This is a genomic window from Marinobacter confluentis (genome assembly GCF_004785685.1).
In the GTDB taxonomy this organism is placed as follows: domain Bacteria; phylum Pseudomonadota; class Gammaproteobacteria; order Pseudomonadales; family Oleiphilaceae; genus Marinobacter; species Marinobacter confluentis.
Map to the genome: position 1 here is coordinate 57,672 of NZ_SRPF01000003.1, position 461,373 is coordinate 519,044.

402 protein-coding genes, 1 tRNA gene, 1 pseudogene and 2 riboswitches (2 of these 406 running past the window's edge) are annotated in these 461,373 nt (G+C 58.4%); of the genes and pseudogenes, 226 read left to right on the forward strand and 178 right to left on the reverse strand.

Going from position 1 to position 461,373, the window contains the following annotated elements; all coding sequences use genetic code 11:
* From E5Q11_RS10875 to E5Q11_RS10915, 9 genes are all read left to right on the forward strand, one after another.
* Window positions 1–202 carry the final stretch of a biotin/lipoyl-containing protein gene (locus E5Q11_RS10875; protein ID WP_135803459.1) on the forward strand. It extends 1,148 nt beyond the left edge of the window, so 202 of the gene's 1,350 nt are visible here — the last part of the coding sequence; the start codon falls outside the window, past its left edge; the stop codon is at window positions 200–202.
* A 21-nt stretch (window positions 203–223) separates the two neighbouring features.
* Window positions 224–1,108: a 2-oxo acid dehydrogenase subunit E2 gene (locus E5Q11_RS10880; protein WP_135803460.1), complete on the forward strand. Its 885-nt coding sequence runs from the start codon at window positions 224–226 to the stop codon at window positions 1,106–1,108.
* Window positions 1,109–1,226: 118 nt separating this feature from the next.
* The gene (locus E5Q11_RS10885) at window positions 1,227–1,922 is read left to right on the forward strand and encodes an ABC transporter permease (RefSeq protein ID WP_135803461.1); all 696 of its coding nucleotides are present in this window, start codon (window positions 1,227–1,229) and stop codon (window positions 1,920–1,922) included.
* Window positions 1,915–2,625, forward strand: a complete 711-nt coding sequence (locus E5Q11_RS10890) for an ATP-binding cassette domain-containing protein (RefSeq protein WP_135803462.1) — start codon at window positions 1,915–1,917, stop codon at window positions 2,623–2,625. Before E5Q11_RS10885 ends, E5Q11_RS10890 begins: the two co-directional genes overlap by 8 nt.
* A gap of 18 nt (window positions 2,626–2,643) precedes the next feature.
* Complete coding sequence (locus E5Q11_RS10895; RefSeq protein ID WP_135803463.1) at window positions 2,644–3,459, forward strand: ABC transporter substrate-binding protein; 816 nt, start codon at window positions 2,644–2,646, stop codon at window positions 3,457–3,459.
* Between the two features lie 6 nt (window positions 3,460–3,465).
* Complete coding sequence (locus E5Q11_RS10900; protein ID WP_135803464.1) at window positions 3,466–4,335, forward strand: formate dehydrogenase accessory sulfurtransferase FdhD; 870 nt, start codon at window positions 3,466–3,468, stop codon at window positions 4,333–4,335.
* The gene (mobA, locus tag E5Q11_RS10905; RefSeq protein ID WP_135803465.1) at window positions 4,328–4,915 is read left to right on the forward strand and encodes a molybdenum cofactor guanylyltransferase MobA; all 588 of its coding nucleotides are present in this window, start codon (window positions 4,328–4,330) and stop codon (window positions 4,913–4,915) included. The genes E5Q11_RS10900 and mobA overlap by 8 nt, the downstream gene beginning before the upstream one ends.
* A complete protein-coding gene (gene mobB / locus E5Q11_RS10910; RefSeq protein ID WP_135803466.1) occupies window positions 4,912–5,403 on the forward strand; it encodes a molybdopterin-guanine dinucleotide biosynthesis protein B in 492 nt (163 codons plus the stop codon). Before mobA ends, mobB begins: the two co-directional genes overlap by 4 nt.
* Before the next feature lie 11 nt (window positions 5,404–5,414).
* Window positions 5,415–6,662, forward strand: a complete 1,248-nt coding sequence (locus E5Q11_RS10915) for a molybdopterin-binding protein (protein ID WP_135803467.1) — start codon at window positions 5,415–5,417, stop codon at window positions 6,660–6,662.
* Here the strand turns inward: E5Q11_RS10915 and E5Q11_RS10920 are convergent, their stop codons facing one another.
* From E5Q11_RS10920 to E5Q11_RS10935, 4 genes are read right to left on the reverse strand one after another with little or no spacing between them, the layout of a single operon-like run.
* A complete protein-coding gene (locus E5Q11_RS10920; protein ID WP_135803468.1) occupies window positions 6,663–7,139 on the reverse strand; it encodes a DUF6505 family protein in 477 nt (158 codons plus the stop codon). It abuts the gene before it with no gap.
* Window positions 7,136–7,840 (reverse strand): biotin/lipoate--protein ligase family protein, encoded by a 705-nt coding sequence (locus E5Q11_RS10925; RefSeq protein ID WP_135803469.1) that lies wholly within the window; start codon window positions 7,838–7,840, stop codon window positions 7,136–7,138. The genes E5Q11_RS10920 and E5Q11_RS10925 overlap by 4 nt, the downstream gene beginning before the upstream one ends.
* The gene (locus E5Q11_RS10930; RefSeq protein ID WP_135803470.1) at window positions 7,837–8,682 is read right to left on the reverse strand and encodes an Mrp/NBP35 family ATP-binding protein; all 846 of its coding nucleotides are present in this window, start codon (window positions 8,680–8,682) and stop codon (window positions 7,837–7,839) included. The genes E5Q11_RS10925 and E5Q11_RS10930 overlap by 4 nt, the downstream gene beginning before the upstream one ends.
* A gap of 18 nt (window positions 8,683–8,700) precedes the next feature.
* Window positions 8,701–10,680, reverse strand: coding sequence for a 4Fe-4S binding protein (locus tag E5Q11_RS10935; protein WP_135803471.1), 1,980 nt, complete (start codon window positions 10,678–10,680; stop codon window positions 8,701–8,703).
* 151 nt (window positions 10,681–10,831) lie between these two features.
* On the opposite strand from E5Q11_RS10935, the gene E5Q11_RS10940 reads away from it, so the two are divergent.
* The 9 genes from E5Q11_RS10940 (at window position 10,832) to E5Q11_RS10975 (ending at window position 18,231) form a co-directional block, all read left to right on the forward strand.
* Window positions 10,832–11,410: a DUF3305 domain-containing protein gene (locus tag E5Q11_RS10940; protein WP_135803472.1), complete on the forward strand. Its 579-nt coding sequence runs from the start codon at window positions 10,832–10,834 to the stop codon at window positions 11,408–11,410.
* Window positions 11,410–12,084, forward strand: coding sequence for a DUF3306 domain-containing protein (locus tag E5Q11_RS10945; RefSeq protein ID WP_135803473.1), 675 nt, complete (start codon window positions 11,410–11,412; stop codon window positions 12,082–12,084). The genes E5Q11_RS10940 and E5Q11_RS10945 overlap by 1 nt, the downstream gene beginning before the upstream one ends.
* A gap of 82 nt (window positions 12,085–12,166) precedes the next feature.
* Entirely contained in the window at window positions 12,167–12,778 is a 612-nt protein-coding gene (locus tag E5Q11_RS10950) for a TorD/DmsD family molecular chaperone (protein WP_135803474.1), read from the forward strand.
* A gap of 40 nt (window positions 12,779–12,818) precedes the next feature.
* Window positions 12,819–13,007, forward strand: coding sequence for a hypothetical protein (locus E5Q11_RS10955; RefSeq protein ID WP_135803475.1), 189 nt, complete (start codon window positions 12,819–12,821; stop codon window positions 13,005–13,007).
* Window positions 13,008–13,094: 87 nt separating this feature from the next.
* Complete coding sequence (locus E5Q11_RS10960) at window positions 13,095–15,980, forward strand: formate dehydrogenase subunit alpha (protein ID WP_135803476.1); 2,886 nt, start codon at window positions 13,095–13,097, stop codon at window positions 15,978–15,980.
* Between the two features lie 15 nt (window positions 15,981–15,995).
* Window positions 15,996–16,604 carry a formate dehydrogenase FDH3 subunit beta gene (gene fdh3B, locus E5Q11_RS10965; protein WP_135803477.1) on the forward strand — a complete coding sequence of 203 codons (609 nt, stop codon included), beginning with the start codon at window positions 15,996–15,998 and terminating at the stop codon, window positions 16,602–16,604.
* A gap of 85 nt (window positions 16,605–16,689) precedes the next feature.
* Window positions 16,690–17,862 (forward strand): formate dehydrogenase subunit gamma, encoded by a 1,173-nt coding sequence (locus E5Q11_RS10970; protein ID WP_135803478.1) that lies wholly within the window; start codon window positions 16,690–16,692, stop codon window positions 17,860–17,862.
* Entirely contained in the window at window positions 17,859–17,987 is a 129-nt protein-coding gene (locus E5Q11_RS18090; protein WP_263641513.1) for a hypothetical protein, read from the forward strand. Before E5Q11_RS10970 ends, E5Q11_RS18090 begins: the two co-directional genes overlap by 4 nt.
* Window positions 17,980–18,231, forward strand: coding sequence for a sulfurtransferase TusA family protein (locus E5Q11_RS10975; RefSeq protein WP_135803479.1), 252 nt, complete (start codon window positions 17,980–17,982; stop codon window positions 18,229–18,231). Before E5Q11_RS18090 ends, E5Q11_RS10975 begins: the two co-directional genes overlap by 8 nt.
* 52 nt (window positions 18,232–18,283) lie before the next feature.
* On the opposite strand, the gene E5Q11_RS10980 is transcribed toward E5Q11_RS10975, so the two are convergent.
* The 3 genes from E5Q11_RS10980 to E5Q11_RS10990 are packed head-to-tail and all read right to left on the reverse strand — an operon-like array spanning window position 18,284 to window position 26,068.
* Entirely contained in the window at window positions 18,284–23,488 is a 5,205-nt protein-coding gene (locus tag E5Q11_RS10980) for a DNA repair ATPase (protein ID WP_135803480.1), read from the reverse strand.
* A gap of 19 nt (window positions 23,489–23,507) precedes the next feature.
* The gene (locus E5Q11_RS10985; protein ID WP_135803481.1) at window positions 23,508–25,415 is read right to left on the reverse strand and encodes an SPFH domain-containing protein; all 1,908 of its coding nucleotides are present in this window, start codon (window positions 25,413–25,415) and stop codon (window positions 23,508–23,510) included.
* 23 nt (window positions 25,416–25,438) lie between these two features.
* A complete protein-coding gene (locus tag E5Q11_RS10990; RefSeq protein WP_135803482.1) occupies window positions 25,439–26,068 on the reverse strand; it encodes a hypothetical protein in 630 nt (209 codons plus the stop codon).
* A gap of 153 nt (window positions 26,069–26,221) precedes the next feature.
* Here E5Q11_RS10990 and E5Q11_RS10995 point away from each other — a divergent pair, with 153 nt between their 5' ends.
* The 4 genes from E5Q11_RS10995 to E5Q11_RS11010 all read left to right on the forward strand — a co-directional run bounded on the left by E5Q11_RS10995 (window position 26,222) and on the right by E5Q11_RS11010 (window position 30,169).
* On the forward strand, window positions 26,222–27,412 hold the full coding sequence (locus tag E5Q11_RS10995) for a toxic anion resistance protein (protein WP_135803483.1): 1,191 nt from the start codon (window positions 26,222–26,224) through the stop codon (window positions 27,410–27,412).
* Between the two features lie 189 nt (window positions 27,413–27,601).
* Window positions 27,602–27,859: a YdcH family protein gene (locus E5Q11_RS11000; protein ID WP_135803484.1), complete on the forward strand. Its 258-nt coding sequence runs from the start codon at window positions 27,602–27,604 to the stop codon at window positions 27,857–27,859.
* 144 nt (window positions 27,860–28,003) lie between these two features.
* On the forward strand, window positions 28,004–29,092 hold the full coding sequence (locus E5Q11_RS11005; protein ID WP_225315013.1) for an NADH:flavin oxidoreductase: 1,089 nt from the start codon (window positions 28,004–28,006) through the stop codon (window positions 29,090–29,092).
* Window positions 29,093–29,185: 93 nt separating this feature from the next.
* Window positions 29,186–30,169: a deoxyribodipyrimidine photo-lyase gene (locus E5Q11_RS11010; RefSeq protein WP_135803486.1), complete on the forward strand. Its 984-nt coding sequence runs from the start codon at window positions 29,186–29,188 to the stop codon at window positions 30,167–30,169.
* Here E5Q11_RS11010 and E5Q11_RS11015 read toward each other — a convergent pair.
* The 3 genes from E5Q11_RS11015 to E5Q11_RS11025 form a co-directional block, all read right to left on the reverse strand.
* Window positions 30,166–31,407, reverse strand: coding sequence for an MFS transporter (locus tag E5Q11_RS11015; RefSeq protein WP_191964471.1), 1,242 nt, complete (start codon window positions 31,405–31,407; stop codon window positions 30,166–30,168). The two genes, E5Q11_RS11010 and E5Q11_RS11015, sit on opposite strands and share 4 nt — an antisense overlap.
* Window positions 31,408–31,486: 79 nt before the next feature.
* Window positions 31,487–32,710 carry a CaiB/BaiF CoA transferase family protein gene (locus tag E5Q11_RS11020; protein WP_135803487.1) on the reverse strand — a complete coding sequence of 408 codons (1,224 nt, stop codon included), beginning with the start codon at window positions 32,708–32,710 and terminating at the stop codon, window positions 31,487–31,489.
* Between the two features lie 24 nt (window positions 32,711–32,734).
* Complete coding sequence (locus E5Q11_RS11025; RefSeq protein WP_135803857.1) at window positions 32,735–33,949, reverse strand: D-amino acid dehydrogenase; 1,215 nt, start codon at window positions 33,947–33,949, stop codon at window positions 32,735–32,737.
* A 194-nt stretch (window positions 33,950–34,143) separates the two neighbouring features.
* Window positions 34,144–34,246, reverse strand: a riboswitch (glycine riboswitch).
* 249 nt (window positions 34,247–34,495) lie between these two features.
* On the opposite strand from E5Q11_RS11025, the gene E5Q11_RS11030 reads away from it, so the two are divergent.
* From E5Q11_RS11030 to E5Q11_RS11040, 3 genes are read left to right on the forward strand one after another with little or no spacing between them, the layout of a single operon-like run.
* Entirely contained in the window at window positions 34,496–35,902 is a 1,407-nt protein-coding gene (locus E5Q11_RS11030; RefSeq protein ID WP_135803488.1) for an efflux transporter outer membrane subunit, read from the forward strand.
* Window positions 35,899–37,116, forward strand: a complete 1,218-nt coding sequence (locus tag E5Q11_RS11035; protein ID WP_135803489.1) for an efflux RND transporter periplasmic adaptor subunit — start codon at window positions 35,899–35,901, stop codon at window positions 37,114–37,116. Before E5Q11_RS11030 ends, E5Q11_RS11035 begins: the two co-directional genes overlap by 4 nt.
* The gene (locus E5Q11_RS11040; RefSeq protein ID WP_135803490.1) at window positions 37,109–40,210 is read left to right on the forward strand and encodes an efflux RND transporter permease subunit; all 3,102 of its coding nucleotides are present in this window, start codon (window positions 37,109–37,111) and stop codon (window positions 40,208–40,210) included. Before E5Q11_RS11035 ends, E5Q11_RS11040 begins: the two co-directional genes overlap by 8 nt.
* Here the strand turns inward: E5Q11_RS11040 and E5Q11_RS11045 are convergent.
* From E5Q11_RS11045 to E5Q11_RS11070, 6 genes are all read right to left on the reverse strand, one after another.
* Window positions 40,191–41,177, reverse strand: a complete 987-nt coding sequence (locus E5Q11_RS11045) for a DctP family TRAP transporter solute-binding subunit (protein WP_135803491.1) — start codon at window positions 41,175–41,177, stop codon at window positions 40,191–40,193. The genes E5Q11_RS11040 and E5Q11_RS11045 overlap by 20 nt on opposite strands.
* Window positions 41,178–41,382: 205 nt before the next feature.
* Window positions 41,383–42,762, reverse strand: coding sequence for a sigma-54-dependent transcriptional regulator (locus E5Q11_RS11050; RefSeq protein ID WP_135803492.1), 1,380 nt, complete (start codon window positions 42,760–42,762; stop codon window positions 41,383–41,385).
* A complete protein-coding gene (locus E5Q11_RS11055; protein ID WP_135803493.1) occupies window positions 42,762–44,915 on the reverse strand; it encodes a sensor histidine kinase in 2,154 nt (717 codons plus the stop codon). The genes E5Q11_RS11050 and E5Q11_RS11055 overlap by 1 nt, the downstream gene beginning before the upstream one ends.
* Window position 44,916: 1 nt before the next feature.
* Entirely contained in the window at window positions 44,917–46,923 is a 2,007-nt protein-coding gene (locus E5Q11_RS11060; protein ID WP_135803494.1) for a TRAP transporter permease, read from the reverse strand.
* Entirely contained in the window at window positions 46,920–47,369 is a 450-nt protein-coding gene (locus tag E5Q11_RS11065; RefSeq protein WP_168215646.1) for a DUF1850 domain-containing protein, read from the reverse strand. Before E5Q11_RS11065 ends, E5Q11_RS11060 begins: the two co-directional genes overlap by 4 nt.
* An 83-nt stretch (window positions 47,370–47,452) precedes the next feature.
* Window positions 47,453–48,412, reverse strand: a complete 960-nt coding sequence (locus E5Q11_RS11070) for a TAXI family TRAP transporter solute-binding subunit (protein ID WP_135803496.1) — start codon at window positions 48,410–48,412, stop codon at window positions 47,453–47,455.
* 326 nt (window positions 48,413–48,738) lie between these two features.
* Between E5Q11_RS11070 and E5Q11_RS11075 the strand changes: the two genes are divergently transcribed.
* Complete coding sequence (locus E5Q11_RS11075; protein ID WP_168215647.1) at window positions 48,739–51,660, forward strand: sensor domain-containing protein; 2,922 nt, start codon at window positions 48,739–48,741, stop codon at window positions 51,658–51,660.
* Here E5Q11_RS11075 and nei read toward each other — a convergent pair.
* On the reverse strand, window positions 51,647–52,489 hold the full coding sequence (nei, locus tag E5Q11_RS11080; RefSeq protein WP_135803498.1) for an endonuclease VIII: 843 nt from the start codon (window positions 52,487–52,489) through the stop codon (window positions 51,647–51,649). The genes E5Q11_RS11075 and nei overlap by 14 nt on opposite strands.
* 151 nt (window positions 52,490–52,640) lie before the next feature.
* Here nei and E5Q11_RS11085 point away from each other — a divergent pair, with 151 nt between their 5' ends.
* Window positions 52,641–53,387, forward strand: coding sequence for an SDR family oxidoreductase (locus tag E5Q11_RS11085; protein WP_135803499.1), 747 nt, complete (start codon window positions 52,641–52,643; stop codon window positions 53,385–53,387).
* Between the two features lie 19 nt (window positions 53,388–53,406).
* Here the strand turns inward: E5Q11_RS11085 and E5Q11_RS11090 are convergent, their stop codons facing one another.
* Both E5Q11_RS11090 and E5Q11_RS11095 read right to left on the reverse strand, forming a co-directional pair.
* Entirely contained in the window at window positions 53,407–54,018 is a 612-nt protein-coding gene (locus tag E5Q11_RS11090; RefSeq protein ID WP_168215648.1) for a substrate-binding periplasmic protein, read from the reverse strand.
* A gap of 86 nt (window positions 54,019–54,104) precedes the next feature.
* Entirely contained in the window at window positions 54,105–55,658 is a 1,554-nt protein-coding gene (locus tag E5Q11_RS11095) for a methyl-accepting chemotaxis protein (protein ID WP_135803501.1), read from the reverse strand.
* 250 nt (window positions 55,659–55,908) lie between these two features.
* Between E5Q11_RS11095 and E5Q11_RS11100 the strand changes: the two genes are divergently transcribed.
* From E5Q11_RS11100 to E5Q11_RS11120, 5 genes are all read left to right on the forward strand, one after another.
* Window positions 55,909–59,547, forward strand: a complete 3,639-nt coding sequence (locus E5Q11_RS11100) for an EAL domain-containing protein (protein WP_135803502.1) — start codon at window positions 55,909–55,911, stop codon at window positions 59,545–59,547.
* Between the two features lie 35 nt (window positions 59,548–59,582).
* Window positions 59,583–60,125, forward strand: coding sequence for a biliverdin-producing heme oxygenase (locus E5Q11_RS11105; protein ID WP_168215649.1), 543 nt, complete (start codon window positions 59,583–59,585; stop codon window positions 60,123–60,125).
* A complete protein-coding gene (locus E5Q11_RS11110; protein ID WP_135803504.1) occupies window positions 60,122–61,258 on the forward strand; it encodes a zinc-dependent alcohol dehydrogenase family protein in 1,137 nt (378 codons plus the stop codon). Before E5Q11_RS11105 ends, E5Q11_RS11110 begins: the two co-directional genes overlap by 4 nt.
* A gap of 15 nt (window positions 61,259–61,273) precedes the next feature.
* Window positions 61,274–61,699 (forward strand): acyl-CoA thioesterase, encoded by a 426-nt coding sequence (locus tag E5Q11_RS11115; RefSeq protein WP_135803505.1) that lies wholly within the window; start codon window positions 61,274–61,276, stop codon window positions 61,697–61,699.
* Between the two features lie 71 nt (window positions 61,700–61,770).
* On the forward strand, window positions 61,771–62,532 hold the full coding sequence (locus E5Q11_RS11120; protein ID WP_135803506.1) for a CLCA_X family protein: 762 nt from the start codon (window positions 61,771–61,773) through the stop codon (window positions 62,530–62,532).
* Here the strand turns inward: E5Q11_RS11120 and E5Q11_RS11125 are convergent.
* Genes E5Q11_RS11125 through E5Q11_RS11135 form a run of 3 tightly spaced genes read right to left on the reverse strand, consistent with a single transcriptional unit; the run spans window position 62,496 to window position 64,928 of the window.
* Complete coding sequence (locus E5Q11_RS11125) at window positions 62,496–63,173, reverse strand: Rossmann-fold NAD(P)-binding domain-containing protein (protein ID WP_191964472.1); 678 nt, start codon at window positions 63,171–63,173, stop codon at window positions 62,496–62,498. The genes E5Q11_RS11120 and E5Q11_RS11125 overlap by 37 nt on opposite strands.
* A complete protein-coding gene (locus E5Q11_RS11130) occupies window positions 63,170–64,027 on the reverse strand; it encodes an Nmad3 family putative nucleotide modification protein (protein WP_135803507.1) in 858 nt (285 codons plus the stop codon). Before E5Q11_RS11130 ends, E5Q11_RS11125 begins: the two co-directional genes overlap by 4 nt.
* Before the next feature lie 16 nt (window positions 64,028–64,043).
* Window positions 64,044–64,928, reverse strand: coding sequence for a chemotaxis protein (locus tag E5Q11_RS11135; protein WP_135803508.1), 885 nt, complete (start codon window positions 64,926–64,928; stop codon window positions 64,044–64,046).
* 111 nt (window positions 64,929–65,039) lie between these two features.
* Here E5Q11_RS11135 and E5Q11_RS11140 point away from each other — a divergent pair, with 111 nt between their 5' ends.
* The 11 genes from E5Q11_RS11140 to E5Q11_RS17795 all read left to right on the forward strand — a co-directional run bounded on the left by E5Q11_RS11140 (window position 65,040) and on the right by E5Q11_RS17795 (window position 74,869).
* A complete protein-coding gene (locus E5Q11_RS11140) occupies window positions 65,040–65,462 on the forward strand; it encodes a DUF4864 domain-containing protein (RefSeq protein ID WP_135803509.1) in 423 nt (140 codons plus the stop codon).
* Window positions 65,463–65,576: 114 nt separating this feature from the next.
* Complete coding sequence (locus E5Q11_RS11145; protein ID WP_135803510.1) at window positions 65,577–65,993, forward strand: MerR family transcriptional regulator; 417 nt, start codon at window positions 65,577–65,579, stop codon at window positions 65,991–65,993.
* Between the two features lie 35 nt (window positions 65,994–66,028).
* Window positions 66,029–67,195: an isovaleryl-CoA dehydrogenase gene (locus tag E5Q11_RS11150; RefSeq protein ID WP_135803511.1), complete on the forward strand. Its 1,167-nt coding sequence runs from the start codon at window positions 66,029–66,031 to the stop codon at window positions 67,193–67,195.
* A 331-nt stretch (window positions 67,196–67,526) separates the two neighbouring features.
* Window positions 67,527–69,134, forward strand: a complete 1,608-nt coding sequence (locus tag E5Q11_RS11155; RefSeq protein ID WP_135803512.1) for a carboxyl transferase domain-containing protein — start codon at window positions 67,527–67,529, stop codon at window positions 69,132–69,134.
* 14 nt (window positions 69,135–69,148) lie between these two features.
* A complete protein-coding gene (locus tag E5Q11_RS11160; protein WP_135803513.1) occupies window positions 69,149–69,970 on the forward strand; it encodes an enoyl-CoA hydratase/isomerase family protein in 822 nt (273 codons plus the stop codon).
* Window positions 69,970–71,988: an acetyl-CoA carboxylase biotin carboxylase subunit gene (locus E5Q11_RS11165; protein WP_135803514.1), complete on the forward strand. Its 2,019-nt coding sequence runs from the start codon at window positions 69,970–69,972 to the stop codon at window positions 71,986–71,988. The genes E5Q11_RS11160 and E5Q11_RS11165 overlap by 1 nt, the downstream gene beginning before the upstream one ends.
* Before the next feature lie 2 nt (window positions 71,989–71,990).
* Window positions 71,991–72,905 (forward strand): hydroxymethylglutaryl-CoA lyase, encoded by a 915-nt coding sequence (locus E5Q11_RS11170; protein ID WP_135803515.1) that lies wholly within the window; start codon window positions 71,991–71,993, stop codon window positions 72,903–72,905.
* A 78-nt stretch (window positions 72,906–72,983) separates the two neighbouring features.
* Window positions 72,984–73,391, forward strand: a complete 408-nt coding sequence (locus E5Q11_RS11175) for a hypothetical protein (protein WP_135803516.1) — start codon at window positions 72,984–72,986, stop codon at window positions 73,389–73,391.
* A 45-nt stretch (window positions 73,392–73,436) separates the two neighbouring features.
* Window positions 73,437–73,877 carry an AraC family ligand binding domain-containing protein gene (locus E5Q11_RS11180; RefSeq protein ID WP_225315014.1) on the forward strand — a complete coding sequence of 147 codons (441 nt, stop codon included), beginning with the start codon at window positions 73,437–73,439 and terminating at the stop codon, window positions 73,875–73,877.
* Between the two features lie 137 nt (window positions 73,878–74,014).
* Window positions 74,015–74,587 carry a type 2 periplasmic-binding domain-containing protein gene (locus tag E5Q11_RS11185; RefSeq protein WP_323053113.1) on the forward strand — a complete coding sequence of 191 codons (573 nt, stop codon included), beginning with the start codon at window positions 74,015–74,017 and terminating at the stop codon, window positions 74,585–74,587.
* Window positions 74,588–74,707: 120 nt separating this feature from the next.
* Window positions 74,708–74,869, forward strand: a complete 162-nt coding sequence (locus E5Q11_RS17795; RefSeq protein ID WP_168215650.1) for a hypothetical protein — start codon at window positions 74,708–74,710, stop codon at window positions 74,867–74,869.
* Between the two features lie 61 nt (window positions 74,870–74,930).
* Here the strand turns inward: E5Q11_RS17795 and E5Q11_RS11190 are convergent, their stop codons facing one another.
* Window positions 74,931–76,742, reverse strand: a complete 1,812-nt coding sequence (locus E5Q11_RS11190; RefSeq protein ID WP_135803518.1) for a hypothetical protein — start codon at window positions 76,740–76,742, stop codon at window positions 74,931–74,933.
* Window positions 76,743–76,919: 177 nt separating this feature from the next.
* Between E5Q11_RS11190 and gdhA the strand changes: the two genes are divergently transcribed.
* The 3 genes from gdhA to E5Q11_RS11205 all read left to right on the forward strand — a co-directional run bounded on the left by gdhA (window position 76,920) and on the right by E5Q11_RS11205 (window position 80,168).
* Window positions 76,920–78,257 (forward strand): NADP-specific glutamate dehydrogenase, encoded by a 1,338-nt coding sequence (gene gdhA, locus E5Q11_RS11195; RefSeq protein WP_135803519.1) that lies wholly within the window; start codon window positions 76,920–76,922, stop codon window positions 78,255–78,257.
* A gap of 79 nt (window positions 78,258–78,336) precedes the next feature.
* Complete coding sequence (locus tag E5Q11_RS11200; protein WP_168215651.1) at window positions 78,337–79,191, forward strand: mechanosensitive ion channel domain-containing protein; 855 nt, start codon at window positions 78,337–78,339, stop codon at window positions 79,189–79,191.
* A 32-nt stretch (window positions 79,192–79,223) separates the two neighbouring features.
* Window positions 79,224–80,168, forward strand: coding sequence for a hypothetical protein (locus E5Q11_RS11205; protein ID WP_135803520.1), 945 nt, complete (start codon window positions 79,224–79,226; stop codon window positions 80,166–80,168).
* Here E5Q11_RS11205 and E5Q11_RS11210 read toward each other — a convergent pair.
* Genes E5Q11_RS11210 through E5Q11_RS11235 form a run of 6 tightly spaced genes read right to left on the reverse strand, consistent with a single transcriptional unit; the run spans window position 80,165 to window position 86,141 of the window.
* Window positions 80,165–80,635: an NADAR family protein gene (locus tag E5Q11_RS11210; RefSeq protein ID WP_135803521.1), complete on the reverse strand. Its 471-nt coding sequence runs from the start codon at window positions 80,633–80,635 to the stop codon at window positions 80,165–80,167. The genes E5Q11_RS11205 and E5Q11_RS11210 overlap by 4 nt on opposite strands.
* A 6-nt stretch (window positions 80,636–80,641) precedes the next feature.
* Window positions 80,642–81,535, reverse strand: a complete 894-nt coding sequence (gene mmsB, locus E5Q11_RS11215) for a 3-hydroxyisobutyrate dehydrogenase (RefSeq protein ID WP_135803522.1) — start codon at window positions 81,533–81,535, stop codon at window positions 80,642–80,644.
* A 35-nt stretch (window positions 81,536–81,570) separates the two neighbouring features.
* The gene (locus E5Q11_RS11220; RefSeq protein WP_135803523.1) at window positions 81,571–82,653 is read right to left on the reverse strand and encodes an enoyl-CoA hydratase/isomerase family protein; all 1,083 of its coding nucleotides are present in this window, start codon (window positions 82,651–82,653) and stop codon (window positions 81,571–81,573) included.
* Between the two features lie 11 nt (window positions 82,654–82,664).
* The gene (locus E5Q11_RS11225; protein WP_135803524.1) at window positions 82,665–83,444 is read right to left on the reverse strand and encodes an enoyl-CoA hydratase; all 780 of its coding nucleotides are present in this window, start codon (window positions 83,442–83,444) and stop codon (window positions 82,665–82,667) included.
* Window positions 83,445–83,474: 30 nt separating this feature from the next.
* The gene (locus tag E5Q11_RS11230; RefSeq protein ID WP_135803525.1) at window positions 83,475–84,641 is read right to left on the reverse strand and encodes an acyl-CoA dehydrogenase family protein; all 1,167 of its coding nucleotides are present in this window, start codon (window positions 84,639–84,641) and stop codon (window positions 83,475–83,477) included.
* 9 nt (window positions 84,642–84,650) lie between these two features.
* On the reverse strand, window positions 84,651–86,141 hold the full coding sequence (locus tag E5Q11_RS11235; RefSeq protein ID WP_135803526.1) for a CoA-acylating methylmalonate-semialdehyde dehydrogenase: 1,491 nt from the start codon (window positions 86,139–86,141) through the stop codon (window positions 84,651–84,653).
* 138 nt (window positions 86,142–86,279) lie between these two features.
* Here E5Q11_RS11235 and E5Q11_RS11240 point away from each other — a divergent pair, with 138 nt between their 5' ends.
* The 5 genes from E5Q11_RS11240 (at window position 86,280) to E5Q11_RS11260 (ending at window position 91,173) form a co-directional block, all read left to right on the forward strand.
* Window positions 86,280–87,155 (forward strand): AraC family transcriptional regulator, encoded by an 876-nt coding sequence (locus E5Q11_RS11240; RefSeq protein ID WP_135803527.1) that lies wholly within the window; start codon window positions 86,280–86,282, stop codon window positions 87,153–87,155.
* Between the two features lie 146 nt (window positions 87,156–87,301).
* Window positions 87,302–88,357 (forward strand): NAD(P)-dependent alcohol dehydrogenase, encoded by a 1,056-nt coding sequence (locus tag E5Q11_RS11245; RefSeq protein ID WP_135803528.1) that lies wholly within the window; start codon window positions 87,302–87,304, stop codon window positions 88,355–88,357.
* 135 nt (window positions 88,358–88,492) lie between these two features.
* Window positions 88,493–89,686: a GGDEF domain-containing protein gene (locus tag E5Q11_RS11250; protein WP_135803529.1), complete on the forward strand. Its 1,194-nt coding sequence runs from the start codon at window positions 88,493–88,495 to the stop codon at window positions 89,684–89,686.
* Window positions 89,687–89,716: 30 nt separating this feature from the next.
* Entirely contained in the window at window positions 89,717–90,547 is an 831-nt protein-coding gene (locus E5Q11_RS11255) for a crotonase/enoyl-CoA hydratase family protein (RefSeq protein WP_135803530.1), read from the forward strand.
* Complete coding sequence (locus E5Q11_RS11260; protein ID WP_135803531.1) at window positions 90,544–91,173, forward strand: metallophosphatase domain-containing protein; 630 nt, start codon at window positions 90,544–90,546, stop codon at window positions 91,171–91,173. Before E5Q11_RS11255 ends, E5Q11_RS11260 begins: the two co-directional genes overlap by 4 nt.
* Window positions 91,174–91,183: 10 nt before the next feature.
* Here the strand turns inward: E5Q11_RS11260 and E5Q11_RS11265 are convergent, their stop codons facing one another.
* Window positions 91,184–91,732 (reverse strand): glutathione peroxidase, encoded by a 549-nt coding sequence (locus E5Q11_RS11265; RefSeq protein ID WP_135803532.1) that lies wholly within the window; start codon window positions 91,730–91,732, stop codon window positions 91,184–91,186.
* Window positions 91,733–91,835: 103 nt separating this feature from the next.
* Between E5Q11_RS11265 and E5Q11_RS11270 the strand changes: the two genes are divergently transcribed.
* Together E5Q11_RS11270 and E5Q11_RS11275 are read left to right on the forward strand one after the other, a co-directional pair.
* A complete protein-coding gene (locus E5Q11_RS11270) occupies window positions 91,836–93,545 on the forward strand; it encodes a VRR-NUC domain-containing protein (protein WP_135803533.1) in 1,710 nt (569 codons plus the stop codon).
* Between the two features lie 2 nt (window positions 93,546–93,547).
* A complete protein-coding gene (locus E5Q11_RS11275) occupies window positions 93,548–95,809 on the forward strand; it encodes an ATP-dependent DNA helicase (RefSeq protein ID WP_135803534.1) in 2,262 nt (753 codons plus the stop codon).
* A 12-nt stretch (window positions 95,810–95,821) separates the two neighbouring features.
* Here the strand turns inward: E5Q11_RS11275 and E5Q11_RS11280 are convergent, their stop codons facing one another.
* The gene (locus E5Q11_RS11280) at window positions 95,822–96,028 is read right to left on the reverse strand and encodes an amino acid ABC transporter substrate-binding protein (protein ID WP_135803535.1); all 207 of its coding nucleotides are present in this window, start codon (window positions 96,026–96,028) and stop codon (window positions 95,822–95,824) included.
* Entirely contained in the window at window positions 95,991–96,443 is a 453-nt protein-coding gene (locus E5Q11_RS11285; RefSeq protein WP_135803536.1) for a transporter substrate-binding domain-containing protein, read from the reverse strand. Before E5Q11_RS11285 ends, E5Q11_RS11280 begins: the two co-directional genes overlap by 38 nt.
* 139 nt (window positions 96,444–96,582) lie before the next feature.
* On the opposite strand from E5Q11_RS11285, the gene E5Q11_RS11290 reads away from it, so the two are divergent.
* Both E5Q11_RS11290 and E5Q11_RS11295 read left to right on the forward strand, forming a co-directional pair.
* Window positions 96,583–97,638, forward strand: a complete 1,056-nt coding sequence (locus E5Q11_RS11290) for an LLM class flavin-dependent oxidoreductase (protein ID WP_135803537.1) — start codon at window positions 96,583–96,585, stop codon at window positions 97,636–97,638.
* Entirely contained in the window at window positions 97,635–98,159 is a 525-nt protein-coding gene (locus E5Q11_RS11295; protein WP_135803538.1) for an alpha/beta fold hydrolase, read from the forward strand. Before E5Q11_RS11290 ends, E5Q11_RS11295 begins: the two co-directional genes overlap by 4 nt.
* A 225-nt stretch (window positions 98,160–98,384) precedes the next feature.
* On the opposite strand, the gene recD is transcribed toward E5Q11_RS11295, so the two are convergent.
* From recD to recC, 3 genes are read right to left on the reverse strand one after another with little or no spacing between them, the layout of a single operon-like run.
* Window positions 98,385–100,517 carry an exodeoxyribonuclease V subunit alpha gene (gene recD / locus E5Q11_RS11300; protein ID WP_135803539.1) on the reverse strand — a complete coding sequence of 711 codons (2,133 nt, stop codon included), beginning with the start codon at window positions 100,515–100,517 and terminating at the stop codon, window positions 98,385–98,387.
* Window positions 100,514–104,233 (reverse strand): exodeoxyribonuclease V subunit beta, encoded by a 3,720-nt coding sequence (gene recB, locus E5Q11_RS11305; RefSeq protein ID WP_225315015.1) that lies wholly within the window; start codon window positions 104,231–104,233, stop codon window positions 100,514–100,516. The genes recD and recB overlap by 4 nt, the downstream gene beginning before the upstream one ends.
* Window positions 104,233–107,742, reverse strand: a complete 3,510-nt coding sequence (gene recC / locus E5Q11_RS11310; protein ID WP_135803540.1) for an exodeoxyribonuclease V subunit gamma — start codon at window positions 107,740–107,742, stop codon at window positions 104,233–104,235. The genes recB and recC overlap by 1 nt, the downstream gene beginning before the upstream one ends.
* Window positions 107,743–107,935: 193 nt before the next feature.
* On the opposite strand from recC, the gene E5Q11_RS11315 reads away from it, so the two are divergent.
* The 4 genes from E5Q11_RS11315 (at window position 107,936) to E5Q11_RS11330 (ending at window position 111,462) form a co-directional block, all read left to right on the forward strand.
* A complete protein-coding gene (locus E5Q11_RS11315) occupies window positions 107,936–108,964 on the forward strand; it encodes a TRAP transporter substrate-binding protein (protein ID WP_135803541.1) in 1,029 nt (342 codons plus the stop codon).
* A 108-nt stretch (window positions 108,965–109,072) separates the two neighbouring features.
* Entirely contained in the window at window positions 109,073–109,666 is a 594-nt protein-coding gene (locus E5Q11_RS11320; RefSeq protein ID WP_135803542.1) for a TRAP transporter small permease, read from the forward strand.
* A 34-nt stretch (window positions 109,667–109,700) separates the two neighbouring features.
* A complete protein-coding gene (locus tag E5Q11_RS11325; RefSeq protein ID WP_135803543.1) occupies window positions 109,701–110,984 on the forward strand; it encodes a TRAP transporter large permease in 1,284 nt (427 codons plus the stop codon).
* Window positions 110,985–111,021: 37 nt separating this feature from the next.
* Window positions 111,022–111,462 carry a universal stress protein gene (locus E5Q11_RS11330; RefSeq protein WP_135803544.1) on the forward strand — a complete coding sequence of 147 codons (441 nt, stop codon included), beginning with the start codon at window positions 111,022–111,024 and terminating at the stop codon, window positions 111,460–111,462.
* Between the two features lie 9 nt (window positions 111,463–111,471).
* Here the strand turns inward: E5Q11_RS11330 and E5Q11_RS11335 are convergent, their stop codons facing one another.
* Both E5Q11_RS11335 and E5Q11_RS11340 read right to left on the reverse strand, forming a co-directional pair.
* Window positions 111,472–113,745, reverse strand: coding sequence for a sensor domain-containing diguanylate cyclase (locus E5Q11_RS11335; RefSeq protein ID WP_135803545.1), 2,274 nt, complete (start codon window positions 113,743–113,745; stop codon window positions 111,472–111,474).
* A gap of 46 nt (window positions 113,746–113,791) precedes the next feature.
* On the reverse strand, window positions 113,792–114,805 hold the full coding sequence (locus E5Q11_RS11340) for a TRAP transporter substrate-binding protein (RefSeq protein WP_225315045.1): 1,014 nt from the start codon (window positions 114,803–114,805) through the stop codon (window positions 113,792–113,794).
* A gap of 241 nt (window positions 114,806–115,046) precedes the next feature.
* Here E5Q11_RS11340 and E5Q11_RS11345 point away from each other — a divergent pair, with 241 nt between their 5' ends.
* Window positions 115,047–115,406 carry a thiol-disulfide oxidoreductase DCC family protein gene (locus E5Q11_RS11345; protein WP_135803547.1) on the forward strand — a complete coding sequence of 120 codons (360 nt, stop codon included), beginning with the start codon at window positions 115,047–115,049 and terminating at the stop codon, window positions 115,404–115,406.
* Here E5Q11_RS11345 and rarD read toward each other — a convergent pair.
* Complete coding sequence (gene rarD, locus E5Q11_RS11350) at window positions 115,403–116,287, reverse strand: EamA family transporter RarD (protein WP_135803860.1); 885 nt, start codon at window positions 116,285–116,287, stop codon at window positions 115,403–115,405. The two genes, E5Q11_RS11345 and rarD, sit on opposite strands and share 4 nt — an antisense overlap.
* Before the next feature lie 142 nt (window positions 116,288–116,429).
* Between rarD and E5Q11_RS11355 the strand changes: the two genes are divergently transcribed.
* The 9 genes from E5Q11_RS11355 (at window position 116,430) to E5Q11_RS11395 (ending at window position 130,644) form a co-directional block, all read left to right on the forward strand.
* Window positions 116,430–117,161 (forward strand): sulfite exporter TauE/SafE family protein, encoded by a 732-nt coding sequence (locus tag E5Q11_RS11355; protein ID WP_135803548.1) that lies wholly within the window; start codon window positions 116,430–116,432, stop codon window positions 117,159–117,161.
* A gap of 140 nt (window positions 117,162–117,301) precedes the next feature.
* On the forward strand, window positions 117,302–120,064 hold the full coding sequence (locus E5Q11_RS11360; protein ID WP_135803549.1) for an endo alpha-1,4 polygalactosaminidase: 2,763 nt from the start codon (window positions 117,302–117,304) through the stop codon (window positions 120,062–120,064).
* Between the two features lie 4 nt (window positions 120,065–120,068).
* On the forward strand, window positions 120,069–123,335 hold the full coding sequence (locus E5Q11_RS11365; protein ID WP_135803550.1) for a tetratricopeptide repeat protein: 3,267 nt from the start codon (window positions 120,069–120,071) through the stop codon (window positions 123,333–123,335).
* Window positions 123,336–123,346: 11 nt separating this feature from the next.
* Window positions 123,347–123,904, forward strand: a complete 558-nt coding sequence (locus E5Q11_RS11370; protein ID WP_135803551.1) for a hypothetical protein — start codon at window positions 123,347–123,349, stop codon at window positions 123,902–123,904.
* 44 nt (window positions 123,905–123,948) lie between these two features.
* Complete coding sequence (locus tag E5Q11_RS11375; protein WP_135803552.1) at window positions 123,949–125,295, forward strand: PelD GGDEF domain-containing protein; 1,347 nt, start codon at window positions 123,949–123,951, stop codon at window positions 125,293–125,295.
* Entirely contained in the window at window positions 125,285–126,271 is a 987-nt protein-coding gene (locus E5Q11_RS11380; RefSeq protein ID WP_135803553.1) for a HEAT repeat domain-containing protein, read from the forward strand. The genes E5Q11_RS11375 and E5Q11_RS11380 overlap by 11 nt, the downstream gene beginning before the upstream one ends.
* The gene (gene pelF / locus E5Q11_RS11385; RefSeq protein WP_135803554.1) at window positions 126,268–127,803 is read left to right on the forward strand and encodes a GT4 family glycosyltransferase PelF; all 1,536 of its coding nucleotides are present in this window, start codon (window positions 126,268–126,270) and stop codon (window positions 127,801–127,803) included. Before E5Q11_RS11380 ends, pelF begins: the two co-directional genes overlap by 4 nt.
* The gene (pelG, locus tag E5Q11_RS11390; protein WP_135803555.1) at window positions 127,803–129,179 is read left to right on the forward strand and encodes an exopolysaccharide Pel transporter PelG; all 1,377 of its coding nucleotides are present in this window, start codon (window positions 127,803–127,805) and stop codon (window positions 129,177–129,179) included. The genes pelF and pelG overlap by 1 nt, the downstream gene beginning before the upstream one ends.
* A 145-nt stretch (window positions 129,180–129,324) precedes the next feature.
* Window positions 129,325–130,644 carry an HD-GYP domain-containing protein gene (locus tag E5Q11_RS11395; RefSeq protein ID WP_135803556.1) on the forward strand — a complete coding sequence of 440 codons (1,320 nt, stop codon included), beginning with the start codon at window positions 129,325–129,327 and terminating at the stop codon, window positions 130,642–130,644.
* Here E5Q11_RS11395 and E5Q11_RS11400 read toward each other — a convergent pair.
* On the reverse strand, window positions 130,609–131,037 hold the full coding sequence (locus E5Q11_RS11400; RefSeq protein ID WP_135803557.1) for a hotdog fold thioesterase: 429 nt from the start codon (window positions 131,035–131,037) through the stop codon (window positions 130,609–130,611). The genes E5Q11_RS11395 and E5Q11_RS11400 overlap by 36 nt on opposite strands.
* A gap of 131 nt (window positions 131,038–131,168) precedes the next feature.
* Window positions 131,169–131,603 (reverse strand): annotated as a pseudogene (locus E5Q11_RS17870) (CobW family GTP-binding protein); the annotation flags it as partial.
* A 113-nt stretch (window positions 131,604–131,716) separates the two neighbouring features.
* On the opposite strand from E5Q11_RS17870, the gene E5Q11_RS11415 reads away from it, so the two are divergent.
* The 4 genes from E5Q11_RS11415 to E5Q11_RS11430 are packed head-to-tail and all read left to right on the forward strand — an operon-like array spanning window position 131,717 to window position 135,186.
* Entirely contained in the window at window positions 131,717–132,349 is a 633-nt protein-coding gene (locus E5Q11_RS11415) for a DUF1826 domain-containing protein (RefSeq protein WP_135803560.1), read from the forward strand.
* Window positions 132,350–132,406: 57 nt separating this feature from the next.
* Window positions 132,407–133,531 (forward strand): hypothetical protein, encoded by a 1,125-nt coding sequence (locus E5Q11_RS11420; RefSeq protein ID WP_135803561.1) that lies wholly within the window; start codon window positions 132,407–132,409, stop codon window positions 133,529–133,531.
* Window positions 133,521–134,435 (forward strand): metal ABC transporter solute-binding protein, Zn/Mn family, encoded by a 915-nt coding sequence (locus E5Q11_RS11425; RefSeq protein ID WP_135803562.1) that lies wholly within the window; start codon window positions 133,521–133,523, stop codon window positions 134,433–134,435. Before E5Q11_RS11420 ends, E5Q11_RS11425 begins: the two co-directional genes overlap by 11 nt.
* Entirely contained in the window at window positions 134,428–135,186 is a 759-nt protein-coding gene (locus E5Q11_RS11430; RefSeq protein ID WP_135803563.1) for a metal ABC transporter permease, read from the forward strand. The genes E5Q11_RS11425 and E5Q11_RS11430 overlap by 8 nt, the downstream gene beginning before the upstream one ends.
* On the opposite strand, the gene E5Q11_RS11435 is transcribed toward E5Q11_RS11430, so the two are convergent.
* Window positions 135,173–136,555: a ribonuclease J gene (locus E5Q11_RS11435; protein ID WP_135803564.1), complete on the reverse strand. Its 1,383-nt coding sequence runs from the start codon at window positions 136,553–136,555 to the stop codon at window positions 135,173–135,175. The genes E5Q11_RS11430 and E5Q11_RS11435 overlap by 14 nt on opposite strands.
* Window positions 136,556–136,667: 112 nt before the next feature.
* On the opposite strand from E5Q11_RS11435, the gene E5Q11_RS11440 reads away from it, so the two are divergent.
* Window positions 136,668–137,351 (forward strand): type 1 glutamine amidotransferase domain-containing protein, encoded by a 684-nt coding sequence (locus tag E5Q11_RS11440; protein ID WP_135803565.1) that lies wholly within the window; start codon window positions 136,668–136,670, stop codon window positions 137,349–137,351.
* Here E5Q11_RS11440 and E5Q11_RS11445 read toward each other — a convergent pair whose 3' ends face one another.
* Genes E5Q11_RS11445 through E5Q11_RS11455 form a run of 3 tightly spaced genes read right to left on the reverse strand, consistent with a single transcriptional unit; the run spans window position 137,352 to window position 139,412 of the window.
* Entirely contained in the window at window positions 137,352–137,813 is a 462-nt protein-coding gene (locus tag E5Q11_RS11445; RefSeq protein ID WP_135803566.1) for an acyl-CoA thioesterase, read from the reverse strand. It lies immediately after the preceding gene.
* Window positions 137,810–138,289, reverse strand: coding sequence for a nuclear transport factor 2 family protein (locus E5Q11_RS11450; protein ID WP_135803567.1), 480 nt, complete (start codon window positions 138,287–138,289; stop codon window positions 137,810–137,812). The genes E5Q11_RS11445 and E5Q11_RS11450 overlap by 4 nt, the downstream gene beginning before the upstream one ends.
* A gap of 10 nt (window positions 138,290–138,299) precedes the next feature.
* Entirely contained in the window at window positions 138,300–139,412 is a 1,113-nt protein-coding gene (locus tag E5Q11_RS11455; RefSeq protein WP_135803568.1) for an S-(hydroxymethyl)glutathione dehydrogenase/class III alcohol dehydrogenase, read from the reverse strand.
* Window positions 139,413–139,496: 84 nt separating this feature from the next.
* Here E5Q11_RS11455 and E5Q11_RS11460 point away from each other — a divergent pair, with 84 nt between their 5' ends.
* From E5Q11_RS11460 to E5Q11_RS11490, 7 genes are all read left to right on the forward strand, one after another.
* A complete protein-coding gene (locus E5Q11_RS11460; protein ID WP_135803569.1) occupies window positions 139,497–140,084 on the forward strand; it encodes a TetR/AcrR family transcriptional regulator in 588 nt (195 codons plus the stop codon).
* A 94-nt stretch (window positions 140,085–140,178) separates the two neighbouring features.
* Window positions 140,179–141,300, forward strand: a complete 1,122-nt coding sequence (locus tag E5Q11_RS11465; RefSeq protein ID WP_135803570.1) for an alkene reductase — start codon at window positions 140,179–140,181, stop codon at window positions 141,298–141,300.
* 31 nt (window positions 141,301–141,331) lie between these two features.
* A complete protein-coding gene (locus E5Q11_RS11470) occupies window positions 141,332–142,081 on the forward strand; it encodes an SDR family oxidoreductase (protein WP_135803571.1) in 750 nt (249 codons plus the stop codon).
* 111 nt (window positions 142,082–142,192) lie between these two features.
* Window positions 142,193–143,515 (forward strand): DASH family cryptochrome, encoded by a 1,323-nt coding sequence (locus tag E5Q11_RS11475; RefSeq protein WP_135803572.1) that lies wholly within the window; start codon window positions 142,193–142,195, stop codon window positions 143,513–143,515.
* A gap of 182 nt (window positions 143,516–143,697) precedes the next feature.
* Window positions 143,698–144,177 (forward strand): DUF6231 family protein, encoded by a 480-nt coding sequence (locus tag E5Q11_RS11480; RefSeq protein WP_135803573.1) that lies wholly within the window; start codon window positions 143,698–143,700, stop codon window positions 144,175–144,177.
* 22 nt (window positions 144,178–144,199) lie between these two features.
* Window positions 144,200–145,813 (forward strand): phytoene desaturase family protein, encoded by a 1,614-nt coding sequence (locus E5Q11_RS11485; protein WP_135803574.1) that lies wholly within the window; start codon window positions 144,200–144,202, stop codon window positions 145,811–145,813.
* A gap of 9 nt (window positions 145,814–145,822) precedes the next feature.
* Window positions 145,823–146,080, forward strand: a complete 258-nt coding sequence (locus E5Q11_RS11490; protein WP_135803575.1) for a TIGR03643 family protein — start codon at window positions 145,823–145,825, stop codon at window positions 146,078–146,080.
* Here E5Q11_RS11490 and E5Q11_RS11495 read toward each other — a convergent pair.
* Entirely contained in the window at window positions 146,077–146,841 is a 765-nt protein-coding gene (locus tag E5Q11_RS11495) for a fructosamine kinase family protein (RefSeq protein ID WP_135803576.1), read from the reverse strand. The genes E5Q11_RS11490 and E5Q11_RS11495 overlap by 4 nt on opposite strands.
* 52 nt (window positions 146,842–146,893) lie before the next feature.
* Between E5Q11_RS11495 and E5Q11_RS11500 the strand changes: the two genes are divergently transcribed.
* The 8 genes from E5Q11_RS11500 (at window position 146,894) to E5Q11_RS11535 (ending at window position 154,631) form a co-directional block, all read left to right on the forward strand.
* A complete protein-coding gene (locus E5Q11_RS11500; RefSeq protein ID WP_135803577.1) occupies window positions 146,894–147,307 on the forward strand; it encodes a YkvA family protein in 414 nt (137 codons plus the stop codon).
* The gene (locus tag E5Q11_RS11505; RefSeq protein ID WP_135803578.1) at window positions 147,289–148,065 is read left to right on the forward strand and encodes a MotA/TolQ/ExbB proton channel family protein; all 777 of its coding nucleotides are present in this window, start codon (window positions 147,289–147,291) and stop codon (window positions 148,063–148,065) included. The genes E5Q11_RS11500 and E5Q11_RS11505 overlap by 19 nt, the downstream gene beginning before the upstream one ends.
* A 5-nt stretch (window positions 148,066–148,070) precedes the next feature.
* Complete coding sequence (locus tag E5Q11_RS11510) at window positions 148,071–148,991, forward strand: MotB family protein (protein ID WP_135803579.1); 921 nt, start codon at window positions 148,071–148,073, stop codon at window positions 148,989–148,991.
* 209 nt (window positions 148,992–149,200) lie between these two features.
* On the forward strand, window positions 149,201–150,409 hold the full coding sequence (locus E5Q11_RS11515; RefSeq protein ID WP_135803580.1) for an ammonium transporter: 1,209 nt from the start codon (window positions 149,201–149,203) through the stop codon (window positions 150,407–150,409).
* Between the two features lie 265 nt (window positions 150,410–150,674).
* The gene (locus E5Q11_RS11520; RefSeq protein WP_135803581.1) at window positions 150,675–152,108 is read left to right on the forward strand and encodes a circularly permuted type 2 ATP-grasp protein; all 1,434 of its coding nucleotides are present in this window, start codon (window positions 150,675–150,677) and stop codon (window positions 152,106–152,108) included.
* Window positions 152,102–153,040: an alpha-E domain-containing protein gene (locus tag E5Q11_RS11525; RefSeq protein ID WP_135803582.1), complete on the forward strand. Its 939-nt coding sequence runs from the start codon at window positions 152,102–152,104 to the stop codon at window positions 153,038–153,040. The genes E5Q11_RS11520 and E5Q11_RS11525 overlap by 7 nt, the downstream gene beginning before the upstream one ends.
* Window positions 153,037–153,834 carry a transglutaminase family protein gene (locus E5Q11_RS11530; RefSeq protein WP_135803583.1) on the forward strand — a complete coding sequence of 266 codons (798 nt, stop codon included), beginning with the start codon at window positions 153,037–153,039 and terminating at the stop codon, window positions 153,832–153,834. Before E5Q11_RS11525 ends, E5Q11_RS11530 begins: the two co-directional genes overlap by 4 nt.
* Window positions 153,835–153,905: 71 nt before the next feature.
* Window positions 153,906–154,631, forward strand: a complete 726-nt coding sequence (locus tag E5Q11_RS11535) for a proteasome-type protease (RefSeq protein ID WP_135803584.1) — start codon at window positions 153,906–153,908, stop codon at window positions 154,629–154,631.
* 21 nt (window positions 154,632–154,652) lie between these two features.
* Here E5Q11_RS11535 and E5Q11_RS11540 read toward each other — a convergent pair whose 3' ends face one another.
* The 5 genes from E5Q11_RS11540 to E5Q11_RS11560 are packed head-to-tail and all read right to left on the reverse strand — an operon-like array spanning window position 154,653 to window position 163,136.
* The gene (locus E5Q11_RS11540; RefSeq protein ID WP_191964473.1) at window positions 154,653–155,759 is read right to left on the reverse strand and encodes a lipocalin-like domain-containing protein; all 1,107 of its coding nucleotides are present in this window, start codon (window positions 155,757–155,759) and stop codon (window positions 154,653–154,655) included.
* The gene (locus tag E5Q11_RS11545; protein WP_135803585.1) at window positions 155,756–158,044 is read right to left on the reverse strand and encodes an FtsX-like permease family protein; all 2,289 of its coding nucleotides are present in this window, start codon (window positions 158,042–158,044) and stop codon (window positions 155,756–155,758) included. The genes E5Q11_RS11540 and E5Q11_RS11545 overlap by 4 nt, the downstream gene beginning before the upstream one ends.
* Window positions 158,045–158,048: 4 nt before the next feature.
* Window positions 158,049–158,726 (reverse strand): ABC transporter ATP-binding protein, encoded by a 678-nt coding sequence (locus E5Q11_RS11550; RefSeq protein WP_135803586.1) that lies wholly within the window; start codon window positions 158,724–158,726, stop codon window positions 158,049–158,051.
* A complete protein-coding gene (locus E5Q11_RS11555) occupies window positions 158,719–161,889 on the reverse strand; it encodes an efflux RND transporter permease subunit (protein WP_135803587.1) in 3,171 nt (1,056 codons plus the stop codon). The genes E5Q11_RS11550 and E5Q11_RS11555 overlap by 8 nt, the downstream gene beginning before the upstream one ends.
* Window positions 161,886–163,136: an efflux RND transporter periplasmic adaptor subunit gene (locus tag E5Q11_RS11560; protein WP_135803588.1), complete on the reverse strand. Its 1,251-nt coding sequence runs from the start codon at window positions 163,134–163,136 to the stop codon at window positions 161,886–161,888. Before E5Q11_RS11560 ends, E5Q11_RS11555 begins: the two co-directional genes overlap by 4 nt.
* A gap of 150 nt (window positions 163,137–163,286) precedes the next feature.
* On the opposite strand from E5Q11_RS11560, the gene E5Q11_RS11565 reads away from it, so the two are divergent.
* Entirely contained in the window at window positions 163,287–164,399 is a 1,113-nt protein-coding gene (locus tag E5Q11_RS11565) for a GGDEF domain-containing protein (RefSeq protein WP_135803589.1), read from the forward strand.
* On the opposite strand, the gene E5Q11_RS11570 is transcribed toward E5Q11_RS11565, so the two are convergent.
* Both E5Q11_RS11570 and E5Q11_RS11575 read right to left on the reverse strand, forming a co-directional pair.
* Window positions 164,326–166,011 (reverse strand): SulP family inorganic anion transporter, encoded by a 1,686-nt coding sequence (locus tag E5Q11_RS11570; protein WP_135803590.1) that lies wholly within the window; start codon window positions 166,009–166,011, stop codon window positions 164,326–164,328. The genes E5Q11_RS11565 and E5Q11_RS11570 overlap by 74 nt on opposite strands.
* 14 nt (window positions 166,012–166,025) lie before the next feature.
* On the reverse strand, window positions 166,026–166,892 hold the full coding sequence (locus E5Q11_RS11575; RefSeq protein WP_135803591.1) for an MBL fold metallo-hydrolase: 867 nt from the start codon (window positions 166,890–166,892) through the stop codon (window positions 166,026–166,028).
* A gap of 157 nt (window positions 166,893–167,049) precedes the next feature.
* Here E5Q11_RS11575 and cobS point away from each other — a divergent pair, with 157 nt between their 5' ends.
* Complete coding sequence (gene cobS, locus E5Q11_RS11580; protein WP_135803592.1) at window positions 167,050–167,829, forward strand: adenosylcobinamide-GDP ribazoletransferase; 780 nt, start codon at window positions 167,050–167,052, stop codon at window positions 167,827–167,829.
* Here the strand turns inward: cobS and E5Q11_RS11585 are convergent.
* The 3 genes from E5Q11_RS11585 to E5Q11_RS11595 form a co-directional block, all read right to left on the reverse strand.
* Window positions 167,826–168,503, reverse strand: a complete 678-nt coding sequence (locus tag E5Q11_RS11585) for a DNA-3-methyladenine glycosylase I (RefSeq protein ID WP_135803593.1) — start codon at window positions 168,501–168,503, stop codon at window positions 167,826–167,828. The two genes, cobS and E5Q11_RS11585, sit on opposite strands and share 4 nt — an antisense overlap.
* A gap of 7 nt (window positions 168,504–168,510) precedes the next feature.
* On the reverse strand, window positions 168,511–169,050 hold the full coding sequence (locus E5Q11_RS11590; RefSeq protein WP_135803594.1) for a manganese efflux pump MntP: 540 nt from the start codon (window positions 169,048–169,050) through the stop codon (window positions 168,511–168,513).
* Window positions 169,051–169,121: 71 nt separating this feature from the next.
* Window positions 169,122–171,359 carry a methyl-accepting chemotaxis protein gene (locus E5Q11_RS11595; RefSeq protein WP_135803595.1) on the reverse strand — a complete coding sequence of 746 codons (2,238 nt, stop codon included), beginning with the start codon at window positions 171,357–171,359 and terminating at the stop codon, window positions 169,122–169,124.
* Window positions 171,360–171,478: 119 nt separating this feature from the next.
* Between E5Q11_RS11595 and E5Q11_RS11600 the strand changes: the two genes are divergently transcribed.
* The 3 genes from E5Q11_RS11600 (at window position 171,479) to E5Q11_RS11610 (ending at window position 177,921) form a co-directional block, all read left to right on the forward strand.
* Window positions 171,479–172,126: a DNA-3-methyladenine glycosylase family protein gene (locus E5Q11_RS11600; protein ID WP_135803596.1), complete on the forward strand. Its 648-nt coding sequence runs from the start codon at window positions 171,479–171,481 to the stop codon at window positions 172,124–172,126.
* Window positions 172,127–172,266: 140 nt separating this feature from the next.
* Window positions 172,267–174,381 carry a molybdopterin-dependent oxidoreductase gene (locus E5Q11_RS11605; protein WP_210426322.1) on the forward strand — a complete coding sequence of 705 codons (2,115 nt, stop codon included), beginning with the start codon at window positions 172,267–172,269 and terminating at the stop codon, window positions 174,379–174,381.
* A 165-nt stretch (window positions 174,382–174,546) separates the two neighbouring features.
* Entirely contained in the window at window positions 174,547–177,921 is a 3,375-nt protein-coding gene (locus tag E5Q11_RS11610; protein ID WP_135803597.1) for a thrombospondin type 3 repeat-containing protein, read from the forward strand.
* Here the strand turns inward: E5Q11_RS11610 and E5Q11_RS11615 are convergent.
* Complete coding sequence (locus tag E5Q11_RS11615; protein ID WP_135803598.1) at window positions 177,893–178,096, reverse strand: 2-hydroxymuconate tautomerase family protein; 204 nt, start codon at window positions 178,094–178,096, stop codon at window positions 177,893–177,895. The genes E5Q11_RS11610 and E5Q11_RS11615 overlap by 29 nt on opposite strands.
* A 67-nt stretch (window positions 178,097–178,163) precedes the next feature.
* Entirely contained in the window at window positions 178,164–179,525 is a 1,362-nt protein-coding gene (locus tag E5Q11_RS11620; protein ID WP_135803599.1) for an MBL fold metallo-hydrolase RNA specificity domain-containing protein, read from the reverse strand.
* Between the two features lie 163 nt (window positions 179,526–179,688).
* On the opposite strand from E5Q11_RS11620, the gene E5Q11_RS11625 reads away from it, so the two are divergent.
* Window positions 179,689–182,112 carry a phosphoketolase family protein gene (locus E5Q11_RS11625; protein ID WP_135803600.1) on the forward strand — a complete coding sequence of 808 codons (2,424 nt, stop codon included), beginning with the start codon at window positions 179,689–179,691 and terminating at the stop codon, window positions 182,110–182,112.
* Here the strand turns inward: E5Q11_RS11625 and E5Q11_RS11630 are convergent.
* The 7 genes from E5Q11_RS11630 to E5Q11_RS11660 all read right to left on the reverse strand — a co-directional run bounded on the left by E5Q11_RS11630 (window position 182,093) and on the right by E5Q11_RS11660 (window position 190,718).
* The gene (locus E5Q11_RS11630; RefSeq protein ID WP_225315016.1) at window positions 182,093–184,816 is read right to left on the reverse strand and encodes a cation-translocating P-type ATPase; all 2,724 of its coding nucleotides are present in this window, start codon (window positions 184,814–184,816) and stop codon (window positions 182,093–182,095) included. The two genes, E5Q11_RS11625 and E5Q11_RS11630, sit on opposite strands and share 20 nt — an antisense overlap.
* Entirely contained in the window at window positions 184,803–185,708 is a 906-nt protein-coding gene (arcC, locus tag E5Q11_RS11635) for a carbamate kinase (protein ID WP_135803602.1), read from the reverse strand. Before arcC ends, E5Q11_RS11630 begins: the two co-directional genes overlap by 14 nt.
* A gap of 15 nt (window positions 185,709–185,723) precedes the next feature.
* Window positions 185,724–186,725, reverse strand: coding sequence for an ornithine carbamoyltransferase (locus tag E5Q11_RS11640; protein WP_135803603.1), 1,002 nt, complete (start codon window positions 186,723–186,725; stop codon window positions 185,724–185,726).
* Window positions 186,726–186,743: 18 nt separating this feature from the next.
* Window positions 186,744–187,973 carry an arginine deiminase gene (locus E5Q11_RS11645; protein ID WP_135803604.1) on the reverse strand — a complete coding sequence of 410 codons (1,230 nt, stop codon included), beginning with the start codon at window positions 187,971–187,973 and terminating at the stop codon, window positions 186,744–186,746.
* A gap of 35 nt (window positions 187,974–188,008) precedes the next feature.
* Complete coding sequence (locus E5Q11_RS11650; protein ID WP_135803605.1) at window positions 188,009–189,454, reverse strand: YfcC family protein; 1,446 nt, start codon at window positions 189,452–189,454, stop codon at window positions 188,009–188,011.
* A 138-nt stretch (window positions 189,455–189,592) separates the two neighbouring features.
* Entirely contained in the window at window positions 189,593–190,009 is a 417-nt protein-coding gene (locus tag E5Q11_RS11655) for a GFA family protein (RefSeq protein ID WP_135803606.1), read from the reverse strand.
* Between the two features lie 91 nt (window positions 190,010–190,100).
* On the reverse strand, window positions 190,101–190,718 hold the full coding sequence (locus E5Q11_RS11660; protein ID WP_168215652.1) for a LysE family translocator: 618 nt from the start codon (window positions 190,716–190,718) through the stop codon (window positions 190,101–190,103).
* A 207-nt stretch (window positions 190,719–190,925) separates the two neighbouring features.
* Here E5Q11_RS11660 and E5Q11_RS11665 point away from each other — a divergent pair, with 207 nt between their 5' ends.
* Together E5Q11_RS11665 and E5Q11_RS11670 are read left to right on the forward strand one after the other, a co-directional pair.
* A complete protein-coding gene (locus tag E5Q11_RS11665) occupies window positions 190,926–192,053 on the forward strand; it encodes a zinc-binding dehydrogenase (protein WP_135803607.1) in 1,128 nt (375 codons plus the stop codon).
* A 192-nt stretch (window positions 192,054–192,245) separates the two neighbouring features.
* On the forward strand, window positions 192,246–193,289 hold the full coding sequence (locus E5Q11_RS11670) for an IS110 family RNA-guided transposase (RefSeq protein WP_135803608.1): 1,044 nt from the start codon (window positions 192,246–192,248) through the stop codon (window positions 193,287–193,289).
* A gap of 462 nt (window positions 193,290–193,751) precedes the next feature.
* Here E5Q11_RS11670 and E5Q11_RS11675 read toward each other — a convergent pair whose 3' ends face one another.
* The 7 genes from E5Q11_RS11675 to E5Q11_RS11700 form a co-directional block, all read right to left on the reverse strand.
* Complete coding sequence (locus E5Q11_RS11675; RefSeq protein WP_135803609.1) at window positions 193,752–194,258, reverse strand: DUF2199 domain-containing protein; 507 nt, start codon at window positions 194,256–194,258, stop codon at window positions 193,752–193,754.
* Between the two features lie 96 nt (window positions 194,259–194,354).
* Window positions 194,355–194,705, reverse strand: a complete 351-nt coding sequence (locus E5Q11_RS11680; protein ID WP_135803610.1) for a hypothetical protein — start codon at window positions 194,703–194,705, stop codon at window positions 194,355–194,357.
* 99 nt (window positions 194,706–194,804) lie between these two features.
* Window positions 194,805–195,170 carry a hypothetical protein gene (locus tag E5Q11_RS11685; RefSeq protein WP_135803611.1) on the reverse strand — a complete coding sequence of 122 codons (366 nt, stop codon included), beginning with the start codon at window positions 195,168–195,170 and terminating at the stop codon, window positions 194,805–194,807.
* A complete protein-coding gene (locus tag E5Q11_RS18095; protein ID WP_263641514.1) occupies window positions 195,167–195,301 on the reverse strand; it encodes a hypothetical protein in 135 nt (44 codons plus the stop codon). The genes E5Q11_RS11685 and E5Q11_RS18095 overlap by 4 nt, the downstream gene beginning before the upstream one ends.
* Window positions 195,282–195,620 (reverse strand): DUF2750 domain-containing protein, encoded by a 339-nt coding sequence (locus tag E5Q11_RS11690; RefSeq protein WP_135803612.1) that lies wholly within the window; start codon window positions 195,618–195,620, stop codon window positions 195,282–195,284. Before E5Q11_RS11690 ends, E5Q11_RS18095 begins: the two co-directional genes overlap by 20 nt.
* Before the next feature lie 250 nt (window positions 195,621–195,870).
* Window positions 195,871–198,057 (reverse strand): OsmC domain/YcaO domain-containing protein, encoded by a 2,187-nt coding sequence (locus E5Q11_RS11695; RefSeq protein ID WP_135803613.1) that lies wholly within the window; start codon window positions 198,055–198,057, stop codon window positions 195,871–195,873.
* 112 nt (window positions 198,058–198,169) lie between these two features.
* Window positions 198,170–198,820 carry a glutathione S-transferase family protein gene (locus E5Q11_RS11700; RefSeq protein ID WP_135803614.1) on the reverse strand — a complete coding sequence of 217 codons (651 nt, stop codon included), beginning with the start codon at window positions 198,818–198,820 and terminating at the stop codon, window positions 198,170–198,172.
* Window positions 198,821–198,934: 114 nt separating this feature from the next.
* Here E5Q11_RS11700 and E5Q11_RS11705 point away from each other — a divergent pair, with 114 nt between their 5' ends.
* Window positions 198,935–199,219: a YebG family protein gene (locus tag E5Q11_RS11705; protein WP_135803615.1), complete on the forward strand. Its 285-nt coding sequence runs from the start codon at window positions 198,935–198,937 to the stop codon at window positions 199,217–199,219.
* Between the two features lie 13 nt (window positions 199,220–199,232).
* Here E5Q11_RS11705 and bluB read toward each other — a convergent pair whose 3' ends face one another.
* From bluB to cbiB, 11 genes are all read right to left on the reverse strand, one after another.
* The gene (gene bluB / locus E5Q11_RS11710) at window positions 199,233–199,934 is read right to left on the reverse strand and encodes a 5,6-dimethylbenzimidazole synthase (protein ID WP_135803616.1); all 702 of its coding nucleotides are present in this window, start codon (window positions 199,932–199,934) and stop codon (window positions 199,233–199,235) included.
* Window positions 199,931–201,430, reverse strand: coding sequence for a cobyric acid synthase (locus E5Q11_RS11715; RefSeq protein WP_135803617.1), 1,500 nt, complete (start codon window positions 201,428–201,430; stop codon window positions 199,931–199,933). Before E5Q11_RS11715 ends, bluB begins: the two co-directional genes overlap by 4 nt.
* Window positions 201,430–202,041 carry a cob(I)yrinic acid a,c-diamide adenosyltransferase gene (cobO, locus tag E5Q11_RS11720; RefSeq protein ID WP_135803618.1) on the reverse strand — a complete coding sequence of 204 codons (612 nt, stop codon included), beginning with the start codon at window positions 202,039–202,041 and terminating at the stop codon, window positions 201,430–201,432. Before cobO ends, E5Q11_RS11715 begins: the two co-directional genes overlap by 1 nt.
* On the reverse strand, window positions 202,034–203,362 hold the full coding sequence (locus E5Q11_RS11725; protein WP_135803619.1) for a cobyrinate a,c-diamide synthase: 1,329 nt from the start codon (window positions 203,360–203,362) through the stop codon (window positions 202,034–202,036). Before E5Q11_RS11725 ends, cobO begins: the two co-directional genes overlap by 8 nt.
* A 165-nt stretch (window positions 203,363–203,527) precedes the next feature.
* Window positions 203,528–204,298: an ABC transporter ATP-binding protein gene (locus E5Q11_RS11730; RefSeq protein ID WP_135803864.1), complete on the reverse strand. Its 771-nt coding sequence runs from the start codon at window positions 204,296–204,298 to the stop codon at window positions 203,528–203,530.
* Entirely contained in the window at window positions 204,298–205,251 is a 954-nt protein-coding gene (locus E5Q11_RS11735) for a FecCD family ABC transporter permease (RefSeq protein WP_404802777.1), read from the reverse strand. The genes E5Q11_RS11730 and E5Q11_RS11735 overlap by 1 nt, the downstream gene beginning before the upstream one ends.
* A 33-nt stretch (window positions 205,252–205,284) precedes the next feature.
* Entirely contained in the window at window positions 205,285–206,151 is an 867-nt protein-coding gene (locus E5Q11_RS11740) for a cobalamin-binding protein (RefSeq protein WP_135803865.1), read from the reverse strand.
* A 35-nt stretch (window positions 206,152–206,186) separates the two neighbouring features.
* Window positions 206,187–210,392, reverse strand: a complete 4,206-nt coding sequence (locus E5Q11_RS11745; RefSeq protein ID WP_135803621.1) for a cobaltochelatase subunit CobN — start codon at window positions 210,390–210,392, stop codon at window positions 206,187–206,189.
* 18 nt (window positions 210,393–210,410) lie between these two features.
* Complete coding sequence (locus E5Q11_RS11750) at window positions 210,411–212,264, reverse strand: TonB-dependent receptor domain-containing protein (protein WP_135803622.1); 1,854 nt, start codon at window positions 212,262–212,264, stop codon at window positions 210,411–210,413.
* A 173-nt stretch (window positions 212,265–212,437) separates the two neighbouring features.
* A riboswitch (cobalamin riboswitch) is annotated at window positions 212,438–212,646 on the reverse strand.
* A gap of 3 nt (window positions 212,647–212,649) precedes the next feature.
* A complete protein-coding gene (cobD, locus tag E5Q11_RS11755) occupies window positions 212,650–213,696 on the reverse strand; it encodes a threonine-phosphate decarboxylase CobD (protein ID WP_135803623.1) in 1,047 nt (348 codons plus the stop codon).
* On the reverse strand, window positions 213,696–214,634 hold the full coding sequence (gene cbiB, locus E5Q11_RS11760) for an adenosylcobinamide-phosphate synthase CbiB (protein WP_225315018.1): 939 nt from the start codon (window positions 214,632–214,634) through the stop codon (window positions 213,696–213,698). Before cbiB ends, cobD begins: the two co-directional genes overlap by 1 nt.
* A 126-nt stretch (window positions 214,635–214,760) precedes the next feature.
* Here cbiB and cobT point away from each other — a divergent pair, with 126 nt between their 5' ends.
* Both cobT and E5Q11_RS11770 read left to right on the forward strand, forming a co-directional pair.
* A complete protein-coding gene (gene cobT, locus E5Q11_RS11765; protein WP_135803625.1) occupies window positions 214,761–215,807 on the forward strand; it encodes a nicotinate-nucleotide--dimethylbenzimidazole phosphoribosyltransferase in 1,047 nt (348 codons plus the stop codon).
* On the forward strand, window positions 215,804–216,418 hold the full coding sequence (locus E5Q11_RS11770) for a histidine phosphatase family protein (RefSeq protein WP_135803626.1): 615 nt from the start codon (window positions 215,804–215,806) through the stop codon (window positions 216,416–216,418). The genes cobT and E5Q11_RS11770 overlap by 4 nt, the downstream gene beginning before the upstream one ends.
* Here the strand turns inward: E5Q11_RS11770 and cobU are convergent.
* Window positions 216,408–216,968, reverse strand: coding sequence for a bifunctional adenosylcobinamide kinase/adenosylcobinamide-phosphate guanylyltransferase (gene cobU / locus E5Q11_RS11775; protein ID WP_168215653.1), 561 nt, complete (start codon window positions 216,966–216,968; stop codon window positions 216,408–216,410). The genes E5Q11_RS11770 and cobU overlap by 11 nt on opposite strands.
* 75 nt (window positions 216,969–217,043) lie before the next feature.
* Here cobU and E5Q11_RS11780 point away from each other — a divergent pair, with 75 nt between their 5' ends.
* A complete protein-coding gene (locus E5Q11_RS11780) occupies window positions 217,044–218,915 on the forward strand; it encodes a putative nucleotidyltransferase substrate binding domain-containing protein (protein ID WP_135803627.1) in 1,872 nt (623 codons plus the stop codon).
* Complete coding sequence (locus E5Q11_RS11785; protein WP_135803628.1) at window positions 218,908–219,636, forward strand: 3'-5' exonuclease; 729 nt, start codon at window positions 218,908–218,910, stop codon at window positions 219,634–219,636. Before E5Q11_RS11780 ends, E5Q11_RS11785 begins: the two co-directional genes overlap by 8 nt.
* A 12-nt stretch (window positions 219,637–219,648) precedes the next feature.
* Here E5Q11_RS11785 and msrB read toward each other — a convergent pair whose 3' ends face one another.
* From msrB to E5Q11_RS11800, 3 genes are all read right to left on the reverse strand, one after another.
* Complete coding sequence (msrB, locus tag E5Q11_RS11790; protein ID WP_135803629.1) at window positions 219,649–220,815, reverse strand: peptide-methionine (R)-S-oxide reductase MsrB; 1,167 nt, start codon at window positions 220,813–220,815, stop codon at window positions 219,649–219,651.
* 110 nt (window positions 220,816–220,925) lie between these two features.
* Window positions 220,926–222,410 carry a sensor histidine kinase gene (locus E5Q11_RS11795; protein WP_191964474.1) on the reverse strand — a complete coding sequence of 495 codons (1,485 nt, stop codon included), beginning with the start codon at window positions 222,408–222,410 and terminating at the stop codon, window positions 220,926–220,928.
* Window positions 222,411–222,437: 27 nt separating this feature from the next.
* Entirely contained in the window at window positions 222,438–223,139 is a 702-nt protein-coding gene (locus E5Q11_RS11800) for a response regulator transcription factor (RefSeq protein WP_135803630.1), read from the reverse strand.
* Window positions 223,140–223,250: 111 nt separating this feature from the next.
* Between E5Q11_RS11800 and E5Q11_RS11805 the strand changes: the two genes are divergently transcribed.
* The 3 genes from E5Q11_RS11805 (at window position 223,251) to E5Q11_RS11815 (ending at window position 226,800) form a co-directional block, all read left to right on the forward strand.
* The gene (locus E5Q11_RS11805) at window positions 223,251–224,417 is read left to right on the forward strand and encodes an acyl-CoA dehydrogenase (RefSeq protein WP_135803631.1); all 1,167 of its coding nucleotides are present in this window, start codon (window positions 223,251–223,253) and stop codon (window positions 224,415–224,417) included.
* Between the two features lie 111 nt (window positions 224,418–224,528).
* Complete coding sequence (locus E5Q11_RS11810) at window positions 224,529–225,110, forward strand: hypothetical protein (protein WP_135803632.1); 582 nt, start codon at window positions 224,529–224,531, stop codon at window positions 225,108–225,110.
* A 121-nt stretch (window positions 225,111–225,231) separates the two neighbouring features.
* A complete protein-coding gene (locus E5Q11_RS11815; protein ID WP_135803633.1) occupies window positions 225,232–226,800 on the forward strand; it encodes a methyl-accepting chemotaxis protein in 1,569 nt (522 codons plus the stop codon).
* Between the two features lie 35 nt (window positions 226,801–226,835).
* Here the strand turns inward: E5Q11_RS11815 and E5Q11_RS11820 are convergent, their stop codons facing one another.
* The gene (locus E5Q11_RS11820) at window positions 226,836–228,218 is read right to left on the reverse strand and encodes a sodium-dependent transporter (RefSeq protein ID WP_135803634.1); all 1,383 of its coding nucleotides are present in this window, start codon (window positions 228,216–228,218) and stop codon (window positions 226,836–226,838) included.
* Between the two features lie 175 nt (window positions 228,219–228,393).
* Between E5Q11_RS11820 and E5Q11_RS11825 the strand changes: the two genes are divergently transcribed.
* Entirely contained in the window at window positions 228,394–229,785 is a 1,392-nt protein-coding gene (locus E5Q11_RS11825; RefSeq protein ID WP_135803635.1) for an MATE family efflux transporter, read from the forward strand.
* On the opposite strand, the gene E5Q11_RS11830 is transcribed toward E5Q11_RS11825, so the two are convergent.
* The gene (locus tag E5Q11_RS11830; protein ID WP_135803636.1) at window positions 229,763–230,773 is read right to left on the reverse strand and encodes a GGDEF domain-containing protein; all 1,011 of its coding nucleotides are present in this window, start codon (window positions 230,771–230,773) and stop codon (window positions 229,763–229,765) included. The two genes, E5Q11_RS11825 and E5Q11_RS11830, sit on opposite strands and share 23 nt — an antisense overlap.
* Before the next feature lie 340 nt (window positions 230,774–231,113).
* Here E5Q11_RS11830 and E5Q11_RS11835 point away from each other — a divergent pair, with 340 nt between their 5' ends.
* Complete coding sequence (locus E5Q11_RS11835; protein ID WP_135803637.1) at window positions 231,114–232,238, forward strand: HD-GYP domain-containing protein; 1,125 nt, start codon at window positions 231,114–231,116, stop codon at window positions 232,236–232,238.
* Here the strand turns inward: E5Q11_RS11835 and fghA are convergent.
* From fghA to E5Q11_RS11850, 3 genes are all read right to left on the reverse strand, one after another.
* Window positions 232,235–233,083 carry an S-formylglutathione hydrolase gene (fghA, locus tag E5Q11_RS11840; RefSeq protein WP_135803638.1) on the reverse strand — a complete coding sequence of 283 codons (849 nt, stop codon included), beginning with the start codon at window positions 233,081–233,083 and terminating at the stop codon, window positions 232,235–232,237. The genes E5Q11_RS11835 and fghA overlap by 4 nt on opposite strands.
* Window positions 233,084–233,131: 48 nt before the next feature.
* Entirely contained in the window at window positions 233,132–233,551 is a 420-nt protein-coding gene (locus E5Q11_RS11845) for a CBS domain-containing protein (protein WP_135803639.1), read from the reverse strand.
* 84 nt (window positions 233,552–233,635) lie between these two features.
* On the reverse strand, window positions 233,636–234,598 hold the full coding sequence (locus E5Q11_RS11850; RefSeq protein ID WP_225315019.1) for an alpha/beta fold hydrolase: 963 nt from the start codon (window positions 234,596–234,598) through the stop codon (window positions 233,636–233,638).
* Window positions 234,599–234,808: 210 nt separating this feature from the next.
* Here E5Q11_RS11850 and E5Q11_RS11855 point away from each other — a divergent pair, with 210 nt between their 5' ends.
* Window positions 234,809–235,462 carry a peroxiredoxin gene (locus E5Q11_RS11855; RefSeq protein WP_135803640.1) on the forward strand — a complete coding sequence of 218 codons (654 nt, stop codon included), beginning with the start codon at window positions 234,809–234,811 and terminating at the stop codon, window positions 235,460–235,462.
* 72 nt (window positions 235,463–235,534) lie between these two features.
* On the opposite strand, the gene E5Q11_RS11860 is transcribed toward E5Q11_RS11855, so the two are convergent.
* From E5Q11_RS11860 to E5Q11_RS11870, 3 genes are all read right to left on the reverse strand, one after another.
* On the reverse strand, window positions 235,535–236,317 hold the full coding sequence (locus E5Q11_RS11860; protein WP_135803641.1) for a MetQ/NlpA family ABC transporter substrate-binding protein: 783 nt from the start codon (window positions 236,315–236,317) through the stop codon (window positions 235,535–235,537).
* Between the two features lie 179 nt (window positions 236,318–236,496).
* The gene (locus tag E5Q11_RS11865; RefSeq protein WP_191964475.1) at window positions 236,497–237,174 is read right to left on the reverse strand and encodes a methionine ABC transporter permease; all 678 of its coding nucleotides are present in this window, start codon (window positions 237,172–237,174) and stop codon (window positions 236,497–236,499) included.
* Window positions 237,174–238,181 (reverse strand): methionine ABC transporter ATP-binding protein, encoded by a 1,008-nt coding sequence (locus tag E5Q11_RS11870; protein WP_135803642.1) that lies wholly within the window; start codon window positions 238,179–238,181, stop codon window positions 237,174–237,176. The genes E5Q11_RS11865 and E5Q11_RS11870 overlap by 1 nt, the downstream gene beginning before the upstream one ends.
* Window positions 238,182–238,415: 234 nt before the next feature.
* Between E5Q11_RS11870 and E5Q11_RS11875 the strand changes: the two genes are divergently transcribed.
* Complete coding sequence (locus E5Q11_RS11875; RefSeq protein WP_191964476.1) at window positions 238,416–239,801, forward strand: HDOD domain-containing protein; 1,386 nt, start codon at window positions 238,416–238,418, stop codon at window positions 239,799–239,801.
* Between the two features lie 30 nt (window positions 239,802–239,831).
* Here the strand turns inward: E5Q11_RS11875 and E5Q11_RS11880 are convergent, their stop codons facing one another.
* Window positions 239,832–240,518, reverse strand: a complete 687-nt coding sequence (locus tag E5Q11_RS11880; protein ID WP_135803644.1) for an anti-sigma factor — start codon at window positions 240,516–240,518, stop codon at window positions 239,832–239,834.
* Window positions 240,515–241,105, reverse strand: a complete 591-nt coding sequence (locus E5Q11_RS11885; RefSeq protein ID WP_225315020.1) for a sigma-70 family RNA polymerase sigma factor — start codon at window positions 241,103–241,105, stop codon at window positions 240,515–240,517. Before E5Q11_RS11885 ends, E5Q11_RS11880 begins: the two co-directional genes overlap by 4 nt.
* A gap of 143 nt (window positions 241,106–241,248) precedes the next feature.
* Between E5Q11_RS11885 and E5Q11_RS11890 the strand changes: the two genes are divergently transcribed.
* The 4 genes from E5Q11_RS11890 to E5Q11_RS11905 are packed head-to-tail and all read left to right on the forward strand — an operon-like array spanning window position 241,249 to window position 245,295.
* The gene (locus E5Q11_RS11890) at window positions 241,249–242,730 is read left to right on the forward strand and encodes a DUF4331 domain-containing protein (RefSeq protein WP_135803645.1); all 1,482 of its coding nucleotides are present in this window, start codon (window positions 241,249–241,251) and stop codon (window positions 242,728–242,730) included.
* Window positions 242,731–242,742: 12 nt separating this feature from the next.
* Complete coding sequence (locus tag E5Q11_RS11895) at window positions 242,743–242,988, forward strand: hypothetical protein (protein ID WP_135803646.1); 246 nt, start codon at window positions 242,743–242,745, stop codon at window positions 242,986–242,988.
* Entirely contained in the window at window positions 242,969–244,180 is a 1,212-nt protein-coding gene (locus E5Q11_RS11900; RefSeq protein WP_225315021.1) for a tetratricopeptide repeat protein, read from the forward strand. Before E5Q11_RS11895 ends, E5Q11_RS11900 begins: the two co-directional genes overlap by 20 nt.
* Window positions 244,177–245,295 (forward strand): HupE/UreJ family protein, encoded by a 1,119-nt coding sequence (locus E5Q11_RS11905; RefSeq protein WP_135803647.1) that lies wholly within the window; start codon window positions 244,177–244,179, stop codon window positions 245,293–245,295. Before E5Q11_RS11900 ends, E5Q11_RS11905 begins: the two co-directional genes overlap by 4 nt.
* 7 nt (window positions 245,296–245,302) lie before the next feature.
* On the opposite strand, the gene E5Q11_RS11910 is transcribed toward E5Q11_RS11905, so the two are convergent.
* On the reverse strand, window positions 245,303–245,950 hold the full coding sequence (locus E5Q11_RS11910) for a hypothetical protein (RefSeq protein WP_135803648.1): 648 nt from the start codon (window positions 245,948–245,950) through the stop codon (window positions 245,303–245,305).
* Window positions 245,951–246,086: 136 nt separating this feature from the next.
* Entirely contained in the window at window positions 246,087–247,574 is a 1,488-nt protein-coding gene (locus E5Q11_RS11915) for an amidase (protein WP_135803649.1), read from the reverse strand.
* On the opposite strand from E5Q11_RS11915, the gene E5Q11_RS11920 reads away from it, so the two are divergent.
* From E5Q11_RS11920 to E5Q11_RS11930, 3 genes are all read left to right on the forward strand, one after another.
* Window positions 247,573–248,670, forward strand: coding sequence for a hypothetical protein (locus E5Q11_RS11920; RefSeq protein ID WP_225315022.1), 1,098 nt, complete (start codon window positions 247,573–247,575; stop codon window positions 248,668–248,670). The genes E5Q11_RS11915 and E5Q11_RS11920 overlap by 2 nt on opposite strands.
* Before the next feature lie 96 nt (window positions 248,671–248,766).
* The gene (locus tag E5Q11_RS11925; RefSeq protein WP_135803650.1) at window positions 248,767–250,944 is read left to right on the forward strand and encodes an FdhF/YdeP family oxidoreductase; all 2,178 of its coding nucleotides are present in this window, start codon (window positions 248,767–248,769) and stop codon (window positions 250,942–250,944) included.
* A gap of 1 nt (window position 250,945) precedes the next feature.
* Window positions 250,946–251,707 (forward strand): sulfite exporter TauE/SafE family protein, encoded by a 762-nt coding sequence (locus E5Q11_RS11930; protein ID WP_225315023.1) that lies wholly within the window; start codon window positions 250,946–250,948, stop codon window positions 251,705–251,707.
* Here E5Q11_RS11930 and E5Q11_RS11935 read toward each other — a convergent pair.
* On the reverse strand, window positions 251,693–254,038 hold the full coding sequence (locus tag E5Q11_RS11935; RefSeq protein WP_135803651.1) for a diguanylate cyclase domain-containing protein: 2,346 nt from the start codon (window positions 254,036–254,038) through the stop codon (window positions 251,693–251,695). The genes E5Q11_RS11930 and E5Q11_RS11935 overlap by 15 nt on opposite strands.
* Before the next feature lie 135 nt (window positions 254,039–254,173).
* Here E5Q11_RS11935 and E5Q11_RS11940 point away from each other — a divergent pair, with 135 nt between their 5' ends.
* From E5Q11_RS11940 to E5Q11_RS11965, 6 genes are all read left to right on the forward strand, one after another.
* Window positions 254,174–254,965 carry a MotA/TolQ/ExbB proton channel family protein gene (locus E5Q11_RS11940; RefSeq protein WP_135803652.1) on the forward strand — a complete coding sequence of 264 codons (792 nt, stop codon included), beginning with the start codon at window positions 254,174–254,176 and terminating at the stop codon, window positions 254,963–254,965.
* Between the two features lie 31 nt (window positions 254,966–254,996).
* The gene (locus E5Q11_RS11945) at window positions 254,997–255,371 is read left to right on the forward strand and encodes an ExbD/TolR family protein (RefSeq protein ID WP_225315024.1); all 375 of its coding nucleotides are present in this window, start codon (window positions 254,997–254,999) and stop codon (window positions 255,369–255,371) included.
* Window positions 255,368–255,778: an ExbD/TolR family protein gene (locus E5Q11_RS11950; RefSeq protein WP_135803654.1), complete on the forward strand. Its 411-nt coding sequence runs from the start codon at window positions 255,368–255,370 to the stop codon at window positions 255,776–255,778. Before E5Q11_RS11945 ends, E5Q11_RS11950 begins: the two co-directional genes overlap by 4 nt.
* The gene (locus E5Q11_RS11955; protein ID WP_135803655.1) at window positions 255,775–256,530 is read left to right on the forward strand and encodes an energy transducer TonB; all 756 of its coding nucleotides are present in this window, start codon (window positions 255,775–255,777) and stop codon (window positions 256,528–256,530) included. The genes E5Q11_RS11950 and E5Q11_RS11955 overlap by 4 nt, the downstream gene beginning before the upstream one ends.
* Before the next feature lie 195 nt (window positions 256,531–256,725).
* On the forward strand, window positions 256,726–257,244 hold the full coding sequence (locus E5Q11_RS11960) for an Hcp family type VI secretion system effector (protein ID WP_135803656.1): 519 nt from the start codon (window positions 256,726–256,728) through the stop codon (window positions 257,242–257,244).
* A gap of 151 nt (window positions 257,245–257,395) precedes the next feature.
* Complete coding sequence (locus tag E5Q11_RS11965; RefSeq protein WP_135803657.1) at window positions 257,396–257,842, forward strand: hypothetical protein; 447 nt, start codon at window positions 257,396–257,398, stop codon at window positions 257,840–257,842.
* 186 nt (window positions 257,843–258,028) lie between these two features.
* On the opposite strand, the gene E5Q11_RS11970 is transcribed toward E5Q11_RS11965, so the two are convergent.
* Both E5Q11_RS11970 and E5Q11_RS11975 read right to left on the reverse strand, forming a co-directional pair.
* Window positions 258,029–258,850 carry a nucleotidyl transferase AbiEii/AbiGii toxin family protein gene (locus tag E5Q11_RS11970; RefSeq protein ID WP_135803658.1) on the reverse strand — a complete coding sequence of 274 codons (822 nt, stop codon included), beginning with the start codon at window positions 258,848–258,850 and terminating at the stop codon, window positions 258,029–258,031.
* 47 nt (window positions 258,851–258,897) lie between these two features.
* On the reverse strand, window positions 258,898–259,518 hold the full coding sequence (locus tag E5Q11_RS11975; RefSeq protein ID WP_225315025.1) for a type IV toxin-antitoxin system AbiEi family antitoxin domain-containing protein: 621 nt from the start codon (window positions 259,516–259,518) through the stop codon (window positions 258,898–258,900).
* 201 nt (window positions 259,519–259,719) lie between these two features.
* On the opposite strand from E5Q11_RS11975, the gene E5Q11_RS11980 reads away from it, so the two are divergent.
* A complete protein-coding gene (locus E5Q11_RS11980) occupies window positions 259,720–260,397 on the forward strand; it encodes a hypothetical protein (RefSeq protein WP_135803659.1) in 678 nt (225 codons plus the stop codon).
* 3 nt (window positions 260,398–260,400) lie between these two features.
* On the opposite strand, the gene E5Q11_RS11985 is transcribed toward E5Q11_RS11980, so the two are convergent.
* Window positions 260,401–263,082 carry a nitrate reductase gene (locus E5Q11_RS11985; protein ID WP_135803660.1) on the reverse strand — a complete coding sequence of 894 codons (2,682 nt, stop codon included), beginning with the start codon at window positions 263,080–263,082 and terminating at the stop codon, window positions 260,401–260,403.
* A gap of 416 nt (window positions 263,083–263,498) precedes the next feature.
* Here E5Q11_RS11985 and E5Q11_RS11990 point away from each other — a divergent pair, with 416 nt between their 5' ends.
* The 8 genes from E5Q11_RS11990 (at window position 263,499) to nirD (ending at window position 273,707) form a co-directional block, all read left to right on the forward strand.
* Window positions 263,499–264,125, forward strand: coding sequence for an ANTAR domain-containing response regulator (locus tag E5Q11_RS11990; RefSeq protein WP_135803661.1), 627 nt, complete (start codon window positions 263,499–263,501; stop codon window positions 264,123–264,125).
* A 29-nt stretch (window positions 264,126–264,154) separates the two neighbouring features.
* Window positions 264,155–265,339 (forward strand): CmpA/NrtA family ABC transporter substrate-binding protein, encoded by a 1,185-nt coding sequence (locus E5Q11_RS11995; protein ID WP_135803662.1) that lies wholly within the window; start codon window positions 264,155–264,157, stop codon window positions 265,337–265,339.
* A gap of 271 nt (window positions 265,340–265,610) precedes the next feature.
* Window positions 265,611–266,966 (forward strand): CmpA/NrtA family ABC transporter substrate-binding protein, encoded by a 1,356-nt coding sequence (locus E5Q11_RS12000; protein WP_135803663.1) that lies wholly within the window; start codon window positions 265,611–265,613, stop codon window positions 266,964–266,966.
* A gap of 24 nt (window positions 266,967–266,990) precedes the next feature.
* The gene (locus E5Q11_RS12005; protein WP_210426323.1) at window positions 266,991–267,995 is read left to right on the forward strand and encodes an ABC transporter permease; all 1,005 of its coding nucleotides are present in this window, start codon (window positions 266,991–266,993) and stop codon (window positions 267,993–267,995) included.
* A 143-nt stretch (window positions 267,996–268,138) separates the two neighbouring features.
* On the forward strand, window positions 268,139–269,035 hold the full coding sequence (locus E5Q11_RS12010) for an ABC transporter ATP-binding protein (protein ID WP_135803664.1): 897 nt from the start codon (window positions 268,139–268,141) through the stop codon (window positions 269,033–269,035).
* Between the two features lie 290 nt (window positions 269,036–269,325).
* On the forward strand, window positions 269,326–270,555 hold the full coding sequence (locus E5Q11_RS12015) for an NAD(P)/FAD-dependent oxidoreductase (RefSeq protein WP_135803665.1): 1,230 nt from the start codon (window positions 269,326–269,328) through the stop codon (window positions 270,553–270,555).
* A gap of 27 nt (window positions 270,556–270,582) precedes the next feature.
* The gene (gene nirB / locus E5Q11_RS12020; protein WP_135803666.1) at window positions 270,583–273,102 is read left to right on the forward strand and encodes a nitrite reductase large subunit NirB; all 2,520 of its coding nucleotides are present in this window, start codon (window positions 270,583–270,585) and stop codon (window positions 273,100–273,102) included.
* Window positions 273,103–273,338: 236 nt separating this feature from the next.
* Complete coding sequence (gene nirD / locus E5Q11_RS12025) at window positions 273,339–273,707, forward strand: nitrite reductase small subunit NirD (RefSeq protein WP_135803667.1); 369 nt, start codon at window positions 273,339–273,341, stop codon at window positions 273,705–273,707.
* Here the strand turns inward: nirD and E5Q11_RS12030 are convergent.
* Both E5Q11_RS12030 and E5Q11_RS12035 read right to left on the reverse strand, forming a co-directional pair.
* Window positions 273,704–276,862 carry an efflux RND transporter permease subunit gene (locus E5Q11_RS12030; RefSeq protein WP_135803668.1) on the reverse strand — a complete coding sequence of 1,053 codons (3,159 nt, stop codon included), beginning with the start codon at window positions 276,860–276,862 and terminating at the stop codon, window positions 273,704–273,706. The two genes, nirD and E5Q11_RS12030, sit on opposite strands and share 4 nt — an antisense overlap.
* Window positions 276,862–277,938, reverse strand: coding sequence for an efflux RND transporter periplasmic adaptor subunit (locus tag E5Q11_RS12035; protein ID WP_225315026.1), 1,077 nt, complete (start codon window positions 277,936–277,938; stop codon window positions 276,862–276,864). The genes E5Q11_RS12030 and E5Q11_RS12035 overlap by 1 nt, the downstream gene beginning before the upstream one ends.
* A 202-nt stretch (window positions 277,939–278,140) precedes the next feature.
* Here E5Q11_RS12035 and E5Q11_RS12040 point away from each other — a divergent pair, with 202 nt between their 5' ends.
* Window positions 278,141–279,508, forward strand: coding sequence for a WS/DGAT/MGAT family O-acyltransferase (locus E5Q11_RS12040; RefSeq protein WP_135803669.1), 1,368 nt, complete (start codon window positions 278,141–278,143; stop codon window positions 279,506–279,508).
* 2 nt (window positions 279,509–279,510) lie between these two features.
* On the opposite strand, the gene E5Q11_RS12045 is transcribed toward E5Q11_RS12040, so the two are convergent.
* The 3 genes from E5Q11_RS12045 to E5Q11_RS12055 form a co-directional block, all read right to left on the reverse strand.
* Window positions 279,511–279,921, reverse strand: coding sequence for an NINE protein (locus E5Q11_RS12045; RefSeq protein ID WP_135803670.1), 411 nt, complete (start codon window positions 279,919–279,921; stop codon window positions 279,511–279,513).
* A 21-nt stretch (window positions 279,922–279,942) separates the two neighbouring features.
* Window positions 279,943–281,049 carry a GGDEF domain-containing protein gene (locus E5Q11_RS12050; RefSeq protein ID WP_135803671.1) on the reverse strand — a complete coding sequence of 369 codons (1,107 nt, stop codon included), beginning with the start codon at window positions 281,047–281,049 and terminating at the stop codon, window positions 279,943–279,945.
* An 88-nt stretch (window positions 281,050–281,137) separates the two neighbouring features.
* Window positions 281,138–281,953: an SDR family NAD(P)-dependent oxidoreductase gene (locus E5Q11_RS12055; protein ID WP_135803672.1), complete on the reverse strand. Its 816-nt coding sequence runs from the start codon at window positions 281,951–281,953 to the stop codon at window positions 281,138–281,140.
* A 175-nt stretch (window positions 281,954–282,128) separates the two neighbouring features.
* On the opposite strand from E5Q11_RS12055, the gene E5Q11_RS12060 reads away from it, so the two are divergent.
* Window positions 282,129–282,587, forward strand: coding sequence for an NfeD family protein (locus E5Q11_RS12060; RefSeq protein ID WP_135803673.1), 459 nt, complete (start codon window positions 282,129–282,131; stop codon window positions 282,585–282,587).
* 2 nt (window positions 282,588–282,589) lie between these two features.
* Window positions 282,590–283,624 (forward strand): SPFH domain-containing protein, encoded by a 1,035-nt coding sequence (locus E5Q11_RS12065; RefSeq protein WP_135803674.1) that lies wholly within the window; start codon window positions 282,590–282,592, stop codon window positions 283,622–283,624.
* On the opposite strand, the gene yfbR is transcribed toward E5Q11_RS12065, so the two are convergent.
* Window positions 283,621–284,214: a 5'-deoxynucleotidase gene (gene yfbR / locus E5Q11_RS12070; protein ID WP_135803675.1), complete on the reverse strand. Its 594-nt coding sequence runs from the start codon at window positions 284,212–284,214 to the stop codon at window positions 283,621–283,623. The two genes, E5Q11_RS12065 and yfbR, sit on opposite strands and share 4 nt — an antisense overlap.
* 109 nt (window positions 284,215–284,323) lie before the next feature.
* Here yfbR and E5Q11_RS12075 point away from each other — a divergent pair, with 109 nt between their 5' ends.
* Window positions 284,324–285,139 (forward strand): substrate-binding periplasmic protein, encoded by an 816-nt coding sequence (locus tag E5Q11_RS12075; protein WP_135803877.1) that lies wholly within the window; start codon window positions 284,324–284,326, stop codon window positions 285,137–285,139.
* Here the strand turns inward: E5Q11_RS12075 and E5Q11_RS12080 are convergent.
* A complete protein-coding gene (locus E5Q11_RS12080; RefSeq protein WP_225315027.1) occupies window positions 285,114–288,017 on the reverse strand; it encodes a DUF748 domain-containing protein in 2,904 nt (967 codons plus the stop codon). The genes E5Q11_RS12075 and E5Q11_RS12080 overlap by 26 nt on opposite strands.
* 116 nt (window positions 288,018–288,133) lie before the next feature.
* Window positions 288,134–289,408: an MHYT domain-containing protein gene (locus E5Q11_RS12085; RefSeq protein WP_225315028.1), complete on the reverse strand. Its 1,275-nt coding sequence runs from the start codon at window positions 289,406–289,408 to the stop codon at window positions 288,134–288,136.
* A 247-nt stretch (window positions 289,409–289,655) separates the two neighbouring features.
* Between E5Q11_RS12085 and pdxH the strand changes: the two genes are divergently transcribed.
* From pdxH to E5Q11_RS12110, 5 genes are all read left to right on the forward strand, one after another.
* Window positions 289,656–290,276, forward strand: coding sequence for a pyridoxamine 5'-phosphate oxidase (gene pdxH, locus E5Q11_RS12090; RefSeq protein WP_210426329.1), 621 nt, complete (start codon window positions 289,656–289,658; stop codon window positions 290,274–290,276).
* On the forward strand, window positions 290,215–291,003 hold the full coding sequence (locus E5Q11_RS12095; RefSeq protein WP_225315029.1) for a 4'-phosphopantetheinyl transferase family protein: 789 nt from the start codon (window positions 290,215–290,217) through the stop codon (window positions 291,001–291,003). Before pdxH ends, E5Q11_RS12095 begins: the two co-directional genes overlap by 62 nt.
* A gap of 9 nt (window positions 291,004–291,012) precedes the next feature.
* The gene (locus tag E5Q11_RS12100) at window positions 291,013–291,594 is read left to right on the forward strand and encodes a DNA-3-methyladenine glycosylase I (protein WP_135803678.1); all 582 of its coding nucleotides are present in this window, start codon (window positions 291,013–291,015) and stop codon (window positions 291,592–291,594) included.
* A gap of 93 nt (window positions 291,595–291,687) precedes the next feature.
* Window positions 291,688–291,993, forward strand: coding sequence for a DUF6482 family protein (locus tag E5Q11_RS12105; RefSeq protein WP_135803679.1), 306 nt, complete (start codon window positions 291,688–291,690; stop codon window positions 291,991–291,993).
* Window positions 291,990–292,436, forward strand: coding sequence for a DUF3429 domain-containing protein (locus E5Q11_RS12110; RefSeq protein WP_135803680.1), 447 nt, complete (start codon window positions 291,990–291,992; stop codon window positions 292,434–292,436). The genes E5Q11_RS12105 and E5Q11_RS12110 overlap by 4 nt, the downstream gene beginning before the upstream one ends.
* Here the strand turns inward: E5Q11_RS12110 and E5Q11_RS12115 are convergent.
* The 7 genes from E5Q11_RS12115 to E5Q11_RS12145 form a co-directional block, all read right to left on the reverse strand.
* Complete coding sequence (locus tag E5Q11_RS12115) at window positions 292,427–293,422, reverse strand: sigma-70 family RNA polymerase sigma factor (RefSeq protein WP_135803681.1); 996 nt, start codon at window positions 293,420–293,422, stop codon at window positions 292,427–292,429. The two genes, E5Q11_RS12110 and E5Q11_RS12115, sit on opposite strands and share 10 nt — an antisense overlap.
* A gap of 77 nt (window positions 293,423–293,499) precedes the next feature.
* Window positions 293,500–294,942, reverse strand: coding sequence for an aspartate kinase (locus E5Q11_RS12120; RefSeq protein WP_135803682.1), 1,443 nt, complete (start codon window positions 294,940–294,942; stop codon window positions 293,500–293,502).
* 40 nt (window positions 294,943–294,982) lie between these two features.
* Window positions 294,983–295,498 (reverse strand): diaminobutyrate acetyltransferase, encoded by a 516-nt coding sequence (gene ectA, locus E5Q11_RS12125; RefSeq protein WP_135803683.1) that lies wholly within the window; start codon window positions 295,496–295,498, stop codon window positions 294,983–294,985.
* 151 nt (window positions 295,499–295,649) lie between these two features.
* A complete protein-coding gene (locus E5Q11_RS12130; protein WP_135803684.1) occupies window positions 295,650–296,600 on the reverse strand; it encodes a hypothetical protein in 951 nt (316 codons plus the stop codon).
* A 2-nt stretch (window positions 296,601–296,602) separates the two neighbouring features.
* Complete coding sequence (locus E5Q11_RS12135) at window positions 296,603–298,006, reverse strand: sodium:solute symporter family transporter (protein WP_135803685.1); 1,404 nt, start codon at window positions 298,004–298,006, stop codon at window positions 296,603–296,605.
* Window positions 298,007–298,326: 320 nt separating this feature from the next.
* Window positions 298,327–299,289, reverse strand: a complete 963-nt coding sequence (locus E5Q11_RS12140; protein ID WP_135803686.1) for a radical SAM protein — start codon at window positions 299,287–299,289, stop codon at window positions 298,327–298,329.
* Between the two features lie 33 nt (window positions 299,290–299,322).
* Window positions 299,323–301,512: an FAD-dependent oxidoreductase gene (locus tag E5Q11_RS12145; protein ID WP_135803687.1), complete on the reverse strand. Its 2,190-nt coding sequence runs from the start codon at window positions 301,510–301,512 to the stop codon at window positions 299,323–299,325.
* A gap of 352 nt (window positions 301,513–301,864) precedes the next feature.
* Between E5Q11_RS12145 and E5Q11_RS12150 the strand changes: the two genes are divergently transcribed.
* The gene (locus tag E5Q11_RS12150; RefSeq protein ID WP_135803688.1) at window positions 301,865–302,533 is read left to right on the forward strand and encodes a TVP38/TMEM64 family protein; all 669 of its coding nucleotides are present in this window, start codon (window positions 301,865–301,867) and stop codon (window positions 302,531–302,533) included.
* 134 nt (window positions 302,534–302,667) lie between these two features.
* On the forward strand, window positions 302,668–303,855 hold the full coding sequence (locus tag E5Q11_RS12155; protein WP_135803689.1) for an ADP-ribosylglycohydrolase family protein: 1,188 nt from the start codon (window positions 302,668–302,670) through the stop codon (window positions 303,853–303,855).
* 38 nt (window positions 303,856–303,893) lie between these two features.
* On the opposite strand, the gene E5Q11_RS12160 is transcribed toward E5Q11_RS12155, so the two are convergent.
* Entirely contained in the window at window positions 303,894–304,916 is a 1,023-nt protein-coding gene (locus E5Q11_RS12160) for a Fe(3+) ABC transporter substrate-binding protein (protein ID WP_135803690.1), read from the reverse strand.
* 191 nt (window positions 304,917–305,107) lie between these two features.
* Here E5Q11_RS12160 and E5Q11_RS12165 point away from each other — a divergent pair, with 191 nt between their 5' ends.
* Window positions 305,108–306,223 (forward strand): ABC transporter ATP-binding protein, encoded by a 1,116-nt coding sequence (locus E5Q11_RS12165; protein ID WP_135803691.1) that lies wholly within the window; start codon window positions 305,108–305,110, stop codon window positions 306,221–306,223.
* An 11-nt stretch (window positions 306,224–306,234) separates the two neighbouring features.
* Here E5Q11_RS12165 and E5Q11_RS12170 read toward each other — a convergent pair whose 3' ends face one another.
* Together E5Q11_RS12170 and E5Q11_RS12175 are read right to left on the reverse strand one after the other, a co-directional pair.
* The gene (locus E5Q11_RS12170) at window positions 306,235–307,962 is read right to left on the reverse strand and encodes an ABC transporter permease (RefSeq protein WP_135803692.1); all 1,728 of its coding nucleotides are present in this window, start codon (window positions 307,960–307,962) and stop codon (window positions 306,235–306,237) included.
* Between the two features lie 102 nt (window positions 307,963–308,064).
* A complete protein-coding gene (locus tag E5Q11_RS12175) occupies window positions 308,065–308,688 on the reverse strand; it encodes a YbhB/YbcL family Raf kinase inhibitor-like protein (RefSeq protein ID WP_135803693.1) in 624 nt (207 codons plus the stop codon).
* Between the two features lie 98 nt (window positions 308,689–308,786).
* Here E5Q11_RS12175 and E5Q11_RS12180 point away from each other — a divergent pair, with 98 nt between their 5' ends.
* Window positions 308,787–309,134 carry an ankyrin repeat domain-containing protein gene (locus tag E5Q11_RS12180; RefSeq protein WP_135803694.1) on the forward strand — a complete coding sequence of 116 codons (348 nt, stop codon included), beginning with the start codon at window positions 308,787–308,789 and terminating at the stop codon, window positions 309,132–309,134.
* On the opposite strand, the gene E5Q11_RS12185 is transcribed toward E5Q11_RS12180, so the two are convergent.
* Window positions 309,135–309,998: a putative RNA methyltransferase gene (locus E5Q11_RS12185; RefSeq protein ID WP_135803695.1), complete on the reverse strand. Its 864-nt coding sequence runs from the start codon at window positions 309,996–309,998 to the stop codon at window positions 309,135–309,137.
* Between the two features lie 32 nt (window positions 309,999–310,030).
* On the opposite strand from E5Q11_RS12185, the gene E5Q11_RS12190 reads away from it, so the two are divergent.
* The 6 genes from E5Q11_RS12190 (at window position 310,031) to E5Q11_RS12215 (ending at window position 315,720) form a co-directional block, all read left to right on the forward strand.
* Window positions 310,031–310,768, forward strand: a complete 738-nt coding sequence (locus tag E5Q11_RS12190; RefSeq protein WP_404802775.1) for a spermidine synthase — start codon at window positions 310,031–310,033, stop codon at window positions 310,766–310,768.
* A 100-nt stretch (window positions 310,769–310,868) separates the two neighbouring features.
* Window positions 310,869–311,474, forward strand: coding sequence for a TetR/AcrR family transcriptional regulator (locus tag E5Q11_RS12195; RefSeq protein ID WP_135803696.1), 606 nt, complete (start codon window positions 310,869–310,871; stop codon window positions 311,472–311,474).
* A 47-nt stretch (window positions 311,475–311,521) separates the two neighbouring features.
* Complete coding sequence (locus E5Q11_RS12200; RefSeq protein ID WP_135803697.1) at window positions 311,522–312,832, forward strand: NAD(P)/FAD-dependent oxidoreductase; 1,311 nt, start codon at window positions 311,522–311,524, stop codon at window positions 312,830–312,832.
* 11 nt (window positions 312,833–312,843) lie between these two features.
* The gene (locus E5Q11_RS12205) at window positions 312,844–314,568 is read left to right on the forward strand and encodes a potassium/proton antiporter (RefSeq protein ID WP_135803698.1); all 1,725 of its coding nucleotides are present in this window, start codon (window positions 312,844–312,846) and stop codon (window positions 314,566–314,568) included.
* 208 nt (window positions 314,569–314,776) lie between these two features.
* Window positions 314,777–315,235 carry a L,D-transpeptidase family protein gene (locus E5Q11_RS12210; RefSeq protein WP_225315046.1) on the forward strand — a complete coding sequence of 153 codons (459 nt, stop codon included), beginning with the start codon at window positions 314,777–314,779 and terminating at the stop codon, window positions 315,233–315,235.
* 203 nt (window positions 315,236–315,438) lie between these two features.
* Entirely contained in the window at window positions 315,439–315,720 is a 282-nt protein-coding gene (locus E5Q11_RS12215; RefSeq protein WP_135803700.1) for an Lpp/OprI family alanine-zipper lipoprotein, read from the forward strand.
* A gap of 43 nt (window positions 315,721–315,763) precedes the next feature.
* Here E5Q11_RS12215 and E5Q11_RS12220 read toward each other — a convergent pair whose 3' ends face one another.
* The 6 genes from E5Q11_RS12220 to E5Q11_RS12245 form a co-directional block, all read right to left on the reverse strand.
* Window positions 315,764–316,534 carry a slipin family protein gene (locus tag E5Q11_RS12220; RefSeq protein WP_135803701.1) on the reverse strand — a complete coding sequence of 257 codons (771 nt, stop codon included), beginning with the start codon at window positions 316,532–316,534 and terminating at the stop codon, window positions 315,764–315,766.
* Window positions 316,531–317,997, reverse strand: a complete 1,467-nt coding sequence (locus E5Q11_RS12225) for an NfeD family protein (RefSeq protein ID WP_135803702.1) — start codon at window positions 317,995–317,997, stop codon at window positions 316,531–316,533. The genes E5Q11_RS12220 and E5Q11_RS12225 overlap by 4 nt, the downstream gene beginning before the upstream one ends.
* 122 nt (window positions 317,998–318,119) lie before the next feature.
* On the reverse strand, window positions 318,120–319,190 hold the full coding sequence (locus E5Q11_RS12230; protein ID WP_225315030.1) for a L,D-transpeptidase family protein: 1,071 nt from the start codon (window positions 319,188–319,190) through the stop codon (window positions 318,120–318,122).
* 56 nt (window positions 319,191–319,246) lie between these two features.
* On the reverse strand, window positions 319,247–320,644 hold the full coding sequence (locus E5Q11_RS12235) for a DHA2 family efflux MFS transporter permease subunit (RefSeq protein ID WP_135803703.1): 1,398 nt from the start codon (window positions 320,642–320,644) through the stop codon (window positions 319,247–319,249).
* A gap of 42 nt (window positions 320,645–320,686) precedes the next feature.
* Complete coding sequence (locus tag E5Q11_RS12240; RefSeq protein WP_135803704.1) at window positions 320,687–321,112, reverse strand: MarR family transcriptional regulator; 426 nt, start codon at window positions 321,110–321,112, stop codon at window positions 320,687–320,689.
* Window positions 321,113–321,211: 99 nt separating this feature from the next.
* Window positions 321,212–322,522, reverse strand: coding sequence for an MFS transporter (locus E5Q11_RS12245; protein ID WP_135803705.1), 1,311 nt, complete (start codon window positions 322,520–322,522; stop codon window positions 321,212–321,214).
* A gap of 332 nt (window positions 322,523–322,854) precedes the next feature.
* On the opposite strand from E5Q11_RS12245, the gene E5Q11_RS12250 reads away from it, so the two are divergent.
* Together E5Q11_RS12250 and E5Q11_RS12255 are read left to right on the forward strand one after the other, a co-directional pair.
* Complete coding sequence (locus tag E5Q11_RS12250) at window positions 322,855–323,760, forward strand: WYL domain-containing protein (RefSeq protein ID WP_135803706.1); 906 nt, start codon at window positions 322,855–322,857, stop codon at window positions 323,758–323,760.
* Window positions 323,761–323,768: 8 nt separating this feature from the next.
* On the forward strand, window positions 323,769–325,544 hold the full coding sequence (locus E5Q11_RS12255; RefSeq protein ID WP_225315031.1) for an ExeM/NucH family extracellular endonuclease: 1,776 nt from the start codon (window positions 323,769–323,771) through the stop codon (window positions 325,542–325,544).
* Window positions 325,545–325,568: 24 nt separating this feature from the next.
* On the opposite strand, the gene queE is transcribed toward E5Q11_RS12255, so the two are convergent.
* Both queE and queC read right to left on the reverse strand, forming a co-directional pair.
* Window positions 325,569–326,225 (reverse strand): 7-carboxy-7-deazaguanine synthase, encoded by a 657-nt coding sequence (gene queE / locus E5Q11_RS12260; RefSeq protein ID WP_135803707.1) that lies wholly within the window; start codon window positions 326,223–326,225, stop codon window positions 325,569–325,571.
* Window positions 326,225–326,890 (reverse strand): 7-cyano-7-deazaguanine synthase QueC, encoded by a 666-nt coding sequence (queC, locus tag E5Q11_RS12265; RefSeq protein ID WP_135803708.1) that lies wholly within the window; start codon window positions 326,888–326,890, stop codon window positions 326,225–326,227. The genes queE and queC overlap by 1 nt, the downstream gene beginning before the upstream one ends.
* Window positions 326,891–327,041: 151 nt before the next feature.
* On the opposite strand from queC, the gene E5Q11_RS12270 reads away from it, so the two are divergent.
* Together E5Q11_RS12270 and E5Q11_RS12275 are read left to right on the forward strand one after the other, a co-directional pair.
* On the forward strand, window positions 327,042–327,563 hold the full coding sequence (locus E5Q11_RS12270; RefSeq protein WP_135803709.1) for a 3'-5' exonuclease: 522 nt from the start codon (window positions 327,042–327,044) through the stop codon (window positions 327,561–327,563).
* A gap of 266 nt (window positions 327,564–327,829) precedes the next feature.
* On the forward strand, window positions 327,830–328,102 hold the full coding sequence (locus E5Q11_RS12275) for a hypothetical protein (protein WP_135803710.1): 273 nt from the start codon (window positions 327,830–327,832) through the stop codon (window positions 328,100–328,102).
* A gap of 31 nt (window positions 328,103–328,133) precedes the next feature.
* Here the strand turns inward: E5Q11_RS12275 and E5Q11_RS12280 are convergent, their stop codons facing one another.
* From E5Q11_RS12280 to E5Q11_RS12290, 3 genes are read right to left on the reverse strand one after another with little or no spacing between them, the layout of a single operon-like run.
* Window positions 328,134–328,547: a response regulator gene (locus tag E5Q11_RS12280; protein ID WP_135803711.1), complete on the reverse strand. Its 414-nt coding sequence runs from the start codon at window positions 328,545–328,547 to the stop codon at window positions 328,134–328,136.
* 55 nt (window positions 328,548–328,602) lie between these two features.
* Window positions 328,603–329,172: a hypothetical protein gene (locus tag E5Q11_RS12285; protein ID WP_225315032.1), complete on the reverse strand. Its 570-nt coding sequence runs from the start codon at window positions 329,170–329,172 to the stop codon at window positions 328,603–328,605.
* Window positions 329,165–332,719 (reverse strand): 7TM diverse intracellular signaling domain-containing protein, encoded by a 3,555-nt coding sequence (locus E5Q11_RS12290; protein WP_135803712.1) that lies wholly within the window; start codon window positions 332,717–332,719, stop codon window positions 329,165–329,167. The genes E5Q11_RS12285 and E5Q11_RS12290 overlap by 8 nt, the downstream gene beginning before the upstream one ends.
* Before the next feature lie 96 nt (window positions 332,720–332,815).
* Here E5Q11_RS12290 and E5Q11_RS12295 point away from each other — a divergent pair, with 96 nt between their 5' ends.
* Entirely contained in the window at window positions 332,816–333,817 is a 1,002-nt protein-coding gene (locus E5Q11_RS12295; RefSeq protein ID WP_135803713.1) for a hypothetical protein, read from the forward strand.
* Here the strand turns inward: E5Q11_RS12295 and E5Q11_RS12300 are convergent.
* Complete coding sequence (locus tag E5Q11_RS12300; RefSeq protein WP_135803714.1) at window positions 333,811–334,068, reverse strand: hypothetical protein; 258 nt, start codon at window positions 334,066–334,068, stop codon at window positions 333,811–333,813. The genes E5Q11_RS12295 and E5Q11_RS12300 overlap by 7 nt on opposite strands.
* Before the next feature lie 260 nt (window positions 334,069–334,328).
* On the opposite strand from E5Q11_RS12300, the gene E5Q11_RS12305 reads away from it, so the two are divergent.
* A complete protein-coding gene (locus E5Q11_RS12305; protein ID WP_135803715.1) occupies window positions 334,329–334,673 on the forward strand; it encodes a hypothetical protein in 345 nt (114 codons plus the stop codon).
* 4 nt (window positions 334,674–334,677) lie between these two features.
* Here E5Q11_RS12305 and E5Q11_RS12310 read toward each other — a convergent pair whose 3' ends face one another.
* The gene (locus E5Q11_RS12310; RefSeq protein ID WP_135803883.1) at window positions 334,678–335,964 is read right to left on the reverse strand and encodes a serine hydrolase domain-containing protein; all 1,287 of its coding nucleotides are present in this window, start codon (window positions 335,962–335,964) and stop codon (window positions 334,678–334,680) included.
* A gap of 3 nt (window positions 335,965–335,967) precedes the next feature.
* Window positions 335,968–337,560, reverse strand: a complete 1,593-nt coding sequence (locus E5Q11_RS12315) for a sensor domain-containing diguanylate cyclase (protein ID WP_135803716.1) — start codon at window positions 337,558–337,560, stop codon at window positions 335,968–335,970.
* Between the two features lie 100 nt (window positions 337,561–337,660).
* On the opposite strand from E5Q11_RS12315, the gene ybaK reads away from it, so the two are divergent.
* On the forward strand, window positions 337,661–338,131 hold the full coding sequence (ybaK, locus tag E5Q11_RS12320; RefSeq protein ID WP_135803717.1) for a Cys-tRNA(Pro) deacylase: 471 nt from the start codon (window positions 337,661–337,663) through the stop codon (window positions 338,129–338,131).
* Window positions 338,132–338,137: 6 nt separating this feature from the next.
* Here ybaK and E5Q11_RS12325 read toward each other — a convergent pair whose 3' ends face one another.
* The 7 genes from E5Q11_RS12325 to E5Q11_RS12355 all read right to left on the reverse strand — a co-directional run bounded on the left by E5Q11_RS12325 (window position 338,138) and on the right by E5Q11_RS12355 (window position 348,486).
* Window positions 338,138–340,381: an NADP-dependent isocitrate dehydrogenase gene (locus E5Q11_RS12325; RefSeq protein ID WP_135803718.1), complete on the reverse strand. Its 2,244-nt coding sequence runs from the start codon at window positions 340,379–340,381 to the stop codon at window positions 338,138–338,140.
* A 429-nt stretch (window positions 340,382–340,810) separates the two neighbouring features.
* Entirely contained in the window at window positions 340,811–342,802 is a 1,992-nt protein-coding gene (locus E5Q11_RS12330) for an acetoacetate--CoA ligase (protein WP_135803719.1), read from the reverse strand.
* Between the two features lie 16 nt (window positions 342,803–342,818).
* Window positions 342,819–343,598: a 3-hydroxybutyrate dehydrogenase gene (locus tag E5Q11_RS12335; protein WP_135803720.1), complete on the reverse strand. Its 780-nt coding sequence runs from the start codon at window positions 343,596–343,598 to the stop codon at window positions 342,819–342,821.
* Between the two features lie 13 nt (window positions 343,599–343,611).
* Window positions 343,612–344,976: a TRAP transporter large permease gene (locus E5Q11_RS12340; RefSeq protein ID WP_135803721.1), complete on the reverse strand. Its 1,365-nt coding sequence runs from the start codon at window positions 344,974–344,976 to the stop codon at window positions 343,612–343,614.
* Window positions 344,976–345,626: a TRAP transporter small permease subunit gene (locus E5Q11_RS12345; protein WP_135803722.1), complete on the reverse strand. Its 651-nt coding sequence runs from the start codon at window positions 345,624–345,626 to the stop codon at window positions 344,976–344,978. The genes E5Q11_RS12340 and E5Q11_RS12345 overlap by 1 nt, the downstream gene beginning before the upstream one ends.
* Before the next feature lie 114 nt (window positions 345,627–345,740).
* Complete coding sequence (locus tag E5Q11_RS12350; RefSeq protein WP_135803723.1) at window positions 345,741–346,793, reverse strand: TRAP transporter substrate-binding protein; 1,053 nt, start codon at window positions 346,791–346,793, stop codon at window positions 345,741–345,743.
* Window positions 346,794–347,073: 280 nt separating this feature from the next.
* Entirely contained in the window at window positions 347,074–348,486 is a 1,413-nt protein-coding gene (locus E5Q11_RS12355; RefSeq protein WP_135803724.1) for a sigma-54 interaction domain-containing protein, read from the reverse strand.
* Between the two features lie 174 nt (window positions 348,487–348,660).
* Here E5Q11_RS12355 and E5Q11_RS12360 point away from each other — a divergent pair, with 174 nt between their 5' ends.
* Window positions 348,661–349,548, forward strand: a complete 888-nt coding sequence (locus E5Q11_RS12360; protein ID WP_168215660.1) for an alpha/beta hydrolase — start codon at window positions 348,661–348,663, stop codon at window positions 349,546–349,548.
* Here E5Q11_RS12360 and E5Q11_RS12365 read toward each other — a convergent pair.
* Window positions 349,545–349,904: a DUF6164 family protein gene (locus E5Q11_RS12365; RefSeq protein ID WP_135803725.1), complete on the reverse strand. Its 360-nt coding sequence runs from the start codon at window positions 349,902–349,904 to the stop codon at window positions 349,545–349,547. The two genes, E5Q11_RS12360 and E5Q11_RS12365, sit on opposite strands and share 4 nt — an antisense overlap.
* A gap of 85 nt (window positions 349,905–349,989) precedes the next feature.
* Between E5Q11_RS12365 and E5Q11_RS12370 the strand changes: the two genes are divergently transcribed.
* The 4 genes from E5Q11_RS12370 (at window position 349,990) to E5Q11_RS12385 (ending at window position 354,518) form a co-directional block, all read left to right on the forward strand.
* The gene (locus E5Q11_RS12370) at window positions 349,990–351,429 is read left to right on the forward strand and encodes a DUF2868 domain-containing protein (RefSeq protein WP_135803726.1); all 1,440 of its coding nucleotides are present in this window, start codon (window positions 349,990–349,992) and stop codon (window positions 351,427–351,429) included.
* Window positions 351,429–352,865: a GTPase/DUF3482 domain-containing protein gene (locus E5Q11_RS12375; protein ID WP_135803727.1), complete on the forward strand. Its 1,437-nt coding sequence runs from the start codon at window positions 351,429–351,431 to the stop codon at window positions 352,863–352,865. The genes E5Q11_RS12370 and E5Q11_RS12375 overlap by 1 nt, the downstream gene beginning before the upstream one ends.
* A gap of 43 nt (window positions 352,866–352,908) precedes the next feature.
* On the forward strand, window positions 352,909–353,304 hold the full coding sequence (locus tag E5Q11_RS12380; protein ID WP_135803728.1) for an ectoine synthase: 396 nt from the start codon (window positions 352,909–352,911) through the stop codon (window positions 353,302–353,304).
* A 74-nt stretch (window positions 353,305–353,378) separates the two neighbouring features.
* Window positions 353,379–354,518, forward strand: coding sequence for an MFS transporter (locus tag E5Q11_RS12385; protein ID WP_225315033.1), 1,140 nt, complete (start codon window positions 353,379–353,381; stop codon window positions 354,516–354,518).
* A 27-nt stretch (window positions 354,519–354,545) separates the two neighbouring features.
* On the opposite strand, the gene E5Q11_RS12390 is transcribed toward E5Q11_RS12385, so the two are convergent.
* The 9 genes from E5Q11_RS12390 to E5Q11_RS12430 all read right to left on the reverse strand — a co-directional run bounded on the left by E5Q11_RS12390 (window position 354,546) and on the right by E5Q11_RS12430 (window position 364,640).
* Window positions 354,546–355,721, reverse strand: a complete 1,176-nt coding sequence (locus E5Q11_RS12390; RefSeq protein ID WP_135803730.1) for a type III PLP-dependent enzyme — start codon at window positions 355,719–355,721, stop codon at window positions 354,546–354,548.
* A gap of 116 nt (window positions 355,722–355,837) precedes the next feature.
* Window positions 355,838–356,656 (reverse strand): ATP-grasp domain-containing protein, encoded by an 819-nt coding sequence (locus E5Q11_RS12395; RefSeq protein ID WP_135803731.1) that lies wholly within the window; start codon window positions 356,654–356,656, stop codon window positions 355,838–355,840.
* A 69-nt stretch (window positions 356,657–356,725) separates the two neighbouring features.
* Window positions 356,726–359,206 (reverse strand): ATP-dependent helicase HrpB, encoded by a 2,481-nt coding sequence (gene hrpB, locus E5Q11_RS12400; protein WP_135803732.1) that lies wholly within the window; start codon window positions 359,204–359,206, stop codon window positions 356,726–356,728.
* Window positions 359,207–359,218: 12 nt separating this feature from the next.
* Window positions 359,219–360,427 carry a YbfB/YjiJ family MFS transporter gene (locus E5Q11_RS12405; protein ID WP_135803733.1) on the reverse strand — a complete coding sequence of 403 codons (1,209 nt, stop codon included), beginning with the start codon at window positions 360,425–360,427 and terminating at the stop codon, window positions 359,219–359,221.
* A gap of 84 nt (window positions 360,428–360,511) precedes the next feature.
* Window positions 360,512–361,180, reverse strand: a complete 669-nt coding sequence (locus E5Q11_RS12410; RefSeq protein ID WP_135803734.1) for an SCO family protein — start codon at window positions 361,178–361,180, stop codon at window positions 360,512–360,514.
* An 18-nt stretch (window positions 361,181–361,198) separates the two neighbouring features.
* Window positions 361,199–362,122, reverse strand: coding sequence for a heme o synthase (cyoE, locus tag E5Q11_RS12415; protein ID WP_135803735.1), 924 nt, complete (start codon window positions 362,120–362,122; stop codon window positions 361,199–361,201).
* Window positions 362,119–363,192, reverse strand: a complete 1,074-nt coding sequence (locus tag E5Q11_RS12420) for a COX15/CtaA family protein (RefSeq protein WP_135803885.1) — start codon at window positions 363,190–363,192, stop codon at window positions 362,119–362,121. Before E5Q11_RS12420 ends, cyoE begins: the two co-directional genes overlap by 4 nt.
* A 79-nt stretch (window positions 363,193–363,271) precedes the next feature.
* Window positions 363,272–363,919: a hypothetical protein gene (locus tag E5Q11_RS12425; protein WP_191964477.1), complete on the reverse strand. Its 648-nt coding sequence runs from the start codon at window positions 363,917–363,919 to the stop codon at window positions 363,272–363,274.
* Window positions 363,906–364,640: an SURF1 family protein gene (locus E5Q11_RS12430; protein ID WP_135803736.1), complete on the reverse strand. Its 735-nt coding sequence runs from the start codon at window positions 364,638–364,640 to the stop codon at window positions 363,906–363,908. Before E5Q11_RS12430 ends, E5Q11_RS12425 begins: the two co-directional genes overlap by 14 nt.
* A 50-nt stretch (window positions 364,641–364,690) precedes the next feature.
* Between E5Q11_RS12430 and E5Q11_RS12435 the strand changes: the two genes are divergently transcribed.
* Window positions 364,691–364,894: a twin transmembrane helix small protein gene (locus tag E5Q11_RS12435; protein WP_135803737.1), complete on the forward strand. Its 204-nt coding sequence runs from the start codon at window positions 364,691–364,693 to the stop codon at window positions 364,892–364,894.
* A gap of 9 nt (window positions 364,895–364,903) precedes the next feature.
* Here the strand turns inward: E5Q11_RS12435 and E5Q11_RS12440 are convergent, their stop codons facing one another.
* The 3 genes from E5Q11_RS12440 to coxB form a co-directional block, all read right to left on the reverse strand.
* Window positions 364,904–365,791, reverse strand: a complete 888-nt coding sequence (locus E5Q11_RS12440; RefSeq protein WP_135803738.1) for a cytochrome c oxidase subunit 3 — start codon at window positions 365,789–365,791, stop codon at window positions 364,904–364,906.
* A gap of 66 nt (window positions 365,792–365,857) precedes the next feature.
* The gene (gene ctaD, locus E5Q11_RS12445; RefSeq protein ID WP_135803887.1) at window positions 365,858–367,444 is read right to left on the reverse strand and encodes a cytochrome c oxidase subunit I; all 1,587 of its coding nucleotides are present in this window, start codon (window positions 367,442–367,444) and stop codon (window positions 365,858–365,860) included.
* 103 nt (window positions 367,445–367,547) lie between these two features.
* Window positions 367,548–368,678: a cytochrome c oxidase subunit II gene (coxB, locus tag E5Q11_RS12450; RefSeq protein WP_135803739.1), complete on the reverse strand. Its 1,131-nt coding sequence runs from the start codon at window positions 368,676–368,678 to the stop codon at window positions 367,548–367,550.
* Between the two features lie 270 nt (window positions 368,679–368,948).
* On the opposite strand from coxB, the gene E5Q11_RS12455 reads away from it, so the two are divergent.
* From E5Q11_RS12455 to E5Q11_RS12485, 7 genes are all read left to right on the forward strand, one after another.
* Window positions 368,949–370,226: an MATE family efflux transporter gene (locus E5Q11_RS12455; RefSeq protein ID WP_135803740.1), complete on the forward strand. Its 1,278-nt coding sequence runs from the start codon at window positions 368,949–368,951 to the stop codon at window positions 370,224–370,226.
* A gap of 180 nt (window positions 370,227–370,406) precedes the next feature.
* Window positions 370,407–371,054, forward strand: a complete 648-nt coding sequence (locus tag E5Q11_RS12460) for a hypothetical protein (protein ID WP_135803888.1) — start codon at window positions 370,407–370,409, stop codon at window positions 371,052–371,054.
* A gap of 23 nt (window positions 371,055–371,077) precedes the next feature.
* Window positions 371,078–371,734 (forward strand): methylamine utilization protein, encoded by a 657-nt coding sequence (locus E5Q11_RS12465; RefSeq protein ID WP_135803741.1) that lies wholly within the window; start codon window positions 371,078–371,080, stop codon window positions 371,732–371,734.
* Entirely contained in the window at window positions 371,734–374,109 is a 2,376-nt protein-coding gene (locus tag E5Q11_RS12470; protein ID WP_135803742.1) for a putative bifunctional diguanylate cyclase/phosphodiesterase, read from the forward strand. Before E5Q11_RS12465 ends, E5Q11_RS12470 begins: the two co-directional genes overlap by 1 nt.
* Window positions 374,106–374,966, forward strand: coding sequence for a DUF3034 family protein (locus E5Q11_RS12475; protein ID WP_225315034.1), 861 nt, complete (start codon window positions 374,106–374,108; stop codon window positions 374,964–374,966). The genes E5Q11_RS12470 and E5Q11_RS12475 overlap by 4 nt, the downstream gene beginning before the upstream one ends.
* Window positions 374,967–374,982: 16 nt before the next feature.
* Window positions 374,983–375,432 carry a group I truncated hemoglobin gene (locus E5Q11_RS12480; protein WP_135803743.1) on the forward strand — a complete coding sequence of 150 codons (450 nt, stop codon included), beginning with the start codon at window positions 374,983–374,985 and terminating at the stop codon, window positions 375,430–375,432.
* Between the two features lie 69 nt (window positions 375,433–375,501).
* On the forward strand, window positions 375,502–375,732 hold the full coding sequence (locus tag E5Q11_RS12485; protein ID WP_135803744.1) for a DUF1653 domain-containing protein: 231 nt from the start codon (window positions 375,502–375,504) through the stop codon (window positions 375,730–375,732).
* 6 nt (window positions 375,733–375,738) lie between these two features.
* Here the strand turns inward: E5Q11_RS12485 and E5Q11_RS12490 are convergent, their stop codons facing one another.
* Together E5Q11_RS12490 and prlC are read right to left on the reverse strand one after the other, a co-directional pair.
* Entirely contained in the window at window positions 375,739–375,990 is a 252-nt protein-coding gene (locus E5Q11_RS12490) for a YheV family putative zinc ribbon protein (protein WP_135803745.1), read from the reverse strand.
* A gap of 15 nt (window positions 375,991–376,005) precedes the next feature.
* Entirely contained in the window at window positions 376,006–378,051 is a 2,046-nt protein-coding gene (gene prlC, locus E5Q11_RS12495; RefSeq protein WP_135803746.1) for an oligopeptidase A, read from the reverse strand.
* A gap of 212 nt (window positions 378,052–378,263) precedes the next feature.
* Here prlC and E5Q11_RS12500 point away from each other — a divergent pair, with 212 nt between their 5' ends.
* From E5Q11_RS12500 to E5Q11_RS12525, 6 genes are all read left to right on the forward strand, one after another.
* Entirely contained in the window at window positions 378,264–378,800 is a 537-nt protein-coding gene (locus tag E5Q11_RS12500) for a gamma carbonic anhydrase family protein (RefSeq protein ID WP_135803747.1), read from the forward strand.
* A 66-nt stretch (window positions 378,801–378,866) separates the two neighbouring features.
* Complete coding sequence (locus E5Q11_RS12505) at window positions 378,867–379,112, forward strand: hypothetical protein (RefSeq protein WP_135803748.1); 246 nt, start codon at window positions 378,867–378,869, stop codon at window positions 379,110–379,112.
* Window positions 379,105–381,219, forward strand: coding sequence for a glucans biosynthesis glucosyltransferase MdoH (gene mdoH / locus E5Q11_RS12510; protein WP_135803749.1), 2,115 nt, complete (start codon window positions 379,105–379,107; stop codon window positions 381,217–381,219). The genes E5Q11_RS12505 and mdoH overlap by 8 nt, the downstream gene beginning before the upstream one ends.
* Window positions 381,198–382,784, forward strand: a complete 1,587-nt coding sequence (locus E5Q11_RS12515) for a glucan biosynthesis protein (RefSeq protein WP_135803750.1) — start codon at window positions 381,198–381,200, stop codon at window positions 382,782–382,784. The genes mdoH and E5Q11_RS12515 overlap by 22 nt, the downstream gene beginning before the upstream one ends.
* Entirely contained in the window at window positions 382,781–384,370 is a 1,590-nt protein-coding gene (locus E5Q11_RS12520; RefSeq protein ID WP_135803751.1) for an alkaline phosphatase family protein, read from the forward strand. Before E5Q11_RS12515 ends, E5Q11_RS12520 begins: the two co-directional genes overlap by 4 nt.
* A gap of 165 nt (window positions 384,371–384,535) precedes the next feature.
* Complete coding sequence (locus E5Q11_RS12525; RefSeq protein ID WP_135803752.1) at window positions 384,536–384,991, forward strand: Hsp20/alpha crystallin family protein; 456 nt, start codon at window positions 384,536–384,538, stop codon at window positions 384,989–384,991.
* Between the two features lie 33 nt (window positions 384,992–385,024).
* On the opposite strand, the gene E5Q11_RS12530 is transcribed toward E5Q11_RS12525, so the two are convergent.
* From E5Q11_RS12530 to E5Q11_RS12565, 8 genes are all read right to left on the reverse strand, one after another.
* On the reverse strand, window positions 385,025–385,336 hold the full coding sequence (locus E5Q11_RS12530) for a PA4642 family protein (protein WP_135803753.1): 312 nt from the start codon (window positions 385,334–385,336) through the stop codon (window positions 385,025–385,027).
* Between the two features lie 72 nt (window positions 385,337–385,408).
* Window positions 385,409–386,239 carry a flagellar motor protein MotB gene (locus E5Q11_RS12535; protein ID WP_135803754.1) on the reverse strand — a complete coding sequence of 277 codons (831 nt, stop codon included), beginning with the start codon at window positions 386,237–386,239 and terminating at the stop codon, window positions 385,409–385,411.
* A gap of 6 nt (window positions 386,240–386,245) precedes the next feature.
* On the reverse strand, window positions 386,246–387,019 hold the full coding sequence (locus E5Q11_RS12540; protein WP_135803755.1) for a motility protein A: 774 nt from the start codon (window positions 387,017–387,019) through the stop codon (window positions 386,246–386,248).
* A gap of 86 nt (window positions 387,020–387,105) precedes the next feature.
* Window positions 387,106–387,933, reverse strand: a complete 828-nt coding sequence (aroE, locus tag E5Q11_RS12545) for a shikimate dehydrogenase (RefSeq protein ID WP_135803756.1) — start codon at window positions 387,931–387,933, stop codon at window positions 387,106–387,108.
* A complete protein-coding gene (gene hemF / locus E5Q11_RS12550) occupies window positions 387,926–388,852 on the reverse strand; it encodes an oxygen-dependent coproporphyrinogen oxidase (protein WP_135803757.1) in 927 nt (308 codons plus the stop codon). The genes aroE and hemF overlap by 8 nt, the downstream gene beginning before the upstream one ends.
* Window positions 388,853–388,860: 8 nt before the next feature.
* Complete coding sequence (locus tag E5Q11_RS12555; protein ID WP_404802776.1) at window positions 388,861–389,415, reverse strand: L-threonylcarbamoyladenylate synthase; 555 nt, start codon at window positions 389,413–389,415, stop codon at window positions 388,861–388,863.
* 60 nt (window positions 389,416–389,475) lie between these two features.
* The gene (gene dprA / locus E5Q11_RS12560; protein ID WP_135803759.1) at window positions 389,476–390,627 is read right to left on the reverse strand and encodes a DNA-processing protein DprA; all 1,152 of its coding nucleotides are present in this window, start codon (window positions 390,625–390,627) and stop codon (window positions 389,476–389,478) included.
* Window positions 390,628–390,775: 148 nt separating this feature from the next.
* The gene (locus tag E5Q11_RS12565; RefSeq protein ID WP_135803760.1) at window positions 390,776–391,792 is read right to left on the reverse strand and encodes a LysM peptidoglycan-binding domain-containing protein; all 1,017 of its coding nucleotides are present in this window, start codon (window positions 391,790–391,792) and stop codon (window positions 390,776–390,778) included.
* 372 nt (window positions 391,793–392,164) lie between these two features.
* Between E5Q11_RS12565 and def the strand changes: the two genes are divergently transcribed.
* The 7 genes from def to E5Q11_RS12600 all read left to right on the forward strand — a co-directional run bounded on the left by def (window position 392,165) and on the right by E5Q11_RS12600 (window position 399,661).
* On the forward strand, window positions 392,165–392,668 hold the full coding sequence (def, locus tag E5Q11_RS12570) for a peptide deformylase (RefSeq protein ID WP_135803761.1): 504 nt from the start codon (window positions 392,165–392,167) through the stop codon (window positions 392,666–392,668).
* Between the two features lie 8 nt (window positions 392,669–392,676).
* Complete coding sequence (gene fmt / locus E5Q11_RS12575) at window positions 392,677–393,612, forward strand: methionyl-tRNA formyltransferase (RefSeq protein ID WP_135803762.1); 936 nt, start codon at window positions 392,677–392,679, stop codon at window positions 393,610–393,612.
* Window positions 393,612–394,907: a 16S rRNA (cytosine(967)-C(5))-methyltransferase RsmB gene (gene rsmB, locus E5Q11_RS12580; protein WP_135803763.1), complete on the forward strand. Its 1,296-nt coding sequence runs from the start codon at window positions 393,612–393,614 to the stop codon at window positions 394,905–394,907. The genes fmt and rsmB overlap by 1 nt, the downstream gene beginning before the upstream one ends.
* Window positions 394,904–396,277 (forward strand): Trk system potassium transporter TrkA, encoded by a 1,374-nt coding sequence (gene trkA, locus E5Q11_RS12585; RefSeq protein ID WP_135803764.1) that lies wholly within the window; start codon window positions 394,904–394,906, stop codon window positions 396,275–396,277. Before rsmB ends, trkA begins: the two co-directional genes overlap by 4 nt.
* Window positions 396,278–396,393: 116 nt before the next feature.
* Complete coding sequence (gene glyQ, locus E5Q11_RS12590) at window positions 396,394–397,419, forward strand: glycine--tRNA ligase subunit alpha (RefSeq protein WP_135803765.1); 1,026 nt, start codon at window positions 396,394–396,396, stop codon at window positions 397,417–397,419.
* Between the two features lie 2 nt (window positions 397,420–397,421).
* Entirely contained in the window at window positions 397,422–399,503 is a 2,082-nt protein-coding gene (gene glyS / locus E5Q11_RS12595) for a glycine--tRNA ligase subunit beta (protein WP_135803766.1), read from the forward strand.
* 81 nt (window positions 399,504–399,584) lie between these two features.
* Window positions 399,585–399,661 (forward strand) — tRNA-Pro (locus tag E5Q11_RS12600).
* 10 nt (window positions 399,662–399,671) lie between these two features.
* On the opposite strand, the gene E5Q11_RS12605 is transcribed toward E5Q11_RS12600, so the two are convergent.
* The 4 genes from E5Q11_RS12605 to E5Q11_RS12620 form a co-directional block, all read right to left on the reverse strand.
* Window positions 399,672–400,412 carry a hypothetical protein gene (locus E5Q11_RS12605; RefSeq protein WP_135803767.1) on the reverse strand — a complete coding sequence of 247 codons (741 nt, stop codon included), beginning with the start codon at window positions 400,410–400,412 and terminating at the stop codon, window positions 399,672–399,674.
* A gap of 64 nt (window positions 400,413–400,476) precedes the next feature.
* Window positions 400,477–401,199, reverse strand: a complete 723-nt coding sequence (locus E5Q11_RS12610; protein ID WP_135803768.1) for a hypothetical protein — start codon at window positions 401,197–401,199, stop codon at window positions 400,477–400,479.
* Between the two features lie 48 nt (window positions 401,200–401,247).
* Entirely contained in the window at window positions 401,248–402,741 is a 1,494-nt protein-coding gene (locus E5Q11_RS12615; RefSeq protein ID WP_210426324.1) for a hypothetical protein, read from the reverse strand.
* 62 nt (window positions 402,742–402,803) lie between these two features.
* Window positions 402,804–404,381: an FAD-binding oxidoreductase gene (locus tag E5Q11_RS12620; protein WP_210426325.1), complete on the reverse strand. Its 1,578-nt coding sequence runs from the start codon at window positions 404,379–404,381 to the stop codon at window positions 402,804–402,806.
* 111 nt (window positions 404,382–404,492) lie between these two features.
* Here E5Q11_RS12620 and E5Q11_RS12625 point away from each other — a divergent pair, with 111 nt between their 5' ends.
* Window positions 404,493–406,052: a BCCT family transporter gene (locus tag E5Q11_RS12625; protein ID WP_135803770.1), complete on the forward strand. Its 1,560-nt coding sequence runs from the start codon at window positions 404,493–404,495 to the stop codon at window positions 406,050–406,052.
* Here the strand turns inward: E5Q11_RS12625 and E5Q11_RS12630 are convergent, their stop codons facing one another.
* Window positions 406,053–406,475, reverse strand: a complete 423-nt coding sequence (locus E5Q11_RS12630) for a hypothetical protein (RefSeq protein ID WP_135803771.1) — start codon at window positions 406,473–406,475, stop codon at window positions 406,053–406,055.
* Between the two features lie 77 nt (window positions 406,476–406,552).
* Between E5Q11_RS12630 and E5Q11_RS12635 the strand changes: the two genes are divergently transcribed.
* Window positions 406,553–406,843, forward strand: a complete 291-nt coding sequence (locus E5Q11_RS12635) for a DUF6482 family protein (RefSeq protein WP_135803772.1) — start codon at window positions 406,553–406,555, stop codon at window positions 406,841–406,843.
* Between the two features lie 27 nt (window positions 406,844–406,870).
* Here the strand turns inward: E5Q11_RS12635 and E5Q11_RS12640 are convergent, their stop codons facing one another.
* Window positions 406,871–408,673: an ABCB family ABC transporter ATP-binding protein/permease gene (locus E5Q11_RS12640; protein WP_135803773.1), complete on the reverse strand. Its 1,803-nt coding sequence runs from the start codon at window positions 408,671–408,673 to the stop codon at window positions 406,871–406,873.
* 166 nt (window positions 408,674–408,839) lie between these two features.
* On the opposite strand from E5Q11_RS12640, the gene E5Q11_RS12645 reads away from it, so the two are divergent.
* The 3 genes from E5Q11_RS12645 (at window position 408,840) to E5Q11_RS12655 (ending at window position 412,877) form a co-directional block, all read left to right on the forward strand.
* Entirely contained in the window at window positions 408,840–410,567 is a 1,728-nt protein-coding gene (locus tag E5Q11_RS12645) for an ABC transporter transmembrane domain-containing protein (RefSeq protein WP_135803891.1), read from the forward strand.
* 118 nt (window positions 410,568–410,685) lie between these two features.
* Window positions 410,686–411,960 (forward strand): 4-aminobutyrate--2-oxoglutarate transaminase, encoded by a 1,275-nt coding sequence (gabT, locus tag E5Q11_RS12650; RefSeq protein WP_135803774.1) that lies wholly within the window; start codon window positions 410,686–410,688, stop codon window positions 411,958–411,960.
* A gap of 158 nt (window positions 411,961–412,118) precedes the next feature.
* The gene (locus E5Q11_RS12655; protein ID WP_135803775.1) at window positions 412,119–412,877 is read left to right on the forward strand and encodes a VC0807 family protein; all 759 of its coding nucleotides are present in this window, start codon (window positions 412,119–412,121) and stop codon (window positions 412,875–412,877) included.
* A gap of 6 nt (window positions 412,878–412,883) precedes the next feature.
* On the opposite strand, the gene E5Q11_RS12660 is transcribed toward E5Q11_RS12655, so the two are convergent.
* Window positions 412,884–413,534, reverse strand: a complete 651-nt coding sequence (locus E5Q11_RS12660; RefSeq protein WP_135803776.1) for a tellurite resistance TerB family protein — start codon at window positions 413,532–413,534, stop codon at window positions 412,884–412,886.
* A gap of 283 nt (window positions 413,535–413,817) precedes the next feature.
* Between E5Q11_RS12660 and E5Q11_RS12665 the strand changes: the two genes are divergently transcribed.
* On the forward strand, window positions 413,818–414,744 hold the full coding sequence (locus E5Q11_RS12665; RefSeq protein WP_135803777.1) for a DMT family transporter: 927 nt from the start codon (window positions 413,818–413,820) through the stop codon (window positions 414,742–414,744).
* A 72-nt stretch (window positions 414,745–414,816) separates the two neighbouring features.
* Here the strand turns inward: E5Q11_RS12665 and gyrB are convergent, their stop codons facing one another.
* From gyrB to dnaA, 5 genes are all read right to left on the reverse strand, one after another.
* Window positions 414,817–417,231: a DNA topoisomerase (ATP-hydrolyzing) subunit B gene (gene gyrB, locus E5Q11_RS12670; RefSeq protein ID WP_135803778.1), complete on the reverse strand. Its 2,415-nt coding sequence runs from the start codon at window positions 417,229–417,231 to the stop codon at window positions 414,817–414,819.
* 65 nt (window positions 417,232–417,296) lie between these two features.
* Window positions 417,297–418,439, reverse strand: a complete 1,143-nt coding sequence (recF, locus tag E5Q11_RS12675; RefSeq protein WP_135803779.1) for a DNA replication/repair protein RecF — start codon at window positions 418,437–418,439, stop codon at window positions 417,297–417,299.
* 114 nt (window positions 418,440–418,553) lie between these two features.
* Window positions 418,554–419,825, reverse strand: coding sequence for an ABC1 kinase family protein (locus E5Q11_RS12680; RefSeq protein ID WP_135803780.1), 1,272 nt, complete (start codon window positions 419,823–419,825; stop codon window positions 418,554–418,556).
* Window positions 419,826–419,909: 84 nt separating this feature from the next.
* Complete coding sequence (gene dnaN, locus E5Q11_RS12685) at window positions 419,910–421,013, reverse strand: DNA polymerase III subunit beta (protein WP_135803781.1); 1,104 nt, start codon at window positions 421,011–421,013, stop codon at window positions 419,910–419,912.
* Window positions 421,014–421,073: 60 nt separating this feature from the next.
* Complete coding sequence (gene dnaA / locus E5Q11_RS12690) at window positions 421,074–422,531, reverse strand: chromosomal replication initiator protein DnaA (RefSeq protein ID WP_135803782.1); 1,458 nt, start codon at window positions 422,529–422,531, stop codon at window positions 421,074–421,076.
* A gap of 593 nt (window positions 422,532–423,124) precedes the next feature.
* On the opposite strand from dnaA, the gene rpmH reads away from it, so the two are divergent.
* The 10 genes from rpmH to E5Q11_RS12740 all read left to right on the forward strand — a co-directional run bounded on the left by rpmH (window position 423,125) and on the right by E5Q11_RS12740 (window position 435,447).
* Complete coding sequence (gene rpmH, locus E5Q11_RS12695; RefSeq protein WP_008172542.1) at window positions 423,125–423,259, forward strand: 50S ribosomal protein L34; 135 nt, start codon at window positions 423,125–423,127, stop codon at window positions 423,257–423,259.
* Between the two features lie 15 nt (window positions 423,260–423,274).
* Window positions 423,275–423,682: a ribonuclease P protein component gene (rnpA, locus tag E5Q11_RS12700; protein ID WP_135803783.1), complete on the forward strand. Its 408-nt coding sequence runs from the start codon at window positions 423,275–423,277 to the stop codon at window positions 423,680–423,682.
* A complete protein-coding gene (yidD, locus tag E5Q11_RS12705; RefSeq protein ID WP_135803784.1) occupies window positions 423,682–423,972 on the forward strand; it encodes a membrane protein insertion efficiency factor YidD in 291 nt (96 codons plus the stop codon). The genes rnpA and yidD overlap by 1 nt, the downstream gene beginning before the upstream one ends.
* Before the next feature lie 4 nt (window positions 423,973–423,976).
* The gene (gene yidC, locus E5Q11_RS12710) at window positions 423,977–425,692 is read left to right on the forward strand and encodes a membrane protein insertase YidC (RefSeq protein WP_135803785.1); all 1,716 of its coding nucleotides are present in this window, start codon (window positions 423,977–423,979) and stop codon (window positions 425,690–425,692) included.
* Between the two features lie 75 nt (window positions 425,693–425,767).
* Entirely contained in the window at window positions 425,768–427,135 is a 1,368-nt protein-coding gene (gene mnmE / locus E5Q11_RS12715; protein WP_135803786.1) for a tRNA uridine-5-carboxymethylaminomethyl(34) synthesis GTPase MnmE, read from the forward strand.
* 86 nt (window positions 427,136–427,221) lie between these two features.
* Window positions 427,222–428,076 (forward strand): tetratricopeptide repeat protein, encoded by an 855-nt coding sequence (locus E5Q11_RS12720; protein ID WP_135803787.1) that lies wholly within the window; start codon window positions 427,222–427,224, stop codon window positions 428,074–428,076.
* Between the two features lie 24 nt (window positions 428,077–428,100).
* Window positions 428,101–430,476 carry a bifunctional diguanylate cyclase/phosphodiesterase gene (locus tag E5Q11_RS12725; protein ID WP_225315035.1) on the forward strand — a complete coding sequence of 792 codons (2,376 nt, stop codon included), beginning with the start codon at window positions 428,101–428,103 and terminating at the stop codon, window positions 430,474–430,476.
* Between the two features lie 186 nt (window positions 430,477–430,662).
* Window positions 430,663–431,160 carry a DUF3833 domain-containing protein gene (locus E5Q11_RS12730; protein ID WP_191964483.1) on the forward strand — a complete coding sequence of 166 codons (498 nt, stop codon included), beginning with the start codon at window positions 430,663–430,665 and terminating at the stop codon, window positions 431,158–431,160.
* Window positions 431,161–431,199: 39 nt separating this feature from the next.
* Window positions 431,200–432,294, forward strand: a complete 1,095-nt coding sequence (locus tag E5Q11_RS12735; protein ID WP_135803789.1) for an efflux RND transporter periplasmic adaptor subunit — start codon at window positions 431,200–431,202, stop codon at window positions 432,292–432,294.
* A gap of 3 nt (window positions 432,295–432,297) precedes the next feature.
* Complete coding sequence (locus E5Q11_RS12740; protein ID WP_135803790.1) at window positions 432,298–435,447, forward strand: efflux RND transporter permease subunit; 3,150 nt, start codon at window positions 432,298–432,300, stop codon at window positions 435,445–435,447.
* A gap of 31 nt (window positions 435,448–435,478) precedes the next feature.
* On the opposite strand, the gene E5Q11_RS12745 is transcribed toward E5Q11_RS12740, so the two are convergent.
* The gene (locus tag E5Q11_RS12745) at window positions 435,479–436,753 is read right to left on the reverse strand and encodes an EAL domain-containing protein (RefSeq protein ID WP_135803791.1); all 1,275 of its coding nucleotides are present in this window, start codon (window positions 436,751–436,753) and stop codon (window positions 435,479–435,481) included.
* 503 nt (window positions 436,754–437,256) lie between these two features.
* Between E5Q11_RS12745 and mnmG the strand changes: the two genes are divergently transcribed.
* From mnmG to E5Q11_RS12880, 27 genes are all read left to right on the forward strand, one after another.
* Window positions 437,257–439,143 carry a tRNA uridine-5-carboxymethylaminomethyl(34) synthesis enzyme MnmG gene (gene mnmG, locus E5Q11_RS12750; RefSeq protein ID WP_135803792.1) on the forward strand — a complete coding sequence of 629 codons (1,887 nt, stop codon included), beginning with the start codon at window positions 437,257–437,259 and terminating at the stop codon, window positions 439,141–439,143.
* Window positions 439,144–439,151: 8 nt separating this feature from the next.
* Window positions 439,152–439,799, forward strand: a complete 648-nt coding sequence (gene rsmG / locus E5Q11_RS12755; RefSeq protein ID WP_135803793.1) for a 16S rRNA (guanine(527)-N(7))-methyltransferase RsmG — start codon at window positions 439,152–439,154, stop codon at window positions 439,797–439,799.
* 17 nt (window positions 439,800–439,816) lie between these two features.
* Window positions 439,817–440,611 (forward strand): ParA family protein, encoded by a 795-nt coding sequence (locus E5Q11_RS12760; RefSeq protein WP_135803794.1) that lies wholly within the window; start codon window positions 439,817–439,819, stop codon window positions 440,609–440,611.
* 59 nt (window positions 440,612–440,670) lie between these two features.
* Window positions 440,671–441,540 carry a ParB/RepB/Spo0J family partition protein gene (locus E5Q11_RS12765; protein ID WP_135803893.1) on the forward strand — a complete coding sequence of 290 codons (870 nt, stop codon included), beginning with the start codon at window positions 440,671–440,673 and terminating at the stop codon, window positions 441,538–441,540.
* 151 nt (window positions 441,541–441,691) lie between these two features.
* Entirely contained in the window at window positions 441,692–442,084 is a 393-nt protein-coding gene (locus E5Q11_RS12770; RefSeq protein ID WP_135803795.1) for an ATP synthase subunit I, read from the forward strand.
* 15 nt (window positions 442,085–442,099) lie between these two features.
* Window positions 442,100–442,954: a F0F1 ATP synthase subunit A gene (gene atpB, locus E5Q11_RS12775; RefSeq protein WP_135803796.1), complete on the forward strand. Its 855-nt coding sequence runs from the start codon at window positions 442,100–442,102 to the stop codon at window positions 442,952–442,954.
* A 54-nt stretch (window positions 442,955–443,008) separates the two neighbouring features.
* Window positions 443,009–443,236 (forward strand): F0F1 ATP synthase subunit C, encoded by a 228-nt coding sequence (gene atpE / locus E5Q11_RS12780; RefSeq protein ID WP_027830230.1) that lies wholly within the window; start codon window positions 443,009–443,011, stop codon window positions 443,234–443,236.
* A 92-nt stretch (window positions 443,237–443,328) separates the two neighbouring features.
* On the forward strand, window positions 443,329–443,799 hold the full coding sequence (locus E5Q11_RS12785) for a F0F1 ATP synthase subunit B (protein ID WP_135803797.1): 471 nt from the start codon (window positions 443,329–443,331) through the stop codon (window positions 443,797–443,799).
* A 12-nt stretch (window positions 443,800–443,811) separates the two neighbouring features.
* Entirely contained in the window at window positions 443,812–444,348 is a 537-nt protein-coding gene (locus E5Q11_RS12790) for a F0F1 ATP synthase subunit delta (RefSeq protein ID WP_135803798.1), read from the forward strand.
* A gap of 28 nt (window positions 444,349–444,376) precedes the next feature.
* Window positions 444,377–445,921, forward strand: coding sequence for a F0F1 ATP synthase subunit alpha (gene atpA / locus E5Q11_RS12795; protein WP_135803799.1), 1,545 nt, complete (start codon window positions 444,377–444,379; stop codon window positions 445,919–445,921).
* A gap of 68 nt (window positions 445,922–445,989) precedes the next feature.
* On the forward strand, window positions 445,990–446,850 hold the full coding sequence (gene atpG / locus E5Q11_RS12800; RefSeq protein WP_135803800.1) for a F0F1 ATP synthase subunit gamma: 861 nt from the start codon (window positions 445,990–445,992) through the stop codon (window positions 446,848–446,850).
* 55 nt (window positions 446,851–446,905) lie between these two features.
* On the forward strand, window positions 446,906–448,306 hold the full coding sequence (atpD, locus tag E5Q11_RS12805) for a F0F1 ATP synthase subunit beta (RefSeq protein ID WP_135803801.1): 1,401 nt from the start codon (window positions 446,906–446,908) through the stop codon (window positions 448,304–448,306).
* A gap of 36 nt (window positions 448,307–448,342) precedes the next feature.
* The gene (locus tag E5Q11_RS12810; RefSeq protein ID WP_135803802.1) at window positions 448,343–448,765 is read left to right on the forward strand and encodes a F0F1 ATP synthase subunit epsilon; all 423 of its coding nucleotides are present in this window, start codon (window positions 448,343–448,345) and stop codon (window positions 448,763–448,765) included.
* Between the two features lie 141 nt (window positions 448,766–448,906).
* Window positions 448,907–450,271, forward strand: a complete 1,365-nt coding sequence (gene glmU / locus E5Q11_RS12815) for a bifunctional UDP-N-acetylglucosamine diphosphorylase/glucosamine-1-phosphate N-acetyltransferase GlmU (protein ID WP_135803803.1) — start codon at window positions 448,907–448,909, stop codon at window positions 450,269–450,271.
* A gap of 51 nt (window positions 450,272–450,322) precedes the next feature.
* A complete protein-coding gene (gene glmS / locus E5Q11_RS12820; protein WP_135803804.1) occupies window positions 450,323–452,161 on the forward strand; it encodes a glutamine--fructose-6-phosphate transaminase (isomerizing) in 1,839 nt (612 codons plus the stop codon).
* Between the two features lie 83 nt (window positions 452,162–452,244).
* Entirely contained in the window at window positions 452,245–452,712 is a 468-nt protein-coding gene (locus E5Q11_RS12825) for a hypothetical protein (protein ID WP_135803805.1), read from the forward strand.
* Between the two features lie 115 nt (window positions 452,713–452,827).
* The gene (locus E5Q11_RS12830; protein WP_135803806.1) at window positions 452,828–453,724 is read left to right on the forward strand and encodes a phosphate/phosphite/phosphonate ABC transporter substrate-binding protein; all 897 of its coding nucleotides are present in this window, start codon (window positions 452,828–452,830) and stop codon (window positions 453,722–453,724) included.
* Window positions 453,725–453,808: 84 nt separating this feature from the next.
* Window positions 453,809–454,609 (forward strand): phosphonate ABC transporter ATP-binding protein, encoded by an 801-nt coding sequence (locus E5Q11_RS12835; RefSeq protein ID WP_191964478.1) that lies wholly within the window; start codon window positions 453,809–453,811, stop codon window positions 454,607–454,609.
* Complete coding sequence (gene phnE, locus E5Q11_RS12840; protein ID WP_135803807.1) at window positions 454,602–455,426, forward strand: phosphonate ABC transporter, permease protein PhnE; 825 nt, start codon at window positions 454,602–454,604, stop codon at window positions 455,424–455,426. The genes E5Q11_RS12835 and phnE overlap by 8 nt, the downstream gene beginning before the upstream one ends.
* Before the next feature lie 12 nt (window positions 455,427–455,438).
* A complete protein-coding gene (locus tag E5Q11_RS12845; protein WP_135803808.1) occupies window positions 455,439–456,674 on the forward strand; it encodes an alpha-D-ribose 1-methylphosphonate 5-triphosphate diphosphatase in 1,236 nt (411 codons plus the stop codon).
* A complete protein-coding gene (gene phnG / locus E5Q11_RS12850) occupies window positions 456,671–457,168 on the forward strand; it encodes a phosphonate C-P lyase system protein PhnG (protein WP_135803809.1) in 498 nt (165 codons plus the stop codon). Before E5Q11_RS12845 ends, phnG begins: the two co-directional genes overlap by 4 nt.
* The gene (gene phnH, locus E5Q11_RS12855) at window positions 457,161–457,766 is read left to right on the forward strand and encodes a phosphonate C-P lyase system protein PhnH (protein ID WP_135803810.1); all 606 of its coding nucleotides are present in this window, start codon (window positions 457,161–457,163) and stop codon (window positions 457,764–457,766) included. The genes phnG and phnH overlap by 8 nt, the downstream gene beginning before the upstream one ends.
* Window positions 457,766–458,887: a carbon-phosphorus lyase complex subunit PhnI gene (locus tag E5Q11_RS12860; protein WP_135803811.1), complete on the forward strand. Its 1,122-nt coding sequence runs from the start codon at window positions 457,766–457,768 to the stop codon at window positions 458,885–458,887. The genes phnH and E5Q11_RS12860 overlap by 1 nt, the downstream gene beginning before the upstream one ends.
* Window positions 458,884–459,792: an alpha-D-ribose 1-methylphosphonate 5-phosphate C-P-lyase PhnJ gene (locus E5Q11_RS12865; protein ID WP_135803812.1), complete on the forward strand. Its 909-nt coding sequence runs from the start codon at window positions 458,884–458,886 to the stop codon at window positions 459,790–459,792. Before E5Q11_RS12860 ends, E5Q11_RS12865 begins: the two co-directional genes overlap by 4 nt.
* The gene (locus E5Q11_RS12870) at window positions 459,789–460,619 is read left to right on the forward strand and encodes an ATP-binding cassette domain-containing protein (RefSeq protein ID WP_135803813.1); all 831 of its coding nucleotides are present in this window, start codon (window positions 459,789–459,791) and stop codon (window positions 460,617–460,619) included. The genes E5Q11_RS12865 and E5Q11_RS12870 overlap by 4 nt, the downstream gene beginning before the upstream one ends.
* Window positions 460,620–460,631: 12 nt before the next feature.
* On the forward strand, window positions 460,632–461,342 hold the full coding sequence (phnL, locus tag E5Q11_RS12875; protein WP_135803814.1) for a phosphonate C-P lyase system protein PhnL: 711 nt from the start codon (window positions 460,632–460,634) through the stop codon (window positions 461,340–461,342).
* On the forward strand, window positions 461,336–461,373 hold the 5' portion of the coding sequence (locus E5Q11_RS12880) for an MFS transporter (RefSeq protein ID WP_135803815.1). Its footprint extends 1,168 nt past the window's final position; 38 of the gene's 1,206 nt are visible here — the first part of the coding sequence; its start codon is at window positions 461,336–461,338; its stop codon lies beyond the right edge, outside the window. The genes phnL and E5Q11_RS12880 overlap by 7 nt, the downstream gene beginning before the upstream one ends.

Consider the following 461,373-nt stretch of genomic DNA (forward strand, 5'->3'; position numbering starts at 1 on the left):
GCTGCGCGACCTCAGGTTCGGCCACCTGAACAGCCTTCAGACCGGCCCGGAAGAGATTCCGGTGCTGAGTGTTCTGGCCAAAGGTGAAAACCTGACGCTGACGCTGGAATGCGCTGCCGAGCATCTCGATGCATCCGCAGCCATTGCCCTTCTTTCCGATTTCGCAGGCCGGCTGGAGCAACCGCTCCGCCACCTGCTCTGAGCCATGGAGCAGAAGCCCATCATGACAGACATCATTGCATCGCCTTCGGTCAGGGCGCTGGCCCGGGAAAAGGGAATTGATCTGGAAGAGCTGGCCCGCGACCTGCAACGGAAGAATATTGTGCGAGACGACCTCGAAAACGGAACACCTGCCGCCACCAGAAGTCCGGCTGGCGACACATCATACTGGCAGGTTGACCACGCCCGGTACGGCCAGGTCACTGAACAGCCTACCAGCCGTTTTGCACAGGTCACCGCCGCCAACCTGGCCGCTGCGCAGGCCCATATTCCAGCGGTAACGCATCATGATCGTGCGGATATCAACGCGATCGAGGATTGGCGCCAGCAGCTCAAACCGGAAGCGAAGGCCCGTGGCGTGAAGCTGACCGCGCTGGCGTTCCATGTGGTCGCCCTGGCACGTTGCCTGGAGGAATTCCCGCGCTTCAATGCCTCGCTTTCAGAAGATGGAAAAACACTTTTTCTGAAGGAATATGTGCACATTGGCATCGCCGTGGATACCCCCCACGGGCTCATGGTTCCGGTGATTCGCGATGCCCATTTGAAGGGGCTATGGCAGATTGCAGAAGAAATTGCTGATCTGGCGGCTCGCGCCCAGGACCGGAAAATCAGCGGCGAAGAAATGGGTGGCGCGTCCATGACCATTACCAATCTGGGTGGCATTGGCGGCGTTGGATTTACCCCGATCGTCAATCCGCCCGAAGTGGCAATACTGGGCCTTACCCCGCCGGAAACCGTGCCAGTCTGGGACGGTGAAACCTTCCAGCCGGTGCCCAGGGTGCCACTGGACCTCAGCTACGACCATCGCGTTATCAATGGCGCCGACGCCGCACGCTTCAGCGCCCGCTATTGCGCCTTGCTTGCCGATCCTCGCCGTTTAGTAATCTGAGCAACCCAGAGTTATGACCGGGGCACGGCCCCGGCTTGACTCCGCCTTAAAGCCTTGCGAATCTCGGTGAAACAGCGTTCAATCTCCGCTTCACTATCGCAGGACTCCAATAATAAAAATGAATGCTTTGGCTGAAGCCTTACGTCTTATTGTCACCCTTGATGCTGATCTGTTTGAAATTCTCTGGCTGTCCATCCGCGTCAGCCTGATCGCTCTGGCAATTTCCGCAGTCATCAGTCTGCCGCTGGGCACCTGGCTGGCAATCACTCGGTTTCCCGGGCGTAAAGTCGTGATCCTGGTGCTGAATGCCCTGATGGGCATGCCCCCGGTGGTGGTCGGCCTGATGGTATATCTTCTGCTCTCCAGGTCCGGCCCACTGGGCTGGATGGGCCTGCTTTACACACCGACCGCCATGATCATCGCCCAGGTTGTGCTGATCACACCCATCATTGCCGCTCTGTCCCATCAGGTAATCGAGAACCTGCACCAGGAATATCGCGATACCTTCTATTCCATGGGGGTTACCGGGCGTCGCGCAATCGTTGCCTACCTGGTGGATGCACGTTTTGCGCTGACCACCTGCATCCTGGCCGGTTTCGGCCGGGCAATCGCCGAAGTTGGCGCGGTCATTATCGTCGGCGGTAACATTGACCACCTGACCCGGGTAATGACCACCGCCATTGCCCTCGAAACTTCCAAAGGCAACCTGACCCTTGCCCTTGCCCTGGGGGCGGTGCTGCTGACGCTTTCCCTGCTGGTCAACGCGCTGGTGATCGGTGTCCGCGAATACGCTGCGAAACGTCAATATGCCTGATTCACTGTTACCGATCCGCATTCGCAACCTGCGCCTGATCAAGGGCGACCGGGCCGTGCTGGACGGCGTAAACCTGACCATTGAAGAGCTCGGAATCACCGTCATCATGGGTTCGAACGGCGCCGGCAAGACGTTGCTTTTGCGGTGCCTGCACGGGCTGATCGAACCAGACCAGGGGCAGATCACCCTGGGCAACCTGACGGTGGCAGACAGCCGTGATCAACAGGCCATGGTTTTCCAGCATCCGGTACTGCTGCGCCGGACAGTACTGCAGAATCTGGCTTTCGCGGTCCCCGACATCGCCAAAGCCGACCCGCAGCAGCTTCTGGCGGCACTGGATTCGGTACACCTGGCTGATCGGGCAAACCAGCCTGCTCGTATGTTATCCGGCGGAGAACAACAACGACTGGCCCTTGCCCGGGCACTACTCAGCAAACCTGCCCTGCTTCTACTGGATGAGGCAACCGCAAGCCTGGACCCGGCGTCTGTTCTGTTGATCGAATCCCTGGTCAAAGCCCAGAGCAAACGGGGTACCAAGGTTATTCTGATCAGCCACGACCAAGGTCAGGGTCGACGTCTGGCCGATGAAGTCGTATTTATGTCAGGTGGGCAGGTAGCCGAGCAGAGCCCGGCCGATCAATTTTTTACCGAGCCCCGAACGCCAGTTGCTGAAGCCTATCTGGCCGGCAAAATACTGTTTTAGTCCGTTTTAGAGAGCATTATGAAACACCTGATTATTTGCGTTACCCTCGCCCTTAGTACGCATACGCTGGCAGATACCATCATCGTTCAGTCCACCACCTCGACCCAGAACAGTGGCCTTTACGACTACCTGTTGCCGATGGCCGAAGAAGCCACCGGTGTAAAGGTCAACATTGTGGCCGTGGGAACCGGGCAGGCGATCAAGAATGCCATGCGCTGCGATGGCGATGTGCTGCTGGTGCATTCAAAGCCCGATGAGGAAGCCTTTGTTGCTGAAGGCTTTGGCGAAAAACGCTATGACCTGATGTACAACGATTTTGTCATCATCGGCCCCGAATCCGATCCCGCAGATGTGGCCAGCGCCCCTGACGTGGTCGAGGCACTGCAGCGAATCCAGCAGACTGGCGCGAAATTCGCGTCAAGAGGTGATGATTCCGGAACCCACAAAAAAGAACTCGCGTTGTGGCGCGAAGCCGGCATTGATCCTGAGGGCGGATCGGGCCGCTGGTATCTGGAAACCGGCAGCGGAATGGGCGCAACCCTGAATACCGGCGTGAGTCTTGGAGCCTATATCCTGTCTGACAGAGCCACCTGGATTTCCTTCGCCAACAAACAGGACGCCACCATTGTGTATGAGGGAAACCCCGCGCTGTTCAATCAGTACGGTGTTACCCCCGTCAGTGTCGATAAATGTCCGACAGTGAACCGGCAGGCCGCACAGGCGTTTACACAATGGCTGGTGTCTGTCGCTGGGCAATCCGCCATTGCTGCCTATCAGCTCAATGGCAAACAGCTGTTTTTCCCGAACGCCAATCAGACCAAACCGGATAACTGAGCTGAAATGACCATGGACACGCTTCTACCGAATCCAAAAGACCCCCGGCTATCCCGCACGGTTGAGGGCGTCGACGAAAACGGCCAGGTAAAGTCGATCAGCGTTATCGAAGAGCGCCCGCTGACCATCTATCTGAACAGCCAGGAAATTGTCACCGCCATGACCATCGGCGATCACCCCGAATACCTGGCCCTGGGTTTTCTGCTCAACCAGGGCATGCTGCGCGCCAGTGACCAGGTTACCGGCATTGATTTTGACGAGGAACTGGAAGTGGTGGTGGTCCGCACTGCCGGCGTCACCGATGTCGAGGACAAACTGGAAAAGAAAACCCGTACCTCCGGTTGTGCCGTGGGCACGGTATTCGGTGACATGATGGCCGGACTGGAAGGGCTGCAACTACCTGACACACCGGTGCACACCAGCACCTTTTACGACCTTTCCTATCAGATCAACCACACCCCGAGCCTTTACATGGAAACCGGTGCCATTCACGGCACGGCACTGTGCCAGGGGCTTGAAGTATTGGCCTACATGGAAGATGTAGGACGCCACAATGCTGTGGACAAGATTGCCGGCTGGATGCACCTGAATGGCATCCCGGCGGCCGACAAGGTTCTTTACACCACAGGCCGACTGACCTCGGAAATGGTCATCAAGACGTCGCTGATGGGGATTCCCACCCTGATCAGCCGGTCCGGTTTTACCGCCTGGGGCGTGGATATAGCCCAGCAGGTCGGGCTGACGCTGATTGGTCGGATGCGGGGCAAGAAGTTCACCTGTCTCAGCGGCCAGCATCGCCTGGTGTTCGATCAGGACCTGTCGCAGGTACCGGACGACGATAAGAAAATGCGGCGCAAAGGAGCAAGCCATGACTGAATGTGCGGTGATTCTGGCCGGCGGTCAGGCCCGCCGCATGGGCGGTGGCGATAAAGGCCGACTGATGCTGGGAGACCAGTCGTTGATACAGCGCGTTGTCGAGCGGATCACCCCACAGGTCGACGCGGTGGTACTGAACGCCAACGGTGATCTGAGCCGGTTTGATGATATCGGGCTGCCTGTGGTGGCGGATTCGGTCGCGGATTTTCCCGGCCCTCTGGCCGGCATTCTTGCGGGCATGGACTGGGCTGCCGGGCAGGGCCATGAATGGCTGATCAGTGTCGCCGCCGATACGCCGTCCTTTCCCCTGGATCTGGCCGAACGCCTGGCGGGTTCTGATACCCCGGTTGTGCTGGCCGCAACGCCGGACCCTGAGCGTGGCAGGCTGCCCCAGCCCACCTTTGGCCGCTGGAAAGTAGCGTTACGCCATGACCTCAGGGCCGCACTGAATGACGGTGTACGCAAGATTCGCCAATGGACCCAGGCCCAGGGCGAATCCCTGGTGCTGTTTGCCGAGGACGACTTTTTCAATATCAATACGCCGGAAGACCTGGCCTGGGCGGAGCAGAACCTGACGTGAATGTTATTGGAATTGTAGGCTGGAAGAACTGTGGCAAAACCACCCTGGCCAGTGCCCTGATCAGTGAATTATGCGCCCGGGGGCTAACGGTCAGCTCGATCAAACACGCCCATCACCGGGTGGACGTCGACCAGCCCGGCACTGACAGCTATCACCACCGCAGCGCCGGCGCCCGGGAAGTCATTCTGGCCGGCGGTCAACGCGTTGCCATTATGCATGAACTTCGTGGTGCCCCGGAGCCAACCCTGGATCAACTGTTAGCAAGGCTCGAACCCTGCGACTGGGTTGTGGTGGAAGGCTACAAAGCCCACAACCACCCCAAGATCGAAGTACACCGGCAAACGTGCAAGCAGGCACCGCTATTCCCGAATGACGACAGCATTATTGCCGTAGCGACAGATTATGCTTCAGATTTTTCAGGGCCGGGCTTTGATCTGAACGATGTATCCGGCATTACAAACTACATTCTGAACCGAAAATCGCAGTAGATGAGAGAGCCATGAACGAGCTTCGCAACGACTGTTTTGCCTTGCCCCCGGGTGTGAACTGGACCCCGGTGGAGGAAGCGCTGGAGCGGTTACGTTCGCGCCTGCACCCGGTGGTGGGTGTGGATCGGGCAATTCCGTTGGCACAGGCCAATGGCCGGATACTGGCAAGCGATGTGTTTGCACCCCGTGCCCATCCGCCCAGTAACAATTCCGCTGTGGATGGCTATGCCCTCGCCGGTCCCGTTTCACGGGTACCCTGCATTTTGCCTTTAATCGAAGGCCGCAGCGCTGCTGGTGAGCCCTACGCAGAACGGGTACCCGAAGGCCACGCTATCCGGATTCTGACCGGCGCCGTGATTCCGGCCGGCACTGATACCGTGGTGCTCGAGGAGGACTGCGAGATAAGGGACGGGCAACTGGTTCTTAACGGCACGCTGAAAGCCGGCGCCAACGCCCGCAAAGCCGGCGAAGACATAAAGTCGCAGGACCGGATCCTGGCAGCGTCCACCCGCCTGACCCCAACCCAGATTTCCGTACTCGCCAGCGTTGGCGTTGCATCGGTGGACGTGTATCAGCCGCTTCGCGTTGGCGTACTGTCCACAGGCGATGAAGTGAAACCTGTCGGCTCAGCGGTGACCGACTGGCAGATTTACGACGCCAACCGGCCCATGCTGGGTGCCCTGGTCAGCCAGCTTGGCTATGAACTGGTGGATCTGGGCCATGTACTGGACCGGGCCGACGATGTGAAAGCGGCACTGGATCGCGGTGCCAAGCAGTGCGACCTGATCCTGACCAGTGGCGGGGTGTCCGCAGGCGACGAGGACCATGTGTCGAAAACCCTGAAAGCCCATGGCGAGATCAGCAACTGGCGTATTGCCATCAAACCCGGCCGGCCTCTGGCGCTTGCCATGTTCCAGGGTACACCGGTGGTGGGTCTGCCGGGCAACCCGGTAGCGGCCTGGGTCTGCGCCCTGCGCTTTGGTGCACCGGCAATGGCACTGCTGGCAGGTGGGAAATGGTTTGAACCGCAGAGCTACGTTCTGCCCGCCAACTTTACCAAAAACAAGAAACCCGGACGCAGCGAGATGCTGCGTGCCCGGGTTCGTGAAGGCCAGGTTGAAGTATTCGGCTCGGAAGGTTCCGGCCGGGTAACCGGCCTGGCCTGGTCAGAAGGCATGGTTGAGTTGGACGAGCACGCCCAACAGATCGAGCCCGGCACCCCCGTGCGATTTATTCCCTACGGCAGTTTCGGGCTCTGATCAGTCAACCTGACCGTGCACCGCAAAGGCTTCCAGGGAAGCGTCCTGCGGTGCGCGGGAGCGGTAGGTTTCTTCTACCCCAAGATCGGTCAGCGTGCGGCTGACCATCAGCAGAGTATTCTCCTCGAAGTCTTCACACATATGACGCATCTGATCGATTTCTTCGCAGGCCACAGCGTAGGCGGCATCGAAATCCGGCGCGCCGTATCCATCCACAAACGTCTGTGCCAGGGTCCGGCGCAGATGTTCCAGCTCTGAATCGGTAATCTGGCAGACGCCCACAAAGCTGGCGCGACCGCCGTATTCAATGCTGTACCAGCCGTTGGTAAACGCCTGACGAGCCTTGCCTTTCAGGTCCGCCTCGGTCCAGTTGGAAAACTCGAATCCGCCAGAAATAGCCCACTCTCCGCTCAGGGCAGGGTTCTCATAGACGTTGTCATCTGATACATCCAGGCGCAGGGTTCGGGCCAGTTTCATACTTGCTCCGCGAATTGAATTAGGCTGATGGTTTCGGTCATGGGGCCGTCACGCAGTAGCATCCGGCCTTTTTCATCCAGGCCAACAAACACACCATGTTTGGGCTTCTCAACGGTTTCACCCAGGGTGTCGCAGCGTGGGCGCCATTCTCTATGAACGCGCTCAGCGCCGTCGTCCAGAAAATAGGTCAGCCACAACAAGGTATGCTTGGACCAGCTTTCCAGCAAGGCCATGGGCGTCACTTCGCTGCAGCCTTCTTCCAGCAGACAGGTTTCATTGGGGTTGGCACCCGGGTCGTCGCCGTGAGGAATAAACGGAATTTCTATACCCACCACCAGCCATTTGGGTTCGGCGCCGGGGTCCGACACATCGGCGGCATAGCGGATCTTGCCACAAATAGCCCCATTGACCTTGATCCGGTCCGGCCATTGAAAGTGCACGGGCACCTCCGGCGGGGCCAGCGCGCCCAGGCTTTCGGCCAACCCGATCTGGGCCACATAAACCGCCTGGATTGCCTGCTCCAGCGGGGTTTCAGGTGCAAGAACCAGCGCCGCCCGAAGGTTATCGCCGGCTTCGGAATAAAAAACCGTGCCCGAGTCCACGCCGGCAATGGCGCGGCTGACCGCTTTTTCAAACGGGTCCATATTGTTGGGCACCACTTCTCCCGCCAACAGCGGCGGGAACGAAGGTGTCTCGATCATTTCATGGCCTTAGCGTAAACGTCAGAAGCGATAATCTTGTCAGCGATCTGCTGGAAAGCCTGAGCCTGAGGGCTATCTGGCTTTGACACTACAATCGGTACGCCACCGTCTGAACCGATGCGAATATCCAGATCCAGAGGAATTTCTCCCAGGAAGGGAGATCCCAGCTTTTCAGCCTCTTTGCGGGCGCCGCCGTGGCCAAACAGATGATGCACCTTGCCACAGCCGTCACACACAAAGGACGCCATGTTCTCAACCAGACCGAACAGCGGAACCTCCATGCGCTTGAACATATCGATGCCCTTGCGGGCGTCCATCAGCGCAATGTCCTGGGGTGTCGAGACGATAACCGCACCGGCCACAAAGAATTTCTGGCTCAGGGTCATCTGGACATCACCGGTACCGGGCGGCAGATCCACCAGCAGGACGTCCAGCCTGCCCCAGTCCACCTGATTCATCATCTGCTCCAGCGCACCCATCAGCATCGGTCCACGCCAGACAATGGCTTCACCCTCAGGCGCCATCAGACCCAGCGACATCAGCGTTACACCGTGATTACGCAGGGGCAGAATGGTGCTGCCGTCCGGGCTGGAGGGCCTGCCGGATACGCCCAGCATTCTGGGCTGACTGGGGCCGTATACGTCTGCATCAAGCAGACCGACTTTCAGGCCTTTCGAAGCCATCGCAACGGCCAGATTGGACGACACGGTGGATTTTCCAACGCCACCCTTACCCGAGGCGATGGCAATAATCCGGTCAATGCCTCGCGGGTTCTTGTCGGAAGGCCGGGGCGCATCTGTGCCGATCAGATTGGATTTTCCGGCATCAACGATTTCTACCATGTTTGTTCCTGCTTGATTTTAACTGTCCAGATAATCGTCGCTGGTACGAACCCGCGGGCGCTGGCCGGCAGCCATCGGCGCTTTGTCACCGTGGTACTGGGCCTTGACGCGACAGTCATCGCACATTTTGATCAGCTGAACATTATCAGAGTTTGTGTACATCCAGTGCTGGTTTTCCAACTTCTCGACAATCTTGTTAATCGTGCTTGCTACACCGAAGGGGCGACCACAGCCTATGCATTCGAAGGGATCTTCACCGTGCAGCGTCCTGGGACTCAATGCCTCTTTCGACAGATTTAGCTGCGAAACCAGGCTGATTGCCGTTTCAGGGCAGGTACTTTCGCATACGCCGCACTGAACACAGGCATTTTCCGTAAACTGGACTTCCGGACGGTCCGGGTGGTCGGTCAGAGCGCCCGTCGGGCACAAGGACACACAGGCCAGGCAGAGCGTGCATTTGTCAGAGTCGATACTGATTTCACCGTAAGGCGCGCCCAGCGGCAGAGCAATAGGCTCATCCACCTTGCCGGCCATGGCCGCAACGGCCACCCGTGTGATGTCCCGACGTCCACCCACCAGCAGTACAGGCTCGCTCACCCGCGCAGCATTCTCGCCCGCTGCGCTGAGCTCATCGGCGCCGACCACTCTTACCCGACTTGATGAATGATGGGCACCACGAAGCATCGCCTGAGCCAGCTCGACTTCAGAGGCGAGCGCCTCCCGGTCAGTATCCCGGTCGGCCAGAATCAGCACTTCTGCAAAACCGGCGCCAAAGGCCGCCATCATCTCGGCATGGCCGATACGATCAACGTGTTCAATGCCAAGCGGGATCAGATCGTCCGCCAGCCCGTCGCCGAAACGCGCCAGTTCAGCAATCGCGTCGCCGCCAGCAGCCATGGTGTGGAACACCAGCCGCGGAGATTCCTGGGTGTGCTCGCGATAGGTCCGAGCCAGAACGTCTACCGCTTTGGTAATGGCTTCAAACGGCGTTTCATTCATGGTCACCGCTGATGTCGGGCAAACGGCAGCACAGGAGCCACAGCCGGCACAGACGTCGGAATCAATCTGGACCGTGTCGCCGAACGAGAAAATGGCCTCTGTCGGGCACACATCAAGACACCGGGTACAACCGGGCTTGTTGGCGCGCGAATGCGCACACAGGGATTCTTCCAGGTTGAAATAGACCGTTTTTTCGAATTCGCCGACCCGCTCCCGGGCGGTCAGGGCGATGCGCTCCAGTTCGCCGGATTTCGCCGGATCCGCCCAGAAATAGCCGTTGCGTTTCTCATGGCTGGGAAATGCTGGCTCGCCGCCACGCAAATCAATAAACACGTCGCACTCACTGCGCGCAGTAGCCTGAACTTCGCCAAAACCCAGTGTTCCCCGCCCCGCCGGCTTGAGCGCCTGAAGCTGCTCGAATTCCAGCTTGAAGTTGCCCAGGGCACCGCGGGCCGATGCGAGTTTGCCCTTGGCCATATCGTACTGGTCAGACGGCAGATGAATCGGGCCAGCATCACTGACGACACAGGTAACGCCCAGCTCATCCTGGACCAGTTCGGCCATCCGAACCGCCTGCTCAGTGGGGCCGACAATACAGCAGACACCGTCAGACTGGATGGTTTTGGCCGGGGCCATGGGCGCAGGTAACCGCGATGCGGCAAGCAGAGCGGCCTGCTTGCCATTCAGTCGCCGCGGATCTGCATCAGGCGAACTCCAGCCTGCGCGGTCGCGGATATCGATGGTATTCAAAGGGGCCGAACGCCCGGTTTCGGCGTGGATTTCTTCGCCTAGTCTCTCGAACAGCGCCGCCTGCTGACCGCAGGCAATCAGTACTTCGGTATTGCCGCTGAGATGCTCTACCGCTTTGCTCATCTCACCAACGCATAGCTGGTCTACAGCAAAAACCTGATCGGCAGCCGCAGCGGTCCGGAGTGATTCCGGATCGATGGCCTGGGTTTTATCGCACGAGCACAGTAGTAACGTCTTGTTTGCAGTCATCGGAACTTTAGCTCTTTTATTTGTTCTTATACGTATGAACGGGGATTCATGTTTAGCGAGCATGCCACAGCCGCTGAGGATTGGACAATTGGATGATTGGATAATTCCGATAGTCCTGCTAGCTTCAGCAAACAATAATTAGAGAATACCTATGAGCAATCGCACTGAAAGCTGGAAACGAGAATTACAGGTGGGTGCGGTCGTGCGCCGTAAGCCGGGCGCCACCCGGTGGGCAAAGCACGTTTATAAACCCGTCGCCATCATTCCCGGCGCTCCGGATGCTTTCTGGAAGGAACTGGTTCGCGACGGCGATGTCGTCGATTACCACGCCGGCACCGTCACCCTGGAGCTGTATCGCGCCGACGTTGAAGCCTACCTGGTGTCCCTGAACCTGACTGTACCTTCAGTATGGGTCATTCTTGACCAGGACGAATCACAGCAGTCCCCTTCCGGTTGGGTCGTCAGCGCCATCACTGCCAGTGCCTATGAGGCGCAGGATGCGTTGGACAGTGGGGAGAACATCGTCGAAGCCGTTCCCATTCCCGAATCCCTGGCAGCCTGGATCAAAGAATTCGTGGACATGCACTACGTTGAAGAGCCGTTCAAGAAGCGCAAACGCAACAAGCACGACATTGATGGCATTGAAGGTGGCAAAGGCGACCCGCGTATCCGCCAGGTGAGCGATGTCTTCCGCCCTCCCGCCAACAGCAGTAAACCCGGGGTGCACTGATGACTGAATCACGCCTGCAGCGCTGGGCAAGAATGAAGGCCGAGACCCAACAGGAGGTCCAGACACAGCCTCAGGCTCCGGCGCAGGAAGTTGATACAGCCCCTGAAACAGATCCGGTTGAGCAGGAACTGGCCATCAACGAGCAGTTGGCGGAGCGGGAGATTCTCGCGAAATACAATCTTCCTGACCCGGACGCCCTGGAACAGGGCACTGATATCAAAGGCTTTCTACGCCAGGAAATCCCCGAATTTCTGAGGCGCAAGGCCCTGCGGGCGTTGTGGCGATCGAATCCGATTTTTGGCGTATTAGACAGACTTAATGAATACGATGAAGATTATTCAAAAGCCTTCATACCCGAAGGTGGGGTAAAAACAGCTTACAAGGTGGGCAAAGGTGGGTTCCTTGACCTCGAAAAACGCGAAAGAGAGCGTCAGGAACGCGCCCTCGAGGCGGAAACAAGTCAAGACACCGTCAGGCTGTCTGAACCCGAACAGCCCCAGGATCCTGAAGAATCCGTTACCGACGAAGAACAACAGGCGCCAGAAGCGGTCGAAGTAACCGCGGAATCGGAGCAGTCCGAGGCACCGCCACACAATAAGGGGGGTGGGGTAGAAGCAGAGCCTGAAAATCCGGCACCGCGCTTCCGCCCGAGGATGCAGTTCGAGAGCCAGTAACCTAACGTCGAATTGATCCGGAACACTGTATCGACTATATACATAAGTAGTCGCCACTATAATAACAATCAGGAACAGCATTTTGGCCAACACCGCAGAAGTCCATTGCCCGAAATCGATCACCGAAGAAGATCGTGGCCGGGCTCAGATCTATCAGTTGCTAGGCGCATTGCTTGGTGCCCCGCCTTCGGCTGAGCTTTTATCCGGCCTTGCCGGATTGAAAGGCGATGATTCGGCCCTTGGCACTGCGTCAAAACAGCTGGCCACCCTTGCGGCAAGAACGTCCCCCCAGAGCGCCGAGCGGGAATACCACAATCTTTTCGTGGGTCTCGGGCGCGGTGAACTCCTGCCCTACACCAGCTACTACCTGACCGGATTTCTTAATGAGAAGCCGCTAGCGCAACTAAGATCCGATCTTATGAAGCGCGGCATTCAACGCAACAGCGACGTCAAAGAGCCTGAAGACCACATAGGGACCCTTTGCGAAATCATGGCGGGCATCATTACCGGGGAATTCCCGTGTGATAGCGACGTAACATCGCAAAAAGCATTTTTTGACGCCCACATCAAGAAGTGGGCAGAGCTGTTTTTCAGTGATCTGGAAGGAGCGCAATCTGCCGTTTTCTATGCGCCTGTGGGTTCCCTCGGGAAAACCTTCATGGCCATCGAAGCCGAAGCATTTGCGATTCAATAACCGGGATCGACCCGATCCCAGCACAAAGTGGAGGAGTCCTATGGACAATCCGAAGGGTGAAAGCCGTCGTCGCTTCTTGCGTCTGGCAGCCGTTGCCGGTCCGGCTGCAATTGCCATGGCCATTGCACCAAACGCCGCAGCAGAAGTGGCAAAACCTGCCCCGAAGAAAAGCCGTGGCATGCGTGAGACGGAGCACACGCGTAAATATATGGAATCGGCTCGCTTTTAACGGCTGCGCGGTGTTCAAGGTTGCGTGACGCTCTTGAATAGCCGCAGTTCTAAAAAACGAGAATAAAAAAAGAGAGAGGTATTCCAAATGTTAAGAAAGAAAACCAACGGGGTAGCGAAAGGCTCCCGTGCGGGATCTTTGCTTTCCTCCCTCGCTGCTAAAACCATGGATCGCCGGGGATTTCTGGCGGCTTCAGGTATTACAGTGGGCGGCCTCGCAGCACTATCCCTGACGTCCAATCGTGTTCAGGCGGCCACACCTTCCTCCGAGGGTGGCTCCGTTGAAATCAAGAAATCAGTCTGCACACACTGTTCAGTCGGTTGTACGGTAGAAGCGGAAGTCCAGAACGGCGTATGGACCGGCCAGGAACCTGGATGGGACAGCCCGTTCAACCTGGGCGCTCACTGTGCCAAGGGCGCTGCTGTACGTGAACATGCCCATGGCGAGCGTCGACTGAAATCCCCCATGAAGCTGGTAAACGGCGAATGGCAGAAGATTCCCTGGGACCAGGCGATCAACGAAATCGGCGACAAGATGCTGCAGATCCGCGAAGAGAGCGGACCCGATTCGGTCTACTGGCTGGGAAGTGCCAAGCACAATAACGAACAGGCGTACCTGTTCCGGAAGTTTGCAGCCTACTGGGGCACCAACAACGTTGACCACCAGGCCCGTATCTGTCACTCCACCACGGTAGCCGGCGTAGCCAATACCTGGGGCTACGGTGCGATGACCAACTCGTACAACGACATCCACAAGTCCAAAGCGATCTTCCTGATCGGCGGCAACCCTGCCGAGGCTCACCCGGTCTCGCTGCTGCACATCCTCAAGGCGAAGGAAGAGAACAACGCGCCGCTGATTGTCTGCGATCCGCGTTTCACGCGTACGGCCGCTCACGCCGATGAGTTTGTACGGTTCCGTCCAGGCTCTGACGTTGCGCTGGTATGGGGCATTCTCTGGCACATTTTCGAGAACGGATGGGAAGACAAAGAGTTTATCCGCACCCGTGTCTGGGGTATGGATCAGATCCGCGAAGAAGTTAAGCGCTGGAATCCGGAAGAAGTCGAGCGCGTCACCGGCGCACCAGGCGCCCAACTTGAGCGCGTTGCACGTACCATGGCAAACAACCGTCCGGGTACAGTAATCTGGTGTATGGGTGGTACCCAGCACACCAACGGTAACAACAACACCCGCGCTTACTGCATCCTGCAGCTTGCACTGGGCAACATGGGCGTTTCCGGTGGCGGTACCAACATCTTCCGTGGCCACGACAACGTTCAGGGCGCGACTGACCTTGGCGTTCTCGCCAACACCCTGCCGGGCTATTACGGCCTTGCCGCCGGTTCCTGGGCTCACTGGGCCCGCGTCTGGGAAGAAGATCTCGACTGGCTGAAGGGCCGTTTTGCCACCCTCGACAGAAATGGCAAGACCAAAGCCATGATGAACGAGAACGGCATTCCGGTGTCACGCTGGATCGACGGTGTTCTGGAAGCCAAGGAAAACCTTGAGCAGCCTGACAACACCCGTGCCATGGTCCTGTGGGGCCACGCGCCCAACTCGCAGACCCGTATGCTGGAAATGAAGGAAGCGATGGAAAAGCTCGACCTGCTGGTCGTAGTGGATCCGTTCCCGACCGTTTCCGCCGTGCTCCACGATCGCAAAGACGGTGCCTACCTGCTGCCAACGACCACTCAGTTCGAGACCCGCGGTTCAGTAACCGCCTCAAACCGTTCGTTGCAGTGGCGTGAGAAAGTGGTTGAGCCGCTGTTTGACTCCAAGGTTGACCACGAAATCATCAAGCTGTTCGCGGACAAGTTCGGTTTCACTGATCGCATGTTCAAGAACATTGCCATTGAGGGTGACGAGCCAGTCATCGAAGACATTACCCGCGAATTCAACCGCGGCATGTGGACGATCGGCTATACCGGCCAGTCGCCAGAGCGCCTCAAGAAACACATGGCGAACCAGCATCACTTCGACAGAACCTCGCTTCGCGCAGTTGGCGGTCCCTGTGATGGAGATATCTATGGTATGCCATGGCCTTGCTGGGGCACTCCAGAGATGAACCACCCGGGCACACCGAACCTGTACGATATGTCGTTGCCGGTGTCTGAAGGCGGTCTTACCTTCCGCGCGCGCTTCGGCGTAGAGCGGGATGGCGACAATCTGCTGGCCGAGGGCGTCTACTCCAAGAATTCGGAGATCAAGGACGGCTACCCGGAATTCACCATGCAGATGCTGATGGATCTGGGCTGGGACGGCGACCTGACTGCCGAAGAACGCGCAAGCATCGAGGCAGTGGCAGGCCCCAACACCAACTGGAAAACCGACCTATCCGGCGGTATCCAGCGCGTGGCCATCAAGCACGAATGTGCGCCCTTCGGTAACGCCAAGGCGCGTACCGTGGTCTGGAACTTCCCGGATCCGGTGCCAACCCACCGCGAGCCCCTGTACTCCAACCGTCGCGATCTGGTCGAAGACTATCCGACCTACGAGGACAAGGTGTTCTGGCGCGTACCGACCATGTACAAGTCGATCCAGAAAGACGACTTCAGCAAGGAGTTCCCGATCATCCTCACCTCTGGCCGTCTGGTCGAATATGAAGGTGGTGGTGACGAGACCCGCTCCAACCCCTGGCTGGCCGAATTGCAGCAGGATATGTTCATTGAGGTGAATCCGCGCGATGCGAACAACCTGAACATCCGTGACGGCAATGACGTCTGGGTCGCGGGGCCTGAGGGCGGTCGCATCAAGGTAAAAGCAATGGTTACCGAGCGGGTCGGCGAAGGTGTTGCCTTCATGCCGTTCCACTTCGGCGGACATCTGGAAGGCAAGTCTCTGAGGACAAAGTATCCTCAAGGCGCCGATCCAATTGTCCTGGGTGAATCCACTAACGTAGTTCAGACATACGGGTATGACTCGGTCACGCAGATGCAAGAGACCAAAGCCACCCTATGTTCGATCATGCCGGCATAACAAGAGGTGTAGACCATGGCACTTGAAGGACAAGCACGCGCAAAATTCCTTTGCGACGCCGAGCGCTGCATCGAATGTAATGCCTGCGTAACGGCCTGTAAAAATGAGCATGAAGTACCCTGGGGCATCAACCGTCGCCGCGTGGTTACCATTGAAGATGGTAAACCGGGCGAACGTTCGATCTCCGTAGCCTGCATGCACTGTTCAGACGCGCCTTGTATGGCCGTCTGTCCGACGGACTGCTTCTACCAGACCGAAGACGGTGTGGTGCTGCACTCCAAGGACCTGTGTATCGGTTGTGGTTATTGCTTCTATGCTTGCCCCTTTGGCGCGCCCCAGTTCCCGCAAGCGGGCAACTTTGGCAGCCGTGGCAAGATGGACAAATGCACTTTCTGTGCAGGCGGTCCTGAAGAAGACAACTCGACAGCCGAATTCAACAAATACGGTCGCAACCGTATTGCTGAAGGCAAGCTGCCGATCTGTGCGGAAATGTGCTCGACCAAAGCTCTGTTGGCCGGTGATGGCAACGAAGTGGCGGACATCTATCGCCAGCGTATTGTGAACCGTGGTTTCGGTTCCGGCGCCTGGGGATGGGGCACAGCCTACGAGAAGAAGGGCGCTTAAACCCGCCTGATGATTCCGGGGCCTTCGGGCCCCGGAATTGGTTCAGGTCACGAATTCTTTTTGTTGATTCCGTTGGAGTGCTCGCATGAATCTAAAAGTATTCGGTGCCGTCATCCTTACGTTGACGGCATTGATGTTCAACCCTGCCCTGGCTCAAGAAGCCCCGGAGGTTGACAGAACCGCTACCGGGGGCGCTCAGACCCTTGAAGACATCATGGCCCGTCAAAAGCAACTGGAAGTTGACGAGTCGTTCCGGTCAGAAAACCTGGGCAATCCTGAAAACGCAGCCGCCATTGACGAGCCGCTTGGCACCCTTGGTGGAAGCTCTCAGTCGGACCAGTGGCGAGGCATACGCTACAACGAGGCCGATATCCAGACGGTCACCCGCGGGCCGGCGGTCGATGTCCTGATTCAGGACGGCGGCATGCCCTGGTACAAGTTGCGGGAAGGACCCATGATTACTTACGGTGGCGGTGCACTCATTGCCATCATCGTACTGCTGGCAGTGTTCTACTTTGTCCGCGGCAAGATCATGATTGATGGCGGACCGGCCGGCACCACCATTGAACGGTTCAAACCGGTTGAGCGTTTCGGTCACTGGCTGTTGGCCGGTTCGTTTGTCGCTTTGGGCATAACCGGTCTGATCACACTGATGGGCCGCAGCTTCCTGATCCCGGTTCTGGGACCAGACGCTTTCTCGGCGTTGGCGATCGGCTCCAAGTGGGTTCACAACAACGTCGCATGGGCCTTTATGCTGGGACTGGTACTGACGTTTGTAATGTGGATTGCCCACAACATCCCCAACAAACTCGACTGGCAGTGGATCAAGCAGGGCGGCGGGTTCATTGGCAAGGGTCACCCCTCGGCCAAGAAGTTCAACGCCGGCCAGAAAATTGTGTTCTGGATGGTGATGATCCTGGGCTTCTCGGTATCGCTGTCTGGCCTGTCACTGCTGTTTCCGTTTCAGATGCCGATGTTCTCCGACACTTTCGGATTCTTCAACAGCATTCTCGGAACCGACTTCCCGACGGTTCTGGCGCCCCATGAAGAGATGCAGTACGCCAATATCTGGCACTCGATTGTGGCCTTCGTGATGATGGTGGCCATCATGGCTCACATCTATATTGGCTCAGTCGGTATGGAAGGGGCATTCGACGCCATGGGTAACGGCCAGGTTGATCTTGAATGGGCCCGCCAGCACCACGATCTGTGGGTCGAAGAAGTTGAGGCGAAACAGGGCAAGAGAGGTTCGTCATGAAGGTCATGATTACTGGATTTGTGGCAGCTCTGGTGATTGCTTTCTGCGCACCGCTGGTTCTGAACCAGTTCGGCTGGTCGACAGCCGAGCAGTACAGCAGTGACGACAGTGTGCGCCTTGACTGAACAATCAAACGCACACAAAGAGGTTCACCAGGTCGACGCTGTCGGCCTGGTGTGCCCTCTTCCCATTCTTCGCTTGAAAAAGCGCACCCGCGACCTGCCAAGCGGCACACTGGTCGATTTTCTGGCCGATGATCCGAGCGGGCGCAAGGACTTACAGACGCTTTGCGACCTAACCGGTCACCGCATTGAATGGGTCCGCGAGGAAGAGGCGGGGGTGTTGCGCTACCGTATCTGTCTGGCTTGACAGCCTCCTGTTACGTTAGCCGCGCAATATCCGAAAACATTCATTCTGTGGTTTACACCTCGCTCGCCTGATGCCGAAGGTTTTTCTCCATGGACTCCAGCTGCTCGTGCAACTGCTCCAGCATACGGTAAGAACGAAGTTCCAGTCCCGTCTTGCTGCGCAAAACTTTTACCAGTGGCGTTATCGACCCACGATAAACGTCGGCCAGCGAGAGAAGCGCATCACGCATACCATCAGGCCCCTGAAAGGTAATCTGCGGTGACAGCTCAACTTTACCGAACGCTTTCTCCAGCCCTTTAACCAGAGGCTCCCAGTCAATGCCGGACGCTCGTTCATCGGACGACTGAGCAATTGAAGTGGCCAGTTGTTCAAGATGGCTGCCAATACCGACGAGCTGGCGGACTACTTTCTCACCGGCGTCGCCATCACCGCCTGCCTGCACTCTGGCGCTGTAGCTGGTCTTGATCAATTCCCACCTGGCCTGTTCCTCTGCCGTCAGGGTGCCGCGAAGCTCCCCGAGTTTAAGCAGATTCTCTTCCGCGCCCTGGGTCAGCAGCTGCGCCTCTCCCTGATAGTGGTCATCAATCAACTGCTCCAGCTCCTCCGGAGACATCACCGGCGTTACTTTTTCGGCCAGCTTGTTCATATTCCGGTAGCTGCCCTGCAGCTTGAAAGGCGGCTCGGTGCGGTAGGCGTCATCCTGTCCACTTGAAGCAATATAGGTTTCGTTGACCGCAAGAATGACGTCACGCACCCGCAGAAGGCGTTCCAGCACGCTGACCACCTCTTCCCGCTCGGCGGCGCTGTAATCATGATCGAAATCCGCCGAGTTGACCTCCTTGCCGGCGGCAAGGTCAGCAAACCTGTAGAAGTCATCCATGCTTCTCGACGCGAGCGGAGCAGTGACACTGTTCGAACTCATGCTGTTTTCGAGGTAGGACAGCGCAAACACCTCTTCCATGCCGCTGAGCTGGTCACCGAGGTTGCGAACATCCGCACGGTTGGCCAGCATATCCGGGATCTGGAACACATCACCGGACTCGGTGTAAGGGTTGCCCCCCATACAGATCGCGAAGCGCTTGCCACGCATGTCATAGGTTTTCGAGCGCCCATTCCAGATCCCTTCAACCCGGCGGGTGCCGTCGCACAGTGAAATGAATTTCTGCAGGAACTCCGGGTGGGTGTGCTGGATGTCATCAAGATACAGCATCACATTGTTGCCCATCTCGAATGCAAGGTTGAGCTTGATGATTTCGGTTCTGGCCGTCGAGTTGGGCGCTTTCTCCGGGTCCAGTGAGGTCACGTCATGGCCCAGTGAGGGGCAGTTGATCTTCATGAAAATCAGCCCCAGGCGACTGGCCACGTATTCCATCAGCGTGGTCTTGCCGTAGCCGGGCGGCGAAATCATGATCAACAGGCCGGACAGATCGGTCCGGCGGTCATCGCCCACCGTGCCCATCTGTTTGGCGAGGTTGTCCCCTACCAATGGCAGGTATACACGGGAAATCAGTTTGTTGCGGACAAAGGACGTCAGCGGCCTGGCGATGAATTCTTCAATTCGCAACCGGTCCTGTTGCTCCTCAAGCATCTGATGACGGATTCTCTGCAACGACTCCCAGCGTGGAAGCCGGTCATTGATGTGGCGCCTAAGGCGGGTTTCAAACTCGTCCAGTGCCAGCGCCAGGCTTTGATTGTGCAGCTGCGGGTGCTGCCCCAGCAGGTGGTCAATCTGAAAGGTCAGCTCCGCCGCGCGGGGTTCGAACTTTACAGAAGCGGGCGAGAATTCTGATGCCATCATGGCCGCCGCCTCGGGGCAGAAATGGCCACTGAGTGAATTTTTCTCCTGAGCGGCAAAGCCATTCAGCCAAGCAAGACTGGTCTGCCATAGCCGGGCGGCATGGTCCCGGGCTTCAGACAGCACCTTATCCAGAGTCTTTTGCTGTTTCTGCGCGGCTACGTAGTCCCTGAACCGCTTCTTCAGGTCGTGACCGACCGTGGAAACCTCAAACTGTTCGTGATTTTCAGCCAGCGCAAGGCACAGATAATCCGAGCCCTGGTCAAGCACCCAGTCCTCGAACGGCAAGTCATGGGCCGCAAAGAAACGGGCCATATCGACACGCACCGATTGCTGCAACTGCTGCATAAGGTCCCCCGCGCGCATCAGCGTCTGCAGCACACCGGCGCTGGTGGTTTCAGCCTGCAACCGCTGACGATATGACTCATCCTGAAAACACCAGAACAGGACACTGGCAGCGCGGACCATGGGAGCAAACCGCAACAGCCCGGCGCGAGCCTTGGCGGGACCAAGCTGGACCAGGATTCTGGTTGCGTCGTGGTCGTGGATTCCCTTTTCGTAGCCATCCCGGTAGCGTGGCCCGGCAAACTGGCGTACGGACTTTTCCAGCGCGTCGGTATCGGCCCAGTCGGGCGGGTTGATCGCGCCACCGTCAACGGCCTCGAGGAACCGATAGGCCAGATACTCGCCCTTGTAGACGTCCGGCGCCTCGGAAGGGGCGTGCAGGTTCCAGCAGTCATCCAGGTTGGCCAGGCGCTCATCCCTGACGGTTTCGTAGAACTGGGTGCCGGAAATATGCAGCCGCAAACCCTCATCCGCAGGCACCAGGGTCAATGCTGGCTCCTGACGATTCACCGAGAACCGGTGCCTTGGCCCCAGCTTGATGATGGCACCACCGTCTTCATAAATGTCCGCGCGATCCCTGACTGCTCTCTGGGCATTGTCCTGGGCGGCTTTTAACTGGGCATCCAGGTCGTCTGCCTCAAGCGGTGAATCCAGTTCCCGCAGGCGCTCGGACAGATCCCGGACCTTCGCTACCATGACGTCGCTGGCGAAGAAAGCGTGAACCTGGGCTACCTCCTCAAATTGGTCTGAGCGCTTGGTCAGGTTGTTCAGAATGCGCTGGCCCGCCTCTTTCAAAGAAGATGCTTTGCGCTGACGTTCCTGGGACAGTTGCTGACGCCGGGACTCGATGGTTTCCTGGGTGGTCTCGCGCTGCTCTATCAACGCATTCAGAAATTCGTCGTATTCGCCGAACTGGCTTTCAATCTCCTGAAGCTGATTGAGCATGCGGGCAAGCAGGCCATCGCATTCGTCCGGCGTTGCCACCGTATGGACACCGTTGGCCAGGCTTTGCTCGTACAAACGCAGCTTGGAAGCAAACTGCACCTTGGCCTCTTCCCGGCCGCAGTCATTGAGCTTGATCTCTGCTCGTGATCGGTCCTGATTCACCCGGGAATACAGTGATGACAGGTTATCCGCTATCACCGTCTGCTGTTCGGTATCCTCTGTCGCCAGAGAGGACAGCAGCTCCTGAACAAAATCCAGTCCCTCGGTGATCTCATGATATTCAGCCACCAGGCCCTGAAGCTCCTTGCGATCCTCTGATTCTTCTACCTGGCGGCGAAGCCCGTCCACCTGCTCCGTGTATTTCGAGAGAGCTTCCGGTTTGGCAAGAAAGGCCAGGGTCCTGTCCGCGAGCTTGTCTACGGCATCGGCGGCTTTTTTGTCTATTGAATCCAGACGCGGGCGATCAATATAGCGGCGCTCTGACAGCGAGCGAATCAGGCCACGGTGATCCTGCAGCTTCTTGAGGTGCGCAACGAACTGATGGGGCTCACGCCAGGATTCGGGGCGGGTTTCCTGAACAAGTACGATCAGGGTTGAGTCTGCCTCGTTGAGAGCCTTGTTGGACTGGTCTCGAACGGACTCAACCTTCTCATACTCATCAACCACCAGTTCGGCCGTCGAGCGCACCTTATGAAGTGCCGCATTGATACCAGCAAAATGGTCGTCATGAAGCCAGAAGCGCTGGTCGAGCAGTTTGTCGATGCGCTTGATGACGGTATCGAAATGCCTTAGGCCGGCATCCTCCAGGTTGGCAAGTTTGACCACTTCATATAGATCGGCAATGCCGCTGACCAGCTCAGGGTTGCCGATCAGCCCCAGTTCTGAGTCATCAGCGGTGGATTTGTCCGCGTAGAATGCCTGTGATTCGAAGGGGGTCTGCCAGAGCTGAACCGGATGAACCTGGGACGGTTTATCGTCAGCGGTGAACACCGCAAGCTCCCCACCCTCGAATAAAGCATAGCCATGGCCGGTAATCGGCGGGGCAGTGGTTCGGGTAATCAGGTTGTAGCGCACCAGCGAGACCGCGCCGGACTCGGGCGCATAAAATATGATCAGCACATCTTCACCGTTGGGTGCCTGCACCATGCGCTTGAAGCGCAGGCCCTCAGGCACATCCACGGTTTTCAGATTATTGCTGTACAGGTAAATCCCGCCCGGGAAGATCAGGCCATGATCCTCTGGCAGTGTGCGAACCGAGCCGGCCAGGCCATCAATTCGGTGCAGCGCCTTTTCAGCCGGATTGAACACGTAATAACGGGTATGCTTCTCCCCATAGGGCGTCACCCGGATGAGATAGATCTCGCCACGCCTGGCGTACTCGAACACACCGTCGCTCAGTGATTGACTTGCAACCTCGACGGGGTCCTCGAAAATGCCTTCGCCAGAGCTGGTGTTGTTTTCAATCTTGAAGGTGATCGCGCCGCCGGTGTTGTCTACAAACAAACGGTCTTCGATGGAATAGTGGGGCGATACTCCCTGCACCATATGCTCGCGCGAAAGCTGCGACCAGGAGAAATCAAATCGCTCCGGCAATCGAAAATCGTCCGCGCCACGATCATCGATATAGGACCGGACCGTGCCATCGTGATTAAGCGACCAACGGAATACCTTGAGGTGGTCACCCCGATCACCCACCTGGAACACCATAAGCAGGCGACCTTCCATAGTCACCAGCTGGATCAGTCGGGCTTCCTTGTGGAAGCGAAAGAGTGATGTGAAATCGGTCTGGAACTTTTCATTCTCGAGGAAAGAGCCCGCAACCGCAGACTGGGTAATCTCCCAGCTACCGTCACTTTCCTCAAGCCGGTAAAGACTGAAAACATCGGGCAGTTCGACTGTCTGTTTCAGGCCATGTTCGACATTGAATCCGAACAGCAGAAACTCACCCAGGCGAACCACATCCCGTGCAATGCAGTTGTGGGGCGTTCTGGCCCGCACCCGCCCCAGCACGTCCATGCTGGAGGCGCCAAACTGGACCTCTCGCTCCTCGTTGAGCGATTTAACCGTGCCTCGAAGCGATTGAGCGTGGTCGGTCAGACGCTTCTTCAGAGTGGCAAAGGTACCACCCTCACGAATAATATCTTCAGTTGACAGAGAGGCAGTGTGGGCCATGGCTATCGATCCTTAAAGCTTACTCGGTTTTATCAGTTGACGAAGTGCCTGACTCCACGCGAGCCGAAGAGCCCCCACCATTCATGATCTTTTCCATGATGGAACTGACGAACGGCGTCATGCTGGATGCATTCTTCATGAAGTGGTCTGCGGCGCGACCAAAGCCGATGCCCTGGGCAACCTTGTTGAACACGTCTCCGTCGCCACCAATGAACTCCATCTTGGCATTGGCCAGAGCATCGCCCATGGCCTTGGCCTGGGCTTCACTGATGCGAACATTGGCGTCAATACGGGACATGGTCTCGTCGCGGTGGATATCCAGATTGCGGTTCATTACCTCGAACTCGCGGCTGGACTCGTCCATACGCTCGTAGGCTTCAGCCTTCCTGGTGATACCCTCGGCCTCGGCTTCGGCCATCTTCAGTGCGGCTGCGGCTTTGGCGTTGCCCAGCTCTTCCTGACCCTTGGCCTGGGCAAGCAGCATGTCTTCTTCGTTCCTGGCGCGGGTTTCGCCCTCCAGGCGCTCGGCTCTGGCGGCCTCGCTGCGGGCAAAGGCTTCGGCCTCGGCTTCAGAGCGGGAAGCAACAGCATTGGCTTCGCGAATCTGCGCTTGAGCCAGGCCATGGGAGGCAGCCTTGGCCTTCTCGCCTTCAGCCAGCTCAACCATGGCGGCTTTTCGGAGCTCGGCGGATTGCTGCTCGGCTTTCGCGCCCTCGACCTGCTCAATGCGAAGCTGGTCGGCTTTAGCCTCAGCGGAAATAACCACTGTTTCCTTGTTGCGCTTGGCATCCTCGCGATTACGCATGCTGAGGATATTTTCCTCTTCCTCCGCAACGCGCGCCTCTACCTGAATGCGTTCAGCCTGGATGTCAGCGATTTCTTTCTGCTTGACCTCAAGAACCTTGTCCTTCTCGATGCGCTGCTCTTCAACGCGGCGCTCTCGGTTGATGTGCTCAAGCTCCGTGGCAGACTGAATCGCCACTTCTTCAACCGCAATGGCTTTCTCACGGGCTTTGCCGGCCAGCTGCTTCTCGCGCTCCCGCTCTTCCTCGGCGATGTCGATCGCCTTCTGGGCCTCTGTACGGGCGAGCTCGGAAGCACGGCGCTGTTCTTCATGGGCGGCATTTTCCCGCGCCAGCTCCCGGGAAGTCAGCTCGGCAATTTCCCGGTCTGTGCGGGCCTGGGTTTCCGCCTGGGTTTTACGAAGTGCTTCCTGTTGCTCGAAGGCCGCAGTATTTCGCTCACCAATGGCGACTTCGGCGTCCCGTTCCAGCACGTTTGTAGCGACGCGGTTGGCTTCGGTGATTTCCTTGATCCGGCGGATACCGTCGGAATCCATGATGTTATGGGGGTCAAGCTCGCTGACCGGCGTCTGCTCAAGGAAATCGATGGCGACGTCTTCCAGCACATAGCCGTTCAGGTCCGCCCCGATCAGATCGACAATGGCCTGCCGGAATTGCTGGCGCTGCTCGAACAGTTCCACAAAGTTGAACTTTTTGCCCACCGTCTTCAACGCTTCCGAGAATTTCGCGTTAAACAGCTCATCAACCGCGGCCTTGTCTGAAGCCCGGGCGACACCGACGGACTTGGCAACCCGAAGCACGTCATCCGGGGTCTCGTTCACGCGCAAATAGAGCCCGAGGGAAATGTCAGCACGGTAGTTATCTTTACAGATCAGACCGTTTTTGCCTCGGCGGTCAATCTGAAGCGGGATAACGCTGATACGCATTTTTTCGGCGCGATGGATAACCGGCAACACCATGGAACCTGTGAAATGCACACTGGGTATCTTGCTCATGTTGTTGACGATCAGCGCTTCGCCCTGATCCACTTTTTTGTAGAACGCATTGAACAGCGCCAGAATGCCCAGAATGGCGATGAAGCTCACCCCCACGATCGTCAGCACCGGCATAATCCAGTCAAGCATTGGTATCACCTCAGTTCCTTGGTTTAGCGGGTCATCCCCGTCAGAAAATCGGCTTCAGGGACAACCTGATAAACCGCATCATGTTTGTGGTACTTGATAACCACAGCTTTTTCCCCCGGAGCTATCTCTGAATGGCTTCGGGCTTCAAGGCGCAGATGAGCGCCATTGACCATGCAGTCAAGAACGCCCGTCGTGTCAGAAATTGCGTAGATGGCAACCCCGGTTTTACCCAGTACATCGTTATTGCACGCTCGGGAATTGCGAAAAAGGGGTTTTAAAGGGCCAATCACGATGGCGGCAGACTTGATGGACAGAGCAGCCGAGACCAGCAGTACCAGGGCGCCACCAATGATTGAGGGAAAACCACTGGCAAACATGCTCAGTACCAGCAGGTCACCGAAGTAGCTGATGGTCCAGCCGCAAAGGCTTACGGCGGTTAATGCAACAGACAGCGGCACCTCGCCCAGGCCAAGCGATGCCATTACACCGGCTATGCCCTCAAGGCCGCCGTCAGGAAGGTCCGCATCGATGTCAGGAGTATCAAGGTCCGCCAGCCCCATCAGGGCAACAGCCCAGTAAAGCAGGCAGAAGAGCAGCAGGCCCGTCCAGAAAAGTGTCGGGAATGAGAAGGTAATCGTAAAAAACGCTTCCATACGTTGAGCTATCCCTGCGGACCGGCGTGGAACATTTAACCTGTCGCCCGTCACATCCTTTATACGCGGTTGGTGTAACCAACCCGATCCATATATTATATTTTCGTAATCAGGGAGAGCTTACGATATTCACACAGCGACAGGAAGTGACACATGTCAGAAGTGGACAAACAGAAGAGCAAAACGGAGATCTCGTCCGCAAATCAGGCACCAGCCGCCGTCACAGTCACGGAAAGGATGCCGGAACTGAGAGCCAAAGCGGCCTCTGTGGTGCAGCAGCTCGCAGCGGTGGGCGCCCGGGATCTGGAAGAACGCCGGGACATGGTGGCCGAAGTAGAAACACTGGGCAAAGACGTCGAGCACAAGCTGTCGAAAACCAGTGCCCTCCTCAGAAAACCCATTCACGAACTGGCAGCCGCAGCGGAGGATGGCAGCGATGTTGACCAGGCGCTGCTTGCCCTGCAGGGCAAGGTCCGGGAGGTAAATCCCAATGAGGTTGATTTTTCCATGGGATTTGTTCGCCGGATGCTGTCACGACTGCCATTTGTAGGATCGCCCATATCGAAATGGGCGGCCCGATACCAGCAAGTCAGTTCCGTTATCGATGACATTGCCAACGGCCTGAGGCTGGGCATGCAGCAACTGGCCGAAGATAACAAAACCCTCGCAGACGACCGTGACCGTATGCGTACACTGACATTCGAGCTGGAAGACTATGTCGCATTCGGCGAAGTACTGGATGAAGAAGTCGTCGCGTTAATAGAAAACGAGCCCGACGCCGACAGGAAAAAGTTTCTGCAGGAGGAAATCCTGTTCGCATTGCGGCAGCGAGTCCTGGACCTGCAGCAACGCCTGGCGGTGAACCAGCAGGGCGTTCAGTCCGCTGACCTGTTGATCGGGAACAACAAGGAGCTGATTCGCGGCATCAAGCGGGCGCTCGATGTCACCGTTGAGGCGCTGTCCGTTGCATCCACGATCGCGATGGGGCTCGCCCGTCAACAGAAACAGCTGGAAGCCCTGCAGGAGACCAACCGGACTGCATCTGATCTTCTGCTGCAAACCTCCGAACGTCTGAAGGATCAGGGCGTGGCGATCCATAAGGATGCCGCCAGCGCATCTCTGGACATGGAAAAGCTGAAACAGACCTTTGCCAACAGCCTTGCCGCCTGGGACGACATCAACAGTTTCCGTCGCGATGCCTTGCCGACAATGCGTAAAACCATCGATGAACTTCAGCATTTATCCGATGAACAGCGGACCCTCACGGAACAGATGGAAAAAGGGCAGCAGGCCAGAAACCGGTTCGCCGAAGCCTTCACCCTTGAAGCTTCTGGCGGATCATAAATCAGCTGGGCCCGCGCGAAGATACGGGCCTTCCTGTTCCCACCTCTACCTGGATTTCCTGACTGAAAGCACCTTAATCACATGTAACCGCCCGGGGCCTGTGAATCATTGACGCGTATTACAAACGGCGTAGCCTGAGGGGTGATCAACTGAAACGTGAAATTCATCCGACATTCAGGGAATAGCCAAATGCCAGTAGAAAAGCACGACCTGATCCATGAACTGCCCGAGTCAAAAGACACCATCCATCATCTGAAAACCAGCAACAACCACTTTGCAAAGCTGTATCACGAGTATCATGAGGTGGAAACCGACGTGCACCGGTTCGAAACGGGCGCTGAGAACACCTCCGACGAACACCTGGAAGACCTGAAAAAGCAGCGCCTTCACCTCAAGGACCAGTTGTTCCAAATGATCCAGGAACACGAGGCGTCGGCATCAGAATAAATAACATCTTCAACAAGCGTGATGTGAACAGTCATTCAAAAATACTGACGTCATAGGTCGATATTCTCCGCTTTTCGACGCCGCGGTTTCTGCTGATACTGAGGCGTCAAAATTAACCAGCGAGGGGTATCCATGAGCGACCTAATGCAAGCTTTGAAGTTTCAGAACATTGACCTACCAAACCGCTTTGCGCTGGCTCCGATGACCCGCACCAGTGCTGAAGCCGACGGCACACCAAATCTGCTAATGGCAGATCACTACGAGCGCTACGCAAGAGGCGGCTTTGGCCTGGTGATCACCGAAGGCACCTACACCGACAACAAGGCCAGCCAGGGTTACGCCAACCAGCCCGGCATTATCAATGAAGCCCAGATCCAGGGCTGGAGGACCATTGTCGACCGGGTCCATGCCGCAGGCAGCAAGATTTTCACCCAGTTGATGCACGCCGGCGCCCAGTTCCAGGCCAACCGATACACAGACCAGCCCCTGGGCCCAAGCGAAATAGCACCCAAAGGTGCGCCTCTCGGTTTTTACGGCGACCAGAAAGTCTGGCAGGTGCCCAGCGCAATGAACAGCGCCGACATTCAGGTCGCCATCAATGGTTTTGCTCAATCTGCGGTGAATGCTAAAGCGGCGGGATTCGACGGTATCGAGATTCACGGCGCCAATGGCTACCTGATCAACCAGTTCCTGAGCACGCATTTCAACAAGCGTGACGATAACTACGGTGGTTCGCTGGAAAACCGCATGCGCCTGGCCGTCGACGTTACACGCGCGGTGCGTAAGGCCGTTGGTGAGGATTTCCCCGTCGGCATCCGGCTTTCACAGGGAACAGTCACGGACCCGGACTACCAGTTACCTGAGGGCGCAGCGGGCTTCCGCAAAATCGTGGAGGCGGTGCGTGACGCCGGTGCAGATTTTGTTCACACCACCGACGGCGACGTTAACAGGCAGCATTTTGTGGATGGCGACCAGACCCTGGCAGGCGTTGCCGCTGAGGTACAGGGTATTGACCTGATCATCAACGGCAACATTGATGAAACCAACTGCCAGAATATTGCCAACCAGTTCCCCGGTGCCCTGCTCGCGGTGGGCAAAAAGGCACTGGCCAATCCGGACTTTGTGCAGCGCCTGAAAGACGGCAAGGAAATTGCCGACATCAACTTTGAAATGCTTCAGCCCAAAGCCACCATCTCCAACGAGCTGGCGTGGCGGAAACAGAACGCCGCCTGATCCAGTATTGAAAAATTGAAAACGACCTGCTCCCGACAGGGCGTGAACCGTTTGGGTTCGCGCCCGTAAGCTAAAAGAATCGGGAGCAACTTCATGCAAATTTTCTGGCTCAAACGTAACCTTCGGCTGCAGGACTCCGAGCCTTTCTATTGCAGCATGAGGGATTACAGACACTATGGCGGCGTCCTGCCGCTGTACATTCACGATCCCGACCTGATCCGCCAGCCAGACGTCTCACGCCAACATCAGGCTTTTATTCAGGAAACCCTGACCGAACTTGCCAAGGAGCTTGAGGCTCTGGGTGGTGGCTTGCTACAAGCCGTTGGGGAATCGACTGCGGTACTGGATAAAATCCATCAACTGTCCCCCATCAAACGCATCTGGACGCACCGGGAAACCAGCCAGCAAAGCGAGTATCAGCGAGACAAACAGGTAAGAGTCTGGTGCAACGCCCGGGGAGTGGAACTGGTAGAAGTCGAGCAGAACGGCATTGCCCGTGGAAGCCAGAAAGCGCTTTCCTTCCCCGAGTATTTTTCAGCCTCAATCAACCTCACACTGAAGGACCCTACCGGTACTGATCTGTCCAAGCGATTCGCGCCATTACCCTTCCCCTCCTGCTGTGAGAGTGAGATCCCACTGGCCCGAGGCGCTGACAAACCCCTGCGTCAAAAAGGGGGACGCAAGGCCGGGAAGAAAATTCTCGATCAGTTTTTCAACGTCCGCAACATCAGCCGCTACCCGTCGCGGATCTCCAGCCCCAACACTGCCTGGGATGGCTGCTCGCGGATTTCAACCTATCTGGCTTACGGCATAGTTTCGGACCGGGAAGTGTTTCAGGCCGTGGATCGGGTTGTTTCAAGTGGGCACGAAAAGCAGAACAGCGTGCAGTTCCAGCGCCTGCAGGATCAGGCCAGGTTCTTTCTGGATCGGCTGAACTGGCGGCGGCAGTATATCCAGACCTTTGAGAGATACCCGGCGCCGGTGGTCGACCCAAAAGCCACCGCGAAAATTGCAAGGCGCCGAGTTCATGCCATCAGGAATGGCGTGACCGAGTCCAGCCAACTGGGCCTGATTTAGGTGTCAGCATTTGGCTTCTGATCCTCAAAGGCCAGGTCCAGGGATTCAGGCCCTGCCTGAACCATGGGCTCAAAATGACCGGCGGTGCCTCGGGTCAGGTCGGTGACGCGCCGACGGCGATAGAAGATAAACCCACCAAGCCCGGCAAGCACCAGAGCGATATAAATCGGCAAAGCGTGAATGCCTAATACGCCCATCAGGGAACCCGCCAAAACTGGCGCCAACGCGCAGCCAGCTCCGTGGAGCATCAACATGGCGGAAGACCCCGCAACCATTTCATCCCGGGGTAACTGATCCACCATCTGTGCCACCGACAGGGGGTAAAGCGTAAACGCCAGCCCACCCCAGAGAAAATACAGGCCTGTCAGTACCTCAGGCGACGGCGCCAGAGGCATAAGCGCAGCAGTACCGGCAGCCAACAGCACAATCCAGTTAAGCACCCGTGGCCGGTCATGGCGATCTGAATAACGCCCCACCGGAATCTGGAAAATTGCACCGCCGACAATGGCCAGGCTCATCACCAGCGCCACCCCGGCGTTATCCAGGCCCAGTTTGACCGTATACACCGGGGTCATTGCCCAGAAAGCGCCCATCGCCAGGCCGGAAAGCAGGGCCGCGGCCACCGGCAGTGGCGCGTGGCTTGCCAGCGCCCGCAGATTCGCCCTTGGCCTGCCGGAAACCTCGGGCTCCGGCTTGCTGGTCAGGGTAATCGGCAGCAGGGCCCAGCAGATCAGGATCGACACCAGCAAAAACAGCAGCGGGCCGTCCGTACTGCCAAGCCTGAGAATCTGCTGCGCCAGTGCCAAAGCACCCAGATTGACCGCCATATAGATCGCGAAAATCCGGCCCCGCTCCGACGGCACTGCCTGGCTGTTGAGCCAGCTTTCGATCACCGTAATCAGGGTGATGTAGGACAGCCCATAAACAAACCTGAGCCCCAACCAGACCCAGGGGTCGATAAACACCAGATGCAGAAGAGCTGCGCTGGCACAAATGGCCGCGCAGAAGGCAAATGTTCGAATATGGCGCATGCGCCGGATCAGGTGTCGACCGGCAAAACTGCCGCATATAAAGCCTGCAAAGTAGCCTGACATAATCAGGCCCAGGAACGGCGTGGAAAAGCCCTCCGCCGTGCCCCGTAAGGCGAGCAGGGTGTTGATCAGGCCGTTACCAAGGAGTAGAAGGGCCACGCTGATCAGTATCGAACGGATGGGTCCCAGGACAGACAGAATTTGCATGAGTGGCTCCTCAAAACATCTGTCTGATTAGCTCTGCATTATACGGACCAATTTCTCATCAACCGCTTTCTTCCCCTGCTCACGAGATAACACCGCGATCCCGGAGGTCCTGAATCTGCGCTTGCGACAGACCAGCGATTCGGCCGAGGACGGAAGTTGACTGTTCGCCCAGAAGCGGTGGCGCGGTTCGATAGGTCACTGGTGTCAGTTTCAGCTTGATCGGGTTGCCGACCATGGGCACTTCGCCCAGTTCCGGGTGGGCAATGGTCTGCTTCATGCCCCGTGCCAGCACCTGAGGGTCGTCGAATACTTCATCGAGGGTGTTTACCGGCCCGCAGGGAACCCCCGAAGAGTCCAGGATCTCGACCCACTCCCGGGTGGAGCGCATCACAGTGGCCTGCCGTAGTCGGGGAATCAATTCCCTGCGGTTGGCCACCCGGGCGCGGTTGGTGGCAAAGCGCTCGTCACTGGCCCAGTCCTCATGGCCAAGGGCTTTGCAAAGCCGGGCGAACTGCTGGTCGTTGCCCACCGTCAGAACCATATTGCCGTCGGCCGTCGGGAAATCCTGGTAGGGCACGATATTGGGGTGGGAATTGCCCATCCGGGTCGGGGCCTTTCCAGTGGTCAGGTAGTTCATTGCCTGATTGGCCAGGCAGGCTACTTGCACGTCCAGCAGGGCGGTTTCCACATGCTGGCCCTCACCGGTGCGGTCCCGATGGCTTAGCGCCGCGAGCACGCCAATAGTAGCGTAAAGACCGGTTATTATGTCCGTCAGCGCAACCCCCACCTTCATAGGCCCGCCGCCCGGTTCGTCGTCCGGGTGCCCGGTGATACTCATCAGCCCGCCCATGGCCTGAATCAGGAAATCATAGCCGGGCCGGTTGGCATAAGGGCCATCGAGGCCGAACCCGGTAATCGAGCAATAGATGAGCTTCGGATTGATCTGCTTCAGGCTGTCATAATCCAGACCGTAGCGTTTGAGCCCGCCTACCTTGAAGTTTTCGAGCACCACGTCCGATTCTGCCACCAGCTTACGAACCAGTTCCTGACCCTCAGGATGGGTAATGTCGATCGCCAGGGACTGTTTGTTCCGGTTGGCGGTCAGGAAGTAGGCGGAAAGATCGTTATTGCCGTTCGCACCCTGCAGATAGGGCGGGCCCCAGGAGCGGGTATCATCGCCGATTCCCGGGCGCTCGACCTTGATCACCTCGGCACCCAGATCCCCAAGAACCTGGCTGGCCCAGGGGCCGGCCAGAATTCGCGAAAGGTCGAGAATTCGCAGGTGAGACAGGGGGCCTGACATCAAACTCTCCCGAGGCGCCAGCCGTTATGAGCCGGTAACCGATGCCGCCAGCATTTCCGCGGTAATCGCCGACAGCGTCCAGCCCAGGTGGCCGTGGCCGGTGTTGTAGAACACCGTAGGCAACTTGCCCTTTCCCACCCGGGGCATCATGTTCGGCATCATCGGGCGCAGCCCGGCCCAGGGCACAACGCGACGGGTGCAGACACCGGGGAAACACTCTTCCACCCAGCGGGTCAGGGGCTTGATCCGGTCATCGCGGATGTTGCGGTTGTAACCGTTGAACTCGGCGGTTCCGGCAACCCGGAAGCGGCCGTCACCGAGGCGACTGGTCACCAGCTTGGTGGCATCATCCAGCAGGCTGACGGTCGGCGCTGCCTTCTGAGAGGCCTCGTCGTCCAGCTCAACCGTGATGGAATAGCCCTTCACCGGATAGACGTTCACCCGATCACCCAGCTTGGCGGCCAGTGATCGGCTGCCAACACCGGCACAGATAACCACGCCATCGAAGGTGTCGCGGTTCTGCTGCTCGCCGTCAAAAGCGGTTACCCAGGCGTGCCTCTCGTCGGCGCTGAGTTCGGTCACCGTATTCCCGTAACGGGTTTTGACGCCAAGGCGCACAATGGCGTCGGCCAGGCCGTTGGTAAACTTGTGGATGTCACCGGTGGAATCGCTTTCGGTGAAGAAACCCCCGTAATAGGTTCCGGCCAGTGTGGGCTCAATGGTTTTCATTTCATCCGGGGTAACCGCACGGCGCTCGAGCCCCCCTGCGGCCAGCAGCTTCGAAACATGGGCGGCGTGATCAAAACCGGCCTTGTCGCGGTAGATGTGCAGAATGCCCTGCTTTTTCAGGTCAAAATCGATGTTCTCTTCCTGCGCCCACTGGAACAGATAATCCCGGGCGGCAATGGCCAGGCGGGCGGTTTCCGTGGTGTTCTTCTCGTACTGGGGGATGGCCGCCATGAACTCTGCAAACCAGCTGAGCTTGTGCAGGGACGGCTTCGGGTTGACCAGCAGGGGCGCATCGTTGCGGAACATCCACTTGATGCCCTTGGCAATGGTCTGCCAGTTGTTCCAGACCTCGGCGTTGGAGGCCGACAACTGGCCGCCGTTGGCAAAGGAAGTCTCCATTGCGGCGTAGCGGTGTTTTTCATAGACGGTAACGTCGAGGCCGCGCTTGGCCAGGGTGTAGGCTGTGGTGATACCGGTGATACCGCCGCCAATTACTGCAATCCGCTTCATCGGATTTGCCATATCGATCTCCTTCAGGTTGTCCAGACGCGCCCAGGGTTTCCTTTCTACGCAAGTCGGTAGAAAGCACCCCTTCCGTCTATGTACCTGAGAGATTCACGCGCCGTTTCCAGTCAGAATGAAATCGGCGGCTTGCTCCTTCGGTGTGCCGACTGACGCAGTCGTCGGCAGCTCTTCGGAAAGTCGTCGTATCAGCGGTCCTTTTGCCTGAGAGTTTCCGGGGCAGTTGCTCCTTCGGCGCCGAACTCACGAACAGGTTCGTGTTTCAGTCTCTCCCGCTGGCACGTCTGGCCGGGTTTCAGGCCAGATGAACCTGCAAAATACCAAATAATTCCGATGATCGAAACCTGAACTCGAGCCCGAATTGCTTTTTCTCATCCCCTGATTCCCGGTATTTGCCACGGCAGACCGGAACCAGCCTTTGTCAAAATCATGTAAATCCAGACAATCTCGGGGTTTACGGTAAACCAGTCCGGATCACGCGTGGTATGTTGAGGAGCATCCGAACTTTCTGCAACCGATGGAAACCCATTGTCCATGACGGCAGTTATCAACAAGCATTACGCCAGGCCGGGACTATTTCTGTGTGTTTTGCTTCTCGCCGCCTGTGCGTCAGTGCCGGAAAATCCGCCCGAACCCGTGGAACTGCCAGACCAGTTCAGTGCTAGCGGCAGCGCCAACCCCGAATTGCCAGACGCCTGGTGGACCGCCTTTGACGACGGCGAGTTGAACCAGCTTGTGGAAACTGCTCTGAACGGTAATCTCAGCCTGCGCGCCAGTTACCAGCGACTGCTTCAGGCCCGGGCCCTGGCCGACCGTCAGGGCGCGGGCCTGCTGCCATCCCTGGATGCCACCGCAAGCGCTGAAACCCGGGAATCTGACACCGCCCAAACTGACAGTTTCAGCGCCGGTCTCAATGCCAGCTATGAGCTGGATCTGTGGGGCCGAGTGCAGTCACTCACCGAAGCAGAGGAACTGCGGGCTGCCGCCAGTCAGGCGGACTACCAGGCCGCTGCGGTATCCCTGAGCGGCGAAATCGCCAGCACCTGGTTCCAGCTGGTGGAACAACGAGCGCAGCTTGCACTGGCCCGATCTCAGTTGGAGACCAACCAGAATGTATTGACGGTCATCGAATCCCGATTTTCCATGGGCCAGAGTGGCAGCGCCGATGTGCTGCGCCAGCGTCAACTTGTCAGCGCGTCAACGGAACGCCTGATCAACATTCAGGGCGAAATCAGTGTGCTGCAGAACCAGCTTGCAGTACTTCTCGGGCAATCTCCGGGCAAGGCCAACCTGCCCGATGAGCAGTCCCTTCCCGCACTTCCACCCCTGCCGGATACCGGCGTCCCTGCCGAGCTGGTTCAACGCCGTCCGGATCTCCAGCAGGCCTGGCGGGTGGTTCAGGCCGCGGACCAGGACCTGGCAGCGGCCATCAGCAACCGTTTCCCCAGAATTTCCATTGAAGCCTCCGTCAGTTCCCAGGCCAACGACGCCAGCGATCTGTTCGATAACTGGCTGGCCACCCTGGCGGGCAACCTGTTGGTGCCCCTGATAGACGGTGGCGAGCGCCGCGCCGACGTTCGCCGTTCCGAAGCCGTGCTGGAAGCCCTGATTCAGGAATACGGCCAGTCGGTGCTGACCGCGATCCGCGAAGTGGAGGATGCCCTGGCCCGGGAGCAGCAACAGAAACAGCGACTGGCAAGCCTGGAACAGCGGATCGGGTATGCGGATACAGCCTATCGGCAACTGCGTAATCAATATCTGAACGGTGCAGTCAGCTACATCGAAGTACTGAACGCTTTGCAGGAGAAGCAGGATCTTCAGCGCAATATCCTCAACACCCGCCAGCAGCTGCTCACCACCCGCGTGGCACTTTACCGGGCCCTGGCCGGGCGAATCGAAGATAGCCAAGACAAAGATCGAAAAGAGAGCAACGAGGCATGAGCCAACCGATCAACGAAAACGCCGCCCGCCCCGAACGTGGCAGGGCCGGCCCGCTGAAAACCCTGTTCGTGTCCCTGATGATCGTGCTGGTTGGCGCCGCTCTGATCTGGCTAATCTTCAAGACCGAACCCACCGCCACCCGCAAAGACGCCGCCCGGGAAACCGCCATGCTGGTGGACGTGCGAACCATAAGCCGCGGCGACTTCACGCCCACGGTGGAAGCCATGGGACAGGTGATGCCCGCCCGCGAAGTTACCCTGGGCTCACGGGTCAGCGGCGAAGTTGTGAGTCAGGCAGAGGTATTTTCACCGGGCCGGCAGGTCGACAAAGACGAAGAGCTGCTTCGAATAGACCCGGCTGATTACGAGGCCGCGCTGCTGCAAAGGCGGAGCGAACTGATGCAGGCGCAGGCGGATCTTGAGATTGAACAGGGCCAACAGACCGTTGCCCGGCAGGAATTCGAGCTGCTTGGGGAAAGTATTGAAGCGGTTAACGATGCACTGATACTACGCAAGCCCCAGCTGAACCAGGCGAAGGCCCGTGTTGCCATTGCCGAAGCAGCGGTCAAACAGGCGGAACTGAACCTGGCCCGAACCCGCATTCGCGCGCCCTTTCCAGCGCAGGTGCTCAGCCGGGAAGTGACCCTGGGCTCTCAGGTCAGTTCCGGCCAGTCCCTGGGCCGACTGGTTGGCACCGACGAATACTGGGTAGAGGCTACCGTACCACTGTCAAAACTGCGCTGGCTGAGCTTTGATGCCAACCCGGATGCAGCGACCGCGCCGGTGAGACTGCGCCATGATACGGTCTGGCCCAGTGGGCAGAACCGTGAAGGCAGGCTGACGCAACTGGTCGGCGAACTGGACGACAACGCCCGCATGGCCCGGGTGCTGATTACGGTTGAAGATCCCCTCGCCCTCGACCAGGCCGCTGGCCAGCCACCACTGATACTCGGGTCCTTTGTCCGCGCTGAAATAGACGGCCAGACCCTGGAAGACGTAGTCAGAATCGAGCGGGGCCTGGTGCGCCGCAACAACACGGTCTGGGTGATGGAAGACCGCAAGCTGGCCATCCGGGACCTGGACATCGTCTTCCAGGATCAGGAATACGCCTATATCCGCAACGGGCTCGAAGACGGCGACCAGTTAATCACGAACGAGCTTGCCTCAGTGGTTGGCGGCGCCCGTCTGCGGCTGGAAGGCGACAACAATGAGTGAGTCACCCCGAAAACAGGGCTGGGTCGGGCCTATTGAATGGATGGCCCGCAATTCCATCGCCGCCAACCTGATCATGATCATGCTGCTGGCCGGCGGTTTCTGGATGGCTACCGAAGTCCAGAAAGAAGTCTTTCCGCAGTTCCAACTGGACATGGTTCAGGTATCGGTCAGCTATCCCGGTGCATCGCCAGAGGAAGTGGAACAGGGCATCCTGCTGCCGGTCGAAGAGGCGGTCCAGGGCATCCAGAGCATCGAGGAGATGACATCTACAGCCCGGGAAGGCAGCGGCAATATCCAGCTGGAGCTGGTGGTGGGCACCAACCGCATGCAGGCCCTGCAGGACATAGAGCAGGCGGTTGACCGCATCCGCACCTTTCCCGAGCAGGCAGAAGAACCCCGGGTCAGACTGATCACCCCCACCCGGGACGTGATGGAACTGACCCTGTATGGCGACGTGGATATCTGGACCCTGCGCCAGTTGGGTGAACAGCTTCGCAACCGGCTACTGGTCGAAGACGCCATTACCCAGGCGGTCATCAACGACGTGCCCACTTACCTCACCAGCGTTGAGATTCCCCAGGAAACCCTGCGCAAATACAACCTGACCCTGTCGGAAGTGGCCAGCCGCATCGAACAGTCCAGCGAGGACATTCCCGCCGGTTCCATGGCAACCGGCACCGGCGACATTCTGCTGCGGTTGAAAGACCGCAAACAATGGGCTGACGCCTTTGAAAGCATTGTGATTCTCAACGCCGAATCCGGCGGCGCAGTGACTCTGGGCGACATCGCCACGGTTAGAGACGGTTTTGAGGAAAGCGGCTTTCACTCCCGCTTCAACGGCGTACCCTCCGTTGAAATCGAGATCTTCCGCACCGGCGCGCAATCGCCCCTGGACATCGCCGCCGCGGTCGAGACCGTGATGGCGGAGATGGAAGTTACTCTGCCCGACGCGGTCAAACTGAGAATCGACAGTAACCGTGCCGAAGACTTTGAAGACCGCATGGATATGCTGCTGGAAAACGGCGTCATGGCCATGCTGATCGTGCTGGTGATCCTGAGCCTGTTCCTGGAGTACCGGCTGGCGTTCTGGATCATGATGGGCATGACCATCTCGTTTGTGGGCAGTGTGCTTTTTCTGCCGGTGATGGACGTCAGCATCAACATGATTTCCATGTTCGGGTTTCTGATGGTGCTGGGGATAGTCGTGGACGACGCCATAGTGGTGGGCGAGAACATCTACGAATACCGGGAAAAAGGCATGAACTTCATGGACGCCGCGATACAGGGCGCCAAGGACATTGCCGGGCCGGTCACCTTCAGCATCCTGACCAACATCGTCGCTTTCCTGCCACTGCTGTTCATTCCCGGGGTGACCGGCAAGTTCTGGTGGCCCCTGGGCGTGGTGGTGATTCTGGTGTTGGCCATTTCGCTGATCGAGGCGCTGTTCATTCTGCCCGCCCACCTGGCTCACAGCGGCAAGGGCAAAGTCACTATCTATGGCCACTGGATGCACGCTATCCAGCGCGTGTTTTCCCGCGGATTCCAGGCGGTGGTAGACCGGGGCTACCGGCCACTGCTGGATCTGGCCCTGCGGTTCCGCTACATCACCCTGTCCGCCGCAGTGACCATCATGGTGGTATCCGGGGCCTATGCCGTCAGTGACCATATGGGCATGATCATGATGCCGGAAGCACCGGCGGATGAAATCGAGGCCGGCCTGCGCCTGCCTGTGGGCACCACAGCCCGACGCGCTGGCGAAATGGCGATGACCATTACCCGAGATACCCAGCGGCTGTTCGAGGAAAACAACCTGGGGCGCAACGTCGAAGGCATCAAGACCAACGTGCGGGGCCAGGAGTTCATTGATGTGGAACTCGTGCTACTCCCTGAAGAGCAGCGGGACATGTCGGTCCAGGAAATCATTGATCTCTGGCGCAATGAACTGGGGGATTTCAAGGGCGTTGACCAGATCACTTTTGAATCGGAACAGGGCCCCGGCAGTTGGCGGGACGACATCAGCGTGGATCTGAGCCACACCGACATCGACACCCTGGCCCGGGCCAGCCAGCGCTTCGTCGAAGAAATGAAGCAGATCAGCCAGACCCGCAACGTCAACGACAACTACAGCACCGGCAAACCCCAGTTCGACATCAGCCTGACCGGTGAAGGACGGGCCCTGGGGCTGTCCGGAGCCGAAGTGGGGCGCCAGCTACGGGATGCCTTTTACGGCAGCATTGCCCTTCGCCAGCTGCGGGGCATCAACGAAAACGAAGTGCGGGTAATGCTGCCGGAATATCAGCGGCAGGACGTGCACTACCTGGAGAACTTCGTCGTCCGGACCAGCGAAGGCCAGGAAGTACCCCTGATGGACGTGGCCGAAGTCACCATCAGTGAATCCTTTCGTTCCATCGACCGGCGGGACGGCAGGCGGGTCATCACCGTGGGTACCGATGTGCAACCCAAATCCGCCATCAGCCAGGTGCTGGAACTGACCCAGACCGAGATATTGCCGCAACTGAGAGCCGACTTCCCCGGCCTGACCTGGACCTTCCAGGGCAGCCAGGCCGATCTGCGGGAGTCCACCTCTGCACTCTGGGGTGGCTTTGGTCTGGCCATGTTCGCGATCTTCGCGCTGCTGGCCATCGCCTTTGGCAGCTACCTGCAGCCGCTGGTCGTGATGCTGGCGATTCCGTTCGGCGCGGTGGGTGCGATTATCGGCCACATGATTCTGGGGATGGAGCTGTCGCTGGTCAGCATTATGGGCATTGTTGCCCTGTCTGGGGTGGTGGTGAACGACTCGCTGATCATGGTGACCTACGCCAACCGGCAAAGGGACCGGTTGGGCCCGGCGGAGGCCATTTATGAAGCTGGCCTGCGCCGGTTCCGTCCTATTGTGCTGACGACGCTCACTACCTTTGGTGGCCTGGCACCAATCATCGCGGAAACGTCCCTGCAGGCAATCTACCTGATTCCCATGGCGGTATCCCTGGGCTTCGGCATCGTGTTTGCCACCGCGCTGATCCTGTTTCTGGTGCCCTGCCTATACCTGGTGCTGGAAGATGCAAAGGGTCTGGTTAACGGCTTGAAATCTTGATCGCCTCGTCGACGATGGTTTTACCGATTTCAGGTTCGTATTTGGCCCAGATGGGGCGCATCACCGTCTGCCAACGCGCCAGTTGCTCCGGCGTCGGTTCAAGAAGCGCCACGCTCTTCATCCGTTTGATCGCCGCCTTGTCATTACGGCTCTTGGCAACGGCGACGGCGTTTCCGTAACGCAGGGACACGCTGGCGGCGTGCCGGAACAGACGTCGCTCTTCTTCCGTCAGTTCAGACCAGAACTCGTTATTGGTGATGAACATATAGCCCAGCACACCGTGGTTCGACTCCATCATGTAAGGCTGGTACTGGTAGAAATTCATCGAATAGATGTTGGACCAGGTGTTTTCCTGACCGTCCACCACCCCGTCCCTCAGTGCTGGGAAAGTGGCCGGGAAAGACATCGGCACAGGCTCCGCATTTACCGCCTGGAACTGATCTTTGAGAACGTCTGAATTGATCACCCGGAAACGAAGTCCCGCCAGGTCCTGGGGGCTTTCAAAGCGGCGATCCGCCGACAGCTGTTTCAGGCCATTGTGCAGGTAACCAAGACCCAATACGTTGTCGCCGGTCATGCTGTTCAGCAGGCGCTTGCCAGTGTCACTGGACTGGAACTCATTCACCTTTTCCATATTCGGGAACAGGAAGGGAAGGTCAAACACCTTGAGGCTTGAAGTGTATCCGTCAAACTTGGACAGGGCAGGCGCTGCAAAGTGAATCCGGCCTTCGGAGATCGCATCCACCGACTCTTCATCGGACATCAGTTCGGCGCTGTCGTAGACCACCACTTCAAAGCGGCCCGGCATCTTTTCCTCAACGATGTCCTTGAACATCAGCGCCATTTTGCCTTTCGGCGTATCCGGACTAACCACATGGGAAAAAATGAGTTGCTGGGCTTCCGCCTGTGCCCCTGAAGAAAAGCTCACGCTTGCCGCAAGCAGAATCGCCCCGAAATGTATTCTCATGGTTTACCTCTTCCCGATCATTATTCTTTTTTTCTCGTTGTCGAGTGGCTGCCACACGCAGCCGGGTAAAACCAGTAGCAATTAGCTCTCCAGTTTCAGAACTCCATGAGATTACAAATTGTTAGTGAAAGGCAGGGACTGGCAATCGGCGGATTCCCGCCAGAACCCGCCGGGTCGATCGGCGAATTTCGGCTCATTGTGACCTTTACTGGCTTTTACCGGCCACAAAGGTCTCCCGCTTCAGCCCGTATTTCTGCATCTTTTCGTTCAGTGTCCGGCGGGGAAGCCCCAGCACCGACATCACCTCCTTGATATTGCCGTGATGCTGGGCCAGCTCAGCGCTGATCAACGCCCTTTCGAACTGGTCAATGCGGTCATTCAGCGAGCGCTCCCCGGACAGTGTCGAGGTCTGGCTACCCAGGCCAAGCCGCATCAGGTCCGATACCGATATGCCACTGATGCTGCGGGATAGCAGGAACCGTTCAGCGGTATGTTTCAACTCGCGCACATTGCCGGGCCAGTCGTGCATTTCCAGCGCCAGAACATCCTCATACTCCAGCTTTGGCGCTTCCAGGTTGTTGTTTCGGCCAGCCTCTCGCAGGAAATGACTGAACAGGGCGGGAACGTCGTCAATGCGGTTTCGAAGCGCGGGAAGATGTATATCCGCAACCATCAGCCGGTAGTAAAGATCTTCCCGGAAACGTCCTTCATTGGCCGCTTCACGCAGGTCTTCCTTGGTTGCGGAGATAATGCGAACGTTGATCGGCACCGGGGTATTGGAACCCACCCTGACGACTTCCCGCTCCTGCAGTACCCTGAGCAGTTTGATCTGGAAGGACATGGGCATGCTTTCAATTTCATCCAGAAACAGAGTGCCCTGATGCGCCGCTTCCAGCAGGCCAATCCGCCGTTTCTGGGCGCCGGTAAAGGCGCCGGCCTCATGCCCGAACAGTTCACTCTCCAGCAGGCTTTCGGGAATGGCACCCACGTTGATGGGGACAAACGGCTGATCACACCTTATGCTCAGGGCGTGCAGGCTGCGGGCCACCAGCTCTTTTCCGGTGCCGGTTTCGCCGGCAATCACCACATCGGCGTTGACCCTGGCCAGGGCCTGAACATGCTGTCGCAATCGCCGGGTGGGCTCTGATTCACCGATAATCACCGACGCCAGCCAGTCCTCGTTATCGGCCGTCACCAGCTGCGGCTGGGTCGCCAGAGTTACCTGCCGTTGCTGGCAGGCCCGTTTGATCACATCAATCAGTCGGTCCTGCTTGTAGGGTTTCTCGATAAAATCATAGGCCCCCAGCTTCATGGCCTCCACTGCCTGGGCGATACCGCCATGGCCGGTAATCAGAATCACCGGTATGCCGGGGTCAATGGCCTGCAACAGGCTCATACCGTCCATCCCTGGCATCCGTATATCGCTGACCACCACCCCACGGAAATCGCTGTCCAGTAACGGAAGCGCTTCCAGCGCACTGGTGAAAGTTCTGGCCTCGATGCCCGCCAGGGTCAGGCACTGGGCCACCGATTCCAGCACCGTGGGCTCGTCATCAATGACCACCGCATGCATGATTTCATCCATCAAACCGACTCCGCATTCTTATTATTCGTTATTGGCAATATCAGCATAAAACAGGTGCCCTTGCCTGTCTCGCTGCTGACCGTCAGTTCGGCGCCGATATCACAGGCAAGGCTGTAGCTGATGGCAAGTCCCAGCCCGACACCCTGCCCCATCGGCTTGGTGGTAAAAAAGGGCTCGAACACCCGCGCAAGCTCTTCGTCTGACATGCCGGGGCCGTTGTCTTCAATACTGAGGGCAACCTGTTCAGCCGGCTCATCAAGCTCTTTTACATGGATCGTTATGCGCCCATCCGGCTGGCCCGCAAGGGCATCAATGGCATTGGTCAGCAGGTTGACCACAATCTGCTCCAGAACCATGGCATTGGCCTGAACCGAGTAATCCCGGGGCAGATCCACAATACATTTTACCTGTTCCTCCTCTAGCCTGGGCCCCAGTAGTTCCATGGCATAGTGAATCGGCGCCTGAACTGACACGAAGGCGCTGCCGGAGTTGCGCTTGCCCGAGAAAATCCGCAGCTGCCGTGACAGCTTTGACAACCGCTGCACCAGGGATTCGATCTTTACCAGATTTTCGCTGACCGCCTCAGGCTTGTCGCGCTCCAGCAGCACCTGGCTGCTGGCGACAAAGTTTGAAAGCGCGGTGATGGGCTGGTTGATTTCATGGGCGATGGCGGCGGACATCCGGCCCAGGGCGGCCAGTTTCTGGTTCTGGGCCAGCGCCGCCTGAGCCTGCTCCAGATCCCGGGTTCGCTCTCTGACCCGCCGCTCCAGTGCCTTGTTGATTTTCTGCAGCGCCTGCTGGGCGGCGGTCAGTTCCGTTATGTCCTGTACCGTCAGTATGAACTCGTCTTTTTCCCCGGCGCGGATCGGGTTCAGGGTGTAGATCACCGGGAAGCGGCTGCCATCGGAGCGCACCCCTTCCGCCCGGCAGGCACCCTGACCAGCGGCCTCGGGGCTCCAAGGATCAATCAGGTCCGTTGGGGCATAGTTCTGGTCCGGCTCCTCCAACCCGAACAACGTCCGTGCCTGCTCGTTCAAAAATATTGGCCGGAACCGGGAATCCAGGTTAAGCAGACCCACATCGGTATTCTGGATAATCGCCCGTTGATGGGACTCGCGCTCAGCCGTCAACCGCACCAGCGATTCCTGAGCTTCAGTGCGCCGTCGACGCTCCCGGTAGAACAGACTGCCAACCGCAAAGCTCGCGTAGATCAGAACCATCAACACCTGCTTCGAAAACACCCGGGCCCTGATCCTCTCCAAGGGTACCCGCAGGTGCATCCGCCAGGGATAATCGTCAATCGCCGAGGCAAACACCACCTGGGGCCCGGCGTTTTTCAGTTCCAGGGTCGTCCATTCAGTGGATTGCCACTGGGTGACTTTTTCCAGTGGTTCCACCCGACCCTTACCGTACTGCTGTGTTCTTGCAAGCCTGGATTCCAGGGCGCTGGAAATCGGGCGCAGTGAAAAATAATGCCACTGGGAATCAGCCGCCAGGAAAATAATACCGTTCTCATCCGTGACCCAGACCGGGTCGCCGGAGCTGGCCCAGCTCTGCTCCAGCCGGGCCAGGTCAATTTTTATCACGATGACCCCAAGGGTAGCCCCGCCTTCCTCTCTAACCGGCGCCGACAGGAACAGCCCCGGAATACCGGAAGTGGCACCTACCGCAAAATAAAAACCAGCATCACCGGCCATGGCATCCAGAAAATAGGGGCGGAAGCCGTAGTTCTTGCCCACGAAACTGGTGTCTGCGTTGTAGTTACTGGAGTAGTAGGTCACCCCCTCGGGATTCATCAGAAAGATTTCGTCAGATTCCGCCTGGCGATTGATCCTTGCCAACAGACCCGACCCCTGGGAGTAACCGGTGACGGGCTGGTCCGGAAGGCTTTGCAGGGAACTCACAATCCGGGGATCCGAGGCAAGAACCTGCGGCAGATAAAGATGCCGGTCAATGGTCGCCAGCAGGGATGTGCGGTATGCCCCTAACCGCTGTAGCGAATCGGCCTTAGCCTGATTGATCTCATAGCGCATCAGCCAGCTGTCCGTGGCCAGGATGGCAAGAATAACGCCCACCAGCCCCAACACCAGCCAGAACGGCAGGGATTTCAGTGGCAACGAATTCCGGCGCGCAACCGGCTCACGCCGGGGCATATCAATGCCCCGGGTTACGCCGGTGTTGCCAGAGGTTCAGCCCCAGCAACAGAATGATCGTTACTGCTCCGGCAATCTCGGCGGTAAGGTCAGGATAGAAAATCGCGATAACCGCACCGCTCAGGCCCAGCCTCATCCAGGCCTTCATGGCCGTGAACAGGTATCCCTCGAGCGCCGCTGCGAAAGCCGCAAGGGCCAGTATCGCGATAAACCCGTTCCAGAGCACAATGGGAAGGGGCCCGCCCTGAATAATGACCGGGTTGAACACCATGAACAGTGGAATCAGATACAGGCCCTTGGCGAATTTCCAGGCCTGGACACTGGTTTCCATGGTTTTACTACCTGCTATCGCCGCGGCGGCATAGGCCGCCAGCGCAACGGGCGGTGTTACATTGGAATCCTGGGAGTACCAGAACACCAGCAGGTGAGCGACCAGCAGTGGTATGCCGAATTCGTTGGTCAGCGCCGGGCCGACCAGAACGATCAACACGATGTAGCTGGCCGTGACTGGCAGGCCCAGGCCGAGAATCAGACTGGCAACCGCAACCAACAGAATCGCCAGCAGGATATTGCCGTCTGCGAAGGCAATCATCATGGCGGAAAACTTGAGGCCCAGGCCGGTCAGCCCCACTACGGCCACCACAATGCCGGCAATGGCACAGGCAATACTGACTGACACCGCGTTGCGGGCACCGAGGTCCAGGCCCTGCAGCAGTTTGATAGCGCCGGAACGGGCTGCGTCTTTGAGCGCCGTGGCCAGATCGTTGTTGGCCATGCCTTTCTGGTAGGCCACAAACAGTCCATTGATGCCTGCAATCCCGACAATGCCGACCACCGCGTAGAAGCCCACCCGCATCGGCGAGATACCGATCACCAGCAAATAAACCAGCATGATGATGGGCAGCAGGAAATACCAGCCGCTGGCCAGTACATCCTTCACCTGTGGCAGATCACTGGATGGCAGGCCCTTCATGCCCTGCTTGATGGCGATGATGTGAACAAGAAGGTAAACGGTCGCGAAATAAAGAAGCGCCGGGAAAATGCTGACTTTGACGATGTCCAGGTAAGGCACCCGGGTGTATTCCGCAATCAGGAAGGCGCCAGCGCCCATCAGCGGCGGCATGATCTGGCCACCGGTACTGGCGGCCGCTTCAATGCCGCCGGCCTGGGCCGGACGATAGCCCAGCTTCTTCATCAGCGGAATGGTAAAGGCGCCGGTGGTCACCACGTTGGCGATAGAACTGCCCGAAATGGAACCCATACTGGCGGACGCCAGAACCGCTGCCTTGGCGGGGCCACCGCGCTGGCGCCCCGTGGCCGCAAACGCAAGATCGATGAAGAAACGGCCAGCACCAGTCACTTCCAGCATGGCGCCAAACAGTACAAAGATGAATACGAAGGTGGCGGCCACGCCCAGAGGCAGGCCAAAGATGCCTTCCTGCCCCAGGAAAAGCTGGGCGCCAACACGGTCAAAGGAATAACCCCGGTGATTAAGAATGCCCGGCATCCACTCGCCAAACTCAGACAGAGGCCCGCGGGAACCAATCACCGCGTAAAGAATCGCGACAATGCCGATAACGGTCAGCCCGGTTCCAACGGCCCGGCGGCTGGCCTCCAGCAGGGTCAGGGTGCATACCCAGGCCATGACAATATCGGTATCGCTCCAGAAACCGGCGCGACCCATGATCTCGTCCAGGAAATACACAAGATAAAGCCCGGACGCGGCAGAAGCGAAAAACAGTACCGTGTCTAAGATGGCGGCGATGGGGCCACGAGGTTTACCGGGCCTTGGCCCAAAAATCAGGAAACACAGCATCAACACCAGAGCCAGGTGAATGCCGCGCTGGTAGAACAGGCCGAGCGGTTGAATGCCCGCGCTGTATAACTGGAAAAGTGACAGCCCGATACCGACCAGGGCAATAAACCAGACCAGCGGCCGCGGGCCACTCATGGGTGTCGGCTGCCAGTCGCCGGTGGTCTGAAATGGGATAGCCGTAAGTTGACTCATTTAAGCTCAATTCCTTTTTCGCCGGCGGGAATCAGGCGAATTTCCACAGGCTCGTTAGCCGCCAGCTGGCTGAGGCTGACCGTGTGCGAATCGACCCTGATGCGGTGATTGACAGACTCGGAACCAACCCGCAGCCGAAGTGTGTTCTGAGATATCGGCACGTTCATGTCGACAATCCGATACCCGTGCTGATCATCTGATTCGAGCGTACCGCGCCCTGCGGTGTAGCCAAGGCCTGCAGCAAAATCCGGAGTCTGACTGCTGTCCAGGATCAGCTGTTCGCCGTCAACCCTGAAACAGTCGATAACCGGAAAGCCCTGCACCGAGTGGTTCCAGACCAGACACCAGCGGCCAGTGGCCGGAAGGCTGACCCGGGTCAGTGGCGCCTGGGAATGGCCAGTCACGGCCAGTTCCCAGGCGGCTGCGCTTTCGGCGGTTGCCGACATGGAGACGCATCCCCATGTCAGCAGCCCGACCAGCCAGCGGGCTGCCATTCTCAGACCCGAGGACATCCTGGCCTGGGCCCGGTTTATGGGCGCAGATTGTCAGGAATGGTTGCGCCGATTTCTTCGTAGTACCGGATAGCACCGGGGTGCAGGGGAATCGGGGTTGATTGCAGGCTGAACTCGACGGTGGTGTCGTCAGCGGCCGGGTGGATGGCCCGCAGATCCTCTACCTTGTCGAACAGCAGTTTGGTGATTTTGTAAGCCAGATCCTCAGACATCGCGGTATTCACGGTCAGCACGTTAGGGATGCCAATGGAAGCCGTTGGCTGGTCCAGACCTTCGTAAATGCCCTTGCGAAGTTCGTAAGGTGCAAACACAGGAACCGCTTCCCGTGCGTTTGCCACTTCTTCTTCCGACAGGGAGATCAGCGCGATATCGCGGGTGTTTGCCAGGCTTACAATCGAGCTTGTTGGCGGGCCAACGCTCCAGAAACCGGCATCAATATCACCATCACGCAGGGCGTCTGCGGATTCGTTGAAGTTCAGGCTGCGAACATCGAAATCCTCGAAGCTCATTCCGTTGGATTCCAGCAGCGCCTTGGCGTTTACTTCGGTGCCGCTACCCGGCGCGCCCACAGAAACCCGCTTGCCCGCCAGGTCAGACAGCGACGTGATGCCGGAATCTGCCAGGGTGACAATCTGAACCGCGTTTGGATAAAGCGAGGCAATGGCGGCCACATCCAGTTTGTTGCCGTTGAAGCGCTCACCGCCGTGATACGCCTGATGCACGGTATCGGCAAGTGCGATGGCAAGATCAGAATCCTGGCGATGAACCAGGCCCATGTTTTCCACCGACGCGCCGGTTACCTCTGCCACCGCTTTGTAGCCGTCAATCTCGGTACTGATCAGCTCGGCCAGGCCTCCGCCCAGTGGGTAGTAGGTACCGCCGGTGCCGCCGGTTGCAATCGATAGGTTGGTTTCTGCCTGGGCCGATACAGCACCCATCAGCAGGGACGCACTGGCTGCTATTAGCAACTTTCGCATGTTGATCACCTCGTTATTATTTTGAATGACATTGATGCCCGGAGGACGTCAACGACGTGCTCAGGTCTTTGCAGCTTATGTGCCAACGCGGAAAAGTCCATCAAATCAGCGAATGAAACCATCAAACCGCTTTTGATCGGCAAGAATTCGCCTATCAGTGTAAAAAGGCATAAGCGGAAATCGGCTTATTTTTAATCAGACCGGGGAGAGACTTCTGGACTATACTGGATCGATCCGCCATGGATTGGCTTCATGAAGTCGCGGCCAGGCTGAAACTGGATTCGTGGTGTTGTTGACAGGCAGGCATGTGTGATCAGGTGTCAGTAATGAACGCGAATGTCCGACAAGCAATATCCGACCTCCTGGACCTGTCCGCCAGTGCCGGAGGTTATCGCTGGATGGCGGTTCTTGCGGACCTGTCCCCCGACGCTGTCGTACACCCTCCGGAAGATCACGGTCGAATCAGCCCTTACCTGAATGCGCGGAAAGAGTTCCTGAATCACGCGGCCGACGAGCCCGTTGACCTTGGTACGCTGATTCCTGCAACCGGGCTTCACGCCGACCAGCCGGGCACAGACAGCTTCCAGCCGGGGTTTTTTACGGCCATTGGGCTTTTCGATAAGGCCGGTAACAGGCAGGGCTCGCTGATTGCCCTTGATAGCAGCCCTAAAGAGCTGAGCGAACGCCAGAAAACGGCCATTGCGCGGATTGCCAGGCTTGCGGAAACACACATTGAAGCTGGCGCCATTGAAGACCTGAACCAACAGCTACTGAGCCAGAGCAGCCAGGTCGCGTTCCTGTCAGAAATCGCCCGGCAGATCAGCAACGGTGTTGTCGTCACCGATGAAAACGGCCTGGTTACGTGGGTCAACCGCGGCTTCGAGAAAATCAGCGGTTACCTTTTTGATGAAATGGTCGGAAAGAAACCCGGCACCGTGCTTCAGGGTGAACTGACAGACCCCGAAACCATTGCCTGGATGGGCAAGTGCCTGGCGGAAAGAAAACCTTTCACCGTAGACCTGATCAACTACCACAGGAACCGGACTGCCTACTGGGTCCGGATTCAGTGCCAGCCCCTGGAATCCGGCAACGGCGCCCAGAGAGGCTTTATCGCGATTCAGACAGATATCAACGCCGAGAAGCACAACCAGGAACGATTCGAACACAGTCTCAGGCTCAACCGCGCCATACTGGAAACCCTGTACGATGCTGTTATCACCACCGACATCCGCGGAAAGATCCGCACGGCCAATCCAGCGCTGGAGACCATGTTCGGCTATCCGGAAAAAGACCTGATCGGTAAACCCATCTCAAAGCTCATGCCTCCGGACGTCGCCAGCCACCACTCCGGCTACATGAAAACCTATGCGGCCGGCCAGTCAAAATCCATTGAAATCATGGGCAACGCCAGAGCGGTTCAGGGACTCAGGAAAGATGGCTCCCGCTTTCCTCTGCGCATTGCCGTTACCGAAACGACCGTAAATCACGAACGCCTGTTAATTGCGGCCATCCACGACATCAGCGCAAGCGAAGAAGCCAAAGCAGACCTCCAGCGGTTCAGAAAAACCCTCGACAGCACGCTAGACTGTGTCTTCATGTTCGAGGCTGACAGCCTAAAGTTCTTTTATCTGAACCGGGGCGCCGTCAACCAGCTGGGCTACACCCGTAAAGAACTGCTGAACATGCACCCTTATGACATCAAGCCTCATTTTCCGGAGAAAACCTTCCGGAAAATGGTGGCGCCACTGGTCAACGGTAAGGTGCCCCGGCTCAATTTCCAGACAGTGCACAGACACAAGGATGGCCATGACATACCGGTGGACGTTTCTCTGCAATACATCAGGCTGAAGAACGAACCGCCACGCTTTATTGCCATTGTCCGGGATGTTTCCGAGCAGCAGCGTCATCAGAAGGAGATTGAACACCTGGCCTATTTTGACCCGCTGACCAATCTGCCTAACCGACGGCTCATTCGCCAGCGTCTCAAAGAATCCATGGAAACCAGTTCCGAGTCCGGTTGCTTTGGGGCCGTTCTGCTATCAGACCTGGACGACTTCAAGAACATCAATGACACCCTTGGCCACCGCCATGGCGACGATTTTCTGGTGGAAATTTCCAGCCGTTTCTCCGCCGTGCTGGGGCAGGACAAGTCCCTGTCGAGACTCGGTGGTGATGAGTTCCTGATCGTACTCAATACGGATCAGCAGGACCGCAGCGCCGCGATCCAGCAGGTCACCGACGTTGGGCGGCAACTCCTTGCGGCGTCGGTCCAGGCCACAGAAACACTGGGCAGCGCCCGGCCGGTTTCCACCAGCATCGGGATTGTTCTGTTTGACGATACATCGGTATCCGCCAGCGAATTGATGCGCAGAGCAGACATCGCCATGTACGACGCCAAGCGCAAGGGCAAGAACAGCTTCAGCATTTTTGATAACGCGATGCAGCAAAGCCTGCTTGACGAGCATACCCTGACCGCGGACCTGAACATTGCCCTGGGCCGCACCCACGAAATCGAGCCCTGGTTCCAGCCAAAAGTTGACCAGCTAGGCCGTTTCACCGGCTTCGAAGCGCTGGTGCGGTGGAACCACCCGGAGCGCGGGCTGATGAACCCCGGTGACTTCATCGATCTGGCCGAAAGAAAAAACCTGATCATACCGCTGAGCGACCACGTTCTGCGCCACGCCTGTCAGCAGATGAGCGACTGGCGCCGGCAGTTCGACATCGACAGCTGGACGGTGTCGGTAAACATCAGCCAGAGCCAGCTGGCAATGCGGGATTTTCCTGAAAAAGTGGAGAAGGTGCTGGCTGCCACTGGCCTGCCGGCGCGCGCCCTGTTGCTGGAGATTACCGAGACTGTGGTGGCGGAAAACATCTACCACAGCATCCGCCAGATGGAGCTGATCAGGGCTCTGGGCGTACAGTTCTCTCTGGACGATTTCGGCACCGGCTATTCGTCGCTGTCCTACCTGCGCCAACTGCCCATCGATGAGCTCAAGATCGACAAAACCTTCGTCGACAGTTTGCTTCACGACGAGGAAGGTTACGCCATCGTCAGAGCCATACTCAGTCTCGCCCACAGCCTGAAGCTTTCGGTGGTTGCCGAAGGCATCGAAGAACAGCCGCAATGGCAGGAGCTCAAGACACTGGGCTGCGAGGGCTTCCAGGGTTACCTGTTCAGCCGCCCCTGCCCGGCGAGCCAGATTACCGAGGAACTGGGCAAACAGGGTCTGACGATCACGCCCGGCTAGCCTGGCACAGACGGCAGAAATACAGACGACGGCTGGCAACACGCACTTTCTCAATCGGGCCATCACACTCGTGGCAGGCCTGGCCGTCGCGGTTGAACACCATGTGGCGGCGCTGGCCAAAGGTCCAGCCCGCCTGTTTCAGGCGTTCTGCCCGTTCCGGATCGTTGGTCACGCCCTTTAGCCGATAGCCCCGCTGAAGCATTTCCAGGATGGCCTCCGCCAGCCGTTCCTGGTCGATGGCACTCAGGTCCTTTGGCCTTGTGGACGGCGCAAGCCTGGTCTCAAACAGGATTTCGGAACGCAGGTAGTTGCCTATCCCTGCCACAAAACCCTGATCAAGCAACAGGCCACCCAGGGCGCGCCCGGCGAATCGTTTGTCGTTAAATACCGCCAACACGTCCTGAACGCCAACCGGCTGATTCAACGGATCGGGACCCAAACGACCCAGGTACTCGACCTGACCCAGATTTTCTGGCCTCACCAGCTGAATATCTGACGCACTGTACAGACGGGCCGCCTTTTTCCCGCCAAACACCGCAAAGCGCAGCTGGCGATTGGTGCTCGGCTCCCGGTCCGCTGAGCCCATGCGCCATTTGCCGTAAAGCTGGTTATGGCTGTATACACACCAGGGGCCATCAGTGTCCGTGGCGGAGAAAAACACCAGCACCGCCTTGCCCCGTGCCTCTACGCTGGTGACTGTCCGGCCCGCCAGCAACTGTTCGAACTCCTTGAAACGCTCGAATGCGAAGAACACCTGCTCTGCGGTCCTGCCGCCGACTGCTTTATCAATATCGTCCACCATACGGCGAATTTCGGGGCCTTCGGGCATAGCGTCTGTCTCGCGAATTTCTCAGGGGTTTTCTCGGCGATCTCATTGTTTCTGTTTGGGGTTTACGTCAGCAAACGGCAATTGGATACCCGCGATTCCAATCGGTGGCAATCGTGCTAGTCTCATCGTTCAACGATGCAAAGGCCAAATCATGCGAAAAAATATTCTGATCACCGGCGCCAGCTCCGGCCTGGGCGAGGGCATGGCCAGGGAATGGGCGGCCAGAGGCTGCAACCTGGCGCTCTGTGCCCGCCGTGCGGATAAACTTGAAGCCCTGCAGCGGGAATTACAGCAAGCCTATCCAGAGATCCGGGTGCTGGTTCGCGGCCTGGACGTGTGCAACTACGAGCAGGTATTCGAGGTGTTTCGCGGGTTCAGGGAAGAACTGGGCAGCCTGGACCGGGTCGTGGTCAACGCCGGCATTGGCAGCTCGCAACCCATCGGACGCGGCCATTTCGAGGCCAACCGCCAGACCGTGGAAACCAATGTGATCGGCGCGATTGCGCAGAGTGAAGCGGCCATGGAAATTTTCCGGGAGCAGAACAGCGGCCACCTGGTGTTGATGTCATCCGTCAGCGGGGTGCGCGGGTTCCGCGGCCCACTGAATGTCTATGCCGCGACCAAGGCGGCAGTGGCGTCACTGGCCGAAGGCCTGCAACTGGATACCCGGGGCAAGCCGATCAACGTCAGCAACATCATGCCCGGCTACATCCTGACGGACATAAACCGGAGCACCAAAAACGCGCCTTTCCGGGTGGATCTGGACACCGGCGTCAAGGCTCTGGTCAAAGCCATTGACGCCGAAAAACGCTGTGCCTACGTGCCCTGGTGGCCCTGGACGCCGCTTAGCCACGTACTCAAAGCCATGCCGTTCGGCCTGTTCGCCAGGGCCATGTAATTCCCGGGACACTGACCAATCACTGAGGGAGTTTTCGGGAAAATTCGTCAATCACCGACTGGTCCATTTCGGGTCGGAAAGCCAGGTAAACAGGCCCACTGCTGATGGCCTTATCGGAGTATTCAATCTGATCAGTGATGTTAAGCTCTACCGCCTGGCTGACCGCTGCATGGTAATTGGCCAGCATCACATCGATTCGACCGAGCAAGAGCATGCCCAACCCGGCCTGAATGGACGGCATGTCGACTTTGTCGAAATTTGTGGATTCCCGGATTTCCTGGGAATAGGAATAGCCGGGAGACACACCTACCTGCAAGCCACTCAGGGACTCAATACCCTGAAAGTCGAAGCCGGAGCCCGCCGGAGACACCACCACGGTGCGGCTTAATAGCAGCGGGTGATCAGGAAATCGGTAAATTTCTGCGCGCTCGCGATTGAAGCCGATACCGATGATGCCGTCCCGCTGGCCCAGCCTGACCAACTGCAGGGCCCGCTTCCACGGCATGAATTCAAGCTCAACCGAATACCCCATATCCTCCAGGGTCGAACGGGTCAGCTCCCAGAGAACCCCCTCGGGCCCCGACGGGTTGTTGTCAATCAGTCCGGGCCATTCTTCGGTGACCAGTCTCAATGATTGGTCTGCCAACGCTGACGAACAAAAGCACCAGAGTGACACTGCAATAACTGACAACCAGGGTGCTTTTTTCGTCATACCAGTTACTTGAACCTTACGACGAGCTCGTGCAGGTCGCTGGCGATACGGTCCATTTCTTTCGAACTCTCAGTGGATTCTTCGCCCTTGGCCAGGTTCTCGGAGGCCAGGGTAGAAATCTGTTCCACCTGCTCGTTGATCTGATCCGCCACCTGGGCCTGCTCTTCCACAGACGCCGCCATCTGGGTGGCCATTTCGGCGATGACATTGACCGATTCCGCGATTTCGCCAAGAGTCTGCTCCGCTTCCAGCATTTTCGCCAGGCCACTGTCTGCCGCAGCATTGCCCTCTTTGGCGATTTTCACCGAATTCGTAGAGCGGGACTGGAGCGTGTCGATAATGCCGTGGATTTCGCTGGTGGAATCCTGGGTCCGACGGGCCAGGTTACGCACTTCGTCCGCAACCACCGCGAAGCCGCGGCCATGCTCGCCCGCACGCGCCGCTTCAATGGCGGCGTTCAACGCCAGAAGGTTGGTCTGCTCTGCAATTTCCTCGATGATCTTGGCCGCGCCGGCAATTTTGCTGGTTTCAGACGCCAGTTCCTGCACCGACTCGCTGATGTTGTGCACGGTCGATTTCAGGTTTTCGATGGAAACCCGGGTGGCCGCCACAACTGACGAACCCTGGGTCGCAAATTCCCGCGCACCTTCTGCCTTCGACGCCGTTTCCTGAACGTTGGAGGATACCTCGGCGATGGTCTGGGACATTTCGTGAACCGCCGCCGCCACCTGTTCCGTTTCCGCCTGCTGTTTGCGAAGTGTCTCCTGGGCCTCGTACATGATTTCCAGACCGTGCATGGCACCGGTTTTCGCCTTGTCTGCAGAATCCTCGAGGCGGGTCAGCACCGCATCCAGGTGCGACTGCTGGGCCCGAACGGCCACCTTGATGCGCCCCAGCTGGAGGTCATCATCGGTGTAGCTCATGGCAGCAAGATCATCAGTGAACGACTTGTCCATCAGCCCGGTAATCGATTTGATCAGGTGCCGCTTGGACAGGTTCATCCAGACCGCATAGGCGACCACGCCCAGCGACAGCACAATTTCCGAAGCAACCTGATAATCCAGAAAAAACAGACCGCCGGCCACCAGAAACACCAGTGCCAGAAGCACAGCACTGGGACTGAATTTTTTCCAGATCGGAAGACCGGATTTCCCGTTACGTATTTTTGCGTAGAGTCTGTCGGCCCGTTCAACGTCAGCCCGATTCGGGCAGGAACGCACGGATTCATAGCCCACCACTTCACCGTTTTCCGTCACCGGCGTAACGTAAGCGCTGACCCAGTAAAAATCCCCGTTCTTGCGACGGTTCTTTACCAGACCCATCCACGGCCGCCGGGCCTTGAGGTGCGACCACATGTTCTCATAGGCTTCCGGCGGCATGTCCGGATGCCGAACAATATTGTGGGGCTGGCCAATCAGCTCTTCCCGGGTAAAACCGCTAATCTCAACAAACGCATCATTACAGTGCTGAATCTTGCCTCTGAGGTCCGTCGACGAGATCAGTTTCTGGGATTCCGGAAACGTACGCTCGTTGTTGGTTACGGGAAGGTTTTTACGCATCGCCAAGGTCCTTATTAAAAACGGAAACAACCGCTGAAATTGCCAGTATAGTTAACGGCAAAACAACGATACCCTTGAGTCGCTTTTAAACATATATTTGACTGTGACATTTATTCTGCACCACAAAAGCGCAGTCCGGACTGAGCGTCTATACTTACCAGATTCCCGGTAATACCGTAGCGACCGTATCCAAGAACCAGTGGGCAATGCGCCAACCCAACAATAATCAGTATTGGATCGTAAAATTACAGTGGATAAGCCCAGTCGCGTTTCAGAGCAGGTCATCCTGACGTCTGCTGACCAGCTTCAGCACTGCGAAAGCGAAGACATCCGACACCCGGAGATGGTCCAGGCGATCGGCGCTGTCCTGGTGGTCGATTGCCAGACCGGCTATCTGCTGCGCTGGTCGGAAAACACAGAGCAGCTACTGGGCCTTAAAGGGTTGAAAGAAGGGCTCAACCTCAGCCAGGCCATGCCCGCCATTGGTGCCGCCCTCTCGGCGTCGTCCAGGTCCCATTATCCATCGGAAAAACCCAGACACATCGGAACGATCGAAACTTCCGGCCGGGGCGACTCCGGCGGTTTATCAAGCCGGGTTGAACTACTGGAGCATTTCGCCACATCCGGGACACGCTGCCGAATCATTGAATGCCTGCCGCTGGATGACTCGAGCAATTCAGAAAACGGTCAAATCGAACCCTTGCTGGAAGCCATTCGTGTGATCGAGGCAACCACCCACCTGGATGACCTGTTACAAAAAAGTGCCACTGCCGTTCAGGCATTCTCAAAGTACGATCGGGTCATGCTGTATCGGTTCGACGATGACTGGCACGGTGAAATCGTTGCCGAAGCCTGCGAGCCGAGCCAGAGCCTCCGGTTTCTGGGGCAGCATTTTCCGGCCAGTGACATTCCAGCCCAGGCGCGGACACTCTACGAGCGCAACTTGCTCAGAATCATCGGCGACGTGAACGCTGACCCGGCCAGGCTGCTGCCGACAAAGCCTGAAAAACAGCACCTGGATCAGTCCTTCTGTTTACTGCGTGCGCCCTCGCCCTTTCACCTCGACTACCTTAAAAACATGGGGGTAGGCGCAACGCTGACCGTTTCAATCATTGTCGACGGAAAGCTTTGGGGAATGCTCTCCTGCCATCATGGAACGCCCAGAACACCCCCGTATCACGTACGTTACACCCTGTTGATGGCCATGGAAGTACTGGGGCGAATGATTGCCAGGCAGGTCGAGAATCTGTCCCGGATTCAGACTGCAGAGAACCAGCTTGATTTTGTTCAGAGGCTAAAAAAGATTGAGGTTGGCCTGGAAAAACAGGACAACGTCGATGAAAACGGTTACCTGATTCTGCTTGAATTTCTGAAACAGTGGTTTGATGCAAGCCACGCCACCCTGTTCATGGCGGGCGCGCGATTCGGGGACGCTTTGACGCCGGAGGCAGAAGGCTGGCTGGTCCGTAAAGCCAATGACGGCACCGGCCCCCAGTCAACCTGCAAAGCAAGCCTCTGGCCGGAATGCCGGGGCCTGGTCGATACCAGCAGCATTGGCGGCGTTGCCTTTGGCCCGATCAAGAATTTCGCCAGCTGCTGCCTGATAATGGCCCGCCCCATGCTGAAGTTCAGTCGGGTCTGGGCTGGACGTCCTGACAGCTACACCACCCTGCAGACACGAAGCGGCGACCAGGTTCTGGGCGCCAGGCGCTCCTTCGCCCTCTGGCGCGAGGAGGTGCAGGACCAGTCGGCACCCTGGCCGGAAGGCTGGGAAAAATGCCTGGAGGGCGCATCCAACGCCATTACCAACCATTACTACCGAATCAGGATCAGCAATCAGCAGGAGCAGGCCAAAATAGTAGGGAAAGCCCTTGAAACCATGCCTGATTTTGTCTTGATAACCTGGGCTGAAAAACTGGCCCCGTCGGGCCATCGGCCTATAACCTATGCCAATCCCGCCCTTTGTGATGCAACTGGCTACACCGAAAAAGAGCTGTTGGGTCAGTCTGCCGATATTTTTCAAGGCGAGGGAACAGACCGGACCGAGCTGGCCCGAATTTCGGCGGCGCTGAAAGAGTTCAAACCTGTCGTCGCAACACTTAAAAACTACACCAAAAGCGGTTCGCCCTACTGGATCGAAATCAAGATCGTTCCGATTTTTGGCAAAGCGGGGGAGGCCACCCACTTTGTCAGTGTCCAGCGGGACATTACGGAACAGCGGGCTCTGGAAGCACAGGTGCTGGACCGCGAGCGGGCCATGACGGCGATCCTGGACACCATCCCGGAAATCCTGGTGGATCTTGACCCAAACGGGTTGATCAACACGGTCTACTCCGGTAACCATAACCTTTTCGGTCAACCTCTGAATGCCTTTACCGGTAAAACGCTGGCGGAAGCGCTGACTCCGGAAATCAGCGATCAGTTATTGGCTTCCGTCGAGCAGGCGCAAAAGCAGGATCTGGAGTTCGATGCCCCCGGCGACTATGGCTTCTATCTTGCCAGAATCGCGGCGAAGAAAACCGGCAGTTCCAATCAGCATGCCGGTTATGTCTGCTCATTGACCAACATCAGCGAACGTCGAAAAGCGCAGGAGCAGGCTCAGTACCGATCAGAGCATGACAGCCTGACAGGATTATTGAATCGGGCGGGTCTGAAAAAACACCTGGATGAACTGTCCTTGATCAGCGATCAGCACGTGGCAGCCCTGTTTATTGACCTCGATAGATTTAAAACGATCAATGATGTCCACGGCCATAAAATCGGGGATTCAATACTCTGCGAAGTGGCCTCCCGAATCCGCTCCTCGGCGGCAAAGAGCCATATCATTTCCCGAATAGGTGGCGACGAATTCATTGTTTTGGTGACCGCCCAGGCCAACCATTCTGAGGCTGTGAGGAAGGCTGAAACATGCGCGATATCCATCAGATCTGCTATTGCAGCACCCTACTGGCTGGGCGGCATCAGCTACGAGATTGACTGCAGCATCGGTATCGCGGTTTCCGACGACGTGCCGGATTACCACCTGGATCTGATGGCCTGTTCTGACCTGGCTATGTACACCGCCAAGAAGGAAGGCGGCGGGCGCATACAGATCTTTGAGCGTTCCATGCATGAAATTGCCCAGCAGCACCACCGCCTGGAAACAGACCTGAGCAATACCTTGAGAACGGATAGCGAAGGACTTGAGTTACACTACCAACCCATCGTGAAGGACGTCGAAGAAATCGTTGGTTACGAAGCACTGATCAGATGGAACCACTGCGATTTCGGGCCAATTTCTCCAGCGGACTTTATCCCTGTTGCCGAACAAAGCAGCCTGATCGTTGAGCTGGGCAACTGGGTCCTGGCAAAAGCCTGCGCAACCCTGGCAGAGTGGAGCCGCATACCGGCCAACAAACATCTGGTTTTATCCATCAATATCAGTGCCCTGCAGATTCAACAGCCAACATTTGTCGATCAGGTTCTGGCATGTCTGAGACAGGCGGACGTGCGGCCTCAAAACCTGAAGCTGGAGATAACAGAAACCCTGTTACAGTACGATCTGGATGACACAATCGAAAAGATGCGACAGCTGAAAGAAGCGGGGCTACAGTGTTCACTCGATGACTTTGGTACCGGGTTTTCCTCCCTGTCCTATCTGCAAAAACTGCCGATTGACGAAGTAAAAATAGACCTGCAGTTTGTCCAGGCCATGCGCACAGACCCCAATGCCGAAGCCATCGTCAAGCTGATCATCAGCCTGGCGCAGACGCTTGAGCTTCGAGTGGTTGCGGAAGGGGTCGAAAGCCGAGAGGAATGGGGACTACTCAAACAGCTCGGCTGTCATTATTTCCAGGGTTACCATTTTGGAAGACCCCAGGCCAAAACGGTCGACTCCCGGCCATGCTGAATCACGTCGCCGAATTGCGAACCAGCACCAGGCCTTTGCATCAGAAGCTTGAAGATACACAGTGCGCGTTGGCCATTATGAATCCCTTGCTGCAACCGGCTGAGTACCTTGAACTACTGAAATGGTGGCACCGGCACTGGAAGGTTCTGGAACACCTGGAACGTCGGTTACGGCCCGATCATGCGGATACCCTGCTGATACCGCAGCGCCGGTCGGCAAAGGCCGAGGCCGATATTCAGGCACTGGCCGGTTTATTGAACCTGCCGCCTGACGACAATGATTACGATTCCTGGCCGGAACCCGATATTCCCGGGGCCAGCGGCAGCTGGGAGGGGCTGGCTTACGTGATGAAAGGTTCGGAGCTGGGCAGCAAGATGATCAAAAAACAGCTTCAAACAAGTCTTATCGGGACGCCTGCGATCAATCACCTCGGTTTCTTTGACAGTGCGCCGGATCAGCCAGCCTGGCCAGTCGTCATACACCGCCTCGAAGAACTTTTAGAACAACCGCTAACCCGAATGCAATGCATCGCTAGTGCAAACAGGATTTTCGAGTGGCTCATCAGGAGTGCCTTATGAAAGTTATGGCCGCCGTTCTTCAGAACAGAGACAGCGCCCGCCCCTACCATGAAACCCGGCCGCTGGTAATTGAAGAGCTGGAACTGGATGGGCCCGGCAATCACGAGGTGCTGGTTGAAATCAAAGCCGCGGGCTTGTGTCACTCTGACCTCTCGGTCATTGATGGCAACCGGCCGCGGCCTTTGCCCATGGCGCTGGGGCACGAAGCAGCGGGGATCGTGAAGACCGTTGGAGCTGGGGTGACGGACCTGGCGCCCGGCGACCATGTGGTCACCGTCTTTGTGCCAAGTTGCGGCCATTGCGGCCCCTGCGCCGAGGGCAGGCCCGCGTTATGTGAACCGGCCGCCGTGGCCAACAACGCCGGCACCCTGATTGACGGCGGCCATCGCCTGCATCGTGCTGACGGCACCCCCATTAACCATCACCTTGGGGTGTCCGCCTTTGCCGACCACGCCGTGGTTTCCCGGAACTCGCTGGTCAAGGTGGATAGATCCCTGCCGTTCCAACACGCCGCATTATTCGGCTGTGCGGTGCTGACAGGGGTTGGCGCTGCGATCAATTCGGCCGACATCCGGCCAGGGCAGACAGTGGCCGTCATTGGCCTGGGCGGCGTTGGGCTGAACAGCGTTCTCGGCGCCCTGGTTGCCGGGGCGGGCCAGGTCATAGCCGTGGACCTGGACGACGACAAGCTGGCCATGGCGAAATCCCTCGGCGCGAGCGAGGGCTTCAACCCTTCTGATCCGGAGTGCCGGGACAAGATCAAGGCGCTGACCAGCGGCGGTGTGGATTGCGCCATTGAAATGGCAGGCTCGGAAAAGGCGCTGGAACTGGCTTACCAGATCACCCGACGCGGTGGCATCACCGTGACCGGCGGGCTGGCGCACCCGGACCGCAAAGTATCGATCCAGCAGGTCAGCCTGGTGGCCGAGGAACGCACACTGAAAGGCAGCTACGTGGGCAGCTGTGTACCCGTGCGGGACGTCGCCCGCTACGTCAGCCTGTTCCGTCAGGGCCGGTTGCCCGTGGACAGGCTGCTGAGCGACACCCTGACGCTTGACCAGATCAACGAAGGCTTCGAGCGCCTGGCTGCCGGCAAAGCCATTCGCCAGGTCATTCTTTTCGACACAAACTGACCGCGGTTCTGACCCATGGATCGATCCCACTACCCCGTGTTCTATCCCATCATCACCCGCTGGATGGACAACGATATTTACGGCCACGTAAACAACGTGACCTACTATTCCTATTTCGATTCCGTCATCAACCGTTATCTGATCGACGAGGGCGGTCTGGATATCCATAACGCACCGGTGGTCGGTTTCATGGTCAGTTCCAGCTGCCAGTTCAGAAAGCCGGTAGCCTACCCGGAAGCCCTGCAAGCTGGCCTGCGCGTGCTCAAAACCGGGAACAAGTCTGTCACCTATGAAGCCGCGATTTTCAGGGACGGAGACACCGACGCCGCTGCCGTGGGAGAAATGGTGCACGTATTCGTGGATCGCGCCAGCAACCGTTCGACCCCGATTCCGGCCAACATTCGCAAGGCTCTTGAGCGAATCAGCACTGACGGCCAATAACTGTACATCTATACAGTTTTGTCGTATGTTTCCTGGTAACAGCCACTCACCGACGTCACCGGATGAGACCCATGAGACCAGAAACCCAGCCGGCGAACTTTGCCAGCATCAGGCGGCGCTTTGAATTTCGCAGCATCGAAATCGGGCGATGGGTGTCAGAACCCGAGAAAGACCGGGCGGCCATCCGTTTCCAGCAGGCACTGAACGACCTGATGGACGTTCTGGGCGGCCCGGAGCATCTGATCTCACTGCGCCACACCCTGGGGCTGCAGTACGGCATCGGCGGCCGCCCCGGTGTGGCGGCACACTACATTCCGACCACACGGCAACTGGCGCTGGCGAAAAATGCCGGGGCCGGCAGCCTGGCCCATGAATGGTTTCACGCCTTCGACCATTACATGGGCAGCCGACTGTTCCAGAAACCTGAAAAGGGGTTGTTTGCCTCAAAAGGCTGGCTGGAAAGCATCCCGCTGAAACCCCACCCGCTCAATGGCCTGCTGGCTGACTGTTTCAAAGCAGTGATGCTGAACGAAAACGGCACCGAACCCAGCGAGCTGTTCCAGCACTCTCGCAAGGCTGACCAGGCCATGGGCGTGCTTTACTACGCGAAACCGGAAGAAATGTGCGCCAGAGCATTTGAAGCTTTTATCGAAGATGCCCGGCCCATGAGCAGCTTTCTGGTGCGCGGCAGCCGCCATTCCGACGAAGCCAAAGCCGGGCTCTATCCCCAGGGGCAGCAGCGATCCGGAATCAACACGGCGTTTCAACGCTATTTTCAGGCGCTGGGCAGGGCGCTTTACCGGGAATTAGCCAGCGCCACCATGTCCTCGTAACGCCGGTAGTGAACGCCGGCCATGGCTTCTCGGTTTTCCGACAGCTTTAACGCTTCATTGGCCATTGCACAGGCAACGGTAGCCGCTTCAATCCCCCGATACTGCCTGAGTGGCCCGTGGAGCAACGCATTGATAGCGGGCATGGCTTTTATGCCCAGAGCCTCGGCTTTGCGGTGCTCTGAACGCTCGCCCAGCAACAGGCCAGGTTGATAGATCGAGAGGCAGGGATAGCCCAGCCCTTTCAGATCATGCTCCAGCTCGCCTTTTATCCGGTTGTAGAACACGGGCGATGACGGCGATGCGCCGACGGCCGACATCAGAATAAACGCCCAGGCGCCCTGCTGACGCCCGATTTCGGCTGCTTTGATGGCGTAGCCATAATCCACTTCCCGGAACCTTCTGCGGGAACCGGCTTTCTTTATGGTTGTGCCAAGGCAACAGATGATGACATCCACAGCGAACAGATCGGACTGATCCTCCAGATGCGCGAAATCCACGGCGGCGGGCTTGAGTTTATAGTGTTCAATCGTCAGCGCCCGTCGGGTCGGCGCCACCACCTGTGAAACCTCATCCATGGCCAGCAGATTCTCCAGCACCATCCCCCCGGTCAGGCCTGTTGCACCCAGAAGCAAAACCTTCATGCACTCACTCCTTTCAGAAGAGAATTGACCCAGTCCATCGCGGCCGGCCGATGAGCAACTTCAAGCACAAATTCCTGCCCCCGGGCAGCGCTTTTCAGATAACAGCCGGAATCCGACATAGACCACCGCTCCATCTTCTGATGATAGGTCATCGCCGTCTCCTCCGAAGCCGGATAGAAGAATTCAGGCAAACGCCACTGTGTTGTCATTCGGGCATCCGGCGCAGTCAACCTGTGTCGATCTGTCATCTCCGGGAAGACTCCGGCACCGGCGTAGCCGGTGTCCTGTCCCTGAAGGATCAGGTTCTTTGCAGCTACGTAGAGTGTGTTCCGCTGATCCGGCTCCCCATGGAAATGTGGATGATCGGAAGCCCATGGCAGCTGTCCCGGCGCCAGTTCATCAATGGTATGGACATGGCCAATCTGGAGCCAGCCCCAAAGCCCGTGGAACGCCTTTGAATCAGGCCGGAAACGCCAGCGGCCCTGGCTTTTCAGAACCCGCCGGAAAAGGCCGAAGAACAGAAACAGGTCCCCGGCCCCCACTCCCTGTCGGGCCAGATGGCTCTGGGCACTGCCGCTCTGGCCCAGGCAGGGCGTCCATCCCTGGGTTCGAGGTTTCACATGCGGGATCAGATCCGGGTCAAGGTGTGCTTTTCGATTTCCGGCCCGACGGTCGCCGGTCAGATTCCGCACCAGTGCGCCCACATTCGCGTCCCGATACTGGATATCGCGGTAGGCAACGCGTGAACGCGGATCGGGTATCGGGAGCGCGTAGAAGCTGCCGTCCGGAAATACCGGGCTTGGGCAGCCACCGGCGGAAGAATCGAAGCCTTTGCGGCTGAGAATCAGCTTCAAGGGTAAGGCTCCTGAACTAGCGCTTTTCCGCACCCCGGAGGATGGCATGCATCAGTTCTTCGGCATCAAACTTGGTCAACGCCTCGTCGGCGCCGACCTGAGTGGCGTAGCTCACGCTCATCTCACTGTTCAGTGACGTGTGGAGAATAATATAGGGTTGCTTCAGCGAGTTGTGATCACGGACATTGAACGTCAGCTCATAGCCGTCCAGCCCCGGCATTTCGATATCGCTGACCAGGATATCAACGGGCCTGCCATCGCCATCCGCCTTCAACAGCCGATCCAGTGCATCCTGCCCATTGGTGGTGACCGAGTAGGACACGTTCTTGCTGTCCAGCGCGTCGGACAGCTGCTTGCGAGCTACCTGTGAATCGTCTACCAGCAGAATGTTCAGTCCTTTGAGAATTTCCCGCTGGACGTCAGTCAACACCACCTCGGACGGGTTGATCGATTCCGGATACACCCTTGCCAACAAAAGCTCAACGTCCAGAAGCTGGATGATCTCGTTGTCCAGATGAAGCAGCCCGGTGATGAAGGCACGATCCCCAAGGCTTTTTGGCGGCGGCATCACATCTTTCCACTGGGTCTCGATAATCTTGCGGACATTGCGAACCAGAAAACCGATTTCCTGACGCTGAACGTCGGTCACGATAATCGAAGCCGTCTTCCGGTCTTCCTGACTCATGGCGGGGTATCCCACGGCATAGGCCATATCGATGACCGGAACCGTCGAGCCCCGGAAATTCATTGCGCCAACCACCGCCCCATGGCTTTTCGGCAGCCGGGACAGCGGCGTATAGGGCATGATCTCCCGGATTTTCAGGGTGCCCAGACCGAACAACCGCTGATCGTTCAGATAAAAAAGCAGCAATTTCTGGGGATGGGATTTGCCCTCGGCCATCTGGAACCTTCCTGTTAAAAAGTCATCACATACTATAGCAGTATCAATTTTTGAATCCGGCCACCTGCAGATTGCGTAAATCTTGTACAGAACATTCTCGGAGACCGGGCCATGAAATCGCTCACTTTGACCACATCTATCTTAGCGGCTGTAATCGCCCTGGCTTTAATGGCAATGCCCGCGACCGCCGACGAAACCGATGACGCCATACAGAACATCATTCTGTCCCAGATTGAAGCCTTCGCCAACGACGACAAAGACGCCGCATGGTCTTTCGCGTCTGACGGAATCAAGCGCCAATCCGGCTCCGTCGATACGTTCTATAACATGGTAAGACTGTCCTATGGGCCGGTTTATCAGGCGACCTCCCTCGAATTCAGGGAGCGCATTCCCCACCCCGGATTCCAGATACAGGTCGTCCGCCTGGTTGGCCCGGAAGGCAAGCGCTGGCGAGCAGCCTACCGCATGGTCAAGAATGATGACCAGTGGCGCATTGGCGGCGTAGCGCTCAGAGAAGCTCCCGGAACCATTTGATTTGAGGCATTCATAGCAAGCCAAACAGTCACCCTGGTTTGGCGCATATCTTTACGTTTACGTAAACTTTAACTAAGCTATCCGGAAATACCTAGATTCTGACCGGGTCTCATCATGTCCGAGAAAAAGCAGTTCAGCATCAGCGAACTGGCCAGAGAGTTCGATGTCACCACCCGAAGCATCCGCTTCTATGAAGACGAAGGCCTGCTGCACCCCAGCCGCCAGGGCCAGACCCGAATCTTCAGCAGCAAGGACCGGGCGCGGCTGAAACTTATCCTGCGCGGTAAACGCATGGGCTTCTCCCTGGCGGAAACCCGGGAACTGTTCGACCTGTGGGACGAAACCCTGACCGGCAGCGAGAAACAGCTGCTGAAAACCCTGGAAGTGGTGGAGCATCGCCGCGCCCAGCTGGCCCAGCAGAAGAACGACATAGCGATGATGGAAATGGAACTGGACGCCCACGAAAACCGCTGCCGCGACGCCCTGGAAGACATCCGCCAGCGCAAACAGCCCCAGCAAAGAACCGCCTGAACCGACCTGGCAGACATTAATAGAAGGTAGTGACGATGAAATCCCAGTACACAGAACTCAACTTCGGCCTCGGCGAAACCCTCGACAGCCTGCGGGAACAGATCAACCGCTTTGCAGAGGCTGAAATTGCTTCCCGCGCCGCCGACATCGACCAGTCCAACCAGTTCCCCATGGACCTGTGGCAGAAAATGGGCGACATGGGCCTGCTGGGCATCACCGTCAGCGAAGAATATGGTGGCGCTGGAATGGGCTACCTGGCCCACGTGATCGCCATGGAGGAAATCAGCCGCGCCTCTGCTTCAGTTGGCCTGAGCTACGGCGCCCATTCGAATCTGTGCGTAAACCAGATCTACCGCAACGGCACCGAAGAGCAGAAACGCAAATACCTGCCGAAACTGATCAGTGGCGAACACGTAGGCGCCCTGGCCATGTCCGAACCGAACGCTGGGTCCGACGTTATCTCCATGAAGCTCAGCGCCAAAGACGGCGGCGATCACTACGTCCTCAACGGCACCAAAATGTGGATCACCAACGGCCCCGACGCCAGCACCTACGTGATCTACGCCAAGACCGACGTGCACGCCGGTTCCAAAGGCGTCACCGCCTTCATCGTGGAACGGGATTACCCGGGCTTCAGCCGCCACCAAAAGCTGGACAAACTCGGCATGCGCGGCTCCAACACCTGCGAGCTGGTGTTCGAAGACTGCAAGGTACCCAAAGAGAACGTCCTTGGTGGTGAAGGCAATGGCGCCAGGGTCCTGATGAGCGGCCTGGACTACGAGCGCCTGGTGCTGGCCGGCGGCCCGCTGGGCATCATGCAGGCCGCCATGGACGTGACCGTGCCTTACATCCGCGAACGCAAGCAGTTCGGCCAGGCCATCGGCGAATTCGAGCTGGTACAGGGCAAAGTCGCTGACATGTACACCTGGATGAACACCGCCAAGTCCTACGTTTACATGGTTGCCATGTCCGCCGACCGCGGCGAAACCACCCGTAAGGACGCCGCCGGGGCGATTCTGTACTCCGCCGAAATGGCCACCAAACTGGCGTTGGATGCTATCCAGTTGCTGGGCGGCAACGGCTACATCAACGAGTATCCTACTGGTCGCTTACTTCGTGATGCCAAGCTTTATGAGATCGGCGCCGGTACTTCTGAGATTCGGCGGATGCTTATTGGTCGGGAGTTGTATTTGAACAATTAGGCATTGGGGGGAGGCGGACGATGTGATGGGCTTCCCAGGAACCGCTACAAGCACATCCATGTGCGCTTGGCGTAGGCCATCCATGGCCTACGACATTCCTGGAAAGACCATCACACCGTCCGCTTCGAGCAACGTGCCTTCATTCCGTCAAACAGAAGCACGGGGCGGGCCGGCACAAAGATTGACGAGGGGATGTTGGAAGGGTTTGTTCAGGAATGTCTTCGGCCAAGGATGGCCGAAGACAAGCGCACATGGATGTGCTCGTAGCGTTTCCTGAACAAACCCTTCCAACAGCCCCGACACTCCAAAATCCAGAGCAGCGGACTCAAAAATGACCGTACTCCAGAGCAAGATCAATCCCCGGGACCCGGAATTCCAAGCCAAACACACGGCCATGGCAGCAGCAGTCGCGGACTTGAACGATAAGGTTGCCACCATTCAACAGGGCGGCGGCCCCAGCTATCAGGAACGCCACATTGAACGGGGCAAAATGCTCCCACGGGACCGCATTGACTACCTGCTGGATGACGGCTCGCCGTTTCTGGAAATCGGCCAACTGGCCGCCTACAACGTCTACGGCGAAGACGTCCCCGCCGCCGGCACCATCGCCGGCATTGGCCGGGTCAACGGCGCCGAGTGCATGATTATTGCCAACGACGCCACCGTCAAAGGCGGCAGCTACTACCCGCTGACGGTGAAAAAACACCTTCGCGCCCAGGAAATCGCCCTGGAAAACCGCCTGCCCTGCATCTACCTGGTGGACTCCGGCGGCGCCAATCTGCCCCGGCAGGACGAGGTCTTCCCGGACAAGGAACACTTTGGCCGCATCTTCTACAATCAGGCCCGCATGTCCGCCGACGACATCCCCCAGATCGCCGTGGTGATGGGGCTTTGTACCGCCGGTGGCGCCTATGTACCGGCCATGGCGGATGAATCCATCATCGTTCGCAACCAGGGCACCATCTTTCTGGCGGGGCCGCCGCTGGTTAAAGCCGCCACCGGCGAAGTCGTCTCGGCCGAGGACCTGGGCGGTGCCGATGTCCACTGCAAAACCTCCGGCGTGGCCGACCACTACGCCGAAAACGACGCCCACGCCCTGGACATCGCCCGCCGCTGCATCGGCAATCTGAATCGCCGCAAACCTATGCCGGTGGAAGTGCGCGAACCCAAAGAACCGCTTTACAGCGCCGAAGAAATCTACGGCATCGTCGGCACCGATCTGCGCAAGCCGTTTGACGTTCGCGACGTCATCGCCCGCATGGTGGACGGCTCCGAATTTGACGAATTCAAACGCTACTACGGCCAGACCCTGGTCACCGGCTTTGCCCATATTCACGGCTACCCGGTGGGCATCATTGCCAACAATGGCATTCTATTCAGCGAATCTGCCCTGAAAGGCGCACACTTCGTCGAGCTCTGCTGCCAGCGCAACATTCCCCTGCTGTTCCTGCAGAACATCACCGGTTTTATGGTGGGCCAGCGGCACGAGGCCGAGGGCATTGCCAAACACGGCGCCAAGATGGTGATGGCGGTAGCCTGCGCCAACGTGCCGAAAATCACCGTGCTGATCGGCGGCAGCTTTGGCGCGGGCAATTACGGCATGTGCGGCCGCGCCTACAGCCCGGACTTTCTGTGGATGTGGCCCAACGCCCGTATCTCCGTCATGGGCGGCGAACAGGCCGCCGGGGTGATGGCTACCGTTAAACGGGAGGGCATGGAGCGCAAGGGTGAAAGCTGGAGCGACGGCGAAGAAGCCGAGTTCAAACAGCCGATCATCGACAAATACGAAGAACAGGGCCACCCCTACTACGCCAGCGCGCGGCTGTGGGACGACGGCGTGATCGACCCGGCACAGACCCGACAGGTGGTTGCCCTGAGCCTGTCCGCCACCTTTAACCGACCCGCCCGGCCGACACGCTTCGGCGTGTTCCGGATGTAACCGAGGAGAACTTCATGACCGATCAGACCCCCGCCGTGGTGCTGAACCAGCGCACCAGAGGCGTGACCGAAGTGGTCCTCAACTACCCGGAAAAGCGCAACGCCTTTGACGACCTGATCATCCGCCGGCTGATCGACGCCCTGGAACAGGTGGCCAGGGACGAGAACACCCGCGTGGTGATCGTACGTTCGGAGGGTAAGCACTTTTCCGCCGGCGCCGACCTGTCCTGGATGCGCCGGATGGCGGGCAACAGCCGGGAAGAAAACCTGGCGGACGCGCGCCAGCTGGCCCGCCTGATGTCCACCCTGAACCAGTTGCCCAAACCGGTCATCGGGCTGGTTCAGGGCGCGGCTTTTGGTGGTGCCGTGGGCCTGGCCGCCTGTTGCGACATGGTGCTGGCCACCGACAACGCCACCTTTTGCCTGAGCGAAGTGAAACTGGGCTTGATCCCCGCCACCATCAGCCCCTATGTGGTGCGCGCTATAGGCGAACGCCAGGCTCGCCGCTACTTCCTGACCGCGGAAGTCTTTACCGCCGCCAAGGCACAGGAACTGGGTCTGGTGCATATTCTCTGCGAGGACGCCGATGCCCTTCAGAGCCGCTGCGACGAATTGATTGAACAGTTGATGATGAACGGCCCCTCGGCCCTTGCCGCTTCCAAGGAACTGATCTTTGCGGTGAGCCATCAGCCCATTACCCCCGAGCTGATTGAAGATACCTCCAAGCGCATCGCCAGTATCCGCGTCAGCGATGAAGGCCAGGAAGGCCTGAACGCCTTTCTGGAAAAACGGAATGCACGCTGGATGCCTGAGAGAGCGCCGGAGGACGAGGACTGATGTTTCGTAAGATTCTGATCGCCAACCGCGGTGAGATTGCCTGCCGCGTTATCCAGACCGCCCGTCAGATGGGCATCCGCTGCGTGGCCGTCTATTCCGACGCCGATGCCAACGCACGCCACGTAGCCCTGGCCGACGACGCCTTTCACATCGGCCCCGCCGCCAGTTCCGAAAGCTATCTGTGCGTTGACCGAATTATCGAGGTGGCCAGACAAAGCGGCGCCGAAGCCATTCACCCCGGCTACGGATTCCTGTCGGAAAACACCGGCTTCGCCGAAGCCAGCGAAGCCGCCGGCATCGTGTTTATCGGCCCGCCGTCTGCCGCCATCGCCGCCATGGGCTCCAAATCCGCCGCCAAGGCGATCATGGAAAAAGCCGGCGTGCCCCTGGTGCCCGGCTACCACGGCGATGACCAGTCCCCGGGCACCCTGCGCACCGAAGCCGAAAAATGCGGCTTCCCCCTGCTGCTGAAAGCGGTAGCCGGGGGCGGCGGCAAAGGCATGCGGGTGGTGAAATCCATTGACGAATTCGATGACGCCCTGGCCGCAGCAAAACGCGAGGCCCAGAACGCCTTTGGCAACCCCGACATGCTGATCGAACGCTACCTGACTCAGCCACGCCACGTGGAAATCCAGGTATTCTGCGACCGGCAGGGCCAGGGCATTTACCTGGCGGAGCGGGACTGCTCCGTCCAGCGCCGCCATCAGAAAGTGCTGGAAGAGGCCCCCGCGCCCGGCCTGCCGGAAGACACCCGCAAAGCCATGGGCGAAGCCGCCGTCCGCGCCGCCCAGGCCATTGATTATGTAGGCGCCGGCACCGTGGAATTCCTCTACGACGTGGACGGTTCCTTCTTCTTCATGGAAATGAACACCCGCCTGCAGGTGGAACACCCGGTTACCGAAATGATCACCGGGCAGGACCTGGTGGCATGGCAGCTTAAAATTGCCAACGGCGAGCCGCTACCTCTGACCCAATCACAAGTACAGATTTATGGCCACGCTCTGGAAGTCCGGGTCTATGCCGAAGACCCGGACCACGACTTCCTACCCGCCACCGGCCGCCTTCGCTACCTGCGAACGCCTGAAGAAACGCCTCAGGTACGAATCGATACCGGCGTTCGCGAAGGCGACGACATCAGCGTCCACTACGATCCCATGATTGCCAAGCTGGTGGTCTGGGCCGAAGACCGGCCCCAGGCCATCAACCGCCTGGTGACCGCGCTGGAGCAGTACCGGATTGCCGGGGTACGCAACAACCTGTCGTTCCTGCATGCCCTGGCCGATTCTAAGCCGTTCCGGGATGCCGAACTGACCACTGGATTTATCGAAGACCATCACCAACTGCTGTTTGGCGATCAGACGCAGAACAGCGAGGAATCACTGGTGCTGGCCGCGACTTTTGTTATGGCCCACCGCCAAGCCCAGGCAACGCTCAGCAAGGACCCAACCGATCCCGACCCCTGGTCCCCCTTTGCCAAGCCGGGACACTGGCGGCTGAATGCGGTTAGCGCCGAAACCCTGAAACTGGCACTGAATGGCACCGTTCACGAACTGCAAGTGACTACTCAGCCCCGGGGATACCGCGTCACCACGGCAGGCCGGAGCCATTGGGTGGAAGCCGACCTGTTGGATGACCGGCTGGACATCGTCATCGACGGCCACCGCAGACAGCTGTTCGGCCAGATTCACGGCCAGGACATCACCCTGTTCGACCGGGGCAAAACCCTGCGCAGCACAATCCACCGGGAAACCTTTACCAGCGACGACCTGGCCACCGAAGGCAGCCTGGAAGCCCCAATGAACGGCGCCGTCATCGCCGTTCAGACCCGCAAGGGCGACCGCGTAACCGCCGGCCAGACCCTGGTGATTATGGAAGCCATGAAGATGGAACACGCCATCAAGGCCCCTGCCGACGGCATCGTCAGCGAGGTGTTCTACGCGGAGGGCGACCAGGTCGCCGAAGGCGCCGAACTGATCGCCATTGATGTGACCGACGATGTGACGGAAACGGAGACGTGACCATGAGCTTTCCCAAACAGGTTCGCCTGGCCGAAATGAGCCCCCGGGACGGCCTGCAGAACGAACCCGGCCCGGTGATCAGCACCACTCTGAAAACGGAACTGATTGAACGGCTGGCAGACTGCGGCCTGATCCACATCGAAGCCGCCAGCTTTGTGTCACCCAAATGGGTGCCCCAGATGGCCGATGCCGCCGAGGTAATGGCCGGTATCCGACGCAAGCCCGGCGTACGCTACACCGCCTTAACCCCCAACCTGAAAGGCTTCGAGAATGCGCTGGCCGCCGGGGTCAGCGAAGTGGCCGTGTTCGGCGCCGCCTCCGAAACCTTCAGCCAGAAAAACATAAACTGCTCCATCGCCGAAAGCCTGGAACGCTTCATGCCAGTGATGGAAGCGGCAAAACAGCACAAGATTCCAGTGCGGGGCTACGTCTCCACCGTCCTCGGCTGCCCCTACGAGGGCGACATAGCCCCGGCGCAAGTCGCAAACGTCGCCAAAGCCCTGGCCGACATGGGCTGCTACGAAATATCACTCGGCGACACCATCGGCGTTGGCACCCCATTGAAAGCTAAACGCATGCTCGAGGCCGTTGCCGCCGAAGTCCCGGTAGAAAAACTGGCCGCGCACTTCCACGACACCTACGGCCAGGCATTGGCAAACCTTTACGCGGTGCTGGAAGAAGGCATGTCGGTTATCGATTCCTCTGTTGCTGGCCTTGGCGGTTGTCCCTACGCCAACGGCGCATCCGGCAATGTCGCCACCGAAGATGTGCTGTATCTGTTGGAAGGATTGGGCATCGAAACCGGGGTCGACCTGAAAAAGCTGATTGCGACCGGGGCCTGGATTAGCAAAAAGCTGGGGCGGACGAATGGGTCCAAAGTTGGCCAGGCGTTAGGCCAGCGAACGGGTGCTGCCTAACGGCAAGCATCCAGACGGTCCCGCTCGGTCCATGGAGACTAACGCTAACCTAAAGACAGGAAACTAGAGGGAAGAATAGTGGAATATCTTATCGGAGCTACTCTCGGCGTGGCGATTGGCGGAGCGGCAACATTAACCGGCTTCGACCGCGATAGATCTTTTTACCCTACTGTACTGATCGTCATTGCGACCTACTACATTCTTTTTGCCTTGATGGGTGATTCATACGAAGGCCTATTAATTGAGCTGTTGGTCGCTGCAGGATTTTTCCTTTCCGCTATGCTGGGGTTTCATAAAGGTCTCTGGATTATCGCAGTTGCTCTGATTGCGCACGGAATTTTTGATTTTTACCACCACGCCTTCATAGATAATTCAGCAGTACCAGACTGGTGGCCGGGCTTTTGCCTGGCGATCGACGTGACGCTTGGCATCTGGTTGGCCGGAATACTGTGGACGCGTTCAAACCAGGCGGAGGTTAAATCATGACGACTGCATCCAAACCCGTCTTCTGGCGCGATTCGCGCATGCCGCATGTGGAACTCAGAGTGGTCGCTGGGTGCTATTACGGAAGGCAAGAGCACTTTTCATTATCGTGACGACGAATATATGGTGGCTGCCGGCGATCTTGTGCTTGTGAACCCGGAATGGGTACATGCGTGTAACCCCATCGACAACCAGCCATGGGCTTACCTCATGATGTATATCGATACCACCTGGCTAACCAATCTGAGGTACCAGTCGGGATTGCTTCTCGCGCCCCGCTGGCAGGACCTATCGACCGCCATCCTTTCGGATCCTGCCTGGTATGAGAGATATTGCCGTGTTGCAGTTTGCCTGCTGGACTCTCAACGTGATCTGCTGGAGGTTGTAACAAGACTGATTCGCTACGCCATTTTCGTATGCGCCCTTTTGATTATTTCGGGAACAAGCGACGGCCTACCCCGATCGATCACCGGGGCAAGCACCCAATGAGAGTAGCCCTGCTAATCATCACAGCATTCTGGCTCCTTCCAGCTTCCTCCCAAACACTCAAGATTATGGGTTCGGACGAGGGCTTTCTGCCGTTTTATTACGGTAACAGCCTTAACAAAGGCATTTTGGTCGAGGTGATGGATGAGTTCACTCAGAAGACCGGTATTCCAACCGACTTCCTTCCAACGCCACGCAAACGTCAGACCTGGGCCCTGGAAACAGGACGAGCCAACGCGGTTTTCGCCAACCCGCGGTGGATGCCGCTGCCGGACCGAATGCAGGCCGTCGGTCCGGTGTTGACCTGGCGTGACCGTGTGTTCGCGCAATCTGACCGACAACCGGACTCATTCGATGACCTTCAGGGCAGCATCTGTCTGCGTCGATGGTTTGTCTACAGTGATCGACTCGAGCATCGGGTCGGTACAGACCTGGTCCGCCATGACGGGTACGATGCCGAGCAGATGCTGGGCATGTTTTTGAACAAACGGTGCGATTACATTGTGATGAAAGAAATGGAGTTCCGGTTTCTGGCACGGCTGTTGAAGGTCGATCCGGAGCGTTACAGCACGGAGTTGATCGATGCAGAATGGCCGGTCTATCTGGGTATCCTCAAAACCGAGGCGGCTCTGATCAAAGCGGCTGAAGCTTTTTTCGCTACCCACATCGTTGACGCGGGGGCCATGCTACCCGGACTACCCCCGCCGGACTAACCAGCCCGGTCCATGCGAAGTGAACCCCACCCGTGATTCATTCCAACAATTTGTTGCGATTTGGCGTATCATAGGAGGTTGACTCTGGCAAGTAGGCCAGCAGCTAAACCGGAGAGCATCATGAGCAAGAAACCCGCCAAAGAAACCATCACCAGAGCCCAGATTGAAGAGCAGACAGCTGCTTTCCTGAAATCCGGCGGTTCTGTGGAGTATGTGGGAAAAGGCAAGAGTGGGCAGTTCGCCGCTACTGGTCCGAAGCAGGTCAACGCCAAAGGCAGCTAATCTGACACCTGCCCCTCATGCCATGGCAGCAGGGGCAGGGCCAGCTAAGTTCGGGTCCTTTTTAGAAACCGTCCACGGGCCGTTGATGGCCAATTGGGCTTCCTACCGCAAGAGCACGCAGAGAATTTGTATTCCGGGTGTTCAGGTAATAGACCCTGCCATCATCCTGCCCGGCAGGAAAAACCTGCACAAGCCGATGTGGGCCTGGTGCCAGGCCATACATGACGACGTCGTCGGGTACTGAATCCAGCTTTCCAAGTAATACCAGGCCTGCAGCGGGGTCCGCTGCACTGACTGCACCGATATCCTCACCACGCCAGAAGAAAACTTCACTAAGCTCAGTCACCTGCCCGATGGATTCGCCGCTGCCGGTACCAGAGGCGCCAGACCACTGGGCATCGGAAATTTCCAGTGAATCACTGCCATCCACTTTCATCGCAACGGCCGTGATTTGCCCTTCGTTATTTTCGCGATTATAGAAGATCCAGCCGTCACGGCTGCCAAGCACCTCGCTGGTAATGCCATATTCGAATAAGCCCAGGGGGCTTTCGTCCAGTATCTGCCGGTCATTGCCTTCAAGATCCCAGCTGACGACTTCATTACCCACCGAAGCCGCGACCCGGGTGCCATCGGCGATCAGGAATCCGGTTTCGTATCCGAGGTTCTGCTCGAGCCCGGGGAACGATGTCCAATTGCCATCTTCAATGCGGTATAAAAGCTGAGGTCCGTCGTCCATTGGAAAAGTGACGCCGAAGTAAAGCACATTGCCCTGGCGCGCCAGGTGACGATCTTGCGGAACGTATGGCACACCGCCTATGGCAGTGGGAAAGACAATGGGTTCATCGTCATCATTCAATACCTGAGTCAAAGCCGTTGCGTATGGATCGGAAGGGACAAATCGCCAGAGCGTGGCTTCGGCTGTGCAATCGGCCTGGTTCCGAACATTGATTACCAGGTATCGGGTTCCATCTGCCAGAGGTTCCCCCACTGCGACAGCGTCAATCGCTTCCAGTCCATCTGGCAGTGAATTGTCCACAAATGACCCGCTGCTGCCTGTAGAGGCACTGGCGCGAGTCACGAAGTATCCGCCACACTGGGTGGACTCGTCACTCCTGAGCGCCAGATAGTTATGCCTGTCTTGATCACTGCCTACGTTAAAGAACGGGACGATATTCTTGATAATCGTATTGGGAAAAAACCTCGCAAAATCATCTGCCGCGTAATTCATTCGCACTCGCGCGATCGAAGAACCCCGGCCATAACTGATCTCAGCCTGGTCCGCGTCTACGTAGTTTTCCCAGAGCACCGGGTTACCATCATTAAGGTCCGGAACGTTGGCGTAGCTTTCCGAGGAAACTCTTTCCCCCTTCTGGTCCGACAGCAGGCCATCCGTACTTGCCCGCGCGAAGCCCTCAGAAGTGGCATTACCGGCTTCCCGGTTATGTCCAAAAACCACATCTGAAACACGGTAGCCCAAAACGCTTTTGTCATCAGGGTCAATCTCTGATTCGTAGAGAGGCCGGTATAATGCCTCGGCAAGCTCCTGGGGTGTTCTCGGGTTGTCCTGCTCGACCGTATTCAGGTGCTGCTGGAAAACACTGCCTGGGTTTGCAGGGCTCAACCCATAGAGAGAAGAAACCGTGCTACCACCTTCCTCATAGCTGCCACTGAAGTAAAGAATGTCCTGGTTGCCGGCATCGCCATCAAGGCCAGATAACTGTGGCAGTCCGAATAACGGGGGCAACTCTATGTCACTACCGGATGAACTGTCACCGCCACTGTCGCCACCCCCAGAACCGCCACCACAGCCCCCGATAGAAGCTCCTGCGAGCACCAGAATAAATAGTCCAGCGATCTTTGCTTTCGAAATCATCGTCCACCTCGTTGTCGTAAATCCAGTCAAATGCCACAGATGTAGAGATGGTTAATGGTACCGGGAGGGCCCTGTGCACCGGTGTCCTGCAAATGCACTATGTTGCCGAGACAATCCTATCCGGCCTGCCGCACGTAAAGGGGTGGACATACTTTCAGCAGGAACAGGACCCGCGCCATGGCGTCGATCGCTTCTCACATCCAATCGATACTTCAGAAAACCCACCCGCGAGACACCGAATTCCACCAGGCCGTCACCGAGATCATCGACGACATCGCCGATCTGTACGAGGAGAACCCCGACTACGCCCGCTGGAATGTGCTTGAACGCCTGATCGAGCCGGACCGGGTTTTACGGTTCCGGGTGTGCTGGGAAGACGACGATGGCCATGTGCAGGTGAACCGTGGATGGCGGGTACAGCACAACCACATGCTGGGGGCCTACAAAGGTGGACTGAGGTTCGACCCCAGCGTGTCAGAAAGCGTGCTGAAATTCCTGGCGTTCGAGCAGTGCTTCAAGAATGCCCTGACTGGCCTACCCATGGGCGGCGGTAAAGGCGGTTCGGATTTCAATCCCAAGGGGCGCAGTGAACGGGAAGTGATGCGCTTCTGCCAGGCCTTTATGCAGGAGCTTTATCGCCACATCGGGCCGGATATGGACGTGCCCGCCGGGGACATTAACGTTGGGCCGCGGGAGATCGGCTTTCTTTACGGCCACTACGTCAAACTGACCAACCGCTGGGAAGGCGTGTTGACCGGCAAGTCACCGAACTTCGGCGGCAGCTGCGGGCGTGTGGAGGCTACCGGTTATGGCGTGGTCTATTTCCTGGAAAACATGCTGAACGCACACGACCGGGAACTTGAGGGAACCTCTGTGATGATCACCGGCTCTGGCAACGTGGCCCTGCATGCGGCGGAAAAAGCCATTCAGGAAGGCGCCAAGGTGCTGACGCTATCGGATTCCGGCGGCACCATCGAGTTCAAGGACGGCATGACCGGCGACGACATGGACTACCTGAAGCGACTGAAACAGGAAGAGGGAAAGCCACTGGCAGAGTCATCCAGCGGCAAGTTCCATCAAGGCCAGAAGCCCTGGCAGGTGACCAAAGCCGCCGTGCTGCTGCCCTGCGCTATACAAAACGAAGTCGACGGCGATGCGGTGGATACGATGCTCAAGAACGAACTGGTCGCAGTCTGCGAGGGCGCCAATATGCCACTGACCGCCGAGGCCCAGGAAAAACTGATCGCCAGCAACTCCCTCTACGGTCCGGGCAAAGCCGCCAACGCAGGCGGTGTCGCGGTATCAAGTCTGGAGCGGTCCCAGAACGCCATCATGCAGAGCTGGACTTCAGAGGAGGTAGACCGCCAGTTGAAAGACATCATGGCGGCGATCCACGATCGCTGCATCGAACATGTCAGCAAAAACAAGGCAGGGGTTTATCCCTACAGCAGGGGAGCCAACCTGTACGGGTTCCGGCGTCTGGCCGATGCCATGGTGGCTTTCGGTCTGCACTAGAATCGGGCCGTCACGCTTGTGACATTTACGCTTTCCCGTGACAATGCACCCTTCAGGAAACTTGTCACGGGACTGATACATGTTCGAAAGTCTGGCCTTCATGCCCGAAAATCTGGCCCTGCCGGATAACATGCTCCGGCTGTTGATCAGTACCGGCCTGCTGATACTGGCCATTTTCATACTGCGCTCGCTGACTGCCGGCGTTATACGCAAGAATGTGGCGTCGGCAGAACTGCGCGGGCGGCTGCTGGTGAATTTCCGAAATGGTTTTCTGTTGCTGGGCATTCTTGGCCTGGCGCTGATCTGGGGCGACCAGATCCGCTCTCTGGCGCTTTCCATTGTCGCCATTGCCGTCGCATTTGTGGTTGCCACCAAGGAGCTGATCCTCTGCCTTTCGGGCGCCATCCTCAAAGGCAGCGCCGGGTCTTTCAACCTGGGGGATCGTATCCAGGTTAAGGATTTCCGGGGCGATGTGATCGACCAGACGCTGCTCTCGACCACCGTACTGGAAGTTGGTCCGGGCAAGACCGGCCACCAGCGCACCGGCCGGATGATCGTGATACCCAACTCGCTGTTTGTATCTGAACCGGTCACCAATGAAAGCTTCACCGACCACTGGGACTTTCACGTGTTCACCGTGCCCTTCAAGCGGGAAGACGACTGGCAGACCGCGAAGACATCACTGCTGGCAGCGGCTAACCGCCATTGCGAGCCCTATCTGGAAGCTGCGCGAAAACACATGAAAAAGGTCGGCGTTTCCAGGGGCCTGGAAGTGCCCTCCGTTGACCCACGAGTGACGATCCAGGCGCCCTCCGCCGGTGAGATTCACTTGACGGTTCGGCTACCCACCAGGCCAGGGCAGCGAAGTCACATCGAACAGGCAATTCTGTCGGAAATGTTTGCGGATACGGATTATTCCGTTAAAAAAGATTAGGAAGTTCAGGGAAAGCAAGAATGTTTCAGGGAATGAAAAATGGCGCAAGCCTGATCAAAAGCGCGGTTCGGGCGTTAGCCAAGCACCCCCGGATGCTGGTACCACTAATTCTTTGCTGGCTCGCCTATGCGCCACTGGTCGTGGCTTTCAGGTTTCACATAGATTGGGGCGCCTATGAGCAGTGGATGCAGATACTCATCGCTTTTTCTGGCGTCCTTCTGCTGTCCCTTGCCTTCGCCTGGTCGGCGTTTGTTCTGATTGAACTGATACGTCAGATTGAAATGGACGAAGAACCCAGGCTGTACCAGGCCCTTGCCAAAGCAGTTGCGAACACGATTATGGCCCTCCCTATTGTCCTGGCCTGGGCCGTCATCTGGTTGTTACTGCTGATCCTGGAAGCGATCTTCAGCAAGAAACGGTCAGATGATTCCGATACCGCCTACAACCCCGAAAACATCGCAAAAACCGTTGCCGGTTACGGACAGTTCTCACTGTCCAGTGCCTTCTTCGAAGCCCTGCAAAAGGGCGTTCGCATGCTCGCCTTTTTGATTTTCCCGGCCATTGCCTGGGAACGGCTGGGTACCTTTGCCTCGATCAAAAAAGGCCTGGGCATTGCCCGAACCCATAAATCGGAATTTGCGGCAGGCTTCGTCCTGACCGAACTTGCAGCGCTGATTGTGTTTATCCCGCCGGCTATTCTGTTTTACATATCCCGGGAATTCGACGTCAGCTTTCCTGACGCCGTCTGGTTCGGAACCATGATTTACTGCGCCTTCGCCTGGAGCTTCGCGCTGTTTCTTGAGCAGATGTTTGTTGCTGAACTTTACCTCTGGCATCTGATCTGGGAGCGGGAAGTTGAAAACGCGGCCAGTGAAGGCAGGCGAAAGCCGCACCTTGTGGACGTCAAGCGGCCCTCAGTGATGGATGGCGTTGCCGATCTTTACCTGACCAGGTTGGGAGAAACGCCGGCGCGTTAACCCTGTTCCTCCCGCAGCTTCGCCCGAACATTCATCAACACCCGCCCATAACGGTTCTCGCCGCGCCGGTCGCGGCCGCAACCCCAGAAATAGTCGAAGTTGCTGTTCTCCACAATCTTCTGGTCGCCAGTGCCCAGCAGGGCTTTAGCCAGGTCCGGGTGGGTGCGGCAGCGGGTGTAAACGCCCCGGGTCATGATGGTTTCACGCACCTGCTTCCAGTCCTTGCGGAAGCTTTGATGGCGCTTGCGGCCCAGCTTACGCGCCTCGGCCGGCGACCCGGCCTGCCGGACTTTTTCCTGCATAACCTGATCGGTGAACTTCATGCCCTGGAAATAGTGTTCCACGGTTGGCCATTCCCTGCCCTCCAGATGAAAGCGGTAAGGCGCGTAGGTACTGAACTCGCTTTCCGGATCGGTTCGGGAGGTGAACAGATCGTTTTCGCCGTCGTCTGAAGGAAAAATGGCCATGGTGATTTACTCGGGGTCTGGTCGGTAAAACCGCTGAATGCTTGAGAAATCTAGTTGACCATTACCCTGCCCCGCATGCAACTCGTAAAGGTTGCGGGCCAGGGCGCCCAAGGGCACCGGCGAGTGGTTGGCGGTGGCGTTGTCCATGGCCAGGCCCAGATCCTTGGTCATCAGGTTGACCAGAAATCCACCGGCGTAATCCCTTGAGGCCGGCACACCTTCCATCACGCCGGGCCAGGGGTTGTAGCCGTTCAGGGCCCAGTTGCCGCCGGAACTCTGCTTCATGATTTCCGACAGTACCGCCGGGTCTAACCCGTTTTTCACGCCCAGTGCCAGTGCTTCGCTGGTGCCTGCCATCTGGATGGCCAGCAGCATGTTGTTGCAGATCTTAGCGATCTGGCCGGCGCCGCTTGGCCCGGCGTGGAAGATGTTCTTGCCCATGCCTTCCAGGATGGGTCGCGCCCGCTCGAAGGCATCGGGCTCGCCGCCGCAGATGAAGGTCAGAGTCCCTGCTTTGGCACCGCCGACGCCGCCGGACACCGGGGCGTCCAGGAAGGTAATCTCGGCCGAACGGGCGGTATCTGCAACCTTGCGGGAAGTTTCCGGCGCAATGGTGGAAGAATCAATCACCAGGGTAGCGGCGGGCAGGTGCGCCAGCAGGCCGTTTTCCCCCAGATACACGGTTTCCACATGCTGGCCGGCCGGCAGCATGGAGATCACCACCTCGGCGTTTTTGACCGCTTCCAGAACCGTGTCAGCGGTATTGGCACCCTCGTCGACCAGCGCCCTGACGGCAGTTTCGGAAAGGTCGAATACGGTCAGGTCGTGACCTGCCTTGAGCAGATTGCTGGCCATGGGGCCACCCATGTTGCCGAGGCCGATGAATGTGATTGTTGCCATGATGTGCTCCTTGTTGTTGTTCTGTTCGGCGTGATTCAGTCGGTAAAAAACGGTTCGATCCAGTCCGGATCCACCTGATCCAGCCTCGGGAAATGCCAGCGGGGCTGCCGGTCCTTGTCGATCAGCAGTGCCCGGACACCTTCAGCGAATTCCCCCATCACCAGGCAACGCCGGGACATCCGCAATTCGTTATCAAACACTTGCGACAGGCTGTCATGCGCGCTCCGGTAGTAGTGTTTCCAGTGCAGAGTGAGTGAAGCCGGGGAAGCCCGCTCGACGGTTTTGACGGCTTTGTTCAGCCAGTCGTCGTTACCAGCGTAATCCACCAGGTTATTCACCACCTCGGCCAGGGAATCAGCGTCCGTCATCGCCTGAATCACATCGAAATGCTCTCTCACTGGCGACGGCGGTTTCCGGGGCTGGCCGGCCCGCTCAAAGCGCCGCAGCACCTGGCTGACGCAGCCATGGGGATCGTGCCTCAGGTCTTTGGCGATAATGGCGCTTTGCACGTTACGGCGCTGTTCCTGGGGAATGAAGCGGTCCGCCAGCCCCAGGTAAATCGCGTCAGCGGCGTTCATGGCCATACCGGTCAGCCCCAGAAACAGCCCGGTGCGGCCCGGCATGCGGTTGAGAAACCACCCCGCGCCAACGTCCGGATACAGGCCGATGCCCACTTCCGGCATGGCCAGCCGGGACTGCTCGGTGACCACGCGATGGGAGCCCCCGGCCATCAAGCCAAGCCCGCCGCCCATCACGATGCCGTGCCCCCAGATCACGATGGGCTTGGGGAAGGTGTGGATCAGGTAGTCGAGGCGGTATTCGTCTTCAAAGAATTGCTCGCCCTCGGATTTCACCCCACCCGCCTTGACCGATTCGGTCATGGAACGGTAAAGCGCCACTATATCGCCACCGGCGCAGAAAGCCTTGTCGCCGGACCCTTCCAGCCAGACGGCGGCAATCCGGTCGTCCTGTGCCCACTGTTCCAACTGCGGCTGCAGCCGGTGAATCATATCCAGCGACAAGGCGTTCATGGACTGGGCCGCGTTCAGCCGGGCGACCCCAATCGTCCAGCCGCCGTGAGCCAGGTGTTCTTCAAAGATTACAGATTCATCGCTCATAGCTTATCGGCTCACCGGTTCTTCCATTCCGGGGTTCGTTTCTCCAGGAAAGCGTTGACGCCTTCGCGCTGGTCTTCGGTGCTGAACAGGTCCACAAACAGCTCACGCTCCATCCGCCAGCCGTCATCGTGGCTGCGGCCATTGCGGGCGCTCATGATCAGGGTTTTGCAGCGGGCTACAGAGGACGGGCTCTGTTTGCCGGTCATCTCCGCTAGCAGAAGGGCTTTTTCGAGGGATTGCCCATTGGCGACAACTTCTTCCACAAGGCCGATTTCCAGCGCCTTGTCGGCTTTCACCCGTTCACCACACAGGATCATACGCTTGGCCCAGCCTTCGCCCACCAGCCAGGGCAGGTTCTGGGTGCCGCCGGCACAGGGCAGCAGGCCGACCGTCGCTTCCGGCAGGGCCATCTGGGCCTGCTCTTCGGCGATGCGGATGTCGCAGGAAAGAGCGCATTCCAGGCCGCCGCCCATGGCGTAGCCGTTGATCGCCGCAATGGACACACCGCGGAACCGGGTCAGGGCATCAAAGGCCTGCCCGAAGGCCTGGGCCATGGCGTTGGCATTGCCGGCATCGCCATCGGCAAAGGTTTTCAGATCGGCGCCGGCAGAGAAAAATTTCTCGCCTTCGCCGGTGATCACCAGGGCGTAGATGTCCCGGTCGTCGCTCAGGCCTTCAACGATTTCCTGCAGGCGGCCCAGGGAGGCCAGAGTCCAGGTATTGGCCGGCGGATTGCTGATGGTGATCACCGCGACGTGGCCGCGTTTTTCCATCTGAATCAGTTCACTCATGGATTTTTCTCCGTTGTTGGAACGCAGCCGCTATTGAATCGCTTCCGCTACGCCGTCCATCAGCAGGCGGCGGGCGACAATCAGCCGCATGATTTCGTTGGTGCCTTCCAGGATCTGGTGTACCCGCAGATCCCGCACATAGCGTTCCAGCGGGTACTCGCGAATGTAGCCATAACCGCCGTGTAGCTGCAGGGCCTGGTTGCAGACTTCAAAGCATGCATCGGTGGCGAACTGCTTGGCCATGGCGCAATGCAGCGTGGCTTCCGGGTCGCCGGTATCCAGCTTGAAGGCGCCAAGCCTTACCATCTGCCGGGCTGCCACCAGTTGCGTCGCCATGTCCGCGAGCTTGAACTGCAGAGCCTGGAAGCTGGCCAGGGGCTGGCCGAACTGCTCCCGCTCATGCAGGTAATTGCGGGCCCTCAGCAGTGCCGCCTGGGCGCCACCGAGAGAACAGGTGGCGATGTTCAGTCGGCCGCCGTCCAGGCCTTTCATGGCGATTCGAAAGCCTTCGCCCTCTTCGCCAAGGCGGTTAGCCTCTGGCACGCGGACATTCTCAAAGGTCACCTGCCGGGTAGGCTGACTGTGCCAGCCCATTTTCTCCTCGCACTTGCCGTAGTGAATGCCGTCGGCATCGGCGGGCACCACAAAAGCGCTGACGCCTTTACTCCCGCTTTCCTGGCTACCGGTCCGGGCCATCACCACCAGCATCTGGGTAGCGCCGGCGCCGGAGATAAACACCTTGCTGCCGCTGATCAGGTAGCTGTCGCCGTCTTTTTCCGCGCGGGTGCGCAGATTACCGGCATCGGACCCGGCGCCGGGCTCAGTCAGGCAATAGGAGCCCAGCCATTCGCCGCTGGTCATGCGGGGGGCGATCTTGTCCTTCACCGGTTCACTACCAAAACTGGCTACCATCCAGGTTGCCATGTTGTGGATGGTAAAAAACGCGGCGGTAGACGGACAGGCTGCGGCCAGTTCCTCCACAATCACGCTGGTATCCAGCCGGGACAGGCCCAGCCCACCCTGGGCCTCGGGAGTGTAGATTCCACAGAAGCCCAGTTTGGCACCTTCGCGGATGACCTCTACCGGAAAGGTATGCTCCGCGTCCCATTTGGCCGCATGGGGCGCCATCGCTTTCTCAGCAAAGGACCGTGCGGCCTGGCGGAATGCCAGCTGGTCGTCTGTCAGGTCAAAATTCATGGGCTTACCTCATCGCATACGGATGGAGAAATTGGTTTCGGCCTGGGCATCGCTGCTGAACCAGCGGGCAGTCACGGTTTTGGTTTCGGTGTAGAAACGTACCGCCTGTTTGCCATAAGCGTGCTGGTCGCCGTAGAAAGAGCCTTTCCAACCGGTGAAGGAAAAGAACGGCAGGGGCACCGGAATCGGCACGTTGATCCCCACCTGGCCCACGTCGATCTCGTGCTGGTAGCGCCGGGCGGCGCCGCCGGAGCTGGTAAACAGGGAGGTGCCGTTGCCGTAGGGGCTGCGATTCACCAGTTCAATGGCGTCGCCCAGAGTGTCCACTTCCATGCAGGACAGCACCGGACCGAAGATTTCCTCCTTGTAGATTTCCATGTCTTCCGTCACCCCGGAGAAAAGCGTTGGCCCTACCCAGTTGCCGTTGGGCAGGCCGTCGACTTTGCAACCTCGGCCGTCCAGCAGCAGGTTGGCGCCTTCGGCTTCACCGCGGCCGATCAGGTGTTCGATTTTTTCCTTGGCTTTCCGGCTGATAATGGGGCCATAGCTGGCACCCGCTTCGTTCCAGGCGCCGGGCCTGGCAGCGGCCATAGCCTGTTTCAGCTCCGGTATCCACCGTTGGGCTTCGCCCACAAACACCGCCACGGAAATGGCCATGCAGCGCTGTCCGGCGGCGCCTACGGAAGCACCCACCAGGGCATTGATTACCTGCTGCTTGTCCGCGTCCGGCAGAATCACCATGTGGTTCTTGGCCCCGGCCAGGCTCTGCACCCGTTTCATGTGGCGGGTGCCGGTTTCATAGATATAACGCCCCACAGGCACAGAACCGACGAAAGACACCGCCTTGATGACCGGGTCGGTCAGCAGCCGGTCAACCTGTTCTTTTGCTCCGTGAACCACCTGCAGCACGCCCTTGGGGGCACCGGCTTCTTCAAACAGTTTCGCCAGGCGCATGGGGGTCAGCGGGTCCTGTTCGGAGGGCTTGAGGATGAAGGTATTACCGCAGGCAATGGCCAGAGGGAACATCCACAGGGGGATCATGGCCGGGAAGTTAAAGGGCGTAATACCGGCGCAGACACCCAGGGGCTGGGTAATGGAATAGGTATCGATGTCGCGGGCGACGTTCTCGACCGTCTCCCCCATCATCATGGAGGGAATATTGGCGGCGTGCTCCACCACTTCGATGCCGCGCCAGACATCGCCCTTGGCGTCTTCGAAGGTTTTACCCGTCTCGCTGGAGAGAATTTCGGCAATCTGGTCATGGTTTTCTTTAAGCAGCGCCTGATAGCGCATCATCACTCGCGCGCGTTCTGAAACCGGGGTCTCTTTCCAGATATGGAACATCTTACGGGCGCTTTCGATGGCGCGGGTCATCTCGTCAGCGGTGGTGCAGGGTGCTTTTGCAATCACTTCGTTGGTGGCGGGATCGGTCACATCAATCCACTGGTCGGTCTGGCTCTGGACGAATTCGCCCTCCAGGTAAAGCGGTACGTTTTTCATAATGTGTAGCCCTTAGTTGTTGTTGGTATGGGGAGAGTCATGCCTTGATGCTAGCACAGCGTTTTCCGGCGGCATGATTGACTAAGTTTCGTCCATAATGGATTATCTTACGATTCTGTAGCCAGCATCAGGGGCGCCATGACCAGAACCTCACAGTGGCCGGTGCCGCCGGACAGCATTCGCTACGTTATCCCCGGCCCCACCATTGGCACCCTGTCCCGACACCCACTGACTCGCGATCTTTATCCGCTTGCCTTCGGCCACTACCGCCGCGCTGCGGGCCACCACATGCATCGGGAACAGCATAATGATCACCTGCTGATCTACTGCACCGATGGCCAGGCGTTCCTGAACATTGAAGACCGGCCCTTTACGGTAAACGCCGGCGACCTGGTACTGATTCCTGCCGGGTCGACCCATCGCTACACGGCCGCCCCGGACAACCCATGGACAATCCACTGGGTGCACTACACCGGCCCGCTGGCTGATTCCTTCCGGGATTACATGGGCTTCAGCGCCGACTGCCATATCCAGGCCATCGGGCGGCAACCCCGGCTGCTGGTGGATTTTAACGGTCTGCTGTCGGTGCAGCAGACCGGCTTCCGCACCGCAGGGCTGGTGCACGTAGCCAACCGGCTACGCCAGTTGCTGGCGGGCGTGCCTCTTGCGGTGGATCAGATGGCCGACACCCGCCAACCGGACCTGGAGCTGATCGACAGCTTCATGCGGGAAAATCTGAACGAACGCATCACCCTGGGCCAGCTCGCGGAGATGACCGGCCTTTCCCCTACCCATTTCGCCACCTGCTACCGGGAAGCCACGGGCGTGTCCCCCATTCAGCACTTTCTGCATTTAAAAGTAGAGCGCGCCTGCCAGCTGCTGGATAGCTCCGACCACTCTTTTGCCAGCATCAGCCGGATGCTGGGCTATGATGACAGCTATTATTTCTCGCGGCTGTTCAAGAAAGTAATGGGGCAGGCACCCAGCGACTACCGTCACAGCCACCGGCACTGAGCATCCCTGGAACCGGCCTTAGACTTTGGTCGACATTAACCAGCGCTAACACGCCTGGCGGTTGGAAAACACAATCCAACCCCAACCCATGACGTACACAGACGGGTAAGTCTACGAACACTCACCGATGACAAAGGACATAAAACATGGCGAACGCAAAAGGTTACGCAGCTGAATCAGCCAATTCCCCACTGGCGCCCATCAGCTTTGACCGCCGTGAACCGCGCCCTGACGACGTATCGATTGACATCGATTACTGCGGCGTATGCCACACCGACATTCACTTTGCCCAGAACGATTGGGGCGTAAGCCAGTTCCCGGTGGTACCTGGCCACGAAATTATTGGCCGGGTGACCGCCGTCGGTCCTGAGGTGAAAAGCTATAAAGTGGGCGACATGGTTGGTGTCGGCTGCATGGTGGATTCCTGCCGTAGCTGTTCATCCTGCGAATCCGGTCTCGAGCAGTATTGCGCCGAAGGCATGACCGGGACCTACAACGGCGTTGACCGCCACGATGGCAGCATTACCTATGGTGGCTACTCCGACAAAGTGGTCGTCAGTGAACGCTTCGTGGTGAAGGTGCCCGAAAAGCTCGACCCGGCTGCCGCAGCCCCCATTCTCTGCGCGGGCATCACCACCTACTCGCCCCTGCGCCACTATGGCGTGAAGGCTGGCGATAAAGTGGGCGTAATCGGCATGGGTGGCCTCGGCCACATGGGCGTCAAATTCGCCAAGGCTCTGGGCGCGGAAGTCACTATTTTCACCCGCTCTGAGAGCAAGGTGTCCGAAGCCAAGAAGCAGGGCGCAGACCACGTTGTGATCTCGACCGACAAGAACCAGATGAAAGCCGTCAGGGAAACGTTCGACTTTATGCTGGACACAATCCCGGTTCAGCACGACGTCAATCCCTACCTGAACAGCCTGAAGGTGGATGGCGCGCACATTCTTGTGGGACTGCTGGACCCCATCGAGCCAGCCGTGCAGGCCGGCGCTCTGGTGGGCAAGCGCCGGGTACTGGCCGGTTCGCTGATCGGCGGCATGCCGGAAACCCAGGAAGTGCTGGATTTCTGCGCCAAGCACGACATCACCTGCGACGTTGAGATGCTGGATATCAAAAACATCAACGAAGCCTATGAACGCATGAAAAAAGGCGACGTGAAGTACCGCTTCGTGATTGATATGAACACTCTGAAAAACGGTTGATGACCCCGCCGCCGGATGCTCTCCGGCGGCTTTGCTTTTCCCTTCTGCCGACACCAATCGCTACAGAAAGCCCGTGGAGCGTTACCCGCAGTTGTTTTAGCCTGAAAGCCTGGGATACAAACATCTGAGGAACACGTGAACACCGGTATCCACCTACCGACACTGCTGATGCTGTCCGTCGCACTGAACGTCCTGATTGGGGCCCTGTTGTGGTGGATTTATCATTTGCGCGGCCAACAGCCCTGTTTCAGGTTGTGGGCCCTGGCCTGTGCAGCCTTCGCCGGAGGCAGCCTGCTTGCTGCTGCCCGCGAGTTGGTGGATGCTCCGTTTGTGACCGGTTTTGTCGCCCTCGCTTTCCTGGGCCTTTCGCCTCTGCTGGTATTAATGGGCCTACAAAGTTTCGCCCGGCTACCGCTGCGTCGACAGCGGCTGTTCCGGCGCGCCGCACTGGGCGCTTTTGCCGTCTATCTGTTACTTATCGGGGCGACCTTCTTGCCAGCGCCCACACTATCAAGAGGCGTAACGGCGCTTTTTTCCGCACTGGTGTTCAGCATTGCAGTCTATCGTCTATCAGTGATCGCCACACAGATTCAACTGCCCGTTCGCGTGTTGCAGGTACTTTTCACGGTTCATGGCATTCTGATGATGAGTCAGGCCCTGGTCATAACCGTGGACTTTCTCGGCAGCGGCGTACCGGGTCTGGATACCCTGCTTCGGGTGATTCTGATCAACCATATACTGCTGGCCACGGGCACCGCCCTGGCGCTGCCACTGATGGCTTTTTCGGTATCCGAGAACCGTTTGCGGGCCCTGGCAGAGCGGGACAGCCTCACCGGGCTATACAACCGGCGATCCGTCCTGCGGGAGGGCGCACGCGCTTTCAGCAAGGCGAGAGCAGGGAATTCAGCCCTGGCGGTTCTGATGCTGGACCTGGACCACTTCAAGCGTATTAACGATCAGTGGGGACACTCCATTGGGGATGAGGTGCTGCGCTTCGTGGCACGCACACTTGAAGATGAATTGCGGGATAACGATATTGTCGGCCGGGTTGGCGGCGAAGAGTTCATTGCGGTTTTGCCCCTCGCCCCGGGTGAAGACTTCACCCACATTGCCAATCGCCTGCTTGGCGCCATTTCCCGCCACGGCTCTGAAATCCGCGGGCGCCACATGGCACTGTCGGCAAGTCTCGGCGGCATCCTGATGAGTCCAAAACACCGCTCCCTCGCTGATATGCTGCAAGAGGCGGACATTGCTTTGTATACTGCCAAAAACAAGGGCCGCAACCGGGCCGAATTTCCGGAAAACACAGAACAGCCGGCGGTGGTGTAACCTCCGCAACCCCGCCGGTGGAGATTGTTGATGACAACAACGACGCCCACCGCAGACACCTCCCCCGTCTACACCGACATTGCCGGCGACATCGCTACAATTGTGATCAATCGAGAACACCGCCGAAATGCCGTTGACCGGGCGACCGCCGATGCCCTACGCGACGCCTTTGAAGCCTTCGAAAACAACGACTCCCTGAAAGTAGCCGTGCTCTGGGGTAAAGGCGGAAACTTCTGTGCCGGAGCCGACCTGGAAGCCGTAGGCGACCCGGCACGCCGCAACCACCTGGAACCCACCGGCACCGCTCCCGGCCCCATGGGCCCGTCCAGAATGGCCTTTACCAAGCCGGTGATCGCGGCGGTTTCCGGCTATGCGGTTGCGGGAGGCCTGGAGCTGGCGCTGATGTGCGATATGCGGGTTGCCGAAAAGTCCGCCGTGTTCGGGGTTTTCTGCCGCCGCTGGGGCGTTCCATTGATCGACGGAGGCACCGTGCGGCTGCCAAGAATTGTCGGCCACGGCCAGGCCATGGACATGATCCTGACCGGCCGACCAGTCGCCGCCGATGAAGCCCTGGCCATGGGGCTGGCGAACCGGATCGTACCGGACGGCGAGGCCCGGGAGGCAGCCGAATCCCTGGCCCGACAGATTGCAGGCTTTCCCCAGCGATGTTTGCGCGCGGATCGGGCGTCGGCGCTTAACCAATGGGGCCTGACACTGGGTGACGCCCTGGTTGCAGAAGGCGCCGGCGGCTACCCTGTAGTCTTTGAAGAAGCGATCGAGGGTGCGCGCCGGTTCGCCGGCGGTGCCGGTCGGCACGGAGCTTTTAATAACCCCGACAATAACCCCGGCGAGCCCCTATGAGACTGGTCTGCATATCAGATACCCACAGCATGCATCGCGAGATACAGGTGCCGGACGGTGACATACTGATCCACGCCGGGGACTGTCTGGGGGTGGGCACCCTTGAGGAACTGGAAGACCTGGACAACTGGTTTTCCGAGCAGCCCCACCGGCATAAAATCCTGATCGCGGGCAATCACGACTGGTGCCTGCAGGATGAGCCAGCAGACGCGGAAGGTTTAATCAGGAATGCGACTTATCTTCGCGACTTTGGCATTGACATCGAGGGCCTCAAATTCTGGGGAAGTCCCTGGACACCGATATTTTTTGACTGGGCCTTCAACCTGACGCGAGGCCCGGCCATTGCCGAGCGCTGGGAGCAGATTCCGGCGGACACCGATGTCCTGATTACCCATGGCCCACCCGCGGGCATTCTCGACCAGGTTATGACAGATACCCATGTCCAGTCGGTCGGATGCGACGATCTGACCCGGGAACTGGAACGCTTACGGCTGAAAATACATGTGTTCGGACATATTCATGAAGGCCATGGCCAGCAAAAAATCGATGACTGCCTGTTCGTTAACGCCAGCACCTGCAATGGCAGCTTCAGGCCGCTGAACCCGGCAATTGTGGTCGATCTGTAGGCCGTCCCCTTCAGCGGTCTGCAACCACGCGTTCAATCGCACCGCGAAGTTCAGGGGATTCCGGTTTTACCTGGCTGGGAAAGGTCTCAACAACCTCGCCCCGGGCATTCAGCACATATTTGTGGAAATTCCAGCGGGGCTGAGTGCTCTGGCTGTTGATGGCCTGGAACACCGGATTGGCCTCGCTTCCGGTGACCGCGGTGGGCGCAATCATGGTGAAAGTCACACCGTAATTCTTGAAACAGACGCTGGCCGCTTCGGCCTCGCTGTCTGCTTCCTGGCGGAAATCATCGCTGGCGAAGCCAACCACCACCAGGCCTTTGCCGCTGTACTCCTTGTGCAGGGATTCCAGGCCGTCGAACTGACCCGTAAAGCCACAGCGACTGGCGGTGTTGACCACCAGCATGGGTTTATTGCCGGCGATCTCGCACAGATTGACGGAATCCGACGAGTGCAGCTTGCGCAGATCATGGTTGAGATAGGCCGGGCATTCCGCCGCCAGGACCGGTGATGAGAGAAGCATCAGAAGGGTCGAAAAAAGGGCAATCAGGGCTCGCATGGCCACGTCTCCGGGAAGCAAACTGTCGTAAGATAAGTTACGCTCTGAACCGGTAAACAGTTTCACCCGCCCCAGCGCCCAGGCGCTAAAACACGTTGACGACATGACGGCTGATGCCAATCCCTCACAGCAACCGAACTCGCCGCCGGGCACGGCGGACCTGAACGATCCGCTGTACTACCGTACGAATTTCGAGACGGTGATTCGCTGGGTGCGTCAGCATCACAGTGACCTGCTGCTGAACACCGAACAGCGACTGATCGACAGGCTGATGGCTCTGTCTCCCGATGCCAGGGCTTTGCTCGCGCGAATGGTCATGCGCACCGGCGAGGTCTTCCGGGTGGAAAAGCTCCACTATCCGGAACTGACCCAGCCCGTGCCAGAGGCCATGGCATGGCTGGTAAAAGCCGACTGGGTCGACCCCGCGCCGGACATCCCGACCACAGATCTGTTTCGTCTGTATACGCTGGCCGAGCTAAGGCTGGCCATGGCTGACCGGATTGCAGCATTGGGCCTGAAACCTTCGGCGCCCAAAAGCCAGCTAAAAGAGGCCGTGCTTGAAGCCTACCCGGATCCTGAACCTGTCAGCGAGTGGTTGCCTGCCCTGGAAACACAGGTGGTCAGGCTTCGCCATATGGCCCTGTTCGACCGGCTGCGGCTGATGTTTTTCGGCAACCTGCGCCAGAGTTGGTCGGACTTTGTGCTGGTGGAGCTGGGGCATTCCCAATATGAGCAGGTGCCCTTCACCCCCGAAGCCCGGGCTTTCGGCACCCGCGAGGAAGTAGACCGCTACCTGCTACTGCACCAGTGCCGGGAACGGCTGGATCAGGGCGAGCCGCCAGACTCGATAGCGGAGGATATACCGGCAGCTTCCGACAACGCCTGGCTGGAAAGCCGTCGCGGGCGACTGCTGTTTGAGCTGGCCCGGCAGGCCGAGCGCAAAGGGAATACCAATCTTGCGCTGGAAGCCTATGAGCAAAGCCGCCACCGGGAAGCCAGGCTGCGCCAGCTGCGACTGCTGGAGCGTCAGAAACGCTTCGGCGAGGCCTGGCAAAAGGCAGAGCAGGCCGCGGAAAGACCCCGCAACGACGCCGAAGTCCAGGGCCTGAAACGGCTGATGTCGCGGCTGGCCCGAAAGCTGGATCGGCCAGTCCCGACCCCGAAACCCAGACCCGACATTCCCCGTTTCAGCCTGACCCTGGACAACCCCTCCGGGCATTCCGTGGAATGGCGGTCCATGGAACATCTCCATGCGCCGGAAGCGCCAGTCGCCTATGTGGAAAACACCCTGATTAACGGCCTGTTCGGCCTTCTTTGCTGGCCCGCGATTTTTGCCCCGATACCCGGTGCCTTCTTTCACCCGTTTCACACTGGCCCCGTGGATTTATATCGGGAGGATTTTCTGAGCCGCCGGGAGGCGCTGTTTGCCGACTGCCTCGCGCATCTGGAGAAGGGAACCTACCCGGACGTCATCCGCTCCACCTGGAAGCGGAAATACGGTATAGCCTCGCCTTTTGTGATCTGGCCGGTGCTGAGCGAATCACTGCTGGAGCTCGCGCTGGGGTGTATTCCAGCCAGTCATCTAGCCAAGATGTTTGAGCGCCTGATGGCGGATCTGCGTATTCATCGCAGCGGCTTCCCGGATCTGATCCGCTTTGAGCCGGACCATGACGATCCCGATCGGCGCTATGAAATGATTGAAGTAAAAGGCCCCGGCGACCGCTTGCAGGACCACCAGACCCGCTGGCTGGAATACTGCGTTGAGCATGCCATACCGGTGTCCGTTTGCTATGTGCGCTGGCAGGAGGCATAGCGTTGACCGCTTACAAGGTCTCCGTCAGAACCCTGTGCGAATTCGCCGCGCGCCAGGGCGATCTGGACCTGCGCTACACCCCGGCACCCACCTCCGAAGAAGGCATTGCCGGCCACAGCGCTGTTCAGGCCCGACGCGGCCCGCGCTATCAGAGTGAAAAACCCCTGGCAGGCCAGTGCGGCAATTTGCGGGTCAGCGGACGCGCCGACGGCTGGGATCCGACCAGGGGCCGCCTTGAAGAAATCAAGACCCATCGTGGCGACCTGTCCCGGGTGCGCGAAGCCCAGCGACATCTTCACCGCGCCCAGCTTCGGGTCTACGGCGCCTTGCTGTGCCGGGAGGAAAAGCGCAAGGACATTGAGCTGACTCTGATCTATTACGATGTGGGCAAAGACAAGGAAACACCCGTTACCGAATCGGCCACTGCCGACGTGCTTTGGCAGGAACTGGAACAGCTCTGCGCCCTTTATGCTGGCTGGGCCGAACAGGAACAGGCTCATGAACAGGCAAGAAACGAGTCTCTTAGCGCTTTGCGCTTTCCCTTTCCCGATTTCCGACCCCAACAGCGGGCGCTGTCGGAAACCGTTTACGTCAACAGTGTGCGCGACCAGTCCCTGCTACTGGAAGCCCCAACCGGGCTGGGCAAAACCATGGGCACCCTGTTTCCCGCACTGAAAGCGATGCCGGTCGCCAGGCAGGACCGGCTGTTTTATCTGACCAGCCGCAACACCGCCCGCCAGGTCGCCATCGAAGCGGTGGGGAAACTTGCCGATGCCCAGGCGGAACCGCTCAAAATCCGCACCCTGGAACTGGTGGCCAAGGATCACGCCTGTGAACACCCGGACAAGGCCTGCCACGGCGACTCCTGCCCGCTGGCCAAAGGCTTTTTTGACCGGCTGCCAGAGGCACGACAGGCTGCCGCCAATCACCCGGGCATTCTGAGCCGCGAGGCCATGGCCGGCATCGCCTCAGATTTCCGGATCTGCCCTTACTTTCTGGCTCAGGAGATGGCGCGCTGGTGCGATCTGGTCGTCGCCGATGTAAACCGGATGTTCGACCAGTCAGCTCTGCTGCATGCGCTGGTCCGCCAGAATGACTGGAACGCCGGGCTGCTGATTGACGAAGCCCACAACCTGGTGGACCGGGCCCGGGGCATGTATTCCGTCACCCTGAGCCAGCGCCGCCTGCTGAGAATCAAAAAGCAGGCGCCGAAAAGCCTGAAAGCCGGCATGGACGGCGTGGCCCGGGCCTGGCAGGCATTGATCCGCGAAGAAGCGCCGGACATTGGCGAACCGCCGGTCAATCTGACCAACCTGCCCGCCAGCCTGACCGGTGCCCTGAACCGGCTGGTCTCCGCCATCAGCGATTACCTGGCGGACAATCCGCCGGACCTGGCTCTGCAGGAGCTGCTGTTCGAGTGTCTGGCTTTTTCGAAACTGGCGGATGTTTTCGGCGACCACTCCCTATGCGAACTGGCGAGGCCCGGGCGAGGCGATGCCCGACTGTCGATCCAGAACCTGATTCCGGCGGACTTTCTGGCGCCGCGCTTTGCGGCCGCGCATAGCGTCCTGCTGTTTTCCGCCACCCTGTCACCGGGGGAATATTACCGGGACCTGCTGGGCCTGCCGGAAGAGACCCTGTTCCGATCGCTGCCTGGGCCGTTCAGCGCCGACCAGCTTCAGGTGCATTTCACCCCTCACATCAGTACCCGCAAACTGGACCGACAGGGGTCTCTTGGCCCCATCGCACAGCTGATCGCCCGGCAGTACCGGGAAAAACCGGGCAACTATCTGGCCTTTTTCAGCAGCTTTGCCTATCTCAACCAGGTCAGCGAGACCCTGGCGCAATCTGCACCGGATATTCCCCAGCGGGTCCAGCGTCCGGGCATGTCGGCCCAGGAGAGGCAGGAGTTTCTGGAGGCGTTTGCGGAAGACAGCAGCGGGGTTGCCTTTGCGGTGCTTGGCGGCATTTTCAGCGAGGGCATCGACCTGCCCGGCAATAGACTGATCGGCGCCTTTGTGGCCACACTGGGCCTGCCGCCCTTCGACAACTGGCACGAAATCCTGCGCCAGCGGCTGGACCAGCGTTTTCAGGCGGGACAGGCCTATACCTATCTCATACCGGGCATGCAGAAAGTCGTGCAGGCAGCCGGCCGGGTCATCCGCACCCAGGAGGATCAAGGGGTAATCTGGCTGGTGGACGACCGTTTTCTGCAGTCTGGCGTACGCTCATTGCTGCCCGGCTGGTGGCAAGCAAACCACTGACACCGGTACAGATCAGTCTGGCCGGTATCTGGCCTCCATCCGGTCAATGGTTCCGTCGTCCCACATCTCACGCAGGGTCTCATCAATTCGGGGAAGCAGGTCGGTAAACTCTGATTTTTTGCTGATCATCAATCGGAACTCAATGTAACCTAGCCCGACATCCGGCACCTCAACAATCCTGTCACCGTAACCCAGCTCGGAAATATAGTGTCTGGTCACATCCACAACCTGCGGGAACAGGTCGCCCCGCCACCGTAAACAGGCCAACCGGTGAAAATGCCACAGGCACCTCGCCAGCGTCTGCATAGGCCCTGCGTGTGGGCGTAGAAAACGTGATCATGGCATCGCTAGAGCCGCTCTCCACCGAAAACTGAGCCCGCTGCCACGGCTCCCAGACAAAGTCGACGGGCACATCAAGCCGGGCGCCCAGCGCTTCGTTCATGATATCCACATAAAGGCCCCTGGCTTGCCCGTCCTCGGTGTAGATGAAACGCGCAAAGGAGTCATAAACGATGGAAAGAGCAGGCTGATCAGGCTTTGCAGCAGCCGTCATCAAACCGGCATGGGAGAGCAGGAACGCCGCCAGCGCCAGCATAATCAAACGATCAGGTTTTACAGGAATTACCGCAGTCACCCTGTGTTTCGTTATTTTTGTCGCGGATCATTACAATTCACTTTCTTGTACTTTACGCGAAAGAACTCATCATTGGACCTGCAAGGAAACGGCAACCGAATTTGTTATCCTTGCAGCTATTCCCAAACCGGAGTCTTTAATGTTGCATTCATCCCCCGAGCCCGACGGCTCGTCATCGAGTCGGGCTGTTCCCTATTCACTACTGGAGCTGGCCTCAGTCAGGGAGGGCGACTCTGTTGGCCAGACCCTTGCCAACAGCGTGGCCTACGCGAAACACGGCGAACAGTTGGGGTTCAATCGTTTCTGGCTGGCTGAGCACCATAATATGGAGGGCATCAGCAGTTCGGCAACCTCGGTACTGATCGGGCACGTGGCAGGTGCAACGAAGACGCTCCGGGTAGGTTCCGGCGGCATCATGCTGCCCAACCATCCGCCGCTGGTGGTGGCCGAGCAGTTTGGCACCCTGGAAAGCCTGTATCCGGGACGGATCGACCTGGGCCTGGGCCGCGCGCCGGGCACTGACCCCATTACCAGCCGAGCGCTGCGACGGGAACATCTGGGCGCGGAACAGTTTCCGGACGATGTGGCAAAGCTGCAGACGCTGCTTGGCCCCCTCAAGCCCGGCCAGCAGGTGAAAGCGATTCCCGGTGCCGGCACCAATGTACCGATCTGGCTGTTGGGTTCAAGCCTCTACAGCGCGCAACTGGCGGCCCAGCGGGGATTGCCCTACGCCTTTGCCGGGCACTTTGCGCCGCGCCTGTATCGGGAAGCAATCAGCCTTTACCGCAATCAGTTTCAGCCATCCGAGACCCTGAAAAAGCCGTACGCCATGCTGGCGGTACCGGCGATTCCTGCGGATACAGACGAGGAGGCGCGGTTCCTGGCCACCACCAGCTATCAGCGTATTCTGTCCCTGTTCCGTGGCCAGCCGCTGTGGATGAGGCCACCGGTCGAATCCATGAACGGGCTGTGGAACAGTGGTGAAAAAGCGGGGGTTCAGGATTTTCTGTCGTTGCAGCTGTTGGGCAGCGCGGAAACGATTCGCAAGCAGCTGGATCGTTTGCTGGCGTCGGTTGAAGTGGACGAGCTGATGTTCACCATTGATCTTTACGATCCGGAGAAGCGTCGACACGCTCTGGATATTCTTGCCGCTACCCGCCCCGAGGACCGGGAGAAAAACAGGAGCCTTTCATGACACGCCAGATACATCTATTCCTGTCTCACGGCCTGGAAAGCGGGCCGAACAGTACCAAGGTGACAGCTTTGAAGGCCGAAGCCGAGACCTTTGAGGGCGTCACGGCTATTGCGCTGGACCATCGCAGCACGAATGATCCGTCCACCCGATTGAAGCAGATGCGGGCGGCGATAGACGAGTCCGGTGCTAAGCCTGAGAACATTATTCTGGCAGGCTCCAGCATGGGCGGCTGGGTCTGCGCGCAGACCAGTGCGGATACACCAGTTCTGGGCTGCTTTCTGATGGCCCCGGCGCTGAACATGAAGGACTATCCCGGTTCCAGCCCGACCATTCAGGCTCGGCATACGCAGATTATTCATGGCTGGCATGATGATGTGGTGCTCCCGATGCCGGTCATCGAACTGGCAATGGATCAGGATTTGCCGCTGCTCGCCCTACCTGATGGTCACCGGTTGCAGGAGAGTTTGCCCCGGGTAGTGTTGGAGTTCCGCCGCTTTTTAACTGATTGCCTGTCCGACTGAGGGTGTAGCGAGCAAGCAGGTAGGGCTTTGCAGAACACGCTGTAAATACCCCTGCGGGGTCCGGCCCGCAATCACAGATTGCGGTCGTGAGTCTGTCGCATGAAGCTTCGCTTCATAAACGCTCGGCCTCACCCCTGTACGCTCGGCCTCCGCCATCCATGGCTCCGGACGGTTCTGCAAAGCTCTACCCGCTTGCTCACCCGTGAACTCTTACAGGCATCAGGATTAGGACAGTAAACGCGCCAATCCGGAAGCCCTCACAACACTTCGACCAACCGCTTCTCTAAGAACAGCTTCCTGTGGGACAGCCAGGCTTAACCAGTGCCGGGCACGAGTGATTCCTGTGTAGATCAACTCCCTGGTCAGGACCGGAGTGAGGCGATCGGTAATAACCAAACAGGCATGGGTGAATTCGGAGCCCTGGGATTTATGCACCGTCATGGCGTAGACGGTTTCCAGGGACTGCAAACGGCTGGGAGATATCCAACGGATGGTGCCGCTGCCGTCGCTGGACGGAAATGCGACCCTCAAGGTCTGGACCGGATCTCCCTGTTCATCGCGATCCCACGGAACGCTTAGCGTTACGCCGATATCGCCATTCATCAATCCAAGGTTGTAATCATTGCCGGTGACCAGCACTGGTCGGCCGGCGTACCAGCCTTCGGTTTTATCGATGAGTCCTGACGCTCGCAGTTCAGCGGCTACCTGGCGATTCAAGCCATCCACACCAAAGGGACCTTTGCGCAAGGCGCAGAGTACCTGGAACTGACTAAAAGCACTCAGCACATTGGCGGCCCAGAAATCCCATTTTGGACGGTCAGCCTCTGAATCGGTGGCCTCTGGACGTTGCTCAGACATGATTCGCAAATAGTGTCCGTAACCCACGGGGGCGGCCACTGCTTCGCCGTTCACAACGCGGCCTTCACCGGCATTGGCGAAGGCCCGGGCGCTGCCGCTGCGGGCATGGCGGGCAAGCGGTATCAGGGCATCCGGTACAGAGGGGCTTTCCGCTGGATCGGACATCAAGGCGGACCGGCCGAGCCAGGCTACGTCCGGAAAATCCTGGGACTGACACTGCTTTATCAGATGCTTATCAAATCGCCCTTCGTTAGTGGCCATGGCCAGCACGCCGATGCCGCTGTGTTCGTCGAAGCGGTAGCTTTTGCGCAGCATGCCGACGGCCTGGTCCAGGGGTTGGCCTTCGGTGTCAGCCAGTTCATCGGGCAGTTGGTAACCGGTGACTGTCTTCAGCCAGTCCAGGGTTTCCGGGCGGTAGTGGCCGTCGTTGGCCCGCTGGCAGAGTTCGCCCAGTACGGCACCGGCATCCACGGACGCCAGCTGGTCCTTGTCCCCCAGCATGATCAGGCGGGCGGTTTCCGGCAGGGCGCTGAACACCGATGCCATCAGGTCCACGTCCACCATGGAGGCTTCGTCGATCACCAGGATGTCCAGCGGTAGCGGGTTGTCTTCGTTGTAGCGGAACTGGCGCGAACCCGGTCGGCTGCCCAGCAGGCGGTGCAGGGTGGTGACTTCCGTGGGAATGGCAGATGCATCCGGCGCGCCGGGCAGTGAATTCAGCGGTACCTTGCTCAGCGCACCACCGATGGATTCGCTGAGCCGGGCGGCGGCTTTGCCTGTGGGGGCCGACAGGCGAATTCGCAAATATGGATCTTCCGGATCCGCGTTCGGGCTCTGGCTGGCCATGGATTGAAGGGCGGCCAGCAGGTTCAGAACGGTGGTGGTCTTGCCGGTACCCGGGCCGCCGGTGATCACGCTGAAGCGGTTGCGGGCGGCCAGGGCACAGGCAACTTTTTGATAATCGACTTCGCCTTTCTTTCCGAAAAGTGCGTCCAGGGCCCGGGAAAGCTGCTGGTCATTTTCCCTGGCGCCGGGGCTGAACCGAAGCCGGATGCCAGCGGCGATCGCCTGTTCGTAGCGCCAGAAGCGGCGCAGGTAGAGCCGGGTACCCTCCAGAACCAGGGGTGTGGAATGGCTGCCATCGCTGACGGCATTGCTGTTGCGGATGGACTCGATCAACTGGTCAGCGGTCGTATTCTGGAACAGATCCGCCGGTCGCCACAGGCTGTCCGGCGCTTCGGCCAGTTTCGCCGCGCCCTCTGGTGGCATTACCAGGGTGGCTTCGGCATCGGCGCACAGGTGACTAAGGTCAAGGCACACATGGCCACGGCCGACCTGGTGGGACACCATAGCGGCGAGTACGGCCAGCTGCCCGGTCGGGGCATCGTTGTTTTCGGCCGAAATCGTGCAGACAAATTCAGCAAAGGCGTGATCAAGCGCCCTTAGCCAGCCCAGTTCGACCCAGTAATCCAGCATTTTCAGAGCGGAATCGAGGTTCATACCGCCACCTCCGGCTGGCCGCAGAACAGACGGTCCAGAGATTCGATCAGGGCCTTGGCCGGGCGCTCGGTGAAGCCTCCGGCGCCTGGTGAGTCGCAGCCCCGCAGGAACAGGTAGACCGCACCGCCCACGTGGGTGTCGTAGTCGTAGTCCGGTAGCCGGGCTTTCAGCAGACGGTGCAGGGCCAGCAGATAGATCACGTATTGCAGGTCGTAGCGGGATTCCAGAATTTTGGCCCGCATGGCAGCCGGCACATAAGCACTGTCGTCGTCCCCCAGGGTGTTGGATTTGTAGTCCAGGACGTAATACCGGCCCTGATGCTCGAACACCAGGTCGATAAAGCCTTTGAGCATGCCGTTGAAGGTGGTGTCGTGAGCACGGGGACGGGGTTCCCCGTTCAGGGTGCCCTGCTGCACCAGCCGGTCCAGTTTTACGGTGTTGACCTGGCGGCTTTCGAACCAGAATTCCAGTTCCGGGCGCGGATCGGCCAGCGTCGCCAATGCGCAAGTCTGGTCAGAATCCGGCAGTGGAATGTCCATGGTAAGCAACTTCAGTACCCAGTCATGCAGCACGTCTACCCAGTCATCCCAATGGCGAAGCTGGCAGCGGCGAACCAGCAAAGCGTGCAACTCATCCGGCTGCGCGACAACTCGATCAAAGCCTTTGGTGGCACACCACTCAAGAATGTCGTGAAGGAAGGTGCCGGGGCCGGAGCCTTTGGGGAAGGCGTGTTTGCCTTCGGGCTGAATCGCGGGGGATAAAACCTCTGCAGGGAAGGATCGTTCCTCTTCTTCCCGCAGGTTTTCCTGTTCCGCATCTTCACTGGCGGGCTGGAAATCCCCGCTGAAGCCGCTCAGGGCGCCGTAAGTGATGGCGGAGTAGCTGGCAATCCACCAGTTTTCCCGGGCTTCCCTTTTGGGTTCCAGGGCCGGGCCCAGGGGCGGCTCCGGTTCACCGGCGTAGGCGATATCGTCCGGCTCCGGCGCAGGAATAATGCGGATGTCCGGCTGTTCAGCGGCCATGGCCTGCAGCAGCGGCGTCAGATCGCCCTCGTTGGGCTCGCCGGAATCGCTGATCAGGTGGCCAAGGCCGCTTAAGTGCCAGTTCTTGATGCCGGCAGCGCCCACCCAGGTGGCGTGGCGGGCGCGGGTCAGGGCTACATAGAGTTTACGGATGTCCTCGCCCAGGCGTTCGCGATCCGCCATCTGCAGGCTCTGTTCGTCCGGCTCCAGAGAAATTCGCAACCGGCCCTGTTCGTCATGGTAGGCCAGGTAGTTCTGCCCGACTTTTTCCCGTCGATGTTCGGTGGCGAAGGGCAGAAACACCAGCGGGTATTCCAGACCCTTGGACTTGTGCACGGTGACCACTTTCACCAGGCCGGAATCGCTTTCCAGGCGCATGGTGCGGTGTTCGCTTTCGTCATCAGACTGCTGCAGCAGCTCGGTGAAGTGGTGAACCAGCGCGTGCTCGCCGTCCAGTTGTTGGCTGTCTGCCTGCAGCAGTTCAGCCAGGTGCAGGATGTCAGTCAGCGCCCGCTCACCGCCCTGGCTTGCCAGCAGCTTGGCGGGTACTTCGAAGTCCATCAGGAAGCGGCGCAGCATGGGCAGTACGCCCTGGTTCTGCCAGAGTTCGCGATAGTGCTGGAACCGCTCGATTTCCCGGTCCAGGGCGTTTTCATCGCTTAGCAGCCGGTCCAGTTGGCTATGGGACAAACCGAGGGACGGCGTGGCCAGGGCGCCGCGAAGCAGCGAGAGCTGACCGGGTTCGGCGCAGGCGTGAAGCCATTGCAGCAGCTCGACCGCTTCCGGTGAGTTCAGCACTGAATTGCGGTCGGACAGATAGACGCTGCGAATGCCCCTTTCAGCCAGGGCCCGGCGAACCGCTTCGGCCTCGTCACGCTTGTTGACCAGAATGGCCACGTGCTCCGGGCGCAGAGGCTCAAGATCGCCAATGTCCGATTGAGAGCGAAAACCGGCTCTACCCTGCTGTCCCAGAGTCAGTAACCGGGCGATTTCCGTCGCGCAGGCGCCGGAAAGTTGGGATTTGGCATCGCCCTTGGTGACGCCTTTGTCAGAACCCTCATCGCCGCCCAGGGTCCAGAAAGTCAGTGGTGTGGTCGCCTCGCCATCCACCCACCAGTCACGGTCGCTGCCTTTGGCGTTCACCGGTGTGAAGGGCAACGGATTTCCGGCGTCGGTGCGGAACAGGAAGGCGCCCTCGGCCTTGGCCTGGTCCCCATGGGCGAAGACCTGGTTCACCCCCGCCACCATGGCTTTGGACGAGCGGAAGTTGGTGCCCAGAGTGTAGGTGCGGTCGCTGACCGAATGCCGGGCGTCCAGGTAGGTGTAGATGTCCGCGCCCCGGAACTTGTAGATGGCCTGTTTGGGGTCACCGATCATCAATAGGGTGGAATCGGGATTGTTCGCCGCCACCTGATAGATGCGGTCGAAGATTCGGTACTGTACCGGGTCCGTGTCCTGGAATTCGTCGATCATCGCGACCGGGAACTGGCGGGCGATGGTGGCCGCCAGCCGCTCGCCCTGGGGACCGCCCAAAGCTTCATCCAACCGGGTCAGCAGGTCATCGAAACCCATGGTGGCCAGGCGCTGTTTCTCGGCGTGCAGGCGCCGGGCAATCCAGCGCACGGCGTGATTGAGCATGGCCGGGCCAGGTTTGGGCAGATCCGCCAGCGCCTGTTTCAGGGCGTTGATTTCATCCATGGCCGGATGATGGGGCGGCGGTTCGTCCCCGGTCCACTTGCTGGCGAAGCCTTCAGCATCTAGATACTCGTAGCCTTTCAGCTCACTTTTCACCAGGCCTTTGGGTTCGTCCGCATCCGAGGTGGCCCAGTCCCGCAGGTAGTTTACGGCGCTCTGGATGGTGTTTTTGGTGCCGCCGTGGAGAGGTTTGGGCTTGGGTTTTGCGGTATTTTCCAGCAGTTCGGTCAGCTCGTCACACCACTGGGCCCAGGGCTGCTTCAGTTCCCCGAGCACCCGGCGCTTTTCCTCCAGCGCCTGCCCCACTGCCTGTTCCGGCGACAAGGGATTGTCCGGCAACCCGTCCACATGGGGCAGCAGGTTGCGCACGGCTTTGCGCAGGCTTTCCGGGTCTGTCCAGTTTTCCAGCACCGCGTCGATCATTTCCGGCGGTGTGGGGTAAACAAAGGTGCGCCAGTAATCCCGCGCCACTTCATCCAGCAGTTCGGTCTGGTCGGTTTCCAGGGTCTGGCGGAACAGGCTGCCGCTGTCGAAGGCGTGCTCGCTGAGCATGCGGTTGCACCAGCCGTGGATGGTGGATACTGCCGCTTCGTCCATCCATTCGGCCGCTAATAATAGCTTGCGCTGGCAGGCCGGCCAGTCGGCCGTTGGGCACTGGTTGCGCAGATTGATTAGCGGATCGCTGGTGTCGGTGGCGATATCCGCCAGGTCCGGCTCCTTACCGAACAGCGCGGCGGCCTCGGTCAGACGGGCGCGGATGCGGTCCCGCAGCTCCTTGGTGGCGGCTTCGGTGAAGGTCACCACCAGCAGGTTTGGCGGCATCACGCCGTCAGTGAGCGGCTGTTCTGATTCCCGATGGCCCAGCACCAGGCGCACATACAGCAATGCCAGGGTGAAGGTCTTGCCGGTACCGGCACTGGCTTCAATCAGCCGGCTGCCTTTCAGCGGCAAGGTCAGCGGGTCGAGGGTGCGCACCTGTTCGCTCATCGGTTCTATCATCAGCCGCGCCCCCCGTGCTCACATTGCCAGAGAGGTTCATACAGATCACGGACCAGCGCAGGAAAATCACCGGCACCGATCAGGGCTTCAAAATCCGGAAAGGCCCGGCCAAGGTAGGCGCCGCGATAGGCCAGGGTGGCATCGAATGCCTGTTCGGCCCTTTCCAGACCCAACTCTTCACTGCCCTCTTTTTTGGGCGGATGCAGGCCGCGCAGGTAGGCGTAGGCGGTGCCGGGTTCGACTGGTAAGGGCGTGGTCTGGCCCGCGATCCAGTAGTTCAGGATTCCATCCATTAATGCCCTCGCCTGTTCCCGCCCAACGGGTGGCAACAGCACTTTACGGTTTTCCTCTTTGCCCAGAACCAGAGTATGAAAATCCTCATGGAGACTGCATCCGGCCAGGTGAATTACCCAGTCTTCCAGTAACGAGGCGTACTTCAGCGCTTTGGCGCCGCCGTTCTTCTCCAGCAGGCTGCTACTGGCAATGACCACCCGGCAGGCAGCGCCGTCCGGACGGGTCCGGAGCTGACCAATTCGATCGGCCACCGCCACTTCATGATGCTGTTCGCTTTTGAATGACCGTCGGAAATTCCAGGCCTGGCCCAGCTCTTCCGGCCAGTCCTGCAGGGCTTCCCGGTAACGGCGGAACAGGTCCGGCATGCGGCTGACAATCTGCTGTTCGGCTACCTGCTCGGTTGATGCCATGCCCAGATCGCCCCTGGCTCGCATACGCTGAAGCCGGTCCTGCAGGCGCTCCTCCAGATTCGACTCGTCGGTGGCTTTTACCACTGCCTGATCAATCAGTTCCCGTTCCAGCGCCCAGTGTTGCAAACCATCCAGCCTGAAGGTTTCGTTGTCGGTGTCCTGGGCCTGAACGTTGATGAACTGAACCTGCAAACGGCGCCGGTAGAAGGTATCCACCGGAGCTTTCAAAAACACGGCCAGTTCCGACAGGGTCAACGGTGCCGCCGGTGCCAGGTAGTCCAGCGGCCGGTTTTCGTCGGCTTCGACGGCCTGATGGGCCTGTAGCCATTCGTGGTCGTAGCTGAACAGTCCGGCCCGACCCGTTCCCTCAACAGGAAAATACTCACGGCTGAAAGGTTGCAGCGGGTGCCCGGTGGTCAGGGCGCCAGAAGCCTTGCCTCCGGACTTCGTCGACCAGACCGCGTCCAGATGGTCCCGTAACTGGGCCACCAGCACCGAAGGCGGCCGCTCGGAATCATCACGGATACTGTGGCCGACCCAGCTGATGTAAAGCTGCTCCCGGGCCGACAGCAGGGCTTCCAGAAACAGGTAGCGGTCGTCCTCGCGCCGGGAGCGGTCGCCGGGGCGGCTGTCCTGGGCCATCAGATCGAAATCCACTGGCGGACGGGAACGGGGGTAATCGCCGTCGTTCATACCCAACAGGCACACCCGCTTGAACGGAATCGCCCGCATCGGCATCAGGGTGGCGAAATTCACTTTGCCGGCCAGGAACCGCTGGTTCAGGCCGCCCTCTTCCAGGCCTTCCAGCAGTTCTTCCCGGACAATGGACAGCGGCAGGGTTTCGGATGCCATGCCGCCACTGGTGCAATCCTCAAACCACTGCTCGGCCTGGCGCCGCAGGCGGTTAACCAGCAGCAGTTCGTCATCGGTGAATTCGTCGAAAAACTGCGCCAGCATGGACTGGATCAGCTCCAGCCACTGGGCAGGCGTGTAAGGCTCTGCCAGTTTCTTCCAGAGCTGCTCCATGCGCTCCACAAACCGGACCAGATTGCCCGCCAGCGCTGCCTGCAACCCGCCAATTTCGCCATAGGGCTCAATGCCCTGCCAGGCATCGTCCGGGCCGGTGCCGTAGCCCAGCAGCATTCGCCGCAAGCCTTCCTGCCAGGTGTTGCGGGACAGGCCATCCGGCAGGTCAAAGCTTTGCCGGTGCCCGGCGTGCAGACCCCAGCGGATATTCGCCCCTTCCACCCACTGACGGATCAGCGGCAGGTCGGCCTCATCGATACCGAAGCGCCGCCGCACCGCAGGCACATCCAGGAGACTGATTACTTCACTGGCGCCAAAGCGATGTTCCGGCAGCGCCATCAGGGTATCCAGCGCAATCAGCACCGGCTGGCGATGGCGCTGTTGCTGGTCGGAAATGGTGAACGGAATATAGTGGCGCGAGCCCGGGGAATAACGCCCGAACACCGCCTGGATATGGGGCGCGTAGGCATTCACATCCGGCACCATCACGATCACATCCCGGGGCCGCAGGGAATCGTCGGCGCTGAAGGCTGCCAGCAGCTGGTCATGCAGCACTTCTACTTCCCGCTGAGGGCTGTGGGTGCGGTGGAAGACGATGGAATCATCCTGCGCCGGATTCAGCTTCCGCTTTTGGGCCAGCATTTCCTGCTGGGAGGTCAGGGTGCGGATGTCGTCCTGGATCTGGTGCAGCACCCGGGGCTTCCCGCTATCGCCATGCTCGGAAAAAATATCGATGCGGCCGTCCGGCGTGGTCACAGCGCCCTGATAGTCGTCCGGGTTATCAAACTCATCCAGCAGCCTGATGTAATCCCGGCCCTGCTTGCCCCAGGCTGCCAGCAGAGGGTTAGCGTGCTGATGAAGAGAGTCCGGGTCGATCAGGCTGGCCAGTTTTTCGTGTTCTTTGCCGCGCCTGCGGCTGGCCGTCAGCAAATCGCGATCACTGATGATGTCGGCCCAGAAAAACTCGCAGGGGTTATGTACACACAACACCACCTGGCTGATCCGGCTGAGCACAGACAGGGCTTCCAGGGCCTGCCGTGGCAGCGAGGAAACGCCGAACACAATAATCCTCTGGGGCAGTCCCGGTGGCCGGTCGCTAGCAGTCAGTCGCTGCCCGTATTCCATGAAGCGGGTATGAATCCGTGACCGGCTGGTCGTGGACAGTTCGGCAACATCGTCCACCAATGCCCGCCATAGCACCGGCTGCCAGCGCTGATCGTCGTTGAGCTCTTTTACCTCACCGCGGGCGAGCTCAATGGTATTCCGGCCATTTTCCCAGCCGGTCAGCCAGTCAGCCCGGAACACCTGGTACTGGTCGAACAGATCCGCAATCTGGCCAGCCAGCTGGTAGCAGCGAGTGTCGGCGTCCGAGCCCTCCAGAAAACGCCTGAGGGGCGAGAACACATCCTGCTGACGCACCAGGGTCGGTAACAAACGGAAAAGCCGCCACACCAGCCGGGATTTGTCGAAAGGCGATTGCTCCGGGACGTCTTCTGCCGGAAGCACAGCGCGATAGGCCTGCCAGATAAATCGTGAGGGGAACAGGAAGTCCATACCGGCGGCGATGCCAAGACCGCCATCCGACTCCCCGGCGGGGTCTTCCGCTAGCGCAAGCTTGAGCCACTGGGCAATACCGTTGCTCTGGACCAGAAAAGTTTCGCTGGCCAGCGGAGGCATCGGATGCTGCCTGCAGATCCACACCACGGCCCGACGCAGGTCCTCCAGATGGTTGGCGTGGATGGCGTGAAAGCCAGTCAGAGTGGGGGTTGTGTGGGACATGCCGGCTCTTGTCGGGTTGCTGGAAACGGTAAAACCGTGAGTTGAACCCTATCATAACTGCAGGACCGGCAGACGAAAGTACCACGCTCAAAGTTGTTGCAGATCAGACATTTTCTTGCGAAACCCTGATTGTTTTGCCAGTCTTAATTAATGTAACAAATCATTTCAGTGACAAAAAAGTGGAGACAATGCGATGAGCAGCATAAGCAAATTCAAGAAACTGGCCGGATTTTCGGCAGTCGCTTTTGCGGCGATGACGGCAGCGAACTCAGTGAATGCCGCCAACTGGCGCTATGCCCACGAAGAGTATGAAGGCGACGTTCAGGACGTCTACGCGTACAAATTCAAAGAATACATCGAAGAAAATTCCGACCATACGATTCAGGTTTACCGTTTTGGTGAACTGGGCGAATCAGACGACATCATGGAGCAGACCCAGGCGGGCATCCTCCAGTTTGTAAACCAGTCACCCGGCTTTACCGGCTCGCTGATCCCCGAGGCCCAGATTTTCTTTATCCCCTATCTGATGCCTACCGATATGGACACGGTGATCGAGTTCTTCCGCGAAAGTAAGGCCATCAATGAAATGTTCCCGGAGCTGTACGCACAGAACGGCCTGGAACTGCTGCAGATGTACCCGGAAGGCGAAATGGTTGTGACCGCGGACGAGCCAGTGACCTCGCCCGAAGGCTTCAACAACAAGAAGATCCGGGTGATGACCAACCCGCTGCTGTCTGAAACCTACGATGCCTTCGGCGCAACGCCGACTCCCCTGCCCTGGGGCGAGGTTTATGGCGCGCTGCAGACCAACATGATTCAGGGCCAGGAAAACCCGATTTTCTGGATTGAATCCGGCGGTCTCTATGAAGTATCACCCAACCTGATTTTCACTGGTCACGGATGGTTCACCACCGCGATGATGGCCAACCAGAACTTCTATAACGGTCTTTCTGACGCCGACAAGAAACTGGTACAAGACGCTGCTGATTTCGCTTTTGAGGAGATCATCGAGCATATCGATGGCCTGGCAGACGAAGCACTGGCCAAGATCCAGGAAGCCAGTGACGAGGTGACCGTCACCCGTCTGAACGAGGAGCAGATTGCCGCGTTCAAGAAGCGTTCGCCGCAGGTCGAGAAGAAGTTCATTGAAATGACCGGTGAATCCGGCGAAGAACTGTTGAACCAGTTCAAGCAGGACCTGGAAAACGTTCAGAACGACTGATAGCGGCCAGGATCATCTCCGCCGGTACGCCGGCGGGGATTTCGTATTTACCCCGCCCCGCCGGGGCCCTCTCCACCGGTCGGGAGCGGAACGCCACGGAGTGTTCCCATGTCCGAGAATTCCCCGGATCTAGATGACGACACCGGCACCTTCGAGTCCGGACTACCCGGATTTCTGGGAACCATTGATGTCTTCATCAGTAAAGTAGAAGCAGTCATGCTCGCCATGGGCGTGATTCTAATGGCCGTTAACACCTGCGTTAACGTGATCGCACGATTCGTATTCGGTGAAGGCCTGTTCTTTTCAGGCGAAATCAACCGCATATTGATCATCCTGATTACCTTCGCCGGCATCGGCTATGCGGCCCGCCACGGTCGGCATATCCGCATGTCAGCGATTTACGATGCATTCCCGCCCAAAGCCCGTAAGGCACTGATGATTTTCATCGCCCTGTTCACGTCTGTGGTGATGTTTTTCCTCTGCTATCACTCCTATGGGTATATCGAAACCCTTTACGACCGTGGGCGGATTCTGCCTGCGCTCGGGTTCGAGATATGGTGGATATACATCTGGGCTCCGGTCGGCTTTGCCATTACCGGCATTCAGTACTTCCTGACCGCCATCAAGAACTTCACCAGCAAGGACGTGTATCTGTCGACCGGTGTGGTCGATGGTTATGCGGATACCGAGTCTGAAGTCTGACGCTTTGAAGCTGCACTAATAAAGGAAACAAATCATGGCAACTATAATGATGGTGATCATGATCGGGCTGCTTCTGCTGGGCTTCCCGATGATGGTTCCCTTGATCACCGGTGCCGTTGTCGGCTTCGTGATGATGTTCGATGGCTTCGGGCAAATGGGAACCTTCATTCAGCAGATGATGGGCGGCATTCGCCCGGCATCGCTTATTGCGGTTCCCATGTTCATTCTGGCGGCAGACATCATGACCCGCGGTCAGTCCGCAGATCGGCTGATTAACATGGTGATGTCGTTCATCGGCCACGTAAAAGGCGGCCTTGCCATCAGTACGGCCACCTCCTGCACCCTGTTTGGCGCCGTTTCCGGCTCAACCCAGGCCACCGTTGTAGCGGTGGGTTCGCCCTTGCGTCCGAAGCTGCTGAAAGCCGGTTACTCTGACTCTTTCTCGCTGGCACTGATCATCAATGCCAGTGACATCGCGTTTCTGATACCACCGAGTATCGGTTTCATTATCTACGGGGTTATCTCCGAGACCTCCATCGCCGAACTGTTCATTGCCGGTATCGGTCCGGGTGTGATGATCCTGATGATGTTCTCGATCTACTGCCTGATTTACGCCCACGTCAACAAGGTACCCACGGAGGAAAAAGCCAGCTGGGGCCAGCGAGGCGTGGCAGTGCGCGAAGCCCTGTGGCCGCTCTTTTTCCCGGTGATCATTGTGGGCGGTATCTATGGCGGTATTTTCAGCCCCACAGAGGCCGCTGCCGTCTGCGTGCTCTACGCGTTCCTGTTGGAGTTCGTGGTGTTCCGGTCGCTCAAGCTTCCGGACATTTACCGGATTGCCAAATCCACCGGCCTGATTACCGCCGTGGTCTTCATTCTGGTGGCGGTCGGCAACGGTTTCTCCTGGATTATCTCGTTCGCGCAGATTCCCCAGGCCATTCTTGAATCTATCGGTATCAGCGAGATGGGTCCGGTGGGCGTACTGATTGCCATCTGTATTGCCTTCTTTATCGGTTGCATGTTCGTTGACCCGATCGTGGTGATTCTGGTGCTGACGCCAATATTCGCGCCAGCCATTGAAGCCACTGGTCTGGACCCGGTACTGGTTGGTGTACTGATAACTCTGCAGGTGGCGATTGGCTCGGCAACGCCGCCCTTTGGCTGCGACATCTTTACAGCCATTGCCATTTTCAAGCGCCCCTACTGGGAGGTGATTCGCGGAACGCCACCGTTCATCATCATGCTTGTGGCTTCAGCCGGTCTGATCATCGCCTTCCCGCAGATTGCCCTGTTCCTGCGGGACCTGGCCTTCAGGTGACCTGAACACCTGAAGGCTGAACAAAAAGGAGAACAACATGTTCAAACGGATTCTGGTGGCGGTTGATGGTTCCCTTTCCTCATTCAAGGCCATGGACAAGGCCATCGAGCTACAGAAGCTCACGGACGCGGAAATCTATCTGCTCTGTGTTTACAAGCATCACAGTCTGTTCGAGGCGTCGCTATCGATCGGGCGCCCAGAGGGAATGGATATACCGGATAAGGTGCTGTCAGACTACGCGAAAGGAATTGTTAACCATGCCAAGGAAAAGGCAAAGGAGAAGGGCGCGGTGAAAATCCGCGGGTTCGTCAAGGCCGGGCGCCCGTCCACGGTCATCATCAAGTTTGCCAAAGACAAGGAAGCAGACCTGATCGTGGTTGGCTCCCGGGGTACCCACAGCGACAAGGACGGCATGCTGCTAGGCAGTGTTTCTCACCGGGTTGCCTCCAAGGCAAAGTGCCCGGTCCTGGTGGTTTAGGACGGCCCGTCAGTCGACTTCCACCCGATCCCGCCCTGCTTCCTTGGCACGATACAGCGCCCGGTCAGCCTGACCCAACAGGCTGTCGGGCGTTTCTGTACATTCCGGCCAGCTTGATACCCCCACAGACAAAGTAACCCCCACCAGTTCCTGACCGCGATGGACAATCGGATAGGCTCTTATCTCTCTGACCAGCTCCGATGCTTTATCCAGCGCTGCCCGCAGATCCGTCCCCGCCATGATCACCACGAATTCCTCCCCGCCGAATCGGCATACCACGTCGCTGTCCCGGAAATGCCGGGTAAGAAGTGAGGCCACACTCCGCAATGCTGAATCCCCGGCTTCATGGCCGTGGGCGTCGTTGAACTGCTTGAAGTGGTCGATATCCAGCATCAGCAGTGACAGCGGCTTGTCACTGCGCAGTGCCACGGCGGTCTCGTGTTCAAAGAGCTGATCAAAATAGCGTCGGTTTTTCAGGCCGGTCAGGGCATCCTCGTAGGAGTATTTCTGAAGTTCTTCCCGCAGATTGATGCCGGAAATGGTAATACCGATTTTCTGGACGCCCTGTTTAAGAGCCTGAAGCAGCTTCGCGGTCCCGAACTGGGACTCGCTTTCGATGATTTCGTCAGGCACCTCGACAAACAACAGGGCAACGGGCACTGAACCGTCCGTGGCAGTCTGAATATTGATCCAGAGGCAAAGGGTTCCCGCCACAGCTTCCGCAGGGTCCTGATCGGAAACGTCCGCATCCTCCAGAAACAGGGCCGCAAAATCACTGTTTGGGGGCGGGCCGTCCGGCGTCTCGAGGCGGCCAGGAGACGGTGGCTCACCGGCATAGCCCCAGCGATTTAGCAGACGATAGGCGGCGCCGTTTTCAATCCGCTGGTAAAGCATTCCTTTCATCGGGCTGCACAGGTCCGGCAGGCGCTGCGCCAGTACCGGGAAGGTCTGGCTCAGGCTGATGCAGTCCTGTAGATCAGCAATGATATCGTTCAGCACCCGGGTTTTTTCATTTTCAAAGGTCAATAACCGCACCCGCGCCTGTTCCCGCCTGGCCAGAGACTCGGCCCGGGCGGTACGGTCAGCCACCTGCTGTTCCAGAGACAGATTCAACTGATGCAGAGCCTCCTGGGTACTGGCGTAATGAATCAGCGCGATAACCACCACTGACAGCGAAAAGGCCAGTGCTCCGAGGCTGACCGGAACACGCCACCAGGGCAGGAAGCCGTGCGCCACCGCCATATCCAGAACCAGCAGGGTGCAAAACAGACCATAGGCCAGCAGAATCATCTGTTGCTGCCGGGCCAGGTGCCGGAAACGCCGTGCTACCAGAATCGTGATGGTAGTCAGGGTCGCTAGCAGCAACGCATCGAATACCGGAAAGGTGGACGACAGATTGACCAGGCCCGTCGCGGCCAGCGTTAAGGCCACAACGAAATAGCCCAGATGGATTTTCCAGACCAGGTTGATCAGCCAGGGCCGCTGGTCCTCAAACCATTGCTCCAGAAGCAGCGCCATAGCCACCGGCAGCATGAAATAAGAGCCGGCCGCCATATAGTCCCACGCCAGCGGCGCATTCCAGATAAGCTGGCGTGCCTGACTCTCGGCAACCAGCAGCACTGATGACGAAATCGCAAACAGGGCGAGGCTGGCAAAACTCTTCTTGCGGGCCTGAAGCAGGGAAAAAATAATGGAAAGTATCGCGATCAGCGCGGAAAAGCCGGCAATCACCAGGGCTTTCAGAGAATTCTGCAGGATAAAGAGCGTCAGCTCTGACCGCTCCATGATCGCTACTTCACCCCAGAGACCAATGTCGGTGTAGTTGGAGAAAATGCGGAAATAGATATCCTTGCCCTGAAAACCATCAGGCAAGGGGATCGAATGCCATGGCCACCCTTCAAATCGGCCCCGGCCATGTTCGTCAAACTCGCCGTACTGATAGATCTGTTCGCCATCCAGCCAGACCTGCACAATCAGGTCCACGCTGTAGATGTACAGCACGGGTTCTCGCCAGGGGCCGTCAGGCAGGTTTACCCGATACCAGACCTGATCGCGGCCCTGCCGGTCAGGGGGATTGGACGGAAAACCAATAGCGCTCCATTGCTCCGGATCATCGCCCCTGATCCACACCGGCATCCCTTTGCTGTCTGGCGGGGAGTCACCCCAGCGGTACTCCCACCCGGATTCAAGATCCGTCTTGGCATGTGCAGGCGCAAAGAGAAACAGACAGACAAGCACTGCCAGTGCCAGACGCCCACTACATGAGCAAGTCCATGTCTGCATAGGTTCCGACACCTGCCGCTTGAGTTTACATAGTGCAAAGTATAGTTCAGTCACCTGTCTCAGGTGACACGGTGTTCAGGTATGCCCGGTCTGATATGTTGGTCCACTGCCGGACCTGCTCCAGATAGGCCGCCTGGGAACTGATAATCTCTTTCGCCAGCGGGTCTTCTTCCGCCGCTTCCGCCAGCAATTTCCTGGTAGCCGTACGCAGGGCGTCAATCACTTCCGGCGGAAAGGTTTCGTGGCTCACCTCGGGATAATCCTGCTTCATTCTGGCCCAGGCTTCACCGCTCAGATGCGTGCTCTGTGCGTACATGTCGTAAGCCGCTGTCCGCATGGACACGCGCAGGATTTCCTGCAGGTCCTCTGGCAGCTTGGCCCAGGTTTTTTCGTTAATCAGAAACTGCACTTCCGCGCCAGGCTCCTGCCAGCCGGAATAATAATATTCGGCGATCTGGTGGAACCCCATCTGGAAGTCAAGCGCCGGGCCTACCCACTCCAGAGCGTCGATGGTGCCGCGCTCCAGTGCCGTGTAAAGCTCACCGGGGGGAATATTAGTGACCGCCACGCCCAGTTCAGCCATGACTTCACCAGCAAAACCCGGAGTACGCATTTTCAGGCCCTGAAGATCCTCCAGGCTGTTTATCTGTTCACGGAACCAGCCGCCCATCTGGTTCCCGGTGTTCCCGCCCGGGAAAGAAAGCAGACCGTGGGGGCGATAGACCTTCTCCATCAGCGCCATGCCGTCGCCGTAATAGAACCAGGCGTACTGCTCCGGCGCGATCATGCCGAACGGCACTGTAGTAAAGTACATAGCGTTCGGAATCAGCCCTTTGTAATAGTAAGAAGCGGTGTGCCCCATGTCGTACTGGCCGGCTTTGACCATCTCAAAGATACCAAAAGGCGCTTTGTGCTTGTTGGAGGAATCAATGCGGATCTGCAGCCTGCCTGCCGACATCTTCTCTGCCATCGCCGCCATATTGCGGGTAGTTTCGCCCAGAATGGGCGAATTGGGCCCCCAGGTTTCAGCCAGTTTGAGCCGATAGGTTTCCTGTGCCATTGCGGTGATTGAGCAGGTGAAAGCCAGAACAGCAATCAAAAAACGGATTCTGGTCAGTTTGGGCATCGTTAGGCGCCCTCCTTTTGGGGTCGGAAATCAGAAGCGGCAGGTGTACCGCAGAAATTACCCTATTTTGAGCCCTCAAGCATCCGAAATGAGTAGTTCCAGCGTATAAAAAGCCCGGAATACACTTGAATCATCAGCGAATCAGAATGCGCAGCCATTCTGCCGGGAGTCGATCATGGATACGCTATTTTACGATGGCCAATGCCCGCTTTGTGCCAGGGAAATCGCAACCCTCAAAAAACTGGAAACCGGCAATCTGATTTTTGCGGACGTTCATGCCCAGCAGAACCGCAAAGGCCTTCTGCCGGAACGTGAAGCGTTATTACGCCGGCTGCATCTGCTAACCGGTGAAGGCGACTGGGTCATCGGGCTGCATGCAACCGTAAGAGCCTGGTCACACACCAGATTTGGCTTTATCTTCAAACCCCTGCTGTGGCCGATGGTTTACCCACTGGCATCCAGGGTCTATGCCCGCTGGGCGGATCGTCGCTACCAGCGCAAATACGAATGCGGTGTCTGTGGCGTGGAATCCTAGACTCTTTCAGGCGGTTTCCGACCCCGCCAGGCAGACCAGGAGTAAAGCCCCAGGGCCAGCCAGATCATCACGAAACTGAGCAGTTTTTCATCACTCAGGGGTTCATTGAACACCAACAGCGCCAGCACAAACTGCAGAGTCGGGTTGACGTACATCAGGAACCCGATGGTCGACAACCTCAGCCGCCTGGCCGCACCGGCGAAAAACAGCAGGGGAATGGCGGTTACAATGCCACTGGACATAAGTAACAATGCCATGACCGGGGTATCGGTGAAGTGTGATTGTTCGATCATGGACAACCAGCCCAGGGCAAGCAGTCCCACAGGCAGTAACAGCAGCGTTTCCACGAACAGCCCGGACAGCCCATCCAGCGCCACCTTTTTCCGCAGCAGGCCGTAGGTGCCAAAACTGAACGCCAATAAAAGCGAAATCCAAGGCACGACTCCCAGCAGAACCAACTGGTAGACAATGGCCACCGCCGCCAGCACAACCGCCACCGCCTGCAGGCGCGAAATACTCTCTCGCAGAACCAGCAGACCAAGGGCAACGTTTACCAGTGGCGTCAGAAAGTAACCGAGGCTGGCCTGAAGCACCTGACGGCTTTCCACCGCATAGATATAGATACCCCAGTTAAGCCCGATGAACAGCGCACAACCAAGCACAAACCCGAGGTTCTTCGGCTCGGAAAGCGCCGCTTTAATCGGCGCCCATCGGCCCATGACCGACACCACAATGGCCAGAAACAGGCAGGACCAGACAACCCGGTGAATCAGCACTTCATAAGAGGGCACGCCTGCAAACAGGGCAAAATACAGGGGAAAGCACCCCCAGAGGGTGTAAGCGGACAGGCCAAACAGAACGCCCTTTGTAGCTTCGGGCATAGCGGCTCTGGGTATCGCTGCTTCGGGCGTTTTTGTTTGCATAGCTTCCTCATTATCCGATGCACCAATCTAGCACATTGGATCGGGGACAGCAGGCGTTATACTGCCTGCCCCTTTCAGTAATTAGTCGAGTAATCTATCGGTGACTGACCTCTCCCTGCTGCAGATCATCCTTGCCAATCTTGCCCTGCTGGCGGGCGCCTGTTTGCAGGGCGTAGCAGGTTACGGTATCGGCACTCTGGCAGCACCGCTGCTGTTCCTGATCAACCCGGCCCTGGTGCCTGCCCCACTTGTTCTCAACGCAACGGTATTGACGGTGTTCATGCTTTTGAGGAACCGCGCCGCACTGCAGGTCCGCGAAGTACGGTTTGCTATTGGCGGCGGAGTCGGCGGGACGGTTCTGGCCTGGATAACGCTGATGCTGATCTCGCCGAAGGGGTTTGAGCTGGCCTTTGGCGTCCTGATCCTGATCGGCGTTGCGCTCAGTGTCGGGGGAATCCGCCCGGCGCTCAATGCCCGCAACAGCATTCTGGCCGGAGCGGCCTCCACCTATATGGGCACCATTACCGCTGTCGGTGGTCCGCCCATTGCCATGATTTACCAGAACCAGAAAGGCCCCCTGGTAAGGGCCAACATGTCCGCCTTTTTTCTGGTCGCCAGCTTTTTCAGCCTGGCCGCGCTGGTTGCGGCAGGCTATCTGGGACAACAGGAACTACAGCTGTTTGCAGTGACTTTTCCGGGGGTACTGACCGGCTTCTGGCTGTCTGGGAAGCTGGTCAACCGCATGCCGTTTGACGGGCTGCGACCTTTGATTCTGGCGATTGCAGCCGTTGCAGGGACGGCTGCGCTGGCGCGCGGGTTGATGTCACTGTGATGTCTGGCCCTTCCCGGCAAAAATCCCCGTAAAAACTGGTGTCTGGCGACCATCATCTATACTAGGATGAGAGCGTAAAAACACCATCAACGAATCTGCATACACACCCCAGCGGTTGCTGTATCTACTTCTGGCTCTGAATGACAAAAGCTCAAAAGCTGATAATTGCACTGACACTGTTGCTGCTTTCACAATGGGGCAGTGCCGCGGTTCAGCAACCCAATATTGCTTTCTACTACGGCAACGAGGCGCCCATTGGCAGCCTGATGGCCTATGACTGGGTGGTACTGCAACAGGATCAGGCAAGCGATGCGCGGATTGACCTGCTAGATCAGGCCGGCAGCCTGCCCATCGCTTACGTCAGCATCGGCGAAATGGCCCGCAGCCACCGATATTTCCGCGATTTGAAACCGTCATGGCTGATTGGCAAAAACCCGTCCTGGTCCAGTGTGGTGCTGGATCTGCGGCTGCCAGAGGTGCGCAACTTCCTGCTCGACAAACTGATCGACCCGGCCTTCGAGCGTGATTTTCAGGGCGTCTTTCTGGATACGCTGGACAGCTTCGTTCTGGCGCCTGATATCGCAGAACAAACCGGGGCCTTCGCCGAGGCCCAACGGCAGTTGATCTCAGCCATTCGCCAACGCCATCCTGCAAGCAAAATTATTCTCAACCGGGGCTTCCACCTGCCAGACAGCGTTATGAACCAGGTTGATGGGCTGGCGCTGGAGTCCTGGCGCAATGGCTATAACGCCGAAAACCGGACCTACTATCAGATTCCCGACAACGACCGGCAGTGGCTGGATTCGCAGTTAAAACGCTGGCGCGAAGCCCGACCCGGTATGCCATTGATCGCCATTGATTATGTAGCGGATCCTGCCCGGGCCGGTGAACTGGCTGATCAACTTCGAGACGAAGGGTTTGTGCCCTGGGTTGCCAACCCGTCACTGACACGGCTAAGCCCATCGCAGCCCGCACAGATCAAACGTCACCTGCTGGTGATTCATGATCTGCCTGAGCACAATATGGACCGCAGCGCGGCGCACCGCTTCGCCGGCATTGTGCTCGAGCGTTCGGGCTATGTGCCCCACTATCACTCATCCCTCAACCCGCTGCCACAGGAACCAGTGGATGATCGCTATGCTGGTATCCTGGTGTGGTGGGAAGCCGGGGATCGGCCGAGCGGTCTGTGCAACTGGCTGGCCCAGCAACAGCAGAAAGGCGTGCCCGTGGTTCTGATGGGGCAGGTGCCCGGCAATGCCTCATGTGCTGGGGTGCTCTCCTCAGGCATTCCCGCCCTGCCGGTGGCGCCGCTGACCTACAGCACGGGACATGCATCGGTGGGAAGCTACGAAGGCAAACGCCTGCCCTCACTGACCGCTCGCCCCATGCCTCAGGCAAGCAATCACACACCCTGGTTGACCATCATTGACGATCAGGACCAGCAGTTTGACCCGGTTTATACCCACAGCGGTGGCGGTGTGGCCGCCGCGCCCTATATATTTGAACCCGGCCCGGACGATCAGGCCCTATGGCTGTTCGACCCTTTTGCTTTCTTCCGGCAGGCATTTGGCGGGCAGCAACTGCCAGCCATTGATACCACCACAGAAAATGGCCGCCGGATCCTGACCGCGCACCTTGATGGCGACGGGTTTGTGTCCCGTGGCGAATTTCCGGGTAGTCCGTTGAGCGCAGAAATCATTCAGGATGAGATTCTGTCCCGCTATGAGATTCCCCATACGGTCTCGGTGATCGAGGCGGAAACCTCCCCCAGGGGACTCTACCCTGGCGCAAGCGAAGCCGCTGAACGCCTCGCCCGATCCATTTTCCAGATGGATTCAGTAGAAGTGGCGTCCCACACCTACAGCCACCCCTTCTTCTGGCAGTCCATGGAAGGTGGCCCCGCGCCCCGGCTGGAAAACACCCTGTATGGCTACTTTATGAACATTCCCGACTATCAGGCGTCGCTTGCCCGTGAGATCGGTGGCTCCGTCAGCTACATCAACCAGCGCCTGGCTCCGGCTGACAAACCCGTTTCCGTTTTCCTGTGGACCGGTGACGCCCGGCCCGGCACCGAGGCCCTCCGTCGGGTTCGCGAGGCAGGGCTGGTAAACATCAACGGCGGCAATACCCGCCCCTTGCCCTACGCGTCAGAACTGACGGCAACCTGGCCAGATGCGCGGCCCGTGGGCGATGAACTTCAGGTGTACGCACCGGTAATGAATGAAAACGTCTACACCAATGAGTGGACCGGGCCCTTCTACGGCTTCCGCGACGTGATCGACACCTTCCGTATTCTGGAAGAAAAAGGCCGCGTAAAACCAATGGGCATTTACTACCACTTCTATTCCGGCACCAAGCCCGAGGCGCTGAATGCCCTGCATGAAGTCTATCGCTACGCCACAAGCCAGCCTGTCATTCCTCTCTATCTGAGTGACTATGCGAAACGCGTGCAGACCCTGTATTACTCGGCGATGATGCGCAGCGAGAATGGGGCCTGGAGCTGGCGTGGCATCGGGCAGCCGCGAACCGTCACCATAGGCCAGGACCAGTATCCGGATCTGGAAAAAAGCACGGGGGTCGCGGGCTATCACGATGTTGCCGGCAACCGCTACGTTCATCTGACCGGTGTAGCGCCTCGTCTGTTCCTGAGATCAGAGCTTCCGGAAGGTCCGCGGCTGGTTCAGGCAAACGGGACCTTGACCCAATGGAAACGTGAGGATTCAGGTGGACGCTGGCAGATCACCCTGGGTCTGAACAGTCATCAGGCCATAGAGTTTTCCCTGGCAGGCACCACGCAGTGCAGGATTGATAACACAGCGGCACGGATGACCCGCAATGGCAGCAACCTGCGGATCACACTCCCCGCCCGACGGATCGACAAGCTGACTCTGGAGTGCCAGTAGGCTTATGGGTCGTAGGCGCGAATCGTTTTTTAGCCTGCCGGCGCTGATCCTGATGGGGGCGCTGATTGCGCTGGCCCTGTATCTGCTGTTTCCCCGGCAGTCGGTGTTTGAAAACCCGGGCTACCTGGAGAAACCGGACGCCCTGTCCATTGCCTATCTGGAAGTACTGCTTCGTTCAGACTCGGACAACGAGGCCCTGCGACTCAGTCTGGCCAGGGCACTGGGCGCAACCAGCCAGCCGTCAAGGGCCAGCGAAGTGCTTGCCCCTCTGCTTGAACAGCAACCGATATCAGAGGAAGCGCTCGAGTTGCACCTTGAGCTGCTGGCAGAACGCCTGTTCGCAGCGCCCGAGGGTCCTGACCGGGAAGCCCTGAAAGACCAGCTATTCATCTCTGCCCAGAAGCTTGTCCGCCAGCCCTTCGAGCCGACCAGAATCCTCGAGCTGATAACCCCCATGGCTGACTGGATGAGCCAGCCCCGTTACCTGTCGCTGCTGCAAAGCACAGAAGACCGGTTGACCAGCCCCCAACAGCAACTTCAGCTCGCCCGGGAAATCGCCCGGCTGCAGGAAGCCGAGGCAAGGCCCGGTGCCGCCGCCGATACGCTGCGGCCACACCTTGAAACTGTAGACCCGGCCAATCGCGTTGACTATATCAATAACCTGATTCGCCTTGAGCTCGCCAGCGGCAACCCCGAAGCTGCACTGGCGCTTTTCAAACAGGTGTGGCCGGTCAGGAATCTGTCAGAGGACGCATTGGCAACGGGCATTCGGCTGGCCCGGCTGGCCGGTTCCGCAACCGACGAAGCGGCCTGGGTGCAACAACGGGCCGACAATAATCCGGGCAATGTCGAATACCAGCGCGAGCTGCTGGCTTTCCAGCTTGCCGCCGGTAACACCGCTGACGCCCTGAACACGGTTCGCCGCCTGCAGAGTGCCCCCGGAAAACTGAATCGCCAGGATCGGCAGACCATCGCCCAGGTACTGGAATGGAATAATCGGCCGGAGCAGGCATTGCCCGTCTGGGTCGCGCTATATCGGGAAACCGGTTCCAGCCAGGCCTTCCAGCGCGCCATCGACCTGGCGCGAGGCCTGTTTCAGTGGGATACCCTGCTGGAATTGCTAAGCGCCGGTGCCGAACAGGAACGACTTCAGCCCGACGGCTACATCACCCTGGCCGACGCGCTGATAAGGGGCGGGCAGTTCAACCAGGCCAGAGCGCGACTGGAGGAAGGCCGCATCGCGTACCCGCGCTCCGAGGCGCTGCAAGAACGTCTACTGGCTCTGCTCATCAACCTGCGTGATTATCCTGCCGCGATAGGCCTGTTAGAGAAGCAGCCGGCTATTTCCGACGCTGACCGTTTACAGCTTGCCTCACTTTACTGGCGCACCCGGGAGCCGGAACGGGCACTGGCCGTGCTGGATTTCGAACCGGCGGACCCACAGCTGGCCGACTCCGTTCAGGCGATGCGGCTGCAGTTGGCCACAACCCTCGGTCGGACCGATCTGTTACGCCAGGACTACGACCGACTCCTCGCCCGGGACGAAAGCGACCTGACACCAGCCCTTCAGGAAACCCTGCTTAACCTGGCCGTGCTTTTCGAGGATTACCCGCGGGCACTGCAATTAAGCCAGAACCGTTACCAGGAGACCGGAGACCCCAGCTATCTCGCCTCCGTTGCTGAGTATCAGTTGGCCCTGGAACAGTGGCAGGAGCTGGAAACCACCCTTGATCGCTGGCAAGACCAGGTGCCCGATGCCCGGCAGAACCCGCGTTACTGGTCATTGCTGGGGCTGATCCAGCAACGCAACGGCCAGGTCGGTGCCGCCGACGATGCCTATCGCACCGCCTGGGAACTGGCCCCGGATGACGAAAGCCTGATGATCAGCTGGGCCTGGCTGAAGCTGGCCAACGCAGACCGATATGCCGATTCCCTCCAGGCCCTGTTGGCACGGCTTGGCGACAACCCATCCCCGCTGGCTCTGCCGGTGCTGGCTTATGGCCACAGTGCGCTGGGCCAGCAACGGCAGGCGCTTCACTGGTTCCGTGAAGGCCTCAGCTCGAAAAGTGACGACCCGCAATGGCTGCTTGCCACTGCGAATCTGATGGAACAGACGGGCTCCCCTGGCACCGCTGCAAATCTGCGTGAACAGGCGGCAGCGCTGCTGTCGGAACAGCAACCCACTCCTCCCAGCAGGCCTGAGGTTGCAGGCCTGTACAACGATCCGGAGAACCGATCGCAACTGGCTGATCGGTATCTGAGACAGATCGAGCAGATCAACAGGCCGATGGTGGCCGAACAGAGCCAACAGCTAACCCGGGATACCGTGAATATCCACCAGACCATGAACCGCGCTGTCCAGATGGACGCCCGTTGGCGGAATCTGGGTAATTTTACCGTTCAGCGCACAGGGGTCACCGGGCAGTTCGCCCATGACGAATTCCGTTGGCGAGTCTCTGCCAGCAACGTAAAGGCAGACGGGGCGGGCCGCCTTAACGACACCCCCGACCACGGCAGCGAAGCGACCCTTACCCTGGACCGGCGCGACGGAAACAGCATCTGGTCCTTGTCTGCCAGCCACCTGCCCCGATACGAGACCGACGACCTGGCGTTGGCCGCCAGCTATAACCGGCAATGGACCGACCGAATCGGTCTGGGCGCCGGCTATGATTTTCAGGAACGCACCACCGACAGCGCCGAAGCCTGGTGGCTGACACGCCGCAATCGCGCTTACCTGAACACCAGCTACACACCCTTTTCCCGGCTGAACCTGAACGCGCAGGTAGAACAACTGACCATTAACAGCCTGGAGAACGACCGCCTGGCAGACGGCTACGGGCTGGATCTGAACGCCACCTATACCATCTTCCGCAATGACCCGGCCTGGACCGTCAGCGCCGGCTATCGCAATCAGCAGCTTTCACTGGAAGACGAACTGCCGGCCGCCACCCTTGAAGCGCTGGACCAGCCGCTTGCAACCAGTGGCCTGTTGACTGACGAATACGAACGCATTGGCGTCAGCACCCGCTGGTTCCACGGCGAACCACACGCGCTCTATCGCACCACACCATCGCCCCGGGCATTTCTCGGACTGGACGCCGGTTATGTACTATCTACTTTAACGGCGGAAGTTGGGGTAGAGCTCGGGTTGGGCTGGCGCATTCTGGGCGACGATGAACTGGCGCTGTCCGGGCGACGATCATCCGAAGGGCTGGACGGCGAAGGCCGGACTGAATTCAATCTCACCTACACGATTTATCTGGGTCGCTAAAGGAGACCGTTATGAAAACACTGGGCCGCTTTCTGGCACATTCGCTATCCCGACCGCTATCACTGCCACTATGGCTATCGCTTCTGCTGCTGGCCGGCTGTTCGGTTATGCAGAGCCAGCAGGGCTCACCGGTACCGGGCAATGCTCAGTTTGCCGTATTACCTTTGATCAACCTGTCGCAGACACCCCAGGCTGGGGATCAGGCGGCCAGCGTGGTCTCTGCCATTCTGCGCGCCAAGGGCCGCGACAACGTGACCCTGTATCTGCCGGACGACCGTAATCCATTGCTGTATGAAAGCAGCGAACGCCAGCAGACCGCCATGAATTCTGCCCGTAATGATGGCGCCGAATACCTGGTCACCGGCACGGTGGAAGAATGGCGCTATAAAAGCGGACTGGACGGCGAGCCTGCCGTTGGCATCACCCTGGAAGTGCGCAGTGCCGACGATAACCGGGTGGTCTGGTCCGGCACCGCGGCCCGCACCGGCTGGGGCCGCGAAAGCGTCAGCGTGGCCGCCCACAAGGTGCTGGACGAACTGGTCGACGCCATGCCAGTAACTAACCAATAGCCGCTAACGTCGACTGAGCGAACGGGTTCACTAAAGAGTTCACTATGGACGAAACAGAGCACAGAACGGATAAGCAGGCGCGGGTTCCCATTGCGTTGAAATGGCTGGAAACCCTGCTGATTACCGCGTTCTTCCTGGCCTTCAGCTACTGGCACCGGCCGGAGGATCCGTTCTACCTCAATGGTAATTTCCCCTGGCCTGCGCTGGCGCCTCTACTGGTGGGGCTGCGCTACGGATTCTTCATGGCGCTGATCTCGGCACTGATCCTGATTGCCACCCTGGGCTTTCAGCTGCGCCAGAATATTCCGGATGCCCGGGAGTTTCCCTACGTGTGGACCATCGGCGTTCTGGGCATCAGCCTGCTGGCCGGAGAGTTCCGGGACTACTGGGACCGGCAGCGGCAGAAACTGGAAGCCAGCAATGAATACCGGGGCTCACGCCTGGAAGAGTTCACCCGCAACTATTACCTGCTGAAGGTTTCCCACGACAGGCTGGAGCAACAGCTGGCAGGCAGTTCCAGTAGCCTGCGGGAGGCGCTTCGGCGGCTGTATGCGCAGATGAGCGCAACTGGCCAATCCGGGCTGAACCCCGATACCGCCAACCTGATGCTGCAGTTGCTGGTGCGCTACGGCCAGTTGCAGATCGCGGGCATCTATCCGGTGTCAGAAGGTCGGCTGGGAAAAGAACCAACGGCAACGGTCGGACGCTTCCGCAAGGTGGATTCGGGCGACCCCCTGCTTCGGCACGCTCTGGAAGAGCGCACTCTCGTATCGGTGCAGACCGAATTCCGCAAACGCATGGACGAGCTGGACACCGACCTGCTGGCTGCAATCCCGATGATCGATTCCGAAGACCGCTTTATCGGCATCTGTGTGGTTGAAGCAATGCCATTTTTCAGCTTCGAAGCCCGCTCGCTGCGGCTGCTGGCGATTCTGGCAGGGCATATGGCAGACCTGGTTCATCAGCAGGCGATAAACACCACCGATCGCTCGCTGGAATGGCATTCCTTTCGGCAACAGCTGGACCGCGTTGGCCGCGATGCCGAAACCTTTGATCTACCGGGCGCGATCCTGCGGCTGCCGGTTGCTGAGGACCAGACCGGTCGCCTTATCGCAGACTATATCCAGAAGATACGTCGGGGCCTGGATGTCGTCACCGAAATGCACAACAACGGCCAGAGAGACATTCTGGTGCTGATGCCGCTGACCGATGAACTGGGCCTGGCCGGCTACGTTCAGCGCCTGGATGACGGGTTGCGGGAGCAGCTGGGACTGCACGGCAGCCAGCTTGCCACTCCCCATACCCTGCAGATCCGCAGCCGCGCCCAGGCAGACGAATGGTTGAACAATGCCCTATCGGCAAACCGGGAGGCCATCGGCCATGCTGAATAACTGGCTTGTAACCCTGGCCCTGATCCTGGAAACCAGCGGCATGGTCGGCCTGCTATCACCAGAGGCCGGCGATCTGCACCTGGCCGCCTATCTGTTCGCCCATGCCATTGCCTGCGCAATCCTGGCCATTGTTCTGCTGCCACTGTTACCGGCCCGTTATCGCGGCCAACCGGTCAGGGCCGGAGTTTTCCTGTTCACCCTGCAGTTCGCCATACCTTTTATCGGCAGCGTCGGGTTGCTGCTGGGCATACTGCTGGCGCTGTATCTTCCCCGGTCACAGCGGGAAATTCCCTGGCAGGAAGTGGACATTCCGGAGCTACCCTTCCAGCCGATCGATATGAACCTGCAGGTGATTTACAGCCAGGGCGGCCTGCGCCAGGTGCTACGGGAAGCCAGCAGTACTGACAAACGCCTGAGAGCGATGATGGCCACCCGCCAGATGAACGACCGGGATGCCATCGACATACTGCGCGAAGCCCTGAAAGACCCGGCAGACGACGTACGGCTGCTGGCCTACTCCATGCTGGAACAGAAAGAAAAAACCCTGACCCACAGGGCTGGCTTGCTGCAACAGTCATTGCAGAAAGCCGGGGACATGGAAAGTGTTCTGCTACAGCGGCGGCTGGCCCAGGTGTGGTGGGAAATGGCCTATCTCGGCCTGGCCCAGGGCAGCCTGCGGGAGTATTACCTGACCAGCGCCCGCAAACTCCTGCTGCGCCTGGTCAACCGCCGGTCCCAGCACAACGACTGGCGCCTGCTTGGCCGGGTGGAACTGGCCCTTGGGAACGTTGATCAGGCCGAGGAAGCTTTTAACGCAGCCCTGGACGGCGGTTCCGCTCCGGAAATGATCATGCCTTATCTGGGTGAGGTGGCCTTTCTGCAGAGAGACTTTGTCAAAGTACGGGAGCGCCTGTCTGCCTGCCCGCCTGAGCGATATCACCCCGCTAACCGCCCGATCATTGAGGCCTGGCTATGAATCTGAAGCAGCGCCAGAAAGCACCCAAGGCAGACATTGCCCTGCTTCTGGAGGGCACCTACCCGTTTATCCGCGGCGGGGTATCATCCTGGGTGCACCAGATTATCACCGGGCTGCCGCAATACACCTTCGCCCTGATCTTTCTGGGTGGCGATCGCACGCATTACGGCAAGCAACAGTACACCCTGCCGGACAATGTGACCCATCTGGAATGCCATTACCTGATGGACACCGAAATGGTGGGCAAACCGCGCCCGCGAAAGGGAAACAAATCCGCTTTTGCAGCCCAGAAATGCCTGCACGAGCAGTTCAAATCCGGCACACCGGTAGAGCCAGACATTCTGCACAAGGTCTTTGCCGACCTGGGCCAGAAGCGGGGCATCAGTCGGGAGGATTTTCTCTACAGCGAGGAAAGCTGGGAGATGATCGACGAGCACTATCGCACGTACTGTACCGAACCATCCTTTGTCGACTATTTCTGGTCCGTTCGAATTATGCATGCGCCACTGTTCCAGCTTGCGGAGGTAGCCCGGAATCTGCCGGAAGTTCGCATGCTGCATTCCATTTCCACCGGTTACGCGGGCCTGCTGGGCGCGATTACCAGTGAACAGAGGGGCATCCCGTTCGCCCTGAGTGAACACGGGATCTACACCAAGGAACGCAAAATCGACCTGTCCCAGGCCCAGTGGATCCAGGACCCGACCGACCAGGTCAGTGGCACGCTGAATGAACAGCTGGGCTACATCCGCCGGCTATGGATTCGCTTTTTCGAGGCCCTGGGGCGCCTGACCTACCAGCAGGCAGGTCCGATCGTCTCGCTGTACCGCGGCAACCGGGAACGGCAGTTACAGGATGGTGCGCCGGAAGAACGCACCCGGATCATTCCCAACGGCATAGACCCGGCCCGCTTCGAGGAGGCCAGGGCTGCCCGCACCGGCGACATTCCAAAGGTTTTGGGGCTGGTGGGGCGTGTGGTGCCGATCAAAGACATCAAGACCTTTATCCGGGCCATGCGTTCGGTCACCAGCGTCATTCCCGACGCGGAAGGCTGGATAGTGGGCCCGGAGGATGAAGACGAAACCTACGTACGCGAATGCAAAGAGCTGGTGGATAGCCTGGGGCTGAGCAAACAGGTGAAATTCCTGGGATTCCAGAACGTCAACGACATACTGCCGCAACTGGGGCTGATGGTATTAACGTCCATTTCCGAGGCGCTGCCCCTTGTTATTCTGGAAGCCCACGCGGCCGGCCTGCCCTGCCTGGCCACGGACGTTGGCGCCTGCCGCGAACTGCTGGAAGGCGCCGGCGAGGAAGATCGGGCCCTGGGTACCAGCGGTGCCGTAGTTCCCATCGCCGACCCGGAGGCGACCGCACGGGAAGCAGTGCGCCTGCTGTCAAATCCGCAAAAGTGGCACAAGGCCCAGAAAGCCGGGCTTGAACGGGTGCAGAGGTTCTACACCCTCGACAGTATGTTCTCGGCTTATGAATCGATCTATCACAACGCCATCCATCAACAGGGGCGGAGTGCCTGATGGCCGGTATCGGATTCGAAATACGCCGCATCCTGAAGCGGGACAGCTTCCTGAACCTGTTCGAGGCCTACGGCCTGGCCGGCATCATCAGTTCCGGCCCCTGGGTACTGTCGGTGCTGGGCGTGATGCTGATCGGCATTATCAGCTTTACCCTGAAAGTATCCGACACCCAGGTGGTGCAGTTCCTGGTGTCGGTGACCTACCTGATGGCAGTATCCCTGACCCTGTCGGGGCTGTTCCAGCATGTGTTCACCCGTTGGGTGGCGGACCGGCTGTACGGAAAACGCAGCGACCTGATCCTGCCCAACCTGATGGGACTGATATGGGTGACTACTTTACTGTCGCTGGGTCTGGGCCTGATGTGTATGGTGCTGTTTTTCAGCGACACCACCGTGCTTTACCGCCTGCTGATGCTGGCCAACTTTGTGGTGCTGTGTAACCTCTGGCCGGTCACCATCTTCCTGTCCAGTATGAAATCCTACCGGCGTATTGTGGTGGTGTTCGCCCTGGGTTATGCCACGGCGGTTGTCGGCGCCATGCTGATGTCCCGGTTCGGCCTTGAGGGCCTTCTGGCCGGGCTGCTGCTGGGCCATAGCCTGCTTTTCTTCAGCTTTTTTTACACCATCATCCGCCAGTATCCCGGCGACTATTTCATCCGCTTCGATTTTACCCAACGCAAGCAGATTTTCCCGGCCCTGATCCTCACCGGGCTACTGTTCAATGCGGCGGTCTGGGCGGACAAATTCATCTTCTGGTTCCATCCCGACACCTCGCAACCCATCATCGCCAGCCTGCGGGCGTCGGTGATTTATGACCTGCCCATTTTCCTGGCCTACCTGTCGATTATCCCAGGCATGGCGGTCTTCCTGGTTCGCATGGAAACCGACTTTGCGGAGGCTTACGAGCGTTTCTACAACGCCGTGCGGGAAGGCGACACTCTGGACCGCATCAACCGCTTCCGGGACCAGATGGTGATCGTCGCCCGCAACGGTATCTACGAGATTTTCAAGGTTCAGGGGCTGACCGTGATCGTCATTTTCCTCTGGAGCGAGGAGATACTGGCGGCCATCGGCATTTCGCCGCTGTATATACCGCTGTTTCACATTGACCTGGTGGCGGTAAGCATCCAGTTGCTGTTGCTGGCCATCCAGAACGTGCTCTTCTATCTGGATGCCCGGGGCATAAACGTGATTCTTTGCGCCCTGTTTTTCTTCGGCAATATCATTTTCACCTTTATCACCATTGAGATGGGCGCCTCTTTCTACGGTTACGGATTTGCGGCGGCAACGCTGATTTCTGCCCTTACCGGGCTCTGGCTGCTGTCACGAAAATTTGAGAAGCTGGAATACGAGACTTTCATGTTGCAGGGCCGCTAACGGCTGAGTATCGGAGAGATACCTGTCGCATTTCTGGTTACAACGTTTGACAATATATCAACCAATCACCTGCACAAGACGCTATCAGTCAGGGCATACTGACGAGAAGTGGCCGGGTGCCAGAATCACACTCAGGAAGTGAAACATGAGTTCCTCTCGCCAGGACATCGTCGAAACCGAAATTCCGGTGTCTCAGTTGGCCATCGGCATGCATGTCGTCCGCCTGGACAGGCCATGGGAAGAGACGGATTTTCTGTTGCAGGGTTTTATCATCCAGAATGAAGATGACCTGCTTGCCGTACAAACCCAGTGCCAGACCGTGTATGTAGAAGGCCGCGTTGACGTCATGGCTGCAAGGGGCGCCTCAGGGAATGCCTCCGGTTTGCGCAAAACTGCCACCCCCCGTAAACCCGGCTCGCTCCCCGAAAAACGGGTTACCTACATCAACAAGGTCGATACGGGCCGGGAGATGGCGCGGGCACGTGCCCATTACGGCCAGGCCAGGGAAACCGCAAAAAACATCATGTCGGGCATACGCCTCGGACGAATGCTGGATATGCACCAGATCCGCCAGACCGTGGACAGCACGGTGGACAGCGTTCTGCGCAATGAAAATGCCCTGTTGTTGCTGAGCAAGATCAAGAACAAGGACGATTACACCGCCGAACACTGCATCAACGTGTCGATTCTGGCGGCAGCCTTCGGCAAGCACCTGGGGCTGCTCGAAGATGAAATACGGGTACTGGCTCTCAGTGGCATGATGCACGATGTGGGCAAGATGAAGATCGACGATGCGATTCTGAACAAACCGGGTGCCCTGACCCCGGAAGAATTCGACATCATGAAAAAACACACCACCTACGGCCGGAACCTTCTGGCAGCATTGCCAACGCTGGAACACGCAGCGGTTGATGTTGCCTATTCCCACCATGAACGCATGGACGGCAAGGGCTACCCCCGTGGCCTGCCCAGCCAGCAGATACCGCTATTTGCAAAAATGATCGGGCTGGTGGATACCTACGACGCCATCACCAGTTCCCGGGTGTATGACAAGGGCCGAGCCTCCATGCAGGCACTGCAGATTATCCACCGCAACAAGGGCACCCAGTTTGATGCCGACCTAGCGGTCGAGTTTATCCGGATGATCGGCGTTTACCCGCCCGGTTCGATCATCGAATTCGAAAATGGCGAGGTCGGCATTGTGGTGGCGAATCGCAAGTCCAGCAAACTGAAACCGGTGGTGCTGTTGGTACGGGATGGCGACAAGAACCCGATTACGCCCTACCGTCAGATAGACCTGTCTACCGGTGTCATCGACACCGCCGGCAAGGCTTACAAAATCACCCATGAGGTGCCCGACGGCACCTACGGTATTGTGATGAGCGACTTTGTTGAGAAGGGATTCCTCAGCACCCGCCCCGACGGTGACTCACCCCCGGTTGATGACCGCCATGGTGAGCCGTGAAATACAGGTAAGCTTACCCTCCTCGTTTTCCAGGCGAATTTCCCAGACCTGCGTGGTTCCACCCAGGTGAACGGGACGAGCCGTGCCGTAGACCCAACCTTTGGAGACTGATCGCACGTGGTTGGCGTTAATGTCCAACCCCACGGCTATCTGGTTTTCTTCCCGCAGGCAGTAGTTCGCCGCCATGCTGCCCAGGGTTTCCGCCAACAGCACGGACGCACCGCCGTGAAGGATGCCAAAAGGCTGAACCGTGCGTTCATCCACCGGTATCCGGCCGGTAACGTAGTCGTCACCCACCTCCACATACTCAATACCCAGTGCCGTGACCGCGGTGTTTTTGCTGGTTTCTGCCATCTGCTCGAGAGTGGGGAGTGCGCGGGTCCAGATTGCCATTTACTGCTACCTCTTGTTATTGACTACCCACGAATATCCGCAGGCTTGGGTTCACCAAGTTTATACAGATAGGTAACGAACGACCACAGCAGCCTTCAGGCGTGGCAAGATTCCTCTATTCCCATCGGGGGAAACTCTTCGGTTTCAGGAATGTGCTCACCGCGCATCTCACATAGCCAACCGGGAGCCTGCTGAGCTTTGTCGAAACTGAACAGGCCCGTACCAAGCACCCGGTCCAAGGGCGCCGAGATTCCGGTGGACTCTATCACCAGGCAATCGAACCGGCCTTCTTCTGCCAGGCGGCGCACCTCAAGCAGCAGATCCTACCGCAGGGTGCAACAGATGCAGCGGTTGCTCATCTCCACCCGCTTCTCTTCCGCCCGGTTAAGCTGCACCTCTTTCTAAACCTGGGCGGCATCAATGTTGACCTCGCTCATGTCGTTGACAATGACCGCCACCCGGCGGCCCTCGCGATTGTTCAGGATATGGTTGAGCACCGTGGTCTTTCCCGCGCCCAGAAAACCGGACAGAACAGTGACCGGTAATTCTCTGTTTTCATTGCGCATTTTCAGATCTTCCTGATGACGACTCGCAAATCGTTAGAGTTCAGGGGTTCACTTTAATTATGTTATAACATAACATTAATACGGAAATCGATGACAAGCCTCAGGAGTGGACCATGACACTGAACCCAGCCGCATTGGAAAAACCGGTTGCCGTTACCGGTGATCAGCCCGAGTGCCTCACCCAGATCTTCCGGGATGAGGTCAACCTCACCGTCTGGAATCGGGCGCTTCGGCCACAGGTCGTGCGCTTTGCCGATGCGCTGGCCGCCTGGGAGGGAAAGCTGGAGCGGTTTGTCACCCTGAAACAGGGCGACAGTGCGGCACTGGTGCTGCCGCAATGGGCGCTGGCAGAGGAAGGGGCACGTTCCTGGATTGCTGATGCGGACGAAATTATCGATATGTACCGATGCCTGTTCGAGCCGGAGGCTGTCGGCCTTCGCCTGCATGTTCTCAGGGGCACCATGTGCCCCAGGTTTCACGTCGATCGGGTACCGGTTCGCCTGCTCTGCACCTATCGCGGCATCGGCACGGAATGGCTTGAGGAATCACAGGTTACGCGCCCCCAAGGCCCGGGACCGCTACCGGACCAGTCCGTGACGGACCGCGCAGTCCGGCGTTTGTCGACTGGCGCCGTTGGCCTGCTGAAAGGCGAAGCCTGGGAAGGTAACGAAGGCCGCGGCCTGGTTCACCGATCACCGGCACCCGGGAATCAGTCACGGCTGGTACTGGCCCTGGACTGGCTTTAATTTCAGCCATAAATGAAATGTTATAACGTTTACTCAAAACAAAACAGAAGGACGATTATGTATAACCTCTATACCCGCACAGGCTTTGCTGTTCTTACATTGCTGCCACTTTCGATGGCGCAGGCCAACGAAATGAACCCGGATGTCAGCGTTGTTCTGGATGGCTTTTACAAGCAGAACCACACTGCTCTGTCACACCGGGAGAAAGGCATCGGCCTGGGCCATTCCGAGCTGTCCCTGTCGGCGCCGATTGATGACCTGTTTGAGGGCCGGCTGACCGCGGCCCTGGAGAGCCACGAAGGTGAAACCGAGGTGGGGCTGGAAGAGGCCTTCCTGCAGACCACCGGAATGCCCTACAACCTGAGCGTCCGTGGCGGACGATTTTTCTCACAGGTGGGCTACCTGAACGGTCGCCACCTTCACGAGGACGATTTCGTTGAACGGCCGGCGGCCTACCGGGCCCTGCTCGGTAGTCACTATTTCGATGACGGTTTGCGCCTGAACCTGCTGCTGCCGACACCCGTGTACTGGCAAATCGGCGCCGAGGCATTCAATGGTAACGGCCTGTCCGAGGGCGATGAAGACATCGGCGTTTACACCATAAATACCCGTATCGGCAGCGATATCTCAACATCACAAAGCTGGCAGGCTGGCCTTTCCTACCTCAGGAACCGCCAGCTACACGATGGTGAACACGAGGAGGAACATGGCGGCGAGCACGAGGAACATGAAGAGCACGGCCACGGCGGCCATGGCGCGGAATACCTTGGCGAGAACCTTTATATGGCGGACCTGGTATGGAAATGGGCACCGGACGGCAACAACCGTAGCCAGCAACTGACTCTGAGCGGCGAGTACCTGTACGCCGATGAACTGGGTGAACATGCGTCTTCCGATGATCGCCACGAGGGCTGGTATGCCTCTGCGGTTTACCAGTTTGCGCCCCAATGGTCAGTTGGTGTCCGGCACGGCCAGGTAGAACTTAAGGAGGCACATGGCGATCACTTTGACGACCAGAACCTGGAAGAAACAGACGTGATGCTGGGTTGGTCCCGCTCACACTTTTCAACCGTACGCCTGCAGTACACCCATCAGGAAGCCGACGGTTTCGAAAAAGCGGACAATACCGTGATGCTGCAATATGTGATGAGTTTCGGAGCCCACGGTGCCCATGGATTTTAAACGACTCTTTGCAGCAACCCTGCTTGGGCTGGCGGCGCTGCCAGCTCAAGCCGCCATTAAAGTGTTTGCCTGCGAACCCGAGTGGGCCGACCTGACCCGGGCACTGGTTCCGGATGCGGATATTCATACCGCCACCAGTGCCCGCCAGGACCCGCATTACATTGAAGCCAGACCCAGCCTGATTTCGGCTATGCGGCGGGCACACATTGCCGTGTGTACAGGGGCATCACTGGAAGCGGGCTGGCTGCCAGCGCTGATCAGCCGTGCGTCCAACCGGGAAATACAGCCGGGAAAGCCAGGGCTGTTCTTCGCGGCCGAGCAGGTTAGCCTGCACCAACCCCACAACCACGTTGACCGTAGTATGGGCGACGTCCATCCAGAGGGTGACCCGCATATTCATCTGGACCCGGACAGGCTTCCCTCGATTGTCAATGCCCTGGCGGATCGACTGGCAGCACTGGCACCGGATGATGAGCACGCCATCCGTCTGCGTCAGAGGCAATGGCAGGTACGCTGGAAACTCGAAACCGCCAAATGGCGAGAAGCTGCGACCAGTCTGGAAGGTCTGTCGGTGGCGGTTCAGCATTCCAACTTCGGTTATCTGCTGCGTTGGCTGGGCGTGGAACCATCCATTGACCTGGAACCAAAGCCGGGGCTGCCACCCAGTGCGTCGCATTTGAGTGAGGCGTTGGCCGACCCGGCACTGGACCGGGTCCGGCTGATACTGATCGCCAGCTATCAGGGCGAACGACCTGCCCAGTGGCTTGCAAGCAAAACGGAGCTTCCTGTCGAGATCCTGCCGGGTACCGTAACCGACCAGCCGGAAACGGACACTCTGGCAAAGCTGATCAGCCACATTATTGATCGTCTGGAGCATCATCACAGGACGGCGGAGCATGGTTGACTGGTTCTGGCTGCTGACGCCATTGGCAGCAAGCCTGATGATGGCTCTTTGCCTGGTGCCACTGGGGCACCGGGTTCTGGCTCGGGGCGTGGTGTTTGCCGACCTGGCCATTGCCCAGTGGGCGGCATTGGGCACGCTGACGGGTTCATCCCTGATGCCCAACCACATCATTGCGGGCCTGCCAATCAGCGGTCTGCTGTTTGCACTTCTGGCCGTAGGGCTGGTTTCCCTGATTCTGAAGCTGGTGCCGGATTACCGGGAGGCGATGATCGGAACTCTCTATGTGCTGGGTGCCAGCTTGGCCACGCTGACGGTTAGCAATGATCCCCACGGCGCACAGCAACTCGCCCGAACCCTCAACGGCGATCTGCTATGGGTGACCGGCCAATCGCTGATACCGCTTGCGATCATCACTCTGGCCGTTTTGCTCTGGCAGACCCTTGGAACTACTCGAATCCGCTCGACCCTGTTCCTGCCCCTTTTTGCGGTGGCAGTCACCCTGACGGTGGACATGGCCGGTATTTATGTGGTGTTCGCAACATTGATTGCCGCGCCGCTGATGCTTTGCCACCTGCTGGAACGCAGCCTATTGATGGCCGCAGGGTTCTGTTTCACCGGGCATGGACTGGGGCTATGGCTGTCCGCGAATCACGACATCCCGGCTGGCCCGGCCATTGTCGTAACAGTTATTGCCTGCTGTATCGCCGCTTTACTGTTTGCCAATAAGGCGACCGCACTCAGAACACCCTGACCAGTTCCTGCTTCAACCACCCCAGGCGCCCGGTTTCCACCATCTGACGGCGCATGCCCGGCACCGGGCGGATCATGAACAGGTCGCCGTTGCGGCCCACCAGCCGCTTTGGCACGCCGGTGTCCCGGGCGATGTCGGCATGGGCCTGCATGTGCTGCTCTTCCCCGTGAACCGGAATGGCTACCGCTGGTTGCACCCACTGATACATGGCCCGGAGCTCATCCTGCGCAGGGTGGCCGGAGGCATGAATGGGCAGGCCGGCGGATTCGGCGGTCAGAACCTCCACACCCAGGCCTTTAAGCTGACTGATCAATGCATCAATCAGCTCTTCGTTTCCGGGGATCGCTCGAGCGCTGAAGATCACCCGGTCCCCTGCTTCCAGTTCAAAATCCGGATGGTTGCCCGAGGCCAGGCGCCTGAGCGCGGTTCGGGGTTCACCCTGGCTGCCGGTGGCCACCGCCAGCACCTCTTCCCGGGGCAGGTAACCGAAGTGGCTGGACTGGATCAGTGAGTCCGCTGTGTCCCACAGGCCGGCGGCTTTGGCGGCACTGCTCATATTAATCAGTGAACGCCCCATCAGCCCCATGTAGCGGCCAGTGGCGCGGGCAACCGCAGTCAGGGTGTGCAGGCGGGCAATGTTACTGCCGAAACAGGCCACGATAACACGGCCCTTTGCCGGGCGAACGGCCTCTAACAGGCCTTGATACAGGCGGGATTCGGACATCGAATGGCCCTCCACCGTGGCGTTGGTGGAATCGCAGACCATGGCCGCCACGCCTTCCTCTGCAAGGTCGGTGAAAGTGGCTTTGGAATAGCCGTGGCCGACCAGCGGCTGGTCGTCCAGTTTCCAGTCGCCGCTGTGGAAGATATTGCCCGCCGACGTTCGAATCATCAGCGCATTGGGGTCAGGGATGGAGTGGGTCAGGGCCAGCCATTCCACCTGAAATGGCCCGATCGTCTTCCGGTCACCGACATCTACCACAAAAATCGGCACCAGGTGCAGTAGATCAAACTCCGCCAGCTTGCGGCGCAGAATTTCGGCCGTAAAACGGCTGGTGTAGATGGGGCACTGGAGCAGCGGCCACAGGTAAGGCACGGCGCCGATGTGGTCCTCGTGGGCGTGGGTAATGATCAGCCCGGCCAACTGGTCCCGTCGGTCGGCAATAAAAGCCGGATCCGCCATCTGCACCGGAGGTTCACCGGAATGATGCACAGTGCCATCCGCCGACACTCTTCCCGGCTTGGGGAAAGTCACGCCGCAATCCACCATCAGCCACTGGCCGTCGTGGCCGTAGAGGTTGAGGTTCATACCAATTTCACCGGTTCCGCCCAGAGGCAGAAACCAGAGGTCGTGTTCATCTGGGGTCATGGATGTCACGTATTCCTGTGCTCTTGCGGTTGAAGTCGGCGGTGCCGGCTCCACCTATGAAGACAAGTTCGTTGATTCAAGTACGTAAGCTGATTCTAAAAGGAGCAGGCATATGAACATACTGATGGTTCTTACCTCACATGACCAGATGGGCGATACCGGCCACAAAACCGGTTTCTGGCTGGAAGAGTTCACCGCGCCCTACTACGTGTTCAAGGATGCTGGCGCCAACATCACGCTTGCATCACCCAAAGGCGGCCAGCCACCGGTGGACCCGAACAGTGAAGGCGAAGATGCGTTGACCGAAACGACCCGGCGCTTCCAGAAGGATGCCCACGCCAAGGAATCACTGGCCAGCACCAAGAAGCTGGAAGATGTAAACATGGTCGACTTCGATGCCATCTTCTATCCCGGCGGCCACGGCCCGCTGTGGGACCTGGCAAACGATCAGAAGTCGGTCGACCTGATCAAATCCGCCTACGAGCAGGACAAGGTGATCGGCGCCGTCTGCCACGCACCCGCCGTATTCCGCGACGTCGAGATTAAACCGGGCCAGAATCTGGTCGGCGGTCGCAACGTCACCGGTTTCAGCAACAGCGAAGAGGAAACCGTCGGCCTGACCAACATTGTGCCTTTCCTGGTGGAAGACATGCTGAAAGAAAAGACCGGCAGTTACACCTGCGGCGATGACTTCACACCGCACATTGTGGTTGATGGCAAATTGATTACCGGCCAGAACCCGCCTTCCTCTGAAGGCACGGCCAAGGCTGTCCTACAGGCTCTGCAAGAAGCCTGATCAGGCAGTTGACTCCCCGGCGTGGCTGATGAGCACGCCGGGCGCTCCCCTCTCAAGCAATTCACGGATGGAATCCGGCACCGGCGTTTTCGCCATTTTCGACGGCTGAATCAGCACGTAGGTGATGTCCGCTTCAGCAACAAGTGTTTCATTTCCGAAACGATTGAATTCCAGATGCAGCGTAAACGAGGTGTTGCCAATACGCCCCGCTGCAATTCGCGCTTCCAGCACGTCATCAAACTTCGCCGGTGCCCGATAGTTCATGTTCAGGCTGACCACCTGAATGTCCAGATCCTGATCCAGCAGACGCTGGTAATCGCCGAACAGAGTGCGGATGTATTCGTTCACCGAGATATCCACGTAATCGGCGTAGCGGGCGTTGAATACGACGCTCTGGGCGTCACATTCCCCGTAACGAACACGAAAGCGGAAACGGAAAAGCTGGCTTTCGGCGTCTGTCATAAGCCCAGGTCGCTCAGCTCGGGACGGTCATCAGGCCGGCGACCCTGGGGCCAACGGAATTTCCGCTCGGATTCCTCGATGGCCAGGTCATTGATGCTGGCATAGCGCTTCGCCATCAGGCCCTGTTCATCGAACTCCCAGTTTTCATTGCCGTATGACCGGTACCATTGCCCCGTATGGTCGTGCCATTCATAGGCAAAACGAACCGCAATCCGGTTTTCCCGGAAAGCCCATAGTTCCTTGATCAGCCGGTACTCGTGTTCTTTCTGCCATTTGCGGGTCAGAAAAGCTTCGATTTCCGCCCGGCCACGGGGGAACTCGGATCGGTTGCGCCACTGGCTGTCGACGGTATAGGCCATCGCGACTTTAGCCGGATTGCGGCCGTTCCAGCCGTCTTCCGCCATACGGACTTTCTGCCTGGCCGTTTCCTCGGTGAAGGGCGGAAACGGCGGCCTTGCTTCGCCTGTTTTGTCCATGCGATAAGTCTCAGTAGTGAATCACAGAGCGAATGCTCTTGCCTTCGTGCATCAAATCAAAGGCTTCGTTGATTTTTTCCAGCGGCATTTCGTGGGTGATAAACACATCGAGCGGAATTTCACCGGTCTTGGCTTTTTCCACATAGCCCGGCAGTTCGGTGCGGCCTTTCACGCCGCCAAACGCAGAACCTTTCCAGACCCGGCCAGTGACCAATTGGAACGGCCGGGTGCTGATTTCTTCACCGGCACCGGCGACGCCGATAATAATGGATTCGCCCCAGCCCTTGTGGCAGCACTCAAGGGCTGAGCGCATGACCTGCACGTTACCAATGCATTCAAAGGAGTAGTCCACGCCGCCGTCGGTCATTTCAACAATCACTTCCTGGATTGGCTTGTCGTAATCCTTCGGGTTGACCACATCGGTGGCACCCAGCTGTTTGGCGATGTCGAACTTGCCAGGATTGATGTCGATGGCAATGATCCGGCTGGCCTTGGCCATGGCCGCGCCAATAATCGCCGCCAGGCCGATACCGCCCAGGCCAAAGATGGCCACGGTTGCGCCTTCTTCCACTTTGGCGGTGTTCAGCACGGCACCAATGCCGGTAGTCACGCCACAGCCCAGCAGACAGACTTTGTCCAGCGGTGCTTCCTTGGGGATTTTTGCCAGGGACACTTCCGGCAGCACGGTGTATTCGGAGAAGGTGGAGCAACCCATGTAGTGGTAGACGGGCTCGCCCTTGTAGGAAAAACGGGAGGTGCCGTCGGGCATCACACCCTTGCCCTGGGTCTCACGCACGGAGCCGCAGAGGTTGGTCTTGCCGGAGGTGCAGAATTTACATTTGCCGCACTCGGCTGTGTAAAGCGGGATCACGTGATCCCCCACTTCCACGGAGGTCACGCCCTCGCCGATGGCCTCAACGATGCCGCCGCCTTCATGGCCCAGAATCGCCGGGAAGATACCTTCGGAATCGGCGCCTGACAGAGTGTAGGCGTCGGTGTGGCAGACACCGGTGGCGACTATGCGAACCAGAACCTCGCCTTTTTTTGGCGCTTCCACATCCACTTCTACGATTTCCAGCGGCTGGTTGGGCGCGAACGCCACGGCGGCACGGGATTTAATCACGGGCAAACTCCTTAAAGATGATTCGAGGTGTCTGTGGTTGTACAGAGTTGACTCATTGTAGACGACCGGTCTAATATAGCAACCATGACCTCAACCGACACCCGCAGCCATATTATCCAGACCGGCGCCGATCTGATCGGCCAGAAAGGCTTTGGCGCCACCGGTATCAACGGCGTGCTGACCACGGCTGGCGTGCCAAAAGGGTCGTTCTATCACTATTTTAGTAGCAAAAACGATTTCGGGCTGGCGGTCATCGATACCTTTGCCGAGGAATACGACGCCAAACTGGATCGGATTCTCAACGATGCCAGCCGTTCCTGCCTGGACCGGCTGCGAGCCTATTTCGACTCCGGCCTCGAAACCATGACCAGCTGTGAGTTCACCCGCGGCTGCTTGATTGGCAATCTCGGCCAAGAGCTGGCGGGGCAGAACGAGGTGTTCCGCAAACGCCTGGATACGGTGTTCCAGGGCTGGGAAAAACGCTTCGAGCGCTGTATCGAGGAAGCGCAACGGGTGGGAGATGTGGACAGCTCCATCAGCCCCGCGGATGTGGCCAGCTTCCTGTTGTCGGGCTGGGAAGGCGCCATTCTCAGAGCCAAGGTCCTGAAAAGCACCGAGCCCATGGAGCGATTTGTGCGGGTGTTTTTCCGCCAATGCCTGGGTACTGACTGACCTCGGCGCACCGCTTTTAGTCGAACCTTTTTTTCGTTTATTTACTAGTAGACTGGTCTATTTAATTCCAGTTAATCCTGAAGGAGGATGTTCAATGAACAACCCAAACGATCACCTTTTCCAACCCTACCTGATGGGCGATCTTAAACTGCCCAACCGGGTGCTGATGTCGCCGCTGACCCGGGCCCGCTCGACCCAGCCCGGCGATATTCCCAGCGACCTGAACGCCCACTATTATCAGCAGCGGGCCAGCGCCGGGCTGATTTTCAGCGAGGCCACCCAGGTATCGCCCCAGGGCAAGGGGTACGCCTTTACCCCCGGCATTCACTCCCCGGAACAGGTGGTGGGCTGGAAGAAAGTCACCAGCGCCGTGCATATGGCCGGCGGGCGTATCCATGCCCAGCTCTGGCACGTGGGCCGTATCTCCCACACCGCCCTGCAGCCGGACGGCCACAAGCCGGTAGCGCCGTCGGCAATCCAGCCGGAGGGCGCGAAAACCTTTATCAGTGCCGATTCCGGCATGGTGGACGCCCCCGAGCCCAGGGCTCTGGAAGCCAGCGAGATGGCGGACATTGTCGAGCAGTTCCGCCAGGGCGCCCTGAACGCCAAGACTGCGGGCTTTGACGGTGTTCAAATCCACGCCGCCAACGGCTATCTGCTGGACCAGTTCCTCAAGAGCGGCAGCAACCACCGCACCGACGAGTTTGGCGGTTCGTTGGAAAATCGCATGCGCCTGCCCCTGATGGTGGTGGAAGCGGTGATCGACGTCTGGGGCAAGGACAAGGTGGGAGTGCGCATCAGTCCCACCGGCAGTTTCAACGCCATGTATGACGAAGATCCGGTGGCAACCTTTGGTGCCTTTGCCTCGCGCCTGAACGACCTGGGCATTGCCTACCTGGAAGTGGTGGAAGATTCGTTCCAGGGCAATCACGCCAAGGGCCGCCCGGAACAGGCCATCGATGCCATCCAGGCCGGATTCAAGGGCACTTACATTGCCAACGGCGCCTATACCGCCGAAGAAGCCCGTCAGCGCATCGGCGCCGGCCGCTGCGACCTGGTGACCTTTGGTCGTCCGTTTATTGCCAACCCGGACCTGCCGGAGCGCCTGCGCCAGCACGCCGAGCTGAACAAATGGGACGACAGCACTTTCTATGGCGGCGACGAGCGCGGCTATACCGATTACCCGACGCTGAAGGAACTCGAAATCAGCGCCTGAACCATTCATTTATTCCAGAAAGAGAACCTTTATGAGCAACACCAACGACATCATTAACAGCAAGGTTGTGATCATCACCGGTGCCAGCAGTGGCCTGGGCGAAGCCACCGCCCGCCGTCTGGCGGACCGGGGTGCCAAACTGGTACTCGCGGCGCGCCGGGAAGACCGCCTCAAGGCCCTGACCGAGGACCTCAAAGCCAAGGGCGCCGAGGTGATCTGGCAGGTCACCGACGTCACCGACCGGGCCCAGGTCGAAGCCCTGGCCGCCGCGGCCAAGAAGGCCTTTGGCCGCATCGATGTGCTGGTCAACAACGCCGGCCTGATGCCGCTGGCGCCGCTGGACGCGCTCAAGGTCGACGAGTGGGATCAGATGGTGGATGTAAACATCAAAGGCGTGATGTACGGCATAGCCGCGGTACTGCCCACCATGCGCGAGCAGCACAGCGGACACGTGATCAACCTGTCGTCCGTTGCCGGTCACAAGCTGTTTCCGGGCGCGGCGGTTTACTGTGCCACCAAATACGCGGTCAAGGCGCTGTCCGAAGGCCTGCGTATGGAAGCCGGTGACGAGATTCGCAGCACCAACATCTCGCCAGGCGCGGTTGCCACCGAGCTGACCAGCACCATCACCGATCCGACGGCCCAGAAGGCCGCCGCCGAACTCTACGAAGTGGCCATCGATGCCGACGCAGTCGCCCGGGCCATTGTCTATGCCATCGAGCAACCGGCCGACGTGGACATCAACGAAATCATCCTGCGGCCCACGGCCCAGGAGCTGTAATCAGCCACAGCCTTATCAGGCACTTGATTGCTTCATCCCAGGGCCCGCTTCGATCTGTTCCAGACTTGAGTCGTATCACTAGGTCTGATCAGACGAAGTAAGGGTTTTGCGGTGAAGACACTCTATTGGATGACCCGGGATCTCCGGTTACACGACAACCCCGCCATGCTGGCCGCCTCGCAGTCGGACATGCTGCTGCTGGCGTATGTGGTGGACCCGCGCTGGTTCAGGCCCGGCCCGCTGCAGTGTCGTGCCATGGGGGATCACCGCTGGCGTTTTCTCTGGCAAAGCCTGATGGCCCTGGAGAAAAGCCTGCGGCCCATGGGGCAAAGGCTGCACATTGCCTATGGCGAGCCGGAAACGGTGATTGCGGACCTGGCCCAACAATATTCGGTAGACAGGGTTGTCCGCACGCGCCAACCCGGTACCGAGGAAGCAGGCCAATGGCAGACACTGCAGACGCGTCTGCCAAAGGTGGTGTTTCAGCAGTTCGAAACTCACAGCCTCTTCACTGAAGGCACCCTGCCCATGGCGCTGGCAGATCTGCCGGGCACTTTTTCCCAGTTCCGAAAACAGGTTGAGAAAACCGGTCAGCGCCACTCCGGCGCCATACGTATCCGCACCCTGACGGCGCTGCCACCACCGCCGGGATTTCCGGAAGACACCCGGGGACTGTGCCCGGCCATTGCCGACCCACGGCATCCGCTTCAGTTCAGGGGTGGGGAAGATGCGGGCCTGGCACGGCTGAATGAATTTCTGTTCGAGAATCACGGTATTGCGGACTACAAACAGACCCGCAACGCCCTGGATACCTGGGATGCCTCTTCCAAATTCTCGCCCTGGCTGGCCAATGGCTCACTGTCGGTGAAGGAAGTGGCGGAAACCATCGACGAATACGAGCGCACCGAAACCAGCAACGAATCCACTTATTGGCTGTGGTTTGAGCTACTGTGGCGGGAATACTATTACTGGTATGCCCTGAAACACGGCGCCAACCTGTTCCGCCGCGACGGGGTGCAGGGCAAGCGGCGGAACGGGACCTTCTACGGCCATAGATTCATGGCGTGGACCCAGGGCAATACCGAATACCCACTGGTGAATGCAGCGATGAACCAGCTACGGGAAACCGGCTATATGAGCAACCGAGGCCGCCAGCTTGTGGCCAGCTGTTTTGTCAATGAACTGGAACTGGACTGGCGTTATGGCGCCGCCTGGTTTCAGGAGCAGCTGATCGACTATGACGTGGCCAGCAACTGGGGCAACTGGCAGTATCTGGCAGGCGTAGGCGCCGATCCCCGTGGATTGCGCCAGTTCAATCTGAAAAAGCAGGCGGAGCAGTATGATCCAGACGGAGAGTTTGTGGCCCGCTGGAACGGCAAATCCGATCAGCCGGTTGGCCTGCATCTGGTTGATGCTGCTGACTGGCCGGTGTAATACTCGCTTGGTCGTCCACGATACTTCGGAGTAGGAGGCAAACGGATGGACCTTTCCAGAACCGTCCGGAGCCATGGATGGCGGAGGCCGAGCGTACAGGGACGTATTTACAGCGTGTTCTGGAAAGGCCCATCCACTTGCCTCTTCACTGAACTCGCGGTCGCTACGAGGATACTCAGACCATGACTACCAGCCATCAGGCCCTCGCCCGCATTGTCGACACCTGCCAGCCCAATAGCCTGGTAGTCTGTGGGGAAACTGCAGGCGAAGTAGGTCAGCATTGGTATAAACACCATCCGTCGTCCACGGTGATTTCCATGGACGTCTATGCACCCAACGCGGCCTTTCCGCTGGCAGCTACCCAGGATCTTGCGCTGGTGACCGGCACCCTGGAAAATATCTCCCATGAGGAAGGTGGTATATTGTTGGGGCATCTGCGCAACTACGGCACCCATCAGATCGCCGTTGTTGTAGACCCGGAACAAGGCTGGGACTTCAAGGACTTCATCGGGCTGGGGTTTCGTCGCCAGGCGGAACTGGATGACGATGGCATTAAACGAGCGCTCTACACCTACAACATCGACAACTACAACCATAAACGCGCCTGGAACAACCCGAAAAACTGGGCCAACCCGGAAATGTGGGGCAAGGCGTGGTGGTGAACACACCCAGGAAAATCCGCATATGAAACCCAGCACCATCCGCATCGGTCGCCGTTATCGCGCCAGCCGGCTTGAAGGCTCCTATGACGCTATTGTGATCGGCTCCGGTATCGGCGGGCTGACGACCGCCGCCTGCCTGTCGAAAGCCGGCAAAAAGGTGCTGGTGCTGGAGCAGCATTACACCGCCGGTGGTTACACCCACAGCTACGCCCGCAACGGCTATGAATGGGATGTGGGGGTTCACTACATCGGCGACATGGGCAGCCCCCACACCCTGGGGCGCCGGCTGTTCGATTACATTACCGATGGTGAACTCCACTGGGCGCCAATGGACGAAAACTACGACCGCTTTTTCCTGGGGGACAAGGTGGTCAACCTGCGGGCGGGCAAGGCCGGATTCCGCTATTCCCTGGTCAGCGCCTTCCCCGAGGAAGAAGAGGCCATCGACCGCTACATTTCCTTGCTGGGCAAAGTCGCGGGCGGCATGCAGTGGTACACCCTGTCCAAAATTTCCCCCAGCCTGCTTTCGCCGCTGATCGGCAAGGGGCTGGACATGACCCTGCCAGACTGTTTTAACAAGACCACCTACGAAGTCCTGCGGGAGTTGACCGATAATGAAGAACTGATCGGCGCCATCACCGGGCAGTGGGGTGACTGCGGCGTTACGCCGAAGCAGTCCAGCTTTATGGTCCACGCGCTGATCGCCAAGCACTATATCCACGGCGGCTATTATCCTGTTGGTGGCGCTTCGGAAATGGCCAAAACCATCATTCCGGTCATCCAGCAGTCCGGGGGCGAGGTGTTCACCTACGCCGACGTCACCGATATTCTGATTCACAAAGGTAAGGCGGTCGGCGTTCACATGGCGGACGGCGAGGAGATAAAAGCTCCCATGGTGATCAGCAACGCCGGGGTCATAAATACTTTCGAAAAGCTGCTACCGCCGGAAATTGCTGAAAAATGCGGCTATCAGAAAAAACGTGAACATATTCAGCAGTCCATGCCCCACATCGGGCTATACCTGGGCCTGAAGGGCACGCCGGAAGAACTGGGGCTGCCACGCACCAACTTCTGGATTTATCCCAGCGCCCGTCACGACGACAATGTCGAGGCCTTTCTGGAAGACACCAGCACCGACTTCCCGGTGGTTTACGTGTCCTTTCCGGCTGCCAAGGACCCGGACTACCAGAACCGCTGGCCGGGCACGTCGACTATTGAAGTTGTCGCACCCACCACCTGGGAGATGTTTGAAGCCTGGAAAGACACCACCTGGGGCAAGCGCGGTGAAGATTACGAAGCCCTGAAAACCGAAATCACCGACCGCATCATGGAAGTGGTCTACGACAAACTGCCCCACCTGCGGGGCAAGGTGGATTACCTGGAAACCTCCACGCCCCTGTCCACCGCCTGGTTCTGCCGCTATGAGCGCGGCGAGCTTTACGGACTGGACCACACCCCCGAACGTTTCGAACAGCAATGGCTCAGACCCAAAACCGACATTCCCGGGCTCTACCTGACCGGCCAGGACATTCTGACCTGTGGTGTGGTGGGCGCCATGATTGGCGGCCTGATGACCACGCTGTCGATTCAGGGTTTGCGGGGAGCCGGGCTGGCGAAGCGGATTTTTGTAGGCTGAGCGTAAATTATGAGCAGTACTGACCCCAAAGAACCAGAACTTTCCCGAATCATCGAAATGGCCTGGGAAGATCGAACCCCGTTCGAGGCCATCGAAGCGCTTTACGGTCTGCCGGAAAAGGAAGTCATCAAGGTAATGCGGCGAGAGCTCAAGCCTTCCAGCTTCCGGCTCTGGCGCAAGCGGGTGACCGGTCGCAAAACCAAGCATCAGGAGTTGCGCCCGGAAGGCGTGATCCGGGCCTACTGTCCGACCCAGTACAAGCGTTAGAGCCGCTCCAGAACCTGCAGGTTACGGCGGCAGGCTCCAAGGTATGAGGCACCGAAGAGGTTGTAGTGATTGAGGGTGTGGTAGAGGTTATAGATCGGCACCTTCAGATCGTAGACGTCGGTTCGGGGAAACACCGAATCGTAGGCTTTATAGAAGGCCGGCGAGAAACCGCCAAACAGCTCCGTCATGGCCAGGTCTGCTTCGCGATCGCCCCGGTAAACCGCCGGATCAATCAGCCAGGGGCCAGAGCGATCAAACAGCACATTCCCGGACCAGAGATCGCCATGGAGCAGACTCGGATGCTGGCAGTGACGGTTGAGGAACTCCCTCAGTGGGATCTCTGCCGATTCCAGCCGCGATTCGAATTCATCCCTTACCCGGTCGTCCTTGATCATCGCAATCTGGGGCCTGAGCCGATAGCCCAGGTAGAAACGCCCCCAGTCGTCCATCACGGTATTTCTTTGCGGCGAGAGGCCAATCAGATTATCCACTTCAAACCCGTAATCCGGCATGACCTGCCCATGCATACGTGCCAGGCCCTCACCCAGAGCGGCCATGCCTTCTTCCGTTGCCGGGGCCGGGTCGATTCGGGGAATCACCAGCTCGGATGCCGTTACGCGCCGAACCTCGGGAACACGCAGGGCTCGCGGCCCTTCAACACCGGCCTCTTCAAGCACAGCCGCCAGCAGGCCCAGCCCCTCGGCTTCCCGAATCAATGCATCAGGGTAGGAAGTCGCATTGTGTTTAATAAATTCAGGCATGGCATTAGTATAAGCCTCCAGTTCACCAAACCAAGCCAGACAGGAAAGTCCCATGGCCCTATTCAGTGATCGCAAGGCAAAGCAGCAGCTAGACCGGGAAGCCGGCAGGGTTCACGACACGGACTTGGGTGATCTGCTGTCACGGCAGAAGGCCATTGAAGAAAAGGTCCGGAACAGCGGTAAGCTAAAGCGATTCAGCTCGGACATCAGGCTGATGTTTTCGATGCTGCGTGATTACTGGCAGGGCAATTACCGGGAGGTACCCTGGAAAAGCGTTGCTGCCATCGCCGGCGCGCTGTTGTATGTCCTGAACCCGTTGGATGTAATCCCCGATCTGATCCTGGGGTTCGGTTTTATTGATGATGCGGGCGTGGTTGCCCTTTGCCTCACGATGGTCGAATCCGATCTGATTCGTTACGCCGCCTGGAAAGAACAAAAGGAGGAGTCTTGGACTTCGCAACCCTGATAGGTCTGTTCGGTGCGCTTCTCCTTATCACCTCGGCGGTTATTCTTGGCGTATCACCCGATGTCTTTATCAACTCGGCGTCATTGCTCATTGTCGTTGGCGGCAGCCTTCTGGTGGTGCTGGCAAAATTCAGTTTCTATCAGTTTTTCGATGCTTTCCGCACGGCCGCCCGGGCGTTCAAATTCAAGCTGCCGGACATGATCAGCAGCATTGAAGAACTGGTGGAGGTTGCCCAGGTGGCCCGCAAGCAGGGCGTGCTGGGGCTCGAAGGCCGCGACGTGTCCAGCCGGTTTCTGGGCCAGGGCATACAGATGCTGGTGGATGGCCACAATGCCGAAACCATCAGAAATCTGCTGAACAAAGAACGCCTGATGACTCTTGAACATAACCGCACTGGAGCCAAGGTCTTCACCGCGCTGGCGGATGTTGCCCCGGCAATGGGTATGATCGGCACACTCATCGGTCTGGTGCAGATGCTGTCGAATATGGAAGATCCCAAATCCATTGGTCCAGCGATGGCAGTCGCCCTGCTAACCACCCTTTACGGCGCCATGATTGCGACCATGATTGCCACGCCGATTGCCGACAAACTGTCCCTGCGCATGACCGAAGAGGCGCGTTTGCAGGCGCTCTACATTGATGCCCTGGCCGCGATTCAGGAAGGCACCAACCCCCGGATCATTGAACAGATGCTGTCCAGCTACCTTACTCCGAAACAGCGACAGAAGCAGGAACAGACGGAAGAGGCAACGGGCTAACGCGCATGGACGACCTGCCGGAAGATGAAAAACCGGGCATCCCCGGCTGGGTGGTAACCTTTGCCGACCTGATGTCGCTGTTGATGTGCTTTTTTGTGCTGCTGCTGTCGTTTTCGGAAATTGACGCCCAGAAGTTCAAACAGATCGCCGGCGAACTCTCCAAGGCCTTTGGTGTGCAGCGGGAAGTCCCGGCCCTGGAGATTCCTCAGGGCACCAGCCCGATTTTTGACCGGTTTTCCCCCGCACCACCGGAGCCAACAGTGCTGGAACAGGTCCGCCAGACCACAACCACCGAAGACCCGAGGTTGGAAACTCTCAAAAGCCCGGAAGCATCCGCAGTGGCGGACGCCGTTCAGGAACAGATGGACGAACGCGTTGACCGCATCCTGACGGTGCTGGAACCGGCAGTGGTAGACGGCCGCATCAACGTGTCACAGGAACAGGCCCGCATCATTATCCGCATTGAAGAAAAGGGTTCGTTCCCGTCAGCCTCCGCTGACGTCACCTATGAGTTTGAGGGGCTGCTGCTGGATATGGCGCCAATACTGGCGGACATGCCTGGCAATATCACCATCGAAGGCCACACTGACGATCTGCCCATCAACACCAGTCAGTTCGCCAGCAACTGGAACCTGTCTGCGGCCCGCGCAGCGGCAGTGGCAAACGTGCTTCTGGCACCGGAACAGCTTGGTGCCGAGCGCATCAGGGTCACCGGCATGGCCGATACCGAACCCAGGGTTCCAAACACTTCAACGGCCAACAGGGCCAAAAACCGCCGCGTAGAAATCATTATCGACCTGGCTGACGATATCGATGAAGAAGTCATCCGCCTGCGTGAGCTCATGGGCGCCAACCCTGTCGACGACCAACCTTTTCTGGAACCCACCATTGAACCCGGCCCCGCTAGTGACGGCCTTGACAAGTAACGCACCAAAATCAGTCATTAATGAGTAAGGCGCACTATTTCTGTGCCTTTTTATCTCAAATTTCCCCCGCACGGCCTGCCTTAACCCTGCTTAGCTCCCGATGCATCTACATATGCATTATTTTGGAACATCTCTTGCTTTAACTGCCCTCTTTGAATGCATTGTCGCCCTAACGGCTACCCGTTAACCCATTCAGGAGAGATTATCCAGTGGATATCACCAGTGCAGTTCACACGTTGACCGAGAGCGCCAACACGCTGTTCATCCTCATCGGTGCCATTATGGTACTGGCCATGCATGCCGGTTTTGCCTTCCTCGAAGTCGGCACCGTGCGCCACAAGAACCAGGTCAACGCCCTGGTGAAAATCATGACCGACTTTGGCGTATCCGCGGTGATGTATTTCTTCGTCGGTTACTACGTCGCCTACGGCAGCCACTTCATGACCGGCGCCAGCGAACTCACCGCCAGCAACGGCTATGAACTGGTCAAGTTCTTCTTTCTAATGACTTTTGCCGCAGCCATTCCCGCCATTGTCTCCGGCGGCGTGGCAGAACGCGCCCGCTTCTACCCCATGCTGATCGCCTCTGCGGTGATCGTAGGCCTGGTTTATCCCTTCTTCGAAGGCCTGATCTGGAACGGCAACTATGGTTTCCAGGCCTGGCTCGAGAGCCAGTTTGGTGCATCCTTCCATGACTTCGCAGGCTCCGTTGTGGTGCACGCCGTTGGTGGCTGGATCGCACTTGCCGCCGTGCTGCTTCTGGGTGCGCGAAACGGTCGCTATCGTAACGGCCGGGTTGTCGCCTTCGCCCCCTCCAGCATCCCGTTTCTGGCCCTGGGCGCCTGGATTCTGACCGTTGGCTGGTTCGGCTTTAACGTCATGTCGGCCCAGACCATGGACGGCATCAGCGGCCTGGTGGCGGTGAACAGCCTGATGGCCATGGTTGGCGGTGTTTTGATGGCGATGTTCGTTGGCCGCAAGGATCCGGGCTTTATTCACAACGGCCCGCTGGCCGGACTGGTGGCGGTATGCGCCGGCTCTGATCTGATGCACCCGGTGGGCGCACTGGTCACCGGGGGTATTGCCGGCGCCATTTTTGTCTTCCTGTTCGACTGGGCCCAGGACCGCATCGAGCGCCTGGACGACGTACTGGGCGTCTGGCCACTGCACGGCGTCTGCGGCGTCTGGGGTGCCATCGCCTGCGGTATCTTTGGCCAGGAAGCCTTTGGCGGTCTGGGCGGCGTCAGCCTGGTGTCGCAGATCATCGGTTCGGTTGCCGGGGTTGCCGTGGCCTTCATTGGCGGCCTGGTGGTTTACGGCGTCGTGAAAGCTGTATCCGGCATCCGTCTGACCGAGGAAGAAGAATTCAACGGTGCTGACCTGAGCATTCACCGCATTGGCGCCAACGCCACTGAGTAAGACCAGGCAGGGGCGCGTTCAGCGCCCCCTGCGTCTCTCTCTGCACCAGTTTGACGCACTGCGCCGCCGGCCTGACGCCAATTCATTGGCATCGTCAACGCTTTTGACAAACCTCATCCCGACTCCTTTACTGATAAAGGGCTAATTCCAGCCAGGCGGGAAGAACTGGCCCGCCGTTTGCTGCCTGCTCTTGGTAAAAACCCAACTATAAAACCGGCGACCAGACACGGCGTTCCTGACGCCGCCCAGGGAGAAGTAGCTAACCATGCTGATAAAAACTCCGGAGGAAGGCCTGTACGACGAACTGTTCGACCTGAACAATCGCGTACGCCCCCACTACCGAACCCTTGAAAACTGGCTGATCAATTCCGATGAGGACCTGATCGCCGAAAAACGCCGGGAAGCCAATGTGCTGTTCCAGCGCCTGGGCATCACTTTTAACGTGTATGGTCAGGATGAGGGAACCGACAGACTGATTCCCTTTGACCTGATCCCCAGGGTTATCTCCGCCTCGGACTGGCAGAAGCTGCAGAGCGGCCTGCGCCAGCGGGTGAACGCACTTAACCGCTTCCTCCACGACATCTACCATAACTTTGACATTGTGAGAGCGGGCGTTATCAACGCCGAGCAGGTGTTTGCCAATCCCCAGTACCAGCCCGGCATGCAGAACCTGAAGCTGCCCCGCAATCTGTATTCCCACATCGCCGGCATCGACCTGATTCGCAACAACGACGGCGACTTTTACGTGCTGGAAGACAACCTCCGCTGCCCCAGTGGCGTGTCCTACATGCTGGAAAACCGCCGCATGATGATGCGTCTGTTCCCGGAACTGTTTGCGGAAGCGCCGGTGGCACCGGTAGACCATTACCCGGCTTTGCTTGGCGAGACCCTGCGGGCAGCATCACTCAAACCCAACCCGACCGTGGTCATTCTCACACCCGGTCGTTTTAACAGTGCCTATTTTGAACATGCGTTCCTGGCGCGCCAGATGGGCGTGGAGCTGGTAGAAGGCGCCGACCTGTTCGTACGCAAGAACAAGGTGTTCATGAAGACCACCATTGGCCCTCAACAGGTTGACGTCATCTATCGCCGGATCGACGACGATTTCCTCGATCCGCTGGCCGGTAACCCACAGTCGATGCTGGGTGTGCCCGGCCTTTACGGCGCCTATCGCAGTGGCAATGTGGTGCTGGCCAATGCCATGGGTACCGGCGTAGCCGACGACAAATCCATCTACCCCTACGTGCCGGATATGATCCGCTTCTACCTGAACGAGGAGCCGATTCTGAAAAACGTGCCAACCTGGCAATGCCGCCTGCCCAAGGACCTGAAATACGTGCTGGAACACCTGCCGGAACTGGTGGTGAAAGAAGCCCAGGGTGCCGGCGGCTATGGGATGCTGATAGGCCCACGGGCATCGAAAAAGGAAATCAGCCATTTCCGTGATCTGTTGAAGGCCAAGCCCCATCACTATATCGCCCAGCCCACGCTTAGCCTTTCTACCTGCCCCACCTTCGTGGACGAGGGGATCGCACCCCGACACCTGGACCTGCGGCCATTTGTACTGAGCGGCAAGAAAGTCCAGATGGTGCCCGGCGGGCTGACGCGGGTCGCATTGAAGGAGGGTTCACTGGTGGTGAACTCGTCCCAGGGCGGCGGAACCAAAGACACCTGGGTGCTGGAGGACGACTTATGCTGAGCCGCGACGCCGCCAGCCTGTTCTGGATGGCCCGTTACCTTGAGCGCGCCGAGTCCCAGGCCCGCCTGCTGGACATCAGCCTGACCATGGCACTGATCGATGTTCCGGAAGACCGGGAAGAGCAACTATCCGTGCCTCTGCTGGTCACCGGCACTGCCGAGGAATTCAAGGAACTCTATGGCGATGTCACGCCCCAGAATCTGATCGATTTCATGCTGCTGGATGACCGCCATCCCGCCAGCGTATTCAACATCATTCAAAGTGCCAGGGATAACGCGCTCCATGTTCGGGGCAACCTGTCGGCGGACGTCTGGGACAGCATTAACCTGTCATACATTGAAATGAAGGAGCTGCGCAAAACCGGCGTGACCGAATCCAATGCCAGCCAGATCTTCGACTGGACCCGCGCCCGCTCCCACATCTTCCGGGGTGCCGCATACGGTACGCTGCTGCGAACCGACGCCTTCCATTTCATGCGTCTGGGCACCTTTATCGAAAGGGCGGACACAACAGCCAGGGTTCTGGATATCCGCCATAAAATGGCCAGCGCCTCCCAGGACGAACACGCCACCCGCTCCTTCTTCGAGTGGACGGCGCTGCTGCATTCACTGGCAGCATTCGAAGCCTACCAGCAGATCTATGGCCACAACATTCTGCCGCTGAACGTGGCCGAGCTGTTGATACTGGAGCTGGACGTGCCCCGTTCGCTTCACGCCTGCCTGCATGAAATCGTGGCGCTGCTGGAACTGGTTGAAAGCGGCGATGCCCGCAAAGCCAGGCGAATGGCCAACAGCCTGTACGCCAATATCCACTTCGGCGATCGGGATTACATCGCGGAGCGCGGCCTGCACGAATATCTGACCGATTTTCTCGAGCGGATTCAGGCCATTTCAGGACAGATCCAGAAAGACTATATGGGGTGGCAGGTATGAAACTGAAGATTCGCCACGACACAACCTACACCTACGAAGAACCTACGCAGACCAGCATCCAGTATCTGCGGCTGACCCCGCGCAATACGCCCCAACAGCGAATTCTGTCCTGGAACCTGCGTACACCGGGCGATACCAGCATGATGACTGACGGCTTCGGCAACCAGGTTACAGTGATGACCATGGACAAGCCCGTGACCGAAATTACCCTGACCGCAGAGGGCGTAGTGGACCTGACCGGCAAACCCCTGACCAAGGATGACTCCCCGTTTCCACCAGAAGTTTTCCTGCGGCCGACACTGCTGACCGAAGCCAACAAACCCATCAAGCAGTTTGCCAAGCAGTTTTCGGCCAACAAGCGCAGTCTGGTGCGGATGATGAACCGGATTCTGGAGCGTATCGAGTTCATGCCGGGCGCCACCACCGTCACCCACACAGCGGCCGAAGCCTTTGATCAGAAACGGGGCGTCTGCCAGGACCACACCCATGTGTTTATCGCCTGCTGCCGCTATATTGGTGTACCCGTGCGTTACGTCAGCGGTTACATCCACACCAATAGCGAAGACCACCTGGCTACTCACGCCTGGGCGGAAGTCTGGCTGGGCCGAAACTGGCACACGTTTGATGTGGTGAACCTGCTGAACGTGGCCGAAAGCCATATCAAGCTGGCCACCGGGCTGGATTACCTGGACGCAGCGCCGGTGCGAGGAATGCGCAGTGGCGGTGGCACAGAGCGGCTTCACACCAAAGCCTGGGTGACCCTGGCGGGAGAAAAGGCCGGGGAAAATCAATAAAACACAACATGCTTTCTGCGAAAAACCCGGTAAACTGACGCCGTTCAGTCTGTTCCCGAGGAAACCCGCTTATGACCTATTGTGTGGCGATGCGTCTGGCCAATGGCCTTGTGTTCGCGTCCGACTCCCGCACCAACGCCGGCTTTGACCAGATTTCCACCTTCCGCAAGATGCATGTCTTCGATCAGGAAGGCGAGCGGGAACTGGTCATTCTGTCCGCCGGTAACCTGGCCACCAGCCAGAGCGTAATCAGCCTGCTGGAAAAGCGATGCGGCACCGAGGAGCTGAACCTGCTGAACGCACCCTCCATGTTCGAGGCAGCGGAGCTGGTCGGGCAGACCATGCGGGAAGTGATTCGCCGGGATAACCCGGACGGCAAGATCAGCCACGTGGATTTCAGCTGTTCCATGATCCTGGGCGGGCAGATTCGCGGCGAGAATCCGCGCCTGTTCAACATCTACGCGGAAGGCAACTTTATCGAAGCCACCCGGGAAACGCCCTATTTCCAGATTGGTGAATCCAAGTATGGAAAACCGATTCTGGACCGGATCATGAAGTTTGATACCGACCTTGATCGCGCCTATGAGTGCGCCCTGATTTCCTTTGACTCCACCATGAAGAGCAATCTGTCTGTCGGCATGCCATTGGATGTCGCTATTTACCGCAACGATGAACTCAAGCCCTGCTTTATCGAACAGGTTGATGAGCACAACGATTACTTCCATCAGCTTCGCACCAAGTGGCACAAGGGCATACAGTCACTTTTCAACGATCTGGTCCCGCCGAACATTCGCTGAACACTCGCCGAGGCGAGCGGTTCATTTACTGTAGCCGGTCAGTTCCATATAGCCCACCCCCGTGTGGGAGCCTTCCACGGTGACCGGGCTTTCCCAGTAAGGGTAAAGCCCGGCATTCCAGTACTGGCCCTCGGGCGCAACAACCTCTATATCCAGCTCCGCGTCCGGAATCTGCAATCGGAAACGCTCTGGTACGCGGCCGGTTTCAGACTCTCGCCAGCCCTCGCCGGACAGCTCGATCTGATCAGGCCCCAGTGAGGTGGCGGTGCCATCCGGCGCGATCCAGGTACCGGAGCGGAAATCGCGTCCACCTTCGTCTTCCCTCAAACGGAACGCCATCAGCTTGTGGCCATCGTCCAGATGCAGGGCAAACCAGTCCCAGCCCTGCTGGCCGGTTTTCAGAAGCTGGCTGCTCCATTCCCGGTCAAACCAGCCCTTGCCCCGAACCTGATGGGTGGTGCCATCCATCGTCACGGTGCCGCTGATGTCCAGGTCGGTCAGGCTGAAGTACATGGAACCCTGGCCGTCGAAAGACTTGGCACTGAAACCGTTATCGCCGTGGGCCACGCGCTCACTGGTATTGGCCAGTTGCAGGTCATAACCCCAGCCGTCTGCTTCCACGGTAAGGCGCCAGGGTTCACCGGTGGAAGGCTCCGACAGCAACCAGTCATCCAGCCACACCTGCAGGGGCGCAAACGTGGCACCTGCGTGGCCCACATCGCCCCGCGCCAACCGTTCGGCAAACTGGTGCTGGCCGTCAAAGGAAACCGCCGCGTGGGCCATCCAGGCGGCCTCGAGTGGCCAGTTTTCCGGTGGCGGTGCCACTGCATCCGCAGGCCTTGGCTTGATCGCCTGGCGGAACTGGGTCCATTGCAGGCCGAGGGGTTCACCTTCTGCCGTCTCCAGATTGGCGGTCAGATACCACCACTCGATGCGGTGCTGGGGGTGGGGGCCAAAATCCCCGGGAAAAGTCAGCGGGTCGCCCGGACCCGGCTGCAGGAATTCGTCGTCGCTTGTGTTATCCACCGACGCCGCCAGGCCGGCAAAACCCTGATTTCCTGAGAGCTCGGAGCAAGCCGCTAGCATCAGGGTGATGACCAGCAGCATCAGAGTCCGGATTTTACTCATCGCTCACCTCCGCCAGCCAGGCTTGCACCGGGTCTTAAAGATACCTGCCCGTTCAACTGCCGCCCGATCAGCCAGGCAATCACCAGGCCGATCAGGGCCATCACTACGCCCAGCTCCACCCAGAACCCCGGATAGACTGCCATAGGCAATGACCAGCCGAACGCCAGCGGGTTGATCCTGCTGACCAGCACCCAGGTAAGCCAGACTCCAAGCGGCAAAGCCACCAGAGTAACCCCGGATGTGAGCAACAGCGCCAGACGCCGGAGTTGGGCACGCACCGCATCGGGCTGCAATCCCCAGATGCCCAGCAGATGGAAATACCAGGACCGCGTGGAGAAGAATACCCAGCCCATGACCAGCAAGGACAGCGACGCCAGCACCAGAGTCAGCACGCTGATGGCGCGAGTTAACAGAAAGGTCTGTTGAAACACCTGGCTGGCCAGGGCCTGAATACTGGCGTTATCCCGGATGACCAGGTCCGCCACCTGCCATTCATCTTTAAGGCGCTGGCCGATGTCCTTGACTGAGCGTTCGCCGGGATTGACCGAGAAGCTCTGGAATGAGGGCGTGAAATCATCGGGCAAACCCGCGCCATCAATCAGCAGTTCCGCCGCAGGGCGACCGTAATCCGCATAAACGCCCACCACTGGCATTGTCAGGGACGCGCTACCAATTCCCACTGTGAGCCGCTGCCCCAGCGAAAGGCCCTGACGGCGGGCGAGTTGTTCGTTCACCATCACACCGCCGGACGAGAGCGCCGTCCAGGGTTCCTCTACCGATTCCAGCAGGGTCCAGTCAGTGACCAGCGATGTGATCGGCGACAGCGCCATCAGATCAGTGGTAACCGGCTCACCCTCAGCGTTGATGTCCGGCAACTGCACCTTGCCCCGACGGACATGGTGCCAGTCGCCGAGGCCGTTCAGGTCTGCAAGCGTCCTGGAACCGCCTTCGGCGCTGGCCGATTCAGGTATTTCCACATAGAGCTCAGCGGACAACCGCTGCGCCAGCCACTGCTCGAATGTATCCTCGAACGTGGTCACCAGCGCCTGCACCGCCAGCACCGTGGCCATGGCAAACTGCAGGGCCACCACCGGCAGTGCCAACTGGCGGAACATCACCGCCAGTTCCCGATACCGCCAGCGGCCCAGTGGAGCGCCGGGGGACTGCCGCCTTGCCACAGCATCGGCAGACCGGGCCAGCAGGCCGGGCATCAGGCCGCCGATACCGGTAAACACCAGCGCCGTGCCGACAAATACCCACACCAGTGAGAAAGCCCAGATAACCATTTCAACGCCGATAGCGACCATCAGGGCCCAGACCCACCAGGGCAGAACAGCCGGCTCGGACGGCTTGGACTGATACCCAGTACGCTCTGGGATCAGCCGATCCACCAGGCACACACCCAGCACCAGGACCAGCATCACAAGGCCGGCCTGCCAGGGCACCGGGGTGTCCTCACCGGCATAAAGCGACAGATCAAACAGGCTGTCCAACGCCAGGCCGAACCCCTGGCCCAAGCGGTTCGCCAGCGCCTGCCCCAGCCAGACACCGGGCACCACACAGATCAGCGTGAGAAGCGTGAGCTCCATCGCCAACAAACGCTGCAGCCGGGATTTTGTCACCCCGAATCTTTCCAGCAGGGCGAAGCTGCTGCGCCTCTGCGCCAACCCCAGGTGGTAGACGCTGCGCACCAGCAGACCGGTGATGAACAGCACCAGCAGGCTGAGCGCATCCAGATTGAGCAGGAAGCTGTCGGCCAGCTCGCCGGTGGCCGGGCCTAGCTGGAAACTTCGTCGCTGATAGCCTTCGGGAAGGAATTCGGTATCCGGGCTGATAAGCAGAGAAAGCTGACCAGATTGTTCCGCCCGGCCAGATCCACCGGTCACTTCGCTGATATCCACGAAGGGGTCGCCGGTGAGCTCGCCCGCAACGCCGACGGCGCTATCACCTGCTGGCGGCACGTCGAAACAGGCCATGGCCAAGGGGTCAATGCCAATCACCCGGCGCGCCGGATCGCCAAGGGCGGTTTCCAGCCAGGGAGCAACGCAGACGCCAGCCCGACGCAGGGTCACAAAATCCTCAACCGTTACCGGTTGACCATCGGCCCGAACCACCGCTTCGCGGGCAGCAACGGACTCTTCACTGACCGCCAGGCTCTCCCGGGCCTGGCCTGTCAGTACCGACACCCCGGTCCAGAGCATGGTAGCCACCACAATCATCAGCGCCAGCGCCAGCAATTGCAGCGGGTGGCGCCGGTAATGGCTGGTCATCGCCCTGATCAGCATGCGGCTAACCACCCTCGCCCAGATCAAGGCAGTGATCACAGCGACTGGCCAACGCCTGGTCGTGGGTCGCCATCACCAGCGCGCAGCCGGTTTGCCGCTGAACCTCAAACAGTCGGTCTGCCACTTCTTCCGCGGTCTGCCGGTCCAGACTGCCTGTGGGTTCGTCCGCCAGTGTGATCTCAGGGTGCATGGCAAACACCATGGCCAGGGCGGCCCGCTGACGCTGGCCGCCGGATACCTGGTCCGGGAACCGGTGGGCCTCTGCGCCGACACCCAGTTGTTCCAGCCAGTGCATCTCGCCACCAGCACGATGCCCGGCCAGGCTTGCCCGCAACTGGACGTTCTCCAGCAGGGTCATGGCGGGCATCAGGTTGGCTTCCTGAAACACCACGCCAATGGTGCGTTTTCGTAGCAGGGCCCATTGACAAGTGGCAGCGGGGGAAGCAACTCCCTGCTTAACCTCAAAGTTCTGATCAGCAACAGTAATGTCGCCAGCATCAGCCGTTTCCAGCCCGCACAACAGATTCAGCAGGGTGCTCTTACCCGACCCGGAGCGGCCAATAACCGCCATTGACTGGCCCGCTGACAGCGTAAAGGAAAGGCGATCAATTACCCGAACCGTGTCCTCACCACTCCGGAATCCTTTGCTGAGTGCGGCGGCGGCCAGCACTGTTTCAGACATGGCTTGTCTCCTGGTCGTTGTTCGGCCCATTATCCAGTGAACGGCCTGATTGCCGTGCCCTCCGTTCCCGGAACTGCTCCAGACAGGACAGCAGCGCTGGAATCACTGCCAGCACCAGCAGGGTAGACAGGCCGAGACCAAAGGCAATGGATGTTGCCATCGGAATCAGGAACTGGGCCTGCAAAGAAGTTTCAAACAGCAGTGGCAGAAGCCCGCCAATGGTCGTCAGCGATGTCAGAAGCACGGCGCGAACTCGCTGTACCGCTGCCTCGTTGAGCGCCTCATTGATACCCAGGCCTTTGCTGCGCTGCTGATTGTAGAAAGCCACCAGAATTATGGCGTTGTTCACCACAATGCCGGAAAGCCCGAACAGTCCAAACAGAGAGAGAATGGTCAGCTGCAAACCCATCAGCCAGTGGCCTATCAATGCCCCAATCAGCGCAAAGGGGATAATTGCCATTACGATCAGCGGCAGGCTCCAGGACGCGAACACCCAGGCCAGCACCACATACATCAGCCCCAAACCAATAATCAGCCCGGTACGCATATCGTTCAGGGTTTCTCGCTGGTCGGCGGAACGACCTTCGAAGCTGTATCGCAGGTTGTACTGCTTTGCCAGCGACGGCAGCACCGATTCCTCAAGGCTGGCGATAATGTCATCGGTGGTGCTGATGCGGGTGTTCAGGGAAGCAGTCACTTCGACCGCTAACTGACCATCGGCGTGGCGCAGGGCCTGAAAGCCCTGCTGGTGGTCCAGGTTCATCACCTGGGACAGGGGCACGAAGCGACCGTCCGGCACCCGAATGCTCAACTGGGCAAGCGTGGACATTCGTTCCCGCTGGTATTCGGGCAATTGCACCCGCACTTCCACTTCATCACGGCCATCCTGGTAAATCTGGGCAATCTGACCATCAAATGCCGCGCGCAACTGTCGGCCCAGCTCGTTGGTGGTCAGCCCCAAAGCCTCGCCCTGTGCGCTTACCTGGTAAATCAGCTGTTCCCGGCCCCAGGGCATATCGTCTTCGGTATCCAGCACACCCGGCAGGGAAGCAATGGACCCGGCAAGCGACTCGGCCGCGCGTTTCAGTGCAATGGCATCCTCGCCGGTCAACCTTACGTTCAGATCACGACCGGGCGGACCGGACTGGCGTTCCGTTATATTCAGGTTGTTCAGGCCGGCCGGAAGCTCAAGCCTGCTGCGCCATTGCCGTATGAATTCAGGGTTGCGCACGGAACGCTGATCCGAGGGCATCAGTTCAACCAGCATCGAGCCCAGTTCATCGCCGTTTCGACTACTGCCCGGAGCGCCGCGGGTGGCGCCATGGCTGGTCATGGCATGAAGCACCAGGCCATCGCCCAGGGCAGCTTCGGTTTCATTCAGCGCCTGCTGCATCTCCCCCAGGAAATCGTCCACGGTTTCTTCACTGGTGCCGGCAACAAAGCTGGCGTTGGCGTAGAGTATGGAAGGCTCGGGCGTGGGGAAGAAATTGAACCCCAGCCGACCACCGGCCAGCAGGCCTGCCGTCAGAAACGCCAGTGCCAGGGCGCAGGCCAGAGTAGTCCCGCGGTGTTCAAGGGTAAGCTTTGAAAAGGCCCGGAAGCGACCGTTGCGGAACCGGTCGAAGCGCCGTTCGAAACCGGCGCGCACCCGGTCGACCGGGCCCGGTGAAGGGGCTTCTGCTCCATGGGGTTTGCGGGGAATGAAGGCATGGCGAAGGTGTGCCGGCAACACGATAAAACATTCCAGCAGGGACGCAACCAGAACGCAGATCATCACCAGAGGAATGTCGCCCAGAATATTGCCGATAACGCCGCCCACCACCAACAGGGGCATGAATGCAGCGACGGTGGTCAGGGACGAGGCCAGCACTGGCCATACCATCCGCCTGGCCGCGCCTTCCGAGGCGTAAATGGACGCCTCGCCCATTCTGGCGTGGGCGTCGGCATCTTCCCCCACCACAATGGCGTCATCCACGATCACCCCCAGCGCCATGATCAGCGCAAACAGTGAGATCATGTTGATCGAACCGCCAATCCCCCAAAGCACGGCCATGGCCGCCAGAAAAGCGGTAGGAATCCCCACCGCGACCCAGAAAGCCACCCGCCCCGGCAAAAACAGGTACAGCAGAAGGACCACAAGTACCAGGCCGCCAAACCCGTTCTTGATCAGCAGAGTGATCCGGTCGTCGATCAGTTGCCAGGTTTCGTCATAAACCTCAATGGAAACCGAGGGCGAAAGAGTGGGGCGCGTCTCCGCCAGCCACTGGTCCAGCACATCGGCGGCTTCCAGCGAGTTACCATCTTCCGCCCGCTGTAACTGCAGCTCGATGGCCGGCAGCCCCTTGTGACTCATAGTGACCTGGCTGTCCCTCGCTTCCTGGCGGATATAGGCCATATCGCCCAGAGCCAGCCTTGTGCGCTCATCCACATCTACCGGGATGGTTTCAAAGTCCTGAGGGCTGCGGCGTTGCTGAACCGATCGCAGTTCCCGGGTCGAGTCCTGCTGCCCCATCATGCCGGCCGGCAGGTCCCGGGAAATCGCCTGAACCTGGTCCGCAACCTGTTGCAGTGTCAGGCCCAGGGTTTCCAGCCTTTCGACCGGCACGTCGATGCTGATCTGCTGCTCCGGCAAGCCGGTCATGGATATTCGGTCAATGCCCCGGGTGAGCAACTCGTCCTCAAACCGGTAAGCCAGCTTTCGCAGCTCGTCCCGGTCCAGCTCACCATAGACCAGCAGCCGGCCCACCGGCTCGTATCGCTCAACCCGCGTCACCTGTGGCTCTTCGGCATCGGCGGGAAAGTTATTGAACTCGTCCACCTGCTGGCGCACATCGTCCAGAGCCTGAATCGGGTTGCTGCCTTCAACAAACTCCAGGGTGATGGACGACACGCCCTGGGCTGATGTAGAGGTCATCTTCTTCAGCCCCTGGATACTGCGGAACCGCTGCTCAAGGGGATTGGTGATGCCCTGCTCGACGTCCTCTGCGGAGGCACCGCTCCAGACCACCCTAACGCTGACCACATCCAGTGCAAACGTTGGAAAGAACTGAATGTTCATACGGGACAGCGCCAGAGACCCGCCCAACAGCATCATCAGCATGACCAGGTTGGCGGCCACCCGGTGGTGAACGAAAAAACCGATGACGCCTTTGCGCCGCCTCATTCGGGGGCTCCGTCATCGCTGCCTGCAAGCTGGACCCTGAGGCCGCTCATGGCATTTGGAAGATGGGTGGTTATCAGTGACTGGCCGTTCGCCAGTTCCGGGCTGGCAATCAGCAGCTGCCGTTCACCGTTGGCGGCGGCAATCTCGCCCAGCCGCTCTACCCGCACCCGGCGCATGCGGTTGGCTTCGGTCATCAGATAAACACTGTCACTGCCGTAAAGTGCGCTGTGAGGAATCACAGCGGCATTGTCCGCAGGGGGGCGCTGCAACATTACCGGCAGCAGACCACCGGGGCGCAGGCCATGATCGGCAGAGCCAGGGGATTGCAGTACCAGAATAACCTCGGTGCCTGAAGGGTCGCTGGTCCCGGCGAAGCGCTGCAGGTTAAACACATGCTGGCCATCAACGGTTCTGGCTTCAAGGCGCTGACCCTCTCGCAGCGCCGACATCAGCTCGGCCAGATATCGGTCAGGTACCGAGGCCCGAAGCTCCAGCCCCTGAAGCGGGTAGACAGACAGCAGCGGCGCATTCTGGTTTACCCGATCACCGGGGGCCACCTGCAGGTCGGTCACCACGCCTTCGAAGGGCGAGGTCACTGTCGCGCGCGCGACGTTGAGGCGGGTACTGGCCAGTGCAGCATCAGCCCTTGCCAGACGGGCATTCAGACTATTCAGGCGCGGCAGGTGCTCAGCGATGGCCCGTTCCCTGACCGTCACCGTGAGCCGGGCCCGAGCCAGGGCATCGGTCACCGCGTCAAGATCTTCCCTCGAGGCCAGGTTCCGGTCCACCAGTGACCGGGTGCGCTGGTATTGCCGTTCCGCGCTCTCCAGTATCGCCTGTTCACTGGCCAGCGCCTTGCGATCATTGGCCGCGCGAATGGTTTCAGCAGACACCTGGGCCTGCAGGTCGGATACGTCAGCCAGGGCCTGATCCAGCATCGGCTGAACGTCGGCTTTGTCCATGGCAACCAGCAGATCGCCAGGGGCAACCTGTTGCCCTTCCCGAACCGGAAGCGCCGCTACCCGGCCTGCCAGCGAGGCGGTAATGCGTAACTGCTCCGGAGCCACCAGCTCACCGTAGAGCGGCAACACGGGCACCTGTTCCGACAATTCTATCGGCATGGTCTCAACCAGCCAGGCTCGCTCCTCGACGCTGACCGACTCCGGCTCAGGCCTTGACGCCTTGAGCACCAGGAAGCCACCAATCCCAATGGCCAGAATAATCAGGGGGATGAAACGTCGCACCATGGAGCCTGCCTGTTAGTACTTTAGTCTTAAAGGCCTATTTCCAGCGTGAAACAGGACCTGTTCCTTGAGATCATCATATGCTCAAAAACCATACATATCTGGCCACACCGGAACCAGAAGCTCTCGCCACGCCACACAAGATTAAAGCACATGGAATTGCAGAAAGACTCCACCCGTTCTCTGGGTCGACCTTACCGAAAAGCGGTGCTCAAAGCGCTTCTGAACCTGACCATATTCGCGGGCGTGTTATTTTCAGCACTTAATCTCCAGAAGGGGCGATGGGAACTGGCCCTGGCCGAGATCGGTATGGTTCTGTTTGCCATTTTTGTAATGCAGGCCATTCGTAAAACCGAACATCTGGAGCGCTGGGCAATCATTTTCCTTTTGCCTTTCTGCGCAACCATGCTGTTCTCAATGATGCTGCCCACTTCATCTGTTACGGTCTTCGGCTGGGTTCTGATCATTCCCATACTCAGCCATCTGCTGCTGGGGCGCCATCTGGGGCTTATCCTATCCGGAATCTTCATGACGCTGACCGCTGCCCTGTTCCTTTACAAACACCAGGATCAGCCAGAGATGCTGGCGGCACTGCCCATCGCCAACACGGTGTTGATCGGCATCTGCATCCTGGCATTCTCCCACGTGTACGAGGTTACCCGTGAGCGTTCGGAGCTGCGGCTACTGGAACTGGCACAGACCGACGCACTGACCGGCCTGCCCAACCGTATCCGACTGAAGGAATCGTTTGAGAGGGAGTGCAAACGGGCTTCCCGTGACAGGACACCGTTTTCACTGATTGTGCTGGACCTGGACCACTTCAAGACCATCAACGATGACTATGGCCATGAAGCCGGTGACCTGTTGCTTCGACGGGTCGCGGATACGCTCCGGCAATGTCTGCGGGCCAGCGACCTGCCTGCACGACTGGGTGGTGAAGAATTTGGGGTGTTACTGACCAATACCAACACGGCCCAGGCCGCAGAAGTATCGGAGAAAATCCGCTCGCGCATCGAATCCATGGAAGTCGGTTTCGAGGGGCAGGCCCTTAAAGTCACCGTCAGTGGCGGCATTGCCGAGCTCGGGGTTGACGGTGACAGCCTCAGATCCCTGCTCAGGGAAGCCGACAACCGCATGTACGAAGCCAAGGCTGCCGGCCGCAATCAGGTGATGCTGCCGCCATCCGCTGAGCTCAGCCCTGATCCACTGGCGCAGCCTGAAGCGACTTCCAGGCATCAAACGCACTCAGAAACACCCGACCACTGAGCCCGGTCAGCAGTGGTGTGCCCTCCAGCTGATCCATCACCGGCCCTTTCACATCCGACAGGTGCAGTCGCACCCCAGCATCGATCATTCGCTCGTTGATGGCTTCCAGGCTTTCCATCGCCGATGCATCCACCTGATTCACGGCAGGGCAGACCAGCACCAGATCGGTCATTTCGGGCTGACTGGCGACCAGTTCCATGACCCGATCTTCCAGAAAGCGGGCATTGGCAAAATACAGACTCTCGTCAATCCGCAGGAATGTCACCCTGGGGCACACCGATACCTGGTGGCGCTGTACATTACGGAAGTGCTCTGTGCCCGGCACCAGCCCGATAACGGCACTGTGGGGCTGGCTGGTCCGGTACAGGAACAGCCCGACAGACAGGCCGACACCCGCCAGAATACCGCTTTCAACGCTGTGAACCAGGGTCAGGACAATAGTGGCCAGCATGGCGCCAAAATCCGGTTTTGAGTAACGCCAGGTCCGCTTTAAAGCGGGCAGATCTATCAACCCTGCCACCGCCACGATAATGGCAGCCGCCAGGGTTGCCTTGGGCAGATAAGCAATCAGCGGTGTCAGTGTCAGCGTCGCCAGCGTAATCCCCACGGCCGCATAGAGACTGGACGCCGGAGTGCTGGCACCGGCGTCAAAATTCACCACTGAGCGTGACAGCCCACCAGTGACCGGCATCCCCGATGACACACCGGCTCCCAGGTTTGCGGCGCCGAGGGCGATCAGCTCCTGATTGGGATCAATGCGCTGGCGACGACGGGCCGCCAGAGTCTGGGCAATGGACACCGATTCCACGAATCCCACCACGCTGATCAGCAGTGCGCCCATCACCAAGGGTTGCCAGAGGCCCACATCGAACGCTGGAAACGACAGCGCCGGCAAGCCGGAAGGAATCTCGCCAACCACCGCCAGGCCCTGTTTATCGAGGCCCAGCCACCAGGTCAGGGCAACGGTCAGGGCCACCGCCACAATCGGCACAATCTTGCCCGGCACGCCTGGCAACAGCCGTCGTGCCGCCAACAGGAACAGCAATACCCCGAACCCCGTCAACATGGACAGCAGACTGATACTCCCCAGATTGGGCAGCATCGACATCATCAGCTCCAGAAGATTCTGGCCGGATGCCGGAATGCCCAGGAGGTGCTTGACCTGACTGGCGATGATCACCAGCGAGGACGCGCTGATAAAGCCGGAAATAACCGGATGGCTGAGAAAGTTGGCCAGAAAGCCCAGTCGCAGAAAGCCCATCAGGACCAGCATTAACCCGGACAGAACGGCCAGAATAACCGCGCCAGTGATGTACGCCTGGCTACCGGGCTCAAACAGTGGTGTCAGAACGGCCGCGGTCATCAGCGCCAGAATGGCCATGGGGCCAACGGAGAGACTGCCGCTGGAGCCAAAAAGGGCGTAGAGCACCAGCGGCAGAATGCTGGCGTAAAGCCCGACCTGGGGCGGCAGCCCCGCCAGCAGCGCATAGGCCAGGGACTGGGGAATCAGCATGATAGTGACCAGAACCGCTGCGACCAGATCACGGCCGGCATCACCCCGTCGGTAACCGGGAAGCCAGCCAATCACGGGTAGTATCCGCTCCAGTTTCATCAGCCGTCAGTGTCCTATAAAAAATTCAGCGGCACTTTCAGGTACACCTGGCCATTGTCTTCTGCCGGGGGCATCTCACCCGCGCGCATGTTTACCTGAACAGAAGGCAGTATCAGCCTCGGCATGCCAAGCGTGGCATCGCGCTTCTGGCGCATGGACACAAACTCGTCCTCGGTAATGCCGTCATGAACATGGATATTTGCGCGGCGCTGCTCAGCCACCGTGGTTTCCGAATGAAATTCCTCCCGGTCCGGTGCCTTGTAATCGTGGCAGAGGAACAGCCTCGTGTCGGACGGCAGCGACAGCACCTTCTGGATGGACTGATACAGCACCCGGGCATCGCCCCCGGGGAAGTCACAGCGGGCGGTGCCGTAATCCGGCATGAACAGGGTGTCGCCCACAAACGCGGCGTCACCAAAAACGTAGGTCAGGCAGGCCGGCGTATGGCCGGGCGTGTGCAGAATGCGACCTTCCAGCCCGCCTATGGACAGGGTGTCACCTTCTTCAAACAGGGCGTCGAACTGGCTGCCATCCCGGGAAAATTCGGTTCCGGCATTAAAGGCTTTTCCAAAAATTTCCTGGACCTGGACAATCCTGGCGCCAATGCCGGTTTTTCCGCCCAGTTTTTCATGCAGGTAGGGCGCGGCGGACAGATGATCGGCGTGAACGTGGGTTTCCAGAATCCACTCAACGGTCAGCTGTTCACGGTGGATATAGGCAATGATCTGGTCGGCGGAACGAACATCCGTCCGCCCGGCTGCGTAATCGAAATCCAGCACCGAGTCGATAATGGCGCAGGATGCGCTGTCAGGGTCACGGACCACATAGCTGAAGGTGTTTGTGGGCTCGTCAAAGAATGGCTGAACCATGGGAGATGTCATATTTCCCCTCACTTTTTGGTTATAACGATATACCATTCCGAAATATACCGACCAACACACCCGGCTTGCAATAAGTAGTTCCGCGGCGTCCGGTGGCGTCACGCCATCGAACGGCTACAATGGCGCTTTCCCTGACCAGTATGGACGCTCTGAACACATGGCGCAGTCTTCCGCTCTTCGCACCTCGCTACGCCGCGAATGGCAGGCCTTCTGGCTTGCCGTTGGCTTCCTGAGCCGCATTCCCATGCTGGTGCGGATCGATTACTCGGCGCAGTTGATGAACCAGAGCAGCCTGTATTTTCCGCTTGTGGGGCTGCTGCTCGGGATCATTTATGCGGTCTTGTTTGCCGTGTTGAATGGCCTGTGGACCCCGTGGATCTGCGTAATTCTGGTGACCGGCTTTCACCTTTGGATTACCGGCGCATTCCACGAAGACGGCCTGGCCGACAGCGTTGATGCCCTCGGCGGCGGTTATTCCGTCGGCGCCCGCCTGACGATCATGAAAGACAGCCGCATTGGTACCTATGGGGCATGCGCGCTGGTAATGGCCCTGCTTTTGAAGGTTGCGCTGCTGGCTGAAAACCAATATGTCTGGCTGGCGCTGGCCATCACGCCCTGCATTGCAAGGCTGACACCGCTTATCCTGATGCGGGCGCTGGACTATGTTAGCGATCCTGACACCAGCAAGAGCAAGCCCGTGGCGAGTGGGTTTTCTACCGGACGGCTGATGATTGCGATGGTCTTCGTGCTGGTTACCTGTATTTTCGCCAGTGCCTGGGTACCGATGATCATACTATGGGCCGCCCTCTGCGTGGCGTTGGTAAGCCTGCTTTGGGGTTGGCAGCTCAAACGTGACCTGGGCGGTTACACCGGCGATGCGCTGGGGGCCAGCGTCGTGCTGACAGAACTTGCCCTGTTGCTGATGTTGGCAGCCTAATCACCCACCGAAAACGACAGAATCCGGGAAAGATGGCTGTAAGGCAGGCCGGTTTCCTGATGCCAGGCATTGAACGCAGCCTGGGCCTGGTTCAGAGCTTTCTTGCTGCCAGGCGTGGCATCCAGCAGTCCTTCCCGACGCAGCGCAATGATCACATCCGTTGACAGGATAAATCCGTCCCAGCCGACCCGGCGCAGAAAATACTGGGCGCTGGCGCCGCCAAGACGTTCACCATTGCGCTTGAGCCAGATCAGCAGTCCCACCTGATCATCGCTTGGCCACTGTGCCAGAAACCGGCCAAAGCCGCCGTATTCCTGGGAGGCATCCACAATCATCCGGGCGTTTTCCGGCACGGTACGGATCTTCTGCATGTTACGCACAATCCGCTCATCCCGAGCCAGGTTTTCCAACACATCCGGCGGCACCTGCTGCCAGTACAGCGGCACGAAGCCTTCGAACGCCGCCTCGAAATCCGGCCATTTACGCTCGATCACCCGCCAGACAAAACCTGCCTTGAAAATGCAGCGGGTAATTTCAGACAGGAAACGATCATCCCCCAGTGCTTCCAGATCACCTGGCGCTGCGACCCTGGGCAGACCCGCTTCTACGGCTGCTGCATCGCCTTTATGGAAACAGGCAAATTCGTGAATTCTGGCGAAAGACGGAATATCCATGGTGGCCTCAGGCAAGCAGGATTTTGATACCGATCAGTATCAGCACGGTACCACCGAACAGCTCGGCCTTGCTTTCAAGCCAGGTACCGCTGTGGGCACCCACATAAACTCCGACGCCGCTGAACACAAAGGTCACAGCGCCGATAATGGCACAGGCAAGTAAGGGGGCGACGCCAAGGAGTGTCAGAGAAAAGCCAGCGGCCATGGCATCGATACTGGTGGCAATGGCCAGCAACACCATGACCCGGTGAGTGATAACCGCGATGTCTTCTTCGATACCTTCGGACATGGATTCATGAATCATCTTGCCGCCAATCAGCATCAGAAGCACAAACGCAATCCAGGGCGCGTAGGACTCAACCCAGCCCATCACGCCTTTACCACCGGCATAACCGATCATCGGCATCAGGGCCTGGAACACGCCAAAATAGACTGCGGATTTGAACGCCAGCACTGGCACCCGGCCGGTATTTTTTGCGCCCAGGCCGATGGATACGGCAAAGGCGTCCATGCTGAGCGCCAACGCCAGGACAATCACCTCGAACACCGGAAAGCTCCTTTAAGTTTCGAGGTGGAAAGATACCCTAACCCTCTAAAAAATCCCAACCGCGCCGGCGGCTACCTGACCCTGAACCGCGACAATAAATCCTTCAACTGGCTGGACAGTTCGGCCAGGTCGCCACTGGCACTGGATATCTGCTGCATCGCCTGCCGGGTCTCAGAAGAACGCTCGGAAATGGCCGACACATTGCGAGTGACTTCTTCCGCCGTAGCGGACTGCTCTTCGGATGCGGTGGCGATCTGCTCGGCCATGCCGGACATCCTCGCCACTTCGTCCACTGCCTCGCGCAGCTGCAGAACAACGCTGCTGGCCCGTTCCGAGATTCCGCTGGCCCGGGTACTGCACTTGGTGACCACGGCCGAAGCCCGCTCTGACGAATTCACCAGAGTCTCAATGGAGCTGCTGATTTCCTCGGTCGCTTTCTGGGTATTCTGGGCCAGGCTTCGGACCTCATCAGCCACAACCGCGAAACCCCGGCCCTGCTCCCCCGCCCTGGCCGCTTCAATGGCAGCATTCAGGGCCAGCAGGTTGGTCTGGTCAGCGATGGATTTGATGGTATCCAGCACACTGGTGATCGACTGCATGTTCTGGCGAAGCTCGTCAATGCCGGCCTCGGCTTCCCGGAGTTCCGCTGCCATGGCCTGGGTATCCGTTGCGGACGATTCCACCTCCGTTGCGCTGCGACTGACCGCCTCATCGGTGCGTCGGGCGCCGGCGGCTGATTCGGACGTGCTCTGCGACACCTCGCTGATGGCGGCAGACATCTCTTCAATAGCCGATGCCATCTGCTCAGTCTGCTCGGCCTGCTGATTCACGTTCTCCAGGGTCTGCGCCGTGGTGCCAGACAGCTGTTCCGAGGCACTGGCCTGGCGCTGGGATGCCTCATCAATGCTGAAGATCACCTCTTTCAGGTTGGCCACCATGGTGAGCATGGATCCATAAACCCCCGTCGCCTTGTTCCGGTCCGCCTCATCAATAACCAGATTGCCCGATGCGACCTGCTCCGCCAGGGCCTGAAGCTCTACCGGTTCCTTGCCCAGTGGTAACATGATCCGGCGGGCAGTCCAGAACGCGACAACAAGCACCACGACAAGCACCACCGCAATGCCAATGGCCGTCATCCACCATAGCTGACGCACGGGCGCCAGCGCCTCCTGCTGATCGATCTCGGCGAGCAATGCCCAGTTCAGGCCACCCACTGTTATCGGGCGGTAGGCTGAAAATACCCGCTGACCCCGGTAATCCTCAATAACGGCCTGGCCGGAATTGCCAGCGAGCGCCTGCTGCACCGCGTAGGTGTCGACAGTACCGGTCTCAGGATAGGCAAACGAGGCTACCACGCTCATTTGCTCGGGATTGAGATAGGAGTCAGACCTCATCAGAAGGTCCTCGCCGACCAGATAGGTTTCGCCGGTTTCGCCCAGGCCACCGCGTTCCAGCATCACATCATTCAGGCGGTCAATCGGAAACTGGAAAGCCAGTACGCCGACCCTTTTACCCTTGGAATAGACCGGCGTGGCGATAAACCCGGCAGGGGCATTGTACGAGGGCTCGTATGGGCTCAGGTCAACAAACCGGGGTTCGGATTCCTCGGTGTCCGACAGGGCAAGACGGTAGGCAGCGGCAAGACCGGAATCCGCATAGGGCCCGTCTTTCAACGAGGTACCAAAATCCACTTCCTTGAATACCGAATACATGACTCGGCCGGTTTCATCGTCAATCAGGAAAATATCGTAATAGCCGAAACGCTCGAGAAATTCCTTGAAGTAAGGGTGCCACTCGCCGTGAATACGGTTATAGATCTGGAAACCGGGGGCTGCCGCCAGTTCGTCTTTTTCTCCCACCGGGTTGGGGTTTTCGACAATGTACTCAAACTGCAGAGCCAGACCGCTGTCATCCAGCGACGGCACATAGTCTTCAAGCGAGCGGTTCTGGCCGCCTCCATTTGCCTGCAGGGCCGGAAGAAAGTGCTTCCGGTAGTGTTCCTCCAGCCGTTTTCGCATCTCCGCCGGCTCGACCATAACGCCCTGGGCAAAATTTCCGAACACCCGGCCAAAGGTCTCCGCGGACGTTTGTGTACCACCATTGGAAGCCATCGCCTTGATCTGCTTCTGAATACGTTCCAGATAGCGGTCGATGGTGTTTGTCTTCAGATTGGCCGCCACCTCGAGCCTCGACAGGGCCTGTTCCTTCAGGGTCTGCCGTGTCACTTCCGCGCTAAAGAGGGTCAATGCCAGGGCCGGTATCAGCCCGACCAATAACAGGGTTATGAGTAATCGCTTTCTTAACGTCATCGATGTCTCGTTTTTGTAGTTGTTATCATGTATTGCGGCAAACATTGAGAGAACTTTAGAACCGACAGCGAGATATGCAACGCAAATGACCGATAGGTTACAAAAACACATAAAAAGACATGACTGAAACACCGGAACCACTGACTCAGAAAACCCTGGAACAGGGCGCCATGGAACTTGCATCCAGGGACGCCGACCTGGCAGACATCGTCAAACGCCTGGGGGTCCCACCGCTCTGGCCCCGCGAGCCAGGTTTTGCCACGCTCGTTCATATCATTCTGGAACAGCAGATTTCCCTGAAAGCGGCGCTCACCATGCTGGGCAGGCTGGAAAATCATCTGGGTGAACTAACGCCCTCAACCGTATTAAATGCGGGCGACGATTCCCTGCGCGGAATGGGTCTTACCCGCCAGAAAAGCCGGTACTGCCTCGAGCTGGCAAGCCGTGTGGATTCCGGCGAGCTGGTACTGGAAAACCTGCCATCCTTACCGACAGAAGAAGGGCGACAGGCACTGCTAAAAGTCCCCGGCCTGGGCCCGTGGAGCGTTGACGTGTATTACATGACCGCCCTGAGAAAACCGGACGTGTGGCCGTTTGGCGATCTGGCACTGGCCGACGCCATGGCTGAGGTGAAAGGCCTGGACTCGATACCGACCCGGGACGATCAGGCACGCATCAGCGAAACCTGGGCACCCTGGCGCGCGGTGGCGGCAAGGCTGCTGTGGGCGCACTACCTGGATGCGCGAGGGCAGTTGACCTCGCCTTAAGGCGTTGACGCCCAAAAACTGACCACCGAAATGGCGAGATTCCCCAATTTTATGTCATTTTAGACAATCTGATTTTTCTGGCATTACTGCCATACTCAGATCCACAAATAATCACAAGACCAGCGACCGAGCCCTTTGCTATGAGCGACACAGCTACCCTGACCGAGCCCAAGACCCACTTCCGCACCTGCAACATCTGTGAGGCCATGTGCGGTCTTGAGATCAAACACCGGGGTAAGGAGATTCTATCCATCAAAGGGGACAAGAACGACCCGTTCAGTCGCGGCCATATCTGCCCCAAGGCCGTTGCCCTTCAGGATTTCTACAACGACAAGGACCGCCTTAAAACGCCGCTGAGAAAAACCGCCGACGGCTGGAAAGAAATCAGCTGGGACGACGCCCTGGAAGAAATCGCTACCCGTTTCCGTGGCATCCAGGAAAGCCACGGCCAGGACGCGGTCGGGGTCTATCTGGGCAACCCCAACGCCCACAATTTCGGCAACGCCATCATGCTGCCCCGGTTTTTCAAGGCCCTGGGCACCAACAGCCGGTTCAGCTCCGCCTCCGCTGACCAGCTTCCCCACCATGTGGCGTCCAATTACATGCTCGGTGCCGGCATGCTGATTCCGGTGCCGGACATCGACCATACCGACTTCATGCTGATCATCGGCGGCAACCCCATTGTCTCCAACGGCAGCCTGATGACCGCGCCGGGTGTGGGCAAGCGGCTGAAAGCGATTCAGGAAAGAGGCGGTAAAGTGGTTGTGGTGGATCCGCGCCGCACCGAAACCGCCAAAAAGGCCGATCAACACCTGTTCATCAAACCGGAAGCCGACGCCCTGCTGATGCTGGCCCTGGCCCATACCCTGTTCGATGAAAACCGCGTCAACACCGGCCACCTGACACCCATGATTGAAGGCCTGGACCAGCTTGCCGAGGCCGTAAAAGCCTATTCGCCAGAAACTGTGGCCGACGCCTGCGGCATTGATGCCCAGACCATCCGCCAGCTGGCCCGGGATATGGCCGATGCCAAAAGCGCCGTGTGTTACAGCCGTATGGGAGCCTCCACCCAGTCTTTCGGCGGCCTTTGCCAGTGGCTGAACAACACACTGAATATTCTGACCGGCAACTTCGATCGCCGTGGCGGCGCCATGTTCCCGCAGCCTGCCTTCGACCTGTTGCAGGGCCGAAAAGGCAAAATCAGCTCCTACGGCCGCTATGAATCCCGGGTGCGGAAGCTGCCGTTCTATAACAGCGAATTCCCGGTGGCGACCCTGGCCGAAGAAATCCTCACCCCGGGTGACGGCCAGATTCGCGCCATGATCACCATTGCTGGCAACCCGGTGCTGTCCAGCCCCGGTGGCACCGGTCTGGACGAAGCCTTTGAGTCACTGGATTTTATGGTGTCGGTGGATATCTATCTGAATGAAACCACCCGCCACGCGGACATCATCCTGCCTGCCACCACCGGTCTGGAAGTGTCCCACTTTGATGTGTTTTTCAACTCCTTCGCGGTGCGCAATACCGCCAAGTTCTCCGAACCCATGTTCGAGAAAACCGCGGACCAGAAACACGACTGGGAGATCCTGCGGGACCTGTCCCTGCACCTGACCGGCCGGGAAGACGACGGCATTACCCCGGAAATGATGCTGGACGGCGGCCTGAAACAGAGCATCTATGCCGACCAGGGCATGAGCCTGGAACAGCTGAAGGCCAACCCCCACGGCGTGGACCTGGGCCCGCTTCAGCCCTGCCTGGAAGAGCGCATCCAGACCGAAGACGGCAAGCTTCATATCGCGCCACAGCTGTACCTGGACGACCTGAAACGCCTCAACGAGTTTGCCCTGGCAGACGGTACCGGCGACTACCCCTTCGCCATGATCAGCCGCCGCCTGCCCCGCAGCCACAACACCTGGACCCAGAACAGCCACCGGCTGGTGAAGGGCAAAGACCCCTGCACTCTGCAGATCAACCCGGACGATGCCCAAAAGCTTGGCCTGGAGGACGGCCAGACAGCGGTGGTGTCATCACCCGTGGGCCATGTCCGTTTGCCGGTTGAACTGGACGAAGACATGTTTGCCGGCGTGGTCAGTATTCCCCAGGGCTGGGGTCATAATCGTGAGGACACCGCCATGAACGTAGCCAAAACCCAGCCTGGCGTCAGCATGAACGATGTAACGGATTCACAGCGGGTGGACGCATTGACGGGCAACGCAGCGTTCAATGGAACGCGGGTGACAGTCGCGCGGGGATAACCTCCCCGCCACTGGTCAGCATCTCTATATTTTAAAAGTAGCTTTTCGAGAACCAGGACACTACGGCTACACGTTGAATTGGTTAGACTCGTGTCTTCGATTCTTTGTGTAAGCGCCGCCGGGTTTTACCAAGGATGTTCAACGGACCAGACAAGGACTGTCAGTATGACTGTTTCATTGAAAAGAGTGCTAACGCTCGTCGTTTTTCTATTTGTGAGTTCGACCCACGCTGGTCTGGTCGATATTGATGAGTCGGGTGGTGTTGCCTACTTCACCTTCACATTGCCCAATAAAGTCATTCGATATGACATGGCCAGCGAGTCCTTTCTTCCCGAAATACCATTATCGGGCACCCCCAGTGCTACTCAGCCTTACGGAGAGTCTCTCTATGTGGCCTATGGCCGCAGCGCCTATGCCATCAACCTGAGCAACCTGACAGCTACATTTATATCCAACACCAGCGAGCCAATTTCAGACCTGATGATCGTGGGCGATGCACTGTACCTGGTTCAGAACTTTGACCGGGTGATGGCTCGAGCCCTAACGGATTTTTCTTTGATTGAGGAGGAGACGTTCTTTTACAGCGGCACCGGCGCCATCAGCTCGAGCAGTCAAAGCGCCATCTTTTTCCGGGACACGGGCGTGTCGCCCGCAGACTTACAGAAAATCCCGTTAGCCCTCGATGGTACTTTTCAATCGTTACAGAACAGCCCGTATCACGGCGACTACCCCCGATCAGATCAGCTCTATCTTTTCCCGAACGAAAACCGACTGATCGATAACGCTGGAATCGCCTATTTCACGAGCGACCTGACCTACAGCGGAAGTATTGCAGGCGGCTTCGATGACATGACTTTCTGGCAGGATCACTTGCTGGTCAGACGCGGTAGTATTCTTCACCAGTACAACAGTCAACTTCTGGAACTGGGCCAGATGCCGCTACAAACTACACCCACCAAACTCCTCAGCTACGGCGAAAAGGTTCTGGCCTTTACCGACACGGGCGACCAGGTCAGTGTTCAGAAACTGGATCTTACAGGGCTGACCCAGCCGGAGCCGGACGCACCGCCCTCGCCGGACTCCTTGCCCTATGCTCCTGAGTTCACCGAAATTGACGAAACCACGGGTGATATTTTCCTGCTGGACCGGGAAACTCTGGGCCTTTTTGTATGGTCGGCAGAGTCCAGGACCTACACCAGAAGCATGGGCCTGCTTTCCCCGCCAGACTGGATGACGTTTTCTCAGGCACACAACCGCCTTTACCTGGGATACAGCAGCGGTGCCATCACCTATATCGATCTCGCCGCCCCTGAAATTATGGAATCGGCGCTGGTCAATCTGCCGTCCGGCATTCAGGGACTCAAAGCCGCAGGTGATTATCTCTTTGCCGTAGATCCCTCAGGCGCATGGAGCAGCCATTACAGCATTGATGCGAACGGCACGATTGTTGACTCGGAAGAATGGCGCAACCCAAGCGTGGAGTATGTCTGGAACCCCATAACAGAGCGGATTTACCACTTCCGCAATGGCACGTCGCCCAATGACATCGAATGGGCCGAGCTCGATGTCAGCACCGGTCTTCTGGGCGCCGAGGGTGACTCCCCTTACCATTCCAGCGAGTACGCGGCGGCCCCTTTGCACATTGACCCGACTGGACAATGGCTCCTCTCAGGCGGTGGCAAGTTTCACGACGCCACGACACTCTCCGAGGTCAACTATCTTTCCAACACAATTACGGACGCGGCCTGGGTCCAAGGGCAACTTTTCACAATCGGCGAAATTGACAGTGCGCTTTTCCTCCAGCAGTGGAGCAGTGGCTATGAACGCCTGAACAACATTCCTCTTGATGGCAACGCCAGTTATCAGCTTCTGGCCTATAACGATCAACTGATCATTATCGAACAGGAAGATTCCGGCCCACAATTTTCTGTCGTGGCTCCCAACAGCGATTCAGATACGGACAGTATCTCGGACCTCCAGGACAACTGCCCTGACATATCCAATGATACCCAGAGCGACATTGATCAGGACGGCAAAGGGGATGCCTGCGACAATGACGTAGACGGCGATGGCATTCCAAACGCAACCGAAGTAGACGCAGGCCTCAACCCAATGGACGCCACCGATGCCAACCAGGACATCGATGGCGATGGCTTCAGCAATCTCACTGAGCACCTGCAGGGCACCGGCTTGAATGACCCTGACGACTACCCGGAGCAAACAGACATCTACCTCCAGGATTTCGAGCTCGGAATCTTCCCCAGTGCCTTTAGCCACGATCCGCTGGATGACGGAAACTGGTCGATCAGTACGATCAATACCCGCGGTCAATACAGCTTGCGCTCCGGTGACATCGGAAACAGTGAACAAAGCCGAGTGACCTGGAACTTCCAGGAACCATTACCTGCAGGAACCCTTTCCTTCGACCATCTGCGGTCAGCCGAGAGTTGCTGCGACCACCTGCAGATCCTGATCGACGGCAGCAGATCCTGGAATCTTTCAAGCAGCAACGGTGACTGGGTTTCCAATTCCGTTCAGGTGCCTGAAGGAACTCTTTCCATATCCTTTGTGTACCGAAAGGATGGGTCCGTAAGTTCAGGCAGCGATGCAGTCTGGATTGATGATCTTCAATTCTCGCCCTCGGTAGAGCCGCCAAACCTGGATTGGGATGGCGACGGAATCCCCAATGATGTTGAAGAACAGTATCTGGCCCTTGATCCGAACGACCCCTCTGATGCTTTCCAGGATTATGATGGGGACGGGGCTGATAACTACTCGGAAGTTCTCTCCGGGTACAACCCTGATCAACCAGATGAGTTTCCCATCAGACCAATGATGGAGGCCTACTTTCCCCTGGGGGACATCGTGTGGCAGTTCTCGAACAGTGATGGCCCCATATTCGTCAGAAGCACAAACATGAACCAGCCGGGACGCAATATAATCCGAGAGGGCGACCTGGTCAGGGTTTTTGAGCGTCGGCCTGGGGGCATCTTTATGATGGAAGAAGGCTCACTGTCTGAAACCAGTAATGCCGAATATGAGTCTCGCATTGAGTTTCCGGACGGACTGATGTTTCTTCCCGCCGAAATGCAATTAGGCGAAACCAGGCAGCACAGCACACCGGCGAAATTCTATCGCGACGGTAGACTGGAACTGGAATTTACGGTCACCACTCGCCTGCAAATGGTGGAAGAATCCTCCATTGAATTCGAAGGCCAGGAACGTCGGGTCATCGTGATACTGGAAGAATTCACCTACGATTTCGAAGATGGTACGACTAACAGTGTTCCGGTGTTACGCGGGTACGCAGAGGGAATCGGAGAAATTTATCATTCGGCCCAACCTGACTGGAACCTTGAGGCAATGACCGTCCTGATGATTGACGACAGTGTTGCTGTTCAAAGTTCCGGTAAAGGGAAAAAGAGTGAAAGTGGTGGCGGTGGTTCGGCCTCCTGGCTATTTCTTCTGTTAATGGCGGGCCTGGCACTCATCCGAGTGCCAGGTGTCGCCATCAAATCCCCTTCTTCCTGCGATGGGTAACCTGCTCGCCAGCGATACCCCAATTATCGGTCTCCACCTCGTCAATGACGACGACGGTGGTGGCCGGGTTCTTATTCAACACTTTCTCAAGTAACTCAGTCACCCCGGAAATAAGCTCTCCCTTTTGCTCAGCGGTTGCGCCTTCCTTGGTGATCTTGATATTGACGTACGGCATAAATGACCTCTTCGGGCTATCGCCCGGTTTGAACGGTTGATTATGTTCGTTGCGATGAAACGAAGATTTAAACGTCCACTTCCTCAAACAGATCGGGCACTTCGGTATCCCAGCCGAAGCGTTCGCGGAGGCGTTTTCGCATTTCGTCACTGGCTACACTTTCACCGTGGCTGATATAGACTTTCTGCGGGCTGAGTTTGCCCTGGCTCAGCCAGTCCAGGATTTCCCGGTAATCGCCGTGCGCAGAAAGCGAACCGATGTTGTAGATCTCCGCTTTGACAGGCCAGTACTCGCCGTGAATTTTCACCTCTCCGGCACCGTTAACCAGCGAATCACCGCGTGTGCCCGGCGCCTGAAAGCCGGCAAACACGACGCTGTTGCGATTGTTGGGCAACAGCGTTTTCAGGTGATGAAGCACCCTCCCTCCGCTGGCCATACCGCTGGCTGACACAATGATGCAGGGATAGCGTTTGGCGTTCAGCTCGATGGACTCGTCCACGGTGCGGACGTATTCGGTGTTGTCGTCAATCAGCTGGCACTGGGCCTGGTCGAGCCTGTGTTCCTTGTGGTGGCGAACAAATATCTCGGTCGCGCGGATGGCCATGGGGCTGTTGAGGTACACCGGCATCTTCGGGATTTTGTGTTGTGCCATCAGCCTTTGCACCAGGTACAGAAGCGTCTGGGCACGGCCCACCGCGAACGCGGGCATCAGCACAATGCCGCCCCGGGCGGCGGTTTTGCTGATTATCTCTGCCAGTTCGTCGTCTGGATCGCTGTCCTCGTGAAGGCGATCGCCATAGGTGGACTCACACACCAGTACGTCGGCTTTCTGGATCGGCTCCGGCGGGCGCATGATCACATCGTTCTGGCGGCCGACGTCTCCTGAAAACACCACAGTACGGTCACTGCCCCTGTGATGAACGTGCACACAGGACGAACCAAGGATGTGCCCGGCGGGGGTGAAGGTGACCTCAAAGCCTTTTACCGGCTCAATGGTCTCGTGATAGTGCACGGATTCAAAATGTTTAAGAGCTTCGTGGGCGTCTTTCTCGGTGAACAGGGGTTCCGGATGGTCGTGTTTCGAAAAACCTTTGCGGAAGGCATATTTAGCATCTTCTTCCTGCAGGTAACCGGCATCCGGAAGCAGCACCTTACAGAGTTCATGGGTGGCATTGGTGCAGTAAATTTTGCCCTTGAAGCCGTTCTTGACCAGAGCCGGCAGATACCCGCTATGATCTATGTGAGCATGGGTCAGAACAACGGCATTGATAGTGCCTGGCTCTACAGGGAAAGGCGCCCAGTTCCGGCGACGAAGATTCTTCACACCCTGATACATGCCACAGTCGACCAATAACCGGTGATTATCATCTGACAACAGATGCCGGGACCCGGTCACCGTACCCACTCCACCCAGAAAACGTAATTTCATCCCTGCCCCCAATGTTTCGATAGCTACTGGAATTCAGTCTACTCCCGGTATTGGGCTTGTCCACAAATCTCCCAGGGTCTGGTTCATCAGCGCTTTCCGGGAACTGGATTACACTAGTATTATCGGCCGGAGAGCGGGCAGAGAAGCCAGGAGGAAAGGATTCATGGCAACACAGCAGTCCGATCAGGAATTTCTTGATGAACAGGCGCAATTGCACCCTGAGTTTGCTGCCTGGCGCCAGGGTTATGGCGTTATCTTTCACAAACCCGAAACCCAGGAGCAGGCACTACAACTGGCGAAACAGCTAGTGGCAAAAGGGCAGCAAGCGGATCTCGCCGACGTATTCCGCCAGCTTAGTGCTCTGGACCGACTGACCAGCGCCGGCCTGTGGCTGGTGGTTCACATGACCTACACCAACCGGGTCCGCGCCGACGGCGTGCCCCTGAAGGCTGAAGACTTCAAGGTCAACCCGGAAGGCCATACCGGCGGCGCACTCAATATGGTGCCTGCCTACGCCGCCTATCTGTCGCTCAATAGCCTGACAGGAACCACACGAAGCTGGCTGATGGGCCAGGGGCACTGCGTAGCCGCAATTGACGCCCTGAACGTACTGACCGGCAACCTCCACCCGGAACAGAACGCCCGATACCGGGACACCGAAGAAGGCCTGAACCATCTGGTCTGCGATTTCTACAGCTACCGACAGGGGCCCGACGGCAGCAACGCGGCGCCGCTTGGAAGCCACGTTAATCCCTTCACCGCTGGCGGCATTATCGAAGGCGGTTACCTGGGGTTCGCTGAACTGCAGTACGCCCATATGCCCCTGCCCGGGGAATCCCTGGTTGCCTTCCTGTCGGATGGAGCCGCCGAGGAACAACGCGGCAGCGACTGGGTGCCCCGCTGGTGGCGGGCCGAGGATTGTGGCCTGGTGATGCCGATCATGATTGCCAACGGCCGCCGTATAGAGCAACGGACCGAACTGGGCACCCGGGAAGGTCTGGAAAGATTCGCCGAACGATTATCTGCCCAGGGATTCGAGCCCAGGCGCTTTGACGGCTGCGACCCGGCCGCCTTTGTCTGCATGCTTTACGACATGGAGCAGAGGCTTACCGAACAGAGCCAGCTAGCCCACCGCGGAGAGCTGGCTTACCCGGCCCGGATTCCCTACGGCATTGCGGAATCACTCAAGGGCTTTGGTTTCTATGGCGCAGGCAGCAACGCCGCCCACAACCTTCCGCTGCCAGGCAACCCCCGCACCGATACCGAGGCCCGAGAGCTGTTCAACGAGCATGCCGGAAGGATCTGGGTAGCACCGGATCTTCTGGCCAGCTCGGTCCAGCTACTTTGCCAGCACGGGAAACAACAGCGACCGCTGGAACGGGACCACCCCCTTGCACATCGCCAGCCAGCAACGCCGGTCATTCCAGAAGTGGCACCCGCCCATACGGCCTGTTCCCCCATGCTGGCGGTGGATCGTTTCTTTCAGGGACTGGTCGCATCCAACCCTACACTTCGGCCACGGGTCGGTAACCCGGATGAGCTGGCCAGCAACCGGCTTAGCGGTGTATTGAAGGCACTCCGACATCGGGTGACCGACCCGGAAAATGACCTTGAATCCGTGCACGGCCACATCATCACCGCGCTCAACGAGGAAGCCATTGTCTCAGCCTGCCTGGCCAACAAGGCCGGGCTGAACCTGGTGGCAAGCTACGAGGCCTTCTGTCCGAAAATGCTGGGCGCGATTCGCCAGGAACTGATTTTTGCCCGGCACCAGAAAGAGGTGGGCCGGCCCGCCCAGTGGCTGGGATTTCCGATTATTGCCACCTCCCATACCTGGGAAAACGGCAAAAACGAACAATCCCACCAGGACACCACCTTCTGTGAAAGCCTGCTTGGCGAGATGAGCGACGTCAGCCGCGTGCTGTTTCCCGCCGACTACAACAGCACACTGGCGGTTCTGCCCAGCGTATTCCAGCAGCGGGGCAGACTGAGCTGCATGGTGATCCCCAAACGCGACAGGCCCTGCATCTTTTCCCGCTCCGACGCAGACACCCTGGCAAAGGCCGGTGCCATCGTTGTGGATGAGCACACATGCAAAGGTGAACCCCTGTTGCTGATCGGCAACGGTGCCTACCAGTTGTCAGAGCTTATCCGTGCGTCTCAGCGGCTGAAGGAAACCGGTATCCCTTTCCGCCTGGTCTACCTGCAGGAGCCGGGGCGCTTCCGCCAGCCGCGGGACGCCATGGAAGCGGCGGCCTGTCTTTCGGATCTGGAACAGGAACGACTGCTTCCCCGGCGCGTTCATCACCGGATCGCGCTTACCCATATGCGCCCGGAAGTGTTCCGGGGACACCTGCCGAGCCTGTTTCCGGATGTCACTCGGGCCCGGGTTATGGGATACGGCAACCGCGGCGGCACCCTGAACGAGGCCGGCATGCTGTTTGCGAACGGGTGCTCCTGGGCTCATGCCCTGACGGCCTGCGCCCGGCTTCTGGACAGGCCAGTCAAAGACTGGCTGTCTGATGATGAACTGGCCGCGGTGAAAGGACGGGGGTCGCCCTCAGTCATTACCGGGAATCAGCCCTGACTGGCCATAAGCGACCGCGCACCCAGGTCTCGATCTCCAGAATCACCAGCACCGTCACGCCGGCGCTAAAGGCGAAAGCCAGCATCTCGAGGGGCAGGGCACGGGTATCAAACGTACCCTGGAACCACGGCAGGTAAGTGAACAGCAGTTGCAGACCAATCACGGCTGCCACGGTCCCCAGCACGATCGGGGTCCCCAGCACGCCCCGCAGGGTGATGGAGGCAGTGTCGAGATAGCGCACCGCGAACAGGTAAAAAACCTCCATGGCGACCAGAGTATTGACCGCAAGCGTCCGGGCCGTAGCGTCATCGCCATGGTGGTGCATGGCCCAGTACCACGCAGCGAAGATACCGGTCAGAAACAGCAGCGACACGAATAACACCCGCCAGACCAGAAACCCCTGCAATAGGGAGGCTTCCCGGGGCCTCGGCGGATTTTTCATCACGTCGGGCTCTGGCGGTTCGAAGGCCAGGGTCATGGCCAGAACAATGGAACTGATCATATTGACCCACAGAATCTGCAACGCCGAAATAGGCAGTGCCAGGCCCAGCAGCAATGCCGTGATCAGGCTGATGGATTCGCCGCCGTTCATGGGCAGAATAAACGCAATGGCCTTTTTCAGATTGGCGTAAACCGTGCGCCCCTCACGAACGGCCGCTACGATGCTGGCAAAATTGTCATCCAGCAGGACGACAGAGGATGCCTGGCGGGCAGCTTCCGAGCCTTTCACGCCCATGGCAATGCCGACATCCGCCCGTTTCAGGGCCGGCGCATCGTTCACGCCGTCCCCGGTCATGGCTACAACGCCGTGTTCTGCCTGCAGTGCTTCTACCAGTCTCAGTTTGTGCTCGGGGCTGGTGCGGGCAAACACATCGACGTCGGTGGCCAGTTTCCGCAGCTCTTCATCGCTCAGGCCATCCAGCTCTTTTCCGGTCAGTACCCGATCACTGTTATTCAGCCCCAGTTTGCGGGCAATGGCGCCGGCAGTCAGGGCATGATCGCCGGTAATCATCTTTACCCGAATACCCGCGGCGTGGCAGTCGGAAATCGCGCGAATGGCCTCCTGGCGGGGAGGGTCCAGCAACCCCACAAGGCCAAGCAACTCCAGACCCGATGCCAGATCTTCCACAACCAGCTCTGATGAGCCGCGGGCAACCGGTTTGCGGGCCAGGGCCAGAACCCTCAGACCTTCCGAGGCAAGGTCGGCTATGGCCTGATCCCACCGGGCCCGCTCCAGCGGAACACTGTCACCCTTGTCACTCAGCTCCGCCTCGCACATGTCCAGGATCCGCTCCGGGGCACCCTTCACGTACACCACGTCATGGCCATGGTGGTCATGGTTAAGAGTCGCCATGAACCGGGTCTGGGTATCGAAGGGGATCTCATCCTTGCGGGGCCAATCGCCGATACCGGTTTCGATATCGAACTCCGCCTTGTGGGCAAAAACCTTGAGGGCGGCCTCCATCGGGTCGCCCTGAATCCGCGGTTGGGGTTGCCGGAAATCAAGATGGGCATCGTTACACAGGGCGGCAGCCCGGGCCATTTCCGCTAGCGCCCCGGAAACCTCTACCGGCCGATTTTGCTGGCATACGAGGCCATCCAGTTCATAGCCCTCACCGGTCACTTCCAACCGCTGCCTACCCTGCACCGCCGTTGTGACCATCATTTCGTTGCGGGTCAGGGTGCCGGTCTTATCGGAGCAGATCACCGAGACCGCCCCGAGGGATTCGATCACCGGCATTCGCCGGACCACGGCGTGACGACGCGCCATCTGACGAACGCCGATGGCCAGGGTAATGGTCATGATAGCCGGCAGCCCTTCCGGAATGGCCGCCACAGTCAGGCCCACCACGGCCATGAACAGCTCCCGGAATGGCAGGCCACTGAACACCAGGCCCCCAACAAAAATCGCCACGCCGGCGATAATCACGATCATCGAGAGGATGCGAGCAAAACGATCCATCTGCTCAAGCAACGGCGTTTTCAGGGAACTGGTCCGGGCCAGCAGACCGGAAATGCGACCAATCTCCGTTGCTGTTCCGGTGCGAACCACGACCCCGCGGCCTGTTCCGGTAGACACCATGGTGCCGGAAAACGCCATACCGGCCTGATCACCCAGCGCTGCGTCGTCTGCTACGACTTCCGGTGATTTCTCAACGGCTTCGGACTCGCCGGTCAGTATCGCTTCTTCCAGTTTCAGGTTATGGCACTTCTCCAGCCGGATATCCGCAGGCACCCGGTCGCCCGGTTCCAGCAGCACCGTGTCGCCGGGCACCAGGTTGGCAGCCTCGATCTTGTGCTGACCGTCTTCACGGATTACCCGGGCCATAGGGGCCAGCATGTGGCTGATGGCAGCCAGAGCCTGCTCGGCCTTGCCCTCCTGGATAAAACCCACCATCGTCTGAATGACCACCACCGCCATAATGACCCCGGCGTCGACCCAATGGCCCAGGGCCGCGGTGATCGCGACCGCTGCCAGCAACACGTAGATCAGAAAGTTGCGGAACTGGCGCCCAAGCCGGGCCAAAGTTCCGCTGGTTCGGCCTTCTGGCAGTCTGTTAGGGCCATATTCGACGAGACGGGCGGAGGCTTCCTCCAGGCTCAGGGGCGAAGTAGCCTTAACCTTTTCCCTGGCCTGGGCGGCTGCCAGTGTATGCCATCGCAACTCGCTGGAGTCTTTCTGTGGTAGATCAATTGATGACACAGGTGCCCGCCCTACGTTCCAGAATGGCCAAGGCATCTTCCAGCCTGCCAATACCGCTGATACCCCCGCTTTGGGCAAAGTTGCCCGCTGCTTCCAACTTGGGCCCCATGGAACCTGCAGGAAGGTCCAGGCTGCGGGCCTCATCGACCGTCAGCTCATGGATGGATTCAGCCGTGTCTTTACCAAAATCGCGATAAATGGCGTCGACATCGGTTAGAAGCAGAAGTGCATCAGCGCCAAGTTGGCGAGCCAGAAGGGCACTGGCAGCATCCTTGTCGATCACCGCTTCCACGCCGATCAGGCTGCCATCGTCTCGACGAAGAACGGGAATGCCACCGCCCCCGGCGCAGATCACCACAACACCCTGCTCCAGCAACAGCTGGAGCACCCGCATATCCGGAATCTCCAGGGGTTTGGGCGAGGGGACGACCCGCCGCCATTTGTCACCATCCTGCGCTATGTGCCAGCCTGCGGCTTTGGCCCGGGTTTCGGCCTCTTCACGGTCGTATACCGGACCGACGAACTTTGTGGGTTTCCGGAACGCAGGGTCGTCCTTGTCCACCAGCACCTGCGTTAGCAGGGTCGCGACGGGGCGGTCATGGTCAAGGGCGTTTTCCAGTTCCTGCTCGATGATATAGCCGATCATGCCTTCGGTTTCGGCACCCAGCACGTCCAGCGGATAGGCCTCATCCGGCTTGTAGGCGGCGCCCTGCAGCGCCAGCAGGCCGACCTGTGGGCCGTTGCCATGGGTGATCACCAGTTGATGTCCGGCGCGGACAATGCCCGCCAGCGATTGCGCGGCGATCTTCACGTTGGCGCGCTGGGACTCGGCGGTCAGCGGTTCCCCGCGCCGCAACAGGGCATTGCCTCCAAGGGCTGCAACCACAAGCATTTCAGACTCCCTGTATCAGGTTCCCAGCGTGGCAACGAGCACGGCCTTGATGGTGTGCATCCGGTTCTCGGCCTGATCAAACACAATCGAGGCCGGGCTTTCAAAGACCTCCTCGGTGACTTCCATGGCATCGATACCAAACTCCGCCTGGATCTCTCTGCCAAGGGTCGTTTCGGCATTGTGGAACGCCGGAAGACAATGCATGAACCTTGCCCGTGGGTTGCCGGCTTTCTTCATCAGGGCGGCATTGACCTGATAGGGCAGCAACAACTCGATCCGCTCTGCCCACTTCTCCTTCGGTTCGCCCATGGACACCCAGACATCGGTGTAGACGAAATCCACGGCCGCCACGGCGGCATCGATATCCTCGGTGATCATGATCCGCGCGCCGGTGTCATTAGCGATGGCCCGGGCTTCCTTCTGGATGGCCTCACTGGGCCAACAGGCCTTCGGTGCACACAGGCGTACATCCATGCCCATCTTGGCGCCGCCGATCAACAGGCTGTCCCCCATATTGTTGGCCGCGTCCCCGATAAACACGAAGGCCACATCCCGCAGCGGCTTTTCCACGTTTTCCTGCATGGTCAGGAAGTCCGCCAGGATCTGGGTAGGGTGGAATTCATTGGTCAGCCCGTTGTAGACCGGCACACCGGCATATTGTGCCAGTTCCTCGACAACCGCCTGGCCGAAGCCCCGATATTCAATGGCATCGTACACCCGGCCCAGCACGCGAGCCGTGTCTTTGACGGATTCCTTATGGCCGATATGGGTACCCGTTGGTCCCAGATAGGTCACCCGGGCGCCCTGGTCAAACGCCGCAACCTCGAAGCCCACCCGGGTTCGGGTGGAGTTCTTTTCGAAGATCAGGGCAATGTCCTTGCCCATGAGCTGCGGCACCTCGGTGCCGGCGTATTTCGCGGTTTTCAGATCGGCGGAAAGCTTCAGCAAAAAGGTGATTTCGCGGGGAGTGAAATCCCGCAGGGTCAGGAAATGCCGGTTTTTGAGATTGAAAGCCATGTCTTTGCTCCTTGCGTGTCAGACTGCATCCCGTATGGTCGGGCAACTCATGCAGCGCCCGCCGCCCCTTCCCCGGCCCAGTTCTGCGCCGGGAATCGCAAGCACTTCTATGCCGGCGGCCTCCAGAGCGGCATTGGTGTCATCATTGCGGTCGTAGCCAATCACCACGCCCGGGCTCAAGGCCAATACGTTATTACCATCGTTCCATTGTTCCCGTTCGCGCTCTGCGGGAGTTTCACCACCGGTGGCAATAACCTCCAGGGACGGGTAGCCCAGTACCTCCGCAACGACCTCAAACAGCGGCCGCGGGTCCTGCCGGAACCACAGGTGTTTGCCGTCCTTGCCGGGACGAAGGTCGTAGCACACCATCTGGTCTGCCATTTCCTTGAAGGTGGTGACCACATTGCCGCCACAGAAGGTAAACACGGTATCCAGATGCATCGCGGAGCGGGTTTTGGGAATCTGGCAGGCAATCACCCGGTCAGCGGTGCCATTGGCAAACAGGGCCCTGGCAAGCTGGCCAATGGCCTGAGGGGACGAACGCTCGCCCATGCCCACCAGCACGGTGCCATTACCCACCGGCATAATGTCACCCCCTTCCAGGGTTGCCAGGGCATGGTCGACCAGAGGGTCGCCCCAATGGACGTTGACCTTGCCGGCGAACGCCGGATGGAACTGGTAGATGGCGCTCATCAGCAAGGTTTCCGGTTTACGGGCCGGCCAGTACATAGGGTTCAGGGTGACGCCGCCGTAGATCCAGGCGCTGTTGTCCCGGGTAAACAGGAAATTTGGCAGCGGTGGCAACACAAACCCGTGTGTTCCGAGATGATTCCCGAAAAGCCCGTCGGGCTTGAAGGGCAGGTCCCCCACTTCCAGTCCGCCGATCAGAAACTGAGCCAGGGTCTGGCCCGGAAGCTCGTCCATCCAGGCACGCAGGTCGGAAATCATGCCGACGCCGATGTGGTTCCAGGTAATTCGATTATCCAGAACCCAGGCTCTCGCCTCGGGGATATCCAGGGTGTCTGCAAGCAGTTCGTTAACGTCCAGCACCTCGACACCCCGGGCACGCATCACTTCGGCGAACACATCGTGATCTTTCTGGGCTTGTTTGACCCAGAATACGTCGTCAAACAGCAGCGCATCGCAGTTGGAGGGGGTCAGCCTCCGGTGGGCCAGCCCCGGGCGGCAAACCATGACCTGCCGCAGGGTTCCGGTTTCAGAATGAACACCCAGTGGTTGCTCGGCCATATCGCATGCTCCTTTGCCCGGGATTTTGGAGAGACCTAGAGAAAGGCGCCGACACTGATCACCACCGTGATGAACACGGTGAGAATCAGCAGCAGCGGCCAGATGAAGGCCAACCAGCGGTCGTAGGACACACGGCCGATCGCCAGGCCGCCAACCACGACGGCAAAGGTCGGATTAATCAGGTTCACCAGTCCATTAGCGGACTGATAGGCAGTGACCACCAGATCCCGACCCACGTTGGCAAAGTCGGCCAATGGCGCGAGAATGGGCATGGAAAGGACCGCCAGGCCGGAGGAAGACGGCACAAAGAAGCTCATGCCCACTTCGATCCAGAACATCAGGTTGATAAACGCCAGTTCCGGCAAGCCGCCCAGGGTGGTTTCAGCACTGTGCAGAATGGTGTCGGCAATCATGCCCTGCTCCATGATCACCACGATGCCGCGAGCCAGCCCCACGACCAGGGCGACACCGAGCAAATCCCGGGCACCGTCGACAAAGCTTCCGGTCAGCCTCTTCTCCCCCAGCCTCGCGATCAAGCCGATCACGATGGCCGCTCCGAAGAATAACGAACCCATCTGCGCCATCCACCAGCCCTGGGAGGACACGCCCCAGATCATCACGATGAACGTGAGCGCAAAGATCACCAGGGCGATTTTCTGGGTGCCCGTCAGCTCGAAATTATCCAGCTCGTCGTGGCCCTGAAGGAACAGTTTACGATGGGCATCTCTCTGGCTGGCAACCACCGAGCGGGACGGGTCCCCCTTGACCCGATGGGCATACCGCATAACGTAAGCCGCACAGATGATAAGACCACCAATGAGAAGCACGAATCGCAGCACGATTCCGTCAGTAAAGGGAATATCAGCGGCGTTGGACGCAATCACAGTGGCAAACGGATTGATGGTAGAACCCAGCACACCGATACCGGCACCCACCAGAATGATCGCCACCCCTGTCACTGCGTCATACCCCGCCGAGATCATCACGGGAATCAGGATGGCGTAGAACGCCAGGGTCTCTTCCGCCATGCCGTAGGTTGTGCCCCCGAGAGCGAACAGCGTCATCAATATCGGGATCATCCATATCTCGCGCCCTTCCAGCCGGTGCATGGCGCTGCGGATACCTGTATCGATGGCGCCCGTCGCGTTCATCACACCAAGGAAACCACCCAGGAACAGAACAAACAGAGCGACATCAATGGCGTTGGCCGCGTAGCTGTGCGGATCATAGAAGCCCTCCGTGGGCGCCAGCATCACATCTACGAAGCCCTGGGGGTTGGGATCAACTTCCTGATAGGTACCGGGCACGGCAACTTCCCGCCCCACCTCCTCATTCATGGCGCGCTCATATTGCCCAGCGGGGATTATCCAGGTCAGAGCAGCAACCAGAATAATGAGTAAAAACAGAATGGTATACGCGGTAGGGAATCGTGTGACCAGATCTTCTTCTGGATTCTTTGAGGGACTATTTACATCAGTCATTTGGCGCCTCCTGCGATAAATGGACACTGATGGATCAGCGCACTAAGTATAGCTTCAATACTTGTTTTAGCGAGATCTCAAACAAACAACCATGCAGCAATGCCGGATACCTCCCCTGTATCGTCCAAATCCATCATCTTATTTGCCGCTTTTAGGGGCATACGCGGCCTCGAATTGAGGCAGGTCGTCGTTGATGGGCCACCAATTGGCTTTTGATCCCGTGTAGGAATGAGCTACCGGCTTTGACGACAACGACTCATTGATCAGCCCTGCGCGAATTCGAAGCACACCCGGCAGAGCGTCTTTTCTGCTGTAGATCGGCGATCCGCAATTACGACAAAAAACTCTCTGCTTGCCAGGCGACGCCTCAAAGGATTTGAGTAACTCGGCGCCGCTATCCAACTGGAAAGCAGATTCTTTCACAGGGATATTTGTTGCGAACGGCGTGCCCTGGGCTTTGCGGCATTGAGAGCAATGACACACCTGAATGGGTTCCAGTTCGGCCTGGATCTGAAAGTGGACCCCGCCGCATAAACAATTGCCTGTATACACCATGCCTCCTTTTGCCTTGCGCGGAGCACTGCGGCGTCCCGACAGGGACGTCCGGAAGCCCTGGCCGTGAGATACTAAAGATCGCCGCCGATTTTTAAGCGTTTGCTATCAGATAGGATCCTGCTCCGACCATCAAACCACCAGCCGCAACTTTAACTGCATGTTCTGCCCGATGATTGATGACGAAGGACGCAACGACCCCTGCAAAATAGGCGTAGCCCAATTTGACACCACCAACTGCGACGATGGTTATCACCGCAATTATCGCTATATCCATTGCCCCGATAGTGGCCAGATCAACGAAAGCGGGAAACAAACTCGCATAGAAAAATATAGCCTTTAAATCACCGAGGGTGAGGAATAATCCAGAGAGGAAGCTCGCTGATAGTTTCGACGCTGACCGACCAGAATCCTCTAACTGCAATGACGCTTTCGATCTGATGAGGCTTATACCAAACCAGATGAGATACGCGCCTGCTAGATATCTCAGGATCAAGAAAAAGCTGCCCGCAACTTCTGCCAGCGCAGCCATTCCTAAAACAGCCAGAAACACGAAAACAAGATCACCGGCGACAATACCCGCCGCAACAGCACTACCGTTTAAGAACCCCGCAGAGGAGGAGCGAGCAACGACTAACGCGACACTCGTGCTTGGAACTAGCGCTAAAGCGGCCATTGCTCCAAAAAGAGCTAATATTTCAAGCAGACTCATAGTGATCCCTGTGTTTAACGCTGAGGCAACCGGCGCCGGAGCGCCAGCAAACGATTCGGACTCGCTTCTGGTCGGCAGCCAGCTCATTGTCAGTGTTATTAGGTTAGATGAACATTAATGCCCGGTGAAATGCTAACCTGACCCCAGTTTTCCGCTGCGATCAGGTAGTCCAGCGATGCGGCCCACCTAACTTTTTCAGGAGAAAAAATGTCGGACACCAACATCGAACTTACTTCCACCATTAGCGAAGACAACAAACTGGAAGTTGCCCTGCGCGAGATCGAGATCCCGCAGCCGGGCGACAACCAAGTGGTCATCCGCATCGAAGCCGCTCCCATCAACCCGTCTGACCTGGGCGTGATGTTCAGCGCGGCCGATATGACGACGGCCAGCCAGTCCGGTAGCGCCGATCGCCCGGTCATCAGTGCCGATGTCCCGGCCAAGTTCATGGGTGCCGTTAAAAAGCGGGTTGGCAAGCCCATTCCCGTCGGCAACGAAGGCGCCGGTACAGTCGTCGCTGCTGGCTCATCAGCCGCTGCACAAAGCCTGATGGGCAAAACCGTCGCGGTCATTGGCGGTGGTAGCTACCGCAAATATCTCTGCGCCAATGTTCAAAACTGTCTGGAACTGGAGCCGGGCACGACTGCCGCCGAAGGCGCTTCAAGCTTTGTGAATCCGCTGACGGCATTGGCCATGGTAGAAACCATGCGAGCTGAAGGCCACAAGGCTATCGTTCACGCGGCCGCCGCCTCTAACCTCGGACAAATGCTCAACCGCATCTGCATCGCCGACGGGATCGACCTGGTCAATATCGTCCGCAAGCCGGAACAGGAAACATTGCTGCGCGATATGGGCGCCAAATACGTGGTCAACTCCAGTAGCGACAGCTTTATGGCCGACCTGACCGAAGCCCTTATCGAAACCGGCGCTACCATCGCCTTCGACCCTATCGGTGGCGGCAGATTGGCCAGTGATATTCTCACCAGCATGGAAGCCGCGGTCTCTCGCAACATGACGGAATACAGCGTGTATGGATCTGACATCTACAAGCAGGTGTATATCTATGGCGCCCTTGATCGTGGCCCGATCACGCTGAACCGCACGTTTGGTTTTGCCTGGGGTGTGAACGGCTTTCTACTGTTCAATGTATTGGGAAAGCTGGGCAAGGAAACCAACATCGCCATGCGCAAACGCATAGCCGCCGAGATCAAGACCACCTTCGCCAGCCACTACACGCACGAAGTATCCCTGGCCGGTGCCCTACAACTGGATGCGATCTCGGTTTACGGCAAACAGGCGACCGGGGAGAAGTTCCTGATCAAACCACAGAGCTAAGGTTCAGGGTCTAGCTGCAAGGCCATTCCAGGGCACTGGAGTCAGATGTGCTCTTCTCGCCCTGGAGTGGTTAAAAAGCAGCACGCTTTTGGCGTCGGGTTGACTGCCCTGATACTGATTGAGCCTTCTCCCCAGCCCAGCGGTTGCCCGCTAAGCTGGAAGGCGACCAAGCACTACAAGGGAGAAGACTCAATGAACTTTTACCATAGCACCCACCGTCATTATTGTGGAATCGACCTGCACGCCCGCAGCCTGTATGTCTGCATCATCGACCAGCAAGGGGAGGTATTGCTGCACAAGGAAATCAAAGCCCGTCCGGAACCCTTGCTCGCCCTGCTCGAACCTTTTCGCGATGACCTTGTCGTTGGCGTCGAGTGCATGCACTGCTGGTACTGGATCTCGGATCTGTGTGAAGAACACGGCATCGACTTCATCCTCGGCCATGCCCTATACATGAAAGCCATCCATGGGGGTAAAACCAAGAACGACCGTATTGACTCGTTCAAGATCGCCATGCTCATGAAGGGCGGTAACTTCCCTCTGGCCTATACCTATCCCAAGGAGATGCGGGCCACTCGCGACCTGCTGCGCCGACGCACCCGGATCGTCCAGCACGGGGCCATGCTCAAGGCCCATGTCGTGAACACCACCAGCCAATACAACCTGCCTCCGAATAAGCTCAACCTTAAGAATATCGGTGCCCGGGAACAGGTCCATGCGGTCTTTGCCGACCGGGACGTCCAACACAACATCGATCTGGACCTGGCCATCATCGATTGCTATCACCGGGAGCTGAGTAAGCTTGAAGAACACCTGGAGCGGCAAGCCAAACAACATGACCCCACTTCCCTGAGTGTACTGCGGACCATTCCCGGAGTTGGTCGCATCCTGGCCCTGACGATTCTCTACGAGGTGGGTGATATCCAGCGCTTCGAGACCGTCCAGAAATTTGCCTCCTACGCCCGGCTCATCAAGTGCAAGGCCGAATCCGCCGGCAAAGTGTATGGCACCCAGGGCAATAAAATCGGCAACGCCCATCTCAAGTGGGCGTTCTCGGAAGCAGCAGTGCTGTATTTGCGGGGCAATGACAAAGCCCAGCGATATCTACAGAAACTCCAGAAACGCATGAACAAGGCCAAAGCCTTATCCGCGCTAGCCCACAAGCTGGGCCGTGCCGCCTACTTCATGCTTAAGCATCAGAGGGTGTTCGATGAACAACGATTCCTGAAGGGTTAGTCACGCCACGGGGTGAGCATGACGTCTAACTGGATCAAACAGGATGATGACCGAAAGCCGGGTGTCCGCTGACTGGTACCCGATACCGAACCGGCCTTCTATCACTAATGTTGAAGCCAGACGCTTTGATTAGCCACCCCGTGGGCGTGCCTTAATGCCATGAGCCAGTGCGCTTACACCGGTCCTGAGCCTGCCCCTAACTGGAGCTCAGCAACCAGATCCTTGAATAGCGCCAGTGACCGGTTAACCGATGAATGTCTGGTGCCCCTGACCCACCGATGGAACAACCGGTCAGGCAGTGGCCTAAAGCCACGTCAGAGAGCCCCTATATGTGTTTGCTGTAAGTGCCTGACAGCCAAACGAGACTGACGAAGCAGGCGTTCTCGCTCATGGGTTTAGGTTGGCCGCTGGCGCGGCCAAAAAATGACTATTGCCTATTGAATCCGAGAAGGCTCATATGTGTTATGCGATTTTCTTGCCATGCACCCTGTTCGCATATATTTCCGAAACCCTCTTAACGGAAATGCCCTGTTGCTGCTCAAGGGCCAAAGGATGATCGGTAGGCTCAAGTTCAATGTATGGCCGAACTCCATCATCCCTGATATGTACTTTGGTTCTGAGGTTCAGAGTTTCAGGATAGATATTTATTGAAGCAGAGAACCAACCGAAATACGGACCAAATTTCGACCGTTCTTTCACTTCCAGTAAGTCCTGAAATTCAAAAAAGTTGTCCTCACTTAGTGACACCCACACTCCCCAGATGAATGGATCGTCGTGGCCTATTACGGGTATTTCCAAGCAACCTCTGACGAAAAACCATTTATCGTCAATTACACAGAGATCGCTGGTTAAAAATACACGCTCTGGTCTCTCCGCCTCAGGGACGTCCAGGTAGTGGATGGGATAATCCCAACCGAAAGTGGGAATGCCCTCGACGATTTCGTCACAACAGGCACACTGAAATTTCATCCGACACTCCCTGCATAACGCTGAGGTAACCGGCGCCGGAGCGCCAGCGGAGGGAACCAAAAGCGCCACGCTTTTGGCGTCCGGTTGACCGCCTGGTTATGGCCTCGCATGCTTGGTCACCCTATGAATTACAAATTTTCCGCAAACCAAGCAAATGACGAGAATTAGTAATATTTGGATAGCGAAGTTCGCGCCGAAATACCACCAGTACTCGCCAGATACCTCTTTCTTAGCTGCGACCAAGCGGTCCACAAATTCCGGAGAGCGCATCAACGCATTGGCTTCTTCTCGGGAAAGATCTGATATTGACCTGCCATCCAATGCCAATTCAGCAGTCTCTTTGTTTACGTGCTCTACCAGCACCTCGCCAAAAACTCCGCCTATTGCGCTCACACACACTGCTAAAATTAGGCTAGCAAAAATGGATAGATAAACCTTCTTCTTCACTCGACTTCCTTGTAGCCATAACGCTGAGGTAACCGGCGCCGGAGCGCCAGCGGAGGGAACCAAAAGCGGTACGCTTTTGGCGTCCGGTTGACCGACTGGTTATGGCTGCTCATTACGCCTCACGATTCCGATGACCAACTTGCCACAACCGAGAGCCAACAAAAGCATCAATAGAATCTGGACGACGCTAATGGCTATAAAATACCACTGGTATTTGTCTTGGGCTTCTTGTTTGGCTGACGAGAACTTTTTCAGGAAGTCATCATTTTTCATGAGATTCGAAAGCTGCTCTTTCGACATGAATTCCCAGGTTTCAAGATCCCAAGGCTCTGGACCAAGCACGCTCACGCGAATCTCTTTCTCCATCATTTCCTGAAGTGCGCTTCGGCCTGTTTCCAATACAGATTCAACCAAGTTCACGAGCAGGAAAAAGACGAAAATTGTTAAACAAACTTTGAGCTTCACTCGACTTCCTTGTGGCCATAACGCCAGCGCACAACGGCGCCCTTGTAATGGAGGCGCAGCCGCAATGAAAAGGGCGTCCGGCGGCCACCGGCCGCGAATTGATGCGCCTTGTTACGTTTTGAGTCTGGCACGGAGTTCCTCAGTTGTGTAGGTGAGAGACTCTTGGCCGTAGCGGGGCGAAGCCAAGAAATCGACAATTTGTAGGCTCGACGAACCCAACCAGGCAGCACCCAGGAAATTGCTCATCGGTACGAACACCGGGGACAGTCCTCTTTGGTTCAAATTCTCAGCGAACACTTCTGCTTTTTCTGCTGACGACCAAACAGGAAGATCCCTGCCACCCTCCGCTGGTAACGCATAAAGTGATTGGCCTGCCATTAGCACCCAAACACCATCTTGCTCCTGAACAGAGGCGATAAATTCGCGATCACCGATGATTTCTAAATTCATTCAAATACTCAAAGCATTGTCGACGACGAAACGTAACCAGCAATTAAACCGAAGTCTCCGATATTGCAAAAACGTGACTTCGTCGTTATTACACCAAATTACAGAATTTAGCCCTGTTATTTTCATTGAAAATCCAACAACTTACGAATTTTAATGATTCAATTCACGTAATATCGCGACTTCTACATTTTGCTCATTCAATCGCACTGTATACCCAGGCACCCACTCTGGGCGAGCGGGTCTGACCTGTCTAGACGGATGCCTTTGCTGCCCGGGCCGCATGCAACTTCTTATAGCTTTCAATCAGCCGCTGGTGCTTTTCCAGCCCTTCCAGTTGCCTATTGGTGGGCGTCAGGCCGTGGAAACGCACGCTGCCCTGCACCAGGCCGACCACGTCATCCATGGTCTGGTCGCCGTACATGCGCTTGAGGTTGGCCAGGTAGTCGTCCAGTTCCAGATCGTCGTCCAGGGTGATTTCCAGCACGGCGTTCACGGCGCGGTAGAACAGGTTGCGTTCCACGGTGTTGTCGTTGAACTGCAGGAACATGTCCACGAATTCCGAGGCTTCTTCATGCCACTGCAGGGCCAGGCAGATCAGCAGTTTCAGTTCCAGAATGGTGAGCTGGCCCCAAACGGTGTTCTCGTCAAACTCGATGCCGGTCAGGCTGATGATGGTCATGTAGTTGTCGAGCTGGCTGGCTTCCAGGCGTTCGGCCAGGTCCGCCAGCTGGTCGTCGCTCAGCGAATGCAGGTTGAGGATGTCCTCGCGGTAGTCCAGGGCCATGTTGGTGTTATCCCACACCAGATCTTCCACGGGATAAACCTCGGAATAGCCGGGCACCAGGATGCGGCAGACCGGAGCGCCCAGATCTTCGTGGACCGCTACGTAGACCTCTTTGCCCATCGCTTCCAGAATACCGAACAGCCTCCCCGCTTCCTCTTCGTTGGTGCCTGAGAAGTCCCATTCCACGAATGCCAGGTCGGACTTCGCGCTGAAGAAACGCCACGAGACAATGCCGGTGGAATCAATGAAGTGCTCCACGAAATTGTTGGGCTCGGTGACCGCCTGGGTGTTGAAGGTGGGCGGCGGCACGTCGTTCAGGTTTTCAAAGCTGCGGCCCTGCAGCAATTCGGTCAGGCTGCGTTCCAGCGCCACTTCAAAGCTGGGGTGCGCCCCGAAAGACGCGAACACGCCGCCGTTGCGCGGGTTCATCAGGGTGACGCACATCACCGGAAACTGCCCACCCAGTGAGGCGTCTTTTACCAGAATCGGGAAACCCTGGGCTTCCAGTGCGTTGATGCCCTCAAGAATATGCGGGTATTTTTCCAGCACGCTCTGAGGCACGTCCGGCAGGGCCAGTTCTTCCTCGATGATCTGTTTTTTCACCGCCCGCTCGAAGATTTCCGACAGGCACTGAACCTGGGCTTCGGCCAGGGTGTTGCCCGCGCTCATGCCGTTGCTGAGGAAGAGGTTCTCAATCAGGTTCGAGGGGAAATACACCACCTCGCCATCGGACCGGCGCACGAAGGGCAAAGACACAATGCCCCGGTCCGTCCGGCCGGAGTTTGTATCGATCAGGTGGCTGCCGTGCACTTCGCCGTCCGGGTTGTAAAGGGCCAGGCAGTAGTCGTCCAGAATGCCTGCCGGCAGTTCGTCGTCAGGGCCGGGCTGGAACCACTTCTCATCGGGATAATGCACGAAATCGCTGTTGGCGATCTCCTCGCCGAAGAACTGGTCGTTGTAGAAGAAGTTGCAGCTCAGGCGCTCAATAAACTCGCCCAGCGCAGAACAGAGGGCACTTTCCTTGGTGGCACCCTTGCCGTTGGTAAAACACATGGGCGAGGCCGCATCGCGGATGTGCAGGGACCACACATGGGGCACGATGTTGCGCCAGGAGGCAATCTCGATCTTCATGCCCAGATCCGCCAGGATTGCCGTCATATTGGCAATGGTCTGCTCCAGGGGCAGATCCTTGCCTTCGATGTAGGTGCGGCTGTCATCTTCAGGTTTGACCATCAACAGGGCCTGGGCATCCTCGGCAAGGTTTTCTACCTGCTCAATTTCGAAGGTCGGGCCGGTCTGAACCACTTTCTTGACCGTGCAGCGGTCGATGGAGCGCAGGATTCCCTGGCGGTCTTTTTCCGAGATGTCTTCCGGAAGCTCGACCTGGATTTTGAAGATCTGGTTGTAACGGTTTTCCGGGTCCACGATGTTGTTCTGGGACAGCCGGATGTTCTCGGTAGGAATGTCCCGGGCCTTGCAGTACACCCGCACAAAGTAGGCCGCGCACAGTGCCGAGGACGCCAGGAAATAGTCGAACGGACTGGGCGCCGACCCATCCCCCTTGTAGCGGATGGGCTGGTCCGTGACTACGGTGAAATCGTCAAACTTGGCTTCAAGTCTGAGGTTGTCGAGAAAATTGACGTTGATTTCCATGAACAAGCTACCCGGATTGGAGAATGTGGCGCGGCGCCGTTTTCAGTGACCGCCATTATCCAGTTTTTGGGTGCGCTCGTCTTGGCCCGTCTTGGCAAGTGCGGGGGATCCCTCAGGCTCCTGCTTCGTCTGCCTGGACAATCTCAGTCTCTTCGCTTCCAGCCCGAATCCAATCCTGCATGGGCGCGGAGTTCAGAACCTGCTGCTGATATTCACGAGCCCTATCCGACAGCGATACCCCGTAGGTGGCAAACCGGGAGGTGACCGGGGCGAACATACAGTCGGCAATCGAGAAGTCGCCGAACAACCAGGGCCCGCCCGCCGAATATTTGGCCCTGCAGTCCGACCAGAGGCGATCCACCCGAGCGATTTCATTTTCCAGCTCCGGCGTCATTGGCACCCTCCGGCCAGTAGCGCGGCAGTTCATCGGCATCTGACCACGGATCGCGAACAGTCCAGAATGCATTTCGGCACTGACGGCTCTGGCTTCGGCACGGGCTGCAAGGTCTTGCGGCCACCCCCGGCCATCAAGATACTTTTCGGAAACATACTCACAAATCGCCAGGGAATCCCAAACAGTCAGATCACCGTCTTTTAAAACGGGTACTTTGCCTGCTTCGGACGCCTCAAGAATCCGGGCCTTGGTGTCTGGCTCGTCCAGCGGGATCCGCTCTTCGTCGAAGGCCAGCTTATGGGTCGCCAGCAGCAGCCAGGGACGCAGCGACCAGGAAGAGTAGTTTTTGTTGCCGATGATCAGTTTCATTTCACAGGTTCCTTGTGACTGTATTTATGTACAGTATTAATGGTAGGCTTTGGCCTGACCAGTGAGTCCCGTCCACTATACATCCAGACGGGAAGTTAATAGGAGAACAGGTTCATGGCTGTAAAGGCACTTTATTTTTCAGAAAGGGACGGGCAGGACATGGCATTGAAAAACCCGGAAAAAATGCTGTTTGCGAACAAGGCGGATGCAGACGCCCGGGACAAAATGCTGGAGCTGTCGGAAGAAATTCTGATGTTCCTCAAATCGAAGGTTGATGGCCTTTCTGAGGAACACGCGGAACAGTGTGCACTGGCCATTGCCGAAGAACGGGATCTGTTCCTGCGGGCCCTGAAGAAACCCTCGCTGCTGAATCAGGAAGCCGAAGCTGAATCCGAATAACCGAATCGACTGGTTACTTTTTTAGCGCTTCGCTCAGGGCAATATTGTCTACCGGCTGCCCCCAGGTGTTTCCATGCACAAGCTCGGTCAGGGGTAGGCGGGAACGCCAACCTTTGGCCTGAAGCTCCGGCTGGGGCAGAAATTCGCTGACATAGCCAAGGCACAGGTAAGCCAGTGGATACACCTGTTCCGGCAGGTTCAGGGTTGCCGCCAGTTTGTCCTGATCCAGGATGCTGACCCAGCCAACGCCAATGCCCTCGGCACGGGCCGCCAGCCAGAGATTCTGAACCGCCAGGCAGGTGCTGAACAGGTCGGTTTCCACAATGGAATGACGGCCCAGCACATGAGTGCCGCCCCGGCTTCTATCGCAGGTGATGCAGAGGTTGATCGGGCTTTCAAGAATGCCCTGGAGTTTCAGGCTGCGGTAGGTCTGCTGTCGGTCACCCTGATAATTGCCCGCGGCTTTTTCGTTTTCCTGCTCGAAGATCTGCAGCACCTGCTCCCGCACCGCCACACTGTCGATGGCGATGAAATCCCAGGGCTGCATAAAGCCCACGGAAGGCGCGTGATGGGCCGCTTCGATCAGGCGTGCCAGAACGTCCTCCGGAATCGGGTCCGGCAGAAACTGTGAGCGCACATCCCGCCGCTCGAAGATTGCCCGGTAGAGCCCCGATTTTTCGTCCTCTGAAAACGGACGATTGACGTTGTCTTTCATGATTTGTCTCCGGGAAGTCCGAGCATTTGCCTCAGCCAGTCAGTGTCCAGATGTTTTTCGATCTGATCCGCCAGGCGATCGAGCTGGGTTTCTCGGTGCGCACGGTAGTCCACGGCATGGCTCTGTTCCATCGCCTCACCCCCGCCAGCCCAGGCAAGAATGGCATCACAGACCGCCGGTTCATCAAAGATTCCGTGAACGTAAGTACCCATGACCTGCCCGTCATCACTGACCGCGCCATCCGGGCGCCGATCGCCGTCCACGTCCAGCGTTGCCATAGACCGATCTAGCGCCGGGCCTTCGCTAACACCGTTATGCATTTCATAGCCGGACAGCGAAACGTCTTTTACAACCCCGAGACCACCGGTCAGACAACCAGTGACGTTCCTGAGTTGCTTGCCAGCAACCATTCGGGTCGTCATGTCCAGCAGGCCCAGGCCAGTAGTAGAACCCACAGCGCCTTCCAGGCCATCAGGGTCTTCCACGGCCTGCCCCAGCATCTGGAAGCCACCGCAAATACCGAACAGCTTGCCGCCATAACGCAGGTGACGATCAATAGCTTTGGGCCAACCCTGATTTCTGAGCCATTCCAGATCACTTCGGGTACTTTTGCTGCCGGGGAGGATAATCAGATCGGCCGGGGGAATGGCCTGATCTGGCGCGATGAACTGCAGATCGACACCGGGATGCAACCGCAAGGGGTCGAAATCGTTGTGGTTACTGATGCGCGGCAGCAGGGGAACAATGACTTTAAGCGCATTTGCCTGGCTTTCACCGCTGGTACCAACGCTGTCCTCGGCGTCGATAATCAGGCCGTGCAGGTAGGGCAGAACACCGACGACCGGTTTGCCGGTTCGCTCGGTCAACCAGTCCAGTCCCGGGTCCAGCAGGGCTTTGTCGCCCCGGAAGCGGTTGATGACAAAGCCGCAGGTCCGTGCGCGCTCGGTTTCTGAAACCAGTTCAACGGTACCAATCAGCTGGGCGAAGACCCCGCCCCGGTCAATGTCGCCTACCAATAACACCGGACAGTCCGCCGCTTCAGCAAATCCCATATTGGCGATATCGTTGGCCCGAAGATTGATCTCCGCCGGGCTACCAGCGCCCTCAGCAATAATCACATCGTAACGCTCGCTGAGTGACCGCCAGGCCTCCATCACCGAGACCATGGCTTCGGCTTTGTAAGCATGATAGTCCAGCGCATCCATATTACCAAACACCTGCCCACGCAGAATCACCTGCGCGCGCCGATCACTCTGGGGCTTGAGCAGTACCGGGTTCATGTCGCTGTGGGGTTCCAACCCACAGGCTAGCGCCTGCAGCGCGGTAGAACGCCCGATTTCACCGCCATCCACCGTCACCGCGCTATTAAGCGCCATATTCTGGGGCTTGAAGGGCGCCACCGAGACACCCTGTCGGGAGAGCCACCGACACAGGGCGGCCACCACTGTGGTCTTACCCGCGTCGGATGTGGTGCCCTGAACCATCAGAGTGGTCATTACAGCTCGACACCTTTCTGGGCCTTTATGCCCTGGTCCTTGAAGGCGTGTTTGACCACACCCATTTCCGTCACCGTGTCGGCGAGATCGATCAGTTCCTGGCGAGCCGAGCGGCCGGTGACCACCACATGCTGCATCTCTGGTCGACCCTGAAGGTCGTCCAGCACCCGGTCCAGGTCGATGTAATCGTACTTGAGGGCGATATTGAGCTCATCCAGCAGAACCAGATCGTAGCTGTCGTCTTTCAGCATGGCGGCAGCCACGTCCCAGGCGGCGTTAGCGGCTTCCACATCCTGCTCCCGGTTCTTGGTCTCCCAGGTGTAACCCTGACCCATCACGTGGTAGTCCACGTTGGGCAGATCCCGGAAAAAGGCTTCCTCACCGGTGCTGAACGCGCCCTTGATGAACTGGACGATCCCGACCTTCATGCCATGGCCGAGGGCCCGGGCCACCATGCCGAAGCCGGAACTGCTCTTGCCCTTGCCGGGGCCGGTCAGCACCAGCAGCACGCCCTGCTCTTTCTGGGCGCGGGCAATGCGCTGTTGCATGATTTTCTGTTTGGCGTCCATGCGGCGGGCATGGCGTTCGGGGTCTTTGGCGCGTTCACGCATGGTCAGGCTCCTTGTCTGTAAGCGGGCGGAAAGATTGCCCGCGGAAAATCCCAGCCACCAGCGCCGGGGCTGATGGGAAATAACCGTGAAAATAGCTGGCCACCAGGCCCTTGTGGCAATACACCGGCTCGGCCTCGGTACCCGCGATCTTGCGGGTTCGGGCCAGAGGCTGCCAGTCGGTTTCCAGAGTGGAATGGTGATAGGTGTGGCCCCGCAGTTGCCCCTGCTCGGTATTCAGCCCCTGTAGACCCAATGCCTGAAGCCGACCGGCCATGCTGGCCCGCCCGGGCATCAGCCCCAGCAGTTTGTGGATCTGGCCGTCTTTATCCATCAGTTCATCGACGCAAGTCATCAGCCCACCACACTCTGCCAGCATGGGTTGGCCGGCGTTGTAGTGGTTGCGGATGGCCTCCAGCATCGGCTGATTCTTGGCCAGGGTGGCACCGTGCAGCTCCGGATAGCCGCCCGGCAGCCAGAGGGCGTCAGCTTCAGGCAGAGTTGAATCCGCTAGCGGTGAAAAGAACGTAAGTTCCGCTCCCATCGCCTGCAGCAGGTCCAGGTTAGCCCGATAAATAAAGCTGAATGCTGCATCCCGAGCGATGGCAATTCGGACGCCGGGCAACAATTCTGGCGGCGGTACCGGGTTCTCAGCATCAAGCGTGACCGGAAGCGGCAGGCCATCCATCCCCGCTTCGACAAGAACTTCAGCCGCAGCATCCAGACGTTGATCCAGATCCCCCAGTTCACCGGCCTGAACCAGCCCGAGATGCCGGTCGGGAATGTTCATCGCTTCGTTGCGAGGAATTGCGCCCAGCAGCTCGATGCCTTCAGGCAGACTTTCCCGCAGCATATCCCCGTGGCGAGAACTGCCGATGCGATTGGCAATCACTTGCTTGACCGGCATGCCAGGATTGAAACTCGCCAAACCCAGAGCCACGGCACCAAACGTCTGGGCCATTCCCCGAGCATCAATCACCGGCAACGCCGGGATGCCCATCAACTTTGCTAAATCAGCACTGGAAGGATCGCCATCAAACAACCCCATGGACCCTTCCACCAGAATCAGATCCGCATCCTCCGCTGCTTCGGCCAGCCGCCACCGACATTCATCCTCTCCGGTCATCCAGGGGTGCAGCTGGTACACAGGCTGACCAGAGGCGACTTCCAATACCATCGGATCCAGATAATCCGGGCCGTGCTTGAACACCCGCACCTTACGCCCGGCGTTCCGGTGCAGCCTTGCCAGAGCGGCCGTCACCATAGACTTTCCCTGGCCGGAGCCAGGGGCAGTAATCATTGCAGCTGGAACTGTTGCTTTCATAACGTTGGTACTTCCATAGTTTGCCTAACTCAGAGTTCGGGCGACCGGGGGTGAGTACAGGCTTCCGGGACCGTCAAAAACATGGATGTTTTTGTCGAGCGTACAGGGACGTATTTACAGCGTGTCCCGGAAGCCTGTACTTGCCACCGGTCGCTGCACCCAAGCTCAACGTTTAACAGGCACGAAAAGCGGCGCACCATCTACCTCCACTGTCAGCAGTTCCTGGTTATAAAGACGTTCTAATGCGGCGGGCACCAGCATTCGTTCAGCAGGCCCCCAGCAAGCATCGCCGTTGGGGAAAAGCAACAAAAGGTGGTCACACCAACGGGCCGCCAGGTTGAGATCGTGCAGGCACATGAAAACGGAGCGACCACTCCGAGCCTGTTCCGTCAGTAGCTGCAAAACGGCCACCTGATGGTGAAGGTCCAGATGATTGGTCGGTTCATCCAATAGCCAGGTATCGGGGGCCTGAGTCAGCACAGTGGCGATGGCTACCCGCTGACGTTCTCCACCAGAAAGCGTGTTCACAAGTCGGTCACTCAAATGAGCGACATCTAACTTTTCGAGTGCGTGGCGGGCGATGCGTTCGTCCTCCCCCGTTTCCATCTGCCACGGCGAAAGCCAGGGGTGGCGGCCAATCAGGGCTGTTTCCAGAACCGTTGCGGGAAAACCATCCTGCCTGTCCTGGAAGACCAGCCCAAGTTGCTGGGATATCTGGCGCCGTTTCAACTCGGATAGAGAGTGTTCACCAAGCTGAACGGTACCTTTGCGGGGTGCCCTCAATCCGGCGAGTATATGCAGCAACGTGGTCTTACCCGCACCATTTGGCCCCAGCACACCCCAGACCTGCCCGGGTTCGACCGTGAAATCCAGCGGCTGGCCGTCGGCCCGGTCGGGTATGTCGATCACCAGTTGTTTTGCCCGTAACGGATTCATCATCGGCTCCGGTACAGCAGGTAAAGAAACGTGGGCACACCGAGCAGGGCGGTGATAACACCCACCGGCAGTTGTTCCGGCGCAATCACGACCCGCGCCAGGGTATCCGCCAGCACCAGCAGGGTGCCTCCGGCCAGGGCGCAGGCGGGCAAGATCAGGCGCTGGTCGTTACCCAGCACCAGGCGCAGCATATGAGGTACCACCAGGCCGACAAAACCAATGCTGCCTGCCATGGTCACCGCCGTGGCCGTTAACAGGCTGGCGAGAATATAGATGGTCCATTCCAGCGGCCGTACCGAAACCCCCAGAGCCGCCGCCTGCATAGGGCCACGGGCCAGCACGTTAAGACTGCGACCCAGCGGCACGACCAACAGGCATACCAGCAGAAGCAGCCCCAGCGCTGGCCAGGGTGAACGGGCGTAGGACACATCCCCCATCAGCCAGTAGAGCATGCCGGGCAGGCGCTGGGCCGGGCTGATGGCCAGCATCAGGGTTATCACTGCGCCCCAGCCGGCAGCCACCACAACGCCGGTTAACAGAAGACGTGAAGGGGTCCAGCTGCCGGTGCCGTGGGCGAGGCCAAACACCATCAAAGTGGCTAACAGGGCACCGGCAAAGGCCGAGCCGGACACGATAAAACCGCCCAGCCCCGCCATCATTGCCAACAGGGCACCGACGGCCGCGCCACCCGACAGGCCCAGCACGTAGGGATCCGCCAGCGGGTTACGTAGCAATACCTGCATCAATGCCCCGGCCACTGCCAGCAATCCACCGGTGGCAAAGGCGGCCAGTGTTCGGGGCAGGCGCAGCTCCAGTACCAGGGTCTGCTGCAGATTGCTGCCGTCACCCATGAGCACGGCGACAACGTCACCGGGGCTGACACTGACACTGCCAATACCGACGGATAGCACCATGGCAATGAGGCTGGCCAGTGCCAGTATTGCCAGCGGCATGATCAGTGGCCTGCTCACCCGAAATGACTCCTGCTATCGTTTTGCACGGGCATCATCCAGCTTCTGGCAAAACAGACGTGACCCTTGCAGCAATCTCGGCGTGGGGCGCTGAACAAGGGACGGCGGAATGAAATAGAGGTTGTCACGGGCCGTCGCCGCAATTCCGGGAAACGCTTCCCACCGGGTCAGCCAGTGCCGGTTTTCCTCGCCCATGCCCCCGGCCAGAATAGCCTCGGGATTGGCACCGATGACCGATTCCGCGCTGATCCGCGGCACCAGGCGATCGAGATCACCAAACACGTTGGCGCCTCCACAGAGGGTGATGACCTTGCCGATCAGGTGTTCGTCATTAACCGTCATCAGAGGCTCATCCCAGACCTGATAGAACACCGGCACCGGCTCGGCCGTTTCGTACTGTTGCGCCAGTTCGGCAATGCCCTGTCTGAAACGCTCAGCCTCTGCGAAGCCTTCGCCTTCAGTGCCAGCAAGCGTCGACAGCCGCTCGATGGTATCGGATACGCCTTCAAAGGTTCGGGGTTCGATGGAGAATACCGGTACACCCAGATCCCTGATCGCCTCCAGTTGTTCCGGCGGGTTGCCGGTAACCCAGCCGATCACCAGATCCGGAGCCAGTTCCACCAACCGTTCCAGATCCATGCGGGTATGACTGCCAACAGAGGGGACGTCCAGGGCCGCTTCCGGGTAATCACTGTAGGACACTACCGCAACCACTTTTTCACCGGCACCGGCCGCCCAGACAAGTTCCGTGGCGCCAGGCGAGAGCGCCGCAACGCGGCTGGCCGGTTGTTCCAGGCAGATTTCCGAGCCGGTGTCGTCGGTGGCACAGACCTGATCGGCCAGGGCCGATGTCTGCCAGAGGGCGAAGGCGGCTCCAATCATTGCCAGCCCATTGAAAGACCGTTGCCAGAAGAAAGTCAGCATGAGCTCATCCGGTTATCCTGTTGCTGGCAGTCATCGTTGGCGGCAGGCGCCGCACCGTATGACGGTGAGCCGCCCTTGCGAGCCGATTCGAAGGCTTCCCGCTGCCCGGGCTCCAGTTGATCTGCGACCCAGTCCATCAATGGATGATCCGGGCGGGTATGTCCACTGCCGGGCAGACCATGGTCGATGATACTAGCAGCGAAGTCACGGGCCAGGGACCGACGGGTAAACACGTCCGTCTGCCAGAACCCTCGCTTGGCCGCCAGCAGGGCAATGGCCTGCATGTGGGTCTTGACGTGCACGTTGTGTCCTTCTGCCAGGAAGTCATCCAGCCCCAGGTTGTGGCGGTCCTGAAAATACACATCGTTGATCTCATCCCACATGCTGGAACGCAGCACCTGCGGGCTGGTGATCTGCCAGCCCCAGAGGTTATCCAGGAAATCGCTGCCCATGGTACGTGCCCCGGCGTAACCATGCTCCATCAGCGGCTTGAGCCATTGTGGGTTGAGGTTACGGGCCCGCAGTTCCACCTGCAGTGCACGCTGAAGGGAGTCGATTCTTGGTTCCCTCGGGTCGGCATATTGCAGAACCCGGTTCTTTGGAGGTTCTCCGCGCAGGTGTTCCACAGCGTTGGACAGACCGCCCTGAAAGTCGAACCCATCGTCGTTATCCAGCAAACCATAAAGGTGGCTGGCCCTGCCCAGGTAGGTATGGTTCACCGACTCCAACTGGCGGTCAAACGCATTGTGGGCCGGCTCGCCCTGTGCGCCCTTACCATAGACGTGGCCCATGCGACGGCGGTAGGCATACCCCAACTGGGCCCGGTCTTCCCAGGCACCGGAGCGGGTGGCCAGACGGTTAACGCCAGCACCGTAGGCCCCGGGAGCCGTTCCGAAAACCCGATGAGCAGCTTCGGCGCCTGCATCCCTCGCAGAGGCGCCCGCAGCCAACAGCTCACGGGTATCGGCAACCCAGCGTGCCGCTACTTCGTTGGTTGTGAGAGATTCATCGCCCGGTTCCCGCATCTCGACTGGCAGCACCAACAGGGCCTGTTCCAGCGCCGCGGCCAGTTCAGGATGCTCCGTTTTAATGGTTTCGGCTGCCCCGGCCAGGGCATAACGTGAGGCCAGGTCCAGCCATTCCAGCTGGCTTTCATACAGATCACGGAACAGTCCGGACGTCGTAAACACCACATTGCGGCGCACCGGAGTATCCGTCTCCGGCCCTGCCGGTAGCCGCTCCAGGCCCTTCACAATCCCCCGGCTGTTCCATACCGGGCGAATGCCCAGCAGGTTCATGCCGAAGGCAATCATTACGCCTTCATCCCTGACCGTGTCCGAAGCCCAGAGCACCAGCGCATCACTCTCGCCCTGCTTTCTTCCCTTATCGGCCCTGGCCTCATCCGCCAGCTCTGATGCCAGGGACCAGGCCACCCGAGTGGGAATAAGGTCGTCGGACAGGGCGTGGAAATTGCGGCCAGTGGGCAGGACGGCTGGGGTGCGCAAGGGGTCGTTGCCCTGGCCCGGCGCCACAAAACGGCCATCAAGCGCTGCCAGAAAACTCTGTTTTTCGGCGGCCGGAGAGGCTTCCAGATTCCTGCGCCATTCCGGCTCGGGTTTGCCAGCTTTACCGGCCATGGATTCGAGCATGGTATCCACCATGTCCCCGTCCCAGTCGCGCCCAAACACGTGCAGGCCAAGTGGCATGAAATGTTCCTGCATATCAGTGACGTAGTGGCCCGCCTCGTGAACCAAAAGATCCGGAGACAGTTCGTCCAGAGAAACCTCATCCTCCGACAGACCCATTTCACCGGCAATTTCCCGCTCCAGATCCTCGCCGATATCCAGCACCTGAATCTTTTCCCGCAGCATCGTCAGGGCCCTTTCCCGGGTGGGGCTGTCGGGCTCGTTGGCGGATTCCCAGGTTTCTACCAGCTGCCGCAATTCCAGCAGTTCATCGTAGAGCTCGGTCGCCGCTAACGGCGGTGTCAGGTGACTGATCATTACCCCCAGGGCTCGGCGCTTGGCCTGGATGCCTTCACCCACGCCGTCAACGATGTAGGGATAGATCAGCGGCAGATCGCCGCCCAGCAGGTCGGGGTAATCGTCCCCGGTCAGCCCGGCACGACGACGGGGCAGAAATTCCCGCGTGGAATGGCGGCCCACGTAGACCAGAGCATCGGCTTTATAGTGATCCCGCAGCCAGTGGTAGAAACCTACATACTGATGGGTCGGCGGGAAGGTGGTGTTGGCGTGCAGCAGCTCCTCATCCACTTCCCAGCCCCGGGGCGGTTGTGGGCCGATGTAGATGTTGCCAAAACGCAGGCCGGGGAAAATCAGCCGGTTATCCACCACCATCGACTGGCCCGGTGCCTCACCCCAGCCTTTCAGGCCCGGAATGCCGGTGTCGGCAAGACGATCCCGACTGGATTTCAATGCGTCCTGCTGGCCACCTTCGTTGAGTCGACGCTGCCAGAGTGCTTCGTACTCATCGAGCCGGGTCAGGGCCTGCTCGCGGTTGGGATGCTGGACATGTTCGATCAGATGGCGCAGGTCACGGATTCCCCGGTTCAGTAGCCCGGTCGCCAGTTCTTTCTCGCCCAACGCGTGGGCCTGTTCCAGCCGTTCGTGCAGATAGCCCAGGGGGCCGTGGGACATTTCCTCTTGCACTACTGCTGGCAGGGTTTCCAGGTAGCGCTGGTAGGTATCGGCGGTCATGGAATCGGCCTTTCCAGCCATTTCCTGCAGTCCGCGTGGATCGTCCGGCAGGTTAACACCCTGGTTCTGGATCAGGTCGTTGAGAGCTTCGGGGCTGTCTGGAAGGGGACCGGTATCGTAGCCTTCGTTCCTGAGCCAGGTCAGCATTTCATAGAGGGACGCCGGCACATCCAGATTATCCGCACCGATGTTCTGGCGGCCCGGCGGGTGGTTGTAATAGATAATTGCCACGCGCTTTTCAGCATCGGCCTTGGTTTGCAGGGTCTGCCAGCGTTTGAGGCGGTTGGCAATGGCGTTCACCCGCTCATTCACCGGTTGCGTCAGGGTCAGGGCCACGCCAGTGCGCTCGTCAATCACTTCCGGTTCGGCGGCGGCAAGCACCATGGGTTGGCTGACGCCCTGCAGCTCCGGCATCGCCAGTTTATAATGCACCTTGTCTGCGGGGATGCCGTCCACTGACAGCTTCCATTGACTGGCCGTGCGGGAAGCCAGTCTCAGCCCTTTGATAACCGGCACATCCAGCCGGGTCAGCGCTTCAGTCACCTGACGCCGGCCCTCGCCACCGCCAACAGTGAAATCCTGCAGGCTGACAATGCCGGAAAGGGTCGCGGGGCTGACGGTATCACCCAGAGATCGCACCGCTTCCAGGCTGGCACCACCCCATCGGGACAGCACGGCAAAGCATTGTATGCCCCGGTCTTCCAGGGCGGCGCAGGTGGCATCCAGCAGAGCTCGATCACCCGGTCGGTCGCCGCTGTCCAGATCCAGCAGGGTGACCACCGGACCGGATTTCAGGCCCAGATCCACCGGATCTTCGATGGCTTCACCATGACGGTAATAGCGAATCAGCGCCCGGGCAGGCAGCTCTGGCACAGTCAGATCGTGGCCCGCCTGCACCAGCAGCCAGCGCAGCAAGCCATCCAGATGCTGAGGGGTGCGGCCCTGATAAAGGGCGCGCCCTTCCAGCCAGGGAACCTGTTGCGGGAACTGGTCACGCAACCCTGCCCGGTGAGCTTCCACGTCTGCTCCCGGGTCTGGCGCTTTCATCAGATCGTTCAGGTCAGTGGCTTCCAGCCCATCCAGGACAGCCCGGTTTTCCAGACGTGACAGGCGAGTCAGAGCGCGATCACCGTTCACTGCCAGCACCGGAAAGTCACGCTCACTCATCTCAGCTCTTATCACCGCTTCAAGACGCCCCACCTGATCACCGAATACCGCCGCCATCAAAACCGCATCGGCTTTGCTGAGCAGCGATTCCAGTGCAGCGTTATCCATAGTCGCAAGCTGCTCAGGCGTTCTCAGGATGACAGTTTGCCCGGGGTGGAAATCCAGAAATTGATGTGCACCGGCGGCCATTTCTGCGGCAGAACGGTCTGAAACAACACCCACAACCGTCGCCGCATTCAGTGACAGCGACAACAGCCATCCGGAAAACACCATCAACGCGAATACACTCGCTGGAGCCCTGTCAGATTTTGCCATGCTGAGTCTCCAGAGCGATCACGGTCCGTGAAAGTCGCGACGAATTGAGAAGAAACCGGTTGTGCCAGCCGTCAGGTACTCTTCGCCATCAAACCGAAGCGCTGTGGAGTAGCGTTTGTCGGTCACATTCTGCAGTGACAGGCGCGCATTCCAGTCTTCCGCGAAATTCCAGCCCGCCCGCAGGTCCAGGGTGCCGAAGCCGGGCAGCCGCTCTTCGTTATCTTCGTCGTTATACCGGTAACCGCTGGCAGCAAAAGTAGCTCCCACGGACCAGTCGCCAAGTGCCCGATCCACATCCAGCCGCAGGGACTGGTGGGAGCGACGGCGCAGGCGGTTGTCTGTTTCCTCATCGCGCGGGTCCACAAGCGTCAAACGCAAGCCAAGATCCCACTGATCCTTGCTGAATCCGGTAGCCAGTTCAAAACCCTGGATTTCAGCTTCGCTGACGTTGACTGGGCGGGTATCACCGCCGGTGGTCTGCAGCTCGATCAGATCATCCACGTTGGTCTGGTAGATCGCCGCATCCCAGTACCAGGCCGTGTAACGGCCGCCGAACCCCAGCTCTACCGCGCTTGATGTTTCGGGCTCAAGATTGGGATTACCCGCGTAGGTGCCGCCGAAACTGAAGGTTTCCAGGGGGTAGTACAGATCGTTAAAGGTCGGCGCTCGGAAAGCCGTGCCATAGCTCAGGCGCAGTCGATGGGACCGGTCAAAAGAGTGGCCCAGGGCAATGCCGCCGGTTTCCTGTTTGCCATAGGCTTCGTTGTCGTCGCCCCGCAGCGACAGGTTTAGATCAGTGGGGCCAAAGTTCAGCCGCAGCTGCCCGAACAGTGCCGCGTTGGTGCGGCTGGTTTCGACAAATTCAATGGAACCGTCGACCTCGTCTACCCTCAGCTCGCCGCCCATGACGAATTCATGAACGCCGAGTGTGACCGTATTCAGCCAGCGGGCATCACGGCTTTTGGTGTCGAATACCGAATCGCCGGAATCACGGAAGTTTTCCTGTTCGTCTGCGGATTCCGACAATTGAATGCTTGTAAGCCAGTAATCACTGACCGGCGTTTCAAGGTTCAGACCAAGGGTCCGCACCATGAAATCGGTATTTCCACCATCGAACTGGCTATTTCCCTCCGATTGCACCATTACCAGGGATGCCTCGCCGCCGCGGGAAAACTCATGGGTCAGGCGGCCGACACCGGCCGAATTACGGAATCCCTTGTCTTCGCCGTCTTCAAAAATCGAAGTGCCGTCGGATTCCTTGTGCAGACCGCTGAGGCTGAGCCGCGTTGAGTCGCCACTGACTGAAACGCCGCCGCTCACTTCCTGCGTATCAAAGTTTCCGGCACCGGCCTCGATCCAGCCTGATCGTCCGCCATCAGCGGGGTTCAGCGTGAACGCCTGGATAACGCTGCCAACCGCATCCGACCCGTAAAGCGCGCTGCGGGGCCCGCGCACAATTTCCACGCGCTCAGCAAGTTTGAGAGGAAAATACTGCCAGGGTGCGCCGCCACTGGTGGCTGAACGCAGGCGAACACCATCAACCAGAAATACCGTGGAGTCGTTGGAGGTGCCGCGGGCAAACACTGAGGTGTTCTTGCCAAAGGACCCGTTGGACACAATGTCGATGCCGGGCTGCCCCCGAAGCAGGTCCTTGAATTCCTGGGACTCCTGACGGCGAATTTCTTCATCGCGGACCACCGTCACCGATGACAGGCTTTCGCCGGCGGTTTCCGGGCCCAGGTTGGCGGTAACGACGATAGGTTCGAGATTGGTGGCCTGGCTCTTGTCATCAGCCAGGGCAGTTGGCAGGTTCAGTGCCGGTAACAATACGGCTGTCCACAGCAGGCCCAAACGGGTTCTGGGATATTTCATAATCAGTACTCACTGTCAGACCACACGCACCCGTGTGGTCGGTTCTGGTTCGCTGCGGTAAAAACAGGACAGGTGAGCATGTGATCCATGACGGATCAGAACATCGTAGAACGAAGGCGGGCACGGGAGGACTACAAGCAGGCCGATTCACCCACCTTCGCAGCCCTCCGCAGCGTCTGGTGTGTTAACAGGCCGGTCTCCGGGCTTATGAGCGGGTTGTTGCAACAACCCTGAGCGATCGCCTTCCCATGCCGTGGCACAGTGGCGCGTTCGATCGCTTTTGACTCATTTACCGTTGCGGGGGCAGCGCCGGACTCTAACCGGCTTCCCGTTTCACTTTCGCGCAGCGTTGCGCGTCAGCACCTGAAAACGAGGGCCAAGGCTATCAACCGGTCACTGACCGGTCAATGTGTTTTGTCAGGTCCGCGAGGGCCTGCTCAAGTTTCTGCCAATCAGATTCACTGCCCGGCAATCCGAACCTTAACGCCGGCGGCTGATCGAAAACCCGCACCAGAATACCCCGCGACGCCAATCCGTCTGCCAGGGCATGAACCTGTTCAAGGGAAAGCTGAGGCAGATAACGAAACAGCAGGGTTCCCGTGCTGTCTGGAAGGCCCGCGTGCAAAAGCAGATGGTGAAGGCGCTGGCTATCCCGGGCCAGCCTTTGCCGGGCTTCCGTCTGCCAGCGCTGATCCGCCAGCGCCTTAGCCATCAGGTAGCGGGCAGGGCCATTCAGATGCCAGGCGCCCAGGGCGTCATCCAGCAGACCGGCCATCGGCGCAGAGGTAATCACGGCACCCGCTCTTAACCCGGCCAACCCAAAGAATTTACCCAGTGAGCGCATGACGATCAGGCCTGTCTGGCCGGCAAAACGGGCCATGCTCTGGCCATCGGAGCCTTCAATGAAGGCCTCATCCACGATCAGCCAACCGCCACGGCGGCTCAGGTTCCGGTGCCACGTGAGCAGTCGCTCTACCGGAATCAGGTCGCCCGTCGGGTTGTTGGGATTGATGCAAACCAGAACATCCAGCTCATCGAGCCAGCCTTCGTCATCGTCCAGCATCTGCTCCGGCGGAATTCCCAGAACCCGATGCCCCAGGCGCTTCCACCAGTGGCCATGCTCCTGATATCCGGGCACAGGTACACCAACGCAGCCCGGCGCACGCAGGCCAGGCAATGCCATAATGGCCGACTGGCTTCCGGACACCGGCACACAGGCCGCGTCTTCAGGAGCGCCAACCCAGGCTCCCAGCAAATTGGCAAGCCCGTCGTCCGGATCAGGTAACCGTTGCCATACCGAAACCGGCACCTCTGGCACCGGCCAGCCCAGCGGATTGATGCCGGTTGAAAGATCCAGCCACTGGTCGAAAGGAATGTCCCAGCGCTTGGCCGCGTTGTTCAGGCGACCTCCATGGTGCGGCCTGGCCACCATCAGCGGAGACCTACCAGCGCCAGTAGCGCGCCAAAGACAAACAGCACCGACAGCCATAGCCAGACACCCTGCTTTACCAGCCGAATCGCCGCGTTGATTGTATCGGCACCCGGTGCCAGGCCTTCGCCCAGGATCGGGCGGTCATGAATACCGGAAGCGTAGGGTGCGGGACCGCCAAGTGTAACGCCCAGAGCTCCAGCGCCAGCGGCCATGACCGGCCCGGCGTTGGGGCTGTCCCACCCCGGAGCCTGATCACGCCAGCAGCGCAGTGACGTGGATGTGCGACCCAGGATGGCGTAGGTCAATGCGGTAAGACGGGCTGGTAGCCAGTTAAGAACATCATCCAGCCTCGCCGCGAATCGCCCGAAATAAAGATAACGCGCGGAGCGATAACCCCACATGGCGTCCAGGGTGTTCACCAGCCGATGCAGAAGCACCCCCGGCAGCCCGGCGATCAGGAACCAGAACAGGCTGGCAAATACTGCATCGGCGCCGTTTTCCAGCATGGATTCAGTCGCCGCGGCCGACACCCCGGGCTCATCCAGCTCCTGGGCTTTGCGGCTGACTATCCGGCCTACCTGCTCACGGGCGCTCATCAGATCTCCTGCCTTGAGTGCATCGGACACCGCCACACCATGCTCAGCCAGGCCCCGCACCGACAGGGCCAGATACAGAATCAGAACCTCAGCGATCAGCAACAGCCAGCCCGGCAAAATAGCGCTGAGCACGACAGCCGCAATGATCAACGGCATTACCAGAAGCGCAACGCCCAGGACGCCCCGGATCAGACTCTGCCCATAGTCGGCAGGCACTTTATTGAGCCAGCGCTCGGCAGCCGCCACCGCATGACCGAAGCCCACAAGTGGATGCCACCGGCGGGGTTCACCCAGCCAGTGATCAATCAGCACCGCCATCGCGCACACTGTCGCCGAAATCATCAGAGCATTCATGGGGCGACAGTCTACCGCTCCGGCGCCCGCTTGACACACATTCCCGGCCAGTGGACCATCGCGATTCCATAACCCGACCCGGTCACCCTTACCCCTTGTTGCCAGGATATCCACATGTCGCTACCGCTCTGCTGGTCATCACCGCTTCCCGAACCGGATCTGGCCTGTATTGAGCGGGCGAAGGCTCGGCAGGACCAGTTGACCAAACCCCGGGGTTCTCTCGGCCGGCTTGAACAGCTTGCCGTGGAGCTGGCCGGTTTACAGGCCACAGACCAGCCCAGCGCCGACCCGGTAGCGATTACGGTTTTTGCCGCCGACCACGGTGTGTGCGATGAAGGCGTTTCAGCCTACCCCCAGGAAGTCACGGCGCAGATGATTGCCAACTTCGCCAGCGGTGGCGCGGCCATCAGCGTACTGGCGAAACAGTTGGGTGCATCACTTGAAGTCGTCAACCTGGGCACGGTCGGGCCGGTGGAGGACCTGCCGGGCATTCGCAATGAGCCCATTGCCCCCGGCACCGCCAACCTCGCGCTAACAGACGCCATGTCCAGCGAGCACCTTCACGCGGCCCTGCAAGCAGGCGACCGGGCGGCGGAGCGGGCTGTCAAAAGTGGCTGCAAGCTCTTCATCGGCGGCGAGATGGGCATCGGCAATACTACCAGTGCCACCGCCATCGCCTGCGCCCTGTTGAACCGGCCTCCAGCCGGATTAACCGGCCCGGGCACCGGGCTGGATCCGGCCGGTGTCCAGCACAAGCAGGACATTATTCAGCGGGCGCTCCACCGCCACGGTTCAGACACCAGCCCAGCAAGCATTCTGAGCTCTCTTGGTGGCTTTGAAATTGCCGCCCTGACCGGGGCCATTCTGGGTTGCGCCGCCCGGGGCGTGCCGGTGCTGGTGGACGGGTTTATCGTCTCGGTTGCGGCACTTGTCGCCGTGCGACAACAGCCCTCCGCCAGGCCCTGGCTGATCTTTTCCCATCAGTCCGCCGAACCCGGGCACCGGTCGGTACTGGAAACCCTGAACGCAGAACCGCTTTTGCATTTGGGTATGCGGCTGGGGGAAGGCAGTGGCGCAGCCGTCGCACTGCCCCTGCTGAGGTCAGCCTGCGCCCTGCATAATGCCATGGCCAGCTTTGCCGATGCCGGGGTTAGTCAATGAAAGACTCCACCACCATTTTTGACCTGATCCGCCATGGCGAACCGGAAGGCGGTCCCATGTTCCGAGGCAGCAAGGATGACCCGCTTAGCGACACGGGCTGGCAGCAGATGCGCAACGCCATTGCCGACCATGAACACTGGGATCTGGTGCTGACCTCGCCGTTGCAACGTTGCCAGGCGTTTGCCCGGGAACTTGCAACCGCAAAAGGGATATCCCTGGAGGTAGAGCCCGGTTTCCGGGAACTGCATTTCGGCGACTGGGAAGGACGCACCGCCGCCAATATTCTCGAGCATACTCCGGAAGCCATCAGCCGATTCTGGAGCGACCCGGTAGCCTGCCCACCACCCGGCGGTGAAGCCCTGGCAGATTTCAGTCAGCGCATCCAGGAAAGCTGGCTGGACTGGCGACAACGGGCGGAAGGCAAGCGGGTTCTACTGGTCTGCCACGGCGGGGTCATCGGCATGCTGCTGGCACAAGTCATGAGCATTCCGCTGGAGCGATCATTCTCCGCGATCAGGGTGCCCTACGCCTGCCGCAGCCGCCTGCGGGTGGACAATACCGAACACGGCATCATGAGCTGCCTGGAAAGCCACGGGCCTGTCAGCCTTTAAGCACCAGCGGCAGGCCGGCGACGCTCATCACCACCCGGTCACAGGCCTGGGCCAGCGCCTGGTTCAACCACCCCAATTCGTCACAAAAGCGGCGGGTGAGCGGGTCCATGCCGATGGTGCCCAGGCCGACTTCATTGCTGACGATCACCAGCGAGCCAGAGTAGGTTTGAACAGCGTCCAGAAAAGCCGCCCGCTCGCGGGTAAATACGTCGTCGTCTGCACACAGGAGGTTGCTCAGCCACAGGCTCATACAGTCGATCAATAACTGCGGCGGCTCCGGGTCACCGTTGAGACGCTCCAAGGCTGAGCCCAGTTCAACCGGCGCTTCGCAGAGCCCCCAGCCGGCAGGACGGGAGTCCTGGTGGCGTTTGATACGAGCCGCCATTTCTTCATCACCGGCGGTGGCCGTGGCTACGTAGACCACGGGCAAGCCGGACTCACTGACCATGGATTCCGCCAGCGCCGTCTTGCCAGAGCGTATGCCCCCCAATACCAATACCCGTTCCCTCACCAAAACCACTCTCCGTTCCGGTTGATCTGCCGGTGCCATGGAACCCCACCCCACCGGGCTGTTATATTGCCTAGGCTATGCTAACGCTGAACCAGTGCAACAAGGAATGACGCAATGCAGGCAGAGCTGATCGACATCCGAAACCACATGGTGAAGCACGCCCCTTTTGATGATCTTCCCCCGGAGATGCTCGACCGGGTGGCGTCCGGCATTGAAGTGTCCTATTTCCGGGCTGGCACCGATATTCTGGAGTTCGGCCAGAATAACAATTACCTGCACTACATCCGCAGCGGTGCGGTGGAAATTTTCCGGCGCACCGGCGAACTCTACAATCGGGTAACCGAGGGCGAAATTTTCGGTCAGAACGGCCTGTTGATGAACCGCACCGTCAGGTTTCCCGCCCGGGCCATTGAAGACACACTGGTTTACCTGATTCCCTTCGAGCTGTTCCAGTACCTGTGCGAACACGACGAGTTTACCGATTTTATCGAGGTAGAGGACAGGTCGCGCCTGCGCTCGGCGCTGTCCCGGCGGGAGAAATCCAACCAGTTAATGACAGCTCGGGTTACCCGCCTGATCAGCCGTCCCCCGGTGACCGCGCCCAACACTGTGAGGCTGCAGGAAGCTGCGCGGATTATGACCGAAAATGGAGTATCGGCACTGCCATTAATGGATGAAACCGGTGACAAACCGTTGCTTGCCGGCATCGTCACCGACCGGGATCTGAGAACCCGCGCACTGAGCGAAGCCCTGCCGTCGGAAACCCCGATCAGCGACATCATGACCACCGGCGTCAGAACGACCAAGTCCACGGCGTTCATTTTCGAAGCCATGCTGACCATGCTGCACAACAATGTGCACCACCTGCCGGTCATGGACGGCGAGACCGTGCGGGGCGTGATTGCGCTGTCTGACATCATCAAACACGAATCCCAGAATAGCCTGTACCTGGTCAGCAACATTTACCATCAGAAAGATGTGAAAGGCCTGAAGCGCCTGAGCAAGGATGTCCCGGACACGTTCGTAAGAATGGTCAACGAAGACGCCAATTCCCACATGATTGGCAGTGCCATTGCCGGCATTGGCCGCAGCTTCAGCCAGCGCCTGCTGGAGCTGGGCGAAGAAAAACTGGGTCCGCCGCCGGTGCCCTACTGCTTCATGGCGCTGGGGTCCATGGCCCGGGATGAACAGCTGGTGGTCACCGACCAGGACAACGCCATGGTGCTGGATGACGCTTTCGACCCGGCGGAACATGACGACTACTTCAAGGCTCTGGCAAAGTTTGTCAGCGACGGCCTGGCAGAATGCGGCTACAGCTATTGCACCGGCGACATCATGGCCACCAACAACAAATGGCGCCAGCCACTGCGGGTCTGGAAAGACTATTTCGCCGACTGGATCGATAATCCCGCGGCGGAAGCCCTGCTTAACAGCAACATCTTTTTCGATCTGGACGGTATACACGGGCAGACACAGTTCGCCGATGAACTGCAGGGCTTTGTTGCCGAGCGTGCCAGCAAGAACCCACGGTTCCTCGCGATGATGGCCCGCAACGCCCTGGGACGGACGCCGCCACTTGGCTTCTTCCGCCAGTTCGTGATGGAGGAAGACGGTAAACACAACAAGACGTTTAACCTGAAGCGCCGCGGCACAGCGCCCATGTCGGACCTGATCAGGATCCACGCCCTGGCCTGCGGCTCGAAGGCGCAGAACACCTTCAACCGCCTAAAAGCCATTGGCGAAACCGAACTGATTCCAGAGGACGGGGTAGGCAATCTGCGGGATGCGTTTGAATTTATCGCGATCGTGCGAATCCGGCACCAGGCTCTGGCAATCGAAGCCGGGCGGGAGCCCGACAATAATGTGCGCCCGGAAGACCTGTCGCCGTTCGAGCGCAGCCACCTGAAGGATGCATTCCAGGTAGTCAACCAGGCCCAGCGATTCCTGCGATTCCGCTATAACGCCGGGGCCGTCCGCAATGCCTGAAGCACCGGACAACCAGAATCCGCCCCAGCAACTGCCCTGGCCAGAACGCTTTGAGGCCCTTGCAAAGGCAGCAAAAGATGAACGCCTTAAACGCTTCTATGAAGCAGGGAGTGTGGCGGCCGACACCCCCATCAAAGATGTGCCCATGGTTGCGGTGGATTTTGAAACCACAGGCCTGGACCCCAACCAGCATTCCATCGTCAGCATCGGGCTGGTGCCCTTTACCCTGAACACCATCCAGATCGCAGGTGCCCGCCACTGGCTGGTCAAACCACCATTACCCCTGCATCAGACATCGATTACCGTTCACGGTATTACCCACACCGACATCGACAAGGCACCGGATCTGGATGAAGTGCTGGGTGATGTGTTGGCCAATCTGCAGGGCAGGATTCCGGTGGTCCACTATCGGGCCATTGAGCGGCCCTTTCTGAATGTGGCGACACAATGGCGTACCGGCGAGGGTCTGGATTTTCCCCTCCTGGACACCATGGCCATTGAAAGCCACCTTAACCCCAACCGGACCCTGACTTTCTGGCAGAAACTGCGGCGTGAAACCCCTGTGTCCATCCGGCTTTCGGACAGTCGCGGGCGCTATGGGCTACCCCACTACACCTCACACAACGCCCTGGTTGATGCCCTCGCCACGGCCGAACTGCTGATGGCGCAGATCCGGCATCACTTCTCGCCAGAGACCCCCATCGGGGATCTCTGGCTGTGAACAGGCGCGGGCTCAGCTGTCGCCTCTGACCTCATCAATGTATTCGCCGTAGCCCCGGGCTTCCATTTCCTCAAGGGGAATGAAGTCCATGGCAGCGGAGTTCATGCAGTAGCGCAGGCCAGTAGGCTCCGGGCCGTCATTAAAAACATGCCCAAGGTGCGAATCCGCATAGCGACTACGGATTTCCGTGCGGGTCATGAAGAACGAATTGTCCTCTTTTTCAACCACCATATCCGGGCTGATCGGACGGGTGAAGCTGGGCCATCCCGTATTGGATTTATACTTGTCGGCCGACGAGAACAGCGGCTCGCCGGACACTATATCCACGTACAGGCCAGGGCGTTTGTTGTCGTAGTACTCATTCTTGAAAGCCGGCTCGGTGCCGTCTTTCTGGGTCACGTAATACTGCTCATCCGTCAACCTCTGTTTCAGGGCCTGGTCGTCCGGCTTGGTGAAGGTATCCGGATCAAATCCATTGCCGGTCGAACTCGATGGTTGGGATTGCATATCTGACTCCGGAACATACTTGGAATAATCCACTTTCTGATCATCACCCCAGACCTTCTCGATGAACTGGTAACGGCCGGAGTTGAAGGTATAGACCTGGTAGCGAACCGGGTTCTTTTTGTAATAATCCTGGTGATATTTCTCCGCTGGCCAGAATTTTTCAAAAGGCACTATCTCAATGGCAACCGGCTTGTCGTAACGCCCGGAAGCTTCCAGTTCAGCAACGGACGCCTCGGCCAGTCGCTTTTCTTCCTCGTTGTGATAGAACACCGCCGGGCGGTATTGCTGGCCACGATCCACATACTGGCCTTTGGTGTCTGTCGGGTTGGCGGTGCGCCAGAGTGTCTGAAGCAGCCCTTCATAGGTGATTTTGGTCGGGTCGTAGTAGACCTGGACCGCTTCCGTGTGATCGGTCTGGCCACCGGCTACCTGCTGATAAGTTGGGTTGGCTTCGTCCCCGCCGGAATAGCCGGATACTGCTTCCACCACGCCCGGCGCATTCTTTTCAAAAGCTTCCTCAACGCACCAGAAACAGCCGCCGGCAAAAGTGGCAACCGCAAGATCCGGATTGTCCGGGGCGTATTCGGTGTCGGTCTTGTCCGATGCCACCGCCGTGAGGCCGGCCAGGCCAATGGCGGCTGCCGCTGAGACCATTAAAAGATAGCGTTTCATATCCAAACCTCTCGATGTGTATACCTGTGATCAGTCTGTACCTGAGGTGTCACAGGTCGTTCTCATGATTATTACGATTCAATAACGGCTGAAGGATCAGTCCGGCTCTATCAATGATGTCCGCTAGCCGCCACGGGCAGCCGGATCGAAAAGCAGGCGCCGCCCTCCTGAACATTTTCGGCACGAATATCGCCGCCTTGCAGGCTCATGATCCGCCGCGCAATCGCCAGGCCCAGCCCGGCATGACCGCCATTGCCTTCACCATCACCCTGGTAGAAAGGCTCAAAAATATGCGGCAGATCCTTTGCCGGAATGCCCGGGCCGCTGTCCCGGACAGACACTTCCGGCTGACCGTCGCTCTCACCGAGTTCAAGGGTGATTTGCCCGCCTTCCGGGGTGTAGGTGATGGCATTGCCAATCAGGTTATCCAGCACCCGCTCTGTCATCGACAGGTCAGCAAACGCCAGCGGCAGTTGGCGGCTGCCGCTTACCGTCAGCGTGACCGATCTTCTCTCTGCCTCAGGGATGTGCTTGTGGGCGACATCATGCACCAGTTCCGCCAGCGGGAAAGGTTCGAGCACCGGTTGTTTCTCCCTGGCTTCGAGGGCCGCCAGCTCGAAAAGTTCATCCACCAGGCGGCTGAGCCGCTGGCCTTCCTGCAGGGCAATCTGAAGGAAACTCGCCTGTTCCTCAGCGCTTAACCGGTCACGGCGCAGCTTGAGCGTCTCGATGTAGCCCTGCATGGACGCAAGCGGTGTCCGCAGATCATGGGACACCTGTGCGACCAGTTGTCGCCGCTGAGCGTCTTTTTCCCTGAGCAGATCAATCTGGCTGGCAATCCGCTGGGCCATGTCATCGAAGGTGGCGCCCAGATAGTCGATCTCGTCCTTGATGACCGGCCGCTGGCTGCGCCAGGTCCGTTCCGGGTGCTGGCTCATGTCACCGGCTTCGAACGCTTCCACCAGCCGGGTCAGCCGGGTCAGCCGGGCGGTCAGTAGCCGGAATACCAGCAGGCCGGCAATCATCACCACCACCAGCGCGACCAGCAGTGCCCAGGCGCTCAGGGCGACCAGTTGACCGCCCCGGGCCATGGTCTCTGCGGTATCGTATTCCTCGCCCCTGAGCACCACATAGAGGTAGCCCTCCGGCTGATCCGCCGAAGGCACCGGCGTCACCGAGAACACCTTTTGACGTTCGTGGCTGCGGGGGTCGTCTCCCAGTACCGGATACTGCTCAGGATTTGCCAGCAGAGTGCGAATGGGTTCAAGGGATACGTTGTTACGTTTGATCTTTGCCGGGTCGGCAGAGTAGGACAGAATCGTGCCATCAAGATCCAGCAGGTAAATCTCAATGCTGGGGTTGATTGCCATATACAGCGCGAACAGATCCCGCAGGGCCGCCTGGTCCAGCGCTCCTTCGCTGACCAGGTTACGGTCTGCCACCAGGTTACTGGCCAGGTTGCGATGGATTTCCTGGTTGACTGAGGCGTTGTACTGTTTCAGCGAATAGAAGCTGATAAAGCCGTAAAGCAGCGCCACCATAAGCAACAGCAATAGCAAACCCAGCGCCAGGCGGGTGTAGAGGGTTTTCAGCACGACGCCTCCCGGGCTCCACGCCACACCTCATTCCCGGAAGCGATAACCCACCCCCCAGACGGTCTCAATAAATTCCGGTTGTGACGGGTCCGTTTCTATTTTCCCGCGCAGCCGGTTGATGTGGGTATTGACCGTATGCTCGTAACCCTCGTGGTTGTATCCCCATACCTTGTCCAGTAACTGCGTGCGGCTGAACACACGGCCCGGCTGGCTGGCAAAGTGCCAGAGCAGGTCGAATTCCCGCGCGGTCAGTTCCACTTCCCGATCCTTGACGAACACCCGCCGCCGGGCAGGATCCATGGTCAGCCCCGGCACCTGCAGTTCCCCCTCCTCCCGGGCCTGATCTGCTGCGCCGGCCATGGCGTCCACCCGGCGAAACAGGGCTTTCACCCGGGCCGACAGCTCGGCCACGCTGAAAGGCTTGGTCAGATAGTCGTCAGCACCCATTTCCAGACCCAGCACCCGGTCCAACTCCGTGGTTTTGGCGGTCAACATCAGCACCGGCACATAGCCGGAGCCGGCGCGAATCTCGCGACACACCGCAAGCCCGTCCAGCCCGGGTAGCATCAGGTCCAGAATGACCAGGTCAATACCGCCTTCCCGAAAGCGGGCCAGGCCGGTGTCGCCTCGGTCACACAGCAGCGGCGTCATACCCAGATCCACCACCTGCATGCGAACCAGGTCAGCAATACTTTGGTTGTCTTCAATAATCAGTACGTTTCTGGTCATAATGCCGGGATTCGCATCGGAGTTAACTTGTGGTTCAAACCTGAAATCAGTCTAACCCCGAAAGTTCACAATTCCATCACGACGCCATTTGTCAGCACATTCGGAGCCCACATGAGCCAATCACCCTGGAACGACCTGCTCGATTTCGAAGGCCAGCTTGCAGAAGACGAGCGCCAGGTCAGGGACGCAATTCGCGCCTTCTGTGACAAACGTCTGATGCCGGGCATTCTGCAGGCCAACCGGGACGGAACCTTTGACCGGCAGATCTTCAACGACATGGGCAGCCTGGGCATGCTCGGCGCAACCCTGCCGGAAACCTACGGCGGGCCGGGGCTCAGCCATGTCTGCTACGGCCTGATTGCCCGCGAAGTCGAACGGGTGGATTCCGCCTACCGCTCTGCGCTCAGCGTTCAGTCGTCCCTGGTCATTCACCCGATCCACGCCTTTGGCCGTGAACCGCTAAAGCAACGGCTACTGCCAAAACTTGCCTCCGGTGAGCTGGTCGGCTGTTTTGGACTGACCGAGCCCAACCATGGCTCCGACCCCGGCAATATGGAAACCCGGGCGGAAGCCGTCGAAGGTGGTTACCGGCTCAGCGGCTCCAAAACCTGGATCACCAATGCACCGATTGCGGATGTGTATGTGGTCTGGGGCAAACTGAACGGCACCGTCACCGGGTTTGTGCTGGAACGGGGCATGAAAGGCCTGGACACGCCGCGAATTGATGGCAAGTTCTCGCTGCGGGCCTCCGAGACCGGCTCTATTTTCATGGACGAGGTCTTCGTACCGGAGGAAAACCGGCTGGACGTCGAAGGCCTGAAAGGCCCGTTCAGCTGCCTGAACAAGGCCCGTTACGGCATCTGCTGGGGCTCACTTGGCGCGGCCGAGTTCTGCTGGCATGCCGCCCGGCAATACACGCTGGATCGCAAACAGTTCGGCAAACCCCTGGCGGCCAATCAGCTGGTGCAGCGCAAACTCGTGGACATGCAGACGGACATTACCCTGGGCCTGCAGAGCACCCTGCAATTGGGCCGGATGATGGATACCGGAAAAGCCTCACCGGAAGCCATCTCCCTGCTCAAGCGCAACAACTGCGGAAAGGCTCTGGACATCGCCCGGACCGCCCGGGACATGCACGGCGGCAACGGGATCTCTGACGAATACCATGTGATCCGCCATGTAATGAACCTGGAGTCCGTCAACACCTACGAGGGCACCCACGATATACATGCGCTGATTCTCGGGCGCGGCCAGACCGGCCTGCAGGCCTTCAGCTAAAGCCTGCGAGTCGGCGACGCACGCTTGTTGCGGAGGGCCAGACTGAGAACTATCTTTAGGGGACTCCCATTTTATGGATCCGGGAGTCCCCAATCGCAAGGAGACGTTCTCATGAACCGGCAACACCCCATTCTGTTAGCACTGACCTTCCTGTTTGCACTTTTTACCTACCCAGCCCAGGCCGAAACGCTGACTGAACAGAAAGTCCAGTCGTTCATCAGCAGCCTGAATGACCTTCAGGGTATGGAATCGAGATACGAAGATCTTCCCCAGGACCTTGCCAGCGACGAGGACGAGATCGGCATGGAAAATATGTCGAGCATCTTCTCAACCGCGGTTGAAAAGATGAGAGGCCACGGCATGTATGACGACCTTCAGAGCGTGGTCCGGGAACATGGCTTTGACAGCCCGGAAAACTGGGGGGAAACCGGTGACCGCATTTTCCGCGCCTGGACGGCTATTGAAATGGGCCAGCAGTCCGGCCAAATGAACCAGGAAATGGCCAGGGCCATGGAGGAAATCAATAACAACCCCAACATGACCGAAGCCCAGAAACAGCAGATGCGCCAAATGATGGGTGGCGCCATGTCGGCCATGGATCAGGCGGCCAAGGCGCCAGAGGCCGACAAACAGGCAGTCCGGCCACACATGGAAGCACTGCGTTCTGCCACACAGGACAAGGGCGAATACTGATTTTTTTCACTGCTTCGCCATAAAGGTTTCTCGTACTGCGCCGTTAAAAAGGCATATGTGACGCATGAAGTAGTTCAGCGCCACCTAGAGCCTTCAGCGACGTCGGGATTGGGAACAAAACATGGCAAACGCACTAAAAAGTATTTCAGTTGGCAAAAAACTCGCGGCGGCTTTCGCTTTCGTGGTGATTCTGGCCTCAGTCATTGCTGCAGTGGGAATAAGCACCCTGAGCCTTTACCACGAGCGATCCGTGATTGTTGCCGCGACGAGTAGCGCAGAAACCAATCTCCTCAGCGCCCGTATCGAAGAGATCGCGTTTCTGTTAAGAAAAGACCCGAAAAGTATTGAGCAGGCCAAACTCCTGGCCGACAAAGCCGCCGCAACTGTGCTGCCCCTGAAAGATATTCTGGTTGTACCGGCTGACGATCAACGGGTCGATACCATCATCTCGGGCATCGGCGAGTTCAAAACGCTCCTTGACAAGCTTGAGGCAGGCATTGACGGAGACCCGAAAGTGCTTGACCGAATAGAGAGCGACGTCAAGGCAGTGGCGGTCGAGATCGGCTCGGTTGCGAGCGAGTTGCGCCGAATCCAGGTTGAACGGATGGAGCAGCAATACGGCAATGCGATCACAACCCTGTTGGCGATTACTGCCGTTGCGATTCTGCTTGCAATCGCCATTGCCTGGCTGTTGACCCGGAGCATCACCGGCCCGGTCAACGAAACCGTGGAAATCGCCAATAAAGTGGCTTCCGGCGACCTGACGGTGCGAGTGAAAACGGACCGGGGTGATGAGTTTGGCCAGTTGCAGTCAGCTTTTGCCACCATGGTCACCAACCTCGGAGAGCTGGTTCGCGAGATCAATACCGGCGCTTCCAGCATCGCCTCATCTTCGGAAGAATTGTCCACAGTGACCAACCAGACCAGCCAGGGCGTGGCCGAGCAGCAGTCCCAGACTGATCAGGTGGCCACTGCCATGAACGAGATGGTGGCCACGGTCAACGATGTCGCCAAGAGTGCCGAAGCCGCATTCCAGGCCGCCAACCACGCCAGCGAGAAATCCGGCCATGGCGAAAAGGCAGTGAAGGAAACCCTCACCTTCGTGGCAGACCTGAACAAGCAGAACGCCAATGTGACCAAACAACTCAATGGCCTGCAGGCAGAAACCAATAACATCGGCACGGTTCTGGACGTCATCAAATCCGTTGCCGAGCAAACCAACCTGCTGGCGCTGAATGCTGCTATTGAGGCGGCCCGGGCCGGTGAACAGGGTCGTGGCTTCGCCGTGGTCGCTGATGAAGTTCGATCACTGGCTCAACGGACTCAGAGTTCTGCCACTGAGATTGAAACCCTGATCAGTAACCTGGTGTCCAGCGCTGAATCTTCGGTAGCCAGCATGGAAACCGGCAACAAGCTGGCGGCACAGACACTGGAGCGCGCGGAAACCGCAGGCACCGCCATTCAGGAAATGGCCGAAGCCGTGGAAGAAATCCGCCAGTACAACAGCCAGATCGCCACCGCAGCGGAACAGCAGACGTCAGTGGCGGAAGACATCAACCAGAACATTACCCAGATCCGCGACGTGGGCGACCAGTCAGCGGCCTCGGCTGAACAGGTTTCTTCAGCCAGCGAAGAACTGGCCAGGCTTGCCGAGGGACTCAGTAACCAGATCGCGCGTTTCCGGATCTGACCCCGAAAAAGGCCGGGACCAGTTCCCGGCCTTCGTCACGCCGCCAGGTTGTAGATGAAAACAACCGCCACGGCCACCGGTGTCACATAGCGAATCAGTGTGTACCAGAGGGCAAAACTCCCACCCTGAAGGGCAAGCTCGTTCTGCAGGGATTTTTTCGCCACACACCAGCCCACAAACACGGCCGTCAGCAGGCCGGAAAGAGGCAGCATCACGTTTGCGGTGAAGAAATCGAGCAGATCGAAAATGGTTTGGCCTTCAAACCGCTCGAACATGCCCAGGGGCGCGTAACCCGACCACTCGTTGAACGACAGAATCGACGCAATGCCCAGCAACCAGCAGGCACTGCCCACCGCGAGGGTGCTTCCCATTCGGCCAATGAAGAGCTTGTCTTCCAGCCATTCCACCACCGGTTCCAGCACCGAAATAGCCGATGTCCAGGCGGCAAACAGCAACAGCAGGAAGAACAGGGTACTGAACAGACCGCCCATCGGTAGCTGACCAAAGGCCAGGGGCAGGGTCTGAAAAATCAGCCCGGGGCCCGCGCTGGCTTCCAGCCCGTTGGCAAACACCAGCGGGAAAATCGCCAGGCCGGCCATCAATGCGACAACCGTATCCATAATGGACACCGTCACGGCCGTGCGGCCAATGGAGATGTTATCCCCCAGATAAGAGCCATAGGCCATCATGACCGCCATACCCAGGCTTAGGGTAAAGAAGGCGTGGCCCAGCGCAATCAGAACACCGTCTACCGTCAGGGCGCTGAAATCCGGAGTAAACAGGAAAGCGACCGCATCACCGAAATACCCTGTGGTCGTGCCATAACCAACCGCCACCAGTAACAGCACCAGCAGCGTCGGCATCAGGATCGTGACCGCCCGCTCCAGGCCTGATTTCAGGCCCCGGGCCACCACGAAAATGACCAGCGCCATGAACACCGTATGCCAGAACAGCAGGGTCAGCGGGCTGGCCAGCAGGCCACTGAACAGCTCGTTGATCGCCCCGGCGCTCTGGCCGGTAAAGTCGCCGGCCGCAGCATGGCCAACGTAAGACGCGGCCCAGCCACCGATCACCGAATAAAAAGAAAGGATAATAAACGCAGCCAACACGCCCACAGACGCGGCAATCCGCCAAAGCGGTGAGGCAAGGTTACGCTCGGCCACTACCCGCAGGCTGGTAATGGGGTTGTGGCGGCCATTCCGGCCTATGAACACCTCGGCCATCATGATCGGAATGCCCACGATGGCAATGCACAACAGATACACCAGCACGAAAGCGCCGCCGCCATTCTCGCCGGTGACATAGGGAAACTTCCAGATATTACCCAGGCCCACCGCAGAGCCGGTTGCCGCGAGGATAAAAGCCATACGGGAAGACCATAGGCCACGACGAATCGGTGTCGATTTTGCGTTGGTCATTGTCTGATCCTGCTTCCGAAAATAATGGGGCGCGATTCTGCCAGCAGTGAAAGCCATATGCCAGCCAACAGGCCGGTAAACCCTTAGGCCAATTGCCACGTCAGGGCGGTAATAGGGTAACATCCGCGTCCCTGATCCGTTTTCCGTTTCAATTTTTGGCCCGGCCAGCAGCACTATGGATGAAACCCACCAGCCGTTACCCGAAGTCCGCGCACCGCTGATTCAGCGTACGCTGACCGAATGGCGAACCCTGGCCATTCTGGGTGGCCCGATCCTGATTGCCCAGGTGGCCCAGATGGCCAACGGCGTCATCGATACGGTGATGGCGGGCCATGCCAGCGCCGAGGACCTGGCGGCGGTCGGTATCGGCAGCAGCCTGTGGATGCCGGTTTTCCTGTTTTTCATGGGCCTGCTGGGTGCCCTGCAGCCCATTATTTCCGGCTACAACGGTGCCCGCACCTTCGAAAAAATCATGCCTGCGACCTGGCAGGGGCTGTACATTGCCGCCGGCGGATCAGTGATCATGATTCTGCTGCTGACCAACGTCTATCCGGTGCTTAACCTGCTGCGCCTGGAGACCACCACGGCCAACATCGCCCAGGGCTACCTGGACGCCTTCGCCTGGGGCATCCCGTTCATGCTGGTCATGATGTCCCTGCGGGGCCTGACTGACGGCCTGGGCCACACCCGGGTGATCATGGCGTTTTCGGTGCTGGGTACGCTGATCAACCTGCCGCTGAACTATATCTTCATCTACGGCAAGTTCGGCATGCCGGCGATGGGGGGCGTTGGCTGCGGCTGGGCCACCTCGATATCGAACATGGTGGCGGTCACTGCGCTGGTTCTCTATCTCAATCGCAGCGAAGCCTATCGCCGCTTCCATTTGCTGGCAGACTGGGTCAAGCCCGATCTTGACGGCATCCGGGACGTGCTCCGGCTGGGCATTCCCATCGGCTTCACCATCTTCGTGGAGGCCAGCCTGTTCTCGGTGATTGCCCTGTTTCTGGCACCCCTCGGCCCGGTGATTGTGGCCGGCCACCAGATTGCGCTGAACGTGGTTTCACTGCTGTTCATGCTGCCATTGAGTATCGGTATGGCGCTGACTCTGCGGGTGAGTTTCCTGCTGGGCGCCCGGACGCCGGAGACCGCCCGGCTCATTGCGCTCAGCTCGCTGATTCTCGCCGTGGCCGTTGCCTTTGTTTTCGCGGTGGCGCTCTATGTCTTTTCAGAGCAGATTGCGGCGCTATATACCAGTGACCCGGCGGTTCGGGAAGTGACCGTCCGGCTGCTGCTGTTTGCCGCCATTTTCCAGATTGCTGATGTGATACAGGTAACCTGTATCAGCGCCTTGCGCGGCTACAAGGACACCCGCATTCCGATGTTTATCATGCTGTTTTCATTCTGGGGTGTGGGGTTAACGCTAGGCTGGGTACTGACGTTCAGAGACTGGCTGCTGCCTGCCATGGGCGCACCGGGCTTCTGGGTGGGCCTGACCTGCGGACTGGCAACCGCCAGCATACTTCTGGGTACGCGGCTGTTCCTGTTCAGGCCGGGGCGCCAGACGTAGCGGGGGCATCGATATCATCGGCATAGACCACGCGGTCCCGGCCAGTTTCCTTAGCCCGGTACAGGGCCACGTCAGCCCGGCCGAACCAGTCTTCCGGAGTCTCACCGGCTTTAAGCACGGCAACACCAAAAGACGCGGTTACTGAACCGCCCGGGTGTTTCAGAAAGCGGCGAATGATCTGTTGCAGGTTATGCATTACCGCGCGCAGGCCCACCTCATCCACCCCGGACATCAACAGCACGAACTCCTCGCCGCCGAAACGGAACATCTGGTCTGACCGGCGGATATTCTGCTGCACCAGAGCCACCAGTTCTTTCAGGACTTCATCGCCCACGCTGTGGCCGTAGTCATCGTTCACTTTTTTGAAGTGGTCGATATCCAGCAATACCAGCCCCTGGGAAATGCCATTGCGTGCGGACACAGACGTGGCCACTGTGAGCTCTTCGTCCATGGAGCGGCGGTTCTTGACGCCCGTCAGCGGGTCCACGGTTGCCAGATGTTCCAGCCGTTCACGCTGATTTTCATTACGGTGGGCAAACGCATAAGCGCAGCAGCTGACCACCACCGCCGTGGTGGCGAATGACCACATCTGAACCGATGAACTGAATGCAACACCGTGCACAATCAGCGCAACCACCGCTGCAACATTGATGAAGATGGCGTATCGGGCTTCCGTGAGGAAGAAGCTGGTCACCAGCACCGGGTATAGCCAGAAGAGCCCGGGCTCACCAACAACCGCGCCCACTGCCACTGCCCCGCTGGCCGACACCACCGCCATGAAAAACCCGCTACGGGCCGTATCGCCAGTGACCCAGGCGTAAACCATGCCGGAAAATATCGACAGCATGATGGCCAGATCAACCACCCCGGCCAGCATGTTGCCCTGCAGGAAGCGCATGACGGCGAAGGGAGTAATGCCCACCAGACCACTGACACCCAATAGCGTGATGATGGATAACCTGAGATCGGTCTTGAGGCGATAGAACATAGCATTTACCGGTTCCGGGAGCGGCTAAACCGGGTCCTTCAGCACCGTTGCTGAAAAACACGCTCCGACAAAAGTCTTATTGTTACGCATCATACCGCAAGTGCGAAAGCTTGCAGGAGATAGCAACGAAATTTAACAAACACTGCGCCATCCGTAAGTTCCTGACCAAACTCTGCGACAACCAGCAGATCCGGGAACAGATACAGCAGGCATTTCTCTACCACTCGGCGATGGTCAAATAGCGTTATTTAACAGTGGTTGACCGGGGTTTTGTGGAGTTAATAACCGCTAAACGGTTAGACTTGGCTATTATTAAAAGAAACTGCAGGAAGCTTTTCTGGTGGAAAACCTCGTTCGCATCGCGCCTGGCGCACTCACCATCGGCCGCCCCCTTCCCTGGACCGTTTATGATGCCGACGGCAACGTTCTGTTATGCCAGGGCTATGTGATACAGAACGATGCCCAGCTTGAGCAGCTGTTCGAGCGGGGGCGTTTCCAACCCCGCAAAATCGAGCGCCCGCCTGAGGAAGAACCCGAAGATATCCGGGTTCGTAATCCCTTTGCTGACTATCCAGTACTTCTTCAGACTCTGGAATCAGCGCTGAAAGCGGTGACCGATCAGGACCCGAATGCCCAGAAGCGCCTGCTTGGCCTGGGCCGAATGATTGACCAGATGTGCGAGGCATCACCGGAAGCCAGTATTGCGCTGATTCACCTGTACTCCATTGAACCCACAATCCACGAACAGATCCTGTTCTACGCCATCCTGTGCCAGTTCACCGCCCGGCAGTTTGGCCTGGACAACAAGCGCACCGCCGTTCTGGTGGGTGCCGCACTGACCGCAAACCTGGCCCTGGTGCCGGTGGCCGACAAACTGAACGCCTCCAACAAGGTGCTGACCGACGATCAGCGGGCCGTGATCCGCAAACATCCGATGCGCAGCATCCAGGCATTGCAGGAAGCCGGCATTACCAACCCGCTGCTGATGAAAATCATCGAACAGCACCACGAGCAGGCCAATGGCAACGGGTACCCCCACGGCCTCAGCGGCACCGAAATCCGGGGCGAGGCTGAAATTCTGGCTCTGGCTGAACGATACGTCGCCAGCATTACCCGCCGCGCCTACCGGCAACGCATGAAAGTGACCGAAGCCCGCAAGCTGATCACCAGCCTGGCAGACAGCGGCGTGTTCCGGCCGGCCATCCCCAAAGCCCTGCTGAAAGTGCTGACCGAATACCCGCCGGGCACGCTCGTAAGGCTTCAGAACGAAGAAATTGCAGTGATCGTGGCCAGGCCCAAACGCGCCCGGGGCCCTTTCGCGAAAGCCATCATCGGCCCCAGGGGTAACCGTTACAACGGCACCTTCGAGCGGGACTGCAGCCGGGAAGAATTCAGTATTGTTGACGTGGAAATGCCCGAAATCATGCCTTCCATGGATTTCGGGCAGATCTGGGGCTTCCGCTAGCGCAGCAGGCCAAGGGCCCTGGCGTGGTGGTCCAGGTGTTCGTCAATAAACGAGGCAATGAAGAAATAGCTGTGATCGTAGCCCCGGCGCATGTGCAGATGAATCGGGTGATGCACCTTTTCACAGGCGTCGGCCAGCGCTTCAGGATACAGCTGTTCCTCCAGGAAATTATCCGCCGTTCCCTGATCAATCAGCAGCGGCAGACGCTCTTTCGCCCCCGGAATCAGCAGTGTTGTATCCCACTCTTCCCAGGCCGCGGTGTCGCTGCCCAGATAGCCTTCAAACGCTTTCTTGCCCCAGGGGCAGGCGGAAGGGTGGGCAATGGGCGCGAACGCTGATACTGACTGGTAATGCCCAGGATTTTTCAGGGCCGCGATCAGCGCGCCGTGGCCACCCATGGAATGACCGCTAATCGAGCGCTCTTCGGTGACCGGCAGGTTGGATTCCACCAACTGCGGGATTTCCTTCACCACATAATCGTACATCCGGTAATGAGGCGCCCAGGGTTGGCGGGTGGCATTGATGTAAAAGCCGGCACCGCTGCCGAAATCATAACTGTCGTCTTCGCCGGGCAGACCCAGGCCCCGGGGGCTGGTGTCCGGGCAGACAATGGCCAGGCCCAGTTCCGCCGCTCGCTTCAGAGCGCCAGCTTTCTGCATGAAGTTCTGATCGGTGCAGGTCAGGCCAGACAGCCAGTAAAGCACCGGTACAGTGCGGGATTCACTGCCAATGGCGGCAGGTGGAAGAAACACGGCAAATTCCATTTCACAGTCCAGCGCTGCGGAATGGTGCCGGTACCGCCGATGCTCGCCGTTGAAACAGACATTTGTCGAAAGCAGTTCCATGAGAACCTCATGTGTTTGGCATGTATTGGGATCGTGCCGGGAAAGCAATCAGGCCGTTTTGGACACTTCAAGGCCGAATCCGACTTTCGCCAGCTCTGCAAGAATAGCAGTACGGGTAACAATGCCAATCAGCTTGCCGTGGTCAGTGACCGGATAAACCTTGGGTTTGCCAGCGCCGAGGTTCTGGGCCAGGTCTACCACGGACATCTCAGCGGAAATGGTCACCGGATTACGGAACATTACATCGTCTACCTTGGGGTCGCCCTCGCCGTGGTAATTGCTCACCAGCAGGGCGTGAATGCAGTCCTGCTCGGAGATAAAACCGATCACTTTACGATGTTCGTCCACGACCGGCAGGCCGGTGATGTGGTTGTGAAGCAACGTTTTGACCACTTTGGTCAGCGGTGTTCCACAACGGACTGGTTCAATGTGGTTCGACATCACATCAGACGCTTTCAATGATTCCATGGGCAGACTCCCTCCACTAACAATGACATTCTGTGACTGCACACCCTAACCATAGGCAATAGGGCTGGAAACTGGAAATACAACTCAGTTTGCGCGCTGGATTGTCTCGAAACTGATTTCGGCAAAACGCGCCAGCAGCGGCTCTGGCAGGTCGTGGCCCATGCCATCCATCAGCTCGACCCGGGCATGGGGCAGAAGATAACCAAGCTGTTTTGCCGCGGCCGGGCGCACCAGTGGGTCGGCCTTGCCGTGGATCACGGCCACCGGCTGGCGAATAAGACGGGTGGTGGAAGACAGGCTGCCGGTAGCCAGAATCGCCCGGGTCTGGCGCAGAATCCCCGCCGGGTGATAGCTACGGCGGTAATTGAAGGTAATGCGTTCGCGCAGCTCCTCTTCACGGGACGGAAACCCCGGGCTCTGGATCAGTTTCCAGAACTCCATGGACCGTTCAACCACCGTTTCCTCGTCACTGCCCTTCTTGCCGATGCCCGCGAGCCGCACCACCAGCGACGGTTTCGGCATCGGCAGGCGCGGGCTGTTGGTGGAGGTCATGATCAGCGTTGCCGAACGCACCCGCTCCGGCCAGGTGGCCGCCACCAGCTGGGTGATCATGCCGCCCATGGAAACACCCACCAGGTGAGCGCTGGCCAACCCCAGGGCATCCATCACGCCACAGACATCGCCCGCCATGTCGCGAAGGGTGTAGGGCGCCGCTATGTTCATACCCATACGGGACTTGGCCATCACCGCCACCGGGTGACCCTGCAATCGGTCTTTCAGGTGGGAGGACAGGCCAATGTCGCGATTATCAAAGCGGATGACCCGGAAGCCCTCCTGCACATACTGCTCCAGCAGCGCCTCTGGCCACAGGGTCATCTGCGCACCGAGGCCCATGATGAACACAACCGGCTGACCCGCCGGATCGCCTCGGGTTTCCACGCAGAACCGCAGATCGCCAACGTTCACGTAGAACGTCTGCGGCTCGGCCGAAGCGGCCTGGGAAGCTGAGGGTCCGGGTTCTAATGGCCTGACCATGGTTTCGCTCATCAACGGTATCTCCTTGAAACTCTGGAAACAGGTTAACCCACCTCTGGAGCTTTTACATCAGACGCACTGACCTGCCTTCAGAACAGACCCCTTGGTTTTCATGCATCCGGCACCATGAATAGTCGTATAGAATAAACTTGCCGGCCATCGGATGTGATCAGCCGGTATTTCTGCCATCCAGGCTTGGTTCAAGCAAAAGGAGGAAACATCATGGGTTTACATCTTGGAGACACCGCACCGGATTTCGAGCAGGCGTCCAGCGAGGGCACCATCAAATTCCACGAATGGCTGGGCGATAGCTGGGGCATTCTGTTCTCTCACCCGGCGGATTTCACCCCAGTGTGCACCACTGAGTTGGGCCTGACCGCCAAGCTCAAAGACGAGTTTGCGAAAAGAAACGTCAAAGCCATCGCTTTGAGCGTTGATAAGGTTGAATCCCATAAACAGTGGATCAACGACATCAACGAAACCCAGGGCTGCAGCGTTAATTTCCCGATCATCGCCGACGAAGACCGTTCTGTGTCTGAGCTTTACGATATGATCCCGCCCAGTGCAGAAAACAGCCTGACGGTGCGGTCACTGTTTGTGATCGACCCGAACAAGAAGATTCGCCTGATGATCACCTATCCCGCAAGCACCGGCCGTAACTTCAACGAGGTGCTGCGCGTTGTCGACTCGCTACAGATGACCGACGACCACAAAGTCGCCACCCCGGGCAACTGGGAGAAGGGCCAGGATGTTGTCATCGTGCCCTCACTGCAGGATGAGGACGAGATCAAGAAGCGCTTCCCACGGGGCTACAACGCCGTTCGCCCCTACCTGCGGATGACACCCGACCCGTCCACGAATTGGGGCGGTGAATAATCGGGATAGCCGAAAACAGGAAACCGGGCCGTTGGCCCGGTTTTTTTACGTCCTGAATAACCTTTCCTCTCCTCAGAAAGCCGGAACAACTGCACCTTCATAGCTGTTCAGAATGAACTTTCTGACGCTCTCGGAATTCAGCGCTTCTGCCAGCTTCTTCATGGCATCGCTGTCCTTGTTGTCCGGACGAGCCACGAGAATATTCACGTACGGTGAATCTGACCCTTCGATGACCAGCGCATCTTCAGTCGGGTTAAGGCCGGCTTCCAGCGCATAGTTGGTATTGATCAGCGCCATATCCACCTGGTTCAGAATCCGTGGCAGGGTTGCGGCTTCCAGTTCCTTGAAATCCAGGTTCCTGGGGTTGTCGGCAATATCACGGGGTGTTGCGGTGATTTTGCTGTCGTCTTCCAGGGTAATCAGACCTGCTTTCTGCAGAAGCAGCAGCGCCCGGCCACCGTTGGTGGGGTCGTTCGGGATCGCCACTACGGCGCCCTCTTTCAGATCTTCCAGTGAATCGATCTTGTTGGAATAGGCACCAAACGGCTCAACGTGAACGCCGGTTACGGTTACCAGATCGGTACCACGGCCATCGTTGAACTCGTCGAGGTACGGCTGGTGCTGGAAGAAGTTGGCATCCATGCGTTCCTGATCCACCTGGATATTCGGCTGAACATAATCAGTGAAGACTTTTACATCCAGTTCAACACCCTGTTCGGCCAGCATTGGTTTTACATGTTCCAGAATTTCAGCGTGGGGAACCGGTGTAGCAGCCACTGAAAGCTCTTCCGCGGCTAGGGCACCTGAAAAGGTTGTCGCAGCAACCAGCGCTGTAAATGTCTTCTTAATATTCATAAACCTGTCTCCTTTGAGAGATTGCTTCCAATGAAGTCAACATTTCGATACGGCCCCCGGCTGGAACCACCTCCTGAAAAACGCCCGTGAATACGTCCCTGTAGGGCTCGGTCGCGCCATCCATGGCGCTTTACGTTTTCAGGAGGTGGTTCCAGCCGCGTGCCTATATCTGGCTTTGCTTATTTGCGGCTGAAATACAGAACGAGACGATCGCCGACCATCTGCAGAATCTGAACAAAAATCACCAGTAACGCCACGGTGATGACCATTACATCGGTCTGGAATCGTTGATAACCGAATCGGATTGCCAGGTCGCCAAGACCGCCCCCGCCAATAACGCCGGACATGGCTGCGTAGGAAACCAGGGTGATCGCGGTAACCGTGATGCCCGCGATAAGGCCTGGCAGAGCCTCGGGCAACAGCGCACCGAACACAATCTGTCGAACATTTGCACCCATCGCCTGGGTTGCTTCAATGATTCCGCGATCCACCTCACGCAATGAAGTTTCCACCAGACGGGCAAAGAAGGGCGCACCACCTGCAACCAGCGGCGGAATCGCACCGGCAACGCCAAGCGACGTGCCTATCAGCATCACCGTGAACGGAATCATCACGATCAGCAGGATGATGAACGGCACCGACCGCAACACGTTAACCACAAACGACAGCACCGCATAGGCCACTGGCTGCTCCAGCAACTGGCGTTTGCCGAACAGGAACAGCAGCACGCCCACAGGCAGGCCGATCAGTACGCTGAACAGCAGGGACATACCCACCATGATCAGGGTGTCCCAGCTTGCCCAGCCGATTTCGGCCCAGTCGACGTTGCCCATCAGGCCTTCCATTAAAGCTTCCATCAGCGCAGAACCTCCACGTGAACGTCGGCCGCTTTCAGGGCGTTCATGGCCAGGTCCAGGTCACCGCCTACCAGCGACAGGGTCAACTGGCCGTAGGGGGTGTCCTTGATGTGGTCAATACGCCCGGACAGGATACTGAAATCCACGCCGGATTCCCGGGCCACGCTGCCCAGCAGGGGTGTGTAGGTGGATTCGCCCCGGAAGGTGAGCCGGAGAATGCGGCCTTTGGCCTTTGCCAGGTCCCGCTGCATGTCTTCGTGGTCGATGTGCTCGCTCTCGAATACAAAATCCCGGGTGGTGGGGTGTTTCGGGTGCAGGAAGACGTCACTGACCTTACCCATTTCAACCACTTCACCGGCGTCCATCACCGCGACCCGGTCGCAGACCCGGCGTACCACGTCCATCTCGTGAGTAATCAGCACGATCGTCAGGCCCAGCTCTTTGTTGATGTCCGCCAGCAGTCGCAGCACCGACTGGGTGGTCTGCGGGTCCAGGGCGCTGGTGGCTTCGTCACACAGCAGGATGGTGGGGCGGCAGGCCAGGGCGCGGGCGATGCCAACGCGCTGCTTCTGACCCCCTGAAAGCTGGGAAGGGTATTTGCTGGCCTGGTCTGCCAGGCTGACGCGCTTGAGCAGTTCGTCCACCCGATCGCGGATTTCCTGTTGGGAGTAGATACCTGCCAGCTTCATGGGAAACGCGATGTTATCGGCGACGGTTTTTGACGACAGCAGGTTGAAGTGCTGGAAGATCATACCGACCTTGCGGCGAAAGGCCCGAAGCTCTGCCGGGCTGTAGTCGGTGATGTTTTCATCGTCGATCAGGATGCGACCAGAGGTAGGTGGCTCCAGCAGATTGATCAGCCTTACCAGGGTCGACTTTCCGGCACCCGAGTGCCCGACGATCCCGAAAATTTCACCGGTCTCGATGGTCATGCTGGTGGGTTGCAGCGCGGGAATCGCCTGCCCTTTTACCTGATAGGATTTCTGAACCTGGTCAAAAACAATCACGGATGAATCCTGCCAATGCCCTGAGAGTGCATAGAAAAAGCCGTCGATTATAGCCCAATCAGGGGGCAAACCCGAGTTTGCGGCCTCGGTAAATCCCCGTATGCAACGATGAAACTCCCACCCGCTTGCCAGGTGAACTAAACTCTCAAAGACGTTTTTTGTTTACGCCGCTTTCACTTCCGATTCAGGATGGACGCAACTTTGAATAAAACCTCTGGCCCAGCAACACAAAGAATGAACTCCACTGAGGCGTGGGTAACCTATCTCAGCAAGGTCGAACTGCCGGTTCTCGCCAACACACTGAGGCGGATTGATGAACTGACCGACAGCAGCAACAGCACCGTGAACGAACTGGCGAATGTAATCCTGAACGATGCCCAGCTCACCTCCCAGGTACTCAGGTTGTCCAACACCGTCTTCTACAATCAGACACGCACCCAGGTAAGCACCGTCAGCCGTGCGATTACGCTGATTGGGTTCGACGCGGTCAAGTCCATGGCGATTTCATCACTGATCGTGGATTCCCTGCTTAAGCGCAATGACCGACCCCACCTACTGCGATGCCTGGCCCGGGCCATTCATGCGGCCGTTCAGGCCCGATGCCTGTTGCCAAAACGCAATGAGCAGGCGCTGGAAGAGGTCTTTATCGGCGCCCTGCTGATGAACATCGGCGAACTGGCCTTCTGGTCCTGCGACACCGAGCAGGCCATTGAGCTTGAGCAGGCGCTAAAACTGGACCAGCCGCCGGTAGAAGCCCAAAAAAGTGTGCTTCACACCACCTTCACAGACATCACCCGTGGGCTGGTCGAGGCCTGGTCGCTGGGACCGTTTATCAAGGAAGTCGTCTCTGCGGGAAAAGCCAACACCAAAGCCGCCAGCCTGGTGCGTCACTCGGTGGAAATGGCGAAACTCTCCGAGCAGGGCTGGCGTGGCGCGGAAATGGACAAGGCACTGGAGGCATTGGGGGCGGATATCGGAGAAGCGCCGGCAATCGTCCGCGACCGGGTGAAAGTAAACGCCGGGGAAGCGGCCAGAGTAGCGGTATCCCTGGGTATTCCGCAGGTTACTGCCCTGATGCCTGGCAGTCAGACGGACGACGCTGCGGCTCATCAGGCGCCGGAAGTGGACCCGATCCTGCAATTGCAGATTCTGCGGGACCTGACCCAGACTCTGTCGGAAAAGCCCGACATCAACGAGGTGTGTCAGCTGGTGATTGAAGGCATTCATCGCGCGGTGGGCATGCAGCGGGTCGCCCTGTTAATGAGTGACCGCAGCGGTAACGAACTGATTCCCCGCAAACTGGGCGGTAAGGGTACGGACGCCTGGAAGGAGAATTTTTCCATTCGCCGGGACGGCACTGGTGAATTGGGGGCGCTGCTGCCCCAGGCCAGCCATTACATCTATCAGCCCAAACAGAAAACCGAGCCGGTTCCCTACGATCGCTGGCTCGGTCGTGTACCGGCACTGGTCGCGCCGATCAAGGCCAAAGGCCGGCTGATTGGTTTGTTCTATGCGGATAATGCGGCGGCTGACTATGTTCCGTCAAAGGAGCAACTCATGGCTTTCGCTCATTTTGTCCAGAACGCCCAGCTGTGCCTGACCCTGATGGCGGAGCACTGAGCGGCCGCGCACAGGGAAGGTCAGCCGGGTTTACAACTCATACAGTTTGGCAACGTGGAGAATCGGCCCGGTAGGCGCGCCCGTGGGCGAACCTCCCACGGGTTCAAGACTGATCGCCAGGGTCCGGCTGCGGTCGAGTAGCGCCCGGGTCTCGTCATCCAGAGTGACCTGGTAGGTGTTGCCCTCTGGGATTACACCCAGAGAAACCGGGTTGCCATCCTGCGGCACAATCCAGAGTTCATAGTCTTTTCCGGTCTGGGCCGCTGTGGCGGCCACCGGTCGCAATTTCAGGCCCCGGGCCGCATCCGAGCCGCTGACCAGCCAGAGCGGATCAGCCAGATCGGCCTGCACAATGGCGCCGGACAGGCGCTCACCAAGTTGTGGCTGGGGTTGCTGCACCAGAACAACCGCCATCACCAGTGCCGCCGCCGTGGCAACCAGGCTCCAGCCTGGCCATAACCAGCGACCTGCACTGTCATTGGCTGCCTTCGCTGGCCATAGACGGGCCTCTATTCCACGCCAGACCGAAACAGGCGGTGGTCTGTCTTCCGCCTGTGACCCAAGATGCCCCAGTTTTTCTTCCCAGTACCAGACCTCTTCCCGTACGCGGGCGGATTCCATCATCCAGCGTTCAAACCGCCGTCTGGCCTGGCCCTTCAGGGAACCCAGCACATACTCTGCGGCCAGTAACTCGATTCTCTCAGGCGTCTTTTTCATCGTTCCAGGCACCTTTTTAACGCCATCAGGCCGCGGCGGACCCAGCTTTTGACCGTGCCCACGGGGGAGCTGAGGGCAACCGCCAGTTCGTCATGGGTCATTCCCCGATAGTAAGAGAGCAGAATGCTGTCGCGCTGAACGTCGGACAGCTCTTCGATGCAACCGGTCAGAGCCTGTTCCCCTGCAGAACGCAGTGACCGGTCCAGCGGCCCTTCGCGGTGATCCTCCACCCGGTCCAGTGGCCCGTCGCCGTCCGTGGCTCTGGCCTTGCGGGATCTCATCAGATCCAGCGTGCGGTAGCGGGCGATGGTCATCATCCAGCTCAGGGGCGCGCCCCTGTCGTTGTGATACTCGGACGCGTGGTGCCAGATCTGCACAAAGGCATCCTGCACCGCTTCCTCTGCCAGGTCCTGCTGCTTTGCCAGTTTCAGGCAAAGGCCGAACATCCGACCTGAAATCTGCTCATAGAGGCGCTGGAACGCCTGTCGGTCTTTACGGGCCACTGCGAGCAGCAGTGCCAAAAGTTCATCCTGACTGGTTTCAATGGCCATAAATCCGGATCCAATCTGCAGTTTATCGAGTTGCATCCCCAGTTACGGATCCCCGGCGGCAAAAGTTGCAGGCTGGCAGCGACATGAACAATTTTTTCGGCGACTGCAACTTTTCTGTTCACCGATACGTTCCTTCCATTGCATGCCATGCATGACCAACTCAACAGAAGGACTTTGCCATGAATACACTGCTGAAACGCTCCGGCCTTGCGGTTGCTGTCGCCGGACTGTGCGTCACCGCCGGCCTGAGCCAGGCTTCAAGCCACCGGGAAGCGCCGTTCATTACCGAAATGCCGAAAGTAGACGGCACCGACTTCTACATGTTCCGCAGCTATGAAACCGGCCGCGCGGACTTCGTCACGCTGATTGCGAATTACCTGCCGTTGCAGGATGCGTATGGCGGGCCCAACTATTTTGATCTGGATGAAGACGCTATTTATGAAATCCATATCGACAATTCCGGCAACGCTCAGGAAGACCTGACGTTCCGTTTCCGGTTCACTGACACGCTTAATGATATCCAGATCCCGGTCGGCGATGCAGGCAACGAGCAGATGGTGTCTGTACCACTGAAAAACATCGGTGACGCCACCGCGCCTGGCAACGTGCAGCTGAGCCAGTCGTATACGGTTGAGGTCATTCGCGGTGACCGTCGCACCGGAACTGTTGAAACCGTTACCAACGTTGATACAGGCATGGGCACCTTCGACAAACCCTTGGACAACATTGGCGAGAAATCCTTCGCTGATTATGCCGCCTATGCTGATCAGCACGTCTTCGAGATGGCCATTCCCGGATGCGGCACCAACGGCAGGGTGTTTGTTGGACAGCGCAAAGAAGCGTTTGCCGTCAACCTGGGCGAGATCTTCGACCTGGTGAACGTCAATAATCCACTCGGGGATCGCAACGTCGAAACCAACGACCTGGCCGATAAAAACGTCACGTCATTCGCCCTTGAAGTACCGACAGACTGCCTGACCGGAACCGCGGTTAACGCAGACGACCAGCCTATCGTGGGCGGCTGGACCACGGCCAGTGTCCGCCAGGCACGCGTTCTGAATCCGGCGCCGCAAGCCAACGGCAAGGGCGCAACGGTTGAAGGCGGCGCCTATACCCAGGTTTCACGTCTGGGCATGCCGCTGGTCAACGAAGTGGTCATCGGCCTGAAAGACAAGGACCTGTTCAACGCCAGTGAGCCAAAAGATGATGGCCAGTTCGCAACCTACGTGACCCATCCGACCCTGCCGGAACTGATCGAAATTCTCTTCAGTGCCGCTGGCGCCGAAGCGCCAAACAACTTCCCACGGACCGATCTGGTCGCTGCGTTCCTGACCGGCGTTCCGGCCAATAGCCCGGTGGGCGTTCAAGCGTCGGAAATGCTGCGCCTGAATACAGCGGTGGCACCGACTGCCCTCGATGCTCAGAACGACCTGGGCTTCGTAGCCGGTGATTCGGCTGGCTTCCCGAATGGTCGTCGCCCGTACGACGACGTAGTCGATGTGGCGCTTCGTGTGGCGATGGGCGCCCTGGTAGATGGCGCACCAAATCAGAATACGCCGTTTACTGATGGCGTACAGTTGGCCGCCGACCCGGCGACGCTGTCCGACGAGTACGAGTCCTTCCCCTACCTGATTACGCCGATTCCGGGCGCAGTAAATTAAGAGGAGGTTGGCATGAAACGATTTCTGAAAGTGGCAATACCACTGATGGTCACGGGGCTGATGACGGGCTGTTTTGATAGCTCCAGCAGCAGTAGTAGTAATGACCGACCGGACCCGACGGTGGAGTTCTCGACCTTCGTGACAAACGAAATCCAGAACACGGACGACACCCGTGAACCGGTCAACATCAACGAATTGGAGTTCAGCTTCAATGAACAGACTAATGAGCAGGCCTTTGATGAGCTGTTCATCCAGTGAAACCTCCGTCCGGCCCCGCAAACTGCGGGTGTCGGGCTGGCAGTTTCCCGCCCTTCGGGGCGGGCTTTTTTCGCTGGGTGCACCACTTCTGCTGACTCTGTTTTGTGGTTCCGCCACGGCAGCTCCAGCGCCCATCAATACGCAATTTGACGATCAGGATATTCTGGTCACATTGCCAGAACCCGCCCTAACTACCACAACACCCCCGGCCGATCCGAACCGACTGGCTGATCTGATTCAGGCTCAGATCCAGCAGGCGCGAAGCACAGGCGATCCCCGCTTTACCGGTTATGCCGAAGGTTTGCTGCAACAGTGGAACGGCCAAATGACCGACCGCCTTCGAGTATTGAAAGCCACCATCGACCAGAGCAATCACCGCTTTGAACAGGCGCGGAACGGGCTTACCGACCTCATCGGCAGCAACACCGACCCACAACAGGCCATTCAGGCACGACTGATGCTAGCCAACATCGAGCTAGTTCAGGGCCGCTATGACGCCGCCGCAGAACATTGCAACGAATTGACACAGCGCTTACCTGGCCTGATCGCGGCCAGTTGCCAGGCCCAGGCGCAGGCCCGCACCGGCCAGCCGGTAGCCGCCTATCAACAGCTGAAACAGCAGTTTGCCAACGCCGGCAACGCGACTGAAACGGCCCGAATATGGGCCCTTGGAACTCTTGGCGATCTGGCCGCCCAGCTGGACAACCCCGCCGCCAAGACTTATTGGCTGGCGCTTCTGAGTGCCGACCCGGATGACCTTTATACCCGAGCACAGCTAGCTGACTGGTACCTTGCCCGGGGTGAGGTGAATCAGGTTCTGTCCGTCACCGAGGGCTATGAGACTGTCGATTCACTGGCCGTTATCAGAGCCATCGCCCTGGAACAGGCCGGACATCCGGATGCAGGCGCTTTGAAAGCAACTCTGACGCAACGATTCGCGGAAGCGCAATGGCGCGGCAACCTGCTTCACAAACGGGATTTCGCCCGTTTCCAGCTCGACCTAGCGGATAAACCCGAAAGCGCCCTGGAAAATGCTCAGGAAAACTGGGCAGACCAGCGTGAACCCTCAGACACCCGCTTACTGCTTCGGGCCGCCATCTCGACTGGCAATACAGACCAGATCGCCAGCGTTAAAACATGGCTGTCGCAAAACGGCCAGCAGGATGCGCGTTACCCGGAGATCAACCCATGAACCGACTACAACTGAGTGGCGGTATCGCGACCCTGATCTTTCTGATGCTGGTGTCACCCCTGGCCGCCGCCCACAAGGCCAGTGACAGTTTTCTCTACCTTGACCAGGACCAATCAGAACTGCGGTTTGATGTTGCCCTGAGGGATCTGGCCCTGGTGCTGCCGCTGGACATGAACGCGGACCGAAAATTGACCGGCGCAGAGCTGCGAGCTGGCAGAGATTCCATTACACGCTGGGCAGAAGCTGGAATCCAACTTGCCAATTCATCCGGCGAATGCCGGCTTGAAGGGCAGACCTGGGGCCTATCCAGCCACAGCGACGGTCCTTACGCTGCGGCCCGCTATCAGGTGCAATGCGCCGATGGTGAACCCGCCGACACCCTGAATTATCAACTGCTGTTCGGGCAGGACCCATTGCACCGGGGACTGGTGAGCATCACCAACGGCGATAACGAGTCACTGGCCGTATTGTCGCCGGACCGGCAGTCCGTGACACTGACCGCTGAAAGCCAGGCTTCGGCACTGTCTCTGTTCGGAACCTTCGTCTACGAGGGGGTGTTCCACCTGCTGATCGGCCTGGACCATCTGTTGTTCCTGCTGGTGCTGATGCTTCCCGCGACGCTGGGACAGCGCAATGGCAAAGAGCAGCGCAGCCTGAAACAACGCATCTGGCAGCTTGCGGGCATTGTCACGGCCTTCACAGTAGCTCATTCAATCACCCTTGCTCTGGCAGCAATGGATGTTGTTCGCCTTCCCATTGCCTGGGTCGAGACCGTCATTGCCCTGTCGATTGCCCTGGCGGCACTGAACGTGGCCTGGCCGGTACTTGGCGAGAAAACCTGGAAGCTGGCCTTTGGCTTCGGACTGATTCACGGCTTTGGCTTCGCCAGTGTGCTGGGGGATTTGACCAGTGGACTGGAGCAGACGGTCCTGGCCTTGGCAGGTTTCAACATCGGTGTGGAAGCCGGGCAGATTGCTCTGCTGCTTCTCGTGTTTCCGGTGCTTTACGGGTGGGGTAAAGCCGGTCACTACGGCCGTTTTGTAGTACCGGTTATGCTGCTAGGTACCGGCGCACTCAGCCTGTACTGGGTGGCTGAGCGCGCCATAGCTATCTGAGACCTGGTTAGTGAAGAGCCCGCATCTGGCGCGGGTACAGGGCTGCGCTGACTTCTGGTTCCTCCAGCATGTCGGCCAGTTCTCTATCCACCTCGGTTTCCTCACCCTCATCGGGCAGAGGCTCGAACAGCGTGTTCAGCCAGGAGGTGACTGAAGGTGCATCTTCCCGCCCGTATTCCGTCGACAGCGCCTTGATGCGGCGGAAGCCGATGATCCGCTGGTGCTTGGGATCACGGATCTGCTCGAAACCGCGCCAGTAAATCCGGTCACGGGTGTGAAGCTGCACAAACAGCGTATCTATGGGCTCGCCAGGGTCTTCGCCCCGGCCACTATCATCAAAGTCAGACTCGGATTCTTCGGCTTTTACGAGATCCGGTTCATCGATCTCCACGGCGGTTGCTGCCGGTTTTTTGTTGCGGATGGTGGTCCAGGCCGGGTAGAGCACGGCGACCGCGTCGGCTTCCACGTGCTCGCGGGCCGCGCGAAGGATCAATCCCCAGCGGGCTTTATCGGCATCGGTCTCAAGAGAGTTAATGGGCAGATCGTAGCTTTGCTCACTGGACAGTACGATTGCCATCATCGGGGCGTCGAGCTCCCCCATGGCTTCGGCCTGTGCTACAGACACCAGTTCATCGATTGCCATCGGTTGGTTCATACGTCACTCGCCTCCTCGATGCCATCAGGGTCGTACAGGAGGAAAGGGTCCTCCTGTCTCACAGCATAGACTGTTCCTGCCATAAAGATAAACGTGAAACTGACGGGCACGGATCACAATCACCGGCGATTCGCCGTCACAAACCGGCTTCCAGCCTCTCATACTGGCCAAACCAGGGGCTGGCTTCCTCAAGCTGCGCCGCCAGTTGTAACAGAACCCCCTCTGCGCCATGGGGCGCACCAAACTGGACGCCGACCGGCAGTCCGTCATTACTCCAGTTCAGTGGCACCGACATGGCCGGTGTCCCTGTCAGATTCGCTAGTTGGGTAAATGGGGTCCTTGCCAGACTTTCCAAGGCCATCTGGTCAACCTGTCCGCTTCGATGCACGATTTTTCCGGCCTTGAGCTTCAACATCAGCCTGGCAGCCAGCTGCAGTTGGGGCGGGGTATCCAGTTCGCCGATTGTTGCGGGCATCTGGCCCGTGGTGGGGCAGAGGTAAAGGTCGTAACTCTGGAAATAGACCCCCAGGGCACGGGAAAAATCATTCCACTGCTGACGCCGGCGAACGTATTCCGGCAAAGCCATGGTGCGCCCCAACATGTCGATCAGCCGGGTATCCAGTTCAAAATCGGAATCCCTCGCGGCCAGTTCGTTTTTGGCATAATCGACCAGAGTGGACACTTCACCGAAGTAGAGCCCGAGATAACAGCGGGCCAGGGCCATTCCATCGAAATCCGGCCGCGCGTATTCCACCCGGTGGCCCAGGCTTTCCAGCATGCGTGCCGTATCCTCCACCGCATCCACACATTCCTGGGCCACATCGGTATGGTAGGGCGAAGAGGTAAAAACGCCGATACGCAGGGGTTTGGGGGCCTGCTGCATCAGGTCGCTGAACGGTGCCGACGGTGGCGGAATCAAGAAGGGATCACCAACGGCCGGGCCCGACAATACATCCAGCATGGCGGCACTGTCGCGGACCGTGCGGGTCACGACGTGATCCATGGAAGCGCCGGTCCAGGCCTCGCCCACAAAGGGCCCTGAAGAAATCCTGCCCCGCGAGGGTTTGAGGCCAAACAGGCCGTTGTAGGCAGCCGGGATACGAATCGATCCGCCGCCGTCATTGGCACCGGCCATGGGCACGATACCGGCCGCCACCGCAGCACCGGAACCGCCACTGGATCCGCCGGGGGTTCTCTCAGTGTTCCAGGGATTGCGGGTTGGCCCCCAGAGTTCTGACTCAGTCACCGCTTTCAGGCCAAATTCCGGGGTGGCGGTCCGGCCCAGAAAAACCAGACCACCCTGGCGGGCCCGGCGTACGTATTCAGAGTCCTGGCTGGCAATGTTGTTCTTCAGGCCCCGGCTGCCATAGGTACAGGGGTGACCCTGCTGCTGTTGTGCAAGATCTTTAAGCAGCATTGGCACGCCACAGAAGGTACCATCGGGCTCAAAGGACGGTTTCTTTGCATCGGCAAACTGGGAGTAGCAGATGGCGTTCAACCGGTCGTTTACCGCTGCCGCGCGCTCAATGGCTGCGTCACACACCTCGCTGGCAGTCACTTCCTTCCGGCGAATCAGGTCGGCAAGTGCGACAGCATCAAATCGAAGGTATTCGGTTTGCTTCATGTGGGCGTCCGTTTTTTGTTTTATTCTGACGGGCATTATTACACCGATTGCCCGGGCCAGCGAAACACCGGAGCCTGAGGAAGACTGGGTCACCATCGTTCGTGACTCGCCCTACTGGGTGAGCCAGGGCGTTTATCAGAACATGACCACCATCCGGCGCTGGGTTCTGAAAGAACGCGGCTTCTGCTCCAGGCAGGATCGCCACATCCTGTTTGACCGCCGGGGCGAATTCCTTGGCTATATTGACGATGGCACCACCCGCGAAGCGACCCAGGCCCGGCTCAACGAAACCCGCGCAGCTCTTGCGGCAAAAGGGAAAACCGAAGACTGGACTCCGGGCAGCATCAATGAAACAGGCTATCCGTTTGCGCTGTCCTGCCTGCAGCCCCACGTCAATCTGTCTGCCGCCGTTGACCGTTACATGGGCCGTGCCGAGGCTGATCGGCTCTGGGGCACCTGGGACGATCTGGTTTTTGCATCAAAAGAACAGCCCCGTCCACTCCATGATGCCCTGATGTATGTGTATCAAACCCGCATCAGCCAGCAGCGCCTGGACCTGCCCGATTCACTGCCCAGATATCTTGGCGGCCAGGTGCTTATCGAAAGCAGCGGCCAGACCCGGGCCCACTCCACGGCCAATGCCAAGGGCATATTGCAATTATCACCCTCTGCTCTGGGCGATTGCCGGATCAGCCCCGAAAACCACTGGCACCGGCTGGCCCAGGTAGACTGCGCCCTGAAACTGATGCAGCAGAACGCCCGCAATCTGAAACCGGCCTTTGCCGAAAGGTTCGGGCATTTGCCCAACGGGAAACAGGACCAACTGTTTACCCTGTTGCTGGTTCAGGCCTATCACGGTGGCGTGGGCCGGGTCATTTCCCTGCTGAACGACGAGCAACTGTCCCGGCCCGCGGCCTACTTTGCCCGGGAACACGAGAACTTCAGCGCCGGTGATATCCTGCTCGGCATGATTTTTCACAACCTTGGGCGGGACCGCCTGGGGCTGGCGTCGCTGTATTATGTGGCGGATGTGCAGCTTGCCACCGAAGCGCTCTGTGCCACCGATGAACTGGCTGGTGGGAGCTTCTGCCAATAAAGTCGGGCCCCGACTGGTTACGTCATTTAACAGATTGCATTCATTAGCGCCTGCTTTCATTATGAGGTGATCACACGTCACCCGAGGTGAGCGGTCATGTCTGAAGTCATTGGTGGCGGCAGCAAAAAGGTACTCTACACGCTGGCAACGGTTCGGCGGATCGGCCTGCTGAATTCCGCCAAAGCCCTGAAAGCGCGCAACGCATGCAAAGCCTGTGGCCTTGGCATGGGCGGCCAGCTGGGCGGTATGACCAACGAAAAACGCGAATACCCGTCGGTCTGCAACAAAAGCATTCAGGCCCAGTCCACGGATATACAGCCGCCGATTCCGCGAGAGATTTTCGACCATTCCATTGCCGAGCTGAAACAGCTCAGCCCGCGGGAACTGGAGCATCTGGGGCGGCTGAACTTTCCGCTTTTCAAAGCCAAAGACAGCGACCACTTCAGCCCCCTGTCCTGGGAAGACGCCTACACGCTGGCCGCTGAGCGGTTTGCCGCATCCGCACCGGAGAAAAGCTTTTTCTACAGTTCCGGGCGCTCCTCCAACGAAGCGGGTTTTCTGCTGCAACTGTTCGCCCGCCTGTACGGCACCAACAACGTCAACAACTGCTCCTACTATTGCCATCAGGCCACCGGTGAGGGCCTGAAATCCACCATCGGCACGGGCACATCCACGGTGGAACTGGAAGACCTGGCCCACTGCGACCTGCTGTTCGTGATTGGCGCCAATCCGGCGTCCAACCACCCCCGCCTGGTTCACCAGCTCAAAGGCATTCGTGACCGGGGTGGGGATGTGGTGGTCATCAACCCGGCGCGGGAACCCGGCCTGGTCAAGTTCGCCGTGCCCAAAAGCCCGTCCTCCATGCTCAGCGGCGGCACCGAAATCGCCTCGTATTACCTGCAACCCAACATCGCCAGTGACCTGTGGGCGATGAAAGGCATTGCAAAAGGCATACTGGAACTGGGCGCCGAGAACAGGGGGTTTATCGAATCCCATACCCACGGTTTCGAAGCGCTACGCAAGGATATCGAATCCATTACCTGGTCTGACATTGAAGCTCACACCCAGCTCAAACGGGAAGATATCGAGGCGGTCAGCCGCGTCTACGCTGAAGCTGAAAACGTGGTCTTTGCCTGGGGCATGGGCATTACCCATCACCTGACCGGCACCGAGAACGTGGAATACATTGCCAACCTGGCGCTGCTTCGGGGCATGGTCGGGAAAAAGGCCTCAGGCCTGTTGCCACTGAGGGGGCACAGCAATGTTCAGGGTGTTGGCACCATTGGCGTCAAGCCGGTGCTCGCGGGTGAAGTAATCACCGCTCTTGAGGAACACCTGAAGGTTACCCTGCCAGAAGCGAAAGGCATGGACACCATGGCATGCCTGGAAGCGGCAGACAGCGGTGACATTGATAACGCGCTGATCATGGGCGGCAACCTTTACAGCGCCACGCCGGACAGCCAATGGGCCGGGCAGGCGCTGGACCGTGTCCGATTCAAACTGTTCATGACCACCACGCTAAACCAGGGCCACCTGTACGGCAACGACCACAGCGAATCGCTGATTCTGCCGGTAACAGCACGGGATGAGGAGTTCGAGCCCACGACCCAGGAATCCATGTTCAACTATGTGCGGCTCAGCGATGGCGGCATAAAACGGCTGGACAACGTTCGGCCCGAATCGCAGATTCTGGCCGCGCTCGCGGGCCGACTGGTCGACAGGGCTGTTTTTGATTTTGCCACATTCGCCAGCCACAGCAGCATCCGCAAAGCCATTGCCGCCTGTATCCCGGGCATGGAAGACCTGAAAGACATAGAGGTCGCGAAAAAAGAATTCCATATCCGCCGGCGAATCATGCACACCCCCGAGTTCAAGACCGCTTCCGGTCGGGCCCACTTTATTACCCATCAGACCAGGGGCGCAGACCAGAAAGCGGATTTCCCCTTCAAGCTGATGACCGTGCGCTCCGAAGGGCAGTTCAACTCCATCATTTACGAAGAAAGCGACAGCTACCGCAGTGTTGAGCAACGTTCGACCGTGCTGATGAGCGCCGGAGATATGACCGCACTGTCGCTGAAAGAAGGGGACAGGGTAAGCCTGAAATCGGAATCCGGCGCCATGCATAACCTGGCGGTGAAGACCTTTGACCTGCCACCGGGCAACCTGATGACCTACTATCCCGAAGCCAATGTGCTGGTCGGCCGGGACCGCGACCCCCGAAGTAAAACGCCGGCGTTCAAGTCCATCAGCGTTGCGCTGATCGCCGCAAACTAACGTGGATTTTACTCTGCTGCCCGACAGCCTCAGCCCGGCCCTGGCTGGCGCGCTGATGCTGGCGTCTGTCGTCACCTCCATGATCACCGCCAGCCTGGGAGCGGGCGGCGGCCTGCTATTGCTGGTTCTGATGGCACTATGGATTCCACCAGCGGCAATCATTCCTGTTCATGGCATGGTGCAACTGGGTTCCAATGCCGGGCGCGCAACCTTGACCTGGCGCCATACCGACTGGCAGGCGATGGCGGCCTTTGCCCCGGGGGTCCTGGTGGGTGCGGGCATAGGCGCCTGGCTGTTGGTGGACCTTCCAGAGCACCTGTGGCAACTGACCATTGCGGTTTTCGTGCTTTATCTTTGCTGGGGACCGGCGTTGCCGAAAGGCGCCTTTGGGCGCACCGGTATCTTCGTGGCGTCTGCAATAACCACCTTTGCCAGCCTGTTCGTGGGAGCCACAGGGCCACTGGTCGCGGCGTTCATCAAGCAGATGCACGAGGACCGCTTCAAAACGGTGGCAACCTTTGCCACCGCCATGAGCCTGCAACACGCACCCAAAGCACTGGTGTTTGGACTGGCGGGGTTTGTCTTCCACGAATGGCTGGTGTTTATTCTGGGAATGATCCTGTTTGGCTTTGCCGGTACCTGGATCGGCCTACATCTGCTGAAAAACCTTCAGAACCGGCACTTTCACCGGATCTTCAATATCATGCTGACACTGCTGGCGCTGAGGCTGCTATGGCAGGCCGGGCAATCAATGTCTGGCTGATGGCGGCATCACGATCACCTGATTCCGGCCCTGGGCCTTTGCCGCATAGGTGCCCTCGTCGGCCCGGGCGAGCACTTCCCGGACACCCGAATCCGACCCGTTCAACATGGTCAGGCCGATACTGGCCGTGACGCCAAAATCACGCCCGTCCTTTTGCAGGCGCAGTGCTTCTATCCCTGCCCGAATCTGCTCGGCCAGGGTTTGCGCCCGCTCCAGACCGCAGGTGGGCAGGATGATACCGAACTCGTCACCGCCGAGCCGGGCAACCGTATCGGACTGGCGCACCGTGTTCACCAACAGCTCGGAAAGTTGCATCAGCAGGTCGTCGCCCAACAGGTGACCACCCTCATCGTTCACCGGCTTGAAATAATCCAGGTCAATCAACATCAGAACACTGTCGTTGGTGCGGGGCGACATCTCGGTCAGGCAGTGAATCAGTGACGCGTTAAAAGCCCGACGGTTAAGCAGGCCGGTCAGGCTGTCGTGAGTGGCCTCCCAGGAAAGACGCTCTTCTTCCCGTCGACGTTCGCTGTCGTCCCGGATCACAAAAACCACCCGCGGACGGTCCGTATCTGGCCGCAAGTGAAGTACCGTCAGGTCAATATCGAAACTGTCGCCATGGACGTTTTTGAGCGTCACATAGAGATTCTCCCGGTCATCACCATGAAGCAGTTCTTCTGCCTTCCAGGTGCGCTCATTGTCCGAGATCGTTACCTGCTCAAAAAACGGCTCGCCTTCGCCAATATCTTCAAGCCCCAGGAATTCGCCCACCGCCGCATTGGCATAGCGAATCGCGCCCTGGGCGTCAGTCATCAGCACACCCTCCTGCAACACCCCAAGGATGCTGTTGGCCCGTGCCTGCTCTTCCGCCAGCCGGCTTTCGATTTCCAGTTCATGGGTGATGTCACGAACCACCGTTATGGTACCCAGGGTTTTTTCTTCCGTATCGATAACCGCCGTCATCACATCCGCCCACACCAGTCCTTTGTCCAGGCTCTTCAGACGAAAACGTGCGCGGAATATTGTGCGGTTGTGAAGCGCCTGGTACCAGGCCTCGAGGGCGCTTGGTCGGTCGTCTTCGTAGACGCCCTCGATCAGAATACTCTGTTGGAGATCATTTGATGGCACTCCCACAATCTGTTCAAAGGCCGGGTTGGCGAATTCAATGCGGCCCAGAACATCGGTCTGAACAATACCAATGGGGGCGCTTCTGGTCAGTGACCGGAAGAAAGCTTCACGCTCGGCCAGGGATGCCATGACTTCATCCCGCTCCTCCATCACCGTGTTGAAAGTTTCTGCGACCTGACGTATTTCAGTGCCGCCGACTTCGTCCACCGGTTGGGTGCGTACACCCAGGTGGCGGTCACTGATCTGGGCGCCGAGCATTTTCAGGGGCGCCATCAGTCGGCGAAAGACAATCAGAGCGGTGGGCAACCCCACCAGAAGAACGCCGAGCAGAACAAGAACCAGGCTGTCAGTCAGGCGATGAACCGGCCCGTAGGCTTCGTCTGCCGGCCATACCGCTGCCACATACCAGGGCACCTGGGACAGCTGCCTTACCGCCATGATGGTTTCCACGCCATCGGAACTGTGGGCACTGGTTGCGCCCTCGAAACCGTCCATCGCTGATCTGACAGCGGCGCTGTCCACCTGCACCGGCAGCATGGACTCGCCGGTGCGACCGTGGGTCAGCACCATACCGTTGCGGGTGGCAACCGTGACATAACCGGTCTTGCCAACATCGATGCTGCCGGGTTCGGTCATGAAATTTTCACCCTTGAGAAACAGGGCGCCGGCAATCACACCAATGAATCGCTTGCGATGATCAAATACCGGGGCGGTCATCATGATGGCCGGCCGGTCCTGATACCGGGAGACAAACGGCTCACTGATGACCGGCGTCAACTGACTTGAGGTTTCGGTGAAGTAGGCGCGGTCTGCAACGCTGAGACCGGCTGCGCTGAATTTTTCAGGATGGCTGGCAATTGCATTGCCGTCGGCGTCAAACAGAAATACCACATCAAACAGGTGCTGAAGCGAAATATCCCGGCGCACAAACACTTCGCCCCGGCCCTTTAGCACCTCTTCGGCCACGGTCAGGTTCTCGGCCACATGGGCAAGAGTGTCACGACGTTGGGCCAACCGGGCATCCAGGTCGCCCGCAACCAGTTCTGCAATGGTTGAAACCTGTTGCCGTGCCTGGGCCTCAAGTTCGGCACGGGATACCCAGGATCCCAGGAAGACCACCACCAGTGTCGACAGGATGATACCGGCAACCATGAACAGAACGGCACGGTTTACCAGGCTGGCGAACCAGCGTTTGATCAGCATGTGTGTACAACCATTCCTATGAAACCAGCCACATGGATACAGTTTAACAGACTGCGTAAAAGGCGAAGGTTACGATGCTTGAATGAATGATTGATAATCATTATCATTGACATCCTTGTTCAGGTCGGAGCCGTTATGTTTCAGTCACTGACGCCGGAAGGGCCAGTTTCCCAACTCATCGATATGGGCGGCCCGGTCATGGCCGTGCTTATGGTCATGGCACTGGCTGGCATCGTCACCTTTGTCTACCTGATGCTGTTCGGCGTTCTGTTCGCCCCCCGGTATACAAGTCGTCTCCGCCAGTCAGTGCATAAGTGGAAGCAGGCACCAGAGCCCGGGGTTACCGATAGCCTTCGCGCCAATACCCGGGGACTGAGCGGCCTTAACCCACTGAACCAACTGGTTCTGGCGACCATGGAGGGCAAACTCAGGAACGCACCTTCAGAACAGATCCGGGAATCCGTGTCAGGCAAGGCCCAGGGTGCGCTAACGCCTTTCGAAGCGCCGTTAAAGATTATTGAAGTGATCGCTGCACTGGCACCGCTGCTGGGTCTGCTGGGAACGGTTATGGGGATGATGGAGGCGTTCAGCACCATGGCCGCAGCAGAGGGCAGAGCTAGCGCATCCCAGCTCAGCGGCGGCATCTACCAGGCACTGACCACCACGGCCGCGGGTCTCATCGTGGCCATTCCTTTTGCCGCCCTTGCCGCCTGGATCGAATTCCGGCTGCGTCGGCTTCAGGGTATGCTTAACGCGGTCCTGGCCGATGTACTCTGCGTCGAAAGGCCGTCGATTCACGCTGACTCTGCAGCAGGCAAGCCCGCCGTCAATCGGCCATCAACGGATGGCCGTCAACCCGCGGCAAAGGACCCCGCCTCGCAGATCGACTGGCAGAACCACCAGACTCTTGCCAATGCTGTTCGTTGAGCCCCGCCCGGCACGACCACTGGCGATCAGAATGACACCCCTGATTGATGTGGTCTTTATTCTGCTGGTGTTTTTTATGCTTACCACGCGCCTGCTGCCAGTCAACCTGATGGAAGTCAGCACGGATGTGCAGTCTGAATCCGGGGCACAGCAGGGTGAGGCCGTGCCCGAGGTCAGGATTCTGGCGGGGCAGAATCTCGAGTGGAATCAGCGGTCCTATTCACTGAAAGAACTGGTCCGCGAGCTGTCTGGTGCCGGCATCAATCGGGTCAACGTCACCTCCTCTCCCGAGGCTACCGTCCATGATTTTACCCTGACCCTCAGCACCCTCGGTGCCAACGGCATCGAGCCCCAGTGGCAAAGAAACCAGGACAAGCGCAGTGACTATGAGGGCGCGGAACCATGAAAGACTTTGTTCCCCACTCGCCCGGCTCTGGCAAATCCCTGATGGAGCGCGTTGAGGACGCCCTTCTTCCATTGATCAATCTGGTTTTTCTGCTGTTGATGTTCTTTATCGTCGCTGGGCAGATGCAGGACCGTGCGCTTCCGCCGCTACCCGGTACCGCTGCGGAACAAACCAGCGCCAGGTCGGAAGCCGACCTGGTCGTCCAGGCCTCTGGCGTCTGGCAGGTGGAGGGCGAAAACGTCGATGCAGGCAGTCTGGTCCGGCACCTGCCGGCACCAGACAGCCAGTCGTCCCTGACGGTTGCCGCTGCCTCAGGGACTGCCATGTCGCATCTTGAGTCGCTGTTCAACCTGCTATCGGACGCGGGATATGAGGATATAGAGCTCCTGACGGAGCCCGGGCAATGAGACGGGAGTCCGTAATTCGTGGGCTGTTACTGCTAACATCGGCCTTTATCACCTTCAGCGCTCTGGTACTGGCACTGCCATCTGATGCCCCAGCACTGAAACCGGAGGGGAATCAGAGCGTCACCCAGGTGCCCGCTATCAGAATAAAGCTGGCGAGCCCGCAGAAAACAGCGCCTCAACCAACGGCGCCGACGAGTGACGTGAAACCGGAACCTGAGCCTCAACCCGAACCTGAGCGACAGCCAGCACCTGAGCCAGAGCCAGAGCCAGAACCTGCACCCGAACCAGAGCCTGAGCCAGCTCCTGAACCCGAACCGGAGCCCGTTCAAGAGCCCAACGTTGCTCAGGAGACTGCTGACACCAACCCTTCGGACAGCGAGCAGTCCCCAGACGAGGCCACTGAAGATCCGGTCGAAAAGGAAAACGAAAGCCAGCAGGTGGAGCTCAACGCCGGAGAATCATCCAAGGTCGACAGCTACCTGACAGAACTTAGCCGTCACCTGGGCCGGTTTTACGAATACCCCCGTCGCGCCCGGCGCCTGGGCCAGGAGGGATCCCCGGTTGTGGTGTTCGAGTTCAGCCGAGATGGCACCCTGGTAAAACACTCGCTGAGCAGGTCATCAGACCACTCACTGCTGGATGACGCCGCTCTGGATATGCTCAAGTCGGCAGAACCACTACCAGAAGTGCCGGAATCCATGGAAGGTGAAACCTTTACCTACGCCCTGCCGGTGCGCTTCAGTCTGCGCTGAGCAACTTCTTGCCCGCGCAGCAACTTCTTGCCCCGAAAACAGCAACCCATTGCCCGGCCTTTCTGAAAATATCGAGAAATTTCTTCAACCCATTGTTTTTTAAACACTTTAAAAACTGGCACGCCCTTTGTAATACCCTAGGTGTCCAGGGAAAACCTTGGGACACTTACTCATTCACACGTCATGGAGCAGACTATGCCAACTCCCTGTTATATCAGCATCGAAGGCCAGACTCAGGGCAACATCACCGCCGGCGCATTCACTTCCGATTCCGTAGGCAACATCTACGTTGAAGGTCACGAAGACGAAGTGCTGGTCCAGGAATTCAGCCACGTTGTCACCGTTCCCACTGACCCGCAGTCAGGTCAGCCTTCCGGCCAGCGTGTTCACAAGCCGTTCAAGTTCACTTCTGCGCTGAACAAAGCCACCCCGCTGATGTACAACGCACTGGCGTCCGGCGAAATGCTGCCAAAGGTTGAGCTGAAGTGGTACCGCACCTCGGTTGAAGGCAAGCAGGAGCACTTCTTCTCTACCATCCTGGAAGATGCCACCATCATCGACATCCAATGCAACATGCCGCACTGCCAGGACGCCGCCAGCGCTGACTTCACCCAGCTGGTGACTGCTTCCCTGTCCTACCGCAAGGTCACCTGGGAACACGCCGTTGCCGGCACTTCCGGTGCAGACGACTGGCGTTCACCGGTCGAGGCGTAAGAGCCTTAAGAATTGAGATAGAGCTAGGCCACACGCCGGACCCATTGTTTCGGTGTGTGGTTTTTTAACTTCACGGATGAAGTAACATGAGCAACTCTCTTGCAGACGAAACAGTCATCCTTGACTCGCTAAACCGATAGGGACCGTCTGTATGAAGAATTTTGCCCCGCTAATCCTTATGTTGGCTCTATTCAGTACTGGATGTGCTTCGCTAAACAATCAGGCAACGGAATTCCGAACACCGGCTGATATCAGCGTCCGCGTAAGCAATGGTCAGTTTGATGCAGTTGAACTGGAAGCCTCCGAAACACTTCTTTGGCAGAAGTCGGAACTGGTTGGCATCATCAGCATTATCAAAACAAATACCCATTTTCAAACGGCCATAGAAGAAGTAAAACGGGGATTCAAAGAGAACATCCAAAGCTCTGAGGAAACGCGAAAACTGGATCTACCGGAAGGCGTCTTTGGTTTCTCGTCTTCAATGGGGGGCTTTACAACTGCGTTTATCGCTTCCGAAGATATAGATGAATCCTGGATAAAAATAAGTGTCAGGGACAGCTTTTTCGACGAAGTTCTTTCCTCAATTTCGGCGGACTGAACGAGTTTCCATACCCTCATTAAAGATTTACTCACGCAACCCATTTCCGGCCACTGGCCGCAAACTCCACTACAAGCTCAAAACATTCTCACATTTCACCCGGAACCCGTTAAAGAAGTGTTCCCAGGCAGCAGTGACGTTGCACTCTCTGGATTCTGGGGCATTAGATTGTCTTCCGAAACAAAACTAGCCATCGCCCTGCCGACTCCATGGACCGGGTGGGTGCCAGATTTCCCTGGGGGCGTCTACGTCTTTGCTCGTCATCACAGGACTGAGGAACTCAACTACCGCCTCTAGGACCTCCGAAAATGCCTTTGGCACATGGTCTTGGCCAAGGCGTTTACGGAAGGTGCGATCAACCGCCCCCTTGAGGTTTTCCGACCGGAACTCGTGCCGGCGCGAGAGCAACCAGATATCGTAAAAGTCCTTCATGCGACTGTTCAGCTCGCCAAGCTTTACCATTGCCTGGAACTTCTCGGCAATCGACGATTCGGGGGTATAGCACTTGATTCGTGCAGCGGGAAAATCCAGTAGCGCCGGAAACTCCAGCCAGGAAGGAAACGGAAATATTGGATCGCCAAAGCCAATGTCCAGCTGCATCGGAATTCTGGCGTTATCAAGAAAAGCGGTGAAGGTCACCCGTAACCCCAGGTAGTCCGCATCTTCGGTAATAGCTTCTGTCTTCAGGGTATCCGGATCAAAGCGCAAACCGTCATCCGTCACCTCAGTCGCGATAATGTCTCGCACCTGGGCCAGAAGCGCCTCCGGCTCATTGCTGGTCTGACCCAGCATGTCGATATCCCGCGTCGGGCGGCTAGTCGGCCCCTGCGTTGCCCAGAGCATCAGCGCACCCTTAAGGGTAAAGCAACCGCTGTGGGGTGACTGACTGAGCCGGTAGAGAAACCGCTCCATGGCGTAGTACTGCAACAGCTCCTGAAAGGGGCGCTTTTCTTCCCTAGCCTTATCAAGCAGTTTCTGTCGAACAGACGCGCCGGTGTTTGTGGCCATCGTGATCTCCTTTCACTTTGGTTATTCCGTTGATCTACTGGTTCCATTCACAGCTTGGCTTCCACATAAGGTGCCATCACATTGGCGACCCGGCAGATTCTGGCGTATTCCATCAGTTTGCCTGGTAGGAAGGCTTTGCGGGTGCGATAAAGCGTCAGCGCCTCCAGCACCACATCCATGCCGATGCGGTTGCGGAACTTGAAGCAGTCCGCCAGGGTTTTCTCCGGGTTGTAGACCTGCAGGGTGATGCCATCCACGTCCACCTGCTCTATGCCTGCACTGAAGGCCCGCCCGGAGAACCGGTACCCGGCCACCGGCGGATAATCCAGCACCGGCAGGCGTGCATCCCGTGCCACCGCCAGGTGCACCTGATGGGGAATCTGCGTGGTGATGCCGTGCCAGTCCAGCGCGGAAATCAGGCAAAGCACCGCATGGGGGAAACGGGTGGAGGCGGCCACCAGATCCGGATTTTTAATGGGCGGCATGTCCGCCAGCCGGTACAGACCGCGGCTGACCGGCTCAATCAGCTCTTCGTCCCGGAGCTGATAGAACTGGTATCGACTAAAGCCCCGGGCCAGCGCTTCGCTCAGGCGAAGCTGGCCGCCGTGCTGTCGGAACAGGGTTTGGAGTTGTGCCCAGGAAGATTGGGCAGAACCGGAGTCAGACAAACCGTCACCACTTATTTATATATGGTGACAGTTTGTCTGATTACCGTTGAGGTTTCAAGCGGCGGCTTCGTCGGCGCTTTTTGACGGGTCGCTTTGCATAAAGGGCGGGAACTGAATCAAGCCATAGCAAACTGGCCATTCCATCGTTAACCTTATCCCCACTAACCAAGCAAGCCACTTTAACCTTGAACCCTGGACGTAATGACCACCTCTAAACCAACCAACGCCCGCCAGCTCGGCGAACTGATGTGCACCGTCACCAAACAGGTTCTCTGGTCGCCCTCCCACAATGAACTGATTTGCCGCGTCGGATCCGGGCAGGCGACCTATCACCGGTTTGATCCGGGTAGCCGCCAGCATCAGATCACCTATGGCGCACGGATGATCGAGGCCAAGCACCGCCCGGAAACCGCCCGGGGCTGGCTGTCCGGCCGGGAAATCCAGCAGCGGGGGTATTTTGACGGGCAGCTGAGCCCGCTGAATCTGCTGGCCCACACCTGCTGCCACGAATTCGCCCATCTGCTTCAGCACAACGCCGGCAAGCGGTTCCGGGGCTCCGTGCATAACCCCCATTTCTACCGGATTCTTGATGGGCTGCACGCTGACGGGCAGGCAAACGCGACAAAGGCAGCACTGCGCGATCTGGCCGCAAGGCATGGACTCCCGATATCAGACGATGGCTTCGAACTGCCAGACCCTGGCAGCGAGCGCACTCACTGGGCGGTGGGAGACACCGTCACTTTTGCCGCGGGTGGTGGTGAAAAAGAGGGTGAAATCCTCAGAGTCAACCGCAAAACCTGCACCGTAAAAGGCACCGGACCGTCCCGCGGCGTTCGTTACCGGGTCCCCCTCCAACTGCTGCGAAACACCTCAGCCTGACATTCAGCTGGCAGCGGCTTCGTCGACCAGCTGCGCCTCGTCGATCAGGCTTCGTAATTCCGGAATGCAGGAGCCGCAGTTGGTGCCGCATTTCAGGGCCTGTCCCAATGCCTCGACGCTGACCTGCCCCTCACTGATGGCGCGGGCAATCTGTTTTTCGCCTATCTGGAAACAGCTGCACACGGTTGCTCCCATGTCTTCCACGTCAACATCACGTCCAGACAGCAGATTCCGGCGCTGGGTTTCAGAAAGCGTCTGTTCGGCAAAGCAGGTATCCAGCCACTGAACATCTGGCAAACGGTTGGGGTCGCGATCCAGCAACAACACCGCCTCAAGCCGACCGTCTACAATCCGGGCGGCACGGTAGCGACCCTCCGACGGGTCAGCCATGACCAGTTGGGCCTGGCCACCAAGCCAATCCGGCAACGTCTGCGGCCATTCCAGCGGGGTCAGGCCTGCCAGCCACCAGCTTTCACTGTGCATCATCGGTACGCGACACCAGTAATCGGCCTGCCAGCGTTTTGGCCGCTCTTTACGCACCAGAAGCCGTGCGTACCACGCGGCCCGGAAGGGACTGATGGCCGCCCGTCCGTGCTTTGCCTCCGGCTGGCCGGATACTGGGTCAGTCACGCCCTGGGTCAGAACAGTAGCAATGCCGTGAGACGCAAACTGCCGGTTCCAATGGATGGGGATAAAGACCTCACCCGGCCTTTGCTGGCTGTTTTCCCGAACCTTACCCACAAACCGCCCGTCATCCCGGGTCAGAACCGCCAGATGCCCCGGCGCCACACCGTAACGCTGGATATCATTCGGGTGCATCTCGACGAAGGGTTCCTGGCGGTGGGCCAGAAGCCGGGAGGTATTGGCCGTGCGGGTCATGGTATGCCACTGGTCCCGGATTCGGCCGGTATTGACCACCACCGGGCCATCGGCATCCGGCACCTGGACGGGTAATACGGTGCTGACCGGAACGAAACGGGCACGTCCGTTGTCGGTGGTGAAACGGCCATCAGCATAGAGACGGGAACTGTCGCCGGCGCTCTTGTGCACCGGCCACTGAACCGGCTGCATCCCCTGATACTGTTGATCAGACAGCTCAGCCAACCTCCCGATATTGAAGATCCGGCTGCCATCGTTCTCAAACGCCGACAGGGCGGCATGCTCGCGAAAGATGTCCGCCGGGCCTTGATAGTTGAACGCATGCCCGAAGCCCAGCTTTGCAGCGACCTCGCGGATGATCCACCAGTCCGGCTTCGCCTCACCCGGCAGGGGCATGAATGAACGCTGCCGGGAAATGCGCCGCTCCGAATTGGTCACGGTGCCATCCTTTTCTCCCCAGCCTGCCGCGGGCAGCAGTATATCTGCGTGGGCCGTAGTGTCGGTCGACGCTGTGCAGTCAGACACAATCACCGTCGGGCACCGCGCCAGGGCTTCGTGAACCCGGCCGGAATCCGGCAGGCTGACCGCCGGGTTGGTGCCCATTACCCAGAGCACCTTGATGTCACCCCGGTGAATTGCTTCAAACATATCCACCGCTTTCAGGCCCGGCCCGTCGGCTATGGCGTCCGAACCCCAGAACCGCTTTACCCGCTCCCGCGCGCCGGGGGTGTGGTAATCCATATGCGCCGCCAGGGTATTCGCCAACCCGCCTACTTCCCGGCCACCCATGGCGTTTGGCTGACCGGTCAGGGAGAAAGGACTGGCGCCGGGTTTGCCCACGCGCCCCGTTGCCAGGTGGCAGTTGATGATCGAATTTCCTTTATCGGTGCCTGCCACGGACTGGTTAATGCCCTGGGAAAACCCCGTTACCGTTCTGGGGGTCCGGGCAAACCATCGGTAGAAGGCCTCCACATCGTCCACATCAAGATCGCACTCGGAAGCAACAGACGCCGTTGACGGTGCCGCCGCCTTTGCAGTGACCAGAGTCTGATCAAAATCCTGACAGTGATCCGCAATATATTGACCATCAAGCAGATCATGATGGGCCAGCCAGACCAGCAAGCCGTTGAACAGAATGGTGTCTGTGCCGGGCCGTAATGCCAGGTGCAGGTCTGCAAGTTCCGATGTGGCCGTTCGCCGGGGGTCGATTACTACCACCTTGCGACCGTCACGAGCCGAGGCTTTCATCCGCTGGTAAAGCACCGGATGGGCCCAGGCCGCGTTACTGCCAGCCAGAACCAGCAGGTCCGCCAGCTCCAGGTCTTCATAGCAGCCGGGAACAACATCAGCGCCAAAGGCCCGCTTATGGGCAGCCACCGCTGACGACATACAAAGCCGGGAATTGGTATCCACATGAGGGGTAGCGATGAAGCCTTTGGCCAGCTTGTTGGCGATGTAGTAGTCCTCTGTCAGCAACTGCCCGGACAGATAAAAAGCCACGGATTCGGGGCCATGGTCAGCAATGCTGTGGCGGATGGCCCCGGCCACAGCGTCAATCGCCTGAGGCCATTCCCGGCGGCGGCCACGCACCATCGGAAACAAGAGTTTGCCGGCATGGCCCGTGGTTTCGTGCAGGCTCGCGCCTTTGACACACAGCCGACCCAGGTTGGCCGGGTGATGGCTGTCGCCTTCCACTCCCTGCAGCGCTGCAGGATCAGCCAGAACGCCACACCCCACGCCGCAGTATGGACAGGTCGTCTGAATTCTGTTGTCGCCAGTGCCCCTGGTAGCCACAGCGTCTCCCATGGTTTATCCGGAAATGGTCCAAAAAAAAAGCCCGCAGAGCCCCCCAATCGTTCCGGGAGAGGGGCTTTGCGGGCTTCTTTGCCAATACCTGAAGTGATCCGGCTCTACTTGCAGCCTGGGACTTCAATTACTTGAACCTTACCTGTGCAAATCCAGGGCCAGCTCCCTGAACAAGGCGTTCCGAAGGCTCTGGCGGGTTGACCGGCGCTTCAAGTGACCTTTTCCACCCTCGACCAGAGTCACATAAAGGTGCAAAACCCGGAAAAACGCCCCACAAACAGGCAGACATTCAAGGAAGCAGGATGCTTCCAACGTCCGCCATTTCCGGCGAGCTCCCACGACGCGGGAGTTCCGGCAGGCTGGCAGATTTATTGCTGCGGAAACAGCATTCAGTTCGCGCATTAAAGGAAGACATCATGAGTTCCCATAACCCTCTCCGCATTCTGCTTATCGACAAAGACCCCGAACGGGCCAGTCAGGTGTGTGAGGCGCTGCGCCACGAGGGCCATGAAGTGATCCGGCAGCGCCCGGATGCCTCCGGACTGACCGCCGCCGTGGCTAAGGACCAGCCCGACATGGTGATTATCGATATGGACTCACCAGATCGTGACACCCTGGAAAACATGAGCACGCTCAACACCCACGCCCCGCGGCCCATTGTGTTTTCAGCCAATGAGCCCTGCGACCGCGCCACTATGCACGCTGCCGTAAAGGCGGGCGTCAGTGCCTACGTGGTCGACGGCATCCAGCCTGAACGGGTACGCTCAATCATCGATTCCGCAGTGGTCCAGTTTGAATCCTTTCAGGCGCTTCGGACCGAGCTGGAAGAAACCCGCACAGCTCTTGAAGATCGGAAGGTCATTGAAAAGGCCAAGGGCCTGATCATGCGCCACGAGAAATGCGACGAGGAAGCCGCGCACAGGATGCTGCGCAGTGCGGCCATGGAACACAGCGAACGCCTGGCCGTAATGGCCAGGCGCGTTATCCAGGTGACCGAAGGCAAGGACCGCCAGGGAGCAGGCTCGATTCAGCGAGCCTGCTAAGAACAGACATTCCCCCCGACGGAGCCCCGATGGTTAACCCCACCCCCCTTCATAAACATTCCGGTTTTCACGTAAAGCTTGGCTTTGTGCCTCTTTTGGACAGCGCCCCTCTGATTGTCGCCCGGGAACTCGGGCTGTTCGATGCAGAAGGTCTGGAAGTCGAGTTAATACGCGAGGAATCATGGGCATCGCTGCGGGACAAAGTGAGCTTCGGGCTTGTAGACGGTGGCCACATGCTGGCACCCATGCCGCTGAATATGTCCCTGGCGGAGGGCCGCCCTCGGGTACCGATAATAGTGGGCATGGTGCTGAGCCGAAACGGCAACGGCATCACCCTGAATAACACCATCTACAACCATCTGATCATGTCCGGCGCGGAACCGGATGACCCGATCGCGACCGCGGCGGCTCTGGTTCAACTGGCCCATTCCCGTGGCGAACCCATCCGCCTGGCATCGGTGTCGCCCTGGTCCTGCCATGACCTGCAACTGCGGGACTGGCTTGCCACCGCCGGGCCGGACGCACAATCGCAGGTTCAGATCATCCCGGTATCCCCGGTGCAGATGGCTGATGCCTTCAGGGCGGAAGCGGTTGAAGGCTGCTGTGTTGGTGAACCCTGGAATAGCCTTCTGGAATACGAACAGCTGGGGCGCATTCTTCATTCCGGCCACCAGATCTGGCAGAACGCGGCGGAAAAAGTGCTGGGCATGCGGGCCGACTGGACTGAGCAACACGCCACCATGCACCGCCATCTGATCAGGGCACTGCTTGCGGCATGCCAATGGCTTGATAATGACTATAATCACGGCCTGCTGCGCGAGATACTTGCCCGCCCGGAATATCTGGGTGAGCGCATTAACGCACTGGATAGCCACCCTTACAGCCTGTTCCACCCGCGCCTTCACCAACACTTCTTCCGGCACTCCGCCAATTTTCCCTGGGTGTCTCAGGGTCATTGGCTGGCCTCACGGCTGGCGTCCCGGCAGCAACTGGGCAGAGTCACCGGCGACATGGTCCGCCAGGTATTCAGGCCGGACCTGTTCCGGGATGCAGCAGCGTCCATGGGCATTGACACCCCGGTGATCGACAGCAAAACCGAGGGGCGCCATCAGAAGCCCTTCACACTCTCGGGGCGGTACGGGCCAGTCCGCGTTGCCAGCGACCGGCTTCTGGGTGAACAGTTACATGACTGGAAAGCGGAAGCCGCCGACTGAAACCGCCCAACAATGAAGCGTTACGCACTAAAACGGTGGCCTTTCGTGCATTCCGGAGCTTCGCCTTCAGCATGCTGCCAAGATAATTTCGTTATTTAACAGCAATTTGGAAATCTGGCATACCATCTGCTTATACGATCCCAGAACTTTCTGAATCCCTGGCTTTTGAGTCAGCGAATTAAAACCGAAAACAGAACATCAGGCATTGGCGCCTGCCCCCGATCTGGGTGGCAGGCTTTTTTTTGTCTGACTAAAACGTCAGGAGAACATCATGAAACTGAAAACACTTGTCGCCGTGCTGTTGATAGCCGCCAGCGTCGGCAATGCCCAGGCCGAAATCGGACCGGCCGAGAAGCCGGACCTCAAACTGGGTTTTATCAAACTGACCGACATGGCCCCACTGGCCGTCGCCTGGGAGCAGGGCTTTTTCCTGGACGAAGGGCTGTTCGTTGAACTCGAAGCCCAGGCCAACTGGAAAGTCCTGCTGGACGGGGTGGTCACCGGCACGCTGGACGGCGCCCACATGCTGGCCGGCCAGCCACTGGGAGCCACCATCGGCTACGGCACCCAGGCGGACATCATCACCGCCTTCAGCATGGACCTGAACGGCAACGGCATTACCGTATCCAATAATGTCTGGGAACAGATGACTCCGCACATCGACAAGAGAGCCGATGGCAAACCGGTCCATCCGATCAGTGCTGCCGCCCTGAAACCGGTGATTGAGCAGTATCGTGATCAGGGCGAACGCTTTCGCATGGGCATGGTATTCCCGGTATCCACCCACAACTATGAGCTACGCTACTGGCTGGCTGCTGGCGGCCTGAACCCCGGCCTTTACGCGCCCCAGCGTGGCGACACCAGCGGTACCATCAATGCCGATGTGCATCTGTCCGTCACACCGCCACCGCAAATGCCGGCCACCATGGAAGCCGGCACCATTCAGGGCTACTGCGTGGGCGAGCCGTGGAACCAGCAGGCCGTATTCAAGGGGATTGGTGTTCCGGTGATCACCGATTACGAAATCTGGCCGAACAATCCGGAAAAAGTCTTTGGCGTGACCGAACAGTGGGCGGAAGAGAATCCGAATACCCATCTGCGTCTGCTGCGCGCCCTGATTCGCGCTGCCCACTGGCTGGACGAGAACGACAACGCCAACCGCGAAGAAGCCGTGAAGATTCTCTCCCGCTCAAGTTATGTCGGTGCCGACGAGGAAGTGATCGCCAACTCCATGACCGGCACCTTCGAATACGAGAAAGGCGATGTCCGGGAAGTGCCAGACTTCAATGTGTTTTTCCGCTACTACGCGACTTACCCCTACCCATCTGATGCCATCTGGTACCTCAGCCAGATGCGCCGCTGGGGTCAGATCCCGGAGCCCAAATCCGACGACTGGTACATGAAAACCGCCGCCAAAGTCTATCGCGCGGATATCTACAAGCAGGCAGCCGCCTCGCTCATCGAAGACGGCACGCTAAATGCTGAGGACTTCCCGGACCTGGACGCTGAAAACTTCGTCCGCCCCCACCAGGGTGAGTTGATCGACGGCGTGGCCTTCACGCCCAGAGAGCCAAACGCCTACATCGACAGTTTCGAGATTGGCCTGAAAGGCTCACAAACCCCCTAAGTATTGAGTGTCAGGAGACATCACATGACTCACACAACTACGCTCAACCAGGCCGACTCGTTATCACAAGGCCAACGGTGGCTCCGTGCACTGACTGAAAAGGTTTCCGGCATCAACCTGGCGGAAGCCGGCCGTCAGCTATTGCTACCGGCCATAGGCATCGTACTGTTCCTGGCCTTCTGGCACGCTGCGGCGCCCCAGGTACAGACTTCACTGGGCGCCTTCCCGGGCCCGGCCCAGGTAATGGAGCAGACCGGCCAACTCTGGCAGGAACACAGCAACCAGCGCGACCGGGCGGCACAGTTCGTGACCATGCAGGAGAAGCGCAACGAGCGGATCCTGGCAGAGAACCCTAATGCCGAGACAAAGATCCGCGACTATCCCGGTGCACCCACGTTCATTGACCAGATTTTCACCAGTCTGGGCACGGTGCTGGCGGGCTTTATCCTGGCGACCATCATTGCCGTGCCCCTTGGCATCATCATTGGCCTGAACCGTCACTTTTCGGCCGCGGTGAACCCGCTGATCCAGGTCTTCAAGCCGGTATCACCCCTAGCCTGGCTGCCGCTGGTCACCATGGTGGTCTCGGCCACCTACGTCAGCGACGACCCGATGTTTGAGAAGTCCTTTCTGACATCGATGATCACGGTCACCCTTTGCAGCCTATGGCCCACATTGATCAATACCAGTGTGGGTGTTTCGGCGGTCAATCCGGATCTCCTGAACGTGTCCAAGGTTCTACGCCTGTCTTTCTGGACTCACGTTCGCAAAGTCGTTCTACCATCTTCCGTACCAATGATCTTTACCGGCCTGAGAGTCTCTCTGGGCATTGCCTGGATGGTCCTGATCGCCGCCGAAATGCTCGCCCAGAGCCCCGGCCTCGGCAAGTTCGTCTGGGACGAATTCCAGAACGGCAGTAGCGAGTCCTTGAGCCGAATAATGGTGGCCGTCCTCGCCATCGGTTTCATAGGTTTTCTGCTGGACCGAATCATGCTGCTTATTCAAAAGAAAGTGGCGTGGAATGAATAGTTTCAGGCAGAGAGCTGGCGGGCAGGGTGTTCCGGGGACGTCAAAAACATGGATGTTTTTGTCGAGCGTACAGGGACGTATTTACAGCGTGCCCCGGAACACCCTGCCCGTCAGCTCGCACTCCAAATTTAGAGGAGAATGTTATGAGTAAGCCACATCTTGAACTGACCAATGTACAGATGGCCTTTGATACCAAAGACGGGCCATTTGTGGCACTGGAAAACGTTGATCTGAAGATCCGCAAAGGCGAGTTTGTATCGCTGATCGGCCATTCAGGTTGCGGTAAGTCCACCGTACTGAACATCGTCGCCGGCCTGCTTCAGGCAACCCGAGGCGGTTGTGTGCTGGATGGCCACGAAGTGAACACTCCCGGCCCCGAACGGGCAGTTGTTTTCCAGAACCACTCACTGATGCCCTGGCTAACCGTGTACGAGAACGTCGAACTGGCCGTACAGCAGGTCTTCAAGAAGACCATGAGCAAAGCGGAGCGGAAAGAATGGATTCTGCACAATCTCAAGCTGGTGAATATGGACCACGCCCTGGACAAGCGGCCCGGCGAGATTTCCGGCGGTATGGCGCAACGGGTGGGCATTGCCCGGGCACTGGCCATGAAGCCGAGCGTACTGCTGATGGACGAGCCCTTCGGCGCTCTGGACGCCCTGACTCGCGCCCACCTGCAGGATTCGCTGATGAAAATCCAGCAGGACCTGAACAGCACCGTGATCATGATCACCCACGATGTGGACGAGGCGGTGTTGCTGTCCGACCGCATTGTGATGATGACCAACGGCCCTGCCGCGACCATCGGTGAGGAACTGCGCATCGAACTGCCGCGCCCCCGTAACCGGGTGGCGCTGGCGGATCATCCCGAGTACGTGCGCTATCGCCAGGCGGTGCTCTCATTCCTCTATGAGAAACAGACTTTCCCGGCTAAAGGGGAAAGTACGGAAGAGCAAAAGCCACAGGCCCGGGATGAGACATCAGACCAGCCCGAAAACGCGGTTGAAACCGGGAAAGATCGGGTACTGCGAATCGCCTGAAAGCACTCATCCGGTGCAGCTCGCCCCATCAAAGCGCACCACCAAAGGGCGAAATCAGCCTGTGAATTCAGTAACCCCATGAATTAGAACAAATTAGATTATTGGCACGTACTTCGCAGTGGTCCAGACAGGGAAGAACCTCCCGGCCACGGACTCGGCCGGACCATCAGATCATTGTTGTTGGCATTGGCGCCGGACTATCAAACCCCTTAGGGGAGGTGATACTCCGGCTTTTTTTGTTCTGCCCGAAATGACCGGACAGAAGCGGTAAAAGAGAAGGAACAGGAATCATGGGCGCAGGGTCGGAACAAACCCTCGTAATCTGCGGGCACGGCATGGTAGCTCAGCGGCTACTGGAACAGCTGGTTCAGCAGCCGGGGCATCCATACCAGAGGATCGTCGTGTTCAACGGCGAAGCCACCCCCGCCTATAACCGGATTCAGCTCTCGTCAGTGCTTGCAGGAGAGGCGGACGAACGCAGCCTGGCACTCTCATCGGCCGACTGGTTTGCCAGGCACGGCATTACGGTTCACCGGGGCGATCCGGTCGTCAGCCTGAACAGGGACAAACAGACCATCACCACAGCCAGTGGTCACGTTGAAGCCTACGACCGGCTGGTCATGGCGACCGGCTCCAGTTCTGCAAAGCTTGGCATCGACGGGGAAAACCTGAAAAACGTCATGACCTTCCGGGATCTGGATGATACCCGCCGTCTGATAGAACTGAGCCAGCGCCACCGGCGCGCCCTGGTCATCGGCGGCGGATTCCTCGGGCTGGAAGCGGCGGAAGGCCTGCGCAGCCGGGGCATGGCGGTCACCGTTCTGCACCGCAGCGCCCACCTGCTGAACCGACAGCTGGACGACACCGGCGGGGCCCTGCTGGAAGACGCACTGACCGACCGCGGCATGAGCATCCGCACCGGCACCTCACCGACTGCCCTGCTGGGCCGCAATCTGGTGCGCGCCGTGCAACTGGACGACGAAACCCTGATCAGCACCGACGTAGTCGTGGTTGCCGCCGGCATCAGCCCCAACATCGAGCTGGCCAGGGAGGCCGGTTTGACCTGCGAGCGCGCCATTGTCGTGGACGAGCAGCTGACCACCAGCGACCCGAAGATTCACGCTCTGGGCGAGTGTTGCCAGGTCAACGGCGAAACCTTCGGCCTGGTCGAACCCGGTTATCAACAGGCCGAAGTACTCGCGAAACGCCTGGCCAATCCGGCAAGCGACACAGCTTTTCATTCCGCCCTTATTCCAAGCCGCCTGAAAATTAGCGGCATCTCCATTTTTTCCTGCGGCGAGATTCGGCCAGACCGATTCACCGAGTCCGTGGTCTGGCAGGACCTGGAAACCAGCCGCTACTGCCGACTATTGATCCGGGATCAGCGTCTGAAAGGCGTGGTTCTGGTGGGCGACACCAGCGACGGCCTCTGGTTCAGCGAACGCATTCAGCAGGCCGATGACATCAGCGCGTACCGCGATCATCTGGCCTTTGGCAAGCATTACTGCGAAGCGGCCTAGCCGCCAGCAAAAGAGAGAGGAACTATCATGAGCAAAAAAAACCTGATCGTTATCGGCAATGGCATGGTCGGCCACCACTTCCTTGAGAAGCTGGTGGATACGCCCGCGGTCACCGACTTCAACATCACAGTGTTCGGTGAAGAAAAGCTGCTCGCCTATGACCGGGTTCACCTCTCGGAGTATTTCAGTGGCTCCACCCACAGCGACCTGGCCATGGGCACCGCCGAGTGGTACGCCGAGCACCAGATCGACCTGCATCTGGACGAAGGCGTTACCGACATAGACCGGGAACGCCAGGTGGTGAAAACGCCCCGGGGCGAATACCCCTACGACGAGCTGGTACTGGCCACCGGCTCCTATCCATTTGTGCCACCGATCAAGGGCAACGACAACCCGCACTGCCTGGTGTATCGCACCCTGGAAGATCTGGACGATATCCGCGCCAGCGCCAAGGGCGTAAAAACCGGCGTGGTGGTCGGCGGCGGCCTGCTGGGTCTGGAAGCGGCCAACGCCCTGAAAAGTCTGGGCCTGGAAGCCCATGTGGTGGAGTTTGCCCCGCGCCTGATGCCAGTGCAGCTGGACCGCGACGGCGGCGCCCTGCTGAAGCACAAGATTGAAGAGATCGGCGTGCAGGTTCACACCGAAAAAGCCACCACCGAGATCGTGGACGGCGACAGTGCCCGTCTGAGGATGAACTTCAGTGACGAATCCCATCTGGAAACCGACCTGATCGTGTTCTCCGCCGGTATCCGCCCGCAAGATACGCTGGCCAGAAGCTGCGGCCTGGACATTGGCGAGCGTGGCGGCATTATCATCAACGACCAGTGCACCACCTCCGACCCGCACATTCACGCCATCGGCGAGTGCGCCCTGTGGAGCGAGAAAATCTTCGGCCTGGTCGCTCCCGGTTACACCATGGCCCGCACCATGGCCTCGGTACTGAACGGCGATCAGGAAGCCGCCTTCACCGGCGCGGACATGAGTACCAAGCTCAAACTGCTGGGCGTGGACGTGGGCTCCATCGGCGACGCACACGGCCAGACCCCAGGTGCCAAAAGCATCCGCTTTAACGACGAACAGGCCGGGCACTACCGCCGCATGGTGATCAGCGAAGACGGCAAAAAGCTGCTGGGCGCTATTCTGGTTGGCGACAACGGCCCCTACGATACCCTGCTGCAATACGCGCTGAACGAAATCGATCTGCCGGAAAGTCCGGAAACGCTGATTCTGCCTGAGAGCGAAGGCGGTGCCCCTGCTTTGGGCCCGGATGCCCTACCAGAGACCGCCTCTATCTGCTCCTGTCACAACGTCACCAAGGGCGACATCTGCGGGGCGATTGACGCGGGCTGCGCCGACCTGGGTGCGGTCAAGAGTGAAACTAAGGCCAGCACCGGCTGCGGTGGCTGCGCAGCCCTGCTGAAAACCGTCGTGGACAGCGAACTGGAAAAGCGCGGCGTGGAAGTCAGCAAGGACATCTGCGAACACTTTCCCTACAGCCGCCAGGAACTGTTTCATCTGGTCAAGGTAAGCGGTATCCGCACCTTCCAGACCCTGATCCGCGATCACGGCAAGGGTCATGGTTGCGACATCTGCAAGCCCGCCGTGGCTTCCATTCTGGCCACCTGCTGGAACGAGCACGTACTGGCCACCGACCATGTGCCGCTGCAGGACACCAACGACACCTTCATGGCCAACATGCAAAAGAACGGCACCTACTCCATCGTGCCACGGGTACCCGGCGGTGAAATCACCCCGGACAAGCTGATTGTGCTGGGCCAGGTGGCCAAGGAATACAACCTGTACACCAAGATCACCGGCGGCCAGCGCATCGATCTGTTTGGAGCGACCCTGAGCGAGCTGCCGGAGATCTGGGAAAAGCTGATTGCCGCCGGTTTCGAAACCGGCCACGCCTACGGCAAGGCCCTGCGCACGGTGAAATCCTGCGTTGGCAGCACCTGGTGCCGCTACGGCGTGCAGGACAGCGTGGGCATGGCGATCCACCTGGAAGACCGCTACAAGGGCCTGCGTGCGCCCCACAAGATCAAGTTTGCGGTATCCGGCTGTACCCGCGAATGCGCGGAAGCCCAGAGCAAGGACATTGGCGTGATTGCCACGGAAAACGGCTGGAACCTGTATGTCTGCGGCAACGGCGGCATGCGCCCGCGCCACGGCGACCTGTTTGCCACGGATCTGAGCGATGAGGAGCTGGTGTCCACCATCGACCGGGTGCTGATGTTCTACGTGCGCACCGCCGACCGTCTGCAGCGCACCAGCGTGTGGATGGAGAACCTGGAAGGCGGTCTGGACTATCTGAAACAGGTGGTGCTGGAGGACAGCCTGGGCATTGGCGCGGAGCTGGAAGAGCACATGGAGAGCCTGGTGGGCACCTATCAATGCGAGTGGAAAACGGCCGTTGAGGACCCGGAGAAGCGCAAGCGGTTCCGTGAGTTTGTGAATGCGCCGGAGAAGAAAGATCCGGTGCAGCAGTGGACCATGGAGCGGGATCAGAAGCGGCCTGTGCTCGAATCTGAGGTGGAGCCTGCCTAGTCTGGGTCGCCGGCTTGGGAGTTCGGGGCCTCAGGACTGATAGCTTGGGGTGGAGCGCGGGGGTCGGAATTGTTTTCCCTTGGGAAAAAGAACTCGCTGCGCTCAGACACCTTTATTCCCGGCGGGAAAAAATCCCGACCCCCACACTCACATAGCTATGAGTTGTCGGGGCTTAAGGACCTGTTTTGTTATCACGCTGATGGCGTGGATGCACCTTGAAGATATTGGAGAACGTTATGAGAGAACGCGCTAGTTGGGACGTTGTTTGTACGGTTGATGATCTGATTGCTGAATCCGGCGTTGCGGTCTGGACTGAAGATGGACCCGTGGCGGTGTTTTATCTGCCGCATCGGTTGCCGGCGCTGTTTGCCATCAGCCATACCGATCCGTTTACCGGGAAGAACGTGCTGGCGCGGGGCATTACCGGGGATCTGAAAGGCCAGCCGGTGGTGGCTTCACCGTTGTACAAGCAACACTTCAATCTGGAAACCGGTCAATGCCTTGAGGATGAAACCGTACAGGTCAAAACCTACCCGGTCCTGTTGGATGGCCAGAACATCCGGATCGAAGTTCCGGCTTCTGTGTCCAGAACAGCAGCGGCCTAGGCCGCCGCTGCCCGCCTCTGACGCCACCCCAGAACAAACACCGTGAGCGCTGGCAGGAAGGTCAACGTCACAGTCGCCGCCCCGGCCAGGCCGAACAGCACGATGGCGCCCACGCCGCGATAGAGCTCGGTGCCTTCGCCGGGGATAAACACCAGCGGCGACAGGCCACAGATGGTGGTCAGCGTGGTCATGGCAATGGGCCGCAGGCGTGTTTCTACCGCACCAATCACAGCATCAACCACGGAAATGTCCCTCTGGCGCAGGTTCTGCCGCGCCTGCTCCACCACCAGGATGGGGTTGTTCACCACCGTGCCCATCAGAATCAGAAAGCCGAGCATGGTGATCATGTCGAACGGCTGACTCAGGGGTAGCAGGCCGATTTTCGGCAACAGGCCGCCCACCAGATTCATCAGCGCCAGGCCGACGATGCCGCCAGCGACTCCTAATGGAATGGCCGTCAGGATCAGCAATGGGAAGCCCCAGTGGGCGAAGATGGCTACCAGCAGCAGGTACACAATCACCACCGCGATGATGAAGTTGCCGGTAAGGGCATCACGGGTGGCATTGAGCTGATCGCTGGCGCCGGAAATATCAATGGCGACACCCGACGGGATCTGGCCGCTATCTCGCATATAACCCAGCAGTTCCGTCCGCACCCGTTCAACACCCGCTTCCAGCGGGACGTCATCAGGCGGAATTACGTTGAGTGTAACGGTACGACGACCATCCAGTCGGCGGACGGTGCTGGTGTCGACGGTTTCCTCAATGGTGGCCAGGCTGGACAGTGGCAGGGTCGCGCCCTGGGGGGTGTGCACCATGACGTCCGGCAAGGAGTCCAGGCTCGGGTTACGCCCTTCGCTGCCGTAGACATAGATATCGATCTTGTCGTCATCCAGGAAGAAGTCGTCCACATAGGAGCCTTCCGTCAGCGACGCCACGGTGAAGCCGATGGCTTCGGTGCCCAGGCCCAGTTCCGCCGCCCGGTCCCAGTCCGGCTTCACCTGGATTAGGGGCTGGGCCAGGGACAGGGTTCGGGGCTGGGTCTGGATGCGGGGGTTGTCGAAGATCTCCTCCGCGCGGCGGTAGGCGGTGTTGGCGACTTCGTAGATGGACACCAGATCCGGCCCGGAGATGTCCAGGTTGATGCTGCGGGTGCCGCCGTCGTTGCTGGAGATGATGGAACCCTTGGCAGCAAACGCCCGCATGCCCGGAAACTGCTCGTAAAAGCCGGTGATTTCCTCCATCAGCACTTCGATGTCCCGGGGATTTATCGTCTCCGCGATGATACGGATATTGGTCGGGCTTACACCCATGTTCAGGTAAGCCAACGGAGGAATAGAGGTTTCACCACTCTCGTAGGCCTCGCGATCGGCCTGTACGTGGGGCAGGAAGTGGTCCTCAACCTGTTTGGCAATGCTCTGCATCTCGGTCAGGTTATAGCCGGGCGGCGCATTCATGGAGGCGAAGGTTTTCGGCTCCTCGCCTTCCGGCAAGTATTCCGCCGGCGGCGTCAGGAACATGATGATCCAGGCGCTAAGCAACACCGTGCCGCCAATCACCGCGATCCGCCGGACGGTGCCACTGACCATCCAGCGCACGGCCCCGACGACCCGGCGAGCCCAGCCCGGCGCGACTGTATTGCCATACTGGTCGATGTCGCCCTTACCGTTGCCGAAGTCGAGCCGCGCGCTGAGCGTGGGAATCACCGTGACCGCAATCAGCATGGACGCGAAAATGGCCGCGGAAATGGCGATGGCCACGTCGGAATAAAGCTGTCCCGCTTCTTCCTCTATAAACAGGATCGGCAGGAACACCAGAATGGTGGTCATGGTGGAGGCCAGCACCGCCGGCCAGACTTCCTGCACGCCTTTGAGCGCCGACTCAAACTTGTCCAGCCCCAGCCGTCGGTGGCGTTCGATGTTCTCCAGCACCACGATGCTGTTGTCCACCGTCATACCGATGGCGAAGGCCACGCCGGCCAGGGAAATCACGTTGATGGTGCGACCGGTGATCATCAGCCCCAGAAAGGCGGCAATCGCACACAGAGGAATACCGACCACGCCCACAAAGGTGGCCCGGGACGAGCGCAGGAACAGAAACATCACCAGGGTAGCGAAGACTGCGCCAATACCCAGGTTGGTCCAGACGTTGGCAACGGACGCCTCTACATAGCGGGCGTCATCGGCGGTCAGTGCCAGCCGCATGCCCGCCGGTTCGAGCACTTCGCGGTTGATGTTGTCGACTTCCTCCAGCATCCCGCGCTTGATGTCGATGACGTTGGATCCACTTTCCCGCCGCACCTGCAGGCCCAGTACCCGCTTACCGTTGATAAAGGACAGTTCGCGGATGCGGGAATGGTCCTGGGCCACGGTCGCGACCTCGGAGAGCCTGATCACGCTGTCGCCGGTGCGGGACACTACCAGGTTGCGCAGTTCCTCAATATCCCGGAAGCGCCCCACAGTGCGCAGCAGATAGCGGCGCTTGCCCGCATCCACTTCGCCGCCGGACACGTCCTGGTTGCGGCTGGTGATGGCATCCCGCAGGTCCAGCAGGCTCAGGCCGCGCTGGGCCAGTTTGGCTTCATCCACGGTGATCTGCATCTGCCGGTCGGCGCCGCCGCCCACCGTCACCTCAGATACTCCGGCGACGCTCTCCATGCGGGGTCGGACCCGGTCTTCCACAAAGTCCCGCATCAGGTCGATATCCAGTTCCCGGGGGTTGTCCGGCAGGGTGGACACCCGGAAATACATGAAGGCGTTGGAGGAAAAAGAAGCCGCCACAATGCGCGGCTCATCCACGTTGGTGGGGTAATTGGATACCTGGCTGAGGGCGTTATTCACCTGGATCAGGGTTTCGGTGATGTCGACGCCAAAGGGAAATTCCAGTTCGATTTCAGCGGAGCCGCTGGAGGCGGTGGCGGCCATTTCGCTGAGGTTGGGCACATTGCGCAGGTAGCGTTCCTGCTCAATCAGGATTTCTTTCTCGATATCCTGGGGCGTGGCGCCGGGCCACTGGGTTTCTACCGTGATGGTGCGCACTTCCAGGTCCGGGATCATCTGTACCGGAATGCGCAGGGCCGCGGCGGCGCCGATGATCGCGATAATCAGGGTAACCACGGTCACCAAGGTGCCGTGGCGAATCACTCCGGCAAACATCAGTTGGATCCCCGCTCAGCCAGCCTCACCCGGGCGCCATCCTGCAGGGATTCGTTGCCGCGAATCACGATTTGTTCGTCACCGTCCAGCCCGCCAAGGATTTCCATCCGGTTATCGAAGCTGGTGCCCACTTCCACACGCTTTTCCCGGACTTCGTAAAGTTCGTCATCCGCCGGCTCCGCAATCCACACGGTGATGCGGCCGTCGGGGTAGCGGTTGATGGCATCACGGGACACGGTCAGTCCCTGTTTCCCGGTAGACACTCGTAGCGTGGCCTGAACCGCCATCCCCGGCAGCAGGTTCAGCTTTTCCGGACCGGTCGCCCGCATCAGAAACGTCCTTGCCTGGGGGTCGCTCACGGGTACCAGTGATTCGATACTGGCAGGAACCCGCTCTCGATCCATCCCGCCCATGTGCAGAAAGAGTTCCGAGCCGTCATCGATACGCTGGTAATAATTCTGGGGCACCCGGAAGTCCAGACGCAGATTGGTGGTGTCGACCAGGGTTAGCAATTCATCCCCGGGCGTGACCCATTCACCGAGATCGCTGATCCGGTTGCTGACCACGCCGTCAAATGGCGCTTCGATGCGGTGGCGGTCAAGCACCACCTGCCGGCGCCTTTCTTCGGCACGCAGGCGGGCCAGGGTAGCCTCGGTAGCGGCGACTTCGCTTTCCCGGGCGCTAACCTCAGTGGCGGCAATGTTGCGACCGGCGCCCACTGAACGGGCTTCCGCCAGTCGGCGCCGGGCTTCCTCAAGCCGGGTGCGGGCTTCGGCGGCCTCGGCACGGGCACTGGCCAGCTCGTATTCCGCCTGCTCATCGTCCAGTCCGACAAGCAGGTCACCCTTCGCTACGTCGTTGCCGGTTTCCACCCTCACGTCTTCCACCAGGCCGGCAACCGCCGTAGACAGGCGCGAGGTACGTAGCGCGTTGACGGTGCCATTCAGGCTGACTTCGCTGATGATATCTGAGGTTTCAACCTGCTCCAGTTCAACGCCCGGGCGGTCCTGGGCCTGCAGATGCGGAAACCACAATAGCCCTGCCACGGCGGCCAAATGCCAGATTCTCGAATTCACTGAAGCACCTCTTGTCCCTGCGTATCGGTTTGACTGGATCCGTCGACGGTATTGACCTTAAACCTTACGTGCACAAGCCAAAGACAGACTTTCCGGCATTTGCCTGTCGCTGCGGTAAAATAGGGCGCGCCAACTTTCCCCTGTGGGTAAATCCTGTAACACTGATGCCTTAATCAGTACCACAACAAAAAGAGTGCCTTTCATGAAAAAACTGAGCCCGGTGGACCAGGTTTTCCTGTGGCTGGAAAAACGCCAGCAACCCATGCACGTGGGCGGGCTTCAGCTGTTTTCCTTCCCCGAGGATGCACCGGACAATTATGTCGCGCAGCTTGCGGATCAGTTACGCAGCCAGACCGCCGTCACCGCGCCCTTCGAACGGCGACTGGGCAGCCGTTTTGGCCAGCCGGTCTGGGTGGATGATGAACACCTGGACCTGGAACATCATTTCCGGTTCGAAGCTCTGCCAACGCCTGGCAGAATCCGCGAACTGCTGGCGTTTGTGTCCGCCGAGCACAGCCACCTGATGGACCGGGAAAGGCCACTCTGGGAATTTCACCTGATCGAGGGCCTGAAGGACCGGCAGTTTGCGGTATACACCAAGGTGCACCATTCCCTGGTCGATGGCGTGTCGGCCATGCGCCTGTTCCAGCGCATGCTGTCGACCGACCCGGACGAGCGCAACATGCCGCCGATCTGGAGCCTGCCCCGCCGCAGCCGCGGCCATGGCGACGACAGCGGGCCGTCCATGTGGCGCAACGTAGCCCATTTGCTGGGGGAATCGGGGAAACAGCTGGGCACGGTCCCCGCGGTGACCAAGGCGCTGTTAAGCACCGTCAACCGGGCCCGGAAGGACCCGGCCTACGACTCCATCTTCCACGCGCCCAGGTGTGTCCTGAACGGCAAGATCACCGGCTCCCGCCGATTTGCCGCCCAGTCCTACTGCCTGAAACGCATCAAGGCGGTGTGCAAGGCGTCAGATACCACGGTCAATGATGTGGTCATGGCCATGTGCGCCTCGGCGCTTCGCACCTATCTAATGAACCAGGACGCGCTGCCGGAAAAACCCCTGGTGGCCATGGTGCCGGTATCCCTGCGCAAGGATGACAGCTCCGAAGGCAATCAGGTGGGCATCATCCTGGCCTCCCTGGGCACCCATCTGAACGATGCGGCGGGGCGCCTGAATTATATCCGCGAGGATGTGAAAGCTTCCAAAGAGCGCTACGCCAGCATGTCCTCGGAGGAAATCCTGAACTACACCTCGCTGCTGCTGGCACCGGCGGGTTTCAACCTGCTGACCGGCCTGGCGCCGAAATGGCAGACCTTCAATGTCGTGATCTCCAACGTGCCCGGGCCGAAAGAACCCAGTTACTGGAATGGGACGAGGCTTGAGGGCATGTACCCGGTTTCCATCGCCATGGACCGGATTGCCCTGAACATGACCCTGACCAGCTACTGCGACCAGATCGAATTCGGCCTGATCGGCTGCCGCCGCACCCTGCCCAGCCTCCAACGCATGCTCGACTATCTGGAAGACGGGCTGACCGACCTTGAGAAGGCCTTGGGCCTCTGACCTCAGAGGCCTGAGGCAATCTCGCGATTGCGGGTCGAGATCTGATCGTTCATGGTCCAGAAATCATAAAGCACACCCACCAGGAACAGGCCGCCGGTGAGAAGGTAGATGATACCGGTGATCCACTTGCCCATGTACATGCGGTGGATGCCGAATACCCCCAGGAAGGTCAGCAGGATCCAGCTGATGTTGTAACTGACCTCCCCCTCTTCAAACCGCAGGTCAGCCTCCCGATCCATAGCGGGAATCAGGAACAGGTCGATCAACCAGCCGATAAATAACAGCCCAAGCGTGAAGAACCAGATGGTGCCGGTAATGGGTTTTCCGTAGTAGAACCGGTGAGCCCCCAGAAAGCCGAAAATCCAGAGTAGGTAGCCGATGAGTTTGCTGTGGGTATCCTGATTTGGTGCCATGGTTTCATTCCCGGGTTAGGTCTAGCTTTGGGTTCGTCTGTCTGAGGGCTGGCCAGCGGCTCTGACAGCAGATACACCGGCGCGTACCACCGTATTTCGACCTGACTGTTTGCCGGTGTACAGACAGCGGTCGGCTACCCGGTACAGGGTCTCAGCGCTGCGGCCATGCTCGGGAAAATGGGCAATGCCAAAAGACGCAGTCAGGCGAATGGTTGCATCACCATAAGGGACTTCCATCCGGGCAATGCGCTCCCGCAGTTCGTCCACCAGCTCGTAGGAATCATCAAACTTCAGATCCCGCAGGATCAACCCGAATTCCTCCCCGCCCAGCCGAGCGACCGAATCCGTGGTTCTCACCCGCTCGGTCAGCAAGGTTCCAATTCGGGTGAGGGTCTGATCACCGGCGTCATGCCCCATGGTGTCGTTCACCACTTTGAAGTGGTCCAGGTCCATGATTACCAGCGCAAAACCGGACCCGCTACGGGCGCATTCGGCAACGGTTCTGGTCAGGGTGCTGTGAAAGCTGGCACGGTTGGCGAGGCCAGTCAGGAAATCACTCTGGGCCATGGTGAACAGTTTCATCTCAGCCTCTTCACGCCGGGTTTCGTAGATGTGAACAAAGGCCAGCATCAACACCGCACATAAAACCAGATTCAGCAGGTCGATAACAGCAATGACGTTACCGAGCGAGGTGGAAACGGCATAAACAACGCAACCAGCCAGCAGGAAAGGCGCGCTGAGCCGGAAACCCGCCCTTTTGCCAAGCAGCAGATACGACAGCACCGGGATCATCAGAATCCAGACATACGCGGTAATCGACGCGTCCGGCACGATGAGGATAAGCAGGGCAAAGGAAAAGCCGGAAATCAGGTAACCATAGATCCAGCGTTCAAGATTGGGGGTCCTGCGGATACGGTAACGACCGAAAAACAGCAGACCACTGACCAGGAACTCGGCCGAGGCCAGCAACAGATGATTGTTCAGAAACTGCAGGGTTCCGAATACCATCAGGGCGCCGCCGGTCACCAGAAAAAGCGTCCGCATCAGCGAGCGCCGGTGACCATCCCTTAGGCCTGAGCGACTCTGCTCAAGTGAGAGACCGAGATCGGTCTCCTGGGGTGTCGTCATGAAACTGAATTCCGTAACAAGAGGCGATAGTTAACCGCCTCATCGATGGGAATATACAGCGCCTTCAGAAGGGCAGCAATACAGCGCCTCAAATGTACAGGTTTTTCCGGGAGAACCGCTCAACCAGAGGCTGATAGGACGCACCAAGCACCCGGTTCAACGCCTCGATACCCCAGGCGTCCGGCCCGACCAGAATACGTGACTCGTCTTTCAGAATGCCCTTCACGATCGTGGCAGCGGCTTTTTCCGGTGTGGTCATAGCCAGTTTGTCGAAACCTGCCCGCAAGGTCTCGGCGTTATCAGACAACCCCATGCGGGCGGAATTGGCGATATTGGTACGAATACCCCCCGGATGCACGCAACTGACCGCCACCGGCTGCTTTTCCAGCTTCATTTCCTGGCGCAGGGCCTCGGTGAAGCCGCGCACGGCAAATTTGGCGGCGTTGTAAGCGCTCTGTTTGGGCACGCCAATCAGCCCGAACACGCTGGAGATATTCACCACGTGGCCATCACCGGAAGCAATCAGATGGGGCAGAAACGCACGGGTACCATGGGCGACGCCCCAGAAATCAATATCCATCACCCATTTGAAATCATCATCCGTCATTTCCCGAACGGATGCATTCAGCGCCACGCCCGCATTATTGATGATCAGGTTCACGACGCCAAAATCGCCGACCACCTGGTCCGCATGGGCGTATATCGCATCCCTGTCAGCCACATCCAGCAGATAGGTGCGCACTTCCGTTTCGTGACAGGCAGCTGCGGTTTCCGCCAGCCCCAGCTCGTTCACGTCTGACAGGGCAAGCCGGCACCCCTTGTTAGCCAGCGCCTTTGCCAGGGTACGACCAATGCCCGATCCTGCGCCAGTGACTACGGCTACACGGTTGTTCAGATCTTTCATAACGGGTGACCTTTTATTGTTTGGTAGGGTTGCAGCTACTTTAGCAGGTGTCCGATCGGAACCTATGGCAAATCTGAGCGGGAATCCGGGCAAATCAGCCAGTACCGGTGACCCCCAGTGCCGCCGCGGGGTACAATACCGGCCCGATCCACTTACCGATAATGGATGCGCGTCTATGGAATGGAGTCTCACGCATTTCTGGCTGATTCTTGCCCTGATTCTGGGTCTTGCCGAACTGACATCCGGTGTGCTGGTGCTGTTGGCATTGGGCATTGCGGCGGCGCTGACTGCAGTCCTGGCCTTTATCGGCGCCCCCTTTGAGTGGCAACTGGCCGGCATGGGTGTGTTTTCCGGCGTTCTGGTGCCGGTGGCCGTCAAATGGATCAAGCCCCGGTTTACCCCGAAAGGTGTTGCCTACGGCACGACCGGCACCGGTGTCGAGAACGGCACCGCCTACCAGATCATCAAACGGGATTTTGACAACGCCAGTGGCGTAAAGGTCAACGGCGATTTCTACCGTATCCGGGTCCGGGATACCGGGGAAACCGAACTGCCTGACGGCACCCGCGTTATTTTCAGAAGCTTCGACGGCACCACCGCCGTTGTTGATAAAGACCATCAGAAGGAGCAGTGAACATGGAGAGTATGTTGTCACCGGGGCTGGTTATCAGCCTGATCGTTGTTGCCATCGGCATTTTCATCATCGCCAAGGGCCTGGTTATTGTGCGCCAGTCCGAGGTCATGGTGATCGAACGCCTGGGTTCCTTCAACCGCGTGCTGGAAAGCGGTGTGAACATCATCGTGCCGTTTATCGACCGGCCACGCCCAATCACCATGATCCGCTACGTTAGGGTAGGTGAAGACTATCATCCGACCAGCAGCGACGAAGTCCGCATTGATCGCCGGGAAACAGTGATGGACTTCCCGGGCCAGCCGGTGGTGACCACAGACAACGTCACCGTGAAAATCAACGGCGCCCTCTACTATCAGATCATCGACCCACGCCGCGCGGTCTATGAGGTAGCGAACATGTCCCAGGCAGTGGAAGTGCTGGCCAAGACCACGCTGCGCTCGGTGGTGGGCAAAATGGAACTGGACAAGCTGTTCGAATCCCGCAGTGAAGTGAACAGCGCCATTCAGGCTGAAATGGAAGAAGCCGCTTCCAAATGGGGTGTAAAGCTGACCCGGGTGGAAGTCCAGGACATCAGCATGCCGGAAGAGGTCGAAGAAGCCATGCGCCTGCAGATGGCCGCCGAGCGTAAGCGCCGGGCCACGGTCACCGAGGCTGAGGGCGAGAAGACGGCGGCGATTGCCATGGCCCAGGGTGAACGTGAATCTGCCATCCTTAACGCCCAGGGCGACAAGGAATCCGCGATCCTCCGGGCTGAAGGCGAGAAAGAATCCATTCGCCTGGTGCTCAGCGCCATGGGTGAATCCGAGGAAAACAAACAGACGGTCATTGGCTATCTGTTAGGCCAGAGCTACATCAAGGTTCTTCCCAACATGGCGAAAGACGGCGAGCGCGTATTCGTGCCTTACGAGTCATCTGCTCTGTTGGGCTCCATGGGCATGTTCCGCGAACTGGCCGGCAGCCCGGAGGACCTGGTTCGCAGAAACCTGAACCAGAACGCACTCAAGAGCGGTATGATTGCCGGATCCGGTACCGACTAACCCAGCAGGTTGTCCAACGGCCGCTGGTAGCTGGGCGCAAACACTTGCAGAAAATACATCACTTCCGGCAGGGCATCGGTTTCCAGCTTCTGCCGGATGTGCCCGGCGGCGGGCTCGAATTCCTTGTTACCCGCCTGTATTTCGGCCTCGCACTTCAGCAGGGCGGACAGCCGGTCAGCGGCCTTGATCAGCTCTTTTTCCTCGCCAGACCAGAGGGACTCCTGAATGTAAGGGGCAAAATCCTTTCTCAGATCATCCGGTAACAGAGCAAGCAGTTCGCCTTCCGCCTTGTGCTCAATATCGCTGAACGCTTCCCGCATCACCCTGGAATGGTATTTGACCGGGGTCGGCATATCGCCCGTAATCACCTCGGTGGCGTCATGGTAGAGCGCCGCTGTCGCAATCCGGTCGACATTAACGCTGCCGTCAAAATGCCGGTTACGGATAATGGCCAGAGCGTGGGCCAGGGTGGCCACTTCCCAGCTGTGCGTCGCAACATTTTCTTCGATGGCATTGCGCATCAAACCCCAGCGCTTTATCCAGCGAAGCCGGGAGACGTAGGCAAAGAAATGGCTGGTCGGGCGAACCATTAAAACTGCTCCTTTGAGATAACTGTTCCAGATTTCGGCTTTTTGGCAGCACAAGGTAATGCTATTCTGAATGTACATTCAATCTTTGAATGTGCTGCATGGAGCCATGATGTCAAAGCCTCTGAAACACGCGACCCTGTTGTACGCATGCCTTGTCATCACCGGTGCTCTGCCAGTATTTGCCTCTGAGCCTACCAGTGTCCGGGTCGGAGTCTACAATTTCCCGCCGGTGGCGATGGTTGATCAGCACAACCGGGCCATGGGTCTGCTGGGCGATCTGCTGGATGAATTCCGCACCCTGAAACCTGAACTCTCGTTCGAGATACTTCATACGTCGCCGAAACGCCGGCACCTGGATTTCCGGAACGGCCTGTTCGACGTCATATTCTTTGAACATCCAGAGTGGGGCTGGACGTCTGAGCCCGTAGACATCTTTGGCCCGATTCTCAAAGACGAAGAAGTCTACGTTACCCTGAACAAGCCCGACCGGGGCCAGAATTTCTTCGACAACGTCAGTGAGCGCCGCATCGTTGCCATTGCCGGCTATCACTATGGCTTTGCCGGGCTGGAAACCGACAGCGAAACCCTCCAGAAACATTTTAATGTCGAGCTGTCCCACAGCCACCAGCGCAACCTGGATCTGATACTGGCTGACCGGCCGTCGGTTGCAGAGGTGGCGGTGGTCAGTCGGTCTTTCCTCGGGGCCTACTTTTCACGTTTTCCGGACCAGCGCGACGAATTGCTCGTTTCCGACACAGTGGATCAATCCTACGAACTGCACGTTGTTACCCGTAAAGGCGGACCGATCGATGCTGAAACCATCGAGAGCCTGCTTCAGCCCCTGATTGCCAGCGGGCGGTATCAGGAGCTGGTGGCCAGGCACGGCCTGCAGTTGCCGGCTAGCGGGCTTCCAGCTCAAAATTGACCTTCACCGCACCGCGATCGTCCTGCCCGGCATCCTGAAGGGGCTCCAGAAGAAACAGCTGGCTTTCGGGAACATCAAATTCCTCCTGCAGGGTCTGCGTCAAAAGCACGCCCCTTGATCTGGCAAGGTTTGACAGCACTTCCGGCGGCAGTACCACGCGGGAAATCAGACGATCAACCAGCGCCTTTTCCCAGGCCTGATCGTCCGGCCCCCCGGCGCCAGTTGTCGCCACTTCCTGGCGATAGGACGCCAACGGCTGCTCAAAGCCTGCGTCCTGATACCTGGATTCAAGGCGGGCGATGCGGTCCGTCGCAGAGGCGGTCTGGCTGATTCCCAACTGCTCGGCCAGCCGTTGCCGGCGCAGGAACTCACCGTCAACCTCCGGCGACACGGCCCCTCGCACTTTGAGCAACAGGTCAGGTCGCTTCTCAAGAGCCCCGGAGAGTACCTCCAGTTTTTCCATACCGTCGGAAACCATGTCGACCCTGCCAGGATCAAAACTGACATAACCCAGTTCCTCCCCGGTGAGACCGGTCATGTCCGCCAGCGAGCCGAGCACACTGAATGGTGAGGTCGCCGCTCGGGCAACCAGGTTGACGAAGGTACGCATAATCACCGGGCCCACACTGAACTGGGGGTCGGCCAGGTCGCCTTCAATAGGCAGATCAATATCGATAACGCCCTTGCGATCCCGCAGCAGCGCCAGCCCCAGTTTTACCGGTGCATTGACCGCCTGCTCGCTGGCTATCGCATCCCCGAGCTCCATCCGGTCAAGCCGGATACGGTTGGCAGCATCAATTCTGGAGCCGGCAATTTCATAATCCAGGTCGAGGTTGAGCTTGCCACTCTGAACACCGTATCCCAGATAGCGGCCAAGATAGGGAGATAGCGCCGGCAGGGAAACGCCGTCCACTTTCAGTGTCAGGTTACTGACATCCTCCGAGCCCAGGGTGCCGATAGAGCCATCAAACATCAGGCTGGCAACGTCGCCAACCCGGCCCTGCATCGATACCTTACCCTGCTGTGGCGGTACATTGCTGAGGCCCGTGACCGAACCGTTGAGACGGTCGATTCGGGTTGAGAAAACGGGTTCCAGGGTGCGGTCAGCGTAGGACACCTCGCCGCTTTCGAGCATGATCTGGCCAATGCGGAAAATGAAGGCTTCGCTTTCCGAGGCCGGTTCAGCGTCTGCTTCTGGCGGCTCTTCTGCCGCTGACGGCGCCGGGTCGGCCGACAGAATCCGGGCGAGATTGTGCAGACCGTCGGCTTCGCGGACCACGTTCACGTTGGGAGATGAGAGGGTGAGGGTGCCAATTTCCAGCCGTGCCGGCGCAAGGTTGTATTCCAGCGGTTCCAGCCTCAGGTTCTGCCAGGCCAGCACGGGCGAGTCCGAATCGGCGAGGCGCAGGTCCAGGGACGAAACCTGGCCGTTGCCGCTGAATGTCCCGGTCATGGGTTCCTGCTGATTGTCCAGATCAAGATTACCATCCAGGTTCAGCAGGCCTTCTCTAAGGGTCAGGTTGGTGGCGTCGCCAAGGTAGCCGTCCAACTGTGCCAGGTTCAGCCCGGTAAGGCCCAGCCCGGCCTCCAGTGTGAACGGCTGCAGGGTTGTCTGGCCGCGCAGATTGAACTGGCCACCGTCCGCCAGCGCCAGGGCGGCCTCGTAATCCACCGGTTCTCCCAGCTCATGGGAAAGCCGCCCAAGCGTCAGATTCAGTTCTTCGACGGTCAGGTCAACGGCAGGCTCCGGCTGCCTGTCGCGCCAGTTCACCTGTCCGTCATTCAGCGCTACGCCGGCAACGGACCATCGGAAGGGCGAGCCTGTCTCGCCCGCCTGCGATGGATTCTCTGCCGTGTCTTCATCGCCCTGGAAGGGCCTGAGCAGGTTCAACAGACCATCTTCATCCCGTTCCAGATCAAGCCGGGCACCGTCGATCACCACGTTTCCGACCGCAAGCTCCCGGTTGATCAGCCCGAAACTGATACCCGGAAGCTGAATCCTCTGGGTCTCCAGCAAGCTGGCTTCACTGTCCGGGTTCAGGCCCAGTGCCAGATCGGTCACCGTAAGGTCGCCGCCAGACGTCGATAGCGCAAACTGCTCACCGGAGCGCAACTCGTAATTCGTGCTGATGGTCAGGTTACCGTCACGCAGGGTATAGGGCAGATAGGGCTTGAGAAAGTGGGACAAGGTGCTGTGATTGACATCCGCCACCCGGATAAAACCGTTTGAGTAAAACGGCGCGATGCTGAGGTCTCCCTCCCATTCCACGGTCTGACTGCCAATGGCTGCGAGCAGGTAATAACTGCTGTCACTGCCGTCTCGAGGCCAGGTCGCCAGATCGTCCAGGGCAAGATCCAGGGGCGTTATCTGGAATTCTTCGGGCTCGGACTGGCTGAAATCCCGGAACAGCACTTCGCCGCCGGCAATTCTGAGCCTGTCGAGGAAAAGTTTCGCCGGATCTGACGACTGATCATCAGTTTTCGGCGCCGGCTCTCCAGCGGGATTATTGGCCTGCCAGTCCCGGGCAAAGTTAACGCTGTAGTCTTCACGCAGATCCAGGCGGGCAAAGGGTTCATCCAACTCGAAATTCTGCAGCGCCACTATCCCGGTCGCCAGGCGCAGAACGCCCAGATTCACGTACAGGCGATCAAAAGCCAGTACCGGCTCGCCCCCACTATCGTTCGCAGACAGCCCGGTCGCCTGGATGCTCATTGCAAAGGGATTGACCTCGATTTTCTCAATCGTCGCCTGCCATCCCATGTGTTGGTCCAGCCGGTCCGGCACTGCCCTTGCAAGCCACCAGGGCAGAATAATGAAACCGGCCAATGCGTACAGCACCAGCAGAATCAGGGCGATAAGGGATAATTTACGGGCCAAAACCTGAGTCTCCTGCACCTGAGATAGGAGAGGGCACCGCCAGGGTGCCCTCTTACTTATCTACAGGATAGCCCTCAGCGGGCCGTTTTGTCAGCCGTGGCGGCCCATTACGGTCCTCAGGACCCGGTTCTGATCATGTTGGGATCATCCGCCAGATTGTCAAAGGAGCCCACGTTATCGAGGGAATTGACAACCATGGCGGCCCGGATCAGGCGGCGGCTTGAATGTCCGGTGTCCGGATAGACAGACTGGCCTGCGCGCCAGAGAACGGGCACTCCGCCTTCGGTTTTGAGGCCATCCAGATTGCGCAGCCGTTTATACATAAAGCTGTGCTCGCTGCTCAGATGATTGTCCACCAGTACGATGAAAGAACTGCTGGAATAGCGGGCAAGATAGGTTCTGTCACTCAGGCAAGAGGCCAGCTGCGTTGCGATGAACCGAACGGTATTTTCGAGCGCGGGGGCGTCCTGATCCACTGACATTTCACGATAATTGGCAATATCCAGATAGATCAGGGCAAATGAATCCGGGCCGTCTTCGGCAGCGATTCGCTCCAGCACTCGCTGCTCCAGTGCCGAGCGGTTCGCCAGGCCGGTGCTGCTGTCGGTGAAAGCGGCGGATTCAACCCACTGCTTTTCCTGCTCGGCAGACTGCCGTGCGCGGCGGCGTGAACTGATATCCAGCCCGGTAATAAACACTGAAAAACCAAGCAGTATGGTGCAGACCAGCGCCAGCGGCAGGCCCAGAAACTCGCCCCCGAGGATATTATCAGCCGCCGGTACGGCTCCCTGGGGATAGGTCATTCCCAACATGCCTGTGTAATGCATGCCACAGATCGCTGTCGCCATAACCAGCGCTGATACCAGTTGCAACACCAGCGCTTTGCTGCCGGTTTCCTGACTGACGCGACGGCAGATCGCCAGAGCGGCGCCCGATGCAACCAGTGCGACAACAATGGAAATGCCCAGCCAAAGGGTGTTGAAGACGGGTGCTGCGGACATGTTCATTGCGTACATGCCCAGGTAATGCATGGTGACGATGCCTGCACCCATGGCCACGCTGGCCAAAAGCAGTGTTGTCACAGACAGGGTCTGCCGGCCGATCAGGTGGAGCGCAATACCCGACGCTATCAATGCTGCCAGCCAGGACACGGCGGTCAGGCCAGCGCCATAGGTCATCTCGGACATCATCGGGCTGGCCCGCATGCCTACAAAGTGCATGGTCCAGACACCGGTACCCATGGCCAGAGCACCAAACCCGAGCCAGGCCAGACGGGCCTTGCCGGAAGTGTCGGTCAGGCGAGCACCGAAATACAGAGCGGTGTACGCCGCGAATACCGCCACTACGAAAGACGCAGCCACCAGCGACACATCATAATTCGCTAACATCATCATCAATTCCCTTCTCAGTCTCATTGGGCGGACATGTAGCCGCTGACTATATAAATCGAATTGAGATACGACTCAAAAGCGCTAACTGGGTCACAGAAAAATATTTACCATTTGTAACCGGAGCGCCTGTGGTTCATGAACTGACATTCGTCGGTGAACTGGATATTCTGGCAGGCAGTATCTGATGGCTGTTGCCGCCAACATAACGTCTGTCTGCTAAAGGAAACACTCTGTGGATATAGGAGATATGCGCCGGGATTTTGAGAGCACCGGCCTGGACCGCGAAGCCCTGGACAACAACCCTGTCCGGCAGTTTGAACACTGGTTTGAGGACGCACGAGCAGCCGGCATTCTGGAGCCCAACGCCATGTCCCTGGCAACCGCCGGCGACGATGGCCTGCCTGACATCCGCACCGTTCTGCTGAAATATTTCGACAATGCCGGTTTCGTGTTTTACACCAACTATGGCAGCCGCAAGGCCCGGGAACTGGCGGCCAATCCCAGGGCCGCGCTGCTGTTCCCCTGGCTGGACCTGAACCGGCAGGTGAAAATTCAGGGTGCGGTAGAAAAAGTCAGCAAAACCGAATCCCTCAGGTATTTTGCCTCCCGACCACGAGGCAGTCAGATCGGCGCCTGGGTCTCCGAACAGAGCCGGGCCATCACCTCCCGGGGGCTGTTGGAACAGAAGGTGGCTGAAATGAAACGCAAATTCAGCGAAGGCGAGGTGCCGCTGCCGGATTTCTGGGGTGGCTACCGGGTGATTCCTGAACGCATTGAGTTCTGGCAGGGTCGGCCAAGCCGCCTGCATGACCGCTTTGAATACACTCGCAAAGGCGATGGGTGGTCCATTGAACGACTGCAACCCTGAGGCGGGCCCAACGGTCTGGCTATGCAGCAGTTCAGACATCACAGCAGCAAGGCCACCCGACTGGATGAGCGCACGGGAGATTGACCGGATGGCCGGGCTTACCCAGGGACCACGCCGTGATTTCCTGGCCAGTCGCTGGCTGATCCGCCAGGCCCTGGCGGCAGCATCAGGCCACCAAGCCAGCCAGTGCCAGCCCGTTGACGGCCGCCCCGAACTGTCAGCCTGGCCTCCGGGATGGTGCCTCTCTGTCAGCCACAGCGGCGGGCTGGCCGGCTGCGCAGTGGCTGCCGGAACACCGTTGGGCCTGGACATCGAACCCTTGACCCGCCGACCTCACTGGCAGAAGGTTGTGAACCGCTGGTTCTCATCCCAAGAGCAGGCCTGGCTGATTCCTGACGATGATGCCGAAGCGTTCCTGACCGTATGGACACTCAAGGAAGCCTGGCTGAAAGCCACAGGACGGGGTATCGCCAACAACCTTCGAACGCTCTGTGTCAGCCGTGACTTCGGGCTTTCAGGAGATCAATCCGGACAGAACTGGCAGGCATCGGTTGGCGGCGTTGCCGGTTATCTGATCACGGTTGTCTACCAGGGCGAAAACCGGCCCTCCGGGTTCATGATTCCCGGGGCAGTGAATCTGGCGAACGTCGGGTCCGACATCGCAGACCCGGAACCCATCCGATGGCTTTTTCACCGAATCATTCACCCGATCACCAAACCGGCCTGAGGAGGCACCATGCAAGAACAGCGATGTCCCTGGTGTGGCGATGACCCTGTTTATGTGGCTTACCATGATCAGGTCTGGGGCGTTCCCGAATACGACAGCTTGGCGCTGTTCGAGAAGCTGTGCCTGGATGGACAGCAGGCGGGGCTGAGCTGGCTGACCATCCTCAAGAAGCAATCCGGCTACCGCGCTGCCTATGACCAGTTCGACCCCCAGCGTATCGCCGGCTACGACGAGGACAAAATCCAGTCATTGCTGGCGGACGCCGGCATTATCCGCAACCGGCTGAAGGTCGAATCCATCATCCGCAATGCCCGGGGTTACCTGCAGTTGACCGCTGATGGTACGTCCTTCAGTGAATTCCTCTGGTCGTTTGTGGGCGGGAAGCCAATTCAGAATCACTGGGTAGCTTTCGAAGACGTGCCCGTTTTCACGGACCAGGCGGTCGCCATGTCCAAAGCCCTGAAGCGCGAGGGATTCAACTTTGTCGGACCGACCATTGTATACGCTTTCATGCAGGCCACCGGAATGGTGAACGATCACTTGACCTGCTGCCCCCGGCACGCACAGTGCAAGGCCCTTGGGCCAAGCTGAAAAAGAAAATCAAGTGATTCAGACTATTGACTGATCTCAAATAATCTATCGGTCGTAAAACTTCCGGCAGCACACTTTCCCGGAGTCACACCTGTGCGAATTACCCTAAACGACCTTAAGCGAACATCAGACGTGACCATTGATCTGCTGGAGATCATTTCCATCGAGGGCCAGCAGTACATGGCCAGACTGTTGATGGACGGTGAATACCGCCTGCTGAGCGATGCTGAGGGCAAAACCCGACTGTTTCGCAGCAGCTGGCAGATACAGGATACCCTGGGAGCTTTCAGAATTTCCTCAACAGAAGTGGTTCATGCCTCTGCCTACAACGAAATGGTGGGCATGCAGCCTTCCAGTGTGGAACCTATGAGAATCAGGGTGCAGGGGCCCAACTCATGATTGCTGTCGCCAGACTGGCGATTCTGGTGGGCGTTGCCGGGCTGATTCCGTTTATCGCGGCGATCATCTCACTGCTGGCGATGAAACAGGACAGCGCCCTGATTTTCCAGTATTTCTATATTTACAGCGCCGGCATTCTGGCGTTCATGGCGGGAATTTACTGGCCTCTGGCGATGCAGCTGGACAATCGCTGTTACCCGCTGTCGCCGCTGGTCACCATGTTGCTCAGCCAGCTTTTCTTCGTGTCCGCCGGTCTCGGCCTGTTGCTGCCTGCTGCCGGACAGGCCGTGCTCTTCACCCTGGCCTATCTCGGGCTGTATATCGTGGATGCAAGATGGATGCGGGTTTACTGGCCTGACTGGTATCTGCGCCTGCGGCTGGGGCTGACCTCGGTTGTGGTCCTCTGCCAGCTGGCCGCATGCGCTATTTTCTTCTACGGGTAAATGAAATCCGTGTTGTCGAAACGGCTTTTCAGTTTTCTGATGGCTCCTTTCTCGATCTGGCGGACCCGCTCCCTGCTGATCCCCAGATCATCGGAAATCACCTGAAGCGTCTCCGGCTCCGGCAGACCCAGCCCGAAACGGCGCGACAGCACATCCTGCTCACGCTCATCAAGCTCGGCCAGCAATGCGGCCAGGGTGCGCTTGCGATCACGATCTGCCATATCGTGATCCGGAGCCGACTGCTCACCAGCACTCAAGCTGTCACCAAGGGTGATATCCACGCCTGACGAAACCGGCGAATCCACCGACACTTCAGCAATCGCCAGGGCCCTCAGTTCGCCAATTCTAGACGGCGACACTTCAATTTCTTCTGCCAGTTCTGACTGCGATGGCATCCGCCCCAGGCTCTGATGCAGTGCCAGGGACGCTTTCTGAAGCATCCGTATCTCGTCCACCACATTTTCCGGTGTGTGAACCAGCCGGGTACCCCGTTTCATGCACCGCTTGACCTCCTCACTGATCCACCAGTAGGCGTAGGTGGAGAAACGGAAACCCTTGGTCGGATCGAAACGTTCGACCGCCTTGATCAGACCTACGTTGGCGTCCTGAATAACATCCGTCATCGGGATGCCGCGATTGGCGTACCGTCGGGCAATATGCACGGCCAGGCGCAGATTGCTCTGAATCAGCAAGCGCCGGCTGGCCGATGCCAGATGATAGGCCCGTCGACTGCGGGTCGAGAAGGCACAGGCATCACCCAGGCTGCCAACGACCTCCCGGTACGTCTGCGGGGTGTCGGCAGGCAGTGCCAGATCACGACTGATAACGCGATAACAGAAAGACAGTCGGCGAGAGAGTTTCTTCTCGGCGACATCAGTTAACAGCTGGTAACGGGACGCATCCCTGAAGTAAAGCCCAACAAGGGATTCGGTATCGCCGGGGTGGGCTTGGGTCGGAGACGGTCCCAGGCTTTGCAGTTCACTCATAGCTCAGGTTCCGGTCACGTATCTGATTGAAAATACGCAAACGGACCTGAGCTGGATTGCTTTGGCGGGGGCCGCGATCACGCAGCTACGATAGCATACTCATGATTGTGGGGCTCAATCAGAACGCCATGGAGTGCCACTATGGCCTTCTCATAGTCGTCCTCGTCGATCACAAACTGCATGTCCACCTGACGCATGCACTGGTGCATGGCCAGAATGCTGATGCTTTCATCCGCCAGCGACTTGACCGAACGGGCCAGGATGCCCGGCACCTTCATATCGCTGCCAATGGCTGATACCAGCGCGACCTTGCGGGTACTGAGCTCGGCGTTGGGGAACTCTTCCTGCAGCGCCTTGACCACGCGTTTCACATGCTTCAGCGTGCTGCCCACGTAATGGGTGATGGTGTTGGCGTTGGTGTCCTTAGCCATGAAACGCACCTTGAAGCGGCTGAGCACATCCAGGATGCGACGGTCGGAACCGGGCTCGCCCTGCATATTCTGGTCAAATACTTCGATCGCGAATACACCCTTGGCGCCGGCAATGATTTCTACCTGTGGCACTTCACTGACGTAATCGCCGGTGATCAGCGTGCCGGTGTGTTCCGGCTCAAAGGTATTCATCACCCGCAGCGGCGTTTCGTTCTGGCGCAGGCCCTTTCCGGCCTTCGGATGAATCGCTTCCATACCCAGGTTGGCCAGCTGGTCCGCCACGTCGTAATTGGTACGACCCAGGGGCACAACCTTGTCGGCCCCGACAATTTTCGGATCGGCGGAACTCAGGTGATATTCCTTGTGAATGATGGCTTCGCGGGCATCCGTGATGACAGCAACGCGACTGAAAGTCATCTCGCTGTAGCCCCGGTCAAATGTGCGCATCAAGCCTTCACGGCACTGGGCGTAGCCGGTGACGATGGGCAGTTCGCGAGTCAGATCCACCGCGTCGAAAGCCTGCTTCAGCTTTTCATCCAGCGGCAGCAGTTCCGAATCGCGCCAGCCGGTCAGGTCCACAAACCGTGCATTGACACCTTCCTGCTGTAATTTGAGCGCCGTATTGAAGGCACTGTGGGCTTCGCCGATGCCCGCCAGCATTTCACGCACGGTCAGTAGGTGTTCTTCAAGCTGGAACTGGCCGTAGGAGCACAGACGCTGAAGGTCGATCAGACACCCGCGAACGCCCTCGATGCGATCGGTGATGAACTGATCCGCCTGCTGCTTGAGCATCGGGTCGGGGAAGAGTTCAGCGTTTTTATCGGTGAGGAACTTGACCAGCTTGGTCAGGTCATCGCCCCAGGCCCAGTCGGATTCCGCATCGGCGAACAGGGCATAAACCCCGGGCTCGCCGGTTTTCTTGTGCTCCAGCAGTTCATCGGTAACACCGCCGTAGGCGGATACCACAAAGATACGCTGGTAAAGGTCGTCTTTTTCACGGTTACCGATGATGATGTTGTCGCGGACGGCCTCGTAATCACTCATTGAGGTGCCGCCGATTTTCTCCACGGTGTGCTGTTTGCTACTCATAATCTGTCCATCAATCTTGTTGCAGAATGGGTGAATTCATTCATGCCTGCCGGGTAAATGGCCCAATCCTCAGCAGAAATTCGGAATCGTGTTGACCGCCAAAATGAACGCCTTTCTCAAAGTGCTCGTGGTAGGTCAGTTCAGCCCCCATATCCTTTGCAAATGAGCGGAAGAGCGCCCAGGACGCTTCGTTGTCTTGGGTAATGGTGGTTTCCATGTGGGTCACATTCCTGCAGGCGTCACGGGCGACAATGTCTTTGAGCATGCGTTTCGCCAACCCCGCGCCACGACCCTTCTCGTGTACCGCAACCTGCCAGACAAACACTGTCTCAGGCTGTTCTGGCGGAATGTACCCGGAAATGAAACCGACCAGATCTCCATCCTTTTCTGCAGCAACGCCAGTCGCGGCAAAATGGCTGCACTGCAACAGGTTGCAGTAGATAGAATTGGGATCGAGTGGCGGGCACTCAGCCACTAGCTGGTGCAGTCTGTAGCCATCGTCTTTCACCGGCGGGCGAAGCACAATGGCGGTGGAATTCGCGCTGTCTGAGGTCATGATGTGAGAGTTTCGCTTGAAAAGTTAGGCAGTGAATTATATAGACCACAAAATATTTATCAAGTTGTGGGCCCGCCTGGCCCGGCAACCGAACCGTCCCGACAGCCTTCAGAATAGCCCCTCTGCGATGGTTTGTCAGCGCCCCCGTTAGTCAGCTTTGGCGAGGAAAAACCACGTCCGTCGCCTGAACCGACGTGCCCGTCACCAGCCGTCTGCGATAGGATTCTGCAGCAGCAGAGCCGGGGGGCCATAGCCGGTCAAAGTCCGCCAGCCAGGCCTGGTTATCAAACGCCACGGGCTGCAGCGACACGCTGACGTTGCCCGATTTGAAAGACGCCACTGACAGACCGGATTCTTCGCCTGCCGCGATCCGGGTAATCAGCCCGCGGGCATCGCCAACAAGGTTTCCCATACCCGCCGAGCCGTTGTTTGCCACCAAGCGCAGGCGCCCTGCGACCTGCCCTGACCAGAGCACCGGCAGACAGGTATGGGTGCAGGCAATCACGTCTGCCCCACAATGGCCGAACCAGTCTCGCACTGCCGTTTCGTTTCCGCCCTCAAAGGCTTCGTAAGCCAGGCCCCAGCCCGCCAGGGACTCAGGATCACCGTGCAGCACCAAAACCTTTAGGCCTCCAAACATCAAGCACCGGAATCGCGGCAGAGCATTCAATCGTTCCTGAATATCCGGATGCCCGACGGCGATGCCCTGAAGGCGCTCCATGATGGCGTTGGAGCGCTCCACCACGCCCTGGTCGACAAAGTCCGGGTAGGCGCAGCCACAGCCCGCACCATCATTCGGATTCGCCAGCTCATAGTCCACATTACCCAGGCTGGCAGTGTGTTTCAGAACCCGTTCATTCATGCTTCGGAACAGGCTGTCACTGGCGTTAAACCAGTTGAAGTCACCGTTGAACACCAGTGCCACCGAGCGGCCGTTGCGCTCCTCCTCCGCAGCCATCCGTTCGATTTCATCCAGCGAGTAGGGGTTTCCGTAGAGCCCTCCGATCACATAAAGCACATCCGCATCCACCCGCTCAGGCTCGGCGCACAGGTCCTCAGGCCGGTAGCGATAGGCGAGCGGGCAATTGCGGCCTTCAGTCATGGTCACGCCTCACCGGCGGCCAGTGAGCGCCCGGACAGCAGCCTCAGCGCCAGGGGCAGGAAGAACAGGGCAGTGCAGATCAGGAAGCCGTAGGCATTAGTGCCCAACAGTAGCGCATAGGCGCCATCGCCAATGGCCCAACTGTCCGGAATCAGCCCCGCCGACAGTAGAATACCCAGGCCCAGCCCGGTCCAGAAACTCAGGTGAAAGCTCCACGGCGACCAGCGGGTAAAACCATAGAATAGAAACACCGGCGCCAGCCCCATCACCATGGTGCCGGAAATGGTTGTGGCCAGAAGAATGTCGGTGCCGGCAAACATCGGGATATTTCCCAGGAAGGCAAAGATGATCATGATCACCGCTCCCACACGCACACTCGGCAACCGGTCCTTCGCCCGCCTCGCCAAACGCGGCAGATCCACCGCCAGGGACTTGGCCAGGGAACTGAAGGTGGAGTCCAGGGTAGATCCCGCGGATGTCATCATGATGACGCTCATAAAGAACAGCGCCGCCAGCCCCAGAGACTGACCAACCGCCGCCGGCGCATTGCCCATGGCCTCGATACCGTTCAGCCGCGCGTGCACACCCACCAGACTGAAGATAAACACCGCCACAAAGCCCAGCAGACCGGCGACCACAAAACTCTTTAGCATGGTCTTCTCTTTGTTCACAAAACCCCGGTCCGTGAGCACCGGATCGTGGAAAGGGTAACTGAACATCTGCAGCAGGGCGACCAGCAACAGATCAAAACCGGCGTTTAACTTGAACTCGCCGTTGGTCAGCAGGGCGCTGGTGTCGTTGGCCGGAATAATCAGGAACAGCACCGCCCCCACAAAGAACACGAACACGAAGGTCTGGATCACATCGGTAAAAATCGACGACCGCAGCCCGCCTTTCAGACTGTAGGCCAGGGTGAACATGGTAAACAGCATGGCTGCAGTCCAGTATTCCCACTCGCCGGGCAGCCCGAAATAGCCACCCACCACCGCGGTGTTACTCCACACCTCGTTATAAAGCCGAATCAGAATCGCCGCCGCAAACGCCAGACTGGCCAGCCGGCCAAAGCGTGAGGTCAGAAATTCCTGCAGGCTGCGGGCGCCAGTCTGGGTACGAATCAGGTAGATGATGTAACCCGCCACCGGAATCGACAGCCAGTAACTGGCATAAGCCAGGCCGCCAGTCACCCCGTAAGCCGCGCCCAGGTTAGCGGCATTGGTCACCGACTTGGCAAAAATCCAGCTGATAAAAATACTGGCAGTGAGTGACCACTGACCCACCGGGTTGCCCTGATCATCCGCGCCCTTGTAAAAGGAATTTGCGTTCTTGCTCTTGGGCGACAGCACATACATCACCACCCCATAAACCACCAGGAATCCCCAGAACAGGGTTGCTTCTGTGAAGTTCATTCTTTGTCTTGTCCTCGTTCTTTTTGTCCGGGGCCTGGTTTGGTTGCTGCTGGTTTGGGAGTTATCGGCGCCGGCGGGCAGGGGTTCAGAAAAACGCCCGTAAATACGTCCCTGTAGGGCTCGATCGCGCCATCCCTGGCGCTCAACGTTTTCTGAACCCCTGCCCACCGTCCCCTTGTTTCAATTCCCGCTATGCCGTCCCCGACTCCGTACGCGTCGTCAAAAGTCTTTATCTTTACCCTTCGCCAGCGAATTGCAGTGGCTACCCCCATGCCGCCAACTCCCAGCAACCAGTCCTACAACCGAAGGCAACTCCAAAATCAAGACGGAGCCGAACAACTAGCCCCAAACCGGTAACAGGCAAAACACCGGTGATGCCGCAACATGATGCGCTCATCCATGCTTTCCGCCAGCGTCCCGCCCAGATCATACTGCGGGTCGTCGTCCACCAGCGTGCAGGCATAGACCCGCACTTTGTCATCCCTCTTCACCAGCATCCGCGTGTAAGTGCACATAAAATGCGACCGCGCTTCTTTAGTCGGGTACTTTTCCATGCAGTTTTCGGTGATCTCCGGGCTACCGTCTTCCGAGCCGGGTGTGCCCAGGTCCGGGAAGGCGGTGAAGGCCAGGGTTTCAGGGATGCCCCATTCACGGAAAATCTCCCGGAAAGCTGCTTCAACGTTCGCTGGAATCTCGTCTTCATCGGTCTGGCGGGCGATGGACACCTCAAAACCCTGGTCTACTAGCCAGCGGATACCTTCCAACGCCTTGTTGAAGCTGCCCTCACCACGATCAACGTCATGACGCGCGCGGTCCGGGAAGTCCAGGCTCACCCGCCAGTGAATTGGATAGGGGTTATTCAGCAGCGGCGTCACCTGGTGCTTACGTTTCAGTAGCGGGTCGGTGGCGTTGGTCAGCACGAAGCAGGGGCGGTGCTGGCTGGCGTAATTCAGGATGTTCACAAAATCCCGGATCACGAAGGGCTCACCACCTGTGAAAGAAAACTGTTCCACGCCCATGTCCAGTGCTTCGTGGATGAACGGTTTTACATCGCTCAACTTCATTCCGGGAATGCGACCATCACCCGGGTGTGAGCCTTCCAGGCAAAAAGGACAGGCCAGGTTGCAGGCGGTGCCGGTGTGAATCCATAGCTCTTTCAGCCGGTCGGCATCGATGTAGCCGCGAGGATCGCCGTTGCGGGTGTGGGTCCAGCTGTCGCGGGCCCGGGCTTCCAGCACCTCCACAACGGGAATGCGGTTCTCGGCGGTTTGGGTCTGGGGCATAGCTGCTCCGTGTTCAGGAATCATAGGGTTACTTTACGTTGTCGAATACTTTCCAGCCTTGTCGCCGGAGTTCTTGCCCCGGCGCCAGCCGTGGAGCTTTTCTAACAGGTTCAAAACACCCTGGGGCGCGTGGGCGCGTTTCCACTCGCCGGCGGCGTACTTGGCGGATTCGTTCCAGGTCGGATAGGGGTGGATCGTGCCCAGAATCTTGTTCAGGCCCAGGCCATGCTTCATCGCCAGGGTGAATTCCGCCAGGATTTCCCCACCGTGGGTGCCCACGACCACGGCGCCCAGGATCTTGTCCTTGCCCGGGGGCGTCAGCACCTTGATAAAGCCGTAATCGGCGCTTTCGGCAATGGCACGGTCCAGATCGTCCAGGCCGTAGCGGGTGACTTCATAGGCGATGCCCTTTTCCTTGGCCTCGGCCTCGCTCAGGCCCACACGGCCCACTTCCGGAGAGGTAAAGGTCACCCAGGGCATAACCCGGTAATCCACCTTGAAGCGCTTGAACTGACCGAACAGGCCGTTCACCGCGGCATACCAGGCCTGATGCGCGGCGGCGTGGGTGAACTGATAGGGGCCAGCCACATCGCCACAGGCAAATACGTTAGGGAAGCGCAGGCTCATGTCTTCCTCTACCGGCACCGTGCCGTTGGGCAGTGGCTCGACGCCGATTTTTTCCAGTCCCAGCCCTTTGGTGTTGGCTGCCCGGCCCACGGCCACGAGAACCTGGTCGAAAGGAATCCGCACCCGCTCGCCGTTGTGGTCGCAGTAGGCGACTTTCTCGCCGTCTTCGATGGCGAACTCGCTGGCGGCGTGGTTCAGGCGCAGGTCGATGCCGTCTTCCCGGAACTGCTTCATCACCACATCAGCCACGTCCGCATCTTCCTTGGCCAGCAAGCGGTCACCCATTTCAACCTGGGTCACCTGGCTGCCAAGGCGCTGGAACGCGTGGGCCAGCTCCGAGCCGATCGGGCCACCTCCAAGCACCAGCAGGCGCCCCGGCTGGGTGTCCAGGGACCAGAGGTTGTCCGAGGTCAGCGGCTCCATGTCCGCCAGGCCGGGAATCGGCGGCACAGCGGGGCGGCCACCGGTGGCCACCACGATGCTGCGGGCGGTCAGGCGCTCGACGCGGCCATCGTTGTGAACCACTTCCAGCTCCCAGGGGGAGACGAAGCTGGCAGTACCAAAGATGCAGTCCACGCCCAGTTTGCGATAGCGCTCCGGTGAGTCGTGGGGCTCCACTTTCGCCACCACGTCCTGAACGCGCTTCATGATGTTCTTGAACGAGCCCTTGACCGGCACCGACTCCAGGCCATAGCGGTTGGCGTGGCGCAGGGTGTCCGCGGCCTTGGCGCTACGGATCAGGGCCTTGGACGGCACACAGCCGGTGTTGAGGCAGTCGCCGCCCATTTTGTCTTTTTCAATCAGCGCCACCTTCGCCTTCACGGCAGAAGCAATGTAGGCCGACACCAGCCCGGCGGAACCGCCGCCGATGACCAGCAGGTTGTAGTCAAAGGAGTCAGGCTTCTGCCAACCCGCATAGACCCGGCGCTTGCGGATAAAGCCGACGATGAATTTGGCAATCAGCGGGAACAGGCCAAGCAGCGCAAATGACAACAGCAGATCGGCAGACAGAATGTCACCGGTGGATTCAATCTGGGCCAGTTGGGTACCGGCGTTCACATAAACAAACGTGCCCGGCAGCATCGCGGCCCAGCTCACCAACGCATAGGTCTTCAACTTCATGGCCGTCAGGCCCATGGCCAGGTTGATCAGGAAGAACGGAAATACCGGCACCAGCCGCAGCGTTGCCAGGTAAAAGGCGCCATCTTTCTGAATGCCGCGGTCCATTTTGGCGACCGTCTCCCGGTACTTCTCCCGCAGAGTATCCCGCATCAGGAAACGGGCCACCAGGAAGGCCAGGGAAGCGCCAATGGTGGACGCCACGGAAACGGCGATCAAACCAAATACGTTTCCGAAAAACGCACCGCCGGCCAGGGTCATAATGGCGGCCCCGGGCAGTGAAAGCGCAGTGACCAACACGTAAATACCGGCAAATCCCAGCACCGCCACCAGCAGATTCTGGCTGATCCACTGCTCAAGGGAAGCCTGATTCTTCTGCAGGTTTTCCAGAGTCAGTAATTCCGGCCCGCCAAAGCCGATAAACACTGCCACCACGACACCAATAACGGCCAGCAGAATGAGCTTTTTCGAATTCATAACTTAATCCATTAGTTAAAAAAGAAACGGTTCGCTCTGAAAGACACCCACAGACGCTGAATGTTACACCGACTTCTGATTAAAATTCTTGAACGCTTACTCATAAAACCAGTAAGCACCCATGCAAGACATGGACATACCATCTGATAGCCGGCCCTTGATGTCCAATAACATCTTTATCACAGAGCTCTAATAACTGTGTCCCAGGAGGAACATACGGAATGGGAACCGCAACACATCAGTCTGATTCGGATCGACAGATTCTTCTGATTTAGCCCTGACGGCATCAGGCAATCTGCTTTATCCTTCTGCAACTCCTAGTCGAATCCCTGGACCCCGTTAAGGTGACTGAATGAAACTCAGAATTGCCATAGTCCTGCTGGTAGTTCTCGCCCTGGCGGGCGCCTGGTGGTTATTGCAGATACTGGGGATGCCGCCGGAGCTGTCGCCGGGGTCACTGGCTAACTGGCTTAAAAGCCAGGGCACGACAGGGCCACTGTTGTTGATGCTGCTGATGATCATCGCGGTGGTAGTGGGCCCGATTCCTACCCTGCCAGTCAGCGCAACGGCGGGCCTGGCCTTTGGTGTGCTTAAGGGGACGGCTATCGCGGCAACCGGCGCCCTGATCGGCGCCATGGCGGCCTTCTGGATTGCGCGTTGCCTGGGGCGGGAAGCCATATGCCAGCGCTTCCCCGACAATCCGGTACTGGCAAGGAACGGCTCCCAGCGATTTTTGACCCTGACCATTCTGATCACCCGGCTGGTGCCGGTGTTTTCTTTCGCCCTGATCAGCTACGCCGCCGGCGTCACTGCCATCCATGCCTGGCGTTTCGCCCTGGCCACGCTGATTGGCATGCTCCCGATGACGTTAGTGTTTGCCGGTCTTGGCAATACCTTTGAGCTGAATCCGGTGCTGACGGTGATCGCTGGGCTCGCGATTCTGGCGGTGATGGTCTGGCTGCCCTGGTCCCTCAGCCGCCATCCTGATTCCCGTCTCGCCCGCTGGCTCAGGCTTCAATAATCCGGCATGCCACGCTCAGGAAACATCCCTATCAAAGCGGCTGTCTCGATGTCCGGATCTGACTGAGCTCGTGATGGTAATCACGCGTACACTTCCTGAGATTCAACCAAGAACCCAACAAGCGAGGAGTCCCGATGACCAGCAATCTGCCCAGCGAGAGAAAACCCGCCATCATCGCGGCTCTGGCCGGCGGCTGGGTTGCGGATGCGGCCAGTCTTGGTCTGCACTGGCTCTACAATAGCCCGCGCATTCTGGAAGTGGGCGGCGAAACGCCGGAATTCCTGCCGCCAAAAGCCGATTACTTTGACGGCGTCTTCGGCTATTTCGCCCACGAAGGCAAACAGTCCGGTGATGTCAGCCACTACGGCGCAGCGACCGGTGTGCTGATCGACAGCCTGCTGGCAAGCCAGCGCGAGCTAGATATCCGCGATTACCAGCGGCGCTTCCGCAGTTTCTTTGGCCCTGGTGGCCAGTGGGTCGGCTTTCTGGACAACCCCACGCGGATTACCCTGAACAACCTCAACAGCATTGAGCAGAACGCCATAGACCAGGCCCTGGCCACCGCGCCCACCGAACTGACCGACCGGCAACAGCGCGTGCTGGTACAGAAGGTGATGCCCTACACTCGTCGACTCAGCGGCGACCAACTGGCGGATCCGGTTCGACGGGCAATTGATCTGACCTATCACGAAACCGAGATTCAGGAAGCGGGTGTGCACATCGCCAGAGCCATCGACCAGCATCTGCACCCCGAAAGCGGCGCCGATGACCTGCAGCTTCCAGCGGTCTCAAAAGTGGCACCACTGGTTGCCCGATACTGCGGAAGCGACCAGTTACTGGAAAAGGTGGAAGCAGCCGTTCGTGTTACCAATCACAATGACGAAGCAGTCGCCTGGGCAAAATGCGCGGCCACGCTTCTGGACCAGCTTTTCCAGGGCAAGCCTGTGGAAGGAGCCTTGCAGGCCGCCAAAGCGTTTGCACCGAATCAGGAGAGTCTGGACAAAGCCATGTCAGGCGCCTCACTGGATGCCGTGAGCGCCGGCGACGATTTCGGTCGCACCTGCTACCTGCATGAAGCCATGCCGGTGATCTTTCACATCGTCAACCATGCTGACAGCTACACCAGGGCGGTTCGCGCCAACATTCACTGTGGCGGCGATTCCTGCGGTCGCAGCTGGGTTATCGGCCCTGCCATGGCGGCAATTCATGGGGTTGGAGACGAGAAGGGTATCCCGTTAAGTTGGTTGGCCCGGGTGAGGGGGGGAGCTACCCGTCTTGCAGAAGCAGAAGCTCTAGTGAAAGGAACCTGGGCAACCGATTAACCGAATACTCAGTTAACCGGCTGCCCCGCGCCCTGAACTCAGCGCCATCCAACGCGGTCGAAAATACGAACCGCTTCAGGGTTGTTCTCGCCCAGAACGCTGACGTTGATGTCGTCAATGTTCAGGTTACCCCAGGAGTCCAGTACCGGATTCTTGAGCACACCCTCTACCGCGGGGAACTCGTGGTTGCTACCGGCGAAGACTTCCTGGGCGGTATCCGATGCCAGGAATTCCAGGAAGCGTACGGCGTTATCGCGGTTGGGGGCATTTGCAGCCACACCGGCACCACCAATGTTGGCGTGTACGCCACGCTCGGCCTGGTTCGGGAATATAATGCCAACTTTACGGGCAACCTCGCGGTCGGCCTCGTCGTCGGAATTCAGCAGGCGCGCATAGTAGTAATGGTTACCAACCGCCAGGTTACATTCCCCTGCGGCGACGGCGCGAATCTGGTCGGTGTCACCGCCCTGGGGATCCCGCGCCATGTTATCGACAACGCCCTGGGCCCATTCCTGGGCACCGTCCTCTCCGTGGTACTCAACCAGGCTGGCCAGCAGGGACTGGTTGTAGATGTTGTTGGACGACCGGATACAGATCTCTCCTTTGAACTCTGACTTGGCCAGATCTTCATAGGTGCTGATCCGGGAGGGGTCGAAGTCCGAGCGATCGTAGTAGATAACCCGCAGGCGCTGGCTGAATCCGAACCAGTGTCCTTCCGGATGGCGCAGGGAGTCCGGCAGACGGCTGTTCAGCGTTTCGGACTCTACCGGCTGGAAGATGCCTTCCTGGTCGGCGCGCCAGAGATTGCCCGCGTCCACCGTGATCAGGACATCCGCCGGGCTGGCAACGCCTTCGCGCTTGATCCGCTCAATCAGCGCATCTGACTTGCCTTCAATCAGGTTGACCTCGATGCCAGTCTCCTCGGTGAAAGCGTCGTAGATCGCCTGGTCTGAATCATAATGGCGGGCGGAATAAAGGTTCACTTCGTTCGCAGCAACGCTGGTAGCTGCCATGGATGCGGCCAGTGCGGTAACGGCCAACTTTCCCTTGATGGTTATCACAGTACTGATCTCCTAAAGTAATTCAGAGTGTTATTGATAACGATTTACATTCAGGCCTAAGTTAAACCCGCCTCGCATTGATGTCAACGAATGGAAATCAATCTTTTTTAGGTTTAGAGTACAGGTTGACGATCAGTGAGCCGGCCTTCCGGTGCGCTGACCACTTTTGTGTGGAGATTCGGACGACCGCTATGGGCGCATATCAGCAACAGTCAGTCGACAACCTGGCTCTGGACACCAATCCGGATGACCTCTCCCTGGTGCTGGATCATGTGCACTGCCGATTTGACCGGCACCAGGCGGTCAACGACATCAGCCTGGAAATCAGGCCAGGAGAAGTAGTCTGCCTGCTGGGTCCGTCCGGGTGCGGGAAAACAACGCTGCTGAGAATCGCCGCGGGCCTTCAGATACCGTCGGCGGGCCGCGTGTTTCTGGGGGGCAATCTGGTTTCTGCGGCAGACGGGCTGCACTGGCCGCCGGAGCGGCGAAACCTGGGCCTGGCGTTTCAGGAATCCGCGCTTTTCCCGCATCTGACGGTGCTTGAAAACGTCTGCTTCGGCATCAAATCCCTGCCCCGCGGCAAACGCAGGTCTCATGCACTCGATCTGCTGGAACGGCTGGGGATGGCCGGGTCGGCCAAGGTCTACCCGCACACGCTCTCAGGCGGACAGCAGCAGCGTGTCGCGCTGGCACGGGCATTGGCGCCGTCGCCAAACGTGATGCTGCTGGATGAACCTTTCTCCAGCCTGGATGCCCGCCTGCGGGACCAGATCCGCGACGACACCCTGCACGTGCTCAAAGAACTGGGCACAGCCACCCTTCTGGTCACCCACGACCCGGAAGAAGCCATGTTCATGGCTGACCGCATCGCGCTGATGCGGGAAGGGCAAATCGTGCAGACCGGCACGCCAACGGACCTCTATTGCAACCCGGTTGATCCATTCGTCGTGAGATTTTTCGGCCAGGTGAACGAGTGCACCGCCAAGGTGAAAAACGGCTCTGTCACAACGCCGCTCGGCGAGCTGGACGCCAGCAATTTTCCAGAAGACAGCACCGTGCAGGTACTAATTCGCCCTGAGGCCGTCAAGGTCCGGCCGCTGGAAGACAACGCAGATAATGCCAACGCCAGCCATGTCCAGGTTTCACGGCTGCTCGGTTCGACCAGCCTGGTTCACATCTGCGCCCACGGTGAAGAAGATCAGGAAATGCATCTGCATGCCCGGGTTCCCGGTGTGTTCCTCCCCAGGGAGGGACAGCCAGTGTCACTGAGCCTGGACATGTCCCAGGTCTTCCTGTTCCGGCAGTAAGCGGCAGGGTGTTACCCGTTCTGGCTGCGCTTGCGGCTGCCCGGGCGGGAGTTGCGCATGGCCAGGCTGAGAATGACAACAGGAATGATACCTACCGCCACAATGAACAGCGATGACGTTGCAGATTCCGCCAGCCGCTCGTCGGATGCCAGGCTGTAGGCCCTGACTGCCAGAGTGTCGAAGTTGAAGGGCCGCAATATAATGGTCGCCGGCAGCTCTTTCATCACGTCAACAAACACCAGAATACCCGCCGCCAGAAGGCTGCCGCGCATGATTGGCGTATGAACTCTGCGCAAAGCTCCGCCGGCCGTCTGGCCCAGTGTTCTTGCGGCAGCATCCATTGACGGTGTGACCTTGCCAAGGCTTGCCTCGACGGTATTGAAAGACACCGCAAGAAAACGGACCGTGTAGGCGTAAATCAGGACGAAGGCGGTCCCGCTGAACACCAGCCCCACCAGAAATCCATAGTTGTCCCTCAGGAAAAGGTTCAGCCGCTGATCCAGCCAGGCCAGCGGTATCATGATGCCAACCGCAACCACCGAGCCCGGGATCGCATACCCCATGGCCGCAACCCGGTTGGCGCTCCTGATCCAGGGACTGCCGTTCAGCCTGGCACTGTAGCTGAGCAGCACCGCCAGCAAAACCGCGACCAGGGCGGCACCGGCTGCCAGCATCAGGCTGTTGAAGGCAAAGCCAAGAAACTGTTCCCCAAACAGAGGATCGCCGGTAGTGATGGCCATCTCCAGCAGGATCAGCGCCGGAAAAATAAAGCCGATCAGGATGGGCAGAAAACAGGCAAGGAACGCCAACGCAGCGCTGCCGGAACCCAAGCGGTATTGGGGCAGTGGCTGATAGCTGGCGGAAGCGTGATAACGCTTGCCGCCCCGGGAAGCGCGCTCCAGCAGGACCACAATAAACACAAACACCAGCAGGCAGGCCGCAAGCTGGGCGGCAGCAACCTGTTCTCCAAGCCCGAACCAGGTTCGGTAAATCCCCGTAGTAAACGTATCAACGCCGAAAAACTGGACGGCGCCGAACTCGTTCAGCGTCTCCATCAGCACCAGGGAAACCCCGCCGATAACCGCAGGGCGAGCCAGGGGCAAGGCCACACGCCTGAACATCCGCCACGGCCCCAGCCCCAGGGTGCGGCCCACGTCCAGCGCGCTGACCGACTGCTCCATGAACGAAGCCCGGGCCAGTAGGTAAACATAGGGGTAAAGAACCATGGTAATCAGCAGGGAAGCCCCGCCCAGAGAACGGACTTCCGGGAAATAGTAGTCACCGCTGCCCTGCCAGCCAAACCACTCCCTCAGCATGCTCTGCAAGGGCCCGGCGTACTGCAGAAAATCGGTGTAGGCATAGGCAATCACATAGGTTGGTACCGCCAGTGGAAGCAGAAGCGCCCATTCAAAAATCCGCTTGCCCGGGAACCGGCACATCACAACCAGCCAGGCACAGGCCGTCCCAATCAGGGTGGTACCCAGGGCAACCGAAACGCTGAGTACCACCGTATTGGACAGATACCGACCCAACACGGTACTGGCCAGGTGAGACCAGACATCGCCGGACGGGAAGAACACATGGGCAAGAATCACAATCACTGGCATAGCGACCAGCAACGCGATCACAAAGGTGCTGAATGCCCAGACAGACGGGCGCCGGATGCGCAGGCCTCTGGCAGATGAACGGGGCTGCATAGCGGGCAGGACGCTCTCCTGATGATTCGAATGTTTGGCCATGCAGAAACGTGACTCCGCAAAAGTCAGACATTATAGAGAAATGGAGAGCGTAATAATAATAGGTTCGCTTACGGATTACCCCTGTTTGCGGCTGGCGATGGTCTAGCGCAGATCCGGGTTCAGCGTGTAGGTGCCGGTCACCCGCGCGCTGGCCAGCACATGGCCTGCCATCGCTTCGCGCACGGCGGCGCCGTCAAATTCGCCGCTCAGGCCCAGGCTTTCCACGTCCAGGGCATGCACTTCGTAATGGTAGTGGTGGATAATTTCGTCGTTCCAGGGTGGGCAGGGGCCGTCGTAACCGCCGTAGGTGCCCGCCATGTCCGGATTGCCTGCCAGGAACTGGGTGAAATTGTTCACCCCACGAATGCCGACCGGGCCGGGGCCAGGCTCTTTGCCTTTGGGAATCACGCCGTCGCTGTCCACGCCCTCGGGGACACGGGAGCTACTTGCGGGCAGATCCACCAGCAACCAGTGGAAGAAGTCCACCCTCGGAATATCCTTGGACACCACTTTGCCTTCCTGGTTCGCATCATCAGCAATACTGGGGACATCGGGATCAAACATCATGACCACAAAGCTTTTGGTGCCTTCCGGAACCTTGTCCCAGGTTACTTCCGGGTTCTTGTTGGGGCCGAAGCTCATATGGTCCTGTTCGTTGTAGACCCCGAAAGCAAACTCTTCCGGGATTGGCTGGCCGTCTTCAATTCCTCGAACATTGATTTCCACGTTACGGGTCTCCTGAAACCTGAATGGTTTTTACTGGGCTGATACCATGGTTTTAACAGCGGCATCATGGGTATGTCCAGAAGGACCAAAGGAGCAGTATGAGCAACCACAGATCCGGCAAGCCGGAAAACCCGGGCAACAAGCAGGACGAAGACGCAGTCGCCTTCCTGCAGGGACTGTTCGAACTGGCCCGCAACGGCGGCACCGGGCCGCTTAACGTGATGCTGGATGCCGGGGTACCGGTGGACATCCGCACCAGCGCCGGTGACAGTCTGTTAATGCTGGCCTGTCGGAACGGTCATAAAGACACCGCAGAAATGCTGCTGGAGCGCGGCGCCGACCCCAATGCCTGCAACCATCAGTCCGAAACACCCTTGATGGTCGCGACCATCGCCGAGCACACGGAACTGGTCGACTGCCTGCTGGAGGCAGGGGCAGAGCAGTGATTACATGACGATCTGAAGCACCCGTTCCAGTCGGGTCAGGCGCACATCAACCGTGACGGTCAATGTTTCCAGCTGCGCCGCTTTTTCCCGCCCTTCAGCCGGAGCGCGAAAGAAATGCGGTGTCATCGCCAGCAGATCGGCGATTGCAGCCGGGCTTTCAAGGGTCAGAGGGAAACGCAGGGTGTCTGTTGCCGCCATCGAAAAGCCGTCCGGGGCCTCGGCCTCGGGCGGTTTTTCAGGTTTCAGCGACGGGTAGATAATCTCACGCAGTTCCCGCAGATGGTCGGGACCGGCGTCGGCTTTCACCAGCAGGCCGCCAGGTTTCAGCACCCGGGCGAATTCACTGTAAACCGGGAAACCGAACACGCACATTACCCGATCCAGGCTGCCCGGCAGAACCGGCAGGCTGGCATTGCTGCCCACGACCCAGCGCGGACGTTTGTCCTGCTTTGCCGCGGCCAGGGTCGCCCATTTGGAAATATCCAGCCCGATCACTTCCAGACCCAGCCCCTGGTCGCGACTGGCAGCCGCCAGCTGCCGCAGGTAATAACCTTCACCACACCCCGCATCCAGGCAGGACAGCGCGGTGGATTCATCGGCCGCATCCTTCAAAACGGCTCTGCTGATGGCATCCGCTACCGGCCGGTAATAGCCGGCATTGAGGAATCGCTGGCGGGCGGCCACCATTTCTTTGCTGTCCCCCGGGTGCCGGGAACGTTTATTCTGCACCGGCAGCAGGTTGATATAGCCCTGGCGGGCCACGTCAAAGCTGTGCCCGGCCTGGCAGCGCCAGCTTGCCGAATCAGGCTTCAGGGGATTGCCGTCCAGAGGGCAGGCAAGGGCAGAAAAGGGCTCGACGCTCATCGCACACTCCACACTTACCGGAGACACTGGCATTGAAAGGCAACATTATTCACTTTGCCCGGGATGATCTTGGCGGCATTCTGGTGATCGATTATCGCAAGCATCGGGTGATGACCTTCGATTCGGTGTTTGAGCAGAGCAAGATCGCCCGGCGCCATCCCCACTTGCCGGTGCACGAATACAACCGCGCCATGCTGCTGCCGGTGGCCTTTGCCAGGCCCGCGCACGCGACCATTCTGGGCCTGGGCGGTGGCGTGATGGCCAACGCGCTTCTGCACCTGTTGCCGGAATGCCGTGTGCACGCGGTAGAGCTGCGGGAAGCGGTGGTCGACGTAGCCCGCGAATACTTTTACCTGTCGGAATCACCGCGCCTGAGCATCACTGTGGAAGACGCCCGCAACGCCATCGAGACCTTACCCGACGGCCAGACCGACCTGATTCTGGCAGACATGTACAACGCCGAGCGAATGAGCCCGACCCAGGTACAGCGGGAGTTTATCAAACAATGCAGTCGGGTTCTGTCGGATCGCGGCTGGATAGCACTTAATTACCATCGAACCCCGGATCTGAACGGTGTGTTTTTCCGGCAGTTGCAAGGTGAGTTCGCGGTGGTGCTGGCTTTCAAGAGCAAAACCAACAACACCGTGATCTACGGCAGCAAACAGACCATCGAGCTTCCCGCCAACAAGGACCCCCGTCTGACGGAACTGGAAAACACATTGCCCATCGACTGGCGGCGGCTGATGGCGAGGGTGATTCGCTTAGGCTGATCAGGCGGTGTGCTTCTTCATAGTGAGCCTCGCACCTATTATTGAATATTTGCTCAAGTTATCATTACGCATTCAGGATTTGCCAACGGCAGGCAGTATCATGGCAAGACAAGCACGCTACGATCGACAGACCGCGCTGGAAAAAGCTGTCTACCTTTTCTGGGAGCGCGGTTATTTTGCAACGTCGATGAAACAGATTGAGCAGGCGCTGGACATGCGCCCCGGCAGTATTTATGCCACCTTCGGCAGCAAGGACAAACTGTTCAGTGAGGCGTTAAACGCCTACGTGGCCAGGGGCAACACGGTACTGGGTGGACTGCTGAACCAACCGGGCCCGATCATTGATGCGCTGCAGGATTACCTGCGCAACATTGCCATCGCCTGCCATCCGGACAGTTCCGAGCCTTCACGGGCTTGCATGTTGGTAAAAACCCTGCTGGAAGCCAGCTACACTCATAGCAGCATAGCCGATCAGGCCAACGAACTGCTCTATGGCATCGAACAGTCTTTTGCCGCCGCGCTGACCCGGGCCCGTGACCGGGGCGAACTGAAACCGGATACCGATTGCCAGCGCCTGGCCCGGCTGGTTCAGGCCCAGATTATGGGTCTGCGTGCTTTTGCCCAACGTGAAACCAGCGCCGAACAGGTGTCGCAACTGGCCGACGATATGGCCGCATTGCTGGAACCTTACCGGGCCGTTCACTGATTTCCGGCCTTGCACGGCCCTCTTCTTTTTAAAAGGATTCGTCCGTTATGGAAAACCTTCATCACATTGTGGTTGTCGGTGGTGGCGCCGGTGGCCTGGAACTGGTGACCCGGCTTGGAAACAAACTCGGCAAAAAGCGCAAAGCACGCATAACCCTGGTGGATGCCGGGCTGACCCACGTCTGGAAACCCCTGCTTCACGAAGTCGCTTCCGGCTCGCTGGACGCCAGCGCCAACGAGATCAATTACCGGGCCCATGCCAGCAAGCATCACTATGAATTCCAGCTGGGCCGCATGGCCGACCTGGACCAGATCGGCCGCAACGTGATTATTGCGCCCTTTCTGGACCAAGAAGGCAACGAAGTGGTGCCAGAGCGGCGCATTCACTATGACACTCTGGTGATCGCCGTTGGCAGTAACGCCAATGATTTCGGCACCCCGGGTGCCCAGGACCACTGCATCTTTCTGGACAGTCTGCCCCAGGCCCGCCGTTTCCATAACCGGCTGCTGAACGCCTTCCTCAGGAAAAACTACGAGGCCGATTGCGACGCCAGCCACGATCTGCCGATCACCATTATCGGCGCCGGTGCCACTGGCGTGGAGCTGGCCGCCGAACTCCGGCTGGCGTCGCGGGAACTGCCGGTTTACGGCATGAATCATCTGCGCCCGGAAGATATCTCAATCACCGTGATAGAGGCTGCGGACCGTATTCTGCCGGCCCTGCCCCCGCGAATCTCCGCGGCAGCCACCCGGGAGCTGGAGCACCAGAACGTAAAAGTGCTCACCGGCCAGCCGGTTAACGAAATCACCGACTCGACGGTCGTCATGAAAGACGGCACCGAGCTGGATTCCGAGATGACCATATGGGCCGCCGGCATCAAGGCGCCGGAATTTCTGTCGAAACTCGAGGGACTGGACACCAACAAGGGCAATCAGGTCCGTGTCAGACAGACCCTGCAGGCAACCACTTCCGATAACGTTTTCGCGTTTGGCGACTGCGCCGAATGCCCGCAGCCGGATTCGGACATGCCGGTGCCCCCGCGAGCCCAGGCCGCTCATCAGCAGGCGGACACATTGTTCAAAACACTCTGCAACCGCCTGGACGGCAAGGAAGCAGTGCCATTCGTCTATAACGACCATGGCTCGCTGATCAACTTCAGCCGCTACACCACGGTTGGCAATCTGATGGGTAACCTGTCAGGGCGTAGCATGTATATTGAAGGCAAAGTCGCCCGACTGTTCTACACATCGCTTTACCGTATGCATCAGGTTGCCCTTCACGGCATGCTGCGCACGGGCATTATCTGGCTTATGGACCGCATCAGCCGGGCCATGCAGCCGAAGCTGAAACTGCACTGAACGTCGCCGACATGGACGCGACATTAACCCTGATCGGCGCCCTGATGCTGGTGATCAGCATCCTGCTCAGCCCCCTGTCCAGCAGACTGGGGATGCCGGTGCTGCTGATCTTTCTGATTGTCGGCATGATGATGGGCGAAGACGGCCCCGGCGGCCTGCAGTTCGACAATTTCGAACTGGCTTTCACCATCGCCAATCTGGCACTGGGTGTGATTCTGCTGGACGGCGGCATGCGCACCCGGGCCGAAACCTTCCGGGTCGGCCTGCGACCAGCACTGATGCTTGCCAGCCTGGGTGTTTTCCTGACCGCCGCCGGGGCGGGGCTTGTGGCCTGGTGGGTATTTGATCTCAACTGGCTCACAGCGCTGCTTGTCGGCGCGATCATTTCCTCCACCGACGCCGCTGCGGTCTTCTCGCTGCTTCAGGGACGGGGCCTGCACCTGAACGAGCGGGTCAGCGCAACCCTTGAGATCGAGTCCGGCAGCAACGATCCCATGGCCATCTTCCTGACCCTGATGCTGGTCACCATGATCAGTGCCGGGGGCACGTCCGAGGGCTGGGGAGCCCTGTTGATGCTGATCAAACAGTTCGGCATAGGTGGTGTTATCGGCGTGCTGGGCGGGTTCATTGTGGTCAACATGGCCAATCGCTCGCGGCTGACGCCATCGCTTTACCCACTGTTGGTGGTAGCCGGCGGCCTTGCGGTGTTTGCCGGCACCAACGAACTGGGGGGCAGCGGATTTCTGGCGATCTACCTGACCGGCGTGGTGATCGGCAACCAGCCGGTACGAATGATGCCAATGATACTTCAGGTGCATGATGGTCTGGCCTGGCTGGCCCAGCTTTGCCTGTTCCTGATTCTGGGTCTGTTGGTGTCACCGTCAGAACTGCTGCCACTGGCCGGAGGTGGCCTGATACTGGCCTTCGCACTGATCTTTGTCATTCGCCCGTTCGCGGTGATGATGACCCTGTGGCCCTTCGGATTCAATCGCCGGGAACTGGGCTTTATCAGCTGGGTGGGGCTGCGTGGCGCAGTGCCCATCGTACTGGCACTATTTCCGGTCATTGCCGACCTGCCATCAGCCCAGCTTATCTTCCACGTAGCCTTTTTTATCGTGCTCGTGTCACTGATGGTTCAGGGCACCACCATGGCGCCACTGGCGCGCAGGCTCGGACTGGAAGTACCTGCCGGGGAAGAGCCCTATCGAAGGCTGCCTCTGGACGTACCAGCCGCCGGTGACCACGAACTGATGCTGTTCCCCCTCAGGGGCGACCCATGGCAGGCGCCCCGGCCTCTGGGCCAGCTTCGGTTGCCCGACAACACCGCCCTGGCCGGCGTTTTCCGCAAACGGGCCTGTCTGCCCCCCAGTCCGGATATGGACGTGTCTACCGGCGATGTAATTGCGGTCTTCGCAACCCCTGCGATAGTACCTGAACTGGGCCGGGCACTGAGTGGAAGGCACACGCCAACCCATCTTGCGGAACGCGCATTCTTCGGGGATTTTGTGCTCAATGGCGATGCCCTGCTGGGTGATGTGGAACAGGTGTACGGCATAGAGTTCGATGAGTTGCCACCGGAGCTGTCCCTGGCAGAATGTTTTGCCCGCCGGACCCGGGGCCATCCTGTTATCGGTGACAAAGTCGTGCTTGGCCCTGTTACTCTGGTGGCACGGGCAACGGAAGCTGACCGGGTGACCAAAGTTGGCCTGAAAATGGATAGCGGACAAACACCGTAACAAAAACCCCCAGAACGGCAACTCGATCCCACGGCGAGGGTGCTATAACATGGAAAAAATTTAATTTATTAAGATCATGTCAATGAACACTTACAGCGTCACAACCTGCAGATTCTGCTTACCGGGCCGGTGGAAAACGCTGTGGGTCACTTTTGTGCTGCTGCTGATATGTTCCGGCAGCCGTTCTGCGGTTGCCACGGAACTGGCCATGCTGCAATCGCTGACGCCGGAGGAAACCACTGCTGAAGTGAGCGAGGTCGTGGTCAGGAAAAACGAAAGACGTATGTTCCTGATGGCCGGCGACGAGGTGCTGCGCAGCTACCGGATCGGGTTGGGCGACAACCCCTCAGGTCACAAGCTGTACGAAGGCGACGAGCGGACCCCGGAAGGGGAATACACCCTTGACTGGCGCAACGCCAACAGTGATTTTTACAAGTCGATTCATATTTCCTATCCGAATGAGAAAGACCGGGAACTGGCCTCTGCCTGGGGACTCAACCCTGGCGGCAGCATCATGATTCACGGCCTGCCCAATGACGCCGAAGGTATGGAGTTCGCCTATCTTGGGCTGGACTGGACCGATGGATGCATTGCCGTCAGCAACCAGGAAATGGACGAAATCTGGGCGCTGGTCTCCGACGGAACGCCTATCCGTATTTTACCCTGAGCTTTCAGTTCCATTAAGTTGTTGTCATGTGACACGCAATTTTACGTATCCTTAGTTAACATTTTCGCTCAGAGTGTTTTACACTGTTTCACGACTCCGGTGGCTGTTCGCTGTCGGACCCGTGTCGACAGTACGTCTGTATTACCGATGTAACACGGACTTCTGAAAGCAGGAAATAAGACGACCAATAAGGGGAATACCGAATGCGCAAGATTACACTCGCAGGGTTTGCAATGGCTATCGCACTGACCGCAGGTTGTGCGTCAACTGATCAGGGCGCCATTGAAGACGCAAACTCAACTGCAATGTCAGCAGAGCAGACCGCTGATAACGCACTGAATACCGCAAACAGCGCTTCCAGCGCAGCTCGCTCTGCCCAGCAGACAGCTGACGAAGCTCTGGCCAAGGCTGAGGCCGCTATGAAAGCTGCCAACGAAGCCAACGAGCGCGCCAAGCGTATGCTCGAGCGTGCCAGCCAGAAGTAAGGCTGAGCATTGCAACGAAAAGGCCGGCATCTGCCGGCCTTTTTTATTCCTTATCCGGTTTTGGCTTTCCCATGAATGTCGACATCATCTCGATTGGCAGCGGGAAAACGATGGTCGATGAATTGCTGCTACTCATATCCGCCAGCGTCTGCATATAGCGCAGTTGCATGGCGCCTGGATTTGTCGACATAACGTCAGCTGCTTCCACCAGTTTTTTCGATGCCTGCAGCTCGCCCTCAGCGTGAATCACCTTGGCCCGGCGCTCCCGTTCCGCCTCCGCCTGGCGCGCAATTGCCCGTATCATCGATTCATTCAGGTCAACATGCTTGATTTCCACGTTAGCGACCTTGATACCCCACTCTTCGGTCTGGGCATCAATGATTTCCTGAATGTCTGAATTAAGCTTATCCCGCTCTGACAGCATTTCATCCAGATCGTGTTTACCCAGCACCGAGCGCAGGGTTGTCTGGGCCAACTGACTGGTTGCCGAACCGAAGTCTTCGACACGGATGATAGCCCGCTCCGGGTCGACCACCCGGAAATACAGCACCGCATTTACCCGAACCGTCACGTTATCCCTGGAGATCACGTCCTGGCTGGGTACATCCAGGGTAATCACCCGTAGATCCACCCGCACAATCTGTTGAATACCGGGAATCACGACAATCAGGCCGGGACCTTTCACCCCCTGGAACCGGCCCAGGAAGAACACCACACCACGTTCATATTCGGGCAGAATCTTGATGGCTGCGCCCAGAATGAGCAGCAGAACCACCGCTGGGACAATATAGGGAATCAGTTCACCTGGGTTCATAGTGCCTCCTGTCTGGATTTGGCCCTGGTTACAAACACTGTAAGCCCCTTTACGGCGCTTACTTCGAGTTGATCGCCCATATCCACTGGCAGGTCGCTGACGGCATTCCAGCGTTCACCACTGAAGCGAACATGGCCGCGGTAGCGGTCTCCCTCTGGCTGGAAGCTGTCCAGCGCCGTCACCGGCTCATGGGCACTGTTTTCCATGCCACTGACCGGCGGGCGCCGACGCAGACCTACAAAGCGTATCACCGTCCAGAGGATGAACCCGGCAGCCACAACCGCCGTGCCACCAATGGTCGGCAGAGAAATATCCTGGTGGCTGCCGTCCATCAGAATGATCGAGCCGGTGACGAACGCCACGATGCCGCCAATACCCAGAATGCCAAAACTTGGCATGAAGGCCTCGCCGACAATAAAGCCCAGGCCAAGGAGTATCAGCGCCAGGCCGGCGTAGTTCACGGAAAGCACCTGAAAAGCAAACAGGGCAAGCACAAGACAGATGGCGCCAATGACCCCGGGGAAGATTGACCCCGGGTTCGCCAGCTCGAACACAATGCCGTAAAAACCGATGATCATCAGAAAATAGGCGACGTTGGGGTCTGTAATCACTGAAAGCAGTTTGGTGCGCCAGTCCGGGTCGCTCCGCTGCAGCTCAATGTTTTCGGTGTTCAGGGTACGTTCGCCGCCGGCCATCACCACGGTACGTCCGTTAATCTGGGTCATCAGCTCGGGCAGGCTGGCCGCGACGACATCCACCACATTCGATGCCAATGCATCGTCAGCGTTCAGGTTCACCGCCTCGCGAACCGCTTCCTCGGCCCAGTCGGCATTGCGCCCGTGGCGCTCAGCCAGGCCACGGATGTAACTCACCGCGTCCTCCAGCACCTTGCGCTCCATGGCGGTACCGCCCCGGCGTTTTTCGGCATCTTCCCCGGAATCTGGTGCGGCCTGGCTCTGATCACCATCGGTTTGCCCGGGCTGCGAATCGTCCATACCGGGTGCACTCCCCACCTGCACCGGCGTGGCCGAGCCCAGTTGAGTCGCTGGTGCCATGGCCGCAACGTGGCTGCCGTAAAGCATATAGGTACCGGCGCTTGCGGCCCTGGCCCCAGCCGGGGTCACCCAGGTCACTACCGGCACCTCTGACGCCAGCATTTTCTTGATAATGCTCCGCATGGACTCCATCAGACCGCCCGGCGTGTCCAGGCGGACCACCACCAGTTCTGCGCCTTCGGCCTCAGCCTGCTCGATGCCACGAACCAGATAATCCATGGTGGCAGGGCCGATGGCGCCGTTGACGGTCAACACCAGGCCGGCGGGAACATCCTCTTGCTGGGCCTGGGCGCCCTGGTTGAGAGTACCGAGGAAAAGCGTCAACCCGGCAAGGGCAAGAATCAGCCAGAGAACAAGACGCCTCGCGCGTCTGGCCTGAGCTGGCAGGGTGGTGTGATGAAAGGGCATGAATCCTCCCGGCGCGGTTTCCGGTTCCATCCCTGAATCATAGTGGACGGATAAACCAATTACCGCATGTCCGGGAAGACAGTCAAAAACGCGGGAAGTTTCAAGGCTCCCTCAGCGAGCGGTCAGAACCACAACTGCTGGGGGATGCCTTTGCCATCAGGGGTGCTGCGGCCGGGGCTGGCATTTTCATCGGCGACCCGGGTCAGTTGCTCGCCGATCATTCGGGGCAGGCCATCGGCCAGATCCACCGCTTCTTCAATCGCACTGCGCTGTACTTCCACTGCGGGGCGCTGTTCACGGAAGATTTCAACCTTGGCCAAGACTGCCTGCCACAATTCCTCTCGGTCTTCCGCGCTGTAGTCTTCTTCCGGGCGATGAACCTCCAGCCAGACTTCATTGCCACGCATGCCGATCTTCACCGGCTCGCGGATTACCCTGACCGACGTGCCCTTACTGACTTCATAAACGAATCTGGAAATATCTTCGTTATACATCCGGAAGCAGCCGTGACTGACCTGCATGCCAACACCAAAGAGTTTGTTGGTACCGTGAATCAGATACCCACGCTCACTGAGCATCAGTGCATGGGTTCCCAGGGGGTTGCCAGGGCCGGGGGGGATCATCCGCGGCAGATACTCGCCCATGGCTTCGTATTCCGCACGAATGCTTGCAGGTGGGTACCAGGCAGGTGACTCCAGAGCCATGGTCACCTCGGCGTCTGTCAGTGGCGAGGGATTGTCCTCGGTGCCCACACCAACCGGGTAAACCTGTACCCCGCCATCGCTGAAATAGTACAGCCGGTACTCAGCCAGGTTGATCACGATGCCCTTGCGTTCAACGTCGGGCAGCACGTATCGACGGGGTACGGTGATGGCCGTGCCTTCCCCCGGTAGCCAGGGGTCTACATCCGGGTTGGCTTTCACCAGTTCCAGGTAGCCCAGGCTGTTCTGGTTGCCGATGGCGGCAAACGTATCCTCGAATTCAGTGGTCATGACTCCCAGCCGGCCGGCAAGATCGCCTTCAATAGGGAACTTTGGCACGGGAGGGTTCTGCCTGGTTTCCTGTTCTGGCTGACCTATTTCCTCACCCGCAGCCTGGGGCTGAGAGTCTTTCCCAGGCTCAGCCAGCAGCAGCGCCGGAGCCAGCATCAGAAAGCCTGCCACTGACCACGCGATCAAGCATTTACTCGACATACATCCGTTCCAGATACTTCGTCAGGTTATATGATACCGGTCTGCTTACCGGAGGCCTAGGCCCGCATCTTCCAGACCGGGATAGCCGCAATGGCCACAAAGCCTGCCACCAGCCACCAGGCCGAGTGAAAGGCGCCAATGGTGGGTACGCCGCCACTGTGTTCTCCAAATTCTATGGTGAGTGCGACCATATTGACACCAAAAGCGCCGCCAAGTTGCCGGGTAAAGTTAATCGTGCTTGAACCGGCGCCAAGTTCATGGGCCTCCAGCGGGTTCAGTGCCCCGGTCGACAAGGCTGGCAGCATAAAGCCAAGGCCTATCCGGCCGAATACCGTCCAAAGTGCCAGCCAGCCAAACGCCAGGGTGACATCAGACACTGCAAACAGGGTGGCGGACAATGCGAACATTCCGATACCAAACAATACCAGGCTGCGCGCGCTGCGTTTATCCGCCAGCCGGCCCGCAATCGGAAAGGTCATACCCAGAACCAGACCTGCCGGTAACATCAGCAACCCGGCTTCGGTGGCAGAAAAATCCAGAGCCGTCTGCACAAACAGGGGCACGAGATAGGTCGAGCCAAACAGCGCCAGCCCCAGAGCGGCAGCGCCAAGATTGGCGAACAGGAAGCTGCGCCGTCGGAACAGGCCAACGTTCAGTAACGGGTGTGGGGTGCGGCGCTCACGGCGCACAAACAGGGTCAACAGCGACAGCGCGATCATTCCCTCTGCAATCACCCACACACCATCGGCAATGCCATGCTGAAGACGGTTCAGGGCGTCCAGGCTGAGGCTAATGGTCAGGCCCAGAAGAACCAGCCCCGGCAGATCAAACCGGTAGGGTTCAGGACGGGAGGGCGGTAGTGGCAGAAAACGCCAGGCCATGAAGACGCCCAGCAGAGTCACCGGTACCGGCGCGAACATCACGTAACGCCAGTCGAGCTCATCGACCAGAAAGCCCCCAAGTACAGGGCCCAGGGCAGGGGCAAGGATTACCCCCATGCCGTAGATTCCCATGGCCTGCCCCCGACGATCACGAGGGAAGATCCGGAACACCAGATACATGCCCATGGGCTGCATCAGCCCGGCCAGTGCGCCCTGGGCAACCCGCGCCAGAATCAGCAGTTCAGGGCTATTGGCAAATCCGCCAAGCACGGACACCACGCTGAACAGCGCCATCGCCGTACCCAGGGTTTTACGAAGGCCGAAATGGTCCAGCAGCCAACTGCTTGTCAGCATGGTGGTGGTCATGGCGGCAATAAAACCGGTAGCCAGCCAGTGCACCTGGCCCTGACTGATTCCGAACTCGGTCATGATGTCGTGAAGTGCCACGTTGACCACGGTCGCGCTGAGCACCGTCGCCATGGTGCCCAGCATTACTGTGGCAACCGCCAGCCAGCGCCAGCGCTCACCGTATCGGGCCCGCAGGCCCTCTACCGTATTGTCTTTCGCGCTCATGGGCAGGCGATGTCCGGGCCGAGGGTGGAATTTGGAAGTGGTTTACCGCTGTTTTTCGGCGTTATCCAGAATTCTGTGAAAAATCTTGATAGCGTCGGCCATGGCCTCGTCACTGATGCCTTCCAGCATTTCTTCACGCAGCTGTGCGGCACGCTCATTGAGCACGTTCATGAACGAGGTCCCTGCTGCCGTAAGATGCAAACGGCGGGCGCGACGGTCATTGGGGCAAGGACGGCGCTCAATCAGGTTCTGCTGTTCAAGACTGTCAAGCAGCCGCACCAGAGTCGGATTCTCAATGGCCATCAGTCGTGCCAGCTCACGCTGGGTCAGCCCCTCGCCGCCCTGCTGCAGGTACACCATGGTGGTCCACCGGGCCTGTGTGACACCCAGGTCTTTCAGGCGCTCGTCCAGCAGCTTGCGCCAGCGCCGGGTCACCCTGGCAACCGCAAAGGGAAATTCATCTCTCATACGTGAAACTCCAATAAAGAAAGTCACTAATAGTAAGCTAATCATTCCCAGAAAAACAGATTCGATTCCGGAAACAAAGCCGTGATAACCGAGAGAAAATCAGCTGGAAGCGCGCTCTGACTCCGGGTTCTGATCGGAATCCCGGGCGGAGGAAGGCTGAGGAACCTCATGGGATTCATGAAACTCCTCATTTCGTGGGTCGATCTCGGCGAGGGCGGCAGAACTCTCTGGCATCGCAGGAACAAAGTGCTCCTGATCCGCCACGGCAATGTCTACGGTGCTGGCGATCCGGTAACGGGTTGCCACAACCAGCAGAAGCAGAAAGCCGGAGCTTCCGATAAACAGGCCTTCAGGCCCTACAATGGCCACCATCTGTGCCATCACAACCGGGCCGATGACGCTACCGATACCATAACTGAGCAGCAGAGTTGCACTGGCGGCGACAATACGATTGCTTTCCATGCGGTCGTTGGTGATAGCCACTGCAATGGGGTACAGGGTAGCCGACAGCCCGGTGAACAGCGCGACCAGCAAGGTCAGCAGCCACAGCCTCTCGGCTCCGAAAAAGACCACAAGTCCCGACGCTATGGCTGCCGTTGTAGCCACCCAGGACATCACCCTGCGACGATCAAATCGATCACACAGGCGGCCGAGAGGCCAGGCAAGAACCATGGCAGCGATAATCGCACTGGCCATAAACGTGGATACCCTACTGACTTCCAGCCCGACAAGCGTGGCGTAGACCGGGCCCAGGGTGTAGAAGGAGCCGATCAGTACGCCGCAGATCAGAGCGCCGGACACCCCGGTAAATGATTCCCGTGCAAGGGTGAAGACGGATAGGCGCTCAATCACACCGATTTCCGGCGCCTCCATGCGGGTCAGGGCCAGCGGGATCAGGGCAACGGTCAGCAGTACCGCCGCCAGTGAGAATGGAATGAAAGACGATGGCTCACCCACATTGATCAACAACTGCCCGCCCGCGACCGATGAGTAAAAAACAATCTGATAAATCGCAAACAGGGTGCCGCGATTACTGTTGGTGGCACGACTGCTGAACCAGCTTTCAATCACCACCAGCACACTGGCGGCACTGAAGCCGGATAGGCCTCGCAATAACGCCCAGAATGGCTCCGAAACGGCCATGGGGTACAACAGGGAACAGACGGCCGCCATGGCGGCAAACGCGGCGAAGGTACGGATATGGCCGACCCGGCTGATGATACGATGAACGTAAAGCGTGCCCAGCACGAAACCGACGGAATAGCACACCAGAATCCAGCCAATGATGTCTGGCGACACGGATTCAATACTCAGGCGTACGCCCAGCAAGGTCATCAGAAACGCATTGCCGCTGACCAGCAGCACAATGCTGAGAAGTAGGGCAGAAAGCGACGTGACCATACGGGTCATCAGGCGGGCTCCGGAGCTAATTGGCTGTCAGAATTGTCATAAACATAAAGGCAGCGCCGGACGCTGGCCAAACCCGAAATTAAAGCATCAAGGCCAGGCATCCGCCACGTCACCGTGATACGCATTTGCCGAAACTTGAGCTTTTGTGCGTTGGTTAAAAGTTGGCTGATCAGAGTTCTGGATTTAACTTCTTTTTACATTAAGCTGACGTAACAGACCCTTGGGAAGATCGGGGGTAATATAGAGCACTGGACTGCAACCATAATAAACGCAGGTCTTTAAAATGATGTAAGTCATTTAGTGCAACTCACGCTAACCACGAGCGTTTGGCTATGAAAAAAACGGACTGGCCCATTCGCTGGGATCTTTTGCTCCGCTACCGGCTGATAGAAATCATTGCCTTGTGGGAAGGACGACTCACCACAAATCATATCTGCCATAGCTTTGGCATCGGACGCCAGCAAGCTTCTAAAGACATTAACACTTACCTCAGGGAACTGGCACCGGGAAATCTGGTGTACGACCGGCATCTGAAAGGCTATGTGCCTTCTGATAACTTCAAACCCCAGGTTACCACCGGACAGGTATCGGAATACCAGGACCTGCTCGCCCGGCAGGACAGCCTCAGCAACACTTTTGAATCTCTCGATCTGAGTGGTTCAGAGAGCACCATACTCCGGGGACCACAGCGTATTATCCGGCCTGAAGTCATGCGAGCGGTGGTTGCAGCGACCCGCCAGACCAGGTTACTGAAAGCCGAATACGCCTCCCTGAGCCCGGCCCGTACCCAACAACAGACTCTGGAGCCCCACACCCTGGTGTGCGTTGGAAACAGCTGGCACCTGAGGGCCTGGTGCGACAAGAATCGTGAGTTCCGGGACTTTTCACTCAGCCGTTTTCGTGGCACACCCGCTGTGATGCGCCAGAAAAGCCGCAATACCCAGCAGCAGGATGACGACTGGAACCGTCACATCACCATTGTGCTGATGCCTGACAGCCGCCTGAACGCCGACCAGCAGGAAATCATCGCTGCTGATTATGGAATGCAGGACCACCGAATGGAACTCAGCACTCGGGCAGCGCTGGCGCCCTATCTGCTATCCCGCATGGGGCTGGGGCTGGATCATCAGCACCCGGACCCGATGACACAACAGATCGAGCTTGTTAACGAAGAACAGCTAGGCATTGGCGAATCCGCTCGGGAACGGTCGATCAAGGCCGTCGCCGGGCTGAGCTAGCAATCACGGTGCCTCACGGCCTGCTCACCTGGGTCCTGGCCAGCTTGCTGGTGACCCTTTCAGGCACTGCGTTTGCCCGCTGTGGCGCCGATGCCCTGCAGCCGTCCGACGTGCAGGGCACCGGCCAGTCATCACCCCTGGTCGGCCAAACCGTCACGGTGGAAGGCGTTATCACCCAGGATTCCCGTCATCCCGGAGGCTGGCGCGGATTTTACCTGCAGCAGACCGATGCCCGCACTGACCATAACCCGCAAACCTCCGATGCCCTGTTTATCTATACCGACCGGCCTGGCGGGGCAGTCGGCTCGCAGGTCCGGGTTACTGGCCAGGTCAAGGAATACCATGGCCTCACGGAACTTACCCGGGTATCCGATCTGACCGTTTGCGGCGCTGGCAAACTTCCGGTGGCCACACCGGTACAACTGCCCTGGCCGGATCAGCAACCACCGGAACACCTTGAAAACATGAGGGTGACCCTGGCCGAACCACTGACCCTGATCGGACATTATTCCTTCGCCCGCTATGGCGAGTTGATTCTCGCACACAGCTCCCAGACCGTGCCCACTGAGCTTCTGGCGCCCGGCCCCGAGGCCGCCGCGATGGGCCGTAAACAACTACTGAACCGCCTCTATCTCGATGACGGCCAGAGCATCCGCAACCCCAGGCCCCTGCCCTGGCCAGCACCCCGACTGGCGAACGGCGTCCCCTTTCGTGCCGGAGACGCCCTTGGCGCCTTGACCGGCATTCTGGATTTCCGGTTTGGCCACTGGCGTCTGCAGCCCGACCAGAGCCCTGAAATCATTCTGCGAAACCCCCGACCGGATCCGCCACCCAGATCAGATAACACAACCCTGAGGATCGTGACTCTCAATCTGGGGAACTACTTCAACGGCGATGGCAGTGGTGCTGGTTTTGAAGCCAGCCGCGGTGCCCGCAGCAGCGCGCAGCTGGCAACCCAGACTTCCAGGCTGAGAGCAGGCCTGCATGCGCTGGAACCGGACGTGATAGCCGCAGTGGAACTGGAAAACGATGATTACAGCGACACCAGCGCCATTGCCGACCTGGCCGCCGCACTTGGCCCCGAATGGCAATTTGTGGCAACGCCCGGAATCACTGGTACCGATGCCATCCGGACTGACCTGTTTTACCGCGCCGACAGGGTCAGACCCTTGGGGGAGCCCCAGCGATTGACCGATGGACGCTATGGATATCGCGGCCGTCCGCCAGTCGCGCAGGTTTTCCAGCCCATTGCCGGGTCGAACCCCGCCACCGTGAGAATTATCGTACCGCATCTGAAATCAAAGGCTTGCGGCGGCGCCGAGGGCGCCGACAAGGACCAGAACGATGGCCAGGGCTGTTACGCCAGGCGTCGGACTGACAACGCCCGGGCGCTGGCAATCTGGCTGGAATCACTGCCCGAACCAGAGAACGGTACCAACGCATTCGCCGGTAACCTGATCACCGGCGACCTGAACAGCTATGCCCGGGAATGGCCGATACAACAATTGGAAAACGCAGGCCTGATCAATCTTGTCCGCGCGCATCAGGCCTGCACCCCCGACAACTGCCCCGAGACAACTTACCGCTATCAGGGCCGTCAGGGCAGCCTGGATTACGCCATGGGCTCCGAGGCACTGCTGAAACACCTGGTGAGCGCGGGGGCCTGGGCCATCAATGCCGCTGAGTTCCCCGCCATTGGCTATCAGGGCCCCATCCAGTTACCCGCCGGTGTTCCCTGGCGATCTTCGGACCACAATCCTCTCTATATCGATCTGGCGCTTTGATTGGAACGAAAACTGAAACCGGAGCTAGTCTATGCCAATGATTTTGTGCATCTGCAGGGTCAGGCGCCAGCGGGGATTGGCCAGACAATAGTCTGTAGCTTTGCGGGTGTTGCTCTGCTTGACCGGGTCGCTGTCGCCCTCAACCAGCGTTGGGGAGGCCATGGGCGACAGGAAGAAGTGCCTCGCATTCATGTCAGTGAAACGCTCCGGCATCGCCAGCGGTTGCGGGTACACCAGTTTTAGCTCATCGCACTGATCAATCACCACGGGCGCATCGGCTTTGGGGCTGACGCAGAGCCAGTCAATACCGGGGGGCGCCGGCAAAGTGCCGTTGGTTTCAACGCCCACCTCAAAGCCTGAGTCGTGAAAGGCATCGATGAGCGCTTTATCCAGTTGCAGCAAAGGCTCTCCGCCGGTGCATACCACGTAGGGCGCGCCGGGCTGGTCTGGCCACAGATTTCTGATATGCGCCGCCAGCAGGGCCGCCGTTTCGAAGCGGCCGCCGTTCTGGCCATCGGTACCAACGAAATCCGTATCGCAGAAATCGCAGACCGAGCCGGCCCGGTCCTTCTCACGCCCGGTCCAGAGGTTGCACTTGCTGAAGCGGCAGAACACCGCCGCCCGCCCGGCCTGGGCCCCTTCGCCCTGCAGGGTATAGAAAGCTTCCTTTACCCGATACATCAGGCTTCTTCCTCGTAGGGTACCGGGTCTGTCACACCGTTGGTGGCGAAGGCCTCAAGCCGCTCCACGCAGGAACCACAGCGCCCACAGGCCCTTTCCCGGCCGTTGTAGCAGGTCCAGGTCTGGCTGTAATCCAGGCCCAGCCTCAGGCCCTCTGACAGAATATTGCCCTTATCCGACCCCATGAAAGGGGCCTCGATGGCCACCGGCTGGTAATTGGCAACGCGACAGACGGCGTCCATCTTCTCCACAAACTCCGGACGGCAGTCCGGGTAGATGGCGTGGTCACCGCCGTGGGCGCCGTACCAGACGGCGTCGGCCTCTGCGGTCACGGCATAACCCGTAGCCAGGGAGAGCAGGATCATATTGCGGTTGGGCACCACCGTGGCTTTCATACTGTCTTCTTCATAGTGGCCTTCCGGTACCGCCAGTTCCGATGTTAACGCGGAGCCCGCCATCACAGCACCCAGCGAGCGGATATCGACCACCTTGTGGGGCACAGACAGCGCCTTGCAGACCTGCCGTGCGCAGTCCAGTTCGCGCACATGGCGCTGGCCATAATCGAAGGACAGGGCATGCACGTTCAGGCCCTGTGCCAGGGCACGGTGTAGCAGGGTAAAGGAATCCATACCCCCCGAGTAAATCACGACTACAGTTCTGTTCATTATTCGTTCCGGTTATTGCGCATCGTCGGGGCTGCTGAGCCGCTGGTATCATCCGTGGACATATTGTAACAGTGCAATGTCAGGATGGGTTCGCGTCTGGTCAACCGGGCAGTTAAACTCTGTTAACGGCACATCAACCTATAATGACAAAATGACTCGCATTTCCTACCCAGCCTTTATCGATTTCGAGGCCTCGAGCCTGGATCTGATCGCCAGCTACCCGATCGAGGTGGGTATCTGCATGCCCGATGGCAAGCTGCACAGCTGGCTGATTCAGCCCCATGTGCTCTGGCTGGACTGGTCGGAAAGCGCCGAGGAAGTTCACGGTATCTCCCGCGAGACTCTGGTGACAGAAGGCACGCCGATCTCCGAGGTGGTGTCTGCCCTGAATGAACTGCTGACCGGCCAGGTGTTCTGCGATGCCTGGACCTTCGACAGCTTCTGGCTTCACCGCCTGTTCAAAACTGCCAATGTCCGCCCGCGGTTCCAGTTGGAATCCATCTCGACACTGCTGGACTCGGAACAGATTCTTCACTGGTCAGACTTCCGCCAACAGGTCATCGGCAGGCTGGGCCTGCCCGTTCACCGCGCCGCCAACGATGCCATGATCCTTCACAAAACCTGGGAGGAGATTATGGGGCTGGACACCCGGGCGTATTTGTCAAAGCAGTAGATATACCCCCTTGCAAAGATTCCGCCAGTCCATACACTGAGAGTGAAGTCTGAATTCTACCGGGAACAACCCTGATGACGTCTACCAAAATCCATCTTCTGATCATGCCTTCGAACAGCGCCTTTGCCCGGGTGTCTGTGGAGGCACTGGTGATGACTGGCTGACAGTTCCTGATTAATCCCGGGGGCTGATTCAGCGGCCGGGAATGCTTCTCCGAAGACCCCGGCCGCTCAGGCGCCGGGGTTTTCTTTTACAAGGAGAAGATCATGAAGAACACCACGAAAAAACATTCGGTCAAGCATCCGCCGGGAAGCGGTTCGGCACCGATTCGCTGCCCGTCAAAACGCCCGCTGCTGGACGCCATCTGCAAGAAATTCAATCAGCGGGTCGATCTGAACGATGAACAACGAGTGCTGGGACTGTACGAGCGTGGCTGGATCCTGAACGGTGTACTGGCCACCATGAGCGATGCCGAGGCCCGCTATGTCCGGGCGCTGGCTACCCGATACAACTCCTGGATTGCCCGTCAGGTCGCCTGACAACGACAGAAAATGAGCAAGGGCCTGAACCTCAGTGTTTGCGGTTCAGGCCCTTGATCATATCGTTTTCGCCACCGTGAACCATCACATAGTTGTTGACCACGTCGTGAATCTTTTCCTGTGAGTAGGGTTTGACCACGTAGCCATTCGCACCGGCGCTTATCGCCTTCTGGATACTTTCGATGGAGTCATCTGCAGTCACCAGTACGACGTGCTGTTCCGGCCTCGCGGCCTTGAATTCTTCCATCAACTCGTGACCGTTGGCGTCAGGTAGGCCCAGGTCAAGCAGGATGACCTGGAACAGACTTTCAGCGAAGGCCGTGCGCGCGCTGCCCGCGTCAGCATGAGCCAGCACATGGGTGGCGCCGGCGTTGTAGAGCATGTCGACCAGCCGTTCCTGCATGACTGGCTCATCTTCAACCACCAGAATATTCATCTCACTCATAAAACTGACTCCATTGATTTTACTGCCCTCAAACCGGCTCCTGGTGCTTTGGACCTCAGCCCTGATACTTGTCGCCTTCACGGTCACCGCGCCTGGGGATCGCCAGCGGCTCGTTCGGCGGGGCGTCCGATTCGGCAGGCCCGGTGCTGTCAAAACTCTGTTCCGTTGATGGAATCGACAGGACCGTCTCATCTGAACGTGTGAGGATATTACTGATACTGACCGCTGTCGTGTAGAGCGAAATGGCAATAATCAGTAACACCGGCTGCACAAAGGCAATGAACCCGGGCAATTCGCTGCTGCCGGTGATGCTCAGCATCAGAATAATGGCGGGGCCCAGAACCACGAACATGGTCAGGGCAATGAAAAAGACAATCCGCTCCTTGTGTCGGCCAAGGTCACGGTTGGTCACCAGCCCCAGCACAAATTTGCCAATGGCCAGACCAGCCAGAATCGCGGCCGCGATGCTCAGGTCGGCGCGCATCAGCGTCTCGTAGAGCTCGCCATCCCACAACCTTTGCATGCTGATGACCAGAAACGGAAAGAAAACAAACAGAATATCGGCGTAGGTGCCGTACATCATGCTCAGTGACTGTTGCTCGCGCTGGGTTGGCTGTTTACTCATCACTCGGGGTTCCTGTGGTTGAATCCTGCAAAGCCTGGTCGATCATCACGTTCAGAGGTTCCAGTTCGGCGAGAACCTGCGCCCAATCCGGGGAATCCATTTTCAGGCTGGCTTCGAGTTTCCCTGCCTGGCGTGTCATCTCCGGGTAGCCCATGGCCCCGGCGGTGCCCTTGATCTGATGGGCTTCGAATTTCAGGGTATCGCGGTTCCGTTCGGCACCGGCGCGGCTCATGGCAGCTTTCCGCGCGCCCAGTCCATCCAGAAACTGCGCCACCAGATGGGCCATTTCGTTGTCCTTGAGATCCGCCCCCCGTTCTTCCGGTTGCCCGCCATCCGCCGGCAGATACCGTCTCAGGGTCGCCAGCAAGTGATCTCGGTCAATAGGCTTGTTCAGCACTCCGTCGCAACCGGCCGCCAGAAGATCGTCGTTCTCGGACTGATCACCGGCTGTGAATGCCACCACCGGGCGCCGGAAACCGGCCTGACGCAAGAGCCGGGTGGCCTCAACACCGTCCAGCTCCGGCATGTAGCGGTCCATCAGCACCAACTGAACAGAGTCGGACAGCGACTTTCGCACGGCCTCATCACCACTGGCCACGGTGATCACCAACAGCCCGAGGCTCTGAAGCATCCGCTCTACCAGGCGGCTGTTGTCTTCATTATCCTCGGCTACCAGTACCGTTCCGCTGAACCGGCTGCCGCCGCCGGCCTGGGGCTGGTCGTCGGGCTGAACCGGAAGGTAGCGGGCAAGGACTTCAAAAAAGCGCTGTTTATCAATGGGCTTGGCCAGATGGTCGTTACAGCCCGCCAGCCGATAGTCGGCGATGTCCTCGCCCATCACATTCGCGGTCAGTGCGATCACCGGAGTATTGATGCCCGCCTCCCTTATGGCGACGGTCGCATCCCGCCCATTCATCACGGGCATCTGGATGTCCATCAGGATCAGATCAAAAGGCTCTTTCAGGGCTGTTTCCAGGGCCTCGGCGCCGTTGTTCACGTGCACGATCTCAGCGCCGGTGCGGGCCACCAGCAGCGACACCAGCCGCCAGTTTACGTCGTTGTCTTCTGCACACAGAATGCGGCCGGACAGCCGCGGTGCCAGCACCATGGGAATCTGGCGCCGGCGCTGGGACAACTCCGACGCATCGCGAAGAAAATGCACCGAATCTACTGGCCCGGTATCAATCGACACCTCGAATTCGCTGCCCTCGCCGTAGGTACTGGTGACGGTAATCTCACCACCCAGAAGCTCCGCCAGCCGCCTGGAAATATTCAGCCCCAGGCCGGTGCCCCCGTATTGCCGTGCGATAGCCGGGCTGGCCTGGGCGAACGGATCGAACAGCCGGCTGAGTTGCTCCGGCTTCATCCCGATGCCGGTATCCACTACCCGGCCGATCAGCTTCCGGCTTGCCCTGTCAAACCTTACATTCAGGGAAATAGACCCTTTTTCCGTGAATTTGAGAGCATTTCCACACAGATTTATGATGATCTGCCTTAACCGCGTGGGATCCGTGGCAATCATTTCGGGCAATGGAAACTCGCAGACCACGTTGAAGTCCAGGCCCTTTTCCCGGGCCCGAGGTGCGAAAAACCCGCGGACTTCATCCAGCAATTCCGGCAGGTTGACCGGGATGATGTCCACGTCCAGCCGGTTGGCATCAATTTTTGAATGATCGAGAATGTCATTCACCAGATCCAGCAGGTGGCGGCCACTTCGCACCACGGTTTCCGCACTGCTGCGCTTTTCCTGCTCCGTCAGGTCCGGATCAAGGAGCGTTTCACCGTAGCCGATGATGGCCGCCAGCGGGGTCCGGATTTCATGGCTCATGTTGGCCAGGAACTGGCTCTTGGCTTCAGCGGAGTTACGGGCCAGTTCCTTTTCCAGCCGTTCCTGTTCCCTCTCACGCTCAATTCGCTGGCGCTGATGGCGCTCGGTGGCGTCAATACAGGTGCCTTCCAGGTGGGCGGGCTCGCCCTCGGTGTCGTAAACCGTGTGCAGGGAAATGGTGGCCCAGCGCTCATCGCCCTGACGGTTGATATAACGCGCCTCAATCCCCTTGACCGTGCCAGTGGCCTGAAGTTGGTCGATGACCCAGCGACGAACCCGCTCATCGGCGAAGCAGGTCTCCAGCACGTCCGGGTTGTGTTTCAGCAGTTCCCGGCTGCTGTTGTAGCCGATCAACTGGGCCATCGCCGGGTTCGCCGTGACAAACCGCCGCTGCAGCGACATCTGGAACACGCCTTCGATGGCATTGTCGAACAGCGACTGATAGCGGCGCAGGTTAGCCAGCGCCCGCTGGCTCCAGTTGAGCGCCTCGCCCTGAACCTGTTTGATGCGGTCCGCCAGGGCGAATGAGAACAGCACGATCTGCAGGGTCAGCCCGAACTGGGGAGCATAGGAGGTGTACATGTTCAGCGGCAGATAACCGATAACGGTCAGCGCGTAGATGCCGAAACCCACCAGTGCCAGAGTCCACGCAAAGAAATAGGCCCGGGCGGCAGGGTTGTAGTAACGCCAGGACAGGTAGCTGACCACAATCATGATCACACTGAGCAGAATGGACGCCAGTACAATCCATTCCATGGCCGTGTGGTAGGGCAGGAAGAACGACAGCACAAAGGTGGCCACAATGGAATAAAGGCACACCAGGATGACCTTATCCAGATCCGCCGAGCGTTCTCGTGTTTCCAGCAGTGACCGGGCCATCAACAGGCCCCAGAACCAGGTCATGATGATGGTGAAGTGCAGGTTCTCCTTGTTCAGAATGTCGGGCCGCTCATCAAAAAGTTGCACCACGTGAACCTGCTCGGTGGCAATGAAGATCACTGCAGACACCAGATAGAGCACGTAGTAGACGTTGCTGCGCTCGCGCACTGACACCGCCACAAACAGGTTGTAGGCCAGAATGGCCAGTACACTGCCCAGCAGGATCCCCCGTACCGCCTCGTCCACTGACACCTTCTGGATATAGGCATCGGGGTGCCAGAGACTGATGGGCAGGCGGAAGGTATTGGTGTTGGTGATGCGCATGTAGACGCGGGTGGTGGCCCCGGCCGCGGGTTTCAGGCGGAACGTGGGGTTGGGTACCGCCAGGTCACGCTCGGACCAGTCGCCCTCATACCCGGCGCGGCGCTGATCGATGATCTCGCCGTTGCGAACCAGGTAAAGCGTGACATCGTCGACCAGGGGCAGGGCCAGCTCCAGGATGTAGGTCTGACTGCCGATGTTTTCATCGACGTCCAGGTCAAAGCGAGTCCAGTAGGCGGACTGGGTGTAGCCGAAATTCAGAACCCCACCGGTGTGGCGGGTGAATTGTGTTGCCTCGCTGTCGCTGGCAGCCATAACGTCAGCAATTCCGAGGGTTTGCTCAGGATCTTCCAGGTACCAGATGCAGCTCCCCAGATCGAGAACCCGGGTTGTTCCCTGCTTGATGACAATATTCCCGTCCTGACAGTTTTCCTGAGCTGAGGCGGTGGCAGGCAGTAAAAAGGCCAGCGCCGCAATAATCAGGAAAAACCAGGCCCGGGAGACTTCCCGTTGCTGCAAAATGTGATCTCCGCGAGGGCAGATGCTGCTTTTATGCTTTATTGTCGTGCCACTTTAGCCGTTAACACCCGATTTCGCATCTCAGGACCTTCGTAAATGAGACACCTCCGACACACTGCCCTGCTAACCATCACAACATTTTTTATTATCGGTTGTGGGCCAGACTCACCTTCGGACTCGAAAAGACTCAATCCTGCCGCCTCGGTTTCAACAAGCTTTGAAAGTTTCACCGTCGAAGATCATGGCGGTATGCCGTTTCTATCCAGAACCATTTTTTTTGATTTCTATCAGGGACTCGAAGCTGCGGAGGGAGAAGATGACAAGGGGCTCGCTTCACAGTTGCGGACCCGCCTCAATGTCCTTATGGGCCTCACCCAGAGTGATGAAGACCCCACAACCTACGTGGCCGCAAGAAATCCATTCGACCTGCTTCACTATCTGATTAACACAGATCAAATCGCTACCTTCAACGATGGTAAGCGCTTGATGCGTGACAGTCTGGAAAGTGGCAGTCCCGAGAATTACAACACACCAGCAAACAACGCAATCATCCGCTTCACGGAACTGGCAGGTGAAGATGGTTCAGGCCCGGGGCCCGACCAGGTATGGATTTATCCTCTACTGGACTGGAAAACCAACTTTTCGCAGCTTGAGCCTCGCACAAGCGTAGTCTTCCGGTCCGCACAGTTTATTGCACGCCCTCCTGAAGAGGACGACGAGAACCCTGCCGAAATCCAGAGCGCGTTCTGGAGCGGGCGTTTCGATGGCGACAATTTTTCAGCAACCGGCTACAACAGACCGAACGCTTCCAACTTCAACGCAACGGGCAGAAACTTCGGTAACGTGGATTTTTTCAAGATACTGACAGGCTCCGAATATGACACCTTGTTCCTGAACGAAACATCCGGGATTACTATCGAAGGAGAGGAGCCCGTATTCATCTGCGCCCAGATTGATTACAGCCGCGATGAGGTAAGAGTGGCCTACATTACTGACCCGGAGGCAGATACACGCGGCACCAATGCTGACCCCAGTCAATGCCCAAATGTTGGCTCAACCTTTACCTACTCATCGGAGCCAGTGACGCAACGTCAGTGAGCAGCCAGATCCTGCAGGTCCCAGTTTTTGAGAAAACCACGCTTGCGGTCGATCATGCGCTCATAGGCTGAGATCATGATGGCGGCGTGGGGGGCGCGGGTAAGGCGCAGGGTTTCGATTCGACGCTCCAGGCGCTCGACTTCGCTGCTGATCTGCTGACGTACATGGGACCGGACGCTGTCGTGCTGGTCCAGTCTCACGGAGCGGTTGTCTTTCGGAGGGGCTGCTGCAGAAAGGCTGTTCTTGTTCATGATCGTTCTCTTCCATTGAGTCTGTTGATCAAATCTGGAAACGGCAGATCCGTCCCTTTTGCCGCTTATTTTGCAGATAGTGCCCAACTGTCGGACAAACTGCAATAAAAATGAATAAGGTTTCACCTTTTCGCGGTGACAAAGACCGGCCATTTAACTCGAAGACGCTTCATTGGCTGCTATAGTTCCATCAGTACAGTCATTTGTTGATATTTGAAGACCCATTTCTGATTGGCTCGTCAATCGCCGGGATATCCGATATGCGCCAGACCTCCGTTGCCGACACCCTGAGAGAATACCAGTCCCTACTGGAACTGCTTGATGACGCCTACTGGGAGGCCAGCAGCATTCAGCACAAGGACATGCTCTACGACATTATCAGTATTCTCAGCCAGGAAGTGGCCGAGATGAACAAGCTCAGCGTGATGGACCACCACTACCCCTACGAGGTGATCACCGAGGGCATCCGGCGGGTTGTACCAAAACTGGAGCGGCTGGACGAACAGCGCGAAGACGTGATCCAGCGCACCCAGACACTGACCGACTTCCGCGACATACTGTCGTCAGTACTGGGGATTCTTGAGGGGCAGTTGCAGACCCTGTAAGCCGTCAGGCGGCGATCAGCGGCCGCTGGCCTTCAGGGATCAGCGGAAAGCGGTCACATACGGTGTAGACAAAGCGGGCCAGCGCCGGAAGATGATGTCCGAAGATGGGAATGCCGGTATTCAGCAGGCTGACCGAAATGTCACGCGCCGGGTCCGCCCAACACAGTTTGTTAATAAGGCCGACATGGCCAAACGCCTGACCGCTTCGTTGACCCCAGAGCCCGACCGGGTTGCTGCCCAGCATCATGCCGGCACTGAAGCGCATCGGAATCATCATGGTACGGTCGATCTGCAGTGACCCGAATTGCTGGATCGCCCGCCGAACCGTCAGCTCACTGCAGACACGTCGGCCCTCCCAGATTCCACCGTTAAGCATCATCTGGAAAAAGCGGCCCATTTCCTCGGCGGTGCCGCACAGGTTGCCCGCAGGAATCACTGCTTCCTGAAAGCGTGGATCGTTCACCACGGTTTCCACGGTGTTGATATCACCGCCCAGGGCTCGACGGACAATCCAGCTGAGGGGAAACCTTGGGGTGGGGCCGGTGGCGTAGTTTTCTGCCAGCTCATCAACGTGTTCCGGGCTGATACCGTAGGTGAACCAGCGCATCCCCATGGGTTTTCTCAGATAGCGGTCAATGTAGGCTTCGATGGTGTCGCCGGTCACTTTCTCCAATACCCGCTGCAGCACAAAGCCACCGGTAACGGCATGGTAGGCCACTTTCGCGCCGTCGACCTCGACCGGTTTGGCCTCACACAGCAGACGCCAGATTTCATCACGGCTCCACAACACGTCGATGGGCGTTTCCCGGGGGATGGCGGGAATACCCCCTCGGTGGGAAAGAATCTGGTGAACGGTGATGGTGGCCTTGCCGTTCTGGGCAAATTCCGGGCAGTAATAGGACACCGGGTCCATGAGATTGACCAGCCCCTGCTCAACCAGCATGTGGATCAGCAGGGCGGTTACCGCCTTTGATGCCGAGAAATAGCAGATGGGTGTGTCGGTGGTCATCGCAATTTTCGGGGTTTCTGGCGAATCCTGGGGGCCGTTGCCACTGGCATGGCCCAGGGCGCGATGGATGACCTGTTCACCGCGGTGCCGCAGCGACAGCTGGAGGCCCGGGTAGACACCCGTACGGTAAAGGCGCTCTACGCTTTTCCAGACATCGTCGACCACTTTCTGGCTGACACCCGCCAGCTCCGGCTTCTCGCCGGCCGCATCCCGATAGGTCACGGTAGAGAGATCGGCGGGAATAACTGAGGTGTGCAGGGCACGGCGAGCAATTCGATTCATCATTCAGCCTTCATGATTTTTTTTGGAAGTATGGTCCGGGTTGACCGCTGATGCTACTACAACCCGGTTGCGTCCGGATGCTTTGGCTTGATACATGGCCTGATCGGCAGCGGCGATCAGGCTTGAGGCGTCGTCTCCATGGTCCGGGTAGATCGCCACGCCCACGCTCATGGTCAGGTTGACCTCACGGCCATCCCCAAGTTGCTGGGGCGACGAGGCAACCAGCTCCCGCAGGCGTTCGGCACTCTGTGAGGCTTCGGTGGCGTCCATCTCTGGTAACACCACCACAAATTCTTCGCCGCCGAAACGGCTGACCAGGTCCACCTGCCGGACCCGCGAGGACAGCAGTTCACTGAAACCCCGCAGCACCGTGTCCCCTGCCGCATGGCCCAGCTGGTCATTCACCTGCTTGAAGTGGTCAAGATCAATCCACAGTAGTGCAAGCGAACGGCCATAGCGCCTGGCCCGGACGATTTCGTCGTCCAGCAGCCGCGTCGCCTCCCGACGGTCCAGCAAACCCGTCAGCGCGTCCCGGGTAGCCATTTCCGACAGTTCATCTTCCAGCTTCTTGCGGTCAGTGATGTCGATGATAATCCCTTCCAGCACCAGCTCGTCCTCATCAACCACGGCCCGTCCGCGCTCCCAGACCCAGATCTGCTGGCCATCCTTGTGGTCAATCGGGTATTCCAGTGAAAAGGGTTCAGCACTGCCAATAGCGGACTCGACCTCGCTCATCAGGCGATCATTTTCACCGCCATGGATCAGGCTGGCATAGCTGACCACCCGGTTATCCACCAGTTCATCCGGCTGGTAGCCGGTCAGATCCTGGCAGCCGCTGGAGACAAACTTCATGGTCCAGTGCTCGTCGTAAAGACACCGATAGGCCATGCCGGGAAGATTATCCATCAATGTAACCAGTTGGCGGTCCCGGCGCCGGATCAGGTTTTCAGCAGCGCGGATGTCAGTCACGTCCTGACCAATGGCAATGGTGCCGGCAGACTCACCCTCAACGCTCCCGAGGCTGCTGGTATACCAGGAAATGACCCGTTCCTGGCCCTGCTTGGTGATGATGGTGGTTTCAAACCCGGCCAGTGCGTCTTCATCCCTGAGCACTTCCGCCACTTTGGCAAGTATCTGGTTCCGTACATCGGGGTCCGGATACATCAGTTCCCAGACACCATCGGAATGCATCACTTCGTCCCGGCTGTAACCGGTAATCTCCTCTGCGGCCCTGTTCCACAGAACGATACGGCCGTTGGAATCCAGAACATTGATCCAGACGCTGGCCTGATCAATGACCTTCTCCCGGAAACGGTTCAGCCGCAGGATCTCATCTCGCTGGCGGGCGTGCAGCGACAACAGCGTTCGGTCCTTGCTGAGCTGGCGGTAAATAAGGGCAAACAGAACCAGGCCGGTGACCAGCACGAACAGCCCACCCTTGTAGGTCTGGGCCATTTTCAGGGCCTGCGGGTCCACAAACCAGCGTGCCACCATGGCGTCGGAAAACGTAATCCACAGCCAGCCGAACACCAGATAGAGCAGGGCAATCCAGAGTGCGCGCCTGACCGGTGCGCTGCGGGCTTTGAGTCGTTCCATCTGCACCATCCGTGATTAAAGGTATGAACCTGCGTTCCGTTGTTTTTCTGCGTTAAGCTTAGCTCAAAGTCTGGCAGATGTGACCTGAAGGAGACGCCATTTGACCCCGGGAATCAAAGCCGCGGAGCGCGCGGGCATTGCCTATACCCTACACGATTACCAGCACGATCCAGAAACGGAATCCTTCGGCCTGGAAGCAGCTGAAAAACTGGAGGTAGACGCCAGCCGCGTGTTCAAGACGCTGGTGGCTAATCTGGATGGAAAAGAACTGATTGTCGGCATGGTGCCGGTGGACGCCATGCTTAGCCTGAAAGAACTGGCCAAGGCGGCCAGAGGCAAAAAAGCGGTGATGGCAGACCGGCAAACGGTGGAGCGCAGTACCGGATACGTGCTCGGGGGCGTGAGTGCGCTGGGTCAGAAAAAACGCCTGCGAACGTTTATCGATGAGTCTGCGAACAGCTTCGAAACCCTGTTTATCAGTGCCGGCCGGCGCGGGCTGGAAATCGAGCTCGCGCCGGCGGATCTGGCTGCTGTTACCGGGGGCAGGTTTGCACCCCTGAAACAGCGGTAGGCAGGATTATTTAACCGAGGCTCTGGCGTCGGCCAGAATCGAGTTAAACGTCTCACTGGGCTGCATGATTTTGCAGACCTTTTCCGCAGGCGGGTGGTAATAGCCACCGATATCCGCGGGGTGGCCCTGAATCACGCTCATTTCTTCCAGAATCTTGTCCTTGTTATCTTCCAGCTGCTTTGACAGCTTCGCGAAAAAGTTCTGAAGATCCTTGTCGCTGTCCTGCTTCGCCAGTTCTTCCGCCCAGTAGCGGGCCAGATGGAAATGGCTACCGCGGTTGTCCAGTTCGCCAGTGTTGCGCGATGGCGACTGGTTGTTCTCCAGCAGCCGCTCGGTGGCCTTGTCCAGAGTCACACCCAGCAGGCGTGCGCGCTCGTTGTTCTGTTTCTCACCCAGCTCTTCCAGGGATACCGCCGTGGCCAGGAATTCACCCAGAGAATCCCAGCGCAGGTGGTTCTCTTCAATCAGCTGCTGCACATGCTTGGGCGCTGAACCGCCGGCACCTGTTTCATACAGACCACCGCCGTTGAGCAGCGGCACGATGGACAGCATCTTGGCACTGGTACCCAGTTCCAGAATCGGGAACAGGTCGGTGAGGTAGTCCCGCAGCACGTTGCCGGTCACGGAAATGGTGTCCAGACCGCGGATCAGGCGCTCCATGGTCCAGCGGATGGCGCGAACCGGCGACTTGATCAGGATTTCCAGGCCTTCGGTATCGTGCTCCTTCAGGTACATTTCAACTTTCTTGATCAGTTCCGCATCGTGCGGGCGCTCGTCGTCCAGCCAGAACAGCGCGGGCATGCCGGTGGCGCGGGCACGATTGACCGCCAGCTTGACCCAGTCACGGATCGGCAGGTCTTTGGTCTGGCAGGCGCGCCAGATATCGCCTTTCTCAACCTTGTGCTCGGTCAGCACGGTGCCGTCTTCGGCAATGATACGGACAATGCCGTCTTCCTTGATTTCAAAGGTCTTGTCGTGGGAGCCGTATTCTTCAGCTTTCTGCGCCATCAGGCCCACGTTCGGCACCGTGCCCATGGTGGTCGGGTCGAAGGCACCGTGAGTCTTACAGAAGTTGATCACTTCCTGATAGATGGTGGCGTAGGTGGACTCCGGCATGACGGCCTTGGTGTCCTTGAGCTTGTTGTCCCGGGCCCACATCTTGCCGGAGTTACGGATCATCGCGGGCATGGAGGCGTCCACGATCACGTCACTGGGCACGTGCAGGTTGGTGATGCCTTTGACCGAGTCCACCATGGCAATTTCCGGGCGGTGCTCGTAGCAGGCGTGGAGATCTTCCAGGATCTGTTCCTGCTTGGATTCCGGCAGTTGCTTGATCTTTTCGGTGACGCTGGAAAGGCCGTTGTTCGCATTCACGCCCAGCTCGTCAAACAGTTCGCCGTACTTGTCGAACAGCTCCTTGTAGAAGATCTTCACCGCGTGGCCGAAGACGATCGGGTGGGAGATTTTCATCATGGTGGCTTTGACGTGCAGCGAGAACATCACGCCGGTTTTCTCGCAGTCCTCGATGCAGTCTTCAAAGAACTTGCGCAGGGCCTTGCAGCTCATGAACATGCCGTCGAGCACTTCGCCTTCCTGCAGCGGCAGTTCGCTTTTTAGTACCGTCTGTTTGCCGCTGGCATTTTCAAAAACGATGCGGGCGTTGGTGGCCTTGTCGAGGGTCAGCGACTGCTCGTTGGAGTAGAAATCGCCGCCGCGCATGTGGGCGACGTGGGTACGTGATGCCGGGCTCCACTCACCCATGGAGTGGGGGTGCTTGCGGGCAAAGGCTTTTACCGCAGTCGGTGCACGACGATCAGAATTGCCTTCCCGCAGCACGGGGTTGACGGCGCTGCCCAACACTTTGGAGTAACGGGCGTGAATCTCGTTCTCTTCGTCGTTGCTGGGGTGTTCCTTGTACTCGGGAACCTTGTAACCCTGTTCATTCAGCTCTCTGATGGCGGCCCGCAACTGGGGGATGGACGCACTGATGTTGGGAAGCTTGATGATGTTGGCTTCCGGGTCCTTGGTGTATTCGCCCAGTTCTTTCAGGTCGTCGGGCACCCGCTGGTTTTCTTCCAGGTAATCGGGAAACAAGGCCAGAATGCGCGCCGCCAGCGAGATGTCGCTGGTGCCGAATTCAATACCGGCGGGCTTGGCGTATGTTTCCAGGATAGGGAGCAGTGACCGGGTGGCGAGAGCGGGTGCTTCGTCGGTCAGGGTGTAGATGATCTTGGCTTTGGAAGATGTCATTTTCGTCCTCAGGCTAATAGGTGAGTTCAGGACGGCCATGGCGCGGTCAGTGGTCTTGTGAACTTCTGACTCTGCAATGACTGATTCAGAAACGTTTGATAAGGCCTCTAAGATAGCATTTTTTGCGCCTTTCGGCTTACGATTTTAGTAGAAGGACGGAGTCCAGGTTCGCTAAAAGCGATGACAGGGTGATGAAAAGGCGGGAATTTACGAAACTTTCGGGCTTTTTGGTGTTTTCCTCGCTCGGGGGCATCCGTGGTGGGGGAAGGTACTTCCGAAACACGCTCCTTGCGGCACATCCCTGTGGCGCTTGGGCTCCGCCATCCATGGCTCCGCACAGTTTCAGAAGTACCTTCCCCCACCACTCGATCAAACTTTCAGGGGCCTACCGTAGGTCGGATTAGCCGCAGGCGTAATCCGACAAAGCAATCACCGGTTCGGCAATAATCCTGCTTCAGACAGGGACTCCCCGATCCGATCCAGCGCCTCCGGATTGGCCAGCGCATCCCGGTTATCCGCTTTCGAAGAACCGTTGATCATCCGGGCGACCGCCAGCTCTACTTTTTTACCGCTGCGGGTGTAGGGAATGTCCGGCACTTCGATGATGTGCTTTGGCACGTGGCGGGGGCTGGCGCCGGCGCGGATTCTGGATTTAAGGGTAGTCTGGAGGTCCTCGGTCAGGGACTGGCCGTCGGCCGGGACTACCAGCAGAACGACTTCCACATCGCCGTCGATCTGGCGGCCGATGACCAGGCTGTCTTTCACTTCGTCGATGGTTTCCACCTGACGGTAGATTTCCGCGGTGCCGATGCGGACGCCGCCGGGGTTCAGGGTGGCGTCGGAGCGGCCGTAGATGATGGCGCCGCCGTGTTCGGTGAATTCGATAAAGTCGCCGTGACCCCAGACGCCGGGGAAGGTGTTGAAATAGGCATCACGGTAGCGTTCTCCGTCTGGATCCTGCCAGAAGCTTACCGGCATGGAAGGCAGCGGCTGGCGGCAGACCAGTTCGCCGCGGCCTTCGCTGACCGGTTGGCCGTCGTCGCCATAGGCTACTGCGTCTACGCCCAGGAAGCGGCACTGAATTTCGCCACGGCGGACAGGCAGCAGTGGGGTAGAGCCGACGAAACAGCCGCAGATATCGGTGCCGCCGGCGATGGAGCCCAGCAATACGTTCGGGGCTCCATCGGTGTAGACCCAGTCGTAGTCTTCAGGCAACAGCGGCGAGCCGGTGGAGAAGACCACGCGCAGGGCGCTCAGGTCGAGGGTTCTGGCGGGTGCCAGTTCGGCCTTGCGACAGCCAGCGATAAAGCGGGCGCTGGTGCCGTAGTGGGTGACTTTTTCATCGGCGACTACCTGCCATAGGTGGTTCAGGTCCGGGTAGCCCGGCGAGCCATCCACGGTAATCACGGCCGCGCCGGTCAACAGCGCAGAGGCCTGCCAGTTCCACATCATCCAGCCGCAGGTGGTGAAATACAGGAAGCGGTCGGCCGCGCCCACATCCCCCTGCAGCATCAGTTCCTTGGCGTGGTTGACAAGCAACCCGGCGGCGCCGTGAACGATGCACTTGGGTTTGCCGGTAGTGCCGGAGGAATAGAGGATATACACCGGATGATCCGGCGGCAGCGGGGTAAAAGACGGCGTCTCGCCCTGACCCTGGTCCAGCGCATCCTGCCAGCTAATGACGCCTTCGCCTTCAATGGCGGGCTCGCCCGGCAACTGTTCGATGCTGATCACGCAGCGCAGGCTTGGCAGCCCGGACATGAGTTCGCTGAAGGCTTCCTGCCGGGGGAAGACTTTCCCGCCATAGCCATAGCCGTTGACGGCGATCAACACCGAGGGTTCGATCTGACCGAACCGATCGAGAATGGCGCCTACCCCGAAATCCGGCGAAGCCGAACTCCAGATGGCACCCAGGCTGGTGGCGGCCAGCATGCCGACCATGGCTTCGTAGCCGTTGGTCACGACGCCCGCCACACGGTCGCCAGGCTTGACTTCCTGCTTGCGTAGAAAAGCTTCGAGGGCACCCACATCGCTCTTCAGCTGACGATAGCTGCGGCGCAGCACCGGGCGGGTTTCGCAGTAGGCGACAATGGCCTCGTCGTCGGCGGTGGCTCTTTCAGCGTGGCGAAGCAGGTTGGCGGCGAAATTCAGCCGCATGCCCGGAAACCACTCGGCGCCCGGCATGGCGCGGGCACCCAGAACCCCCTGCGCGGGGGTGTCACAGACCAGTCCGCAGTAATCCCAGACCTTCTGCCAGAAGGTCTCAAGGTTATCAATCGACCACTGATGCAGGGCGTGGTAATCAGCAAAAGGGCCCAATCCCTGCTGCTCAAGCCAGTTCTGAAACCGACCCATCTGGCTGTTCTTCATCGTGTCTTCTGAAGGAGACCAGACCACCGGGGACTGTTCGGTATTGCTCATCCGTCGCTCCTGCTGCTTACTGCATATGCCAGCCGTGGCTGACCACAATGGATTGCCCGGTCAGCGCCGCCGAAGGGAAAGCGGCCAGATGCACCGCCAGTTCAGACACATCTTCCAGGGTGGTGAACTTGCCGTCCACCGTGTTTTTGAGCATGACCTTGCTGATCACTTCGTCTTCCGAAATGCCCAGTTCCTTTGCCTGCTCCGGAATCTGCTTGTCCACCAGTGGCGTGCGCACAAAACCCGGACAGATGATGTTGCTGCGAACTCCGCGCTCCGCACCCTCTTTGGCCACAGCCCGGCACAAGCCCAGCATGCCGTGCTTGGCTGCCACATAGGGAGCCTTCAGCGGGGAGGCTTCCAGCGAATGCACCGAGCCCATGTAAAGCAGGGTGCCACCTCCGGAGGCGTACATTTCCCGCAGGGCCGCCCGGGTAACCAGGAAGGCCCCATCAAGGTGCACATTCATCACGTTGCGCCAGTCGCTGAATGCCAGTTTATGCAGCGGATCAATGTGTTGCACCCCCGCATTGGCCAGAGCGATGTCCAGACCGCCCCAGCGTTCGACAATGGCGGCGACGCCCTGGTCCACGGCCTGCTCGCTGGTCACATCCATGGCCAGCGCCATAGCCGTTCCGCCAGCCTGTTCAATGGCATCAGCCACGGATTGGGCGCTTTCCAGCGTCAGATCAGCGACGGCTACACGAGCACCCTCGCGACCATAGTGCTCGGCGATGGCTCGACCAATTCCACGGCCAGCACCGGTAATCAGTGCAACACGGTTCTGTAAACGCATTATTGTTATCTCCTCAGTCGTACGCCACGCCGGGCAGCCAGGTCGCAATTTCAGGCACCAGGAATACAATCGCCAGTCCGACCAGTTGAATGATGATGAACGGAACAACGCCCCGATAGATATCCAGCACGTCGATTTCCGGCGGTGCCACACCCTTGATATAGAACAGCGCAAAGCCCACCGGCGGCGTCAGGAAGGACGTCTGCAGACACATGGCAAACAGTATGGTGAACCACACCAGGTCAAACCCGAGGGTCTGGACCACGGGCGCTACCAACGGAAGGATGATCAGGGTGATCTCCACCCAGTCCAGGAAGAAACCCAGCAGGAATACCGCAAACAGAATGGTGAGCACCACGCCATAGGGCCCGAAGGGCAACCCCAGCAACGCCTCTTCAATGACCTGGTCGCCACCCAACCCGCGCAGCACCACCGAAAACGCCGTCGCGCCCAGGAAAATGGCAAAAATGAACGCCGCTGTGCGGGTTGTCTGCTGCATTGAGGAGTTGAGCACTTTCAGGTTCAGCCGCCCTGCCATCAGGGCCAGCAACAGTGCACCCAGGGCGCCAACACCGGAGGCCTCCGTTGGTGTGGCTATTCCCGCGAAAATGGAACCAAGAACACCCAGAATCAGCGCGGCCGTGGGCACCACTGCCTTTGCCACTTCCCAGACAATGCTCCAGGAGACTTTCAAAGTACCCTCAGGCACCGGCGCAATATGCGGCTGCAGCATCGGCCGGATAATGGCATAGGCCACATACATGGCACCCAGCATCAGGCCGGGAAAGAAGGCCCCCATGAACAGATCCCCGACCGACGCCTCCGGTACGGCCAGTCGGTCAGCCATCAGCACCAGCATGATAGAAGGCGGAATCAGGATACCCAGGGTCCCAGTGGCACAGGCGGTGCCCACGGCAAATCCCTTGTCGTACTTGTTCTCCATCATCACCGGCAGGGACAGCATGCCCAGAAGCACCACCGAGGCACCGATGATGCCGGTTGTTGCTGCCAGCAGGACGCCGATAACAATCACCGTCACCGCATAGCCACCGCGGACAGCCCCGAAGAGTTTGACCATGGCGTTCATCAGTCGTTCGGCGACGCCGGACTGATCAAGCATGATGCCCATGAAGATGAACATGGGCAGGGCGACAAGGGTTTCGCTACTTACAACCTTCCATACCCGCTCGGGCACCAGCCCCATGGATGAGGGGTAATCAAACCAGAGATTGGCGCCAAAATTCTCGACGGCGACAACACCGACAAGTGTCCAGATGACTGCAGTGCCCCCCAGTACCCAGGCAACCGGGAAACCGGTCATCAACAGGGCCCCGAACGTCAGGAACATGCCGATTACAAACAGGGTTTCGAGTTCCATCAGGACGCATCCTCTGTCTTGTTATTCGCGGATTCGACCCGGATCGGCCTGGGAAAGCCGAAAAGCAGCGCGGTTACTTTCAACAGGCGGGAGAGCGCAGCAAGAATCAGAAGCACAAACGAGAGTGCCAGAATGCCCTTGAGAACCCAGCGATGCGAAAGCCCGGCCGGCGCCGCACTGGTTTCGCCCTGCTGCCAGGAACTGTAGGCGTAGGGGAACATCTCCCAGACGGCAATCCCGAGAAAGGGCAGCAGCAGGAAGGCAATACCAAACAGTTCGATCCAGCCCTGACCTCTGAGGGACAGGCGCTCATGAAATACATCGACCCTTACGTGATCATCGGTTACCAGGGTATAGCCCAGCCCCAGTAACCAGCCCGCACCGGCGAGGTGCCACTGGACTTCTTCCAGCAATACCGAGCCGGCATCAAAGGCGTAGCGGCCCACCACTGCATAGATGATCACCCCGGTAACCACCACCCAGAGCCAGGAGGCGCTCTTGCCAATCGCCGAAATCACGGCGTCCATACCATGGCTGAGCCGGGTCGTAGGGAACGTCGTGTGATGATGAATAAACTGACCGGCGGCGGCCGCCGATGCCCTTGGGTCTTGCGGTGAGCCGTTACCAGGCCCTTTATCAGGCACCGTCATACAGCGGTTCCTCGCTCAAAAAGCTGGTTGCGAAAAACGGATGGCCCCGAAGGGCCATCCAGACTTGGCTGGAGAACACCGGGGCTTGCCCGATGTCTCAGGACGGCCCTGGGGTCAGAGGTCGGATGGAACGTAAGCCCGTGTATCCCACACTCTGTAGGATTCGAGGAACTCGTTCTGACTTTCATAGACGCGCTTGAAATCAGCGTCTTTGGAGGCTTCTTCTTTCATCACCTCGTCGGTAACGGCTTTCAGCTCTTCCAGCACATCGCGGGGGATCTGATCAGCCTGGACGCCCTTGTCCTGGAATTCCGCCAGAACCTTACCGTTCTTGTATTCACCCTCGGCCAGGCCGCGTGTTGTTGCTGCGGTGCAGGAAGCCTCGATCAGCGCTTTCTGGGCCTTGGTAGCCTTGTTCCACTCAGCCTTGTTGATAAGCATGTACTGGGCGGTAAACTGCTGGTGCCAGCCCGGAAACAGGTTGTATTTAACCACCTGATTGAAGCCGAGAATCTGATCGATAGCGGGCATTGAGAATTCAGTAGCATCAATGGTGCCTTTCTCGAGAGCCTGATAAAGCTCGCCACCGGGCATCATGGTAACCGAAGCGCCCAGCTTCTCCAGAACCTTGCCGCCAAGACCGGCGAAGCGAATCTTCAGGCCCCGATAATCTTCCAATGTTTCAATCGGTTCCGCATACCAGCCTGCGGTTTCAGGCCCGATAATGCCGCAGAGTTGCGCGTGCACGTCAAAGCCCTTGTTGGCGTAGACTTCCTGCAGCATCTCATGGCCGCCACCGTAGTAATACCAGGCCGTGTAGGCCCAGGGCTTCATACCGAACGGTACGGCTGCAAACAGGGGAATGGCCGGTACTTTGCCCTGGTCGTAGCCAATCCAGGTGTAGCCGGCAGATACCTTGCCATCAGAAACGGACTGCAGAATATCAAACGGCGGCACCAGCTTGCCGGGCTCATAGACTCGCACCTGAATGCTGCCGTCAGACGCAGTCGTGAGGTTTTCGGCAACCCAGGCGGCTGGTGAACCCAGGCCCGGCAGATTGGTGGCGAAAGCCACCGGCATTTTCCAGCGCAGGTCATCCGCAACAGCCGATCCGGTGGTCAGGGCGATCGCGCCAGCGATGCCGGTCAGGGCCTTGAAGAATTTCATTGGCAAGTCTCCTAGCGTTATTGTTGTATCCGGCCAGACAGAGCGAATCCGGCAGGCCTTGTTCGAGTGAATTCAGAAGGCGTCAGTTTTGTTATCAGCGTTGTTCTGACATCCTGCCGGTGGTGATTGCAGACACTGTGCCAATCATTGCTTTCTGATAATTATCAGTGAGATAACAGATAGGCGGAACAGTAAAATCCGTCCGATTGTCCGGAATTCCAGACATGATTAGACAACAGTCATAGGGGATTGTACGGATAACAGGACAGATGTCCGGAAATCAGGACATTTTGCCCAGCTTCTCATAGAGCACCGAGCGGGATATGCCCAGCAGCCGGGCGGCGCGGGTCCGGTTGCCGCGGCTTGCCACCAGGGCTTCTTCAATGGCCTGCGCCTCGGCATCGGCCAGAGTTCTGGCCAGGGGACGCACTGGCTGCCAGGCCAGTGACGAGGCTGGCCGATTACCACTGCGTGGCAGGACCTTGAAAATCGCATCGGCATCCAGCAAGCCGCCGCCTTCTCCCATGGTGAGAGCCCGCTCCAGCACATTGCGCAATTCGCGGATGTTACCGGGCCAATCGTAGCCGCTCAGCGCAGCCACTCCCGCGTCGGTAATCTCCCCTCTCATGTCCAGGCCCTCGCAGATCTCGCCAAGCAGGGCTTCGCACAACACACCCAGGTCCGCCAGCCTTTCCCGCAACGGGGGAATGGGGATTTCCAGAACGTTCAGCCGGTAATAAAGATCCGAGCGGAATTCGCCTTCGGCAATCATGGCCTCCAGGTTGCGGCTGGTGGCAGCAATGAGCCGCACGTCGACGGATACCACCTTATTCGAGCCCAGTGGCTCAATTTCACCCTCTTGCAGGGCCCGCAACAGCTTGGCCTGCAACGCCAGTGGCATATCCCCGACCTCGTCGAGGAACAGGGTGCCGCCGTTGGCCAGCTGGAACTTACCCTCCCGGGCACGCTTGTCGGCCCCGGTGTAGGCGCCCGGGGCCACACCGAAAAATTCGGCTTCCAGCAGGTTGTCGGGAATGGCGGCCAGGTTGACCCCGACAAACGGCTTGTCGGCCCGTGTGGAAACCGAGTGGATGGCCTGGGCCAGCACTTCCTTGCCCGTGCCCGTTTCCCCCAGCAGGAGTACCGGCATATCCCGCCCGGCAGCCAGACGGGCACGCCTTTTGACTTCCAGAGCGCCAGGGCTGGCACCGACAAAGTCGGCAAGGTTGTAACGGGTGCCGCGGTGTTGCTTGGCCAGGGCCTTGCGCGCTGCCGCCAGATCCTGATGCAGGCGCCGGTACTTGGCCACCAGTGGCGTCAGCGGCTGCAGATCGTCGTAAAGCACGAAAGCGACGGCACCGATGATCTGGCCCTCGTCGTCGTAATAGGGCATTCGCGTAACCACCAGCTGCTGCCGGTTGTGCTCCATGATATCCAGCAGCAGAGGTTTGCCTGTCTCAACCACTTCCGGCATGCGGGTCTGTGGAATCACCTCCCGCACCGGCTTGCCAATCACCGTCTTGGGGTCACCCAGCCCCAACAGGTGGGAATAGCTGCTGTTAATCCAGGTAATGCGGCTCTGTCGGTCAACGGCAATGGCTCCGGCGCTGGCTTCCTCGAACATGGGAAACAGCGCCTCGATCAGATCCCGGGTCAGACCACTGCGATTGCTGTCTGTAAAAAGCTCGGTCATAAACCCTGTAACCTCTACCCATTGCTATGGCGGCTTGAATGAGTGCAATTGGGTTGCATCGAGTATATGGCGCCCCCGGAGCAGGGGCAAACAGGGCATCCGTCGGCAGGTTGCAAGCGTATCTCTAGTCTGACCCGGATCAATAACAGAGAAAGGATACCTGCCTTGCGCCTGATGGCCCTTATCACCTGTGCGCTGCTTACAGCCTGCGCTTCCCACAAGAATGCGCCACAGCAGGCAGCGTCGGTGCCAGAAACCAGTTTCAGCACAGAGAAAGGGGTTACCTTTTCGCCAGGCGGCTGGCCCGAGGTCCTGCAGGCCGATCTGTATCGGCCGGATGGCGAACAACAGCGACCCGCCGTGCTTCTGGTGCACGGCGGCGGCTGGGAGCGCCGATCCCGGGAGGACATGGCCTGGATTGCCGAGGAACTTGCCAGCAACGGCTTCGTGGTGATGAACATCGACTACCGGTTTGCCCCGGAACACACCTTTCCGGCGCAACTCTATGACCTGCAGCTGGCCATGAACTGGCTTCATGAACAGGCGGAACGCTATCAGATCGATCGCAACGCTATCAGCGCTTTCGGCTTCTCCTCAGGCGCCCACCTGGTCAGCCTGATGGCCCTGGTTGCCGAATCCCGGCACCCGCTGAACCGGCCCCACGGCGGAGACAACGCCAGGCCGGCGGCAGTGGTTGCCGGTGGCCTGCCCGGGGACCTGCGAGCTTTCGGTTCTGGCAGGCTGCTGCGGCAGTTTCTGGGGGGCGATCAGCAAGATATGCCCGACGCTTACCAGGCGGCCTCACCGATTACCCACATCACCGCCGGCGCACCGCCTTTCTTCCTGTTTCATGGCGCCCAGGACATGCTGGTGCCCGCCCGCCAGGCCAAAGCGTTTCGCGACGAGCTCGAGGCGAACGGCGTCGAGAACGAGCTTTACCTGATGTACCTTCGGGGCCATATCACCAGCTTTCTGACCGCCGGTAACGCCGTCGACAAAGCCACGGCTTTTCTGGTCCGCCACTCGGGATCAACGCAGAAACAGACCGAAAATAGGGATTAGAGGCTGACGAAAGGGGCCACCGTCAGCAGCAGGATAACCAGAATGGCCAGGCAGGCCGCAAAGGTGGTGACCGGTTTATGGCGCAGCCGATGCCAGAAACCGCCCGTTCTTCCCTCCGCCAGATCCTGCTCATAGGCCTCGCGCTGGATTTGCAGTCGTTCCTGCTGGTAGGTATCCAGTAACGCGCGGGCGCGCCGGGCTTCGGCGTCATCATGAACCCAGAACCCACCCATACTTATGCCCCAACGGCTCGGGGGAGTTTCATAAAACGGCACCTGATGCTCTTCAAACAGCGCGCGGATTTCATCCGCTTCGTCATCAGGCACGTGTCGCAGGTTCATCAGGTGATGGGGCATGGTAGGTCTGTGGCCAGGAATTAAGATACCCTTATCCTAGCATCTTATCTTTGCACCATAACCTTGCGTCCAACCAGGATTGACTATGGCAGACGGCAGATTACGGCGACTACTGGCGTTCGATCGCCAGGTCAGGCGCGATCAGGCACAGTCTCCGGTGTTTCTCCACCGGCGCGACCGGCGCTTTGCGCTGGACTGCGAGGTTAGAAACGAAACACCCACCGTCGACCGCTGGCTAGCCCATCTGCAGCGATTTGGCAGTATGCCAGACAGCCACCGGACCCGGCCTGAAACCGAGGTCCCGGAACCCTCGCTGACCCGATGGTGGCAGCTGATGGCCGCCTTCGCATTTGCCGGAATTATCCTGGGTACTGTGACCATGGCCGGGCTGCTCTACTACGAGGGTGGCCAGCGCATCAACCTGACCCTGCTGCTGGCCTTTGCCGGGCTGCAAACCCTGCTGGCACTGGTCACCATAGTGCAGTCCACAATTAACTGGCAGCCCTGGCGCCGGCTCCTGAGGCGCGTCGCGCAAACTGGCAAGGACTCGCCACTGAAGCCGCTGATGCCCACACTGATGGCCCGCGCCGCCCATGCCGGTGGCATCTGCTTTGGCCTGGCGGGGGTCGCCACCCTGCTGGTGCTGGTGGTCATTCAGGATCTGGCGTTTGGCTGGAGTACCACGCTAGACACCAGCGCCGAAGGCTATCACCAGTTATTGGCCGTTCTGGCCTGGCCCTGGCAGAGCCTGTGGCCAGCAGCCTCACCTGATCTTGCCCTGGTACAAGCAACCCGGTTCTTCCGGACAGAAACCGGTGCCACCGGGGCCGACCCGGAACTCTGGGGGCAATGGTGGCCTTTTGTGGTCATGGTGTGGCTGTTCTACGTCGTGGTACCACGGCTGTTGGGCTTGGCACTGGCGCAGATACAACTGCAGCGTCGGGCCCGGCAGGCTCTGGACAGCCATTCGGGCATGGTTGCACTGGAATACCGCCTGGAAACGCCAACCGTGGACACCGGGAACGAGCACCACGACGCCGAAGACAGCCCGGATGAAAAAACTGCCGCGCAACTTCAGCCACTGCCCGACAGCCAGGTACTGATATTCTGGGCCGGCTCCAATCATCCGGAACTGCCGGATACCCTGACGGCCGGGCACCTGCTCACAGAAGCGGCCGGCGGACAGCACTCCCTGAGTGAGGATGAGCAGACCATCCAGCGCTGCGGCGACCTGCTGGCAAAACAGGACAAACCGGCCGTGACCCTGGTTACCCGGGCCTGGGAGCCGCCAATCGCCGAACTGCAGGATTTTATCGAGCTGGCCAGCAGCCAGTGGCCCAAAAAAACCCGCATTGCCCTGCTGCCCTATGCCATGGACGCCCATCAAATCAATGGCCGGCATCAACTTGACCAGTGGCTGCGATTTTCGGAGAGACTGCAGGACAAGCGGATCTGGGTCAGCCAGCCGGATCTGAGTTCGCCGGAAACCCGGGCCTATGGTCAGCAGGCGGAGGGCTCTGGCTAATGGCAGATGCACCGGTATTCGCCGTCGTAGGCCACCCTAACAAGGGCAAGTCCAGCGTGGTTGCCACACTGTCCCAGAACGACGCCATTGCCATAGCGCTGGAGCCGGGCACCACGCGCAAACGCCAGAACTATCCGCTGTCTGTGGATGGCAAGGTGATTTACACCCTGGTGGACACCCCCGGATTCCAGCGGCCACGACGGGTTCTGGAATGGCTTGAGGCTCACAGCCTGTCGGTGTCTGACCGTGCCGAGACGGTAAAGGCCTTCATCAACCAGTTCCGGGACGACCCCCGATTTGCTGACGAATGCGAGCTGCTTGGCCCGCTCACCGAGGGTGCCGGCGTCATCTACGTGGTGGACGGTTCAATTCCCTACAGCCCCCAGCATGAAGCCGAAATGACCATCCTGCGCTGGACCGGGCGCCCAAGCCTGGCGCTGATCAACAGCATTGGCAACGATGACTATAGCGACACCTGGCAGCGGGCCCTGGGCCAGTTTTTCCAGGTGGTTCGCCGCTTCGATGCGGTACGGGCGCCGTTTGAGCAACATCTGGGCCTGCTGAAGACCTTCGGCCAGCTTGAGCCCGCCTGGGAAGAACCCCTGAACGCGGCCACCCGGTACCTGTCGGAGCAGCGGCGCCAGCGCCGCCGGGAGGCCGCCACCCTGATTTCCAATACTCTGGAAAGCATGATGTCGTTCCGGGAAAAGCGGACGTTGACGGTGCAGCAGGCCACAGAACTCTCCGACCAGGCCCTGGCCGACCAGCTGCGTGACCAGTGGTATAAAAACCAGCGCAAAAAAGAAGAGCACCTGAGAATTGCCATTGAAAAGCTCTACCAGCACAACCGCATCCTGCGCCAGGAGGCGGAGCTGATCTGGCACAGCGAGCACGATCTGTTCAGCGAACGCAGCCGCGCTGCCTGGGGTGTCGATCGTCGCTACCTGGCTACCGCTGGCTTTGGCGCTGGCGCAGTGGGCGGCCTCGGCATCGACGCCGCCACTCTTGGCCACTCACTGGGAGCTGGCGCTCTGATCGGCGGAATTGTCGGTGCTGCGGGCAGTTATTTCTATGGCGATCGGCTGTTCCTGCCAGTGCTGAACACCGGAATACTCAAGGACGGGCTAAAGACCGCCAGCTTTGGCCCTGTACAGGACAGCCAGTTCGGCTATGTTGTATTGGGTAGAGCCGTAAATCACTGGTGGCATATCAGCCATCGCAACCACGCCGGTCGCGAACTGCTGGACCTGGCGCCAGCCAACGATCACTGGCTGGAATTCCTGGATCGACAAAGCCGCAGGGCCATCCATCAGGTATTCGAACGTTGCCGTAAAAAGCGCTCCGTTGATGATAAAACCCGGCAAAATTTCATCACTGCAATCACTGCCGCCATGGACGCCTTCGACCAATGGCGCTTGAATCAGGCAGGACAGTGATGTTTATACTTGAAACAGAAGCCATCACCGAAAAGGAAACAGTATGAAGATCGTACGAGTTCAGGACATCATCGGTACCGAACGCGAAGTGACCGGTCCGGGTTGGACCAGCCGCCGCATGCTTCTGAAAAAAGACGGCATGGGCTTTTCCTATCATGAGACCATCATTCCGGCGGGTGCCGTACTGAATCTCTGGTACAAGCATCACCTGGAGGCCGTCTACTGTGTCGCCGGCAACGGCAGCATTCTGGATAAAGCCACTGGCGAAACCCATCAGATCAGCGACGGCACACTTTACGCGCTGGACAAGCATGATCAGCACACTCTGTACGGCGGCACCGAAGACATGCGCCTGATCTGCACGTTCAACCCGCCGGTCACCGGTCGCGAAGTCCACGACGAAGACGGCGCTTACCTGCCAGACACCGGCGAGGACTGATCCTGACGCCGGTACCTGACTCCGGCAGTACCAGAAAACCGCCACCGGGTGCCCAGTTGCTCCCGGTGGCGGTTTTGCTTTGGCTGGCCGGCTTATATCTGCGCGTACCCGTCCTGGTGGCGCCGCCACTGGCACCGTTTATCGGTGATGAACTCGGCCTGTCCCAGGCGCTGACCGGCGCTTTGACCACCCTGCCCATCCTGATGCTGGCGGTGGGCTCCATGCCCGGCTCGCTGGCCATCTCACGCATTGGCCCGCGCAATACCCTGGCGCTGGCCATGGTGATCATGGTGATTGGCTCTGCCGGTCGTGGCCTGTCGCCGGACATCTTTACGCTGATGCTTGCCAGCGCGGTGATGGGCTTTGGTGTGGCCATGATGCAGCCGTCACTGCCCGCGCTGCTGCCCCGCTGGCTGGAGCCCCGGCACCTGGCCATTGGCTCTGCCATCTACATGAACGGCATGCTGATGGGGGAATTCATCGGCGCCGGTATCACCCTGCCCGTGCTGATGCCGCTGATGGACGACAGCTGGCGTGCCACCCTGCTGGTCTGGTCGCTGCCAGGCCTGCTGGTAGCCGCAGCCCTGTTTCTGCCGCGACGGGAAATGGCCAGACCGGTCCGCAAACCGTCCTGGCTGCCGGACTGGAAAAATCCGCTGACGCTGAAAATCGGGCTGTTGCTGGGTCTTTCCGGATCCCTGTTTTTTGGGCTGAACGCCTACATGGGAAGCCTGCTGGAGCAGCAGGGCAATTTTGAGCTGCTGGCCGATGCGCTCTTCTGGTACAACCTGGCCCAGGTAGCCGCATCGCTGGTGATGCTGAAGATGGCCAGATACTGGGTCGGCCGGAAAACGCCCATCATCATCATGGCCGGGTGCTGCATCACCGGCACCCTGGGAGCGTTGTTACTGAACGGATGGGGCTCCATTGCCAGCGCCACTTTCATGAGTTTCACCGCGGGTATTCTGCTGATTCTGCTGGTGGCACTGCCACCGGTACTGGTGGATTCCGCAGACACCGGGCGGCTGTCGGCGGGCAACTTTCTGGTGGGTTACACGGTCGCGTTTTCGGTGCCCATGGTCGGCGGCCTGCTGGCAGACTGGACCGGTGATGCCAGGGTCGCGATCGTATTTATTGTCGGCTATTGCCTGCTGGTTCTGCCCCTGGCGTTTACCCTGGACCTGAAACGACAAAGGGGCCAACCCGAAGGTTGACCCCTGCCGCACATCAGCGCCGCTGGCTCAGATGTAATAGTCCTTCAGCGGCGGGAAACCGTTGAATTCCACCGCGCTGTAGGTGGTGGTATAAGCGCCGGTCGAGAACCAGTACATCCTGTCGCCGATGGCCAGGTTCAGTGGCAGCGGGTATTTATGGTGCTCGTACATGATGTCGGCGCTGTCGCAGGTTGGCCCGGCAATCACGCAGTCTTCACCCTCACCGACTTTCTCGGTCCAGATCGGAAACTTGATGGACTCGTCCAGGGTTTCGATCAAACCGCTGAATTTGCCCACATCGGTGAACACCCAACGATGCAGTGCCGTCCGTGACTTGCGGGAAATCAGCACCACTTCACTGACCAGAACGCCGGCGTTGGAGATCAGCGAACGGCCCGGCTCGATAATGATTTCCGGCAGAGTGTCGCCGAAATCTTCCCGCAGAAAACGGGAGATTTCCTCAGCGTAGGTTTTCAGATCGTTGGTGCGGGTAATGTAGTTGGCCGGGAAGCCGCCGCCCATGTTGATCATCTTCAGCTCGATGCCGTCTTCTTCCTTCAGGCGCTCGAAGATCACCTTCACCTTGCCCAATGCGGCGTCCCAGGCGCCGATTTCCCGCTGCTGGGAACCCACATGAAAAGACACACCGTAGGGCACAAGGCCCAGATCACGGGCCAGAATCAGCAGGTCCATGGCCATATCCGTCTGGCAACCGAATTTGCGGGACAGGGGCCAGTCCGCCGTCAGGGTACCTTCCGTCAGGATCCGTACATACACCTTTGAGCCCGGCGCGGCTTTGGCGATATTGCGCAGATCCGCCTCCGAATCGGTGGCGAACATGCGCACACCCTTCTCATAGAAGGTGCGGATATCTTTCGCCTTCTTGATGGTGTTGCCATAACTGATCCGCTCGCCGGTGACACCCAGGTCCAGTACTTTCTGAAGCTCATACACCGATGCAATATCGAAATTCGCACCCTTGTCCCGCAGCATGGTCAAAACCTGCGGGGCCGGGTTGGCCTTTACCGCGTAATACACGCTGGCATAGGGAAAGCCTTCCACCAGTTCCTGGTACTGACGCTCAATGGTGGCGGTATCAATCACCACAAACGGAGTTTCTTTGGTGCTGGCAAAATCCCGGATCCGGCTGAAAGTTTCAGCCGTGTAGTAGTCGGAGACCAGGGCGTTAGCGGATTCGGTCATTGACGGATATGTCCCCTTGAAAGGTAGCTTCCCCTGGTGAAATCCAGGGTGATTACGCGCGATCATCGGCCTTTTCTCAGGGGCCGGATATGAGCATATTTACCCATAAAAAGCCGTCAGATCGCGACCGGCCACAGCGGCGCTGGTCCTGCCGGGCCATCGGGTCCCTCCGGCTCAGCCTGTTCCTGCAGATAGTCGAGAATTGCCGTCTTCAGATCGCTGTCTTTGCCAAGTCCCTGATTGCCAAACAGGCGGTTAAACTCCAATACGTAGGGATATCCCTCAACCAGCGCAATATCGAAGCCGGCGTGATCCACACCCAGTTCCCTGGCCAGGCGCAACGCCAGGTTCGTCACTGCTGAAGGCACCGGGCTGTTATCGATACGACCGCCCTGTGACACGTTGTTGTAAAACCCCTGATCGGCCTGGGTTCGCCAATAGGCCGACACCACTCGATTGCCAACAATCACCACCCGCACATCACGATCAATAGGCAGATATTCCTGAACATAGAGCACGGTGGTCCGCTCGCAATAGCGCTGCCAGTCCGCCCGGTTTTCGATCAGCCATACGCCTTCGCCCATGCTGGCCTTGGGTAACTTGGCTACAAACGGCAGCACCATGGCATTCCACACTGCTTCCTGCTCTTCCGGACCATTTGCTTCGATCAGTGTCCAGGGGGTGTGCTCCGGCGCCACGACCTGAAACGCCCGTGTCATCTCGATTTTGTCGTGACCAATGCGGTAACTCGCAATGCTCGGGAACACCCTGCATTTCAGGCCGTAAACCAGAGCATTGAGCTGCCAGTACTCGGGGAACAGCACCCAGTCTGCGTTTTTAAGCAGGTCTTTGTGGGCCAGGAACTGCTCCGGCTTGAGAACTTTGGTGTCGGGGAAGCCGAGAGTGCGAAAAATGTCGAAGGAAACCAGTTTCATGAGGTCAGCTACAGGCAAAGGGTCGTGGGCGAGTGCATAGGGAAATTGAGCGCATTCTATACGGCTTTTTCAATCCCGCAACTGGTTATTTTTTGTTCTTTGGCTGGCGGTCGCCGTCAGGGGATCTTCCGGCCAGGGATGCTTGGGATAACGCCCGCGCATGTCCTTTCGCACGTCCGGATAGACGTTCTGCCAGAAACTGGCCAGATCTGCCGTTACTGCCAGTGGGCGCTGGGCCGGAGAAAGCAGGTGGATAACCAACGGCACCCGGCCACCGGCGACGGTTGGCGTAGTGTGCCAGCCGAACAGGGCCTGGAGTTTGGCGGACAGCACAGGTCCGTTTGCCGCGGTGTAATCCAGGGTGACAGACTGCCCGGTGGGAATGCTCAGGCGGGCCGGGGCTAGCTCATCCAGCATCTGCTGTTGCCGGTAATCCAACAGGCTGGCCAGCGCCTGATGCAGGTTGAGTTTTTCCAGGTCCCGCCAGCGGCTCAAACCTGCCAGGAAAGGGCCCAGCCAGGCTTCCAGGTTGTCTGTCAGCCAGGTCTGACTCAGGTCCGGCCATTCCTGTGGAAAACACTGCGACAGCAGCGAAACCCGGGCAAGCCACTGCTCACTCGCGGGCGTCCATGGCAGGCTTTTCAGCCCCTTTTTCCGCACCGCAGCCAGCAAGCCCTGTTGCAACAATTCCGGGGATGGTGCCGGCAAGTCAGTTTCTTCCAGCACCAGTTGCCCCAGCTTGCGAACACGGCGGGCCACCACTGTGCCGCGGGCATTGTCCCACAGTGCCTCTTCCGCCTCATGGATATGGTTCGCCAGATCCAGCTCCAGGAAAGCGGGGTCAACCGGTGCCGCCAGATAGATGGTTGCTTCTCTGGCCTTGCCATCCAGCTCGGCGGCCGCCAGCCATTGGTGTCGTGCCAGGGGATCCTCGTCACGGAGGGCGGCGCCGCGCCCGTTACTGAGCCGGTAGCGGGGGGTGTCTCCAGGGCGTTTCAGTGCAATCCGGTCCGGGTAGGCCAGAGCCAGCAGCCGCCCCACTTCCTGATCACTGGGCATCTGCCCTGGCTGCTCGCCCTTTGCCAATAGCCGCACCAGGGATCTTCGTATGGCTTTGATCCTGGGGGTGTCAACACTGTCCGTCTGATCTCCGGCTCGAAGCAGGCGCACCCGTTCGTGCATGTCAGCCCCGGCGGATCGACCCGCCAGGTCTCGCTCTTCCAGCAAGGCAGCCAGTTCCGCAGCGAGATAACCCTGGCCAATGCCGCGACCCCGCAGAATCATATGAGCCAGCCTTGGGTGCACGCCCAGCTCCCGCGCCTGCTTGCCGTGTTCGGTAATGGCACCGTTGTCGTCGAGCATGTCCAGCCATTGCAGCAAGTCGACGGCCTGCTGCCAGTTCGCGGCCGGTGGCCGCTCAATCCATTCCAGCTGCTCCGGTGACCTTGCGCCCCACTGGGCAAGCTCCAGCACCAGCGGAGCCAGATCTGCTTCCTGGATTTCGGGGGGCGTGAATTCAGCGAGACCGAACTGGGCTGACTCGCTCCAGAGTCGGTAACAGATACCGGGTTCAAGACGGCCGGCGCGCCCTTTGCGCTGCTCAGCGGAGGCTTTGGACACCCAGCCGGTGACTAGCCGGGTCATGCCGCTGTTGGCATCGAACAGGGCCCGGCGCTGCTGGCCGCTGTCAATGACCACCCGTACGCCTTCGATCGTCAGACTGGATTCGGCAATGGCGGTGGCCAGAACCACCTTTCGATAACCCTCGGGTGCAGGGGCAATGGCCCGGTCCTGTTCATCGTTTCTCAGGTTGCCGTAAAGGGGTGTAATCATGACATCGTCGCTGACCCGGGTCTGCAGTTGTCGCTGGGCACGGCGGATTTCCCCAGCGCCGGGCAGGAATACCAACAGCGAACCTTCCTGTTCTGCCAGGGCTTGGGTGATGACCGAAACAGAGTGGTCCACCATCTGGCCGTTCCGGGGCAAAGGTCGATAAGCGATGTCCACTGGAAAAGCCCGGCCTTCGCTGGTCAGCACGGGTACATTCCCCAGCATTCGGGCAATAGGCGCAGTATCCAGGGTGGCCGACATCAGGATAACTCGAAGATCTTCCCGCAGCGCCTGTCGCGATTCCCTGACCAGTGCCAGCCCCAGATCGGCCTGCAAAGATCGTTCATGAAATTCATCGAAAATTACCACTGCGTAGGCTTCGAGTGCTGGATCACTCTGGATCATCCGGGTAAGGATGCCTTCGGTAACCACCTCAATAACGGTTTCGGATGTCACTCTGGTGTCCAGTCGGGTCCGGTAACCGACAGTCTGGCCTGGCTGTTCACCCAACTGTAAAGCCATAAAACGTGCTGCCGACCTTGCAGCCAATCTTCTTGGCTCCAGCATCAGGATCCGTCGGCCACTGCGCCAGGGGGCGTCCAGCAGTGCCAGCGGCACCCGTGTGGTTTTGCCAGCGCCCGGCGGTGCCTGCAGCAATACCGTCTTTTGGGTGGCAAGGGCTTGCAGAAAATCCGGGATGATTTGGGTTATCGGCAGCATCAAAGGGCTATGTTACGGGGTTGCCCGCTCCTCTGGTGACGGCACAAAAAACAGGAAAACCAGGCCAAAGGCCAGTGCAGCCACGCCAATGCCAAATGCTGACGTCAGGGTGCCGCTGGCTTCCAGCCATTGCCGGGTCAGCCAGGGCCCGGCCATCTGGGTAAAACCGTATACCGAGATCATTGCCGCAGACAACCGCGGCCCCTGGTGTGGGTGAAGGGCGCGGCCGATTCGCTGGGTAAGCATCACCGTGCCTATAAAGGTGCTGCCCACCAGGACCGCGCAAAGCACCAGGCCGATAGCGCCGGGCAGAATCACAGCCGCCATGACGCCGGTCAGTTGAATGATGAAATTCATTTTCAGGGCTGGAAGGTCTCCAAATCTGGCGCCAAGGCCATTCCACAGGGCCGGCGATACAATGGCAGCTACGGCCGCCACAAACCAGGCACCGTCCATCAGCCAGTGATTTGCAGGTAACTGGTCTTTCGCCAGCAGCGGCAGAAAGGTCATGGGCAGGATATATCCCAGCCCGGCACCGGCATAGGAGAGAAACAAGGGAACGCTGGCGCGGTCAAACAGCGCCGATGTGTCATGGTTTTTCTCACCGGCACTTGCGGCTGCCTGTGGGGGTACTTCCAGTTCCAGCAACCTTGAAGTGGCCCACCAGGCGAGGGGGACAGAAAGGACCAATGCAGGCCACCATCGCTGGCTGCCCGCAAGCCAGTCTGAGCTTAAGCTGACCAGACCACTGGAAAGCAACAGGCCAAGACCCACGCCAATGTAGAGATGCCCACTGAGTGCTACCCGGTTGCGACGGGCCAGCCATTCCAGTATCAGAGCCGGCGCCTGGACGAAGACAATGCCGTTGGCGATGCCGTTAAGCAGTCGCACCGCCGACATCGCGAACAGATTATCCGTCAGGGCCATGGCAAGGGTGGTGACAAGGTGAAATGCCAGGGCGGCAGGTAACAAGCGCCGAATCTGACCGATCCGGTGCCAGCGAATGGCCAGGAGTGCACCCAAAAGATAGCCAAGGTAATTCCAGGTCGCAACCGATGCGCCCTGTTCCGCCGTGACCTGGCCGTCCTCGACCAGGTAAGGCAGCAGAGGCGTAAAAATAAATCGACCCAGCCCATGGGTAACCACTAACAGGACTGCGCCGGCCGCCAATACGGTCAGCATTTCCTTTGGGTTGATGGGAGACAGGCGAGAATCTGGCATAACAGAAGCCTCAGCGAAAACCAGGCAGTTTAAACCAGTTAACGCAGGACGTAAGTGTCACTTAAGGCGTAGGCCTTCAGGCAATTAGGACTGGGAAGCCCGAGGGTGATTTTCCCGGGTCCATTGGTAAATCTTGCGGAATGCACTGGCGATATCTTCAGGCTTGTGGGGCGGCTGGATAATCGCCGCCATTTCACCCTCAGGATTGATCAGGGCAAAGTGGCCACTGTGGTCCACTAGCAGGTCCTCTTCGACCTCGCGATGAACAAAGACGGCGCCGAGGCTCTTGGCCAGTTCTCTGAGTACGCTCAACTCGCCCGTCGCACCATGGAAATCGTCCCCGAAAAAACCCACATAATCACGGAGCTTTTCGGGAGTATCGTGCTCTGGATCAGCGGTAATCAGCAGGTATTCCGGTTGGGGCAGGTTTGCCGGTAACAGGCTGTCCGTCTTGCGAAGGCTGGCCATGGCAGCGGGGCAGATATCCGGGCAGTTGGTGTAGCCCACGAACGCGAAAGTCCAATGGCCTTTCAGGTCATCCGGCGTAAACGGGTCGCCGTTCTCGTCAATCAGCTGGAAATCCGGGAGCGCTCGCGGCTTGTCATACACATAGACGTTGATGTCGCTGAGCACAGGCGCCGGTGTCGGTTCCTCAGGGCCGGCAAAAAACGTCTGACGCGCGATCACCATCCCGAAAACAAGAACGACCATCAGGCACAGAATGGTAACTGTCAGGCGGAGGGACCGCGTCATATTGTCTCCGTGTAGGCCTCAGAAAAACACAAAGTGATCGACGAGCAGGAACACAAACAACGCCATCAGGTAAGTGATTGAGTATTTGAAGGTGGCCAGGGCGACCCGACGGTCGTCACCTCTCAGCAGGCGAACCGCGTACTGCAGGAAACGAGCCCCCAGTGCCAGTGCACCGGCCAGATAGATCACACCGGACATCCCCGTCACGAAGGGCAACAGGCTGACCGCCAGCAGGATCAACGTGTACAGCAGTATGTGGAGTTCGGTATAACGGTTGCCATGGGTGACCGGCAACATCGGGATACCCGCCTTGGCGTACTCTTCTTTGCGATGAATGGCCAGCGCCCAGAAGTGTGGCGGTGTCCAGGCGAAGATGATCAGTACCAGCAGCAGGGCATGGCCGTCGATCTGCCCTGTCACTGCGGTCCAGCCCAGCAGGGGCGGCATGGCGCCGGCCAGCCCGCCAATAACAATGTTCTGGGGGGTCATACGCTTGAGGAACAGGGTATAGACACCGGCATAACCCACCAATGATGCCAGTGTCAGCCAGGCGGTCAGCGCGTTCACCTGCCAGACCAGAATCACCATACCCGCGATGGCGAGCCCGGTGGCAAAAACCATGGCATCAAGGGGTGCGATCTTGCCGGTAGCCACCGGCCGTTTGCGGGTTCGGGCCATCACCGTATCGATTTTCTGGTCGACAACGTGGTTAACGACCGCGGCCGCACCAGCCAGCAGGGCGATGCCCAGGTTACCGTAAAACAGCACTTCCCAACCGGGCACTCCCGAGGTGGCCAGCAGCATTCCAATCACCGAGGTGAGGATCATCATGGCGACCACGGTTGGCTTGGTGAGCTCCAGGTAGTCCCGCCAGGTAATACCTGCGGATGGGACAGATTCACCGGAAGCCTGTGCGGGCAGCCTTTCAACGTGCTCGCTCATGCGGTCACCTCTCGATCGTTCATTATTGTGTTTTCAGTGGCTCGGCCCGACAGGCTAACCGGTACGCGATGAAGACGCCAGATCAGGTTTATTACAGTGAGCAAAAGGCCGGCGCCCATGGCGTTGTGGGCTATCGCAACAGACAGTGGAATGTGGAAGATAACGTTCGCCAGACCAAGCAGAATCTGCAGTGTCAGCACCGTCGCCACCAGCGCAAGATGCCAAACCATCGGAGTGCCTTTTACCCGCCGCCACAACATCATCAGCAATACCGTGAAATACCCGAGTACCACCAGAGCGCCAACCCTGTGAGTGACGTGAATGGCCACACGACCATCGGCCGTCAGCTGACCGCCCAGGTAATTGGGGCCGACCTGTTGGGTAATATCAAAACCGTGCTGAAAATCCATATCTGCCGGCCACCATTCACCCTGACAGGTCGGAAGGTCTGTGCAGGCAACCGCAGCGTAGTTGGCGGCAGTCCAGGCGCCGAGCGCAATCTGCATGACGACCAGAACAAGGCCTCCGTACAGCCAAGGCCGGAACCCTCGCAAGGAAATGGCGGCCGAATGGGCTGGCGGTGACTCATCCTGCCCGGCTTGGGGCGCCTCTGCTCTGGCCAGTCGGCGTAGGCGCAAGGTCAGCAGAGTAAGCAGACTGAGCGTGGTAAAGCCGCCCAGCAAATGCAGCGCCACCACCTGGGGCCAGAGTTTCAGGGTGACCGTCCACATGCCGAAGGCGCCCTGGAGCAGAATGAATGCCGCGATGAACAGGGGCAGCTTCACCGGCAAACCTTCCCGACGGTGACGCACGGCGTAACCGGCCAGGCCAAACACGATTAACCCGAGAATACCGGCGGCATAGCGATGAATCATCTCGGGCCAGCCTTTTTCCACGTCCACGGGCGTATCCGGAAAACGGGCGTTGGCGATGGCCATGCGGGCTTCATCCTGGGGGACCGTCAGGAATCCATAGCAACCCGGCCAGTCCGGACAGCCAAGCCCGGCATGCACAAGCCGGGTCCAGGCGCCGAGCATGATAACAACTACGGCAAAGAAGGCAGCCGCCATGGCTGCCTTGGCCAGCAGGTCTGCACGGTCTGAAAAGGAACGCTGAGAAGGGTTCAAGTGAAATTCTCCGGAAACAGGGCTAACCGATCTGTGACAGTTTCAACAGATGTTTGAGATCATTCAGCATTTCCTTGCCAGTATGTTCGCTGCCGTAATGCATGATGATATTCCCGAAAGGATCGATGACCAGAATGCGGGGCTGCTGGGCCGGGTCAATGCCTGGCGGCAGGGCAGCGCTGGTATTACTCGCCTGGCTTACTCTTTCCATGGAGGAATATTCTTCCGGCCAACGCTCGGCCAGATCGTCACTCATGCTACCCACCCAGGCTGACCGATTCACCCGATTGGCATTCTTGCCCAGCGCGATATTAACCTGGCGGGCCCGATAGAGAAGTTCCTCACAGGCGGTTCCACAATTATCGGCAACAACCAGCAGCATCCATTCCGGCTCCTCCAGCTCCGGGCCAAACCGGTCTGACAAGGGCTGGCTATCGGCGCCGTTGAGCTGCAATTCAGCAACCTGGACTGGCGGCTGTAACAATTCTCCATGATTACTGTGGCCGGTCGGGTTGAGCCAACCGGTGTAATACATCACTGTTGCCAGGATCATCGGGCCAAAGCCCACGGCGAACAGCAACAGCGCCATTCTACGACCACGCCGGACCTGCTCCGGTGACATCTTGTTGTCGTTTGCATTCTTCTGGTTCATGGACTCAGCCGTTGTCATCGTTGTTTCCCGTTTTTCGGTAGCTCGCCACCAACGTCAATATAACCAGTGCCAGGGCCAGAGAAAACCATTGCACCGCATAGCCGTAATGAGTCTGCGGCCCCATCAGGTCCGGTGCCCAGTCCGCACGGTAGGCGCCGGGCTGATCACTGTCGTCAAGGCGCATTATCAGCGGCGCTGCGGCCTGGCCCGCCGCTTCCACATCGGACCGAGCCAATGCCTGAACACGCCTCGGCCACTGGCCCTGGCTCTGCGGCGTCTCCATCAGCACCGGCGGCTGCGGATAGTCACTCAGCCGACCGGAGAGCGTGACTGCCCCCGATGGTGTCTGTACATCAGGAAGCTGCTCGCGCCGGCGTGGCGCCTGCACCCATCCCCGGTTGATAACCAGAGGCGTACCCGCTTCCGGCTGGAAAAGGGTTAATACTTCATAACCCGGTGCACCATCCCGGGTACGGTTATCCAGCAACCAGGTTATCGACCGGTAGCGGCCGCGAAGCGTTACCGGCTGGCCCGGTTCAAGGCCCTGCTCGAGATGCGCCGGCCAATCAAGCTGGTTGCTCCGGGTTTCCCATTGGGCAAGCAGAACCTCTTTTTCCTCTGCCCTGTCCAGTTGCCATACACCCAGAAACAGAAGCGCGGGCAGGAACAGGCCTGAAAAGACCAGCAGCCGCCAGTCAAAACACCAACGCCGGTTGCTCACTGAGACCCTATCAGACATGGTCTGTTATAGTGGCGAATAAAACCACGCATTACACTACAGGACCTATCATGCTGAAGATTCTCATCGTTGTTCTCTTGCTGGCCGTTTTGGTGAGCCTTTTCAGCGGGTTGTTCTTTCTGATACGGGATGGCGGGAAAACCAACAGGGTTCTCAATTCCCTTGCACTGCGGGTCGCCCTGAGCGTAGCGCTGCTGGCGGTTATTATGCTGTCACTGTGGCAAGGGGGCCTGACGCTTAATCCGACCCCCTGAATGCTAGTTTCAGAGCACGTATACGAACACGAACAGCCCCAGCCAGACGACGTCCACAAAGTGCCAGTACCACGCCGCGGCTTCAAAACCGAAGTGGTTTTCAGCCGTGAAATGGCCTTTCTGTATGCGGATCAGCATGATGACCAGCATCAATGTACCTAGAATCACGTGGGCGCCATGGAAGCCGGTCAACATGAAGAAGGTACTGCCGTAGATACCTGACTGCAGGGTCAGGCCAAGATCCTGGTAAGCGTGCACGTACTCGTAACCCTGTACACAGACGAAAACCAGTGCCAGGGCAATGGTAGCCGCAAGCCAGATCTTTGTTTTCTGGCGATGACTTTCCTTGAGTGCATGGTGGGCAACGGTCAGGGTGAAGGAAGAGGTTACCAACAGGACGGTGTTGATCAACGGCAGACCCCAGGGTCCGATGATGCCTGAAGGCGCAGGATAGGCTTCAGGATCCGGGGTATTGAGCAGCGGCCAGGTCGCCTGGAAACCTTCCCAGAGCATATTGGTGCTGCCCTTGTCGCCCTCTCCACCCAGCCAGGGAATCGCGAACATACGGGCGTAGAAAAGAGCGCCGAAGAACGCCGCGAAGAACATCACCTCGGAAAAAATGAACCAGCTCATTCCCCAACGGAAGGAGCGGTCCATCTGCGCGCTGTATAACCCGGAGCGGCTTTCCTTGATGACGTTGCCGAACCATCCGAACAGCATGTAAACCATGATCGCTGAGCCGATCCAGAATGTGATCCAGGCTCCCATGGTATCCACGCCCTGCTTGCCATCCACCATGATGGACGCGAGGCCATACATCATTACACCCAGGCCGACGGTGGCCACAATCGGCCACTTGCTCTGTTCCGGCACGTAATAGGTCTGGTTATCCGCCATGACAGTCTCCGATGGCTTGTCCGTTATCGATTATTGTTGTGACTGCGGGCAATCAGTTGCCCGCCCTTATTTCACTTCCGGCGGTGTCGCGAAGGTGTGGTACGGCGCCGGCGATGGCACTGTCCACTCCAGACCTTCTGCACCGTCCCAGGGCTTGGCCGACGCTTTCTCACCGCCTCTCACACACTTGACCACGATCACCAGGAACAGGATCTGGGTCGCGCCGAACATGAAGGCGCCGATGCTGGAGACCATGTTGAAATCAGCGAACTGCAGAGCATAGTCGGGAATACGGCGCGGCATGCCGGCCAGTCCCAGGAAGTGCATCGGGAAGAACGCCAGGTTCATGCCGACGAAGGATAGCCAGAAATGGGTCTTGGCCAGGGTTTCGTCGTACATGTGGCCGGTCCACTTGGGCAGCCAGAAGTAGGCTGACGCAAAGATACCGAAGATGGCACCAGGCACCAGTACATAGTGGAAGTGAGCAACCACAAAGTAGGTGTCGTGGTACTGGAAGTCCGCCGGCGCAATCGCCAGCATCAGGCCAGAGAAGCCGCCGATGGTGAACAGGATGACGAAGGCCACCGCGAACAGCATGGGGGCTTCAAACGTCAGGGAACCCCGGAACATGGTGGCTACCCAGTTAAAGACCTTCACCCCGGTTGGCACCGCGATCAGCATGGTGGCGTACATGAAGAACAGCTGACCGGCAATCGGGATACCCACAGTGAACATGTGGTGAGCCCAGACCACGAAGGACAGCAGGGCAATGGCACCGACGGCGTAAACCATGGAGGCATAACCGAACAGCGGCTTGCGCGAGAAGGCAGGGATGATATGAGACACCGCGCCGAACGCAGGCAGAATCATGATGTAAACCTCGGGGTGTCCGAAGAACCAGAACACGTGCTGGAACAACACCGGGTCACCGCCACCAGACGCATCGAAGAAGCTGGTGCCGAAGTTGATGTCCATCAGCATCATGGTGACCACACCTGCCAGAACGGGCATAACTGCAATCAGCAGGAACGCCGTAATCAGCCAGGTCCAGACGAACAGGGGCATCTTCATCAGGGTCATGCCCGGCGCCCGCATATTCAGGATCGTGGCAACCACGTTAATGGCACCCATGATGGACGACACACCCATGATGTGTACGGCGAAGATAAAGAAGGTGGTACTCGGTGGGCCGTAGGTCGTCGACAAGGGCGCGTAGAAGGTCCAGCCGAAGTTGGGCGCACCACCTTCCATGAACAGGGTGGACACCAGGATCAGGAAAGCGCAGGGCAGCAACCAGAAACTCCAGTTGTTCATTCGTGGCAGAGCCATATCGGGCGCACCCACCATCAGTGGAAGCATCCAGTTGGCCAGGCCGACGAAAGCTGGCATTACCGCGCCGAACACCATGATCAGACCATGCATGGTGGTCATCTGGTTGAAGAATTCCGGCTGGACGATCTGCAGCCCGGGCTGGAACAGCTCAGCGCGGATGACCATCGCCATGGCCCCGCCAAGCAGGAACATGGTGAAACTGAATATCAGGTACATGGACCCGATATCCTTGTGGTTAGTCGTCAACAGCCACCGAGTTATGCCCTTGGCAGGGCCGTGGTGATGATCGTCCTGGGCGTGGGTATCTGTAACCGCACTCATGAAAACCCCCGTTACCGCCTGCTTGTTCAGGCTGGTGATGTCATTAATCTGCAAGTGGTCAAAAACCTGATGCCGAAGCGTTTCTCCGGCACCAGGTGTTCAATCATTCCTGGTTCTTGTAATCGAAGATCTCTTTGGGCGTGACCATTTCACCGGTGTCATTACCCCATGCATTCCGCTCGTAGGTAATGACGGCAGCAAGGTCAACCTCGCTCAACTGATCCCCGAAGGCCTGCATGGCGGTGCCGGAAGACCCGTTCACGACAATATCAATGTGGCCTTGCATGTCTTCAAGGGCCATCTGACTCCCTTTCAGAGCGGGGAATGCCGGTGGCGCGCCAGTGCCATCAGGCTGGTGACAGGCGGCGCAGGCCGAGGCATAAGCCTTCTCGCCACGCTCCATCAGCTCCGCCATGGTCCAGTCTTTCTCGGTGAGTTCGGCCTCGGCCTGAGCCGCTGCTGTCTGCTCGTTAATCCAGGCGTCGTATTCCTCACGCGGAACCGCTTTGACAACCACTGGCATAAAGCCGTGTTTTATGCCGCACAGCTCAGTGCACTGCCCGCGGTAAATGCCGGGTTCATCCACTTGCGTCCAGATTTCGTTAATAAACCCTGGAATAGCGTCTTTCTTCAGACCGAACGCCGGCACCCACCAGCTGTGAATCACATCGTTGGCGGTCAACAGCAGACGAACCCGGGTATTGGTCGGGATCACCATCGGGTTATCCACATCCAACAGGTAGTTTTCGCCCTTCTCGGTCCGGTTGTAGATTTCGTCATCGCTAGTGGAGATGTTGGAGAAATACCCGAACTCTTCGTCGATGTAATCGTACTTCCAGCGCCACTGGTAACCGGTGACCTTGATGTCAATCTCGGCTTCGGTGGTGTCGTACATGTCCACGAGTGTGGCGGTGGCGGGAATGGCCATAACCACCAGAATAACCAGCGGTATGACGGTCCAGAGAATCTCAACCAGAGTATTCTCGTGGAAGTTTGCCGGCTTGCGGTCGGGATCCCTGGATTTCCGATGAGCAAATATGGACCAGAACATGATACCGAAGACCACAACGCCGATGATGACGCAGATCCAGAGGATGGTCATGTGAAGGTCAAAAATTTCGTTACTGGTGCCGGTGACTCCTGGGCTCATGTTCAGGGTCCAGTCCGCCATGGACATCGCCGGGAACATCAGTCCACCCAAGAGAGCACCTGCCCGTCTTGCTTGCACGCGCATACTGTGTCTCCACAGAGTGTTATTCTTGTCGGATTTCGCGACCAATCCTTCTGCCCCGAACGGTGTTCGCACACACTATTCTGGCCAGAACGGAAGCCTGCTATGGATAAATCAGGCCCAAGTATAGGCACATTCCGAAATAATTCGAAAGTCCCAGCGACCAGATTTAAATAAAAGAAGGCACTTTTTCCTATCAACAGAACACAGAGTAGAACCGCGAAAGCGCTTTCGCAGACAGATCGTCGGCTTTGGGCACTGGCCTGGCCGCTGATGCTTACCAATCTGACGGTACCGCTGCTGGGGCTGGTGGATACGGCCGTGCTCGGGCATCTGGAAAGCCCGGAATACCTGGGTGCTGTGGCCATCGGTGCCAATCTTTTCAGCATTCTATACTGGACCTTCGGGTTCATGCGCATGGGCACCACCGGCCTGGCCGCGCAGGCGTGGGGGAAACGGGATGAATTTGCCCAGATTGCACTGCTTTTGCGCTCGGTGTTGCTGGCCGTAGCAATCGGTCTGTTGCTGATTCTGCTCCACAACCCACTGATCAGCACCGGCCTGACGTTAATGAATCCAAGCCCGAACGTTACCGGGCTGGCGGCTGAATATGCAGGTATCAGAATCTGGAGCGCACCCGCGGTACTTTGCCAGTACACCCTGGTTGGCTGGCTGATTGGCACCCAGAATCCCAAAGGCCCGATGATCATGCTGATTGTCGCCAATGGCCTGAACATCATTCTGGATGTCCTGTTCGTGACCGTGCTGGGCTGGAACAGTGCCGGCGTGGCGGCCGCGACCGTTATTGCGGAATACTCTGCGGCCGCGGTGGGTTTCTGGCTGGTGCTGAACAGGATGCCTGCCGGCCAGCGTCTTACCCGCGCGCTTTTTGGCCAGTTAAGGGATTATCTGACCATCCTGCGGGTAAACCGCTATATCATGGTTCGTACCATCGCTTTGCTGCTGGTGCTGGCCTTTTTCACCGCCCAGGGCGCCCGCCAGGGGGATACCATCCTGGCCGCCAACGCGGTTCTGATCACTTTCCTGCTGGTGATTTCCAACGGCCTGGATGGCTTTGCCAACGCCGCCGAGGCGCTGATCGGCGAGGCGGTCGGGCAGGGTGACCGGGCCCAGTTCAAACGCGTATTCCGGGTCGCCCTGCGCTGGTCACTATGGGGCTCGGTTCTGTTTACGGTGGCGTTTGTGCTTGGCGGGAAAACCCTGATTGCCCTGCTGACAGGCATCGAGGAAGTCCGCCAGACCGCCTGGCAGTATCTGCCCTGGCTATGGGCATTACCGCTGACTGCGGTCTGGGGCTTTCTGCTAGATGGCGTGTTCATTGGCGCAACCCGAACCCGGGACATGCAAAACACCATGCTGATGTCTGCGGGGCTGGTGTTTCTTCCAGTCTGGTGGCTGACCACCGGCTGGGGAAACCACGGGCTCTGGTTCGCACTGATCAGTCTGATGCTTGCGCGAGCCCTGTCCATGGGATGGCTGTGCCTGCAACACACCCGCCACGACCGCTGGTTCGTGCCCACGCAGTCCTGATCCTCTGTCGGTTTCAACCCGGACAACTGGCCGGGCAGATTGCGGAATCTCGTCTACACTTGTCGGTAAAAGCAGGCGTTTGGCCCAGCCAGCCACAACATCCTGTCACCAGCGATTCTGCTCCTGACAAAAGGAGGCGCCTTGCGACCCTATTCCGTTCAGACACTGGCATCTCCTCAAATGACACCAACGGCCGTGCTAGATATCATCGATCAGGCAAGGCGCCAGGAAGCACGATCTGGCGCCTTTCTCCGGCAGATGCAGGAAAGCGCAGCGGCATTGCCGTCGACCATTGTGATTGAAGGCTACCAGCCGGCCGGCTGTCTGTTCCAGTTTGCGGTGGAATACATCGAGATGGCCCCCAGGCTGATCGAATGCGTCGAGGCCTGCGCTGCCGAAGCCGGGAACTCCGCTCTGTTCGCGCCCTTCATAAAAGCTGCAATTGGTTACTTTACTCAACCCTCGGTACTGCTGGTACGCTATGACGGCCTGGGTGGGCTGTTGATCAGGGCTTATCTGTGCCACCGTCTGATGGAAGAGATGTGTGAAAACAACCGCTGTACCCGTGCCAGCGAACTGGTAGACGTGGAAGCAACACGGGCGAACCTGCTGGCACACCAGTTGATTGGCGAACCTTTTGCCAACGAACTGGATCAATCCATAACCGTCACCGTGTTACAGATTGCGGGCACGCCGGATTATTACGAACTGAATCTGGATCCGTTCGTAGATCAAACCAGGAACGCTGCGTGGGATTGGATGAAGCAGTATTGGGATAATCTGCTGGTGCGCAATCATATCCGCCTTTCTCTGGGGGGCGTTGAGTAGTAAACGCGTGAGTGGTAAAACCAATGTCAAAAAACTGGATAGTTCTGCTGCTGGCACTGGTTCCGCTGGGCCTGGCGGCGGAGCCCGCAACCCTGTCCGTACAGGTTGTCGACAGCCAGACCGGCGAACCGGTCAGCGGCGCTCGGGTGATTGTTAATCACGGTGCCGCCGCGATACCGTCGGCCGAAGAAATGATTCAGAAAAACCGTCAGTTCCAGCCTCAGTCGCTGCTGATCGCCAGGGGGTCAGAGGTGAACTTTCCCAACCGGGATACCACCCAGCACCACGTCTATTCTTTTTCTCCGGCGCGGGTATTCAACATCGAACTTTACGCGGATCAGCCGGAGGCCCCGATACTGTTTGATAAAACCGGGGTGGTTGAAGTCGGCTGTAACATTCACGACCGGATGCAGGGCTTTATCCTGGTCACCGACAGCGCGCTGACCGGGCAGACTGACGATGCCGGCAACGCCAGTGTTGCACTGCCGCCAGACGTTGCAAGCCTGGGCCAGCTTGACCTCAGCCTTTGGCACCCGAGGCTGGAAAACGCCACCCGGACGGTCGATGTCAGCATACCTGTTCCCGCCAGTGGACCCGTGGAACTGACGCTGGACCTGTCCCCTGCCGTGGAAGAATCCGGGCGGCTGGACGCACTGCAGAAACGTTTCCGGGATCTTTGATGGCCATAGCAGATCGCATCGGGTTCCGGGGGCGACTGGTGTCAGCAATGGTGGCACTGGTCGCCATTGTCAGCCTGAGCATTGGCGCACTGCTGATGCTGTACCTGTTTGAAGATGAAAAATCCCGCGCCACGGAACAGCTCAGCCTGGGCGAGAGAGTGGCGGAAGAAACCCTGCAAAGACGCACCAGCCTGATTTTTTCCCGACTGGACGTGGTGGTACGGGATTTCGGATTCCGTTCTGCCATGGCCAGTCGTGACCGGGTCACGGCCGACAGCGCCCTGGAAAACCAGAGTCGCCGGGTTGGCGCCCGCTTCGCAATGATCATCGACAGCGACGGCAACACCCTGGCAGCGGCGGACGAGCCGCCATCCGGGCTGGTCGCTCAGGCGGCAACCCTGAACCTGCTGGCCGAGGCCCAGGTCAACGGATTCGCCAGCCAGATGGTCGTTCTGGATGACCGGGCCGTTGAACTGGTTACCATTCCAGTGGAAGCGCCGGGACTGAGGGCACAGCTGATCGCCGGTTTCGGTCTCGGCCGCGAGACCACCGATGTCATCGAGCGCCTGAGCGGCACAGACGTACTGTTTCGCACCCGGGATTCTGAAGCCGACGATTATCGCTTTCTGACCGAGGCCATGGATATCGAAGAAACCCGGCTGGCAGAACTGGCCGATGTAGGGTCTGGCCCCCAGACCGCCGGCAGTTTCGTCACCAGCGCCCACTTTTTCACCCGAATCGTCAGCCTGTCGGAAAACGCCAGCAACCCATTGCAACTGCTACTGCTGATTAACCGGGACGCCAGCCTGAATGCCTATTACCAGCGGGCCATCGAGATTCTGCTGCTGGTCAGCAGTGTGCTGGTACTGGCGGCCCTGATTGCGATGATCATGGCCCGCAGCCTGGGCCAACCGGTGCTGAGCCTGGCCCGCTACGCCAAGGCTATTGGTGATGGTGAATCCCCGGAACCGCCACCGATCAAAGCCGGGGGCGAGCTGGCTGAACTTCGCCACGCCCTGGGAGAGATGCTGCTCAAACTCCGGGATCGGGAAGAGCAGATTCGCTACGCCGCCAGCCACGACGAAATCACCGGGCTACCGAACGTCCATGCCTTTCTGAACAGTGTGCGGGAAAGCCTGCGAAACAACGAGACCTACCGGTTGTTCGGCCTGCGGATCAACGAGCTTCCCAACATTAACGACACCCTGGGCCTGGCCTTTGGCGACAAGGTGCTGCGAGCCGTTGCCGGGCGCCTGAGCCAGGAATTGCCCGAGCATTCAGAGCTGGCGCGCACCGGCGGCGGTGAGTTCCTGATGCTGGCGGAGGCCTGCACCGGTGAAGCCCTGGACCGACTGGCCCACCAGATTCTGGACGCAGTTCAGGCCCCCATGCAGATCGACAGCACCCCTTTTGCCCTGCGTTGCACCATGGTATCCCTGCAATTACCGGAAGACGCTCAGGACACCGACCAGGTCCGCCGCCGCCTGAACCTGACCTTCGAGATGGCGCAAACCACCCGCCAGCGAATCACCCACTACCAGCCGGGCAGAGACGAGAACCATCTGCGGGAACTTCAGATCATTGCCGACCTGACCACGGCAATTTCCAGCATGGGTCTGCATATGAACTATCAACCCAAGCTGGCCATGGCCGACGGGCGTCCCAAACAGGTCGAGGCCCTGGTGCGCTGGATACACCCGGACCTGGGCTTTATTTCGCCGGAAGAATTCATTTTCCTCGCCGAACAGTCCGGCCAGATTACCGAACTGACCCGCCATATCCTTGCCCGGGTTGCTGAAGACGCCCGCGCCTGGCACAGGGCCGGCCTGGATATCGGTGTCGCCATCAACCTGTCAGCGCTTGACCTGACCCGGCCCGAACTGATCGACGAGGTTGCGGATGCGTTTGCCGACTGGCCGATGGCGATGTCTGACATCACACTGGAAGTCACCGAAAGTGCACTGATGGAAGACCCCGAAACGGCTCTTGAAACCCTGGGCCGGCTCCGGGCGCTGGGCGTCACCCTGTCCGTCGATGACTTCGGCACCGGCTATTCATCCCTGTCGCAGCTGCGCAAGCTGCCAGTCCAGGAACTGAAAATCGACAAATCCTTTGTGCTCAGGCTGGATACCGAGCCCCAGGATCAACTGATCGTCAAATCCACCATTGATATGGCTCACGGGCTGGGCCTCAGTATTGTCGCCGAGGGCATCGAGAACCGGGAAGCCTGGCACCTGCTGAAACAGTGGGGCTGTGAAACCGGCCAGGGCTTTTACATGAGTCGGCCTGTGGGCGCCGAGGAACTGCCCGCCACACTGCAAGCCCTTCAGGCCCTGAAACCTGAACTGGTAACCTCCGGAGAAACCACGTCATGACATACCCCATAACCTTCATTGCCATGAGCCTCGCCCTGATCATGGCAACAGCGGCACAGGCCGATGTGGGCAGCCGTCTCTGGGCCACCGGTGGCGTAACCTCCATTGAGGGCACCGCAGGTGGTGGGCTGTCGCCCTGGGCACTGCTCAATGGCTATGCCAGTGATGAGGAATGGAGCGGCACAGTTACCCTTTCCCAGGCGACCACTGACGATTACTCACTGAATGTGATGGGCGCAGGTGTGACCTGGCAAAACCGGGTTGAACTGACCTTTGCCCGCCAGACCCTGGACCTGGACACGCTGGGCGCGGCACTGGGTGAAGACGAACTGGTACAGGACATCTGGGGCCTGAAAGCGCGGCTGTTCGGCGATGTACTCTACAATCCCTGGGGCCAGTGGTCCGCGGGACTGCAGTACAAGCGCAATCGCAAGTACACGGTGCCAGAAGCGATTGGCTCAGAAGACGACACCGGCACTGACGTATACCTGGGCGGCAGCAAACTGTTCTTCGCGGCCATCGCCGGGCGCAACCTGCTGGTTAACGGCACGGTAAGGGCGACCAAAGCCAACCAGGGCGGCCTGCTCGGCTTTGGCGGAGACCGAAATGACAGCTATGAAGCCATGGCCGAAGCCAGCGTCAGCCTGTTTCTTGACCGGCGATGGCTGGTAGGAACCGAATACCGCCAGAAGCCGGACAACCTGGGGTTTGCCGCCGAAGACGACTGGTGGGACCTGTTCATTGCCTGGGTGCCCGACCGCCGGGTCTCGGTTACGGCGGCCTGGGTCAACCTGGGTGATGTGGCGACCCTGGAAGACCAGACCGGCGCCTACCTATCCCTGCAAGCCAGTTTCTGAATCACCGGAGGACACCATGAAGTTACCCGTTCTGATCCTTGTTCTGGCGACGCTGACACTCGGAGGTTGCCAGAGTATTGGCGGGCATGGCGGCGACAGCACCAGCCCATCCCCGGCATTGTATGAACAGCTCGGCAAACGCGCGGGCATCGCCACTATCGTGGAAGATCTGCTGTATCTGATTGTCGACGACACCCGCATCAATGAACACTTCGCCGGTGTTGATGTTGAGCAGTTCCACACCAACCTGACCGACCAGCTCTGCAGCGTCAGCGGCGGGCCCTGCACCTACACCGGTCGCGGCATGCGGGAAAGCCACGCGGATATGAACATCACCGATACCGAATTCAACGCGCTGGCGGAGAACCTGATCCTTGCCATGGAGGCAAACGGGGTGCCTGTGGCTGCCCAGAACCGGCTGATCGAGCGCCTGGTGCCAATGTATCCGGACATCCGGAATCTGTGAACCTACTTCCTGAATCCGGGATATAAGCTAGACTGAATCCCAGCTGCAACACTTTAGTGGACTCGACCAATGACGGAAAAGAGACCAGACATACGCCCGGGCCGGTATCGCCATTACAAGGGCCGGGACTATCAGGTCATCGACCTTGCCCGTCATAGCGAAACCGAAGAATGGATGGTGATCTATCGCTGCCTCTACGGCGACCACAGTCTCTGGGTAAGACCGGCGGTCATGTTCCGTGAGACGGTAGAAGTCGCCGGGGAACAGGTGCCACGCTTTGCCTTCATTGGGGAAGAATAACCGGGATCACTCCTCTGATCCCGATTTGAAAAACACCACCTGTTTCACCGTGTGGTCATCCTCATTCTTGCGTTTGTTCACTCGGGTCTGCAGTTCCGCATCTTCCGGCTTCGGCGTATCGGACACCGCATCGGTGAATCCACAGGCGACGCATTCCCTCACCTGATCTTCATCGTCGGTGGTGAACATCATGATCTTGTCCATCTCGGCGCAGCGTGGGCAGACTGCGCCGGCGATGAAGCGTTTTGGAGTTGCCATGGTTTACTCCTATGATCAGGCGGCGTCTTCAGTAATCCCGTTCTGTCGCAGCAGGGCATCGACTTCCGGTTCGCGCCCACGGAAGGCCTTGAACAGCTCCATGGGCTCCTGGGAACCACCTTTCTCAAGGATTTTGTGCAGGAAAGCCTTGCCGGTGTCCTGGTCGAAAATGCCCTTCTCCTCAAACAGCGAGAAGGCATCCGCCGCCAGTACTTCCGCCCATTTGTAGCTGTAGTAGCCCGCCGCGTAACCGCCGGAGAATATGTGCGAGAAGCTGTTCGGGAACCGGTTGAACTCCGGAGCCTGAACCACCGCGATCTCACTGCGCACCTGCCGGTGCATATCCAGCGGATTGGTGGGCGCATCCGGAGTGAACTCAGCATGCAGACGGAAATCGAACAACGAGAACTCCAGCTGGCGCACCATGGCCATACCGGACTGGAAGTTTTTCGCTGCCAGCAGCTTGTCCAGAAGATCCTTGGGCAGCGGCTCACCGGTTTCATGATGCGACGCGATCAGCTCCAGCGATTCCGGGTTCCAGCACCAGTTTTCCAGGAACTGTGACGGCAGCTCGACCGCATCCCAGGCCACACCGTTAATGCCGGACACATCCATCACATCCACCTGGGTCAGCATATGGTGCAGGCCGTGACCAAACTCGTGGAACAGGGTAGTGACTTCGTCATGGGTTAACAGTGACGGCTTGCCATTCACCGATGGCGTGAAATTGCAGGTCATGAACGCGACCGGCAACTGCAGCTGACCGCGCAGGTTACGCCAACGCACCCGGCAGTCCGCCATCCAGGCGCCACCACGCTTGCCCTGACGGGCGTAGGGATCAAGATAGAACCAGGCTAGCGGATCACCGCCGCGGCTGATGCAGTAGGCCGTCGCGTCCTTGTGCCAGGTTTCGACCTCGGGTTTTGCCTCAATCTGCACGTCAAACAGCTTTTCCGCTACCCGGAAAAGCCCGGAAACCACTTTATCCGCCGGGAAATAGGGGCGCAGGGTTTCGGGTGAAATATCATAGCGTTGCTGGCGCAGTTTCTCGCTGTAATAGCCGATATCCCAGGCCTGCAAATCATCTACACCATGGGTGTCGCGGGCAAAAGCCGTCAGTTCGCCAAATTCCCGCTGGGCAATGGGTTTGGACTTGGCGGCTAGCTGGTTCAGGAAATCCAGCACTTCATCAACGCTTCGGGCCATCTTCTTGGCGAGGGACTTCTCTGCGAAGCTGTCGAAGCCAAGCAGGTTGGCCATGGCGTGGCGGCGCTTGAGAATTTCCGCCATTACCGGGGTGTTGTCCCAGGTGCCGCCGTCAGGGCCGACGTCGGACGCACGGGTCACGAAGGCTTCGTAGACCTCTCGGCGCAGCTCCCGGTTTTCACAGTAGGTGAGAACCGGATAAAAACTGGGAAAATCCAGGGTGATCACGTAGCCGTCCAGCTCTTTCTGCTTCGCGGCCTCTCTGGCGCCTTCCAGGGCGCTGTCCGGAACCCCGGCCAGGTCGGCCACGTCGGTGATATGTTTGTACCAGTGCTGGGTGGCATCCAGCACGTTATCGCTGAAGCGGTTAGACAGGTCTGACAGCTCCATGGACAGATTCGCGTACTGCTCTTTCTGTTCCTGGGGCAGATCTACGCCGCCCAGGTGGAAATCCCGCAGGGTATTGTCGACAGATTTACGCTGGGCCTCGCTCAGGTCCTTGAAATCGTCCCTGGCTTTGAGCTTCTTGTAAGCTTCACAAAGCTCTGCATTCTGGCTGAGCTCAGTGGAATATTCAGTCAGCTTTTCCAGACAGCTTTTGTAGACCTTGCGAAGTTCATCGCTGTTCATCACACCGTTGAGGTGTGAAATAACCGACCAGGCATTCTCAAGCTTGTTCTCAAGGCTCTGCATCGGCTGGGCCAGGGTTTCCCAGGTAGGATTTTCCTGAGCAGCGATCTGACCAATCTTCATCCGGTTCTCGCTAAGAATCTGGTCAATCGCCTCTTCCATATGTTCAACGCGGATGTGGTCGAAACGCGGCAGCAGGTCGTCTGTCATCAACGGGTTATTCATAAGTCCCCTTCTCAGCAATTTAGATCTAATGTAATTTCAGGTGACTCCATAATCGGGGGAGTATCCGGGGAAGACCTTTCCGAAACTGTGCGGAGCCATGGATGGCGGAGCCCAAGCGTCACATGGATGTGCCGCAAGGAGCGTGTTTCGGAAAGGTCTTCCCCGGATGCTCCGTACACCAGAGTACGAAAACACCACGAAGGTTATATGTAATGACTAATGTACGAACACACAAGGGTTGTACGCCACATTTCGGTAAACGCGCATGGGTGGATCCGAGTGCGGTGGTGATTGGCGACGTTCAAACCGGGGATGATGTTTCAGTCTGGCCGATGACGGTGATTCGTGGGGATATGCACAAGATCCGGATTGGAGATCGTTGCAGCATCCAGGACGGATCCGTACTGCACATTACCCATGCCAGTGATTACAACCCGGGAGGTTATCCCCTGACCATCGGGGACGACGTGACCGTTGGCCATAAAGCATTGCTACACGGCTGCACCATTGGCAGCCGGGTGCTGGTAGGCATGGGCTGCATCATCATGGATGGGGCAGTGGTCGAGGATGAAGTGATCGTAGCCGCTGGCTGTCTGGTGCCGCCGGGCAAGACCCTGGAATCCGGTCACCTTTACGTGGGCTCGCCCTGCAAGAAGGCCCGGGCGCTGACTGAAAAAGAACGCACTTTCTTCAAATACACCGCTGCCAACTATGCCCGTTTGAAAGACGAGTACCTTAACGAATCTTAAGCCAGTGGTCTGAATAATGGGCTGTGGCCGTATGTTTCGGGACAATTACTACTCCCGGAGTTCGCCTTGGCGACCACAGACCAGCCTTTTGAGCAGGCACTGCTTTACCTTCGCGCCGCCGGCCACGATACCGGAGCGGAAACCCGCACTCGGCTGCAATGTTTCATTCTGGCACAACGGGACAAAAATCCCGGCTTAAAGACGGCCGAACTGCTACAGAACCTGCCTCAATGGTTTGATCTTCCCAGATCATGCCCGGATCACCCCTGGCCGCCCATCGCACGTACAAGCATCGGGTACCCCAATGAATGATCCCGCCCTCTGGCGCCCCGTGGCCTTCCAGCGGCGGCTGCTTCTGGTGGCTCTGGTTGCAGCGCAAACCCTGGCAGGGCTCTGGCTGTTCGCCCAGAGCCTTCCGGATCAGGCGGGTACCTGGCCAAGCTCTGCTGCGCTGGCGGTATTCGGCGTCCTGTTTGCCTGGATTGGCGTCGGTTTCTGGACCGCCGTCTTCGGGTTTGTGGTACTTCGCTTCGGGGGTGATCCCTGGAGCCTGAGTGAGCAGCATGCCGCCCGGACAACAGAAGCCATGGACCTAGCACCGACAGCCGTGATCATGCCGATCTACCACGAGCCGGTTCAGCGAACCCTGGCGGGCCTAAAGGCGATCTTCCGGGATCTGGAGCAGACTGGCCGATCAAAAGCGGTGGATTTCTATGTGCTGTCCGACAGTCGCGACCCGGAGGTCTGGCTGGAAGAGCAGGCCGCCTGCACTCGGCTGCGGGAGGAGCTCGGCGCCCACCAACGGCTGTTTTACCGGCGGCGAACCATCAACCAGAATTACAAAAGCGGCAACATTGCCGATTTCCTTCGGCGCTGGGGCCGTCAGTACCGTTACATGGTGGTCCTGGATGCCGATAGTCTGCTCAGCGCCGATTGCATCACCCGGCTGATCGATCTTATGGAATCCCGTCCCCAGGCCGGCATCATTCAGACCACGCCGCGTCTGGGGCGGGCGGAAACGCGGTTTGCACGGCTGCAGCAGTTTGCCAACCGCTGCTATGGTCGGCTTTACAGCGCCGGGCTGGCATCAATCCAGCTAGGTGAGGCCACCTACTGGGGCCATAACGCCATCATTCGCACAGAGCCATTCATGCGCCACTGCGGTCTTCGCAAGCTTCGTGGACCGGGGCTGTTCCGGGGGCCGGTGCTCAGCCACGATTTTATTGAAGCAGCGCTGATGGGCCGTGCCGGCTATGAGGTCTGGCTGGAACCTTCCATCAGCGGCAGCTTCGAAGAGTCACCACCGACCCTGGAAGACGACCTGGTCCGCGATCGCCGCTGGTGTCGGGGCAACCTGCAGCATCTGTGGTTGCTGGCAACCCTCAGCCGTTTGCGGCTGGCCCATCGGATGGCGCTGTTGACTGGCATTCTCTCTTACCTGGCATCGCCGCTCTGGCTGTTATTTCTGGGGCTTTCCGGCTACGTGGCCCTGGCTGGGCCGGAGTCGGCGCCCGCACTGCCTGGGGTCCTGGCCAACGCAGACACGGCTACAGATAAAGGCATGCTGCTGGTGAGCATTACCGCGCTCCTGCTGTTTGGCCCCCGGCTTCTGGCGCTCACGGATCAGACGCTGGCAAAACGGACTGGAAAATTCGGCGGCATGCCCCGGCTGTGTGCCAGCACCCTGACCGAAACGCTGGCGGCGCTGGCCCTGGCACCGATCCGGATGTTCGCCCATACCCTCTTTGTCATTCGTGCATTGTTCAACTTGACCGTGGGCTGGCAAGGGCAGAACCGCACAAACAACTCCAGCCCGGCGACACGGCTACGCCAGTTTGGCCTGCCGGTGTTGATGGCCTCTGTAACCCTGGGCCTGATCCAGTGGCAAATTCCCGTGCTGACACCCTGGGCCCTGCCGGTCACCCTGCCTGTGCTACTGGCTCCGGTTCTTACGGGCTGGCTTAACCGCCAACCGGCCGGTCAGAACTGGCTGCTAACACCGGAAGATCACCAGTCGCCAGCGGTCATAGACCGTGCCCGGAACACAACCGGTTGTGACAAACCCTGGCAGCGCCTGAGCTGGGTTGAGCAGATCGTACTGTCGCCAGCTTACGCCCGAACCTGTGGCCGGGATTTACGGGTGGCAACCGGCCGGAAGCAGCAGACGCTTCAACGACTGGTAGAAATCTGCGCTCTTAATGGCCAATCTGCGCTTAACAATCGCGAAATGAGCCTGATCTGCAGCCATCCCGCCGCACTTGAAGCTCTGCATCTGCGCGTCTGGCAGACCTGTGCCTCGGGTCCCTGGCAACAGGCACTGACCAGGATGGTCGAAGGCCTGGAAACGTCGACCGGACAGCACCTGACGTCCATACCCCATTACTCTGAGGAAGTCCAATGGATAGACGCAGCCTCCTGAAATTCGGATTTGCCCTGGCCGCAGGGCTGCCGCTGACATTGACCGGAACCGGTCAGGTGATGGCCTCGGATAGCGCAAAGGCCTCCGATCAGGAGCGCGCTTTCAGCTTTGACTGGCTGCGTGAGCACGCTCGAACCCTGTCAGAGCGGGCTCATCAGCCGGCTGGCGATAATTTACCGGCCCCGCTCAAAGCTCTGGACTGGGACCAGTACCAGCAGATCCGTTACCGGCCGGACCAGGCACTCTGGCGGAATCGTGATAGCGCTTTTCAGATCCAGTTTTTCCACCTCGGCCTTTACTTTCTTGAGCCGGTGCAGTTTTTTGAGGTGGTTGATGGCCGGGCCCGGCCCATTGGCTATCAGCCAGAACATTTCGATTATGGCGATAACACCGCCCTTGCGGACCTGCCGGAAGATCTGGGCTATGCCGGTTTCCGCCTGCATTTCCACCAGGATTTCGACCGCGACCTGGCCGCGTTTCTGGGAGCCAGCTATTTCCGGGCCGTGGGTGAATCCCGTCAATACGGCCTTTCCGCTCGCGGCTTTGCGGTGAACACCGGCCTGCCAGTGGCCGAGGAATTTCCCCGCTTCCGCAGCTTCTGGCTGCAACGGCCGCAACCAGGCGACCTGCACATGACCGTTTACGCTCTGCTGGATTCCCCAAGCCTGACCGGCGCTTACCGTTTCGAGATTCACCCCGGCCGGAACCTGAACATGGACGTGACTGCGGCCATATACCCGCGCATGCCCCTCGAACGGTTTGGTGTCGCGCCGCTGACCAGCATGTATCAGACCGGCGAGAACGACCGCCGCATGGCCAACGACTGGCGCCCGGAAATTCACGATTCCGACGGGTTGGCGATCTGGAACGGCAGCGGCGAGCGACTTTGGCGCCCGCTCACCAACCCGGAAAGTCTGCGCACCAGCCACTTTGTAGACAGAGCTCCCAAGGGTTTTGGCCTGCTTCAGCGGGACCGCAACTTCGATCACTACCAGGACGACGGTGTTTTCTATGACCGGAGACCGAGCCTCTGGATCGAGCCGGGAGAAGACTGGGGCGAGGGCAGCGTGATACTGGTGGAAATCCCCACCCGTGACGAAACCTTCGACAACATCGTCGCTTTCTGGAACCCCGCGCAAAGCTGGCGGCCGGGCAATGAATACCGGGTGAATTACCGCATGACCTGGGGCGAAGACATGCCCCACGCGCCCACAGAACTGGGCACCGTGCGCGCAACCCGCACGGGTATCGGTGGCGTGGTAGGCCAGCCCCGGGAAGAATTCTCTCGCCGCTTTGCCGTGGATTTTGCCGGTGGGACCCTGGGCATGCTGGACGGTGATGCCGGTGTTGAGGCGGTTGTGACCGCCAGCCGGGGAGAAACCGAACTGGTGTCGGCAAGACCGCTTGAGGCCATCAACGGCTTTCGCGCCATGTTCGACCTGGTGCCGGATGAGAGCACCGACCCCATTGAACTACGGCTTTACCTGAAACTGGGTGAACAGGCACTGACCGAAACCTGGTTATACCAGTACCTGCCGCCGGATCCGGAGGACCGGAACTTTTGATTCTGGTCTGGCTTGCGCTGCTGAACGGGCTGTTTCTGGTTCCCGGCCTGGCATTGCCCGGCGCCAATCCCCTCATTTCCCTGGAGGTTCTGGTGATCTGGGCCCTGCTGTGCGGGCTCCATAACCAGAACCTTCGCTACCGGGTCACCCTGGCTCTGGCCGTTACCTATGGCCTGCTGGCCTTTCTGGTTCTTGCGGACACGCTGATTCGGGAGAGTCTCGGCAGGGGGCTGAACCTTTACCTGGAAGTCCGCCTGCTGGATGCCACCTGGAATCTGCTGGATACCAATGTCGGCGGAGCCCCTGCCGCCATCGCACTGACTGTGCTACTGGTTTTGCTCCTGGCCCTGGGCTGGCTGTTCCGGTTCGGCCTCGAAAGACTGAGGCATCATTCCCCCGGGCACCTTGGCAAGCCGCTCTGGCTGATTAGCGGTCTGGCTCTTGCCGGGGCGGTAACGCCGTGGATCGGCAGCCCGGCTCTGGCGTTTGTGGCCAATCAGGCGTCGCTGATCAAGGAAACCCACCGGACAACCCAGGCCTTTGCTGCCGAACTGGCGGCCACACCCGGCCGGCTTGACCAGCCGAAACGCCTGACAACACTGGCGGACACCGACGTGGTTTTTGGCTTTATCGAATCTTACGGTATCTCCACCCTGACTGATGTCCGCTACCAACCGGTCATCAGTCAAAGCCTGACGTCCATGGCTAAGCAGTTGACCGATGCCGGGCTGACCGTCGCCACCGGTCGCCTGCGATCACCGATTCAGGGCGGGCAGTCCTGGCTGGGCCACCTGTCTGTGCTCAGCGGTCAGTGGATCAAAAACCAGCTCGCCTACGAAACCTTCCTGAGTAGCGGCTATTCCACGCTGATCGACGATTTTCGCAGCACGGGTCACACGACCGTCGCGGTGATGCCCGCAATTACCCGCGCCTGGCCGGAAGGCCGGCTGTTCCGGTATGACCGGGTCTACGACCACGACGACCTTGGATACCAGGGCCCGCCCTTCAACTGGGTTACCATGCCGGACCAGTACACCTGGAGGCGGTTCCAGGAACTGCGCGAGCAGGAATCGCAGCCGCTGTTCGCCGAACTGGCGCTGATCAGCAGCCATGCCCCCTGGGTGCCAATACTGCCAATACTGGATGACTGGGAAGCCATTGGCGATGGCCGGGTGTTCCGTCAGTGGGAAGGGACCGGGGAAGCGCCGGTGTCGCTCTGGCGGGACCCGGATCGAGTACGCGAACATTTCGCGAAGGCCATTTCCTATGCCCTGGAAACGGCTGGTGGCTTTGCGGCCCACTATGTGCAGGAAGACACTCTTCTGATCCTGCTGGGGGACCACCAGCCGGCGCCATTAATCACCGGCGAAGACGCCAGCCGGGATGTCATCGTGCATGTGATCAGTGCCGATCCGGCGCTGGTAGAACCTTTTCTGTCTGGAGACTTGCCCGGCTTCCGGCGGGGCGTGATCCCGGATCTGCAAGAGGAAGGCGCGTTAATGAGCCGATTCCGACCCTTTCTTCACCGGCAATTTTCACAGCCACTGCTGTCGGGCACCGTTAGCAGGGACCTCGAAGACAATTGACCGGCCGGAAAATTCTCCCCCCTTGAAAACCTTTTCGCTGGACCTACATTCAAAATAAGCAGATGTTCACGGAAAACCATCCGGCTGGCGCCACCGGTTTGGAGCTGTTCCGCGAGCGAAGCTGACATCAGTAAACCGATTTCAGATTCGTAGGAGGAGTTTCATATGAACAACATAACCCGTTGGAATCCGGTCAGTGAATTCGAAGACCTGATCAACCGTTACAACCGCTACTTTGGCGTTGCCCGCAGCAATGGCGAACGGGAAGGCAAAGACCTGTTCAGCCGCACTGACTGGGCCCCGGCTGTCGATATCAAGGAGACCGACCAGGCGTTCAGCATTGAAGCTGAGCTGCCGGGTATGTCAAAAGACGATGTGAAGGTAACCGTTCAGGACGGTGTGCTCAGCATTCAGGGTGAGCGTCGGCAGGAAGAGGAAACCGGTGACAGGAAACATCATCGGATAGAAAGAGTCTATGGCAGCTTTATCCGCCGTTTTACCCTGCCGGACAACGTTGACGAGAACAGCATCCGCGCCAACTTCAAGGACGGCGTGCTATCACTGACCCTGGCAAAAGCCGAGCCGGCCCAACCCAAGGCAATCGAAGTCAACGTCGACTGACCCGACCTCTCAAGCTAGACCTTTCAGCCGGGCTTAGTACCCGGCTTTTTTCGCGGCGCCTGCGGCTGTCAGAATGTCGGCATAGGCCGTACTGCGACGATGCTGTGAGATCAGGTCGAGAATGGTCTCGCCATGTTCATTCACGCCATTCAGATTCCGGCCTGCCTCAACGAAGAATCCGATAAAACGCTCAAAATCCTCGGCCCGCATGGCCTGATAGGCTTTTAGCAGGGCGTTGAAGTCAGGGTCGATCGCCTTGTCATAGGGTTCGATCGCCAGAAAGCTTTTTACCCGCTCGTCGCTCCATTCCTCGCCAATTACTTTCGGTTTGTCTGGTCCGCTCATCAGGGATCTCTCAATGGTTTAAGGATGGTTTAGTATCAGGGGCAGACAGTATAAAGATCTGGAGGCCGGGCGTCAGGGCATGATTTCCACTGGCAGGTCCCCTGCGGGCATACTGTCGTCGCATTCCGGGTTACGGATGGCAATTTCCACCCGGCGGTTGCGGGCGCGGTTTTCCGGCGTATCGTTGGCAACCAGTGGGTTGGTCTCCGCGCGCCCGGCCGCAACCACCCTCTCGGCGGGCACATTACGGTTCATCACCAGTTCGTGAACCACTGACACCGCCCTGGCAGCGGACAGATCCCAATTCGAGCGGTAGCGGCCACTGGATATCGGACGGTCGTCGGTGTACCCGGCAACCACCACATCCCCCGTACAGGCCGACAGAACATCGACGACGCGTTCAATAATCGGCAGCATTTCCGGCTTCATCTCCGCCTCGCCGGAACGGAAAGCGGCGTCCTCGGCAAACCGTATGATCACCTGCTCCTGATCATAATTCACACTCAGATCACCAGAAGCCACTTCCGTCTCCAGTTCCTGAATCAGCGCCGACGCAAGATCAATGATCCCGCCCGAGATTTTTGTCGGGGCATCGCCGTCATCCCGCTCGTCAATAATTGCCGGCTGAGGCTCATCAACGGGGTCGGCCGGAGCAGCTGGCGCAGGCTCTGTGGCGATTACCGAAACCGGCCGCCCGCCGGGAACATCGGTCAGCACTGGCGTACCGCCCAGGGCAACGGTCATGGAATTGGCCATGGCCCGGTATTTCTCAACGTCCATTTCAGCAAAGGACAGCAGCAGGATAAAAAAGGTCAGCAGCAGGGTGGCCAGGTCGGCAAAGGTCACGATCCAGGCGGGGGAACCACGACTGTGTTTTTTTGACCGGGCTGGCTGCTTCAGCATCACAAATCAGCCCCTCCGCTCCGGCGCCAGGGCGGCACGGTGCTCCGGGGTGACAAAAGAAGACAGCATTTCGGTCATCACCCGTGGGTTTTCACCGCGCATGATGTTGCGCATGGAGGTGGTGATCAGTACCTGGTTACGGGCTTCGTCTTCGGCCTTCAGTTGCAGCTTGTCCGCCAGCGGCAGGGCAATCAGCTGGGCAATGAAAGCGCCGTAAAGGGTTGTCAGCAGCGCAATGGCCATGGCGGGGCCAATTGACGAAGGATCATCCAGAGTGTTGAGCATCTGTACCAGGCCCACCAGCGTGCCCAGCATGCCGATAGCCGGTGCCGATTCGCCGATCCCACGAAAGACCCTTTCGGCGACGTCATAGCGTTCTGCGGTCTGTTGAATCTCGTGGGTAAGGATTTCCTCAATCAACTCGGGCGGGTGGCCGTCCACACACAGGTTGATCGCTTTTCTGAGAAACTCGGTGTCGGTCTGGTGGTTCTCCAGCCCCAGAATGCCTTCTTTACGCACCACCGCCGCCAGCGAACTGACTTCCTGAATCAAGGCTGACGGCTGGACCATGCGGTCGGTGAAGGCCGAGGCCATGGCCAGGCGGAAGGCGCTCATCACTGAAGGCAGGCGAAACTTGATCAGCGTGACTGCCGCTGTGCCACCAATCACAATGGCGAGGCCGGGCAGGTTCAAAAAGGTGAGTGCGGAGGCATTCGACAGCATGGCCAGAATGACAATCAATATGCCTGCCAGCAGGCCAACAAGGGTCAGAATATCCATCGGAAACCTTACAAAGTGCGTTTACACCTGCAGAGCATAGTCCATCTGGCCCGAATGGGCCTTCCCGTGGCCGCCGTCTGCGCCCGCTATTCCGTTCTCAGGGCATGGATCACGCTGGCGGTATCCGGCCTGATGCCCCGCCAGATCCGGAAGGATTCCGCCGCCTGCTCCACCAGCATGCCAAGCCCGTCAAACACCCGGGTGGCGCCCTGATCCAGCGCCCACTGATTGAACGGCGTGTTATCCAGGGAATACATCATGTCGTAGACCACGGTGTCCGGTGCAACCACCGTCGGGGACAGTGGCGGCAAATCACCCTGAAGGCTGGCGCTGGTGCCGTTGATAATCACATCATAGGCCTGGCAGGGCGCCTCAAATCCACAGGCGTCAACCGCGGTATCACCGGCGACACCGGCAAACAGTGTCATCAGGCCCTGTGCCTTCGACACCGTGCGATTGGCGATGGTGAGCCCCGCCGGCTTCTGGTCCAGCAGCGGCCCCAGAGCGCCGCGCACCGCGCCGCCAGCCCCGAGAATCAGCACCCGGGCGCCGGCAAGGGCAACACCGTGGTTATGCACAAGGTCGGTAACCAGGCCCTTACCGTCAGTGTTGTCGGCGGTCAGATGTTTTTCGGCATCCAGATACAGTGTATTGGCAGCGCCTGCCTGCCTGGCCCGCTCGGTGCGCCGGTCAGCCAGTTCCCAGGCCTGCTCCTTGAAGGGCACCGTAACATTCAGGCCCTGTCCACCACGGGCAAAAAAATCATTAACCACGCCGGTAAAACCGTCCAATGGCGCCTGGATTGCGGTGTATTCGATATTCTCCCCGGTCTGCCGGGCAAACAGGCTGTGGATACGGGGGGACTTGCTGTGGCTGATCGGGTGTCCGACCACGGCATAAAGGCCTTTATCCATGTCCCTGCTCCAGCCAGTCGCGACCGGTCAGGAAATAGTCGGTCAGTCTTGCTTCTTCGGACCCGGGTTCCGGGCTGTAATCGTATTCCCAGCGCACCAGCGGCGGCAGCGACATCAGGATGGATTCCGTGCGGCCGCCGGACTGGAGTCCGAACAGTGTGCCCCGGTCATACACCAGGTTGAATTCCACGTAACGGCCCCGGCGATACAGCTGAAACTGCCGGTGAGCATCGCTGAAAGGGGTGTCCTTGCGGGCCTGGACGATGGGTTCGTAGGCCTCAATGTAGCTGTCACCAACGGATCGCATCAGTGCAAAATCCTGCCCGAAATCTCCCGTGTTATGGTCATCGAAAAACAGGCCGCCAACGCCCCGAGGTTCGTCCCGGTGCTTCAGGTAAAAATAGTCGTCGCACCAGTTCTTAAACTCCTGGTAGAGGGTGTCGCCGAAGGGGTCGCAGGCGGCTTTGGCGACCCGGTGCCAGTGCACACAGTCGTCATCGAATCCGTAGTAGGGTGTCAGGTCATAACCGCCGCCAAACCAGTAAACCGGATCACCGCCTTCCGGTGTCGCGATGAAAAACCGGACGTTGGCGTGGGACGTGGGCACAAAGGGATTGTGGGGGTGAATCACCAGCGATACGCCCATCGCCTGCCAGGGGGCGCCGGCCAGATGGGGCCGATGAGCCGTTGCCGAGGCGGGCATGGTTTCACCCATGACGTGGGAAAAGTTCACCCCGCCTTTTTCGAACACCTTCCCGTTGTTGATCACGCGGCTTTTTCCACCGCCGCCTTCCGGGCGATCCCAGGCATCGGTTTCAAAACGCCCCTCGCCATCGGCTGCCGCCAATCGCCGACAGATGCTTTCCTGAAGGCCAAGCAGATACTGCTTAACGGCTTCGACGTCGGGTTGTTGACTCATGAATACTCCTAGCGCAGCTGGTCTCCGCTGACGATATCAATGATTGTGCTGGGTTTTCGATGCCCGCCAAGTTGACCGGACACCAGGCGGTCGACGCCTGACGGGAAATAACGACGAACCTGCCACGAGTGCCGCGCCGGCTGCCGCCCTGCCGGGTTGGCCGAGGTTGACACCAGCGGCGTGCCGGCCGCCTCGCAAAGTGCGCGCACCAGGGGATGATCACTGACCCTCACGGCAATGGAAGAATGGCGTCCCCGAACCTCCTGCGGAATCTGGTTCAGACGGTCTGGCAGCAGGCAGGTAAATGGCCCTGGCCAGTAACTCATGGCCTTGTTCTGCTGATCTTCAGGTAGCGGGTCCAGAAGAAACCGTACCTGTTCAACCGAACCGGCGACCACAATCAGCCCCTTTTCCAAGGGCCTTTGTTTCAGCGCAAGAATGCGTTCGACGGCGTCTGCGTTCCAGGGGTCACATCCTAACCCCCACACAGCTTCGGTTGGATAGGCGATAACACCGCCGGAACGAAGCGTTTGCACAGCCTGTGACAGCTGCCAGTTAGACATGGGTTGGGTCGATGGTTTCATATCAGATCAGACAGGTTGATTCCTTGGGTACCACTGCGCTCAGGCAATGCGCTGGAACCCGCCGGGGGCTGAGTCTACCAGGCCCTGAAGCTCCAGCAATAACAGAGACTGCATCAATTGGTCTGCCGGCAGACCGGTGATGGAGCACAGGTCGTCGGTTGACTGTGGATCATACCCTAAAGCATCCAGAACGGCGATTTCACGGGGCTCCAGCCCGGAAGTTGCAGACCCGCCGGAAACGGATTCCGGAACGATCGACGACCAGCCGCTTTCGAACTCATTGAAAATGTCGTCCACGGTTTCGACCAGCACGGCGCCCTGACGGATCAGTTCATGGCAGCCCCGGGCCATGGGATTGTGGATCGACCCGGGAATTGCAAACACTTCCCGCCCCTGTTCCAGGGCCAACCGGGCGGTGATCAGGGAACCGCTTTTCAGGCCGGCTTCAACCACCAGAATGCCGCGGCCAAGGCCACTGATGATCCGGTTGCGCTGGGGAAAGTGGGCGGGGCGAGCGTCAGTGCCCGGCGGATATTCCGACACCAGCAGACCATTGGCCACCACGCGGCTGGCCAGGGCCCTGTGGCGGTAGGGGTAGGGTTGATCAATGCCATTACCGATCACCGCAATGGTCGGGAAACCCGCATCCAGCGCACCCGCGTGGGCGGCGCCGTCCACGCCCAGCGCCAGGCCACTGGTAACCAACAGGCCACGCTGCCCCAACGCAGCGGCAAAGGCCCTGGCATGTTCAAGCCCGGCCCGGCTGGCATTACGGCTACCAACGATACCAACCTGGGGTTGACCAATCAGCGCACGGTCACCTTTCAGATAAAGCACCAGGGGCGCATCGTGAATATGGCGCAAACTTTCGGGGTAATCGCTGTCGGCCCTGGTCATCAGGTCGATCTGGTGATGCTGGCAATCCCGGTAGATGGCCAGGGCTTTCGCCACCAGGGGATGACTTGCATGGCCGCTCTGCCAGGCTTCAATGGCGCTGATGGTCTCCGCCTGAAGGCCAATGGCACGCAGGGTGGCCGAGTTACAATCCGCCAGTCGGGAAAGGTCACCAAGGCGCTCCTGCACAGCCTGCTGTCGTTTGCGTCCGAACTTTGGCAGGCAGGACACAAGCAACCAGAATCCGGTCTGTGATCCGAGAAGCTGCGCATCTGTGGCAGCAGATAGTGAGGGCATTGGCTCCATCCTTGGTGTTGACCGTGTCTAAATAGTCGCGCCATCCTGGCGTGAGTATCGGAAATTATGACACAAAAAAAGAGCCGCTAGGGCGGCTCTTTTTCTGACTGCAAACCGGCTGGCGGCTGCCAGCGGTCGGTTCAGGCCATCAGGGGTTGGTGACCTTGTCGCCTACCGACAGCGGCCGGCTCGCCTGGAGCATCAGGCCATAGCTCATCTTCTCATAGGTCTGGAAAATCATCATCAGGCCGGCGCGCTCAGACGGCAGTTCGATGGTTTCATTGGTGACCGGATCGCGAACCAGGTTGCCGGTTTTCAGAACCGCCAGCACATTGCCCGGCTTGAGGCCTTCGCGCTCGCCGCGGTTGATGGCGACAACGTCGAACTGGCCGATCTGGGTAACACCACCCTCAACGGAAATCATCTGGCCTTCAATTTCGGAATCCGGCGGGCTGGGAACGAAGCTGGTAGTAATACGACGCTCTTCGCTGACCAAAAGGCGGTCCCCAATGCGGACTTCCTGATTGGATTTCTTCAGCATCATGGTGAGCACATCGCCGTTTTCCCGGGTAATCTCACCCTGGCCGATGCTGCGGGCTTCAAGACCCAGGAATTCGCCGGTTTCCGGGTCGCGGAACTCACGACTGCGGCGGAATACACCGACGTTGTCCGCCGGCTTTTCGCCCCGGGCATACACCTTGTCACCGGCGCCGGTGACGATGCGGCCATCCTCGCCTTCCAGAATGTAAGGAGCCCCGTTCAGTTCATCGACATCCACAATCCGGGTTTCAGACAGGAAGCTGTTAATGGCGTCCAACGGTATAGCCGGAATTGGCGTATCGATGGGCTCTGAGCGTACCTTCGGAGACAATCTGACAACATCAGAGCTGGAAACCTTGGTGACCCGCGGCTTCCCGTCTATGTACACCAACGCCAGGCGGTCGCCTGGATAGATAAGATGCGGATTCTCAACCTGCGGATTCACGTGCCAGATTTCCGGCCAGTACCACGGGTTATTCAGAAACCGGGCCGAAATATCCCAAAGGGTGTCACCCTTAACGACAGTGTAACGCTCGGGATGGTCGGACCTGAGCTCCGGTTGGGCGTGGGCCCAGGAGGTTATTAGCAGCATGCCAGCTGCCAGAGCGTACAGCAGTTTCCTCATTGTTAAATCCTTGATCGCGTGCCTCGAATCCGCAGATTCTGTTCTTGTATGCAGCCATTACTCTGGCGTCTATACCACTACTATAGAAGAACTCTCGCAAATTGTGATGTTATCTTTTGTTCTTCCAGTAAATTCTATCTTCCTGCTGAAAGTTTTTGCCTATCAACTGTTCAGTTTGTACTCAATGAGCGAGTTGAGGGATAATACCGCTTACAAGCCGTTTCGTCCGTTGAATTTCGCTCTTTTATCCCGATCATAATAGTCACGGGAATAGAAAATGCGCAGTACGCTGTCGCAATTCAGAGACGATATTCACACCGTTACAAATCATAACGGTTAAAACCAGTCATCCAGACCAAAAGTTTAAGCGCCATGATTCTAGAGATTCTTGAATATCCAGACCCTCGCCTGCGAACCATCGCCAAACCGGTGGACGAGGTGACAGACGAGACCCGGAAGCTGATCGACGACATGTTCGAAACCATGTACGAAGCACCGGGCATTGGCCTTGCCGCGACCCAGGTCAACGTACACAAGCAGATCATCGTGATGGACCTGTCAGAGGATAAGAGCGAGCCACGGGTATTTATCAACCCCGAGATCGAAGTGCTCGAGGGCGAACTGGAAGACATGCAGGAAGGCTGCCTGTCAGTGCCCGGCTTCTACGAGGACGTATCCCGCATTGAGCACTGCATGATTCGGGCACTGGACCGTAACGGCGAGCCGTTTGAAATCGAGGCCCGGGGCCTGCTAGCGGTGTGCATCCAGCATGAGATGGACCACCTGAACGGCAAGCTGTTCGTGGACTACCTGAGTTCACTGAAACGCACCCGTATTCGCAAGAAGCTGGAAAAACTCCATAAGAAGAGCGCCTGATCATTCCTGTGCGACTCGTTTTTGCCGGCACTCCCGATTTTGCAGCCACCGCCCTGAGGTCACTCCTGGAAACCGACCACGAGGTGGTGGCGGTGTATTCCCAGCCGGATCGCCCCTCAGGTCGCGGGCGCAAACTTACACCCAGCCCGGTAAAACAGGTGGCGCTGAATGCGAACATCCCCGTGTTCCAGCCTGAAAGCCTGAAAACCGCAGAGGCCCAGGAAGAACTGCGCGCCCTGAATGCGGATGTGATGATTGTCGCCGCCTATGGTCTGATTCTTCCCCAGACCGTTCTGGACATTCCCCGTTTCGGCTGCCTGAACATTCACGCCTCACTGCTTCCCAAATGGCGTGGTGCGGCCCCGATCCAGCGCGCCATTGCCGCCGGTGATCGCGAAACCGGCATTACCATCATGCAGATGGACGCCGGCCTGGACACTGGCAACATGCTGCTGAAAGCCGCGACCCCCATCGAAGAATCCGACACCGGCGGCAGCCTGCATGACCGGCTGGCCGACATGGGTGGCAAAGCCATTGTTGAAGCACTGGACGCACTGGAAAACGGCACACTGACGCCAGAGGCCCAGAACAACGATAAGGCCTGTTACGCCCACAAGCTGAGCAAGGACGAGGGCCACATAGACTGGACTGAAGACGCCAGCTCGATTCTTCGAACCATTCGCGCTTTCAACCCATGGCCCGGCACTTACACCGATGCCGACGACCTTCGTATCCGCATCCACGCCGCGGAAGTGATCGATATCACCAGCGACCGCCACCCGGGCACCTTGGTTAACCGCAGCCGGGAGGGCATTGATGTCGCCTGTGGCCTGGACGTGCTTCGCATCACCCGGCTGCAACTGCCCGGGTCCCGACCCCAGTCTGTAAGTGATCTGATCAACGGCGGCAAGGACATTCTGCAGCCCGGCCAGGAGCTGGATTGATGGCCGGCCAGCCCATGCGTGCCGTGGCTGCTCAGGTGATGCTTGCAGTCGAACAGGGCCAGTCCCTGTCGCAATGTCTGCCACCGGCATTGAATCGCCTGCCGGAAAATGACCGCCCCACGCTCCAGGCACTGTGTTTTGGCACCTGTCGCTGGTTCTTCCGATTGGACGGCGAACTCCAGGGCCGACTGAAAAAACCGCTGAAAGCTGCAGATCGCGTGGTCCACCATCTGATACTGGTGGCTCTGTTCCAGCTACGCCACAGTCAGCAGGCCACTTACGCCGTACTGAACGAAACCGTCGAAGCCTGCCGCACCCTGGACAAGCCCCACCTGACCGGGCTGGTCAACGGCGTATTGCGTGCCGCCGAAAGGGAAGGGGAACCGGCGAGCACTAGCGACAGCGTGAATTACTCCCATCCCCAGTGGATGGTGGAAAAACTGCGCCATAACTGGCCCCACGACTGGCAAACCATTCTCGACACCAACAACACCCAGGCACCCATGACCCTGAGGGTCAACGCCCGCCGCTTCAGCCGTGATGGTTATCTGGAATTGCTGTGCGACGCCGGTATTCAGGCCCAGGCCACCCACTTTGCTCCCTATGGCATTCAACTGGCCGCCCCTGTTCCGGTAGACCGTTTGCCCTATTTTGCCGACGGTGCGGTCAGCGTTCAGGATGAGGCTGCCCAGCTGTGCACCACCCTGCTGAAACTGGCGCCGGGCCAACGGGTTCTTGACGCCTGCGCGGCCCCCGGTGGCAAAACCTGCGCCATTCTTGAAGCCTGCGACGGCCTGGAAGAAGTGGTCGCGATCGACGAATCCGCCGACCGACTGCCCCGGATCGAAGAAAATCTTGAGCGTCTGGATCTGATCGCCAGGGTCCAGCAGGCTGACGCCGCCAACACCGAACAATGGTGGGACGGAGAGCCTTTTGACCGGATTCTGCTGGATGTTCCCTGCAGCGCCACCGGCGTTATCCGCCGCCACCCGGATATCAAACTGCTGCGGCGGGAATCTGATATCGTGCCCCTGGCCGATATACAGCTGTGCCTGCTGACTGCGCTCTGGCTGACCCTGAAACCGGGCGGCCGGCTGGTCTACGCTACCTGTTCGGTGTTCCCACAGGAGAATCACCGTATAATCCGCAGATTCCTGAAACAAACAGACAATGCGGAACTGCTGGAGCCGGACCTGCTCTGGGGTCGGGATACCGAAGCCGGGCGACAACTGCTACCGGTTCCGCACAGCCACGACGGCTTTTTCTACGCCGTACTGGAGAAAAACGAGCTATGAAAATCCTGATTCTCGGCGCTGGCCAGGTCGGTGGCACACTGGCAGAAAACCTTGCCAACGAAGCCAACGACATTACCGTGGTCGACAGCAACGGCGCCCGGCTTCGGGAGCTTCAGGACCGGCTGGATATCCGCACGGTTCAGGGTCGAGCGTCCTATCCAACCATCCTGCGCCAGGCGGGAGCAGAAGACGCCGATATGCTGATCGCCGTCACCAGCAGTGACGAAGTCAACATGGTGGCCTGCCAGATCGCCAGTGTGATGTTCAAAACCCCCACCAAGATCAGCCGCGTTCGCGCCAATGCCTACCTGGCCCGCAAGGAACTGTTTGGTGAAAACGGCTTTCCCGTGGACGTACTGATCAGCCCTGAACACCTGGTGACCAAGCACATCACCCGGCTGATCGAGTATCCCGGCGCACTTCAGGTGCTGGAATTCTCCAAAGGCCTGGTGCGGCTGGTTGCCATCCGCGCCACCAAAGGCGGGCCGCTGGTGGGCCACGAACTGTCCTACCTGCGCGCCCACATGCCACGCATCGATACCCGGGTGGCCGCCATCTTCCGCAAGGACCGGCCCATCATGCCCCAGGGCAGCACAGTGATTGAGGATGGCGACGAGGTCTTTTTCATCGCCGGCACCGATCACATACGCTCAGTGATGAGCGAACTTCAGCCCCTGGAAAAGCCCTATAAAAAGATCTTTATCTGCGGCGGCGGCAACATCGGCCAGCGCCTGGCCAGCACTCTGGAAAGCCGCTATCAGGTAAAACTGCTCGAAAGGGATCATGACCGCTGCGTGATGTTGTCGGAAAACCTTCGCAAGACCGTCGTTCTGGAAGGGGATGCCGCCAACAAGGACATCCTGCTGGAAGAAAACATCGAGAACACCGATGTATTCTGCGCCGTCACCAACGACGACGAAGCCAACATCATGGCCTCGCTACTGGCCAAGCGCCTGGGCGCCCGCAAGGTTCTGACCCTGATCAATAATCCGGATTACGTGGATCTGATTCAGGGCGGCGATATTGATGTGGCGATTTCCCCCCAGCAGACCACCATCGGCAGCCTGCTGACCCACGTTCGCCGGGGCGATGTCGTAAACGTTCATTCACTGCGCAGGGGCGCGGCAGAAGCCATTGAGGCCATTGCCCATGGTGATCACCGGTCGTCAAAAGTGGTCGGTAAACGGCTGGATGAGATCAATCTTCCGGAAGGCACCACCATTGGCGCCATCGTACGCCACAACGAGGTGCTGATCGCCCATGACCATTTGCGAATCCAGCCGGACGACCACGTGATCCTGTTCCTGGTGGACAAGACCCGGATCCGGGATGTGGAAAAACTGTTCCAGGTTGGGCTGACCTTCTTCTGATCGAAAAGTGATTGAAACCTTTACCTGTGAACCTTCCTTAGAAATACGCGGTTCGCAGGCGTATAATGCCGGATTTTTCAGCGCGCCATACACAGACTAACCAGCAGGCAAACGTCGTGACAGACAAGGCACAATCCAACAACACGCCAGATATCAAGACCTTCCAGGGCCTGATCCTGGCTTTGCAGAATTTCTGGGCGCAGCACGGCTGCGTGGTCCTTCAGCCACTGGATATGGAAGTAGGCGCCGGCACCTTTCACCCGGCCACCTTTCTACGCTCCATAGGCCCGGAAACCTGGAACGCGGCCTATGTTCAGCCCAGCCGCCGCCCCACTGACGGCCGCTATGGCGAAAATCCTAACCGCCTGCAGCATTACTACCAATTCCAGGTGGTGCTCAAGCCCTCGCCCGACAACATCCAGGAGCTCTACCTGGACTCCCTGAAAGCCCTGGGACTGGACCCACTGGTTCACGATATCCGATTTGTGGAAGACAACTGGGAATCACCAACCCTGGGCGCCTGGGGTCTGGGCTGGGAAATCTGGCTGAACGGCATGGAAGTCACCCAGTTCACCTATTTCCAACAGGTGGGCGGCCTGGAATGCTTTCCGGTCACCGGCGAGCTGACCTATGGCCTTGAGCGTATTGCCATGTACCTGCAGGGCGTCGACAGCGTATACGACCTGGTATGGACCGAGGGCCCTGATGGAGTAGTCACCTATGGCGACGTCTTCCACCAGCAAGAAGTGGAGATGTCCACCTACAACTTCGAACACGCCGACACCGAATTCCTGTTCCACAGCTTCGATGTGTACGAGCGCGAAAGCGCCCGCCTGATCGAGGCCGGCCTGGCCCTGCCTGCCTATGAGCAGGTGCTGAAGGCATCGCACACATTCAACCTGCTGGACGCGCGCCACGCCATTTCCGTGACCGAACGCCAGCGCTTCATTCTTCGCGTACGCACACTGGCCCGCGCCGTGGCCCAGGCCTATTTCGACAGCCGCCTGAAGCTTGGCTTCCCGCTGGCACCGGAGGCACTTCGTAAGGAAGTGATCGCCGCCAGCCAGGCCGCTGACGACAAAGCCAACGGCAAGAAAAGCAAGAAAGCGAAGAAGGCTCAGCAGGAAAAAGGGAACGCATAACCATGGCAACACAGGATTTTCTGGTCGAACTGGGCACCGAAGAACTGCCCCCCAAGGCCCTGAAACCGCTTTCTGATGCGTTTACCCAGGGTATTGCCAAAGGCCTGGAAGACGCCGGCATTGAATTCGGCAAGGTTGAAGCCTTCGCTGCACCCCGCCGCCTGGCGGTCCGGGTTCGAGCACTGGGTGACGCCCAGCCGGACAAACCGGTGGAGAAGCGCGGCCCGGCGGTCAAAGCCGCCTTTGACGATTCTGGCAATCCCACTAGGGCGCTGACTGGCTTCGCCACCTCGCTGGGCGTTACGCCGGACCAACTAGACACCCTGGAAACCGATAAGGGCGCCTGGGTAGTCTACCGCACCATCGAGAAAGGCCGCCCGACCGTGGACCTGCTGCCGGAACTGGTCGACCAGTCACTGGCGGCGCTGCCCATTCCCAAACGCATGCGCTGGGGTGCCCACCGCACCGAATTTGTCCGGCCGGTTCACTGGGCCATCATGCTGTACGGCAACAAGGTCATCGATGCGCCGATCATGGGTCTGACCCCGGGCAACAAGACCCGGGGCCACCGCTTCCACTGCCCGAAATCCCTGATAGTGCCCACGCCCGGGGACTATGAAATCGTGCTGCATCAGGAAGGGTATGTGATCGCTGACTTCGCCGAGCGCCGGGAAAAAATCCGCAAAGGCGTCACGGCCATTGCGAAAACAGAAGCCGGGGGCGAAGCCGTCATTGATGAGGACCTTCTGGACGAAGTCACTGCATTGAACGAGTGGCCAGTGCCATTGATGGGCCGCTTCGAAGAGCGCTTCCTGGACGTGCCGGCGGAAGCCCTGATCTCGTCCATGAAAGAGCACCAGAAATATTTCCACGTAGTGTCCGGTGACGGCAAGATGCTCCCGCTGTTCATCACCGTGGCGAACCTGGAAAGCAAAGACCCGAAACAGGTGATTTCCGGCAACGAGAAAGTCATCCGGCCGCGCCTGTCCGATGCCGCCTTCTTCTACGACACGGATCGCAGGACCCGTCTGGAAGACCGGATCGACCAGCTCAAGCCCATCGTGTTCCAGGACAAGCTTGGCAGCCTCTATCACAAATCAGTCCGGGTAGCCGCGCTGGCAAAGAAGATCGCCGACGCCATTGGCAGTGATCCACAGCTGGCCGAACGCGCCGCCATGCTGGCCAAGACCGACCTGGTCACCGAAATGGTGCTGGAGTTCACTGATCTTCAGGGCATCATGGGCCAGTACTACGCCGCCAATGATGGTGAAAACGAAGACGTCGCCAGCGCCCTGAACGAGCAGTATATGCCCCGGTTCGCCGGCGACGACCTGCCCACAACGCTGACCGGCTGCGCTGTAGCAATCGCCGACCGGCTTGATTCTCTGGTCGGCCTGTTCGGCATCAACCAGCCGCCGTCCGGTACCCGAGATCCTTTTGCGCTGCGTCGCGCGTCTCTGGGCGTGCTGCGAATCATCATCGAACGGGAACTGCCCCTGGATCTGCAGGCCTGCTGCGAATGGGCGGAAGAAACCTTTACGGTACTGACCGAGCAGAACACCGCCTCAACCGTGGTGGACTACATGCTCGAGCGCTTCCGCGCCCATTACGAAGAGCAGGGCATCAACGCCGAAGTCTATCTGGCCGTTCACGCCCGACGCCCTACCGGCCCGCTGGATTTCGACCGCCGGGTAAAAGCCGTGGAAGCGTTCCGCCAGCTGCCGGAAGCCCAGGCCCTCGCGGCGGCCAACAAGCGGGTATCCAACATCCTGACCAAACAGGGCGGTGAGGACATCGGCGAGACCATCGATGAAAGCCTGCTGCAGGATGCCGCGGAGAAGACCCTGGCCGAACAGATCCGCAAACAGGCCGATAAGGTATTGCCGCTATTCGAAAAAGGCGATTACGCCGCCGCACTGACCGCACTGGCCAACCTGCGGCAGCCGGTGGACAGCTTCTTTGATGAAGTCATGGTGATGGCCGAGGACGACGCCACCCGGAACAACCGCCTGGCGATGCTCAACAGCCTGCGCAACCTGTTCCTTCGCGTGGCGGACATTTCGGTACTGCCGACTTCCGCATAGGTGTAAGCTGCAAGCAGGCAAAATGACGGACAGACGGGGCTGGAAAAACCCCGTTTAGTCCGTATAATACCGCCCGTTGATCGGCGTGTGGCGCAGCTTGGTAGCGCACTTCGTTCGGGACGAAGGGGTCGCAGGTTCGAATCCTGCCACGCCGACCATTTCCCGCTTCTACCGTCTCTCTGAATCCTGTTCTTCATTTTTGCCGAGCGGACTCGGCCAATCCCGGTTGGGGATATTCAACTCAGCAGCAACCGGCAGCATTAATTCCGCTATATCATCGGCATCGTAATCATAGGGCTGCCTATCTAACTCACGGAAATAGCGGATATTCATCATAATGTCCGGCTTCGACAGGATTCTCAGATTACCTGTGAGCTTCCCATTGAAAGTGTAAGTGCTAATACACGCTGATTGACCAGCAATGTCAGTCACAATGTGAAAATCTTGCATTTGTCTTGCGTTACCAAGTTCAACACCGAGCTTTTGACAGCTCTCATAACTTTCGACCGCACTGTTGCCTTCCGAGGTGTAAGCTTCTTTTGGAAAAATCGGGCCGGAAATCTCAGCGGTTCCATCCAAGGTAAAGTCGCGCACGAACGGGGACTGTCCATCCAATACATTAGCGGAAATATAAAAGTACGGGCTGTTGGGAGATTCATCTTCCGCATAGGTGGCCCAAACCCGGTTAAACGTGCAACCTCTTTCGACCTCCACCAGACTCCCTATCTGGGAGCCTTGAGGTAAAGTCTCGAGTAAGGGCGTCATCGAGTAGCAACGCCCCTCACTTGCATTGAAATCTGCCTCCGGCAGAGCACTCGTGCCGCATCCACTTGCGGATACGGCCAGAAGCGGGGCCATCAGAAACCGGAAATTAATGGACTGACGTAAATTGCTTTTGGACTGAAACATCTGACAACTCCTTTTCATTGAGAAAACACCTGCTCATTCCTTTTGCAGGAATCTTTAATAGCGGTTAGCGATGTTCAGTTGATCCTGATGTTTCATCAACGGGGGAGGGCCAATCTTCCGTGGGTATTCTTAGCTTTTTCATTAGAGGCAACAAAAATTCTGCCACCTCGACTCCATTACACCGGTATTCCTCCTGATCCCGAGTGTACTGAATCGTTATCAGGATATCTGCCAGTGGGCGGAAAGTCAGCGAGCCGTGGTCTTCAAAAGCCCCGCCAAAACTGGAAATACAAACCAGGTAGCCAAACTCCCGAGTGTGTATGCTGTAGCTGTTCCTCTGTCGAGCCTGCTCCATTTTTACACTGTAGTGAAGACAGCGTTTATAGGAATCGAGTGATCTGGTACCGGCATCGGTTATATATCGCTCAGACGCGCCCAGCCTTGAAATCGAGCCCGGCAGGGACTCCGAAATATGTGCGAAAGGTGACTCACCATCTATAACTTCCAATGTGATGTGAAGCTTTGAAATATCTGGATCAGTCGGAGCATAGGTGGCGAAAATGGTGCTGAAAGTACAGTATCGGCTGCGCTCCTCGAAATTCTCAAGTTCTGATTCTTGAGGCAGGACCTGAAGCAAAGGGGTCATTGAGAAACAATGGCCCTTGTCAGCATCATAATCGGTAATTGGTGGAGGGGTAGTTTCCGGCCCGCAACCGCTCAGGAAGGTCGCCAACAAGGCGATGAGCAACAGATTAGCGTATTCAGAATAAAAAGATTTCGTGTGCAAAAGACTACTCCCTGTCATTAACGGCCATTCCACCAATCAGATCGGCGATCAGTTTTCCAAATCTGAAATCCGCGTCCAAACGGACTCCTGCCGTTGATTGTCCACCCATGAGCCAAGCCGAGGCGCAACCGGGCCACCAAAGAACCAATAGACGAGACACTTCCATAACCAGGACAGCAAGGTCTGATGGGGAGGTTGATCCATATCTCTGTTCAGACGCTCAGTCTTACTACCCGGATCATGAAACGGCAGGTTATCAAGGCCTTCATTCATGAACGCCTGGATTGATCGCCAGGCGCCAAAGGCCTTTTCTTCAGAAGAGTAGGCAAATCTGACTGACCGTCGCACGCTGCTATCCCGGTTCGCTGAGGCCAACTCAAGAAAGGTTTCCTGCATGGGCCAGCCGTAGGACGTCATCCAGTCTGTCGTTTCGACCATGGCGTAGAGATCATCCCACTCAACCCATAAAGCATCGCCAGTCTTGCAGTAGAAAAGCACCTGCTGTTTTTTCCGGTCGAATACCATCAAATGACTATCGGGAAGCACCAGGCGCATCGTTATCCAGACCAGCAGAACGGCAGGCAATGTCCACAGGAACATTTCTATAAATGGCCAGACGAACAAAACCATAATCAGTGCCAGATCCAACCCTTCCAATAAATAACCAAACAGACCCGTCATCAGAATCAATAGCACGGGCCCCAAAAAGCAACTCAGCAACAGCAGGCTCCAGTAGATACTGAAGATAAACTGAACATCGGACCCTGAAACTGTTTCATTCGACGCCAGCAATTGATGACTTCTTATACTTTTCAGGAACCCGCCATCATTGGACGGTGCACAATCGGCTTGAACATCCTTTGGAAAGAGCCTTTCCCGAACCGACGTATCGCCGATCCTGTTGACCTCAATACTGGTTTCTCCGTCTTCCTTCGCTTGTGCAGCGATCTGGAAGTTTCCATTCAGGCTGATCAATAACGGCAGGTCTCCAACCATGACAAACTCAGCCGAATTGTGGTTGTCCTGAAGAAATGGAATGGCGGACGTAGGCACCAGCATTTCAATACCCGCAATGCTCTGGTAACAACCGATCACACCTCGTGAGGTGCTGACACTGTGGCTTCGGGCAGGACCAGATACCCGGAAGACATCTTTGCCGACCTTGCCGGATTTATTGTCGTAACCCTCAAGATGCCGGCTTCGTTTTTCACGCTCAAAAAAATCGCTTACCTGAAGGCATTCATAGGGCGTGAGTTGTCGAATATGGCGCTCTGTGGTCAGGGCTGAATCAAGTGTCCGCTTCCTTCGAAACCGATTGAGATAAAATCGCCCAACGGCTGCCACGCTGGCGACGGCAAATAACGCCATGAACAGGACTAGAATGCCTGTTCCATCACTGTGTGCATGTATACGATCAGCCGGATAAAAGCTCGCACTACCCGCCGATGCCGAGTCACAGATTGTGAAAAAGAGGATGGGGGAAAGAACCCGCTGGCGTTTCCAGATGGTCCCGGGTGGAACGTCAATCATTGACTTGAACACCGGACAGCTCCTTGTCTTAAAACATCTGCCTGCGGGATCCATTCGCAGACCACGGCAGTATTTTACACCAATACCCCCGGATTCATCATTCCCATCGGATCCAGCGTCTTTTTGGTGGTCCTTAACACCTCTCCAAACAGCTCCGGCCTTTGGCGCTCATAACCGGGCATGTGATCCCGACCAACCGCATGGTGGTGAGTGATAGTCCCACCCAGATCGATCAGGGTTTCCATGCAGGCCTGTTTGATGTCATCCCACTGCTTAACCTGATCGCCACGTCTTCCTGGCGCGATGACGGTGTAATAGGGCGCCGGGCCATCCGGGTAGATATGGGTGAAGCGGCAGGTGACGAAGGCGCCACCGCAGACCTCTCTGGTCACCTTTTTGACCCTGTCCATCACGCCTTGATGGAAGGCTTCGAATTTGTTCCAGGTGATGGCGGTTTCAAAGGTTTCCGCCACCAGCCCGAGGCGGATAAGGGCGTCCCGCATGTAGGGGGCGCGAATAAACTGGTTGCGCCAGTCGCCAGCCTGGCCCTGGTCCGGTTTCTTTTCTTTCCCCGCCTGAACCAGACCGCCAGCATCGGATACGATTTCCAGGGCCCGCTCCATCCACACATCCACCGGATGATCGGCGGATTCAAAACCAACAATCAGTAAGTGCTTACTACCGTCGCCGATGCCGTTCATCATGGCTTCTCGGGCATCGATCAAGCGGCAGTTGGTCGGGTAGAGCCCGGACTGGGACAGCCGGCGCACGGCTTCGGCACCTTCAAAAAAATCCTCGAAATGAATGGATCGCGTGGCCCGGTGAACCGGCCGGGCCTGCAGGCGCATCCAGGCGGAAGTGACAAACCCCAGGGCGCCCTCTGAGCCCAGAAACAGGCGATCCGGCGAGGGGCCTGCCCCGGAACCGGGAAGTCGCCGGGATTCCAGGGAGCCGCTGGGGGTCACCACGCGGGTAGATTCCACCAGGTCATCAATGTGGGTGTAAAGAGTGGCGAAATGGCCGCCGGAACGGGTAGCAATCCAGCCGCCCAGGGTGGAGAACTCGAAAGACTGCGGAAAGTGGCGAAGGGTGTAGCCGTGGGGGCGCAGCCCGTCTTCAAGCGCAGGCCCGTAAATACCGCCCTGGATATGGGCGGCCCGGGACTGGTGGTCCACTTCAATGATCTGGTTGAACCGCTCCATATCCACGGTCACGGTGCCAGCCCAGCTTCCTTCATAACGGGGTTCCGTGCCGCCCACCACGCTGGAGCCGCCACCGTAGGGAATAACGGCTGCCCCTGCGCGGCTGGCGTAGTCCAGCACGTCCACCAGTTCCTGCTCGCTGGAAGGCCGCGCAATCAGGTCCGGTGCACAGCTGAAATCGCCGTTCAGGCCCCGCACAATATCCCGGAAGGATTTACCGTAGGTGTGACTGGCCCGGTCCCGCCGGTGGCTGGACATGATTGACGCCAATGAGGCCGGTGGCTGCAAACGCGAAGACGGCAAGGTGAGGCCAGCCAGCGACGGCGGCGCCTGGGCTTCCAGCTCCTGGTTACCAAACTGCATGCCCACCAGCTGGCGCAGCTGGCCGGTTTCCTTATCGTTGAATGCGTTTTCTTCGTTGCCCCAGGCCCAGAAGCTGCGTGTTGTCACAATAAATTTCCCCGATCTTATTATGGTTCAAGCATAGATCATCTTCCGGAAGGCATGAAAATGCCGCTATTTTTCTGTAGCCTGCACGGCTTTTTACCGGAGGGAATAACCATGAGCGCCCAGACAGACTCCCAAAGCCAGAACGGCAGGCAAGGGGCATTTTCCGACAGCGACCCGGTGGTATTGATTCTTACCATCGGTTTCATCCTGCTTTTCGTTGGCGCATCGCTCTTCAACAGTGAAGGCGTCAGCACCGTCATCGGTGCCGGCTTCACCTGGACCGCCAGGTACCTCGGCTCCTTCTTTCAGCTATTGCTGTTGGCCACCTTTTTTATTGCCCTGGGCACCGCCGCAAGCAAAGGCGGCAACGCCCGGATCGGCGGTCTGGAGAAGCCGGAAATCAGCCGGTTCCGCTGGCTGTCGATGATCATGTGCACCCTGCTGGCCGGGGGCGGGGTATTTTTCGCCGCCGGTGAGCCGGTCTATCACTTTTTGGTTACGCCCCCGGCATTCGACACCGAGGCGGGTACTGCAGAAGCCGCCGCGCCGGCGCTGGCGCAATCCTTCACCCACTGGGGTTTTCTGGCCTGGGCGGTGCTGGGTTCACTGACCGCACTGGTACTGTCACGCGCGCACTACGATCAGGGCAAGCCCCTACAACCGCGCACACTGCTGTATCCGGTGTTTGGTGAAAGAGTGGTCAGCGGCAAGCTCGGCGGCGTTATTGATGCCATGTGCGTGATTGCCGTAGTCGCTGGTACCGTTGGCCCCATTGGTTTTCTGGCAACCCAGATGAGCTTCGGCCTGCACGAACTGTTTGGCACACCGGACGGATACGGCACCCAGTTGACCGTTCTGGTGGTGCTCGCCGCAGTTTATATGACCTCGGCCATGACCGGCCTGCATAAGGGCATTCAGATGCTCAGCCGGTTTAACGTGATCCTTGCGCTGGTCATCGCCGCGATCATCCTGCTGTTCGGTCCCACGCTGTTTCTGATCAATACCTACACCCAGGCCTCTGGTGAATACCTGTCCTCCTTCATGGCCATGGCAACCATGACCAGCGAGACAGCACCCGACTGGTGGATGAAGTGGTGGACGGTGTTCTTCTTTGCCTGGTTTATCGGCTATACGCCCTTGATGGCGGTGTTTGTATCGCGCATCTCCCGCGGTCGTACCGTCAGGGAAATGATCATTGCCGTGGCCGTGCTTGCCCCGGTTGCCACCACCCTCTGGTTTACCCTGCTGGGTGGTTCCGGCATCTATCATCAACTGGCAGGCACTTTCGATCTTACCGACGCCCTGAACAACTTCCGCTTTGACGTGGCTACTCTGACCGTGGCCCAGGCACTGCCCGGCGGAACCTGGATGGCCGCGGCGATTCTGCTGCTGACCACCATTTTCGTGGCCACCACCGGGGATTCCATGAGTTATTCAATCGCCATGGTTGGCGCCGGCCACGACGAACCCAGCCCCTGGATCCGGGTTTTCTGGGGCGGTGCCATGGCACTGATGGCCGCCATTCTGCTGTATATGGGGTCGGGCCAGATCGGCGTACTTCAGCAGTTCATCGTGCTGACAGCGATACCGGTGTCCTTCATTATCCTGCCCTCTCTGTGGACAGGGCCGAAAGCGGCCATCGCCATGGCCAAGGAACAAGGGCTGGCCTGATTAACGATCCGGCCAGATAATCTTCATCAACGCCCGCCTTCCTGGGTCCGGGAAGGCGATGGTGTTGTCAGACCGGTCAATCTGCAGCACCTCCCCCAGTTTCCGAAATAGCTCGATGTGGTCGTGAATGCATTTGGGAATAGCCTGACTACGTAGGTAGCGGAGATAGTCGTCGAGATTCTCCTCGTCGCTACGCCAATGGTCACTGAAGGCGTTCCTGAACACCGCACGGGTGGCAATTGCCAGCCACTCGTCCCGGTAACTCGCTTGCAGCCGCTCCGGGTAGGCATAAAGATCACTGATCTCCTTGTCGATTCTGACAACCGCCCGGTCCGGGGGAAACATCAGCCGCATGGCCAGCAGGTCATAGGGATCGTCCAGCTGCTGGGCCACGGCCTGCCTGACCACCTCAATTCTGTTCATATCTGCTCGTATATTGACCTGTTACATGAAGCTCTCCGTAGGTTTTAGTACGCCTACAAGCACAAGAGAGACTTCTCATGCACATGAACAACAGCGGACTGAAATCCCACAAGCAGGACCCGATCTCCCTATTGGAAATTGTATCGATGGAAGGGCGTTACTACATGGCGCGTTTCTATCTGGACGGGCAGGGTTACGTTTTAACGGATTCCAACGACAAGCCGGTCATGTTTACCGGTGCCAACGCCGCCCACGAGCATTTCCGGGACTATGACGTTAAGAAAACCGAGGTCATTCCGCCCACCGGCACCGATGAGATGATCGGTATGCCGGATTCCGGCGAGGAAACCATGCGGGTGCCGCTCTAGAACCTTCGAGCCTACTGAAAACCCCACTCAGGTACCGCTGTCCTCGGCACTCCGGTTCTGCTGGTTCCAGAGACGGGCGTAGGGGCCGCCCCTGGCCAGCAGGTCGTTGTGGTGGCCGCTTTCCACAATACGACCGTCGTCCATCACCAGAATGGTGTCGGCATCGCGAATGGTAGACAGGCGGTGGGCAATCACCAGGGTCGTACGTTTTCGACTCACCTCATTCAACGCTTCCAGAATCGCCGCTTCAGACACCGAATCCAGTGACGAGGTCGCTTCATCCAGAATCAGGATAGGCGGATTCTTCAGCAGTACCCTGGCAATAGCCACCCGCTGCTTTTCACCACCGGAGAGTTTCAAACCGCGCTCGCCGACGCGGGTTTCATAGCCTTCCGGCAGGGTGTGGATAAACCGGTCCAGGTGAGCCAGCCGCGCCGCCTGTTTCACCTCTTCTTCGGTCGCGTCCGGCCGACCGTATGCCAGGTTCTTGTAAAGAGTATCGTTGAACAACACCGTGTCCTGGGGCACCACCCCCATGGCGGAGCGCAGGCTGTGCTGGGTGACGGTGCGGATATCCTGGCCATCAATGGTGATCCGGCCCTGGTCCACGTCGAAAAAGCGGAACAGCAGCCGCGCGAGCGTGGATTTGCCGGCACCGCTGGCGCCTACTACGGCGACTTTCTTGCCGACGGGAATACTGAAACTCACCCCTTTCAGAATTTCCCGGTCCTTGTGATAACGGAAGTGGATATTCTCGAACCGGACTTCGCCACCGTTCACATCCAGTTCACTGGCGTCACTGGCATCTTCGATGGTCGGCTTATCCCCCAGCAGGCCGAACAGGCGCTCCACATTCACCAGGGCCTGGCGGATTTCCCGGTAAACAAAACCCAGGGCGTTCAGCGGAATAAACAGTTGCAGCAGGTAGGCGTTGATCATGGTGAAGTCACCCAGGGTGATCTCACCGCTGGCCACTTCGGTGACTGCCATGCTCATGATCACAATCATGGCGACGCCAATGATCAGCGCCTGTCCGGCGTTCAGTGCCGCCAGCGACAGGCGGTTCTTCAGGCGGGCGTCTTCCCAGTCTTTCAGGTTGTGGTCGTAAAGATCGGCCTCAAATTCCTCATTATTGAAGTACTTGACGGTTTCGTAGTTCAGCAGGCTGTCTACTGCGCGGGAGTTGGACTGGTTATCCCGAGCATTGGCTTCGCGCACGTATTTTGTGCGCCATTCCGTGACCTTGACCGAAAACACCACGTAAACCACCACCGCACCGACTATGGCGAACACATAGCCAGGGTTGAACACCACCATCAGGATGACCGCCACCATGGCGATTTCCAGCAGGGTGGGCACGATATTGAACAGGGTGAACCTCAGCAGAAAGCTGATGCCATTGGTGCCCCGCTCAATATCCCGGGCCAGGCCGCCGGTTTTACGGTCCAGGTGAAAGCCCAGTTCGCGCTGGTGCAGGTGGCGAAAGACCCTCAGCGATACCCGGCGCATGGCCCGTTCTGCGACCCGGGCGAAGACGGCATCCCGCAGTTCGCTGAACAGGGTGCTGCTGAATCTCAGGGTGCCGTACGCGGCAACCAGCAGCAGGGGAATCCACAGCAGCAGGTCGCCGCTGCGTCCCTCGTCCAGATAATCCACAATGTATTTCAGCGCCACCGGCGTGGCCACAGTGGCCAGCTTGGCCGCCACCAGGCAGATGACCGCCAGAATCACCCGTCCCCGGTACTCGGCAAGGTAGGGCCACAGGCCCGAGATAATGCGCCAGTTAGGCTTGTGATCGGCAGGGTAGTCGTTATCGGCGTAGGATTGCACGTGCAGACGGTCCTTGAATGGCGCAAATCGGTCGGGTTGGAGATCCCGGGCGTATACTGGTAGCGCATTATGGTACAGCCTTACGTCTCGATCGGTACATCAGCTCACACGCGCTCATAAACCAGTCTGCAAGGAGTTCGCCATCAAACCCACACACCGCCGCGCCCTGAAACTGGCACGCACCTTTATCAGCCCGTATAAGAAAGCGGTGGCAGGCGCCCTGGCGGCACTGGTGTTCACCGCCGGGGTTACCCTGGGGCTGGGCCAGGGACTGCGTATTCTGGTGGACCAGGGCCTGGCGACACAGTCACCGGCCATGCTGTCCCAGTCCATCGGCATTTTCTTTATTCTGGTGGTGGCACTGGCTTTCGGTTCCTTTGCCCGTTTCTATCTGGTGAGCTGGATTGGCGAGCGGGTAGTGGCGGATATCCGCAAGCAGGTCTTCAACCACCTGATCGACCTCCATCCGGGCTTCTACGAGCAAAACCGCAGCCTCGAAATCCAGTCCCGCTTCACCGCCGATACGACGGTGCTGCAATCGGTGATCGGTTCTACCGTTTCCATCGCACTGCGCAACAGTCTGATGCTCATTGGTGGCCTGATTCTGCTGTTTGTCACCAACGCCAAACTGGCCAGTATCATCCTGCTGGGTTTTCCGCTGGTGATTGTGCCCATCCTGATCTACGGCCGTCGGGTGCGCAGCCTGTCCCGTCTGAGCCAGGATCGGGTTGCGGAAGTGGGCAGTTACGTCGGAGAAAACCTGACCCAGATCAAGACCGTGCAGGCCTTCAATCATCAGCCCCACGACCGGGCCTTCTTCAGCACGGTGGCCGAGAACGCCTTCGATATTGCCCGCTCACGCATTCGCCAGCGGGCCTTTCTGACCACCATTGCCATCACCCTGGTGATGGGTGCCGTAGGCGTAGTGCTGTGGATTGGCGGGCTGGACGTGATTTCGGGCCAGACCAGTCCGGGGGAGCTGGCGGCGTTTGTGTTCTACAGCCTGCTGGTGGGGCTGGCTGCGGGAGCCATCAGTGAAGTGATCGGCGAACTCCAGCGGGCCGCTGGCGCCGCTGCCCGGATCTTTGAGCTGCTGCAGACCGAAAGCGAGCTGCCCCCGGTGCCGGAATCCGTGCAACCATTGAACCAGCCGGTCGAAGGCCGCCTGGAGATCCAGGGACTGGGCTTTCATTACCCCTCAAGGCCGGAAAAGCAGGTCCTCGATGACCTGTCCGTGACTATCAGGGCGGGTGAAACCATTGCCCTGGTTGGGCCTTCCGGGGCTGGCAAATCCACCCTGTTTGACTTGTTGCTGCGATTTTACGACCCAAACTCAGGCAGCATCCTGCTTGACGGCGTTGATATCCGTCGGCTGTCCCTGGCGGACCTGCGCCATTGCTTCGCTCTGGTGCCCCAGAACCCCGCGCTGTTTCACGGCACCATCGCCGATAACATCCGCTACGCCCGCCCGGATGCCTCTGATGAAGACATGATCAGAGCCGCCCGCATCGCCCATGCCGATGATTTCATCCAGAGTTTTCCACGGGGCTATGAAACCCGCCTGGGCGACGGTGGCATCGGGCTTTCCGGCGGCCAGAAGCAGCGTCTTGCCATAGCCAGGGCACTGCTGGCCGACGCACCCATTCTGTTACTGGATGAGGCCACCAGCGCACTGGATGCCGAGAGCGAACACCTGATCCAGCAGGCGATGCCGGGGCTGATGTCGGATCGTACCACTCTGGTGATTGCCCACCGGCTGGCCACGGTGCGCCATGCGGACCGCATCATCGTACTTGACGAGGGCAGGCTTCAGGATATTGGCCGGCATGATGAACTGGTAGAGCGGAATCGGCTTTATCGTAAGCTGGCGAAACTGCAGTTTCGTGAGGGGTGAATAAATGCCCACAAGACGGCCACATTACCAAGGTCTAAGGCCGCAAAACGCGGCTCCCTGAAAAGGAGCGACGATTTCTGTATAATGGTCGGTCTAATTCGAGTTGAGGAGAGGCAAAGTGACGAACAAAGAATTGCAGGCACTCAAAGAACGCTATGTTGCGGCCGGCGCTGCCAGCCCGAACGAGCAGTTCGCAGACCATGCAACCAATGCCGAACTCTGGGATGCTGATGGCAAGCGGATGATCGACTTTGCCGGCGGTATCGGCGTACTGAACATCGGCCATCGTCACCCGAAAGTCGTCGAAGCTGTCAAAGCGCAGCTGGACAAGGTGATGCACACCTGCCAGACGGTGATGCCCTATGAGGGCTACGTGCGGGTTGCCGAGAAGCTGAGCGGTGTAGTGCCGGTTCGCGGCCATGCCAAGGTCATGCTGGCGAACAGCGGTGCCGAAGCACTTGAAAACGCGGTGAAGATCGCCCGCGCCGCTACCAAGCGCCCCAACGTGATCTGCTTCGACGGCGGCTACCATGGTCGTACCTTCTACACCATGGCAATGAACGGCAAGGCTGCGCCCTACCAGACTGATTTCGGCCCCATGCCGGGTACGGTCTTCCGCGCACCTTATCCTGTGCCTTACCACGGTGTGGACGAAGATGAAGCGATCCGCGGCCTGAAGATGGCCATGAAAGCCGACTCCCCGGCCCACGATACCGCGGCCATCATCATTGAGCCGGTATTGGGCGAGGGCGGTTTTTACGCCGCACCGGCCAGCTTCCTGAAAAAGATCCGCGAGATCTGCGACGAGCACGGCATCATCATGATCTGTGACGAAGTTCAGAGTGGCTTTGGTCGTACCGGCAAGATGTTCGCCATCGAGCACAGCGGTGTAGAGCCGGACATGATGACAATGGCCAAGAGTATGGCGGACGGCATGCCGATCTCCGCGATCGTTGGTACCGACAAGATCATGGATTCGTCCGGCCCCAACTCGCTCGGTGGTACCTACACCGGTAGCCCGACCGCCTGTGCTGCTGCGCTGGCCGTTATGGAAGTCTTTGAAACTGAGGATATTCTTGGCAAGAGCCAGCGTCTGGGCGAGAAGCTGAACAAGCGCTTTGCACAATGGCAGGAGCAGTTCCCCCACGTGGACAACGTGCGGAACCTCGGCCCGATGGCGGCCATTGAACTGGTGACTGACAAAACCAGCAAAGAGCCCCGCGCGGACTTTGCCGGAGCTGTCACCAAGTATGCCAAAGAGCACGGTCTGATCCTGCTCAGCTGTGGCATGCACGGCAACACCATCCGCTTCCTGATGCCCGTTACCATTGAGGAGGAGGTTCTGGAAGAAGGTCTGACAATCGTCGAAAATGCACTGAAAGAATTGGGCTAAGTTCTTGTTTTAAAAGTGCTTCAGCACGTCTTTCTGAAAGCGGAAACCGGCCGGCTCACCCCGGCCGGTTTTTTTATGGCCTGAAGTTGACGCCTGTCCTTTCGGGGACATTTCAAAACATCGTATACTGCCAAATCGTCTCTTAACCAGGCCGTTTTATGACCTCCGAGTCCGATAACGCGATCAACAATCAAAAACCTACCCACAAACCCAGGCCCTGGGTTGACCTGCTGGTCAGCATCATCATTCCCTCGGTCATTCTGATGAAGCTCTCCGGGGACGAATACCTGGGCAGTGTCATGGCGCTGGTGGTTGGCCTGGCTTTTCCGCTGGGCTGGGGCCTGTTCGAGCTGATCCGCTATGGCAAGAAGAACTTTATCGCCGTCCTGGGCCTAATCAGTGTGGGCCTGACCGGTGGTATCGGCCTGCTTGAGCTGAATGCCCAGTGGCTGGCGGTTAAGGAAGCGGCCGTTCCGGCGGTGATTGGTATTGCGGTGCTGATTTCTACCCGCACTCGCTACCCGCTGGTTAAAACCCTGCTCTATAACCCGACTGTCCTGAACGTGGACAAGATCCAGGCGGTTCTGAAGAAGAACAACACCGAAGCAGAGTTTGATGCGCGGCTGCAGAAAGCCAGCTACTTTTTTAGTCTGACCTTCCTGTTCTCATCCATCATGAATTACATTCTGGCCAAGTGGATTGTCACCAGTCCCTCAGGCACACAGGCTTTTAACGAAGAGCTGGGGCAGATGACGCTGGTCAGCTACCCGATGATTGCCATTCCCTCAATGATCATGATGATCGCCATCTTCTACTACCTCTGGCGCTCGATCCGTCGACTGACCGGGTACAGCCTGGAAGATGTCATGGCGCCGCACCTGGCAGACAAGGTCGAGGAGAAATCTTCGGGGTCCTAACCTCTGTTATCCGCCCTGAACCTGGCGTTCCAGCTCTGCCGCCAGCGGTGGCTGCAGTTGCAGGGCCTGAGCAAGCTGATCCAGCCAGGCCCGTTCCATCGGGTTCTGTTTATCGATCATGGCAACGCTGACCAGATAGATTTCACGGCTCGCCTGGGGCGAATCGGCGCTTCGTGCCAGCGTTGTCGCATCCAGGGGTGCGTCGAACTGCTGCTGAATCCAGTTGTGCATCTCATCGTCCGGACCCAGCTTCTCGATTTCGGCGGTTAACATTGCCCGTTCGTTGCTGTCCACATGACCATCAGCACGCGCCGCCATGATCATCGCCTGAAGAATCTCAAGCCCACGCCGCTCCTGATCCTGGCCCTGAAGCTGCTCCAGAGGACGGCCTTCCGAAAGTCGGCCAGCCTCCGGCTGTTGCATGCCAGCCGTGGACGCCTGGGACTGATAGTTCTGATAGGCTTTCAGTGCCAGGGCACCAACGCCTGCAACTGCGCCATATTTCAGTGCTGTTCCACCGATTTTCCGACCCCTTTTACTGCCCACCATCAGGCCAAGAGCACCTCCGCCCAACAGACTTTTAACATCAATACCCGATGACTGAACGCTGCTGGACGCCTGGCCCATCAACTGATTGAGGATATTCATGGCATTCATCGACACACTCCTGAATCGAATTTTTTGAAAAGAGCGCTGATAATCCGTATTCAGACCGTCATCAGAAGAGGAAGTTTCCTGATGACAGGGATTTAAAACATTATCCCGAAAATCCCCTATGGACAGATCCCGGCCCCATCAACCACCTTGGCGCCGTCAATGGGTGATCCACCAACAGGGAGTCTGGAGATACCTCGAAGTCTAGAATCTGGAGCATCTGGGCGCTGACTGAATCGCCATTCGGGATCACGCTGAAATTCATTGGATGGGGAGGTTTCCTCCAATGGTCGGCGCGAGCATTGTATTTGTAGCACTGGCGGCAGTTTTCTGGGGTCTTGCCGGTGGAATCGGCGGCATTCTGATGGAGCACGGCTGGGATGCCTCCATTGTGGCCTTCTACCGGGGCGCGGTCGGTCTGGCGTTCGTGCTGCTCTGGCTTCTGATTCGTCCGTCCAGAAGTGGCTTGTCAGATTCCCGGGTGTGGTTCTGGTCCTGCCTGGCAGGGCTTGGCGTGGCCGGCAACTTTGGGTTCTATTTCCTGAGTATCAGCCAGTCCAGCATTGCCGTGGCAGCGACCCTGATGTACTGCGCGCCGGTGTTTGTCTATCTGGTTTCCTTTGCGCTCGGATTTGAGCGGCCCACCACATTCAAGCTGATCGCGATTGCGCTGGTGATGCTTGGTATCGGGCTCTTGACTCAAATCTACGATTTGAATGGGTCAGGCATCACATGGCTTGGCATTGTAGCTGGCCTGCTTTCCGGGCTGTCCTATGCGGTATTTATCTTCGGGTTCAAGTATGCGGCGCCCCGGGGAAGCCCTCAGTCGGTTCTGTCCATCGCGATGACTGTGCTGGCAGCTGTTCTGATTCTGTTCGCCAACGTTTCCGAGGTATTCCAGGTGCCCAGCTCTTCGGAGTGGTCGATGTTTGTCGGGCTGGGGTTGATTGGCGCCGGCTTGCCGTTTGTTCTGTATATCCGGGGGCTCAAGAATACCGCACCAGCCATTGCCTCGGTGGTGGCCATGGTGGAACCGGTGACGGCTTCGTTGTTCGGGGTGATTATCATGGGGGAAGAGCTTGCCGACCTTCAGATACTCGGCATCGGGTTAATACTGGTCACAGTAACGGCGCTGAGTGTTTATTCCAACGCAAAACATCCTGGCTATATCGTGTGGAAACCCTGGCGGATGTTGAAAGGGAAGCTTGCGTAACCGCAGTGATAAGACCTTCCGGAGCCTGGCAGATGAGTTGGAACACCAGGCACCGGAAGAGAAGGTGGACGCTTATACGTCCAGGTTGGTTACCTCCAGGGCATTGCTCTGGATAAACAGCCGGCGGGGCTCCACATCGTCGCCCATCAGGGTGGTAAAGATCTGGTCGGCGGCAATAGCATCTTCGATCGTCACTTTCATCATGCGGCGGGTTTCGGGATCCATGGTGGTTTCCCACAGTTGTTCCGGGTTCATCTCTCCCAGCCCCTTATAGCGCTGGATACCCAGGCCGCGCTGGGCCTCTTTCATCAGCCAGTCCAGCGCGCCCTCGAACGACAGTACCGCCTGCTTGCGCTCACCACGCTGGATAAACGCGCCTTCTTCAACCAGTCCATCCAGGGTTTCACCCATCCGTGCAATGGCGGTATAGGAAGCTGAATCAAAGAACTCGTGGCTGAACACGTGCTCGTGGGCAATACCGTGTACGTAGATTGTCACCTTCGGCAGATAGATATGACGCTCAGCATCCTTGGTCACCGAGAAGGTGTATTTGGTGCCGGTGCGAGTATCCAGGTGCAAACCATCACCAAGTCGCGCTGCCCAACGGGCAACGGTTTCTTCGTTTTTGAGGTCATCCATTTTGAGGGTGACGTTCTGAAGCATCTGCTCCAAAACCTTGGCGGGGTAAGCGCGGGATAGGCGCGAAATCATGTTCATGACCGCCTGGTAGTCCTTCACCATGGTTTCCAGTGCGGAGTCCTTGATGGGTGGCGCATCGGCATTCACAAAGAACTGGGCGCCTTCCAGGGCGGTCTGGGTGAGATAGGCCTCTTTGGCTTTCTCGTCTTTCAGGTACTGTTCCTGCTTGCCGCGCTTGACCTTGTACAGGGGCGGCATGGCAATGAATACGTGGCCTCGTTCAATCAGTTCCCGCATCTGACGGAACAGGAAGGTCAGAAGCAGGGTGCGGATGTGGGAGCCATCCACATCGGCGTCCGTCATGATGATCAGCGAGTGATAGCGCAATTTGTCGGCGTTGAATTCTTCACGACCAATACCCGTGCCGAGGGCGGTAATCAGTGTTCCCACTTCCGCGGATGACAGCATCTTGTCAAAACGGGCTTTTTCAACGTTCAGGATCTTACCTTTCAGCGGCAGAATTGCCTGGGTCTTGCGATCACGGCCCTGTTTCGCGCTGCCGCCGGCAGAATCACCCTCCACAATGAACAGTTCAGAAAGAGCGGGGTCCTTCTCCTGACAGTCTGCAAGCTTACCGGGCAGGCCGGCAATATCCAGGGCGCCTTTACGGCGGGTCATGTCCCGAGCCTTTCGGGCAGCTTCCCGTGCGCGGGCAGCTTCAATCATCTTGTTGACGATCAGCTTGGCCTCGTTTGGCTGCTCCTGAAGAAAATCAGCAAAGTACTGGTACATTTCCTGCTCGACGGCCGTTTTTACTTCCGATGACACCAGCTTGTCTTTGGTCTGTGACGAGAACTTCGGGTCCGGCACCTTCACGCTGATGATCGCCGTAAGGCCTTCCCGGGCGTCATCACCGGATGTGGAAACCTTGGCCTTCTTGCCCAGGCCTTCGTTCTCGATATAGTTATTGAGGGAGCGGGTCAGGGCAGCGCGGAAACCGGCAAGGTGGGTACCGCCGTCTTTCTGCGGAATGTTGTTGGTAAAACAGTAGATGTTTTCAGAGAACGCATCGTTCCACTGCATCGCCACTTCGACAACCGTGCCGTCTTCCCGCTCCTTGATAAAGTGGAATACCCGGTTAATCGGTGTCTTGTTGGTATTCAGGTGTTCTACGAAAGCCCTCAGGCCGCCCTCGTACTCAAATATCTCTTCTTTGCCCGAGCGCTCGTCCTGCAATCGGATACGCACGCCACTGTTGAGAAACGCCAGTTCCCGGATTCGTTTGGCCAGCAGGTCCCAGTGGAATTCGATGTTGGTGAAGGTCAGTGGCGAGGGCTTGAAATGAACCTTGGTGCCGCTGGCGTCGGTGTCGCCTACGACCGCTAGCGGGCTCTGGGGTACACCTTCCTTGTAGGTCTGTTCGTAGACCTTTCCATCCCTGCGGATGGTCAGCGTAAGCGAAGAGGAGAGGGCGTTTACAACTGAAACACCGACACCGTGCAGGCCGCCGGATACCTTGTAGCTGTTGTCATCGAATTTACCACCGGCGTGCAGTACGGTCATGATGACCTCGGCGGCAGACACCCCTTCTTCTTCGTGGATATCTACCGGAATCCCACGGCCGTTATCCCGCACGGTAATCGATTCATCCGGATGAATAACAATGCCAATCTCAGAACAGTGGCCTGCGAGCGCTTCGTCGATGGAGTTATCGACTACCTCAAACACCATGTGATGCAGGCCGGTTCCATCATCGGTATCACCGATGTACATGCCCGGCCTCTTACGTACGGCATCCAGTCCTTTCAGAACCTTGATGCTGGAGGAATTATAGTTCGATTCGCTCATTCAGAAACTCCTGAGGGTGATAGTCCCGTTTGATCCCGATGTCACTATCCGGAATCATCCGGGTTTTATTCTTCCGTCATTTTTCCATGTTCCACGTGGAACACTCTGTAGTCGGGCAACGGTTGTTGCCATAATTCTTCTGGCTTGGGCGGCTCGATTGAGGTCACGAAAACCTGGCATTTCAGCTCATCAAGCTTCTGCGCCAGCATGGCCCGGTGGCCAGTATCCAGCTCGGCATTGATATCATCGAGCAAAAAGGTCACCTGCTTTTGCAGGTCGGCCAAGACCATGCCCTGGGCAATCTTCATCAGTATCACCAGGGTCTTCTGCTGACCGCGGGAAAAAGTCTCAGCAACGGGTCTTCCCTGAAATTTAAGCCGGATATCTGCCCTGTTCGGGCCATAAAGTGTATGGCCCATTTTCAATTCCTGCTCACGATGTCCTTTCAGTACCTCAAGCAACGACTGGCTCTGATCCCATCCGGGATAAAAATCCAGTTTGAGGCCCTCTACCCAGGGTGCGGTGATTTCACCAACCAGTCGAAAGAAGGCATCTGAAAACAATTGGAAGGCCTGGGTTCTTGCCCGGGTAATACCGGCAGAAAGCTCCACATACTGGGCATCCCAGACCTTCATCAACGATTCGTCCAGTCTACCATTTCTGAGGATTTGATTCCGCTGCGATGTGACTCTCTGGCATTGTTGCCACAAAGACGCGAAAGAAGGTTCCACGTGGAACACTGACCAGTCCAGAAACTGACGGCGCTTACCCGGACCACCAGCCACTATGTCAAAAACCCCCGGATCGATGACCGACACCGGCAGAAACCTGGCAAGCGCAGACATGTTCCTCACGGGTTCACCGTCTACCTTCAGCCGGGTTTCTTTTTCCGTGATATTCCGTGAGATGCCAAGGCGATGCCGGACTTTGTCTGAGGATTCCGGATCAGCGCCCGACCAGGGTCGACTTTGCTCATGACCCCGATCAAGCCCGCCGAAAACCGTGAGCTTCTGTTCACCGTGGCTAACGACGGCCTGATGACGACTAACCCGAAAGGACCGGCCCAGGCCAAGGTAGCCAATAGCTTCAAGGATACTGGTTTTACCACTGCCATTTTCACCGAACAGAAGATTGATCGAAGGGGAAAAACTGACAGGGGCGCCCTGGAGATTCCGGAAATGTTCTGTCTGAAGTTTTACAAGCGCCATAGGTCCCGGGAATCTCAACAATGCCAGAGCTGACATAAAAAAGGCAGCGAGCCCTTCGGCGTCGCTGCCCCAGTGTACAAAACCGCACTTTCAAACGCGATCACTCTGCCCGGTTCAGTGCAGCATGTTCAGTCGTTCATCCATGAACACATCCATCTCTGGTGCAAGAATATGAACGTAACGATCAAAGTAGAGGAACTGTTTCAGCAGGAGTGCAAACTCGCGGGGAAAATGCAGACCATGCCCTTCGCCGATACGGACCATATCCATGAGGATATTGTTCACGTCGTCATCCGCCTGTTCTGCATAATACGGAACATCGTCCGGTACCATCCGGTCCATCTGCTGGTAAAGATTTCTCAGGTCCGCCGCCAGATCGCTGACGCTCACACGCTGATGGGTTATACCAATCCGGATCATGGCATCTGCCATACCGTCAAAGTTGCCAACCATCACCGATGAGATGAAATCACTCACCGCCTGCCAGGTGTCCGGTCGTATCCGGCCAACAATACCAAAATCAATAAAGCCAACCCGTCCGTCTTTCAATACCATCAGGTTTCCGGCATGGACGTCTGCATGGAAAAATTCACACTGGGTCAGGCTGGAAAACCAGGTATTCATGGCCGTAATCAAGGTGCGTTCCGGATCACGGGCATAGCCCCGAATGCTTTCAAGATCAGTCAGCGGAACCCCATGGAACCGCTCCATCGTCAGAATTCGCCGTGTGCTGGCCACCTCGTAAACCTTGGGAACGGTAGCGTCTTCATTATGGGTGTTGTGCAGGAATTCCCGGAATACCCTCAGGTTGTTCGCTTCCTTGATGAAATCACACTCTTCCATCATGGTCCGCTGGATCTCCTCAACGATACCGGACATGGATGTCCAGGACAGTTTCGGAGCCAGGGTTTCCAGAACCTTTGCGGACAAGTACAGGAAATTGAGATCGGTCAGCAGAATGTTTTCTACCCCCGGCTTCTGCACCTTGATCACGACTTCTTCCCCGGTCACCAGTTTTGCCGGGTGTACCTGGGCAATAGATGCTGATGCAAGAGGTACCGGATCAATCTCAGAGAAGACCTCTTCCAGCGGCCGGCCCAATTCATCGCGAATAATCTTGCGAATCACGCTGTAAGGCAGACTGGGGGTACGATCCAGACAGTGCTGGAACTCTTCCACGTAGGCCTTGGGGAAAAAAGTCGGTGAACTGGCGATGAACTGACCCAGCTTTATGTAGGTTGCCCCCAGTGATTCAAACGTCTGCCGAAGCAACTTTGGCGCCGGCGGCCGTTCACCACGAACCCAGTTGATTCCAGTGCGTCCGAGCACCGACACGGTCTGCCCGATCCGAAAGGCGCCTTTAAGACTGTTGGTCACCGTTCCCATAATCGTTTTCCTTGAATTCCTGATCGACAAAAATGTCATCCGTTAGCAACAAGCCCCACAATCCCTGAAGCGCTCTTACTGAAACTAGAGCCGCATCGGCATCACAACATACAGACAGCGATTGTCCTTTTCCGACTCAATCAGTGCACTGCTGTTGGGATTGGCCAGGGTAATTTTCACCTGATCGTCTTCCAGGGCGTTCATCACATCCACCAGGTAGCCCACGTTAAAACCGATCTGGAGGGATTCACCCTGATACTCAACCGGCAGCGCATCTTCAGCCTGTTCCTGATCCGGGTTGTTGGCAAACACACCCAGCTCGTTCGGCGCCAGATTCAGCCGAACACCACGGATGTTCTCATGAGACAGAATACCCGCGCGCTGAAGGGTATTTTTCAGCGTCGCCCGGTCTGCCAGTACGACCTTGTCGCCCCCCCGGGGAATGACCCGGTTGTAGTCCGGGAACTTGCCTTCAATCAGTTTCGAGGTAAAGGTATAGGCGCCCACCGTTGCACGCAGGTGGTTATCGCCTATCACCAGTGTCACCGGAGTTTCCACGTCATCCAGCAGGCGCGCCAGTTCAAGGACACCCTTACGTGGGACAATCACCTGTCTTGGCTCCGGGCAACCTGTGGCGAGGTTTACATGGGCCATGGCCAGCCGATGGCCGTCTGTGGCAACCGTCCGGACGTGATCCTTGTCGACCTCCAATAACAGACCGTTGAGGTAGTACCGAACATCCTGCTGAGCCATGGCGAAAGCTGTGGCATCCAGCATCCGGCTCAGCTCTTTCTGTGGTAGCTCGAGGCGGAAACTTTCCTCCTCGTCCTCTACATTGGGAAAGTGCTCAGCGGGCAGGGTAGACAGCGTAAAGTGGCTGGCACCACAACGCAGATGCAGCCGGTCGCCCTCCAGCGCCAGTTCAATCGGCGCCTCCTCACCCAGGGCACGGCAAATGTCAGACAGCTTGCGGGCCGGAACGGTAATCCGACCGGGCTGGTCAACGTGCACCGGGCTTACCCGGCCCACCAGCTCCACTTCCATATTGGTGCCCGTGAGGGTCAGAGTATTGTCCTCCGCCACCAGCAACACATTGGACAGCACCGGCATGGTCTGTTTTCGTTCAACCACCCCCGCAATGGATTGCAGCGGTGTAAGCAGGGATTCACGACTGATCGTCAGTTTCATGGCACTCAGCATTCTTTTATTGGACGGTGAATGTGTATCAGCTAACCGGAAACCCGGATGTCAGGTTGTCAGTAGCCGCATAAAGTTCTGATAATCCTCCCGGATACCCGGGTCTGTTTCCTGGAGTTCAATAATCTTTTTACAGGCGTGTAGTACCGTTGTGTGGTCCCGCCCGCCAAACGCGTCACCGATTTCCGGCAGACTGTGGTTAGTCAGTTCCTTTGCCAGCGACATGGCAACCTGTCGCGGGCGGGTCACAGTTCTGGTACGACGTTTGGAAAGCAGGTCCGCAACCTTGATCTTGTAATATTCCGCGACGGTTCGCTGTATGTTGTCGATACTGACCTGCTTTTCATGCAGCGCCAACAGGTCTTTCAGGCTTTCCCGGATAAACGGCGGCGTAATTTCCGATCCCGTGAAGTGAGCATTCGCTATCACCAGGCGAAGCGCCCCTTCAAGCTCCCTCACATTTGAACGGATCTTCTGGGCAATAAAAAACGCCGCTTCGCTGCTCAGCTTCACGTTCACCTGCTCGGCTTTTTTCATCAGGATCGCCACCCGGGTTTCCAGTTCCGGCGGCTCGACCATCACCGTCAGACCCCAACCAAAGCGGGACTTCAACCGCTCTTCCATGTCTACGATTTCTTTGGGAAACCGATCGCAGGTTACGATCACCTGCTGACCGCCTTCGAGCAACGCATTGAAGGTATGAAAAAACTCTTCCTGCGAACGCTCCTTGCGGGCGAAGAACTGGATGTCGTCGATCAACAGGGCATCCACCGAGCGATAGTAACGCTTGAACTCATTAATGGCATTCAACTGCAGCGCCTTGACCATATCGGCAACAAATCGCTCTGACCGGAGGTAAGCCACTTTCGCCCTGGGGTTCCGACGGACAATCTCGTTACCGATGGCATGCATCAGGTGGGTTTTACCCAGACCAACCCCGCCGTAAAGAAATAACGGGTTATAGGCCCCACCGGGATTCTCGGCCACCTGCATGGACGCGGCCCGGGCCAGCTGGTTGGATTTACCCTCGACAAAGGTATCGAAGGTGAAGCCTTCGTTCAGAAAGCTCTGATGTTTGATGTCGCCTTCCACCTGCACCGATGGTCGTGCGCTGCCGTTGCGGCTATGGCTCCTTGCAACTGTCGCCGATGCCGTCTCTGCGATGCCTCTTTCTTCTTCCGTCACCGAATTGTTGGCGGTCTCATTTTCCGCCGATCTGCCATTGAGCGCCGTTTCAGAGCGCATTACTAATTCTGACCCTTTGGGCGCAGACCCAACTTTCATACCAACCCTGGGTGCCTGACCCCCTTCAAGGTCTTTCAGAACTTCCTCGATGCGCCGAAGATACTTTTCATTCACCCAGTCCATGACAAAGCGATTGGGCGCAAACAGCATAAGCTGCCCCTCGCGGTGATCGGACTGTAATGGCCTTAGCCAGGTATTGAACTGCTGGGCGGGGAACTCATCCCGAAGCACTTCCAGACACTGATGCCAGAGTTTATTCGGCACGACAGTTTTGCCTCCAATGCCTAAAAATCGTGACCGAGAATTCTAACCTGCAGCCCCCGGGAGTGAAAGAGCAAAACAGTATTAATAAACAGCCTGTGGAAATCTTTAATTTTATTTTTCAATATTTTACTGACTTACCTACAGGCTTGTGTACAGAAAATTCCAGAAAAAAACTTATACACAACTGCCTGTGCGTGGAACGGGCTAAGCCCTGTGTAGAACCTTGCAAACTTCCGTGGATAAAAAACCTCCCGGTTAGATATTCGGGTTATACACAATCGGTGCGGGTCTGGTCCACAGCCCTCAGGAGCACTTACCAACAGGGTTCAGACAGACGCAACTGGTCGTAATTTCGGGTTATTTTCAAGCTGTCCACAGAAAACCGCCCCTGTAATAACAGTAGTAGTAATCTTTTAAGGAATTAAAAAAAACCTAATGATGTAATTACTCGGACAGACCACCAGCCCTCAATCAGCGAAGTGTATTAATCATTGAATTCCCTTCCTGCATTGCATAGAATGCCGCTCCTGTTTTGGTTGTTCATTTTCCAGCCAAACCATGACATTTTTAACCCGTATTGTGAGATCGACATCATGAAAAGAACGTTTCAACCGAGCGTACTGAAGCGTAAGCGTGTTCACGGTTTCCGTGCCCGCATGGCAACTGCAAACGGCCGTAAAGTAATTTCGCGCCGTCGTGCCAAAGGCCGTGCCCGTCTGTCCGCGTAACGCACTGTTTGCCTGATGAAGGCTTTGAGCTTTCCCAAATCGTCGCGGTTACTGACACCGAGGGATTACGCCAGAGTCTTCGATGACGTCCAGATCAGGGTTCCCCACAGGAATTTCCTGATTCTGGCAACGTCGAACTCCCAGGGCCGAGCCAGAATTGGCCTGGTGTTTTCAAAAAAAAATCTAAAACATGCTGTTCAACGGAACCGAGTAAAACGTCGGGTTCGAGAAACCTTCAGGTTACGAACTGACTTCCCTGCCCTCGACATAGTCGTTCTGGGACGCCGGGGCTTAGCGGACATCGAAAATTCCGTGTTGAATGAATTACTGGACGATCTCTGGTCCCGACTGATCAGAAAGCATCGCGGTTATGTTTCCCAGGCAACAACACACCGACCGGAAGTCGTCAAAGGAAGGGGTTAATGCGCAAACTCTTGCTCCTGCCCATCCGATTTTACCAGTATGCCATCAGTCCGATGATGGCCAGCCATTGCCGCCACTACCCTACCTGTTCGCAATATGCCGTAGAGGCGATCAGCCATCACGGTGCGCGGAAAGGTCTCTTTCTAACAATAAAACGGCTTCTGAGGTGTCATCCCTGGGCCGAAGGCGGTTATGATCCCGTACCGGGCACTGACGATCGCGCATTAACACCTGACCATTGCTGCGAGCCGGCTGGCCAAACCCATATTCCCAACCAGACAAAACGCTAAGTGTATGGATATTCAACGCATTGTAATTTATGCCGGTCTTGCCATTGTCAGTTACTTGATGATCCTTGCCTGGAACGAAGACTATAACCAGCCTCAACAGACCGAGATGGCCCAGCAGCAGGAAACCATTTCCAGTTCCGGCGATACGGATAATCTGACCCTGCCGGAATCCTCTTCCCAGGCGGGCGGAAACGGATCTGCCTCTGAAGAGTTTTCCACCCCCGAGGATGGCACCCGCATCCAGTCCAGCGCTGACACTGAGGTGACAACCAGCGATCAGCTTATTACCGTTCGAACCGATGTCTATCAGCTGACCATTGACCGAGTTGGCGGCAACCTGATTGAGACCTCTCTGCTCCAGTATGACCGTTCTCTGGACAGCGAAGAGTCGCTGCGAGTGCTGACCAATACCAGCCAACGCACCTACATCATGGAAAGCGGACTGATCGGCCGGGATGGTGTCGATAGCCGTAGTAATCAACAGCGAGCCGTTTACCAGGCCTCTGCCAGTGAGTACGTCCTTGAAGAAGGTGAGGACTCACTAACCGTCAATCTGGAGCTCACCACGGAAGCCGGTGTGAAGATTACCAAACAGTACGTTTTCGCCCGGGATAGCTATGAAATTGATGTCCGTTATCTGATCGATAACCAGTCGTCCGAGCCCTGGCAGGCGAACATGACCGGAAAGATTGTCCGTGATCAGGCGCCTGATCCAACCGCACAGAACAGCCTGGGTATCCGAGCTTTTCTGGGCATGGTCATCAGCTCCTCCGACGACCCCTACGAGAAATACGATTTTGACGACCTTCAGGAAGAGCCGGTCAACCGTTCCGTCACCAATGGCTGGATTGCCTTCCTGCAACATTACTTCCTGTCTGCCTGGGTTCCAGAACAGAACCAGGCCGCGCAGTTCCAGAGTACCCGCCGCGGCAATCTGCATGTGATGGGTTTTGTCTATCCCGCTACTTCGGTGGCCCCGGGCGAAACCGGCGAAGTGTCTGCCCGCGCCTATGTTGGTCCCAAGATTATCGAGCGGCTGGAAAACGTCGCCCCTAATCTGGACCGGACGGTCGATTTCGGGTTCCTGTTTTTCATCGCCCTGCCACTGTTCATTGTACTGGACTGGTTCTATGGACTGGTTGGCAACTGGGGTGTGGCCATCATCCTGTTGACAGTTCTGGTCAAGGCCGTCTTCTTCAAGCTGTCGGCCACCAGCTACCGTTCGATGGCCAGAATGCGGGCAGTAGCGCCGCAGTTGACCCGGTTAAAAGAGTTATACGGTGATGACCGTCAGCGTATGTCCCAGGAAATGATGGCGCTGTACAAGAAGGAGAAGATCAACCCGCTTGGGGGCTGTTTGCCGATACTGGTGCAGATGCCGGTGTTCATTTCCCTTTACTGGGTACTGTTCGAAAGCGTGCAGCTGCGCCATGCGCCGTTCATGCTTTGGATCAATGACCTGTCAGTGATGGATCCCTACTTCATTCTGCCGCTGTTGATGGGCGCCAGTATGATGTTGCAGATGAGCCTGAACCCGACACCACCAGATCCCATGCAGGCCAAGATCATGAAGATGATGCCGATCGTCTTCACGGTGTTCTTCCTCTGGTTCCCGGCCGGTCTGGTTCTTTACTGGCTGACCAACAACATCCTGTCCATTGCCCAGCAGTGGTACATTACCCGTAAGATTGAACGGGAAATGGCCGCCAAGAAGAGCTAACGTACCACCCTGGCTCCAACCCAGTTTCAGAGGCTCCTTATTCAGGGGCCTCTGCTGTTTCAGGAATAGACGTCCATGCAGAATGTCACCGATACCATTGCTGCCATCGCGACCGCGCCCGGCCAGTCCGGCGTCGGGATTGTGCGGATCAGTGGGCCAAAGGCCCGGACGATTGCCGAAACCATGCTGGGCTTTGCGCCAAGGCCCCGTTATGCACACTATGGTCCTTTCCACGACCATCAGGGCCAGCTCATTGATGAAGGGTTGGGCCTGTTCTTTCCGAATCCCCATTCATTTACAGGTGAGGATGTACTGGAACTGCAAGGTCATGGTGGCACCGTTATTCTGGACATACTGCTCAGAGCTGCCTGCGATCTGGGCGCAAGACTGGCCCGGCCCGGAGAATTTTCCGAAAGGGCCTTTCTTAACGACAAAATGGACCTGACCCAGGCCGAGGCGATTGCCGACCTGATCGAAAGCAGTTCAGAACAGGCTGCAAGGTGCGCGGTGCGATCCCTGCAGGGTGCTTTCTCACGTCGCATTGATGCCCTTGTTGAGGCAGTCACCCACCTGCGGATTTATGTCGAGGCAGCCATTGATTTCCCGGAAGAAGAAATCGATTTTCTGGCCGATGGCAAAGTGGCCAACGATCTTGATCGTCTGCTGGATGATCTGAACGCCATTCTGGCGGAGGCCCAGCAGGGCAGCATTCTACGTGAAGGCATGAAAGTGGTCATTGCTGGCAGGCCCAATGCCGGAAAATCCAGCCTGCTGAACGCCCTGGCCGGGCGAGAGGCCGCCATTGTTACAGCCGTGGAAGGTACCACCCGGGATGTTCTGAGGGAGCATATCCATATTGATGGTATGCCCCTTCATATTATTGACACTGCAGGTCTGCGGGATAGCCCGGACGAGGTAGAGCAGATCGGCATTGCCCGCGCCTGGGACGAAATCCGCCAGGCTGATCGCATTCTGCTGATGGTGGATGCCACGACTACAGACGCAACCCGGCCCCTGGAGCTATGGCCCGATTTCATCGATCAGCTCCCGGATAACGCGCCCTTGACGGTGATTCGTAACAAGGTGGACCTGACGGGTGAAGCCGTTGGCGTTGAGCAACAGGGCGATGCAGCGCCGGTTATCCGGATTGCCGCAAAATCAGCCGATGGCCTTGAAGACCTGCGGAATCACCTGAAGGCCTGTATGGGTTTTGCCAGCACGACCGAAGGCGGTTTTCTGGCACGCCGCCGGCATCTGGATGCTCTGGAACGGGCAAAAGCTTCAATGCTTCAGGGTGAAAGCCAGCTCCAGGGCTATGGCGCGGGTGAGTTGCTGGCCGAAGATTTGCGCGCTGCTCAGGATGCCCTGGGGGAAATTACCGGTGCACTGACGCCGGATGACCTTCTGGGCAAAATTTTCAGCAGTTTCTGCATTGGTAAGTGAACGATTAAAAGAAACAGTTTGAACCTGTCTTTTTCCGTGTAAAACTGATTTTCCGATTGATTGCCGAAAACGGCCAGTGAGTTTAGATGTATCATCCGTATTCCTTTCTTTTTCTCAGTCTGTTTCTGGGTGGCTGCTCGGTTATTGATAACTACCGCACCGCCGATGTGCCCGCAGGAAACCCTGATCAGACCGGCCAATATCAGACAGAAAAACAGGCCCTGTTCAAACAACCTTTCATTGACCCGCTGACGGATTACCTGATCGAGAACCAGGGTGATAATCGGCGCGACGCTGTGCTCGAAAATGTGCGCCAGGAACGCGACCGGCGTTGCCGGGAAGTTGCCACGCTGTACGCTACTGAGCCAGCCACGGAACAGGCACTGGAACGCTTCAATACGGGTTACGCCTATTCCTGCCCGCAGCAGGTTGCCGATTTTGAAGCGCGGGTAAACCGGCAGCTCGCCCAATCCGACGAAAAAACCGCGCCAGAGCCCGCTGTAAAGCCTGAAACTACTTCCGAGCCCGAGCCCGAGCCCGAGCCCGAGCCCGAGCCCGAGCCCGAGCCTCTCCAGCCGCCCATCTCCGACCAGGCGCTCAGTGATTGCTATCTATTGACCACCATCCGCAATTTCAGTGCAGCAAAAGCCGCGTGCCTGGAACCGGCGCAGAAGGGTGATGTCCGTTCCCAGGCCAACATGGCGGTTGTTGCTCACGCGTTCGAAGACTACGCCACTGCACTGGAATGGGCCCGTAAAGCTGCCCCAGAATCCGGTGAAGCGGCTTTTCTTTTAGGTCAGATGTACGCCGCTGGTCGCGGTGTCAGCCAAAACATGGATCAGGCCGTATACTGGTATGAACAAGCCGCCAGGCAGGGCCATAAGGAAGGGCAGGCGATTCTGGATCGCTACAGAGAGGGTTCACCTGCAGGCAATATCTGATCGATCGCCCAAGGATGCCCTTTAATGCCGGGGATATTTCCCAGCCGCCGGGATAACCGGAAAAGCCCTTCTTCCCGTCAATCCATCATGTGGTTGCTGGGGCTATTGTTGCTGGTGTTTATCGTGGGCATGCTGATGCTGTCCAGCCTCAACCTGAACTATTCCCGGGAAGCCCTTTCGGAACTGCGCCGCCAGCAGATCAGTGAAGTGGTCATTGGCGGCCTGGCCAGAATCAATGCCCGTCAGTCGGCCCTGGCAAGCTATACCATCACCCTGGCCAACGTCGGGGAGAGTTTTCATGAAATGGTGGTGAACGGTTTTCCCGGCACGGATCGTTCTGTGCTCCGGGACCGTCTGGAACATTCGCTGAAATCCCATTTCCAGGATTTCGAAGGGGCTTCAGGCGCCGGGCTTTGGTTTGAACCAGGTGTGTTGTCAGACCCGGATACCAGCTACATGCCCTATTTTGTCCAGGGCACCGATGGTGGCCTGGAACTGATGGACACGGCCGGGCGTTTTGATCATTACCGGGATGCGCCCTGGTACAGTCGCACCCTGAACCCGGGATGGGCCAATGAATCCCCCGGCTCTGGCAACGTATTCTGGTCAACGGTTTATTTCGACCTGAACACCGAGCGGGCGTTGCTGACCCTGGCAAGCCCCATGTATGACCGAGACGGCAATCTTCTGGGGATGGCAACAACAGCCTGGGGCGCTGACCAGATCGTCGACCTTATCAGCCGTATCACGGTGACGGAAAACAGCTTCGCGTTTCTGAATGACCGCAACAACCGCAACCTTTCCAGCCTGAGCCAGGGCGAGGATAGCCTGGAAGAACAGGCGCTGATCGATGCCATTCTGGCTCAGAACCTGGCCGCTGAATCCTCGCGCCAGCCGGGTTCTGAGACCACCGAGATTCTGACAACCCGGGCTATCTCGGTAACCGGGCAGGACTACGAGCTTTACTTCGCCCAGACCAGAGCTGGCATGGTTTACGGCGCTGGTGTACCCCAGAGCGAGATCAACGCCGTGTTGTTGCCCATGGAACGCATAAACTACCGGATTCTTATGGGCACGGTGTCAGCGATGCTGTTGCTGAGCATCTACCTGCTCTATCGCATCATACAATTGATCCGGGAACTTCAGGCTTCCTACACAGACGCTCTAACCGGGCTTTCCAACCGAGCCCGCTTACTGCGGGATCTTCAGAATCAGCGAGCCGTTACCCTGTTTATCATCAATCTTGACCGGTTCAGCCAGATCAACAGCCTGTTCGGGAATGACTGCGGTGACCACGTTCTGCTCGCCGTGGCGAACCGGCTGCTGGATTTTGCAGGCCGGGTCAGGAAAAGAGGAATGAAAGTGTACCGCCTGCCCGGTGACGAATTCGGGATACTGGTACCGGCCATGGAGCCGGCAAACGCCCATGATCTGGCCGGGAAGATTCGTGATCTGGTGACCGTCGACCGGATTCTCTGGCAGCAGCAGCGGCTGGCGGTGGATGTCAGTATCGGCATCGCCATGCGTCATGAACGCCGGGCCGAGGACGCCGCCGACCAGCTTGTCAGCCAGGCCAAGGTGGCGGTACTTCAGGCCCGTGAACAGCGCCGTCATCATTTATTGTATGACCCGGATGTGGGCATTGAGGAGAATTACGAGAACAATCTTTACTGGGCCAACCGGCTCAAGGAAGCCATCGACCATGACCGCCTGGTGCCCTGGTTCCAGCCGATTCATGACAACCAGAGCGGTCGGATAACCAAATACGAATGCCTGGTAAGAATGGTGGAGCCGGACGGCAGTGTGATCAGTGCCGGCAGGTTTGTAGACATTGCCAACCGGCTGAGACTGAACCGGCGCATCACCGAATTGATGATCGTAAAGTGCTTTGCCTGTTTTGCCGAGCGGAAGGAGGAGTTTTCCATCAACCTGTCCTATGGCGATATTGCAGAGCCGGAAACGGTCGGGCGCATACTCGCGGCTCTTGAATCCTCTGGTATCGGTGACCGGGTGATTTTCGAAATCCTGGAATCAGACGGTATTTCCAGTTATGACAACATCGACGCCTTCATTGAACAGGTGAAACCTTTCGGGTGCCGTGTTGCCATCGATGATTTTGGTACCGGCTACTCCAACTTCTCACACCTTCTCAGCCTGAACGTGGATTACATCAAGATTGATGGCAGTCTTATCCGCAATCTTCACGAGGACCATACCGCTTTTCTGGTGACCAGCGGCATCGTCCAGTTTGCCCGTAGCCTGAACATGCGCACGGTGGCGGAGTTTGTCCACAACGAGGAGGTTCAGTCGAGGGTCCAGGAACTGGGCATCGATTTCTCCCAGGGCGAGTATTTCAGCATGCCCCTGCCCAACCCGGACTACCGAATCGACGAGACCTGACCATTCGACAGCCGCAGGCGTTGCGCGCCGCGCCGTGTTTCTGATCGGCTTGCCCCCGGCCGGCGTATTTCTGGACCGGATTAAACGTCTATTCAGCGCGGGAGTGTAAAAGTCATGCAAAGAAGCAAGGGAATACTATTGTCGTCTGGTCTGGGCCGCAGCCTGTGGGTATTGTTAATGACAGTTATGCTGGCGGGATGTGCTGGCCCCGGGCTCGATGATTACAGCGGCATGGAGCCTGTCCTTACCCCACAGGAATTCTTTACCGGTGAACTCTCAGCCCGGGGTGTGGTCAAGAATCGCTCCGGCGAAGTGATTCGCACCTTCGATGCTGATATCTCGGCGTCCTGGGACGATCAGGGCGTGGGTACGCTGGATGAAGAATTCCGTTTTGACGATGGCGAAGTCCAGACCCGGGTATGGACCCTGACGCCCAATGAGGATGGCTCGCTGCATGCCGATGCTGGTGATGTGGTAGAACCGGGCACCATGAACTGGCAGGGCAACGCCATCAATATGAATTACGTGCTCCGGGTGGCCTACGGCGAAGGCGATGATACCATCGACGTGAGCATGGACGACTGGATGTATCTGATTACCCCGGACACCCTGATTAACGAAACCACCATGACCAAATGGGGCTTCGAGGTCGGTGAAATTGTCCTGGTAATCCAGAAACGGTAATGACCCCAAGGCGCAAGTGAGAAAAGGCGGAACTGAAGTATGGCAAAACAATGGATCATTGCGCTGGGGCTGGTTGTGCTGGCCGGTGGCGGTGTGTATGCCTGGAATATGTTCAATCCCGAGATGGCTCAGGAAGAAAAGCGGGAGCGCCCTGCCAGTAAGGTCAATGTGGTCAGTCCGACCACCGATATTGTCACCGATTCGGTGAGCGCCGTGGGCAGCCTGCGTGCCCGGAATCAGGTGTCGCTGACCACGGAAGTCAGCGGCCGTGTGGTTGAAAAGAATCTGAATGCCGGTAGCCGCGTGGTAAAAGGCGACCTGCTGTTGCGGCTGGATGATCGCCAGGCACGGGCTGACCTGCAGGTCGCGGAAGCGACGCTTGCGGATGCCCAGCGACAGCTGAACCGGGCCCAGAGTCTGCAGGCGAACAACAGCATCTCCCAGTCCCAGGTGGATGAACTGCGCACGGCTACCGACGTAGCCAGGGCCCAGCTTGCCTCCGCCCAGACCCGGGTCGACAACCATCGTATTGAAGCGCCTTTTGAGGGGGTTGTTGGCCTGAACGACATCAGCCTGGGGGCCTACCTCAGTGCCGGCACCGAAGTGGCGACCCTGGATTCCACCCAGAAAATGGAGCTGAGTTTCGCCATTTCGGAAAAGTTTCTGGGCCAGGTTGTTCTGGGGCAGACGGTGCAGGGCCATTCTCCCGCCTATCCGGAAGAGCAATTTAACGGCGAGCTGGTAGAGCTGGGCACCCGCATCAACGAGCTCAGCCGTACCCTGCCTGTTCGTGCCCTGATCGATAACCCTGATGGCAAGTTGCGCCCCGGCCAGTTCATGTCGGCGAGCCTGACTCTGCGCCAGCGGGAAGCGCTTATTGTGCCCGAACAGGCGGTCATGCTCCGGGGCGATGAAACCTACGTGTTCGTCGCCGAAGACGGTATCGCCAAACGTACGTCGGTCAAGCTCGGCTCCCGCTCGCCGGGCGTAGTAGAGGTGGTGACAGGGCTAACACTCGAAGATCTGGTGGTGGTCACGGGGCAGGACCGTCTCAGCAGTGGCGACCGTATCGAGGTAGTGGAAGACACGGCAGCGATTCCCGACAACCGCTTCGCCGATGCCCGGGAGTCCTGATCGATGATCCTTTCCGACATTTCCATCAAGCGGCCGGTCTTTGCCACGGTCATCAGCCTGCTGATTCTGGTGTTTGGTCTGGCTGCCCTGCGGGGCCTGCCGGTGCGGGAATATCCGGATATCGATCCTCCGGTGGTGTCCATTTCCACCGATTATGTGGGGGCCGCCGCCGAAGTGGTGGACACCCAGATCACCCAGGTGATTGAAGGCGCCATCAGCGGTATTGAAGGCATTCGCTCGATTGAATCCAGCACCGAGCAGGGCGAAAGCCGCACGTCCATTGAATTTAACACCTCCCGCAATGTGGATATAGCGGCTAACGACGTTCGCGACGCCGTAGCCCGGGTTGCCAACGATCTGCCGGAAGAAGCCGACCCGCCCGTTGTGCGAAAAGCCGATTCTGACGCCCGCCCGATGATGTGGCTGTCGCTGCGAAGTGACGTCTGGGATAGCGCTGAGCTCAGTGATTTTGCCGAACGGGTGCTGGTGGACCGGCTGTCGGTACTGGACGGCGTGGCGGATGTGCGGATTGGTGGCGAACGCCGTTACGCCATTCGCATCTGGCTGGACCGGGAGCGACTGGCAGCGCGGGACATTACCGTGGCCGAAGTGGAGCGGGCGCTGCGGGCCAATAACGTGGAACTGCCGGCCGGTTCAGTGGAATCGTCCACCCGGGACTTTACCGTGCGTGCCCAGGGCCGGTTATCCAGTGTTGAGGAATTCCGCAATCTGGTGGTACGTCGGGACGGCAATGATTTGCTGCGCCTGGGCGAGGTGGCGAATGTGCAGATGGGGGTAGAAACCGACACCAGCCGGCTGCGATTCAACGGCCAGACCGCGGTAGGCCTGGGGATTATTCGCCAGTCGAAATCCAACACGGTGGCCGTGTCGGATCTGGTTCAGGCCGAACTGGATGAGATTCGCGAAACCCTGCCACCGGAAGTGAACATTGCTCAAAGCTACGACGAATCCATTTTTATCCGGGCTTCCATCAAGGAGGTTGGCTTCACCCTGGCGATCTCGGTGTCGCTGGTTATTCTGGTTATTTTCATGTTCCTGCGTTCCTGGCGGGCCACGTTGATTCCGGCCGTGACCATTCCTGTAGCCGTGATCGGTGCCTTCATCGGCCTTGGTGCCCTGGGGTTCTCCATCAACGTGCTGACCCTACTGGCGGTCATCCTGGCCATCGGCCTGGTGGTGGACGACGCCATCGTGATGCTGGAAAACATCCAGCGCCGGATTGATGACGGTGAACCGCCCTTGCTGGCGGCCTACCGCGGCGCACGTCAGGTGGCTTTTGCGGTTATCGCCACCACGTTGACCCTGATCGCGGTGTTCGTGCCCATTTCCTTCATGGGCGGCAACGTTGGTCGGTTGTTCGCAGAATTCGGTTTTACCCTGGCGGCGGCCGTGGTGGTGTCCAGTATTGTGGCCCTGACCCTGGCGCCCATGCTGTGTTCGAAATGGCTCAGGCACAGTCCTGAATCCGAGGAAGGCCACCGGCTCTGGGCGTTCAGCGAGCGGATCCTGAACGGTCTGACCAACGGCTATGAAAGAATGCTCCGGTTCTCCCTGCGCCAGCCCGGGCTGCTGCTGGGCCTGGGCATGGTCGGCATTCTGCTGACCGTGGTCATTTTCCCGCAACTGCCCCAGGAACTGGCACCCACCGAAGACCGCGGTGTGATCATCATGCCCACCAGCGCGCCCCGGGGCTCCACCGTGGAATACACGGATCACCATGTGAAAAAGGCCGAGGAAAAGCTGATTCCCTACATAGAGGATGGTGCCGCCACGCGGCTGCTTTCCATTGTCGGCTGGCGGAATGAGGCCGATAACGCCTTCATGATCATGGGTCTGGCGCCCTGGGATCAGCGCAATGTGAGACAGCAGGACATCACCAATGAACTGCGGGGCAAGCTGGCGGCTGTGCCAGGAGTGCGGTCCATAGCCGTCAACCCGCCGGGTCTGGGCCAGCGGGGTTTCAGCCAGCCCATCGAGTTCGTGATTGGTGGGCCGGACTACGCGTCGGTTCAGGCCTGGAGTGAGGAAATTGTTGAGCGGGCAAAAGAAAATCCGGATCTGCTGAACCTGGAAACCGACTTCGAACTTACCCGACCAGAGCTCAACGTCAGCATTGACCGGGAGCGGGCGGCGGACCTGGATATTACCGTGGAAGATGTGGGCCTGACCCTCCAGACCATGCTGGCGTCGCGACAGGTCACAACCTATCTCGATCGTGGCCGGGAATATGATGTGATTCTGCAGGCAGAAGACGCCAACCGGGCAACCCCTGGTGACCTTGGGCAAATTTTCCTACGCCCCCGGGAAGGCGGTGAACTGATTCCGCTGGAAGCGCTGGTGTCGGTCAAGGAGGTGGGTGCGAACCCGGATCTGCGTCGGATTGACCGGCTACCGGCCGTGGTCATCAGTGGTTCACTGGCCGATGGCTATGACCTGGCATCGGCACTGAATTATCTGAACAATCTGGCGGTGGATAATCTGCCGCCGGAAGCAAGGGTCAGTTACAAGGGCCTGAGCCGGGAATTCCAGGACTCGTCAAATGCCATCTATCTCACCTTTGCGCTGGCGTTCGTCATTGTGTTTCTGGTGCTGGCCGCCCAGTTTGAAAGCTGGATCCACCCGATGATCATCATGCTGTCGGTTCCCCTGGCGATCACCGGCGCGCTGTTCGCGCTGCTGTTTTCGGGGATCAGTCTGAATATCTACAGTCAGATAGGCATCATCATGCTACTGGGCCTGATGGCGAAAAATGGCATATTGATCGTGGAGTTTGCCAACCAGCTGCGGGATAAGGGCTACGAGGTGACAGACGCCATTCTGGAAGGTGCCATACTGCGTTTCCGGCCGGTGCTGATGACCACTATCTCCACCGTGTTCGGGGCCATACCGCTGGTCATGGCCACGGGTGCCGGCGCCGAGAGCCGGGCGTCTATTGGTGTGGTTATTCTGGGTGGTCTGATTTTCGCCACGACCCTGACCCTGTTCATCATCCCGGTGTTGTATAACCTTCTGGCGCGCTTCGCCAAGTCGAGTAACGCGGTGGCGGTTGAGCTGGACCAGCAGGCCCGGGAAACAGCCGGTGGTCAGGGCATGGCGACGGCTCCGCAGTCCAGTCACCCGGATCGTTTCTGATCGGGATGACGTGAGGCGTTGAGGGAAGGTGCTAGAGCGTCGCCGGAAAGCAGAGTTGCCCGCCGAACAGTTCGTCCGGGTGAATGTCTACACAGAACACCTGCCGCGAGCTACCTGACGTCAGGCAGGTTGTCAGGGTAACGGTCCTGGTGGCATCCGGAAGACCGACATAGGGACGCGAACAGTTGATGCTCTGGGGCCGCTCCAGAGCATTGAGGAAATACTCCCGGTGTGACCAGCAGGCGCCTGCTGACCGGTAAAGGGGGTTGAAGCGCTGGGGCGCACGGTCCCGCCCGGCAAATGCCAGGTTGCCCTGTTGAATGCCGTTGGCGTCCAGCATGAAACAGCGTTTTACGCCGCCCATCTCGAAGACCGCATTACAGGCATTGGCGAAGGTTTCGCCCCGGGCCAGCCGGTGGCAGGCTTCCAGTATTTCGAACCGCAACAGTCGCAGGAAGCTGCTGTGGTCCGAGCTTTCCTGCAGCAGGTTGCGCCGGGTCTGGTCGATCATTGCTGACAGTCCGGCTTCCTGTGTCGCGATCACAGTGTCATCCACAATCCCGGGCTTTCCAAACAGGAAACCCTGCAGAAGATCTGCTTCGGTATCCAGCGCAATCCGGGCCTGGGCATCGTTTTCAATACCTTCCAGCAGTACCAGGCTGCCGCTTTCGCGAATCATCCGGACCAGGCTTTCCAGCAGCTGTCGGGCACGGTGATGATGCTCGGCGTTGACCAGCAGGCTGCGATCGATTTTTACAATGGTAGGGTCAATCCGCCACAGGCGCTCAAAGTTGGAATCGCCGGTGCCGAAGTCATCGATGGCAATCCGGAAACCCCGATCTTTGGCCATATTCACGAACTGGATAAGGGCGTCGGTGTTATCGCTGGCGGTTTCCACCAGTTCCAGCACCAGTTTCTCCGGCGATATTCCGCATTCGTTGCACTGGTCCACCAGTCGGTCCAGGGAGGACATAGGGTGGGTACAGGTTTCCGGATTGATGTTCAGAAACAGCCAGACCGGTTTTTCCCGGCCGGTGAAGTTATCCACGTGGCGATGCAGCAGAAAGCTGTCCAGCTGGACAGTCTGGCGGGTTGTCTGGGCGCGCTCGAACAGTGCCACCGGTGATATGGGTCGGGTGCCATCGTCCACCCTGACCAATGCCTCGAATCCCACCAGTTTCTGATGGGTCGGGCTGAAGATCGGCTGATACGCCGAACGCACGTTCAGTCCGTCGAGAAAATCGCGCTGATCAACAGGCTCCGTCGGCTCTGTCTGATAGCGTGAAAAATCGATAACACGGTTCATACAACCCTCGGTTGCTCAAAGACACAGACCTACGCCAAAGCGAATTCCGTACCACTTTGTCAAAAATGCGAGGCTGAACTGGTTTATAAGGCGTCAAGGGATTGTCGCGACACAAATCCACTGACTTTCTGCACTGTTTTGAAGCAGATTGATTCGATATCAGCAAGAAGCGCAATCATTTCGGGCATTTAGGATCTGCTTGTGGATAAAGTATTGAACAACCTTCGGATAAGACCGGGAGCACCGTATTTTAATCGTTATTAATCAGTTAGTTAAAGAATAAATCAAGGGCCTTGAAAAGGCGCTCAGGTGTGGATAACTTTATTGAAAACGTTTCTGAACACAGTTGCACAAGCTGCTGAAAGTGGTCGAATTTCGGGTTTTGCGGACGGACCCTGCTGGTTAAATTTTGCACATTCCCACTGTAATTGAGCAATTGAAGCGTTATACTGCGCGCCCTGTATTTGTACCCGTTTTTTACCCCGCTTTTCCGAGGTGATGTTGTGGAATATCCAACGCGTTTTGATGTCATTGTCATTGGTGGCGGCCATGCCGGTACCGAGGCCGCACTGGCGGCTGCGCGCATGGGCTCGCAGACGCTTTTGCTGACCCACAATATCGAAACCCTCGGGCAGATGTCCTGCAACCCCGCCATCGGCGGTATTGGCAAAAGCCACCTGGTGAAAGAAATTGACGCCCTCGGTGGGGCTATGGCGAAGGCAACGGACCTGGCGGGCATCCAGTTCCGGGTTCTTAACAGCCGTAAGGGGCCGGCGGTGCGGGCCACCCGCGCCCAGGCGGACCGAGTGCTTTACAAAGCGGCCATCCGCGAGATTCTGGAAAACCAGGCCAACCTGACCCTGTTCCAGCAGGCGGCGGATGACCTGATTGTGGAAGGCGAGCGAGTGACCGGCGTAGTGACCCAGTCCGGTATCCGCTTCCGCGCGCCCACGGTTGTCCTCACCACCGGTACTTTCCTCGGTGGTGTTATTCACATCGGTATGGAAAAGCACGCCGGCGGCCGCGCCGGCGATGCCCCGGCCAACGCCCTGGCGCAGCGGCTGCGGGAACTGCCCTTCAACGTCGGGCGGCTGAAAACCGGAACTCCGCCGCGACTGGACGCGCGCAGCGTGGATTTTTCAGTCATGCAGCAGCAATGGGGCGATGACCCGGCGCCCGTCATGTCTTTCCTGGGTTCTCGGGACGACCATCCGGAGCAGGTGTGCTGCTACGTTACCCGCACCACCGAACAGACCCACGACATTATCCGCAGTGGCTTTGACCGCTCGCCCATGTTCGCTGGCAATATTGAAGGTATAGGTCCGCGCTACTGCCCGTCCATCGAGGATAAGGTCAATCGTTTTGCCGACAAGGATTCCCACCAGATCTTTGTCGAGCCAGAAGGTCTGACCACCAACGAATTGTATCCCAACGGGATTTCCACCAGTCTGCCGTTTGATATCCAACTGGCGGCGGTACGCAGCATTCCCGGTTTCGAGAACGCCCATATCACCCGGCCGGGCTACGCCATTGAGTATGATTTCCTGAACCCTCAGGATCTGCGCCACACTCTGGAAACCAAATTTATCCAGGGCCTGTACTTCGCCGGTCAGATCAACGGTACCACCGGCTATGAAGAAGCCGGTGCCCAGGGTCTGCTGGCGGGCATCAACGCCGCCCTGAAGGCCCAGGAAAAGGACCCGTGGTATCCCCGCCGTGATGAAGCTTACCTGGGTGTGCTGGTCGACGACCTGATCACCATGGGCACTTCCGAGCCCTACCGGATGTTCACCAGCCGCGCCGAGTACCGCCTGATTCTGCGGGAAGACAACGCCGATCTGCGGCTGACCGAAACCGGCCACAGGCTGGGCCTGGTGGACGAGCATCGCTGGCAGGCCTTCAGCACCAAGCGCGAAGCCATTGCCGCAGAGCGCAACCGCCTGGAAACCACCCGGATTCATCCGGGTACCGCTGCTGGCGAGACCGCCAACAGCTTCCTGCGCCAGCCCATGACCCGTGACCAGTCTCTGGCGGAACTGCTGCGCCGCCCGGAAATCAACTATCACCACATCGCAGATATGGCAGATGGACAGGCAGAGGATTCGAACGTCGCCGATCAGGTAGAGATCGAGATCAAATACGAGGGTTATATCTCTCGTCAGGCGGACGAGATTGAGCGTCTGCGCCGTAACGAGAACACCCGTCTGCCGGACGATCTGGATTTTGATGTGATCGGCGGCCTGTCCAACGAAATCCGCCAGAAACTGAAAGACGTGCGGCCGGAAACCGTGGCCCAGGCATCGCGGATTCAGGGCGTGACCCCGGCGGCGATCTCCCAGGTTCTGGTACACCTGAAAAAGCGCGACCTGCTGCGCAAACAGTCCGCCTGAGCGCGCTCATGAGCGACGCACTCTGGCAGCGCCAGCTCGCCGAAGGCTTGGCAGACATGGGTTTGGCACTGGATGAGTCGGTTCAGGCGCGGCTGCTGGCTTTTCTGGCGCTACTGAACAAATGGAATCGCGCCTATAACCTGACGGCGGTTCGGGACTCGAAACAGATGGTGTCTCGGCAACTGCTCGACAGCCTTAGCATTCTGCCCTTTGTCAGCACCGATCATCTGCTGGATGTTGGTGCCGGCGGCGGGCTGCCGGGCATTCCCCTGGCGATTGTGCGCCCACAGTCCCGCTTTACCCTGCTGGACAGCAACAGCAAGAAAACCCGGTTTCTGACCCAGTGCGTGCTGGAGCTGGGCCTGAAGAATGTCGAAGTCATCCACGGCCGCGCCGAGCAGTGTCAGCCGTCGCAGCCGTTCCAGCAGATCAGCAGCCGGGCCTTTACCGCCCTGGATAACATGGTGAACTGGTGCGGAGAATTACTGGCAAATGACGGTGAGTTCCTTGCCATGAAAGGCCAGTTTCCGGATGATGAAGTGGCGGCTTTACCGGAACACTGGCAAGTGTCGCATCAGCAGACACTGTCTGTGCCCGGGTCTGAGGGTGACCGGCACCTGCTGATTGTCCGGCGGAGCCCGGATTCCCGGCTTTAAACCACAGGAGGCGAGTCATGGCGCGCGTAATGGCGGTGACCAATCAAAAAGGCGGTGTGGGTAAAACCACCACCTGTGTCAACCTGGCCGCGTCTCTGGCTGCGATCAAGCGCCGTGTTCTGCTGGTGGATATGGATCCTCAGGGTAATGCCACCATGGGCAGCGGCGTCGACAAGAACAGCCTGGAGCTTTCCGGCTACGACATGCTGACCAAGCGGGCGACTGCCGGTCAGGTCATTTTTCATGTAGAGGTCTCCGGGTTTGATATTCTGCCGGCCAACGGCGACCTCACCGCCGCGGAAGTCGAGCTGATGAACGAGATCGGCCGCGAGCATCGTTTGCGACTTGCCCTTAACACGGTCCGCGAAAACTACGATTACGTCCTGATTGACTGCCCGCCCTCGCTCAGCCTTCTGACCGTCAATGCCCTGTCAGCAGCGGATACGGTGCTGATTCCAATGCAGTGCGAATATTATGCGCTTGAGGGCCTGGCGGCGTTGATGAACACCGTTGAACAGATTCAGGAAACCGTCAATCCGGAACTGCAGATCGAAGGCATCCTGCGAACCATGTACGACCCGCGCAACAGCCTGACCCTGGATGTCTCCGGCCAGCTCAGCGAATTCTTCGGCGACAAGGTCTACCGTGCCGTTATCCCGCGCAACGTCAGGCTTGCCGAGGCGCCCAGCTACGGCGTTCCTGCGCTTAAATACGATCGCACCTCCAAGGGTGCCGTGGCCTATCTGGCACTGGCGGGCGAAATGGTGCGGCGCCACGGTGCAAAAAAGACAGCAGAGCCGGTTGCCGTGTAGACTAACCGACTGATCCATTCAGCTAGACCGACTTCTTATCAGGACGAATGACAGACACCATGGCGGCGAAGAAACGAGGACTGGGTGAGCGCGGTTTAGGCGCCTTGCTTCAGGGATCCAGAGTCAATCTTGACCAGGACGTGAAGAATCACGATGGCGAGCTGCGTGAAATCCCTGTGGATCTGATCCAGCGTGGCCGGTTTCAGCCCCGTCGCGACATGGACCCGGCCGCTTTGCAGGAGTTGGCCGATTCGATTCGCCAGCAGGGGGTGATGCAGCCGGTGGTTGTGCGCCCGATTTCCGAAGGCCGTTTTGAACTGATTGCCGGTGAGCGTCGCTGGCGGGCGACGCAGATGGCCGAGCTCGACCGGATTCCGGCGATCATCCGTGACGTTCCGGATGATGCCGCCATTGCCATGGCGCTGATTGAAAACATTCAGCGGGAAAACCTGAACCCGGTCGAGGAAGCCTTTGCGCTGCAGCGGCTCCAGGAAGAATTCGGTCTGACCCAGGCCCAGGTTGCTGAAGCCGTGGGCAAGTCCCGCACCACCATCACCAACCTGCTGAGGCTGATCAGCCTGTCTGAAGATGTCCGCGTTATGCTCGAACACGGTGACCTGGAAATGGGCCACGGCCGGGCCATGTTGACCCTCCAGCCAGAACAGCAGATGCAGGTGGCGCGTCAGGTGGTTGCCCGTTCCCTGTCTGTGCGGCAGACCGAAGCGCTGGTTCGTCAGGTTCAGCAACAGAAGCCTGACAAAAAACAGAAAGGTCAGATTGACCCCAATATCCGCGCTTTGCAGGACGATCTGGCCGAACGCCTCGGCGCCCGGGTATCCATTGCCCACGGACAGCGGGGCAAAGGCAAACTGGTGATTGAATACACCTCACTGGATGAGCTGGACGGTATCTTGGGTCATATCAAGTAGCATGCTGTCTATTTTTTCAACAGATTTTCCAGCCCGCTCTATTGAACACCTATCGGTAAACACATATAATTTCGCGCGCTTGCATTGACTCCGTAGGCTTGCTGGCGAAATACACAGGTTGAGTTTTCAGAAACCTTGTCAGGCCGGTTCCATGCCTAAAACCAGATATCGAATAACCCGCTTGCCCTTGCTGAAATGGCTGGCAATTGAACTGGGTCTGATTCTGGTAATGGCGCTCGGATGGAGTCTGGAAAGCCGTTTGGCAGGTTATTCCGCCGTGATTGGCGGTCTTATTTTTGTCATACCAAACGCGTATTTTGCCCACCGGATGTACCGGCACGAGGGTTCGCGGCAGGCGAACCTGATGGTGGGCGACATGTTCAGAGCAGAGTCGATCAAGCTCTCTCTGACCGCCGTTTTTTTCACGGCCGTTTTCATCTTAATAGAGCCCGTGCACGTACTGGCTCTGTTATTCACTTTTGCTGTGATGGTTGTGCTGAACCCGCTGATGCGCTGGTTCATCCGGCCGCAACCACAGCGATGACTGGACGAGAGCAGTATGGCAGCTGAAACCCCAGTAGAGTATATAAAGCACCACCTACAGAATCTGACCTACGGCAAACTGCCGGCCGGTTACGAGCGCGCTGACGGCACGGTTGTGGAAGAAGCAACCTGGACCATGGCACGCACCGGCCAGGAGGCCATGGACATGGGGTTCATGGCGGTTCACGTAGATACCATGGGCTGGTCCATCGCAATGGGCCTGCTGTTCCTGGGTCTGTTCCGTTTTGTGGCCAAGAAAGCGACCACGGACACGCCCAGCGGCTTGCAGAACTTTGTGGAAATGACCATCGAGTTTATCCAGAACGTTGTTCGGGACGTGTTCCACGGCAAGAATCCGATCATCGCACCCCTGGCGCTGACCATGTTCGTCTGGATATTCCTGATGAACTCATTGAAGCTGATTCCGGTGGACTATATCCCATCAATTGCCCACGCCATGGGGCTGGAATACTTCAAGATCGTGCCAACTACCGACCCCAACGGCACCTTCGGTATCGCTCTGGGTGTATTCCTCCTGATCCTGTTCTACAGCTTCAAGGTCAAGGGCCCGGTCGGCTTCGCCAAGGAACTGTCCTTTACGCCGTTCAATCACTGGTCACTGGTACCTTTCAACCTGATTCTTGAGATTCTGGCGCTGATCATCAAGCCAATCAGTCTGGCACTGCGACTTTTCGGCAACATGTATGCCGGTGAGGTCGTATTTATCCTGATTGCGCTGTTACCCTTGTGGATCCAATGGACCCTGAACGTTCCCTGGGCCATCTTCCACATCCTGGTAGTGACGTTGCAGGCCTTTATCTTTACAACGCTGGCTGTGGTCTACCTCAGCGCCGCGCACGAAGATCACTGACAAACGATTCAATAAACAAACCCTTAACTATCTGAGAAAACTGAGGAGTCTTCAATGGAAATGGTATTTATTGCAGCTGCACTGATCATCGGACTGGGCGCACTGGGCGCTGGCATCGGTTTTGGTCTGCTTGGTGGCAAGCTGCTTGAGTCCACTGCACGTCAGCCAGAGCTTGGCAACCAGCTCCAGACCAAAGCCTTCATCATGGCGGGTCTGCTCGACGCCGTTCCCATGATCGGTGTTGGTATCGCGATGTACCTGATCTTCGTTGTTGCTGGTTAATCGGCCGCAAAGCGGGCGCCACGCTCCTGTGATGGAGCCGCGCCCGGTTTTACGGACACCGGGATGCAACGAATAGCAAGAGGTACACCGCCGTGAATATAAACCTTACGTTAATAGGGCAATCGATTGCCTTCGCTATTTTCGTCTGGTTCTGCGTCAAATATGTATGGCCTCCGATTACCGAAGCCATGGCAGCGCGCCAGAAGAAAATTGCCGACGGCCTTTCTGCCGCAGATCGGGCTTCACTCGATCTTGAACTTGCGCAGGAAAAAGCCTCCAAAGAATTGCAGAAAGCGAAAGAAGAATCGGCAGCCCTGATTGATCAGGCGAACAAGCGTGCCGCCCAGATCGTAGAGGCCTCCAAGGATGATGCTCGCAAAGAAGGCGAGAAAATCATTGAACAGGCCAAGGCGGAAATTCAACAGGAGCGCGTTCAGGCTCGCGAAGCACTCAGGGCAGAAGTGGCGGTCATTGCCATTGCCGGTGCGGAAAAGATTCTGGAAAGCTCTGTCGATGCCAAAGCTCACAGCGAGATGCTGGACAAGCTGGCCGCAGAACTCTAAGCGAGGGTCATCATGGCAGAACTGATTACGTTAGCCCGACCCTACGCGAAAGCCGTTTTTGATGCTGCGCAGGACCAGAAGGCCGTTGATCTCTACGATCAGGCCCTGGCTTTCGCTGCAACGGTTGCGGCCGACAAAGAGGTAAAGAACATTCTGGCCAATCCGGGCCTGTCTGAGCAGCGCAAAGCGGAGCTCTTCGCAGACTGTTTTGAAGAGCCCCTGCCGGAAGCACTCAGAAACTTCCTGTTGATTCTTGCTGAAAACAAGCGCCTGGGTCTTCTGCCTGCGGTTTCGGAATTATTCAGACTTCATCGTGCGGAACTCGAGCGTACGGTCAATCTGAAAGTCAGCACCGCTTTCGAGCTGACTGCCGAACAGCAGCAGAAACTGATTGACGCAATGTCCAAGAAGCTGGAGCGCAAGGTAGAGCTTGAAACCTCGGTAGATCAGTCTCTGATCGGTGGGGTGATGGTACGTACAGGCGACCTGGTTATCGACGCTTCGGTTCGTGGCAAGCTGGCCAGACTGGCCAGGGCTATGGGCTCCTGATTTCAGCACAAGGTTTGAGGACAAAGGCATGCAGCAACTGAATCCATCCGAGATCAGTGACATCATCAAGAAGAGAATCGAAAAACTCGATATCTCTTCAGAAGCAAAAAACGAAGGTACGATCCTGTCGGTTTCCGACGGTATTGTACTGATCCACGGCCTCGCCGACGTTATGTACGGTGAGATGATCGAATTTGCCAACGGCACTTTCGGTATGGCACTGAACCTTGAGCGCGACTCTGTCGGTGCCGTGGTACTGGGTGACTATGAAGATCTGGCCGAGGGCCAGAAAGTCCGTTGTACCGGCCGTATTCTTGAAGTTCCGGTTGGCCCGGAACTGCTGGGTCGGGTTGTCGACGGCCTGGGTAACCCCATTGACGCCAAGGGCGAACTCGGTAACACCCTGACCTCGCCGGTAGAAAAGGTAGCGCCGGGCGTTATCGCACGTCAGTCCGTTGATGAACCAGTACAGACTGGCCTGAAAGCCATCGACACCATGGTGCCGGTTGGTCGTGGTCAGCGCGAATTGATCATCGGTGACCGTCAGATCGGTAAGACCGCCGTCGCCATCGACGCGATCATCAACCAGAAGAACACTGGCATCAAATGTATCTACGTGGCTGTCGGCCAGAAGCAGTCGTCCATTGCGGCGGTTGTTCGCAAGCTGGAAGAGCACGGCGCCATGGACCACACCATTGTGGTCGCTGCCGGTGCGGCTGATCCCGCTGCCATGCAGTTCCTGGCACCCTACTCCGGTACATCCATGGGCGAATACTTCCGCGATCGCGGTGAAGACGCCCTGATTGTTTATGATGACCTGTCCAAGCAGGCTGTCGCCTATCGTCAGATTTCACTGCTGCTGCGTCGTCCGCCGGGGCGTGAAGCCTACCCGGGTGACGTATTCTACCTGCACTCCCGTCTGCTGGAGCGTGCTTCCCGGATCAACGCCGCAGAAGTTGAGAAGCTGACCAACGGCGAAGTGAAAGGTAAAACCGGTTCCCTGACGGCTCTGCCGATCATCGAGACCCAGGCCGGCGACGTTTCCGCGTTCGTTCCGACCAACGTGATCTCGATCACTGACGGCCAGATCTTCCTGGAAACCAACCTGTTCAACTCGGGTATCCGTCCGGCGATGAACGCCGGTATCTCGGTTTCCCGTGTCGGTGGTTCCGCCCAGACCAAGATCATGAAAAAGCTTGGCGGTAATATCCGTCTGGCGTTGGCCCAGTATCGTGAACTCGCGGCATTCGCCCAGTTCGCATCAGACCTGGACGAAGCCACGCGTAAGCAGCTTGAGCACGGTCAGCGGGTTACCGAACTGATGAAGCAGAACCAGTACAGCCCGCTGTCGGTGGCCGAAATGGGCACCGTGCTGTTCGCAGCAAACGAAGGCTTCCTGGACGACGTCGAAGTGAACAATGTCGTCAAGTTCGAAGCGCAGCTTCTGGACTGGATGCGCGCTGAGCAGAAAGACCTGCTCGACAAGATCGGCGCCGAAGGCAAGTTCGACGATGACGTCGCAGCCGGCCTTAAAGCTGCTTTGGAGAAATTCAAGACCACTCAGAGCTGGTAATCACAGACGGCCCGCGGTGGCGGGCTTTCTGGTCCACATGAGTGTCTAACTTGAAAAGGCAGTGACTTATGGCCGCAGGAAAAGAAATACGCAATCAGATCGGAAGCATCAAGAGCACGCAGAAGATCACCAGCGCCATGGAAATGGTGGCGGCGAGCAAGATGCGCAAGGCTCAGGAACGCATGAAGGCGACCCGCCCTTATGCGGACAAGATGCGGCAGGTAATCGGACACATCGCCAAGTCCAACAAGGATTACGTGCATCCGTTCATGCGTGAGCGCGACGTGAAGCGTGTGGGGTATATCGTGGTTTCCTCAGACCGGGGACTCTGCGGTGGCCTGAACGGCAACGCGTTCAAGCTGCTCGTGCGTGAAATGAAGCAGTGGAAAGAACAGGGCGTTGAGACTGATCTCTGCGCCATCGGGCAAAAGGGTGCTTCATTTTTCCGCAGTTACGGCGGAAACGTGGTTGCCGCCCTGACTCACCTGGGTGACAACCCCAGCGCAGAGAAGCTCATCGGTAACGTCAAGGTCATGCTTGATGCGTTTGAAGACGGAAAGATTGACCGTCTCTACGTGATTTACAACGAGTTTGTGAACACCATGACCCAGACCCCGAAATCTGAGCAGCTTCTGCCTCTGCCGGAAGGCCTGGACGAGGAAGTCGGTCACCAGTGGGATTACATCTACGAGCCTGATTCACGTCCCATCCTTGATGGGCTGCTGCCACGTTATATCGAATCCCAGGTGTATCAGGGAGTGGTGGAGAATCTGGCCTGCGAGCAGGCTGCGCGGATGATTGCCATGAAGAGCGCGACAGATAACGCGGGCAGCATCATTGACGAGCTTCAGTTGGCCTACAACAAAGCGCGTCAGGCAGCTATTACGCAAGAAATTTCGGAGATTGTGAGCGGCGCGGCTTCGGTCTGATCCTGCCCACAATCCTACTGGTTTTATTGACTATCAAGATAACGAGGAACCGAGCATGAGTAGCGGACACATCGTTCAGATCATAGGCGCGGTTATCGACGTGGAATTTCCACGTGACTCCGTTCCGGGCGTTTATGACGCACTGCTGCTTGAAGGTGGTGAGACAACTCTGGAAGTTCAGCAACAGCTGGGCGACGGCATTGTACGTACCATCGCCATGGGCAGCACCGAAGGCCTCAAGCGTGGCCTGAAAGCCGACAATACCGGCAAGCCGATTTCCGTGCCCGTGGGCACCCAGACTCTGGGTCGCATCATGGACGTTCTGGGTCGTCCCATCGACGAGCAGGGCGAGATCGGCGAAGAAGAGCGCTGGGCTATCCACCGCAAGGCACCGGGTTATGCGGATCAGGCGGCGTCTGCCGACCTGCTGGAGACCGGCATCAAGGTTATCGACCTGATCTGCCCGTTCGCCAAGGGCGGTAAAGTGGGTCTGTTCGGCGGCGCCGGTGTTGGTAAGACCGTTAACATGATGGAACTTATCAACAACATCGCCAAAGAACACTCCGGTCTTTCAGTATTCGCCGGTGTTGGTGAGCGTACCCGTGAAGGTAACGACTTCTACTACGAAATGAAGGACTCCAACGTCCTTGATAAAGTAGCGATGGTCTATGGCCAGATGAACGAGCCTCCCGGAAACCGTCTGCGGGTAGCACTGACCGGCCTGACCATGGCCGAGAAGTTCCGTGACGAGGGCCGTGACGTACTGTTGTTCGTGGACAACATCTACCGTTACACCCTGGCCGGTACCGAGGTGTCTGCACTGCTGGGCCGTATGCCATCAGCAGTAGGTTACCAGCCGACTCTGGCCCAGGAGATGGGTGAGTTGCAGGAGCGTATTACCTCCACCAAGAACGGTTCCATCACGTCCATCCAGGCGGTCTATGTACCGGCGGACGACCTGACTGACCCGTCACCGGCAACCACCTTCTCGCACCTGGACGCCACCGTGGTACTGAGCCGTGACATCGCTTCCAAGGGTATCTACCCGGCGATCGACCCGCTGGACTCCACCTCGCGCCAGCTGGACCCGCTGACCATCGGCCAGCAGCACTATGATGTGGCCCGTGGTGTACAGAACGTACTGCAGCGCTATAAAGAGCTGAAGGACATCATCGCGATTCTGGGTATGGACGAGCTGTCAGAAGATGACAAGCTGACCGTATCCCGCGCCCGTAAGATTGAGCGCTTCCTGTCGCAGCCGTTCCACGTAGCGGAAGTATTCACCGGTTCACCCGGTAAGTACGTGTCTCTGAAAGAGACCATTGCCAGCTTCGAAGGTATTCTGAACGGCGATTACGATGACATGCCTGAGCAGGCGTTCTATATGTGCGGCGGCATTGAAGAAGCGATTGAAAAATCGAAGGCCATGAAAGAGAAGGAATCGAAGAAGAAGTAATTCTTCCTTCGTTTTCAGACCGAAGAGGCATCAGAAATGGCTATGACCGTACATTGTGACGTCGTGAGTGCCGAGGAAAAGATCTACTCCGGGCTGGTCGAGACGCTTACCGCGACCGGCACCGAGGGTGAGATGGGCATTCAGTATGGGCACGCGCCCCTGCTGACGGCGCTGAAGCCCGGCGCTGTCAGAATCGTCAAGCAGGACGGGAAAGAGGAAATTCTGTACGTGTCCGGAGGCTATCTGGAAGTGCAGCCCAACCTTATTACCCTGATGGCTGACACAGCAGTTCGTGCCAAGGATGTGGACGAAGCCGCGGCGCTGGAAGCCCAGAATGAAGCCGAAAAGGCACTGGCAAACAAAACAGGTGAATTTGAATATTCGCGTGCTGCCGCAGAGCTTGCAGAAGCCGCTGCCCAGCTGCGAACCATTCAGAAGTTGCGCAACAAAGTCCGTTAATTCCATTTCTGGACTGTTCGCCACCTGACCAAGAAAGCCGCATCCTGAACGGATGGCGCACAGCAGATCGTCTGCTGCGTCGTTCATCAAGGGGCGGCTTTTTTTATTGAGACCCAGAAAGACCCACCCGGAGCCCGATTTATGAATCCGTTGCACGTAGTCATCCTGGCCGCCGGCCAGGGCTCCCGTATGAAGTCGGCCTTGCCAAAGGTTCTGCACCGGATCGCCGGTAAGCCAATGCTTCACCATGTAATGGACACGGCCAGACAGCTGGGTGCGGCCCGTATCCACGGTGTGATTGGTCATGGAGCGGATCAGGTTCGCGCCATTACCCAGGCGGACGATGTGCAGTGGGCCATGCAGCACGAACAACTGGGTACCGGGCATGCAGTTGCCCAGGCGCTGCCAGATTTGCCCGACGATGCACGGGTGTTGATCCTTTACGGGGATGTGCCGCTGACACGGAAGGGTACTCTGGAGACATTAGTCTCCCGGGTCAGTGAACAGTCGATCGGGCTGTTGACTGTGACCCTGGAAAACCCGGACGGTTACGGTCGGATTATCCGCGACGCAGAGGGTAAGGTCACCGCAATTGTTGAGCAAAAAGACGCGACGTCCGAGCAGAAGACCATCAACGAGGTCAACACCGGCATTCTGGCGGTGTCTGCAGCGCATCTGAAAACCTGGTTGCCCAGACTTTCCAATGCCAACGCTCAGGGTGAGTATTACCTGACTGACGTCATTGCCATGGCAAACGCCGCCGGCGTATCCGTTGAGGTCGCCCAGCCTGAGAACGAGTTTGAAGTACAGGGAGTGAACAATCGGGTCCAACTGGCCGAGCTTGAGCGTTGGTACCAGCAGCAGCAAGCGCAGCGCCTGATGACGGAAGGCGCCACCCTGGCTGACCCGGCGAGAATTGATGTCCGCGGGGAACTCACCGTCGCCCCGGACGTGTTAATTGATATCAATGCGGTGTTTGAAGGCCGCGTCACCCTGGAGACCGGGGTCAGCATTGGGGCGGGCTGTGTGCTGCGTAATTGCCACATCGGCGCTAACACGCATGTCGATGCCCACTCCGTGATTGACGGCGCGGTTGTTGGCCAGAATGTGCAGATAGGCCCGTTTGCCCGTTTACGACCGGGCACTGAACTGGCGGACTACACCAAGGTGGGTAATTTCGTGGAAACGAAGAAAGCCATCGTTGGCGAGGGAAGCAAGATCAACCACCTCAGCTATGTGGGCGATGCGTCACTTGGCCGTAATGTGAACGTAGGTGCAGGAACCATCACCTGCAATTATGATGGGGCGAATAAACACCAGACCATCATCGCTGACGGCGTATTCGTGGGTTCCAATACATCACTGGTCGCCCCCGTGTCGCTAGCCGAAAATGCTACCATCGGGGCAGGGTCGACCATCACCCGGGACGTGTCTGCGGAAGAGCTCTCCGTGGCCCGTGGTAAACAGCGGAACATCCCGAACTGGCAGCGCCCAGTGAAGAAGTAGTCGTCACCATTTGGCCATCTGGCCGGTAAATTCATTACAGGTGCAAGTCTTATGTGCGGAATTGTAGGGGCAGTGTCAGAAAGGGACGTTCAGGGTATTTTGCTCGAGGGCCTGCGCCGGCTTGAATATCGTGGTTATGACTCGGCCGGTATGGCGGTTATCGATGCCGGTAAAACCATCAACAGGGCCCGGGAACTCGGCAAGGTAGCGGCCCTGGCTGAGGCCGTCGCCGAGACCCCACTGACAGGTAACACCGGCATCGCACATACCCGTTGGGCGACTCACGGCGAGCCTTCACAGATTAACGCTCATCCGCATATGTCGGGTGACCGGCTGGCGATTGTTCACAACGGCATCATCGAGAACTACCAGGAATTGCGAACGGAACTGAAGGCCGACGGTTTCGAGTTCACGTCCCAGACCGATACCGAAGTGGTCGCACACCTGATCGAACAGCAGTACCGGAAGCCTGACATCAACAGCCTGTATGATGCGGTCAAGGCCGCCATCAACCATCTCCGGGGCGCCTTCGCCCTGGCTGTGGTCCATGCCGACGAGCCAGACCATCTGGTGGTCTGCAGGGAGGGAAGCCCCCTGGTGATTGGCGTTGGAATTGGCGAGAATTTTATTGCCTCTGACCAGTTGGCTCTGCTGCCCGTCACTGACCGTTTCATGTTCCTGGAAGAAGGCGATATTGCCGATATTCGCCGGAACCGCACCCAGATTCATGATCGGGACGGCAATCCTGTTGACCGGCCGGTTACCCGTTTTGAGCATAACGCTGACGCCGCAGAAAAAGGCGAATACAGGCATTTCATGCTCAAGGAAATCTACGAACAGCCACGGGTGATCCAGGCAACCACGGAAGGCCGCATTACCCAGACCCGAGTACTTGAACAGGCGTTGGGAACCAAGGCCGGTAATCTGCTGGAAAACGTCCGCCACGTACAGATCATTGCCTGCGGCACCAGCTATCACGCCGGCATGGTGGCACGGTACTGGATTGAGGATCTTGCAGGCGTGCCCTGTTCCGTCGAGGTGGCCTCTGAGTTTCGGTACCGTAAACACGTCATCCAGCAGGACACCCTCTTCCTGTGTATCTCCCAGTCCGGTGAGACTGCCGATACCCTGGCCGCACTGCGCCAGGCCAAAAAAGCCGGCTTCCGCGCCGCCATGGCCATCTGTAACGTACCCGGCAGCTCCCTGGTGCGCGAATCCGATCTGGTGATCATGACCCAGGCCGGGCCGGAAATCGGTGTCGCCTCCACCAAGGCGTTCACCACCCAACTGACCGCGCTGCTCATCTTTACCCTGGCGTTAGCACGCCATAACGGCCTGGACGAGGAGCGCGAGGCGGAAATTGTTCAGGCCATCCGCATGGTGCCAGGGCAGGTTGAGCAGATGCTGGCGCTCGACGGCAAGATCGCCGAGATGTCCCAGTCGTTCATGGACAAACACCACAGCCTGTTTCTGGGTCGTGGTGCCATGTTCCCGGTGGCTCTGGAGGGTGCGCTCAAGCTCAAGGAAATTTCCTACATCCATGCCGAAGCCTACCCGGCTGGCGAGCTGAAGCATGGTCCCCTGGCCCTGGTCGACAGTGAAATGCCGGTGGTCACTGTGGCGCCGAACAACGACCTGCTGGAAAAACTGAAATCCAACCTCGAGGAAGTTCGGGCGCGTGGCGGCCAACTGTTCGTGTTTGCGGACCAGGCCGCCGGTGTGCGCGGCGAGGAAGGCCTGAACGTCCTGGAAGTGCCGTCCGTTCATGCCATCACAGCACCGATCGTGTACACGGTTCCGCTACAGCTACTGTCCTACCATGTGGCCGTGCTGAAAGGCACCGATGTGGATCAGCCCCGTAATCTGGCCAAGAGTGTCACTGTCGAATAATTGATGAATTAATCACTCAGTTTCCTTGTATCTGACACTAATGATAACTATTATCATTTGTATTAAGAGACAAGGAGACTGTTATGGATTTTCTGTGCCCCGCTCATCGCAACCAGTTTTCGGAACTTCCCCTGAAGGAACGTCACGATCTCTGGCTGTTCTGGATGGAAAGTGCCCGTTCAATGATCGAGAACGGCGAATGGCGTGATGTTGTATCCCTGGTCGGCAGCGCGTTTGATCTTGCCTGTCTGCACCCACAGGGTGAACAACCCCAGATGCACACGGAATTGACGCTGTCCGCCATTCTGGTGTTTCGCGTGCTGTCAGATCTGGGCGAGCGTTCGGCCGCTGAGCAGGTGTTCTATCGCGCGCTCGACAGTCTTCCTTCTGACCCCACCCACCTGACTTTGCCTCAGCGTGTGCAGGTTAAAGACTGCGTTGAGGTATTGTTGAACACCGGGCGCCAGTCCGATTTTTTCCTGAAACACCTAGATTGGCGGGCTTTACCAATTGGCCAGAGCCGGAGTTGTCGAGTGCGTGTGGTTCATTGATGAAGTACTGGCGGTGGGCTGTCACTAACTGTTCACGGATTGTTCATGTTCTGTTCGCCTAACCGTCATGTAACACGGCTACGTTGGTGTCTCTTAAATTATGGAGGCACCCATCATGTTAAAAAAATTAAAGCGCCTTTCAGGCTTCATTCTTCTCTCCCTGTCCTTTGCGGTTCCTTCCGTAAATGCCGAAACCGTCCGTCTGGCAGTCACTGACCTGGTAGGTCTGGAAGAATTGCAGCGCGAATTCGGCGCTTTCCGTGACAAACTTTCCGAAGTCACTGGCTACGATATTGAATTCACACCGGTAACCAATCGCACAGCTGCCGTCGAGGCCCTGCGCTTCAAGCAGGTAGATTTCGTGCTTACAGGCCCTGCGGAATACGTGGTGATGCAGAACCGCGCTGATGCAAAAGTCGTTGTAGGATTTTCCCGCCCTGACTATTTCCCGGTCATCGTCACACTGGCGGATTCCGGAATCACCAATGTTAAAGACCTGGTTGGCAAGCGCGTCGCCATGGGTAGCGTTGGCTCTACCTCCCGTCACCTTGGACCTATTCAGGCCCTGGCAGACGGCGGTATCACTCCAATGGAAGATCTGGAACTGGTTCATACCAAGGTTCCGGTTCTGTGGGAATCTCTCAAGCGTGGTGATGCGGCTGCGGTCGGCATGAACCACACAGAGTTCCGTCGTCTGCGTGCCCAGGAAATGGAAAACGGTGGCCTTCAGCCCGGCGCCTTCCGCGTCATTGCCCGCGGGCCGGACCTACCTAATGACCTGCTGATGGCTGGCAGCCATGTTACTGATGAGCAGATCGAACGCCTGCGCGACGGTTTCGTCAACCACTCTGATGAACTGATCAATGCGATTGTTAACGGCGGCGGTACAGACGTCGACAAATATACAGGCATGCGCTTTATCAGCAATATCAAGGACAGCGACTACAACTACGTAAGGTCCATGTACGCCACAATTGGCTACCCGGAATACTCTGATTTTGTTGGCGATTGATCGCCCAAATCCTTACAGGCGGGGTCGTTAGCTAGCGACCCCGCCTGATCTATTTCAGATATTTCGTTTTCCAGGACACTCGCTATGAATCCCATCGCCCAACCTCTCGTACAACACGGTCCGGTCGCGCCCTCGGTGTTATCAGACTCGCTTCAGGTCGAAGGTCTGTCAAAACACTTCAAAGGTACTGAAAAATCGGTGTTCCGTGATGTGAGCTTCAGCATCAATGAAGGTCAGTCAGTTGCTTTGATAGGTGCCAACGGAGCGGGCAAAAGTACCCTGCTCAGATGTTGTGTGAGGCTGATTGAGCCCGATAGCGGCAAGGTCAGTCTGTCCGGTGAGGACCTGTCCAGCAAATCCGGCAGGGCGCTGAAAAAGGCGCGCAACCGGGTCGGTTTTGTGTTCCAGAAGCACTGCCTGGTGCCGCGATTGTCGGCGTTGACCAACGTGCTTCATGGCAATCTCGCCCATTGTTCCGGGCCGCGAAACTGGGCTCAAAGCTTCGCGCGGCAGGAAGATCGCCAGCGCGCATTGGATTGCCTTGAACAGGTGGGACTGGCTGATTTCGCCTACCAGCGCTGTGACCAACTATCTGGAGGCCAATCCCAACGTGTGGCGATCGCCCGGGCGCTGATGCAGGAACCCCGGATACTGTTCGCCGACGAACCTACGGCCAGTCTTGATCCGCAATCCGGTGAGCTGGTGATGGACCTGTTTGGCCGGCTGTCGCGGTCGCGCAATCTGACGGTGTTCTTCGTTTCCCACCATGTCGAGCATGCCCTGCATTACGCGGACCGCATTCTGGGGTTGCGTTCATCCGAACTCCAGCTGGACAGTGCCAGCCACTCCGAGAGCGCGGCAAGCCTGAGAGAATTCTATGCCTGAGCCCAGCCCGATCCACCCGGCATCATCGGTATTACGTGATCGCTTCCAGCGACCATCCTGGTTAAGCAGCGGTCTTTTTGCGCTGTTCCTGGGATTTTTTCTCTGGTCACTGGCGGGCGCCGGCATGTCTTTGCAGAGCCTTATTCAGGGGCTGCCCAATATGGGCACCATTGTTGGTGAGATGTTTCCACCGGCAACGGACCGGGCCCAGCCAATTCTTGAAGCCATACTGGTTACTTTCCAGATGGCACTGGTGGGTACGGTCATTGGCGTGATTCTGAGTATCCCCATGGCGTTGTTGGCGGCGCGGAATACGTCGCCTCACCCCATCGTGCGCTATGTAACCCGTTCAATTATCAGTTTTGTGCGTACGGTGCCGGATCTCGCGTGGGCCCTGTTTTTCGTGGTTTCCGTTGGCCTTGGCCCGTTTGCGGGCACCCTGACCATCATCGTCGACACCATCGGCTTCTGCGGCCGTTTTTTTGCAGAGGCGTTTGAGGAAGTGGATCCGGGCCCGTCCGAAGCGCTGGATTCCATCGGCTCCCGACCCCTGGACCGTATCGCGGTGGTGCAAATACCCGGCGCCCTGCCAAGCATGATCAATACCGGTCTTTTCTCCCTTGAAAAAGCCGTGCGATCGTCAGTTGTACTTGGACTGGTGGGTGCCGGGGGTATTGGCGCCGAACTGGCGGTTTCCATGGAAATGTTCCGTTATGACCAGGCCGCGTTCATTATTTTCGCGATCTTTATCCTGGTCTACATCGTCGAGCACTTCTCCTCCCGACTGCGCGAACGTCTCCTGAACCAGATTCGATAGGAAGTAAATGTTATGAAGAGGTCCACACAGAAAAACCCGGATTCCGGCAACACGCTGGTCATCACCAACGTGCATCTGCTGTTGTCTGATGGCTGGCAGAACGACACCTCCCTGCAGGTGACAGACGGCGTGATTACTGCCATTGGCAAAGACGTTGTACAGGGCGATGCCAGGGTAATTGACGCCAATGGCGGATATCTCCTGCCGGGGATCATTGACCTGCACGGTGACGCGTTTGAACGCCATATCACACCCCGTGCGGGGACTTTATTCCCGCTTGAGCTGGCGCTTGCTGCTAACGATGCCAGTCTGGTAGCCAACGGGATCACCACTTTCTATTACAGCATTACCGATGGTTTTGAGCCCGGTCCCCGTAGCCGGGATACCGTGCGCAAATTGTTGCTGGCTCTGGAAGAGCTGATGCCCAGGTTCAGCTGCCAGGCAAAAGTGCATATTCGCCACGAGAAAGTAAATACCGAAGGCCATGATGAGCTGAGCGAGTGGCTTCGCGATGGCCGCATTCACATGCTGTCACTTAATGACCACCTGCCGGAGCTCGATAATGAGCGTGCGGTGAAACGATATCTTGCCGGGCTCCAGCGCCGCGTCACTATGGATGACGACACCACTCAGGAATTCCTGCGTAACCTTCAGGGTCGGAGGGAACTGGGCGAAGAACAGACCCGGGCGCTGGCCGAGCTGGCCCTGGCATCCGGCGTCAGCCTGTCTTCCCACGATGACCATGGCCTGGACGACGTTACCCGCAACGTGGAGCTTGGAACCGCCATTGCAGAGTTCCCCATGGATGCTGAGACCGCCCAGGAAAGTCGCGATTCCGGTATTTCGGTACTAATGGGTGCACCCAACCTGGTTCGCGGCGGCTCCCATGTCGGGGCGATCAGTGTGCGGGATGCCATAAATGCAGGCCTGGTGGACATTCTGTGCAGCGACTACCACTACCCGAGCCTGTATGCAGCAGCGTTTGTAACCGCCCAGCACAATCTCCTGTCGCTGGCCGACGCCTGGAAAATGGTCAGTGAAAACCCCGCCCGTGCGGCTGGCCTGGGCGACCGGAAAGGGCAGATTGCCCCGGGGTATGACGCTGACCTGCTGCTGCTCAGCGCACTGGATGGTTCGCCGCTTTCATTGCAGGCAACGTTTATCAACGGCGCTGCGGTGTATCAGCGTGATGGTCAGGGGCGAAGGCCCGCACAGGCTGCCGAAGCTGCGGGTATGGTGGCGTCATGACAGTGACCGGGCAGGCGAGTGATCAGCTGGCACCAGTACCCCGCCACCAATGGCCGCGCTGTCTGCTTGCTCTCGATTCAAGAGAAATCAGAGCGGCCGCAGAACAGTTCGAAGAGACTTTCCGGATTGAGGACGTGCAGTTGCCCCAGTCAGGGTTGGCCCTGATGAAAATTCGTGACGGAGCGCTGGGCGAACGCTATTTTCCGGGTGAAATACCATTGGCCACAGCCCGGGTCCGAATTATTTTGGAGGACGGAACACAGGCTGAGGGCGCTGCCCAGGTGATGGACGACCGGGCCAGTCTAGCCCGGGCCATTGCCGTGCTGGATGCGGTGTTGGCAAATCAATTATCGGGACACGGGCGCATATTTCCGTTGTTGCAAAAGGGTCGAAAAATCCTTGCGGACCAGGCGACAGAGCGCAAAGCGCTACTGGAAACCACACGGGTCAATTTCTCGCCACTGGGCGAGTCTGAGGAAGACGACGATGCCTGATTCATCAACCCTCGAACGGTCCCGGCCGATGCATAGTGGGTCAGATCTTCTGCGGTTCTGGCAGCCGGTCATGCAGCAGGCCCTGTTTCGTTCGCTGCTCACGGCTTTCAGTTACCCCGGTCAATCAGTCTGGTTGGCGGATGCCGATAGTGCGGTAGCCATCCTGGCCACACTGGTGGACGCAGAAACCACTCTTTCAGACCCGTACCAGCTGTTAAGTGACCTGACGCGAACCCGACTCAATGCACCTCTGACGGATCCGGAGCGGGCCGGTTATGTAATCGCCCGGGGGGATCTTGACCCCGGCTTTTCGCCCCGGCTGGGCACCCTGGAATCACCTGAGGCCGGAGCCACGGTGGTGGTGATTGTGGATTCACTTGTTGATGGCGAGGGCGAGGGCCAGTGCTGGCGACTTTCAGGGCCCGGTATCGAGCAATCGCGGAAGATCAGCGTGGGCGGCCTGGATGCCTCCTGGCTGAGCGCCCGAAATGAATGGTGCAGCGGTTTTCCGTTGGGTGTTGATCTGATACTGACCGATCAACACCGATGCCTGGCGCTGCCACGTACCACAGTGATTGATGACACGGGGGCGAACTGATGGGTTACGTTGCCATCAAAGGAGGCGGCAAGGCCATTGCCGGTGCACACACGGCCGTAGAGAGTCTTCGCACTGCCGAGGGCGATGCCGGGGCATCGTTGCCGCTGGCCTCCATTGAACACCAATTGCGCCTGCTGACATCGCGGGTGCTGTCTGAGGGTGGCCTGTATCATCCGCGGCTTGCCGCCCTGGCGATCAAGCAGATGCAGGGTGACACGCTGGAAGCGTCGTTTGCGCTCAGGGCCTATCGTTCCACCAGGCCCAGGTTGATGGAAACCCCGGTCCAGTCCACCACGGATATGCGGCTTATCCGGCGCATATCCAGTGCGTTCAAGGATATCCCGGGAGGCCAGATGCTGGGGCCGACCATGGATTATGCGTTGCGCCTACTCCGGCTGGATCTTGTCGACGAATCACCCGAATCCTTCCGCAAAGTGTCACGCCAGTTCATCAGGGACATCGCCGACAGCGATCTTCCCGACAGCTTCCCGAAAGTGGTTAATGCCCTGCGTGAAGAAGGCCTGTTGCCACCGCAGCCGGACAGACCGGATATCCCCTTTGACATCACCCGCGAGCCACTGGTCTTTCCGGTTCCCCGATCGGCTGCCCTGGCTACCCTGGCCCGGGCTGAAACCGGCTCGCTACTGGCACTGGCCTATTCCAACGTACGCGGCTACGGCAATGTTCACCCCACCATCGCCGAGCTCCGGGTAGGCTACGTGCCAGTGATGCTGCCGCATCCATTGACCGGCGAACCGACCGAGGCCGGTGAAGTCCTGATGACCGAATGCGAGGTTGTGGCTACCCAGGAATCCGATGAAACCGACGCACCCCCGGTGTTCTCGTTGGGTTACGGCGCCTGTTTCGGCCACAACGAGGTGAAGGCCATCGCTATGGCCATTCTGGACCGGGCGTTGCAGAAAGGCATGCAGCACGGGCCTGAGAGCCCGTCGGAAGACCCGGAATTTGTGCTGCTCCATGTGGATGGTGTTGACTCGATGGGCTTTGCCAACCACTACAAAATGCCTCACTACGTCACCTTTCAGTCGGAAGTCGACCGCCTGCGCACCACCCAGGAAAAGGACGCCGCGCACACACCGGCACAGGGAGTCGAGTCATGAACCACAGTTACGAACTGCCTGTTGATGAGGTGAGCTACAACTTTGCCTTCCTGGATGAATTTGCCAAGCGTGAAATACGGCGCAGCATTCTCAAGGCCATCTCGATTCCCGGGTATCAGACCCCTTATGCCTCCCGTGAGATGCCTATGGGGCGAGGGTTTGGCACCGGTGGACTGCAGCTGACGCTGTCTCTGCTTGGGGCTGGTGACACCCTTAAGGTGATTGACCAGGGCGCGGATGATTCCGTGAATGCCGTTAACCTGAGACAGTTTGTAGAGCTGACCTGCCCTGGCACCAGCACCACTGAGCGCGCGGCCGAGGCCAATATCATCCAGTCCCGCCACCGGATACCGGAAGATCGCCTGACTGCCAACCAGATATTGGTACTTCAGGTACCAACCCCGGACCCGCTGGCGATTGTCGAGCCGTCGGAGGCTCGCCGGAAAATCATGCACGGCGAGAGCGACTATGCGTCGCTTCTGACCAAGCTTTATGAAGACATTGTCCAGTTTGACGAAATCGCGATATCGAACCGTTATCCGACTCGCCTCAACGGACACTATGTGATCGATTCCAGCCCGATCCCCCGGTTTGACGTGCCCAAAATGCACCAGTCCGCCGCATTGATACTTTTGGGTGCCGGGCGCGAGCGCAAGGTATACGCGGTACCACCGTTTACCGATGCGGTTCCGCTGGCCTTTGAAGACGTTGCCTTCCGCACCGAGGCTTTTCTGGATCATCAGGGTACCCGGCGCCATTGTGACCGCTGCGACAGCAGCACCTCCTATCTGGATGAGATCATGCACCCCGACGGGTCGCACCACTGGCAGTGCTCTGATACCGGTTACTGCAATGACCGGTGCGCGCGGCGCGACAGTGCCGGATCCGGGGCGGTCCGGTCATGAAAAAAATTCTGGAAGTAAGGGGGCTCACCAAGATTCATGGCCCGGGCTGCCCGCTGTGTTCCGAAAACACCGGACCAGAGGCGGAAACCAATGTGTGTGTCAGCTGCGGCTCCGTGGTCGCTGCCCAGGATGTCAGTCTGGACCTTCACCAGGGCGAGATACTCGGCATCGTGGGTGAGTCCGGCAGCGGCAAATCCACTGTGGTGAAAACCCTGTTTTTCGACGCCGAACCCAGCGCCGGTGAAGCTCGCTTCTTCGATGGCGACCAGCAGCTGGATCTGTTTTCCCTGAATGCCGCCCGCCAGCGCTGGCTGCGTAATCACCGGTTCGGCATGGTGTACCAGAACCCCAACCTTGGCCTTAATTTCAATGTGTCCGCGGGCGGCAATATCGCCGAGCGCCTGCTGATGAGCGACGTGGCGCATTACGGCAGCATCCGCCAGCGGGCCCGGGATCTGCTGACTCGTACGGAAGTGCTGGGCGAGCGCATGGATGAATCCCCACGCCGGTTTTCCGGAGGCATGCAACAGCGTGTACAGATTGCCAAGGCCCTGGCGACCCGCCCGCCGTTGCTGTTGCTGGATGAAGTGACCACCGGGCTGGATCTCTCGGTACAGGCCCGCATTCTGGACCTGATACTTGAAATCCAGCATGAGCTGAATACCGCGATGATAGTGGTCACCCATGATCTGGGCGTTATACGACTGCTGGCAGGGCGAACGCTGGTGATGAAATACGGGCAGGTGATCGAAAGCGGCCTGACCGATCAGGTGCTGGAAGACCCCCAGCACGCCTACACCCAGCGCTTGGTCGCCTCTGCTCTTTAAGGAATCGTCTCTATGAAGCCTCTTCTTGATATTGATGGCCTCAGCAAACATTTCCAGCTGCATGAACAGCAGAAGCTGATTCCATCCTGCAGTGCCGTCAAGGTAACTGTTTATCCGGGGCAACTGACCGCACTGACCGGGCCAACAGGTTCCGGCAAGTCGTCCGTGCTCAAGTGTATTTTTCGCACCTATCTGCCAAGCTCCGGCCGCATTCTGTATTGCGACCAGGAAGGTAAGGTCACTGACCTGGCCCAGGCGTCGGAATACCGGATCCTGCAGCTGCGTCGTCGGGATATCGGGTTCGTGACGCAGTTTCTGCACTGTCTTCCCCGCAAGAGCGCGCTGGAGATCACCATCGAGCCTTTGTTAGCCCGGGGTGTCAGCCTCGCTGAGGCGCAGAGACGCGGGCGGGAACTGCTGGCGCAGCTCAGGGTGCCAGAACGCCTGTGGGCCGTTCCGCCGGCGACGTTTTCCGGTGGCGAGAAGCAGCGCATCAATCTGGCCAGGGGGCTGATCGCCCGGCCGAGGTTACTGCTGCTGGATGAACCTACGTCCAGTCTCGACCCCGGCACCACCGAGAACGTGGCCGAGCTGATCGATACCATCAAACAGGAAGGCGTCGGCATACTGGCCATATTCCATCATCCGGAGCTGGTCCGGCGTCTGGCGGATCAGACCGTCAGGCTACAGGCGTCGTCGCCGGGCATGCCGGAACCATGCTGACCGGGCTTCAGCGGGCAGCGTTTCCACTGGC

Excerpts from the sequence above, each read along its gene's own strand:
- E5Q11_RS11740 (WP_135803865.1), bottom strand. The coding sequence starts at position 206,151 with ATGATTGGAGCCGCCTTCGCCCTCTGGCAGACATCGGCCCTGGCCGAT.
- phnL (WP_135803814.1), top strand. The coding sequence starts at position 460,632 with ATGAAGCCTCTTCTTGATATTGATGGCCTCAGCAAACATTTCCAGCTG.
- E5Q11_RS12395 (WP_135803731.1), bottom strand. The coding sequence starts at position 356,656 with ATGAAACTGGTTTCCTTCGACATTTTTCGCACTCTCGGCTTCCCCGAC.
- E5Q11_RS11190 (WP_135803518.1), bottom strand. The coding sequence starts at position 76,742 with ATGATTTCGAAAGCAAAGATCGCTGGACTATTTATTCTGGTGCTCGCA.
- E5Q11_RS12410 (WP_135803734.1), bottom strand. The coding sequence starts at position 361,180 with ATGACGCGGTCCCTCCGCCTGACAGTTACCATTCTGTGCCTGATGGTC.
- nirB (WP_135803666.1), top strand. The coding sequence starts at position 270,583 with ATGAGCAAAAAAAACCTGATCGTTATCGGCAATGGCATGGTCGGCCAC.
- E5Q11_RS11375 (WP_135803552.1), top strand. The coding sequence starts at position 123,949 with ATGGACGAAACAGAGCACAGAACGGATAAGCAGGCGCGGGTTCCCATT.
- E5Q11_RS18090 (WP_263641513.1), top strand. The coding sequence starts at position 17,859 with ATGAAGGTCATGATTACTGGATTTGTGGCAGCTCTGGTGATTGCTTTC.
- E5Q11_RS11645 (WP_135803604.1), bottom strand. The coding sequence starts at position 187,973 with ATGGCCGAGCAACCACTGGGTGTTCATTCTGAAACCGGAACCCTGCGG.
- E5Q11_RS12275 (WP_135803710.1), top strand. The coding sequence starts at position 327,830 with ATGAAGAACACCACGAAAAAACATTCGGTCAAGCATCCGCCGGGAAGC.
- recF (WP_135803779.1), bottom strand. The coding sequence starts at position 418,439 with ATGGCGCTTGTAAAACTTCAGACAGAACATTTCCGGAATCTCCAGGGC.
- E5Q11_RS11925 (WP_135803650.1), top strand. The coding sequence starts at position 248,767 with ATGTCTGAAGTCATTGGTGGCGGCAGCAAAAAGGTACTCTACACGCTG.
- E5Q11_RS10995 (WP_135803483.1), top strand. The coding sequence starts at position 26,222 with ATGTCAGAAGTGGACAAACAGAAGAGCAAAACGGAGATCTCGTCCGCA.
- E5Q11_RS12515 (WP_135803750.1), top strand. The coding sequence starts at position 381,198 with ATGGATAGACGCAGCCTCCTGAAATTCGGATTTGCCCTGGCCGCAGGG.
- glmS (WP_135803804.1), top strand. The coding sequence starts at position 450,323 with ATGTGCGGAATTGTAGGGGCAGTGTCAGAAAGGGACGTTCAGGGTATT.
- E5Q11_RS12010 (WP_135803664.1), top strand. The coding sequence starts at position 268,139 with ATGAGTAAGCCACATCTTGAACTGACCAATGTACAGATGGCCTTTGAT.
- E5Q11_RS11560 (WP_135803588.1), bottom strand. The coding sequence starts at position 163,136 with ATGGTGCGACGTTTCATCCCCCTGATTATTCTGGCCATTGGGATTGGT.
- E5Q11_RS12300 (WP_135803714.1), bottom strand. The coding sequence starts at position 334,068 with ATGAACAAGAACAGCCTTTCTGCAGCAGCCCCTCCGAAAGACAACCGC.
- mdoH (WP_135803749.1), top strand. The coding sequence starts at position 379,105 with ATGAATGATCCCGCCCTCTGGCGCCCCGTGGCCTTCCAGCGGCGGCTG.
- gdhA (WP_135803519.1), top strand. The coding sequence starts at position 76,920 with ATGGCGTCGATCGCTTCTCACATCCAATCGATACTTCAGAAAACCCAC.
- mnmE (WP_135803786.1), top strand. The coding sequence starts at position 425,768 with ATGCAGAATGTCACCGATACCATTGCTGCCATCGCGACCGCGCCCGGC.
- E5Q11_RS11785 (WP_135803628.1), top strand. The coding sequence starts at position 218,908 with ATGCCTGAAGCACCGGACAACCAGAATCCGCCCCAGCAACTGCCCTGG.
- E5Q11_RS11650 (WP_135803605.1), bottom strand. The coding sequence starts at position 189,454 with ATGACTGATGTAAATAGTCCCTCAAAGAATCCAGAAGAAGATCTGGTC.
- ctaD (WP_135803887.1), bottom strand. The coding sequence starts at position 367,444 with ATGAGTGCGGTTACAGATACCCACGCCCAGGACGATCATCACCACGGC.
- atpG (WP_135803800.1), top strand. The coding sequence starts at position 445,990 with ATGGCCGCAGGAAAAGAAATACGCAATCAGATCGGAAGCATCAAGAGC.
- phnG (WP_135803809.1), top strand. The coding sequence starts at position 456,671 with ATGACAGTGACCGGGCAGGCGAGTGATCAGCTGGCACCAGTACCCCGC.
- E5Q11_RS11735 (WP_404802777.1), bottom strand. The coding sequence starts at position 205,251 with ATGCCGCTGGCAATACTGGCACTGGCCAGCCTCATTGCCATGGTGCTA.
- mobA (WP_135803465.1), top strand. The coding sequence starts at position 4,328 with ATGACTGAATGTGCGGTGATTCTGGCCGGCGGTCAGGCCCGCCGCATG.
- E5Q11_RS12355 (WP_135803724.1), bottom strand. The coding sequence starts at position 348,486 with ATGACCGAGCTTTTTACAGACAGCAATCGCAGTGGTCTGACCCGGGAT.
- E5Q11_RS11120 (WP_135803506.1), top strand. The coding sequence starts at position 61,771 with ATGAGACCAGAAACCCAGCCGGCGAACTTTGCCAGCATCAGGCGGCGC.
- E5Q11_RS11445 (WP_135803566.1), bottom strand. The coding sequence starts at position 137,813 with ATGACAGACGCCGAAAGCCAGCTTTTCCGTTTCCGCTTTCGTGTTCGT.
- E5Q11_RS11165 (WP_135803514.1), top strand. The coding sequence starts at position 69,970 with ATGTTTCGTAAGATTCTGATCGCCAACCGCGGTGAGATTGCCTGCCGC.
- E5Q11_RS11150 (WP_135803511.1), top strand. The coding sequence starts at position 66,029 with ATGAAATCCCAGTACACAGAACTCAACTTCGGCCTCGGCGAAACCCTC.
- cobS (WP_135803592.1), top strand. The coding sequence starts at position 167,050 with ATGGCGCAGTCTTCCGCTCTTCGCACCTCGCTACGCCGCGAATGGCAG.
- E5Q11_RS11140 (WP_135803509.1), top strand. The coding sequence starts at position 65,040 with ATGAAATCGCTCACTTTGACCACATCTATCTTAGCGGCTGTAATCGCC.
- queC (WP_135803708.1), bottom strand. The coding sequence starts at position 326,890 with ATGAACAGAACTGTAGTCGTGATTTACTCGGGGGGTATGGATTCCTTT.
- E5Q11_RS12085 (WP_225315028.1), bottom strand. The coding sequence starts at position 289,408 with ATGATGTTAGCGAATTATGATGTGTCGCTGGTGGCTGCGTCTTTCGTA.
- hemF (WP_135803757.1), bottom strand. The coding sequence starts at position 388,852 with ATGAGTCAACAACCCGACGTCGAAGCCGTTAAGCAGTATCTGCTTGGC.
- E5Q11_RS11730 (WP_135803864.1), bottom strand. The coding sequence starts at position 204,298 with ATGAATCCGTTACGGGCAAAACAACTGGTGATCGACATACCCGACCGG.
- E5Q11_RS11005 (WP_225315013.1), top strand. The coding sequence starts at position 28,004 with ATGCAAGCTTTGAAGTTTCAGAACATTGACCTACCAAACCGCTTTGCG.
- glmU (WP_135803803.1), top strand. The coding sequence starts at position 448,907 with ATGAATCCGTTGCACGTAGTCATCCTGGCCGCCGGCCAGGGCTCCCGT.
- E5Q11_RS11690 (WP_135803612.1), bottom strand. The coding sequence starts at position 195,620 with ATGAATTTAGAAATCATCGGTGATCGCGAATTTATCGCCTCTGTTCAG.
- E5Q11_RS12870 (WP_135803813.1), top strand. The coding sequence starts at position 459,789 with ATGAAAAAAATTCTGGAAGTAAGGGGGCTCACCAAGATTCATGGCCCG.
- E5Q11_RS11575 (WP_135803591.1), bottom strand. The coding sequence starts at position 166,892 with ATGACATCTCCCATGGTTCAGCCATTCTTTGACGAGCCCACAAACACC.
- E5Q11_RS12225 (WP_135803702.1), bottom strand. The coding sequence starts at position 317,997 with ATGCCCTTTCATCACACCACCCTGCCAGCTCAGGCCAGACGCGCGAGG.
- cobT (WP_135803625.1), top strand. The coding sequence starts at position 214,761 with ATGTCGCTACCGCTCTGCTGGTCATCACCGCTTCCCGAACCGGATCTG.
- E5Q11_RS11160 (WP_135803513.1), top strand. The coding sequence starts at position 69,149 with ATGACCGATCAGACCCCCGCCGTGGTGCTGAACCAGCGCACCAGAGGC.
- E5Q11_RS12250 (WP_135803706.1), top strand. The coding sequence starts at position 322,855 with ATGAAAAAAACGGACTGGCCCATTCGCTGGGATCTTTTGCTCCGCTAC.
- E5Q11_RS11805 (WP_135803631.1), top strand. The coding sequence starts at position 223,251 with ATGAGCCAATCACCCTGGAACGACCTGCTCGATTTCGAAGGCCAGCTT.
- E5Q11_RS11745 (WP_135803621.1), bottom strand. The coding sequence starts at position 210,392 with ATGGCAAAATCTGACAGGGCTCCAGCGAGTGTATTCGCGTTGATGGTG.
- pelF (WP_135803554.1), top strand. The coding sequence starts at position 126,268 with ATGAATCTGAAGCAGCGCCAGAAAGCACCCAAGGCAGACATTGCCCTG.
- E5Q11_RS11155 (WP_135803512.1), top strand. The coding sequence starts at position 67,527 with ATGACCGTACTCCAGAGCAAGATCAATCCCCGGGACCCGGAATTCCAA.
- E5Q11_RS11880 (WP_135803644.1), bottom strand. The coding sequence starts at position 240,518 with ATGAAAAAGACGCCTGAGAGAATCGAGTTACTGGCCGCAGAGTATGTG.
- E5Q11_RS11065 (WP_168215646.1), bottom strand. The coding sequence starts at position 47,369 with ATGTCGGCAACCGCCGAAAGCGCAGCCGCCTGGGAACTGGCCGTGACT.
- def (WP_135803761.1), top strand. The coding sequence starts at position 392,165 with ATGATTCTAGAGATTCTTGAATATCCAGACCCTCGCCTGCGAACCATC.
- cobD (WP_135803623.1), bottom strand. The coding sequence starts at position 213,696 with ATGGTGGCCAGGCCGCACCATGGAGGTCGCCTGAACAACGCGGCCAAG.
- E5Q11_RS10925 (WP_135803469.1), bottom strand. The coding sequence starts at position 7,840 with ATGATCGAGACACCTTCGTTCCCGCCGCTGTTGGCGGGAGAAGTGGTG.
- E5Q11_RS12065 (WP_135803674.1), top strand. The coding sequence starts at position 282,590 with ATGGAGAGTATGTTGTCACCGGGGCTGGTTATCAGCCTGATCGTTGTT.
- E5Q11_RS11135 (WP_135803508.1), bottom strand. The coding sequence starts at position 64,928 with ATGGCCGAGGGCAAATCCCATCCCCAGAAATTGCTGCTTTTTTATCTG.
- E5Q11_RS11625 (WP_135803600.1), top strand. The coding sequence starts at position 179,689 with ATGGCAACACAGCAGTCCGATCAGGAATTTCTTGATGAACAGGCGCAA.
- E5Q11_RS11145 (WP_135803510.1), top strand. The coding sequence starts at position 65,577 with ATGTCCGAGAAAAAGCAGTTCAGCATCAGCGAACTGGCCAGAGAGTTC.
- E5Q11_RS11570 (WP_135803590.1), bottom strand. The coding sequence starts at position 166,011 with ATGAAACTGGAGCGGATACTACCCGTGATTGGCTGGCTTCCCGGTTAC.
- yidC (WP_135803785.1), top strand. The coding sequence starts at position 423,977 with ATGGATATTCAACGCATTGTAATTTATGCCGGTCTTGCCATTGTCAGT.
- E5Q11_RS12760 (WP_135803794.1), top strand. The coding sequence starts at position 439,817 with ATGGCGCGCGTAATGGCGGTGACCAATCAAAAAGGCGGTGTGGGTAAA.
- E5Q11_RS11205 (WP_135803520.1), top strand. The coding sequence starts at position 79,224 with ATGAAAAATGGCGCAAGCCTGATCAAAAGCGCGGTTCGGGCGTTAGCC.
- E5Q11_RS11050 (WP_135803492.1), bottom strand. The coding sequence starts at position 42,762 with ATGGATGAAATCATGCATGCGGTGGTCATTGATGACGAGCCCACGGTG.
- E5Q11_RS12165 (WP_135803691.1), top strand. The coding sequence starts at position 305,108 with ATGGGCGCATATCAGCAACAGTCAGTCGACAACCTGGCTCTGGACACC.
- E5Q11_RS12055 (WP_135803672.1), bottom strand. The coding sequence starts at position 281,953 with ATGAAAGATCTGAACAACCGTGTAGCCGTAGTCACTGGCGCAGGATCG.
- E5Q11_RS12665 (WP_135803777.1), top strand. The coding sequence starts at position 413,818 with ATGGTCGGCGCGAGCATTGTATTTGTAGCACTGGCGGCAGTTTTCTGG.
- E5Q11_RS11070 (WP_135803496.1), bottom strand. The coding sequence starts at position 48,412 with ATGCGAAAGTTGCTAATAGCAGCCAGTGCGTCCCTGCTGATGGGTGCT.
- E5Q11_RS12220 (WP_135803701.1), bottom strand. The coding sequence starts at position 316,534 with ATGAACCCAGGTGAACTGATTCCCTATATTGTCCCAGCGGTGGTTCTG.
- E5Q11_RS12455 (WP_135803740.1), top strand. The coding sequence starts at position 368,949 with ATGCTTACCAATCTGACGGTACCGCTGCTGGGGCTGGTGGATACGGCC.
- E5Q11_RS11620 (WP_135803599.1), bottom strand. The coding sequence starts at position 179,525 with ATGAAATTACGTTTTCTGGGTGGAGTGGGTACGGTGACCGGGTCCCGG.
- phnE (WP_135803807.1), top strand. The coding sequence starts at position 454,602 with ATGCCTGAGCCCAGCCCGATCCACCCGGCATCATCGGTATTACGTGAT.
- E5Q11_RS12155 (WP_135803689.1), top strand. The coding sequence starts at position 302,668 with ATGACCAGCAATCTGCCCAGCGAGAGAAAACCCGCCATCATCGCGGCT.
- E5Q11_RS11115 (WP_135803505.1), top strand. The coding sequence starts at position 61,274 with ATGGATCGATCCCACTACCCCGTGTTCTATCCCATCATCACCCGCTGG.
- E5Q11_RS11060 (WP_135803494.1), bottom strand. The coding sequence starts at position 46,923 with ATGAGTCAACTTACGGCTATCCCATTTCAGACCACCGGCGACTGGCAG.
- E5Q11_RS17795 (WP_168215650.1), top strand. The coding sequence starts at position 74,708 with ATGAGCAAGAAACCCGCCAAAGAAACCATCACCAGAGCCCAGATTGAA.
- E5Q11_RS12210 (WP_225315046.1), top strand. The coding sequence starts at position 314,777 with ATGCTGCAATCGCTGACGCCGGAGGAAACCACTGCTGAAGTGAGCGAG.
- E5Q11_RS11950 (WP_135803654.1), top strand. The coding sequence starts at position 255,368 with ATGAAAGACTTTGTTCCCCACTCGCCCGGCTCTGGCAAATCCCTGATG.
- E5Q11_RS12360 (WP_168215660.1), top strand. The coding sequence starts at position 348,661 with ATGGCCCTTATCACCTGTGCGCTGCTTACAGCCTGCGCTTCCCACAAG.
- E5Q11_RS11915 (WP_135803649.1), bottom strand. The coding sequence starts at position 247,574 with ATGAAGCAAACCGAATACCTTCGATTTGATGCTGTCGCACTTGCCGAC.
- E5Q11_RS12745 (WP_135803791.1), bottom strand. The coding sequence starts at position 436,753 with ATGAACCGTGTTATCGATTTTTCACGCTATCAGACAGAGCCGACGGAG.
- E5Q11_RS11210 (WP_135803521.1), bottom strand. The coding sequence starts at position 80,635 with ATGGCCATTTTTCCTTCAGACGACGGCGAAAACGATCTGTTCACCTCC.
- E5Q11_RS12325 (WP_135803718.1), bottom strand. The coding sequence starts at position 340,381 with ATGACATCTTCCAAAGCCAAGATCATCTACACCCTGACCGACGAAGCA.
- E5Q11_RS12625 (WP_135803770.1), top strand. The coding sequence starts at position 404,493 with ATGAGCGCCCAGACAGACTCCCAAAGCCAGAACGGCAGGCAAGGGGCA.
- E5Q11_RS11865 (WP_191964475.1), bottom strand. The coding sequence starts at position 237,174 with ATGGAAGCTTTAATGGAAGGCCTGATGGGCAACGTCGACTGGGCCGAA.
- E5Q11_RS12335 (WP_135803720.1), bottom strand. The coding sequence starts at position 343,598 with ATGCGTTTACAGAACCGTGTTGCACTGATTACCGGTGCTGGCCGTGGA.
- E5Q11_RS11075 (WP_168215647.1), top strand. The coding sequence starts at position 48,739 with ATGAACGCGAATGTCCGACAAGCAATATCCGACCTCCTGGACCTGTCC.
- E5Q11_RS12000 (WP_135803663.1), top strand. The coding sequence starts at position 265,611 with ATGAAACTGAAAACACTTGTCGCCGTGCTGTTGATAGCCGCCAGCGTC.
- E5Q11_RS11585 (WP_135803593.1), bottom strand. The coding sequence starts at position 168,503 with ATGGATATTCCGTCTTTCGCCAGAATTCACGAATTTGCCTGTTTCCAT.
- E5Q11_RS12110 (WP_135803680.1), top strand. The coding sequence starts at position 291,990 with ATGATTGCTGTCGCCAGACTGGCGATTCTGGTGGGCGTTGCCGGGCTG.
- E5Q11_RS11830 (WP_135803636.1), bottom strand. The coding sequence starts at position 230,773 with ATGTTCTATCGCCTCAAGACCGATCTCAGGTTATCCATCATCACGCTA.
- E5Q11_RS11670 (WP_135803608.1), top strand. The coding sequence starts at position 192,246 with ATGAACTTTTACCATAGCACCCACCGTCATTATTGTGGAATCGACCTG.
- E5Q11_RS10880 (WP_135803460.1), top strand. The coding sequence starts at position 224 with ATGACAGACATCATTGCATCGCCTTCGGTCAGGGCGCTGGCCCGGGAA.
- hrpB (WP_135803732.1), bottom strand. The coding sequence starts at position 359,206 with ATGCTGCCGATAACCCAAATCATCCCGGATTTTCTGCAAGCCCTTGCC.
- E5Q11_RS11420 (WP_135803561.1), top strand. The coding sequence starts at position 132,407 with ATGTATAACCTCTATACCCGCACAGGCTTTGCTGTTCTTACATTGCTG.
- E5Q11_RS12420 (WP_135803885.1), bottom strand. The coding sequence starts at position 363,192 with ATGGCGGCTGCCTTCTTTGCCGTAGTTGTTATCATGCTCGGCGCCTGG.
- E5Q11_RS12075 (WP_135803877.1), top strand. The coding sequence starts at position 284,324 with ATGTCAAAGCCTCTGAAACACGCGACCCTGTTGTACGCATGCCTTGTC.
- E5Q11_RS12635 (WP_135803772.1), top strand. The coding sequence starts at position 406,553 with ATGCACATGAACAACAGCGGACTGAAATCCCACAAGCAGGACCCGATC.
- E5Q11_RS11235 (WP_135803526.1), bottom strand. The coding sequence starts at position 86,141 with ATGAAAAACGTACCGCTTTACCTGGAGGGCGAATTCGTCCAGAGCCAG.
- E5Q11_RS12865 (WP_135803812.1), top strand. The coding sequence starts at position 458,884 with ATGAACCACAGTTACGAACTGCCTGTTGATGAGGTGAGCTACAACTTT.
- rsmG (WP_135803793.1), top strand. The coding sequence starts at position 439,152 with ATGAGCGACGCACTCTGGCAGCGCCAGCTCGCCGAAGGCTTGGCAGAC.
- E5Q11_RS12150 (WP_135803688.1), top strand. The coding sequence starts at position 301,865 with ATGAAACTCAGAATTGCCATAGTCCTGCTGGTAGTTCTCGCCCTGGCG.
- E5Q11_RS12390 (WP_135803730.1), bottom strand. The coding sequence starts at position 355,721 with ATGACCGAATCCGCTAACGCCCTGGTCTCCGACTACTACACGGCTGAA.
- E5Q11_RS11595 (WP_135803595.1), bottom strand. The coding sequence starts at position 171,359 with ATGACGTTAAGAAAGCGATTACTCATAACCCTGTTATTGGTCGGGCTG.
- E5Q11_RS12765 (WP_135803893.1), top strand. The coding sequence starts at position 440,671 with ATGGCGGCGAAGAAACGAGGACTGGGTGAGCGCGGTTTAGGCGCCTTG.
- phnH (WP_135803810.1), top strand. The coding sequence starts at position 457,161 with ATGCCTGATTCATCAACCCTCGAACGGTCCCGGCCGATGCATAGTGGG.
- rpmH (WP_008172542.1), top strand. The coding sequence starts at position 423,125 with ATGAAAAGAACGTTTCAACCGAGCGTACTGAAGCGTAAGCGTGTTCAC.
- E5Q11_RS11815 (WP_135803633.1), top strand. The coding sequence starts at position 225,232 with ATGGCAAACGCACTAAAAAGTATTTCAGTTGGCAAAAAACTCGCGGCG.
- E5Q11_RS11970 (WP_135803658.1), bottom strand. The coding sequence starts at position 258,850 with ATGGCCACAAACACCGGCGCGTCTGTTCGACAGAAACTGCTTGATAAG.
- aroE (WP_135803756.1), bottom strand. The coding sequence starts at position 387,933 with ATGGATAAAGGCCTTTATGCCGTGGTCGGACACCCGATCAGCCACAGC.
- E5Q11_RS11890 (WP_135803645.1), top strand. The coding sequence starts at position 241,249 with ATGAATACACTGCTGAAACGCTCCGGCCTTGCGGTTGCTGTCGCCGGA.
- E5Q11_RS12465 (WP_135803741.1), top strand. The coding sequence starts at position 371,078 with ATGTCAAAAAACTGGATAGTTCTGCTGCTGGCACTGGTTCCGCTGGGC.
- E5Q11_RS11295 (WP_135803538.1), top strand. The coding sequence starts at position 97,635 with ATGACACGCCAGATACATCTATTCCTGTCTCACGGCCTGGAAAGCGGG.
- E5Q11_RS12120 (WP_135803682.1), bottom strand. The coding sequence starts at position 294,942 with ATGAGTAGCAAACAGCACACCGTGGAGAAAATCGGCGGCACCTCAATG.
- E5Q11_RS12630 (WP_135803771.1), bottom strand. The coding sequence starts at position 406,475 with ATGAACAGAATTGAGGTGGTCAGGCAGGCCGTGGCCCAGCAGCTGGAC.
- E5Q11_RS12460 (WP_135803888.1), top strand. The coding sequence starts at position 370,407 with ATGACACCAACGGCCGTGCTAGATATCATCGATCAGGCAAGGCGCCAG.
- E5Q11_RS11995 (WP_135803662.1), top strand. The coding sequence starts at position 264,155 with ATGGTTAACCCCACCCCCCTTCATAAACATTCCGGTTTTCACGTAAAG.
- E5Q11_RS12185 (WP_135803695.1), bottom strand. The coding sequence starts at position 309,998 with ATGAGCGTCGAGCCCTTTTCTGCCCTTGCCTGCCCTCTGGACGGCAAT.
- E5Q11_RS11605 (WP_210426322.1), top strand. The coding sequence starts at position 172,267 with ATGAGCGACACAGCTACCCTGACCGAGCCCAAGACCCACTTCCGCACC.
- E5Q11_RS12350 (WP_135803723.1), bottom strand. The coding sequence starts at position 346,793 with ATGAAATTCTTCAAGGCCCTGACCGGCATCGCTGGCGCGATCGCCCTG.
- E5Q11_RS12835 (WP_191964478.1), top strand. The coding sequence starts at position 453,809 with ATGAATCCCATCGCCCAACCTCTCGTACAACACGGTCCGGTCGCGCCC.
- recC (WP_135803540.1), bottom strand. The coding sequence starts at position 107,742 with ATGTCCCACACAACCCCCACTCTGACTGGCTTTCACGCCATCCACGCC.
- E5Q11_RS11025 (WP_135803857.1), bottom strand. The coding sequence starts at position 33,949 with ATGAAGCGGATTGCAGTAATTGGCGGCGGTATCACCGGTATCACCACA.
- E5Q11_RS11360 (WP_135803549.1), top strand. The coding sequence starts at position 117,302 with ATGACAAAAGCTCAAAAGCTGATAATTGCACTGACACTGTTGCTGCTT.
- E5Q11_RS11200 (WP_168215651.1), top strand. The coding sequence starts at position 78,337 with ATGTTCGAAAGTCTGGCCTTCATGCCCGAAAATCTGGCCCTGCCGGAT.
- E5Q11_RS11055 (WP_135803493.1), bottom strand. The coding sequence starts at position 44,915 with ATGCCCCGGCGTGAGCCGGTTGCGCGCCGGAATTCGTTGCCACTGAAA.
- recD (WP_135803539.1), bottom strand. The coding sequence starts at position 100,517 with ATGAACCTCGATTCCGCTCTGAAAATGCTGGATTACTGGGTCGAACTG.
- E5Q11_RS12040 (WP_135803669.1), top strand. The coding sequence starts at position 278,141 with ATGAAAAAACTGAGCCCGGTGGACCAGGTTTTCCTGTGGCTGGAAAAA.
- E5Q11_RS12015 (WP_135803665.1), top strand. The coding sequence starts at position 269,326 with ATGGGCGCAGGGTCGGAACAAACCCTCGTAATCTGCGGGCACGGCATG.
- E5Q11_RS12830 (WP_135803806.1), top strand. The coding sequence starts at position 452,828 with ATGTTAAAAAAATTAAAGCGCCTTTCAGGCTTCATTCTTCTCTCCCTG.
- E5Q11_RS10890 (WP_135803462.1), top strand. The coding sequence starts at position 1,915 with ATGCCTGATTCACTGTTACCGATCCGCATTCGCAACCTGCGCCTGATC.
- E5Q11_RS12140 (WP_135803686.1), bottom strand. The coding sequence starts at position 299,289 with ATGCCCCAGACCCAAACCGCCGAGAACCGCATTCCCGTTGTGGAGGTG.
- yfbR (WP_135803675.1), bottom strand. The coding sequence starts at position 284,214 with ATGGTTCGCCCGACCAGCCATTTCTTTGCCTACGTCTCCCGGCTTCGC.
- E5Q11_RS11020 (WP_135803487.1), bottom strand. The coding sequence starts at position 32,710 with ATGTCAGGCCCCCTGTCTCACCTGCGAATTCTCGACCTTTCGCGAATT.
- E5Q11_RS11810 (WP_135803632.1), top strand. The coding sequence starts at position 224,529 with ATGAACCGGCAACACCCCATTCTGTTAGCACTGACCTTCCTGTTTGCA.
- rnpA (WP_135803783.1), top strand. The coding sequence starts at position 423,275 with ATGAAGGCTTTGAGCTTTCCCAAATCGTCGCGGTTACTGACACCGAGG.
- E5Q11_RS12430 (WP_135803736.1), bottom strand. The coding sequence starts at position 364,640 with ATGTCTGATAGGGTCTCAGTGAGCAACCGGCGTTGGTGTTTTGACTGG.
- E5Q11_RS11600 (WP_135803596.1), top strand. The coding sequence starts at position 171,479 with ATGACTGAAACACCGGAACCACTGACTCAGAAAACCCTGGAACAGGGC.
- E5Q11_RS12655 (WP_135803775.1), top strand. The coding sequence starts at position 412,119 with ATGACCTCCGAGTCCGATAACGCGATCAACAATCAAAAACCTACCCAC.
- E5Q11_RS11495 (WP_135803576.1), bottom strand. The coding sequence starts at position 146,841 with ATGCCTGAATTTATTAAACACAATGCGACTTCCTACCCTGATGCATTG.
- E5Q11_RS11170 (WP_135803515.1), top strand. The coding sequence starts at position 71,991 with ATGAGCTTTCCCAAACAGGTTCGCCTGGCCGAAATGAGCCCCCGGGAC.
- E5Q11_RS11415 (WP_135803560.1), top strand. The coding sequence starts at position 131,717 with ATGACACTGAACCCAGCCGCATTGGAAAAACCGGTTGCCGTTACCGGT.
- msrB (WP_135803629.1), bottom strand. The coding sequence starts at position 220,815 with ATGAAACGCTATCTTTTAATGGTCTCAGCGGCAGCCGCCATTGGCCTG.
- E5Q11_RS11800 (WP_135803630.1), bottom strand. The coding sequence starts at position 223,139 with ATGACCAGAAACGTACTGATTATTGAAGACAACCAAAGTATTGCTGAC.
- E5Q11_RS12115 (WP_135803681.1), bottom strand. The coding sequence starts at position 293,422 with ATGAGTGAACTGCAAAGCCTGGGACCGTCTCCGACCCAAGCCCACCCC.
- E5Q11_RS12180 (WP_135803694.1), top strand. The coding sequence starts at position 308,787 with ATGAGCAACCACAGATCCGGCAAGCCGGAAAACCCGGGCAACAAGCAG.
- atpA (WP_135803799.1), top strand. The coding sequence starts at position 444,377 with ATGCAGCAACTGAATCCATCCGAGATCAGTGACATCATCAAGAAGAGA.
- E5Q11_RS11450 (WP_135803567.1), bottom strand. The coding sequence starts at position 138,289 with ATGGACAAAACAGGCGAAGCAAGGCCGCCGTTTCCGCCCTTCACCGAG.
- mmsB (WP_135803522.1), bottom strand. The coding sequence starts at position 81,535 with ATGGCAACAATCACATTCATCGGCCTCGGCAACATGGGTGGCCCCATG.
- E5Q11_RS12245 (WP_135803705.1), bottom strand. The coding sequence starts at position 322,522 with ATGACCCGTATGGTCACGTCGCTTTCTGCCCTACTTCTCAGCATTGTG.
- E5Q11_RS11885 (WP_225315020.1), bottom strand. The coding sequence starts at position 241,105 with ATGCAACTCGATAAACTGCAGATTGGATCCGGATTTATGGCCATTGAA.
- E5Q11_RS11780 (WP_135803627.1), top strand. The coding sequence starts at position 217,044 with ATGCAGGCAGAGCTGATCGACATCCGAAACCACATGGTGAAGCACGCC.
- E5Q11_RS11325 (WP_135803543.1), top strand. The coding sequence starts at position 109,701 with ATGGCAACTATAATGATGGTGATCATGATCGGGCTGCTTCTGCTGGGC.
- E5Q11_RS11520 (WP_135803581.1), top strand. The coding sequence starts at position 150,675 with ATGCTGATAAAAACTCCGGAGGAAGGCCTGTACGACGAACTGTTCGAC.
- E5Q11_RS11770 (WP_135803626.1), top strand. The coding sequence starts at position 215,804 with ATGAAAGACTCCACCACCATTTTTGACCTGATCCGCCATGGCGAACCG.
- E5Q11_RS11855 (WP_135803640.1), top strand. The coding sequence starts at position 234,809 with ATGGGTTTACATCTTGGAGACACCGCACCGGATTTCGAGCAGGCGTCC.
- E5Q11_RS12045 (WP_135803670.1), bottom strand. The coding sequence starts at position 279,921 with ATGGCACCAAATCAGGATACCCACAGCAAACTCATCGGCTACCTACTC.
- E5Q11_RS12720 (WP_135803787.1), top strand. The coding sequence starts at position 427,222 with ATGTATCATCCGTATTCCTTTCTTTTTCTCAGTCTGTTTCTGGGTGGC.
- E5Q11_RS12565 (WP_135803760.1), bottom strand. The coding sequence starts at position 391,792 with ATGAGGAAACTGCTGTACGCTCTGGCAGCTGGCATGCTGCTAATAACC.
- E5Q11_RS11040 (WP_135803490.1), top strand. The coding sequence starts at position 37,109 with ATGAGTGAGTCACCCCGAAAACAGGGCTGGGTCGGGCCTATTGAATGG.
- E5Q11_RS10985 (WP_135803481.1), bottom strand. The coding sequence starts at position 25,415 with ATGCTTGACTGGATTATGCCGGTGCTGACGATCGTGGGGGTGAGCTTC.
- E5Q11_RS11255 (WP_135803530.1), top strand. The coding sequence starts at position 89,717 with ATGACAACAACGACGCCCACCGCAGACACCTCCCCCGTCTACACCGAC.
- E5Q11_RS11545 (WP_135803585.1), bottom strand. The coding sequence starts at position 158,044 with ATGCTGATCAGGGCGATGACCAGCCATTACCGGCGCCACCCGCTGCAA.
- E5Q11_RS11110 (WP_135803504.1), top strand. The coding sequence starts at position 60,122 with ATGAAAGTTATGGCCGCCGTTCTTCAGAACAGAGACAGCGCCCGCCCC.
- E5Q11_RS10915 (WP_135803467.1), top strand. The coding sequence starts at position 5,415 with ATGAACGAGCTTCGCAACGACTGTTTTGCCTTGCCCCCGGGTGTGAAC.
- pdxH (WP_210426329.1), top strand. The coding sequence starts at position 289,656 with ATGCGCCGGGATTTTGAGAGCACCGGCCTGGACCGCGAAGCCCTGGAC.
- E5Q11_RS11470 (WP_135803571.1), top strand. The coding sequence starts at position 141,332 with ATGAGCAACACCAACGACATCATTAACAGCAAGGTTGTGATCATCACC.
- E5Q11_RS11910 (WP_135803648.1), bottom strand. The coding sequence starts at position 245,950 with ATGAACCAACCGATGGCAATCGATGAACTGGTGTCTGTAGCACAGGCC.
- E5Q11_RS11550 (WP_135803586.1), bottom strand. The coding sequence starts at position 158,726 with ATGTCTGAAACAGTGCTGGCCGCCGCCGCACTCAGCAAAGGATTCCGG.
- E5Q11_RS11940 (WP_135803652.1), top strand. The coding sequence starts at position 254,174 with ATGTTTCAGTCACTGACGCCGGAAGGGCCAGTTTCCCAACTCATCGAT.
- E5Q11_RS12205 (WP_135803698.1), top strand. The coding sequence starts at position 312,844 with ATGGACGCGACATTAACCCTGATCGGCGCCCTGATGCTGGTGATCAGC.
- E5Q11_RS10885 (WP_135803461.1), top strand. The coding sequence starts at position 1,227 with ATGAATGCTTTGGCTGAAGCCTTACGTCTTATTGTCACCCTTGATGCT.
- E5Q11_RS12530 (WP_135803753.1), bottom strand. The coding sequence starts at position 385,336 with ATGAGCGGACCAGACAAACCGAAAGTAATTGGCGAGGAATGGAGCGAC.
- E5Q11_RS11465 (WP_135803570.1), top strand. The coding sequence starts at position 140,179 with ATGAACAACCCAAACGATCACCTTTTCCAACCCTACCTGATGGGCGAT.
- coxB (WP_135803739.1), bottom strand. The coding sequence starts at position 368,678 with ATGCGCGTGCAAGCAAGACGGGCAGGTGCTCTCTTGGGTGGACTGATG.
- E5Q11_RS12285 (WP_225315032.1), bottom strand. The coding sequence starts at position 329,172 with ATGAGTAAACAGCCAACCCAGCGCGAGCAACAGTCACTGAGCATGATG.
- E5Q11_RS12240 (WP_135803704.1), bottom strand. The coding sequence starts at position 321,112 with ATGAGAGATGAATTTCCCTTTGCGGTTGCCAGGGTGACCCGGCGCTGG.
- E5Q11_RS11990 (WP_135803661.1), top strand. The coding sequence starts at position 263,499 with ATGAGTTCCCATAACCCTCTCCGCATTCTGCTTATCGACAAAGACCCC.
- E5Q11_RS11230 (WP_135803525.1), bottom strand. The coding sequence starts at position 84,641 with ATGAATTTTGACCTGACAGACGACCAGCTGGCATTCCGCCAGGCCGCA.
- E5Q11_RS10930 (WP_135803470.1), bottom strand. The coding sequence starts at position 8,682 with ATGGTAGAAATCGTTGATGCCGGAAAATCCAATCTGATCGGCACAGAT.
- E5Q11_RS11980 (WP_135803659.1), top strand. The coding sequence starts at position 259,720 with ATGACCACCTCTAAACCAACCAACGCCCGCCAGCTCGGCGAACTGATG.
- E5Q11_RS12330 (WP_135803719.1), bottom strand. The coding sequence starts at position 342,802 with ATGAGCAATACCGAACAGTCCCCGGTGGTCTGGTCTCCTTCAGAAGAC.
- E5Q11_RS12005 (WP_210426323.1), top strand. The coding sequence starts at position 266,991 with ATGACTCACACAACTACGCTCAACCAGGCCGACTCGTTATCACAAGGC.
- E5Q11_RS11030 (WP_135803488.1), top strand. The coding sequence starts at position 34,496 with ATGACGGCAGTTATCAACAAGCATTACGCCAGGCCGGGACTATTTCTG.
- E5Q11_RS12100 (WP_135803678.1), top strand. The coding sequence starts at position 291,013 with ATGCAAGAACAGCGATGTCCCTGGTGTGGCGATGACCCTGTTTATGTG.
- E5Q11_RS11035 (WP_135803489.1), top strand. The coding sequence starts at position 35,899 with ATGAGCCAACCGATCAACGAAAACGCCGCCCGCCCCGAACGTGGCAGG.
- E5Q11_RS11260 (WP_135803531.1), top strand. The coding sequence starts at position 90,544 with ATGAGACTGGTCTGCATATCAGATACCCACAGCATGCATCGCGAGATA.
- E5Q11_RS12130 (WP_135803684.1), bottom strand. The coding sequence starts at position 296,600 with ATGACTGAAGGCCGCAATTGCCCGCTCGCCTATCGCTACCGGCCTGAG.
- E5Q11_RS12730 (WP_191964483.1), top strand. The coding sequence starts at position 430,663 with ATGCTGGCGGGATGTGCTGGCCCCGGGCTCGATGATTACAGCGGCATG.
- E5Q11_RS11125 (WP_191964472.1), bottom strand. The coding sequence starts at position 63,173 with ATGAAGGTTTTGCTTCTGGGTGCAACAGGCCTGACCGGGGGGATGGTG.
- E5Q11_RS12485 (WP_135803744.1), top strand. The coding sequence starts at position 375,502 with ATGACGGAAAAGAGACCAGACATACGCCCGGGCCGGTATCGCCATTAC.
- E5Q11_RS11370 (WP_135803551.1), top strand. The coding sequence starts at position 123,347 with ATGAAAACACTGGGCCGCTTTCTGGCACATTCGCTATCCCGACCGCTA.
- E5Q11_RS11725 (WP_135803619.1), bottom strand. The coding sequence starts at position 203,362 with ATGAAAGCAACAGTTCCAGCTGCAATGATTACTGCCCCTGGCTCCGGC.
- E5Q11_RS11440 (WP_135803565.1), top strand. The coding sequence starts at position 136,668 with ATGAACATACTGATGGTTCTTACCTCACATGACCAGATGGGCGATACC.
- E5Q11_RS11095 (WP_135803501.1), bottom strand. The coding sequence starts at position 55,658 with ATGCGTAAAAACCTTCCCGTAACCAACAACGAGCGTACGTTTCCGGAA.
- E5Q11_RS11700 (WP_135803614.1), bottom strand. The coding sequence starts at position 198,820 with ATGAAACTGATCATCGGCAACAAAAACTACTCTTCCTGGTCGCTGCGT.
- E5Q11_RS11525 (WP_135803582.1), top strand. The coding sequence starts at position 152,102 with ATGCTGAGCCGCGACGCCGCCAGCCTGTTCTGGATGGCCCGTTACCTT.
- E5Q11_RS12050 (WP_135803671.1), bottom strand. The coding sequence starts at position 281,049 with ATGACGACACCCCAGGAGACCGATCTCGGTCTCTCACTTGAGCAGAGT.
- prlC (WP_135803746.1), bottom strand. The coding sequence starts at position 378,051 with ATGAATAACCCGTTGATGACAGACGACCTGCTGCCGCGTTTCGACCAC.
- E5Q11_RS11270 (WP_135803533.1), top strand. The coding sequence starts at position 91,836 with ATGACGGCTGATGCCAATCCCTCACAGCAACCGAACTCGCCGCCGGGC.
- E5Q11_RS11825 (WP_135803635.1), top strand. The coding sequence starts at position 228,394 with ATGGATGAAACCCACCAGCCGTTACCCGAAGTCCGCGCACCGCTGATT.
- E5Q11_RS12725 (WP_225315035.1), top strand. The coding sequence starts at position 428,101 with ATGCCGGGGATATTTCCCAGCCGCCGGGATAACCGGAAAAGCCCTTCT.
- fghA (WP_135803638.1), bottom strand. The coding sequence starts at position 233,083 with ATGGAACTGCTTTCGACAAATGTCTGTTTCAACGGCGAGCATCGGCGG.
- E5Q11_RS11905 (WP_135803647.1), top strand. The coding sequence starts at position 244,177 with ATGAACCGACTACAACTGAGTGGCGGTATCGCGACCCTGATCTTTCTG.
- E5Q11_RS12310 (WP_135803883.1), bottom strand. The coding sequence starts at position 335,964 with ATGAATCGAATTGCTCGCCGTGCCCTGCACACCTCAGTTATTCCCGCC.
- E5Q11_RS11010 (WP_135803486.1), top strand. The coding sequence starts at position 29,186 with ATGCAAATTTTCTGGCTCAAACGTAACCTTCGGCTGCAGGACTCCGAG.
- E5Q11_RS11655 (WP_135803606.1), bottom strand. The coding sequence starts at position 190,009 with ATGGTGTATACAGGCAATTGTTTATGCGGCGGGGTCCACTTTCAGATC.
- E5Q11_RS12770 (WP_135803795.1), top strand. The coding sequence starts at position 441,692 with ATGCCTAAAACCAGATATCGAATAACCCGCTTGCCCTTGCTGAAATGG.
- E5Q11_RS12540 (WP_135803755.1), bottom strand. The coding sequence starts at position 387,019 with ATGGATATTCTGACCCTTGTTGGCCTGCTGGCAGGCATATTGATTGTC.
- atpE (WP_027830230.1), top strand. The coding sequence starts at position 443,009 with ATGGAAATGGTATTTATTGCAGCTGCACTGATCATCGGACTGGGCGCA.
- E5Q11_RS12145 (WP_135803687.1), bottom strand. The coding sequence starts at position 301,512 with ATGAATTCGAAAAAGCTCATTCTGCTGGCCGTTATTGGTGTCGTGGTG.
- ectA (WP_135803683.1), bottom strand. The coding sequence starts at position 295,498 with ATGACCTCAGACAGCGCGAATTCCACCGCCATTGTGCTTCGCCCGCCG.
- E5Q11_RS11340 (WP_225315045.1), bottom strand. The coding sequence starts at position 114,805 with ATGGCACAGGAAACCTATCGGCTCAAACTGGCTGAAACCTGGGGGCCC.
- E5Q11_RS12500 (WP_135803747.1), top strand. The coding sequence starts at position 378,264 with ATGACTAATGTACGAACACACAAGGGTTGTACGCCACATTTCGGTAAA.
- E5Q11_RS11400 (WP_135803557.1), bottom strand. The coding sequence starts at position 131,037 with ATGGCAATCTGGACCCGCGCACTCCCCACTCTCGAGCAGATGGCAGAA.
- E5Q11_RS11335 (WP_135803545.1), bottom strand. The coding sequence starts at position 113,745 with ATGCAGACATGGACTTGCTCATGTAGTGGGCGTCTGGCACTGGCAGTG.
- E5Q11_RS12825 (WP_135803805.1), top strand. The coding sequence starts at position 452,245 with ATGGATTTTCTGTGCCCCGCTCATCGCAACCAGTTTTCGGAACTTCCC.
- queE (WP_135803707.1), bottom strand. The coding sequence starts at position 326,225 with ATGTATCGGGTAAAGGAAGCTTTCTATACCCTGCAGGGCGAAGGGGCC.
- cobO (WP_135803618.1), bottom strand. The coding sequence starts at position 202,041 with ATGCGTGAACGCGCCAAAGACCCCGAACGCCATGCCCGCCGCATGGAC.
- E5Q11_RS11555 (WP_135803587.1), bottom strand. The coding sequence starts at position 161,889 with ATGAGGCGGCGCAAAGGCGTCATCGGTTTTTTCGTTCACCACCGGGTG.
- atpD (WP_135803801.1), top strand. The coding sequence starts at position 446,906 with ATGAGTAGCGGACACATCGTTCAGATCATAGGCGCGGTTATCGACGTG.
- E5Q11_RS12270 (WP_135803709.1), top strand. The coding sequence starts at position 327,042 with ATGACTCGCATTTCCTACCCAGCCTTTATCGATTTCGAGGCCTCGAGC.
- E5Q11_RS11380 (WP_135803553.1), top strand. The coding sequence starts at position 125,285 with ATGCTGAATAACTGGCTTGTAACCCTGGCCCTGATCCTGGAAACCAGC.
- E5Q11_RS11965 (WP_135803657.1), top strand. The coding sequence starts at position 257,396 with ATGAAGAATTTTGCCCCGCTAATCCTTATGTTGGCTCTATTCAGTACT.
- E5Q11_RS11895 (WP_135803646.1), top strand. The coding sequence starts at position 242,743 with ATGAAACGATTTCTGAAAGTGGCAATACCACTGATGGTCACGGGGCTG.
- E5Q11_RS12810 (WP_135803802.1), top strand. The coding sequence starts at position 448,343 with ATGGCTATGACCGTACATTGTGACGTCGTGAGTGCCGAGGAAAAGATC.
- E5Q11_RS10935 (WP_135803471.1), bottom strand. The coding sequence starts at position 10,680 with ATGACTGCAAACAAGACGTTACTACTGTGCTCGTGCGATAAAACCCAG.
- E5Q11_RS12790 (WP_135803798.1), top strand. The coding sequence starts at position 443,812 with ATGGCAGAACTGATTACGTTAGCCCGACCCTACGCGAAAGCCGTTTTT.
- E5Q11_RS11750 (WP_135803622.1), bottom strand. The coding sequence starts at position 212,264 with ATGAAATATCCCAGAACCCGTTTGGGCCTGCTGTGGACAGCCGTATTG.
- E5Q11_RS11185 (WP_323053113.1), top strand. The coding sequence starts at position 74,015 with ATGGATGAGTTCACTCAGAAGACCGGTATTCCAACCGACTTCCTTCCA.
- E5Q11_RS10900 (WP_135803464.1), top strand. The coding sequence starts at position 3,466 with ATGACCATGGACACGCTTCTACCGAATCCAAAAGACCCCCGGCTATCC.
- nei (WP_135803498.1), bottom strand. The coding sequence starts at position 52,489 with ATGCCCGAAGGCCCCGAAATTCGCCGTATGGTGGACGATATTGATAAA.
- E5Q11_RS11240 (WP_135803527.1), top strand. The coding sequence starts at position 86,280 with ATGACCAGAACCTCACAGTGGCCGGTGCCGCCGGACAGCATTCGCTAC.
- E5Q11_RS11395 (WP_135803556.1), top strand. The coding sequence starts at position 129,325 with ATGAGTTCCTCTCGCCAGGACATCGTCGAAACCGAAATTCCGGTGTCT.
- E5Q11_RS10970 (WP_135803478.1), top strand. The coding sequence starts at position 16,690 with ATGAATCTAAAAGTATTCGGTGCCGTCATCCTTACGTTGACGGCATTG.
- E5Q11_RS11435 (WP_135803564.1), bottom strand. The coding sequence starts at position 136,555 with ATGACCCCAGATGAACACGACCTCTGGTTTCTGCCTCTGGGCGGAACC.
- E5Q11_RS11485 (WP_135803574.1), top strand. The coding sequence starts at position 144,200 with ATGAAACCCAGCACCATCCGCATCGGTCGCCGTTATCGCGCCAGCCGG.
- E5Q11_RS11320 (WP_135803542.1), top strand. The coding sequence starts at position 109,073 with ATGTCCGAGAATTCCCCGGATCTAGATGACGACACCGGCACCTTCGAG.
- E5Q11_RS11045 (WP_135803491.1), bottom strand. The coding sequence starts at position 41,177 with ATGAGAATACATTTCGGGGCGATTCTGCTTGCGGCAAGCGTGAGCTTT.
- E5Q11_RS12490 (WP_135803745.1), bottom strand. The coding sequence starts at position 375,990 with ATGGCAACTCCAAAACGCTTCATCGCCGGCGCAGTCTGCCCACGCTGC.
- E5Q11_RS12525 (WP_135803752.1), top strand. The coding sequence starts at position 384,536 with ATGAACAACATAACCCGTTGGAATCCGGTCAGTGAATTCGAAGACCTG.
- E5Q11_RS11085 (WP_135803499.1), top strand. The coding sequence starts at position 52,641 with ATGCGAAAAAATATTCTGATCACCGGCGCCAGCTCCGGCCTGGGCGAG.
- E5Q11_RS12195 (WP_135803696.1), top strand. The coding sequence starts at position 310,869 with ATGGCAAGACAAGCACGCTACGATCGACAGACCGCGCTGGAAAAAGCT.
- E5Q11_RS12340 (WP_135803721.1), bottom strand. The coding sequence starts at position 344,976 with ATGGAACTCGAAACCCTGTTTGTAATCGGCATGTTCCTGACGTTCGGG.
- E5Q11_RS11460 (WP_135803569.1), top strand. The coding sequence starts at position 139,497 with ATGACCTCAACCGACACCCGCAGCCATATTATCCAGACCGGCGCCGAT.
- E5Q11_RS11675 (WP_135803609.1), bottom strand. The coding sequence starts at position 194,258 with ATGAAATTTCAGTGTGCCTGTTGTGACGAAATCGTCGAGGGCATTCCC.
- E5Q11_RS12375 (WP_135803727.1), top strand. The coding sequence starts at position 351,429 with ATGGCAGATGCACCGGTATTCGCCGTCGTAGGCCACCCTAACAAGGGC.
- E5Q11_RS12845 (WP_135803808.1), top strand. The coding sequence starts at position 455,439 with ATGAAGAGGTCCACACAGAAAAACCCGGATTCCGGCAACACGCTGGTC.
- E5Q11_RS11695 (WP_135803613.1), bottom strand. The coding sequence starts at position 198,057 with ATGGAAATCAACGTCAATTTTCTCGACAACCTCAGACTTGAAGCCAAG.
- E5Q11_RS12470 (WP_135803742.1), top strand. The coding sequence starts at position 371,734 with ATGGCCATAGCAGATCGCATCGGGTTCCGGGGGCGACTGGTGTCAGCA.
- E5Q11_RS12135 (WP_135803685.1), bottom strand. The coding sequence starts at position 298,006 with ATGAACTTCACAGAAGCAACCCTGTTCTGGGGATTCCTGGTGGTTTAT.
- E5Q11_RS12365 (WP_135803725.1), bottom strand. The coding sequence starts at position 349,904 with ATGCCCCATCACCTGATGAACCTGCGACACGTGCCTGATGACGAAGCG.
- E5Q11_RS11365 (WP_135803550.1), top strand. The coding sequence starts at position 120,069 with ATGGGTCGTAGGCGCGAATCGTTTTTTAGCCTGCCGGCGCTGATCCTG.
- E5Q11_RS12405 (WP_135803733.1), bottom strand. The coding sequence starts at position 360,427 with ATGCCAGATTCTCGCCTGTCTCCCATCAACCCAAAGGAAATGCTGACC.
- E5Q11_RS10940 (WP_135803472.1), top strand. The coding sequence starts at position 10,832 with ATGAGCAATCGCACTGAAAGCTGGAAACGAGAATTACAGGTGGGTGCG.
- E5Q11_RS12280 (WP_135803711.1), bottom strand. The coding sequence starts at position 328,547 with ATGAGTGAGATGAATATTCTGGTGGTTGAAGATGAGCCAGTCATGCAG.
- E5Q11_RS11220 (WP_135803523.1), bottom strand. The coding sequence starts at position 82,653 with ATGAGCGATGAATCTGTAATCTTTGAAGAACACCTGGCTCACGGCGGC.
- nirD (WP_135803667.1), top strand. The coding sequence starts at position 273,339 with ATGAGAGAACGCGCTAGTTGGGACGTTGTTTGTACGGTTGATGATCTG.
- E5Q11_RS11985 (WP_135803660.1), bottom strand. The coding sequence starts at position 263,082 with ATGGGAGACGCTGTGGCTACCAGGGGCACTGGCGACAACAGAATTCAG.
- E5Q11_RS12435 (WP_135803737.1), top strand. The coding sequence starts at position 364,691 with ATGCTGAAGATTCTCATCGTTGTTCTCTTGCTGGCCGTTTTGGTGAGC.
- dprA (WP_135803759.1), bottom strand. The coding sequence starts at position 390,627 with ATGCCCTCACTATCTGCTGCCACAGATGCGCAGCTTCTCGGATCACAG.
- fdh3B (WP_135803477.1), top strand. The coding sequence starts at position 15,996 with ATGGCACTTGAAGGACAAGCACGCGCAAAATTCCTTTGCGACGCCGAG.
- rarD (WP_135803860.1), bottom strand. The coding sequence starts at position 116,287 with ATGCCCGAAGCTACAAAGGGCGTTCTGTTTGGCCTGTCCGCTTACACC.
- E5Q11_RS10920 (WP_135803468.1), bottom strand. The coding sequence starts at position 7,139 with ATGAAACTGGCCCGAACCCTGCGCCTGGATGTATCAGATGACAACGTC.
- cyoE (WP_135803735.1), bottom strand. The coding sequence starts at position 362,122 with ATGAGCGAGCACGTTGAAAGGCTGCCCGCACAGGCTTCCGGTGAATCT.
- E5Q11_RS11015 (WP_191964471.1), bottom strand. The coding sequence starts at position 31,407 with ATGCAAATTCTGTCTGTCCTGGGACCCATCCGTTCGATACTGATCAGC.
- E5Q11_RS12370 (WP_135803726.1), top strand. The coding sequence starts at position 349,990 with ATGGCAGACGGCAGATTACGGCGACTACTGGCGTTCGATCGCCAGGTC.
- E5Q11_RS10955 (WP_135803475.1), top strand. The coding sequence starts at position 12,819 with ATGGACAATCCGAAGGGTGAAAGCCGTCGTCGCTTCTTGCGTCTGGCA.
- E5Q11_RS12660 (WP_135803776.1), bottom strand. The coding sequence starts at position 413,534 with ATGAATGCCATGAATATCCTCAATCAGTTGATGGGCCAGGCGTCCAGC.
- E5Q11_RS11490 (WP_135803575.1), top strand. The coding sequence starts at position 145,823 with ATGAGCAGTACTGACCCCAAAGAACCAGAACTTTCCCGAATCATCGAA.
- recB (WP_225315015.1), bottom strand. The coding sequence starts at position 104,233 with ATGATAGAACCGATGAGCGAACAGGTGCGCACCCTCGACCCGCTGACC.
- pelG (WP_135803555.1), top strand. The coding sequence starts at position 127,803 with ATGGCCGGTATCGGATTCGAAATACGCCGCATCCTGAAGCGGGACAGC.
- E5Q11_RS10945 (WP_135803473.1), top strand. The coding sequence starts at position 11,410 with ATGACTGAATCACGCCTGCAGCGCTGGGCAAGAATGAAGGCCGAGACC.
- E5Q11_RS11480 (WP_135803573.1), top strand. The coding sequence starts at position 143,698 with ATGACTACCAGCCATCAGGCCCTCGCCCGCATTGTCGACACCTGCCAG.
- E5Q11_RS11425 (WP_135803562.1), top strand. The coding sequence starts at position 133,521 with ATGGATTTTAAACGACTCTTTGCAGCAACCCTGCTTGGGCTGGCGGCG.
- trkA (WP_135803764.1), top strand. The coding sequence starts at position 394,904 with ATGAAAATCCTGATTCTCGGCGCTGGCCAGGTCGGTGGCACACTGGCA.
- E5Q11_RS11245 (WP_135803528.1), top strand. The coding sequence starts at position 87,302 with ATGGCGAACGCAAAAGGTTACGCAGCTGAATCAGCCAATTCCCCACTG.
- yidD (WP_135803784.1), top strand. The coding sequence starts at position 423,682 with ATGCGCAAACTCTTGCTCCTGCCCATCCGATTTTACCAGTATGCCATC.
- cobU (WP_168215653.1), bottom strand. The coding sequence starts at position 216,968 with ATGGCACCGGCAGATCAACCGGAACGGAGAGTGGTTTTGGTGAGGGAA.
- E5Q11_RS11920 (WP_225315022.1), top strand. The coding sequence starts at position 247,573 with ATGTGGGCGTCCGTTTTTTGTTTTATTCTGACGGGCATTATTACACCG.
- rsmB (WP_135803763.1), top strand. The coding sequence starts at position 393,612 with ATGGCCGGCCAGCCCATGCGTGCCGTGGCTGCTCAGGTGATGCTTGCA.
- E5Q11_RS12235 (WP_135803703.1), bottom strand. The coding sequence starts at position 320,644 with ATGAGCGCGAAAGACAATACGGTAGAGGGCCTGCGGGCCCGATACGGT.
- E5Q11_RS11330 (WP_135803544.1), top strand. The coding sequence starts at position 111,022 with ATGTTCAAACGGATTCTGGTGGCGGTTGATGGTTCCCTTTCCTCATTC.
- E5Q11_RS10960 (WP_135803476.1), top strand. The coding sequence starts at position 13,095 with ATGTTAAGAAAGAAAACCAACGGGGTAGCGAAAGGCTCCCGTGCGGGA.
- E5Q11_RS12480 (WP_135803743.1), top strand. The coding sequence starts at position 374,983 with ATGAAGTTACCCGTTCTGATCCTTGTTCTGGCGACGCTGACACTCGGA.
- E5Q11_RS11945 (WP_225315024.1), top strand. The coding sequence starts at position 254,997 with ATGACACCCCTGATTGATGTGGTCTTTATTCTGCTGGTGTTTTTTATG.
- E5Q11_RS11610 (WP_135803597.1), top strand. The coding sequence starts at position 174,547 with ATGACTGTTTCATTGAAAAGAGTGCTAACGCTCGTCGTTTTTCTATTT.
- E5Q11_RS11715 (WP_135803617.1), bottom strand. The coding sequence starts at position 201,430 with ATGACCACTCTGATGGTTCAGGGCACCACATCCGACGCGGGTAAGACC.
- E5Q11_RS11820 (WP_135803634.1), bottom strand. The coding sequence starts at position 228,218 with ATGACCAACGCAAAATCGACACCGATTCGTCGTGGCCTATGGTCTTCC.
- E5Q11_RS11500 (WP_135803577.1), top strand. The coding sequence starts at position 146,894 with ATGGCCCTATTCAGTGATCGCAAGGCAAAGCAGCAGCTAGACCGGGAA.
- E5Q11_RS11000 (WP_135803484.1), top strand. The coding sequence starts at position 27,602 with ATGCCAGTAGAAAAGCACGACCTGATCCATGAACTGCCCGAGTCAAAA.
- E5Q11_RS12380 (WP_135803728.1), top strand. The coding sequence starts at position 352,909 with ATGAAGATCGTACGAGTTCAGGACATCATCGGTACCGAACGCGAAGTG.
- E5Q11_RS11265 (WP_135803532.1), bottom strand. The coding sequence starts at position 91,732 with ATGCGAGCCCTGATTGCCCTTTTTTCGACCCTTCTGATGCTTCTCTCA.
- E5Q11_RS11540 (WP_191964473.1), bottom strand. The coding sequence starts at position 155,759 with ATGAGTAAAATCCGGACTCTGATGCTGCTGGTCATCACCCTGATGCTA.
- E5Q11_RS12230 (WP_225315030.1), bottom strand. The coding sequence starts at position 319,190 with ATGTCGAGTAAATGCTTGATCGCGTGGTCAGTGGCAGGCTTTCTGATG.
- cbiB (WP_225315018.1), bottom strand. The coding sequence starts at position 214,634 with ATGATTTCGGCGACAGTGTGCGCGATGGCGGTGCTGATTGATCACTGG.
- E5Q11_RS11860 (WP_135803641.1), bottom strand. The coding sequence starts at position 236,317 with ATGAATATTAAGAAGACATTTACAGCGCTGGTTGCTGCGACAACCTTT.
- E5Q11_RS12735 (WP_135803789.1), top strand. The coding sequence starts at position 431,200 with ATGGCAAAACAATGGATCATTGCGCTGGGGCTGGTTGTGCTGGCCGGT.
- E5Q11_RS12740 (WP_135803790.1), top strand. The coding sequence starts at position 432,298 with ATGATCCTTTCCGACATTTCCATCAAGCGGCCGGTCTTTGCCACGGTC.
- E5Q11_RS11900 (WP_225315021.1), top strand. The coding sequence starts at position 242,969 with ATGAGCTGTTCATCCAGTGAAACCTCCGTCCGGCCCCGCAAACTGCGG.
- E5Q11_RS11615 (WP_135803598.1), bottom strand. The coding sequence starts at position 178,096 with ATGCCGTACGTCAATATCAAGATCACCAAGGAAGGCGCAACCGCTGAG.
- E5Q11_RS12440 (WP_135803738.1), bottom strand. The coding sequence starts at position 365,791 with ATGGCGGATAACCAGACCTATTACGTGCCGGAACAGAGCAAGTGGCCG.
- E5Q11_RS11180 (WP_225315014.1), top strand. The coding sequence starts at position 73,437 with ATGTGGAACTCAGAGTGGTCGCTGGGTGCTATTACGGAAGGCAAGAGC.
- E5Q11_RS11510 (WP_135803579.1), top strand. The coding sequence starts at position 148,071 with ATGGACGACCTGCCGGAAGATGAAAAACCGGGCATCCCCGGCTGGGTG.
- E5Q11_RS11955 (WP_135803655.1), top strand. The coding sequence starts at position 255,775 with ATGAGACGGGAGTCCGTAATTCGTGGGCTGTTACTGCTAACATCGGCC.
- E5Q11_RS12030 (WP_135803668.1), bottom strand. The coding sequence starts at position 276,862 with ATGTTTGCCGGAGTGATTCGCCACGGCACCTTGGTGACCGTGGTTACC.
- E5Q11_RS11935 (WP_135803651.1), bottom strand. The coding sequence starts at position 254,038 with ATGCTGATCAAACGCTGGTTCGCCAGCCTGGTAAACCGTGCCGTTCTG.
- E5Q11_RS12555 (WP_404802776.1), bottom strand. The coding sequence starts at position 389,415 with ATGTCTAACTGGCAGCTGTCACAGGCTGTGCAAACGCTTCGTTCCGGC.
- E5Q11_RS11850 (WP_225315019.1), bottom strand. The coding sequence starts at position 234,598 with ATGAGCGAAACCATGGTCAGGCCATTAGAACCCGGACCCTCAGCTTCC.
- E5Q11_RS12605 (WP_135803767.1), bottom strand. The coding sequence starts at position 400,412 with ATGTTTCAGTCCAAAAGCAATTTACGTCAGTCCATTAATTTCCGGTTT.
- atpB (WP_135803796.1), top strand. The coding sequence starts at position 442,100 with ATGGCAGCTGAAACCCCAGTAGAGTATATAAAGCACCACCTACAGAAT.
- E5Q11_RS11565 (WP_135803589.1), top strand. The coding sequence starts at position 163,287 with ATGGAATTGCAGAAAGACTCCACCCGTTCTCTGGGTCGACCTTACCGA.
- E5Q11_RS11960 (WP_135803656.1), top strand. The coding sequence starts at position 256,726 with ATGCCAACTCCCTGTTATATCAGCATCGAAGGCCAGACTCAGGGCAAC.
- dnaN (WP_135803781.1), bottom strand. The coding sequence starts at position 421,013 with ATGAAACTGACGATCAGTCGTGAATCCCTGCTTACACCGCTGCAATCC.
- E5Q11_RS11875 (WP_191964476.1), top strand. The coding sequence starts at position 238,416 with ATGAACTCCACTGAGGCGTGGGTAACCTATCTCAGCAAGGTCGAACTG.
- E5Q11_RS11665 (WP_135803607.1), top strand. The coding sequence starts at position 190,926 with ATGTCGGACACCAACATCGAACTTACTTCCACCATTAGCGAAGACAAC.
- E5Q11_RS12215 (WP_135803700.1), top strand. The coding sequence starts at position 315,439 with ATGCGCAAGATTACACTCGCAGGGTTTGCAATGGCTATCGCACTGACC.
- E5Q11_RS12425 (WP_191964477.1), bottom strand. The coding sequence starts at position 363,919 with ATGACAACGGCTGAGTCCATGAACCAGAAGAATGCAAACGACAACAAG.
- E5Q11_RS11640 (WP_135803603.1), bottom strand. The coding sequence starts at position 186,725 with ATGGCTTTCAATCTCAAAAACCGGCATTTCCTGACCCTGCGGGATTTC.
- E5Q11_RS11345 (WP_135803547.1), top strand. The coding sequence starts at position 115,047 with ATGGATACGCTATTTTACGATGGCCAATGCCCGCTTTGTGCCAGGGAA.
- E5Q11_RS12860 (WP_135803811.1), top strand. The coding sequence starts at position 457,766 with ATGGGTTACGTTGCCATCAAAGGAGGCGGCAAGGCCATTGCCGGTGCA.
- E5Q11_RS12315 (WP_135803716.1), bottom strand. The coding sequence starts at position 337,560 with ATGGAACGACTCAAAGCCCGCAGCGCACCGGTCAGGCGCGCACTCTGG.
- E5Q11_RS11530 (WP_135803583.1), top strand. The coding sequence starts at position 153,037 with ATGAAACTGAAGATTCGCCACGACACAACCTACACCTACGAAGAACCT.
- E5Q11_RS11535 (WP_135803584.1), top strand. The coding sequence starts at position 153,906 with ATGACCTATTGTGTGGCGATGCGTCTGGCCAATGGCCTTGTGTTCGCG.
- E5Q11_RS11290 (WP_135803537.1), top strand. The coding sequence starts at position 96,583 with ATGTTGCATTCATCCCCCGAGCCCGACGGCTCGTCATCGAGTCGGGCT.
- E5Q11_RS10895 (WP_135803463.1), top strand. The coding sequence starts at position 2,644 with ATGAAACACCTGATTATTTGCGTTACCCTCGCCCTTAGTACGCATACG.
- gyrB (WP_135803778.1), bottom strand. The coding sequence starts at position 417,231 with ATGAGCGAATCGAACTATAATTCCTCCAGCATCAAGGTTCTGAAAGGA.
- E5Q11_RS12345 (WP_135803722.1), bottom strand. The coding sequence starts at position 345,626 with ATGACGGTGCCTGATAAAGGGCCTGGTAACGGCTCACCGCAAGACCCA.
- E5Q11_RS10980 (WP_135803480.1), bottom strand. The coding sequence starts at position 23,488 with ATGGCCCACACTGCCTCTCTGTCAACTGAAGATATTATTCGTGAGGGT.
- bluB (WP_135803616.1), bottom strand. The coding sequence starts at position 199,934 with ATGAAAGACAACGTCAATCGTCCGTTTTCAGAGGACGAAAAATCGGGG.
- glyS (WP_135803766.1), top strand. The coding sequence starts at position 397,422 with ATGGCAACACAGGATTTTCTGGTCGAACTGGGCACCGAAGAACTGCCC.
- E5Q11_RS12200 (WP_135803697.1), top strand. The coding sequence starts at position 311,522 with ATGGAAAACCTTCATCACATTGTGGTTGTCGGTGGTGGCGCCGGTGGC.
- E5Q11_RS11315 (WP_135803541.1), top strand. The coding sequence starts at position 107,936 with ATGAGCAGCATAAGCAAATTCAAGAAACTGGCCGGATTTTCGGCAGTC.
- E5Q11_RS12475 (WP_225315034.1), top strand. The coding sequence starts at position 374,106 with ATGACATACCCCATAACCTTCATTGCCATGAGCCTCGCCCTGATCATG.
- E5Q11_RS12680 (WP_135803780.1), bottom strand. The coding sequence starts at position 419,825 with ATGGGAACGGTGACCAACAGTCTTAAAGGCGCCTTTCGGATCGGGCAG.
- E5Q11_RS11705 (WP_135803615.1), top strand. The coding sequence starts at position 198,935 with ATGGCTGTAAAGGCACTTTATTTTTCAGAAAGGGACGGGCAGGACATG.
- E5Q11_RS11845 (WP_135803639.1), bottom strand. The coding sequence starts at position 233,551 with ATGGAATCATTGAAAGCGTCTGATGTGATGTCGAACCACATTGAACCA.
- E5Q11_RS10990 (WP_135803482.1), bottom strand. The coding sequence starts at position 26,068 with ATGGAAGCGTTTTTTACGATTACCTTCTCATTCCCGACACTTTTCTGG.
- E5Q11_RS12170 (WP_135803692.1), bottom strand. The coding sequence starts at position 307,962 with ATGGCCAAACATTCGAATCATCAGGAGAGCGTCCTGCCCGCTATGCAG.
- E5Q11_RS12535 (WP_135803754.1), bottom strand. The coding sequence starts at position 386,239 with ATGCTGAAGCAGCCAGCCCGGTCAAAAAAACACAGTCGTGGTTCCCCC.
- E5Q11_RS11660 (WP_168215652.1), bottom strand. The coding sequence starts at position 190,718 with ATGAGTCTGCTTGAAATATTAGCTCTTTTTGGAGCAATGGCCGCTTTA.
- E5Q11_RS11225 (WP_135803524.1), bottom strand. The coding sequence starts at position 83,444 with ATGAGTGAACTGATTCAGATGGAAAAACGCGGCCACGTCGCGGTGATC.
- E5Q11_RS12060 (WP_135803673.1), top strand. The coding sequence starts at position 282,129 with ATGGAATGGAGTCTCACGCATTTCTGGCTGATTCTTGCCCTGATTCTG.
- arcC (WP_135803602.1), bottom strand. The coding sequence starts at position 185,708 with ATGCTTGTGGTTGCAGCCCTTGGAGGCAATGCCCTGTTGCGGCGCGGG.
- E5Q11_RS12095 (WP_225315029.1), top strand. The coding sequence starts at position 290,215 with ATGACCGCTTTGAATACACTCGCAAAGGCGATGGGTGGTCCATTGAAC.
- E5Q11_RS12295 (WP_135803713.1), top strand. The coding sequence starts at position 332,816 with ATGAGACACCTCCGACACACTGCCCTGCTAACCATCACAACATTTTTT.
- E5Q11_RS11430 (WP_135803563.1), top strand. The coding sequence starts at position 134,428 with ATGGTTGACTGGTTCTGGCTGCTGACGCCATTGGCAGCAAGCCTGATG.
- E5Q11_RS12305 (WP_135803715.1), top strand. The coding sequence starts at position 334,329 with ATGCGCCAGACCTCCGTTGCCGACACCCTGAGAGAATACCAGTCCCTA.